Source organism: Sphingobacterium sp. PCS056, assembly GCF_023273895.1.
In the GTDB taxonomy this organism is placed as follows: Bacteria; Bacteroidota; Bacteroidia; order Sphingobacteriales; family Sphingobacteriaceae; genus Sphingobacterium.
Map to the genome: position 1 here is coordinate 4671386 of NZ_CP096883.1, position 461373 is coordinate 5132758.

Genomic DNA, 461373 nt, shown 5'->3' on the forward strand with positions numbered 1-461373 from the left:
TTTTTCCAATCGTTCGCCGTTGGTCGACTGAATATGGTACTTATAGACCTCTCCAGTACCGATATGAGGAATAAAACCTTCCCAAATACCACTGCCATCCCAACGCACATGCAATCCATGGGTTTGTGGATTCCAACCATTAAAATTTCCTGTTACCGAAACCGCACTGGCATTGGGAGCCCAAACGGCAAAGTAAACACCAGAATTGCCACCGTGTTCAACAACATGAGAACCAAATTTCTCATACAATTTATAATGTCTTCCAGCCCTAAATAAGGATACATCAAATGCTGTAAGCAACGAAAAAACTTCTACTGGGTGACCCATGATTCGATGAGGTTTAATAATCGTAAATTATGCTATAATTAAATTTCTAAAATCTTTTTCTATCAAAACGTATTCGTTGCCCAATTCATCTTTTGACAGGCTAACTTCGACACCATCTGCTTTGATTGTTTTTATTTCAAAGGGAATTCCTACTAAATAGATTTTATAATCATCGAACCTTTCATTGTACAGCCCTTCTACTTGTTGCAATATTACCAGAGTATTGTCAGTTCCTTCTACCAGGAAGTGTTTTTCAGCATAGACACTCTGTTCATAAGCAAAAGTATCACCATGGTCTGCATAGATGTACGAGTCAAACTTGCCCTTGCTGTAATATACATTGAGTTTCAGTGCATCTATTTTGTGCTCAAAGGTATATTGCATAACGGGATATTCTGGGATGACACTTCCACCTTTAACAAAAATAGGCATCTCATCCAAAGGTGTATCGATCGTATGCTCCTGCGAACCTGCGTATGGTTGTAAATTGAAATAATAATACCAGTCTCCTTCCGGTAAGTAAACCACTTTATTTTTTTGACCCGGATTTAATACTGGTGAAACTAAAATTTTATCACCGAAACAAAATTCTTCTTCCCGAATTAAATTTTTCGGAATATGTTGTTCAACCAAAGAGATCGGTCTTAATATCGGTTCGCCGTAACGATGTTGCTGCCAAAATACCGTATAGATATAAGGCAATAACTTATACCTCATTTCAATAAATTTCTTGCATATTGCTTCCCACTCTGGTCCAAAACTCCAAGGTTCGCGATCACGCGTATCACCTGCAGAATGCACACGCATAAATGGAGAAAAGACGCCAAATTGCATCCAACGCGTAAATAGTTCACCATCCGGTTCACCCGTAAATCCTCCAATATCTGTTCCGCAGAAAGATAACCCTGACACAGACAGTCTTTGTAACTGAAGAAGTCCTATACGCAAATGCTCCCATGTCGCAATATTATCTCCTGTCCATACGGATGAATAACGTTGGGTGCCAGCATATGCTGCCCTAGTGATCGTAAACGGGCGTTTATTTTTATATAGTTTTTTCAAGCCATCATAAGTGGATCGAACCATTTGCATACCATATACATTATGGGCTTTACGGTGAGATCCTCGGTATCCATCGTAATTGTGGCGGACATCATCCGGGAAAGTACCTCTTCCAAATACGGCTGGTTCATTCATGTCATTCCAAAATCCAGCCACACCATCATCCACCAAGCCTTTGTACAAAGTGCCCCACCATTCCCTTACACTTGGGTTTGTAAAATCAGGAAACTGGCATCTACCTGGCCATACAAAACCTTCCATAAAATAATCATCTCCACGACGACAGAAGTACCGATTTTCCTGACCTTCCTTAAATACCCAGTAATTTTCGTCGACCTTAATTCCGGGATCGATCATGACTACAGTTTTAAAACCATTGGCAGCCAAGTCTGAAATCATTTTTTTAGGGTCTGGAAAATATTGTTTATTCCAAGTAAAACAGCGGTATCCATCCATATAGTCAATATCCAAATAAATGGCATCACAAGGAATTTCTCTTTTTCTAAATTCAGCTGTAACTTCTCTTACATTTTGCTCCGGGTAATAACTCCAACGACACTGATGATAACCAATACCCCAGAGCGGAGGCATAAAATGGGTACCCGTAATGCTGTGATAACGTTTTACTACATCCATCATATTGGGTCCATGGATATAATAATATTGCATCTCTCCCCCCTCAGACCAAAAACTCGTACGTTGTTTATTTTCAGAAGCAAAATCAAAGAATGTCCTAAACGTATTATCAAAGAAAATACCATATGCTTCACCCCCCGTCACACCAATATAAAAAGGAATTGTTTTGTAAAGAGGATCTTGATTAAAAGCATACCCATAGGTATCAGAATTCCAATTTTTAAAACGTTTCCCGCGCAGATTAAGATTCGTGGCTTTATCTCCTAAACCAAAGAATGCTTCATCTTCATGTGCTTTTTTACTACAGTAGACATAGTAGCCTCCAAAATCAGGATTTTCTTCCCAATGCATGGGTTTGTCATCGGCACTAAAGACTTTACCGGATAAGTCTTGAAATGAAACCAAAAAGTCTGCTTTGCGAATCGCACAAATCACTTTATTTGTTTTTACATAAAAACTGGTTTCATCCTCATCTACAGAAAAGGATACCGCATGTTGATCGGTATCGATAACGGCATAGGAAAAGTCATCCAAAAAAGAACCTTGTGGTGCTAAACGAACACGAATAATTTCATCTGAAACAATACGTATTTCGACTTTTGCGACCCCATCAGTAAAGTAAAATGTATTCCGATCTTTGCTGTAGGATCTGACTCGAGCCAGATACTTTTTCTCTATAGTCGGTAGGTCTAGTACAGGGTTATTAACATGGTGAACAGTACCATCGGATGTCTCGTCACCTAATAATTCACTTGCAAATTCCTCTTTTTTAATGGAGTCTCCCATAGCATTTATTCTTTAAATAATTTAATCAGTTTAAGCTGAACTTAAATTACAATAAATAACACAAAAACTCACTACTTAAAACATTAAAGAGTAAACTATTTTCATTTTATAGCTTATTTGCTACGTATTGCTTCTACAGGATCTAGCCTTGACGCCATCAAAGCTGGTACAATACCTGATATCAAGCCTATTAATGTGGAGATTAATACGGTTAACAATACCATCTTTAAACTCACGACAATCGTCATTCCGATTGCTAATTTTACTAACAAGGTTATTAAAAATACAATCGAGAGACCAATAGCCCCTCCTAATAAACACAGTATAATGGATTCGATCAAAAATTGAGATAGTATAAAAAAGTTTTTAGCTCCCAAAGCCTTTTGGATGCCAATAATATGAGTACGCTCTTTGACACTCACAAACATAATATTTGCGATACCAAATCCGCCAACTAAAACGGAAAAGATACCGATACAAAACCCAGCCAAATTAACAATACCAAACAATTTATCCAATTGTGAAGTAATCATAGTGGTTTGATTGATAGAAAAATCATCTTCGCGCTGTGGTGCTATACGATGTATAGAACGCATCAGTACTTTTATTTCACTTTCTGCCTCTGCTAAGGAATATTTTGGCAGAACCCGAATCGCAATGCTCGGAGAAAAATTATCATAATTGACTAAATTTCGGGCGAGCTCAAAAGGAATAAAGGCACTATTATCGGGCGAAGTATTGATCAAAACGCCCTCTCCTTCTTTTTTCAAAACACCGACCACTTGGACTTTTCGCCCCAACATATTGACATATTTGCCAAGTGGGTCGCTGTTGGGGAACAGTCCTTCGGCAATAGTAGCTCCTAATACCGCTACCAACGCCCCTGCACGAGTTTCGCTTTCCACAAAATATCTTCCTTTTTCAACATTGAAATTTTGTATGTTATATTGGTCTTGGGTACCTGCAGAAATCATCACCCCAGAGGCATTATTATTTTTATATTTAATAGTAGAGCCACCGATATTGATGATATAGGCTATTTTATCGGCAGTGGTAATCCGTTCCTTAAGTGCAAGAAAATCTTCATATTTCGGTTCCGGTCTATTCAGATACTTCCACCAAGGGAAATCGGGTCCCCCTGTCCACGGCCATTTTTCGATATATAAAGTATTGGATCCGATCTTTTTTACCGAATTTTCGATATTATTCCGTAACGTATCGACAGCAGAAAAAACGCCAATGATCGTCAAAATACCTATCGTTACACCTAATAAGGACAATAGCGTTCGTGTACGATTATCTTTTAATGCTGACAATGCGAATTTCGCACTTTCTTTTATGAGACCTATAACTAGCATATTCAGGTTCTAAAATACAATTTAGTTTTGGTTTTATGTCAAAATGAATTCATTAATCAATTTAATACCGAAAGAAACACCCTTTTAACTAAAAAATTACCTACCTTTGTATGCTTATTTATGTTCCGATAAGTCTGTTATTTGGAACTTAAATACATATACAGGCAATCATTTAAAATATCAATATTAAAGATGAAGTTATCTCAATTTAAATTCAACTTACCAGAGTCTCTTTTGGCGTCTGAACCAACTGAAAATCGTGACGAATCACGCTTAATGGTTTTACACCGCGACACTGGTAAAATTGAGCATAAAATTTTCAAAGATGTATTAGATTACTTTGATGACAAAGATGTCATGATTTTAAATAATACAAAAGTTTTTCCAGCACGTTTATATGGTAACAAAGAAAAAACAGGTGCTACTATCGAAGTATTTTTGTTACGCGAGTTAAACAAAGAACTTCGTTTATGGGACGTTTTGGTTGATCCCGCTCGTAAAATCCGTGTAGGTAATAAACTTTACTTTGGGGATGATGATCTATTAGTCGCTGAAGTTGTTGATAACACCACTTCTCGTGGACGTACTATCCGTTTCTTATTTGATGGTACGGATGAAGAATTCCGTCGCAATATTGAGATTTTAGGAGAAACACCTCTTCCAAAATACATCACACGTAAAGCTACTCCTGAGGATAAATTCCGTTACCAAACGATCTATGCTAAAAACGAAGGTGCTGTCGCTGCTCCAACTGCTGGTCTTCACTTCTCCCGCGAGTTGATGAAGCGCTTGGAATTAAAGGGTGTTGATTTTGCAGAGGTGACCTTACACGTTGGTCTAGGAACGTTCAGAACAGTGGAAGTTGAAGATTTAACGAAACACAAAATGGATTCTGAGCAGTTCATCATTACGGAAGAAGCTGCAAAAACGGTCAACAAAGCGATCGATCTAAAAAGAAGGGTTTGTGCTGTTGGTACCACTTCTATGCGTGCTATCGAATCTGCGGTTTCTGCGGATCGCCACCTAAAACCGGCTAATGACTGGACAAGTAAGTTTATCTATCCACCATACGATTTCAGTATTGCCAACTCCATGATTACCAACTTCCATACACCAGAGTCTACTTTGTTAGTGATGATTGCTGCATTTGGAGGATATGAGCATGTGATGAACGCATATGAACAAGCTGTAAAAGAAAAATATAGATTCTATAGCTATGGCGATGCCATGTTGATTATCTAATCAACTTCATAAAAAGATTAACGTGGATAAGTAGGCTATTTATCCACGTTTTTTATTTCCAATATTCCCTTATTGACACCAAATTGTGATGGATCAAAACTTCGTTTTAATAGTAGCCGCAGGTAAAGGAAGCCGTATGCAGTCTAATCTGCCAAAGCAATACTTGCTTTTAGAAAACAAGCCTGTGCTTATGCATACAATCGAAAAATTTTATGCGAGTGAAACAAAACCTCACCTTATTATTGCGATCGACTCTGAAATGGAGGACTTTTGGAAGTCTCTCTGCAAACAATATCATTTCACGATCCCGCACTCCATTAGCTATGGTGGAAAAACACGGTTTCAAACGGTAAAAAAAGGCATTGCTTTTATTAAAAAAATACTTCCTGATTTAAATGGATCTGCAATTGCCATACACGATGGTGCCCGACCACTCATCCAAACGTCTACCATTGATCTGGCTTTTGAAAAGGCAAAAAAATCAAAAGCTGTTATTGTTGCCAGATCTTCGACAGATTCTGTACGGATGACAAAAGGCACAAACACCCAGGCGATTGATCGCAATCAGATTTGGTTGGTCCAAACCCCACAGATATTTGAAGCTTGTTTGTTAGAACGTGCTTATGAGCAAGAAGAGGAAACAACATTCACGGATGATGCTTCGGTAGTAGAAAAACTTGGCTATGCGATTGAAATCGTAATGGGTGATTATAAAAATATAAAAATTACTTATCCTGAAGACTTAGAAATTGCTCAAATCTATTTAAAAATGTAAAGCATTGCCAATAGGATGTAATGGATTTTTCTATTCTTCCCTATAACTCGATCTCAAGCTGATCGTAGGCTAAGTGAATATGTTGGGGCAACTCTTGTGATACATCTTGATGTAAGCCCATGCGATGGCCAATATGTGTTAAATAGGTTTTTTGAGCACCTATCTCCTGTGCAAATTCGATCGCCTCCCCTAAAGTCAGATGGGAAATATGACTTTCTTTTTGTAGAGCATTGATCACTAAGACTTTCAGCCCTGTTAATTTTTTTCTTGTTGCGCTTGATATCGTTTTGGCATCAGTTATATACGCAAAATCATCGATTCGAAAACCCATAACTGGCATTTGATAATGCATGACTTCTAAGGGTAAAATCTCCTTATCGAATAAAGAAAATGGATTTAACGCTTCTATTTCTACCAATTCCAATCTTGGAATACCTGGATACTGCGCTCCCGAGAATGCGTAATAAAATTCGCGTCTCAAGGCCTCATGAAGCACCGGTGTTCCGTAAATATCGATGGAAGATTGTTGTTTAAAATTAAAAGCACGAACATCATCGAGACCCGCGATATGATCTTTGTGTGAATGGGTCATTAATATGGCATCCAAATGCATAACTTGTTCGCGCAGCATCTGATACCTAAAATCAGGCCCCGTATCAACGATAATATTTCGGTCATGATAATGAATCAAAATAGAAGAACGCAAGCGTTTATCAAAATGACTATTTGATCGACAAACAATACATTGACAAGCGATTACAGGTACACCCTGTGAAGTCCCCGTTCCTAAAAATTTGATTTTCAACGTTTAGATTTTAGTTTAGCAATTTGTGTATAAATGGCGGTATGCTTCTCATTAACTCGTGACTCATCGATGTCAATATCATTTAAGATGGCTATCAAAGATTGAATTTTCATTTCCAAATTCGAAAATTTATTCACCACCACTACATGTGAATTTTGTAAGACACACGCTCCTGTTTTGAATGTTCCTTTCTCATACCTCACCCGATATCCCTGATCTTTAAAAAGATCTTCAATCTTATCTAAACTACTTTGTGTAAATGCTACCAATTTCTCCTCAATTTATGCGCCCTTATATTCAAATATAGTAATTTTTAAAATTAAAAATCACTCTCCTAGTCGAAGTATTTCCTTTCCAAAGGTATCCCAGCTGTATTTTTTCTTTTCGACTTTAATATTTTCACGAAATCTATCGCATTTATCATCTTGATAAAAAGCCACTATTCCCTTCGCTATTTCTTCCGTATTAGGTTCGACAACACTTCCAACCACCTGATCATGCACCAACTCAGGTAGCCCCCCCACACGGGTAACAATCATGGGAACATCGTAATGATAGGCTACTTGTGTTATACCACTCTGGGTCGCCGATCGATAAGGTAATACAACAGCATCTGCGGCGCAAAAATATGTGCCTACAGCATCATTGGCTATGAAAGAAGTGTGGAGATATATGCGATCTTGAAGCTGATGTTTTTCAATTAATTTTTGATAATAATCTTCATCACCATAAAACTCTCCTGCCAACAACAGCTTGACATTCATTTGTTTCAATTCATTTTTTGCTAAAGCTTCTAGCAACATATCCAATCCTTTATATTGGCGGATAAAACCAAAGAAAAGGACAACCTTTTCGGCTACAGGTATCTTCAACTCTGCTCGTGCTTGTTCAAGACTGATAGAAGGTCCGTAGTTATCGTATAAGGGATGCGGGGTATAGACTGCTGGTAGTTTGGGTTTAATCGCTCTTAAATCTTTGAGTACGCTTTTACTCATGGTCACACAACCATCCACTGCATTTAAAAAATATTTTGCCAGTAGCTCATCTCCCATCCGGTGTTCATGAGGGATGATGTTATCAGCGATACACACGACTTTTGTGTGCTTATTTTGACGTACAATACGCTGAATCGTGCCTAAACACGGTCCAAAGAATGGCATCCAAAACCGCACAATCAAGAGGTCATATTTTGCTTTCTTCAACTCAAGACCTATTTTGATCCAGTTAAAAGGATTGATCGAATTCACCTTTGAAAAAATGCGCAAGCCTTTTGGAGCAGGTTCATCTGAAAACTGTGATTTACCTGGGAACAGAAAGTTAGGATATTGCAGCGAAAATGAATAAATATCTACTTCATGCCCCAATTGCTGATAATGTTGCGCCAATCGTTCATTAAATGAAGCAATTCCTCCCCCTCGCAATGGATATGCAGAACCTAAAATAACAATACGCATACCTGTTAATTAAATGACTTTCTCGATCTGATAATTATTACGATCTGTGCTATTTCGGGAAACAAGTTCAGCTAAAAAACCGGTCAAAAATAATTGAGTACCAATGATAATAGCGGTCAATGACAAGAAAAACAAGGGTTGATCGGTAATGTCGCGAAATGGCGCTCCTGAAGCTATACTCATCAATTTATGACAGATCAGATAGAGGGTAATCATGAGACCTAATAAAAAGCTTACGACACCCATAACTCCAAAGAAGTGCATCGGGCGTTTCGCAAATTTCCCAACAAAGAAGATGGACAATAGGTCCAAGAAACCTTTCACAAAACGTCCAGCTCCAAACTTAGTTGTACCGTATTTGCGTGGATAGTGCTGCACCACTTGTTCTTGGATATTGGTGAAACCTGCCCATTTGGCGATCACAGGAATGTAACGGTGCATTTCGCCATATACCTCAATATTTTTTACAACATCTTTACGATATGCTTTCAATCCACAATTGAAATCGTGTAGATTATCAATTCCAGACATTCCTCTCGTCACGGCATTGAATAGCTTGGTCGGTAATGTCTTTGTTAGGGGATCATAACGTTTCTGCTTCCATCCTGAAACTAAGTCAGCACCTTTATTCATGATTCGATCGTACAATTCTGGGATTTCATCAGGGCTATCCTGCAAATCGGCATCCATCGTAATGACCACATCTCCTTGTGCGGCTGCGAAACCAACATTTAAAGCTGCTGACTTTCCATAATTACGTCTAAATTTGATGGCAGAAATATTATTATTGTCCTTTTTTAAATCTTCGATGACTGCCCATGATTTGTCCTTACTTCCATCATCGATTAAAATAATTTCATAAGAAAACTGATGTTTAGCCATCACTCGATCTATCCACGAGGTCAACTCTGGTAAAGACTCTTCTTCATTAAAAAGAGGAACAACAACTGAAATATCCATATGTACGTTGATCATTGTCAATATATTTGCTTTATAAACAAGTTAAGGTATCGTCTATAAGACAACACCTTAACGTATTGATTTTTTTAAATTTTATTCCTTTAAACTGTTGGATTACCGATACTTTTTTGACCATTTTTTGTCAAAGCAGCCAACAATAGGGCAAACAGAAAATAAGGCAACAAGGTGATTACAAAACCTTTCACGCGTGCTCCTAGGGTCATTGTAGCGACCGATTCATTATCTTTCTCCATCTGTTCGATGCTTGCATCTATCGTTTGTTGCTTTTCCTCTTCACTAGCAAAATTTGTACTTTTCTCCATACTTTCAATCCGTGCATTCATCATGACATGAAAATTCTCTTCTTGAATCGTAGGTTCGACATATGCCAAATAAGAAAATGTACTTACCGAAGCGACTAAATGATTAATTACAAGCATGATATAAATACATTTTAATGCTTTACTAAAGTCCCATATCCCGCCCATTTTCTTACGTAAGCAGAACGTTAATAAAACCGTAACACCTACAAATAAAATGAAGTTAAAAAACGGATTGGTAAATTGTAAAAGATAAGATCCTGCCAATGGTCTCACGATGTAGATCGAACATAATCCCAAAACAAAGGAAATCACGCCTAAGACAACACCATATACAATGCTTGTAATCTTACTATTTTTGTCTACGCCAACTTCCATTATCCTTTATAAAACTGAGTTATGATCTGATATAGTGCAGCATCAAAAGCTTTATTTTCACTCTGAGCTTCGTATTCTTGAAACTGAGCATCTTTTGGATTGATTTCACTAAAGAAGCTTAAAACTGCATAAAACAATTCATACACTTCGCTAGAAGGATTGATTGTTTTTGCTGTTTTTGCAATTTCAGCATATGTGCTCTCTACTAAAATCTGATTGGCAATGATGTCTTCGTAGATCTCATGCTCATCTTGGAATTCATCTTCATCAACCAATAAGAATTCTTTCAAATAGTCATCCAAATCTGGTTCAATCTCATCATCTTTACATTCACGTAAATACAAAAAGATGTTCAACAATTCTGTACCGCGATCAATTGTTTCATCTTCGATTTTTTCCCATTCTTCAGATTCTAAATAATCATCTTCCAATTTTTGGATATCTGTAGAGAAAAAGTTCATCAATAATAGATCGACATATACTTCTCTCAATTCATCGAATAGTGGATAGTCATCAAATACTTCGTCCAACAAAGCCAATTTATCGATATATTTTCCATCAGTATCAAAAACGGTTTCAACTTTTGTTAGAAATTCTGATTTTGTTTCGATGTTATCTACTCTACCGTAGGTGTTAATCCCTGCAGCAACAGCCGCTTTAATATTCGCTTCCATTATTAAGCATTTTTTATGATTTGACCATTATTGATCACTAATTTAACTTTTCCTTTTAACTCTTTTCCGAATAAAGGACTATTTCTTGATTTGGACTTATTTGATTGTTGATCAAAAACCCAACTTTCATTCATATTAAATAATACCAGATTTGCAGCTTCGCCTTCTTTGATCTGTGGCACAGTCAAGCCCACGATCTGACGTGAATTTACAGCTAATTTTTCAACTATCTGTTGCTCATTTAATCCAGCTTTGATCAACAGCGGCAAAACGGTCTGCAATCCTATGATACCATTTTTGGCGATATGAAATTCAACATTTTTAAATTCAATTTCATGTGGAGTATGTTGCGACACAACAGCGTCAATGACACCATCCTTTAATCCCTTTATTAACGCTTTAGCATCTGCTTTGGTGCGCAATGGCGGGCTTACTTTATAATTACTGTCAAAATCAACGATTTCATCATCCGTAAATACAAGCTGATGAGCAGCGACATCGCACGTCACTTGAATACCTTTTCCTTTTGCCTTTTTAATTAAATCCACTGCCTCCGCTGTACTGATTGAAGTGAAGTGAATGGGTGCTTCGGCATATTCGGCAAGGTATAAATCTCTCGAAACCATTAATGATTCGGCAAGATTAGGGATGCCTTTCATACCTAAATATGTACTCATGACGCCTTCATTCATCTTATTGCCACCTGCCATCGATGCATCTTCGGCATGGGCGATGATCAATCCTCCAAATCCTCTTGCATATAATAATGCTCGGCTCATTAATCCTGCTTGCTGCATACTTCTATTACCATCACTGAATGCAATAGCACCAGTCTGTTTCATATCATACAGTTCGGCCATTTCATGTCCGTCGCGATTTTTACTCACAGCTCCAATGGGCAGCACATCCACCAAATTACCCTTTGCAATATTCACAATTAAAGCAACCTCAGCGCGGCTCTGGATAGCTGGTTCAGTATTGGGCATGACAGCAACTGCTGTAAACCCTCCTGCTGCAGCTGCAGCTGATCCAGAAGTGATATCTTCTTTTGTTTCTAATCCCGGTTCACCAAAGTTGGCATTTAGGTCAAAAAAACCGACCGAAAGTACATTTCCTGTACCGTCAAATATTTCTATATTTTTATCAGCGACTTCAATGGATTTTGCAATTTTAGAAATCTTTCCCTTTTCAATGAACACATCAACCACCTGTTGATCAAATTCATTTCCTGGCAAAACCACTTTTACAGAAGTAATTAATACGCTTTTCATATGTTTAAGAAATTGAAATTTATTGGATTTGAATAGTAAGTACTCGAAGTTTTAAAGCATAACAACATCTTTTCTGTAATGGAATTCAATAAAAATAGAAAGTTTTCTCTTTGAAAATTAGAGGAAGGATGATTTTTAATACGTGTCGCTTTAGACTGCTTCATTTCAAAGAACAAAGTTACAAAATAGTATCGATTTTGCATTGAATTTTAGAAAATATTCGTACCACGCTTCCTTATTCTGTTCCCCATTGATAATGATTAAAATCAAAACCTGCTAAACTCAGTACGCGATCAACCACTGTAGCTGCTAAGTCATCAAAAGTCTTTGGCATGCTGTAAAATGAAGGTGATGCAGGACAAATAACGCCACCAGCTTCTGTAATAATTTTCATATTTTGAATATGAATTTGACTTAGAGGTGTTTCGCGTGTCACTAATATTAATTTTCGCCTTTCTTTCAATATCACATCTGCTGCACGTGTGGTCAGATCGGAAGAAATACCATGCGCAATACGCGCTAATGTGCCCATAGAACACGGACAGATGATCATGGTATCGAAACGTGCTGAACCGGATGCAAAAGGTGCAAAAAAATCATTTTTGCTGTAAAATTTAAATGGTATTTGATTATAATCTTGATTTTGCAATTCTTCTTGCCATACCACCTTCGCATTATCGGACATGACTACACCGACTTCACTGATCTGATCTTTTAATTCCACCAGCCGATTGAGCAGAACTTTAGCATATATGGAACCGCTTGCTCCTGTTATCGCCACTACAATTTTTCTAGACATAATTTCCTTTTAAAAAACAAAGCTATAAAAAAGGGTCGAATAAGGAATATTCGACCCTACATCTACCTATGAAAAACCTGCTCTTGGGATGAGCATATACAAATATACCATTCGTGTGAATATTTCAAAAGAATTTTATTAAAAAAGGGGTGTACTGTAGCTACGTCTCCACAGATGAGGCTTAAAGGCTACATTTTGAAAATAAGAAGGTTAAAAAAGTCCACGATCGAGCGCAAATAATTGCTCGATCACAGCGATTAACGCTTAAATTAATCTTGATATTTTTTTTAAAATCCAGATTTCCATCATATATTTTTTCTATTTTAGAGTCCGATAAGACCGTATAATACGAAAAAATGAGCTTAAGTATATTAGAACAATACATCGAATCTGGAAATAGTAGGGATTTGGATTTACTATTAACCAATAATCCCGATTTAATCTTAGAAGAGACCAGTCATGGGATTTCGCCATTATTATTAGCCTGTTATTTTCATAAACCTCAAATCATACGCGTGCTGCTGCAACATAACCAAGGTTTAAATATACATGAAGCAGTTGCTGCGGGCTTAAACAACTACATAGAGGCTATGATTAAGCAATTGCCTACGGTTGTGAATGAAATTTCAACACATGGTTATTCTGCACTTGCCTTAGCAACACATTTTAATAAAGAAGAGGCTGTCCGAATTTTACTGACACACAAAGCCGATCCAGACATTCCTACACAAAATGAAGAAAGTTTGTATCCTTTACAGATCGCCCTTTTAAATAAAAATAATGCCATCAGTAAATTGCTTATAGAAGCTGGTGCCGATGTCAACAGTATACCGAGCAATGGTCAGACTGCACTACATCTGGCCGCCCAACAGGGAAATATTGAATTAATTGTATTACTTCTGGAAAATGGCGCGCGCATCGAATTAAAAAATATGAATAATAAAACTGCTTCAGATTTAGCCGCATCAAAAGGTTACGGTGATATTGCAGAAATACTGAAAGAAATTTAGACTATCTTTTCAACAGTTCCAGACCTATACCGCAACTTAAGCACTGCTTGAAATCGCAATATCTATTTTTAATATGCAGCAATCCTTGAGAGTGGGCTGCATGTAAACATGATACGCCCATTTGTTCAAATTTATCGATGATATTATTGTTCTCAGCAGGCAATTCTTCTAGCCAATACATTGCTTTCTCTTTGAACTCTTCGAGTCCCATATATGTTCCATAGGAAAAGGTAAATACGATGAAAGCATTTATGATCACTATATTTTGACTTACTGTACTGAGTCGATGATTGCTGATCAAAGAAGATTGTTTTCCAAAATTAAAATGAGTTTTCCAGTACGTCGCCACTTGAATCTGATCCATTAGCACTCTAAAATCATTCAGTTTTTCAACCTTTAGAATTTCTTGGAGATGCATGCGATCATGTTGCAATAAATTGGCCAATTGCGCTAAACGTATAGTAGGAAAGTTATGCGGTCGCATCCTTGAAAACAACAAAGGAAAATGAGTTTCTTTTAAATCATGTGCATTTTTTAGATAATTGTATTCCTGTTGTAGCTTTAGGGGATATTCTTCATTAAAATTTGTATTTAACAAACCCGCTTGCCCAAAGATCATGGCTTCTATTTTAAGGGCATCACGTCTATATTTCTGCACTAATAAAGTAGAAACTTGTTCACCCAATGCTTCAAATGCTTTTGCATTAACTTTAAATCCAAAACTTCTGAACAGCCAAACAATAAAAGTCTTTTCCCAATCCCCGTCAAATTGTTCCAATAGAACCAAAATCGCCTGGGACTTCTCTTCCATCCTTTCGATCGCCATACGATCTATCCAATGTTCGATTTTGAAAGCATCCAATTGATGAAGTTGATTTTCGCAGGGAATCCACCGCTGCCCTTCCATCAGACGTTGATATTGGTCCAGCAATTTTTCTGAAACATAGTTTGCCAATTTAAATGTTGGTATCAGCGAGCCATCTTTATAATATACGTCTTGATCATCGTCCCACACGACATGTAAAATCACATTGTGATATTGAGGATCACGATGATGTCCATGTAAAAACCAATCTGATGCCCGCATATGAATCTCGACACTTCCAGTCCACTCGACTGTTCCGATACGGATTTTTGAAAATAAAAAATCAGGGCCAGCATTGTTATTCTGCTCCCCCACCTGTACAACATGAATAGGATCACCATGAACGGTTTTTAATTGGTCTGTCTGAAAAAGACGCAACTTCCATATGAATTGCAAAAGATCTTCAGGAATAGTCATAACCTAAAGATAATCAAATAATCTGAATTTACATATTAAGTAATATTTTCAATTCGTCATCTGAAATTTGTACACTTTCTTTTAATATTCCATGCAGGTGAGGTGCCTTGATTCCTTCTCTTAAGTTTTTGGTACTTTTAATTACTCGGGCTTCATCCCAAAGATTTGCTTCAATAAATAAAGCTAATGTCTTCGCCCCACCCTCTATGATGATCGATTGAACGTCCATCAGGTACAATTGATATAAAATATTTTGTGGTAAATACCAGTCAAAATTTTCCAATTCAATATATTTATTATGACCAGACCACTCCGTTTTAACGGCATTGAAGATGATGGTTTCAGCTTCATCGTTAAAAATCGCAGCTTCTTTTGGTACAGTCAGTAATTTATCGATCAATATCCGTTTCGGATTTTTCCCTTGCCATTCGCGCACAGTCAAAGTTGGATTATCGACTAATGCGGTTTTGGTCCCAACTAAAATTGCATCTTCCTCTGCTCGCCATTTATGAACCAATTGCTTACTCGCTGCATTGCTAATCCACACTTGCTCACCTTCTTTTCCTAAGTAGCCATCAGCACTTTCTGCCCACTTGAGAATGACGTAGGGACGATGTTTTTGAACGCGTGTAAAAAACCTGCGATTTAACCATAGCGCTTCTTGTTTCAAAAGCCCTACTTCGACCTCCACACCTGCATTTTTCAAAATTTCCACACCTTTTCCATCTACTTGAGCAAACGGGTCCAAACAGGCGATATAAACTTTTTGCGGTTTATATTTTGCAATGAGATCTGCACACGGAGGCGTCTTACCAAAGTGTGCACAAGGTTCTAAACTAACATAGAAAATTGACTGTCTTAATTTTGCTGCTGCATCATCTCCATAATGGTCCAATACCTGCTGAATAGCATTTACTTCTGCATGCGCTCCACCATAAGGTGAGGTGTAGCCTTCTCCAATTATTTGATCTTCACAGACAATAACCGCACCTACCATTGGATTGGGACTTGTAGTACCTGCTCCCAAAATGGCCAATTCTAAGCACCTGCGCATGTAGCTTTCTTGCATATTCATACACAAAAGTATCAAAACAATACTAGAACAGAAAACACAAGATTTATAGCGAATTTTTAACGATCATATAATTGTCCATACAGATACCAAATAACGCTCATTGTACAACAACTTGAGTGCTCTATAAAAAGACTTGAAGGAATAATTGTTTGCCATCTATTGCAATTATTATGGTAAATAAAACAAATTTATCTAAGTTTGAGGAATGGAAAATTTACAAACCTACGACAGCTTGTTCCAAAAAGATCTCGCTACATTTTATGACGCAGAAGAAATCAAAAACATCTTCTATATCGTTATTGAAGATGTTTTAGGACTTTCCAGAATGCAGTACAGTTTAAATAAAGATCTCGTATTGTCAGCAGATCAAAGCTTACGTATGTCACAAATTCTACATGACCTAGTGAAGCAAAAACCCATACAGCACATCTTGAAAAAAGCCGATTTCTATGGTGAAGTTTTTGAAGTCAATCCTTTTGTATTGATTCCTCGATCAGAAACAGAGGAACTGGTCGATATGATTATCCGCAATCACAAAGATCAGGTGCCATTGCGCATTATCGACATCGGCACTGGATCGGGCTGCATTCCGATCTCACTGAAAAGACATCTACAAGAAGCTCAAATTTCCGCATTAGATATTTCTAAAGAAGCAATAGAAACAGCTAAACGCAATGCACAGCGATTGGATACCCCTATTAACTTTGTCAATGCAGATATTTTGGAGTGGGAATATATTTTTCAATCGCAACAATATGATATCATTGTTAGCAACCCTCCCTATATCACACCTAAAGAAAAAGAGGAAATGCATCCCAACGTATTGGAATTTGAACCACATCTTGCACTTTTTGTGGAAGAAACTGCCCCCTTACTATTTTATGAGACAATCGCTTCATTCGCGTTGAAACATTTAACGGCCAATGGGGATCTATATTTTGAAATTAATCAATATTATGGGGATGAAACAGTTGATATGCTTCGTAAAAAAGGGTTTAAAATGGTAGAATTATATCATGATATGCAACAAAACCCAAGAATGATACATGCGAAAAAATAGGGCAATAAAAAATTAATTATTTCATTACCAAACAGTAACAAAATAATCTAAGATAAATTGTTTAAAAAATTGGCACATATCACTATTTTTTCTACCTTTGCATCACTTTCAGAAACGGATTTATTTCCAAAAAGAAAGGATTCCGTAGCTCAGCTGGTAGAGCAATACACTTTTAATGTATGGGTCCTGGGTTCGAATCCCAGCGGGATCACAAGAAAAAGCTTCACACTCTGTGAAGCTTTTTTTGTATCCAATGGGATGAGAACAGAAGTGTTGGGATGGGTTCGACCTTTTTCTGTTTAAAGATGTTAGGGATTCTAATGTTACATACTTATACAAATCCTCTTCAACAGCATTTTTTTCAAGAAAAAGTGCCGCATTAAAAATGATTGATAAAAATCACCATCATTTCTCAAATTTCCAGCAATCAAAAAACATGATATCTTCTGGAGCTTTACCCAGAAAAACAAAATAAAGATCATGTATTCCCTTTAATTTTTTCTCTAAGGAGATGTCAACTGCTGCCCAACGATCATCGCCTCCAGTCAATGGAATTTTAACAGAACCCACAACCTGACCATTTTCTGATCCTAATCGAATCTGCATTTCGACACCGCTGTTATGAGTCGTTCCTACCCGTGCAAAAAAGGATACCGCTCCTTCATGACCAAAATCAACATTTTTAACAGCAGTAAAAGCTCCACTTTTTTTGGCTTTTACAAATACGCCCACTTTATTGTTTTGATAAGATTTCACCTCTTTTGACCATGCAATGGTTTCTGCTTGAGTCAACTCATACGGATTTAATGTTGCGATAGCCTTTTTTATCCCTTCATTCATTGAAACCTGTGGAATAGTTCCATCGGTATTAAATGTTAATTCTTGTACACATACCGAACGCGTAAATCCAGTTCCACCCGGGAGGCCCGCATTATGATAAAAGAAATACGTCTTACCGCGAAAGTCAATAACACCGGGATGGTTAGTAAATGATCCACCTTCTGCAGGCATAACAATACCGCTGTATTTCCATGGACCTTTTACGCTTTTACTGGTGGAATAACCAATAAACTCGGGAAGCGGCCCGCCTGGCCAAAACAAATAATACAACTCTTTACGCTTATACAACCACGGGCCTTCTTCATATTTGGTCGGGCGTTCAGGATTGTCGTTTCTTTTTCCAAACGCTTCCTCTGTCATTGGCACCTCAATAATCTGTCCTGTGTAAGATATCATGTCTTCGTTTAATTGCACATACTTCAATTTTGGATTACCCCAATACATATGGGCTGTCCCGTCCTCATCAATAAAAATGGTAGGGTCAATATCTCCCCATTCACTTTGCACGAGTGGCTTACCCAATGGATCATAAAATGGTCCCAAAGGACTATCACCAACTGCGACTCCTATCGCACCACGATTGTTCAGCTTGGAGATAACCGGAACATAAAGATAAAACTTACCATTTTTCTCCACACATTGTGCGGCCCAAGCATCTCCTTTGGCCCATTCAAAATCGGTGTATGAAAGTATTTTACCATGATCGGTCCAGTTCAGCATATCATTGGTCGAATAAGCGCGCCAATTGTTCATATTGAACCACGTGGATTTATCTTCATCATGTGTCGTATAGACATAAAGTCGATCGTTGTAAACCATTGGTGCCGGGTCGGCGGTGTAGGTAGTCTGTATAATTGGATTTTGAGCAAATAGCCTTGTTAAAGTTGCTGTCAGAATCAATATGAGTAAATAGCGCATCATTTATTTGGTCAATTGGTTTTAATGATATTTTTAGATTTATATTTTATTATACTTTATAAGCTCAATTAGGTTAGAACTACTGTATTCGGCTTAGTTTATAAAAAAGTACGCCGTGTGCTGGAATTTCCATTGAGAATGGACAATTTGCGTCATAAACAACAATAATAGGATGAGCATTCCTTTTTTTATTCTATGTATCATATTCAGTGTTTAAGTTATTTACGGTAATACAAGTTTATACTGATCAAAAATTAATTTATTTATTAATGCTTTTCTCAATAATTTTCAACAGAAGCAAAACCAAAAATAAATATTTAAAAAAATTAATATCCTTGGAAAATGTCTGAATATATTAAATAGCTGATAAAAGTCATATTTTAAGACATGAAATGAATCATTTTGAAATGACTTCGAAACTCCTTTGTAACTGAACGATAGCCAAAGAATGGTCTCCTATTGGGTACATAGTTTAAATTATCAGAAACGGATATTAAAAAATGCTTCATGTTATTCCCTTCAACGCGCGGTATTTTGACCCGATAAAATACTGACCCTACCCTGGCTATGGCAAAGTGCTTCGGCGCCTTCCCGTCTCTGCTAGCGAGTCCGCTGCCGACATCTGTAAAAAATTAATTAACACTGAATTAACTACTAAAAGACCGATTTGAAATCGACATGCTACTACCTCTGTTGGTATCTTAGACAAGATTGGACATATCACCGAAAATTATAAAGTGGAATTTCCAACCACATTTCACACCTGTGTAACAGTGAGTTAAAAGCGATGTAACAAAAAACAATGTTTATGAAACAAGGAGATATTTCAGTTTTAAAATGTTATTACGACATTTATAATCATAAGGGCTGTAGCACTCGACACATGTCAAAGTAATAGTCCTAAAACCAATTATAAATTCTAATAAAGTTATGAAAAATCCAAATGCAGGAATACTAATTCCTATGCTCCGACGAACTGTACCATTCCGATTTTTGACAGCTGTTGACAATCGATTGCAATATGGTGCATCACAAATTAACGTCGTTTCTTATACCAGTAATAATTGGTTTAGAAACTAGATCGAAGACAAGATTCTTTTCAGAAAGAAAAATCTGAACAACAAGCTAACCTATTTAAATTATGAGAATTCAACTATTAATCATTCTCTTTCTGTCTACTTGTGTGTATGCATTTGGACAAAGTACACAGATAGAGGGCTCCGTTAAAAATACATTAGGCGAGCCATTAATCGGCGTCACAGTAGGAATCGAAAATTCCAGTACGGTAACCAAGACGAACAAAGATGGATTTTATACAATAAGAGCACAAAAAAATGCAAATCTGAGCTTTTCGAGTGTAGGTTATCAATCCATCACTGTAGCGATTTCAAATCGTAAGACGATCGACATTATTCTACAAGAGGACACGAGGAAAATTGACGAAGTCGTCGTCAACGTGGGTTATGGTACCATGAAAAAAAGTGATCTTACTGGTGCTGTTTCGTCCATCAGCTCAGAGAGTATACAGCAATCGGTACCCACGACGATAGATCAGGTCTTTCAGGGGCGAATAGCAGGTTTGCAAATGTCATCCAACTCAGGTCTTCCGGGCGGAGGAAGCTCTATTCAAATCCGGGGAATAAACTCGATCAACAGTACGAATGAACCTATTTACGTCGTCGATGGAGTCATTATGAGTGGGCAGACAGGTAATAACGACGTGAATGCACTTGCAGGGATAAACCCAAATGATATCGAGAGTATCGAGGTGCTTAAAGATGCATCTGCTTCGGCGATTTATGGCGCCCAGGGCGCAAATGGTGTCATTATTATCACCATGAAAAAGGGGAAAAATGCTCGTCCCATTATCAATTTCAATACAAAATATGGTTTGGAAGAGCTCCCAAAAAAGATACAAATGATGAACCTAAGGGAGTATGCTGTACACCACAATGCTTTCTCCGATGTGCTCGGCTATGGCCATCGTACAGACTTTGCTCACCCAGAGTACTTAGGCGAGGGAACAAATTGGCAAGACGAACTCTATCGAGTGGGGAATCTACAAACTTATGATATCGCTGTAAGAGGCGGAAACACGATCTCCAATTATGCAGTTTCGGCTGGTTATCTCAATCAAGATGGAATGATCTACGGGTCAGGTTTTAAGCGATTCACTTTCCGGTTGAATCAGGAAACCGAATTACGTCCTTGGTTAAAAATGGGAGCTGTACTCAATGGAAATTACACCAAGCAAGCTACGGCAGTTTCATCATGGAGTGTTGTAGGAAGCTCCCTGCTTCAAACACCATCCATCCCTGTTCGCAACGCCGATGGCACATTTGGAGGACCTTCTTCCGAGTACGATGCCAATAATCTGGGATTTTCAAACCCTTTGGCAATTGCACAGCTCAACCAACGTAATCGTACTCAATTTGGAGGACGAGGAAATTTTTATCTGGAATTTAAACCCACGACATGGATGAATTTTAGATCCGAGCTTACTGGCGAAGGCAATACAAATAACTATCAGCAGTTTTTACCGGCTTATGCTTTTGGCGCTTCGATCAAATCCAACGCCGAAACCAGGCATGAGAAATCCTTCAATACCTTCTGGTCACTCAAAAACCTTTTTAATTTCAACAAAGATTTCGGTAAAAAGCACAAAACAACATTAATGCTCGGGCATGAAGTCATTGCCACCCGATATGAATTTTTAATGGGTGAGCGCCAATATGGCTCAAGCGAGCTCCCTGGTCTCGACGCTGGGGACGCAGAGTATGATTCGAATGCGGGGAATTCCAATGAAACAAAACGGGTTTCTTTCCTGGCGCGAGGTACCTATAATTATGATGACCGATACCTTTTTACAGCCACATTTCGGCGAGATGGATCGCACAATTTCGCAAGAGGTCATAGATGGGGAAATTTTCCTTCGGCAGCGCTCGCATGGCGAGTATCTCAGGAAAGATTTTTCTCTCCTTTGAAAAACACCATTGATGATCTCAAATTTAGAGTAAGCTATGGCGCTGTAGGAAATGCCAATGTAGACGCTTTTGCTTATCAGGCCATTTTGGCTAATACCCTCACCAACAATTGGGGTGTCGGTTATTCAACTTCAAATATTCCGAACGAAAATATCACATGGGAGACAACAAGATCCTGGAATGTAGGTTTTGACCTGAGTTTTTTAAAACGACGTGTCGAACTGGTTTTTGATGCTTACAACAAAATCACAGATGATCTACTGCTTCGGTTGTCGTTACCCTCATTTACTGGTACCCGTGGCAATACTCCTGGTTCTGCTGCTCCTCCTTATTATAATATTGGTGCTATACAAAACAAAGGAATTGAGTTTTCCCTCAATACACATAACATCAAAAAACCAGATTTCAATTGGCGAAGTGGACTGGTATTTACCCTTAATCGAAATAAGGTGACCCGGATGAATACCACTACAGCGACAATCCAGCAGATTGATTATTCCAATGGAACCAACATCATCACACAGACCATGCAGGGCCAGCCTATTTCGCAATTTTACGGATACAAACAGGTTGGCCGCATCAACACTGCTGGCGACTATCTGAAAGACAATGGTGACGGAACTAGCACTGTGATCACTGCGACTTTTAAAAATAGAATCGGTGATATTGTCAATAATGAAGGACTGGCAACTTCTACCTATGTGGGTGATATCCTGTATGCAGATCTGAATCAGGACGGCATCATCAACGACGCCGATATGACATTGATCGGAAGCCCGCTGCCCAAATTCACCTTTGGTTTTAACAATACATTCAATTATAAAAACTTTGATCTCACTGTATTTTTGAATGGTTCCTTCGGACATAAAATCTTTAATATTTTAAGGACTTCGTTGGATAACCCCAGAACTTATAGCAACGTCCGAAAAGATGTTGCCAATTATGCAAAAATCGGTTATCACGACGGTAATGCAGAAAACACGAACGTATGGAATGCTTACGTGTTACCAGGCTCAGATCCAGAATTGGGACGCATATCCGTCAGAGATGCCCAAAATAGCATATTTAGTGACCGCTTTGTAGAAGATGGCACATTCCTGAGAGTACAGAATATTGCACTTGGTTATCGGTTTCCGACCAAATTCCTGTCTAGGTATAATATCAATAATATCCGTGTGTATTCTAATCTACAAAATGTGTTCATCTTCACAAAGTATAAAGGATATACACCGGAGGTGGGCTCCAGCTCGGGTCAAAGTATGCTTCGCTACGGTGTTGACGGCGGTTTTGTCCCTTCACCACGTACATATACATTAGGTTTAGACATCACTTTTTAACGATTTGATCATGAAAAAAGCATTTTATTATATTCCATTAGCCTGCGCTGCTCTATTAGGCTTTTCCAGTTGCGAAAAATACCTTGATGTAACATCAGAAACACAGAAGCAGGCAACACAATCATTTAAAAACATAGCAGATTTACGTGGCGCAACAGCATTTCTATACTGTCGACCGTGGTATACCACCAACACATCAGTACGAGAAATTACAGAAGCCAGAGCTGGTAATTTATATGTTGACGGGGTGACAGGTGAATTGATAACAACAGCCCTATTCTCTGAAGTTGCCAACTACAATAATATCGCAAACTCCTGGGCATCTTTATACCTTGTGATTACCCAAGCTGATTACATCATCAATGATTATGTGAAGACAGCGATAGAGAATGGTGTAAACGAATCGGAGGCAAAAGCATGTGAAGCTGAAGCGCGTTTTATGCGTGCAGCTGCTTACTGGTACCTTGCCAACTTATGGCATGATGTACCCATTATAGACGATCCCCGAAACCATACATTAAATCCCTTGACACCACCACATCGCTTTGAAGATGTGGTGCAATACGCCATTAACGACCTGATATTTGCATCCGAATACCTCAAAGATGCCGATACAAAAGGCCGAGTGACCAAAGATAGTGCGCGTGGGATGCTGGCAAGGATATACCTCATGGCAGCAAATTATGCGATGGGCAACCATTTCTCAAACGATTATATAAGCCGGAACAATGCAGGAAGCAACAGCGGATTGGCAGATAACTATTTCGAACAGGTAAAAAAACTCTGTCAACAAGTGGTTGAAGGCGGGTATTATTCCATGTTGCCCGATTTTGAACAACTGTGGCGAACTCAAAACAATAATAATTCGGAAACACTATTTGGCATTCAATTTATACCTGGTATTACTGAATGGGGATATACGAGTCCATTGAATGATCTTGCCTACAATAGGGAGTTAACAGGCAACTTAAATGGAGGCGGGACGATATTTGTTTCTTATGATATGCTCAAGTCTTTTGTTGATGATGGTGCAGTGGCCAGAATGCGAGGAAGTGTTGCGGTTCCTGGACAGAATTACAATTATATAGGAACTCACTTAAGCGCTGGAAGCTGGACTGTACCTAGCGGTAAAACGAAAGTCAATCTAAAAAAATTCGTCGTCGGCAGTAGTAAAGACACCGATGGTGCAGCCGTTCAAGGCAATACTGGTTTAGTATCGCCTATGTTACGGATGTCCGAAATCTATCTTATGTACGCTGAGGCTGCCCTCGGAAAACAACAACAGACTAATGATGCAGTCGCGCTAGCTTACTTTAATAAAGTGAGGGAAAGAGCGTTCAGCAAAAATATCCAGAACTTCGTACCTGCAACCACTATTACCCGAGACAACTTATTTACGGAAAGAAGGCTGGAGTTTTTTTATGAAACGATCTACTGGACTGATCTTAAAAGAAGATCTTTTTACGACATGGACTGGGTCCTCAACTTTCTAAACAATAAGCTAAAAGATAGCGATGCGGAAACCCCTTTTACCAATTATGCCTCTTGGGCTTATACGTACGATCCTCTACTCTATCCGACAGGCAAAGGCTGGACAAACTCTCCTCGCGCCCAGAGTGGTTACAAACCCCAGGCCGTGGTACATAACTTGCCAGCAGGATCTTATGTGCATGCAGTGGGTGCAACCTCCAATATTTGGTGTTTGCCCTATCCATCTGCAGATGTAACTACCGATCCTGAACTGACCTCAGCTCCCATAAATTATGACTTTAACTAATTTGATATGAGAAATTTGAGAATTACATATATATTTATCTTAGCGCTGATATGTTATAGTTTTTTTTCATGCAAAAAAGATTCATCTAGCAGCAGCATACAGGTGACAGGTATCTGGTCACACAGCAGAAATACAGAAACCACCCAGATATCTTCTATTTTTTTTAATAATTGGATCCGTATTCACGGCAATGGTTTTACTGGGTTACAGCGCGTCTATTTTAACGGAACGCAGGTACCTTTTATACCTATTTACGTGACCGACACTGACATTATCATCAACGTCCCAGAGACCATACCGACAGGTAGTGACGTCGCGGACCAAACACGTTTGAACACCATCCAGCTTGTTACCGCAACAGGTCAAACCAGTTTTGAGGGATTCATTTTTCGAGATCCAGATAAAATTCCATCGATCAGTGGAATATCCTATACCATGCCCTATGCTGGAGATGTTATTGAGATCTATGGGAAAAATCTGAAAGAGGCTAGTGTCATCACCTTTCCTGATTCAACAAAAGGAACCATAAGATCGGCCAATGATTCAATCTTACAAGTGATTGTTCCAGAAAACATCGATAGACAAAAATATGGACGTATTACAATTGATATCGATAATGAACGATATTCGTCAGCTCCTTATATGTTTTTCCAGAATGGAATTTTTCTAAAGACTTTTACTGAAGAGGCCATGGTTGCTGGTGGCAATAACGGGATCAGAATCTACTCAAATCCAGCAGATATTGCAGCATTGACAGGCCTTCAACACAATCCAGAAAACGTGATTGCTATCCCAGCTACAAAAACAGATATACCTGTAGCAGCAAACAATGGTATAAGCGGTAACTTCTTTAAATTTTACGCTTATAAAGCTTTCAACACATTGATTGAAAAAAATGGCGATATAAAAGGAACCACCTCGATTGAAAATCTTGCGATACAATTTGAACTCTATATGCCGTCACCATGGATATCAGGTGCTATTCCGTTTAAAATGAATAAAAATAGAAGTGGCGTGAATTATGCCTATCTCTATAATATTACAGCATGGGAATGGAAAAAATTAGTTTCGGGCGGTGTCGAATTAAATCCGTTTAAATTTGACAATGGGTGGAAAACGATCACACTCAAATTTAGCGACTTTCCAACTCTAGCCATGAGTTCGCTAAAAGACTATTCGACATCACTGCAAACAAATGGCTTCGAGTCTTTAGTGGGCTATGTTAATTACGATCTCAACGAAGATGGCCATACGCCACAAGCCGTAAAGAATTTCCAAATGTACATGGCAAACTTCAGGCTTGTTCCCTTAACAAATTTAGAATAACAAATCAGTCATATCATCCCTCCATTATCAATCCTTTCCGCCCAGAATTATCACTAATTCCTGGGCGGATTATTTTTGGAAGAAAACATCTGTAAAACATGTTTCGTAGCCTTTTAAAACCTTACCTCTTATTTCCACCCATTTACAGTGTTGATCATAGCTCGATTGAAGGAGAGTTGAAAGCCTTTGTGCTGTGTATTTCCGACATAAGCTCTATTGCTGTCCCCATTACTGAGGTCTAGCTATAGGCGTTGTTCTGGCACAAGTTTATCCACAAATGTTGCGGTAGATCAGTCCCGCAACACGTGGAATGCTGATCTTACCTTACATCTTTATTGTAGGAAGCAAACACGTGCTGTTGATTAATATTGTTATTCACAAGTGCATCGTCGAATTTTCGGTTATGCCACACCCATTCCTGCCCCGATGTCTACTGTTAGACACGGGGCAGGAGTATTAGCCATCTATATATAAAAATTAGGTACTGGCGACGCGCTAATGGTGGCTGTTTAACGCTGCGCTCTCCCTCGGACCGAGGTAAGAGGGTTTCAGTCCTCCCAGGTCTATGAGTAAGCGCTGCAGCACGATACCCTGATCCAAAAAGCGGATTTTGAGGGTATGGTCTCCCGGTAGCAAGTAGTGCAACGAAACACTTTCGATGATGCGGCGTGCCTGCCACTGCCCCAGCTCGCCCTTGTAATGTCCATTAAAGTTGACCAGCGTTTCGGGCCCTCCGTCAATGGAAATTGCGTAGCGCAATCCTCTGTTTCCATTAAAATTGAGCGTAGGCGAAAATAATGCGATGACCTTTGCCTGCCGCTTTTCTTTCACACGGATTTTGTACTCTAGGGCAGTATTGTTTCCCAGGCTGACCGTGGGTGGTAATGTTGTCATAGCCGATACCGTCTTTCCCAAATCTGGGATCTCCGTCCACTCCACCCCAGGAGCACTGCTTGCTGCGCTATAGCTCGCTGCCTCCATGGCTATGTAACCATCCGTCTCCATAAACACCTTGGCCGCAGGAGGAGCGACGGGCTCAGACAAATAGCGAACGTTGGGCATGATTGCCTTCGCCGGTTCATTCCAGCTGCTGTAGCCGATGCGTACTTGATCCATCATATGTACCCATTTGCCTTTGGCGATGCTATGGTTGTAGTGTTCGGTAAAAAGCGAATCACGCCGAAAGCAGGCCTTTACCCTGTCGGCCCAGTCATTTGCCCTGCGATCATTCCGCTCATAACAGTAGTCGTTCATGGCTTTGGCATGGTACATCTCATACAAGTTGGCGCAAGCATTGATTGGAAAAGCCACGAGCTGGTCGAATGCATCTTTCAAGGAATCCGGTAGCAGGTAATGGAGACGCGAGGCTTCCATGGCTAGCGTCTTATAGTCGTTGACTACGCTGTCCAATTCGTTATAATGTATCAGGCTAAACGTCTTATCATTCAGTAGTTCGGGTGTAACCCGATGGTTGTATTTGGCATAACGGTTGATCATTCCGGCGGCTTCCGCCGCATAGGCTTCACCAAACTGCTGCCGGCACCAGTCGTACGTATAAGCCATAAGGTTGCCTGCGTTAAACCTGTCTGGATCCCAGGCCATGTCTAAAAAAAATGAAATGGGAAACTCCATCGGCTTGAGGTCACCGACATTAACGATCCAGATGCGGTCTACTCCATGTCGGTAGGTTAGATTCATCTGTTCCCATACACGCTGGATCTGGGACACATTGATCCATTTAGCATTGCGGGGGGCACCCACATAGTCAAAGTGGTAATACATCCCATAACCGCCCTTTCGGGGTTTGGCATCCAGTTCTGGCAACTTTCGGACATTACCCCAATTGTCATCACAGAGCAGCAGCGTCACATCGTCTGGCACCCGCATACCTTTATCGTAATAGTCCTGTACTTCTTTATAAAGGGCCCAGAGCTGTGGCGTTTCGGCAGCAGGTCGGCCTGTAACGGAGGCGATCAGACGGCGCTGATCCCTGACAATCTGTTCCAGTAGTCCTACATTCTCCTTTTCGCTCATGGGTTCGTCACCGTCACCGCGCATGGCTATGGTAATGATAGACTCCCAGGTTCGCGCTCGATCCATACCGCCTCGCCAGAAATCCTGCAGTCCGGCCTTATTTTTAGCATAGTCCCAGCTGCCACCTTTTCCGTAGCGTTTCCATTCCGCTTGTGCCCTCGCCATCGGCTCGTGGTGCGAAGTACCCATCACGATACCCATTTCGTCAGCCAGCGGCCCGTTTTTAGGGTCATCATCATAAAATGCGCTCCCCCACATCGCAGGCCAAAGGTAATTGGCCTTAAGACGCAGCAGCAGTTCGAATACCTTTTCATAGAAATCCGCATTAAATCCGCCGAATGTTGCCTTGGACCAACCACTCAATGCCGGCGCTTCATCGTTCAGAAAAATGCCGCGGTATCTGACCTTTGGCTCCCCCTGCGTGTAGACTCCAGGCTTAACATATAGCTGCGACGCTTTCCGCACGGGTACATCTGCCCAATAATACCAAGGTGATACGCCAATCTGGGCCGAAAGTTCATAAATTCCGTAGATCGTGCCACGTTTGTCGCTACCGGCGATGACCAGAGCCGATTCAACTCCCTGAAGCGGCTGTTTGACCACTGTCATCACAAACTTTTCACGCTTCCCGGCCAGCTCTTTGCTGTCCAGAAGGCCTTTACGCACGAGACTGTCGATCAGAGCCGAGCGGCCGTAGGTGCCGATAATTATTTTAGACTGACCGCTCCCCTTTTGATGGGAGCTGTTGCCCGTGACCCGCACAAAATCTTTTTTTAGATTATCGAAAGCACGCAGTACCCCCCTGTGATCCTGTGGATCGACAAGCATGGGTAGCGGCACACCATCCTTAACCAGGGAAAGATAACCGGGCCGTGCGGTCTGCACCACAAAGCCTGTAGCGGCAGTATCAGCTGTGCTGCGCAGCATAGCGTGAGCAGTCTCCGAAAAACAGTAGATCAGCACTGCGACCAATAGGATGTTACGATGACCGCGACCGATCAAAAAGCTTGCACAGATCCTAAAAGCAGACCAGTCAGTTTTATTCAAAAATAACATGATAATCTTATTTACAATATTTAGAATTGGTATTTTAGCTCACCTGAATTCAGTACCATACAGCAGCCCTGCCAATCGTGTTACAGTAACATTAACGGACCAATGATATTACCACATTTCAGGAATTTAAAATTAGTCATCCTTACAGGTAGCAGCATATATGTATGTTACATTCCTTTTGGGCTTTGTTACGGCACTAATCGGTGATGTTTCATATTTATTTCAATTTGTTTCACAACCGCTAAAAGCAGCGATTTCATTACCGAAGCCTTCCTTTTTCTTTTCAGGATTGCGCGATAATATGTATCTTCAACAGAATAAACCAATAAAACCAATGCGGAGGGATTTTTTTTCGACAGTCATATTATTATTTGCTTTTGTACTCTATGCACACGGACAAGCGACGCGCATCTATGACAATAGGGATTATGGCTTTGGTGAACTCTCTTCCAATCTGACCAACAGTATCAGTCAGGACAAACACGGCTACATCTGGACAGGCACCGAGTACGGGCTTAACAAATTTGACGGAACTCGTTTTGTACAATATCTTCATGATGTGCAAGACAGCACTTCGGTATCCAGCAACAATATCATCATCCTTTATCTGGACCGTGATAAAAAGCTCTGGGTAGGCTGCAACAACGGCTTACAGTATTATGATGAAAACAGCGACAAATTTGTACGCATCAATTTTCCAGATCAGATCGCGCCCCACATTACGGATATCATTCATAAAAAAGACGGTCAGATCTGGGTAGCCACATCAGGTTGGGGAATCTTCGCTATCCAAGTAAACCGCAAACAGGCCGTATCATTGCCACGCCTCAATGCACTGGTGGGTGGTATGTTTGCCCGCAGCATCTTTGAAGACCGCGACAATGTCATCTGGGTGGCCATTGACCGCGTGGGCGTCTCTCAGGTTTCTACCGACCAGAAGCAGGTGAAGCGTGTTATTTCCGACCTACTCCCCATGCCTAAAGGCGGCAATTACGACATCATACAGCAGGCTGACGGCAAACTGGTATTCGCATCGCCGTCGAAGATCGGCCGACATGATCCGCAAAAAAATACATTCGAAGCTGTAGAATTCAAGGAAAAGCTCCGGTCTACTGTTACGGAGATCCAGCTTTCCAAAGCAAGCAAAAATCATCTGCTGATCACGACCGAGGGGGATGGCCTCTGGTATCTGGATCTGGAAAAAACTCCGCTGATTGCGGCACATGCTGAGCTGCCTAATCTGGACAATGATTACCGAAATGGACGGATACGCACGTTGCTGCAGGACCGAGAAAATAATCTCTGGCTCGGCTGCTTTCAGCGGGGCCTGGTTTTTATTCCCGTACAGAGCAAGCAGTTTGAGTTTTGGCGTATCCTAAGCCGGGAGAAAGCAGCTCAAAATATGATCAGCGCGATCACGCGGGACCAGCAAGGAAATATTTGGTATGGCGTGGAGAACGAAGGCGTATTTAAAACTGACCCTCAGGGCATCTCACATCAGCAAATAAATGCAGTGCAGGATATCAATAAACTGGAAACTGCGGCGGACGGAACAATCTGGTTCAGCTCTTATGACAATGGATTGGGGCAGATTGACCCCAGCACAGGGCGGTCCACATATCTGAATATCTGCCAAAAAAGACAAGTAAAATCATTTGCCTTCGGCAAAAACAACAAGGTCTACATCGCTACTTTCGGTTCGGGTTTTGTTGAATATGACCTCGAGACCAAAGTCTCGCATAATTATAGCATGAATATTAGCAATTCAAAAAAAGGCACATTAGCTAACGATTGGATTTCAACTGTTTTGTGCGATAAGGATGGTCTCATCTGGCTGGGGCACCATAAAGGTCTGAGCTGTTATGACCCAGACGACAATAGCTTCCCTGCGCAATACACAGCTAATAGGCTATCCGAACAGATTACGCTCTCCTTATTAGAGGACGGATCAGGCAATATCTGGGCAGGTACCTATAACGGCCTATATCAGATCAACAAAAAATCAGGATCGGTCAACATTTACACTACCAATAACGGCCTGTCCAGCAATGTTATAGCTGGCTTAGGTTGGGATCAGCAAGGGAACATTTGGTGCAGCACCTTCAAAGGTATCAATTGCCTGAATCCCAAGACCGAAAAAATTGTCAACTACTATACTGGGGACGGATTGGTTGATAGATCCTACAACCGTGGTGTACACTTTCAGGATACGCAAGGAAAAGTATACTATGGAGGAAGGCAAGGGATTACATCATTTTTTCCCGAAAAAATACAGTTGCATACATACTCCCACCCCGTGATGATCACCAATCTGTATGTCAAAAATCAGCCGATTAAGCCCGGTATGGCCCCAAGCGGAAGGGTCATCTATCATGACGATCTTATCGCCGCCAATGAGTTCTTTTTCCATAGCAATGACGACAGCTTTACTTTTGAGCTGTCCACGATGGACTTCAACAGTCCCGAAAATGTCCGCTACGAATACCGCATCAAGGGAATTAACAAAAGCTGGAATGCTACGTTGCCAGGTGTCAATCTGATCACCTACAACAACCTATCCCCTGGCGAGCATGAGCTCGAAATACGCGCCTGCAAACTTGGTGTTTATTCACCAAGTCTCTTGGTGACGCTACATATTTTCCCGCCCTGGTATTTGAGTACTACGGCCTATTTCGTATACTTCATATTAGCGGCCGGCCTCTTATTCCTCATTATGAAATACCTGCACGAGCGGCGGCTGGAGCGCCTGCAGGCCTTACGGCTACAGCTGTTTACCGATGTGTCGCATGAGATCCGCTCGCCCCTTACCCTTGTGATGAGCCCGATCAACAAGCTCATGAAAAATGCCGCTGATCCGCAGACCAGATCCACGCTGCAAAATATGAATCGCAATGCGCAGCGAATCCTTGATTTGGTCAACCAGCTGCTCGATATCCGAAAGCTGGAAAGTGGGCACCTGAACCTCAAGTTTGCCCGTGTCAATGCGGTGGATTATATCAAGCAGGTGATCAGCGTATTTGGGGATCAGGCTCTGGACAATCAGATCCAGCTTTTGGTGCACAGCGATTCCAGCGATATCCCTCTCTGGGTAGATGTGAACAGCTTTGAAAAAATCATGCACAATATTGTCTCCAATGCTTTTAAATTTACACCTAATGGCGGGCAGATTGAAATTTCGCTGGCTGTTCAGCAACTGGAAAAGGAACGTAAAATATTGGAACTTGTTGTGAGCGATACTGGTACCGGTATTGCCAAAAGTGATATCCGACATGTATTCAAACGATACTACCAGTCCGCCGCCGGTACAAACTACCAAAGACAAGGCTCGGGCATCGGTTTACATCTGACCAAGGTGCTGGTCGAACTGCATGGTGGGACGATACATGCCGAAAACAGAAGAGACAACAACGGTAGCCGTTTTGTGATCAGTCTTCCGATGGGCACTAAACACCTGCAAAAGGAAGACCTCGAGATATGTGGACCAATTGGTGCCCTTCGGTCTGAAGAAGCGTTTAAAAGCATTTCTGCTGATGTGCTATCTAGGAAAACTGACAATCCAAAAAAAGACTATAAGATTCTCATTATAGATGACGACCGGGACATCCTGAAGTTTCTACATCACGAACTCTCTTCGGCTTATCAAGTACTTATTGCCGAACATGGTGGCGATGGGTTTCAGCTCGCCCTTGCCGAGCAGCCCGACCTCGTTATCTCCGACGTCGCGATGCCGTGCATGGACGGCTATACTTTGCTCAAAAAAATCAAAGATAATAGCACAACCAACCATATCCCGGTGATCCTACTGACGGCAAAAACTAATCAGGAAGACCGCTTGGCGGGTATTGGACTAGGAGCAGATGCTTATCTGACGAAGCCCTTTATGGTCGATGAACTTCACCTTGTTGTGCGCAATCTTATCAAAAATCGCATGAAAGTTAAGGGAAAGTTCTCGGGCGCCCAGCAGCAGGAAGGCAAAATAAAAACGATCAGCTTCAAATCCAGCGATGAGCAGTTGATGGAACGTATACTCAAAACGGTCAACCAATATCTGGATAACTCGGACTTCAATGTGCAGTTTCTCGCGGACGAAGTGGGGCTGAGCCGTGTACAACTTCATCGTAAGGTGAAGTCACTGACTGGTATTTCTACCGGCGAGTTTATTCGTAATATCAGATTACAGCAAGCTGAAAAACTGTTGTTGGAGAAAAAAATGAATATATCTCAGGTAGCCTATGCCCTTGGTTTTACAAATCAGACGCATTTCACGACCTTATTCAAGAAGATGTATGGGCTCAGTCCGACAGATTATATCGAGCGCCATCGCTACAAGGAAAATTGAAAGGCTGTAAAAACACCAGATCTTAAAATAAATATTAAATATCGGTACTGGAAAGAGCAATGATTAGCAGTTCATAGCCTCTCCAAAGCAGATATAAAAAATCATTGAATAAGCTGAAAAAAATGGACTGTTATTCTAAAACACTAAAATGAAAGTACTTCCGTATCACAGTTACCCCATTATAAAAGACGACAAAATATCGTTACGCCAGATTATGCCAACTGACGTTAAAGACATTGTGGATATTTCGTTTTATGATGGCATTCAGGCAACAACATTTGAAATGGCAGTTGTTATGCAAGAAAAAATTGATGAGGATATTCGACAGGGAAATTCCATACATTGGGGTATTATAGATCATGTAACTAATAAAATTGTAGGAACTTGCGGTTACTATCGAGGGCTTGATCAAGGCGAAGGCGAATTAGGTTGTGTGTTGCTACCGCAGTTTCGCGGACAAGGTTTTATGACAAACGCAATGCAGCTGGCAATTGATTTTGGACTAAAAGAAATAGGCTTAACACGCATTTGGGCCATTACATCAAAAGAAAATCTCAAAGCAATCAAGTTACTTGAACGTCTTAAATTTATAAAAGTCGTAGATTTAGAAGACAACGACATGGAATATGAATTAACACTTTAAAAAAAATAAATGAAATTTTACCTTGTTTTTTTACCAAATAAAATTTCAAATAATATCAATTAAAGTCTAAAAAAATGTCACACTTAAATATTGAGCCTTATCATCCTATCCCATTCAATAACTACATGCGGCGATCAAACAAAATATCAGATCGTTCGTGACCACGAATTAAGAGTTGATATTAGCCTCCTATTTGGATCATCAGAAAAGTGACTCACAAGGTCCGTATTTTTGTTTAAAGACAATAGCATTCGAAAGAAAGGTTGACCGTATTCGATCCCAGATAGCTCGACGATCATATGTGGAAATTGCCGTCCCCACTCTAGCAGATGAAAAAAGCTTGTTTTCGTCTATTTCTACAATTTCAAGATAATTACAAGTAAAAGAATCGGTTTTCATCGCAGAAAACCAGTGTTCTGTCTCGTATTTCAAAAATACGTTTATGAGATCGATAATTTTGTAAGGTCACTAAGATCAATACAAAATGAACAAAAAAGAAACACTAGAAAAAGTATCAGAATTGTCCCAAGTCACTATTGCCGATTGTAAAAAAGTATTGGACGCACTAGAAGTAGTTATGCAAGAAGAATTAGCCAACAGAAAAGGTATTCGAAATATATTCGATATGCTATACAAGTTGATGGGTGTATTCAAAAGTAAATAACACCTGTCCTTTTTTAGATCTGCTTTGTGCGAGAACCGATCGCCAAAGTTAAGCTACTTCGACAGGCAATATTTCTTTGATCCAGTTTTTTCTCAAAAGCGTATTGAAAAATGAAATTTATTCTTTTAATTTATACTACAAAACCATTGAACCGCAAGCCATGACTACCGATCTACAAAAACTGCATAACATTTGGCTGGAAACCAGAGCGCATCAAAACACCGATTACCCTATGATTGGTTTTGACAATCTCACCAATGCTGTAATCAGTACAGGACCTTTTTATTATTATGTGATAGATTTTTATGATATGTCTTTATCACACGTAAACGGTGATATTGAAGGGATTCATGGTCTTGATCCCGCGGTAGTCACGTTCAATGATATTTTGCTTACCATTCATCCGGATGATGTTGATTTTGTAGCAAATGCGGAATCCTTTATTAATAGATTTTTTCGTGAACGGATTGCAACAGAAAAACTACTCAGTTACAAAATGAATTATAGCTTCAGAAGCAGAATGAAAAATGGGGAATATGTTTTATTAAATCATCAAGCAATCATGCTCAGCATCGATACAGATGGAAGATCGGGTAAATCGCTTAACATCCATACGCGAATTGATCATATGAGCAGCTTAAATACACGAAAGATATCTCTTATTGGTCTCAATGGAGAACCCTCTTTCCTAAATATGAGCCTTCCGGAAAAAGCTTTACCTTCTTTTTCAAAAAGAGAAATACAAATATTGAAACTTATCGCCGAAGGGCTGAGCAACAGCGAAATAGCAGAAAAATTATTTATCGCGACCATTACGGTTAAAAAACACCGTCAAAATATTCTTGAAAAAACAGATTGCAAAAACATTACGCAACTCATCAACCAATGCACACTGCAGGGATTGATTTAATATCGTTAAATCGATATTAGCTATAGAAATAATCCCTTATAATAAATTATGATAACACGCTATTCTTATTGCCCAATAAAAATACTCCTTTTGGGGTATTTTATCCATTATACTTTGTTTTTAATTTTGTTTTAATTTACCTAGAGAAAACAAATATCCGCTTCAAGTTAGATCTGAAAAGTGATACTACATCAACGAACTTATTCAGTTTGACAATTAGGATTGATTAACATAAGTAATTACATCTGAGATCAATAAATCTAAACATTATGAAATCTAAAGTATTGGCATTCCTATTGGTTATATGCTCCTTCAACCTTTTTGCGCAAAGCAAATCAGAGGTCATTAAAAACATCAATGACCTGCTTCAAAATGTAAAAAACGTTCGCATAATGACCAGCGAAAACAGTCCTACGCACATTACTCATACTTACATGAATTTTGCAGCACATTCCAGTAAGAAAGGATGGGTTTCATTTACCAGTGTGACATCTTGGGGAAGTGGTTATGAGAATCTAACTCTTACCTATTCTTTTGATCCGTCAAAGATTGAAAAAATAAGCTTGAACGATGAGCTTGATAAAAAACGGGGCAACAAAGCATTCTTATTTGCACTCACACTCGACGATAATAGTGTAGATATAACGAGTGTTCAAGGTGGTAAAACCAGTCGAGACCAATCAGATATGGTGGTCATGTATATCATGATGAAAGGAGATGATGGTTATGAGATTTATGATACGTTAGAAGAATTATTTCAAGAACTTGTAGAGGTATCTTAAGTCGAGTTTACGCTATGAGACTTTATCTTAGTGACCTCCTGCAATCACCATTTATTCTCGAGCTATTCATTTTGGTCAAATAAATTAAAAACAATAAAAGGTGATATGAAACTCAAAGGAGCAGAAAAACATTTTTGGTGGCACTTTAGACACATCACGGATTCCAAACATATCCCTCTCGAGTTGCCTGGTTTTACCGCGATTGACGATATGGATGTTGATGATGAATACATCGGTATGATTGCCGCAAAAGTTTCCATTGTTCATCATATTTATTTAAAAGAAACAAAGGTTACGGATGTTGGGATTAAATTCATAAGTGATTTTAAACAACTGAAAACCCTAACGCTGATGAAGCATGCAGGAATTACCAAAGCCTGCTTGCCAGATATCAATAAACTAACCGATCTGGAGTACCTGGATGTCTGGAAGACGAAAATCCGATTGGAAGATGTAGATGCGTTAACTAACCTCAATAAATTAAAGGAGCTTTATGTGTCCCCGAACGATGAAGACGACGATTCGGACAGAGATGCTATCTTGGAAAAGATTATCAAAATAGAGGAAAAATTGCCAAACTGCTCTGTATATACTTCTCCACGATAATAAACCGAAATAAGAATTCAGTACTACAGATGAGGAGATAAAGATTGATCTTTTTAAAATATGGCACTCCATTCGTTGACGACTTAAAAGAAACGGGCAATAAAAAATTAAACCTTATAAACTAAAAATTATGAAATACGTATTCACATTCTTATTTTCTATTATGCTTTTAAGCGTAAGTGCTCAAAATAAACAAGAAACACTAAAATGGCTAAATAAGCATAAGAAATATATTACGATGGTTAATCCTAGCGGTTATAGCAGCGAGGATTTCACGGTGGAAATGACCGATAGTTTTATTCGGGCAGAAACCCGAAATGACGGTGACAAATATGAAGTTAAAATGTATTGGTCCGACATTAAGAAAACAATGTTAGGTCTAACAGACAAAGAAAAAGGTTATGTAACATTAAATACAAATGATGAAAGTTATTCTGCGCCTAGTATCACTTTATATTTATCAGATTACAGTACTGAAATGCGAGAAAAATTAACACGAATGGCAAATTTTAGTGGTAGTGATGTCACACTTCAAACACTGGATTTTAGAGGGAAATCATTATTTGGCAATTAACGTTGGACGGCAAATAAATTTTATACTACAGCGTGCATAAAAATCCATCATATGACTTACGATGAAGCTTTTAAACACTATATCCTATATCAAAAAGTAATCGCTTGGGGATTCCAACATGAATCACGGGTTCTTCTACCGAATGGCTATTACGCTTTTCCTTGCGGCTATTTCACTGAGTATGAAAATGGATATAAAGTGATTGCAAGCGGAGCTACCCTACACAAAACCGCTATTCAGGAATCGATGATTCTAGATCCCGATGGAGTACCTATAGCTCGGGATACGGAAGATTTAAGGCCTTTTTCTTTTTGAGTAATCAGGCTACAAAAAGCGATTTTTTATTCCCATTCAGAGGTAGTCTTCAACAGCCATTCATCCTATATTTCGATGTAATATACTCCTATTGGAGTATTTTTTCTGTTGTTCTTTCTCCTTAATTTTATGAGTGTAGGAGTAAAAAATAGGAATCTCAAATAAAACATTTAGCCAAAAAAATGAGATTCGGACAAAGAGGATTGATAATTCAGGACCTATTCATTGTACAATTAAACTTGATTACCTATGAAAACAGCAATTTCAACTGACTTGATTTCTGAAAACAGATTTCACCGTATTTTTTTTAAAAGGAAGAAATTACGGTTATATTCCAACGCCATCTATAAAACTCCCAACTATTGTAGATGGTTACTTGTGCTCATCTGCGCTGTCTTTTTCTTAACTGCAAGAGGACAACATGTTGCCACTCCTAATTCTTACGAAGGAATTTGGGCTGGAGTGCTAAAAAATAGCAAAGACAGTAAATTAGCCGTTATTGTAAGGATATCCAACGGTACTGCTACCCGATACAATTACAATGTTGACAACAAGAAAATTGAGAAGTATGACTTTCTTAAAGAAATGACGATGATTGTAGGCAATAACCTCAGTTACACATGGATGAATAAAGGAGGAGTATGGTCAGAAACCCAGACCCATATGATGTCCTATGCCGCACCTGATATGTTAAAATGCAGATTAATTCGACAAGTTACAAATACAGAAGAAAGTAAGGAGGATCCAGGCATGAATGATGAGTGGTCTACTTATTTCCAAGGTTTTTTAGATCGTTTTGAGTCTATTCAAGAACTAGAAAAATTTATGAATAGTGATGATTAGATTGAAGTTTTGAAAATATGATCTTGAAAAAGCATCATCATCTGCAGGAATTATCTTGCTTTCACCGAAAATGGAAAGTCAAAAAAAGCTAATCATAGGATTAGCTTTTTTGTTGATGGCTACCAGAATTCAAAACAGATACAATACATCATTATTTTGATCCTGATTATGGTATGTATTATGCAGGTACGTTGAAACTTCCAATATAGATCATATCGTTATAATTACCGAGCGGTTTGTCTATGATAAGTTCTGCATCGGCATAACATAATATCGCATTTACCGTTGATATTCCTTTATCCACGCATGCTTGATAAATCTCCACTTCTGTTTGGTCATTCCATATCGGTAGTTCTTCAATAGCTGCCTGAACGCTCATTTTTTTGCGACTGTAGTAAACGGTGATCCAATCGACATCGTAATCGTACTGCTTGTCAATTGCTTTACTGAACTGGGATCTCAGGTTAAAGTCAGGAGCATTTCTAGCATAAGTTTCATCCGTTTTAAATCGATGATAATCTTTAATAAACTTGCTTTGATCAAAATATTTGTAAAATTGATCTTCTGTTTTAGTTGATGTTCCTGCCCAGATATGGATACGTTGTTCTGCCATTTTATTTCTTATACTTTTAGTAGACCGCAAAGATACCCTAAATTACTGAACCTTTCTTTTTCATTTACTGCCAACATACTCGGTCAACATATCTTTTTTTAACGCAGTTAAGTTTTTTATATTTGCAGTTCAACTAGTGATTCATAACATGTCGACAAAGCAAACAAAAATTGAAAATTTCGATCCATCACAACCTGGCTTACCAGATTCAAGCATATATGGACTTCCTTTTACAGCAGAAGAAAGTGATATTATCGTCATACCGGCACCTTGGGAAGTGACCGTCAGCTACGGTAGTGGCGCTAGTAATGGTCCTGATGCTATTTTAAATGCTTCTTTTCAAGTAGATTTATTGCATCAAGAATTTCCGGATTTATGGAAATTAGGAATTTTCATGGACGAGGCTCCTGAGCACTGGTTAGAAAACAGTGAAAAATATAAAAATCTAGCCCAACCGATTATAGAGGCTTTAGAAAATGGTGAGGATATCGATAGCATCCCCGAATTAAAAAATAACTTAGAAGAGATTAACAAAGCCTCACAGCAATTCAATGACGAAGTAAAAGAACGTGCTTTATATTGGATGAATAAAGGAAAGAAGGTGATTCTTTTAGGTGGTGATCATTCGACCCCATTAGGATATTATCAGGCTTTAGCTGCAAACCACGATTCATTTGGCATATTACATTTTGATGCGCATATGGATTTACGCGATGCATACGAAGGTTTCACATACTCCCATGCTTCTATTATGTTCAATGCTATTCAGCTTCCTCAGATCGAAAAAATCGTTCAAGTTGGTATTCGTGATTTCAGTGAAGGTGAATTGGAAGCTGTAAAAAGTTCGAATAAAGTTAAAGTATATACCGATACCGATTTAAAAGCGAACAGTTTTGAAGGAAAGACATGGAAAGATCAGTGTGATGAAATCTTAGCGCAGCTACCTCAACATGTAGCGGTCAGCTTTGACATCGATGCTTTACAACGCTGGTACTGTCCAAATACAGGAACTCCTGTACCGGGCGGATTATCCTATGAGCAAGCAACTTATTTGTTGAGCAAATTGGCCAATAGCGATAAAAATATCGTTGGTATTGATTTGGTTGAAGTTGCACCAGGAGAAGATGATTGGGATGGTAATGTAGGTGCCCGATTGTTATTCCATTTATGTGGTGTATTTGCAAAAAACAATAAATTGGCTACAGGAACTAAAATTGTTTTATAACAGCATTAAAGACTAGATATCAAAATCAGATTGCCCCTACCCCCATATGGGTAAAATATTAAAATCCTGATACATAACACAGCAGGTAAAATGACAAACAAAGCCAATCTTTCGATCGGCTTTGTTGTTTTAATACAACATCATATGATATCCTCTATGTTTAAGCCATCTAGGCTTAAGTGTACTGCTCTTAAGATAGGGATCGAGAAGATTATCATGGACTGAATTGAATATCCTTTAACGATAGAACAAAATAAATTTGTAAATTAAAAAATTAGCGACGTCATTGTATGGTTACCACTAAAACTTTAGCAGAAAAAATTATTGACTTCAATAAACAATTACAGTATCAAGGTGATCTTCCCCCTGATTTTCAAGTATTAAATCCTTATTTAGGAAATCCGGAAACTTTGGTCGTTATGCAACAATTCTACCATAACTATTACAACGACACATCGAGTCGTAAATTTATCATTGGCATTAATCCGAGTCGTCATGGTGCTGGTGTCACTGGAGTACCATTTACGGACACCAAACGTTTGGAACACATTTGTGGTATTCCAATGAGATCGGCACACACACATGAAATTTCATCTGTTTTCCTTTACGATATGATCGCAGAATTTGGAGGCGCACAAGCTTTTTACAAACAATATTATATCAATTCACCTTTTCCCCTAGCCATTGTCAGAAGAACAAAAGAGAACAAATGGATCAACGCCAATTATTACGACGATAAAAATCTATTTGAACTGGTTAAACCCTTTATGATAACCTCGCTGAAAAAACATATAAACTTAGGTCTAGATACCAGTGAAGCATTTGTATTAGGGAAAAAAAATGCAACATTTATTGAAAAAATAAACAAAGAAGAGCAGTTGTTTGAAAAATTGACAATTCTAGAGCATCCGCGTTATATACAACAGTATAAATCCCGAGATCGTGACCGCTATATAAATAAATATATCGGTGTATTAGGCACTTAAAAGTTTAGTTCAAAAATTATTTGGAGTATGTGCATAGAAATTCTATCTTTGCATCACTTTCAAAAAAGGAATACATTCCAAAAAGAAAGGATTCCGTAGCTCAGCTGGTAGAGCAATACACTTTTAATGTATGGGTCCTGGGTTCGAATCCCAGCGGGATCACAAAGAAAAAGCTAATCGCAAGATTAGCTTTTTTTGTTTAAAGATATTTGGGATTCGAAAGAAGAGAAAAACAAATCTCATTTATCATTTCAAACGCTAACAAAACAGCCTAAAATCATAGGTTCCTATAATATCTACCAGCATTCCTATAATAAAAAATATGGGACTGCACGAAAGGGCTACTTTCGTAGAAAATTCGAAAAATGTTAAAATCAATATCTTTTTTATTCCTTCTTATATCGCTTTCGCATCTATCCATTGCTCAAAAGAGATATACGATATCGGGGACAATCACAGATGTCTCAAGCGGCGAAACACTGATTGGTGCTACGGTCCGACTACAAGAATTACCTCAATCAAGCAGTTTAAGCAATTCTTATGGCTTTTATTCTGTTTCAGCTACATCAGGACGATACCTACTCGTCGGCTCTTATGTAGGTTATAAAACCTTTACAGATACCGTATCCTTAGATAGCGATATGGTGTTACCCATTGCACTGCAATCGCAATCTACATTAGATGAAGTAGTCGTTTCTGTCAACAGAAAAAACAATAAAAACATTTCATCTCCACAGATGGGAATTGAAAAACTCAATATGAGCCAGATTAATCAGTTGCCTGTGGTATTGGGTGAACAAGATATCTTAAAAAGTATCACGCTCATGCCCGGAATAAAAACTTCTGGAGAAGGCAATACCGGCTTTTACGTTCGTGGAGGTGGTTCGGATCAAAATTTAATTTTATTGGATGAAGCGACTGTATACAATGCCTCTCACCTATTAGGATTCTTTTCCACCTTTAATTCAGATGCCATTAAAGATGTCAGTATTTACAAAGGTGGCATGCCTGCCGAATATGGAGGTCGACTGTCTTCGGTCCTAGATATAAAAATGAATGAAGGAAATAATAAAAAAATAACGGTCCAAGGTGGCATAGGAATGATTGCTTCTCGGATCAAAGTTGAAGGACCGATTGTAAAAGATAAAGGATCATTTATGATATCTGCACGCCGCACGTATGCAGATCTATTTCTCAAAGCCTCATCAGATACAACCATCAACAAAAGTACACTCTACTTTTATGACATCAACGCAAAAGCCAATTACAGATTCAACGATAAAAATGCGATCTATCTTTCCGGTTATTTTGGTAAAGATGTACTGGGACTGCAGGATATCTTTGGGACCAACTGGGGCAATGCAACAGGTACAGTAAGATTTAACCATGTATTCAACAACAAGCTATTCTCAAATACGTCTTTCATCTACAGTAATTATAACTATGTCATTGAAGGACTAGATCGCAATGATGGATTTAAAGCGACTTCAAAAATTACAGACCTCAATCTCAAGCAAGATTTTCAATATTATGCGGCATACAACCATAACTTAAAATTTGGTTTACAAGCAACACGGCATGATATTGCTCCTGGAGATATTACTACAACTGCAAGTTCGAGCTTCAACGACAAACATGTAGAACATCGCTATGGTTATGAAATAGCGGCATATATAAGCGATGAATGGAAATTAAACGATAAACTCAGTATGTTATATGGCTTACGTTTAAGCTCGATGTTGCTTGTCGGACCGGGCACTTTCAACAGCTATGATGCTGCAGGTAATATCACGGTTTCCAAAAAGTACCATTCAGGCGAAGTCGTACAGAATTACCTCAACTTAGAACCCCGCTTCAGTGTAAGCTATATGCTCAATGAGCAGCAGTCCATCAAAGCATCATACAATAGAAACACACAAAACATCCACTTATTAACAAATTCGACGAGTTCAAGTCCTACAGATCTGTATGTCATGAGCAGTAAAAATATCAAACCACAAATTGCAGATCAGGTTTCTGCGGGATATTTTAGAAATTTCAAGGACAACACCTATGAATTTTCAGCAGAATTTTATTATAAAAATCTACAAAATCAAATCGACTATAAAGATGCCGCACAATTGCTCGTCAATCAAGATGTAGAATCCCAATTACTATATGGCTTTGGTAGAGCTTATGGTACCGAAATATTTCTGAAGAAAAAATATGGAAAGTTTAATGGATGGGTTGGGTATACCTTGTCCAAGACGGAACGTAAATTTAAGGAAATCAACGATGGCAGATATTACCCTGCCACCCATGACAGGACACATGACCTATCCTTAGTGGCTATCTACAAATATAATGACCAATGGACATTCTCCAGCAATTTTGTTTATGGAACTGGTAAAGCCGTAACCTATCCGACAGGTAAATATCATGTCGGTGGTCACACTATCTATTCTTATTCAGAAAGAAATGCATATCGCCAACCTCCCACACACCGTCTAGATATAGCAGCTACGTATGAAGGCAAGCCTGGTAAATACTTCCAATCGAGCTGGACATTTGGCGTCTACAACGTATATGCACAAAAAGATCCATATCGCATTACATTCAAAGATAGCAAAAATGTGCCTCATGCAACGGAGGCTGTTCAAACCAGTATTTTTGGAGTGCCCATTCCTTCTGTTACCTGGAATTTTAAATTTTAATCTTAAATCAGAACAAACATGAAAACATATATTCCATATTCGCTTATCCTGATGCTTTTTATTTTAGCGACTTCTTGTGAAAAAGTCATTGATATTCAAGTTGACGATGATATAGGCAAGCTTGTCATTGAAGGTACCATTAACAATACTGATGAACAACAGGAAATCAAGCTCAGTAAAAATATCGCATTTTCAGATCGCAACAACTATCCAGCAGTGTCAGGTGCGACTGTTATTGTCCGGGATGATGAAAAAAATGAATTTGTATTTAGCGAGACGAGCGCAGGCACCTATATTGCAAAATCATTTACAGGAATACCCGGCAAAACCTACAGTTTTGAAGTTCAGGTTAATGAAAATAAATATACGGCGATATCGCAGATGCCTCAAGTGGTAACACTAGATTCGATTGCTGCAGAAAAGCCCAAATTCGGAGAAAAAGATACACGGAATATAAAAGTATTCTACCAGGATCCAAAAGATCAAATTAATCAGTATCGATTTGTCCTTTTTGTCAATGAGAAGCAAATCAATGATATCTATGCTGTAAATGACGATTTTAACAATGGAAATCAAGTTAGCATAACTTTAAGACCCAAGGAAGATGTCGATATTGTTTCTGGAGATAAAATTCGTGTCGAGATGATCGGGATGGATAGAAACGTCTATCAGTATTGGTATAGTCTCATGCAACAATCTGCTGGTGCAGGCATAACCCCTAGCAATCCCCCAACAAATATTAGCCCATATGTATTTGGTTATTTTAGTGCACAAACCCATTCAAGCAAAAGCATAAGGGTGGATTGACCCATTTCTAATAAAACAAAGGAGATTTCATAGTGGAGATCTCCTTTGTTTTTATAGCTCAGAGTCAGCATCCGTTATACCTCTAGGCATTTAACATCCTCCTCTGTTCCCATATTACCGATTAATAGTGTGCTTTTCAATACGCTTTAACAAATTCTCTTTAAAGCTAGCTCCTAGGGGCATCTCAAATCCAGCCACAGTCACCCAATGATTATCCACACTTTCAATATTATTCAAATTGACGACAAATGACTTGTTGACACGGACAAAATCCGAACCGGGCAGTTGATTACAAATGGTCTTGATATTCATCGCTACCATTAATTTTTTATTCTTTGTATGAATCATCACATAATCTTTCATCGCCTCTATGTATTGAATTTCATTTAATTCCAGTCGAAACAGTTTGCGATCAGCTTTTACAAAAATGTGATCAGTCTGCGTTACTATTTCCTGCTCTGATATGTTTTTTTGAAAATGGTTAATTACTTTATCCACAGCTTTTTTCAAACGGTCTTCAGCAATAGGCTTTAAAAGATAATCTAAAGCATTCAATTCGTAACTTTCTAAAGCATAATTGGGATAGGCTGTCGTAAAGATAATCTGGATAGAAGCTGGGACAAGCTTTGCAAACTCCAATCCAGTCTCCTCCGGCAAATGAATATCTAAAAAAACCAAATCTAACTGTTGCCCTTCCATGATCATACGGGCATCTTCTGTATTACTATACATACCCATACACTCCAAGCACTCATAATCTTTTAATAATTTGACCAGCCCCCTCCTAGCCAAGGGTTCGTCCTCAATGACAATATATTTAATCGTTAACTTGTCTTTAGTCATATCAATCTTTTATTGGAATACTTAAAAAAACTTTAAATATATCTCCACCATCATCTATCTGTAAATCATATGTCTGAGGATAAAGGATTTCTAGTCGTTTACGAATATTACTCAATCCTAAACCCCCATACGCTGTTTGATGCAGTTTCTTTTTTTGCGAATTGATACATGTAAAACAAATATGCTGATTATTTATGGATAACTGGATCTGTACATGTAAACCTCCCTCCATAGTTTGATGTGCACCATGCTTGACCACATTTTCAATAAAAGGTATAAAAAGAAATGGTGATACATGCATCTTTTCCAAATCGCTATCAACCTTAAAATCCACTATAAATTTATCCCTACGGATATCTTCCAGAAAGAGAATATTTCTCAATACCACTATTTCTTTCCCAAGTTCGATCGTATCCCCTTTTGATAAATACAATTGATTTCGAAGAATATCACTCAGTTTCACTAGAACTTTTGATGCTAATTTGGGGTTTTCATCAATCAAAAAATTGATATTATTGAGTGTATTGAATAGAAAATGAGGATTAATCTGACTTTTGAGCTGTTCTAGTTGAATGGTTAATGTATTATTTTCAAATTCTTTAAACCGAATCAAATTAACAATCCATATTTTAAACAACTTAACACTACTTACCGCGGCTATAAAAATAGTAAATAGAATAATCAAAACGATAAAGTCCTTCCAGTTTAAAAGAGACTGATCCTGTTTTTTAATAAACTGCAATTCCTGACTTTCTAGTACCAACATACTTAAAAATATGAAAGTGTAAAGGGCAAATAAGCTGCCGGCATAATCTAAGAATCGACTTTTTAGTATGAAAAAAGGAATTAAAATATAATGATTGATATAAAATAGCGCCAGAAGGATGAGGATTGAAATGAATTTGACCCATAAATTCCACATCTCCGTGTCCTTATCGACCTCAGCGGGGGCACTATTGGGTAAAAAATGAATCCCTATGATGGCTGCTATCAATAGAATATGTCGAATCCAACGATATTTACTATCGATTATAAAATCTATAAAAAGACTATTTTCATAGCCTATGATTATTTGTCCATTTTTCATATAAAGAGTCGGTCAAGAGCATTTGTAGCAAAGATACGCTATAAAGATGAAAACGATCTGGTGGCCTTGCCTCCCTTTATTTAATTGAGATATGCACACTGCTACGCTCTTGCATGAGGTCAAAAATATTTTTGATGAATCTTCTCAAGATTGAAATTAGATTCAAATAATTCTTTAACTTTGTAATACATAAAAATAACTATTCTATCTATAGGTACATCTTGTTTGTTTAAATACAGAAAAAGCTATTTATCATTGAAAAATAAATAAGCATATTTGGATACAAACCAATGTATTAAACTTTTGTTATTACAATAATAACAGCATTGATATATTGTTAAGGCGACTTTATTAAGATCTCTTACTTATGACAACAAATAACATGGAAAATAAAAAACCCAAAATAACTGTATTATATGTTGATGACGAGGAAAACAATCTCGTTTCTTTTAAAGCGACATTCCGTTTCAAGTATAAAATATTCACTGCTATCAGTGGTTCTGAAGCCATTGATATTGTCAAGAAAAATCAAATTGATGTCATTGTGACCGATCAACGGATGCCAGAAATGACGGGCGTTGAATTATTGGAAGAGATTATCAACATCGATCCAGAGCCTATGCGTATTTTATTAACAGGCTATACGGATATGGGTGCAGTAATAGATGCTGTAAACAAAGGAAAGATTTTTCATTATCTCAACAAACCATGGAGCGAAGAGGAACTAGACGAAACCATTAATCGCGCCTATGATATCTATTCTGAACGCAAGAATTTACTGGAGACGTATTCAAAACTGGAATTATCCAATGAACAATTAGAATTTTTACTGCGTCAAAAACTACTTTCTTAAGTAATTAATTAGCTTTTATACATCAACTACTTACTTGGAACAACTATCGTAAAAGTTGTTCCAACTCCAATATCAGATTTCACATCAACTGTTCCTTGTAGTTTCATTAAGGCACTCTTGACATTATAAAGCCCAAATCCCATGCCTTCGGCTTGATCACTTGCCCTGAAAAACAATTTAAAAATATCATTGATATATTCTGGAGAGATTCCAATTCCGCAATCACTCACGACAAAAGTAGCGTATCCATCAGCTACTTTAACGGACAGCTTTACAAATTTATCCTCATTATCCTTGCGTTGATATTTAAATGCGTTGGAAAGCAAATTATGCAAAATCAGTTCTAAAACAGTCTTGTCACACTTAAAATCTTCCGCTTGATCAACATTTATTATAAACTGCACATCGTTATTGCGAACGTACATATTGTAAAATGCAGCAATATCCTTGAAAAGCTCTTTAAAATCGATACTAGACAAAAATAATTCTCCACGCCTCAACAAATAATAGTCGCGTAAACTATCAATATATAAATCAAGCCTAGTCAGGGAACCATCCATTAGCCTCAGTAATTCATGAATTTGATCGATGTCATCAAATTGCAAGGCAAGTTTGACAGCTGATAAAACTCCTGTAAGTGGATCACGAAGATCATGACTTACACTATACGCGAATTTATCTAGCTCATGATAGGCTTTTTCAAGTTCTTCATTTTTAATATCCAACATCGAGTTGGCTGCATAAAACTTATCGGCCTCTTCAATACAAGAAATCATCTCCTCTTCCAACCAAGGCTTGCGGACGAATCGAAAAATGTGTCCCTTATTTACCGCGTCGATTACGGTTTCCATATCTGCATATGCCGTTAGTAGAATACGAATAGGTCTTGGAAATTCTTTTTTTATACGGAAAAAGAAATCGATACCCATTTCATTTGGCATACGTTGGTCACAGAATATAATCCTAATATTAGGATTTTTAATTAATATTTCTTCAGCTTGAATTGTCGAGGAGGCGGTGTGCACAACATAGCTATATCTAAAATTGGCTTTAAAACCAAATAAGTTATTCAATTCATCATCAATATATAATATTTCTATGTCTTTAATCATAATCTAATAATATAGCAATGCATACCGCATTAACAAAAGTAAGAATATTTGTTACTATAAATACATTCCCCTTCTTAATTAATTTGTCGAATAGGAATAATTAATTTAAAGCTAGTACCTTCCCCTATAACTGAATCAACGACAATTTTACCATTATGCTTGGCAATTGTATTGTAAGCAATAGACATGCCTAATCCTGTTCCTTCCCCAACATCTTTTGTTGTAAAAAATGGTTCGAAGATTTTATCTCTAATATTTGCTGGAATTCCAATACCGTTATCCTGAATACGGATAAAAATAAAAGAATCGTCCTCATCTATTCCAGTATCTAATTTTAACGTTCCCCCTGGTTTATTTACAAACTTTTTATTAATAGCGTAGATTGCATTAGTTAAAATATTTAGAAAAACCTGATTAAGTTTACCTGCATAACATTCAATAGCTGGTAAATCTCCGTAATTTTTCTCTACCTCGATGCCCTGTTGTATTAAGCTATTGAGAATGACCATGGTCGATTCTAGACCTTCGTTGATATCTGCAAATTTAAGAGTATCCTCATCTACTCGAGAAAAAATACGGAGACTTTTGACGATTTCAGCAGTCCGATTAGCACCGTCGCTCATGCCTTTAAGTAAAAAGTCAACTTCCGTTTTCAAGTACTCCAGATCTATTTCCTCTTTGTATGCCTCGATACGAGATTTCTTTTCATTCAAAGAGAGCTCTTCATTAAAAGCGAGGTGCTCGACCTCTTCCAATGTATCCCAGATCATACTAATATCCCGTTTCAAAGGAGCCACATTTGAAGTTACAAAATTGATTGGATTATTGATTTCATGTGCTACCCCTGCAGTCAGTTGACCAAGAGAGGCCATTTTTTCTGCTTCTACCAATTGTGATTGCGTTTCTTTCAAGTGGGTCAATGTGGCTTGCAGGGACTCATTTGCTTCCATCAATTCACTTGTTCGCTCTTCCACCTTTTGTTCTAATACGACATTTTGCTCCCGGATCAAACGTTCATTCTCAAGTGACGTGGCCAATTCTTTAGCTTGAGACATTTCCTTTTCTTTTTTCAAAATATTAATACGAGAAGCTAAAGCAAAAGAAAGTAGAGCCATCTCAATAATGGATGCTAGCCTAAAAGAATTGCTGGTAAACAAATTATAGGGCAATATTCCATAATCTTTCAAAAGAAATATTAAAGCTCCGATCAGTAAGATAGACCATGCAATAAAAAAATATCGTGCTGGCAGATAATTCTTCTTTAATACATACAATGATGCGATAAATAGAGCAACTGTCTCCAATGAGGTGGTGATCTGCATCAACTCAAATGCCAATTGACGATAGCCAAAAATCATGAACAGCATACTCAGCAGAAACAAACCTAATAACACAAACAACACCTTACGAATGATCGGTGCGTTGGTACGTAGGTTTAAAAACTGATTGGAAAAAAACAAGACAGCGATACTACTCAAGCATGCAAAAAGAACAACACTGATCGATTCCCATTCCGGATTATTGGGCCAAAGAAATTGAAAGTTGAAGCCCACAATTCCTAATTGTGTAAGCCCCAAGAAAGAGATATAAAGCACATAATATAGATATGCCGAATCCCTAACGGACAGGAATAAGAAAAAATTGTAAATTGCCATGATGAGCACCACTCCCAAGAATAGCCCCAATAAAATATTCTCTTTCCATAACCTTTCCCAAACAACATCGGGTTTACCCACAGCAATAGGAAGAATAATCTGTTCTGAACTTTTTACTCTTAAAAAATACTGTTTAGTTTCCGAGGACTGTAAGTGGAGATCAAAAATATAATTTGTACTTTGATAAGTACGATGCTTAAAAGCTTTGAAACTTCCTAAATGACCAAGCGATCGGAGGTTGCCTGTATCGTCCAAATCATATAGCTCGACATCATCAAGTAGTGGATAGGCAACATCTAATAAATAATGTGAGCGCTTACTGAGATTTTGAATTGAAAATGAAACCCAAACACTAAACTTACTAATCCCCAGATTTGGATTGGCAGCATTACTGGGTGTAAATTCATGAAGAAGCGCTTTGATCTCCTGAGGCTGCACCTCTCTTTCTAATTTTAAAATATCTAAATTAGAGTCTGGTGTAACATACTCAATATGATCAGCCAGTTTTATTTGGCTAAATGCAGGGATGGGTACTATTAATAAAAATAATAGCAGTCTAAATAACATCATACTATTTAACAGCCGAAACGACTACAATATTCATAGAACAAGAAAAATAACCGGATTGATCGGCATGTTTTTGGGCTTCAATAAAATGATCTCGTTCATGAGCTCCTATCAAATCCAACGCATACATCTCATCGATCATTTTATCGATCCAAAGATATTTACATGCATCTTCATATCTTTTTAACACAAATGGAAACACTTCGATGGCTATTTCTGAGAATCCGCTTTCCATCAAATAAGCAGATAAGGATTGGGCAGCCTTTCCATTATTTACCTTTTTTCCTGTCAGATATTGGTTCAATTTATCGGTCGTGCTGCTATCTCCGTTATAAAATGATAAACTATTCCAATCAGATTCTACAATCACAATCACTCCTTGATCTTTTAAGATACGTCGCGTTTCTTGAAACAAAGATATCGGATCGGAAACATGCTGAACTAAGCGTTCCATCCGTACACCATCGACAGCTGTATCAGGCAATGGTACTTCCAGTACATTCGAAACCAAAAATTTAACATTATCCTCGTCTTTTATCGCGTTATTACCTGCCGCAATCATTTCAGGATCGTGGTCAATACCCAAAAACTCCAATTTATTGGCATGAAACATATGGCTCATATTGAGCACATCCTGTCCAGATCCGCAACCCAGATCAACAATAGTTCCACCTTCAGGAGTATCTTTAAAAAATGCGTAAGATTTCTCTTTAACACCACTAAGTAATTTTAGTGTTTCGGTTAAATAATCTATATTATAATGTTTTTCGTACATGTTATATTAAAGTATATTCAGATTATTTTCATCAAAAAGTTCATCATTATTTTTCTGTTTAGACATCTGTTTGATCACCTCTTTCAAATCCCATCGTTCCATATTATCCAACTGCAGCATATAATGGATCTCAATCTCTTTAGATCGCAATTCCTCGATTCTCACGACGTTACCTCTATTACGCAATTCTAAAATTGCTTGTCTATCTTCTTCAGATGCTAAATCTAGATTATTGACATCATCTAAAATCATGGTTGTTGCCAAAAGGTCAAGTTTTGGGTAATAGAATGTCCCATTATTTCCCACTCCACTTTCCAAACGATAACCGACACATTTTGTCAAATTAATCGTATAGGGAGCACAAAGTGCAAATAATGATTTTATACCGATTTGAGGTGCAATGGCAATCGCTGCTCTTGTTAAGAAAATACTACCGATTCCATAACCCGCAATTTCACGCGAATTCCACAATCCGCAGCCCTCTCCTGTACCTTCTTGTGCATAATCCCAAACTAGATCAAAGATCTTAGCGTCCATTCTGCCTGTTGCCTCCTCGATAGGAAGAGGTTGAGTTCCTCCAGAAACATGTATTCTGGCGCCTCCATATACATTTTCCCCATCGAGAGACTCAACAATTAAAACGAAAGCTGCAGGGTTATACATCCAATCATTTTTAGATGATGTCACTTTTTTAACACCTATAGCTGTTAAAACATGTGCATGTCCCTCTATAAAACGCTCACAAGTCTTAGGATCATCAATCGCACGAAACGCTCTTAACCTGACCACAGGACGTCCCTCTTTAAATATTAGTGCCATGGAACAGTTAATTATTCGATTAAGATTCAAAAATAATGAATATAATCAAAAGATGTTAACGATAAAAAAAACTTTACAATTTTATAGGCGCATTAGTATTAAAAATCTAAACCTAAATAATAAAAAGGTTCAAGCACATACCGCAAAAGTACCTCAGACCTATGAAGACCAAGCACATATCTCGACGGATTTGACACGATACACCATGCGTATAGGTCACTCTGTTCTTTTCAAACAATCATATCAAAAAAACACATGTTTAAGTCAATTCAATAAACAGCGTAAAACTAAGCTTAAAATCTTTATAAATACAATTAAAAAATCTTAAAAGTTAATTTTAAATAACTATGTGTTACATAACACTTTTTTATTGAGCGATAGTTTCATTAAAATCAACAATAAAAACCTGCATGTTTGAAAGAAAAGTCTATTATAATCCGTAAAAATAGCATTCCCGATAAGCTGTCCTGCTGCTAATTTTACGATAATACCATCATAAATTGTAAGTTTGTATTTATAAAAATCGTTTTGGGTATTTAGATCTTGGTCAAAATAATCGATTTTGACTTTGTTTTTTTGATTACCTGATTATCATCTATATACATCAAAGATCAGTTAAATTTCAGGGGTATTAACATGATACTCATGACCATCATTCAGCTAAAAAACAACTTGTTCCATGAAAATACTAATTGTAGAAGACGATCATCGTGTAGCAGAACTCATCAAAAGAGGACTTGAAGAGCAGGGTTTTGTGACGACCTTAGCTTATGATGGCTTATCAGGCAAAAAATTGTCTTCACAAGATCATTTTGATCTCGTGATCACCGATATCATTCTACCAAAAATGGATGGCCTGGATCTTTGCAAATACCTCAGACAAACAAATCCAGATCTTCCTATTATTATGTTAACAGCCCTTGGTACAACAGACGATAAGGTAGAGGGTTTTGACGCTGGAGCAGATGATTATTTAGTGAAACCTTTCGAAATGCGCGAATTGTTAGTTCGCATCAGAGCATTATTAAAGCGAAACCAAAAAAACTCCGGTAACATCAGTGGTATTTTGGCTTATGCAGACCTTGAAATGAATTTGCATACCAAGATTGTCAAACGAAATCAACAGCAGATAAACCTTACTCCTAAAGAGTTTAAACTTTTGGCCTATTTGATGCAAAACCCAGATCGTGTATTATCTCGTGTAGAAATTGCAGATAAGGTCTGGGAGACCCATTTTGATACCGGCACCAATTTTATTGATGTCTACATCAATTACCTTAGAAAAAAAATAGATCGCAATTTTGATCACAAACTCATTCATACAAAATCTGGAATGGGCTTTATTTTGAAAACAGAATCATGAAAATAAGAACCCGGCTGATTATACTTTTCACACTGATCACAGCGATTATATTAGGACTGTTTGCTACGATTATTTACTTATCTGCCAAAGAGAATAGGGAGATCGAATTTTACCAGTTACTCCGAAAAGAAGCGATTACTAAAGCAAATCTTTTTTTAAATGCCCATGTAGACAAAAAGATCTTACAAGATATCTACCATAACAACCGAAAAATTTTGAATGAAGTTGAGGTTGCTATTTATGACACCCACTTTGACCTACTTTATCACGATGCGGTCGACATTGATTTTGTCAAGGAAACCAAAGTGATGATCGATCAGATAATTCATAAAGGAGAAATTAGGTTCTATCAACAGGGCTGGCAAGTCGTGGGGCTACCCTACCGGTATGAAGGCAAAAATTATATTGTTACCGCAGCCGCTTATGATGAATATGGTTATAGTAAACTTGCCAATCTACTCCACAACAGCATTTTTGTTTTTGTCATTTCCATTCTGTTTATCCTCATAGCGGGAATCTTCTTCTCTAAAAAGGCATTTGAACCGGTACGAGCGATGATTGAAAAAGCCAAAAATATATCGGCTACAAATCTTGATCTTCGATTATACAGCCATCAAAGTAAAGATGAGTTATCTGAACTCGCAGATACATTTAATGAAATGCTCAATCGTTTAGAAAATTCATTCGATGCACAAAAACACTTCGTTTCAAACATATCACATGAATTGCGTACACCGCTGGCCGCCATTATTGCTGAATTGGAGCTATCAACAACTAAAGAACGCAGTATTGCAGACTATAAAGCAGCGATTCATCATGCTTTAAATGATTCAAAAAAGTTAGTCCGATTATCCAACAGCCTATTAGATCTTGCCAAAGCTAGCTATGATCCTAGTGAAATCACTTTTAAGCCCGTTCGTATCGATGAAGTATTATTGGATGCCAGACAGCAGGTTCAACAAACAAATCCTGAATATAAAATTGATATCCATTTTGAAGATGATTTCGAAAGTGATGATCAAATTTCGGTAAATGGTAATGAATATCTATTGCAGGTTGCCTTCAGTAATCTTTTTGAAAATGGTTGCAAATTTTCCAGTCCGCATCGATGTACTGTCTTGGTCTTATTTGAAGATAAAAACATCATCTTAAAATTTAAAGATGAAGGAATCGGAATCCCTGAACAAGATCTCGCACAGCTATTCAGCCCATTTTATCGTGGTAAAAATAAAGATTATACTTATGGCAATGGTATTGGACTTGCACTGACCGAAAAGATCATTACACTGCACCATAGTAAAATAACGGTTGTTTCGGAGGAAAACGTGGGAACTACTTTCATGATCACCTTGCGGCATTATTAAATAGTTCATCTTCTTTCCTCTTCTAAAGATTCACCTAAATGACCAAGCTCACATGAGGTTTTACAAAATAGTTGCCCTCCCCATATCCTTCTAATAAAATTCTAATTTTTTTCTATTGTTCTTCTAACAGCTTACCATCGATAGACTCAGCACCTTTGCCCTATTCAAAAAAATAGGCACTTCCTAAAAGGGAAGTGATACGAAGTTTGTGTTCAAGTCAAATCAAAAAAAGATCTTATCGATGAAAGCAACAATGACAAATAAATACACCATTTTAACAAGGCTCCTTTTCATTTCTCTTATTTCATTACCTCTATTGGGCTGTCACAATCCAGTTGATCAAGAACAGCTAGCAAGTATGACTTTACGCGGTGATACCATTTTTGTCCACGAAGCGGCTCAAGTAAAATCGTACTTAAAGACCATAACCGTGCAGAAAGAACTGCATCAGCTGCAACTGAACACCACCGGAACAGTCAAAGCAATTCCAAACCAATATGCCGAAATTACCGTTCCTTTTTCAGGCCGTGTAACTGCGGTATATCTCAAATTAGGGATGAAAACAAAACCAGGAATGCCGCTTTTCGAAATTGCATCACCCGAATTTATGGACAGTCAAAAACTATTCTTTCAGGCAAAGACAGCCTTTCAAAATGCATCATTAATTTTAAAACGCCAACAAGATCTTAAAGTTAACGGAGTCGGTACCGCACGGGATGTAGAAGAAGCTAAAGCAACCTATGACATTACACAGAAAGAGTATGAAAATGCACGAGCTGCGCTCCAAATCTTCCAGATCGATATCAATAAACTCGTTCTAGGACAGTCCCTCATTGTACGTTCACCCATTGCCGGACAAGTCATTAGCCATGATATCGTCGTCGGACAATATATCAAATCTGACGAACCTTCCCGTGCAAAAATTGCCGAGTTGAATCGGGTTTGGGTAGTCGGAATGGTGAAAGAGCAGGATCTCAACCTCATCAACAAACTGGACATCGCAGAAATTGCCATTGCAGCTTTTCCTGATAAAAAAATAAAAGGAACCATTGAGCACATTGACCAAATCCTAAACGAAGATACCAGAAGTGTTCAGGTGCTAGTAGCCTGTCAAAATTTGGATAGCGTGTTAAAACCCGGTATGTATGTCAGTGTCAATTTTATTGAAAAAGCATCCGATGTAATCTTTATTCCCGAAAAATCATTGCTACAATACCATGATCAAAGTTACGTATTGGTGCAGATTGGTCAAGATCAATACCTCAAGCGTCCGGTCAAGACGGGTATGACCGATCACGGCAAAGTACAGGTTATATCTGGACTAACAGTTGGTGATACCATCATCAGTGAAGGCGCCTTTTATCTGCTAAATGCAAAATAGCATAACACAGACCGATCCCTATTAATATCATCTCGTGCAAGCAAAAAAGTTCCGCTAAACGGATGACCGTGCTCACCATAGATTCTTATACTGATGAAAAATATATTTAACAACACCATTGCCAGACGTTGGCTTGTTTTGGCACTTTTTATTCTACTAACCTTCTTTGGATATTACTCTTGGACACAATTATCGATTGAAGCTTACCCTGATATTGGCGATGTGAGTTCACAAATTGTAACCCAAGTACCTGGACTTGCTGCCGAGGAGGTTGAGCAACAAATCACTATTCCGATAGAGCGTGCTATCAATGGTTTACCTGGCATGCATGTCATGCGCAGCAAAAGCACCTTTGGTCTCTCTATGGTTACGATCGTTTTCCAAGATGGAACAGACGATTATTTCGCACGCACACGCATTCAGGAACGTTTGACGGACTTAGCATTACCCTATCAAGCTGTGCCCAGTCTGGATCCACTTACCTCTCCGACAGGAGAGATATTTCGTTATATCATCGAAAGCAAATCACATGATTTGCGCGCACTCACAGATTTGCAGACTTTCGTTATTATTCCGCGGATCAAACAAGTGTCCGGAGTTGTCGATGTCACCAATTTTGGGGGAATTACCACCCAATTTCAGATTGAGATCGATCCGCAGAAACTTGAGCACTATGGTATTGCCTTAAGCGAAGTCGTTCATAAAATCGAAGCAAATAATACCAATGCAGGTGGAAGTGTCATGAACAGAGGCGACCAATCTTATGTAGTCCGAGGAATTGGATTGGTCCGAACACTGGAAGACATCGGCCAGATAGTTGTCAAATCACAACAGGGAACAGCCATTTTCATGAAAGATATCGGTCAGATCAAATATGGACATTTGGAAAGAAAAGGCGCTTTGGGATACTCAGATAAACGTGGAGCAAATTACTCGGATAATATTGAAGGAATAGTACTCTTGTTAAAAGGTCAAAATCCATCTCTTGTTTTAGAGGGAGTCAACGAAGCCATAGATGAATTAAACAGCAGCATTTTACCAAATGGCGTACAGATTCATGCTTTTATGGACCGTACAGATCTGATCAATACCACACTCAACACCGTTTCGCATACCTTATTAGAAGGAATGGCGTTGGTCATTATTGTACTGATCGTATTTCTGGGAAGCTGGCGTGGGGCATTGTTAGTTGCGATTACCATTCCTGTTGCTTTGCTGACTGCATTTATTCTCATGCATTTTACCCATGTGCCTGCCAATCTCTTATCATTGGGAGCAATTGATTTTGGTATTATCGTCGATGGAGCCATTGTCATGATGGAAGCTATTTTGAAAAAAAGAGAAGAGAATGAGCAAGCAGAGTTAACAGAATCAGGTGTAGCTTCATTGGTCAAGCAAATGGCAAAACCTATATTTTTTGCGACCATTATTATCATCACCGCTTATATCCCATTATTTGCTTTTGAGCGTGTAGAGAAGAAATTATTTACCCCTATGGCATTTACCGTAGGTTACGCCTTATTTGGAGCATTATTAGTGGCGCTGTTTCTGATCCCAGGAATAGCTTACGTTGTCTACCGCAAACCGCAAAAAGTATATCACAATAGATGGTTAGCAAATTTGACAACAGGCTATCATAGACAAGTCGAAAAACTATTAAAGAAACCAAAAACCGTCATTTTTCCTCTGGTAATTATATTTTCAGGTGCACTAGTGCTCACCGCTACCGTCGGTAAAGATTTTCTTCCACCCTTGGACGAAGGTTCTATCTGGTTGCAAGTATCGCTTCCACCGGGTATCACGGTCGAGAGATCAAAAGAAATGAGTGATGCACTACGTACACGAACACTCCAATTTGATGAAGTGACCTATATGATGGTTCAAGCAGGTCGAAATGATGATGGCACAGATGCCTGGACACCCTCACACTTTGAGTGCAGCATTGGTTTACTTCCCTATAAACAGTGGAAAGGTGGTAAGACTAAGGCTGATCTCATCGAAGAATTAGCAGCCGCATATGCAGAGATGCCCGGATATGATGTCGCTTTTTCTCAGCCGATGATCGATGGGGTCATGGATAAAATAGCGGGAGCACACAGTGAACTGGTCGTAAAAATATATGGCGAGGATTTCAAAGAGATACGCCGCATTGCGGAAGAAGTGATGTTTACATTACATCAAGTTAAAGGAGCTGTGGATTTGGCTATTGACCAAGAACCACCCTTACCTCAGTTACAAATTAAAGCAGACCGCACTAAAATAGCACAATATGGTTTAAATGTAGCTGATGTTTCAGAGCTTATTGAAACTGCGATTGGAGGAAAGGCAATTTCACAAATATATCAAGAAGGAAAAGTATACGATATCATCTGCCGTTATCAGGAAGAAAGTCGAAATACACCTGAAAAAATAGGTGCCTTGATGCTCACAAGTGAATCAGGAATGAAGATCCCCTTGGCACAAATTGCAACGATCAAGCTCCATACCGGAGAAAGTACGATTGCTCGTGAGATGAACAAAAGACACTTAACCGTACGGCTAAACCTTCGAGGCAATGATCTGACGTCTTTTCTCAAAGAAGCGCAATTAGCGATAGAAAAAAATATCCGATATGATCATGATCAGATCAAAATAAAATGGGGAGGACAATTTGAGAACCAACATCGCGCCTATCAACATTTGTCGGTCATTGTTCCGATGGCATTAATGATTATGTTTATTCTTCTTTATGGAGCATTTGGGAGTTTCGCCCAGGCAGGATTGCTTATGAGTGTCGTACCACTTGCTATTTTTGGAGGTATGCTCGCGCTCCATGTACGTGGAATGACCCTTAATGTATCGTCCGTGGTAGGATTTATAGCCCTATTTGGTGTCGCGATCCAGAATGGGGTACTGATGATCACGCAATTCAATACCTTAAGGAAAAATGGATATTCACTTCAGGAAGCTGTTACTATGGGTTCACAACACCGCTTTAGACCAGTTATCATGACGGCAACTGTAGCGATCTTAGGTCTTTTACCGGCATCACTCGCCACTGGAATTGGTTCCGATGTACAGAGGCCTTTAGCAACAGTAATTGTTTATGGGTTATTCTTTGCAACAGTGATTACCCTATATGCGCTGCCATCATTATACTACCTCATGGAAAAGAAAAATGCAGCTCAAATAGCGCATGAAAACCTTCACCAAAAATCATAAAAATCATGCTTAACAATATGACCATAGTTAAAAATTTACTGTTATCCACCTACTGGACTTTGTTGCTCTTGGCTCTTGTACCGATTCAGGCTCAAGTTGTGGTAGATACCACTTTTCATAAAAAAATAATGACCTATTCGGACTATATAGAAGCCGTGGCTCAAAACAACCTATCCTATGCAGCAGAAAAATTAAACATTAATATAGCTCAAGCAGCTATTGAAAAGGCTAAAATAATACCTGACCCAGCATTCAATACCGGATTATTCAATAACGATCAACAGCATATGAAAATGGGGTATGGTTATGATATCGGGTTAGATTGGACATTAGAGCTTGGCGGTAAACGAAAAGCTCGAATAGATCTGGCAAAAAGTGAATCGGAATTAGCGCAATATGCATTGCAGGATTTTTTTCAGCGTCTGCGAGCAGAAGCTACCATGCACTATTTGACAGCTCTACATCAGGAACAACTCGTTAAACTGCAACTCAGCTCTTATGAAGCTCTGGATCAATTAGCAAAATCCGACAGTGTCCGTGAAAAATTAGGTGCAATTACTGCTATAGATGCCACACAAAGTAAACTCGAAGCGGCATCCATGTGGAATCAAGTTATCCAGTCCATTGGTCATTGGAAATCCGCTCTTGGAAACTTAGACTTGCTAATGGGCAGCAAGCGAATAGCAGCCGTCACGTCAACAAGCGGAGATTTTTCAACCTTCAATAGGAATTTTCATCTGCATGACTTGATCGAACAAGCGCAGTTGTACCGCTCCGATCTACTTTACGCCTTGCAACATCAAGATGCTTCGCAAAAAATGTTAAAACTGGCAAACGTCAATCGGATCATTGATCTCGGTATCAATACGGGATTAACCCGCAATGCTGCAGCCCGTAATGAGATCGCACCAAGTCCTGCATTCACAGCAACCAACATCGGTATCAGTATTCCATTAAAATTTTCAAATAAGCAAAAGGGAGAATTGAAAGAAGCTTATTATGCCCAACAGCAATCCGCAGTACAATACAAGCAGATCGAACTTCAGGTGCACACAGAAGTAATAAACGCCTATTATCAATATGAAGCAACACAAAAGCAACTCCAACAGTTTAATACTGGATTACTCCAAAATGCTGAAGCTATTTTAAAGGGAAAACGCTATAGTTATGAACGAGGCGAATCCAGCTTATTAGAAGTGCTGCTTGCACAGCGTACCTATATAGAAATCCAGCAACATTATTACGAAACACTTTTTAACAATGCGGCCGCACTTGTGGAGCTAGAACGATCTGCTGGAATATGGGATATCCATTTTTAACGATCTTGATGAAAAAGGAGCACTTTTATAGTATAAATCTTCCAACATTATTGGATAGTGGGGTACATAACGGCACAAAATCAAGCAAAAAAGAAGAGCTAAAATGGTCAATTAAAAAATATTCTCCCTCAAAATAAACGTTTTAAAGAATATTCACAACATATACTTGGCATATATCAGGTATTTTTCTACCTTTGCATCACTCCAAACAACGAAGGAAACTTCAAAAAAAGAGTAAGATTCCGTAGCTCAGCTGGTAGAGCAATACACTTTTAATGTATGGGTCCTGGGTTCGAATCCCAGCGGGATCACAAGAAAGCTTCACAGAAATGTGAGGCTTTTTTTGTACCCAATGGGATGAGAACAGAAGCGTTGGGATGGGTTCGACCTTTTTCATTGCGGACATGCGTTTGGGGTATGTGGGTCGCAATAAATCCCAGCGGGATCACAACAAAAAGCTTCACAGAAATGTGAGGCTTTTTTTGTATCCAATGGGATGAGAACAGAAGCGTTGGGATGGGTTCGACCTTTTTCATTGCGGACATGCGTTTGGGGTATGTGGGTCGCAATAAATCCCAGCGGGATCACAAACAAGAAAAGCTAATCTTGCGATTAGCTTTTCTTGTTTATAGTCAGAGAACTTCCTATAGTAATGACCCGTTTTAATGCAAAAAGAATAGGAAAATTGCATGTTAATCGGTTATCGAGAACATACTATTCTATGATAACCAAAAAAGGGATATCACCCTGATTTAATACAGATAAAGATTTCCGATTTGAAAATTAAACACGACCCTAAATTGCTTTAAAAATGGTGTACCAAGTAGTCCCACCATTGGTAATTGCTCGTCCCCTTTACCTGCACCAATAGCTTGATCTGTAATGACGGTTGACATAGGCACTAAAGTCAGTGGTCCTACCTGCGCTTCCTCCAGATGTGCCACTTCACTGATCAATTGCCTATTACCAACACCCAATAGGCTGGTCGTTTTTCCTTCAAATCTAAGATAAGTCTTGAGGTCATGTACAACTTCTTGCTTGAGTAAATTAGTATTTGCACCACAATCTATACCCATTGGATAAGGTTTCCCGTCAATATTGATATCAACGATAGGGATATGCCTTCTCATTCTGATAGGAATAGTAGCAAGGGGCTCGCCATGCCTAAAAGATATGCCGGTTAAATGCCCCGCTCGATCCACACGTTCAAAAAGGAGTTCTTGCTGATCATAATCTATAGATAATTGAAAACCGCTAAAGATACCGAAGCCCATTAAACCAAAAAGTGGTCCAACCATTAATTCTTCCTGATCCATCTCATCCAACGACACCGCTGCTGCATCCAGAGATTTGATGATCATATCGCCCCAGATCAAGTGATTCCCAAGAGACCAATTCACGTCCGACATGTTGCCCCCCATACCCGTAAAATCCAGAGTGACATCTTTATTGATCGCATGATCCGGCACATATTTCTTTCTAAGCATAATCGTAGGAGCCCCAGAATCGAACATAAAAAATCCATCCATACCGTTTAATTTAGCTGGAACATAGATTAAGTCATTGACCAACTTAAACTTGACACGCATCGTATCAGGGATCATTGTATTGGACAATGCTGCCGCAAGTGCTTGTGCCGGATTGGCAGTTAATTTAACCTTAATAATACCTAATTCGATTAGTTTACCATCTTTGTTAAAAGTAAATGTAGGCCGACCGCGCCCCCCATTTTTGTAGTTCACCAATAGCGAAACGAAGTGATTTCCAGTTAACATCCTCTGGTCTGTAATCCAATCATAGGAATCAATGCCTTGGAAATTAGCAAGAATATCTGGAAGAACTTGCTGCTTATCAATTGTTGCAGGCAAATTACCTATTTGACAAGAGTCGGCCATCATTTCCAATAGCCCACTACTATTTTTAGTATTTAGTAAAACAATGATTTTTTGGATATCCCTATGTACGACGTGCTCTTGCGCATGACAAAACCCGATTAGAGCGACGTATAAAATCAAGACCTCGACTATTTTTTTTCCCATATCAAACCGAATAAAATGATTATTTATAAAAAAAAGAAGAGCCGCTTGGAGAGGCGGCTCTTTCCTTTCTAACTAGATGTTTATGAAGGTTACTCGATTACTTTCCAAATATTTCAGCGAGCTTTTTATCCAACTCGTCACCGCGCAAATATTTCGCAATGATCTTGCCGTTTGGATCCACTAAAAAGTTCATGGGGATTGCCTTAACTTCATACATCATACCAGCTTCGTTTTCCCAACCTTTCAGGTCACCTACTTGCTTCCAAGTCAGTCCATCATCTTGGATAGCCTTCAACCATTTTGCTTTATCCGCGGCTTTATCCATCGATACGCCCAAGATTTCAAAACCTTCTTTTTGGTATTTTGCATAAGACTTGACCAGATTCGGATTCTCACGGCGACATGGTGCACACCACGATGCCCAAAAATCGATCAGTACATATTTACCTCGGTAGTCGGACAATTTAACTGGTTTACCATCTATATCAGGCTGTGTAAAATCTTGCGCCTCTATACCTTCACTTGTTTTCTTCAGTAAAGCAATCCGCTTGGCTAAATCCTTACCCAAAACTGAGTTTTGTAAACTTGGATCCAACGTTAGAAATACTTCTTCAGCTTTAATAGCGTTAAATTCTGGAGGTAAAGTCGAATTAAACGCCATCAATGCCATATAGCTTTTTGGGTTTTTTGCGACATAATCCATTTTAGCATCAATAGCCGCTCGATCCACGACCTGAGCACGCTCCTCCAAAGATTTGATGAAAGCAGGATCCTGTTGATCAGCCAAAGATTTGGATCTATACTCCTTTTCCAAAGCCTCATACTGGTCGTAGATCGGTTTCAACAATACAGTGACTTTCTCATTCTCCGCATTTAGTGGTGAACCGGAAATTTTCGCGTTTTTTATGGAGTCCGCAGATACAAATTTAATAGTAGCCCCTTCGATCAAAAAAGCAAGTATGTCCTGTTTTGGCGGTTTTGCAGGATCAAAAGGTGCATTGTCGTGGATAATACGCAAATGCGCTTCCATAGGTGAAGGGATACTACCTTTAAATTCGAACTTACCATTTTTAATATCAACAGAATCGATACGTACTTTTTCGTCGTAATTTAAACGCAAATATGCTTTTGCTGGCTGGTCCAATTTACCAACAGTCCCCTGCAGCGTATAATTTTGCTGTGCAAATCCAAAAGCAGGTAAAGCTACAGCTAGCATTAAAGCCCATTTCATATTTTTCATCTTTATTTTGTTTTTTGTTTTATTCTCTCTCCTACTGTTCCAGTATTTAACAACTTATTGTAAAGCTGTTTATCACGCAATACCAATAACGCTTGTTTAAAGCTTTGGTTCGCTTCATTGCGCACGCGTGTACGATAATCACCGCCCGTATAAAGGAGTGATCCTACCTGAGCCTTAAATTCAACATCAATGGCATCATGAGCAGCTGTAAACTTTTGTTCCGGTATTAAAATGGAATGTTTTTGAGCGGCATCTACCACTTGTACATGAACTGGTTTTGGCACTTTGAAACTCTTATTAAACGTGTTAAAATCGGGATACGCTTTTAACAAAGCTTGACGATTTTGTTGCACAAATTCAAATCCACCCTTAGCAACCAAGCCACTATTCATCAATTGTGCCATCCAACTGCTATATTCATTGGTATCGATAGCCACAAAGCGATCGGGCATAATGCCACCTCCGCCATAAACAATTCTTTTATTCTGAAGTGTCGTATATTTTAAAGAGTCTGGAAATTGAACATGCCCTTCTTCCAATAACTCTTTAGACTCCATACGTCGATTGAAATCTTGGAAATAATCATCCTTACCTTTTGTGTACGGTTTTTGGATAGAACGACCTGAAGGTGTATAGTATCGAGCTCCAGTCAATTGCATCTCTGAACCATCGGATAACAGAACAGGTTTTTGCATCAAGCCCTTTCCAAAACTTCGTCGTCCGATGATCACCGCACGATCCCAGTCCTGCAGTGCTCCTGTAACGATCTCACTGGAAGATGCTGTCGATTCGTCGATCAGCACCACCAATTCACCTTCATAAAATCGGCCGAATCCACCCGTAAAGAAATAATCTTTACCCCCTTCATTGGGCACCGAGTAGAAGACAATTTTTTCTTTGGGCAGAAATTCATCTACAACACCAATAGCGGATTCGACATATCCTCCACCATTACTTTGTAGATCCAAAATCAACTTCTTCATCCCCTGTTCTTTGAGTTTTTTCAAAGCCTCATCAATCTCTGGCCGTGTCGTACGGTTGAAAATAGAGAGTGCTATATATCCGATTTCACTGTCAACCATATAGCTTTCGCGGACTGATCTTTCTAAAATATTTTCTCTCACGATACTGATCTTTTTCGGTTCCAAATGACCAGCAGATAAGATTTCTAACACTACAGGGATTCCTTTTTCGCCGCGGAGTTTTTCCATAATCTCCTTGTTCCCCCATTTCTTCCCCGCTATCGCCTCGCCATCAATACTGATGATCTGGTCGCCCACTTGGATTCCAGCACGCATGGCCGGACCATCAGGATTGACAATCGTAATAAAGGTCTGGTCATTATTCTTTAAAAACTGAATACCAATACCAGCAAAACTTCCACTCATTGCTCCCCGCATAGCCTCCGCCTCTTCCCGACTGGTGTATTTGGAATGCGGATCTAAATCGGCAATCATCGCTTTTATGGCAGCATCTACCAAATGCTCTTCATTGACCTGATCGACATAGTTTTGTTGAATCAGTTTCAATGCCTCCTCAAATTTATACTTTGGATTCATCTGAGCCTGTAAAGACAGACTTAGACCTACCATCCCCACGAGCAAGCCCGCTGCTTTCTTATTCATATGGTATTTTTTATAAAACTGTTTATTTTTCATTCTTTAGGATCTCTATGGCAAGCGATAATTCATCCATCAACTTACTTGGGCTACCAGAGTATCCTCCCGAACAGTAGCGTACACGACCATCTTTGACCACGATTTTGCGTGGAATAGAAGAATCGCCAAAAAGAGGTACCAATTGTTTAAATACCAAGTTTTGCTCATTTGTAGCTGGATTGACCGAATCATGTAATAGATGGAATCGATATCCTTCCCCACGAACATAGTTGACCGACTTGCTTTTATAGTCTCCTGTCTGCATGGTACCCAACATATAGATCGCTACAGTTGGATCGTGGGCATATTTATCAACCAAGAGCTGCATCCCCGGAAATGCCATAATGCAAGGACGGCACCAAGTCGCCCAAAAATCGACAACGACAATTTTACCCTTCCAGTCTTCAGGTGTTTAAAAATGATCCTTCTGCAGTTTCTAAACGAAAATCCGGCATAGGATGATTGACCCAGTTATGGTCCACATAAGCTTTCATTTCGGCTTTTTCTTCATCCGATTTTAGACTTGCCAGATAAGACTGGTATCCCTTTTCATCGCCATTATGCCCTTTCAGATAAATAGCTTTCAGTTTTTCAAACATACGGGGTGTCATAGCATTGTACCGCGCACTCATTTCCAAAAGCGGAAGGATCTGTTTATCATCGTTAAGGCCTTCAAGCACCTGTAGGTTGATCTCGTTCAATTCGGCATTTTCATATTTCCCTTTTTCAGAAAGTTCTAAAAAATATCTGCGCGCCTCTGTATATTTTTTCAGATCGTTTAACAGCGAAATGTGTGTAAACAATCGATCATCCAGATTTTTCACCACATTGGAATCTGCCTGTGCCTTGCTGTCAAAATCTTGTTTATACGACTGATCATCTTTTCTGGATATCAATTTAGGCATAATCGCTTCTGAGATGCTGTACAACGTATCTTTGCCTACCGTCTTGAACATATAAGCACGCATGATATTCCAACGCATCAATTCATTACCGGTACGAAAATCAAGATCATCGAATAGTGATACGAACTTATCAAATTGCTTGGACTCGAAATAAGAGGATCCTAAACCTCGATAAACTGCATAATAAATAAAATTCTGATTATTTGGATTTTTGCGCCATTGCGCAATCGGAAAACGTTTTAAAAATTCTTCATAAGCACCGATCGCCTGAGCCTGATCCGAACTAGCAAGCATCGCATTATTATAAGCCATAAAACGTGCAGTAGCGCCATTTGGAAAATCACTATAAACCCTATTTTGGATAAATTTGGTCAAATTTGCATCTTTCAAGCGGGCATTGGCATAATTATAAAATACGCCTAATGTTTCGTCATCCAGACCCTTATCAGCAAGCGCATCTGTCACAAACTTTCTGGCATATGCCGGAAATTCATTTCCTAAGCCCAACTTTTGCAGATTCATAAAGGAATGAAAGTAATTGAGGTAATTTTTCCCCAACAAAGCAGACTCTTTAGCACCCGACGTCTTTAGATAGGCCTGTTCCAGAGAGTCAGGTGGGTTGGTATAATAACTTAATATTTCTCCTCCGGTGATACCTGGCGCCTGAAATGCGGCTTCAGCTAAGTAAGATCCTGCCAGGGGTTTTCCTTTTGCACTTGTTAGCGCAACGGCATAACCTAAGTTATTATTATTATCAACAGCATCAGGTTGATCACTGTCTCCCTGAAAAAATTTCACGCCGATAAAGGCAGTGCTCGGTTTAACGGGTACATTTGCCGTCCATAATCCATCACTATTTTTTTGCAGAGGCAGGATGAGTTTGGTCCACGTAAAATTGTCAAAAATAAACAGGTTGGCATTTACCTCATCACTGAATTCTAGATCCTTATCTTTTGCATTGTACATCAGCTGCACAAGATCACTCGTTTTTGGGTTTTTAGGCTTAAAAACACCGCTATCATATCGAGGCTGTGCATATAACACAGCCTGGACAAGAAACAACAGTAAAAAAATCGTTCGCTTTTTCATCAGTATCGTATTACTTTATGAGCTCGTAAGCTCGATTTGTTTATTTATGAATGGATTTTCTCTTGGCATTTACGTGCCCTAGATCAATTTTATCGGTAATAAACCGTTCATGAGCACGACTCCTAGCTGTCTACGCGTGCTCATGACGGTTTTCTTCTGACAGTTATTATCTAGGATTCTGACCGATTTCAGGATTTAGCGTGAGCACCTCCTGATTGATAGGATATACCATACGGGGACTATTTGCCTGTAAGGTATAGCTCTTTCCGTTAAGTGATCTCGTTACCGGTTTAAAATAATTGCCATCCAACGTTAACCTTCTCATATCATACCAACGTAAATCTGTCCCTACAAATTCTCGACGTCGCTCATCCATCACATATTGCAACAAATCGGCTTGGACATCTGTCGTCTTCAATGCGACATATTTACTTGCTTGGAAACGTTTTTTACGTAATAGATTCAACATTTCCACTGTTTTAGCCACATTATTTTGGCGTGCATACACTTCAGCTCTATTGAGATAGATTTCAGGTGTATTCAAGCCTATGTATGCATTATAACTGAAATTGCCATTGGACAAAGGTTTGATATACACATAACCTTTAAACGTATTTGGATCTGTACCGATAAACATTTTGAGGCGTAGATCGTTCTGATCATAAAGTGCTACAAGATCGGGATTGAGTGGACCACGAACAAAGCCTGAGCTCAGTTTTGAAAGTAGCACTTCTTTATCGTCAATAAGTCTAGGATAAGTTGCTGAAGTATATTCTTCCAAATTATACACCGTTGGATCAAGCGCCAAAGCCAAATCGGCATATCTTCCACTCTCCTCAAAATTTCTCATGGTCAAATACACCCGCGATAAAAGTGCATAGGCTGCAATCTTGGATGGGTGATAATTGAAGGATGGAAAATTGGGCAAGTTTCCAATCGCGATATTAAGATCTTCAATAATTTGCTCATATACTCGTGATAAGGATACACGGCTTAAGTTTTGAAAAAGATCTGGTGTCAATAGCAATGGTAAACCCTGCTGGCTAGTTGCTTTTGTTGGATCGTAAATGGGTGCATATTGATTTGCTAGAGAAAAATAAGCGAACGCGCGATGCACGCGTGCTTCTGCAGCAACATGAAGTTTCTGTGCTTCACTCCCACTTTGACTCCCCATCACCCCCGACAAGATCTCATTAGCGATATAAATCTGTTTATATAAATTGTTCCAGGCTATATCTTGCTGGTTATCGATGTAGAAGTAATCGTTCCACAAATAAGCGCGCTGGTAGATTTCCCCCCAAGCAGTCGACGCAGATGTAGCCACATCTGCAGCGATGTTGTCGCTGGTGATCAGAGGCAGCACAAAAGAACTTTCAAAGTTAACTTTGTTATTGAGCAAGTAAAGGTAGTCGTCTGTAGTTTTTAACGTACGTTTATCATTTTGGTCGATCTCTACGTACTTTCTACAGGAGGAAGTAAGTAAAGCTCCTGAGATAACCAAACTATAGAGTAAAATATTTTTGATTTTCATAGCTTTTGCTGTTTAAAAAGACATATTTAGCGTAACAAAAAATGTTGGCGATGGAGGCAAGTTGGAGTAACTGTTCAACGTTCTATAAGTTGGATCGACTCCATCCTTATTTTTGCGCCAGATCAATCCCAGATTACGCACGCTACCGCTCACATTTACCGATTTAAATGGTGTGTTTTCAAGTGTTTTAAGCGGTACATCATAAGCGAGGTCAATTTGTTGTAGACGCACATTACTACCGCTGATTACGAGCGCATCGGAACTGGCATAGCGCGACAAATTATTATATTGATATCCCGCTCTGCTCAATGCAGGTACATTTGTTATTGCTTCATCTCCAGGCTTTCTCCATCGAAGAGCAAGATCAGACTGCAAACCGATCGCACCAGAATAAGGTGCATAATCGGGATAATTTTGCACGGATAATCGTCTTAACACATGTCCCAATTCATAGCTAATCCGTACACCCAAAGTAAAATCTTTATAAGAAAAAGTATTAAACAATCCACCAAAATATGGCGGCGTTGTTCTGCCAACTTTCACCAGATCATCAACAGTAAGAGCTGTAGCAGGAGCATCTGCGGCTACGATTTCACCATTTTGTTTATAGATCTGTGAACGTCCTTGGTTATCCAAACCAGCCCAACGATACGCATACATGTAGTCCGTCGGATTATCCACAATCGGTACACCCGTATTGATATAATCCAATACCCGAGTCGGATTGACGAATCGTGAATCGGTCACCTTATTGGTATTGTATCCAAAATTAAAGAGGGTATTCCATTTCACTTTCGATTGTAACCATGCCGCTTTTACGCCCAAGTCTATCCCATGTCCCTCCATCGTAGAACTATTAAATTTGACTCTTGTCCAGCCATAGGTAGGATTGAATGGAAAATCATAAATGATGTCGGACGAACGCTTGGTATAATAATCAAAGTTAAATTGCAATCTATTATTCCAGGTTCCATAATCAAGACCGATATTAAAGGTTTTGACCTTTTCCCAAGAAATCTGTTTATTCGCTGGCGATACAATACTTGCTGTAACTTCATTGGTGACCAAATCACTACTTGTATTGATAATGATTGTTCTACCTGCACTTTGAGGCAATGTTCCGTTGACACCATAAGTCATGCGTATACCCAAGGCATCCGCCCAAGCAGCGTGTTTTAGAAAATTCTCTTTCTTCGCATCCCACTTTCCGCCCACTGACCACAGCGGTTTAGCCCGTTGGTCGCGCGATGCACCCACAACAGTAAAGTCGTCAAAACGGACACTTCCAGAGAATACATATTTTCCCTTAAAAGCCGAGAAAGCCGCATTGGAATAATAAGAAAGAGCACGAGATGTATTTTTCGCTATTGAAGCATTGGAGTTGAAATAATTATCCCATCCATAAATGGTATTATAATTCCCCCTTGGATTGATCACAGCAAAAGAATAAGTATCCTCGCTAAAACCTAAATAAGTATCTGTTGAGGATCTATAATTATTTTGTCTCCATTCCGCTCCAGCTAAGAAATTGAGATGATGTTCAGCATCTTGTCCCAGAGCTTTATTGACGTTCAATTGCGTACGAAATACATATTGCGAACCATTGTAGTTACGCACCCCTAGATTACCTCCCATGGGATAACCGTAAACAAAATTTCCATTTTTATTAAAAGTTGTTCCAATATTGATTTGGTTGCGTAGTGCATAACTTGTGACATCATCGATATTTTCCTGGTTATTCATTTCACGCTGCCACTGCCCCATCACTGATAGATCCGCCCAGCTGTTCAATTTGGTATTGACATCCATATGCATGCGCAAACGATGCGTCTGATCGTCATAATTTCCAGTTTTCAACTCTTCTATTGGATTGTAAGCCCAATCTAGGTAACCTCTTTTTTCAAAATCTTGAGTTACTTCTGGTCTAAATTGTATGTATCTTCTGATGTTATTTCCATCCCCATCTTTCAACATATCGTAGGGTAGTAGACCTCCAGAATATGGATTTGATGAAAGTGCATTGACCGCCGCATTATTCGTCTTGGAATTTCCGTAGTTATAATTTATTCCTGTAGCAATCTGCACCCGATCATGAAAGAGCATATTGGTTAAATTGGCTGTTGTTGTGAAACTCTCTGCCTTATTGGATCGAAAAACAGGAATATCCTTGCTGTAGTTGGTGGAAACAAAATAGGTACTTTTGTTTGCTCCCCCCGATATTGACAGGTTATATTGCTGTGATGTTGCATTTTGCAATAGATAATCTTTGATTTGATCCCTATTATCTGTAGCGGCGAGTTTGGCTAGTGCCGCATCTCGCTCCTGTTCAGTTGCAGTACCACGTTTTACTCGAAACAGCCATTCCATAGATTCGGAGTGTGGTTTATTGGTATTAAATGGGTCCCAACTTTTTTTGATGATGTTATCTCCGATAAAACCCTCTTCAAACAATTGCTTTTCTAAATCAATATATTGTGCAGAAGACATCCGATCCATTTTATTAAGATCTGCAGGCGCTGCTATACTTAACGATGTACCGAAAGTCAGCGAAGTTGGCATATTGCGACCTTTCTTTGTTTCGATAACAATTACACCATTTGCCGCTTTCGCTCCCCATATAGATGAAGCTGCAGCATCCTTAAGCACTGTGATACTTTGAATATCATTAGGATTGATCCGACTTAATATCGCACCTCCTGAACTCTGCGTAGTTCCTTTACCGGTTAATGAAAATGATGCATCTACAGTTTCTGCCATTGGAAATCCATCGATTACGATCAAGGGATCTTTTGGCGTCCCGCCCGTTCCAAAACTATTGATACCACGTATACGGATCGCATTACTTCTAGGATCGACATACATCCCTGGTACCAAACCCTGAATACGTTCCAAGACATTAATCGCTGGAGTTTCTTGTATTTGTTTTGCCGTAACGGTACCGAATGATCCCGTTGCACGTTCTTTTGGTAGCTGGGTATAACCTGTCGAAACCACCTCCACATCTTGGAGGACATGGACGACCTCGCTCATAGACACATTGATCTGATTATGGCTTCCGATGACACGGCGTTGCGGTTCCATACCGACATAAGAAAAAATAAGCGCCTCAGCTGGATCAGTCAAGCGTAGGGTGTAGCGTCCATCGCTACTGGTAGTTACGCCATTCCTAACGGCATTCCCATCGGCTATAACCGTCACCCCTACCAAAGGTACTCCCTCATTATTTTTCACCACACCAGATATCACCTTCCAAAAACGATCATCGCCGTCCTGACCTTGATTGTTACGACTATCACGGATGATGGTAAAATAATTATTTTGTACATATAGGAACAAGAAATTGTTTGCATATAAAAGTTCCTTCAATACAGATTCTACTGGCATTCTTTTATTCTTCGGGACCAGTTCTGAATCGATAAAGGCATTTTTTATCAAGCCCTCTTCATAAGAAAATTTTGTCCCATAAATCCGGGTTACTTCATCCAGAGCTTGGGAGAGACTCACCTTTTTTTGTGCATAACTGCCCGCATAGGTAAACAGGCAGAAAAGCAGCACGAGTAATCGTGGTTTCATAAGTATTGATTAAAGTTAGTTAGTTAGTTAGTTAGTTAGTTAGGTTTTATTATTATTTGTTTGTTTTGTACGACAATATCAACGTCCATGGTATGTTTGATCACAAAGAGCACATCATCAATTCCCTTCAAAGGAATCGTTCCGGTAAAACGCTTATCCAAAAGCATTGGATCTTCGACAAGGACTTGATAACCATAATTATCTTCTAGCACACTGACGATATGAGCTAGATTGCTATGTTCTATATTGAGTTCACCACGGGTCCATGATGATACTTTAGATGGATTCGAGTTGTGAACAATTTCGTTCCCTTTTGACTGTTTGTCATAAATAAAGGTCTCTCCAGGTTTGAGCAATTTGTCCACTCCGTTTTTTCCGTCAATTTTAACGCTTCCTTCGAAAAGGGTGACTTCGATACGACCACGGCGATCTTTTACATTAAACTTGGTCCCGAGCACTGTTAAAGACAGTTCGCCTACATGTACCACAAATAGATCATTCTCACGCAAACGGTTTTTGAGCGCCGTATGCTTTACCTCAAACATACCTTCACCTTCGAACCATACTTCCCGAGGTTTGTCCGTTTTCCAGTTTCTGATATAAGATAACTTCGAGTTGCTATTTAGGTTAATCAGGGAAGCATCTGGTAATAATACCTCGGTCCGTTCACCATATGCTGTATGGGTCGATTTCGTTCCGAATTGACTGATATCATAAACGATAAAAATAAAAGCAATGATGGCCGCAGCACGCGCAGTCCATTTGACTATTTTCCGAATCAATCGTTGTTGACTTTGTTTTCGCGAATAGGTAGGAATTGCATGTTGAATGTTTTCCCAACGTTGATCACTCGTCAGCTGGCTTTTAGCAACTGGTTGTTCCTTGATCAATGTCATCCAGAGCGCAGCGATATCCATCTGAACGGACAGCTCCGGATCATGTGCGCCCAATCTGTCCCAAAAATCTTTTTCATTCTCGATCTGCCCCAACTTGGATTGCACAAAGTCTTCATCAGCAAAAAAATCTGCTGCTTTATAATTTTTGTATTTTAAAAATTGAGGATCCATAACCTTTTTTATATAGATACACCTCTTTTCAAAATTTTACCCCAATAAATTTTATTTTTTTTAAAAAAATTCAAAAACGATTAGTAAATACCTAATTTAAGAGGTTATTTATTACTAACAACGCAGGAACCGTTGTCTATTCATCACATCAAGTGTTGGATACTTGATTTATAATTTGACTTGGTTGATCAGATGCAAAAGCACCAAAACGCCAAATTTTCCAAAGTGTTTCTTCAGATTATCCAATGCTCGATAATACAGTTTATAGGTATCCTTGGTCGACAGCCCCATAATACTTGCAATTTCAGCATAGGTGAGTTCTTCAAAAAAACGAAGGTGAATGATTTCGCGTTGACGAGCGGTCATATTGGACAAGGCCTGATCCAGTTTATCCTTGATCTCCAGCACACGCTCCTTGCGGATCATGCTGACATCATGGGGCAGTTCTATGGTAAAAGGAAGATGTTCGATCGCTGAGTTCGTCACGTGAGCACGCTTTATGGTTTGCTCAATATTTTTAATCAAATTACGACGAAATGATTTATACAGATAGTTTTTAACCGATACGTCGGTATTTAAATTTTCTTTATTGCTCCACAACTTGACAAATAATTCTTGTATACTATCTTCAATGACAGCATTATCCTGTGTAAATTTGAATCCATAATTATACAAAGATTGGTTGTATCGTTCAAAGAGAACTTTAAACGATGCTTCATGTCCAACCTGGAACAGCTGCCATATTTGTAAATCGGAATCCATAAGTAAGTAAAAGATTTTTTATTTTGAGGCCTAACCGAAAAATCTTCTTTTTCAAATGTATAAAAAAAAATGATGTTATGTAATTTATGAAAGATAATCCTTTGAAAAGCTCTTGTAAACAAAAGAATCACACAAAAATTATTGATTATCCAACATTTTGCCCAGCCAAGCAAAAATAATATAACCGGATATCATCACAAAAGCCACTTATTCAAGTGGCTTTTACTAACATGGATTTTCAAAACAACAAATTGCTCTTATTTTACAAATGGATCGAACAGCTTGAACAGTAAAAAATTGTTCTTTATAACCGATTAAATGGATCCAGTTTATTTAAAGGCATTCCATACTTTTGTTGGTCTACCGTTATTGTCAAATGCACCAAGGGTATATCCATTCCACCCGGCATAAGCCAAAGGTTCCCAATAGAATATCCCCAATACTTTTTGATTCGGAATCCCATTTGCCGCTTTCAGCAATTCGCTCAGCCATCGTTCTGCAACCTCTTCTTCATCCCAGCTCATCCCCACCTCACAGATCATCACTTCCGATTGATAACGGCTGATCATATCGTTGATATTGTTGATACAAGCCGTATTATACGCTTCCCAGTTTTCTTTATTGGGATATAACGACATTCCGATCACATCCCACTTACCACCATTATTTTTTAACCCGTCAAAAAGCCAACGGAATAAACTGTTATCCTGACCATTTTGCAGATGTACAATCACTTTGCTATTTGGCAAAATTGCTTTCACCGCATCATATCCTGCATTATTCAGCGCCGCATAGTTAGCCATGTTGACCGAAGCTTTTCCATCCTCCCAGAGCATCCCATTTCCGGTTTCATTCCCTACCTGTACCCATTCTGGTTGGATACCATTGTCTTTCAACAATTGCAGTACAGATGTCGTATGGGATGCTACAGCAGACTTTAATTCACTAAAAGATAATGTGGACCAAGCAGCTGGTTTGTTCTGCTGTCCGGGATCTGCCCAAGTATCACTATAATGAAAGTCAATCAGTAAGCGCATCCCCAGATGCTTTGCGCGTCGTGCTTTTACCAAAAGATCATCTTGATTGCACCATCCATTTTGAGGATTTACCCATACCCGCAATCGGACCGCATCGACGCCCAACGACTGGACGAGCTTCATACCGTCCACTGAAGTTCCCCCCGTATTATAAAACTGTACACCCGAAGCTTCCATTTCTGTGATCCAACTGACATCAGCACCTTGAGCTAAATGGCCCGTTTGTTGTATCGGCTGTGCCACCCCTTCATCGCTACAGCTATATAAGCTGAAGCATAAACAAATCAAGTAAAATCGTAAATCTATTATTAAGTTTTTCATCTCATTCTTTTTAAAACCGACCTATTATTCTTTCCCTTAACCCAAAACAGCAACCTATTGCACCCAGTACTTAAATGCTTTAGGATCGCTCAGATCGAGTACAAGCGTATGTGTTCCGATCTTGTCATATACAAAACCACTGGCGTCTGCCGTATATAGATGACAGGTTCCTGCTTCCTCTGCAGCTCCAAAAAACCACGTCCAGCTGCCATTGATCAAGACCTTGATCCCCCATTGCTCCGCAACTGTATTCGTAATCGTTGCTTTCCACAATTTCTCCGTTTTATCGTAAGTCATGGGTGTAGCAGACGCACTCCATCCATTGAAATCACCGGTGACGGACAAGGATTCGACGACCGTCTCTTTCCAGCTTAATTTATTGACATCGGCAGTCAGGTACAGGTATCCCCCATTGCTGGTCCAACTATTCCAACGATCATCTCCACTATACAGAATATATTGGCTACCTTCCAATGGATAAGAACCATAGATCACAGACGCATTGGCGCTTTCCTCATTGGTCAGGTAGAAGTTAAACCATTGGTCTACCTGTACAAATCCGTCATAGAAACCATCTTCCTTACGCGAGCATATCTTCCATGGAAATTGTGTCAGTTCCTTGTTGGCCATATAGAGGTATTGGGCATCAACAATAGGTTCATAAGCCGTCACCGCTATGGCGATCACATTACTATATACGACATCAACATTACGTGCTAGACGTGTCGAAACACGTGCATATAAAGTTGTCTTTTTCCCAGGTTCAAAGCCCATAGCTGTTACTAAACTATTCAATTGTTCGTGGGTATAACTCAAGGATGGCGCCACTTGTTCGCTCTTTTTAGCAATCACGGCAAATGTCGCTTCTGCGGCAAATTCAACGGTATGCTGAAGCGTAGACGGAGCGATTGGCTGTGCACTAGTCAAATTCGACTCCTCCCATACCAGTTGCAATGCCAGACTTTTACGATCAGTAGATGTCAACAGAACATCTGTTGTGCTGCTATGGAGCACTGCTGCCTCAAAACCTGTCAGGACGGGCTCACCGCCTTCCTTTTTACAAGAAAATAAAAGGAAGGCCAACGTATAAATAATCAATTTTTTCATAATCGGTGTAATTGGATAATAAATAGCTTATTTAGTAACCTGTATTTTGTATTAAATTGGGATTGGCAGTCATATCAGTAGTCGGTATCGGATACAGATTGAACTTTGCATCTACACTACTTCCATTGACAGTCCCACCTTTCCATTGCCACAAATACGTATTACCTGTAAAGCGTCCAAAGCGGATCAGATCGGTCCGTCTTGTACATTCCCAAAAAAGCTCTCTTCCACGTTCGTCAAGAATAAAATCTAACGTAAGCTGTGCCTGCGTAATAGCGCCAGCGGAACCTTTATAAGCGCGTTGACGAATCTGATTCACCAGATTGAGCGCCTCTTGGATATTACCGCCACCACCACGTAGAACGGACTCGGCATACATCAAATAACTATCAGCCAAACGAATCATTGGAAAATCGGTACTCACTAGACCTTCATCTGTTTTGTAAGTGCCGTCATCATTTAAATTGGTAAATTTTACCACACCATATCCCTGACTAGAAGAAGCCGGATCATCGACATCCAAAGATTGCCCTTTAGTCCAAAAATCGCCTCGCTTATCATTAGCATTAAATATAGAAACAAATTCACGCAGGGTACGGAAACTGTTCCATCCAGAGATCACGCCGTAATCTGCAGCCTGCATGCTTCCCACGATAGGACCATTGACCAGATAAGTGGTTGCCCCCCAGCTTGTCGTATGGGCTACATCAGCTTGAATTTGAAAAATAATTTCATTCAAACATTTATCATTATCAGCATTAAACAGCTGTTTATAGTCATTATGCAGCGTATGTCCACTATCGATCACCTTTTTACTATACAGCAGACAGTCGGCGTAGCGTGCTGTGCCGGTATAGATCTGCGCATTCAAATAGTTTTTAGCAAGTAAAGCCCAAGCGGCAGCTCGACTGACATGACCATACTGATTTTGACGTGCCTCGGGCAACAGGTCTGCAACAGCGATTAGCTCTTGTTCGATATAGTTAAAAAGATCAGCTCTTGCTATACGAGGAGGAAAAAATGCAGCAACAGGATCTTTCTCTGTTACAAAAGGAACATGGCCATACAGATCCATGGCATGGCTATACGTTAAAGCGCGTAGAAAACGAGCCTCGGCAGCAAACCGCTCAATCTCGGCACGTTCTGCAGGATCAAAAGCGGCTAATTTTTCTGTCGTCACATTCCTTAAAAACTCATTGCATAATGCAATTGAATAGTAGATACGGTAGTACATGGCATTCACCCAAGTGTCGGATGCGCCCCATTTTACGTACTGTATATCCTCCATGTTATCACCACCGGCCCAAGTATAAATAACCTCATCTGTGGGCACCTCTTGCAAATTAAAGAAAACGCGCAGGTAACCCCATGAAGCTGTTGCTCCTGCCATATCTGGATCGGCATCTCCACGACCATTTCCGGCGACAGCAAAAGAAGCATATAATTTTGCCAGTACCGAACGATAACCAGCTACTGAAGTATATACGGCTTCAGATGTGGTCTGTACTGTAGGATATTGATCGAGATCCTTGGTGCATGAACACAGCATTAGAAAGATCGATAGTATGCTACAGCTATATATTTTCAAGTTTTTCATCAGTATATCATTACGTTATGAGCTCGTAAGCCCGGTTATATATTCAGAAGTTGATTGTGTCTTTAGGCATGCTGCCCGCAGTGTTTTTATCGTTGATGAAGCGATCATAAGCCCTATTCATCGCTGTATGTAAACAGGTATTCATGAGGATTTCATCGGACATGAACTTGGTTTTTAAAAGGGTTAAAAATCTAAATTTAAGCTTAAAGAATATGTGCGGGAACGCGGATAGAAGGAACTATCAAAGCCACTAGGGACCTCCGGATCATTACCGCTATAGTTACTGATCACAAATACATTTTGTACGATAGCACCCACTCGAAGATTGGACACCTTTCCGATCTTCCCAAAATTATAGCCCAGCGAAAAGTTTTCCATCCGTAAGAACGAAGCATTTTCAACATAATAATCTGAATAATATTGTCTGCTTTGAAATCCAGTATTGAAATAATCGCGATGCAGATTATTAAGTGCTGGGTCTACGTACTGTACCGTCTCCCAAGCGCTGAGATTCATTTTGGTATTGTTGAATACATAATTACCTAGATTAGCTCTCAAAGTCGTAGCCGCTGTCCATTTCTTGTAAGACAATTGCGTATTGAAACCAAATAACCACTTCGCAGCAGGTGATTCATACCGGTATAGATCCTTTTCATCTATAGCTCCATCGCCATTTAGGTCAGCATAGATACCTTCTAATGGTTTTCCAGCATCATCATATAACTGCTTATAGACATAAAACATATACGGTTGGTATCCTGTGGTCAATATCTGTATACCCCGTCCACTGACTACCGGTCCTACATAACTTCCTACGGATGAAGCGTCCTGTACCAGAGCAATATTGGTCACCTGAGTATGTTGATTGGTCGCATTGATATTTACTTCCCATCTTAGATTATCGGTCTGAACAGGCACTGTATTTAACTGAAACTCCCAACCTCTGCTTTCCACATTACCCACATTGATGGTCGCATTTTGATCAAAATTTGTCCCTGCAGCAACAGGTACATTGGCAAGTAGATCATGTGTTTTGCGGGTATAGTATTCGACAGAACCAGAAACTCGTGCTTTCCATAATGAAAAATCCAAGCCGTAGTTAAAAGCTTTAGTCGTTTCCCACCTTAAATCTCTGTTGTAGACCGATGGACGGTACACCAGATGGTATTGATCGCCAAAACGATATTGAGCATAGGGAGTACCTTGGGTATACACCGGCAGATATTCGTAATTGCCGATCCCTTCTTGCTGCCCTGTGATCCCATAACTACCACGAAGTTTAAGATCATCCAAAAAAGATACATCTTTTAAAAAAGATTCTTCCGAAAGTCTCCAAGCCAGGGCAAGCGATGGAAATGTTCCCCAACGATTTTCTGGACTAAATCTGGAAGTACCGTCTTTTCTGATCGTGGCAGTCAACAGATAGCGGCTATCGTAATTATAATTCAATCGGCCATACCAAGAAATCAAGGTGTGTCTTTCGTCCGAAGCGATCCCTGTAGAACGCAAATCTCCGGCTTCATTAAAATAACTAATGGCAGGTCTTGTTGAGCTCCAATGCTGATAGTCGTGTCCTGCCGTAAACTCTACCGTACTTTTGATTGTGGGAAAAGTTTTGTTATAAGTCAGATAACCTGTAAATAATTTATTTTTAAGGGTCTGCTCATACGCATCATATGCACCGCCAATCAAAAAATTATTTGCCGCACTTGCTGGAATATGATTAGAACCACTACCCTTGGCGTAGTCATACCCGATGGTCACATGTGCCTTTAAGGCCGGTAAAAAATGAAACTTATAATCCATATCCAGATTTCCGATACCTCGATTGACAGTACTGCGATGTTTCTCTTGTTTAATCAGACCCAGCGGATTCAGATTAGCTCCTGTAGCTGGGAGACCCGCATTGTCCAAACTTTCGTAATAACCCCCATAGGCGTCCACTCCCGAATAGATCGGTTGTGTCGGATTAAAAGCGATGGCAGACCATATGGCATCCGTATTCGCAAAACGATTGTTGTTTCTGGCACCTTTCAAATTCAGATTTACAGATAAGTGCTGATCAAAAAAAGTTGGCGTCAGCACCACCCCACCTGTGATCCGTTCGCTCCTATCCGTTCGCAAGGTCCCCTGTTGATCATAATAACCAACGGAAGCACGAAACGGTAATGTCTTGGCTATTTTACCCTGCAAGCTCACATTATTATCAGTACCCATTGCCTGTTGGAAAACTTCTTCCAACCAGTCCGTAGAGGCATTGCCCAATAAATTTTTCTGTGCTGCAGTACCTTTGGTATTGATCAGATCTGCAAATTCTTCACGTGACATCATGTCCGCAACCCCCAAAGCCTGCTGCATTGATACGATCGACGAAAATGAAAGTCGTAAGGTATCCCCTTTTCCTTTTTTTGTGGTAATCAACAAAACCCCATTGGATGCCCGAGAACCATAAATAGCCGTTGCAGAGGCATCTTTCAATACCGTCATGCTCTCGATATCATTGGGATTGATCAAGCTTAAAAAATTGCCACTATTACCGCTGATACCACCCGTTTCCAAAGGCACACCATCCAGTACGATCAAAGGATCATTGCTCGCACTTAGCGATGCTCCTCCACGGATACGGATCGTGCTTCCCGCAGAGGGCGAACCGCTATTGGACATCACTTGCACCCCAGCAGTCTTACCATTGATCAATTGTTCTGGAGAACCGACCAATCCTGCATTAAAATCCTTACTGCTTACCGTTGTCACCGCGCCAGTCAGATCTTTTTTATTGGAACTACCGTAGCCGATCACGACCAATTCTTCCAATACCGTACCACTAGCCTTCATCTGCACATCCAGCTTTTGGCCAGTCACAGTCAACGTTTGACTGCTATAACCTACTATGGAAAATACAAGTTGCGACTTGCCATTAGGTAACAAGATCCGATAAGACCCATCAGCTGATGTGGATGTACCTACTGTTGTACCCGCTACCATCACTGTCACCCCTACCAAAGCCTCCCCATTTTCGTTACGCACAATTCCCCGTATTTCTTGTTGCAGGGGTTTTGTCCATCTGCTATGCGGTATCATACTCGCATGCAGATCGGTCATCCCGCTTAAACACGAAAGCAAAGACAAACCCAATACACTTGTTTTAAATGTAAAACCCTTCATTTTTTTAGATTTATAATCGTATATAATTTAATGCTATCTCTCTATTTTGACGCCTGCACGGATCAAGAAGGTCTATACCCCTTCCCAGATCACGACGACAAAAGTTTACTCCCTTCCGTTTTTTGTCCCAACAAAGCCTACTCTAACCAAAGCGCTCCAATTGAAACCGAAGCCCCCTGCTGCACTTCCCCATTTGTCGCTATAACCAATTTCTCTATTTTATCCTTTATAAAAGGAAGAGGGATCTCCGGATGGAAATAACGGTTTAAAAAGTCGGGATAAGGAGCTGGTAATAAAGCAGTGGGTATCATCTTCAGATCAGTCAAAGGTATGCGCAGCACATTCTTTTCCTGATTGTCCACAAACACGTGTTTTGCATAGGTATATCCCTGATCATCCACAAAGCCGATTTCCAATGTACCTACATGATCTTTCCATTGCAGCTGTATACAGACTGTTGTTGCCTGCGCTATTCCTTTAGGTCGTGCAGTAATAATATCCTTCACATCCTTCACCCAGAAATAACGGGAACCAGCATCTTTACCCTCGAACGTGTATTGCCATTGTGCCACTTCGGTCAAGTTGTTTTGTACTTTTTTACCCGTTACATAAGCTTTCTCCGGAATCGCATAGCGTTCAAATGGACCGTCCAGTCCTTCGGCTTGGGTCAGGAGTATGGGACTGCTCGATTCAACCAGAGCAGATGTCCAATACTGACCGATCTGATAATCCCAATCTAGCGGTGCCCCATTTTGATCATCAGGATAGGTGAACTGCTTGCCGTTCATAAATACGGTAACGGTATAGCGGATCAAGTCTCCCTGCAACATCGATTCGGGTAGCTGAGCTTCGTAAGTATAATGGTCCTTCGGCAACAGTTTAATATAAGGATTATGCGCTTTCCAGAAAGAAACCTGATCCGTCTGCAAGATGATCGAATCGGGCTGCTGTGCCGTGATCAAGCGAAAATCTAATCTAACTGCTTTACCTTTCTCTATCGTTGGAGCAGGTTGATGCAGCATCACCGGTTGACTGTTTACAGTTGCTGCAGGAGCATAAAAATCACCGATCTTTCCTAGTTTCCATCGGCTATCAGCTGTCCAGATATTTTTACTGATCAAGGCTTTTCGCTTCAGCAGATACACGCCCGGAGTTGCGACAAAACTTGTTTGCTGCACCTGCTGGAGTTTGTTGTCTTCGGTCTTATTTGTGATATGTTGAACTGTATATGCTGTACCAAGATTGGGCAATTTGATATCCATCATATGTGGGGTGTGCAAAATTTGCGTCACCTCACGGGAAAGGGATGGTTTGCCAAATGGATCTGCCACCTGCTCCGCATCGGGCATCAGTTCCAATCTCCAAAGTCCGTCTTCCAATTGGTCTAAAAAATAAGCACCGGAACCCGTATAACCGACAACAGGTGAAGATCGATAGCCCGCAATATGTTGTAGTCGATCAATTTGCTTCGGAAAAGATGAGGTCTCATTGCTGTAGTAAAATTTTTCTGGCGTATTCATCATAGACAGATCTTGCTTATAACTGACCGTAAAATCGCCAAAGAGTGTGTCCTGAGGATAAGCTGGAAATTGTTGATTTCTAGGAATCGTATAGGCAATTTCTGCTGCAATCAGGGTGCTGATTGCTTTAGCTGGTGTATAAGCCAAATTGAGGTAATGGGTTTGGTATTCGGTATTGTAGGCCGCAATATCGATGGGATCATACGCAAATTGTGTGATCCACTGAAAACCCGCAGAACGAAACGTACGCACCATCGCCGGATGCATATAACCGTATAGATTATCGGCCGGATCATATTCATAAATAGCTTTGGCTTTATTTGCAAACCCCTTAACGGATGAAAAAGGGATATTATACTGATCAATGTAGGGCAAGAAATTTCCTTGACGTTGTTTTCCAGCAACCAGACCAACGGGATACCATTGATAAGTAGTGCCCTGAATATCCGCATTAAAATATGCCGGCACATGATCGATATTATGACTTACATTATAGAAAATAGGTTTTTTATTTCCTGCTTTCTTCATAGCGGTTACCATTTCTTTTATATAAGCTGCTGTCGTATGTACCGATCCCATATGGCAGGGTTCATTATTGATTTCAAATCCCACAACATAGGGATCTTCTTGATAGGCATAACCTGTATAAGGGTTTTTGTGACGAAGGAGCTGTGTGATGTATGTTTTTTGTGCCGCTATTGCCCGTGGATCAGCATGAACCTGACATTTATCAAAAAGGTAAGTAAAAGCCCCTGTAGCTTCATTCTTTTCCGGATATCCGTTTCCAAAATTGGTCATCCCCGTAATTAAAATGCGGATACCTTTCTCCTGTAATTTAAAAAATAGATAATCCAGCAAGTCCAGATGTTCATTTTCCAAAAGATTACCGGTTGCATCTGAGATCTCCACATCCCAGATATGGATGCGATAAGCATTATAACCTAGACGAGCGAGATGATAAACGTCCCGATCTATCGCTTCTTTATGGTTGACTCCTTTATAAGATAGCGCACGATAAGCATGGGCAAATGGAGCCGTATAATTCGTGCCGTAGAAAGACGCCTCTTTTTGGGTATCCGACCAGCGCATGACACCTTGCTTGTCCACAAAAATAGTAGGCACTCGATTATTTTCTTGAGAAAAAGAAGTCAAAAACGCAAAAATAGCGCCGATAAATAAAATACTTATTCGCATACAATAATTCAGTTTATAAATTTGGTTTCAATTGATAACACAAACTTATAAAGCGCATACGATATCTACGAACGCATATCGGACAAAGAACAACACAAATTGGACATCTGCAATATCAATCGATTAGACAATAAAAACAACAAGCTCAATAACAACCCATTAGTCTTTTCGATCCATATAAGCTTTCGGTGTGACACCAAACTCTGCCTGAAAGCATTTGGAAAAATAAGAAGCATTAGTATAACCGACCATATACATTACTTCGGCAACGGTAAACTTTTTCTGTTGCAATAAAAGAGCTGCCTTTTTGATCCGGATCGTCCGAATATATTCGACCGGAGTATAGCCCGTCATTTGTTTAATCTTACGGTACAATTGCTTTGCTCCAGTATCCGTGTCTTCAGCAAGTCGCTGTACCGAAAAATCCGAATCATCGATATTCTTTTCGATGATCGCTGTCACTTTACTCAGTAACTTTTCATCTGGGGATACCTGGTCACTGCTCACCCTCGGCTGACTGATCTCCTGGATACGCAGCTGGGTTGCCAGTCTATCTTTTTTGTCCAGTAAATGCAGCAACTGCATCTTAAGGACTTCCAGATCGAAAGGTTTAGCCATATACGCATCTATGCCCACCGCAACCCATTCACGTTGGATCAGATCATCATTCTTGGCGGTCAATAAAATAATAGGTATGGTTGATGTCAGTGTGTTTTGCCTTAATTTTTTGGCTAATTCAAGTCCTCCCATTACCGGCATCATCGCATCAGAAATGATGATATCTGGTAAAAATTCATGCTCATTGATCAACTGTATGGCTTCATGGCCATCTTTCGCCACCTTACAGTGGTAGTAGGATTCGAGGGCTACTTTTAAGAAAGACGACAATTCTTCATTATCCTCCACAATTAGGAGCCTCCGTTTATCTGAAGGTATGTTTTCTTCACCTTCTTCCTTAAGCTCTCCCCGATCCATAAACATCCTAATCGATACCGCGGTTCCCACCTGATAAGTGGATACAATATCCATTTCCCAACCCAATTGATCACAGTAATTCTTGACCAGATACAAGCCTACGCCCGTTCCCTCAAGTCGATTGACCTCATCGGAAGATGAACGGTAGAATTTGCTGCAGATATAAGGCAGATCTTCTTGGCCGATCCCTATTCCAGTATCGACAATAGCCAGGTTTAATGTTCCCTCGCCCTTGTTGATCTTAACAGCAACCGATCCCTTTTCCTGCCGATTATATTTACATGCATTGGACAGCAGATTATTTAAAATGGATCCCAACTTGGAGACATCTGTATAGATAAAAACACTTTCTATATCTGAACTAAAATAAAATTCCAGATGTGCATAAGCCGTATTATTTTGCCATTCTTCGGTGATCTGTTTGACATACGCGACGAGATCAATTTGCGAATTGAGTAAATTAGGTATTGATAAATCTTGATTTTCGGCTTTATCAAATGCCATTACTTCTTGAATCAAGTTATTTATTTTAAGCGCATTGCGATGCACCCCCTCTAAGCTTTTCTTATTTTCACTGTTTTTTGTCTTGCGCATCAATTGGCTGACAGGAGCTAAAATTAAACTGAGTGGTGTTTTCAGCTCATGGGAGATCGCGGTTAAAAAATCCATTTTCATTCGGGTCAGTTCCAAAACTTTGTGCCGTTCACGTCTTTCCCATTTTAAGGTATTGCGCACACGAAAAAAGTTCATCACCCACATGATCAGACCAAGACCTGCCAGTACGTAAGCGATTTTAGCCCATATAGACGCATACCAGATAGGCTTGATCACAATATGGTATTCATAGATATCCGACACTACGTTTCCAGAAAGATCCACTTTTGTCAACTGCAGATGATAATCACCCGATCTTAAATTGGAAAGCAGGACTTTATTATCTCCACGCTCCAGCGGGATCCAATTTTCATTTTTATCCTTAAAATTATAGGCTAAACGGTGCCCAAGATGATTGCCATAATCCAGATCCGAAAATTCAAGTCTCAGGTTATTCTGGTCATGATCTAACGTGATTTCATTTCTGTAGCGCAAACCATAACCGTAATTACCGTAGGCCTCATTGTTCACATACATCGCAGTGAGGACAATTTTTTTCGTCTTTTGCTTGAATTCATCAATCACTTTTTCAGGTAACACCGTCAGCTCATTGATTCCGCCCAGAACGACTTCATGTTGAAGTTGGTCAAAATACATCGCCGTTATATCATGGCTGTACTTCAGTAACTCGGGTTTTAAGCTTTTTTTATTTACACTCCACACGCCTCCACTGGTGGAAAGCCAGATCTCATCACCGACCTCTACCATAGCGGTGACTTCTCCTTTGACCACAGGATCGAAAACAAGAAGATCACTACGATCATTTTTGTCTACCCGCCTCAATTCACCATGCTGCCCTATCCACACCGTACCCTCCCGATCTTTCAACATAAACGTTGATTGGTTCAACGATTTACCCTCTTTATCTTTCCATTCTTCCACTTTTCCCGTCACAGGATCAATGCTACTGATACCCATGTTATAAAACAGAGCCAAAATTTTGCCCCGTCCATTGTCAACGATCTGATTGGCAAAATCGGCCAATAATCCATCAGATTGAGTATAATTTTTATTAGCAATAAAAGATCCCGAAGAGGATAGAAGTTTATTTTTATTGACCTTAAATATACCACCCATATAGGTTGCTATCCAAAGATTCCCCTGCTTATCCTCTAAGATATTATAGGCCCATTTTGCATTTCTCATGCCATTTGAATCCACAATATCAAAACTTCTAAACTGTTTGGTCTGGGCATCAAATACGTTGACCCCACCGTCAGAAGCTATCCATAAATGTCCCGCAACATCCTCATAGATATCCCGAATCCGATTATGGGGAAGTTTATATGGAGCAGCATCCATCCGGTACCAGTAACTTTCGAAATCTTTTTGCCCCAATCCTCTGGTCCGAATCAAACCATTGTCGCCACCAAGCCAATACCATCCCGCACGATCTTTGAATACTTTGTAAAATCGATTCCCATCGCTACTATTGGTAAACTGATAAATGGGAAAATTTTTCTCCTTTTGTTGGTTTGACCATAGGGAGATGCCCAAGTCTGTGCCAACCCACATATTGTTGCTACGATCCCGATAGATACTCCAAATAATATTATTGGCTAAGGAATACGGATTTCGGGAATCATGCTTGGTTCTCAAAAGCGTGTGAACACTAGGCTGATATTCAAAGAGACCATCATCTGTTCCGATCAATAACGTTTGGCCATCTTTTGTCGCCATGGATTTGATCGGATGATTTTGCAGTACCGGTGCTTTAGACAGCTTTTCAGTGTTGTTATCATACCTGTACAGGCCATATTCCGTTCCTATAAATGTTATTTTAGCCGAAGTCAAAGAAAAAATAGAATTGACAAATTGATTACTACCCGATTTATAATCTGGTAAAACCAATTTCTTCACCTCTTTACGAGCAGGATGGAGTTGATACAGCCCCTTGTAAGTACCCACTAAAATTTTATCGGATTGAGTGGATAAAGCATAAATGGCTTGTCCATCCAAATCTTGATACCAAGTTTTTCCGTAATTGGTCAGTTTCTTGGTTTTCGTGTCGTAGCCATATAAACCAGAGATGGAACCGATCCATAGTTGATCACCAACTAACAGGAGCGACCTGACATCTGAAGGGCTACCCGTTGGAAATACTTCGTACCGATCTTCCCGATAATTGTATAAAAAAACACCTTTACCTGTCCCCAAAGCAAGATGAGTACCGTCAAGAACAGCAATACTATAAATGAAGGTCTGATAGGGCAATGCAGCTTCAGTCGGAGCATGAAGGGAATAACCATCGTAACTATATAATCCATTATTACTACCCAACCAAAGGATACCCAGACTATCTTGCGCAAAGCAGTGCACTGTACTCGCTTTTGCTCCAAGCCCTATATTTCTAAAAAATTGAAAATCTAACGATTGCCCAAAAACAGAAGGACCGCAAAGCGAAAGGAATAGCAAGAAAAACAAATAAACTGTCCGCATCATAAACAAGGTATTTACAAACATAATTATTTAAAAGTGTAAATACAATGTGGAACTTTATCGGCACACTTTTTAAGAAATGTACTAAAGAGCCTGTGATGATGAGTTTGGGCGCTTATCCATTAATTCATTTTTTTTCAATACTTTTGTATACGCTTTAGGGGTATTCTGTAAAGAATTGAGAGAGTCCCTTTGAACCTGATCCGGCTAACACCGGCGTAGGGAAAAGCAATCAGTCCATCTACTTATCCGGACTGTTGTTATGGATTTTTCCTAAAGCTTTTATTGTTAAAAATATAAGAATGGAAAAAAAACTCTGGCAACACATCATTCAGGTAAGAAATACCTCGCCTCTTATTCACAATATCACGAACTATGTTGTGATGAATAATACCGCCAATGCACTGTTGGCAGTGGGTGCATCACCGATCATGGCACACGCCAAACCTGAGGTCGAAGCAATGGTAACGCTATCGCATGCACTGGTCATCAACATCGGTACGCTGGACGAGTACTGGAGCGAATCCATGTTCATGGCATCTAAAAAAGCAGATTCAATCCAGAAACCTTGGGTTTTAGATCCTGTAGGTGCAGGTGCGACCTCCTACCGCGATACTGTTTTAAATCAACTGTTGCTTTTTAAGCCTACCGTCATCAGAGGGAATGCTTCTGAAATCATTGCTCTTGCAAAAACAGCAGATGTGGTGACAAAAGGGGTAGATAGTACCGTGATCAGTACCGAGGCTATTGAGGCTGCTCGCAATCTACACGCCAAATCAGGCGCAATCATATGTATTTCAGGTGAAACAGATATCATTATCAGCCACAACACATGTATATACCTAAAGAATGGGAATGCGATGATGACCAAGGTGACCGGATTAGGTTGTACTGCATCGGCCCTGATCGCGGCATTTATTGCTGCGGTTGAAAATAAAACGGAAGCTGTTGCTGCTGCAATGAGTTTACTGAGCATAGCAGGAGAATTAGCCGCAAAAGAAAGTGCTGGCCCCGCAAGTCTGCAGACCCATATTCTGGACAAGCTCTATAACATTACCGAACACGAATTTCTTACCCATTTAAAAATCACCCAATCATGAACCTGCACCCCTCATTTCCTTATCCACTTTATTTAGTGATCTCGGAAAAGGACTGCCGAGGACGTGATTTCCTTTATGTAGCTGAACAGGCAATACGTGGAGGTGTGGATATAATTCAACTGCGTGAAAAAGAGATCACGACTAAAGAGTTTATTTATAAAGCCCTGAAATTGAAAGAGATTACCGATAAATATCATATCCCACTGATCATCAATGATCATGCTGAAGTAGCTGAAAAAATAAGTGCTGCTGGAATCCATGTCGGAAATCGGGATATCGCTCCTGCTGTACTGCGACGTGTACATGCTTTTGAAAGCAAAACAATTGGCTATTCCATAGAATATCTCCATCAATTGGATGATGAAAACACCGCTGTAGCAGATTATTTAGGCGTCAGCCCCATATTTAATACGAAAACAAAAACAGATACCGTAACGGAATGGGGCTTGAACGGATTAGCAATGATCCGTTCTCGTACAGATAAGCCCTTAGTTGCAATCGGAAATGTACGATTGGAAAATGCATCAGCAATCGTTAAAGCGGGTGCCGATTCGTTAGCAGTCGTCTCCGCGATCTGTGGTGCTGACCATCCAGAGCAAGCCGCTTATGCAATTAAAAATGAACTATTAAAATGAAACAATACACCTATCCTTCGGTGCTCACCATTGCTGGTTTTGACGGTAGTGGCGGAGCTGGCATTCAGGCCGACATTAAAACCTTTTCAGCACTGGGCTGCTATGCGACGTCAGTCCTTACTGCTCTGCCGGTGCAAAATACACAAGGAGTCCAAAAAATATATCCCATTCCGATAGCAGCTGTATCCGACCAGATCGCCGCGATCTTAGATGATATTATGCCTGCTGCTATTAAAATAGGCATGGTCCATACCCCCCAACTGGTGGAGACCATCGCGACTTCTTTAAGTCATTATCCAAAGATCCCGATCGTCTTTGATCCTGTCATGGTGGCGACAAGTGGTCATACACTTATTGAGGCAGATACCATCCAAACCATCATGGACAGGCTATTTCCAATAGCCGACATCATCACTCCAAATATGGACGAAGCTGCACTACTGGCTGGCATTGATGTAAAAAATCTGGACGATATGCATCAGGCGGCAAAGATTATTCAGACCCTAGGCTGTAAACATGTTCTTGTTAAAGGAGGACATCAACAAACGGCTACCTTAACCTCATTATTTTTTGAAGAAAATGGCCAGTACACAGCCTTTGAAACGAAAAAATTTGCGACAAAAAATACACATGGATCGGGTTGCACACTTTCCTCAGCTATCGCCGCTTACTTGGCACGTGGAGAAAATTTTCATACCGCAGTAGCATTAGCGCAAGATTATATCTACGAAGCTATTAAACATGGAAAAGATGTCGTAATCGGAAAAGGCAATGGCCCTCTTAACCACTTTTTTAACCCTGATAAATTAATTAAAAATGAATTGGTCTGAAATCGCTTGGAATCAAATTGAAAATAACTATCAGTCTATTTTAGAAATGCCCTTTATTACTGAACTAGCTGCTGGAAATCTACCTATACATAAATTTCAGTTCTATATGGCGCAAGATTCCCTCTATCTGGAACACTTCGGAAGAGCATTAGCACTGATCGCAGCTCGGGCACATGATGTAGATACTACTTTACACTATATCAAGTATGCGGAGACAGCGATTGTGGTCGAAAATGCCCTGCATCATGCATACTTTCAGGATTTTGGTTTAACCGAAAAGGGAACGATGGGGCCCGTATGTCATCATTATATTCACTTTTTAAAAAGCACGGCAGCACTAGATGCCGTTGAAATCGCTATGGCCGCGGTACTCCCCTGCTTTTGGATCTATAAAAAAGTCGGTGATCATATCCTCAATGAGGTGAACAGCAGCAATCATCCGTACCAAAAATGGATCGATACCTATGGTGGTGAAGACTTTGCTATTGCCGTCCAGCAAGCCATTGATCTGTGCGACAAGGCGGCAGCGGAAGCATCACCAGCCATTAGAGAAAAGATGACCGAAGCTTTTATTACTGCTTCAAAAATGGAATATTATTTCTGGGAAGCGGCATATGATATCAAAAGTTGGATGTAATGAAAAAGAGGTTAAATCCTATTATTCATTTCAGTGACAAAAAAAATAGTTAGCGCACTACCTATTTATTAAAATTATAGCAAAAAGTTAAATAAAGAGCGTAAAAGTGGGATCACTTGTTGACTTTCAGCGATCTCTTCTTGACAAGAAGGGATCGCTTATTTGTAATAAGGGAACACAATTTAGCAAAAAGGGATCGCTTGTTTGTAATAAAGGAACACAATTTCACAATAAGGGATCACTTGTTTGTAAAAAGGGACACAAGTTCACAAAAAGGGATCGCTTGTTTGTAAAAAGGGAACACAATTTCACAACAAGGGATCACTTGTTTGTAAAAAGGGAACACAACTTCACAACAAGGGATCACTTGTTTGTAATAAGGGAACATAACTTCGCAACAAGGGATCGCTTTTCCTAAAAAGACATCAGCAGTTATAGAAATACTGATCCAACCTCGACAACAACTTATCACTTGTTTGCGACAAGAGGTTTAACTTTAGAAAACTTGTTCTCCTTCTTCAGAAAAAGGGACTCCATCTTTTCAAGAAGGGACTGCACAAAGCGAAGAAGTGATCACTGACTGGACGATTTTAATCGAATAATAGCTTATTTAAGCTTTAAAAGGTGTTTTTAAATTTTAAGATCTCGACTTATTGATTTTTTTCTAACTTACCTCGATTGGTTGTATCAGCAACTTTTACCAACTAAGTATTGTCGTATGACCTGAATCTTCGCAAAATAATCAAGAACAAAATTGAGGATCCGCACAGTCATCTCCTAATAAGATGATTTACCCAGATACTGAAGTTGACTGGCTCCGCTTGATCGATCAGATTACGAATCCCTTTGCTCTTTTTAGTAGCCTATTAAAAAAGAGCATCAATCCCTATTAAAGTATGATCTTAAAGGAAATTAAGCCAATCACATCTCTACACGAGATATTGTATTTGGTAAATAACTTTTTTTCTCTCAAATTTGTAAATATTACATATAAATACCAGTATTTAATTTCTGAACCAGTAGCAGCAGATATTTTTAAATAAAACAAACTAAAAATATGATGGAAATAAAAATTTTATGCTTAGCGGACATCAATGATCAAATTGCCGAAGAGATAGCAGCGCTTTTTAAACAGCTCAGTCCTCAAAAAAAACAATTACCATTAACTGAAATATTGAAGGATGAAAATCCCATATCATTCGTTTACTGTTTAATTGATCAGCATGTAGCAGGGATAGCTAGTATATGTACTTATCAAGTAATTTCGGGTAGCAAAGGATGGATCGAGGACGTGGTGGTGAATGAGCAATATAGAGGTAGAGGTATCGGAAAAAAACTCATTGAAAAAATATTAGAAATTGGCCATCAGAAAAAGCTTAAGGAGATTTTACTCTACACAGAAGATCATCGCGAAGCCGCTTTAAACCTTTATCAAGGTATCGGCTTTCAAGCTAAAGAAAGCAAAATTTATTATATTAAAAATGAACAGGTTTAAAACTTGACCCTTTAGAGCTAGCGTATACAAAATTTCTGCATCACATATTTAATTCTTATTTGATGCACATGTTGCGACAAAAAACACAACTTTACACCTATATTATAGCACCAAAATAAACAACCCCATGTATAGAATTTGTATCAGTATCCTATTGTTATCTTTTTTCTCCTGTATGGCACAGCAAAAAACACAAACTTTTTCTGCTGACCACCCTGCAATTACTTATACTGGAAGAATTGATTTTTCAGATCCTAAATTGCCCACTTTCTATGCTCCTGGGGTGTACTTTGAGTTCGATTACGAAGGATCCTATTGTGACATTACACTTATCGATGAAGCATTATATGGAAAAAATCATAATTACATCAGTATACTCATCGATCAGGAACCGGTGCAACGATTGAAGCTTGCCTCGAAGGAAAATAAAATACGGATTGGTGAAAAGCTTGCTGCAGGTCGACATCACGTATTGATCTGTAAAGGAACAGAAGCAAATATAGGGTCCCTAGCACTAAAGAATATCCAAGCAGAACAGATTTACAAATCATTGGACCATACGACCCGAAAAATCGAATTTTATGGCAATTCCATCACCTGTGGGACTGGCTCCAACCTCAGCATTCCCTGCGGCACTGGAGAATGGTCTGACCAGCACGATGCCTATGCAGCGTATGGCCCCATTTTAGCACGTAGTCTCCATGCAAAATGGCAGTTGACATCATACTCAGGAATAGGTCTTATGCATTCGTGTTGTGATCTAAAATTTACAATGCCTGATATTTATGATAAAATAAATTTACGCGACAATCGCATCAATTGGAACTTTTCCACTTATCAACCCGATTTAGTCTGTGTGACACTTGGACAGAATGATGGTTTTCAACCTGCTGAATTATTTATAAAGAATTATATTGACTTTCTAAAGAAGCTACGTCAAAAATATCCTAAAGCAGAAATTTTATGTTTAAGCAGCCCAATGGCAGATCCGGAACTTAAATCCTATTTTGCCTTACAATTACCTGAAATTGTGAAGCGTGCAGATGACACGAACATCAACTATTATCTCTTTCAAAAATCTTACAATTCTGGATGCGACAGCCATCCTGATGCGAAGGAACATGTGCAGATCGCACAAGAACTGGAGCATGCTATCCTAAAACAATATAACTGGAAAAAATAGAACCCAAAAAATAGCAAAATAGTATCAATACAGTAACCTACAAAAAATAGCTTAAATAAACATTTTCTGGTTTAAATAGTTCGAATATTATTAAGATTGGTCATAATAGTATTAAAGATCTACTTGAATTATCTCCATATTTGGATAATTATAACCAAGAAATAAAGCTATGTTAAACATTCTACAAAGATCCCTACTTACAGTGGGCTTTTTTACATTATGTCTCCATTCTGCTTATGCCCAACAATCCGGAAATCGGGTAATCACAGGTATAGTCCAAAATGCAGAGGGACAAAAACTTCCTGGCGTCAACGTTACGGTAAAGGGGACCAATACCGTTGCCGCGACAGATAGTCAAGGAAAATATACCATCACGATCCCATCAAACGCTAAGAGTTTAGTGTTTTCCTTTGTCGGTTCCAAAGCTCAAGAAGTTACTATTGCAGATAAAAACACGATTAACATCTCTTTAGAGCCTTTTAGCAATACTTTGGATGAATTGGTCGTGATCGGATACGGTTCTGTCCGTAAAGCAAATGTTACTTCTTCCATTTCTTCTATCTCTGAAAAAGATTTTAAGGACCAACCCGTAGCTGGAATAGATCAAGCACTGCAGGGTAAAGTCGCAGGTGTAACGGTGACCAACAATGGCGGTCAGCCCGGAGGGGGCGTTTCCGTTAAAGTACGTGGTATTACCTCAGTCAATGGAACAGAACCTCTTTATGTGATCGACGGAGTTCCGATCCTAACCAGTACAAACTCGGTCTCACAAGACCAACTTGGAGGAAAAGGTGGTCAGACCGAGCAGTCTGTCCTCGCCACATTAAATCCAAATGACATTTTATCGATTGACATCTTAAAAGATGCCTCGGCACAAGCTATTTACGGATCATTGGGTGCCAATGGCGTAATCCTAGTCACAACTAAGAAAGGAAAAGCCGGTGAAGGTAAATTTACCTATGATGGCTATTATGGTATCCAGCAGGTGGCAAAAAAACTCAACATCATGAACTTGCCACAGTACGCAACCTATTATAATTCATTAATCCCCGAAGTATTCAAAGCTTCTGGAACTGCACTCAACGAGATCGGTGAACTCAAAGATCCCACAATATTGGGTAAGGGTACCGATTGGCAAGATGCATTATTCCAAACTGGCCATACGAGCAATCATCAATTAGCATTCTCTGGAGGGCACAACAAAACGTCTTACTATTTTTCGCTCAATTCATTTGATCAAAAGGGTACCATTATTGGTTCAGATTTTAATCGGTTAGCCAGTAGGTTTGCGTTGGACCAAGAAGTGAAACCTTGGTTAAAAGCAGGTATTACCGCAAATTTATCCCGTTCTAATCAAGGGATTACACTTACCGACGGAGTAGAAACGCCCACCGCAATCGTTTTATACAATAGTCCTGCAACCCCTATTAAAGATGCAAATGGCAACTATATCACGACAAGTTCTTTAGGTAACAATACCTTTGGCAATGCCAATGGCAATCCAATTGCTACTGCACTTTTGCGTGAAGTAAATGCGATCCAAAATAAAGCTTTTGGTAATATTTATGCGGAACTGAAATTTACCGATTATCTGACGCTAAGAAATGAAGTAAACTATGATTTCCAATTAGCAGAAAATACCGCATTCCAGCCCAAAATAGATAATCAGAATACTGGTCAAAGTATTCTTTCTCCCAGTAAATTGCGAGAAGATCGAAACACAAGTCATTTTTGGGCTTTGAGAAATTTCTTAAATTTCAACAAAGGATTTGGTGCTAAACACTGGGTGTCGGCCGTATTAGGACATGAAGCTCAGGAATCACACTATAATGGACATTACATCAGTGCCATCGACCTGGATCAAAATATCAAATCTATTAATGCAGGAACTGTGGTACCTTCCGGAACAAACTCCACCACCAGTTCATGGGCTATGGAATCTTATTTCGGTCGCGCGAGCTATACATTCGACAATAAATATGCGATCTCCGGATCCCTACGTCGTGATGGGGCTTCGAGCTTTGGAGAAAATAGGAAACATGGAACTTTTACAGCGATCTCCGGTGCATGGACAGTGACTTCGGAAAAGTTTGCTAAAAACTGGAATGCGATCGATTATCTCAAATTTCGTGTTGGTTATGGTACAGTAGGAAATCAGAATTCTCCGGTTCAAAATGCATACTCTACCAATATTCGCCTCTTCCCTATTTCTCCATTTGGCAAAGGAGGTATTCCCGCCAATGTCGGAAATCCAAATTTAGGATGGGAGTCTGTGAAAACGACAAATGCAGGTTTTGACTTAACCCTATTGAAGAAAAAATTAGAAATAACCGTGGATGTTTATAATAAAGTGACCACGGATATGATTCTTTCCACAACACTACCAGTATTTGCAGGATTAGACCCAAACCCACCCTACAATGCCTATAAAGAAATTGAACCTCCGGTTACAAATGCGGGTAAAATGTCCAATAAAGGTATTGATATCGGAATCACCAGTTACAATATACAACGGGACAATTTCACTTGGAAAACAAGCGTTGTATTTTCACACTATAAAAATAAATTGGTTAGCCTAAACTCGGAAAATGCGTTATTGCGTGGCGTAGAGCAAGATTTCACGGGTTCTACTTCTGTCGTTAACATTACGCGAGCAGGACATGCAGTCGGTACCTTCTATGGTTATGTCACGGACGGATTATTCCGTTCCATGGACGAACTCAATAATGGCACGGATTGGGGATTGGCTGTAGGTCCAACAGGTTTATATTTAGGAGATGTACGGTATAAGGATTTAAATGGTGATGGAAAAATAGGATCTGAAGACGTGACCACTATTGGAGATCCTAACCCGACCTTCAATTACGGGATCACTAATAATTTTACCTACAAAAACTTTGACGTATCTATTTTCCTACAAGGAGTGCAGGGTTCAAAAATTTTTAACTGGACAAAGAAATATACCGAATCACTTTCAAATCCTTTTTTAAATCAATCTGCTGATGTTTTAAACCGCTATACAGAATCCAATCCCAACGCATCTATTCCGCGTTTTGTCAACCAATGGCACAGTAACAATACCAAAAATTCTGACCGCTATATTGAAGATGGCTCTTATTTGAGGATTCAAAATATTGCCATTGGCTATAACCTTCCGGAACGTTGGATGAAATCGGTGAAAGCCTCTAGTGCAAGAATTTATTTATCCGCACAAAACTTATATACGTTTACCAAATACTCCGGATATGATCCCGAGATCGGTTCTTTCAATAAATCAGTCTTGTCTCAAAATGTGGATAATGGTCACTATCCAAATCCAAGAACATTTACGATCGGAGCTAACATTCAATTCTAATTTCCATCATCATGAAAAGATATCAATTTATATATATAATGCTCGGGCTTGGCTTTATGCTTACAGCTTGTAAAAAAGAATTTCTAAATAAACCTTCGGAAAATAATCCAACCTTAGATACCTATTACAATACTGCAGAAGAGGTATATGCGGCTACTGGTTATCTTTATAATTCGGTTTGGTACGATTACACCGACAAATCGTTCCATGCTATCGGGGAAACACTAGCTGGAAATATGTTAACCGAAACTGGACCCAATTATGATGGGGGTAGTTTTAATAATTTCACCGTCTTGAGTACCGATGGACTGGTTGCTTCTGCATGGCGCTCGCTCTATAAAGTTGCGGGTACAGCTACTGTTTTGGCTTCGACTTTCGAACAGAAAAAATCCACTTCTGGAGATAAAGACTATTTGAATATCGCTATTGCCGAATCGCGTTTTATTCGCGCAGTTGCCTACTTTTACTTGACCAGAATATACAAGGATATTCCTATTGTCAATGATCCAGTTGCCTTAGCAGGATCAGGTAATTACAATGTGCCTCGTTATATCCAATCGGATGTATTACGCTTTATCTTAGAAGACTTAGCATTTGCAGAACAAAATCTTCCGACCACTCCCTATCAAAAAGGTCGAGTTTCGTCCCTTTCTGCATCAGGAATGATGGCTAAAGTACATTTATATCAAAAGAATTATGAAAAGGCCAAAGAAAAGGCGCAACTCGTCATTAGTTCCGGAAAATATGATTTATATCCAAATTATGAGGAAATGTTCACCAGTTCTAAAGCAAATAATAATCAAGAGTCTTTATTCGCATTGCAGTGGATAGCAGATGGTGGTTATGGCTATGCCAATGCTGTCAATGCTTATGCAGCACCGAGTACCTTAATGAAACCCGACAAAGGAACTGGGTACTCATCAGTCTATCCAACTATCGATATGTTAGAATCTTATGCCGCACAAGATAGACGTCGTAAATGGTCAAATATGGAACATGGTTTTTTCCGCGCAGATTGGAAAAATGTCAATTTTCCAAATGGTTTTACCTACGATACCACCGGCACAAACTATGAAACAACGACTACTTTTCGAAATGGTTCTCGAGCAAATTCGCTTAAATATGTCGTAGGTCCGGGTTCCAATGGTGAAAAATTATCTGATAATGGATCTTCTGATATCTGTACCTATATTTTACGTTATGCCGATGTTCTACTTATTTATGCCGAGGCGACATTAGGAACCCAAGCGAGCACTTCAGATGCAACCGCATTAAATGCTTTCAATAAGGTTCACAATCGAGCGGGAAATTTCAACAACATCCCAGCTACATCTTTAACTGCAGACCTAATCTTTAAAGAAAGACGTGCCGAATTTGCTTATGAAGGCGATTTTTGGTTTGATGTGCAAAGAAGAGGTTTTGATTTTGCGAAGCAATTTGTGTCCAAACAGGAACGTGGTTCTTATACCGGTACTGGAATCAGCACATTCAAAACGACGATCAATAATGAAGCGCAGTTGTTTTTACCTATTCCGCAATCGGAAACTGTCTCTGATCCTGAATTATTAAAACCAGCAGTTCCTTATTACACGAATTAATCCCCTATAAAAATGAAAAATATATTAAAACCATTATTTATATCCATCGGGATGTTATGTGCAGTCGGAGTTTTTATAGGCTGTAAAAAAGAAGAAAGCAACTTAAGTGAGCCTTCCACCAATCCCAATCCACAAGAAATATCACCGGGCCAAGGTGCCGCAGGAGAAGTATTGACACTAAAAGGGACAGGATTAGGTGGAATTAAAACGATCTATTTTGAAAAAGATAGTATTGAAGCCACCTTAAATCCCAATTTCAATACAGACCATGCCGTGATCTTCCGTATTCCAGATGATGCAATACCTGCAGACCAAAATATTGTCTTTATCAATTACAAAGACGTCAAATTTACCGTTCCTTTTAAAGTACTGGGTCTTCCAAACATACTCGAAGTATCCAATTATAACTTTAAAGGAAATGGTGAGCTTACACTAACGGGTAAGAATTTTGCGGATATCTCCGAAGCTAAATTTGTCAAGGATGAGCAAGCTGTGATTCAAATTGTTTCGAAAACGGCTACTTCCATCACCTTGAAAATACCTGTAGTTGAATTTACACAATCCAAATTAATCTTGACGAATGAAGCAGGTAGTATCACCAGCAAAGATGATTTTGTCAATTTAGATAAAGCTTTAGTGTTATTTTATGAAGATATGGAACAAGGTCTTGTCAATGGTTCATGGGGACCGGCAGAAGTATCAAGTGAAGCGGCTAAATCAGGAACACATTCTTTCAAGATGACTTATAATAAAGGAAATTGGTCCGCTAATGGAATTGCCAATTGGTCAGGAGGAATTAACGTTCCTGTCGAATATACCTATATTTCATTCTGGTTAAAAGGTGGTACATCGGATCAGACTTTATATATCACCTCGAATACTCGAAATGTTGCCTATGGCAATTCGGATCGGAATACTGAACTTATTGTCAAGGCCAATAAATGGAATTACTTTAAATTGAAAACCGCAGATATAGATCAGTTTGTCAACGGTAGAAATATCGTTCAATTGGGATTTTGGCTTCCGGGTCCTGATGATGCTAATCAAAATATCTATTTAGATGATCTCATCTTTATTAAATAGTACCCAGTAAAAGGCGATCTTCGGATCGCCTTTTACATTACACAAATATCCGCGAGCCCGAAAAATTCTCCCTAAATTCGGTCGGCGTGCATCCCTTTTTCTTTTTAAAAATACGATTGAAATTGGAGATGTTATTAAAGCCACAGGTGAATGACACCTCTGCTACCGCATGTGTGGTTTCAATTAATAATCGGGTCGCATGCCCCAATCGAATTTCTGTTAACGAATCTATAAACGTGTTACCCGTTCGCTTTTTTATAAATCGGGAAAATGAAACCTCTGTCATATTGACCAATTTGGCAATTTCTTTCAACGATATTGGCTTACCATAATGGGCATTCATATATTCAAATGCCTTATCAAGCCGTCTGCTATTATACGAGAAATTGTCTACCTGAATAAAATTATCTCCCGATAAGGTTTGCACCCCGCGTGAAGAAGAAAGATCCCGTAAGATGAGCATCAGGGAAATCACAGAATCAAATCCTGATTTTTTATCCAGATCTTTTATCCGAGGGGCTATCATCTCAATGGCTTCTTTGGAAAAACTCAAGCCTTTGGATGATAATTCGAACATTTTTTTAATGAAATTAAGTTGATTGCGCTTTAGAAATTTTTCATCAAATAAATCCTTATGCCACTGTACCGTGATCTCCTGAATTTCCTCAGATTGACATTGGTGGGTAAACCAGGCATGGGGAAGATTGGGTCCTACCAATACCAATTCCAGCTCATCGATCGTTTCGATATGATTGCCGATAATACGCCTCGCTCCTTGTCCATTTATAATCAGGTTTAATTCATATTCATCATGATAATGCAGCGGAAAATCAAACTCCTTCTTGATGCGACTGAACATCGTAAAACAATCTGACGGCGTTAGTGGTGTTATTTCCTTAATGATATTGGTATGATCCATGATGTTTACAATTGGTATACTAATCTAGTATTTTTTATCAGATGTGATAAAAAAATATTAAATAAATTTTAAATAAAAATAGGTTTCATATCATTTAAACAAATGATAATGTCAGATTATCAATCAATATTGTTAAAATAGTATTAGCCTATTTTATAATTACTTTGTAATATTGAATCAACAATTAGCAACCTGATTATTTTACCAATAAATCTATTTATAGTGCGATTTTCAATATTCAATTTATTCATGTGCTCACTCTTATCCATGTATTTACTTCCGTTAAGGGCGCAAGTATTGATCGACCAAGAAGCAACAATAGAAACCAAAAACCTGTATCAAAACCTATTCAAATTACAAGATAAAAAAGCTTTACTATTTGGACACCAAGATGCATTAGCCTACGGTGTCACTTGGAAAGATGTACCGAATCGATCGGATGTCAAGGACGTCGTTGGCGACTATCCGGCTGTCTTTGGATGGGATATTGGTGGCATTGAGCACCAACGTTCGCATAATATCGATCAGGTATCATTTGCTAAAATGAAAGCATTTATCGTGGATCGTTTTGAAGCTGGGTCTATTAACACCATCAGTTGGCATATGGACAATCCACAAAGCTTAGGAAACTCATGGGATACCACAACGGCAGTCGCCAGCATTATTCCTGGTGGTAAAAACCATCAGTTATATGTCCAATGGTTAGATCGTGCCGCAGATTTTCTGAAGGAACTTAAAACGAAAGAAGGCGTATATGCCCCCATTCTATTTCGACCTTTTCATGAACATAATGGTGGCTGGTTTTGGTGGGGAAATCCACACTGTTCTCCAGATGATTATATCAAGTTATGGAAGTTTACCGTGGATTATCTGAAAAATAAAAAGAATATTCACCACCTGATCTACGTCTATAATACCAATAATTTTCAATCTGAAGAGGAATTTATCCATAGATACCCCGGCAATGATTATGCTGATATGATGAGTTTCGATACGTATCAATTCGCCAAGCCATCCCCTTCTAAGGCAGAACTTGAACAATCAAAAAAAGATTTCACGGCCTTGCTACGGAATAATTTAGCCGTATTGCAGCAATATGCCCAGAAAAATCAAAAACCGATGGCACTCGCGGAAACAGGATTTGAAACCATTCCCGATCCTACTTGGTGGACGCAGAATTTATATGCATCTGTTCAAGATTTTGATATCTGTTATGTTTTGATCTGGAGAAATCATGGTTTGAAAAAAGAAGAAAATCAAATGCATTATTATGCTCCATATAAGGGACATCCCTCCTCCTCAGATTTCAAAAACTTCTACGCCTTACCTAACGTCTATTTTGGAAAGAAAACTAAAGCGCTAAATCTCTATAAATAAATGATGAAAACAGAAAAACTATCCTTTAAGGAGAAAGTGGGCTATGGCTTTGGAGATTTTGCATCTTCTATGTTTTGGAAAATATTCTCCGTGTACCTGCTCTATTATTATACTGACGTATTTGGTATTTCCGCCGCTGTAGTAGGGACCATGTTTTTGATCACACGGATTTGGGATACCGCATTTGATCCTCTTGTAGGGATCATATCCGACCGTACACACACCAAGTGGGGGAAATTTAGACCTTTTATTTTATGGATTGCGCTCCCTTTTGGTCTGATTGGCATCCTGACCTTTTCAGCCCCCGAACTGAGTCAATCGGGTAAGATTATTTATGCTTATTGTACCTATACCTTGATGATGATGATCTATTCGCTTATCAATGTGCCTTATGCCTCATTAATGGGTGTCATGACCGCTGATATCAAAGAAAGGACGACCTTATCTTCTTATCGATTTGTATTTGCATTTGCTGGAAGCATCTTAGTTTTAGGATTAGCAGAACCGGTGGTTGATTATTTTGGAAAAGTGGAAAATGGTCTATTCGATGCTCAAAGAGGATGGCAGTATACCATGATTATTTTTGCTTGTATCGCTTCTATTTTATTCTATTTTACATTTGCATGGACAAGAGAACGAATCCTTCCTGTTAAAAGTACCGACAATTCGCTGAGGGATGACCTGCGTGATTTAGCTACCAACAAGCCTTGGTTTATATTGCTTGCTGCAGGGATTGCGACATTGATTTTCAATTCCCTACGTGATGGTTCTGCTATTTTCTATTTTAAATACTACTTTACCAATCAAAATGCCATACATATTCCATTTCTAAATCTCCATTTAAACTATTCCACACTCTACCTGGTATTAGGTCAAGGGGCTAATATTATTGGGGTATTACTTGTCAAGCCCGTTGCAGATCGATTAGGAAAGAAAAAAACATTTGCCTCGGCGATGATCCTTGCCGGGATCCTGAGTTTATTTTTTTATAGTTTAGAAGAGACACAGGTGGCTTATATTTTTATTTTACAATGCTTAATTTCCATCTGTGCAGGAGCAATTTTTCCTTTATTATGGTCCATGTATGGCGATATTGCCGATTATTCGGAATGGAAAACTGGACGTAGAGCAACAGGATTGATCTTCTCCTCCTCCTCGATGTCTCAAAAGTTAGGCTGGACGATGGGTGGAGCATTGACAGGCTGGATATTGGCCATCTATGGCTTCGAAGCCAATGCAATACAAACCGATAGTGCAAAAAATGGAATTCGCTTAATGATGAGTATTATTCCTGCCATAGGGGCATTGATCTCCGTTATTTTTATTTATTTCTATAGCCTTACTGATGCGAAAATGTATGCGATATCCGAAGAATTGGAGAAGCGCAGAAATCACCATTAATACAATTTATATTTTCTTATGACCACAATATTCGAATCTCGATTACAGCTACTCACGCAAACACAAGAAGAATTACTTGTTCGAAAAAACAACAAAAAAGCAATAGGCAATGGTATATTCGATCGATACGAGTATCCTGTTCTTACTGCGGCACATATCCCTTTAACATGGCGCTTTGATTTTAATCAAACAGAAAACCCTTATTTTATAGAACGCTTTGCTATAAATGCTGTTTTTAATGCAGGAGCAATAAAATTCCATGACCAATATCTATTAGTTGCACGTGTAGAAGGCGCAGATCGGAAATCATTTTTTGCCATTGCTGAAAGCCCCAATGGGATCGATCATTTTCGTTTTCGGGATAGACCGATTTTACTGCCACAAACAGAAGAACCAGATACCAATGTCTATGATATGCGACTTACGGCACATGAAGACGGGTATATCTATGGTCTATTTTGCACAGAACGTAGAGATAAAAACGCTTCTGAAAATGATCAGACAGCAGCAATTGCCCAATGCGGCATTATTCGTTCTTCGGACTTAGTCAACTGGGAACGTTTACCCGATTTGAAAACCCATGCTGCACAGCAAAGAAATGTGGTCTTACATCCCGAATTTGTTGAAGGAAAATATGCCCTTTACACCCGTCCACAAGATTCATTCCTTGAAGCTGGACAAGGTGGTGGAATCGCCATTGGTTATTGTGATAAAATGGAAAACGCGATCATCGATCATGAAATTGTGATTGATAAAAAAGTATATCATACTGTCTACGAAGCTAAAAACGGTCAAGGACCTGCTCCTTTAAAAACAGATTTAGGTTGGTTGCATCTTGCACATGGGGTACGCCATACTGCTGCAGGTCTTCGCTATGTACTCTACCTGTTTATGACCGACCTTCATGACATTACGCAAGTTATTTATAAACCTGCAGGCTATTTTATCGCTCCAGAAGGTGATGAGCGTATTGGAGATGTTTCCAATGTCGTATTTTCTAATGGCTGGATTCAGGATGGAAACGATGTATTGATCTATTATGCTTCTTCAGATACACGCATGCATGTAGCGACCACCACTATAAAACAATTGATTGATTACGTCACGCAAACTCCGGAAGATTTATTGACTTCCAAAAGTTCTGTAGAAAGAATTATCGCTTTGATTGAATCCAATAATAAGATCGCATAAATGCCGGCAACAACTAACCTTCGTAAAGAATTGGATATCGCATTGAACAATATCCTCCGTTACTGGAAGAACAATACCATCGACGAAATCAATGGTGGTTTTGTGGGAAGAATCACGCAAGGTAATCAGGTCGATGATACTGCGGCAAAGGGTTTAGTGCTACAGGGACGTCTACTATGGTCATTTTCCGCAGCCTATAAAAACAGTAACGACCCCACTGATCTAGCTCTTGCCGAACGCGCTTATCACTATATAAAAACTTATGGAATAGACCCCATATATGGAGGGGTATATTGGTCATTGACCCATAAAGGGGAAGTATTGGAGGGTAAAAAACAAACTTATGCCATCGCATTTGTGATCTATGGTCTGTCGGAATATTATGAAATTTCGCAGGATATGGAAGTACTTGCCTGGGCAAATAAATTAGTTGAAAAACTAGAAAAATATGCTTTTGAACCTGTATATGGTGGCTATATCGAAGCATTAGGTCAGGATTGGTCTAAGATCGATGATGTGCGCCTTTCAGACAAGGATCTTCAGGCAAGAAAGACCATGAATACCCATCTCCATATTATTGAAGCCTATTCCAATTTATATCGTGTAGCGCCTACTGATTATTTAAAAGAGAAAATAGATCATTTATTATCCATATTTGACCAATACATCATTAATGGCAAACATCTGATCCTCTTTATGAATGATCGGTGGGAAAGTTCACAACGCTTTTTCTCCTTCGGTCACGATATTGAAGCTTCCTGGCTCCTGTTAGAATGCGCTGAAACGATCCAAGATAAAAGGTGGATCAAAATTTATAAAAGACATGCCATTCAACTTGCCGAAGGCGCTTTAGAAGGATTTGAAGGTGGTGCGCTCAACTATGAATACAACCATGCTACCCGACATCTGCATGCAGAAAAACATTGGTGGGTACAAGCTGAAGCTTTAGTGGGTTTTTATTGCGCTTATACCCTTACACAACACGAAAAGTATTTGAAAGTCGTGTATCAGATCTGGAGTTATATCAAATCCAATCTTCTTGATACTAAACATGGCGAATGGTTCTGGGGAAGAGATGCGCAGGGTGAACTTATGCTGGGAGAAGATAAGGTCGGAATCTGGAAATGCCCCTACCATAATACGCGAGCTTGCTTAGAATTACTGCATCGAATACCAAAAGATTGATCCGTGCAAATAAAAGAAGTAAAAATTAGAGAATGTGCCTTCCGTCAAAATTTGACTCATAACAGGAAGGTGCATTTTTTAATTATGAATAATTCCGGCAGTTTTGACGGATGGTCTAGCTCATCATAAAATAAGCCCTATACACAATCCATAAGCATTGACTTATGCGATACGCTCGCCTGATATAAAAGCGATCTGTAAACCCTTTGATCTGATCAATTTCTGAATCTGGTATTCCAGGCGTTCTCTAGATTTGATGGACATCGTAAACTTCCGATCTTGTAACTCAATGGTCGTTAATTCCAAATGATCGAGATGCTGTTGCAGATAAGACATGATCTCCTGCCGTCTTACGATCATATCTTTACAGATTGAAAAAACCAAAATATATTCCATCATCATGGTAGAAGTTGTGTTTAAGGGATAACTCTTCGAATGTCCTATACAAAAATAGAGAAGAGGTACCTTATTGTTAAGAGAAAAATAGCTCAACTGGCAAAATTCGATGCTGAATTGGGAACGTCAACCCGCTGAACCGTACCTCACCAATTTTCTTGACGATCCATCTTACTGAACTTTTACCCCGACTTATAGCGCCTGCAACTTTTAATTGTGCGGCATACGGGTTCCGTCCTATACAGCAATATACTGTGTTGATTCAGATGACAACAGTTTCGTTTCAGAAGCCATTTTCGCCAGTTCAGTCACTTATCTCTTTCTTAAATGATTATAACTCTTGTTATTTGTACCTGAAATTTTAATCGTATATAAAATGGTAAAGCAAGAATTCAAAGCAAGGATCAATTTCAATCTATACATAGCCGTATTTGCTTTCGGTATTTTGTTTAGTTCATGTGGAGGACAACAACAGGAAGGATCATACGAACAACAGGCATTACATGCTGATTTCATCGCATTACAAGAGTCTCCGACGACCATCGTCGAGACTTATCCTGGTACTATAGAAGGAACAGTCAATGTCGATATTCGGGCACAAGTATCGGGCTATCTAGAGGCTAGTTATGTCAAAGAAGGAGAATATGTACAAAAAGGACAATCGCTGTTCAAAATCAAGAGCGATGTCTTCAATGAGCAGGTGACTAATAGTAAAGCATCATTACAATCGGCCTTAGCGTCGCTGGCCAACGCGCAGATCGAATTGGAAAAAATAAAACCTCTAGTTCAGGGAAAAGTAGTTTCAGACCTACAGTTAAAAAGTGCACAGGCGCAGTATGATGCTGCAACTGCTCAAGTCGCACAGGCAAAATCTGCTTTGAGCTCTTCGCAGTTAAATGCTGCTTTTGCCATTATTAAAGCACCAGTAAGTGGTTACATAGGACGTATTCCAAGTCGGGTCGGCAATTTGGTCACCCCTACCGATGCAAATCCATTGACCACTTTATCGGAGATCGACCAAGTCTTTGTTTATTTCAATCTCAATGAAGCTAAATTCATCGCCTTTATGAATGATCGAAAAACAGATGCAGGGATGAATACCGTAGAGATCATCATGGCAGACGGTAACCGCTACAACCAAAAAGGTCGGGTAGAAATTGCTAGTGGTAACATTGACCGTAATACAGGAACGATATCATTAAAGGCTGTATTTGCAAACCCCGATAAAATTTTACGTTCCGGTGGTGCTGCGCGCGTGGTTTTGACCAAAAATCTGACTAGTGCTCTGACACTACCAATGGCTGCAGTGAAAGATATACAAGACAAATTTTTTGTTTATGTACTCGCTGACAGCAATAAGGTGGCGATGAAAACGATCGAAATAGATGGCCGCACAGGTTCAGATTATATCATCAAATCGGGTGTAAAATCGGGTGATAAAATCGCTATCAACAGTATAGACCAATTAACAGAAGGAGTCGTGGTCGTACCTAAGATCGTGAGCCAAGACTCTTTGAAACATTAATTTCTAGACTAGTATCAACATGTTAAAAAAAATTATAGATAGACCCGTCATGGCCACCGTAATTTCGGTTGTGCTATTGATATTGGGTATTATAGGGTTGTTAAGACTCCCTGTAACGCGTTTTCCGGATATTTCTCCGCCTACCGTGATGGTATCGGGCAGTTATCCCGGAGGGAACAGTGAGGCGGTTATTCGTTCGGTGGTCACACCGCTCGAAGAGCAGATCAATGGAGTGGAAAATATGCAGTATATCAAATCCACTGCGAGTAATGATGGTTCATTTTCTATTTCCATTATCTTCAAGCAGGGCGTGGATCCTGACCAAGCGGCTGTAAACGTACAAAACAGGGTGCAGCAAGCTACGCCAATCCTTCCACAAGAGGTGATCCGGATGGGATTGACGACTTCCAAGCAGCAAAATAGCATGATCCTCATTTTCAACGTATATACGGATGATAATGAAAAATATGATGAGCTTTTTCTGCAAAACTTTGTCAATATCAACGTCATTCCACAGATCAAACGTGTTTCTGGAGTGGGACAGGCACAAGTTTTTGGCGTCAAAGATTATTCCATGCGTGTATGGCTCAATCCGCAGAAAATGGCTGCTTATGGCTTAGAGCCTGCTGATGTCAGTAATGCCATCGGCACACAAAGTATAGAAGTCGCACCAGGTAAGCTGGGCGAAGAATCCAATGCTGCGCTGGAATATGTCATGCGCTATAAGGGTAAAAAGAATCAGCCCCAGGAGTACGAAAATATTGTCGTGAAACGCGATGGTGAGCTTTTGGTACGATTGAAAGATGTCGCCCGTATCGAATTTGGCTCGCTTAATTATAGCGGCAATACGACCATGAGTGGAAAGAATGCCGTAACAGTGGCCATTCTACAGACCACAGGGTCTAATGCCAACGATATTGAGATTGGGGTACAGGAAGTGTTGAAGAGTGCATCTAAAAACTTTCCCCCAGGCGTAGACTATACGAGCTTGATGAGTACAAAAGAACGTTTGGACGAAGCAACAGGACAAGTAAAATCGACTTTGATCGAAGCCTTTATATTGGTGTTTATCGTCGTATTCTTATTTCTTCAAGATTTTAGATCGACTATTATACCCGCTATTGCGGTACCGGTAGCGATTATAGGTACATTTTTCTTCCTGCTCGCTTTTGGATTCACCATCAATGTGCTGACCTTATTTGCTTTGGTACTCGCTATCGGGATTGTCGTCGATGATGCCATCGTAGTCGTCGAAGCCGTCCATAGTAAAATGGAAGGCACGAACATGACCGGAAAAGAGGCGACACATAGTGCCATGGGCGAGATCACGGGTGCAGTCGTATCGATCACTTTGGTCATGTCGGCGGTCTTTATACCGATTGGATTTATGACGGGTTCTGCAGGTATATTTTATAAGCAGTTTGCCTATACATTAGCAATTGCGATTATTATATCGGCGGTCAATGCCCTGACGCTCACACCTGCCCTATGTGCCTTATTATTAAAAAATAATCATGCCGATGGTCAGCACGGAGCATCTGATAAAAAAGGATTTGGAAAACGATTCTTTACCGCATTTAATGCTGGTTTTGAGAATTTAACCGGTAAATATATCAAGGGACTGCGGTTCTTAATTGGTAGAAAATGGATCGGTGCTGGCCTGGTGATCCTGATCACTGCACTAGCAGGTTGGATGATGACCAGTACACCCAAAAGCTTTGTTCCTATGGAAGATGATTCCTTTATCATCTTCAGTTTAAGCATGCCTCCGGGTACTGCGCTCGATCGGACAACTGCTGCCGCTGCACGTGTGGATGAGATCTTGAAAAAGATAGAATCCGTACAAAATAGTACAACGATCACAGGTTTCAATATTTTGTCAAACAGTGCCAGTCCAGCTTATGCCATGGGATTTATCAAATTAAAAGATAAAAAAGACCGTGGTGCGGAACAAGATATTGATCAGATTTTAGGCAATCTAACAGCTCAATTTGCGACGGTTAAGGAAGCCACAATCATGGCTTTTAGGAGTCCTCCTGTGGACGGATATGGAGTCACCAGTGGTGCCGAAATCGTGTTGCAGGATAAGACGGGAAAATCGCCAGAAAAACTTAAACAGATGTCTGATGAAGTAATTGGAAAAATTATGCAGCAACCCGGTGTTCAGTTTGCATATACCACATTCCGCACAGACTATCCACAGCTTGAACTGGAAGTTGACGAAGATAAAGCACAGCAAATGGGTGTGGAAATCAGTCGTATGATGAATGTGATCCAAACCTATTTTGCAGGTGATCAATCGATGAACTTCACCCGATTCGGTAAATTTTATCGCGTCAACGTAAAAGCAGATGGGATATTCAGAACGGATGAACAATCATTTAATGAAATCTTTGTTCGCAATGATCAGAACCAAATGGTGCCCGTCAATTCCATGGTCACCCTGCATAAGGTATATGGTCCTGAATCGTTGAGCAGATATAACTTATTCAATGCGCTTACGATCAGTGTAGTGCCCCAGCCAGGTGCTAGTAATGGTCAGATCATGACCAATCTGGAGCAAAACGTGCTGAGCAAATTGCCATCAGATTACGGATACGAATGGACAGGATTAAGTTTAGAGGAAAAATCTGCCGGTAACCAGACCTTGATTATTTTATCGCTGTGTCTGTTATTTGTGTACTTCTTACTGGCCGCACAATATGAAAGTTATCTGTTGCCACTAGCGGTATTGCTTTCCATTCCTACAGGTATTATTGGTGCATTTGCATCGATTAGGGCAATCGGATTGGACAATAATATTTATGTTCAGGTTGGTTTAATTATGCTTGTTGGGCTATTAGCGAAGAATGCGATTTTGATTATTGAATTTGCGGTGCAGCGTCGCGCTGCAGGTTATACGATCGTTGAATCGGCAATTGAAGGAGCAAAATCAAGATTACGTCCGATCATCATGACCTCATTGGCTTTTATTGTCGGTATGATTCCCTTAATGTTTGCAACAGGTGGCTCTGCCATGGGTAATCGATCGATCAGTACAGGTGCAGCCATCGGGATGCTTTCGGGCGTGATCCTAGGTGTATTTGTCATCCCAATCCTGTATATACTGTTTCAATATCTTCAGGAAAAGGTATCCGGTAAAAACAAAAATCAAAAAATTCAAAGTGTTGAGTAATGGCATTATCTATAAATCATATATTTTACGGTGTTGGAGTGGCAGTTTTACTGTCCTCCTGCTCGGTAAACAAAAAGTATAGTCGTCCAGAGTTGGAGACTCCAACAAGTTATAGGAATACGGTTGAATTGACGGGTGATACCATTAGTCTGCCCTATAAAACGTTCTTTAAAGATGCTTATCTGACCGCGTTGATCGATAAGGCGCTGGACAAGAATAAGGATATATCGGTCGCAATGATGAATCTCCGTCAGTTGGATCTTTCTTATAAACAGGCAAAACTGGGACTTCTTCCCACGGCAGAACTTTCTGTCTCTGCTGCACGAAACTACCTATCAAAAAGTTCTTTGAATGGTTCTTTGAGTGAGCAATTTACAGGAAATCAACACATGGACGATTATTCAGCTTCGCTCACTGTTTCCTGGGAAGCAGATATCTGGGGCAAAGTAGCCATGCAAAAAGAGTCCGCTCGAGCCAACTTTTTCATGCAGCATGAAAATCTATCGGCATTGCGGACCCGTATTGTCAGTCAAGTCGCGCAGGCTTACTATAATTTAATTACACTGGATGAGCAGCTTAAAGTTGCTTCCCGAAACATTGCGTTGAGCGATACGACCTTGCAGATTATCAAGCTGCAGTTTGAATCGGCACAGACCAATTCATTAGCTGTGGATCAGGCTGAAGCACAAAAGAAGACTGCTGAATTGCTTGTCCCTCTGGCCAAGCAAAATATCGCCATACAGGAAAATGTATTAAGCATTCTCTGTGGTTCTTTTCCAGATAGCATCGCACGTGCGTCGACTATGGAAACGACACCTTTTGTAGAAAGCTTCCCGATAGGCGTGCCTGCCGACATGCTCAGTAGACGTCCAGATGTACGTGCCGCAGAATATGCTGTCGTGATGGCCAATGCGGGTACTGGTCTGGCAAAGGCTCAGATGTATCCTTCTTTACGATTGACTCCTTCTATCGGAACCAATTCATTCCAGTTTAATAACTGGTTTGACCTTCCGGGTTCATTGGTGAAAAATATCGCAGGTAATATTACCCAGCCGATTTTTCAGAACAAGAAGTTGAAAACAGCTTATGAAATAGCCAAAATTGAACAAGAAAAATCAGCAGAGCAATTTCGACTGACAGTTATGACAGCCGTAAGCGAAGTGTCCGATGCATTAGCAAAACGACAATACGCCGATCAGCGCGTAGCGCTTATCGAACAGAAAAAAACAGCATTGCAGAAAGCGGTGAGTGATGCCATGTTGCTGTATAGAAGCGGAATGGCGACTTATCTGGAAGTGATCACGGCACAGAATAATTCGCTACAGAATGATCTGGAAGCCATATCGATCCAAAAAGAGCGATTTGATGCCGCCACGGATCTTTACCGTGCTCTGGGCGGAGGCGTAGATTAAAAAAGTATTGTTTATCATAAAAATAAAAGCTGTGCTTCTATCCAAGAGTACAGCTTTTATTTTTATATACAACATGGAAATGGGTTTTTAGATCACAATCTCGGCCTGATCAGATCTGATATGCGCCTTAATCAGCAAAAAAATGGATCTATTGCTTATGCCGTTACGAATCCAGCCATTCTTTCAAGAGATTGGATTTCTCCCTACTCACGATCACTTCACAATCAGCATTAAACAGGATAACTTTGAGCTTTCTATTGAAATAATTGACCAGTTGATCTACAGAGTCGACATGGATAATAAATTGACGATTGGCCCTAAAGAAAAATTTTGGATCCAGCTGTTTTTCAAGATCATCCAAACTCAAATTTAACACAACATCTTTACCATTTTTCAATCGTGCTTTTGTCAATTTCATATCCATATAAATAAAGGACAGGTCGGTCACCAATATGGTTTGAAAACCATCTCTAAAGGGAACCAGAAAACGAGTCCGATACTCCTTTTGTTTAACATAGCTGATCAGCTTATCAATGGACAACTGATGTTCCATTTTTGATTTATAATCGTCCACTTTGTTTAATGCGGTATGGAGCTCTTCCTTTTCAACAGGCTTTAAAATATAATCAACACTATTGTACTTGAATGCCTGTACCGCATATTCATCATAAGCTGTCGTAAAAATAATAGGACATTGGATAGCCACCTTCTCAAAAATATCAAAACTAACCCCATCAGAAAGGCGAATATCCATCATAACGACATCCGGTTCGTCATTTTCTTTGAACCATTCTATCGTATCCATCACACTGTCCAATACGGCAATAATTTTTACGTTTGGATTGATTTCGCTTATTAAACGTTTCAGACGGTCTGCATTGAGTTTTTCATCCTCAACTATTACTATTTTCTCTATCATACGCTATTAATTGAATAGATACCATAAAGGTATGTTCATTTTGAAATACTTCTGGAATTTTCTTCCCCAAAAGTTTAAAACGACTATTTATATTTTTTAATCCGATACCTGTAGATGCAATCTGTGTCCGATCGATAGGCGAACGTGTATTTTCTATGACCACCCGATCAATCTCAGGATTGTAAATGCTGATCATAAGGGGGTTTTTATGATGGGTCGCATTATGCTTGATTGCATTTTCGATCAACAACTGCAGCGTAAGCGGCGGGATATACAGCTGTTTGCTCCGCTCATCAATTTCGATGGTAAAATGAACACCGGTACCCACCCTATTTTCGATCAAAAAGATATAAGACCTCAGAAATCTGATTTCCTCTTCTAAAGAAATTAAATTCTTCTTACTGTTAACCAGTAAAAAACGGTAGACTTTGGCAAAGTTTTCGGAATACTCAAACCCCAGTTGCTGATCTTCCAAAATCAATTCGGACAATACACTGAGATTATTAAAGATAAAGTGTGGATCGAGCTGCAGTTTCAAGGTATTGAGCTCCGCTTCCACAGAAGCTTGTCTCAATTCTGCAGCATGAATTTTATGTCGAGACATCTCCACGGACGTATCGATCCAGTTATCGATCAAATAACTAACCGTATTGATGGATATATTCATAAATGAAATTAATAAGCTGATCACCATCCATTGGAGCCAACCTTTAATCTCTTCTATCGAAATATCGGTATCTGGTAAATCAGGATAGATCAAGGAAAAACAAAGCATATTGATCATGATCAAAATGACCACGACCCCAAAATTGAGGATCACTTCGAGAAACAACCTTTTAGATTTATTTTGCGTCCATGGAACACGCAGGTTTAGTTTTTTATGAATCAGGAAGCTAGACTCTGTAATTAAATAGCAGAACAAAAAGGTCACGAGCCATTCAATAACGATCTCATAAGGTTGCCTCTGCAGATACTCTTTCCAGAAATCACTATAGGGATTGAGGATATAGGATACCAGATAAAATAAGATAAACGCAAAAAACACCAACAACATTTTCCTTAAACGGGTTGGTAAAAATCGTTTGTTTATCTGTTCCAGATCGCTATTTTCTTTCATATCTGCTATGATATTAAATCATAAATAATGCTTTCATTTTTATTCATTAGACTCCAGTCAATTCAAATAGGCCAGACATCCCTTATCCGTAGGGCAGATCAGTAGAACTGATCGGTAGTAGGATGGTACCGGTATAGCGCTCAGGTCTTCGCTATTGATTGATCAAAACCTGTGCGCTTAGGTTATAAATTTGGTTACGTGTTGCGTGAGCATCTGTCCTCCTATTCTTCTTTTACAAAGATCGTGCTTCTTCCGCAAATTAGTTCATACTTACGCACTCAACCCTCAAAATTGAAAGCTGAATATGACCAATCTCATGCTGAAATGTTTATTGAATATAACTGATGGGACACATGCCTCAAGTTTTCATTATGGAGACAATCTATACCGATGGCGATCTCCGCACACAAACGACTAGACCTTGGGCTACTGAACAATAAGTATATAACAAAAAAACATCCTGACAAACCGATCATAAGACCAATTTATCAGGATGTTGACCCATTATTTTAAAGAATAAGACCTTTCCTACTTCAAGAAAACCTTCCGGATGGCTTTATTGTCCGGATCCAAGATATAAATATTACCATTCTTGTCGACCGCCATATCGGCCAAAGCTCCAAAGCGTGACTCTACTAAAGATCCATCTGTATAACCCCTGTTATTCGCCTTGAAAATAGTGGATACCTTTCGAGTTGCCACATCAATTTCTCGTAATGCATAATTAAAGTTATCCGTAGCGTACATGGTATTACTTCCAAAAAGGACAACACTGCTAATACCCTGAAAACGTGCAGCACTTCCAATACCATCCGCATAGCCTGCATCTGAAAAACCGATCCATGCATTCATCGTTATACCATCAGCTCCCCTACGCATTAAACCATTCCCACTGATAGCATTTTGATCTGGATAGTAGTAATTTCCTAAAGCATCTACCACCGTGCGGGTTGTCACCCAACCTGTGCCATTAATTTTACTATAATTTCCTGTTGTATTGACCTTATTGACTCCTGCAGCAAATCCGTTGATATTGACATACAGATTTCCAGCATCGTCGATACTCATATGCCCAGGTGCAAATCCCGACGTGTGGACCGAACGTTGACCGGCCGATGTAATCTTGATCACCTGATTGGTTCCCTGATCACTCACATACATGGTATTCTGCTTATCGATGACGATGCCATACGGTTTGACAAAAACCGCATCTGCTCCATTGACCTGCAGAATGGAAACAGCTCCCGAAGGAGTTATTTTTTTCACCTGTTTATTATTCGTATCGGTTACATAGATATTGCCTTGCTGATCGGTAGCAATAGCAGACATATATCCTGCAAAGGTATTACTGCTAGGTCCCCCCGCCAAAGTCATTACACCTGCTCGTTTAAACAATTGCGGAGCAAGGGCTTCCTGCCCACCAACAACCACTTTCACATTTCCAGTGCTTAATCCTAGAGGTGCTTCGAGCACTAAACTATTCTCCGTGGCTGTTTTTACCATTGCTGATACGCCATTGAAATACACTTTATTTTCTGATGCTGTTGTGCTAAAACCTGTGCCTTTAATCGTCACACTCGTACCGGTCAATCCGTTGTCCGGTGTCATCGCCGTAATCCCCAGATTTTGATCTTTAAACTGCGGACCATGACTCACCTGATCATTCACTACAACACGGATAACGCCAGATCCTGTGCCTCCCGGAACGGTTAGTTTCAGCTCCGATTCATTAGCTGAGGTCAACGGTATCAATATATTGTTGATATATACTTGGTTTTCATCCAGCTCTTTACTGAATAAAGATCCACTGATCGTCATTTGTGCCCCCTTGGGACCGCTTAATGGGGTTACTGTTTGGATGATTGGTTTATCTACCACAGTAAAAGACGGGCCTGTTGTTTTCTGATTATTGATATTGACCGATAAGGGTCCTGTGGTTACTCCTTCTGGAACCTTTACGACCAAACGCTCTGGGGTAGATTCAACCACAAGAGCTTTCTTACCATTAAATTCTACGATATTTTGGGTAGTCAATTGCTCAAAACCTTCTCCCGAAATCACCACACGCGTGTCTTTTCCTCCGCTTAATGGCTTGATACCTTTTATGGCCTGATAAGTGAAGTTTTGCCCTTTCGCATCCATGCCATCCACTTTAACCAATACCGATCCGGAACCAGCTTCATTGGGCACCTCTGCTACGATCAAGGTATCACTGATACTGACGACCAACGCTTTTTTTTCATTAATAAAGACTTCCGCCGGATGAGTAATACTTCCAAATCCCGTACCTCCAATGCGTATTTGGGAACCAGCAGGTCCATTAGCAGGAAACACCTGACGTACACTTAAATTTTGATAGGTATAGGTACCCACATCCATCATCTTGTTATCATAGCTCAATACCAGTTTTCCGGTACTCCCGCCCACCGGTATACGAATGACAACAGCCGTTGCTGTAGCGCTGATCACAGCGGCATCTTGACCATTTACCGTTGCTTTATAGGCATCTATACTGGTGCCAAAGCCTTCGCCTTCAATGGTCACAAGCGTACCCTCTTTTCCTGAATTTGGATAATAATCGATTATGTTCATTGCAGTCTCGGGAAGCGCATCTTCCTTCTTTTCACAACCTGCACTACCTGCAAGTACCAAAATAAAGAGGATGATACTGAGGCTATATTTTGTCCATGTTTTCATGACTTTCATTTTTTATTTTACCAGATGGAATATCCATATGCTCTCTTTTTTTTGCGTTCGCATGAGCAAAAGATACTATCTTTTGCCTGCCTCTAACCCTGATTTCAGGGCACTTAGCAGCTGTTAAATCACTCCTAAAGGTTACTACTAGGGCTTAAAACGTATACCTAACTCCGAGTTGTACCTGTGCTCTTGAATTGAAATAATCAATACTATAGGTTTGTCCAGGTTCATTGAACGTAAATACGGGCCAGTTTCCATTATTTTGCTGTGGTGGAAACAAGGTCGGTGTCAAACCCACGCTACTGGTCGAATTGAACGTATTAGGCGAAAAATATTGTACTCCCCACTTTTTGTACAGCAGGTTTGTCACATTGACCAAATCGGCAGAAATCGTCATAAACTGTCCTTTTTTAATGCTCACAGGCAAATCGTGTGCAATGCGGAGATCCGCTTGCACATTCCAAGGTGTACGTCCCCTATTACGTTCCGTAAAATCTCCTCTTCTGCTGCTGAGATAAGCATTGCCATCGATGTACTTGTTAAATGCTTCAGCTTGTTGCACCGCCGTGTTTCCACTAGGAATATCTTTAAAATAACGGATTGCCTCCTCCTGATTTGGGATATAGACCAAACTCACCTGTTGTGGCAATCCTTGAATGCTGTTGTTGACAATACCATAAGTAAATGGAGATCCCGATTGTGCACTGATAAACAAGGTGATGTTTGTTTTTCCTGCCGTTCGCCAATAATGATCGTAACTGATACTGGAAACGACGCGGTGACGGATATCAAAATTACTATAGGCCAACTTTGGATTATTCGGTATAAGCGATTGGTTCAGTTGCCAATTTGATTCCATAGAATTACGCACCCCGTTGCTCAAATCCTTTGATTCTCCGTACGTATAACTCGCTGTTCCATTAAAATTCTTCATTCGCTTACTGATTGTCCCCGTGATGTTATAACGGTAGCCCTGATCGGTATTGCTCAATACATAAATATTCGAGAAACGATCATCAACCGCACCCTGATACACCGGTTGCTGTTGATGAATATCATAACCATAATAAAGTGGATTATCATGGACATTCAACTGTTGAAAGAGCACATCGCTGATATTTTTGGTATACAAACCTTCGACTGTAAACTTCCAGTTGTTCGCTGTTTCATAGTCAATACCCAGACTACCACGCAGTACCTGAGGCATTGTAAAGCCATTATCCACCAGATCAACCTGCGTTTTACCACTCTTCGGATCATTTACTACAGCTCCATTTGCGGCAATAAAATCGGCCAATCCATTGGGGCTGGGTTTAATCGCATCACTGCCCGGAGCAAAAGGTTTCTGATCTGCACGCTGATCAAAAGCACCATAACTGTCCCCTGTATTATAGAACGCATAGGCTAACCATGCAAAAGGAATCCGTCCTGTAAAAAGTCCTGCTCCACCACGTACTACTAAACTTTGATCTTCCAACACCTCCCAGCGGAATCCCACACGGGGCGACAACTGTACGCGATTAAGGAAATCATTTGAAATCCGTGACAAAGGCGTATAGTCATAAGTAGTCCCAAAGTATGGATCAGATTGTATATTCCTGACCTTATCACTTAATAATGGCATTTCCGGTAGGTGTGTAAAATCGGCACGTAAACCTGGCGTAACGCGAAAATGATCACTTACCCTGATCTCATCCTGTACATAAAGACTGTACATATTGATTCCAAAATCTGCCGAAGGATGGTCCAAAATATAGTCCCGCGTATTGTTTTTATAGTTGTAACTACCGCGTACACGGTAAGGATTATTACTTAAAAAATCGTCAATACTATTGTAGTCTACACGTCCATTCCAAGCATTCACAAAACCATAGCGAATACGGTAAAGCTCATTATGGGTCCCAAAAAGAAGTTTATGCCGGCCAAGGTTCCAGTTCAAATTTGCCGTCAGTTCCCAAGTGCGCTGTTGCATATCAAAAATACTCGCTTCACGGTCAGTTCCAAGATAAATTGTCGTACCTGGAGTACGTCCCTGAATCTGAACCTGTGGAAGAGTAGGGTCGCTCAACGGATCCCGTCTGTCGTTTACTACGGTAAACCCCAGTACCGCATTAGCAGAAAGATTATTGCTAAAGCGGCTTTTCAATTCAGCTACTGTACTGCTCTGATTATTCGTCTGCTTAAACGCCATACTCGAAAAGCGGAAATCCTGTTGATCCCGGTCCATGTGAGTCGCACTACTAAAAATCGTGTTGTTACGAATGGCTAATTGATGTCTATCATTGATATTCCAGTCGATACGGTTAAAAAACTTAGTGGATTTTGACCAGTTGGTGTACTTACCGGCTGTACCTGCATCAAACACATCACCATAGCGGTTACCTACTGTCGTGGCAATCGATTTGGCATCCTCTTCGCTCAGGATATGAGCAGTCTCCGCTGTCCCCACTTGCAGTTGTGTAGGATCTTGACGACGGGTAATCTCTTCATTGCTAAAGAAGAAAAGTTTATCTTTTATAATTGGAAAACCAATTCTAAATCCGGACTGGTAGTCATAAAAATCATGATCCATTTTACCGAGACTTCCCACACGGTCTTTACCCGTTAAAGCAGCATTGCGTCCATATCCATAGACTGAGCCTTCGATTTTATTGGTACCGCTTCGGGTTACGGCATTGACCGAACCTCCCGTAAAATTTCCGATTTTAACATCGTAGGGTGCCAGATAGACCTGCATGTCCTGTATGGCATCCATGGAGATCGGGTTGGTACGCGTACTGCTTCCGGCCATGCCCGAAGTCCCTGTTTGTCCACCCAGAGAGGGTGAAAAACCGATCGCATCGTTATTGACTGCCCCATCTACGGTGACGTTATTATACCTGAAATTAGTTCCTCCGAAACTATTGTCTCGACTTCCTTGTGGTGTCAGGCGGGTCACATCTGTAATCGAACGACTCACTGTAGGCATATTGCGGACCTGCTCAGCACTGATATTGCGTCCTGCGCCATACGTATCCGCACGTTGTCGCTGTAAACGACCAGTTACAGCAACTTCTGCTAATGCCTGATTGCCTTCCTGCAATTGTAAATTGAGTTCCTGTGCGGCACCAAGACGGATTTGAATATCCGTACGTGTATCACTTTGCATCCCGACCATACTCACGGTCACCGTATAGGGTCCACCAATACGCAGATTGTTTAAGGTATAGCGCCCGTCTTTATCCGTAGCAAGTGAATAACGTGTGCCCGAGGGAGTATGCACCGCCAGAATTGAAGCCCCTGCGACAGCATGCCCATCAACATGTAGCACACGCCCTGTTAAAGCACCTGATGTTTCCTGCGCGAAAAGTGAGGTACTTATTAGAAAAAAGAAGCACAACAAGGCTACTTTTATATGGTTCCACCAAAACATCCCTTTCCCTAAAGACGGACCAGATCTTGGCTTACTATTGCTATAACTGTTCATTTTTTATTTCTTTTAGCTAATCCTAATTTGATTATTGGGTAATCCGTAAACCGCCATCGATCACGTGCAGTACCCCATTTCCACTTAACATATCTTGTTTCAGTAATTTGATCTCTGAAGTATTCCCTATTCCACGTAAGCTGATCCCTTGAAAAGAATTAGGAGCATTTGGATTGGGGACCAGTGAGATGCTGATGCTATTACCGTCCATCATGCCCTGTTGCGCCTTATTGGAAGCACCCGTACTCAGAATATAGTCGTATACAAAACGTCTATCCTTCACAATATGGTAGCGCAACAAACTTCGGAGCTTATCTGGATCTGCCAATTGGATCTGCTGCACCGTGCTATATCCCAAAGCCTGCATCGCTGCATTATTTGGTGCAAATACCGTATAGGGGCCGGCATCACTTATCGTCTGTAGCAGTCCAGAAGTTTTTAAAGCTTGTGCAAATAAGGTGATACTGGGATCAGCAGCAATAGCATTTCCAATCAAATCGTGCACATAGGGCGTCAGCACCCGATCTAAGACCTGAATCAGTCCATTGGATGCGGCGATGTTCTGAGCCAGTACACGTGATCCGTTGAGCGTCAATACCGTATCCCCTCCCTTTAACCAATGGGTCGCATACATTTTTCCTCCGCGCGTGCGTAATTCCTGATTAAACAAAAAAGGAAGTTTATTTAACTCATATTTACCATCCAACATATGATAATGAGCAATTCTGCTGATCACTTTCGTATTTCCCGCCAAAACTGATACCGCATCGCCATAACCTGCTGCTGAAAAAGCCGCATCGGAAGGTGCCAATAAGGTATAGGGTCCTTCTCCATCCTGTAAAACTTTATCCATTCCGCTTTTACGCAAAACGGCACTAAAACTAGACAGATTAAAGTTGTCGGCTATGACCAAATTGACCCTATTATTGTCATGACTATTCAGTACCTCGTCCTTTTTACATGAGGTCACCATGAAAGTTGCAAAAAGCAATATCCCCAATTGCTTATAATATCTTAGCTGTAGTTTCATCTATCGTTTATTAATCATGAGCTTACCAGCTCGTTTTGTTATTCAGCGTTCACCTGAAATCGTATCGGTATCTTGTTATTTTTCAGTTTCCATACGATTTAAGCGTCTACTTTAATTTAAATCCCTTAGGCAACAGCAGATTGTCCACAACATGTATCGGTCCATTGAGGGTATTGATATCGGTATCGATAATCTGTACAGTTGCCTGACCACTTTCTTTTATGGTCATGGATAGCTTTCCATTGGATGCTGTAAAAGCAAAAGGATTTTTATAGGCATATTGCACCTGCGCATTTCCACCGATGTTGACGTAATAATCCTGTAGGAAATCGGCCGTCAGATCATTACTAAAAAATACCGTACTATTGGGATATGCCAACCCATAAGCCGGATCTTTGATCGCAAAAAAGCGTCCCCAATCCCGATGATAGTTGACGATACTATCCAATGGATAACCACCAGAGGGTTGGAACGTCGTCTCATCAAAATACACATGGCCTCGAGTCTCATTGAATTGAAGCATTTCTGCTACAGATTTAAATCCTGCACGCTTAAATGCAGCGTCTGTCGGTGCAAACCAAGTCGATATGGTGATATTGGGATCAGCATAGTCGGGATTGGGTGTTGGTCCGATCATCCATTTTTTTGTATAGGGCTCCCGCGCATCAGGAAAATTCTGCCAATATTCTTCAGGAGACATTTTATAACCAAATAAAGGCTCCATTTGAGTCACCATCACTTCCACGAAAGCATCATCAGAAAGACGTTGCAATTCGAGAAACATGGTAAAACGCCCATCCTGCTCCAAGGCTTCCAAAACAGTTTTTGTCGGTTTGGTAACGGTTTGCTCCAAAAAATAAAGCGCACCATTACGTGCCGGTTGATACTTCATTTTACCGGCTTTCTTTCCATTGATCAGCAATTGTTCATCGCGTATAGCCAGATAATGTTTGTAATAGTAGGGGTCATATCGTTGGCCAAGACCTGATCCCACTCCACCTTCATAAAAAGGAACTCGTAAACCCGGATTCATCAGCATACTTTTTACAGGTAAACTATTATCTCGAAGTTCATCACGGGATATCATACCCAAAACCGTATAAAATAACAGGAGGCTGTCTACATCTGCCCGTGGCATTTGTGCAATCTTTGCTTCGGTCAGTCCCGACGCGATCATCGCCGCATTGTTGGGAACCAACAAAGTATAGGTGGTATTCCCTCCTTTTTCCTTGATTTTCTCCTCCATGCTGCTCTTTTTCCAAGCCGTATAAAATATTGTCGCATCCGGATTTTTACCTAATATTTCGGTAACACTCTCGGTCGCATCAGGTTTATAAGGCACCTGCTCGCCTTCCGCTGCAGGCATAAACTCTGTTTTTTTACAGGCGGCAAATAACAGCGTCATGAGCAAGCCCATAAAGGCCAGCTTATATAGTGTATTGATTTGTTGCATTTTCATCAGCATAATTTGTGATATTATTTAATAGCCTGTTCAGGTCTTACCAACCCCTGATTAAGATCATGTACCACACCATTACGACACAGATAGTCCATCTTTGCCCTGATTCCATACGATACTTGAGCAATTATAGGTGCTGTGACGGTACGGTCTGCACGCAATCTGAGGTAGTAACTTAATATAAAACTGGGGTAGTCCTCTCCGGCAGCAAAACTCATCTCATGCAGATTGTTCTTTAACTGATAGGTATAGCCCCCAGTAGTCGCAATGATCCCCATAACTTTAGCATCGGATACAAAAAAGTGTTTGTCATAGATGAGGTAAGATCCAAACAGCACATCAGCACGATATTTTTCTGGGCTTAATGTTTGTAATGTTTCTTCGGTAATACCCACTTCTTCCAATGCTTCATTGGTCGGCGCAAAGATGGTGAAGGGCCCATTCGTTGCCAGTTGATCCCATAAACCAAATTTCTTCAACCCACTTACAAAAACACGGTAGGTAGGACGTGCTGCCAACCAGGCCTGAATAGAGGTATCAAATTGTGGTTTCATCATTTTATCCAAAACATACAAAACGCCATTGGCTAAAATCACATCTTTTCTAGACGCCTTTGCTCCACTAAAGAAAAGCTCATTTGTAGGCGTACCACCATTTGGTCCCACCGAACCTAGCGAAGCATATAACTCCGAACCGGCTAGCGTGGCATAGCGCACATCTACCCCATTTGATGGGATATCCCGCAAGAGCATACGGCGAGGAAGAATATGGTATTGGATCACTTTTTTTAAACTGTCCAGATTCATCTTATCAAAATCTGAAGGTCTAAATATGCCTAATTCATTAAATGCGGCATCTGTAGGCACCAAAACGGTATAAGGTCCCTTTTCATTTAGCATTGCCGTCAATCCCACTTTTTGCAGCGCGGCACTGAATAAGGTCATTTCATAATTATTTTTGATAAAATCCGATGCCGGACGTAAGTTCTCGTTGGGTGCGACCTCCGTTAAATCCGGATGTTCGCAAGAGAAAAGGAAAAACGAAAGCATAAACAATACGTACTGCCATACTTGATTCCTCCTCTTATCGATTATCTTATAGTTCATATTTAAAATCTCCTAGCTAACTGTTAATAAACTGGTGGTGCATATTTGCGTTGAATGGTGGTCAGGTAAATCCGGCCATTGACCACTTCTAATGTGTTGACTGTTGCAAAAGTTTGTGGATTATGGGTGCCGGAATGCACATTGACCAAGAGATTTGGCAACTGCGTTCCATTATCAGATCCTTCAAATGATACTTTGCCATTCTTCAGACAGTTCACGGATGCCCAATTGCCTCCAGTAGCAATATCACCGGAGAAAAAAGGATTATTGGTAATATCCATACCTGGGATAAAGAAATCAAACCGTTGCCAGATATCAGTCTGGATACCGTTACTTTTACTACTTGCCCACAGCGGAAAACTCACATAAGGACTGACCGCAGCGTTGGTATTATTACGGGTCAATCGCGTTAAAAATTTACCTTTATAACCAGGTACTGTCTGTGCCTGAACAGACGGTTTTTCTTGACTTTCATACAGCGAAAGAAAGATATTCATCTCGTCTTTGATCCCATTTTTAAAACTCCGCAATAAGTAATCATCATCTTTCAACGTCAGATCGGCCTCTAAGAAACCTGTTGCACTCATGTTGTAAAAATTGACATAGACCAAGGAATCGGAAAGTGGCAGTTTATGAAAATTCTCCTGACGCAAGAGCAATCCATGCGTTTTGGTCACAAAATCTTTTTGCAGCAGATGCAAGGTATACACCTCTTTACTTGCTAAATGGATCACTGTATCGATTAAGATATCCGTCTTCAGGTGACTTTCTAATTCCAAAAAAGGAATGGTATTCTTTGGTCGATAGGCGAAAATAATGCGCAGGTCTCCCGACGGAACTTGAGCCCAGCTGCTTAAATCAAATCCGTTTAAGATCGGGCCTACCAGTACATTTTCTTTACCTGGATATTCTGGGTTATCCACTGTGGTACTATTTCCGATATGTGAGGGATAAGGTGGAGCATAAGCTGCTCTTTTATCCAGAAAGTCACCTACAATCTCGGCGCCTGTTATTGCTCCTCCTGCAGCAAAGGTAGGATTGATCAACATACAGAAATAGGGCACTTTATCATCTTTACTGCCTAAGGTCTGAACATAATTGAGGTTGTTGAACACCCGTAGATAGGCAGGTTCGGCGATGGCTGTATATTCCACCTTATTACAACTTGTAAATAGGGAAACACACAGCAGCCATAGTGCTAAGTAAATCGTTAATCGTTGATTTTTCATATCAATATTTTTTTAAATCATGGTCAGACAAGAATACTTATGCCTTCCATTATCGGGTATGTTTAACTAAAATCATTCTTGCTTTATCGGTCGCAGTAGCATCTTTTGAACTCTTGCCAATAAGAGCAACCGTATATACGCCTGCTTCCTGTATGGGTTCGGGGCGTCCTGATTTCTCGTAAAGTTTTTTATTGGCGATAAAAGCTTCGTGTGTCAACACGCTGATATCGCTTGCCCAAATACCTGGAACGACATCAGGTGTCGAACGATAGACCATAAATTCAAAAGGATTATAGAGCGTTCGATATCCGATATATGGTCTTTCCATCTTCGGAATTCCAGGTTGTAGATTTTCTACCGCGTCGCGATTATCGAAAGACGTGGCAGGAGACTGTCCATTGCCCACAGTGAACGTCACATATGGATTTCCAACGGATAAGTTTAAAAAGCGTTTTGGGAAATAAAACTGATATTGTAAACGGGCAAAACTGGCATCATCCTGAGCTCCTGTATAGACCGAACCACTTAAGTCATTGGCTACTAATAGCAGTTGAGGTTTACCATCTTGTTGGGGATAAAGCCAAATGGTATAATTTTGTGCCGGTTGCATCGCCTGCTCCAAAGACGCCAATACTTTGCCTGATGCATCCAAGGCTTCTATCATATGTGTTCCCTGAATCATATTGAGATAATTACTGGCCTGACCAAAAGTCAAAGCATTGGCTAGTGGTTTACCATCAACCCGAAAATTGACCGGTTGACCTGCTCGCGCATTAGCTGCTTGAATACGGGAATAGGTTCGGTTGGCAGGAGCTGCTACATCGGTCAATACCTGAAAAGCATTCTGATAATAGGAAGAGGTATTTCCGATTTCATCGACGTAGTAATTAAATTCTCCGGGAGCAACCAACAAGGTATACACGCCACCGGGTTGATAGGTCGTGACGGGAGCGTAATGCAAATTGCTATTGCTCGAATGATCGATAGCGATCGTGGATGTCGACGGATGAAGGACAGTGTATGCGTAAGTATCTGCTCCCAAAGCTGGAATCTGCCTTCCGTCTTGGAGCAATAACCTAAACTGATAGGTACCATAAGGCAGTTCAATATAATCAGAAGCTACTGCATTTGTCTGTATATTATTGGTTTGTGTACTGACCAATGTACCATCGGCATACGCTAAAGATACGGCCCCCGTAATATCTTCCTGCATACCCAAAAGGCCCATGGTCTGATGTTTGATAGGACCACCCAGATTGACGACTCGGATTTTAAAATGATCCGGTTTTGAAGGAGCGGAAACCGCACGTGGCACCGCTACTATATCCGGTTGTCCATCCATAAATAACGTAGGCAGCAAGAAATAATCCATCGGTTTACGGTAATCGTTGGCAGCCTGAAAAGTAATGTCCCGATCTAAAGCCCCCTGATAATGACGTATCCCCAACGTAAGCTTTACTTGATCCTGTTGGTTAAAGAGATCCTGTGGAATTACCCAGCTTTTACCCAATCGTCCGTCTACAGGAAAATAGGATGTACCCGGATAGCGATCCGTATCTGGAGCGTCTGGACGACGCACGATAAAATTGGTTAAACTATCTTTACCTGAAATAACCTGATTAAATCCAGCCATATTTATAATCCGCACATTGGATCGTTCACGGTTTTCCGTTACCGCCCGATTGTCAACACCCATATCCATTTTTTCTTTCTGACAGGCCGTAAACACGAATGTGAAAAATAAAATGGCCACATACATGAGGTGGTTATCCACTAGGCGACACCAATAAGCTTGTTGCGTATGATCGCGTTTGTACTGTTTAAAGTCTAATTTTTGATATCGCATGACTACAATAAATTATATGTAAAGCCTACCATGATTTCCGCACCGCGTTTATAACTACGGTTGATGTACTCGTTGCCGTACCATTTTCCTCCCGTTTGCGGATTAGCATACACCGTTTTAATCGCTGGATTCATGATATTTTTGGCAAATCCCTTAAATTGAATTCTTTTATTGATCCGTTGACTAAAGACAAAGTCCAGATAAGGCACTGGCTGTGTATATAGATCTGGCTCGCCCGTTAGATTGATCTGGACCAAGCGTTCGCCGACCATATTAAAGGTCAACGTTAGATCTGTTCCTGATTGATCATTATCATAATTTAACCAAGCGTTGATCGAATAGGGAGCTTGTTCAAACAGGGGGCTATTTTTTGGTGAATGTCGATCCAATGAGCGATTGGCTTCATAGCGCGCCGCTGATTTTTGGATCTCACTTTGAGCAAGCATCAGGTTGGAGCCTAAGAAGAAATTGCGTAAAGGATCGATCAAAGTTCCCAAGTTTTTAACCACTTCAAACTCTACTCCCCAGACTTTACCGACATTGACATCATTCTGGAATTGTATGGTCGGAAATTCTGGGTAAGTAGCGGCCAATCCCTGAGTTTCCAGATTAAACACCTTGACCAATTGGTTTTCGATACGCTTACCGAAAGCCGAAACGGCTATAACCTCGCCTTTTGCCGGAAACCATTCCCATCTAAAATCTGCATTTTGAGTATATTGATTTTTCAGATTTGGATTTCCAACGACCAATCCCATTTGAAAAGCGTCAAATTCAAATACATTGGTTATTTCCCGAAGCTCCGGCCTTGCCAAGGTCGTATTGACAGCGCCCCTAAAATTCATGTTATCGTTTAAGGTAAAGGTTGCATTCAACGAATAAAAAGGCTTATAACCTGTTTTATAGACCGAATTTGGATCAATCGGATTAAGCGGTATTGGAGCTTCTCCATTGGCGCCTGTTGTCAATGAAGGATCCAAAAATACGCCAGCTGTATCGACTGTAGAGCCAATATTGGTCATTTCAAATCGAACACCCCCTGCCATACGGAAACGGTCGGTCAATTTTAGATCAAGCATACCGTATAGGGCATTGGTTTCAAAATAACCGGTATAATTGTTCGGTGATTTCTGACTGTTATATAAAAATCCGCCGATAGGCATCATTCCTTCACCCTGACCTGCTGCTGGTATTTTCACTCCAATGATTTCATTACTGACCAGACGATTCAGATTACCTTCAACGTCATAGAGCGGTAATGCTTTATTTCTGGTAAAATTCGATCCTGGTAAGAACAACTGGTTTTCTGTAAAATCCCGATCCCGAAACAAATAGTTTACCCCTGTTTTGAACTCTTGCTTCTGACCTAGAAATCGGAAAGGAATGCTGATATCAGCTTTGTAATTGTAATTCTGTTCTGTCAGATTTCGCCATCTCCGGCCATTCGGCTCCGCCTGCATAATACCATAGGTACCAAATCCATTGACATAACCTGAAGTCAAGGCATACAAATGTTGAGTATACACCTCTTGTGTTTCACCATTATTTGCGCCCACAACCGGTCTGCTATAATAACCTCCACCACGCGGGATATAGTCTGCTAAACTCGCGAAACGAAAATCAGGATCATTCTGTTTGGATTTTGAACTGGCCACATTGTAACTTAGACGAGGAGAAAGATCACCTTTTAAAAATTTGTGTTCTCCTTGTAAATTGAAGGTATTCAAGTTTCTGAACGTCCGTTTAAGCGAATAGGTTGTACTTCTCACCTCTCCCGGCAAACCCGTGTATTCGTATCGACCATTTAGGTGAGTAGATTTCGTTTCACCGCCCCAGCTCCCGAGGTACTGCATACTGATTTCATGCTGTGGATTAAATCGGTAGGTCAGTCCCACCAGCGTTCCATAATTCAAAGTTTCGGTTCCGGTATTTTCCTTATAAGTCTGATATTTGCCCATATACAGACTATTGGGTGTAATATAATTTGGAATATTGCGGACACTGTACACGTCTGGATTACCAGTTACGACTCCTTGATAGATACTATATTGTGTCAAGTCACCGCCACTGATGTCGGTTGTTCTTCTGTAATAATTACCACCTAAAATGACCCCTAACTTATGTCTCTTATTAAACAGGTCATAACTGTTTCCAAAGGTGGCCGAATACAACTGGTTCAATGGCGCTTTTTTATAGGTACTGGTCATCACAGGATCAAAGCCCTGCATAATGCCGTTAATCCGTCCCACCTCCTGATAAGCATCGTTGCTATAATTACTGTTGGCGATCATATTGTGGATCGATGATAAGCCTGCGGGATATTCTTTTGCTAGATGTAAGAAATCAGTCGACAGATTTTTATTATTGATCTTTGTGCCCAAAAAACCCATCTCACTATTCCAGAAACTATTGTACTTCCCTCCCATCCCAATATTGGAATTTAATCCGGTCTGTGCTATGACTTCGAAAGTCATCCGATCGGGGACAGACTTTGTTTTCAGTTCTACAATCCCCGAAGCCGCATCTGCCGGTTTATCAGGTGTCACCGTTTTATAAATGGTGATGTTATCTAGTAAGGAAGCAGGTACCAAATCTAAAGGGATAGAACTACGGTCAGGATCCGATGATGCTAGACGTACTCCGTTTAGCTGTCCAATCACCGATCGGTCACCAAGACCGCGTACCGCAACATATTTATCGTCAGTAACGGTTACTCCGGTGACCCGTTGTAAAGCTTGAGTCGTGGTAATACTTCCCGTACGCTGTATCAATTCAGCCGAAATGGCATCCTGAACAATAGATGCTCGTTTACGCTCTTCCAAAACGGCAACTTCGGTATTTGCTTTACGTCGCGCCTGTACCCTGACTTCCACCTCATCTAATGCTGTTGAAGCAGAACGCAGTTGGATTAGGATATTACGTTCGGCGGCGTTAATCGATACTTCTCGGGATTGGTATCCCAATAAGGTGAATACAAACACCTGTGTGCTTTTGGGAACAATGATTGTAAAATTGCCCGCGGCATCGGTGGTAGCTCCTAATTGAAGCCCTTTGACCCGAATGGTGACCCCTGCAAGAGCCGCTTTATTATTCACATCTTGGACGCTTCCGGTGATCGTAAATTGCTGCTGTTCGGGTTTGGATTTGCTTCCAGCATTTTCTGGAGCATCGGTCACCACTACTAATTTATTTTTAATCACATATCGAAAAGGTAGATCGGAAAAACAAGCCATTAATGCCTGTTCAATGGAAGCATCCTTCAGGTTAATATGGATCGGTTTGGTATTTTTAAATAATTCAGTATCATAAAAAAAGTCGTACTGACTTTGTTTTCTGAATTCCTGTAATATGGATGGTATGTTGCTATTTTGTTTATTCAGTGTAATACGCTGCCCAAAAGTAGACGCACTGACCTGAACCAACAAGCAAGTCATTAACATCATGGTGATTTTCATAACACGCATGCATTGATAAAAATTCATATGTATTTATTGTCCTTTCACAAGACTATATAGCAGATTCATGACGGGTGTTTACCCAATGCAAATGAATATTTTATATATTTGTTGTCGTTAATATTAATTGATGATTTTGTTCGCACAACGTTATTGATCAGCTTAACGCACTAGCCAGAGGTGTTACGAGCACCTTTGGCCTTTTTTTTAAGCCGATCGGGTATTATAGAGGTATTAATCGGTCACAATAATCCTCCTTTCTGTCAATTTCAATTTTGCTTTTCCCGTTATTTCAACCATATCCATAATAGCATTCAATGGCTGAGAACGCGAAACAATGCCATCAAATTTGAGTTTTCCTAAATGTGGTGGACATACGATATCCACATCGTACCAGCGCGATACTTTACGCAGGATACTGGCTAATGGCTCACTTTTAAACACAAAATCTCCCGCAGTCCACGCTACCTGCTGCTCGACATCTGCTGTACTTACGACCAGGTGTTTATCTAAGAATGATTGCTGTCCAGGACGCAACAGAATCGATTCGCCGTTTAAAGATGAAGTTACCCGCACACTTCCTTCCAGCAGTGTGGTAACTATTCCAGGTTCATCAGGATAGGAATTCACATTAAAATGCGTACCTAATACTTGGATCTCCTGATGCGCTGTTTCCACATAAAAAGGGATACGCTCGACCCGACCATGTTGACGCTTTTCCATTTTGGCAATTTCAAAATATACCTCACCGGTCATTTTTACCCGGCGCTCGTGATGTTCAAAATGCAGGGGATAGTGTAAGGTTGATGAAGCATTCAACCAAGCCTTAGAGCCATCGGGTAAGGTAAGTCGATACTGCCCTCCTTTAGGAGTGGTAATGGTATTGGAAGAATTCCTGTTGCTGGATTGGGATTCGGAAACACTGTAAATAAGCTGACCACTTTTTGTTTTCTCTACACGCACACCGCCTTCTAAGGCCAATGTTCCGACTGCAACTTCATCTAATGAGATGGTCGAACCATCTGCCAAAGTCAATAAGGCTTTATCTTCTCCAGGGATTACTACACTTTGCTTATGGTGATCAGGTTCAGATAGGAAAGATTGACGTAACATCAAGTACGATAGGGAACCGATGAGCAGTAGTGAAGCCGCGATCTTTAGCCATGGGGAAATTCGAAAGCGGGTATCCGTTTTCTTATTTTTTTTTGCGATCTGCTCCTTGAGGCGGAGATAATGATCTTCAACAGTAGTTACGGCAGTATGATAGGCCAACGTTTGGACTATCCGCTTCTGTTCTTCTACTTCTTTACGGTACTGCGCATGGTCTTGCAGCCAGTTTTCCCATTTGGCAACATCCTGAGCTGGGTATCCTTTACAATAGTTGATGAAGCTCTCATCTGCTAACAATGCTTTCAGATTCAGTTCTTCCATGTTTTATTTCTCTTCATTTGATCAATAGAGCATGGAGTATGCTATTTTCACTACTGATTTTCTAAAAAAAATAAAAAAAATGTTGAAAGGGCTCCAATGGCTATTTTAAGGAAGGTTTCTTGTTCTGCAGTCAACAGATTTCTTAATTTATCCACAGACTTATAGATGGTATTGTAGACGGTATTGATGGAAACACCATTTGCAGCAGCTATTTCTTGGTAGGATAATCCAAGATAAAATTTCTGATAAATCAGCAAACGTTGTTTCTCGCCCAGCTCATCAACTTTTTCTTTTACAAAGCGTCCGACCTCATCTTCCGTATAGCGCTGTATAAATCCATCTTCAACAGAAGGGACCTCGCAGTTTTCCAATAAAGTGGCGATGGTCGGAATCATTTCATACTTCTTGGCATCATCGCGAAATAGTTTCCGCAAAAAGATGGTAATGATGTAATTATGGAGATGGTGTATGCTGCTACTTTTAGCTCTGTTTTCCCATAAATGAAGAAACACATCATTGATAGCATCTTGAATGATATCGATAGCAAAACCACGTTTGGTACCTACATAGCTGAGATAATGATGGTAGTATTCGTAAATCTGATAAAACGCTTCTTCACATGCTGCTGCAACAAATGTATTCCAGTGTTCTTTCAGTTCGTGACGTGTTATAAGAGACATAAATTCAAGATCATACGGTTAACTTTTCTTTACAAAGAAATAGAACGCATATTAACAGAGCATTAATTATAAATAACCAAATCATGTCATATTGATCCTCCATATAAAGCCGAGCAGCAGCTCGGCACACGATGTACCTGCCCCCTGTAGTTTATCTAAAATATCCGATGCCTTTATCCGGATCATTTAAAAGGTATATTATCATATCTGTATGTGTACCTGATCTGTTTTCTCAATTTCTTTAATTTTACAAATGCAACTATATTGCATTTACTATATTAGTTTTATATCTTTGTTTTTGTATTACACTTAAGAAAACAGATTATATATGATACCTGAAACATTTGAACAATGGAAAACCTGTTTGGTACATGATTGCAAGATCCCGCTAACAGCAGAATTTGCAAGAACAAGACTTGCTGTTTACCAGGACTTCAATAAGTCGGAAACGAAAACATTCATCCGCTTATATGGCCCTCAACACCATCAAAACATCATTGGCTGGTTTACAAAAATAGTTGAAGGTTCGATTGAGGATCAGATCAGCTAGGTTTTACACGTGCGGACTTTATCTCACGCAAGTACCCCTACCACTTACATTAAAATACTAAAGAATGAAATACATGCAGACAAAAACATCCGTATCCACTCCTGATGGGATCACGCAAAAGAAACTCCCCGTTACCGTATTAAGCGGTTTTCTTGGTGCTGGAAAAACAACCCTCCTCAATCATATTTTACATAATAAGGAGGGATTGAAGGTAGCAGTGATCGTCAACGATATGAGCGAGGTCAATGTGGACGCGCGCTTGGTTGAACATCAGCACACGCTATCACGTACAGAAGAAAAATTGGTTGAAATGAGCAACGGTTGCATTTGCTGTACCCTGCGCGAAGATCTCATGGTTGAGGTGGAAAAACTCGCGAATGAAGGTCGATTTGATTATTTATTGATTGAGAGCACAGGCATCAGTGAGCCTATTCCGGTAGCGCAGACTTTTTCCTATGTTGACGAAGATCAAGGTATAGACTTGTCTCGCTTCAGCTATATCGACACCATGGTGACGGTGGTGGATTGCTTTAACTTTTTCAAAGATTTTGGTACAAATGAAATGCTACAGGATCGCAATCTAACAGATATGGAAGGTGACGACCGAACGATCGTCAACCTGCTGACCGACCAGATCGAGTTTGCGAATGTCATCATCTTGAATAAAACAGATCTGGTGGATGCTGGGACCGTTGGTGTTTTAAAGGCTGCGATACACAAATTAAACCCTGGAGCAAAAATAATCAGTTCTGCTTTTGGAAAAGTAAGTCCAAAAGAAGTATTAAACACCAAACTTTTTGATTTTGAGGAAGCCCAGACTTCGGCAGGATGGCAAAAGGAATTGGAGTCGGAACAGCATACTCCCGAAACAGAAGAATATGGCATCAGTTCGTTTGTATTCAGAAATCAAAGACCTTTTCATCCTGAGCGGTTTTGGCATTACTTAAACCATCAGTATCCCGCAGGTATTATACGTGCCAAGGGTCTTTTCTGGCTAGCCTCCCGTCGTGATGAAGCTTTAAATTTTTCTCAGGCTGGCGGCTCTTCGCGCCTAGAGACTGCTGGTGTGTGGTGGATCAGTATGTCCTACTTCGAACGCATACAATTTGAAAGTTACGTCGCCAATAAAGACTATATCGAAGGTCGCTGGAGTAAACAATGGGGGGATAGAATAAATGAACTTGTCTTTATTGGACAAGACATCAATGAAAAGAAGGTGAGGATGGATCTGGAAAAATGCTTACTCCAAGAAGATGAGTTTTATCTGTTTGATAAAAATATCAGGTTTGAAGATCCTTTTCCAACAAATATATAAGGTAGATCATCTTGACTAAAAATGAAATAACATGGTTGCATACATAAGCACCATGTTATTTTTTTATCAGGGGACATCAACCTGCCATTATTCTTTTCATCATCAAATTCAACTGATCATAAGCTTTACTTTTAAAAAGTTCTAAACCTGAGCAGATCAAAATAATGGAGGATCCCTTCACGTCTATCCATAACCTTTCAATAAATTATCTAAAAAAAATGGCAAGATAACACAGCATCTTGTCATTGATGATCCTATCATGATCGAGTACCTTTGTCTTAATCGATATGCAAATTACGTTGAGACATGGATAAGAAAAATATAGCCATTTTGATATTACCAGATGTACAATTATTAGATGTAGCAGGACCTACTGATGTCTTTCATACGGCCAATGAAATTGTAAAAAAGGCAGGTTATGGAGCTCGTTATGAGCTTCATTACCTCTCGGCATTAAAATCAGAAACTGTCGTATCGAACTCAGGTATCAAGCTCCAATGCGATTCGAGCATTTATGATATAGCCATACCGCTAGATACCTTGATTATTGCTGGTACGCACCCCAATTTATTTGCAAATCTTGACGAAACGGTCTACATGTGGCTCAACCAGATATACCCCCAAATAAATCGCCTAGCTTCAATTTGTGTCGGTACATTTCTGATGGCCAAAAGCGGTCTGCTGAAAAATAAAACGGTGACCACACACTGGAAATATGCAGGATTGCTCAAAAGTATGTATCCTGAGATCGATGTTGATGCTCGATCCATCTTTTTAAAGGATGGCGATATCTACAGTTCTGGCGGAATCACTTCTGGCATTAATCTGGCGTTGCATTTAGTTGAGGAGGATTTGGGACGAGACATAACCATACAGGTGTCCAAGCATCTGGTATTTGGAGTACATCGACTCTCGGATCAATCACTTTTTTCTGAAGAATTACCTGCTCTTGAAGATATGAGTGAACTTGTTCAAAAAGTATATCACTATGTTAACGCCCATATTGGAGAAACATTCACTCTTGAACAACTGGCGGACGCAGTACACATGAGTTCACGCAACTTCTCCCGTGTCTTTAAAAAAGAAGCTACTATTCCTCCGGGACAATTTGTCGAAAAAATACGTTTAGAAAAAGCGAAACAGCTCCTCGCCTATACTGCTGACACCTTAGCTATTATCAGTGTGCTATGTGGCTATGATCAGGTCAGTTCCTTAAATAAACTGTTCGATAAATACTATAATATTAGTGCTTCCCAATATCGAAAAACATTTCAACATTAATTCATATATACCTTTTAAAAAATGAATATCAATAAAGATAAAACAACTCAGAACATTGCATTTTTTGTTTTTGACCAAGTAGAAGTATTGGATCTAAACGGACCTTTGGATGTGTTTGTAAAAGCAAATATACTCGTACCGAATAGCTTTAACTGTTACACGGTGGCTTTGGATGCTACGCCTATATTTGCAGAATCCAATACCATGCAAATTATTCCTAATTATACAATTGATAATTGTCCACAAGCAGATCTGATTATCGTACCTGGAGCATTTCCTGAGACAGTGATCAAATTATTTAAAGACGAGCATTTTGAATCCCGATTCACAGCATGGATTACAGCTCAGGCACAACGTGATACTGTAATTGCCAGTATTTGTACAGGTGCGCTATTACTTTCTAATACCCATATTTTAGATGGAAAAGCGATTACCAGTCATTTTATGATAACAGATCTTTTACAAGAATTAAATCCGAACAGTCAAGTGATGACAGGACCTCGATACATTGATGAAGGGAATTTGGTAACAACAGCGGGAATCACAGCAGGTATAGATGCGGCCTTATATATGGTAACAGATATACTTGGAAAGGATGTGGCTAAACAGATTATTGAAATTTTTGAGTATAAATCAGATTTGCAAATTCATTAACCTTACCTATCTGGGTAACCGTCTCTTTTAAGATTGAAAATCAGTCTTTAGATGATCTCTTCACCTATCCATTCTTTCTAAGATCGAGTAAATGACAGCAATGAAAGGATTGAGCAATCCATTCAAACGCATATCCTGTGGATTTTACTTTCAGTTTTTAAAGCGGTAGCTAGGTTCTTTTTAAATCACTTCATTCGACATGAAGTGATTTAAGCCATTACCGACTTTTTTTGATCGTGTTTTAAAGCATTATACCCCATTTCTTAATCGATCAAAAAATAGCTTCTATCGGTTGATCATACCTTTTCATCGGTAGAATTTTTAAAGGATGTGGCGTTGCTCTACTTTTAAAGAAAAATTAAAAGATATGTCACTATACACACCGCTTATTTGGATCTCTTTCATGCTACCGTTAATAGCTATTGCATTTGCCAAAACGAAAAAAGTAAATTCAAAATTTTTAATCCTTTTCATCGTCTATTTTTTAGCTGATTGTTATATCCAGCATTTTAGCAGACAGTATGTTAGCCTTGATTCCATTGGATTAAAATTTTCTTGGGTCGGTAAAATCTTAAGTTTATTGTTAGCGCTGACCATCATTTTTTCGGTAAGCAAAACTCATCGTGAGCAGATCGGATTCACCTCGAAAAGTAATACAAAGAAACAGGTCCGATTCGGGATTTTTCTATTCCTTGGATTCTTACTTTTTGATTTGATTTTCAAATTGATCCTATTCCCTAAAGGAGGTCATTTTAATCTTGAGACATTCGCTTTCCAGGCAACAATGCCCGGTTTAACGGAAGAATTGGTCTTCAGGGGGATTTGCTTTTGGCTTCTTGATCAAGCTTTTACTCCCCAATGGAATATCAAAGGGATCTCATTGGGTTGGGGATTTGTTATCGTGACGCTTTTATTCAGTGTTGCACATGGTGTTGTGCTCACGAAAGATCATCAACTCAAATTTGATATCATCACGATCATCTACCTCACGCTGATATCTTCGTTAAGTGTGGGTTTGTTACGGAAATTTTCAGGCAATCTTGTTTACCCAGTAATAGGTCACAATATGATCAATGTATTAAATGCCTTGATCCGAATATTATAACTAAAAGATTGCTTAGAAAGCGCAATGGATAAGTTAAGAAGCTTCAAATTAGTAATGAATATTACCCGAGTCATCCGTATTTTTTATACAAAAACTATCCCTATAAAGCGTTCAAAAAACTATATTTGGTTGATCTTTTTAAACACATTTCATGTCGCAGGATACACAGGTTTTCTCCAGCTACTTAACGAGTAAGATAGCAGAATTTGATTTTGAGCGTTTATATACCAAAACAAATCGACTGCTGCTGCATGTATGCATGTGGTTTACTTTTTCAGTCTTATTGCTGCTGAGCTATATACTGGCATACAAACTCTCTCTGTTTAATGCTGTGATCCTCACCATCAGGATGACGACTGTTAATATGCTCGTATTCTATCTCTTCTTTTATGTCTTGCTACCCAAGATTTTAGCTGGAGGCAGGAATAAGATCATTATACTATTGATCATTAGTTTGCCTTTCCTGTTGTTTATCTGGATTGCGATCACCTATTTCTTTTCCCAGCTCTATCATGCTTTGGGGTTTGAAATCGAAAATGGGGAACTTAAAGGTGCGATTAAGATGAGTGCCGATCAAACGTTTTTACAGGCTGTTTCTTTCAAACGCATGATCTCGCAGGCCTTCATCGTGATTTCGATTCTATCGCCCTTCTTTTTTGTGAAAATTCTATTTGAAATCTCTAAACTTTATAGTAAAACTTTAAAAATTCAGCAGGAAAAAGCAAGCTTAGAAATAGAAAATATCCATATTGAAAAAAACTTTTTAAAAGCCCAGCTCAATCCACATTTTCTGTTCAATACCTTAAACAATCTATATGGGCTTGCGATAAAAAAAGATCCCGCAACGCCAGATGTGATCGTCAATCTTTCGGATATTATGAGTTACACCCTCTATGAATCCAATACAGAAAAGGTATCCTTACAAAAAGAACTGGAATTTATAAAAAACTATAGCGAACTTGAAAAAATGCGCTATCCGGCTGATAAAAAGATTGTATTACACCTTCCTGATGAAAACAATTTGATAGGATTATATATTGCTCCATTGCTCACTTTTACTTTTATAGAAAATGCCTTTAAATATGGTCTTAGCCATAACAAAGAACAGTTTATATATTTGAGTATAAAAATTGAGGACAATCAATTTTACTTTCATCTTGAAAATGATGTAGATGACCATGTTTCCCAAAAAGAGTTTGGAGGTATTGGGATTGCGAATGTTCAAAAGCGCTTGCAGTTGTTATATCCCGATAAACATGAACTCAGGATTGAAAATCTCCAACATAAATTTGTTGTCAGCTTAAAAATAAATTTAACAACTCATGGATAAGTTCACGTGCATCGTTGCAGATGATGAACCGCTCGGCAGAGAGGTGATCGAAACGTTTATAAAAGAAATTCCTTTTCTGACCCTCGTGGCATCCTTTGGTGATTCCGTAGAAGCGCTGCTCTATTTACAAAACCATCAGGTTGATATTATGTTTAGTGATATCCAAATGCCAAAAATAAATGGGATGGAGCTGGTACATGCCTTGGTCAATCCTCCTGTTATTATTTTTGTTACTGCCCATCGCGATTTCGCATTGGATAGTTTTGATGCTGGGGCAACCGACTATCTGGTAAAACCGGTTCGATTCGATCGGTTTTTAAAGGCTGTCAACAGAGCTAAAGAAAGAGTCCTGACAAGTAAGGCTACTACACGCCCAGAGACTAAGCCTGACCGTATATTTATCAAATCGGAAGGAAGGTTAGTCAAAATTGTATTGAATGAAATCCTTTATATAGAAGCGCAGGGCGATTACCTGAAGATCGTCATTCCCGAAAATAGCTATACCACGCAAGCTACGCTCAAATCTATGGACGAAATCCTAGATAAGCAGCTCTTTTTTCGTGTGCAGCGTTCGTTTATCCTTAACATCGAAGCTGTCAAAACCGTCAGCGGAAATATGATCGAGTTGACAAATGGTAAATCAATAGCTATTGCTTTAAATAAAAAGGAAGAGTTTTTCAAGTTGTTGGGCATCAAATAAAAGAGATAATTTTATTATATTTACTTGAGATCCTTATGGTAGATATACAATTTAAGAACAGTAAAATTAGTACAGGTATTTTCCTATGTATAGCCTTTATTGCGCTTTTACTTTTCTTTATTTTTAACTCGTCAAACAGCTATGCTCCCATACTACTATTTTTAATATTCGTCACGCTTCATATCTTATATTTTCATAAAATTAGGTTCTGGATCGAACATAAAAAAGGAAGACCAGGATTAAGCATAGAAGAACAAGGACTAGTAAATAACACAGCAGATACCCCCATTTTTATTCCTTGGAATGATATTCAAACTTTTGAAACTGGCTTTTATCGCGCGCAGAATCAAATCTTTATCCAGGTTAAGGATGAGAAAAAATATGACCAAGTTAAACGTACGGCTTACTTAACTGCTTTAAATGCGATAGGTCGTTTTTTCAGATCAAAACCTGATTTACTTTGGATCGATGTTGATGTTTTAGCGATTTCTGAACCACAACTTTTGCTGTTACTTCAAACTCGATTAAAAGCATATGGTGAAGCGAATCGGTGAGTGCTGTTATGAGTGCTTATTTAAAATTAAACACCGCTTTTAAAACTGCCATTCGCCCTCTTAGCTCATAGCTGTTATGCATTTGCATGTTAGCCGATACCGAATAGGTTTCAAATTTTTTAACATTCGCCAGATTCGTCAAGTTGAGTTCAAAGTCCGTTTTTGATTTTTTGTGACGATAGCGGATGAAGGTATCGAAAAACAAGTAATTAAAATCGTTGAATCCAGGTTGATGCGCATAGACATTACGAGCACTGAACCGTACATGAAAACCGGAGAACAAGGTCATCGGTAACCCAAGCTGATGGGAAGCCTGGAATGTATTTCGATCCAATCCCTGCACCTTTCCTTTCTGTTTACTGCCCATCCACGACAACTGCCCCGTGTACGAAAGATTCAATTGCTTCCAGATTTTTAATTCCAAATTAGGTCTCAAGGTATAGCCTATATTTTGAAATGGAAGGATCTCGTTATTGAAAAACTGGTTATAATCGGATAGGGACCACGATGCTGCCAGCTTCATGGTACTGGATAAGGCAAAGATATATTTGTCAAATCCGACAGACGCCTGATAAGAATTGACGATATTTTCCTGTTCGATCAATTGTGTCTGTGTCGATTGATCATTCACCACATTGGATAGTATGGTGTTGGAGATGGATTGTTTATAATTCAATCCTACATTCATAAATAATAATTTTATCGTTCTTCCTACCTTATAATTTAAGCCAAACTCATTGTTTTTATTTTCGGTGATGACACCGTTATTGCTTGAGAAGGTGCGATAGTTTCTAATCAATAGCCCCTGATACACATTTTCTATATTTCCAAATGAATGGCTTCGTTGATAAGAAAAACTAAGTTCATCTTCCTGACTCACACGAAGCCTAGCGGAAAATGTAGGATTGAATAAAATATCATGTTGATTTTTATCGAGGTTAAAATAAGGATCCGCATAACAGGTATATTGCCATGAAACCGGCAATACCAGTCGAGTGGCCCATCTCCTATTGCTCCATTCATATTCTGCATTTGCAGAAACGGAGGAGCGATTCCAGTGCAGCTTATTTTGAGTAGAATCTAGCGCGACATCCGCGATATTGCCCGCTTTATGGATCGCGATATTGGATCTCAATTTTTGATCTTCGACCATCGCACCGAGATTGTAGTATTGTTTTAATTTCCCTTTAGGAAGTCTATATCCGACACTTGCTTTCGTAAAAACTGTTGGAACTTCCACATGCTGCCAAGTCTGTTCATAAGGAACCCCTCCTGAGAACACATCAGGAAAGAGCCCTGGGGAGAATGATAAAGTTTGCGGTTTATTCGCATAATTGAGATACCAGTTTACTTGTACTATATCACCATTTTTAAGTGCAGGTACCCATTCCAATTGATTTGAAAAGCCTTTTATTTGATGATGGAGACTGCCCAAAATAGTCTCCCCATTGCTCTCGATATTCGCCTCGCGATCTTCCTTTTCATACTCAAATGAAAAAGCATTATTGATATAGCGTTTCTCTATATTTTTATTTAAACTCAAGCGCAGTGCCGCTAGCCATTCCGTTGTTTGGGTATACTGATTTTCATCAAAAATATAATCGCCATCTTCTGAAAAATAACTTGTCTCTCCTTTAAAATTGGTATTATTTTTATCCTGTAAGAGCTGAATATTGGATTTCAATTGGAAACCATTTTTGATATTCAATAGATTGTTGGCATTTAAAGCCACCGAATTATTCATAAAATAATTTGATTTGGCTACAGGTGGACCACCGACAGTACCTAGAGCCAGTAGATTATTAACTGCCGAATACCCCATTCGCGAGAGCACAGTAGCTTGGTTAAATCCTGTAAAATCTCCCGTCAGATCATTTCCAATATTATTGCCCTGCAAGACATTCAATACTTTATATTTTTTATTAAACAGGATCGTATTGAGTTCGCCGTCATATTGCTTGGGTAGTCCTGCACCTAATTTTGCCTGACCCGTCAACTTCAGTTTCGCATCGTCCTTGATCACGAGATTGATCGCCACTTCATCGGTATAGCGTCTATTTTTGAGCACTTTCATGTGTTCATGATTGGTCAGCACCTCGATGTCCTTGACCATCTTATGCGGGATCGTTTTGGTTCCGATCGCATAGCGGTCATCCAATAAATCATCTCCATCAATATAGAATTTCGAAATCGCTTTTCCCTGATATTTGATACTTCCATTGTCCCCGACCTCAATACCCGGCATCCGTTTTAATACCTCACCAATGCTACGGTCCTCCTCTTTTGCAAACGAAGCCACGTTATAGGCAAGCGTATCACCAATCTGTCTGATCTGCGGTCGGCTTTTGACTTCTACATCTTCCAATAGCACTACTTTTTGCTCCAGTTCAATTGTTTTTTTTAAGCCAACTTCTGTCCATGGGATTATTTTTTTGTGATAACCAAGATGATTGATCTCCAGATACGCTCCATCCACATCTTTAACTGTAGCCAAAGAGAAAGCACCATCCGCCTTTGTTTCTTTGAAGGTTAACAATTTATGGTCACTAGATTTGAGCAGGACATGGATATGATTTAAGGCTTTCTTCGTGTTTTTATCCACTAAAAATCCTTCGATCACATGTTCCTGTCCAAAAAGCTGTGCACTAGAAAGCAGCAGGTAAACAATAAAAACAGCGCGTTGTAACATACTACGGTTTTAATTCTAAAGGATTATTCGTGACCGAAGAAGGTTTATAATTATTGTCATTTTTAATGGACATGGATTTAATTTTTGATGCGTCGATAGCTGAGGAAGATGAAGTGCCGCTACCTCCGCTGCTCACAAAAACACCTGGACCTGCAATTCTCACGTTGGACTTCGATTGCATATAGGCACTGGGATTTGCCTTAAATGCCTTTTCTAATTTTTCGACTTCATCTTTTGTCGACAAAATAGCCTTTGCGGGAGTTCCAATGGTCACTTGGACATCAGCCGCCAATTTATCAAAACCTGAATATTCAAACTCCACCTCATTCTGATCATCCTTTGCGGCTAGAATAAGTCCTGGCAAACCGTGTAATTTCCACGGTCCAAAAGAAAACGGAATATCGGTTGTAAACCATGCGGTATAATGTCGACCTGCAAAAGTGGTGGTGGCTTTTTGACAGGTATATCCACCTATTACTTTTGTTTCATCGGCTATATTCCAATCTTGTTTAGGATAGGTAGTCTCTAATAAAAACTCATCTGAAGCAACACGCTTCACTTCTACCATCTGGGATTTGGCAGGTTCGAGCAGATAAGATTCTTTGATGCCACTGGTGGATCTGGAGATCACTAAATTACCGTCAAAATCTGGAGCTGAAAGCATTTTTGTGGTTTGCTCCTGCATTCTGGTCGTTGAATAACTGGTATAATAACTTGTTTGCTGACCTAAATAAGTAACGACTTCATCACGGGTATGCTTATCTCTTTTTGTCGTGTCATTGACATGCTTGAATATGTAATGCACTTTGGCGATTGCCTTTTCTTGCGCTTTAACAGCCATAAAACTGACTGAAATCAATACGGTTAGTAAGATCTTTTTCATAATGTTTACGATTTATTTGTAAACTTACGAAATATTCGTAAATAACAAATACTCCTCATAAAAAATCATCAAATAAAAATGTAAAATCCTGATTAATTGAATGATAAAATTACGATACGATTATTTTATCATAAAATAGCCCATTTTTAGTGAATGCTAAGTATTGGTTTTTTTGTGCTGGGAGGAAGATTTTTCCTGTTGCTTAGATTGTTTAATAAGGCATTGGGGGTAGATATGCTGCAAAATTTATCGTGAGCTATAATTAGAAGATATAGCAGAAATATCTGCATGTACCACACTTTAAATAGATATACACGAAACATGGTATACAAAATTAGATTCCAACAACGAACATTCTGATTTACCGGCAGGTATTACAAAGCGCTTTTTATGACAAGCTCCTATTTAAAAAATCGTAAAAGAGGTTAGCAGATTTGCTTCTTTACGAAGCATTAGCGATTTATGGTAGGGCTTATGGACACGCAACACTTTGATACCAAAATAGGGTTCTATTGTTTATTTAGCGACCAATCTACCAATTCTAGTCAGCATACCCAACCAACATTTAATTCTGATGGGTCAGACAAACTGCTCGCACTATTAGAAAAATTTATTGAAGAAGACCGCATCAAGACCCAATCTATTGCTGCATTAAGCAAAGCGGTATTAGATCTTGCCAGTGAAGTGAAGAAATTGAAAGAAGATATATAAAGAATTATTAACATCATTTTAAATGATTAAATTCAATTTTGCAACGGGCGTTGCAAAATTGAATTTAAAATCGATATTCACTTTATCACTGATTGTGAAACTTATCTACCCAGTGCTTTTCTACGCTCCACCTCAGCCTGGAGACTCTGGAACCATTCCTGATAGACACGAGGCTCATAGATCATTTGCTCCTTACTATCCTTATTCACTTGCCCCCAATAGCCACTTTTACTGGATTCGCTTCCTTCATACATCGAGATCTTAACCTCCGTCACATCATCATTAACGGCCTCCACATAAAACATGGCTTTAGAAGTGTTAGCATCTTTAGAAGAGCCCCATAATGCGCGTTGCATATTCGCATTTTTATTTTCGAGACGTTTACTCGCATTGATTAGACCCGTTTCTTTATCAGCACGGTCCACAATATAACTCTCCGACTGCAATAAGCTAATAATGGACTTAAATATCAAATCATGACCTGATTCAAATTGTTTCGTTGTCATCATTTTTACCTCAGCAGGTGATTTAGTTACCATTTGAGTAGCGCATGAACTCAACAATGCGATAAAACATAACAATACTGTCGTTTTTTTCATTTCAATATAATTCTAAAAGTTAATATGCGGTGGATACGACCGAATAATCGGTTACAACATCATGCTCATCAAACGTGATGATGAGATCAAAAGATTTACTACTACTACTTTGGCTGGCACGCTGCCCTGCAAAAAAATCTGTAGATCCAGCTTTATTCTCGACAGACATACGATTATAACTCCAAACCTCTCTATTCGATTTGTTTTTAGAAACCAAATTTGGAGAACCAAACAACTTCATGATTTCATCTTGTGTGGTCTCCCCTTTAATGACCTTGCTTTTTACTGTACCCATGGTGAGGTTACTCTTTTGTGTATTACCCTCTGTTGCATACTTATAACTGGTACAAGAAGTAAGTGATAATACAAGTAAAACTGATCGTAATATTGTATACATAGCTTAAAATTTTGGCAAACCTATCGAATACAAATATTTAAAAGCTACGGTTAGCCGTAGGATTAATTGATATTATTCTCGTATGATAGCACAAAATACCAATGAGAAAAAGAAATTGTAAAAACTTGTATGAAAACATGAATTGATAGAAGAGAATGAACTAAATATCATACAAACTACTAAAAGAGTTTTTAGCAGAGTGGTATAGCAACGAACAATGACTTAGATGCTATAGATATCACTTTTTTTACCGGACCATTTAAAGTATTTAGTTGCTTAGGCAATAATATTATTTAATTATATTCAGCCATTTAATTTCTTTAATCCAAATCGGTCAATCTTAGACTCATTGCTGAGCTACACAACAGATATCTTAACTGAATATCGAATCACCAATCCTTTCATTCAATCATGATGACTACTTAATTTCCTTTCATTTGAGAGTTATTTTAAGCGATTTAAAAGATAATCCCTGCAAAAACACACTAGAGTATGGAAAAAGAAACTTAAGGACTTAAAACGCCTTATTTAAGATAAAACACATTTGAAATGTAGGTCAAGTATGAATGAAGCAAGATGAAGCGTGGATAGTGCGTTGATACTTTATCAACAGGTAATGTTTTACGCACTATCCATACTTGACCATTGCTTAGCATATGCACTACGGATGCTTGGGAGATACATGAACCACCTTGTTCCCGTGCTGGTCTAGGCGGGGCCTCCTGATCTTCAATCCAGCTACTGCGCTGAGTAGATATCCGGTACCTTTTTAGTAGCTCTTTGGTACCTTCTCCGTACATTCTTGGTACAGGATTGGTACACTCCCCGTGAATAGCCCGTACACTAACGGTACACTCTTGGCCACTTGAAAGCCTTATTTTCCTTCAAAAACAAAAGCAGGGATGTCCAGGCTATTTGGATCTGATTCGTACGTTGTTTTAACCTTGTTCGTACCTTGTTTTAAACTTTCTTGTCCCTGCACCGCAGTTGCAAAGTCCCTGCACCGTCCATTTCCCGGGTCAGGGACGGGAAATAGGCGGTGCAGAAGCGGTGTACAGACGGCTTTCGGTAAAACACTGTCCGAATCTGATATGAAGCTGATATCGAGCTGGTTGCTACCAAAACTCCTCCGAAACATACAATTTGGTATTTTTCTGCATTTCTTCGACCTTTCTTCTAGACTTGTTCTACCTCCACCTGAGTCTCCTTCGAGTCGGCTTCGAGTGTCCCCTCACTCCCTGTCGAAGCCCAGTCGAAGCCACCTCGGAGCCCACTCGAAGCGACCTAGAAGCGACCTAGAAGATGGGGCGAAGTTGGTTAGGAAAAGGTGAGTATTTTGTCCGCTGGATTCTGGTCTACTGCTGCTCGAATTTTGTTCGGCTCATCTTCGGGGAATTATCGTGTAGCAGGTGAATATTTACCGAAGGAATTTTGACTGATAAATCACACGTTAGTTGCTTGCACAACATTATTTTTGGAAGTGTTTTTAGGGATAGGGTTTTTAGGTGATATCAGCTACTTTCTATATAACAGCTCTCCGTCAGTTTTAAATAGTTATCGAACATATATCCCCAGATCTTAATTATCATTATATTTCTTCTGTCATTGTAGTCTTTTTTAATGGACAAAGATTACCTACTCCATTATTGCTCTGATAGTTAAGAAATCCAATCGGTCAAAATTATAAGGCTACAAATATTTATTCATTATTAAATTAACACTATATTAAACAATGATTTTGAAATTTTAACACCTCGATTTTATAAAAATTAATTTATATTGGTTATATTACCGTAATAAGAAATTAAGATCTAAATAAAATATGAGAATATTTTTAGTTGCAATATCCTCTTTAGCTCTTATTGGATGTAAAGAGGTAGGAAGTAATGAAGAAATTCTGAAGAGGGATAATATTTATTTATTGGATTCTATCGTAACAGACCAAGATTATGATGTTAACAAGGATGGTATTTCAGAGAATTTAATAAAAGAAATACCAGAATTAAAGGGATCAGTTGTACAAATAAAAGATATAGATGACATTACTTATATAAATATTTTATGGGCAGAACCCATTATTGACAATAAATTATTAATTCATACTATTGAGGAATCTTATGAAAAGAAATATGACATAAGCACTTATAATATCGTGCAAAACCAGTTTTATGGAGATCTAGTTAATAAGAATAAAGAGAAACTAATAAATCTAACGCAAAGATTATCTGGTGATAATCATGTTTATACTTATTCAAAACCTACAAGTATAAATCTTGAAAACAATGAGAAGCAGCTAGTAATTGTATCAAATCAAAAATTCATAGTGAATAATCAAATAGTTTTTCCAATGGTTAAATCATATTACACTATTAAAAGTTCTAAATAATTAAGATATTACTACTTAAAGTTTTTTTGTTTTCTAACCTAACACTAAAGCTGCATATGCCATGCTCCCAAGAAGTTATAAATTTTTTGGGAGCATTTTTATTTAATCTTAAAATTTTTACGACTAAAAATTAATATTTTATGAATCAGTAGCTCGATGCCTTCGTTTTGAATTGCTACTTAAAATTAGAGATTCTCTTATCTTACCAATCATTATATTGACCTATATTTTGAATTTAATTTATACATGATTTCACATACGTAACAATTCAGAAAGTTCAAATAAATTAAAAAAGGACAAGTTTTCTATCAAGGATAAATAGACATCCACAGATAAAATTACATTACATCATATAATATAAGGAAGTTGATCGTTTTCAGAACCTATATTTGATTACATACAATAACCCAGAAAATATTTGTCCTTTGATTTTAAAAACATGAGTTTCCTACTTATCCTGTCAGATAGAACAGGAAATAGAAAAGCCACATCTCACGACGTGGCCCTTACTAAACATATGAATTAAACAGTAAATTATTGATAAGAGTTAATGGATTGAGATACTTTCCAGTTACCACCGTCATTGACCAAAGTAACTAAATCGATCTTGGTAAAACCTTCAAACTGCAGGATTACTTTTGCAATCATATAGTCACTTGACTGCTCAACGATGGTGGTGCTTGTTTTACAGTTCAAATGCTCACCTTTTTGTTTTTTCAGTAATGAAATAACTTCTCCCCGGCTGTTGGTTTTATCTGTTGCTGCCTGTACTTTTTGACTGAAACCGGATGCGAACAACTGCTCTACTCCTGCGGACTCTCCTTCGGTCATCACGGCTACATAATGGTCAATGGCGAGATCTGCTGTGGATAAGTTGATAGCTGCTTTCTTAGAGTGGTCGCCTACTGGTTTTGCTGCCGCCATAGTGAACGTAGATACTGCGATCAAGGCTGCTGCTGCGAATGTTTTTGCTAAAGTTTTCATATTGTCTTTATGTTATATTGTTAGTTTTTTATTTAGTTGTTGATTCAAAAGTAGGGTGTAAATCGTCCCTACCCTATGGCAATTAGATTAAACCAACTAAAAACTCGGTGAATGTTGGAAATAAGTAGGTGAATCATTTTTGGATATTTTTGATTTGAGTATACTAAGCGCCGAGGTCGATTGGTTAAATATTTTTTGTAAACAAGTCTGCCTAAAAAATGGCTTGTGAAGCTGTATGCTATAGCAAGTTTATTATGATCGAAAGAATTAGAACTGGAGTAGCATACTAACCGACAGAAAAGCTATTGATTACAATTTGTGAAAAAGTAAAATTTCTTTTGGAAAAAGATTTTCTGATCGATACATACACAATCTATTATTAGGCCTTATTTGACATCGAAAATTAGCGGAAAATCACTCTTTTTATGAGAAATATCTGATAACATAATAGACTTACATTGCCTATAAATATCACTATTTTTTAATTATTTAGAAGGCTTATATGTTTTTATTAAAAACTTGATCCTCCTGTTTTTTTTATTTATACTTGTAATAAATAATATTTCTATAACCTATGGATCTTCAAGAAGTAAAATCATACATAAGAAATTGGAACCAATATTTGCTACAAAAAGGAATTAAGGGATTGGTTAAAAAATTAGAAAAATTTCAATATTTTGAATTTGATGCGGAGCAGCTTCTGGGGGGTAACTCGGAGTATGTACATGCTTATCTGGGCATTTCTGAAGATCTTAAAGACGTCAAACTCTTTATTATCACGGATACTTTTGATTCAAAGAAGACACTACCCCATATCGAAAAACATATTTGTGTAGCTAATCCTGTAGTATTTGGAATTTCAGAACAACTGCAGGCAGAAATTAGCGATAAGAAAGCCATGAAAAGAATAAAAAGATGGCAAAAATCTCCAAAATCATATTTGAAGGGCAGTTTCTCCGAGAAAACCAATGTGGTACGTTGCTTTACAATTCCAACTGATGATTTACGGACGAAAGTAAATAGAGCTTATTTTGCCATCAAAAAAGCGAAAGATACCCGTCCGTTGGAATATGAGATCGATCTGATTATAAGAAATATAGATATGCACAACATGAAGGAATCAAATATATCCTATGATACCATCAGATTGGTTCCGCCATTTCCACCAAGTACTGAAAATTTTTACTTGATAGATGAGATATTGAACGACTAAATCATTTCAATGTTGATTAAATTATTGGATTGGGGTACATGGCTTGTGCCCCTTCTTCTGAGCTTAATGTGCTATTCGATAGCCAAATATTACAAAGTATTAAAACCTTACCAGAAGGTAATTTATATCTTCCTACTGATCTCTTTATCTGTAGACCTCCTAAGTCGTTTTTGGTCCTTCGCCTTTGCACAAAATTTAGAATTTATATCCATCTTTGCGATCATAGAAGTTATCATATTTTATATTTTTTATTATAAAATATTGTCATCTACAAACCATCTGCTCGGAAACATTCTCACTATTTTTGCTTTGGCCTATCTCTGTTTAGATATGCTATTATTCCAAACCAATCGTTTAACGGATTATCAAACTTATACCCGTAGTGTCAGTTCATTATACATTGTAGTCAGTAGTTTATTATATTATAAAAAAATCTATTCGGAATATACTAGAGATAAGGAATTGCTCCAGTTAAATGGAATTTTACTGCTGTACTATAGTTTGAATTTTATACTCTACTTGCCTATAAACTATATTATCAACGTCTCTGTAGCGATTAATATTTCATTATGGATATTCAAGATTATTTTGTTATTGATATTTTATTTATACCTATGGAAACATCTAATGAATTATGGCAAAAACAAGAAACAATCTCGAATTGGATTTTAATATCCATCATTTTTATATTCGTCCTGATAGCAATTGTCATCTATATATTTACATTAACAATCCATCAACGTTATAAAAATAAATTAGCACGTCAAAAAGCCGAACTCCAATATAAAATAGCGCTACATGATGCTACACTGCAAAGTATCGAATCAGAACGAAAGCGATTCGCATCCGAATTACATGATGGTATAATTGGAAAAATGACGGCCATAAGGTATAGTCTACAAATGAATTTAGCTCCAATAGAAGTTGACAGTCTGTTAGAAGACTGTATTATTGAATCAAGAAGCCTGTCACATCAGCTTTACCCACCGCTGCTAAAAGATTCTTCTATAGATCAACTCGTTCAAAGCTGCATACAGCCTTATCAAACAGCTATTGCTATTTCTTATCATTCGGATATGCGGTCTGAAATCATGCTATCTGAAGAACAAAAATTGCATATCATTCGTATTATACAAGAATTACTGACCAATACGATTAAACATGCTCAAGCCTCGGTAGTCAATATTAGGATTCGGATTGAGCGAAATATTCTATTGCGGTATACCGATAATGGTCAAGGACTAGTCGTTCAAAATAATCCCGGATTAGGTCTACAGAGTATTCAGTATAGAATGATGCAACTGAAGGGAACCAGTAAAATTTATACCCAGGGTAAAGGTTTTAAAACATTAATATATATTCCAAGATGCGTACAAGATTAGCCATAATAGACGACGATTATTTGTTAATAGAGCTGATGCATAGGTTTCTGCAGGAGCAAGATTTATTTGATGTTACTTTTTCTAACACCCAAAGTAAAGAAGCTCTAGACTTACTTACTCAAGAGAATATGCGTCCGGATATTCTTTTATTAGATCTTAAAATGCCGGAAATCAATGGGGTAGATATGCTCAAAATAATAAAGGAAACATATCCGTGTATAACCGTCATTATCATATCATCCCATTACCAAGATAATCACCTCAGCTATATGATCCAACACGGGGTGGCTGCATTCGTACCCAAAGGAATTTCATTAGCTATTTTACTGCGCGTCATAAAAGGTGTCCGCGAACATGGATTTTATCTTTTGCCCGCTCAAATAGATGTCCTTCGAAATCAGGTAGCTCATGCCACCACTGCGCCAGACTTTTCAACTCATGGCATGACCGAACGTGAAATAGAAATACTAAAATTGATAGCCCAACAAAAGACAGCAAAAGAAATTGCTGAAATCTTATTTATCGCTCCTCGCACTGTTGAAGGCCACAAAAACAATCTATTTTCTAAAACGGGAACAAAAAACATAGCTGGATTAGTCATTTTTGGTATTCAAAAAGGCATGATCAATCTAAACGAAATCAACTTTTACTAACTCGCAACTCTTTATTATACGCCTACCGTACCCACCTCGAAAAGGTATGGTAGGTAATATTACCTGTCCTAGATTTTAGGTAATTCCTTCCTAAAACCCTTCAGCTCCGCTCGCTAATTTTGATATACTCAATAATCAACTGGATAGATGAGCTGGATGATATGAACACTTATAAATCTTTAATAAATATGAATACAAAAGAAAATTTTTCGACGATAAAAGTCGGGTTATTTTTTGACGGTACAGGAAATAACGGATACAATAGCACCGCTATAAATCCAATTGATGAGGGCAGTTATCACGCTTCTCCATCAAACATCTTTCGATTATACAATAACTATCGCCATGAAAGTTTTGGCAATACAAACATGTTGGCCGTTTATGTCGAAGGCATTGGCACACTTACCTATCAGGAAGATTCGTACTGGAACCAAGCAACAGGAGATTGGTCAAGATATTATGGCGGAAGTAGTAAAATTAGTTTTGCACTTGAAGGTATTCATCAAGAACTAACACAATTGTTTAACTATAATACGTATGAAAAGGAGGTCGTGCTTGAATTTAATATCTTTGGCTTCTCGCGAGGAGCAGCCTTGGCTCGGCACTTTGCCAATCAACTGACCAAAGTCAGATCAGATGTTTATAACAAAATAAGTTCTTCATTAAGCAAATCCCAAAAGTCGCTTAAAGGCGTGGTATTGAATTTCATTGGACTGTATGACACGGTAGAGTCCTTTTTGCAAGGAAAATTTGATACCTCAACATCGGATCTAAACGCCAATTGCGTCTATCACCTCAGGGCGATGCATGAATGTCGTAAAAACTTTCCTTTTACATCGATCTTTGATAAAAAGATGAGTGAAAATGCCGACAAAACCGGTGGCGGATTCCTCGTGAATAAAAATTTCTTTGAACTCTATGTACCGGGGTGCCATGCCGATATCGGTGGTGGTTATTTGAACCATCTCATTGAACAAACGTCAATCACTTGTACATATACCGAAAAAGGTTCTAGAGAAGAAGTTGCCAGTCTACAAAAGAACAAACTGTGGGAGAAATTGATTGACAACAAAAATATCTCATACTACAATTATCCCACTCCAGGATTTAGCTATGCGATATCAAAACGTACAGATGTACAAGCAGAACTACAGTGGGCATATGCATTATTGATGCTCGATACTGCTGTGCAATTTGGCTGTCCTTTTAATAAAGAAGCATTTTTTGAACTATATCGTTTGCCTGCGGACTTAAGAGACCTTTTTACAGCACTTCAAGAAAAGAATGAATTGCTGATTAATAAAAAAAGTATCCAAGCTTTAAATCAAGATGTAATAGACCGTATAACACAACAGTATATCCATATTTCTGCAAATTGGGATTACATCAGTCATTCCCAAATTGGTCCATCAACCGAACCTTTAAAATATACTGCAAATGATGATTCAGCTGCCCAAAACGAGCTGACAGCTAATCTTCAAGCATCTGCAAGGGTAAACGAACCTGAAAAAAATTGGGTAAGAACAGTTAAGTATCAAAAATAGAATAGCATACCTTTTTAAACTGATAACCACGCCGTTTTAAAAGGCCGAGGCGTTTAGTAGAGCGTCATTTCATAGATCCATTTAATTTAAATCAATTATATTATGAGTGCAAAAAATTCAGATTTGTCAAACCCAAAATATGGGTATGACATGGTAGTCGCGACTACACAAACTTCAGTCAATGCCACCATGAAGGAGTGGCTATCCAAGTACAGTGGCAAGCCGTTTATTCAGGCTTATATTTATGATCCTTCCGCAAATAACGGAAGTGGTGGGCCCGCCCTGACAAATTATGACGAATTAGTAGCCAAACTCGGTTTTGATCCCTTCACAATACCTGAAAACACGCCAATGACAGATCCTCATTTAGTCAAGTTGCTGGAAGAGCGGTTTATGTTTGCCTTTTACACCGAACTTGGGCTTCCGGATTTCCCGCTAGAAAAGATCCCGCCTATCATCGAATTTAACAAAGAAGGTTCGTATGTGACCTATAATATGGTTGCGAAGACGTTCAAAATTGTGGTCATACAGCCCGGACTATATGGTCCTGCGACCTGGATCAATCTCAATCAACAAGATGCAACGGATCCATGGGTATTCTCGTTTACGATAGACCTCGACTTGCGCACAGACAATATCAACAATCATTTTAGTAATCTACCAAAAGAGACACAAAAGGAAATTAAAAATCTGGGGATCGATATGTTCAGCGTACAGCAGCTTTTTCTGGATCTCAATGCTGCAAGCCTTTCTGATAGTGTTACGATCAAAGGACTTGATAAAAATAGTGTAGCTTTTGTATACCTCAACCAGATATTCATCAACACCTACGTCGCTCAGATCAGTAAAGATGGTGGCATCATGCTCGGGTATAGCGTGGTATCAAAAGAAGAATTCCCTAAAAATGTATCCATCATCCCTACTGATATGAATTTTATGATCTCTTCCTATAAAGATTCGTCGGGTAAAGCTACTCCTGATTACAATGGGTATACGCTGAACTATCTCATCATGTCAAAAGGAAGACCATTGCCAGCGCCTGTACAGTTTAGCTGGAACTGGGTAGAAAAAGATCAGGTATCTCAGTATGCCGGTGTCATGGCGGTGAATAGAAATACCTTTATCACTTACCTACACCATTTGCTGTCGCAGGGGCTTGGTACCATTGCGAGGAAGCCTACCACCTATTTCCACATTAACTGTATAGAATGTGGTATACGCTGGGGCTATGACGCGGAAGAAACTCCTCAAACTTATAATATCGTGAACCAGAATGGAGCGCATGTACTGACCTATTCCTATAATAAAAGAGCATTTGACGATGATAGTCAATATTGTGGAATTTACGGGACTTGGGGAAATTTTGAAGCGAAATATAATGTACAATCTGATGTGTACTTGGAGGGCACAAGCATTCGTATTGAAACCACCACAACGATGTGGATGCACATCAATGTCTGCGGCGGTGTGACGGAAGGTAATTTTGCGAAAAAGTCATCTACAACACTCTATACGCTTGGTGTTGATGCCTACGGTCGCATTACCGTATCAACGAATGGACCCAAAATCACCGATCATTCCGATTCTGTAGATCCGAGCTGGTGGACTAAATTTTTGACTTTAGGTGCTATAAATGACATGGTTGACACAGTGAAAAACTCCGTTAAAGGATGGCTTGAGGGTTTCCTTGCAGCAGATGCGGACAGAATTCAACAGATGCTCAACAGTTCGAGCGGCTGGACATTCCCGGGCGCAAGAACATACGCATTTATGAACGCTCAGTTCTCTGAACATCAAGATCTTGTAACCAACGTTTTGTACATTTCTCCTAAAACCGACCGTAAAGTGATCGCTCAAATGCTTGCCTTAGTAAAAAGTGAACCTGAGATCCTTCTTGAACGCGCCGATAGCCTAGAAAAATTATTGGTTCGTAAAATACCGCAATTGTCTGCACTCATTGCAGAAATGGAACATAACTAGGCTTCATACCTAGACTATAAACAACATTAAAAAGAAGTAATAATTTAAATGGCTTTGACAATTCTATTACCATTGGTCCATATACGCCATTGATTTACGACAACATTCTTAATGATTGCAAAACAAGATTTTAAACAAGATTAATCTAAAAATTAATGCTATGCCACAAAAAAAAATAAATTATTCTACGGAATTAATGGTAAATTTTAAACAGGCAAAATCAGTTGCGCCACAGAAAAAGTTTGAAGCACTTCAAACGGACGAGGGCTATTCTCTTCTTTTTTCGATAGGTACTGATCAGGTATTTTATCTTACCCAACAAACATCGGGTACGACAAGCGGCTGGAAACAGGATGATCTCAGTAGCCTGCTGAGCAAAAATCACGGTGGAAAAAAAGTAGTTGCCAAAACATTTGCGGTATCCCAAAATTTCACCAGCAGAAAATTTGATGTTGTACTTGCTATATCCGTGGATGATACTGACTACCTGTATGTATCATTAAATAATAGCTCCAATTTAAAGGCACTTAACGACCTTACTTTTCAGTGGGAATTAATCCCCTATGACGATCCTAAACATACCAGTATTAAGCTGGATGTTAAAAACCTATACATAGCACAAACAAAAAATGAGGAATATATTGTTGTAGATATATCAAGATCTACCTTTGATCCACCTGCTGACTTTCTCGAACGGTATTATATCGATCCCAAAAAATTGAGTGGCAGATATTGGAATAACCTTTCGATGGGGGGTGATCTCAATCCAGGCATTAGCAGCACTTTGGGTCGTAAAGATCGTGACCGGGTAGATGGTATCTATACCCTCGGATCGATCAATGGCACTACGGAGTTATTGTATGCGCCGCTGTATAATCCCTTCGACCGAAAAGCTCCAACGACCATTACACGTTTACAGGTTCCATCGCAAGCAAGCGCACTGGCTGCAGTGAATGTAAATGGCAATCTGACCGATTTATTTGTCATAGGTGAAAAAACACTCTACTATTTTGCCGCTGATAAGCAACAGGATGGAGACGCTGGAATTCCTTTGATGAAGAGTGATCTGTTTGATGGTGTAAAAGATGTATTCGCCTTTTCTGACCAGGAGAAATATGTGATCTGGGGTAAAAACCGGGCCAATCAAATATTTTACACCTCTTGTCTCAAACAAAATATAACCGAGGCCAACTATTGGACCTTTCCAGTACCCATACTAACAGGTGTAGAGCAACTTTCACCCTTATTGAATATTGTTGATTCATCCAATGTATTTTTTGCTGTGGCTGGAAATCAATTGATAAAAGCGGAACAGTCGCCAGAGACAAGCATCTGGTCATTTCAGAAAATAACGTTAGAAATACCAGTTGAATCAAAAGCGGAGCACTACAGTTCTTATACTACACGTATACAACTAACGGACAACAACGATAAAGTACTATCTGACACAGTCTTAAATATCAGCTCGAATAGCCGAATGCCTGTACTTATCAACAATCTTTATTATGTGATTACGCCAGATCCGATTGCTATCCGTACTGATGATGCGGGCGTGATCACAGTTGTCGAAGAGATTCAAGATATTACAGGGCTTCAAATTATGGTTTCGGACGATGCAGGCACTTCCGTTGTCATCAACCCCATGAATAAGCCATTTGAAAAAATAGCCTCTTTAAATAGCTCCAGTAAACTGCGAGATGCAGTCATTGTGAATTCTGACGGACAAACTAGAAAACTGGTAAGTGCAGATGTCGATAATAATAGTTTGAACCAAGTAGCAATAGCGAACAGCAGCTTATCTCAGGCCTACAAGGAGGTGTCCGAAAATTTTAGTCATAGATCAGGTGGGCTGCTCATGAATATGGCATATGGCAATACCGTTTATCTTGAAGGAATAGGTGACACCATCGTATCTGAAGTCGGGGACCTGTTCAGGTGGCTGGCAAGTGGAGTAAAATATGTTGCCAATATCGTAAAGAATGTGGTAACAGGTGTATGGCATTTTGTCGTCCAAATTGGCAATAAAATTTACCAAGGTGTGCTTAATTGTGTTGAAAAAGTTGTCGGTGCGGTACGTTGGATCTATGACATCATCAAAACAGCTATAAAAGATCTGCTCAAATATCTCGAATTCCTGTTCCAGTGGAAAGACATTACCCGCACAAAGGAAGTATTCAAAAATCTTAGTAAACTCTACCTTAGACATCAGATCGATCAGGTAGGCGAATTGAAAACTGCTTTTGACGGCGAGATGAAAAAGCTGGTTAAAATATGCAATGAATGGGGAGGCATTACAGACTGGAAAGGCTTGGGTGCTGCGGCAACTTTGCCAGCAGACGCGAGTTCGCAGCCAGCAAAGGGAGATTCAGCTCCTGCAGATCTTCTACTATCTCATTTCCAAAACAATGTCAGTCATATTAAGGCAGATCCACTCGTTGCCAAACTCAACATGGACAATCAGTCGATTATCGATTTACTGTTCGACACCCTTAAAAAAGAAGGTGTGATCTTCGATGCCGTACTCGATCAAATCGATCAACTTGTCTCCGAGTATCAAAACATGACCCTTGAGGAAATCCTGAAAAGAGTAGTCGCTATCATTGGCTCTGGTGTATTGGAAACCACACAAAATATATTTGACGTCCTTTTTGACATTTTTATAAAAATGCTGGAATCGGCTTTAGAGATACTAGATACACCAATCTATATCCCAGTGGTAAGCGATATCCTCGAATATTTTGGTGTGCCCAAAGTCTCTATGTTAGATCTGCTCTGCTATATAGGTGCAGTGCCGGTAACTGTAGTATACAAAATGGCCAAAGGTGCAGTACCTTTTCCACAAGATGAATTTACAAACTTTTTAATCAAAGCTTCCACTTTCGAAGAAGTAGAAAAGGCTTTCAACCCGCCAAAAATTGTGTTGTATACGCATCAGAAAGATCTGAAAGTTGAAAGTACTGCCGTTACCTTATCCGTAAATCCCAATCAAATTTTTTATGTCGATGCTGGTCTTTTTAGGGAAATGAAAAGTAACAGTTTGACTATATCACCAGAAAACTCAAAGGTAATTTCTACCGTTGGAAATATGTTTGCAGGTTTCTTTTCGCTGATGTCCATATTTATTGTTCCTTTTGAAGCGGCTGCCCCAACAGGAGAAAATCCATTTGGTACTTTCTCTGCCGTATTGGGTGTTTTGGGCGCTGGATCAGTTGGAATTAGCAGTACATTAGTTCCTAAAATGCCGATTAAAAACAAAGTGGTTTCATGGATTAACACGGGGACTACCGTGACTAGTATTCTTTCCAAAATAGTTTTCAGCGGTCCTGCACAATCAAAATTCAAAGCCTCTCCGGGAATTATGAATAAACTCGCTGCTGGTGATGGGCGTGCTACGGGAGCTATTGTAAACAGCATACTTATACTTCCGGCTCTGTTCTGCTCATGTTGGCATTTTTACGAACTAGCCCAGGAAAAAGAAAGTGCTACACGAAGTGTCGCGATCATTAATGAAACAAGCAATATGACTTCATATATCAGCAGGCTTTCTTATGCCGTAGCTGTCAATGTGAAAGATCCAGAGGTGAAAGCTGTCTCCATTGGAGTACTAGTGGTGGCGAATATATGCACATCAGGCTTGCAAACGGCGAGTGCAATAGTGAATGGATAGGTCATTCAAAAAGTAGGGATTAGTTTTTTTAAAGCCGCTTAAGATTTTAATTTTAAGCGGCTTAACCATATTTAAAACAGCCACCCCCTAAATTTCCCCCAAGGGTAACGCGCTGTGAATTGCTTTCATTATCTATAGATGATTTGTTTTTTAGCGGAATAGATGAGATCCATTCGGTCAGTTCTTTGATTTAACGATATTTACAACAGCTTATTAATGCGTTTGCCGATTTCGTAGATGGTTGGGAATTGCTTTCATTATCTATTTATAATTTGTTTTTTTATTGGAATAGATGAGCTCCTTACAGTCGGTTCTTTGATTTAACGATATTTACAACACCCAGCAAAAACCTAGAGCAAATATATAGAGCGTTGGGAATTGCTTTCATTATCTACACATAATTTATTTTTATTGGAATAGATGAGCTCCCTTCGGTCGGTTCTTTGATTTAACGATATTTACAACAGCTTAGCGCCTCGTCTATCTACGGGGCATTTTTTTGTTTTAATAATTGGTTATTTGCGTTTTAGAGCATATTTAAACATTTAACTTCTTAAAAGTAGATCAACCTAATGACTACTTTAATCCAGTACTATCCTCTTTTAGATGAGGTTAATTCCGTTTAAATGATAGCTATTCTTTCAAATTCATAGTTAGTTATTACAGCTAAGATACGTCTTATTTCAATAAATTACATATCACCAATTTAAAAAATCACATCACGCAACTCCCGTTAAACAACCTGTAAAATAGCATTATACACCTGTGAACATAAGCAAAAATAATATGCTTGACTAAGTTTAATGATCACCTTCTGCAGTCAAGCAAACAACAACCTCCAGTCCATATTTAAACCCTACAACTTACTGGTTATTTAACTAAATAAACTTAAATTTGAATTAAAAGGCATCAATCCGATCATAGAAAAAATATTGGAATGGTGCTGAGTTGAAATAGGCATTCTTACAGAAAATTGAAATGATTGTAAACAACAAAATAGGAATTACACTATCTGGTGGTGGTTTCAGAGGAATCGCGCATTTGGGCATCCTGCAATATCTAAAGGAATTGGATATACAACTTCACGCGATATCTGGAGCAAGTGCTGGAGCCTTGGTTGGTGCTTTTATAGCGGAAGGATACGCTCCGCTAGAGATATTAGAACTGGTAAAAGTAGAAAAATTCTTCACCTATTCCGACTTTTCTATTAGAACGGATGGACTGTTTAGTGCAGATATTTTTGAAAAAATCATTAAAAAGTATATTCCTCACGACAGTTTCGAAGGCTTAAAAATGCCGCTTTATGTTGCCGTGACGGATTTAACTAATGCGGAGTCGCTGATCTTTAATCAAGGTTCACTATCTTTTGCGGTTAAATCTTCTTGCTGTTTTCCTTTGGTATTTCAACCTGTAGCTTATAAAAACAACCGTTTCCTGTGTGATGGAGGAATAGTGAATAACTTTCCGGTGGAGCAGATCAAAGCGACCTGCAACAAAAGTATCGGCATCAATGTCAATCCGGTCAACCGCTCTGAAGGTCGACTCAACTACAAACAGATTGTGGAACGCATCATCCGGATCACGACTTCCAATATTAGGGCTGAAGCTCCTGGTGATTGCGATATATTCTTACAGCCGGAGGAGATCAATCAGTTTAAAACATTTGACACCAGTAAAGTGGATCAGATATACCAGTTTGGATATAACTATGCTAAAGCATTTGAAAAGGAATTTATCACCTTGAAGAAGGAGGTTGGTTAATACCTCCGCTCGTTCATTCCGACGGGAAAGATGTCTTCACTTTTAACCTGCTGGTGCAGGATAGAAAACGGTTTATTTCAATTCCTTCATAAGAGCGTGGTCTATTAATTCTCTTTTCTCCTGATCTATTTCACATCTCGTGGCATAATCTTTCCAATTACGTACAATTTGCAGACAGTCATTGATTGCATTTTCCGGATATCGAATGGAATTTTGCTCGGCTATCGTCAATAGATCTGCTCTCAAAAAATCCTTGCGCTTGCCGTTGACACTTAAATTATGCTGGCTCACCCAAACACTGTCAGGACGGTATGCGAAACAGATGTCGTATGCAGGTGCTAATGTCCACTTTCCTCTGCGATCCATTAAAAAGGCAAAGTTCTTGGTATGATCGTCACAATTTCGTGCGATGATATTAAAGACCATGCGCTTGTACATTTGCTCTGCTTCTGCATAGCTCAACCGCAACTGACGCATGGTTTGAAAGACTTGCTCATAGCTATAGGAGGAAATATTTGCAAAATCATAATGCTGCAAGGCACACAATGTCTGGCTGTGAATTTTTTGATTGCCGGCTATACGATCAAAACGTTTGGTCATGAAGTGCACCCGATTATTTTCTTCAATCAATCGCGATTCCATCATGTCAATACCAAAGTCTATGGCCATCTGATAATAAGCCATCTCGACTCTTCCGTATCCTTTTGACACACCAAATTGCACGTCGCTTACCTCGTCAAACTTGATTAACCAATGCTCAAAACCTTCGTCAACTAACGTTTGTCCAGATCTCACCTGTCCCGTCTGTTCATTATAGGCGATGATGGCTTTGGGACGTGCACCTCCAGCCGAAGTTCCCATTTTCAACACATCCAACATCACATCTTCCATGCTTTTATTGGTTTTTAGGTTGATTATCTCCTTGTTCTCCAATAAAGCTTTTGTGGTTTCGATCAAATCACTTAATTCTACCTCATAAGAAGCTGACTCCTTGCTCAACACGGGTTCGAATTCTAAGGCTCCCATTCCACGTTTACCAATAAAGCAGAGCAACTCTACGGGATTCAGACTATTATCAGGACGCCCCTGTCGGGCAAGCCAGGCATTGATTAAATCTCTCCCGTAACGATCTGGTAAAGCATCTGCTAAAAGCCCGGGCAAACCTTTGAAAGTTTCACTATCCCTGAATTCCGGAAAATTATATATTCTATTTTTTGCCGGCATTTTAATGGGGGCAATAGGAAAGCGGTCTATTGGAAATTTGGGGTCGTACTCAAAACTAGCAAGACCTCGGTCTGCATCCCAGGCGACTGCGCCTACGCGCCGCCCGTAGATATTGATAAATGCTGTCGTTACCATCCCAAATCGTTTATATCTGGATGCTCAGATTGTGATCTAGAGGCTCGTTTACGTTGCTGCTTTTCGCCCTTTGCCAGTTGTAAAGGGCTTAATTCTTCTCTTACTTCAAAATCATTTAACACATAAAGCGCATGTAAGGTGCGTAATATTTTAATCAGATTGATGAGCGATATATTGTCTCCGCGCTCGACCAAACTTAAGGTAGAGCGGCTAATGGCGGCTTGTGCTGCCAACTCGCTTTGGGTTAGGTTTTGCTTGATCCGGGTCTGTTGAATAAACCAACCTACTTTTTGAAGAATGGCTTTATCCGACAGCAAGCTAATGTCTACTATATCATTCATAAGCATAATTTTTCAGTATTAATGCGTATTATTTCATTCATTAAAGTAATATAAAATAATTACAATCTAATGTACGAAATAAAATGCATAAAGAGCAAAATAACTACTTTATGCCTCAAATATCACTCATTAAGTAAAATGAAAAAGTACCTTAGTTCTTATCCATGCTTCCGAGCGGCATCTTCTCGAAAGGAAATAAAATCTGCTAATGTATATTCTGGACAAGCGCCTTCCTGAGCAGTAACAAATGCGCCTAAGGAAACGGCTTGATGCATCATTGCGGTTGCGGAAGTTCCCTGCTCCAATCTTTTGGATAAAAAACCGGCCAAAAAGGAGTCACCACTACCAACAGTATCTTTTACTTGAATAGGAATGGTCGGTATGGAATAAAAATCATGATGATCGGCATATAGCGCTCCTTTACTTCCCTTGGATACGATCACCTCTCCAATACCAAAGGTATCTCGCAGAAAATTTACACTATCCTCTTCTGTGGTATAGGACTTACCCATAAAATCAATCAGCATACACAGTTCGGCTTTATTAAATTTGGCCAAGTGCGTTTTATACAACAGATCTTTTATAACATGTACATCATAATGTGGTGCACGCAGATTGATATCGAAAACAGGGTATGAACTCGCTTCTAACAATTGGAATAGGGTGTTTCTTGTTCGTTCGTTGCGGGTAGCCAATGATCCAAAAACCAGTGCATCGGATGTGGCTACCATAGCCTGGTTGACAGGATTGAACTCCATATAATCCCACGCTACGTCGCTAACAATATCATAGTGCGCATCATGATGTTCATCGATCGTAGCGACAACGGTGCTTGTTGGATAGGTATTGTTGATCTGTATTCCTGCTGTCGAGATTTTCCAGTCCTGTATTTTTTGCAATAGTTCACGGCCTAATTCATCATTTCCAACACTGCTGATCATATTGACTTCAACGCCCATTTTAGAGAGATGGTAAGCGACATTGAAAGGTGCTCCTCCAGCTCTTCGATCTCCTCCCGGGAATATATCCCATAGTACTTCGCCAAAACAGGCTATTTTAATATCAGGTGTTGCCATATGAGTTTTTAATAAAAATATATTGAACAGAAAAATGAGAGGAGCGGTCTTTAATACGCAATCCTACTCTTTCTATGTGCTAATTTACTCATAATTGAAGAAATGATTGGCGATCAATCTGATCCTGTTGTAAAATTATTAAAAATAGGCCTGTATCATCCTCTATTTTAGAGTATATTTTGAAAGTTGCACTTAACTTCTTAATTTAAAGACAATATTATAACCCTATTTTTAATAAAATAATAAGTCTTGAATAAAAATAAAGATCAAATTATTGCGAATGCCTTTTCCGAGATCAAAGATTTTTATGATCAACATGGCCGGATTCCGATAAGGCGTGAACGTGAAGCTATCAATACGATCGCGCGTCGGTACTTTGGAACCTGGAATAATTTTATAGCTGCTGCAGGCTATCAACCTAACGTAAAAAAAACAACAGCACAAATTACCAAGGAATTGTTTAAAATGGTACATGATTTTTATCAATTACATGGACGCATCCCGATGCGTCGAGAATTTACCAGGAAAAATGGTACTATATGTAAATATTTTGGATCGTGGAATAAATTTATAGCTGCTGCCGGCTATGAACCTAATTCGCGAAGGGTACCGTCCAAGATGAAACTTAAAAACTCCTTACTGCAATACTATCTGAAACATCAAAAGGTCCCAACTATTGGAGATTGCCGAGCCAAGAATGGTCTTTACAATCATTTGTCGTATTTTACACATTTTGGACTTAATTCATGGCCAGATGTGCTCGAATATGTCGGTCTCCGTCCCTATTTTAGAATCACAACGATGACTGATGCCGAAGCGAAAGAAGAGGTCATCAACCTCATCAAAAAACATAAAATTAAATACGGCAAAACATATGAAAAACTGAAACCTGAAAATTTTCCTTCGCTATGGTACCTGAAAGAAAAGTTTGGGTGGAATAATCTGTGCTATATGGCAGGAACAAAGATACCGGTGACTAAATTTAGCGTTAAAGACCACTACTTGAATCTGAAGAAAAATACAAGTAAGCCAACCGCAAAAGAACTGGCTAAAAAGATGAAAATATCACCTAGTGGTATCGTTTGGAATCTCAACCAACCTTTGAATGATTTTATTCTATCGATAGGACATGAACCTGCACATAAAACACCGACAAGATGTAAGCTCACGAAAAAACAACTTGCCGAACTTTATAAAACAAAAAGCTTAGCAAATGGATATCCAAATGGTATGCCCCGGGATAAATTACAGGAACTGACCGGATATTCAAGAGATATTTACGAAAAGAGGTTTTTTTCTATGAATGGTCTTCGGCTCGTGTGTCATTTTAAGTTAGCATTTAGGGGAGGTAAAAAATATTCGGAAGAAGAGCTGCGCGATATCTTAAATCAACCTCCCTATCGAAACCACAGATAACATCAATATAAAACCCTCAATGTACTCATTGAGGGTTTTATACGCTATATTTCCATATGGTTTACGCTTTTTCTTTACGATAAGCGAGATAGAAAACAACGGGTAAAATGGTGAACGAAAGCACCAAACAGATCAACAGTCCACCGACAATCATAATGGCCAGTGGTTTCTGGATTTCAGAACCCATCCCTGTTGATAGGGCTGCCGGCAGTAGACCCATCGATCCCATTAAGGCGATCATGACTACAGGCCTGATCCGGCTTCGGACTCCTTGTATAATGGAATCTTTTAATTTCATTTTATGCTTAAGGTTGTCGCGGATGACTCCAATGAGTACAATCCCATCAATCGTGGCGACTCCAAATAGGATAATGAAACCAATACCTGCCGATATCCCAAAGATGGTACCTGTGGCCCAAAGTGAGATAAATCCTCCGATAAACGCAAAGGGCAACGTGAGCGAGGCAATAGCGGTATCTTTTACATTTCCAAAGTTGGCATATAGCAACAATAAAATCAGAACTAACGAAATCGGAACTACTAAAGCCAATTGCTTGGCAGCACGTTCTTTACTCTCAAACTCTCCTGCCCACTCCATGTGATTTTCTTTTGGCAGACTGACTTCTGCGGCTACTACTTCTTTGGCTTCTGCGATGGTACTGCCCAAATCACGACCGTCGATGCTAAATCCAACACCGATATAACGGCTATTGCCTTCACGATAGATAAATGCAGGTCCTGTCTGGTAATTGATACTTGCTATTTCCTGTAAAGGGATATTCTGCCCATTACTGGTGGGGATCAAAATATTGCCAATTTTGGTGGGCGTATCGCGATAGGCTTCTTGAAAACGAAGGATGACATCAAACTGTCGATCGCCCTCATAAAAGGTCGTCGCTGCCTGTCCGCCGATCGTCATTTCAATAACAGCCTGTACATCGCGTGTCTGAATCCCATATTTTGCCATCTTTGAATCGTGCAACTGAATCTTCAATTCCGGTAATCCAATATTCTTATACACATTGAGGTCGGTAATACCCTGAACCTTTGAAATGGATTTGGCCACTTGATTTGCATATTTCTCCAGATCGTAGAGATCGTCGCCAAAGATCTTGATGACTAATGAACTCTTGACACCGGCGACGTATTCTTCCACATTGTCTTGGATGGGCTGACTGAATCCAAATGTAATACCGGGATAGTGATCTAATTTGGCTCGCATTTCTTGAATAATATCTTCTTTGGATACGTTTCTCTTCCAGTCGCTCGCATCTTTCAACTGAACATTGAACTCGATATTAAAAAATCCGGTAGGATCTGTTCCATCATTTGGCCGACCAGTTTGTGTTAAAATAAAATCAATCTCTTCACAATCTTTCTGCATCAGTTTTTTCATTTCTGTCGTCAAACGGGTCGATTCTTTCAAATTGACGCTATTGGGCAAAGTCGCACGGATGTAAATGGCTCCCTCGTTGAGTTTGGGTAAAAATTCGGATCCATAGTGCATAAATTTGAAAAGACATAAGGCTAAAATGCCTAAAAATAGACCAATAGTAGCTTTTTTATATCGGAATGCGGTGGCATACATACCAAAAATTGTTTTCTGGAAAAATCGTGTGATCATATTTTCCTTCTCCTCCATATTTTTGGTAAACAACAATTTACACATCGCCGGAACATAGGTCAAACTTAAGATCAGCGATCCTAATAACGCGTAACCCAATGTAAATGCCAATGGGGTAAACATCTTTCCCTCTACTTTTTGAAAGGAGAAGATCGGCAATAGTGCAACGATCAAAATCAGCAATGCAAAGAAGATGTAGGAAGCTACACTACCTGCACTTTTCTTGATCACCCCCAGCTTGCTCATTTTGGCAAAACGCTCGGCCCCTACCCGATGCGATAAGGTAGCCATGGCAACGAAAACAGTTTCGACAATAACAAGTGTTCCCTCCAGCAACAGTCCAAAATCTAAAGATCCCATGGAGATCAGGTTGGCCGGCAATCCTTGTATTTTGAGCATAATAATCGCAAACAGAAATGCGAGCGGTATGACCGAGGCGACGATAAAGGTGGACTTCCAGTTGTAAAGAAAAATAAAAACAATCAGTGATACCAACAGGATCCCTTCCACCAAGTTTTTAGATACCGTCTTGACGGTATTGTCTACCAATTTGGTTCTGTCGATAACAGTTTCGATCTTCACATTGTCGGGCAATGTGCGTTCGTTCAGTTCGGTAATTTTTGCTTTCAGATTTTCAATTACAGCTGATGGATTTTCTCCACGCAGCATGACCACAATCCCTTCGACCATATCGTTGTGTTCATTGTAGCCGACCTGCCCTAAACGCGGCTTATGGGAGATGACCACTTCGGCCACATTCTTAATTAAAATGGGGGTAGAACCGTTTAATTTAATCGTAATATTGCCAATATCCTCGATCTTATCCAATAGACCTACTCCACGCACGACATACGCTTGACTTCCCTGTTCGATGACATCTCCACCCACATTGACATTGGACTTGGATACGGCTTCATAAACATCTAATGGAGAAAGGTCAAAATTTTTCAATTCTGTTGGATTGATTTTGATTTCATAGGTTTTCTCTTCTCCACCAAAACTCACCACATCGGCAACTCCAGATACAGAAAGCAATTCGCGCTCAATCACCCAGTCCTGTATGGCTGTAATTTCCTTCAATGGAAGATCACTTTTGATCACATAGCGAAAGATTTCTCCTGTAGCTCCCGAGGGAGGTTCAATTTCAGCACTGGCACCTTCGGGCAGCTGGACGCCGCTCAGTTTATTGGAGATATACTGCTGTGCATAAAAATCATCGACTCCATCTTCAAACTGTACGGTCACCACGGAGAGACCAAATAAGGATATGGACCGAATATTGGACTTGTGCGGTATACTATTCATCACCTTTGATATCGGTAAGGTGACCAGTTTTTCCATCTCCTCTGCACTTCTACCAGGCCACTGCGTGATGATACGACCGCGCGTACTGGTTACATCAGGAAATGCTTCGATAGCGGTATGGCGTAGGGCATATATACCCCCAAATAGCAATGCTATCGTTGCAAATAGAATAACGGTGGTATTTCGCAACGAAAAGGTCACGATATTTTGTACTAACTTTTGCATGCCTTAGGGGTTTAACTGTTCAAATAATAACAAGGCATTTTTACTGATGACCTGCTCACCTTGCTCGAATTTTTCCTGAACAAATGTATATTGCTCATTGGATGCGAGTGTCGTAATGCGTTTGGTCGAAATAGCACAGTCATTTTTATAAATAACGACATATTCTTTATTGTTGTGAAAGACAATGGCGGCATTGGGCACCGCATAGGCTTCAGCTCCTGCATTGGACTTGTCGATAATGATATCGGCTGCTAAACCGGGCATCAACTGTAAATTTTGATTTTCCAAAACCACACGCGCTTTTAATACGTGTTCATTGTCATCAAATACATGGTATATTTTATCAATTTTACCGGCATAAAAAATATCAGGCTGTGCGATCGTTTTTACTTTTACCGCATCGCCTTCCTTGATGTATTTCAAATTATTGGCGTAGATATTGACCATCACCCACACTTGCTTGAGATTGGATATCGAAAAAAGCGGATCTTGATCTGCTGAAATACTCTGACCGACACTGACTGCTTTTTGAATAATGTAGCCGTTTTTGGGTGCTACAATTTCAAAGGATCCCTGCCCCTTGGCGCGATACATTTTTAAGACTTGTTGTACGCGGTCTAATTCTATTTTTAAGCTTGCTAACTCATGTTCTGTGGTCAGTACTTCGGTACCTGCGACCATACCGTCCTGTAGCAATTCTTTTTTGGTCTGCAATTGTTTGGTCGCCATCGCGATTTGATTCTGGAAATTGCGCTGTTCTTGAAATAGCTCTTGTACATGTGTTGATTTGATGGTGGCCAATATTTGTCCTGCCTTGACATAATCACCCAGTTCAAATCCGACACGTTCTACTGTACCTTCCAATAAACTTCTAAAAGCCACCAGATCATTCTCATTATAATCGATCTTTCCGGATAAAGACAGTTGTTCGGTGATCGGTAAACGATCAATTGGACTGATAACAGTCGTTTTTTTCATCTGCTCACTCAGGCAAAATTTGGTAGTATCAGCAACATGCCCGGTTGTAGTTGTGGTGCTATCAGCTGCACATCCTGATAGCAATTTTATCAAAACAACCATCGATACATATGTTAATTTGGTTTTCATTATGATCTTATTAAAATTTTTGTCCTGTTAAATATTGCAGCTGAGCAAACGCCAATTGATAAGATAGGGTCATATCGACAATACCCGTTTCGGTTTCTTGATAGGCTTCGATAAAGTCTATAAACTCCAATAAGGTGATTTGCTTCTTTTGTAAATGTTTTTGGTAGTTGGCAATCATGGCTTTTCGTTCTTCGGATGCGATCTGTTGTGATTTCAATAGGGTAGCTTCATAGAGTTGCACTTGATATTTCAAATCTTGGAGCTGCCCTTTAAGTTGATGGAGCAAGACCTGTTGTTCGGATTCGGCATGCTTGGTCCTACTTTCTGCCGCTTTGATATTTCCCTTATTGCGATTCCATATGGGTAGATCCATGCTCAGCCCTACTCCTACAAAATCACGCATGATATTTCCACCACGATCATAGCTCAATTGAAAGGTTAGATTTGGGGTCTTTTCAGCTTTTTCAATCCGTAGTTGTTGCTGTGCTTTATCCCGTTCGTTGATCTGCTTTTGATAGCCAATATTTTGATCCCATAACTGATCTTCGATATCAAGAGGGATTTTTTGAGTTAAATCCAAGCGTATATCGGCTTGTTCAATTTGTAGATTTTCAATCGCTTCTTGTTGAGTCAAAATTTTAATTTTGGTCAACCAATTATTCTTGTCGGCATAGAGTTCTACCCGATCTTTCTCAAAATTCATCAAGGCCGATTGAATACGCAGATAATCAGATTTAGGAATATTATTAAGATCCGACTGACGTTTATATTGCTGTTCTAAATTTTGATATAAATGGACTATGGTATCTAAAAGCGCTTCTTTTCGCGAAACTCCCGTATAGTTCCAATAGGCTTCATCGAGCTCAAACTGCAATTGGCGTAGCAGTTCTTCGTATTCGTGCAAGGCGTCTTTCTTTTCTAAAGATTGGAGATGGACTCTTTTTTGACGTTTTCCAGCCGTTTCAATCAGTTGCTCCAGTTCTACCGCAACTTGTTGCTGTTGTCCATATTTTCCGAACAGATAAGGCAATGTCTCCGATGTACCATTCTTCCAGAGATTGACTTCACTGATACTTAAGGTGGGATTGGACCATAGTTTTTCTTGCACAATCAGCGCATCTGAGGCTGCTATCTGATATTTTTGAGCGATCAGTTGCCCATTATGCTGCAAGAGCATATCTTTCAATTCCTGTAACGTGTACGTTTGTGCTCGCGATTGACCAACTGTCAACAGCAAAACACCGATAAACCAATATATCTTCACTCTTAAATATTTTTAGCAAAGCTAGTGTTGGTAGATTAACAGGAATTTCGAAGTAGATTAGAATTTGATTAGAAATACAAGGAAACTGTTGTTCCCTGTTTATTGGAGCTGATGTCCATACGGATATGGTGCAATTTAAAAATCACATTGGCTAAGGATAGACCGATTCCTTTTCCATTGAAATCTTGCGCATTCTCTCCGCGGTAAAAGTTTTCGGTGACCCGAATAAGTTCTTCTGGCGCGATACCAATACCTTGATCTATAATTTCAACTAATAATCTACCTGTATGCGATTTGAGATGCACCACGATGGGTTGATTATTGGAGTATTTCACCCCATTCAAAATGATATTTTGAATGGCAAGTTGCAAGAGCTTATCATTGGCATCGACTTTTAGGATGTCCGTGTCCACCACTTGGATATCAACATTGATTTGAGCGCCATGCACCAAAGTTAATTGTTCTATAATCTCCCATAGCACCTCATCAATACGGATGATCTTGGTTTCGAAATTGGTCTTTGCTCCCGAAAGGATCATCATATGATCGATCGTATCGCGAAGGTCTTCGGTATACCGTTTGAGCTGCAAATTGACCTGCTCATGTTCCTCGACGGTACGAGGTTTCTGTTTACTGACTTCCAGCGTACCCAAGAGGGCTGCAAGTGGGGTCCGCAGTTCATGGGACACATAGTCAATGAAATTTTTCTGAATGGAAAAGGTTTCGCTTAGTTTTTCAACAAAATGATTGTAAGTATCCACCAGCTCCTGGACTTCTTGATAAGATTTGTTTAAAACGATCGGTTCATTAAAATTTTGATCATCTCTTTTTTTAATCTGGTTGATCATCTTCAGGATGGGATCATAAGCAATATTGCCTAAAAATTGGGAAAAGATCAGGATCAAGATGAGCCCGATAAAAGAAACTGCTAATAAAATATGGAGCAGCAATTGCATTTGATCTTGAAATTCAGCGGTTGAAGCTCGAGTGACGATTACAAAATCGCCTTCATTATCATGATAATAGAGTCCATTATAAAAAAATGCATCTGTTTTGAGTTGTGCAACGTCTTGTTTACGCACTAAATCAAAAAAATCGGCCGAAATGGGGATATCTTCTTCCATCTGTCCGTCATAACGTCGATTGAGCGAATCGACGACCAAGATATTACGTTTAGAAATATTCTTTTGAAGCTGATTTTTAATGGTTTCATGTTCAATAAAGGAAACCTCATCTTTCTCCAAGTAAAAGAGTGCCGACAGCAGGGTTTTACTTTCCAGATTTCGAAACTCCTGCCCTTCCATTCTGGTATAGAAGGAAACATAGATGATCGTCGAAGCGATCAAAATAATCACTCCAAAAATAACAGCAGCATATACAGAAAGACGATTCTTTAAATTCATGGCTCCAATTTAAATAGATACCCAACCCCCTTTACTGTAAATATATACTTTTGTTTCTTTTCGATCTTATTGCGAACATAGGAGATATACACATCAACCACGTTGGTCTGATTATCAAAATTAATTCCCCAAACAGCATTGAGGATCTGAATTCTACTGACCGCTTTATTTTGATTTTCGACGAGGTACATCAGCAGTTTAAATTCTCGGGGAGAAAGTTCCAATTCCTGATCGCCGTCAAAGACTTTGTACTGATCCTTATCAATGGTTAGCGCACCAACTTGAATACATTGACTTTTTTTAACTTCGAAACCAATCTGACTGCGGCGGGTCAATGCTTTGATCCTGGATAATAATTCATCAAAATGAAAGGGTTTGGTGAGGTAGTCATCCGCTCCGAGGTCCAAGGAATCGACCTTATCTTGTACCGTATTCAATGCACTCAACATCAACACTGGCGCATGACAGTTCTTGTAACGCAGCGTACTCACCAATTGCCTGCCATCCATACCCGGAAGCATGATATCAACAATCAATAAGTCCCATGCGATATTCAGAAAATCTGCGATCACTTCTTCAGCAGATCGACATAAGGTAACCATATAACCATTTTCTTCTAATCCTTTAATTAGAAAATCACTGATCCTTTTATCGTCTTCTACAACTAAAATCTGCATGGTATTGTACTTTAATTCACAAATTTAAAGAAAGCTAGGGGTAAAATGGGTAAAAATATAGCTATCTAATGAAATTCTAATCTAGCTTAGCTCTGCTGACGCGCATAAAGTGTGAGGGGATGTAAAAAGAAAAGGATCTGAAGAATTAACTTCAGATCCTTTTTCGGTACCCGGAGCCGGGATCGAACCGGCACGGTTTCCCACTAGTGTTTGAGACTAGCGCGTCTACCAATTCCGCCATCCGGGCGGTCCGTTCAAACAAGTATTTCGTTGTTTGGAGTGATGCAAAGGTAGATATTCTTTTGATATATGCAAAATAAAAATACACCTTAACAAGGAAATATCTGATTATGAATGATTTTATTTTTACATCAAATAAAATCATTCCTCAGAAAATATGCATCTGGTCTTCCAAGATCGCGCAGTGCGTACGATAACGTGAATCAAAATATCCCCAATGAGCATAAAAGATTAGAAAAAGAAAGCTGATGCTTCCTTTTTATGTACGATTTTACAGACTTGCGATTTTCATCTCGGGATGTTTCTGTCCGTTATGGCAAGTTTTGCAGGAGATGGCTTTGATCTCCCCTTCTTTATCGTTTTTATGAAAGTATTTCTTATTGATTTTAGCAGTCATTTTCATCATATCGCGCGCGACATTTTTATGTTTATTTTCATCGCTGGCGAAATCCATTTTCTTAGGATCATCTTTTGAAGGGGCATGGCAAAATCCGCACTTTACGCCTAGGGATGCATTGAATTCATGCATAACTGCTTTCAATTGATCTGGAGTGGTATTTTTGGGCAATACTTTGAGGTTGGAAAACTTTTCTTCCTTTGGTTTTTCTTGATTTGGAATAAATGCACTCAAAGAAAGCGTCGCAGCAATGACTGCCGTGACCAAGCATAATTTCCGGTATTTAAAATTAATTTTCTTCATTTTTTTCTTCTTTTTTTAATAACTAAATGTAAGAAATGATGCGATCATAACCTACAATAAAATGAAATTAATATGACAATACAGGAGATTGTTACAAAATGTGCTAAAACAAGAAAAGCGACTCCAGATGGAATCGCTTTTCTTTGTTTATTTAATAGTGAGATTAGCTAATGAATAATAATTCGCGCAATTTTGGTAATGGCCATTTTTGATCATCAACAATTTTCTCCAATTTGTTGACATGGTAACGGATATCATCAAAATAAGGCTTCACGATCTCATCATAAGCGATTGATTTCTCACGCATATCTTCGATCTGATTTGCTTTTTTACGCTCTTTACGCATCGCTTCCGCTTTTTCAAGAACCGTGTTTACATGTAAAGAGATACGCTCTAAGAAATTCCATTGTGAGCTATATGCTTCTTTACCTAGACCTAAGTCTTTCAAGCCTTGAACATTTTTGATCAATTCATTTTGGTAAATCAAACATGCTGGTGCGATTTGATTGTTAACGATTTCTTCAATAACACGTGCTTCGATCTGCAGTTTTTTATAGAAGTTTTCCAACAAAATTTCGTGACGTGCTTCACTCTCGCGTTTGGTATAGATACCTAGTCTTTCAAATAATTGAATCGTCTCTTCTTTAACATATACATCTAATGCTTTAGGAGTAGATTTGATATTCGACAGACCTCTTGCTTCTGCTTCTTTCTCCCACTCTTCGCTATAACCATTACCTTCGAAACGGATTGATTTTGAATCTTTGATGTATTTACGAACAACATTAAGTAAAGCTAAATCTTTCTTGATTCCTTTTTTAATTTGTTTGTCAACTTCAATTTTAAATTCAATCAATTGATTAGCGACAATGACATTTAAAACGGTCATTGGCAATGCTGAGTTTGCTGAAGAACCTACTGCTCTAAACTCAAATTTGTTACCTGTAAATGCAAATGGTGATGTACGGTTACGATCTGTGTTATCCAATCTTAATTCAGGAACTTTAGGAATACCGTGCCATAAGTTTGCTTCAGATTTTACTTTCTTAGCCACACGAGCTGACTCTACCTCTTCTAAAAGATCATCTAACTGTGATCCTAAGAAGATCGAAATAATAGCAGGAGGAGCCTCATTTGCACCTAAACGGTGATCATTACTCGCACTTGCAATCGATGCACGTAGTAAGTCAGCGTGCTCATATACGGCTTTAATGATATTGACAAAGAAAGTCAAAAACATCAAGTTGGTCTTAGGAGTCTTACCTGGGGATAATAAATTAACACCTGTGTTGGTAATTAATGACCAGTTGTTGTGTTTACCTGATCCATTGACACCGCTATAAGGCTTCTCATGTAATAAGACTTTGAAATGATGACGCAAAGCAACTTGGTCCATCAGATTTTGTAACAATTGGTTATGATCGATGGCAAGGTTCATTTCTTCGTACATCGGTGCACACTCAAACTGAGATGGCGCTACCTCGTTGTGACGAGTTTTTAAAGGAATACCTAATTTCAGTGCTTCATTTTCTAAATCTACCATAAACGCTAAAACACGTTCTGGAATCGCTCCGAAATAATGATCATCTAATTGTTGTCCTTTTGCAGACATGTGACCAAATAATGTACGGCCAGTCAATTGTAAATCTGGACGTGCATTATATAATGAAAGATCTACTAAAAAATACTCTTGTTCAATACCTAAAGAAGCATTTACTTTCGTAATTTGTTTATCAAAATATTGTGCAACATCTGTAGATGCTTTGTCAATAGCACTTACAGCTTTTAACAAAGGTGCTTTATAATCTAATGCTTCTCCTGTGTACGATACAAATACTGTGGGAATACATAATGTCTTACCAGAACCTGTCTCATAAAGAAAAGCGGGTGATGAACTATCCCATGCAGTGTAACCACGCGCTTCGAATGTATTACGGATACCACCATTTGGAAAACTTGACGCATCAGGCTCTTGTTGTACCAGCGCATCGGCCGTGAATTTCTCAATAGCCTCACCATTATCATCCGGTTCGAAGAAAGCATCGTGCTTCTCAGCTGTAGATCCTGTCAACGGTTGGAACCAGTGGGTATAATGTGTAGCACCATTAGATAGTGACCAGCTTTTCATGGCTTGTGAAATATGCTCTGCCAAATCACGAGAAATTGCAGATCCTTCCTCTATAGCTTGTGCTAACTCTTTGTAGGAGTTTTTAGGAAGATATTCTTTCATCTTCGCTATTGAAAAAACATTCTTGCCGTAAATTTCGGTTGCTTTTTTTGTTTCTACTTTTAGAGAAGCGTTTTTGCGTGATGCAGCTGCTTCAACAGATTGAAATCTTAAGTTAGACATTATATGATTCAGATTTTAAGTTTTTAACACCCTTGTTTTGATTTTTCATCAAATTACTTTGTAAAAATATGTTGTTTTCAATAAAAATTGAAATTTTTTTTGATTTTTTTATTAAAAACCTTCAACAAATAAAATAAGCGCTAAAAAAAAAGAGCTTATTTGTAACAAATAAGCTCTTTTTCAATATTAATCTATGGAAAATCCCCAATCTATTCCTTTTTCTTTAGCAGGAATTCCTGACTTCAACCATTTTGGTGCAGGAGCACCTTTCAAATAATGATCAAAAAACTGTTGCTCTCGTATTTGGATATCTTTTCGATTCTGTCTTAACAACAAATTATGTTCATCACCGTTGTAATTTAACATCCAAACCGGTTTCTGTAAACGACGCAATGCCGTAAACATTTCTATACCTTGGTACCATGGCACTGCTCCATCATTATCATTTGCCATAATAACGACTGGCGTTTTGACTTTATCTAGATGGAAAAGCGGTGAATTGGCCAAGTAAGCATCTTGGTCTTCCCACAACGTTTTACCTATTCTACTTTGCGTATTTTCATACTGAAATTGTCTTGACATACCGGTTTGCCAACGGATACCGCCATAAGCTGAGGTCATATTTACAACTGGTGCACCTGCCCATGCTGCAGCATACATATCTGTTGCCGTGATGAGATGCGCCACCTGATAGCCTCCCCAACTTTGTCCTTGAATACCCAATTTGGAGGAATCAACCCAGCTATTCTGTGCCAGATGCTTCATACCCGAATTGATATATTCTTCAGCTGATTTACCCGGTTGTCCTGTTACATAAGAAATATCTGGTGCAAAAACCAAATACCCATTGCTCACGAAATATGGGATATTCAAACGAGATGGTGTCGGTGCAGGGGCTTGATAATTATACAAGCCGTCTGTTAACTTTTCGTAGAAATAAGCAATAACAGGATATTTCTTGTTGGGATCAAAATCTTCGGGTTTATACAGAATTCCTTCTGCTTGATGACCTGCTGGTGTCGACCATTGTACCAACTCTGCTGTTCCCCAATTGTAATTGGCCTGTTGCGGATTTAACGCTGTCAATTGCTCTTCCTTTTTAAAGGTATGGGTATTCACATATAAATCAGGACTATGAATATAATCTTCTTTGGTATAGATGAATTGCTTTTGGTCGTCAGATGCTTGAAGGTTTCTAAAAACGTGAGGTGCCATCATGATCACTTTCGGATCTTTACGTTTTCCACGCATTTCATAAAATCCGTTTTCCTTCGTTTTTTCGTTAAAAGCAGTCAGAATCACACGTTGACGCTCATCGAGTGTGTTTGATTTCCATTTACTAGTTTGCCTATGGTCCAAATTCTTATAACGCAATACTGTACTTGATGCACGACCGTATCCGTTTGTCGCCAGATATTTATCAGATCCATCTAAGGCAAAATACCAGATATCAAATTTATCGTAGAGATATACCCCTTTGCCGTTAGCTCCCCACGCAGCCATACCATAACCGCTAGGTTTGGCCGGCATATCGTTATCTTCATCGACAAAAGATACTGGAAGACCATCATTTAATACGATGACTTTCTTTGAAGCAATCTGATAGGAGTACCAATTGCCATTGTCTTGGTTGAAGTAAAGTACATACTGTGCATCAGGAGATAAAACCGCCTGTCCAGATAAGTTTTCAGCGACCAATTGACGAGCTCCTGAAACAGTTGACACGACATATACATCTTGCTTGCTGCGATAATCCCACTGTGTTTGCACTCTTCTACCAAAATCCGTGGTTGCCAACACATACTCTTGATCTGCTTCAACGGTTGTCCGTACTGGATTGAATTTGTCATCTACTAAAGGGATAACTCGGTTTCCCTGCTGCGGATAAAATACACTTAAATAACTTTGGGCAAGATCTTTTTTTAAGTTTACCAATTGCTGCGGCTGCAGGTAGTCGTCCTGCCAATGCCAGACATCCACTTTCGCATGCTCAAAATCAACTAATGTGGTGTCTTTGACACGTGGTATAGGAGCCAAACCTAAAAATAGCTTTTGACCATTTTTACTGAATTTTAAATCTCCGTCGCCACTTACAGCCCAATTCGCAGGTACTCCTGTGGTATTTTTTTGAACAGCAATACGTGCTGTATCCAATTGGGCGGTATAATAATAGAGATTAAAATCCTTGACCAACGATTTTTCTGCACTTCTATCGCCTAAATAGGCCAATTGATTTCCGAAGTCATCAAAAGTAAAGTTCTTATACGTACCACGACCATTTGTGATCTTTTTAAGGGTTTTATTTGTCAGATCATATAAATAAACGCCCGCGATATTGGAAGTTGAATCTTTTGCTTCTGCTTTTTTGGTAAAAACAAGTTTATCTCCCGCCTTATTAAAATCGTACTGATCGACCTGCTGAAAATTAAGGGTATCACCCGTCGCTAAATCAAAAAGATGTAAAGTACTGATCTTAGTTGTTTTTTTAGCCTTTGACGCGGTTGTATCAGTAGGTGCAGTTGTTTTTCCGTCAGTCAAAAAACTGAAATATCCACTAGCCTCTTCTGCCAGTTTGTATGATTTAACATCCGCGTACTTGGTCAGTTTTCCTGTTGCTATCGCATACACAGCAAGAGAATCTTTCGGCATATCTTCTGCCTTCTTTTTCTTGATCTTTGCCTGGCGTGTATTGACAAACTTAGGCTTTATTAATGAAATGATATGTTTTTCATCGCGCGTTAGACGGGCATTATAGCCTCGCGGTAAGGAAAATACGGCTTTATTTAAGTTATCTTTTACATAGAAATTGCCATCCCCTTCTTGAGGGATAACCTGAAATGATATGTATTGACCACTTACACTTATTTCACTGGCACTCAAACTTTGCCAACTATCATAGACGGTATGATCCAGTGGTTTCTTTTGGGCTAATAATGCTGTCCCATGCATTGCAAACAATCCTATAAGAATGATTTTTTTATTCATTATTTATCACTTATATTAATACTCTAATTCAAAAACTGCAAATTATCTATTTAAATTCAAATTTAGCAGTTTTTTTGGTATCATGATTGCTACATATGTAATCTGTATAAGTACAAATAACCTTATTAGAATAGCTGATTATGAAATACAATCCAATCATCATTGCCCTCATTGCAGGTATTGTCATTATTGTTGCGGCATGTCTTTTTAGCAACGCCTATCGCTATAAATTTAAGTCATCGCAAACGATCACCGTAAACGGAAACGCAAAGAAAGATTTTGAGTCTGATTTAGTAAAATGGAACGCAAGTTATAGTCGCAAAAATTTTGATCTAAAAATAGCCTCTGATCAGCTTGCTGAAGATCGGGAATTAGTACGTAAATTTTTGATCGCTCAAGGACTGAAATCCGAAGAGATTAGATTTGAAGCGGTTAATATCATTAAGGACTTTGAATACCATACGGATGGTAAGGGAACGAGTTATAATACGTTTTCAGGTTATACCTTGTCGCAGACCGTTGGTGTTGAGTCACGTGATCTTAATAAGGTTGACAATGCATCTCGTGAAATCTCTACATTGATCTCGCAGGGATTGGAATTAAGCTCCAGCACCCCCAATTACTATTATTCTAAGTTAGAAGATTTAAAACTGGAACTTATTTCTCAAGCTTCTAAAAATGCCCATCAGCGTGCTGCAAATATTGCGGCAGAATCGGCTTCTTCTTTGGGACAATTAGTGAAGGCTGATCTTGGCGTATTTCAGATCACCGGTCAAAACGATAATGAGGAATTTTCATATGGAGGAGCCTTCAATACCACCTCTAGAAAGAAGACAGCAAATATTACGGTCAAAGCGAGCTATCTGCCCCAGTAACCATTGTCAAATCAAAAGGTACACTTGACGGTGTGCACTGATCTAAAAAAAATTATTTCATCATAAAAACCAAGCAACAACTTATTTACCAAGCGAATAACGTTACAATCAAGAGATAAATAGTCTTTCAAGATAAAAATAAGCGGGTATTGATTAAACCTATAGCTTAATTATCATTCCAATCCTCTATAATAAACAGGATAAAAAACGAGAGATATGAAAAAGTTAATGTTAAAAACAGGAATGGTCGTTGCTACTTTATTGATTTCTATATCTGCTATGGCGCAAACATTACTTAAACAGGACACTCATGTGTTTCCTGCTCCAGAAAAAGGCATGGTCAAATATGTTATCGAAGTGCCTCATGCTGGAATAGCTGCTGATAACAATAAAAAAATTGAGTTTTTTGCGGGTAAATATGTGGAGACGGATGCGTGCAATAGTTATTTTCTTGCAGGAGAATTTGAGAAGAAAGATTTGGAGGGTTGGGGATATCATTACTATGTATTCAAAACAGATGGGAATGTTGGGATGACTAAAATGCTATGTCAAGGTGAAAAAAAGAATACTTTTGTGCAAGCTCCATCGGTGATGACGGAATATAATGGTAGAATGCCAATCGTCATTTATGCTCCAGAAGGTTATGAAGTAAAGTTTAAAATTTATAAGGCAGAACCTGAAACCTATCAAGCGGCGGAAGTTACTGTTAAAAGTACAAAATAGTTTGATGGGATATAAGAATCGCTCTTCAATTTAAATTGAAGAGCGATTCTAGTTTAATAAGAGCCTTGTTTAAATGGTTATTTTAAAAATTTGCGCAAGGTAGAAATTGTAAAATCTGTTTTCGTTTCATCTGAAAGCTGTCCGTCAATATTTTCGACTTGAGAATCATTTAAATTAATCACAGTATTTCCCACCGTTTTCAAATGCAAAGACTTTAGTTTTACATTTGGATCCTTTCCAGAGAAATTTACTTTTGAATCTTTTGCCTGAACAAAGACTTGTCCATTATTTTGATTGACAAGATTGACTACACTGCTATCTAAATTCAAATTGAAATCTGGTATCTGTATCGATTCTGATTGAGTACTATTAAGAAGAGATTTTCTCAAATGTAAGGTCAATTTATTAATCGCGATATTTGAATTAAATTTAAATTCTTCTATGGTATCTCCGATGATGTGCAGCTGGTCACACTGTCCAGAGAAATCATTGACACTCAGGTTAGACAACTTAATCTGGGCAATATTTGGGGTAAAAATATAAATACGTTTATAAAATGATTTTGCATTATCTTTTAATTCGATATTCAACTGACCCTCCGCAGTGACGGAAACAGCAACTTCACTCTCGCTATTTTTATCCATTTTAACGGCATATTTATCACTTTTTACTAGAAATAGACCGATCGATCCTTTTTGATTACCGATAACATTTACATTATTAAAGTTTTTAGTCTTAAAGGTTTTTAGGTAGGTATCTTTGCTATTGGGATCGGTTCCCTCTTGACGAAGAATATCCTCGTACACTTTTGTGTCCACTCGATTATGGCCAACAATATAAGAAGTGGTGACTATAGGAATAATAAATAATGCTATCCCCAAGCCTATCAATATTTTACTACTCAGTTTCATAATTCGTTATTTTTAAAATTTTGTTCGATAAAAGATTGATACCGTTGCTTGAGTTCATCTAAATTAATTTCCAATAAATAGATATTTCTAAAAAACGGATTGAGATCTTCTTCTAAAAAAACGGCTTTGCGATATGCCTTTACATTTTCTACCGATGTACCGGTCACAAAAAATCCAACCCCTCGTTTATTGACAACAATTTCTTTTTGTTGCAGCAGATCATAAGTGCGCATCACGGTATTTGGATTTACTTCCAATTGTACGGCAAGTTCACGTACCGAAGGCAGCTTATCCTCCACTTTCCAAGTCCCCAGCAGAATATGATCACATACATACGCTGCTATCTGGAGATAAATGGCTTTATTAGCATTAAAATCCATCTTAAACCTCCTTTTCCTTTAATTTCAAAAATGCTAAACCCCAAAATATTAATGTTAAAAATATACCAATTGCTAGAACAAGTTGAAGTGAATGGATCTTCTCATCAAAATAATTATTGTTATCTATGTCAATGGTATTATCGGTTGTTAATTTCATCACGTAGATAAATGTGATGATCCAGACCGCTATATAGATGATCATGGTGATAGCTGTTTTAATATATTGATAATTTTGGTAAGCGATGGAACCAAATAAAAATAAGGCATTCAATATAAAGGGTAGAAAATAAAAATAGGGCAAAAATTTAGATTTTTCAATTTGGAAAAAATACATCCAATTATCGACCACCACTTGCCCGCCGGGCTCCATTTGAATAGTTGTAATGGAAGATCCAATACTTCTTAAATAAGATACAAATGCTAGATCAACTAAAAAGAAGAGTAAGATATAAGCAGACAAACTGACAATCGCGGTATAAAATACCGCAGAAAGAAATTTTTCTAGCCTTGAAGCGGGAATCATTAATTCAAAAATAGCCTTAGTCTTCTGTCCCAAATCAGAAAAATAACTGCTTGATATAATCGTAATAAAAAACAATCCTAAAAAATAAAATAAAGGTTGTCTAAAAGTCAAAACGCCAGCCATCAGCTGTGGATTAGTTTTCAAATCTTCATAACTCATACTGATACTAAATCCATAAAAAGCAATAAAGATTGCAGCAATGATCACTATCGACATCATATAGATTTTACCCACAGCAATCCATTGCCGGCGGATCAATGCACATAAGCGATTAAAATTAAATACGTTCGACATCTTCTGTAACGTTTAAAAGGTTTGTAATCAATTCTTTTTTCTGTAAAACGGCATTAAACAAGAGTTCGAGATCTAATTTAGAATCGTCGCCCAATGTATTCAGCTCTATCGTATTATAGCCCCCTATTGCGGGTTCTGAATAGAGCACATCGTCACTTAACTCCCGTACTTTTTTGAAACTGATCCGATCTGTAATGATATTCACATCTGCATTCAAGACCACACGATGTTCATCCAGTAGGATAACCGCATCGATCAGGTTGTCAAGATCACGTACCTGGTGGGTTGAAATAATAACACAGCGTTCGTCCGATATCGCTGAAGCCATAATCTTACGAAATTGTACTTTTGAAGGAATATCCAGTCCATTGGTCGGTTCATCCATAATCATGATTTTGGTATTGGAAGCCAAACCAAATGATATAATGTATTTTTTCTTCTGCCCATAGCTCATGTTGGCCAACTTTTGTTCGATCGGAATCTCAAACTCGTGGATCAGCTGCTGAAAATACTGATGATCAAATTTGGAGTAAAAGACGGCATTCGCCTTTACAAAAGTGGCGGATTTCACTGCAGGTAAATGAAATTCCTCAGGAATAAAACTGATTTCCTGAAGCAGAGCAGGTTCGCGATGGCAGGGATTATAATGTAACACTTCAATCGTACCACTGACAGGATAGACCAAACCGGCCATATTCTTAAGTAAGGTTGACTTGCCTGCTCCATTTTTCCCCAACAAACCATAAATATGTCCTTCTTTTAATGTTAAGTCCATATTTTTAAATAATGGTCGCGTTTTGCTGTAGCTGAAATTTAGGTTTTTAATAGTTATCATACTACTGTATTATTTAATTAATACACTAATATAGAAAGGGAAATTTAAAAAGCAATTTTTTTATTATTTTATTTTTTCATCACCCATGAATTGCACGCCATTAAAGTTCATTTTTGATCCATAAACCATATCAAACAAAAAGACCGATTATCCATTATACATGGATAATCGGTCATTAAAAACCCACTTCCGCAAGACTACTCACATGTTTTAAGAATCATGGCAGATGCTCCTCCGCCACCATTACATATCGCTGCTAATCCATATTGTCCACCTTCTTGTTGCAGCACACTTGTTAAGGTTACTAGAATTCGTGCACCTGAACAGCCTAAGGGATGTCCTAATGAAACTGCTCCACCGTAAACGTTTATTTTTTCCAAGGAAATATCCAGTATCCGCGCATTTGCCAATGCCACAACGGAGAATGCTTCATTAAATTCAAAGAAATCGATATCGTCCAAAGTCAGATTGGCTTTCTGTAGTACTTTTTTCACTGCCAGACTTGGTGTTGTGGTAAACCATTCGGGTTCTTGCTCTGCATCCGCATAGGCTATAATTTCAGCTAAAGGCTTTAAACCGAGTTCTTCCATTTTTTCGCCTGACATCAACAATAATGCTGCGGCACCATCACTTAATGTGGAGGCATTGGCAGCCGTGATGGTTCCTTCTTTCTGAAAAGCTGGTTTTAAGGTATATATTTTATCAAAATTAACTTGTGTGAATTCTTCATCCTGTTTTACAATCTGCTCACCTTTGCGCGTGGATATAGTAACGGGGGTCACTTCTTTATCAAACTTTCCTTGCTGCCATGCATCACGGCTTCGGGTATAAGAAGAGACGGCATATGCATCTTGTTCTTCTCGATTAACGCCATATTTAGCGGCACACAATTCGCCAAAAACACCCATGGCATCTTGAGAATAAGCATCACTGAGTCCATCTCGCTGTACACCATCGACCAAAGTTTGATTTCCATACTTCGCTCCCCAACGTGCAGCAGGTACATAATAAGGAACCCGGCTCATGCTTTCCATACCTCCTGCCAATACCGTTTCGGCATCGCCTAATAAAATAGCTTGCGCACCCAATGCCACCGCCTTCATGCCACTTGCACAAACCTTATTAATGGTAGTTGCGGGAATATGATCTGGTAGACTGGCATATTTCGCCACCTGCCGTGCTGGGGCCTGTCCCAGATCAGCCTGCAAAACACAGCCCATTAACACTTCATCGACTTCTGTTCCATCAACAGTGGCCTGTTGCAAAACAGCAGTCACAGCATAAGCGCCCAGCTCTGTTGAGCTCAAGGTGGATAGTCCTCCCCCAAAGCTTCCGATTGCTGTACGCTGTGCAGCGACAATAAATACTTTTTTAGTCATCGTTTATTATTTTGGTTATCTATGCTACTACCTTGTCCTGTGTAAGCCTGAAATCTGCATCGCGTGAATACAGATCGGTGTACACTTAAACATAAACTTTTAGGAGTAGCTCTATCATAAAGTTATGTTTAAAGGTACAAAAATAGTAAACAGTAAATCAACAGCTTAAGGAGATATTTTAATTTTACCTGAAAAATTGCTAAAAAAAGGCTAAAAACAAGCTAAAAACAGGGAACTACCTGTTTTAAAAAGAGTTTCACAAAATTTTAACCTTCAAATAAATGAAAAGATCATCTTTTTAATTTAATTTAGCTTCAAACTTATTTGGAACACTAAGTCCAAATTAAAGTATAACCAATATAACTTAATAGCATATGCAAGCAACACAATTAACCGTTGAGCATCACGTATTCCGCGAAAGTTTAAAAGCATTCATCCGCAAAGAAATCCTCCCCCATATCGATCAATGGGAAGAGGAAGGAAAAATCGATCGTTCTATTTGGAAAAAAATGGGCGATATGGGCTTCACAGGACTCAATTATCCAGAAGCTTATGGCGGACTTGATTTGGATTTCTATTATTCGATGATTCTGTGCGAGGAGCTTTCTCATTGTTTTTCTGGAGGATTTACCATTACGGCATTGGTGATCCAGTATATGTCTGCTCCTTACTTATTGAAGTACGCGTCTGAAGAATTAAAAGAAAAATATTTAAAAGGGGTTATTGCTGGAGATCTGATCAGCGCTGTAGCCATCACTGAACCAGGGGCGGGATCCGATGTGCAAAAAATAAAAACAACTGCGATCCGTGAGGGAGATCATTACATGATCAATGGTTCTAAGACTTTTATTACGAACGGTTTTTATGGTGATTTTTTTATCACCGCGGTAAAGACTGATCCGAGCAAGGGAAGTAAGGGTATCAGTTTAATTTTGATCGATCGCCATGCGGCTGGTGTGAGTGCTACCAAAATCAACAAAATGGGATGGCACGCTTCGGATACTGCTGAATTGGGTTTTGATCAAGTCAAAGTGCCGGTATCGCACTTGATTGGGGAAGAAGGTGCTGGTTTTAGTTATTTAATGGATGGATTGCAACTGGAACGTCTTACGGCTGCGATTCATAGTATCTCCACTGCTGACTCGGCTTTAGCGTATACGATGGAGTACATCAATAAACGAGAGGCTTTCAAACAAAAAATTCAGGATTTTCAAGTGGTCAGACATCGTGTCGCACAAATGGTCGCCGATATAGCGGTCACAAAAGCTTTTATCTATTCATGCTGTGACTTACAGCAATCGGGAATGTATGCGGTTAAAGAATGTTCAATAGCTAAACTACAAGCTAGTGAACTCGCGGTTCGTGTCGTGAACCAGTGTTTTCAATTTTTTGGTGGATATGCTTTTACAGAAGATTATAAAATAGCTCGCTTGTACCGTGATGTTCGCGTGGGTACGATTATCGGTGGTACTTCTGAGATCATGCTGGAAATCATTGCTAAAATGACCATTGATAAGGTCAACTATCAACAACAAGCTAGCACGCCTATTGCTTCAAATTAATTTCGAGATCGATCGTTTAGATCGATTTTTTTACATAAATGATTATTATGGACATTGTGAAAAATATCAGCTTCATGCATTTCCAGAGCGAAAAAGATGAAAAAGGAATGGTATTCATCAGACCGATTCATACGGCCGATACCAATCAAGGGGAATGCCTTGATCTTTTGGAAGAATTTGTTGCTGTTATGACAAAAAATATCGAAGATACAGAGGTGATAGGAATAGTCTTCAACAACCCCCTTGGTCAACAAGCCATCGACTACGAAGCATTGCTGAACCAAGCAAAAGAAGGATCTCTCGTCAAAAAGCGCTTGACCAAGCTGGTTATGAGCTGGAACCAGCTACAAGAACAGGGTAAACCTATCGTGGGGATCATCTTGGATGATAGTCAAAGCTTTCAACTTTCGGCGATGCTCTATGCACATTATCGCATTGCTTTAGGACAGGTAAAATTGGGGTTTCCAGAAATTAAACTGGGTCTATTTCCGGGATTGGGAGCTACCGTACTGGCTACGCAACTACTTCCGTTAGATGCTGCATTGTCTTTATTGACACAAGGGAATAACATAACAGCTGAACAAGCAAAATCGATAGGACTTATTGACGAAATCGCACCCGATAAAGACGCTGCACTACAGCTTGCGCGAGCATGGATCCTCGATCCTGTAAACCGTGCGAAGTCAAGTACAAAAAGTATCTGGGACGAAGAACTTTGGCATCAACTAGCTGACCCTATTAGAAAACGGTATGCTCTCAGCCCAAACATCGCATGTTGTCTACAAGTAATCGATAAGAGTATAGCAATTTCAAAAAGGGAGGCGCTAGAACTTGAAATTGAAAACTATATCAAGGTCCTCCAAGATCCAATAACATGGAGTATCATCCGCACACAACATGTTGCTGTTCAAGAAGCGATCAGTTCCTCCGGACCTGTAGACAACAGTGCCTACACCGTAAAAAAAATAGCGGTGCTGGGTGCCGGGATGATGGGATCTGGAATTGCTTTTGAAGCCGCTCGGGCAGGTATTGATGTCATCTTGAAAGACGTGACTATACATCAGGCGGAACAAGGAAAAGCATATGCTGAGAAAGTATCGTCGAAATGGGTGGAATTGGGAAGGATGGATGAGGAAAAAAGACAGGTACTCCTTTCCCGTATCCATCCTACAGATCAGGTCGACAATTTTGGTGAAGTGGATCTCATTGTCGAAGCTGTATTTGAAGATAAAAAACTCAAAGCTGCAGTGAGCATTGAAACACTTCCTTTCCTGAGCAAGGAAGGATTTTTTGCATCCAACACGACCTCTCTACCCATCAGTAAATTGGCATTGGTCAGTCCTAATCCAGAAAACTTTATTGGTCTGCATTTCTTTTCACCGGTAGATCGTATGGCTTTAGTGGAGGTCATTAAAGGAAAAAAAACGAGTGAAGAGACCTTGGCTAAAGCGTTAAAAGTCGTGCGCAAACTGGATAAGATTCCGATTATTGTCCATGATGGTCCCGCATTTTTTACTTCCCGTATTTTTTTTAATTATTTATTGGAAGCCGTCACAATGTTGCTAGAGGGTATTCCAGCGGCATTGATTGATGAACAAGCAAAACATGCAGGATTTGCGGTAGGGCCGCTTGCAGTACTTGATGAAATTTCCTTAGCGTTGATGCTACATGTGTATGATCAGTTGCCACAACTGCACGCTAGCCAAAAACGGTGTTACCATTATTTGGAGACACTGGTAGAGGCTGGACGAAATGGTCGAAAATCGGGTAAGGGTTTTTACGATTACGATATGGGATCTGGAAAAAAAACAATCTGGCAGGATGCTACCCTACCCAAATTGGACATCTTACCAAAACTGGAAACCATACAAAATAGGTTGTTGCACGTGATGTCACTCGATAGTTACCGATGCTTAATAGAGGGTGTATTGGATCGTCCCATAGATGCCGATGTTGGTGCGACCCTGGGTATAGGATATCCTGTACAGACGGGTGGTGTATTTGGTCATATGGATCAGGTAGGCCTTCAGCAATTTGTGAAGGACTGTCAAACTTTTGCACATTTAGGTGAGCAATGGATCATTCCAGAATCTCTGGAGGAGCTAGCAAAAGAAAATTATAAATTTTACTCAGGACTACAGTCAAATTGGCCTATTGAAAACAAAAACTGATGTATTCAAAAAAAGCCTGCTTGTTCATTTGATAAGCAGGCTTTTTTTTTGATAATAGTAAGGGAGTGAGCTAGTAACTTTCTAACCTTATTTCATCATCAAATCAACGACATGATTGATATCCATATCAATAAAGGTATCGTAGTCCAATGTTGCCTTTAAGATCTGTTTTTGTTGCTTATCTGCAAAGATACGGGCTAAATTAATTTTATATTTTTCAATTAGTTTAGGAATTCCTTCATCGCGACGACGGGGATGGCCTATTGGATATTCAACCAGAACCTCTGCGAGCACGGTACCATCGTTGAGCGTGACCGTAAGTCCATTGGCAATGGCTCTCTTTTCAGGATTATGGTAATCTTCAGTAAATTGAATATCTTCTACACAGCTCATTTTATCGCGCAATATATCGATACGTTGATCTGCTGCTACCTGATTTTCATAATCTTCAGCAGTCAGTCGACCAAATAACAAAGGTACTGCGACCATATATTGTATGCAATGATCCCGATCTGCAGGATTGTGCAGCGGTCCCTTCTTATCAATAATACGTATGGCGGCCTCATGGGTACGAATTTGAATATGGGCAATATCTGCTGCTGTTTTTCCGATAGCATTTAACTGATCGTGCAATTGCATCGCTGCTTCAACTGCTGTCTGTGAGTGAAATTCGGCTGGAAAAGAAATCTTAAATAGGATATTTTCCATGACATAAGAGCCATAAGGCCGCTGAAATTTGAAAGCTTGTCCTTTGAAGGACACATCGTAAAATCCCCATACAGGTGCTGAAAGTACCGAAGGGTATCCCATCTCTCCCGTTTGAGCCATTAATGCCAACTTCACTGCACGAGATGTCGCATCACCGGCAGCCCATGATTTTCGGCTCCCTGTATTAGGAGCATGACGATAGGTACGCAATGCCTGCCCATCGACAAAGGCCAAAGAAATGGCATTGATCAACTCCTCGCGACTCAAGCCCAACAATTTACCAACAACAGCGGTAGATGCCACTTTCACTAATATAACATGGTCTAAACCGACTTTATTAAAAGAATTTTCCAAAGCCAGCACACCTTGGATCTCATGTGCCATGATCATCGCTTCCAGTACCGCCTTTGTTTTTAATGGTTTTTCCCCATTAGCGATCCGTGTTCTGCTCAACCAATCTGCCGTAGCCAAGATCCCGCCCAAGTTATCCGAAGGGTGTCCCCACTCGGCAGCTAACCAGGTATCATTAAAGTCTAACCAGCGAATAATGGCACCGATATTAAAGGCCGCTTGAATCGGATCCAATTGATAGGAAGTGCCTGGTACTTTAGCCCCATGAGGGACTATGGTGCCCGGTACAACAGGTCCTAATAATTTGGTACAAGCGGGATAGGTCAACGCTTCAAAGCCACATCCCAGTGTATCTAAAAAACAGTAAAATGCGGTGTTCCATGCCACTTTACTTTCGACTTTATAATGCAGGACATAATCCGCAATATCAGCTAATACCTGATCAGCTTGCGGTCTGTCATTCGAAATTTGTGATGCCATTTTATTTAAAAAAACTATTAAGTGTATATATAAATTACCATGCTAATCCTCAGATGCTGTCGCCTATTTTACCGCTCGGAAAGAGGAACAAAAGATCGATTTTCGGGACCTATGTAGTGCGCACTCGGTCGAATGATCTTACCATCTTGTCGCTGTTCAAATACATGTGCAGACCAGCCCGTAATCCGTGACAAGACGAATAAAGGGGTAAACATTTCAGTCGGAATGCCCATCAAATGGTAGGAAACCGCCGAATACCAATCCAGATTTGGAAACATTTTCTTTTCCTCCCACATCACTGATTCCAAACGTTCGGCAATAGCATAAAGTGTCATATCACCAGCTTCTTCGGAAAGCTCTTTAGCAATCTGCTTGATCACTTGATTGCGTGGATCAGAGATCGTATATACAGGATGTCCGAAACCAATGATTACTTCTTTATTGGCTAACCGTTTTCGAATATCAGCTTCTGCTTCGTCAGCATCGGCATACCGGCTCTGTATTTCAAAAGCAACTTCATTGGCTCCGCCATGTTTTGGACCACGCAGTGCTCCGATAGCTCCAGCAATACTCGAATAAAGATCAGAACCAGTACCTGCTATCACACGTGCGGTAAAGGTTGAAGCATTAAACTCATGTTCGGCATAGAGATTAAGAGATACCTGCATCGCCCTGACCCATGATGCTGGCGGGGGAGTTCCATGTAAAAGATGTAAAAAATGTGCACCTAATGTTCCATCCGTGGTCTCCACATCGATCTCACGTCCATGCTGGCTAAAGTGATACCAATATAGCAAAGCAGAAGCCATGGAGGCCATCAAACGATTGGCAATATCACGTGCTCCAGCAATGGGATGACTCTCTTTTTCGGGTTGAATGCTCCCAAATACGGAAACATAGGTACGAAGCACATCCATGGCATGCGCTGTAGTTGGCAATTGTTTTAATACTTTTTGTATCGCAATCGGCAACCCACGCTGGCTAATTAACTGCGCTTGATAAGTGGTGAGCTGAGCCTTGGTCGGTAAACTCCCATAAATCAACAAATACGCTACTTCTTCAAAACTAGCTTGTTCGGCAAGTTCCAAAATATCATAACCGCGGTAGTGTAAATCGTTACCACTTTTGCCAACTGTGCTTAACGCTGTATTGCCAGCTTCCACACCGGATAATGCCACGCTTTTCTTGGGTTTAAAACCCTTTTCATTTGTTTCTATCATCATGCTTACTATTGAACAATTGATCTAATCTATTTTCATATGCGTAATAATTAATGCTACGGTACAGTTCTTCCCGCGTCTGCATATGGGGTATTACAGCAGCTTGCGTACCATCTTGCCGTATATGTTGGTATACATTTTCCGCTGCCTTATTTGCAGCTCTAAAAGCAGAAAGTGGGTATAGAATAATGGAAACACCCGCTTGGGATAATTCTTCTCGGGTGAACAGCGGCGTTTGACCAAATTCGGTGATGTTGGCTAAAATAGGAAGCTGGGTAGCATCGCTAAAGCTTCGATATTGCTGCAATTCATGGACAGCCTCTGCAAAAATAAAATCTGCGCCTGCTTCTTTGTAGGCCACTGCCCTTTCCAGTGCGGCCTCCAGTCCTTCTGAGGCTAAGGCATCCGTGCGGGCACCAATGACAAAGGTTTGATCCGTTCTGGCGTCTACTGCAGCCTTGATACGATCGACCATTTCTGTTTTTGACACCAATTCTTTTCCCGGTCGATGGCCACAACGTTTTGCCCCAACCTGGTCTTCCATATGTACGGCCGCGGCACCAGCTTTTATCAAGGATTGAATAGTCCGCGCTATATTAAATGCCGATGGGCCAAATCCAGTATCAATATCGACCAATAATGGCAGCGGGCATACATTGGTAATCCGTTGAACATCGACCAAGACATCTTCCAGTGTTGTGATCCCAAGGTCGGGAATTCCTAATGAACCAGCTGCTACACCCCCTCCTGATAAATAAATGGCTTGAAAGCCGGCCTGTTGAGCCAATAGCGCATGATTAGCATGGATAGCGCCAACTACTTGTAATGGTTTTTCATTCTTGATCGCTTCTCTAAAAAGAAGACCTGCGGTTTTTATCATATAATTGGATATTATAAAATTAGCGCGAAAGCCGAGCTGTGATGCATGACACCTATTTTATTATTTTTAGAGACTATTTTTCAGCAATTATAAGGTGCTCAATAACCTCCGTTTCTGCTAAAGATAAGAAAAATAAAACTTGAAAATGCAAATAACGAGGAGGAAATATCTTAAAATTGTATGCAATACACAGTGTAATCAAAAATACACAACAAGCTGATTTACAAAGTTTTTAAATGATTAAAATACGTAAAAAAAATAGATGGTAGTGAGGCTATAATGGGGTTTATCAAAGCAAATTCAATTGAAGATCATAGAGAAGCGAACCCGATCATTACTTCAACATCCAATCATTTTTCAATGGATCATTATCCATCTTAAAACCATTCGTTGAGCGCTCACCTTGTTGCGCTTATGCACAAACAGCACTGCAAAAACAATAAGTTGATCCCAGATTTTAAATCCGGTAACACATGAACGGTCAATAGACCAAATTTCTATTTTTAATGCGTGTATATTAGTTTTTTAGCTATTAAAAATTTTACAGTTAAAAATTAAGATGAAATTGCTGTAGCGGTAATTTGTAAGTTAAAACTAAAAGAAATTAAAACTTTTATTTTCTTTTACTGTTATATAATAAACAAGAATCGTTAATTATATAGAAAAACTTAAGACTCATGAAAAAATTAGCACTACTACTTACAATAATGGGGGGAATAGCTTTTGGTGCAAATGCTCAAAGAATCGAAACTATTCCACAAAGTTCAGCAGATGTTGGCACTGCTCCAATCAAAAAGGGTAACTGGATGGTCGGTGGTTCCTTAGCAAATCTCGGTTATAGTTTTGAAGGAAAAGCCTTTAATGTCAATGTACAACCAAGAGCTGGTTATTTTGTCTCGGATGGTATCGCTATTGGAGCTCAAGCTAACTTAGGTTTTATAGCTGTAAAAGATCATGATAATGAGTGGAATTATGGTATTGCACCATTTGTACGCTATTACTTCCCAGAGGGATCATCTTCGTCAGGTCGCTTTTTCGGACAGGGAGATATCGGTATCGCGGGTAGCTCAGTCGGAAAAGGGGCATCATTGGCCTTGGGTGCAAATCTCGGTTATGCGCACTTCATCACAAGAACAGTAGCACTTGAGGCGACTGTGGGCTATAATTACACAAAATCAAATGTAAACTTAGGCGAAAAAGCCTCAGGTCTGGGCGTAGGACTTGGTTTCCAAATCTACTTACCTGGACAGCGCTAGGTGACAGACTGCAGAAAGAAATAGAAAAGGCCTATACAACTCGTACAGGCCTTTCTAGCGGATTACGCTTTCATATAATAATTGGTAAAAATATGATCTCATCTCCATCATGCATGATGAAATTGCAAAACTTTTTTAGAAAAAAGCAATCCTCACATCGGTCTCATGACTGCGCCTATCACGACATCATGACCATAGGTTTAATGGTCATAACCGTCTGTTCGTGCCAGCTGGTCGCAGCTGGACAGCCCATCATTTCATTAAAATAAATATCAGAAACCACCTGTTCTTTTTCTAATCGCACCTCCAGATGAAATCTAGTATTCAGATCGTTCAGGATTCTCTGTTGATATTCTTCTCTCTCTGTTGCTGCCGGCAATGTGAGTTCATAACAATAAAGATGGTTTTTTTTCCAGACTCTAAGATCTCCACATTCCTGATCATGGACATAGTGACATCGGTCGCAATTGTATACAAAAATACGGGAGACAGGAAAAGCACCAGATAGGCCAAAAGCAAACAGATAAAATTCATAGATTGCCATATTAACTAAGGAGATTCGGAGCACATCCGCATGCTCATCGCGGACTACACAACTGTATGAATCCAAATCTTCTAATAATGGGATGAACTGCGAATAATAGCGTTCTCTAGGCTTTATCTTTAAAATACTCTTGAGCGGCTGTTCCCGATTATGGGATTGAAATTCTTTTGTCTGACGAGTCTTAAAGCGTTCTAGCAGTAATGTTTTCATTGTAATTAGTTATAATTTGGTTATCCTACCTATTAAACATTTTATCACGAAGTTTGTCCAATACCAAATTTCCCCGAATCTTCCCATAGACACCATCCATGATTTATTATTAAAAACCGACCCACCTTCATTACGTAAAAACAAGACGTCTAAATACATAAAGCTATCGTTGACTTACCAAAGAAAAAATACTATATTTATCGTGTCAAGAATAAAATAGCAGATTTCTTTTCATCGGATCATTCAATAGAAAAGCGGGTCGGTAAAAATTATAAGGTAGGCCACCATCCATAATCATTTTCTTACAGCATGAAGGCGAAAACATACTGCAAAGGAAGACCAATAACCTATTAATTTTTAAAGATTTATCTATTTATTCTCGATAACATTTGATGTTCTTTGTCAATACTACTTGGAAAACGCAATGAACCTGAATTTGAGATTGACATTGCCAACAGTGTCTAGTTTGCATTTTCATAATTTATAATTGGTTATTGAATCTTGTTCAACTTATTTTGTTTTCATTGCTGTTATATCCATTTGAATCGTGAATATCAACAGCAATTGGTAGAAAACTTAGTAAAAACTAAGTAAAACAAATTATAATTACTTAGCTAATACTAAGCAAATATTTTTTAAATTATTATGCCTAAATCACTTATAGAATTTGAAATTGTCAGCCTGGTCCGCAAAAAAAGGAAAAATTTGAATATGAGTCAAGCTAAGATTGCCGCACTCATACAGGTCTCTGCGGGTTATATTGGTCAAATAGAAATGCAAAGTTCGGACAGTATGTATTCTTATGATCAATTGAATAGACTAGCGCTATTGTTTAATTGTAGCCCTAAGGAATTTCTCCCGGAAGAACCTATTGAATCACTTATTTCGGAAACAGCACCGCCTGAGTAGGCAATCTGGATTAGATCTGAAGAAAGGCGCTAAACCAGCGTCTAATAAAAAATCTTAGGGAAATAAAAACGGCATCCAGTGGATGCCGTTTTTTTATGGTATATATATCGACCCTGTTGTCCGCATCTATATACGAGATTTGTTACCAATAAATAGAATATAAAGCGACCACAATCATCACGACCAGCAATGATCCGATTACGAAACCGTTGTGTGCTTTAAACATTTTGGTATCGATTTCCAGTCCTTTAGGAACAATTCCGCGTTTGTTGTCAATTAAACTAATGATCACCATAAAGATGACACAGATGATAAATACAAAACTCATCCGGTCAATGAATGGAATTTCATAAATACCTGTAGCTGGATTTAATACCGAGAAACCTGTACTTGATAAAAATGAAAGATCCATAAGATCGGGTAATTTTTTGAAAAGTACGGATAAAATAAATCCACCAATTGTTGCAAACATAGCTGCATTTGAAGTCGTTTTCTTCCAGAAAAAACCTAGAATAAACATGGCAAAAATACCTGGAGAAACAAATCCTGTATATTCTTGGATATATTGGAATCCTTGTTTCCCTTCTCCCATCAGTGACTCGCCCAAGATAAGTGCTAAACCTGTACCTAAGACCATGGAAACGATGACTGCTAGTTTACCCACATTGACCAAGTTCTTTTCAGAAGCATCTTTATTGATTGCTTTTTGATAGATATCTAAGGTAAAGATGGTCGCAATACTATTTGCTTTTCCTGCTAATGATGCGACTATAGCAGCGGTTAAAGCAGCAAAAGACAGACCTTTCAAGCCTGCGGGAAGTAGCGTCAGCAATGCTGGATATGCTTTATTTGGATCTTGCGCACCTGTTGAGGTCAATAAACTGGAAGAATCGATAGCTCCAAGATTTTTATTGACAATATAGTACACAGCAATACCGGGTATCACTACGATCACAGGCATCAGTAATTTTAAAAAGGCGGCAAATAAGAGGCCATTTCTTGCCGTAGGTAAAGAAGCTCCTAATGCACGCTGTGTGATATACTGATTACAGCCCCAATAACTTAAATTTGCAATCCACATCCCCCCGATCAATACACTGATACCTGGCAGATCCATATAATTAGGATTATCTGTTTTAAATATCATATGAAAATGCTCTGGAGCATCATTGTGTAGCGTCGTAAAACCTGCTAATACCCCGTTGCCATCTGATATGATGTTTAATGCCAAGTACGTAGCAACTAAACCTCCTAATACTAAGAAAAATACCTGAATAACATCTGTATAGCCAATTACTTTCATTCCTCCCAGAGTAATAATAATGGCGAAAACAGCTAATAACATAATACAGAGGGTCAAGTCTAAACCAGAAATACCGCTGATGGCAACAGCTCCAAGATAAAGGATAGACATTAAATTGACCACGATATATAGCATGAGCCAAAACACAGCCATGATCATCGCTACAGTTCCGTTATAACGCTGGTTGAGGAATTGAGGCATGGTGAATATCTTATTTTTAAGATAGACAGGCATAAAGAATATAGCCACAACAATCAATGTGATGGAAGCCATCCATTCATACGCAGCAATAGCTAGTCCCATCTTAAAGCCGGAACCGCTCATCCCAATAAATTGTTCTGCAGAAATGTTTGACGCAATTAATGAAGCACCAATGGCCCACCAGGTCAATGATCCCTCTGCTAGGAAATAATCCTTTGCACCCTCTGAAGCTGACTTCTTTTTGTAGTAGATCCACAAACCATAAGAAGCAACGATTATAAAGTATACAAAAAATACAATATAATCCTTCGTACTTAAAATAGTATTCATTATGTAAGATTAATTAGATTTAGTTATGAAATTGAGGCTAAATATAGAAATATTTATTTCAGATTTTCATATTTATTGAAGTAAAATCCTGGGCCTATCGATTTTAAGTATTTAACAATTGTGTGATTTTACTGTTTCTTTATCAATTTTCTTTGTATTTTTGCCCAATAATGTCAAAAATATCCTCAAATAGAGTGATTCGCTATAGCTCTCTGGTGATGCTTTTCATCATACAACTATTGTTTTTATTAGCGATTTTCAAAGAAAACAATTCCACTATTGCACTATCGTTCTTCATCGTTCTGATTTCTTTTCTATTACTCTTTTCATTTTTTAAGTCACCTGTCCATCACAATAAATTAGCTTACGAAAAAGTTTATATTGCGGTCTGGGTACCTATTGGAGCTGTGAGCTGTTATTTTTTAAATCATCAATTTGGCTTAGGTTCTGTTTTTTCTGCAAGTTTGGTTGGACTGGCCGGTGCACTAATCCCGTACCTCAATAAAAAGTCAGACTACCTATCGCACCTGCCCCCTGCTATTTATTGCGGTTCATTTGTCGGTATGTCCAACACGAGAGTAGCACATGATATTTATTTTATATTAGCTGCTAGTATCTGTACAGCAGTTCTTTTAATCATATCAAAAAGTTTACTAAATGGAGTTGGTGGCAAGCTGGGAACACTTGCTTTTGCTGGAGTAGCCATTACCTATCTGATATTATTTCTTTTTTCAAGAGCATGATCTATACAGCCATCCTCATCTTTACAGGAATATTTGGGAGTTTACTGACCTACTATTTTAACAACAAACTCAAACTCGGAGGTGTCCTATCCTCTTCGTTACTAAGTAGCATAGTTGCTGGATTTGTTCATTTTTTTCCTTCGTATATACCCCAAGAACTGGTCAGTCATATCCCGCTTATTTTCATTGGTTCATCGTTCGTTGGTATGGTCTCGAGCAATCAATTGTCGACCTTCATCGGTGTTTCTTTATCTGGTCTTGTCTATAGTTTGATCTATATCAATACCAGCAAATTTTTTGATGGCTTTGGGGGTGCCTTGGGTACTTCTGCCTGTATCTCGCTACTCGTCATCATGAGCATACCTTATCTACGATCCAATCATAAAATGACTCTGGGTATCTTTCAGCTACGCAGGATGATGTTTAAGGAAAAAAGAAAAAGACGCCATCCTAAGAAATTAAATGATTGATCTGGAGATCTGCATCTTCGTTTTATCATACTTAATTAACGAAGACGCTTAACGTCCTACATAAATTAATAACGGTCTGAGTACTGTTATCTTTATTTTCAACAAAAATAATATACCCAAACCGTTATTAATAAGATCACGAATGAGAAGCGATAAAAGGAGACTTACAGCCTTACCCGATTATCGTCGCCTGTGTAATCCATAAAAATATCATTATCCAAAACAACTTCTTTTACCTGACCCTTTGTTTTCAGTTTTAATACGATTGAACTTTGATTCTTTTCCCATACTTGTGGTGTAAAATGAACTTTTTCTTTTTGACCATCTGCATAATTCAGAATAACATCAAATGGTATTGCAAACCCGCCTGCATTTTCAATGGTCAACGTCATTCCCTTTTTCTTTTGATCGACCTTTGCCAACTTCAGATCGATATAATGATTACTGAAATACCAATTGTTCCAAAACCAATTTAGATTTTTTCCGGATCCCGTATTAAAAGAGTAAAAATAATCCCAAGGAGTCGGATGTTTACCATTCCAGTTGTCCATATAATGGTGCAAAGCTTTTTTGAAGAGTTCGTCCCCGAGGTAGTCTTTCAATGCCAGATAGGACAATGCTGATTTGATATAGGCATTATTACCATAACCTTTGCCACTTAACTGCGAGGATAAAGATATCAGTGGTTGATCTTGTTCCGTAGCAGGATCTTGAATCCAACCCTGCACACGAAATTCTTTAAATAACTGCTTTGCCGCCTCTTCCCCATTTTCTTCTATTCCGATCAATAACTCCAACGCTGTCGCCCAACCTTCATCCATAAATGCATATCGGGTTTCGTTAGTCCCCATATAAAATGGGAAGTAAGTGTGTGCTATTTCATGATCTACTGTTTGCCTCGCATCCATAAAATTGTCGGGCACACTGCTATCATTGACCATCATGGGATATTCCATATCGGCAAATCCCTGCACAGCAGTCATCGTTGTAAATGGGTACTCTACTCCTGGCCAATTTTTAGAAAACCAATCGATACAATATCGTTCCCAACCGACGTATTGCTCAAAATCTTTAGTACCGTTGAGGTAAGCTGCCTGTACGCTGACTCTTTTGGTCTTCAATTGCACACTGGAAGCATCCCAAACATAGTGATTGCTCAAAGCAAAGCAAAAATCAGAAATATGGTCAGCCTTGAACTTCCAGCTATTCCAAGTTTGCTGTTTTGTAACCTGCTGATCTTGCATTTCTTTTAAACTCGCCACTTGAATCACTTGATCCGTGCCCAATGATTTCTTAAAGCGCTGCAAGATGTCTTGCTGCAAAACTTCTTCAGGATTTAAAAAACTTCCAGTGGCCCAGACTACAAAATTTTTAGGTACGCGGATTTCAACTTGATAATCGTTGAAATCATGATAAAATTCTTGACGTCCATTATGTTCCAACATATCCCAACCATTGTAATCATCATACACGGCAATACGCGGATATGCGTACGCGCAATAATATGTTCCTGGATCTATCTGTCCCTCCCGATCACTGGATAATGATAAAGGATACTCCCATTCCATGTCCACAGTTACAGTCGATCTGGCACCAATAGCCTGTTTTAATTTAACCCGATTAGCAGTTGTCCAATCCTTGCTGTCTATACCATACACCTGACCATTTAATTTGAATGACTTTAGCTTCAGTCCCGAAGTAAGGAAATCGGTATTGACGTCAGATGCTCTCGCGGCAGTGGGTTTATGCACATTATTAGCAAAGTGGATCACGAGATCATGTAGGGCATCGGGACTATTATTCTCATAAACAATATGTTGTTGACCCGACACTATTTTTGTTTTTGGATCAACGGTTATTTGGATCGTATATTGCCCTCTATTTTGCCAATAATTTGCACCAGGTGCTCCTGTTAAACTCCTTGTTTCCTTTTGATATGCCAGCTTGATATGACGTGGCGAGTAAAGCTCCTGCCCATGTGCTAAAAGACTACAAGTGAAAATGTATACTAAACTGAAGAGAATCTTTATTTTCATGTCATGATTTTTTTGTTAAAGATAGGGAGTTAGATAACGCCGTACAACTCAGGTCGCCTGCCTGTATGAAAAATGAGGGGCAAGAAATATCAGAAGTGTTTCTTTTAACTATATTTGTACACAATCTCTGCACATAATATCCGATAAAATTTATAAAAAACAGGAAAAATAAACTTGATAAATGAAAAAACAGCTCCTTAAATTAGACATATTTGACATCGTAACAGCCTGTTTAGCGCTTTTTTTCATCACTTTTATTAGTCCTACCCAAGCTCAAGTTACACTTGTATCGGATTCGTCACGTGTTGAATCCCAATCCAACTATGTACAGCATAAGATTGACTCTAACTCCACCTATCAATACGATATTTCGGATTTATTTCGTAATATTTTTCATCCCAAAAAAGAGCGAAATCCATATAAAAAACGTTCAGGAATTACCCTTATGCCAGGGATCGCACTAAATCCCACTATTGGAGCACAAATTGGTATCAAAGGCGTCGCAGGCATTGTATTGGGGGATAAAGCAAACACCATGATGTCAACTGCAGCATCGACAGCGTCTATTACCACAAAAGGGATCATGGTCTTTTATGTCAGTCACAATATCTACACAAAAGAGAATAAATGGAATATCCAAGGAGGATGGGCGATTGTTAAAATGGTCAATCCAGATGCAGGCTTAGGGATGACAAAAACATTTTCGGGGCAAAGTGACGATGATATCCTGACCAATCCGGACAAGAACTTGTTTGTATACAAGTACACTTCCTTTAGCATCAATGAAAAGTTATATAAACGCGTTTCTGATAATCTTTTTCTAGGTGCCGGATTTGCATTTGATATCCGCAAAAATATCACAGCATCGACTGAAAATAACGACAACCCTAATTATGTCTATAGCCAGCGTTATGGATTTAATCCAGAAAAATACAATTCAAATGGTCTCCTATTCAATGTGCAATACATGACCCGTGATAACCCAAATCGTGCTTACAAAGGGATATATTCGGATATCGGAATACGGATGAACCAAGAATGGATGGGGAGTAGTAAAAACGCGATACAGCTTACGACCGATTTTAGAAAATATTTTAGCCTCTCGGAGGAAAACCCAGAGCATGTCCTTGCTTTTTGGAACTATGGATCGTACCGTATATCGGGACGACTCCCCTACTTGGACCTGCCGGGAACTGCAAAAGATAATTCGTTGAGATCAGGGAGGGGCTATACCCTCGGTTTTTTCAAAGGACTGTCTTACTTCTATAATGAAGCTGAATATCGTTTCCCGATCCTTCGAAACAAATTTATCAGTGGTGCCACATTTTTCAATATTCAGTCTACCAACAATGATATGGACAGCAAACTGTTTAAATCATGGCGGGCTGCAGGTGGTGCGGGATTACGCATTTTATTTAATAAAGCGACCCGCACGAATCTATGTATTGATTATGCTATAGGAGGATATCATCAAAGAGGTGTGTTCTTGGGACTCAATGAAACTTTTTAAAAAAGTCTTAATAAAAGTTTTTCACTATTTTAGAGCAAATATTTTGAGACCCGATACCCTATGCCTGTGATTAAATCTGCTTTATCCTATTTATTATTTATTCCGACGTGCCTCTACGCCCAAGATGCAAAAAAAGACACCATCGCTTCTTATCAATTAGAAACGGCGAAGGTTTCTGGGTATTTGACAGAACAAGCCCTACTGACCACGCCAAGCTCGGTATCGATCGTTGGGCAAAAAGCAATCCTTGGTCAAAATAGTGCGACCTTGTTGCCTGGCTTAAATACGGTACCGGGTCTACGTATGGAGGAACGATCGCCCGGTAGCTATCGTCTGGCACTCCGCGGAAGTCTGATCCGTTCGCCTTTTGGTATCCGGAATGTAAAAATATACAGCGATGAGTTTCCTATAACTGATGCTGGAGGAAATACCTACCTGAATCTGATTGATCCTGCTTCCATAGCACAGATCGAAGTGCTCAAAGGACCTGATGGTTCTATTTTTGGACCAAATTCGGGAGGGGTGATGATCATAAAACCCAATGGATTTCAAAAAGAGGGCGCATCTAAAACATCACTTAATATGGCGGGTGGATCTTTTGGATTTGCACAACAGCAATTTTCTACGCTCCAACATATCAATAAAAAATATCGCTTTGCAGTAGATCAAAGCTTTACACGATCTGATGGTTATAGAGAGCATACAGCATTAAATAAAAAAACATTTCAGACAGCGCATTACTGGGATTATAGTGCACAGGCAAGTTTAAAAGTATTGGCGTTTTACAGTGATTTAAACTATCAGACACCGGGAGGACTCACGCTGGAACAATATCAAGAAAATCCTCGTGCTGCAAGACCTGCCACGGCAAGTGTCCCATCTGCAAAACAACAAAAAGCAGCAATCGATAATAAAACCTGGTACGGAGGAGTATCTCATAAAATTAAATTCAGTGATAGACTGAGCAATACAACTACAATTTTTGGTTCTTCATCCAAGGTTGAAAATCCATTTATCACCAATTACGAATTTAGGGACGAGCGCAATCTAGGTTACCGAAGTTATTTTTCTTACGAATCGCAAGATCAATGGAACTGGCAATTGCAAGTCGGTACGGAAGGTCAAAAGGGTTGGTACGATATCGCTAACTATAATAACAAAGGTGGTATTCCGACCGATCTTCAGGCTGAGGATAAATTGGAGAACTGGCAAAACTTCTATTATGCGAGAGCTAAAATGATTATCGCCAACAGATGGACAGTAGAAGGTGCTATTGGATTAAATCAAAATCAGATCGCTTATAGACAATTGCACCCGACGGCTTCAGCACAAAAGGAACACCTTTCTTTGGGTACAACTTGGATGCCCAAGATGGCGACATCTTATTTGCTGACGCCAAATCTAGCTATACGCGGTTCGATATCCTCTGGATTTTCAGCACCAACCATTGCTGAAATCCGGTCTTCAGACAATCTCATCAATACAACATTAAAACCGGAGTCTGGTTATAACCAAGAAATTGGAATAAGATGGGAAGGAATGAATCGCCGCCTGATCGCTGATATTTCGTATTATCAGTACAAAATGAATAATGCCATCATTCGTCAATTGAATGAGAATGCTGTCGAATATTATCAGAATGCGGGTAAGATCAAACAAAAAGGAGTGGAAAGTTCGATCACAGCTTATCTCATGACACGGTCTACAGCACATGATATCGTACAATCACTGTACATCAATTCGAATGTTACCTATAATAATTATCGATTTGCCACCTATCAAGTAGGAAAAGACCGTTACGACAACAACAAGCTTACGGCTGTGCCCGACTGGATTGTTGTACATACGCTGCAGTTGGATCTTGCTCATCAGATCGGTCTTAATCTGCAACATAATTATACCTCAAAAATGCCATTAAATGATGCTAATACGGCTTATGCTGAATCTTTTCATCTGATTCAAGCAAAAATGCAGTGGGGTTTTAAATTTTTAACAAACCTACAGGCTAACCTTTATCTTGGTGTTGACAATCTATTAAATGAAAAATATAGTTTAGGTAATGATATCAATGCTTTTGGGGGTCGATATTATAACGCAGCTCCTACTCGAAACTTTTTTGCAGGACTAAAATTGAGTTATTAAATGAAAGAGAACTACGCTATTCAAAAACTTGCTGATGGTACTCCTATTCCTTATGAGCTATTGTTGCTCGCGGACGAAACCAAAGAAGCTATTAACAAGTATATTTTTGATTGTACCATCTTTACCTTAATCAATGAAAAGTCTAATGATCTAGTTGGGGTGATGGCGATCTTACAACTGGATCAAGATACTGTTGAACTTAAAAATATGGCAATCGCAGCCCATGAGCAGTCCCAGGGTTTTGGAAGTGATATGCTCTCTTTTTTAAAATCTTACGCACGAGATCAACAATGTCAACAGATATGGGTGGGTACTGCAGATATCGGATATCTACAGCATCGTTTCTACATGCGCAATGGATTTGAAATGGATCATATCCGCAAGAATTTCTTTTTGGACCATTATGCTGTTCCTATTATCGAGCATGGCATACAAATGAAGCACATGCTTGTTTTTTCATATCGTTTAAAAACGTAAACAAATTAAAAAACAACATATCATAATATAGTCATTTATATATATCTTTAAAAATACTAGCTTTATATAAAAGCGTATCTAAAACCATGAGCAATTTCAATTATCCATTAAGCTTTCTATTTAAGATTTCTACTTTTCATAATGATTTTACGATCAAGGATAGTGAGGATCGTACGCTATTTTACGTTCGTCAAAAACTATTCAAATTAAAAGAGGAAATCATGATTTTTTCCGATGAAAGTCGATCAGAACAACAATACAGTATAAAGGCAGACCGTTGGCTAGATTTCAATGCCAACTATACGTTTACGGATCATAAAACGACTGAAATCATTGGAAAGGTAGGGCGTAAAGGCATGCGGTCCATTTGGAAAGCAAATTATAATGCATTTGACCGAGATGGTGCAGAAGATTACAAGATCCAAGAAGATAATGGATGGGTAAAAGTTGGTGATAGCTTTTTAGGAGAGATCCCGATCCTCAATATCCTCACGGGATATCTTTTCAACCCTTCTTATACCATGTATGATAAAGAGGGAAACAAGGTCTTACAACTCCAGAAAAAACCTTCTTTTTTCGGTCGTAAATTCACATTGGACAAGCTCGCAAAAGTCGATCCCAAAGATGAAACTAGATTAATTCTTTGTTTTATGATGATGATCTTACTCGAACGTGAACGGGGATAATATAGAAAAGGAGCATATTGGTTTGCTCCTTTTTTCTTTATAAATTTTTTATTAAACGGTTCAATTGATATAATTTGACAAGTCTGTCAATAAAAAACAGAATCAATAAGGCATAAATGATTTGGGAAACCAATAGTGCATTTTCCTGTTGTGGCAAATTAATGTTAAAATCTCTCCAAGATCTGCTTAGTAAATAATTCAATACTAAGCCCAATAGCATACCGGCCAAAAAAAAGTACATTCCTTTTTTTCTATCTTGCAAAACGGCAATAGACTTTTTCTCATCCTGCTCGATAGTCAGCATAACCCGACTTTCAAAATCTGAAAAAGGCATTTTAATTTTGCTGCTCTGCATCAACGATTTCATTAGTTCATCTTTATTCTCCATGCTACACATTTGCTTTATTCATTAATTTCTTCAATATGCCATACATGCGTTTACGACCTCGGTGCAAGATCACACGTGTATTGGCATCAGTCCATCCGGTTATGAGGGAAACCTCTTTAATGCTTTCTTCTTCCAGATAAAATAGGCGTAATGCTAAACTTTCATTGGCAGGTAGTAAGCAAAGTGCTTCATTAATAAGTTGACTTCGCTCCTCTTCTTCCAGTAACGTAAGTTCATGCTCATCGATCACCTCCTGATTATAATCAGGCTGAAAATCTAATACTTCAATTTTAATCTTGCGCAATCGCATAAAGGCTGTATTGACGACGATTCGGTACAACCAGCTGCTAAATTTAGACTGCTGGTGAAACGTATCCAATTTATGGTAACATTTGACAAAAGCATCCTGAGCGACTTCTTCGGCAAGCGATTCGTTCTTCACAATACTCATTGCAACAGAAAAGACCATATCCTGATACTTCTGTAAAAAATACCGAAAGGAATGCCGATCTCCCGCTAACACTTTATCAATATACTGTTGATCCATCAATCCCTGTCTTGCTTGGGTTTATCTACATAGCTTGCAACAACCATCGCAATACCACCACAAAGTACAATAATCGAAACTTTTAAAACTGCAGTAACGGGCTGCACCTGATACTGCGTCATTAGACCAACAATCAACAGTCCTACTCCGATTCCTACAGCTAAAATACCTAAACGTAGCCATTGTGAGATCTGCACCTTCTTTTTATAAAACTGAGATAAATCAAGCCCCGCTTCTATCAATGCCATACGCTCTTTGTTGCGAGCTTGAAAATAGTAATAAAGCGTAAAAAAAATTGTGCTAAATAAGGATACAACCATAATAGCAATCACTGTTTCTTCATTCATAATTTATATTTTTCTGATTAGATGCATGCAGATTATCAAATGTTACAGCTCAGTGCTAAAAATTGAAAAAAATATTCTTCTCTACTCTTTTCTAGTTGCTTTAAGATTATCATTCTACCCTGCAGAAGTGATATCAACACTTACAAAACAAAGGTAACTATACGATAAACAAACATTAATGAATAAATTGGTTTTAAATGACGGAATTAAAATGGTAAATAAAACAAATTTATCTAAGTTTGAATAGCATGTATACAAAAGACGTTTCGCCACAGGGTTCAGATGATTTTCACCAGTTTCGGTTTTCAGATATTCATTTTGACAATGAACATCGATACAGCTTTTATTCCTGGATGTCGAACTTGTCCGACCACCAATCTCCTATACAAATTTTGTCTCTCAAGAAAAATGAAGGCCATTTTTCCATCCTTTCTCTTGGTATCACCCATGATATCATTGCCGTGTACGATTGTCCGGTACTCTCACTATTCTGTAATTGTTCTGACCACGAAGAATTTTGTATCCATCAAAAACTGATTTTAAATGAAATCTATAAGAATGATCACGTCAATTTATTTTTTTCTAAATATGCATATCACGATCATCTGAAAAAAATAGCAGTCAAATACGGGCTTGAGGATGAACAGGGACTGGAAGACTATTTTGAAATCCAATGGGTGGATAGAGCTGTAAAAATTCACAAAAAACAAGATAATTTGCTGGATCTATCTGCGGATATCTTCAACACCGCAACAGGTACTGATCTAAAACGTAACGACAAAGAAGTCGAACAACAGACCAATATCTTGGTCTTAAAGGAGCATAAATACTATAAACATCCACAGGTCTTGCTCTATCGTGCTACACGTGCTAAAAATGGATCTCTAAAAAATCCATTACAACTGATTTCTTGTGAGGAAATGATCTGGACAAGTAAAGATATCACGGAAGGACAATTCTTTACGGCACTTCATTTTTTAGGACAGAATACCGTAGAAGAAGGGAATCAACAGATAACAGCATTTAAAAAGTTGATTAAAAATCCACTGGGACTGGAGATTTATCAGCATGATAAATCTCTAGCCCAAAGTATTTCGGCAAATAGTCTAACACAGATCACATTAAGAGAACTTCCAAAAACAATTCGTATCGATATCGATCAAATTGGTAATTTTTTTACCATCCGGAGTACGGTCCAAATTGCGGGGCAAGATCATCCTTTACAGCAACTTCCTTTAGTATTTGACTATTTCACCCAAGTCCAGCAGCATTTTTATTTTATTGAAAATCGACAGATCCTGACCCTTTTCAAATTGTTTCATACTACAGCTGATCACCTTAAAGTACATCAGTCCAAATTTGAGGATTTTAAGAGGGATTTCTTAATGATCATGGAAGAAGTGGTAGATGTCAATTACCTACACATCCCAAAGGCAAGTAGTAAACAAATTAAAGAACAGCAATTCTATAGCGATACCGAAGCAATTATCTATCTTGAAGAATCTGGTGATTACATCAATCTGATTCCAACGATGCGGTACGCTGATGTAGAGGTGCCGGTACGGAGTAGACGGTCCATTTTTGGATTTGATAAAAAAGGAAAGAAATTTTTAGTGAAACGGGATCTCGAAGCCGAACTCCAGATTGTCAGTTTAATCATCAAACAGCACCCCTATTTTGAGGAGCAGCTGGATGAAGATTTTCAGCACTTCTATCTGCATCGTAAACATTTCCTTGAATTGGACTGGTTTCTAAATGTCTTTGAGGAGTGGCGTAAACACCGCATCTCTATCATCGGATTTAACGAAATAAAAGCAAATACATACAATTCCTTTAAGGGTAAAATAGCTATTCATGTGCTAAGTGGGCAGAATTGGTTTAATGTCCATGTCGATATGCAATTTGGAAAAAGTAAAGGGTCTCTTAAAAACCTTCAAAAAGCCATTCGTAACAAATCAAAATTCATCTCCCTAGATGATGGTACGCAAGGTATGCTGCCCGAGGAATGGCTTCATAAATTTGAGCAGTTTTTTTTAGCTGGTGAAATAATCGATGACAGCCTCTTACAGATCGCAGAAACTAATTATTCGGCTATCGATCAATATTTTGAAGAAGAGTGGTTATCCCAAAAAGCAAAAGAACGACTTGAGGAAATCAAAAATAAAATCAAAAATATCGATCAGGTCAAGCCAGTAGTACTATCCAAAGATTTTATAGGCAGCCTACGAAGTTACCAACATGATGGACTGAACTGGTTGAATTTTTTAGATGAGTTTAATTTTGGAGGTTGCCTAGCAGATGATATGGGACTCGGGAAAACGATTCAGATCATTGCCTTTATTTTAGACCAACGTATCAAAGTTAAAAACAATTGCAATCTGCTGGTACTGCCAACGACGCTTATTTTCAACTGGAAAAATGAATTGGATAAATTTGCACCATCGATTAAAACACTTGTACTTCAAGGTGCAGATCGGCAAAAAAACACTCAAGGATTTGAGCAATATGAACTGATATTAATTTCTTATCATAACCTGTTGACCGATATCAATCATTTAAAAAAACAGGCTTTCAACTATATCTTTTTAGACGAGTCGCAACAGATAAAAAACCCCAATTCGCAACGATACCAAGCGGTCACCAAACTCACTGCGCGCAATCGTATCGTCATCACTGGAACACCAATCGAAAACAGCACCATGGATCTTTTTGCTCAGCTATCCTTTGCTAATCCCGGATTATTAGGTTCAAAAAAATATTTTAAAGATGTGTACACGACGCCTATCGATGGATTTAGTAATAAAAAAAGACTGGAAGAACTGCAACGCAAAGTAAAACCTTTTATTCTTAGACGCACGAAAACTGAGGTCGCCAAAGAGTTGCCTGCAAAAAATGAAATCGTACTTTACTGCGAGATGAAACCTGCGCAAAGGCATATCTATGATACGTATGAAAAAGAATTTCGAGAATTTATCTCTGTAAAAGATGGAGATGAAATCCGTAAAAGTCCGATGCATGTGTTAAAAGGACTGACTAAGCTGCGACAGATCTGCAACTCAACAAAATTGCTAAAAACAGAAGATCTAAGTGTGGAGCAAGATGCATGTAAAATTGAAATGCTGGTCGAACAGGTGCTGGATAAAAGTCCTTATCAAAAAATAATCATCTTTTCACAGTTCGTGAGTATGTTAAATCTAATCGAAACAGCATTATCCAAACACGATATCACGGCACTAAAATTGACAGGACAAACAAGAGATAGGCAATATATTGTATCGCAATTTCAGGAAAATGATGCGCAAAGGGTTATCTTGATCAGTTTAAAAGCTGGTGGAACAGGTCTAAATCTAACGGCTGCGAGTTTAGTTTATCTGGTAGATCCGTGGTGGAATCCAGCCGTTGAAGCGCAAGCTATCGACCGTGCTTTCCGGATCGGTCAAGCCAAAGATGTGACCGCTATACGTTTGATCTGCCCAGATACTGTCGAGGACAAAATCATGAAACTGCAGGCAAATAAAACAGCCATAGCGGATAATATCATTTCCAGCAAATACAATCCAATAGCGGATTTCATGAATAAAGAGCGTTTACTTGCACTATTTGAATAGACACGAATTATAGAAAAAACTACTGCTCCAATGAAAAAATTAAAGCAAAGCGTGGAATATTTGAAATCTCTAGAAAAGATTTCTGTTGCAGAAAACATACATGATATTTGGTCTTATATCTGCTATTCTCCTAAAATGCCTTTGAGACATCATCAGGAACAGTTGATTGAATTAGCCTCAAAAAATAAATTGACGGTAAAAGATGAGTTTTTCAGTGGCCATCTATTATCCTTTCCTGTCTTTCGTTGGGGAGCGGGTAAGGACATCGTTTTGTTAACACATGGGTGGGGATCAAAAGCTGCGGATTTTTCCATACTTATTGAGCAGCTATTGGAAAATCCAGAATTAACGATAATTGCATTTGATGCCCCTGGAAATGGAGAAGCTGAGGGTGAGCTATCCAACTTAATCTTATATATGGAAGCTGTGCAAGCTATTATAACTGCCTACGGCATGCCTGCCATAACGATTGGTCATTCTCTTGGAGCTATGGCCAATGTTGCGGCTTTAGCCAATATCAAACATAAGCCAACTTGGATCATTAGCCTTACTCCTCTAGTAAACTTAAAAGCGAATTTTGCGGCCAGCATGGATTATGTAGGTATTCCCATACATGTTCAAGAGCACTTCTTCCAGAATTTTGAAGAAAAGTTCAATATGAAAATTGCTTACTTTCACTTAAATAGTCTATATACATTCGATAACACCCAACAACATTTGGTCCTGTATGACAAGGAAGATAAAATTGCTCCCTATGATTATCTGCATTCGTATTTGGATGATCATCCTCAAGTAGAAGCTATCAACCTGAACGCTGTTGGTCATGAAAAAATATTAAGATCTCCGGAAGCTATAGCGCTAATCCTTGAAAAGGTGAAAACGTTACAGTCAGAAAAATAAGATGGTGACGAATATGAGCTATAATAGCGTATCACTAAAATATTGACTGAATTGAAATCCTGAATAGTTAGTAAAAAACTTCATCAATCATGCGAAATAGTTCCTTGCACACCTTCTTAACTTATAGTATTGCCTTCGTTTGGTTTGCAAATGGTTTATATTGTAAAGTGCTGAATTTGGTTCCACGACATCAAAAAATTGTCTCCATAATTTTAGGTGATCAATATGCAGGCGTATTAACTTTACTTATTGGTCTCGCAGAAATTATTATGGCTATATGGATTGTAAGCGGTTTTAAGTCACGTTTAAATTGTATTGTTCAAATTATTGTAATTGCTATGATGAACAGTCTAGAACTATTATTTGCACCTCATTTATTGCTATGGGGTCACTGGAATATCTTATACGCTTTGATATTTATCCTTATTATCTACAGCAACGAATACTATTTTTCTAAAAATAAAGGCCATGTTCGCATTTCTTAAAAATCACCCTTTTGCTGTTGAAGCATATTTCGAAAGTTCTATTGTTTTAACATTTGCCGTTTCTAAGGAGAAATTAGTTCAACTGATTCCTAAAACATTGACATTGGATACTCTTGATGGCCACTACGGATTTTTGGCTGTAGCTTTAGTTAAAACAACTCAATTAAGACCTAAAGGTTTTCCTAAGGTATTCGGAAATGATTTCTTTCTTATTGGATACCGAATTTTTGTAAAATATGAAAATGAAAAAGGGAAGAAACGTCGTGGATTATATATTCTAAAATCGGAAACAAATCGAAAAAAAATGGAAATTTTAGGCAATATATTTAGTCATTATAATTATAGCACAACCGATATCCAACAACAAAAAAAAGGTAAAGAGCATTGCGTTTCTTCCAAAAAATCTAATTTTCAAATTGAGTATAGCGAGGGAGATATTAACAGTGAATTACCGGCACAATCTCCTTTTATTAATTGGAAAGAGGCCAGGAAATATGCTGGACCACTTCCATTTACTTTTAATTATGATATAAAGAAAAACGAAATGCTAATTATTGAAGGAATTAGAAATAACTGGAAACCTATCCCAATAATAGTATCTCAATACCATATCGAATTTTTGAAAGAGCTAAAATTAGATGATGCTATATTAGCAAATGCTTTTATTATTAATCATATACCCTATTCTTGGAAAAAAGGAATTAAAGAAAAATGCAGCAATTAAGGAAACCACTTCAAGGTCTAGGAAATATCATCCGATTCAATTGGCACTTCTATCTCATTGCCTTATTATGTATAGGTTTATTACTATGGGGTTATTTTCTCGTTGATGATCATCTTAAATTCTATTTTCTGATACTGCTGAGTGTAGTCTGCCTCTCTACGGGAATGTCTTTACTTGCATCATTTTATATTTATGATTTCAGCGATTTCTATTCTTTAAAATGGTTAAAAAAATCTTATGAAAACAAATCAATTGTGAATATTAATGCCGGATTTGACGAAACAACTGTATATTTAAAACAGGTATTTCCACAATCAACGATACAAATACTTGATTTTTATGATGCAAAAAAACACACAGAAATTTCTATCAAAAGAGCTCGAAAAGCATATCCATTAGCTAAATCCTGCCAAACAATCAGCACGCTGCATATTCCTATTCGATTTCAATCAATAGATTTGATATTTCTTGTTCTAGCTGCACATGAAATTCGTGATTCAAATGAACGAACTTTATTTTTTAAAGAAATACATCGAATTTTAAAACCTAATGGTGAGGTATATATGGTAGAGCATTTAAGGAATATACCTAATTTTTTAGCTTTTAATATTGGTTTTCTTCATTTTTACAGTAAAAAAAACTGGATGAATAATTTTAAGGGCGCTGGTTTTGATATTGTTGAAGAAAAGAAACATACTCCATTTATAAGCATATTTAAATTAATGAAAAATGATTGTACACCTTAAATTCATTGGTTTTATTTTAATTTTTTTAGGTATTGTACATCTAATTTTCCCTAAATATTTTAATTGGAAGGAAGAATTAAAATCACTGAGTTTGATCAACAAAGAGATGATGTTTATCCACACTTTCTTTATCGCAATCACAATAATCTTAATGGGTGTTCTATGCATATCATCTTCGGAAGAACTCATCGAAACAAAACTCGGAAACAAATTATCTGTGGGAATGGGTATTTTTTGGTTATTGAGATTACTTATTCAATTTTTTGGATATTCAAGTAAACTTTGGAAAGGCAAAAATTTTGAAACATTAGTTCATATTATTTTTTCTTGTCTTTGGTGTTATATGACACTAATCTTCATTATGACATCCCTAGGGCAAAAAACATTTTTCTAATCATTAACTTTGTACTACAAACATTTACATAGTAGCATGATTAAAGCAGTTTTTTTTGATATCGACGGTACCCTTCTTAGTTTTGATACACACAAAGTACCAACTTCAACCGAAAAAGCCATTCAAAAGTTAAAATCAAAAGGTATAAAAGTCATTGTTTCCACGGGTAGATCTATTAATAGTTTAGATCACATCAAATACTTGGACTTTGATGGGTTTATTACTTTTAACGGTGGTTATTGTATTACGAAAGAAGGTGATGTACTATTTAGAAAGGGAATACATGCGACAGATATTAAATCTTTGATCGACCACGCTGAGCAACATGAAGTCAGCTTCTCACTGATGTCGGAGCACGAAATATCTATTTTTAAAGTTACGCCAGAGATCGCTTCCATGTATGAACTTCTAAACTTACCTGTCCCTCAACAAAGATCTTATGCTGACTTTGATATGGCATCGGTGCTGCAAACCAATATCTTTATTCAACCGGAAGAACAGGAAACATTTATGAACACTGTGATGCCTAATTCTGTGGCAAGCCGTTGGACACCGTTATTTGCTGATGTGAATCCTTTAGGACAAAGTAAACAGGTAGGAATCGATGTATTTATCGATCATTTTGATATCGACATAAAACAAACCATGTCATTTGGGGATGGTGGAAACGATATTACCATGCTAAAACATACGGCTTATGGAATTGCAATGGGGAATGCTAATCCTGAAGTGAAGGCTATCGCAGACTATATTACTGACGATGTCGACAATGATGGTATCTTTAATGCTCTAGCACATTTTGAGGTTATCTAAAATCTCAAAATAAGATTTGAACGAAATGTATCTGCATTACTATTCATGATCAACGTATGTTGATCACCAAATTCATACTGTAATCGTGCTTGGTAGTTTTCCATGATAGCATGATCTTTTTGATCGACAATATGGTGATTGACATGATTGATTACATCCAATGAAATGATTTTTTCAAATACTGAAACCTTGATTTTCATTGGATACTTTTTTGCGGCATGATATCCTTGCCACAAGGCATTCTGAACTAATGGGAGTAGGATAAACCGCGGTACTGATAAAGTAGGATATTCGATCTTCTTAGTCCACACAATGGAAAGGTCTACATCAGAAATCTGACTAAATAAAGAAACATACTGTTCCATAAACTCGATTTCGGCAATAACAGCATGTGTTTTATAGGGTTGCAAAGCAATATCTTGATAATCTAAAAGTGCTCGTAAAATGGCAGGATCTGTGAGTTCACTCTTAATTCTGTCTAGGCAGATGCGTATAAGGTCGACATCCATCTGGCTATTTATAAAAGATAAGTCGGCCTTATCTTTCCATTGCCACTGTACATTTTCGGGAACCTTACTACTCCACAAACGTTTCCATAATCGATCCATCGCAACTCCTATTTTAAAATTCTAATGATCTATTTAAGCTTTTTTAAGATCTCCGCAACTCTGTACTCCACCATCTTTACGATCAGTTCATAAGGAATCTGTTGCTTTAAAGGAAACTGTACAGAACCTTTACCTTGTTTATAAGGAGCAAGTTGGTCCTCAAATTGCTCATGACCAGTAGGTGTAGCATAAAATCCAATATGCTTTTGATAACTGCCAAAATAAACGAGTGGTTTTCCTTTTAATTTATATGCTGGCATACCGTAGGCAATACCCTCTGTTGCATCTGGAGCATGTGCCAAAATGGTTTTCCGTACTTGCGACAAAATCTGTTGCACGTCGTGTGGAAAAGAAGCGATATATTCGTCTACCGTTTTAAACTCAATCTTCATCGTTGATTATGATCTTAAAATACAAAATAAATTTAAACAAAAGGGAACCATTTTACCAATGATTCCCTTTTGTTTTTTATAAAAATTGTTTCTGTACCTTATTCCAAACCACTGACACCACCTGAAACAACAAGCTTCATCGCATCTGTAGCGGACATATCTAATTTTGTTACTAAGGAAGATTTTACGACAACAACTTGTCCAGCGAATGAGTAAGAATATGGAAAATAAACCACCACTTCGTCCGTCAAATTAATTTTTGATAGATCTGATTGTGTCAAGAAACCGATCTTACTCACGCCAATTTCATTCACTTTTACTAAAACAGGAACATTGAATTTTTTGGCATCGCCAACAAATGCTTCTGTAAAATCCTTAATCGATGAGTACAAAGTATTCAACAATGGAATACGATTAATCTGATTATTCAACCAGTGCTTAATAGGATCCGTGACAAAATTGGTAAAAACAATTCCTGCTATAACCAAGATTAAAATAACCGTTAAAATACCGATACCTGGAATATACAGGGGATGTCCAGTCTCATCCTCTAAAAACATGCCCGTAAGATTCAATGCCGAATCAACAGAAGCTACAATCCAGACAATCAAGAAAATAGCACCAGCTAAAGGAACGACAACTAAGGTTCCTTTTATAAGATAATTTAAAAAAGCTCTAATTAATTTTGATAACATACTACTTGTACCTATTGACGTTACAAAGATGCGAAATAAGCCTTGAATTACTCGTAAAAATAAACTCTTTTAACCCGTTGTGAGATATTCACCAACAATTCATAGGGAATGGTCCCAATTGCTAATGCGGCCTCTTTCAGATCTGGATAAACAATAACTTCATCTTCTTCATTGACATCAATATCGGTAACATCTAACATACACATATCCATACAGATATTACCAATTGTGCGGACTACTTGTCCATTGATAGACATCTTACCCACACCGTTTCCAAAACGGCGGTCGTAGCCATCGGCATAACCAATCTTAATGGTCGCAATACGGCTAGCGCGATTTAATACGCCTGCACGATTGTATCCGACTGTCTCGGTAGCAGCAAGCGATTTGATCTGCGTCACATTAGTTTTCAAAACACTGACTTCTCTAACGGGAAGATCATCACGATCCATATCAATTCCATAGAGACCGATCCCCAATCTGACCATGTCAAAATAAGCACTTGGCCATAGATCTATTCCCGATGTAGCAGCGATGTGCCGTATAAAGGAATAACCTAACTCCTGCTTAAGTTTGATCGTAAATATATCCAAAAGATGAATTTGATTTTCTGTAAAGGCATGATCCACCTTATTTCCTGCTGATGCTAAGTGCGAAAAAACAGATTTTACTTTCATTGCCTCTTGATTTTTCAGGACAGCAAGCAGATCATCGATTTCATCAGGCATAAATCCCAATCGATGCATACCCGTATCAACTTTGATATGGACGGGAAAGTTTTTTAACTGATGCAGCTCCAAATAACGGAGAAATGAACTTAAAATTCTAAAACTATAGATTTCGGGTTCCAATTTATGCTGTACAATGGCATCAAAAGCATTTTCATCAGGACTCATAACCACTATTGGAAGTGTGATACCTCCGTTTCGAAGATCAACACCTTCATCGGCAAAAGCTACTGTCAAATAATCCACATGGTTAAATTGCAGCAAATTAGCAATTTCAAAACTTCCACTACCATAAGAGAAGGCTTTGACCATAGCCATTAATTTTACTCCTGCAGGCAATAAGCCTCGGTATATATTAAGATTATGTTCCAGGGCGTTCAAATTGATTTCTAAAATGGTATCATGGGACTTCGCAACCAGTCGTTTACTGATCTGCTCAAAGTGGTAATCACGCGCTCCTTTGATCAAGATCGTGGCGTTACTATATTCAATATGCTTAAAATCTTCTATCAACGATGCTGTATCTGGATAACTGGTAACTGGTAATGAAAATTGAGCTGGCAACTGACTCAGTATCGGTCCAATAAAAATCAGATCGGTCAGATCACTAGCGTCAATCAATCGTTTCAATTTACTGATGCTTTTCTCATCATGCAACTCAACACCAGGAATATCGGAAAGAATCAATACTTTACGCGTATTTTGCTTCTGCTGTTTTAGAAAATCCAGCGCAATCTGCAATGCAACTAAATCATTACTATAGGAATCATCAATGATGGAACTATTATGCTTTCCTTTTTTCAGTTCAAGACGCATTTCCATCGGTTGCAATGTTGCAATTCGTTCTGCTATGGTTTTGAAATCATATCCAAATGTGATCATGACAGCAATACATGAAATGGCATTTTCAATAGATGCTTGATCGACAAAAGGAATTTTTACCGTGAAAAACTGTCTGGAGAAACATAAGCTGAGCAAAGTTGCTTGATCGTTCTCTTTTTTAACAGAATAGACCTCCAGTTGGCAGCTCTCATCTTCGCCCCATGCAAATTTATAGAGCTGAGAAGGCATATAAATATGTTCCAAATATTTTTTTGGATAGATCAATACTTCAGCATCTGTAAAGAGTTTCAGTTTTTCAGCAATTTTTTCCTCTTTAGAATCAAATCCTGCTTTGTGTGCCACACCAATATTGGTCAGTATTCCATGTGTAGGTCTGATCATATGTTGAAGTTTTGCCATCTCTCCTACTTCGCTGATCCCAGCTTCTATAATGGCAAAATTGTACTGATCATTTAACTCCCATAAGGATAAAGCAACTCCAAGCTGCGAGTTATAACTTTTAGGGCTGCGGTATATTTTATATTCAGGAGATAGTAATTGAAAAAGCCATTCTTTAACAATAGTCTTACCGTTGCTCCCTGTAATCCCTAAGACCGGGGATTTAAACTGCATCCGTTGATGACCAGCAATGGCCTGTAAGGCTAAGAAAGTATCGGCTACCCATAAAATATTAGCATCTTGCAATACCAGTTCTTGTTGAAAATCATCTTGTAACACAAAATTTCTAATTCCTTTGCTATAGGCATCCATAATAAACTCATGCCCATCCCGACGGTTGACTAAAGCAAAAAATAACCCTGTTTCTGCATTGACGATTTTGCGTGTATCGTATATCAAATTTTGAATGATACATTGACCATTAACTATAATTGATCTCTTAGGGCCTATAATCTCCGAAATATCCGCAATGCTGTACATGATTAAAAATTTTATTCAATCAAAGCTCCACATTTTTTCAGTAAGTTCAATATATTTTTGAAATTTGTAAAGATGTTTGACGAAGAGAAAAAAAGAAAAAAAATATACACACCTAAGCAGGCGTTGCTCAAAGCGGAGAGTTATTGTGCGTATCAAGAACGGGCGCAACAAGAAGTACGGGATAAATTATATGATTGGGGACTACACGAAGAAGATGTTGAACAAATCATCTCGCAATTGATATCAGAGAATTTCTTAAATGAAGAACGCTTTGCGATCGCTTATACCTTAGGTAAGCTCCGGATGAAGAGTTGGGGGAAAATAAAGATCAAACAGTCGTTAAAATTTAAACGAGTTTCAGAACCTTTAATTAAAATTGCATTTTCTAAAATTGATATGGATGAATATGAGGATAAGCTCAACGAGCTGATCGATAAAAAAAAGCTTTTAATAAAAGATAAAGATCCTTATATAATCAAGAATAAGCTATTTCAATATGCTTTATCCCGCGGTTTTGAAAGTGATATTATTTCTTCTGTCCTGAAAGAAAAGGGATTATAAAAAAAACAAAATAAAGCTGGTATGAAAATTTGTTTTTTTAATTATTAGCTCTATATTTGCATCACCAAAACAGAAAACAACTTGTTAGCTGTTAGTAATGCGAAAATAGCTCAGCTGGTAGAGCACAACCTTGCCAAGGTTGGGGTCGCGAGTTCGAATCTCGTTTTTCGCTCCACATTAAGATCACCTGCCTAGGTGGTGGAACTGGTAGACACGCAGGACTTAAAATCCTGTTTCCGTTAAGGAAGTGCGGGTTCGATTCCCGCCCTAGGTACAAGAAAGCTCATCCAAAAGATGAGCTTTCTTGTTTTTAAACAATTGTTCTAAAGCTAATGTAATACACACCTCTGTATTCAGCATCGTTGACCAAAATCCGATTTCTTTTTGCATGTAATGAACTCCATCTGCTAAAAATTAAACTCCTGTTTTTCGTTAAGAATTTATAAATCCGATTCCCATTAATATATCTACAAAGGACAACTTTTTAGGGATTTTTCATTCTAATTTATTAAGCCAGCACACTGCATTCACACTTCGTAATTAATGAACAGCACCTTGTTAATTAGTAACTATATCATAGATATAATTCAGAGCTATTATAGAGGATTTGTATAGGGTTTCTATAGATAAATCTCTATAATACCTGTAGAAAATCACTATAAATTTTGTTGTATATCTGAAGTAATATAGAATCTAACCATCACCCCGTCTGAATCATTATACGCTCTTGCAAACATGATTGACGCTACCTAGAAAAAAATCCTTTAACTTTATTTACACTTCCTTAAGAAATACGGATGCGAGTTTATAAATTTATATACCTTTAGCATCTGATCCCTTATTCAAAAGTTGCACAAATACTAAGAGAAAAAAGAATTAAAAAAACCTTGCCTATGATAGCTAACATCAAGATCACAGAAAGCAAAATTTTATCCGATAATTGGTACATCCTAAGAAAAATAACCTACGAATATTTAAAAAAGGATGGTACAACGATGACCCAAAGTAGAGAGGCTTATGACAGAGGAAACGGCGCAACTATTTTATTGTACAACACAGAGCAGAAAACAGTGATTCTTACCCGACAATTTCGGCTTCCAACATTTATTAATGGAAATGAAACAGGCCTGATGATTGAAGCTTGCGCAGGTTTACTGGATAAAGATAATGCAGAAGATTGTATTAGAAGAGAGACGGAGGAAGAAACAGGCTATAAAATTACAGATGTAAGAAAGATTTTTGAAGCTTATATGTCTCCTGGATCCGTTACAGAAATTCTGCATTTTTTTATAGCCGAATATGCAAAAGAAATGAAAGTCAGTGAAGGTGGAGGACTGGACCATGAAGAAGAAAATATTGAGGTATTAGAATTGTATATCTCCGAAGCTATGCGGATGGTAGCGAGCGGTGAGGTCAAAGATGCTAAAACAATTATGTTGCTGCAATATATTAAATTACACGGTATTTTATAATTGCAAATAGCAATTTGTATTCCTTCTCCTTACTATAGCTGATTATATATGCCAATAACAAGAGCGGGTATATTGTTGTGTCACAAAACAATGGATAGACAAAAATAAATCTACCTCTTTTCTTTTATTCATATTTTTTTTCTAGTTTAGTGGAAACTTTAGGGGTGTCTGCAAGATTTGCAGGCTGAGATTTTACCCTTAGAACCTGATCCGGGTCATACTGGCGTAGGGAAAAGTAAGATGTCTTCATTGTGCATATACCTGCATAACTGTGGCCATTCCTAAAGTTTTTTATTTAAAAATTTTTAAAGGAATGGAACTTACGATCAATCACCAATCACGTTTTTTTGAACAGCCTCCCTCCTCTTTGGAAGGTTTGATGCTTTTGGAATTTCCAGAAAAAAGTAAAGGCATTGCTGTTGCCATTAATAACCAAGTCATACCCAAAACGGCTTGGGCAACAACCCCATTACGCCATCAAGATTCAATTCTCGTCATTTCTGCTACGCAAGGCGGATAATTCATTTACACCTATAATACACCATTATGTTAGAACAAACCATTACCCAAACCCCTTTCCCAAATTCGAAAAAAGTCTACATCCCTGGAAAACTCTTTCCAATTCAGGTAGCTATGCGTGAAATTACACTCAGTGCAACTAAATTGAGCAAAGGTGGTGTAGAAATCAATCCTCCTGTTACCATTTATGATACATCAGGTCCATATACCGATGATGATGCAAAGATCGATATCCGTAAGGGGCTACCTCGCACTCGAGAAAGTTGGATATTGGATAGACAAGATGTTGAAATTTTACCCCAGATCAGTTCGGATTATGGTCAAGAACGATTGGCAGATACGGATCTGGATGAACTTCGTTTTGAATACAGCCATAAACCTAAAAAAGCTTTAGCAGGTCATAACGTTAGTCAATTACATTATGCTAGAAAAGGGATCATCACTCCAGAAATGGAGTATGTGGCTATTCGTGAAAACCAACGTATCGAGCAAATAGAAGCGGCGACAATGGGTATGGAACATCAACATGCGGGACATAGTTTTGGTGCTCGAACACCCAAGAAACTGATCACAGCGGAATTTGTACGTGAAGAAATCGCAGCAGGTAGAGCCATCATCCCGAATAATATCAATCACCCAGAAAGTGAACCGATGATTATCGGACGTAATTTTTTAGTGAAAATAAATGCCAATATTGGCAATAGTGCAGTGACGTCCAGTATTGAAGAAGAGGTAGACAAAGCGGTATGGGCATGTCGCTGGGGTGCAGATACGATAATGGATCTTTCAACGGGTAAAAATATCCATGAAACACGTGAATGGATCATCCGTAATTCGCCCGTTCCAATCGGCACAGTACCGATATATCAAGCTTTGGAAAAAGTAAAAGGTGTAGCAGAAGATCTGACTTGGGAGATATTTAGAGACACCTTAATTGAACAAGCGGAACAGGGTGTTTCCTATTTCACGATTCATGCAGGAGTATTGTTGAGATATATTCATCTGACAGCAAAACGCGTAACGGGAATTGTATCTCGTGGTGGATCGATCATGGCAAAATGGTGTTTATTTCATCATAAGGAAAACTTTTTATATACGCACTTTGAAGATATCTGTCAGATTATGAAGCAATACGATGTGGCCTTTTCGCTAGGTGATGGTCTACGCCCTGGCTCTATTGCCGATGCGAACGATGCTGCACAGTTTGCTGAATTAGAGACTTTAGGTGAATTAACTAAAATTGCATGGAAGCATGATGTACAGGTTATGATTGAAGGGCCTGGTCATGTACCGATGCACATGATCAAGGAAAACATGGACAAACAGCTTGCAGTCTGTGATGAAGCACCTTTTTATACGTTGGGTCCATTGACAACAGATATTGCTCCGGGTTATGATCACATTACATCTGCAATTGGCGCGGCTATGATCGGATGGTTTGGATGTGCCATGCTTTGCTACGTTACTCCTAAGGAACATCTTGGATTGCCTAACCGAAAAGATGTGAAAGATGGGGTCATTACCTATAAATTGGCAGCACATGCTGCGGATCTAGCCAAAGGGCATCCTGGTGCACAATATCGCGATAATGCTTTGAGCAAGGCTAGGTTTGAGTTCCGTTGGGAAGATCAGTTTAATCTTTCATTGGATCCCGATACAGCGCGAGAATTTCACGATGAAACACTACCTGCTGATGGTGCAAAAGTGGCACACTTCTGTTCGATGTGCGGTCCCAAATTTTGTTCGATGAAGATTACCCAAGAGATACGCGATTCTGCAGAACAGGGAATGATGGATATGTCTAAAGAATTTATCGAGCAAGGTAAAGAGCTATATCTATGATCCTAGTTGTGACTGCTGAACAGGCTGTACCTCGTGAACTACAAGTGATCAATGATATACTAGATGCGGGATTGGAACTGTTACACATTCGGAAGTATAGCTTTTCTGATGATGAAATGTCTCAATTTATTAACGGAATAGCAACTCGTTATCGAAATCGCCTTGTCATGCATAGTCATCATCATCTGGCGGAATCGTTGAACATCGAGAGATTGCATTTTAATGAGCATGATCGAAAATTGGGGATACAAAATAAGTTCAGTCAACAGATCATCCGATCAACATCAGTACATAGCATCCACGATTTTAACAGCTTGGATCACAGATGGTCCTACGCTTTGCTTAGTCCAATGTTTTTAAGCATTTCAAAACTTAATCATGGGTCTAAACACACCGTAAAAAAAGAACTCATATACCGTGACAACCAGCAGGTTCATTTAATAGGACTTGCTGGCATCCACGCCGAAAACATCATCTCTTTATATCAGGATGGCGTTGATGGAGTAGCATTACTGGGAGCCATCTGGAAAAGCGAACAACCTTTGATCAGTTTTAATGAATGTCTACAGATAGACCTTTCTTACTCATCATAGTAGACCTTGATCCTAATGGTGGTACGGGTAGCAGTAAGCTTATAGGATATAACCATATTGAACTATGTCAATTATGAAAATCTATATCAGACAATTTTTAAACAGTTAAAACAATCTTATCGGTCAACATCATGTTTAGTAAAATTCAATATATATCACAGGGAAATACTGCTCTGGAACAGGAAACGAATATTAGAAACGCACTACAAGCTGGTGCAGATTGGATTCAATTACGTTGGAAAGAAGGCAATGAAGATCAGTTATTAACATTAGCCGTCTGTATTAAACAACTGTGCTTTCAATATGGTGCAAAACTGATCATCAATGATCATGTTCACATTGCTAAAGCTGTTGATGCTACTGGTGTTCATCTGGGATTGACGGATAGCAGCATACGGGACGCACGATTATTACTGGGCTCAAAGAAGATTATTGGAGGTACAGCAAATAGTCTATCTGATGTACAGCAACGAATAGCAGAAAACTGCGATTACATTGGTCTTGGACCGCTGCGTTTTACCTCTACTAAAGAAAAGCTAAGTCCTATATTAGGATTCATAGGATATCAGGAGATCATTCAAAATTTAAGAACAAAAGGAACTGACTTTCCTCCTATTTTTGCTATCGGAGGAATCTTACTCGAAGATATTACCCTTCTTCAAGAAATGGGTATATATGGCGTAGCACTCTCAGGTCTGATCACAAAAAAACCTCAACTTATTCAAGAACTTAAAAATAAACTGCAATGGAAACTTTAAAAATAGCAGATCGCATATTTCATTCTCGACTTTTCTTAGGAACAGGAAAGTTTGGTCACCTCAATCAAATGCAAGAATCCTTGGTTGCGTCGGGTTCTGAAATGGTTACCATGGCTTTAAAACGCTTGGATCATCAGTCTTCCTCAGATACATTTTTAGAAGCTTTGCAGATTCCATCAGTACATTTGTTGCCAAATACTTCGGGAGCGCGCAATGCTAAGGAAGCTATATTGGCGGCACAACTCGCTCGGGAGGCTTTGGAAACCGATTGGGTAAAATTGGAAATCCACCCTGATTCTCGTTATCTCATGCCTGATCCTATTGAAACGCTATTAGCTACTGAACAGTTGGCAAAACTAGGTTTTATTGTGCTACCGTATATACATGCCGACCCCGTGCTCTGTAAGCGTCTGGAGGACGTTGGAACGGCAGCGGTCATGCCATTAGCAGCGCCTATAGGGAGTAATAAGGGATTGCGTACCATAGATTTTTTAGAAATGATTATTGCGCAAAGCCAAGTGCCTGTGATCGTAGATGCTGGTATCGGCGCACCATCTGATGCTGCAAAAGCAATGGAAATTGGTGCCGATGCCGTACTGGTCAACACTGCAATCGCAACAGCAACTTATCCGGTACAAATGGCTGAAGCATTTAAAGAAGCCGTGATCGCAGGAAGAAAAGCCTATCATGCGGGCTTAGGCGGAGTGGAAAATCGAGCCATGGCATCTAGTCCTCTAACCTCATTTTTAATCGATTAAACTATTATGATGCATACGTTTCAACACTTATTTAGACAATACGACTGGCATGATATTAAGGGAAAAATATACCATAAAACAAGTGAGGATGTCAAAAAAAGTCTTCGGAAGCAAAAAAGAAATCTGGACGATTTTCTGGCCTTGATATCTCCTGCTGCGACTTCCGAATTGGAGGAAATGGCAAGACTGGCACAACAGGTCACACAGCGCAGATTTGGTAAAACAATCCAATTATATGCACCGTTATATCTGAGTAATGAATGTCAAAATATCTGTACGTATTGTGGATTTAGTATGGACAATAAAATCAAACGAAAAACGCTTTCCAATGGCGAATTAATGTTAGAAGCGATGGCACTAAAGTCGATGGGGGTTAATCATGTATTACTCGTGAGCGGAGAAGCAAATAAAACTGTCGAGATCAGCTATTTCAGGAATGCAATTCAGTTATTGAAGCCTTATTTTGCACAGATATCCATTGAAGTACAGCCTTTATTATTAGAGGAATATCGGATTTTACAGAAAGAGGGTGTCCATTCTGTACTTGTCTATCAAGAAACCTATCATCAAGAGGTCTATAAAACCTATCATCCAAAAGGTAAGAAATCCAACTTTGAATATCGTTTGGATACCCCAGATCGTATCGGTCAAGCAGATATTCATAAAATCGGTTTGGGAGTACTTTTAGGTCTTGAGGATTGGCGCGTGGATAGTTTTTTTAATGCCTTACATATTGACTATCTAGAGAAGCAATATTGGCGTACAAAATATTCGGTTTCATTTCCACGACTACGTCCTGCTGAAGGGGTATCAACGCCTAACTTTATCATGGAAGATCGGGATTTGCTTCAATTAATATGCGCATATCGTCTATGGAATGAAAATCTTGAAATTTCCATATCAACACGTGAGCGTGAAAAATTTAGGGATCATATCATTCCTATCGGTGTGACGAGCATGAGTGCGGCTTCCAAAACAAATCCTGGGGGCTATGTTGTCGATCCGCAATCGCTAGAACAATTTGAAATCAGCGATGAGCGAAGCATGGAAACGATCCAAAGTATCATTAGGAAAGCCGGTTATGATCCTGTTATGAAAGATTGGGACATAAGCTACTCGGGATAACAATTTAAATTCTCTATTATATGAAACAGCATAGTCCTTTTGATCGATACTCCCGCCAAATTTTTATTAATGAAATCGGTATCGAGGGGCAACAAAAAATCATGGAGGCAAAAGTATTGGTCATTGGTGCAGGTGGATTGGGTTCACCCGTACTTCAATATCTTGCGGCGGCTGGTATTGGAAATATAGGGATTGTTGATTTTGATCATGTCGAAATCCATAATCTCAATAGACAAGTTATTCACACCGAAAAAAGCATACATGTAGACAAAGTAAAAAGTGCGTCTGCTTATATTGAAGAACTAAATTCTTCCATCAAGGTGACCGGATTAATGACAAAAATTAGTACTGACAATGTAGATGGTATCATTGCGGCATATGATGTTGTGGTCGATGGTTCAGATAATTTTAACACTAGATATCTTGTCAATGATGCTTGCTCACGTACTCAAAAGGCATTAGTTTATGGAAGTATCTTTGCTTTTGAAGGGCAAATGGCGGTTTTTAATTATAAAGGTAGTAAGCAACTTCGAGATTTATTTCCTGAGCCTCCGCATCCGGAAGATATACCAACTTGTGACCAATACGGCGTATTAGGTCCGCTTCCAGGTATTATTGGTAGTATGATGGCTATGCAGGTACTGAAAATAGTAACGGATCTTCCTGTCGATTTCAACAAACTGACACTTGTCGACACCTACCTATGGCGATTCACAACAATTGAATTTTAAAATTTTGGACATTAGAAAAATAAGATGGCTATCATAGATTACAGACAGCAATGGGTATTTGATATTAAATTTGAGTCCAAAGGTCTCCTACTTTAAAAACGACTAAAATTTATCTCGCTTCATTTGAGGGAATTACGCTTTAGCTATAAAAAAACATTTTGTAGTCTCTATAATCTACCTATATTTGCAGTATCAAAAGCGAAAATAGCTCAGCTGGTAGAGCACAACCTTGCCAAGGTTGGGGTCGCGAGTTCGAATCTCGTTTTTCGCTCCACTTAATACACCTTGCCTAGGTGGTGGAACTGGTAGACACGCAGGACTTAAAATCCTGTTTCCGTTAAGGAAGTGCGGGTTCGATTCCCGCCCTAGGTACGGAAGGGGGAAGACCCCGAAAAAGAAGAGGGTTTCTCAATTTTGAGGAACCCTTTTTCATTGATTCCCAATGCATTGTCAAAAAATAAAGCATTAACATCAGAAGTTCGAAAGCTACCCTCAAAGTATGTGATATCAGCTTTGAACAACTCCCTAACCAGTGCATGTTTATCCCTAATATCAGCTTTTTGATAGATCTCTTTTAAATTAGAAAAGTGTGGTAAATACCTTTGTAATTCCGCCCATTCTTTTGAACCATTATTATATAAAGTATCATCAATTTCACTTTTTAAAATAGCCTTTTCCTCCATAAACTTTTTATGCCATCTTTTGTATGTATAGCCCTCAATTTCTTCATTAATTAAACGCTCTTCTAGCTTATCGATCTTTTTATCAACCTCCTCAAGGTTTTTAATTCTGGTTTGAAGCAATAACTTACTAGATTCATTTTTTTTCTCGAGCATCGCTTTACAGTTCTTTTTTACAAATGCCAACTGTCTCTCCGAAAGACTGATCTCCGATAAGATATCCTCGAACTGCGCATGCAGTTTTTCACCGGGATAATTCTTATCTCCGTGATCAAGACACCTGTAATACATATAGTACTTGTATTTACCTTTTGAATACCCAGCAGTCATTTTTCTACCACACCAACAATTAACTATACCTCTTAAAGGGAAGTCATCTTTTGGCTGCACTTTACAGGGCTTTCTATTCCCTAATTTTTCCTGCACTCTCCAATAATCCAACTCACGAATAATGGGTTGATGAAGAGATTTTACGAATTTCTCCGGATTATGCTTATCTGCCTTCACGCGAACCAAGCCTGCATAGGTACATTTTTCAAGTATTCGAGGAATGGCGCTTTTTCCCTTTAACGCAAAACCTTTTGATCTTGCCATTTCGACAATCCCTGACAACGGAGTACCTTTTAGAAATTCCTCGAAAATCATACGTACAATTTCTGCTTCATCAGAATCAACAACAATAATTCCTTTACCTGAACGATCTGTGGAGTTACGGTATCCATACGGAGCCTTATTGATAAATCTTCCACTTTCAGTAGCCATGCGTATTCCCTTACGGGTTCTTTGCCGAATCCTCAACAGCTCTTGATTAGCCATTAGATATTTAAAGGCTCGCTGTAAAAAAACATCAGGATCTTCAATGTCAAGATCAATTGGCTCATCAACTGCCAAAACCTTTATTTTATACTTATTCTCTAATGATTTGATTTTAGCTAAGGCTTCCGATAAGTCCCGACTGAAGCGATCATGCGCAAATATGATCAGATAACGGGCTTTACCCTTTTGGTTTTTAATGTAATCTTCCAATGCTATAAAGTCAGCCCGATCAAAAGTATCACTACATTCCCCGTTATCGGTAAACATAGTTAACAGTTCGAGATTATAGCGATTACAATAATCCTTTATTGCCTTTTCCTGATATTCCAATGAATAATTGGATTGATCGCGACTACTTAGTCTCCGATACCCCAGGGCGTACGCTGTTTTTTCCATAGTCTTCTGTTGTGATAAATTTTACAAGAATTTCTGCTATTAAAATTAGTAATTTTTCTTCTTCTTTACTAATATTAAAAGGACTATTTTCAGATGTACACAACTGATCTTCAACACTATTACTATTATCCCCTCTTCTTTTCATCCTTCTCACGTTAAATAAAAAAAGGCACTTATGACAACTCAAAAGTACCTTTCCCTAAATTGATAAACATCTAACTTCCTGTAGCCTGAAAATATATCTGACTTCCTACCGCACTATTAAACGATGCTACATAATCAATATACCCGAACTTATGAAGATCTCTTACACATCGATGATATGTCGTTGAAGCCGAAATTTTGGCTAGCTCCATAATCTCATAACTATAAACCCGGATGGGATTTAAAAGTCCACAGCGATTACGGTACTCCAATAGAGCAGCAAAGACACCGATATGAGTTGAACTAATCCTAGCATCTTTAGAAATAGCTGCAAAAAAATCTGATAAGAGCTTATTATTTTCCATGTCACTACCTAATTTAATTTCATGCCGTTACGCCTTTTTGTGTTTTGCAACTTATTATCTTGCTGCATATCCACCTTCTTTGCCGCTTTTAGGGCTTCAGAAACATCTCCTTCCTTCAATGAGTTCAGTGTTATTTTTTTGGAGTGCTCATCATAGATATTCAATGTCTTAAACTGTGGATTCGCTTCAATATAGAAACGCTTTTCATTTCCGTCTTTAAGAAAAGAAACTTCCTGTCTACCACCTCGCTTTAAGGCTGCTTTGATGTCCTCTCTTTCTGTGTGATGCAATCCATCCTTAATAGGCAGTTCATTCAATACCTTATCAAGGTCGTAACCATACATATTACCAAACTCCTTAACCCGGTACTCTCCCTTAGTATTCACATCATTTAGATCTAATTGCAACCAACTATCACCCTTTTTGATTGCTCTACCGGACAACAGATGATAAGCTTCCGATTCTCTAATATTTTTTGAGTTGTCAACAGAAAAAAAATGTTCCCGTATTTCTGCTGGCTTATTATTATTTATTAAAGCAGTTCGGTGTCCTTCAAATTGATACTGGCCCGTATTATCTTTCTCAAATTTTAGTTTATGATCTAATCTTTCGTTCTCATTCACATAGGTACTAATTTCAATGTTGAACTGAGGAGTGCCATTTTTAAGATGACTATCAATTTTTTCAGCGGGCACTTTAAATCCTAAATGACTAATTTGATCTAACAAATGTGCCTTTTGTACCGCCAGTTCTCGTGATCCTTCCTTTCTACTCAGCTGTTGCCTTACAGGTACCACAACCCAACGCCGGAGCAAACGGAGAATGCGGCTCGAATACAATTGTTTTTCGATTTTTCTACGTTCATCTTTCATTAGACGTAGCGCAAACTTCTCATCAAGATTTTTTGTACCTGAATAATTCGCCGCAACACGGTCAAAATAACGCAGCTTTTCTCTTAACAGTGTTTTATTACTTCCCATATTTGTTGAGAATATGCTGCTATATCTGTCCTCTCGTTTGTTCCATTCCGCAATCGCAGCTTCGACTCTGTTTGCTCCTAGTTGGTTTTCCATGACTTCACCCTCCTTTTACCTTCTTAAATAGATTTTGACTTGCCCCTTCTCTTTTTTTGCTCAGGCACATCAGGTGCCTCTATCTCTGGTGCCTGCGATTGCTTTTCAGCGTGAGATTTTGTCGATTCTTTAGCATTTTTACCCGTATCTCCCACCTCCTTACTTGCATCCACATGATTGTTTACTGAATCATTCGTAACGCCTTGCGATTCTGGTTCTACAACATTTATGTCATTAGTCGTTGTTCCTTCCGGAACTACTTTGTTTGTAGACTCCACAGTCTCCGGAGCTGGGCTACTTTCGCTTTGTCCAACCGAAGTTTCCGCTTTTGCATCTTCCCGCTCTCCCGCACCTGTTTGGACTGCTTCTCCTTCTGTATTGCTTTGAGCCTGTCCAGTGGATCGGTTAGCTCCAACTTTCTTACCATCGACATCATATACATTTATGTTTTTAAATTGTGGATTTGCGGTTATGAACCTTTCCACTTCTGAGTCCCCTTTTTTAAACGTAGCAACCGCAACATTACCTCTTTTCAACGAAGACAATAAGTTCGCTTTAAGCTCATCACTTTCAAGTTCTTTAATCGGGAATCTACCTAGCGCGGATTCCAGATCATACCCATAATTATCGTTAAACTGTTTGAGTTTGAAATTTCCGGAGTTATCTGTCTGTTTAAAATCAAGTTCAATCCAGGCACTATACGCATTACCGTCTTTTGTCGAGAGCTTTTTATAAACCGATCTGCCCGAAAGCAGATTATATGCTTCTTTAAGCGTTATATTATTCTTCTTGTTGATGTAAAAAGTCTGATTGGTACTTTTTTCCTCTTTTTGCTTTTGAAGGTTGACCTCATAAGAATTAAAGAAATACATATCACTTTCTTTGCTTTTACTGAAATTCAAATTAACTGATACCGAGTCTTTTCCAAACTCCTTATCATAGGGAATGGCAAATTTTTCGGGCGTATTTTCAACCTCCTTTGCTATTTTATCTGTAAGCTCATCACCAAACCCGGTGAACTTAACTTGCTCCTGTAGATATTCTAAATTACTCATATTCATAGTTTCCTTTTCTTGTTTTACATATAGTGTTTCGTTTAGAAAAAGCTTATAATCTAATGCAGCAATATCTACCACACCATCTACCGCCGGAGCCAAATCTGGCTGTTCGAGTGCGGTTTCAATCAGACTGCACAAGCTCTTGACGCTCCATGCATGTAAAGATTCTTCGGCAATATCCGATTGGTTATCATATCCATACTGAAGAGAATCCCATTCGTTTTTTAAAACTTCCAATTTACGGATAGTGGTAATCGGAAATGCTGACTCACCGATATAGTAGAATTTATTTTTTAACAACCCCTTCAGTTCATCCAGAACACTTTCTAAACTTTCTAAATAAATTTTCATTCTATTTTTCTGTATTGATCAAACTGACCAAGCTATTTCAAAGGGATAGCATTAATGATACTTTTATTCTTTACCGCTAACTCCAAGTGTCGCCCACCATTTTTTTCCATTAATTGGATATTCAGATACTTTTTGTCAGGAATTGTAAATTTGGGGACAGCGAAAATCATAATCTGAATGGAGCGAGCTTTTATTTTGTCAACTTGGTTATGTACATATACCGGCTCAATCTCTACTTCCTGAGAAGCTGTACGTTTAGCTTTTTTCTGATCCCGGATAAACAGCCGGAACTGATCAATATCATAACCTATATTGGAACGATTCTCAATTTTCGCCTTGAAATACATAATATCCTGATGAATAAAAATCCCATTGAGATCAAGCATAATACTATTACTCTCGCTTTTTACACCGCTTCTACCGTGCTTTGTGTACAGCGCATAGTCGGCATATTTTTTCACTTCGGACTCATTGATCGATTCCGGTGTCAGATATACCGTGTTGCTCTTGCTCGTACTCATTAAGGAGAAATTAAGCACATTCGGATCTTTTGCATAGGCTACAATGAAAGAACATAGTTTCCCATCGGCAAGTACGACACTTAGGTTCGTTTCCGAAAAACCTTCCTTTCCTGCTTTGACCTGTAAAATATTTTCTACACCAGCGGCTTTTTGAACCAATAAATCTTTACTACCCCGATCCACACTAACAATGGCATGAGGGAACACAATATTACTTGTCTTAAAATAGCCGACCTCGATACGATGCGGCACGGCATCGTTAGTCTTTAAAGACATTCCGTTTTGAGCAAACGCACCTACAACTCCTGAAATGAACAGGATTAATCCCATTATCATTTCCGCACTTCTCTTTTTCATCTTCATGGAATTTTAATTATGTTTAATTTGTTAAACTTTGCTTTTGCTTTTCATCACGCAACAAGACCAAATAACCTGCCTTTACAGTGACTTTCACTAACTTCACTTTCTTGCTCGTTAGACTTTTTACTGCCTCAATTCCGAACCCCGCCGCCTGCATTCCGATTGACGGATCTAAACTGGTTAAACCTATATTCTGTAGTGAACGATCAGCTGATTCTTTGGCTACATCACGGGATATCGCTCCGGGAATATATATCCCGTCCAATCCGTCAATGTCAAATACTGTTAATTCAACGGGGTAAATAGAATTACCGTAACGGATATTATCGATACCTATACCAAGGCGTTCTCCGTTTAGCGAAGCTATACCAAACAAAAAATTGCCCTTTGGTATAACCACGCCATTGATCTGTACATCCTCGGTTAACCTTAGTTTTACTGTTGAACCATTGACAAGTACCTGGTTATCGTGAATAACTGCCGGAATTGCATTCTGATCAACAGAATCATTTGAAGATTTATCTAATGAATAGAATCCATTTTCCCCGGTATTTGTATTACGGACCGCTTGCAGCAAACTGATGTTGTTTCCGTTTACCACCTTTCTCACGGGATAAACCTGTCCTTTTTTTTGCTGAGACTTTTGCTTTAACTTATCCTGTACACGGTCTGGATGTTGTATATCCAGTATTTTTTCTAACATCCCGTTCAATTGGGTAATCTCCTGATCTTCTCCCCCGGATTGCCCCATCATCCCCATCATCTGTTCCAATCGATCAATGTCACTGCTATTTACGCCAGAATACCCTGATAACGGGGCACTTCGATATGTAGTTAGCCCGGAAACATCACCTCCCGGCACAGCAGGTCGGTTGATCTCATTATTTAATTCTGCTAGCTTCCGATAAATGTTTTCTTCGTTCGGATTATTGAAATTACCCCGACCATTAAGCGATCTATTCAACCCACTATAATTTTGAGGATTACCAAAATAGTCATAAGGTTTCCCGGCTATTTCGTCTTGATACATTTGATAGTTTGGATCGTTTTTCATCAATTCCTCAAACTTTGCAGAATCCTTATGAGCCTGATCGTAATAACCCATTTTATCCAGCACTCTATCCTCTTTAAGATTTGCATCCGGTAGCATACTGTTTAGTCCCGCTTGTTTAGCATCTTCACCCTTTGTTACTTCACCATCCCTACCTCCACCTAACGCCCAAAAGAAAGCGGTTAGAAATGGTAACACAAGAATGGGCAACATAAGCAGGAATTTACGCTTCTTAATTTCTTTTGCTGTTTTTACTTGTTTTTCCATAATTCACTTTTTTTATTAAATTCATTTTCATCCCTATATATAGTTAGACTATCCCTTTTTATACGGATATCCGGCTCTCCCGTTTCTGAAAAATGATCAGGCGGTTTTATCTTCTGTACCTTGAAGGTGCTTTTATCTGAAGGTTCAAAAGCTTTAAAAATAATAAGCCCATTATAGAGAGAACCGCCCAGAACCAGTACCGACAGTAATACAATCCAGTTCGATTTTGAAAAAGAAGATGTCCTGGCATTCATCCAATTCACCCAGCCACTTCTCAAATAATCAAACCCTCTCTTTAATCCTTCAGATGCAGCCTTATCGTCCACATTACTTTTTCGCTTTTTAAATACACTCATATTATCGCCTGTTTTCCGTTTTCAAATCCCTATTCTCAATCGTATTCCAGCGTTCGATCAGAAATCCATGCGGATTATTGTCACTCCTGCCGACATTTCGCAGTGAACCCTCTGTAATAAGATTACGTGAGGTTATACTGGTTGGTCTAACAATATTCTGCCTTGCGTAACACCGGAAGCGATAGGGATAATCATTTATATCGACGACCACGCTATCAACACTGATTGTCTGATTAACATTACCAGATATGAGCGAGGAATAATATCCCGTCTCTTTTAAATCATCATAAATACGCTTCGCTGTTCCATCCGCGAGATAGAGCGCTTTTGTGATACTGGCTTGTATAGCTTTATCGTCGGGGTCAAGGGTAAAGAACAGTGTATGAAATGTCTTTACGTGATCTCTGGCTTCTACCGGAATATTGTCTTTCCGTTCGGAAGCAAATGCTTCCAACGCCTTTCCGTTTGCCAGTATATAGATCTTTTCCTGCATCTGACTTACTAGATTGACACTTTTAAAAATGGCAAAACAGCTGATCAGTGTACAGGCAACCACCATGAAAATTGTAAAACTGCGCACGTGACGAAAGGCGGTATCGATATTTTTCATCTTCTTAAACATAATCCCTCCCGTTAAGAATTGCCCTTAATTTTATTCCCCATGTAATCATTCCCTTTACTACCGAAATATGGTGAAGATGCTTTATACGAGCTTAGATCATTTTTCATCTTATTCGCTTCATCCCCTAAAGAATCTGCAACCATATCCGTTTTATTCAATGCAGTGGTAGCAGAACTACCAAAGACCGAAGTAACCTTTTGACCAAGCGCACTACCTCCGGCATGAACAATGTAATTTGCCACGGAAGGAACGGTGAAATAACCTACAATTCCTATTATCATAAAAATTAAGTAGCCCATATCGGTACGGCTGAAAAAGGTATCGCCTTGTTGTTGGATCTGACTGAGGTCGATCTGCAACATATTTTCCTGAATCTTTCCGATAATGGAGCCGAAGATATTAGCCACAGGCAACCAAAGAAAGATATTAATGTACCGGGCTAACCAGACGGTAAGGGTATGTTGAAAACCGTCAAAAACTGCTAAACCAAAAACCAACGGTCCCAGAATAGCCAGTACGACCAATTGGAACGTACGCAGTGTATTGATACACAATGCAGCTGCTTCGAATATAATCCGCAAAACTTCACTCATCCATTCTTTAACTGAATTCCTGAAATTATACGAAGCTTTATCCATTGCAAACTTTAAGTCATTCCCTATACGCGACCACATACCCTCACTACCTCCATTTCCATTTCCCTGCTTGGTATATTTATACCACAGATCACGATCTCCTACACCGGTCTCTCCTACATACATCTGCCAGGCATTCGTTTCTTTAATTGCTCTTTCTTTTTCCAGAAGCAAGGATGCAATGCTCTTGTTTGATCCTTCAACCATTGATGCTGTAGCTGTTACCGTAGGCTTCATAACGCCGTTGATCAACCCTAACACGGACGGAAAAATAGCGATACAGAAACCCAGGACAAACGGTCTGAATAACGGGTAAAAGTCTATCGGTTCCGCGTTGGCAAGATGTCTCCACACACGTACGGCGATATAAAACAATGCGCCAAATCCTGCTAACCCCTGCCCTACACCGATAAGCTGGCTACACATGGGCATCATTTCGTCATAAAGCTGGTCCAAAACTCCATGAAGCGAGTGCATATCATCTTCGAGATTCTGAGCAGTACTGAATAAAGGAACCAACAGGTTCAACAACAGTATAGATATACTTACTTTATCTCTTTTCATTTCCCTAGTGATTAATTCCGTAAATCCTTGCTATGGTCTGTGCATCTTTACGTTCTTTTGCACGTTGCAGCGCCATTACACCCGTCTTATTATTGAAATGGCGTAAAAACAAGATTTTTTGTTCCATTTCATTGTAAATCCCATCTATCGCCTTTAATCGTTCGTCATCACTCATCCTCATCTTACCGGACGTGATGATGTTGGTCAGCTCATCAAGATTCATTATACTTTCTTTTAAAAGATTGTTGTAGACGGTAGCCAAATATTCAATTTCGTTAGCCGTGAAATTTTGATCGCTCCTGAAACGCTCATATGCGCCACGATACTCATTAACCAATGTTACTTGATAATTGACGATCTCCCCGACCTTTCTATAGTTTCTTACGGTCGGGCTTACCTGCATTAAGCCATCAAGAAAAGCTTGATGCAGTTTGAAATTGCCCTGAGAGATTCCCTTTATCGTATTGTATCCTCCTGACAAGGCTTCATATCCCTTTTTCATGTTGCTTAAAATCTGCTTGAATTGAGCAAGTTTTTCAATATTTAATGCCAACTGCATACTTTCTTGAACCTGTCCCTGTGTGCTGGTTATCCCGATACTGATCAGGAATAACACTACTAATATTTTTTTCATAGCTATCTGTTTAAACCTTGTTGAATCCTACTACGCTCTACTTCCCTTTTCTCCTTTAGCCGGGCAATGGCGAACATCTTATTTTCGGCGGAGAAACTTTCGCAGAACATAAATTTCTCCTGCATATCCTCATGGATTTTATCTATTCGTTCAATACGTTCCTCATCTTTCATTTCCAGTTTATGATCTGTTATTACGCTTATAAGTTCATCGAGCGTTTTTTCACAATCAGTAATAAGTCGGGAATACACCTCATTTATACTTCTTTTCTCCTCATCCGAAAACACTTCATTGGCAAATAACTCACCTCTTGTTATGCTGTATCGGTTAATGATCCGTTTTTGCAACTGCATTATAGAAGATACCTTCGGGTATACCTTAATTTTGGGGTTTACCAGTTTTAAAGACTCGAAATAGTCACCGTGAATATCAAATTCTCCTTTGGATAGGTCTCCGACTGTTTTTAAACCTTTCTTTGCTATGTTGTAACCATCTTTTGTGTATTTGATATAAACCTGCAGTGCCGCGATCTGTTGAAGTAGATACTTCGTTTGGGTTGACTTTTGGTTAAACCATTCATCCCAGGTCTGTGCTTTTAAGCCACTCCAAGTGAGTAAAAGCGCAATCAACATGATTAAATTCCTTTTCATACTTAAAATTTGAATCTTTTACTTTTTATATTTCTAGGATTTTCAACTTTCTGAATAACTTCTTCACAAGTGGGTAACGTTGCTGTAGTAAGATTCTTTAGTTCAACATTTCTTATCCAAATACCCGCATTTCGATAAACTAAGTTCATCCCATATATCTCAAATTTTCCAATTATACCGGGTTCATACTTCACAAACATGCAACCGCATATACTTTCTTTGTCGTCTCCTTCAAACTTGAGATAGGTAGCTAACCTAAGCTCCTCCTTTAGCCCATCTTCCAGACCTAACAGAGAATCATACAAATACTGTTTCACACTTTTCTCAAGAGTTTCACTGTAACAAGCATTGGTTTGAAATGCTTTAGTATCATAACCCTTTCCTTCAAGTTCATCGACCAAATTTTTCAATGCCTTTTCGATCCTTTCCATAATAGTCCTATTGTTGAATTCCGTAATATCTTTTTACACTTTCGACCTCAGATAGTGATTTTGACCGCTGTACACTCAACAGAATATTTTGGTTATTAAACTGGCGTAAACGATTATAACTTTTATCGATCTGATTGGAAGCTTCGTTGATAAGCTCCAATCTTTTTGCATCACTCATTTTTGTGGTAAAGGACTGTACGATCAAACTGATATGATCAATGTTCTGTAAGCTCTCGCCAAGTATGCCGGAATACACGTCCTCCATATAGTCCAATTCATCTGCCGTAAAATTGGCATCCTGTCTTAACAGATTCCAGAACCGACCATATTCCTGTACCATCAAACCTTGCTTTTCGATAACATCCCTGATCCGTTGATAATAACTGATGATACTTTTTACTTTAGTGAGTTCTTCATAATAACTCTCATATTGTTTTTTTTGCTTATCCGTCCATTCCCCGATCTCCTTCAACTTTAGCTTTGTTAATGTGTTTTCTAATGTCTTCTGCGCATTTTGCAACCAGATAACTTTGTTCTGCTCACGCTGGATTTTCAGATCAATTGCTTTAATAGCTTTATTGATCGCAGAAGTAACTAAACTGAAAATACCGAACGCCGCCGTTGCTCCCTGTACCGGTTGTACCGGAACCATCACCGTTGCCATCATTAAGCTGATGATCAACATTTTTACATACTTTCTCATACGCATAATTTTAAATTTTACTCCTTAACTCATCTGCCATAGCTTTAATACCTTTGACCAGATCACCCCCAAACTTATCCGCATACTGCATTAGCTTGACCTTCTCCGTCTGTTCGGTCGTATATACCAGATACTCCTCCAGACTAACCTCGGTACGATAAACTTTGGATAGGACGCCACCAAGGGAGATAAAAACCTCTTTATACTTTTTCAAGGGATCATTCGCCTTATTGACGGATAGCACCTGCGCCTTTTCTTTCTCGGTCAAGCCTAACAGTTCCTGGATCTGGTCAAACTTGTTCTGGTATTTAGATTGATCAAGTAGGATTTTACAATCGGAGTTATTAATAATTGCCTGTTTCACCACAGGGGATGAAATGATATCTTCGACTTCTTGCGTCACGACGATAGCTTCACCGAAGAATTTTCGAACCGTTTTAAACAGGTATTTAATATATTCCGCGAACCCCTCTTTCATTAAGGCTTTCCAAGCCTCCTCAATCAGGATCATTTTGCGAATCCCTTTCATTTTCCGCATTTTGTTGATGAATACCTCCATTATTATAATGGTGACAGTCGGAAAAAGAATAGGATGATCTTTAATGTTATCCAACTCAAAAACGATAAATCGCTCTTGAAGGAGATTCAGATTTTCGCTAGCATTTAATAAATAATCAAATTCGCCGCCTTTGTAATATGGCCGAAGCACATACAGGAAATTGTTAACATCAAAATCCTTTTCCTTCACTTTATCATCGGTTAACACTCCGACATAATGTTCACGCAAAAAATCATAAAAGGTATTAAAACAGGGAAATACCTCTATATTACTTTCCAGATAGGCATAATATCCGCCAATGGCGTTAGACATTGCTACGTATTCCGATCGTTTAAATTCTTCGTCGTCTTTTTTCCATAATGCAAGTAACAAAGTCTTGATACTTTCTTTTTTCTCTGTATCCAGGCTATCTCCTTCACCGATGTAGAACGGATTAAACCGGATTGGATTTTCTTCACTGTATGTGAAGTAGTACCCCTTAACCATATCACACAGACCTTTGTAAGAGTGCCCAACATCGACCAATACAATATGCGTCCCCTGTTCATAGTAACTACGCACCATATGATTTGTAAAGAAAGACTTGCCGCTACCGGAAGGACCGAGAATAAACTTGTTGCGGTTGGTGCAGATACCCATCTTCATCGGCTCATCTGAAATGTCAACATGAACAGGCTTTCCGGTCAGCCTATCTCCCAGCCTTATTCCCATCGGGCTGATCGAAGAGCGATAACCGGTTTCAAGGTTCAGAAAACAGGTAGCTTGTTCCGCGAAAGTGTCGAACGTATCATTCATGGGGAAGTCGGCAGCATTACCGGGAATTCCCGCCCAATATATCTGTGGTGCGCCAACTGTCTCCTGTTTAACAACAGCATCCATCTGCGCAAGAGCCGAAGAAACTTTATTTTTGAGTTCTTTCAATTCTTCCTTCTCATCACTCCACACCAATACATTAAAGTGTGCTTTTACGGGGAGCCGTTGCTGACTGATGGCTTCATTTAAAAAATCATTGGTAGCATCCCTGGCAATACTGTTTTCCCGGCTATAAGCCGACAGTGACTGTAACCGCAAACGCTTACTTTCCAGCTTTTGCAACGTTTTTGCCGATTCCTCAATAAAGATGTACTGGCTATATACATGGTTGCATGAAAGTAATTGTCCCAATGTACTGGCAAATCCGATACTGAACTTTGTCCGGTCGGTGGAGTATTTATCATAGTTTATCCGGCTACCACATAAAGCAGGAAGATCGGCGGCATCAGCAAGTGTAAAGAGCTGTGCGGTTTGTCCTCCGACACGGATTCCATCACTAAAATCAATGTCTTTAATAAAGATGGATTCCCGATCCGATGTAAGATTGCAGTAGCGTTCAATTACACCGACATTTCTTTTGCTGCTTCTCAAATCGGCTTCTACAAGTCGTATTAATTTGACAAAGCCACTTTCTTCCAAAATATGTTTGAACTGACCGCAGGAATCAACAAAATCCTGTAGATGATTTACATTCAGGTTTTCGTCGGGAACTATCGTCTTTCGGATCAGATTCGAAAACATCGAGTTACCTACTTTTCTATCCTTTGGTTTCTTTGTCAGAAAGATGTAACAACTATGATCCAGAAATGGACGTTCGTTAAAGAAACGATCACTGCTCCTCGATAAAAAACTGGTATCATCCGCGGTAAAGTCTGGTTTATATTTGGTGTCTAAAAACCAGTCCTGCTTATACAATACAGTAAACTTTGGAAGTACCTTGATTGCCTTTATCCAGATTTGGTGAAACGCTTCATATTCATTATTTGACAAGGTGAAAATTTCTGGCAACTCAACCCGAAACCCAATTGTCATATCTCCCTGTTTGCTTAATATACAATCATGCTCAATGCCCATGATCGGCATAATATCATCTATCCACTTCTCCATCGCACTTTCTCCCATTTGGGGATTTCTCCCCGTTCCACACCTTAATCTACCTCAAATGCTTTTTCCCTTTTTTCGTTGTTGCAACTCTATCTCACTTTCGTCTCTAACTTCCTGATTGAATTTTTGATTTTCTTTTGCGGAGTGTAAATCTCTATATTGTCCGATCTGCAATCCCGCACGATAACCTTTAAGCATCCGGCAAGCAATCTCCCTGTAAAATTTCTTTTTATCTTGATCCGTCTCGTTCAGAATATGATGTCGAACAATCTGACTGGCAATAAGCTTTGCCTCAAATTGTTCTTCAATCCGGTACAGTCCTCCCGTTAATTGGTCCTTAAAAACCAGTGCCAAACAGAATTGCCCGTCCGACCGTCTATGTACCGGCTTTTGCATAGCAATTCCTATTTTAGATTCACCCTGTCTATCACACGCTCCAAAGATCTTGTCCCTGACCGATTTATTAATAACAATATCAACTGTTCTGTCATGCGGGTCGATAATACGGCCAAACCGCAATCGGTCTTCATCCGGAAAAGGGAATCGGAACAAAAAACCTTGTTCTACCTGAAGGTAGATAGGTGTAAATGTTCGCTCACGAATACTATTTTTTTCCCGCTCGTAATCCACATATTTATCGTAACTAACATAGTATAAACTCTCGCAGGTCCCGATCTTTACATCCTGTCCTCGATACTTTACGTATTCTCCCATCGCTAAAACCTCCTATCCATATCCAAACAACCGCTTACTTTCTACGCCCCTGTCGTCCCCTTCTCGATTCTTTCTTAATTTTTTTTTGGCTTTCATCCTTTTGTGAAGGTTTATTTTCGGCTTTAGCTGTAGCTTCACGCGTCGACTTCGCTTCGGCGTCAATCTGTGCCTCTACCTCGGATTCAATTTTAGCAAGTAGTTCCTTTACGCGGTTTCGTTCAGCAATCGTAATTAGGTTGGTCATCGTTAACGGAATCGCATCTGCTACGATTCGTTCTGACAACGGATTATCCTTTACAAATTTCTTTTCATCGATCCCATATTCTCTTGCTACCCCCACAGGGTCAAGCTGCAATCCACCGGGTATTTTTATGATCATAACGTCTTTGGGAAGCATCGTCAGCTTCATATCCAGATCAACAAACTTCTTTTCGACTGTGTTATAGTAAAAAAAATAGATGTCTGCATAAAAGTTTCGCTTTCGCTCCGATAAGACAAGTGGCGCTACATCGATCCGATCTTTGGCTCGTAGTACTCGCTCCGGCCAATCCACTACATACACCTGACCTGGTAATTCAATTTCGGGCAGAACGCCCTTTCTTCTTAATTGATAAAGTTTCTCTTGCTCATCACTTAATTTCATTTTTCCTCCCGCACCAAACTTCCCGCTAATAGAACGAAGCACTTGCTATCATTCCTTAAATACCTGTATTGATCAACCTTAGTAGCTCTGTCCCTTATTTCGCGTGGTTTTCAAAGCTGTATTTTTATCAAGCTGATCTTTCTGCTCCAACACCGGATTACTAGCCTTTATAAGAGAAGCATACTGTGTCTTTTCGATGGGTATAACCCGCGCCTCCATCTTCGCTTGATACGGATATCTATCGAGAAGATGATAAGGATCTCCGTAGATTTCACGTCCTCGACTTATGGGATCTAACGTTTCAATATCAGGTACAACGATCATTACTGTATGTGGTGGAAGTTCCTTTAAATCCCCATTGTCCGGAATTATCTTTCTATTCAGATAATCATAGATATAAACAAACTTGTCATCGTATTCATCATTACCGCGACCGCCCGTTTCATTCAATTCAATTGTTTTCCAGAACTTGTTGGACGACCTCAATTCTCTTAATCGGGTATCTACAAAGTAATCTTCATCAACAATCCGGATAACAGGTAGCGTTCCTTCCTTAATTCTTTCATCCACATAGTCTGGATTAGAACGGATTTTCCAATCCTTTTTAGGTAGGTTTTCTACAGGAATACCATACACTCTGGAAACTTCTTCAGGAACCTCTTTAACCAGGTGTTTTATTTCTACCAACGTCGCTTTCTCATCGTCTGTATCAATTATTTTTCCGTTTTCGTCGATAAAAAATCCGTATTTTCCTTTGTAGGGTTCGAGTCCATTAAGATCAATAAATACAAGCGGTTCATCTTTTTTTCGTATCTCACGTAACGAAACATCAATCTCGTACTGAAAGCCATTTTTCTCAATAGTTGGGAGTTCCCGGATTGTGCAGGGCATAGGCATATTTTCAAGTTCCGCCAACGCATGATTATCAATCAATTTCACACCATAGCTTTTGCTCAGCGTTTTATTAAAATTTTCAGCATAAGCAGATCCTTCGCCATAGCCCTCTTCAAAACATATCTTAGGAATCTTAACAGATGGCATTTTTGTATTTTCATTTTCAACAAGCTGCCCCGTTTTAGGATCAATCTTTACCGCATAGTAATTGTCATATTCTACCATGTCATCGATTGATATGATATTATCCGGATTACCAATCTGGATCAGTTCCTCAAATGTTGTATCAATACGATACATATGTTCTCCAATAAAACAACGTTCATCCTCTCTCATACTCTACCTCCTATCTTTTTATTTTATTAAAACTTCACTTTTTCCTTTCCTTACCAAATGCCTGAAAAACATTTCTGCTATTACATTTCACAACTTTCGGCACCTGCTTTCGCGCAAGCGCTTTCATCAAACCATGTTCTCCGTATGTATGGCTCATTTTGTATATTTTTATAACCAGCAATGTGCCGCATCCTCCGATTAGGGTCAGACAAACCACTGTCGGCAAACCCACGATATACATAATCGAATACAGAATCAATAATCCCACAACTCCACCGCCCAAATACCAGATGTACTGAGCTTTCAGACCTTTAAATTCGATGCTCTGGTTAATCCCTTTATTTATTTTGTAAACACTATTTGACATATTGTAATTTTACATTCTTAATCCGCTATTTCTCTGACGCGAAGCCTGTATTACCACCGGTTCGAGTGTCTCCGCATTTTCAGCCTGATGCTGTTCGTTTGGTCCAATGACAGCTGTCTCTTCGACTACCTCACCTTCATTTAATCTATTTTCTTTGATTTTGAGCGATATTTCCCGCTCAAGACTACTCAATTCGATTCTAAGCGCCTGTAATTCCTCTTCCTGTGAAAAACCCAGGGAACACAATTCCTCTAATCTTGGAATATTAGAGAAATGCTTCCTTATTTGTCGATCATATGTGTACAGTAATCCGTCAATTCGTTCCAGCGCATTTAGGAAATAGCGCGCCGCAAGCTTTTCATTGTTTGCATTAGGAAAACCTTGATTCGAGGTATATTTTATGCCGTCATTCCTTTGAACATAAAGATTATGACTGTAACCGTAGGCAATTTTTCCGTTATACTCATGTGTCTCGTTAATCCTACGGATGTAAAGATCAAATCCATAAAGCGCTCCAATTTTCTGCTCTGTTTCTCCCTCTTTGGGTTTCCAATTTTTGAATAGATCAAGAAGATGCCTACCTATTAGATCCGGTTCCGTAGATGGGCAACCGATCAGTTTTACAGGATTAGCTTTTGTACCGTCATTTTCGTAATACAAGTTTTTTTCATAAACCAAATAGTCTTCTTTTAACCGGCTATAAGTGGCAGTATCTTTTTCCAATTCATGGATAGTCGATTGCAAAAGATTCTTATTCACAAAAGCTTCACGAAAATGACTCGCTTTCAAGCTTTCCAAAACAGCTATTTTCTTATGCAACTTCGTCTTTTCAAGTAATGAGGTATCTCCGGACAGGATAGCGATATACTCCGCAAAATTCATCCCGGACTGTTCATCCAAAGCGCCTTCGTCGATCGTTCTTACATTTAGCTCGCAGTTCTTCATCTGAGAAATGAAGGTCTGCTTATTCTTTAATAAGTTAAACTTATAGTTGTCCAAACTCTGTTCTACGGCATAGTAATAGGTCCTCACTTTGTTATCACGATACTGCTTCGCCGCCCAGTTTCCTTGCCTGCTTCCTCGGCCGTTTCGTTGCTCTAAGTCTTTGGGAGTCCACGGTATATCAACATGGTGCATGGCAATGACCCGCTGTTGCACATTAAGCCCTGTACCGGCTTTTTCCGTGCTACCAATGAGAATACGAATCTCCCCATCGTTCATTTTTTTGAACAGATTCGAACGCTTCCAACCCGCCCAGTTATTATCGTGAATGAACGTCACTTCATGCTCAGGTATGTCAAAGTCCCTGACAAGCTTGGTTTTCAACTCATCATAAAGATTGAATTGATCTGGTTTCGGTGTACCAATATCGGAGAATACAATCTGTGTGCCTTTAAATGGTGTACTGTCGTGATACTCGGCAACAACCTGGCGGGCTATGGTATTGATCTTATTTTCGGGATGGTCGCAATAAACTATCTCATTAATTAACCGCATATCGGCCGACATTTTCTTAGCGTAGTTGGTTGCAATCAACATACGCGCTTTATCTTCGGCCTGACTTAACTGCCCTCTTCCGATCAATACGCCATCCCCTGTTTTAGCAAACTCTATTAAATTTTCAATAAACACCTGCTGTTCGGGTGTCGGTTTAAGATTGATCAGTTTTTCATCTAGTTCCGGCTTATCAAGGCTAATGTGTTTTGCTGTCTTATAGTCCGTAATCAGATTGTACAACAAAGCCAGTTCAGGAACTTTAATAAAATGCCGGAACCGCTCCTTTGCTATAATTTCATTCGTAACCGAGAACTCAAAATCTGTAGATTTTTTTGCATACACAGCAGCCCATCCATCAAAGTTTTCAATCCCGAGGCGCTCCATTTCACGCGGTATAAAATATTTAAAGATCAGGTACTCCTCCGTTAGGCTATTTGAAATTGGTGTACCCGTCAAGAAAGTCACACAGATATCTGCATTGTACCGTAATTGTAAAGTTCTTACGGCAAACAACATATTAAGCGCTTTTTGACTCCCCTCTACATTACCCAGTCCTGCCACCCGTGCATGTCTTGTAGTAAAAGTTAGATTCTTATACTTATGGCTTTCATCCACAAACATATGATCGAGCCCCATATCATTGAATGTGATACCCCTATCTTTCTTTTTCTCAATATTATATCGTACAGCTTTTAATTTACCAATAAGGTTCTTTTTTCTGATCTCAAGACCTTTAAGCACTTTCTTTGAAATATCCCCTCCTTCCTTCTGGGCTGTATCCAGATCCCGCTCGACATTTTCGAGTTCAACATTAAAGATCTGTTGCTGAATTTCGGGAGACTGTGGTATCTTCCCGAATTGATCGTGCGTCAATATCACACAGTCCCAATCGTTACTTTTTATTTCATGTAACAGCCTAATCCGGTTCCGCGGTTCAAAGTCTTTCTCACTTGGAAACAACAATTTGCCGGATGGATAAGCTTTCTTGTAGGTCTCGGCTATTTCTCCCACATTTGCTTTTAGTGCAAGTATGATGGGCTTTTGAATAATTCCCAGCCTTTTCATTTCCATACCGGCAACAATCATCGTCAATGTTTTTCCTAGTCCCACTTCGTGATCGATCAATGCTCCCCGATTTTGGATAATACGCCAGACTGCATTTTTTTGAGATACGTAAAGATCCTCGATACCGAGTGCCTTTTTATCTAACCCCGGAAATGTAAGGTGGCTACCGTCGTACTCGCGGAGTACATAACAATTATAGGTATCGTTGTACAGCTTTTCAATTTCTCTTTTATCTTTTTCCGGTAACGCCATCATCCAGCTGACAAATCCGTTCCGCATCAACTCAATCTTCTGATGCGCCAACTGAATCAGTTCATTATCGGGAACCCGTTTTTTTTACCGTCCTTTTCAATTTCATAGGTAAAGAAAGGTGCTGTATTTTCCAGCGCATGCTCAAATAGTGTATATCCATATACTTTACTTCCTCTAGCATTTACTATCGCATATTCACGGTCTACCTTAATGTTATGATCAACAACAACTTTAAAGCTGTCCATCGAGGGAAAATATCGAACTTTGGTATCGCCTTCAAATAATTCGGTTCCAAATCGGCTATAATATTTCTGTGGTATCCAACGCTCACCAAGGTTAAAATCCAATAATTCAAATGGAATACGTTGAGGCTGAATAGCAACTATTGCATCGTAACTACGCTTATATTGAATATTATCCTTACTTCGGGAAAGGGCTGATTCAGCCTTCGTCATTTTTTCTACCACGTTACCACTGAGATAATGATCAGCCGTTTCCCAGGTATCACCGTCCGGATTAAGCAGAATTCTATCTCCTAGCAATTCCACAGCTTCATTAGGGCTTACGCCCATTGCCGAACTAATAAAAGCTATATCTACCCGCCCCAGATCATTAAGGCTATGCGATAAAGCAACGATAGGATCATCTGTGCGGAGCGCTTCCTTTATTTTTTTAGCCGATTTTGTTAAAACATCCGCTTTGACAAATTGCTCAGCTTCCCGTCGTTCCAACGATGACAAAACGGTCAGACCAAATGCCCGATCTTCCAAGATTAGTTTTTTATTCGCCAGTCTATTCAATTGACCATATTTCTCGACAAACGACTCATAGGAATTATTGAGCTTATCCCGCAGATCGCTTGCCTCTTCAGGATTATATTTCTCCTGTTCAGAAAGCGTAATGTAAGAATCCCTTAATGTTATGTAATGCTTATATAGCGAAAGGTTCCTTGTGAGATCCAGATTCTTGAAAAGCGCACGGTCATGATCAATATCTACCTGCTCCAGTAACCCCACTTCTCCATTATTCAAAACGAGTGTACCATCTTTATAGAAAGGTTGTAAACGATAATAGTGAGTAGCTTTTTGCAGGAGTAAACTGAAACGGTTTTCTAATGACGGGTCGCCTTCGTATGTAAAAGTGTGCGCATAGCCCGATAAAAAAATGGACGTACGCACGATTTCCGAACCGAAGTCTTTAGCTTTAAGCCAGTCCGACGACAGGTAATCAACTTCTTTTAAATTGGAATACAATTTATATCGGTATTGATTGTTTTTTATTCCCTTTGCAGCAATTGCCACAATACATTCGTGCGAAGGCTTATCCGTTGTCCGTATTGTAGTTATGATTCTTGCGGATTGCTTATCTACAATTTTCAGATCTTTTTCCGACAGATAGGCTGCCGCCCGATCCAGGTATTCCACCGAATCAAATAGTCCTATTTGTCCTGAGAAATTACTTTGCGCATTTTCCGGCATTGCCAGATAGGTAAGTTTCAGTTTGCCGACATCAGAAATATCTACCTGAACAGAAGGAGCTTCGACTGCTTTCTTGGTATAATTATGCTCAAAACCACTTGTAAGAATTCTTTTCAGCGGTATAGCTATCTGGCTAATATCGCCTTCATGCCATACACTTTTACAGGGCTTCCCGTACTGGTTTAAACCATCTTCTATCTTATCTCCGATAACAATTCTATCAATATGTTCACTGATGTACGTATTCTGGTAATAGTCTCCCAAGAGACCTTTTACCTTTTCACTCGCAATCAATTCCTGCTCATGCATGGCAAGGGCTTCCTTTTGACTGTTCTTCTGTACAATGAGTAGATGACTGGGAGCTTGCGTATTTCCGGAATCTTTCATTAGATTATCTGGCATCACTGCAAGCGAAACAAAATCCGCCCTATCAAACAGGTATCTTCGTATCTGAGCATTGGATGGGCTATTAAAAAAAGCATCGGTCGTAATGTAAGCCATTACTCCGCCTTCTTTTAGTTTATTAAGACCCTTTGCAAAAAAATAATTATGAATACGACCAGTTAATTCTTTGTCCTTAAATTCGGGATCGTAAACAAGAAAATTACCGAATGGAATATTACTTACAACCAGATCATAACTTCCGTTTTCATCGTTCGAAGTTTCTTCCAATCCGATGATATGGGTATCGGTTTTTATTAAATTATGATGGTTAATTGCTGATAGAATACGCCCCGTGAGCAGGTCCTTCTCCACGGCGGTGATATGCTGCAAATCCGGATATGCTCGGATAGCTTCTTCGATAAATACACCACTTCCTGCAGACGGTTCATATAACCGCTGGATAGGGACATCATAATTCTTTAGAATTTCAAATAAAGTACGGGGTACGACTTCGGGTGTATAGAAAGCTGTCAATGTGCTTTCCTTTAGCGAACTTACAGTCTGTTTATAAACTAGACTATCCAAACTATTTAATAACAACTGATGTAAGTCGCAAATACTGTCAAAGTGTTTAAGATCACTATCCGTTGCACCGAGACTCCGCCATTCTTCAACATTTGTTGGCGGATACAGTATGACCTTAATCCCACCGAATCCAGCATACTTCCGAAGTAATTGCAGCTCACCATCGGACAAAGACGTAGCGCCATCCCAAGATAAAGCTATCCGTATAGCATTGATATTATTTGCTAATTTTTGTCCAACATTGTAAGCCATTTCCCCCGCACTTTACCTCTCTCACTTAACCAAACAACCTCTACAAAAGGTAATTATGAACTTCCGCTATAATGGCATACCGTAGATGCCTGTTGTCTTCTGTTTCTACCGAAAAATCAAATTGATTGAATGTTTCCGTACAGATTTGCAGAAGATTGATAACCTCATAGGTCAATGTTCCTTCTTCCTTCAGACGATCAAAATCATCTGGAAATTCCTCCTCGATGACGCTTTTGATATACAAAAACTTCGATGGCTTCAACGCAGCAGTAAGCTCTGCCATACATTGTTCCTGGACGATGTAATCCGGTTGCCCGGCTTCTAAAAGTTCATCAGCCAGCGGCATAACCGATTTGATCTGTTCATCCAGATAAGAACCAACAGAATAGTTCTCTTGCAAGTCGAACATAAGTTCCGGATTGTGTTCAATGATATATGCCCACAATTTTTCTTTAAGAATGGTAAACATATGATCTTGATTAAACCCCAAAAAAACTTTGGATGACAGTCGCTACCACGACTAAAAAAACACAACTTCCAAACCATGCAGCAGCAACTTTGCCCGTATCCTGATCGCCTGAATTCCATTTCTGGTACACTTTGACAGCACCGATAAGTCCTAATAGGGCACCAACTGCGTACATTAAGTTCGTGCCGGCGGCAAAGTAGCTCCGCACCTGCTGATTGGCAGCATTTATTCCGGCAATTCCGTCTTGAGCATACACTGACGATACGCTAACAATAAGTAGGACTAAGAGCAGCCCTGAACGAATTTTATTCTTCGTTATCCATTCACACTTTTCCATTTCACTCGAAGTTTAATTTTTACATAAGAAAAACGAAGTGGCTGCGCTATTACACTACCCGCAAATCCATCACACTTACCATACCGCACCGGGACGAATAGGACAGCCAACTTCGTTAGGAACCGTCAACCTCACGTTCTACCACAACACATCAACCTCTTCCCTGCTCAGTATAACGATTCCATATTTTTCAGTCTCCGCGACAATCAATTCATTCACAGACTCGCGTAAAGCGGAATCTTTGACTGAGGGGTACTCTTTTAAGACTAATCGTAGATATTCTTTGAATTCAGCCTTTACCGGCTTAGATTTTGACGTATCAGCAATAACCTTTTTAAGTTTCTGGATGAGAAATTCGATCTCCTCAAAATCACTGTCCAGTGTATTGAGAATAGCAGTTCCATCCTGCATAACCGAAGCTGGCCTTACCTCTGTCACATCCTGGTACTCATCTTCAAATAGATCAGAACCAAAACGTTCATCTGATTTTGATAGAATGGCATGGGTAATGTCGTTTCTAAAATATTTTATCGCCAGCCAGAGGTAGTAAATTACCATGGCAACACAGATTCCGATAAAATAGTCGATCCAAGTAAATTGATTAAGCATAACATCATTGTTTTTTTGTTCAACATTTAACCCAGATCTCCTACCGGGTTTTCCTTTTAAGCTGAAGCAAAGTTGCAAAGATGATCAAGGCACAACAAGTACGAATTTAGCTGCTACCTATACTGCTACCTTTGCTACCCTATGTAAAATCAATGCTTGGCATAGAAAAAACGTAGATTTGTATTTGAATAAATTAAGGCATAGATTATTTCTCTATATTAGAGTCCAATAAAATGTTAATCAATAAATAGCTTACCTAATGACTATTCAAAATAAAATCAAACCTTTTCCAAAACACTTAATTCAGGATTGGGAAAAATCAGATGGCGTAAATTTTGCAATCGCACTAGCTCAAATTACAAAATGGATAATACATGTAGATTGGTTTAGTACAAACGTCGATGGACCAGAAGAACACATGATTCCTTTACGTGTTTACGTCGGTAGCAATGATGATAGAATCTATGACTTTACAGGAATTTATTCAATAAATGAATTCAATGGAAAGATAATACAGGATATAGCAAGACGGAGAGTTCACGGATATGGAAATGTTTTAACACGGTATTATGACGAAAAAAAAATTAGAAACTTACCGCTAAGAATAAAACCTAATGACAAGGATATTGCAAAAGCAAAAGAAGCTTTGTTCAATAATACTAGCTTTTTACAACGTATTCCGAAAAGACAAAATTTACATGTTCCTGCCGAAATAGCTGCTGATTTCACTTGGGGCAAATGTGCTGTATATGCGCAAGCTTTGGAAGATAATGTCGATGTCACAGCAATAGCCATTGTAGCAGAAAAGTTTAAATTTGGCAGTGAATTTGAAAGGAATAATCTTGGATACGTACATAGTCTAGCTAAGCATCCTAATGGTGAATATGAAGATATATGGGGTATTCAACCACTTCAAAAAATACTAGATCGATTTGGTGTCGAGGAATACAAACTTTGTATAGATACCCACAAAGATGTAACCACAAATCTGAAAACAAACTCACAAGAACTGTATAAAAAGTTCTATGATCAATCTGTTGAATTAATAGAACTAGGTAGCAAAACCTAGTTCTACCATTAATAGCTTTCTATTCGTTTAGCAATTTTTTGTAGTGCTTCAATGGCTAACTGCTTATCGCGGTCTTCCGCAACATAGGATTTCGTTCGCATGGATTCATAGGATAGATCCTTTCTATGTGGTGTCGAAAGGTAAGGTACTACCGTTCGAAAAACTTCCGTTATGGAATTTGCAACAAATATTCGCGCTTCATCAGCACCCCGAAGAATTAAAGCAATCTGATCTGCGGATAGACTGCATAAAATCTTTTGAACCGTATCCGACGAGTCTTTCTTGGTTTCAATTGAATCGATGATATCTCCATTAGCTGCAAAAGTGATTTGTTTTTCCCAGTAGCTGATTTCTTCCTCAAACCAATTTTCCATAACCACATCCAAATTATGATAATTAGGATTGAGAATAAATCCTGGTTTGCGATGCAATTGCCTAAAAATTTTTCGAAAATAATACAGACGTTCTATCTTTTTTTGGGGATTTTCGAACGTGCTAATCTGATGATATAATCGAAGAGTTAAATCATCGATATAGGATTTACTGTTATAATTCAGGTAGATAAGTAATTTATCGATCTCCCTAAAAGTGGAATCTAAAGTCGTTCCTTCTTTCTGTAAATTAATCTCGTGCAAACCTTTCACAAGTTCTCGCTTATAGAAGAGCGTCCGAAAAGTAATCTCAAAATCAGAATCACTTTTTTTTATAAAACGCTCGAGCCGGCTTATGAGTAATTTGTAAGGATATTGATGAATTACTTGATCAAGCTTTAATCGCGCTTTAAATTCTTCCAATTTTTGCCGTAATCGTTGCCTTGACATTAAAAGATAAGTACTGGCAACCCGCTCATCCTGACTTAAAAACTCTGGATAGCGATTCTCAATAAATTGTAAAATATCGCTTAAAACGTTGAACAAACTTTCATATACCTTTACCAAATCCGAATGATCGTCTGGAAGCTTTGATCGGTTAGCAAACACGATATCAATGATATTAATAGTAGAAATATAATACTTACGTATGATGATTTCTATCTCTTTTCTCTTTGTTGCGCCGAACACATGGCTTTTTATTAAAGACTGAATACGGATGCATTCTTCCCGTAAAAAGTTATCAAGATTACGACATTGTTCACCACTCAAATCATTAAGATCTACGACATTAGGATTAAGCGATATAGTAGCCAGTACATCAATCGACTCCAAAGGATAACTATTCTGCATAATTCATAGATAAATTAATTAGACAAAAAGCTAACAATCTTTCATTTACATTTTACAGTAGGTACGGATTTATTGAGTTTCGTTACAAAAAAAATAAAAAAATTCTTTCAGAATAGTAAAATCGCCTGTAAGGTATATCCCAGATGAATAATACTTAGAAAGCAGAACAAACATTTTTCAAAGTTCCACCACGTTTATTTTTTTGACCTGCAACATATTTTAAGGATAGGATATTTTGAGACTCTAAAAAATATTTTATAGAATTATCATTGAATTTCAGTTTTTATTTGCGTTATTGACTTATAGTTTTTAGTTCAAAATCCAATTAGAAAACTACCGTGTTTTTAAGGAAATCAGACGAAGATGCTTTTCTACAACGTTTAAAACGACATTCCGGAATTATCATCCGCGTGAGTCGTATTTATTTTGATTTTGAAGAAGACCGAAAAGATTTAAAACAAGAGATCATTTATCAGCTATGGAAGTCTTTTCCATCTTTTCGTGAGGAAAGTTCCTTTTCTACTTGGATGTATAGAGTAGCTGTAAATACAGCACTGACATATCTTCAGCAGAAAAAAAAGGCATCAATCATTCACTCTTACGAAAAATTACCCGAAATTGGTGAAGAAAACGATACGGATATTAAAGAATTACAGACTAAAATATTCTATGAGGCGATTTACAAACTTACACCAGTCGAAAAAGCGTTAATCTTTTATCATTTAGAAGGACTTCCTCATAAAGAGATAGGAGAACAGCTGGGTATAAGTGAAGTGAACGCTAGAGTAAAACTAAACAGGATTAAAGAAAAAATTAAGGAAATCATTAAAAAGCAAGGTTATGAATTTTGACGATTTTAAAAATAACTGGAAGTCGGAACAGGATGAAATAGAAATACAATTCTCCAAATCATCAAATCACCCGTTGAGAAGGTTACAAAAGACTTTGTACCGTGAAATAATTGCACAAATCGTAGGTGTTATTTTTTTAGCATTTTTTCCTTTTCTATTTTCCTTTTCGGAAATACTGACAAAAGTATACTTTATAGTTTACGCCATGATTTTTGTCTCTGCCTGTTATTATATTCTTTCTTTCAGAAAGTTTTACCAGAGCCTTAATGTACTACACTATTCTTCCTATCAAGGACTCTATGAAGTTTATGTGCGCTTGCAAATATTTATTGAAAGATATAAATCATTCAGTTTATTTATAGTTCCTTACGCCCTATTAGCGCTTCTAATTTCATTTTTGGACAACTATTATGATCAGGAACTTCACCAGTTTATTGTTTCTCAGAATAAGTTGATCACAATAATTGTCATCTTAACATTCACAACGATTTTATTTTTATTATTGATAAATATCTATTGTCGCATTGTGTATGGAAGATATGTTAAAGAATTGAAAAAGCTAATTGACGAATTTGACAACAATTGATTCATGGAAGAAATATCAAACACGCTATTCAGCGAACTAAATAATGCTATTCAAATACTAGAAGTAGCTAAAAACTTCAAACATATTATAATTCCCGAATACGATTGCTCCAGACTGCCCGAAATTGGGACAAACGGTAAAAATCTTCCCGAAAATCTAAAACACGAGTTCTTTTCTCATTTGCACCAATTTGATCAAGTCGACGGAAACATAAATGATTTTCCATGTATTTATGCCTTTGAATTGATTGACATATTGGATGGTGATAGAGTACTACAGGCTTTTACACAGGTTGACAAAGTATTGATCCAGCGTACTATTCCAGCGCTAAAATCACAACCACCAAAAGATTCAAAATATTTATACTTGGGAAAAGTGGAAACAGCAGTTGGAAACAGGCTAGTTACACATTTAGGATATTACGTCCAGCCGGGCAATCACGGTCTACAATTAGCATATTGGATGAAAGATATTTTACCGGCAATTAAAATAAGAGTTCACATATTTAGATTTGAAAAAAAATTCAAACCTTATTTAACTGCATTTGAAGTTATCATGGCTAAAGAACTAAAACCGATTATAGGTAAGCATTAACGACACAAACTAAAAAACATGATAGAATCATTTTCATCTGGAATTGAAGATAAAATACTTGAAAAAATATCTAGCGCACGTAGTCATATTACAATTATGTCAGCATGGTTCACCAATGAACAAATAATAAATGCACTAATTTCTCGAAAAAGACGAGTACCTAATCTCGACATTGAAATTCTTGTTACAAATGATCACGTAAACCGTACTTATTTTCTAAAGCATAGCGCAGCGATGTCGAAAGTTGGAATAAAGACAACACTTTATAGGAAATCACAATTGATGCATAATAAGGTTATATTAATTGACAACCTTACTTACATTACTGGATCTTACAACCTGTCCGCAAACGCAAATAAAAATATTGAAAACATTATTGTCTTGGAATCAGAGAAATTTTGCAAATACTACAAACGTATTTTCTTATTTCTGACTAACGCTAACTACATTGATAACAACATTGCACTACTCTATAAATATCCGGATTTTTGTCGTGAATTATTAAGTACGTATTATCCATTCACGAAAACAGACCTTAAAAAATACCACAATAAAATATTATTGGGAGATTGCTTTTCGCACGACGTTGGCGACTATAACAATATTTCTTATACCCCCGGACTGATATTCAATAAAAGTATCAGTCTAGTCGAGTTTAACGATTCTAATTTCTTTGAGAAGGATTTTTATCAATGTGAATACACTTTACCCGTATCAAGACAATTAATTATGAATGTGATGGAATCAGAAAGCCACAATCACATATTGTCATCTTTTAGGGAGCATGAAGACTTATGGCATTTAATTGGAGATTCTTTAGACCAGGCAACAACTGACATAGAAGAACTTTTTAAAAGAAAAATTGAAAACTGCTTTTCATCGGAGGAAACAGAGCAAAAAATAATAGATGGGATAGATATTATCAAAGAAGATGATTTATGGAAAGTCCAATTCCAGCCCTTCTTAACTAAGGCAACCGCACAAGATCTACTGCAAAAGCTTCCCATAATTGAAAAATCGACTCTTCTATCAAAGAACATTCTTCGGAAAAATCCAATCCCCGATCCACCAAGTTTTTGATCCTTTTACTAAAGAAGGTGATCCAAGAAATCGCCAAAAGGAAATGGACAAATCTTAAACACAATAAATGCCCCTTCAGGGGCATTAAATCAATTTTTTACGTTCGATTGTAAGTATTCTTGTACAAATCTTTCCAAATCATTCAACTGCTTAAATGTCAATCTAAACCACTCTCCTCTTACCCTATTTTTTGCGTATCTATCGTGAAGCAATTTTTCCAGCTCCTTATCTGCTTTCCAGAAAGCCACACGATGAACCGCAGGTTCTTTGGAATGCAGTGTTCCTTCTCTATATTTAGGGTTTTTACTTCTACCAATTTTAATCAAACCTGTTTCTTCATTAACCATTAAATATACATATTCCGCGTTCTCAACGATCTCACCATCATGAATGTTACCAAACCAATCTCTATAATAATCTCTATGTCTTATAAATTTCATTTTAAAGATGCCTCTTTCCGCATTAGAAAACAATACAGCACCTTGTCCTAAATATGGTTCAATCTCATGATTTGAGACAGTAAAAAATCCACTTTTTTCTATAAACCCACGTAACTTAGTTTGGTAAGTATTCACAGCAGCAATAGCATCTACATTTTCATAACTTTCAGCCAGCAAATTACAAAACTTCATTAAAAGCAAATTATAATCATCATCCATCAAATTCAATATAATTATATCTCCCCGCAAACCTTGTCGATTATCAACAAAGAACATCCTAACATCTAATCCATGTTCGTCATCACAAAGTTCAACGCCGTAACAATGATCTTCCAAATTAACAATCACGTTATTTAATGGCCCGTTGTCAGCCTTATTCAATTCATAAATATCTTCTACTGCCAACGTAAAACAGCAATCGAAAAATTTGTCTTCGGTAATTTCTGGTTTATCCATATGGTTTTATTGGTTATATATAATCCTTTTCTAGTAGTAGAAAAATTAGTTCAGCGTCAACCAACATAGCAGTATTAATCTAAACTGATTATGTTCATTTTAGCGTTGCAAATTTAACGCACTTAGTCCCCATGTTTTCGTTAATTGACCAAACGGACATAGTTCGCTATCATTCATTTTCAGAAACGGATTTTTTTGACAATTATCATCCGTTAAGTCCTTACTTTCATTGGATTTTTTACAAAATTCGTACATAGAACATCGTCCGCTATCTCCATAAATTTGTTCCAAAACAATTGAGGCAGTGTACAGTAAATATGGCTGATCTGGAGGGTCTTGCAACATATCAGTTGGTGGAACTAATCCGGCTTCTTTTTTGATGTTTAAAAAAAAAGGAGTTCCCATATTTTCAAATATCCTCTTAAATTCCCATGTCAAATTCCCATCCCCATCAACCAGATCCAATAGAAAAGTAGGATTTTCCAATCTAATCTTTCTCGCTTCAGTAAGAATGTGTTTGATCCACTTCAACTCCTTTTCAAAAATGTAACTCCCGAACAAATTATCATAATCCTTTTCCGCCGAATCAAAAGTTTCACTAAAAAGATCATTAACATTATCAAAATCTCCCATCAGCCCACTCAATGATACACCTTCAAACAGGAAATCATAAAACTCTTTTGGATCTTTCGGATACATATCACCAACTTGCTGTAATTTGTCTATAATTCCAAAAAATAATTCCCCAGGATGGTAGTGCATTAAACACGCGTCACATAATACAATCTTTAATTTTTCGTCAGTAAAATTTGGCAATTCCTTATTAATAATCAAGTCAACTAGTAAATAGGGAGCATCAGGATGCTCTATCTCTAAAAACTTATTTTGAATGGTATGAGCTACAAATTCTTTTAAAGCAGTTATTCCAAAATTATAATTTATTTGTTTTCGTGTATCAACACAAGTTAAATTAACTACATACCTAAATGGTCGAATAGGCTCTCCTACTTTAGGAGTAATAGTTTCTTGAAAACTATATTTATCATTATAAATCACTCGCCTTATAGGTTGAGAATCGCCTCGATAAATTACGTTTAATTTATGAATAGCTAATCTATTGTGATTATGATCAACTTTCAACGGCAATTGAATCGAAGTTGCCACATTATTTTTCACTTGATCAACTGCATATTTTACTAATTGGGTGTAGTGGCCAGACGAATAAAGTCCACTAGTACTTGTAAAATTTTGCAAATAATGGATGTACTCATGTAAGAATGTAGACATTACTCTTTTATTGTCACGAAGTACAATATTTAAGTCATTCAGGCTTTCGTCTGTATTTATAGTCATACACATAAAACCAAGCAAATAACTACCCGCTGCCTGAGCATTTTCGTCTGTAAACATATATGCTTTAAAAATTAAGAATTCAAAATTTTAATAAAATACTACCATTAATTTGTCATTATTACCACCTACTCGGAATGGGTGATATAAAACTCTAAACTAATAATTTTTTCGACATGATATTCTTTTACCAATAAATTCCTAACTTTGATTTACTACAAGCCTAATTTTTAGATGAAACGCCTAAATTCCATGGATGAAAAGGCACTGCTTAATTCCTTCAAAAGCGGTGATAGGCGAAGTATTGAACAATTATACAGACTGTACCAACCCGCACTACTATTTTTTTCTAAGAGGATCTTATATAATTACGAAACTTTAGATGCGCAAAGCATAGTACAGGATTCTTTTTTAAAAGTGATCGAACACAAAGAAGAGTTCACCTCAATAGGAGGAATAAAAGCTTTCTTATACACCGCTACAAAAAACAATTGCTTCAAAGCCATTGAAAAGGAGAAGGTACGCCTTAAACGGTTTGATAAGTATATTGTCGACTTTGATGAGTCTGAAGATGTAATAGTCTCCCAGATCATATACACCGAAGTTATTTCAGAACTCCATTCCGCGATTGAGTTACTTCCCGAACAATGTCGCATTATTATGCAGAAATTTATGGAAGGAAAAACTGCAAATGAAATATCCGCAGAAATGGATATAACGGTTAGCACAATCAATAACCAGAAATCGCGCGCGGTATCCCTACTTAGAAAACGGCTTTCAAACGCTGGATTCTCACTTCTTACTTTTTTTCTTTAAAATTTTCATTTTCCTTTAGAGAGCCGATCAACCTTTCCGGTCTTATATAAAAAGGATAGGAATGGAAGATCATAACACGTTTGAAAATTCAGAAATAAAAAGGTTACTCACACAGTATGCACGAGGCATTGAACTTTCGGCAAACGAGCGAGCAATGCTTGAATCTTGGACAAAAAAAAGCGCAATTAATCAGCAAATTTTTGACAGGATTTCTGATACAAACCTACTATCATCTGATCTAATCAACTATGATCAATCCGCGACAGAGGAAGGGCTAAAGGATCTAAATTCAATTCTGGATAAACAAGTATCTACTCGTAAGTACAAAACTTGGTTCCTACCCGCAGCAGCGGTGCTAATCATTGCCCTCTCAATTTCATACTTCCTTATTCAACATAACAGAATATTGGATACAGAGAGAATCAATACAAGTCAAATATCGAACGATATTCTTCCCGGAACCAACAGAGCGACCTTAATTCTATCTAATGGAAAAACAATAAATCTCGATGAACAAAAACAAGGAATCGTATTAACTGATTCCAGCTTTAGCTATGAGGATGGTGAGGCGTTGGCAAACTTAGCCAACGTCGAAACCGCAACATTAAAAACCCCACGTGCCGGACAATATGATATTGTTCTACCGGACGGAACAAAAGTGTCACTAAATGCCGAATCATCACTTGAATACCCGGTCAAGTTTACGGGATCAGAAAGGCGAGTTAAATTAAGTGGTGAAGGCTATTTTGAGGTTGCGCACGACAAAACGAAGCCTTTCCATGTATTAACTTCCAAACAAGACATTCAAGTACTCGGTACAGTCTTCAATGTGCGCACATATGACAACAGTGAAGCAACAACCCTTGTTTCAGGAAAAGTTTCCATAAGAAATTCGATAACTAAAGAACTCGCTATACTTAATCCAAAGCAGAATGCTACGGTAAGCTCAAAAATTATCCGAATTGAAAATGTCGATACCGATGCCTATACTGGATGGAAAGAAGGTATGATTGTAGCCAATGGATCTACTTTAAAAGAAGTAGTATCTGATTTAGAAAGATGGTATGATGTAACGTTTAAATTCCAAAGCAACTATACAGGCAACGAAGAAAGTTTTATCAATATAAATAGGAAAGAAAGATTATCATCTGTGCTTAAATCACTGGAACACATTTACGGTGTAAAATTCCAAATAGCTGGGAAGGAGGTTTACGTCAGGCAAAAATAGTTTCTATGTTTATTCTCAGTGACTTAAAAATGCCGTCCCTTTTGGCGAATCGGGACGGCGGTTACTGGGTGATTTTTTAGATTTCAAGTTCACAAAAAAACATTAACCAGATAAACAAATATAATGATTAATACCGATTATGAAAATGGTAGGTTGGTGTATGCTCTATTTCGGCAGAACCACCTGATCAAAAGACAAACATTGTCCTGGTATCGGAGTTACCCACTCCTATTACTATTAACACTGCTATGCTCATCGTTTGCCTCGCAATTGATCGCACAGGAAGTTTCTTTAAATGTCAATCGTGGATCTTTTCAATCCGTAATGAAAGATGTACAAAAGCAAAGCGGATATTCAACCACTTTCGCACGACGTCACTTGCAGCAAGCTAAACCTGTAACCGTAAACTTTAAAAATAAGAGACTATCAGAAGCGTTGAATCTTATCTTTCAAGAGCAGCCTTTTAGTTATGTAATAGAAGGAAAAATAATTACGACCGTTGACAAATCAAAAGACAATCCAAAACCGGCAGAAAAACAAAATCCGGTTCGAGGTAGAGTTGTTGACGAAACAGGTTCTCCCCTTGCCGGAGCATCCATCAAAGTTAAAGATCAAGATATTCAAACATCCACAAATCAATCCGGAACATTTCTAATCAAAAATGCACCGGAAGGAGCAACGCTAATCATCGGTTATATGGGCTTTGAATCTCGCGAAATTGAAAGTAACAGTGATATTGGAACAATTGTACTATCTCGCACGTTTGCAACCCTTGATGTAGTCGATGTTACCGTTTCTACGGGCTATCAAAATCTCCCAAGAGAACGAGCAACAGGTTCCTTTGCTTTTGTGGATCAAAAAACAATCGAAAGATCAGTTACACCAAATATACTTGACAGGCTTGAAGGCGTGGTTAGCGGTATGATCTTCAATAAAAACAGACCTACGGATTTACCAAACAATTCGCCTATTACCGTGCGCGGTCGCAGTACACTTTTTGCAAATGCTGAACCGTTAATCATCGTTGATAATTTTCCATACGAAGGTGATCTAACGAACATCAATCCTAATGACATTGAAACGATCAGCGTTTTGAAAGATGCGGCCGCAGCATCGGCTTGGGGTTCCCGAAGTGGGAACGGAGTTATCGTAATCACAACAAAGAAAGGTGCTTTAGAAAGTAAGCCGACTGTCTCGTTAACATCAAACCTGACAGTATCGTCAAAACCGGATTTATACTACTCTCCACAGATAAGCACAGCGCAATACTTGGAAGTAGAACAGTTTTTGTTCAATAAAGGCGCTTTTGACTCCCGGATAAATAACGGTTACGATTACCTTACTCCAGCAATGGATATTTTCTTAGGTCGTAGAAATGGTACCATTTCAGTAGCGGATTCTTTAGCTCGCATCAATCAATTAAAATCTTATGATGTTCGTGATGATCTATCTAAGTACTTATATAGAAATGCCTTTAATCAGCAATATCAAGCTAGTATTGCCGGAGGTGGGGCGACAAACAAGTACTACTTTTCAACCGGATTCGATCAAAATAAGGGCTCAAAAGTAAACGATCAGATTGATCGTTTTACCTTAAACATGAGCAATACATGGCTTTTGCTTAACAAGCGATTGGAACTTTTTTCCAATATCACCTACACTTCAAACACAGGTAATCGTGGCGATAATATTCAGCAATCAACACCATATACTATGCTCGCTGACTCAAGTGGAAACGCAATCAATGTACCGATCAAAATTAGGGATAGTTTCAATATGGAAATGATGACCAAAGGATTGTTGGATTGGAACTACCGACCATTGGACGAAATAAGAAATGGTTGGGGAGTACGTAAAGAAACATTATCCGATTACAGAATAAATTCGTCGGCATCCTACAAAATTGTCGATGGTCTAAAGGCATCTGCTCTTTATAGTTTCCAGAACGGGATATATCATAATCAAACCCTCAATCCAGTCGAATCTTTTTTCGCACGAGACCTGATAAATACGTACACACAAATTGATCCTGTAACAAAACTTCTAACCTATCCCGTTCCGGTCGGGGGAATATTGGACTATACCAATTCCAAATTAACAAGCCATAATGGTCGCTTTCAGATTAACTTGGACAAGAAATGGAACCTTCATTCCATAAATGCCATTGGAGGTACGGAGATCAGAACCGTTACAAATGAGAGAAGCAGTGATCGCTTTTATGGCTACAATGATGAAACCAAATTGAACCAAAACAATAGTGTAAATTACAATGTAGATTATACAAACTCATATGATGGTGGCAGTGATCGCGTCCCAAATGCTTCAATAATTGAAAGCGGAATTAATAACTATATATCCTATTATACAAATATCGGATACGCTTATAACGATCGGTACCTCGCTTCCTTTAGTGCACGAAAAGATGAATCTAATATTTTTGGTGTCAATAGTAACCAAAAAGGCGTGCCATTATGGAGTACGGGATTAGGCTGGATAATATCGAAAGAAAGTTTTTTCAAAGTTGATGCGATTCTATACCTAAAACTCCGCGGAACTTTCGGCTACACGGGTAATGTCAACAATTCACTTTCCGCCTTATTAACCACAAATCGAACTGGTAGCAACAATTTTAATGCCCCTTTCAATACTGTAATTAATCCCCCAAACCCGTCGTTAAAATGGGAAAAAATAAAGAACATAAACATCGGTCTTGATTTTAGTTTAATAAACAATCGTATTTCCGGTAGTGTGGACTATTGGAGAAAAACCGGACTGGATCTTATTGGTAACAGCACAATAGCCCCGCAAACAGGTATTGTACAATATACCGGTAATTCGGCTAATACGATTACCAAGGGAGTTGACTTACAGCTTAATTCCATTAATCTAAATGGGGCATTCTCGTGGTACACCACATTACTGTACAACTATACCGATAGTAAAGTAACGAAATACCTAGTTACTAATGGATCAAACTTAAATGTAATCACGGCTAATTACAACAATCCAATAGAAGGTTATCCCTACTATTCCCTATTTAGTTTTAGGTACGCTGGATTAGACAACGTAGGTGATCCGCAAGGCTACATCAATGGAGAAGTAAGTAAAAATTTCAATGGAATTGCCAACTCATTAAACCGTGATGATCTGGTTTACCACGGAAGCCTATCGCCTACACATTTCGGAAGTTTACGAAACACTTTTGCATATAAGCAATTTGACATTTCTTTTATCCTGAACTACAAATTTGGCTACTACTTCCGAAGAGTATCCTTAAATAATTCTAGCTTGTACACAACTTCAGTTCCAGCCTACAATAGCAATACAGATTACGATCTTCGTTGGCAAAAAACAGGTGACGAACTTATAACTGACGTTCCCTCGCTAATATATCCAGCTAATTTTAACCGGACTAATCTATACAGGTATTCAGATCGTCTGGTTGAAAAAGCGGATAACTTAAGACTTCAAGATATTCGGATCGGCTATAATCTTAATATAAACAAACAGAGCATTATAAAGCGATTAAATATTTACGGATATGCGAGCAATTTAGGTTTTGTATGGCGGGCAAATAAACAAAACCTTGATCCGGATTATCCGGCAGGAATACCACTTATGCGCAATTTTTCACTTGGTTTAAGGGCAGACTTTTAACGTTAACAATATGAACAAAAACATATACATACTTATACTTTTGGTTTGCATATTAGTCGGATGTAGCAAAAAGGACTTTTTGAACGAAAAGCCCACTTCCAGCATAGCGCAGCCAACAAAAATATCGGATTTTCAGGATTTACTTGAGAATACGACTATTTTCAACTTGACTGGAGCATTAACCCAAATAGGTGCAGATGATCTTTACCTGACCGATGCAAACTGGGAAACCGCAACAGCAACAGAACGAAATGCCTATATATGGAATGACATCATTTACGATGGCGATCAGAACGTAAGCGACTGGAACATCCCCTACTCAGCAATTTTTCATGCAAATGTAGTTTTGGAGGGATTGGAAAAAAACAATCATTCAGAGACGGAAACCGGAAAATATACGCGCGCATGGGCACTTTACGCTAGGGCGTTTGCGTATTACGATCTAATTCGAACCTTTTGCCCAGTCTACAATGAAACCACAGCATCCACCGATCTTGGGGTACCTATTAGGCTCTCCCCAAACATCGATTATCTTGCAGAGAGATCGTCGCTCAAAGACTGTATGGATTTAATTATAAATGATCTGCAAACCAGTCTTACTGATCTACCTAAAGAAAGGCCAGGCAATAACTTAAATCGCCCTTGGAAAAATGCTGTCTATGCCCTATTATCTCGAATCTATCTCGACCTAAGAAATTACGAAAAAGCCGAGTTCTATGCTGATCAATCGTTAACAACCTATAAAAAATTAATGGATTATAAAACTCTTAACAAAAGCGCATCCAATCCGTTTACATTTAATAATGAAGAAATAATTTACTTTTCTCGACAAGTAATAAAATACCCAACAACAACAATAAATACATCAACTACCAAAGCATTTATCGCACCGGAATTGATAGCACTCTATAAGCCAAACGATACTCGAAAACCACTATACTTCAGACTACTTACCGGAGGCTATTATGGAAAAAAAATCGGTTATCAAGGTTCTGGAAATTATCACTTTTCAGGTTTGGCAACTGATGAAATTTTTCTGATCAAAGCCGAATGCCTAGCAAGACGTAACGAAGTTAATTCTGCAATGAATGTTCTAAACGAACTTTTGGTCAATAGATGGGATGCCACAATGACGAATCCAGCATTGCAATTTACACCTCTTACTGCAACAAATAAAGAAGATGCCCTTAATGTAATATTGGAAGAACGTCGAAAAGAATTAGTTTGGCGCGCACTACGTTGGCAAGATCTTCGTCGGTTAAATGCCGAAGGTTATAATAAAACTTTGACACGTAATGTAAAAGGTATATCATATTCAATTGCACCAAATTCACTACGATACATAATGCCAATTCCGGACGAAGAAATCATTTTAAGTGGAATTAAACAGAATCAACGATAATGAAAACTACTATTTCAATAATCATACTTCAACTTTTCGCATTGACTTTAGTATCACAAACGAAAAAATATAAGGACATTACCATATCTGGACATTTCTCAAAAAAGGCACAAAGCGAAATATTTCGCGATACGGAATTCTGGTATTATAACGAAGCACCATTACATGACTTCATAATTACCTCGAACCATAAATTTACAATGGATAATGGAAATTTTAATGTAAAAATTAAAAACAATGACAAGTATGGTTTCTTCAGGTGCAGAGCAACACAAATACCGTCCTTGTGTATTGATTATTTCCTTGTACAGCAAGGTGATAGCATATATATGGATATTAAAGAAAAAACGAATGTTTCCTTCAGCGGCAGAGGAAGCGAAAAATTAAATTATCAACATTTTGCCGGTAAATTAATTCAACAATATCAATTCATCACTCACGAAGATAGTTTAGAATATAAAGAGAATCCGCTAGACTTTAGGCTGCTAAAATATCAGGAATCACTTAAAATTTGTCTTGATTCACTTGAGAAGCTCAAATCAACAACAGATCCGACAATTATCGAAATTCTTAGAATAAATACAATATCGTTGATCTCAAATAATTATCAAGACATACTTGCACTTGATTTTTATTTCACAGATGATCAAAAACAAAAATCACGGACAATTAACTTTTTAAGATGGACTCTACAACAGCAACATCTTTATCCTGTGTCAGATACTACAATCATAAAATACGCCATAAACTATGCAGACTACTTGAAATCAACACAAGTAAACTTTAGTAAAATAATAAATGGTGTTAATAAGTATGAAAAGATTTCTTTAGAAAAAACTTTCAAAGAATTTCAAAATAACTACTCAGGACTTTTGAGAGATAAACTTATCACATCCTTACTGTTACAGCTTCATTTAGATCCTGAACTCCAACAATTCGCAAAAGAAAGTCTCGAATTCGTTAAAACTCAGCCAAGCGTAGATGAAATACTAAAAATCATAAATAGAAAAAGTAAAGGTTCACCAGCGTTTAATTTTACATTTGAAACTGCCGAAGGAAAGGAAATACAACTTTCTGACTTTCGCGGCTCGATAATAATTGTCGATACTTGGTATAATGGATGTACAAATTGCGTTACACTTGCAAAACTATTGGCACCATTGGTAGAAAAGTACAGCAAAACTAAAACGGTCACATTTCTAAGTGTCAACGTAGATTATAAAAGGGAAAGATTCTTATCAGGAGTCAAAAGTGGCTTATATGGAAATAAAAATGTTATCCATTCCTGGACACGCGGTAAAGGTCAATTAGATCCGTTCATTTCACATTATCAATATTATTCTTATCCAAATATTTTGATAATTGATAAGATGGGAAATGTTATAACAGCAAACCCCTATAAAAATCAAAGTGAAGTAATACCCAATATTGAAAGATACATTCAACTATATAAATAATTTATACAAGGTTGTCGATGACAACCTTGTATAATAGAATCTTTTAATTAAGGAGCCCAAACACCTTTTTCAGATGATTGAAAGTTTGGTGTGGCCGGTAAACTAGTAGGATTTAAATTGCTAGGCCCAGGATCGGATGCAAAAGATATTACACAAGGATGATCAGCAGTTTCCCGACATCCCTCTAAGTTAGGCATTTGTGAACCAGACACTTTTTGATAGTTGGTGTTTGAAGATAAAATGTAATACGTGTTTGCTAACGCATCCGCTTTTTTATCAGAAGTTCTAAATGCACTGAAACCTACGGCTAATCCTGCAACAAGCAGGCTTAAAGCCACTTTTTTGAAATTGTTCATAGTATTAAAATTTAAAATTGGTTACTGATTTTTTGTAGCCCCGGCATAGTATATCCCAATGAGACCTAAAATGATAAAGGCAAGATTGAACCAAGAATGTTGCACCCAATTGAGCGATTCGATCACTCCACCACAATAGCACGGCAGCTTACTTCCGGAAATAAGTAAGTACAGTATAAATACCGTAAATCCGGTGATCATTGCTGTGAAAGCGTAGAGCCCCCACAGAATTGTTCTTTGAAACATTAACATAACAGCGATCACAAACTCGCTGACAATAATGAATGCTGCTAAAAATGTGCTGTATGGTCGCAAGATAGCAAGCCTGGCTAGACCGCGTTGAAATCGGTCAAATTCGACCGCTTTCGTATAAGCAGTATAAACGAACAGGAAAATTGCTAACCAGGAAATAATCAAGACAATGGCTTTACCGTATCGCTCACTGAACGACACAGTACGGGATCTTACGTCGTACATAGTAGGTAATAATTTGGAAATACAATTCGGGCTTAATATGGGATTGATAAATTCAGATTATCGATCCCTTACTTCACTTTCCATACGGAAAGAGTTAATGATCAATCAAAGTGGTAAGACACTCACTTTCAAAACATAACAGTTAACTGATTTTGATAATGGTAAACTTAGTACAAATTGCAATATAGCGCAATACGGAAAGTCGTAAAATGCGACACACAAACACTTTAACTGCCGAAAAAGCAAATTTTCACTACCCAAATCGCAAATTTACCCCCCGAAATAGCACAGCTATTTTCGAAAAAAAGACTCAATTGAGGGAATATTCTCTTTGGTCACGACCAAATATGTTGAATTCGGAATCAAATTAAGTTTGTTTTCATCTAAAATAAGTTCCAAAGTATCTCTTTTTTCACCAGTTTGATAGGAAGAAACAACGGACATATTAATAATTACTCCCCTACTGATCTGGTAAAAATTTAGGAGCGCATATTTCTCACGAAGGGATGCCAGTGACAAAGCGATTGGATAAGATTTATTAGCCATCGTAAAGACACGTACCTGCTTATTTACGGTTGCAAACATGATGATGTCTTTCCGCACGTCTAGTTCATAAAGCCGCCCATAATATTCAACTGAAAGTGATGTCTCCTCTTTTTCCTGTTCTACTTTTTTGATGGAAGCATCATTACTTTCTATCTCTATAGTCAATTCTGACGCGATAACTTCTAATGCACGCTTATGTTGATGCCTATAAAATAGAAGCACATAAAACATATTCATCAAAGCTACAAAAGATACTACCATGGGGTAATCAATAAGCAAAAAATCACCGAAGATATTTGCACGGCCAGTACTGGCAAAAATTACGTAGAAAACAAACATATCCAACAGTGATGGCAAGATAAAACCCAGCACAATTTGCAAAATAAATCGCGGCCAAAACTTCTCCGTCCAAAGTACAATTTGGTCTAGCCAAATAGTAAAATATTGGACAATCCAAACCATGGCATAAGCCACACCCAAACTGGGTAAAAATGCACTATAAAAGTCCAAGCATAAAATTGCTTCACCAAAATTAAGTGGTCTGCCATGAAAAGTGATGTAAAGTGCGGCAACAAATGATATAGCGAGTTGGGAACTACGCTTTAAGTAGGTCGGTAACGGCATGCTTAATTAATTAAAGAATTTTAACAAGGAGTTAAAATACAATAAATTTTTCACATTCAATTACATTTTTATGACAAAACAACCAATGACCCCTACTGGAGTCCAAGACAAAGTTGACGAATTGTACCTATTATCGGACACAGCATTAGATGCTGAAGCAGCAGCAGTACAAGCCGACTTCAAGACTTGGATTAAAGCAAACTTCACGTTGACAAGTAAACAAGAAGATTACTTAGATGAGTTAGGTGGTCAAATTCTGGGATTTTTTGGTGCAAGCTGTTCGGTATCTTTTTCAAATAGATTGCCAATCGACTTGATATACCCAGCACCTCCCACAACCGAGTACACAAAGTACACCGGATGTAACAATGCTTTAGCTGTTAAATCTGATGGCGGAAAACCGATAGCTACTGGATCAATCTCATTTGAGATTTCTTACGCGGCTAAACCGTAAACAAAAAAAGCCTGTTAGCGAAATGCTAACAGGCTTTCATAGCGTAATGATAATTATTATAACTCTGGTATCATAATCAATTCTTCGGAATTTCAATTTCTAACTCTACATTTTGAAATAGATCTGCCAAACCAAACAGATATACACTTTTTAATTAACAATAATTTTTTCCGCTTAAAATCAAGTAAAATGACAAAACAACCGTTAACACCGACCGGTGTTCAAGACAAACTAACTGAACTTTACGAATTGACTTCTACTGCGATTCAGGTTGAAGCATTGGCTATCCAAGCTGATTTTAAGGCATGGGTAAAAGACCAATTCACGTTGACCACAAACCAGGAGGACTATCTGGATGATCTGAACCAACAGACATCTGATTATTTCGGTTCACAATGTTCAGTTTGCTTTACAAATAAACTACCGATCGATTTGATATACCCCACTCCACATACGGGACAGTATTTAAAATGGACAGGCTCATCGAACAATCTGGCTGTGAAGTCGGATGGGGAAGGTAAACCTACAGCAACCGGTTCTTTGACTTTTGAGTTTACTTATACTACTGTATAAAGATAACCAAAAAAATAACCCAGCAAGTCGTTAAGTCGCCTTGTCGGGTTTATTGGTTAATCACATTTAAAGAGTTAATTGAAGTTAAGAACTCGCTTATTGAAAATTAAAAAACAAAAATTAGAGGACTTGGATATTTTTTGATTTTATAACATGACATCTCTCTAAAAGAAATGCTTAGATATATTGCGAATATTGCATTTCTTTATATATTTACGTTATATATTATCCTAAATGAGCAGATCAAATTTTGAGATTATAACAGAGGCTTTGTCTCATATTGCGAACAAAGTTGCTATTCATAATCATTTGAATTTACAAGACATCAACATTTATCTTGAGAACTTTTTCAGAGATATATTGAATATAATTTACTCCGATAGAACTTTTGAAAACCTCAATAATCAAGAAGCCAACTTTACTGCAATTGATTTAGGTGATGATAAAAAAGATTTAGCCATTCAAGTGACTTCTACAACAACGCTGCAAAAAGTTAGAAAAACCATCACAAAGTACCAAACAGAATACGGTTATAACAAAATTATAATGCTTTATGCAAAAGTTGACAAACCTACTCGTTCAGTTGATCTAAATTTAGAGAACAGTATTGAAGTTGAAGAATGGTCAATCAAAGATTTATGTAAAAAAATTGAAAATTTAGGTGATGAAAAGATCTTAGAAATTCAGAAGATCGTGCTAAATCAAATCACTCCCTCTTTATACGATAATTATTCCAAAACCAAGGATATTTCGGCATCGGAGCAATATGATAATTTAGAACAAAAAGATATTAGAAATATCACAGATAAATTATTAGACGTTTGTCCAACAATTAGTACACACCGCCTACAAAAATATTCGAGAGACATCGCTTCCGGAGAAGCTGAATTAAGTAAATTTTCCGACAGAGAGATAACCTCAATGAAATACAGAATTTTTGAAGTATGCCAAGAAGAATTAATTGATTTTTGTGAACTTAATGACACAACGCAAGAAGTTGATTTTATTACTATTAACACATTAATAGAAAAATATACTGATCGGGCATCTTTAATTATCCAACAAAAGTCTAAAGACTATAGTTATCCTTTAAAGAATGAAGACCTTCTTAAAAAGGTCGTACTTGCACTTATTAATGACTGCTATCTATCATTTGACGAAAAAGGCATTTACTCATGAACAATACAAAACAAGAAGCTAAAAAGCGCCTTATGTTTATTCAAAAAGAGGATTATAACTTTTTGACATATCACATTTTAATCTTATTAAAAATACTTGGTGCCACTTCTATTGAGAGTAAATTCCAAGATTATAAAAAAATAGCATATTTAATTCAGTTTTTGTCCACCAAACCAAGATTCAATGAATATTCGAAGGTCGAATTAAGTCAAGCTTACAATCGAAGCCATTTAAAGAAGCAACTAATATCACATCTTGTCCTCATATTAAAAAATAAAAACTATATCGGAGTACATTTCAATCTACAACGTAACTCACTAGACATATGGCTAATAGAAGAAAATATACCAGAATCATTTTTTGATACTAGCCTATTCGTAAGAGAAATAGACAATACCAAAATATTAAAATCGGAATTACCAAGATTAAAGGTACTAACATTAAAAACGATGGTCGATACCATATTTACAAAAAATAATATTATTACATGGGAAGTTTAATAATAAAAAGAGTAAGATATGAGGGTGATCACTATGTCTATGAATCACCTGAACTAAATAGTGGAATTAACATTATAATAGGTGATAACGGTTCTGGAAAAAGCACTTTCACTTATTTAATAGAATATTGTTTAGGAGGTTATCTAAAGTATTTCAATGTAGATAATAAAACCGAAAAATACATTGAGATTGTAAGTGACACTAATAATTATGCTGAAATAGAAGTTCTACTAAATGGTGAACTCTATGGTTTCAAGAGATTTATTGGAGGAAACGTTGTTTATGTCAACTCTGGCGAGGAATACAACTCTTTTCCAATTTATCGGCAACAGTTGGAAGGTACAGTAGAGTCCGAGATTTTTTCGGACTGGATGTTAGATAAGCTTAGTATAACAAAGCAAGAATTAAACCTAGGAACAAAAACCTGGAAATTAAATATAAACGATCTACTTAGGTTAATCATTTATGATCAGGACACCCCGTCAAAAAAAATTTATAAAGAACCAACCAACCTTAATTTCGTCACAGACTCACTTCTGATTAGAAAAACGATCTTTGAGGTATTACTGGGAATATCATCTGATGAATATTTTAGAAAGTTCGAAGAATTCAAAAACATTGAAATTCTTCGAGATAAAGAACATCTAAAAATCGAAGCATTTAATGAAAGGTATTCTGGAATCGACTTAGATATCGAAAAAATTGAAAAGGATCTAACATCCCAAAATATTGAACTGGAAACCCTTTATAATCAAAGAGATCTATTTCTTAGCTCTAATAAAAAAGTTGATAAGAAAACACACTTAATATCGGAGATTCAAGAACAAATCATTCAAGACGAGATCGAATTATCAACAATAAGTCTTAATATTCAAGCTAACCAAATTGAATTTGAAAAGATATCGAAGTATTTTCAAGCACAGACAAGTGAAATAAATGAAATAGAGAAAATTATTTTCACAAATGAAAAATTAAACTTATTCTCTTTTAGATTATGTCCATTTTGTATGAATGAACATGACCCTAAGGAAAATCATTGTCTATGTGGAGCAGAAATCAAGGATGAAGATTATGAAAAATTCATTTATTCTTCAAAGGAATATGAGAACATCCTTAAACATAAAAAGAAAAGCCTTGAAACAATCCAGACAGCCTTAGATTCGTATAGTAGCGATATAAATAAAGGCATTTTAAAAAGAGATTATATCCAAAGCAAAATTAAAGACGCTACGGAAAAACTCAAAGCCCTTATTAATTCTACTGATGTAAATAAAAATAATGAAGCAATCGATCATTTGCATGCAGAAATACTGGAGCTAATGAAGAGAATCGAAAGTTATTCTTATAGGAGGAAGATTGCCATTGAAAAACAGAAATTAGAAGAGAACTTTAAAAAAGTTACTGAAACATATAAGACGATCAAAACAGAATTGGATGACCTCCAGAAAATTTTCGATAAAAATAATCGTGAAATAATTTCAAATTTCAATTCAATTTACCACGATCTAATTACGAAGTCCTCTGCTGATGCAAACGCAGCCGAAATCAATGAAGACTATATGCCTATAATTGATCAGGGTATCTATAAAAATAAAAGTGCTGGTGTTCCGGTTAGATTAATATACTATTACACAATATTAGCTTTAGCAATCAAATATAAAACGGTTAAACACCCCAGACTTTTAATAATTGATACTCCTGAAGACTCAGGAATTGATGACGATAATCTTAAAAACGATCTCTTATTACTTCAAAAAGTACTAAGTAATGTAAATGCAGATAGTGAATCATACCAGGTAATATTGACCACAGGACTTGAAAAATACCCTTCTGAATTTGGTCCGTACATTATCGAACGATTCAACAAGAAGGATGAAGGGAAGTTTATATTAAACGAGAAATAAAACATCAATTGGTATGTAATAGCTTATGTTTTTTCAACAACTAGTATATGCGTAAAACCCGCGATTTTAAGTATAAAAAAGGTTGAATTTTACTTCAACCTTTCTTTGCTTTATTTAGCTCCCAATAACTTTAACTTTTCACTGAGGTCGGTCAGCCCTGCTTTGGTCAGGCAATCTACCGATAAGGATTTAAGCTCTTTTAAATCGTCTTCCGGAATAGTACTGAGCAATCCGGTTTTATCCTGCTCTTTGGCTTCTAGCCCCAACTCAATAACCTGATTGAGTAATAATACATTTTTTCGGGAAATCCTTAAATCGATCTTCACGACCTCCCCCATGCCTGGAATACTTAAAATTGTATCAAACACCTTCGCTACATCATTCGTCGTCATATCCATTCGGTTTTTATACATTAAACATTTATACAAAAATACGGCTAAAAAGCGTAGGACACCTACTCAAAATATGGGGAGGTCATGTGTAAAAAAAACCGCTTCAAAAATGAAGCGGCTTTCATACGAATTAAAATCCATTTACTTACCTTGAGCGACTTCGTTCTCCGGCATAAATTTTACGATCTTCTTTTTGATATGTCCGAAGTTATCTTTGACCGTAACCTCAAAAAAATGATCCGTATCACTGTGGGACGTGTACTTTAATTTAAAAGTTCTATCATTAAGTACATAATCAATATTCTGACCTAAGAAATCTCCATTTTCATCCTGTACAGTTCCCGTACCCATAAACTGAATAAAGCTAACTTTATACGTTGTACTTGGTTCCTGTCCAAGTGGAACGATACGGAACTTTAAATCCTGCGTTCCGTACTTGGCGATAATAGAAGTTCCCACTTCCATCGTAAGATTGAAATCGAACCCGGTAACAACAGGTTCTTCCGGTCTATAAATACTAAGTTCATTTTTGTCACAGCCTGTTAATGCTAAAGCCATCAAAATCACCAATCCTAAAAATAAATTTTTCATACCCAAACCCTCCTATCTATTAATCAAAAACCTGACACCTATTCCTACTTGACCATTAAATTTATCAAGCGCTTTGAACAACACCCGCTCTCGCCCGGTCGCGAAAACGATTATCTTGTCTGAAGGGAAAAACTCAACTTCTAATGTAGCTGCGCCTCCAAAAATAAAATGGTCCTGGTTCAACAGAATAGCCTGGTCATATAAAGTATGTCTTCCCCAGTTGATCCGTTCATACCCGGCAATACCGCTTAAACCAGCGGAGATCACAAGGTCCTGCTTACAGTCGTAAACCAATGGAAAATAATGACCGATCTCACCAGTAAACTGCGCCAGCTTAATAGAACCGTCTTGATAATCATACTTCTTGTGGTAGAACTCGCCTCCCGCCACCCATTTGCTGTCAATTCCAGTATAGATATTAGCAGCAACTCCACCAAAAAATGTCGGGTTCTGCTGCTTACCAAAAAAATACCCGTTTGCCAGACCTCCCCTGACTTCAAGAGCGACTTCACCCTTTTCAAAACGTTGCGCACGAACAACGTTTGCCACCAGCATAAATGCCAGCACAAAATACATCATGTACTTTTTCATTCGATTTGTTTTTATGAATTTGTTAATAGACCTTTTGGGTTGATTAACGTGTTGTGGTAACTGGGAAACAAAAGAGGTGAAATGAAAAAGATGATGTTGACCCGGAATGAAGTGCATTCCATAAAGTAAATAAAGAAAATAACCAAACCCCATCTTAACCTCCTACGCTATACTTTCTCTAATGAGCTGTCCTACTCAAAAACTTATACAAAGTTATATACCGGAAATGAATTTATCCTAATCAAAATATGGGGAGGTGTTATTAAGTCTTTCCTATTTTGCAACCACAAAAAAAGCCAATGCTATTGCACTGGCTTAAAGTTGTATGATACTACTTTTCGTTAAACGTTACTGATTGGAACATCAATTCGATCCCTTGCTACGCAATATCCATCTTTTATAATGTAACACTCAACAAAATGCCCCCCTTCAAAGTCTGAACTTTCTTTTCTCATATTGCCTGATAAGTTACTTTCGAGGATTTCACCCCGAAGAGTATTTCTCTGTTTAGCAATCCAACCTTCATTTTTTACTTTCCATAATACGTTATACGGTTCCTCAACATCCGTTGATTCAATAAAAAATTTAAGCTTTTTGTTCTTCCGTAAAAATTTCACTGTACGTAAAAGTTCTGTTCTGAACCCAGCTTGTTGGACTTCACAGTTTATCCGCAACATATTGCTAATATCCATCGGATACCGCTCTTCAATATATTGTTCATTCGCAACATAGTTATAGCTTCTTTCTTTGATAACTTGAGGATACGGAAAGACTTTTCCAAAGACCAGACGCCATATCTCGTAAACCGTATCTTCATCATTTTTGGATATGGCATTCTCTATATTTTTAACAGCCTTCTTTGCCTTTGATTTAAAATTTGAATTCTTCTTCTTATAAACATGCTGATTACTTCCTGGAGCGAACCAGTAGGCGCGATTGTCATTAAGTTCACTTAAATACGCAAAGAAATCTTTAACCAAAACGTCATAATCAGCATAGCCGTAATCGGCGTATTCCTTATTAGCAGAAAAAAAATTGTAAACAAATGTATCAATTAAAAGACCTCCAATTTTCACACCACATTTGTTTTTCCATGCTCTTACAATCCGACATAAATTGACAACATTACCATTGCATTGATCGTCCAATTCTTTTAAGCTGGCTGCTTCTGGCGAAGGATCAGTTTTTTTCCAACGACCTCCATTATTTGAATCTGCGTAAGTGTAGCTTCCGTCTGCCTCAAGAAATGCAGGACAGACTTCAATAAAGTCGTTGGTAAATTGTATTACAACAACCTGACCGTCTCCCCTAATCTTTGATGAAGAATATGTTTTCAAAAGTGACTTTTTTACGTCCTGTAACAATTGACTTTGCCCATTTCCTTCTCGATTATTGTACGTATAATAGAGTTCATCCGGTAGAACAAATAAAAGATCAAGGTCGCTGACACCATTAATCGCAGTGTCACGACCATAACTCCCCACATAGATACCATTATCTACTTTAGATTCAATATCGCGGAAATCTCTGTTAAGTCTTTGGGTTATTAAACCGAATCTATTTTCTATACTACTTTGGTTTTGGACGATAAGGTTACTGGCAAAATCTTGGAAGGTTTGGTATACATCCATAAAATAAATAAATCAAAATTATAATGATAATAAGTAACAGCACGCTTGCAAGTGATCTCGGTAGTTTATCTTTAAAAAATGTAAGTTTTAATTCTTTTACAACCCAGTCTGGTTGTGATTCATAAAAGAATTTAAAATGCGCATACCATTGAGAAAGGAACACCTGCTTACTGATTGTGTTTGAATAGAAATCGTTAAGAATATCTTTATACTCATTTTCGTAGTTTTTATAATCGAAATTATTATCCCCACTAACTTTATAGTACAGATCTCTAGTTTGATTAAATAGTTTTGTCAATCGTATCCCTTCATTATTATAATCGTCGACCTTCCCTTTGAAAACATCGATATACATTATACCGATCCCGACAAAAATCAAGATAATTGATAGCTCTTTATCAAAAGGTATATTGTTATATGCAATCTGAATAATACCGATGGCTAAAGAAACAAATCCGATCCAACTTGGCAACTTATTTATAATATCGTAAGATGCAAAATTTTTCTTTGCCCCGAAACCAATATCATACCCTTTTTGAGCTAACGTATTTAAAAACTTATCTTGATTCATTATTCTTTCACTTTGGCTAATAGTTCTTTTGAAAACATCAAAAAATCGATGTTTTTCGATTACACTAACATACGAAAATTAACTGATGAAATTCTTCTTATTGATATTACATATTAACAATTCTACGTTCTATATTTCTTACCAATTTTTCGATTCTCTCCAACATTATTATTAATTACGTAAATATGAACCACCACCTCAAAATATAATGAGGTAACAATGATCAGAAAATCAATCATTAACTTTGACCTTCTACTACGCACAAAAAACCTTCCCATTTTAAAAGTATCCTGAAACCTTTAAGTAAAACTTAGGGAGTTTGCAACGTTCCTGCAAACGGCCAGATGTCCGGTTGTATCACAACCGCCTTTTTTGATCTTATACTCGGAACTCGTAGATCAGGACAAAATAACGTTAAAATGAAGCTTGAACGATTAAAAATGATAGGTGAAGATGGAAAATCAAGCAAAAACAAAATGGTTGCATGTACGGCTATCAGAGGAAGAATACCGTACAGTAAATAAACATTTCGGCACTTCGACAAGCCGAAAATTAAGTCAATATGTTCGCGACAAACTACTCGAACGACCCATAGTAAAAGCTTACCGGGATAAATCCAATGACGATTTAATGGCAGAACTAATCCCTTTGCGCTTGGAGTTAAACCGCATCGGAAACAACTACAATCAGGCTGTAAAAAAACTTCATACGCTTAAAACGATTGGAGAGTTTAAAGCCTGGATCATGCAGCATGATATCGAAAAACAGACACTGTTTAACAAGATCGAGGAGATAAAAAACCTGATCCAAAAGTATGCGGAAAGATGGTTGCAATAATCAAAACAGGTCATTCTATTCATCGGATTTTCAATTACAATGAGAACAAAGTTAAGGAGGGCGTTGCACAATGTATTGGAGAAGGAAATTACCCTGTGGACCTAGAGAATTTAACGCTCCCCATGAAGCTTAACCGTTTGTTGAAACAGGCTGAACTGAATGAAAATTGCAAACGTAATAGCGTACACATCTCATTAAATTTTGACCCATCTGAAGCAAACTTATCAAAAGAAAAGATGATGGATATCGCTCACGAGTATATGGAACGGATCGGTTTTGGAAGTCAACCGTATTTAGTCTATCAACACTTTGATGCGGGGCATCCGCACATTCACTTAGTATCAGTCAAAGTAAGGTCGGATGGTAGTCGTATTGATATGCAGAATATAGGTAAAAACCAGTCCGAAGAAGCCCGTAAAGCAATCGAAAAAAAGTTTGATTTGGTGGTAGCTGAAGGTCGAAGTAATAATCTAAATAATAAACTGGAACCGATCGCTTTAGGTAAAGTGAATTATGGAAAAATACAGTCAAAGAAAGCTATCGCTAACGTACTAAATCAGATCCTTACGAATTACAACTTTACCAGCTTAAAAGAACTTAATGCTGTTCTCAGCCAATATAATGTTTTAGCCGATAGAGGCAGTGAAAACTCAAGAGTCTTTAAAGCAAATGGTATGGTGTATAGAATATTGGATCAGGCAGGTAATCCGACAGGAGTACCCATTAAAGCCAGTGATTTTTATAACAGACCCACGATGAAATTTCTGGAAGAAAGATTTCAGGAGAATGCTAAAAAACGGACTCCTTTTAAGAGCAGGATCAAGAACGCTACGGATAAGATTTTGACGAACTCACGTATTTCGATTGATGAGTTTATAAATCTAATGTCAAAACAGGGAATCGCTATCGTCAAAAGAACAAGTGAAGATGGCAGACTCTACGGTATCACCTATGTGGATCATACTTCCAAATGTGTATTTAATGGTAGTGACCTCGGTAAAAATTACAGTGCAAAAGCGATTCTCGAACGATGTACTGCAAAAGATAACCGAGCCACTGAACAGATTCGTACAAAAGAGCCGGAAACAGAAATCCCAACGGATCAAAATGCAGCTCCACTTACGCAACCAATACCGGATACAAACGCTGTATCCGACACTTCCATAACCGATGACAAAGGACTAATTGACACCTTATTTGAAATCGAAAATGCATGCGACTTTATTCCAAACCAACTTAGGAGAAAGAAAAAGAGAAGAAAACGCAGGAGACGGGATAATAACAATAACTTTTAAAATCATAAAGCTATGGCACACGAGACAGGAGAGAATGAACAGGCGCTGAGGAAAATTCTGGATATGACACGGTTAATTAGTGTAGTAATATTAGTAATACACGTTTATTACGCATGCTACTCGGCGTTCAAGAAATGGGAATTAGTCAATCCCTTTTCCGATAAAATACTGAGCAATATCATTAAAACGGGATTGCTGACTGATTTTCATAAACCGAAGTTTATCGCTTTAGGTTTCTTAATTATTTCTTTGATCGGAGCGCGAGGTAAAAAGGATCAAAAGTTAAATCACAAAATAGCGTTTACCTATATAGTTTGTGGGTTGCTGATTTACTTTATTAGCTACTTTTCACTTTATGTAGGCACAGATATTACTACCATAGCGGTGGTATATATAATGTTAACGGCAATAGGCTACTTGTTTATTCTTTCCGGAGGCACTTTGCTTTCCAGAATTATTAAAAGTAGCTTCAATAACAATGATATTTTCAATGCGGAGGCCGAGACATTCCCACAGGAAGAACGCCTACTTGAAAACGAACTATCGATTAATCTACCTGCTCGGTACAGGCTCAAAAACAAATTTAGGGACTCGTGGATAAATATTATCTCGCCTGTCCGCGCGACGATTGTGTCAGGCTCCCCTGGTGCCGGAAAATCGGCATTTGTGATCCGACACTTTATCACGCAAGCATTAGCTAAGTCCGATCCTTATACACTTTTTGTTTATGATTTTAAATTTCCTGATCTATCGCTCATCGCCTACAACCACTGGCTAAAAAATAAACATAGGTACAAAAGTAAATCGGAATGCATTTTCATCAATTTTGATGATCTGTCTCGCTCGCATAGAGGTAATGTTTTCGATCCTTTAGGAATGACCGATATTACGGATGCTACTGAAAGTGCAAGAACAATATTGCTCGGATTAAATCGCGAGTGGCAGAAAAAAACCGGGGAATTTTTTGTCGAAAGTGCCATCAACTTTGTAACGGCAATTATCTGGTTTTTACGAAGGTATCAGGACGGGTTATTCTGCACACTTCCCCACGTGATCGAATTAATACAACTGCCATATGACGACCTATTTACGCTCTTACGAACGGAAAAAGAAATCGAGGTGTTGATCAATCCGTTTGTGAACGCTTATCTCAATGATGTCATGGAACAGTTGGAAGGACAGATCGCGAGTGCAAAAATCGCATTGGCAAGATTGGCTTCTCCGCAACTTTATTATGTTTTATCGGGAAACGATTTTACGATTGACCTGAACAATCCGGATAACCCAAAGGTCATCTGCATGGGGAACAACCCACAAAAGATACAGACTTATGGTGCTGTACTTTCGCTTTACGTCAACCGTATGCTAAAGGTTGTAAACCAGAAGAACAAACTTAAAAGCATGTTGGTATTTGACGAGTTCCCTACCCTCACAACAGACATAATACCAACGATCGTAACTGGTCGATCAAATTTAATCTCGGTATGCCTGGGCATTCAGGATGCAAGTCAGTTACGCAAGGACTATGGCAGAGAACAAGCTGATGTGATAACCAATACGGTTGGAAATATAATCTCAGGTCAGGTCACGGGTGACAGCGCAAAACAACTGTCCGAGCGCATCGGAAAAATAATGCAGGAGCGAGAGAGTCTTTCTATTAACAGCGGCGATACATCCATAAGCAAAAGTAAACAGTTAGACTACGCTGTACCAGCTTCAAAAATTGCCGCGCTGAGTTCCGGTGAATTCGTCGGAATGGTAGCGGATACACCAAGTCAGAAGATAGAACTGAAAGCCTTTCACTGCGAAATACAGAACGATTTTGAATCGATACAAAGAGAGGAGAAAGCGTACAAAGAAATACCTGTTATCAGAAAGATCAATGCCGATATGGTACAGCGTAATTATATGCAGATCAAACAGGATGTACAGAATATTATAGATGCAGAAATACATCGAATGCTCAACGATCCGGCGCTCTCACATTTGATTATCAAGAAGTAATTTTTCAATTGATATTAAAGACAAAAAAGATGAATTCGAAAATCAGAAAAAACGTTGAAAACGTTACCAAACAAGAAATAACAGAAATCGACCATGTTCGTAGATTTATAAACAATTGCTTTCATACACTCAAAGTGAACTTTCACCCTGACACATCATTTGAAGATTATGTGGATTCAGAAAGTAAAAGCTCTTTTTCAGTAGATGAACAAAAAATACTAAATTGGAGGTTAGACGAATGCTTTGAAGTATGTAGCAAGGACAAAGAGGATATTTATAAAATATCATTTGAAGAATTAAACAGTCCACGGTCTAAACGAAAACGTTTGGGATTATAAACTATACCATCTTCTATTTTGGTAGAAGCTTAGATATACAAATTTTACTGCTACTGGTTTTTATATGAAATACATTTGTCGGTAAACTTGCGACAACAACGCCACAACATAATAAAAAAAGAATGGTAATGACTAAAATCGTAACGGAAGCTTCGATCAGTTTTTTTCTGCTCATAAAAATTTAGTTTAAAAAGAACAGGGCCAAATTGCCCTGTTCTCAACCATAAAAAATCTGCTTTCAGGAAGCAAACAAAGCATCCACCCCAACCAAAAGGTGGATGTACCAAAATAACTAAATAAGGCTTTCTAATTCATCAGAATCACAGTCCCATTCTACAATAATAAGGATGCGTATATAGTAACTTCTGACAACAAATAAATCACCTGAACTCAAATTAAAGCTATCAAAACTACGTAAGCCTTGATTTAGAATTTCGATGAGTTCCCATCTAACGAGACCAAGATCTACCTTGGAGTACACTTCAAAAATTGTTTTGTTTACGATTGACGTCAGAGCCGCTTGGAGATCGAAATTATCCAATCCCGGATAATATAACTCTAAAGGCTGCTGGAACTTTACTTCATTATGTAAGGTCATCAATCTTTCTTTAACGATACGGTTCGGCATAATCTTTTCAGTTAAAATTAGGCTGTAGATATCTAATGGCTAAATTGTTTAATCATAGTCGAATTGTAAATATTTAAACCAATACCTTGAAACTAAGATTAGGTGTAAAGAAAAAATCTAATCATTTTTAAACACGATATCCCGACCATGAAGTATAGCCATATCATCACAGAAATAAGTAATGCTAAGATCGGCATCATAATAATCGTAATAATTAGTCCGGCTATACCAAAATGAATATCTACATCAAGATTCTCAGGGTAGACACCACATAAATGCAGTATCATATTGAATAATACGAAAATGATATTTGCAAATAAAACCATTATATAGATTCTCTTAAAAAAATCATTCGGTCTCTCCGAATATCGATAGATCAATTCCTTCATATTGAATATTTTTTGTTTAGGCTAACAATCGCTTTTAAACACTATTTTTACTATGAAAGCGAATTACATTGTTGTTTCGTTCCCATACGGCTTCTCCTTGCTCGAACGAATTAATTATGCTTTGGGTCAAGTACCATCCCTTACTGAATTTTGTCTTCTTTAAAAATCGTCGTTTGAACAAAGTATAAAGACGGTTTGAAGCCTTCACAAAATCATCGCTTTTGTGAAGTAGGCTTTGACTGGTAAAGATCTTCTCGGTATAATACAACCGACCTGCTTCGATGCTTTTTCCATCTTCACGCTGTGCAGAGATTAAAAAATCAATTGCTTCTGAGTTTTCAGGATTTAAAAGATAATAGCCCTGCTTCTCAATATACTCGTATTCTAATTTTTTCGAATCACGAAATATTATTATCCTTCTATCATGGGCGAAATTGATTTCTCTTAGTTTATTTAGGTCATCTACCTTATGAGGATATAGTTTGTACACATTACTTCTAAAAAAATCTAAAAACTCTTTAATATCTGATTCCGTATGGAAAAAGTTTATCTGCTTGGACATCATAATTTATTTTTTACAAATGTGGATTCTGAAACTCAAATGCCAACGAACATTAATTCTTTCAGTTTACACAATAGCGAGCCAATGGTTAATTTAACCATGACACAGGAAATTCATAAAATAAAGGGAGATATTGCAGTACATAAATTTATACTGCAATATCATAAGGAAAAATTATTTAGCCATTAATTAGGCGGTTACTGATGCAAAATGAAGAACTACAAACAAGCATCTGGATATTTAAAATTGTCATAATTCTATTCATATTCTATTTACCTTGTATTGATATAAATAATTAAAAGCACAATTCCACCTAATATTGCGATTGACAATGTAGCATTTATATACGGATCGTCTTTTAACAACGATTCAAATGTTCTTCGCTTACGAAGAAATACCCATCTTATGAATGCGCCTGGATACGTAAAAAGCAATACAATTAAGACTTCTAATATGATTTCCATAGAAAGAAATATTACTTTTTTACTTGTGACTATATTAATTCTATAATTTAATTATTCATATGATCTAAACATTCAACAATGTGCTATCCTCCCAAACATCCACATAATTACCATTTTCCGCAATCAAGACACGGCAACCTGCTGGAAGTCCCAAGTACGGTAAAATTAATGGGCACCAGTTTAACAAATGAACTGTGTGAAGAGGTTGAAAAAAATCATCTTGTTCTGAGTATTCACCAGCCCAAATGTACCATCCTGTCGTATCATCTTTTCCAGGATGTCTTAAGGCATGAATAGGTTGTTCGTTATCTTTTACATTTACAGAAATCCCCACCTTAAAATTCAAAGCGGATGGTTCAAACTCAAAACCATATTTATCACAGATTTCTTTTTGTCGCTTGATCAAACTTGTTTGGTTATTTTCCATTACATCCCATAATCTAAGAAGTACATATCATTCTTCATCTTTCCAAACTTCTGCACCTAATGAATCATGGAAAAATCTATAGCCAGGTGGCAAGGCCAAGAATTTCACTATATCTGGTCTCATTTTAATTAGATGATAAAGATGATCTATGATTAACTACTTTTAGAATTCATTTAACTCTTTTCAGTTCCATCATAGTTGTAGTCTTCCAAAGTCCATCCAATCATTACTTCATGAACCCATGAAACAAAATTGTCATTACATTCCTCAACATCTGAAATGTCCTGATAATCGCAATCAGATTGCCAAAATACAACTGGACAAATACCATCTTCTAATTTATCTAAATTTAAGCAATAATGATTTCCTCTTCCATCAGGTGAAAACGGCACAAAATATTTTGGCATACCATTTCTTGATGAACTGATCTCAAAATCGTAAACATTATCCAAAGAACTACCTCTTAATTCATTATCAAGTCCAAGAACCTCAGTTCCTTCTAAAGAAAACCCATTATGGATCGTCATTAAATACTTAAAGTCTTCTGGTAAGGAAAACCCATTTTTTTCCTCAAATACCTTCAATCTATCATCTAAAATATGGGGGCCTAGATAAACCATTGATTTATCAAATTTAGACAACTCATTCACCGCCCTTTCACATTCTTTTATTACACTTTCTTCCATAATTTACTTCTATTTAGTTGGAAATTCTTTTTTCCAGTACTCCTTTCTAGCACTGTTAAACTCCTTTCGCTCTTGTTTTGTCAATGGCGTTTGTCCTTTAGGATGGTTCTTAAGATAATTTTCACCTAATCTATGATCTTTTTTACTCATTTCCTTAAATGGTCCTTTTGGATTTTGTCCAACATGATGTATTTCAACAGGTTGTCCATCGCTTTTAAATGTTGGTGCATTTCCTGGTTTAGTAGGAGGATCTAATAATTTTCGATCAACTTTATATTTACTTTCAACTTCTACAACAATCTTTTCTGCAACCTTTTCTGAATTCTTTTCGGCAATCTTCACTCCTGCCTTCTCGGTCGCTATAATTGCACCTTTAGCCTCTGCTTTTAATGGTGTTACGGTCAAGAAAATCATTCCCGCAGCCTGCCCCCTACTTACTTGTCTACCATCAAAATCTTTGCCGGTCCACAGGCTATATACATCCTCAATTGGGGAGGCAATTCTCACTGCTGTTTCAAATGCGGCCTGGTTTGCTCTTCCATTATCAATTTCAGCTTTAGCTTGAATGCCTCCTTTAGCAATCATAGCTTGTCTAAAACGAAAATCATAAGGTTCTAAACCTTCAAGTTCTACAGCATCTACGACTCTATTCCCACTAAATGCATAAGGTGACCAAGTATTATACTCCTCTGTTAAAGGATCGATATTCATAAATCGTCCTATTGCAACATCATAGTTTCGCCATTTAAAGCTATCCCAGTTAAGCCCTAAATCCTCCTGCCTTTCCTGACCTTGAAATCTATATTTATAGTAATTTGTCGGGGTTCTGGTACCTTCCTGAACCAGTTCAGCACGGTAGTATGAAGGACCACTTTCGCTTGGTACAAAAACATAGGATTGATTGTTATAGGATTTATGTCGTTCTCCAAACGGGTAAAAATGATTTTCAGTTATCGCCTGTACAACCTCTAACTTATCATTCCATACCCAGGAACTACGAATGTTACCAACGTGATCGACATAGTTAAATACATAATTAAAGAACGTATTTTCGGTTACGTTTACATAACCTTCTGAATGAGGGAAAAACTTTAAGGACTGATCCAAATATTGGAAACCTTGCTGGTAATCCGTAACAATGTTACTTTCCGAAGTAATTACCCTTTTTTGTACCTTAATACCTTCAGCATTGTAAAGATATGCAATTTTACCTCCGTCACTAAAGATAATTTCAGTAGGTAGATTCGCTTGATTGTAGGTTACACTAATGATCCCTTTGTTTAGGTCTTTGGTCATGTTACCCCAAGCGTCGTATACATAATCATCATAAGTATTTCCATATCCATTGTCCTTAAAGCCCTCCGGATTATTGGTCGCATCGTCTACCCGAAGTAACTTATTTCCGTTATAGGTATAGGTTAAATCGTCGATTTCAATAGCAAACAATGGATTATCAAGATTTCCATTTCTTTTTAGACTGATAATGTTTCCGTTTTTATCGTACTTAACTTCTTCGTCATACGACCTCGGAACAGGGACAATATTTAAAGGCTTTTGATAGTATGCTTTTCGCAGTCTGTTTAAAGGGTCGTATTTATAACCGTACTTTCTGATTTGGTTATCTGTTGATGATAGCCAATAGGTTTCTGCAATATTTCCATTATATAGCGGTTTGACCTCACCGTTAGCACTTGATCCCGAAAAAACGATCCGTGCAGTTTCCGTTTCAGTTACCTGATTGTAATTGATCTTAAAACCGAACAAATCACCACTTCCTAATTCAAACTCAGCACTTCCAAGTGGTGCATTGTTATTGATATCGGTCATCCAACCCCTTATGTTGTAGCGGTAGTCAACTTTTTGTAATCCTACGGCTCCGGTTATATCAGTACCACCAACATTTTTAGAAACAAGCTGTCCTAATTCATCATAGGTATTTTTAGCTAGTAGCTGTTCGGCTCCGCCATTAATCTTATGCTTGTGCAATAGCAAACGATCTTCTTCAGTATAAGTATACGTATCTAGTACATTAAGCTCCGTTGCACTGCTGTTTAGCTTATGAAAGGTTAGGGTTTGCAACACCTTTCCCGCAAAATCGAGCTTACTATCCACTCGGGTGTAACCACCCAAATGGTTTTTAGTATATGCTCGAATTGGGCGATATTTCGCATCGTATAGCGTATAACTTTGTTCGTTTAACGTTTCCGATGCGATGGTCAGTACACGCACCCAACCTCCCGTTTCTTGACCGGTTACCGAAGTAGCTACCGTTTGCCCTTCGACAAGCGATGGCGGTGTAACACCATTTACATACTTATAATCATCATAATAACTTACTGTAAGTAGTTTCATCCCACTGGTTGGTATAACCCGATTGGTATAACTGATCGCGATGTTATCCACGTTTTCCGTAACACCAACTTTTAGTCGTTCTTCCGATAAATTAAATGTAGTATTGTATTGCCCTTGTAGAGTTGTCCGAGTAGAGGAAGTCTGCATCCATCCAGTGTAAACGGCTCTGTTCAAGGCATCATATTTGGTGATCAAATAACCAGTTTGTGTACCACCAAAAGGTGATAAAGTCGGCCCGGTGGCCACTACACGGTCGATTTTATCATACACGATAAACTCCCATTGTTTGCCCGGTAGCTTTTTTCAACCATACGGTTACGGGAATCGTATTTATACTGGTAACACAAATCGTCTAACTGTGAAGCCGGATTGGTTACCAGTGGCGGAATTACGTAGGTCAGATTCCCATACAGGTCGTAAACATAATAGGTATCGTGTGCGCCTTCGTTGTAGGTACGCTTTAAAATCAAACGGCCATTTTTATCGGTAAATTCTTCCGTCGTATTATTGCTTCCCGACTTCCAGTTTTCGTCTTTGGTTACTGTTTTATACAAACGGTTTGCGGCATAATAGCCCTTATCCTGTAACTGTATCGTGTAAACACCATTGGCATTATCCCAGGTAGTTGCGGCAAAATAGTTTTTGACTTCATTGGCACTATTGGTCTGATAGTCCATTTTTATGGTATGGTCGGTATCCGCATTCGGATTGACCTGCCAATCCGTCCCGGGCGCACCTTGTTTTAAGGTACGCGCCAGTGGGGATGCTTCTACAATCTTTTCGCTAAAGGGATATTGTCCGCTATATTGGGAATAGCTTAAAGTGGCCGACTGCGCTCCGGTCTGATAACTCATATCGTTGGTTGAAGCCGGATACGGCAGGTATTCTTTTAACTGGCGCCCTAAATCGTATTCGATATGGGTGATCAAATCTTTTCCGTTTCCGGATTGTTTGTTTATATTTTGCTGTACTGGTCGACCTAAACCATCGTAGTAGGTCACCGTCGAAGCCGGTCGGCCGCTATTGGCTTCCCGATAGGTCGTTTTCTTGGTCCAGTTTTGCGTATTGGTTTGTGCCACCATTAAAACCGGCGCACACATCAAGGCTATAAGTAATTTTTTCATACGACTGGTTTTAGTTGGTTCGGTAATTATTATCATACTCTTCGATAATATTGCCATCATGATCTTTAATACGCTTTAAACGCATCAGACTATCATACTCATAGTAGGTATTTCTACAGTTAGTATCCAGTATTCGGCTTAACAAATACGTCGTGGAATCATAGTAATAAAAGGTTACGATACATCCGGGAAAACTTTGACTTATCGTACAAGGACCTCCCGGTGTTGGTTCCGGTATAAACACTCCCTCATTTCCGTCAACGGGATCAGCCGGGGCGTAGTTTTCAATTTTAAGCGTTACCTGATTACGATTGTTGTATTGGTAATAGGTAGGGGCACCATCTTTAAGCCGGACTTGTGTCATGTTTCCAAAGGCATCATATTTTTCAATCAGCACCCGATCTTCCAAAGCGCCGCTTCCTTTCGAAAAACGCACTAGCTCCGGTAGGATTCGGTTCGGGTTATCGTTCCAGCTTTTATAATACGTGACTTTGGTTCCGGTCAAAGGTGGAATGCCATTAGCAAGTCCGTAGAAAGTTCGAACCGTAATCGGCTCCGATACTTTATTTAATTCGACAAGCTTATTAAGAGCCGTGATCTGTGCAGGTGTCGCATCCGGCACCAGATGCACCTGATCCGCATACGTGTAATGTACACGACTTACCATCCCATCTTCGCTTGTGGTGGTTACAATCATGGTCGGTAAACCGATTAGCCCATCATACCAATAGTCAGTTGTAGTGGACAAATAAGCATCCGGAGTATTGTCAGGATTCACCGTATAGAGTACCGGTGTTGTAAAATCATATGTTTTCTCTTTGACTAACTGTACTTTTCGAGATAACAATTGATATTTACGAAGGTCAAAGTTGGTAATTCCACTTTGTTTGAACAAACAGTTAAAGTAGGCATATCCTCCGATAACACCAGTGATGCTCGCCTGATCTTCATAACGGTATTGCCAGTTTTTTTGGCGAACCTTATACAAGGTGCTGCCGCGTTTTGTCAGATCAATCTCTTCCAGTAAGGTGCCCTGGTAAATATCCCCGGCATTTCCTTTATAGCTGGCGCGTTCCTGCTGGAATACCGTTTGATGTATCGGGTATATATCCATATTTACTCCCAAAACGGAGTTATTAAAGCGTTTGTATTTTCCACCCAGTTCAAAGTTATCGCCACCATAGCTGATCAGTACGTGCTCGTAGTTACGCTCCAGTTCGCTAATTGGGGTAAGCGGATTGGACGAAAACGTTCTAAAGTTGATCTCAAACTGTTGCTTTTGTTCCAGTGGCGCTTCGCCACCTCCATTACAACATTTGGTCAATTGCCAATCGGTAATATACTCGTGGTTCTTTTTAAAGGTTACCAGATCCAGTGGATTTTTAAAATAATCTTCCATGGAAGTATAGTAGTACCGTTTTACAAAAGCCTGCTCACTTGCGGTCGTATAATCCGTTGTACGCTTTACCCGCAGTTTTCCGTCGTCTATTAACTTGGTTCCTTTGCGATAGGTAAAATAAAGTTGCGCATCAAACTGCGTGGTCGAAAACTGGTAGTTGTTATAGAGTTGGAAAGCATATTGGTGGTCTTTTATAATATCAAAAGTAAACTCCCTTGAAAAATCATACCTACCGGTTCCTATCTCCTGGTTGCCATCCGGCATGCGGAAGGTAATCTCCTGTATGGTATTCGCTGATAAATCCGAAATTTTCAACACAATAACATCGGTATGTCCCATCTGACTATTCGAAAGTACATTGATAATCCCTTTGATGGTCTGGTTTTCAAAAGCACCTGTGAAGCCAAAGGTTCCATCCGGATTTTGGTATAAATCCCCTGTAATCGTACTGTTTACCGATGTTTTGTTCACCGGATTTCTCCCCGGATTGTTACGCCAGATATCCATTGTGATTCCTCCATCAACATAATCTTTGGATTTTTCCATTTCGTATTCAAATTCCGAATATCCTCCGGTCGGATAAATAATTTTCTTTAACGATCCTTTTACCGCACTGGCAAAATCGGAGCTTCTGTCGGCAAGATTCGGATAGTAATTATGGAAGTACAAGTCGTTGTTCTGTGGCAGTGCCGTCGAATTAAAGGTTTTACCGTTATAATATCCTAGTGCATCGCGCGCCGAACTCGTCCGGGTTGGTAATGCTAACGGATCATCGTATTCCATAGTATATTGTTCGTATTTACGTCCGTGACCATAGTTGTTATTTTTATTGAACTCGACTTTGGTCAGAAAAAAACGCTCTGAAAAGGTTGGTAAACCTGGGAACAGATAGGTTAAGTTGATCGTATTGACCACCGCTGCTCCCTGTTTAATTTCAATACTGTTTAACACTTTTCGATAATGTAATGAAGAACCATTGGTGCTGTTAAACGTAATTTCGGAGCCAGCTCCTTTTATCTTGGTTAAAGTCTTTCCATTAGCGGTAATCGTATTATTAATTGTGGTGGTATGATCCTGTTCAACCGTTGGCGGACGAACACAATCGCGGTTACTGGTATCAAATTCATACACTTTAATAGTCAGGTTTTCCACCTGATCCATACGGATGGTTTTGTTTACGGAATCCGAGTTGTATTCAAAGTGGATGGTACCACTTTCCGGATGATCAATCCGGGTTAGATAATAAGCCGTTGGTACATATGGGTTATCCATACGCGTCCCGACAAAGGTGGTTTCGGTGGCAGTAGCACCTCCAAAATAATATTTGATTCCTTCCGGGGTGATCAAACGAAATTCCTGCGACTGACGGAAACGAACCTTGTTATCAGAATCACTTCCCATTATTTCAATTTTAAGGTTGCTATCCGCTTTAGTCAGACGTGGGACAAAATCCGCGTCAAAGAAAAAGCTACCGGAATAGCCCGGAAAATTAAAATAAAACTGATCGGGCTTCACATCCCATATCCTGCGTAGCTTTGCAAAAATCCGGTTTAACCAGATAGCATGTGAAGAACCGTTATAAAGACCATTGGGATCGATCATTTCAGCGGTCAGGCGGCCTTCCAGATACTCGGCTTCATCGGGTTTATCATTTACCGTACGGGTGATCACCCCTCCAGCGCTAAGTGTCCAGTTAATTCCCGTCCAGGTGGCCGGTTGGCTTACTTTAACCCCAGCGGCATTATAATTTAGACTTATCGGTAAAGACAGATGTCCGGATTGCAGGGTATACAGCGGAATCGAAGCATTAACCATTCCAGTGTATTCATTAATCGGGATATCCCCGAATTTGGTTAAGGCAAAGGCGTCCACTGAAGGTTTGGTAACATCAGGTACGACCATTGCGGTAGGGCTCGGTGGAGGTGTTTCCTGGGCCATAGTTGTCCCATAAAGCCCTAAAAGCAGTAAGGTGAGTAGTATTTTTTTCATATGATTTCTTATTTAGGTTGGATACCCTTGATCACTTTTACCGAGTTGTGTTGTACGTTGGTACGGATCTCAACGATATAGATGCCTTCCGGGTACTGACTTAAGTCAACCGGTACCGTGCGACTGTCGATCGAAAACTGTTGCAGTTGACGTCCCGATAGGTCGAATACCGAAGCGGTTCCCGTCTGGAAATCGTAACCCACAATGATGTTGGTAAATTGTTGCGCCGGGTTGGGTAAGGCTTCAATAGCCGGTTTGTCCAGCTCTTTTTTATAACGGTCTTTAAGTTTTACGACCCAGAAGTCGCTACCACCATTGCCGCCGTTTTTATCGCGCGATGGTTTTCCTTTAGACGTTCCGGCTAATAGGTAGCCGCCATCACGGGTTTCAACTAATCGACTCAAAATGTCCTCACCATCACTCCCTACGGTTTTACTCCATAGTTCTTCGCCTTTGTCATTAATCTTTAGGGCAACATAGTCGTTGATGTCTTTTTTATCTTTTTTCCCGTCTGCTACCTCGGTAGTAGCATAGCCCCCAATTAGTAAAGTTTGATCATCATTTTCTATGATTGAGGTCAGTAGATCGCTATTACCGTTGTTGTAGGTTTCCTGCCAGATGGTTTGGCCGTCAGTGTCCAATCGTACCAACCAAAAGTCGGTACCTTTGCCATTGGCTTTGCTTTTATCATGCGACGGATTCGAATTGGAACTGCCGCCCAAAAGATAACCGCCCGTTTTACATTGGATCAGTGCCGATAAATGATCGTCACCGTCACCGCCAACTGTCCGTTGCCATTCGATAGCACCGCTTTTATCGGTTTTGATAATCCAATAATCTCCTGCACCGATGTTATCGTTAAGCTTATTGCCCGAAGCCGGAGAATTTGAATAGCCTCCTATGATATAGCCACCATCCGGGGTTTGTTCAACTGTTTTAAGCTGATCAAGGTTTTTACCGCCATAGGATTTTTGCCATTCGATTTTTCCATCGGAAGCAAGTTTAATCACCCAGTAGTCCAAATTGCCGAAGTTTTCTTCGGTTTTGTCTTCCGATTTGCCCGATGCCGATGATCCGCCAACAATATAGCCCCCGTCTTTAGTTCTGCGTATGGTGGCTACCTGTTCCTGACCACTGCCACCGATGGTGCGCTGCCATTGTTCACCTCCTTTTGCATCGAGCTTAATAATCCAAAAATCGTCTTGACCACGAGATTTCTCTTTTTTACCAGCTCCCTCTGTTGATTGGGAGATTCCAGCCAAAATAAAGCCGCCATCGGCTGTTAATAGTACACTTTGTAGAAAATCCATACCGGATCCGCCATAGCTTTTTTGCCATTCGGCGGAACCGTGTTCGTCCATCTTCCAGAGCCAGTAATCGAAATTACCGCTCGAAGCCATTTCCTTGTTACCGTTTTTCTCGGATAAGGAACTTCCCGCTAAAAGAAACCCATAGTCGGGGGTGGGCAGTACATCTGCTAAAAATTCGGCGTGCTTTCCGCCGTACGACTTTTCCCAAAGTATATCCTGGGAAAATCCTAAAAATGGACATGCCAATAGCAGGAGCAGGAATTGAAACCTGCACTTAAATGAGTAAGACATGGTGAATGTTTTATGTGAGTTTATGAACGCCAAACATAGAGCAATTTTACCATACGAAGCAAGTCAAAATATAAAAATGGGGCTTTTTCCCCTTTTGAAAATCAAGTCGTTACGTATAATTACGTAATGATTAGTCAAAATTACGCATTGCTTTTTGCCCAATTGGAACACACAGGAATACAAGCATATTCTTTTGACATCTAATCATCTTCATAGCAGCCATTTTAAGCATCGCTAAACTGTAGTAAAACTTGAAAGAAGTTTCTTCAAATGACATTTATTCAATGCGAAACGGACTAAAAAGCCAAGCTAAGTTAGCGGCTTTCGTTACGTTGGGCGCATAATGGCATTGCTCACAATGCCACCCTTCTGGACTTATAGCCCACCGTCAACGAACCTAGCCGCTGTCCACTTGCTTTCTTTTTTTTCCGTTTTTTTCTTTTGAATAAAAGCTTTTTTGGAAAAAAAAACATGGAAAAGGGAGAGAAGAAAAAGTAGTAATAAACTAAAATCTCTTATCATGGAAATCACAGGCAGATTAACAGCGGACGTAATGGTACAAACCACCTCCGCAAACAAACAGGTAGCAAACTTCAGTATCGCAGAGAACAATCGCTACAAAGCTAAAGGCAGTACAGAACCTGTCGAAATTACCAACTATTTCTCGTGTTCGTATTGGATCAATCCCAACAGGGCAAAGAAATTACAGAAAGGTACTTTGATGCAACTAACCGGACGTGTAGGGATTAATACCTACTTGTCAAATAACGGTGAAGCAAAAGGAACATTGACCTTTCATGTAACGGACTTCAAAGTTTTGGCTTTCCCTAAAAAGTCACAGAACGAAACCCCTTCCGCTCAACCGAACCTACCACAGGAAGAAATCGACAGTAATGACGGTTTACCATTTTAACCCTCAATGTAAAAGTATTTAACAATTAAATTTTAGAAATCATGGCACACAATATTAATTACAACGAGACAACAGGACAGCATAGTTTTTTCAGTGTGAAACAAAAAGCATGGCACAATCTAGGGCAGATCGTATCGGAATACCCGACAAGCGCAGATGCAATGCGGTTCGCAGGGTTGGATTTTGATGTGATCAAAACTCCAATGTACACACAAGGTTCTATAATATCAATAGGTGATTCGGGAATGGAAACAGAACCGATCGAATTGAATGTACCTAACTACTACTCAACAGTACGTACCGACAACAATACCGTGTTAGGTGTAGTAGGCAAAGACTACCATATCGTACAGAATCGGGACGCGTTTTCGTTTTTCGATTCCATTGTCGGCGGTGGTGACGGTATTATGTACGAAACGGCGGGCGCTTTGGGTAATGGTGAAAAAATATTTATTACGGCTAAACTTCCAAATTATATCCGTGTGGGTAAAGAGGATTTAATCGAAAAGTATTTATTTCTCACCACCTCGCATGATGGTTCGGGAAGCATTACCGCGGCATTTACCCCCATCCGCATAGTGTGTATGAACACCTTAAACGCAGCCATGCGTAATATGACCAATGCGGTACGCATACGACACACGGCAAACGCAAAAAGCCGTTTAGAGCAAGCACACAAATTAATGGGCATTACGGACAATCTTTCTACTCAGATACAGGACATTTTCAACCATTGGACAACCGTACGTATATCGGATGATCAAGTGAAAAGACTGATTGAAATTGCACTTGCGCCAAGTAAAGATGTACTTAAAAATGTATTGGAAGGTAATGAGGAAGAACTTTCAACCCAGTACATCAATATGGTAGATGCTGCTTTTGAATACGCTATGGGCAACCCTACTCAACAACTGGAAACAACCAAAGGAACCGTTTTCGGGGCGTACAATAGCATCACTGGTTATTTCCAAAACGTCAGAAAATATACGGATGATGAAGCAAAGGTAAAATCAATCCTGTTGGGCGGAACAGCACAATTACGCGCACAGACAGCATTTAATCTGTGTAATGATTTTACCCGAATCGGTGAAAATGCGCTGATGATGAATTAGTAACCCTTTGGCGACCGCCTTTCGAGGTGGTCGCTCTTAAAACTTGTATGTGATGAAAAAAATTAAGCATAAGAAACTCTTAAAAATGGCTCGCTTGGAAGCGGACAAAGCTATTAATAGCGCTTTTGATGAAGTACACCGAATTGCCGAAACAAAAACAGGCGATATAACACCGTTTCAGGTTTTAAAAATGGAGGAATTAACAGAAGATTTAGCAAAACTTATTACAGCGCAGGTTTGGCAGAATCTTTAAAAGTCACAGATAGTTTAATCAAAACATAGAAATTATGACAGTTAAAGACAGAGAAGGAAATGAGTTAGAAATAACTGACCTAGAGAAAGCTATAAAACAAGCCGATACATACAGAAAATACAGCCATTACAATGAACACTTCGTAAAAGTAGATACTACACAGTTGTACTGGCAGGATTTATACGAAAAATTGGTTGCAATTAGAACAAATATTGATAACAAAAACAAACAGTAAACGCCATGAGCAATACCTTTTTTCAGTCCATTAACGCCCTTCAGATTGAGGGTGACTGGACAATTACAGTAGCACACGACAAAGAAAACAGCCTTGTTGTTTCGGTACTTTTTTTAAATAAAAAGGCAGGTGATACCGTCAAAAAAAACATACTCCCTTTAATTTTAAGAGGTACGGCAGAGGAACTGGATAACGGCTTTTTCCAAGCCATTCAAAAACCTATACAGGACACAGCACAACTTCTTACCAATATGGAAGCCTATGTAAAGGAACGGGACAAAATTAAGGTAAGCACAGAGTCAAAGTCTCCGAAACCCGAAAAAGCCGAAGCAATCAACCCGTACGAAAAAGCTATGAAAGAGGTTGACGAACTGGAAACAAAAGGACAGTTTCAACAGGCATGGATGAAAGTCCCACCAGTAGAAAAATTCCCCGAACATACAGAAGAAATCCGCGCTCGTAGAGCAAGCCTATCGGCTCAGTTTGCACCCGATTTATTTAATTCACCAAAATCCGAAAGCCATGTTAATAGCTAAAGTACTTCCACGCCTATTTATCTTTAAAGATAAATTACAGGAGATAAAACTCTCCGATCCGTCCCCTGATTTTACGCCCGAAAATGTATTGAATTTTTATGCGCAGACCTACCCTATCCTGACAACGGCTACAATAGAAGGTCCAAAAATCGAAAACGATACCATACAGTATAAATTCTTAACTCAAATCGGCACAAAAGGATGAGAACGATACGTAATGCAATACCAAAACTCGGAACTAAAAAATATCAGCAATGGAAAACTCAACAAAATATAGCAAAGTTCGTGGATGCAATGGACGGCATAAAAGATGCCGACCAAATTCTGAACACAAAATCAAAATCGGCTCCGCTACCGTTACTTCCAATGATTTTTTAAAACACCGCTTTTTGCCTTTACTGGAGGTAGGCAAAAAACTACCTCCTAAAGAATCCACGGAAAAGGATTTCTTTGATTCTCTCGAATTTCTAAAATCAATATATGGATTTCAAACCATTGATACGGATAAATTCCCCTACCCTTATAATATCCTGATGGCTTACGAGGATGCTTTTACTAAAGTTCAACGTGCAGAAGGTCAACTGGATGTTGACCTGATGATAACCGTATCTGAATATGGAAAAATAAGGCTTACTGCTGATATTGGATATTGTACAGGATACCGTTTATATTATATACCCGTTGCACCTGTTTACAGACTAATACGGAGCAGAAAGAATAAAAAGGCGGCAGAATTACTGCTATCTGTGTTTAGCTACTTATACCACATCGCAGGAATACCTTACTATCGGGAGGAAGAAAGTGAGCTTTTCAGATGGTACGAATTTCAGGTCGATTGGCTTGCGGATGGATGGGATGATGAGGAAGAAGTAGTACAGAACTATCAGGAAATTGACGCTGCTTTTTACATAGGGGATGTTATGCTGAGAAGAATTTACAGCTACTATCATGTAGACAATTTTGCTGAACGCATAGACAGATTTACCCCGCATTCACAATTTGACAGAGAATGCCTTTTATTGGCAGAAAGGGCTTGTCAGATGATGCAAAATTATCCCAAGCGAAAACTGTTCGATCATTTTACAACTTTCGAGGAAGATGATGAAGATTACATTATTACGGGACAGCAATACGTTTCCTTTATCTCCGATAACACAGGTTTATTATTTAACAATATGTCGCAATCTATTAATGATGAATTGGGTAACTGCTCAGAGAAAGAAGAACCCCGTTATATCATACACTTTGACACGAACGAAATCGAACGGGTTGATTTACAGTTTGAAGCCTTGATGTTTCCTTTTTTAGAAGATTTATGCACCCTTTTAACTGAAATGAACAATGAAAACAATAACTAATGATTTCGGCTCGCTTTACAAACCTGTAAAGGCTTTCGTAATTTATCGAATACCAAGAAAAAAAAGTGCTGTCTATGTAGAAAGTTTTGATATGGATGAAAACGGCTACCCCGTTAATGCACATCCGTTAACAGCTTCGGAATGCGGAAACCTCGCAAAGGCACTGGATAAATCCGAACAGATGAACAGAAATTATCTACGACCAAAAGGACTAATGCCTACTAATGTACTGCATATTGACCCCGACTATAACAGTAGCGTAATTTGGCATACTCCCGAATTGCAGACCGAACTTTTCTTCACCAAAAATTTCGGTATTACCGAAGGAAAGTTTTTTGTTCCGGCAATGGTTTGGAAGGCTTCAAAAGATTCGCTTAGCGTATATGCTATTGTTGAGGAAAATATAGAAATCACTACGGAACTATATAACGCACCATTCCCAAACATCGATAATAGCGGAAAAGTTTGCATGGGAAACGTAAAGATTGATATTAAACTGGGACACACGTTGGAAGATTTCATGCAGAATTGGCAGAACTATTTTTACAATAGTTATTTCAGCCACTTCCTAAACTCAAAACCCGCCAAAGGAAACCTCATTCAGATTTGGCAGAGCCTTGTTAATACAAAGAAAAAGTTTCCCAAAAAGGCACTTTTAAAAAATGGTTTAACCCTAAAAAGCATCATAAAATGAAAACACAAACCGCAATGCACTACGTGGATAGTTACCTATTAAATCCAACAAACCCGATAACAATCAATCTCATTGGTGCAGGGGGGTCGGGCAATGCCATGCTCACGGCTCTTGCCCGAATGAACCATAGCCTTATCGCTTTGGGACACCCAGGCATCCAATTAAATATATTTGACGATGATACAGTAACGGAAGCTAATCAGGGACGACAGCTATTCGCAGAATCGGAACTGGGATTGTATAAATCCGTAGTACTCATTAACCGAATAAACCGATTTTTCGGAACGGACTGGAAAGCGATAACGTATCGCTTTGAAAAAGGCAAACTCCGTTCAATGCCTAATCACGGCAGGGCAAACCTGTATATTTCCTGTGTAGATTCGGCTGATGCAAGATTTGTTATTGCAGATATTCTAAAGAAACTACCATCGGGAAGAAACCAACGGGACACGCCCTTATATTGGATGGATTTGGGAAATTCGTTAAAAACAGGACAGGTAATACTTTCGACATTGGGCTATATCGAACAGCCGAAATCGAAACTGTATAAGCCTGTATCCTATCTTCCAATGGTTACGGAGGAATATGCAGAAATTTTAAATTCACAGGATGAAACAGATGTACCAAGCTGTTCCATAGCAGACGCACTGGAAAAACAGGATTTATTCATTAACTCAACCCTTGTTAATATGGCAGGCTCTTTATTGTGGGATATGTTCCGAAATGGAATGACACCCTATCGCGGCTTTTTCCTTAACCTTGCCACTTTCCGTACCGAGCCGATAAGAGTCCAATAAAAATATAAGCCTGTTTAAGGTTTCCGCAGTCGGATAAAGTTGTCCAGATTGTCGGGAACTTCTTTTCTTTTGACGCGGCAAAGAAAAGAAGCAAAAGAAAACCGCTAAAATTCTTGGAGCCTTTTTAGAATTCCCAATGCTTTTATACAAGAGCGATCGCTTTATAGAAGTTCAAACTATCAAATTGAATTGCCTATATCGCAAAATTGAAATAGAGAGAATTTAGGTACGTTAACACTATTGATTAAAATAAATTTCGTAAATTAACCATAACCAATTAGCAAACAATATTTTAACCAATAAACTATCAGCATTATGAAAATAGCAGACTTATACATTAGAGTAGACTCAGAAGAAGATTCCGACAAAGATTTGGCGCAGCGTAAACAGGAAGATTCATTAAAAGAATACTGTATCAATAACGACATAGAGATACGTTATATTATTTACGAGGATTATTCAGCCGAAACATTCGAACGCCCCGCCTGGGCAAAATTATTATCCATATTACGTAAAAAACGTAAACAGTCCGATATGATACTTTTTACCCATTGGGATAAATTCAGCCGTAACATGGCAAATGCCTACCAAATGATTACCACTTTGCAACGACTTGGTGTCAGACCTTATGCAATTGTTCAGGACAATTACATCGCTGAACTTGGAGCAACAGCGAAATTAAAGCTTTAGTATAATCCGGTATTATCCTTTACACATCATCTTTTGATTTACCTTATATTGATGAGTCATAATTATTAAACTCTGACAGACTATCCAAAAACCTGTTCATATTATTTTTAAACCTAAGTAAACCCATCTATTTAAGCGATTAGTTAAACGTGGAACATTTATTTATTTGTTTCCACCAAATGCGTATAGCCTAACCATGCAAAAAACGATGGAAGAACTTTTTCTGGGTTACTTAGAAAAACATAAAGGTATCTTATATAAGATAATAAAGATGTATGCTCACACCAAACAAGATCAACAAGATCTCAAACAAGACATTATTGTTCAGCTTTGGCGTTCATACAACAAATTCCGAGGGGAAAGCAAATTCTCCACATGGATGTTTCGTGTTGCCATCAATACAGCTATAAAAAGCTTAGAGGCAGAAAGAAAAAAACCTAACCTATATTACCCTTTGTCAATACCGGATACATTCACTGACGATTACGATGTTGAAAAAGAAAATAGTCATCGAAATTTCATGCAAATATTGAAATCGTTAAAACCTTTAGAAAGGTCTTTGCTTATCTGCTATTTGAAAGGTCTTCCTCATGTAGAGACAGCAAAGAAATTAGGTTTGTCTGAAGTGAATGTAAGAGTGAGGTTAATAAGGATAAAGACAAGGGTAAAAACTTTATACAGACAACAGGGTTATAAATTTTGATCAGGATACAACAATACTAAATACTGCAATTTGTGATTATTAAATCCAATAACTAACTATAATCCGTTACTTTTGACCTTATCCAACATGAACAACTGCTAAATAAGAATAGGACACAATATAAATTTTAATCCAAGAAAAAAACAATCAGTAAAAAACACACTAAAAATCCGAAGTCACATGAAACATTTAGATAAACTTGATGAGCTACACAATCAGTCGCAAGAAAAAATAGCCGAAGCAATCTCTGCCTTACTAAGAAGTATCCCGGAAAAAGATCAAAGAGTAGAAATTTTAACCCAAAGAAATCCACCTATTGAAGTTCTAAGGTTAATTAACAAAATCGCCGATAAAAAAGAAGATTACGAAACCTGTGCTGCAATTAAGCAATTTGCTAATAATAATCTCTCCCTGTAAAGCATAAATTAGTGACATCTAACATCGCTTTTAATTTTCTATCTTTGACAAAAAAGCCATAATTATTCTTTATGAATAACAGACAATCTTATTTAACTTTAATTGGAAGAAGATTAGCCTATCTTAAAACCGAGGTTGAACTTTTTAATTCTCTGAATTTAACAGATATAAATGTCTATGCTGAAAATTTCTACCGAGACTTTTTCAATAAACTTGGTTACGAATTTGACAACACCAACTTCATAGAGAATAATTTTGCTTATATCGATCTAATCGATAGTAAAAACAAGCTGGCAATCCAAGTAACTTCCCAAAATGACAACAAGAAAATAACAGAAGCAGTCACAGGGTTCTACAAAAAATCTGAACACAAAGATTATAAATTGAAGCTTCTTTTAATATCCAAAGATGCTAAAAATTATAGAACTAAATTTGGTAATAACTTTGATCACAAAGAAGATGTTTGGGATATAAAGAAGGTTTTATCAATAATAAATAACATTACCGACTTAAATAAACTTAAAAGTATTGCTGATTTTCTCAACGAACAGATATTACAAGAGAGAAAAAACACAGAATCTAACGAGGTTGAAACTATTATGGCTTTGATTGAATATTTAAGCAAAGATGACAACCGGAGTATATCTCAAAAACCTGAAATTGTAGATCCTCAGTTTAAAATTTACAATAGGTTTTCTGAGCATAGTGTTTTTTTGATAAATTTATATTCGGAACTTTGTACCGTCTACCAGCAACCATTATTGGAAGGTAAACAAGGTATTGATGGTGTAAAAGCAATTAAAATATCAAGTTATTTAAAGGATGAAAGTGATAAAATTTTAACCTCGGAAGGTAATAATCCACAAATCGCATTAGAAAAATTTGTTGAAATTATTTACGACAAACTTTCGGAAAATGGGATTAAATTTGATAAGATTGCCATAAAATTCTATCTATTAGATGAGTTGATTAATTGTAATGTATTTCCAAATAATTAAAAGATGTTAATATCTAAAGACGAAAATATAAAAACCTCCTCAGTGTATGTTGCTTCTTTGATTTTGAAAAACATTCAACGTCAAAAAGTTGACAAGATTTCTATTTTCGAATTATCTAAGGATCTAAAAAAATATAATATTACACGTTATCGACACTTATTTTTTGGACTTGCATTTTTATATTCTTCAGGAATAATTGACTTTAAGGAACCTTTTATCTATGTTCGCAAACAAAAATGATTAAAATTAATAGACTATATAGTGAACCTGAAATATTTGAGCCAATTACATTCGAATATGGTGTCAATATTATTATGGGGGAAGAAGCGGAAAGCACCAATAAGAAAATTGGTGTAGGAAAGTCTATTTGCATAGAATGCATAAATTTTTGTTTACTTAAAAGAATAACAGATAGTAGATTAAACTTAATTCCTAAGAAGTATGCTGAAATAACGGACAGCAAAATTAAGTTAGATCTGGATTTTAATGACAAGAAATTAACTATTTCCCGATCAATACAGAATCAAGATCAAATTTCCATCTTAGTAAATGGAGAAGAAAAGAATTTTGAGAGATTAGATGACGCTTCAGACTATTTAGGAAATTTATATTTTGAAAAATTCCCCGTAAATCTAAAGCGATTGAGTTTTAGAAATCTATTACAACCAATTATCAGAGACGAAAGATCGGAATTTAAAGATTTAGTTCAATGCCATGACACAAAAAAGAGGATTCCGCCAGATTTTGGACCACATCTTTTTTATTTGAATTTAGGGCTTGAAAAATATTCAGAAATTAGAACTTTGAATGAGAATCTAAAAAAGAAGAAAGATTATTTTTCCGAAATAAAAAAAATAGTAACACAAAACAATGAACTAAAGATTCAAGATGCTAAAGCTCATTTGAATGAACTTGAAAGTGAAGTTCAAAAAGTCAACAAATCCATCGAAGGATTAAAGAGCAACGAATCTTTTGACTTACTTCAAGAAGACTTAGTAAAATTGGAAAGTAAATTATCTGAACTAAGAACCCGTCAACAAGCTATTAAATATGAAATTAAACAAATAGATTCATTACCAAAGCCGGAAACAATTAACGAAAATGAAATTTCGATAATATTCAATCAATTTAAACAGGGACTCGGTGATTTAGTAGAAAAATCATTAGATGATTTAAAAGAGTTTAAAAATAAAATAGACGGCTTTAGAAGTTCTATTGTAAATGATCGATTAGTTGCACTTAAAACAGAACTTAATCAGCTAAATGAAGTTGTCCGAAAGCTTGACAATGATTATTCTGAAAAGCTTTCCCTAATAGATAATGGTGAGGTTTTAAGGGATTTGAAAACTTCGATAAAAATTTTCAATGATAAGAATAGCGAGTTAAGCAATCTTCGATCACTAATTGAAAGGTATGATATCGCAGAAAGAGATAAGAAACTTTTAGAAGCAGAGAAAACTTTATTAATCTCAGACTTCGATGAAGAATTGTATCAAAAATCAAAAGTAATCAAGAGTTTCAAAGAAACGATTTTAAAAATTCACGAACAGATAATGGGAAATCGAGAAGCTCATTTTGATATAAAGACAACAAAAAACAAAAATGTTGTAGAGTTTATTATGAGAACCGATGATGATGGTAGTCATTCCACAGAAAGAATGAAGGTTTTTATATATGATATATCTTTAATGCTAAATGAATATACAAAAATTTATCATCCAGGCTTTGTAATACACGATAACATTTTTGAAGATGACGATTCAATTGAAAAGAGTTTAAATTTTCTTTATGCTTACAATGAAAAGAGTCCCAATGAATTCCAATATATTGTTACACTAAACCGCGACTTAATAGAACTTGCTTCTCAAAGAAACAACTTGCTTTTCGATGTAAATAGTGTAAAACGAGCATCATTCACAAAGGATAAAAGATTTTTGGGATTAAAATACAATGAAACTAAATAGTTCAAAATTTACTACGAAAACAACGCCTACTTTCCAGTAGGCGTTGTGATTATATTGGGATATCGAATAAGGAGAACTATTTTTCTAAAACCTTACTCAAAACCTTTAAAAAGTCAATAAGAAGTTCTAAGGATGCCCCATCCACGGTACAAGAAAAGCTCATCCAAAAGATGAGCTTTTCTTGTATATAACTCTTTTTAGGATGGATCATTGGTAGTACTCCTGCTAATCGATGATTTTACTTAAAATGAGAGATGCTTGTCATGATATCTAAATCTATAGATCAAAATTTCCAAAATTAAGTAAAATCGACTATCTAATCTTGCGAACCTTTTCTTAAGATGTGCTCCTAAATGTTTACCATAATTATCCGTTGGGAGATTATATCCTCGAAAATCACGTTTATAGCTTGATACTTTACCTAATTTAATTTGACATTAAAAAATAATCTGCAATATTTGAGGCGATTACATATAATTATTAAAAAATGATGGTTTCAAATTTTGATATTAGGAAAATCGCCGTATATTTGCATCACCAAAACAGAAAACAACTTGTTGACTGTTAGCAATGCGAAAATAGCTCAGCTGGTAGAGCACAACCTTGCCAAGGTTGGGGTCGCGAGTTCGAATCTCGTTTTTCGCTCCACATTAATATCACCTGCCTAGGTGGTGGAACTGGTAGACACGCAGGACTTAAAATCCTGTTTCCGTTAAGGAAGTGCGGGTTCGATTCCCGCCCTAGGTACAAGAAAGCTCATCCAAAAGATGAGCTTTTCTTGTTTTAAAAACGATCCAATTGGCGATTTCAATTTTCAACTGAAATCCAGAAAATTCAATGTCTTTTTAGAAAATTGCTATATTCGAAGTAAAATAAAGTTAGTATGCTCAATTTTTATTATAGTTTATTATTTCTTGCATTCTTAGTTCTTGTGCTATTGACTGTATTTTTATATTGGAAAATCCGCATTTTGAAACGGCAAAATGAATTACTTACTAAACAGAATCGTGATGTATATAGTATCACTCTTCCAGATGAAACAACTATTTATAAGTTAGATCCACATTTACTAAAAAATGCATTAAACGCAATTCAATCGCATGCTTATCAAAGTTATCATGCCCTCGATAAGTTATCCAATGTACTGGATTATATTCTTTATGAGACAGATGGCACATTTGTTAAATTAAAGGATGAAATTGCTTTTGCTCAAAATCTGATTGAGATCAACAAACTTAAAATCAGTCCTTTATTTGATTTGCATATTCGTAAAAAAATTAGCCCCGAAGCTGGAGATATGCTGATCGCTCCTTTTATGACTATCAATCCAATCGAAAATGCGTTTAAACATGCCGATGTCCAAAATGAAAATAGTTATATCTCTGTTGTTTTTGAAGTTGTTGAAGATTATTTTTATCTGACCGTATCTAATCGCATCCAGTCAAAACAACGTACAACGAATACTTTAGGTGGTTTAGGAAACAAAACATTTATACAACGATTAAAAAGTATTTATGGTGAAGATTATAGTTTAAACACAGAGCAAAAAGAAGATATTTACACCGTAACAGTAAAAATAAAACTGTATAAGAATGATTAAATGTATATTGTTGGATGATGAACTTCCTTCACTAAGCTATCTTCAGGCTTTATGTGGAAATTTTAAGGATGTCGAAATTGTCAAAAGTTTTAATAATCCACAAAAATTTTTAGACCAGGTCGACAAGCTTGATTTTAACACATGTGTCATGGATATCCTCATGCCTAATCTTAATGGTCTCGATATTGCAAAACTCTTACCCAATAAGGCTATTATATTTTCGACCGCATATAAAGAGTTTGCGGCGGATGCATTTGATTTGCATGCTGTAGATTATTTACGTAAACCTTATCAAGCTGATCGCTTGCAAATTGCTTTTGATAAAGCGATGAAATGGATTATAGCAAATGCGGTATCCAGTGAAGATATCATTGAATTGAATAGTAATCAAGGGAAAACTCGAATCATTACTTCACAAATTGCTTACATCGAAGTCGCAGATCATGATAGAAGAGACAAGTATATAAAGATGACTGACGGACCTGATATTCTGGCAAAAAACATAAGCCTGGACGAAATCTTGATGCTCTTACCTAGTGGAAAATTCTGTCGAATCAATAGGCGAAATGTGATTGCATTAGCAACGGTATCTTCGTATACTGCACAGTATGTGATTTGTAAAATAAAGGAGCCATCTGCGATGATAAAACTTACATTATCTGCACCCTACAGGGATCATTTTATTAACAGTCTGATTGTTTAGTACATTTTTTTTATTGTTCGGTACAAAAAATACAATTTAAGTTTGTTAAGAACCTTACAGCTATTATCTTGTTGTCTACAATAGGAAAATATATGTTAAATAGTAAATACCGATCTACGTTTTTTTACCTCATTATTTTAATAATTGGGATATCACTTGGCTATTTTATTATCCATCAAGGGACGCGATTTGAACATGAAACACATGGAAATATAAACGTTCCTATACATTCTGCCTGGTCACATTTTTTAGATCACTTGCATGAAAATCTTTCCTACCCACTAGCAGTCCTCATACTACAGATCATAACCATTATTTTTGTAGCTCGAATTTTTGGTTTATTATTTAAAAAAATAGGTCAACCTTCTGTTATTGGAGAGATTGTAGCGGGTATAGCACTTGGTCCTTCTCTTTTAGGAAATTATTTTCCTGAGATATCTTCATTTCTTTTTCCAGTTAGTTCTTTAGGTAATTTGGGTGTACTTAGCCAAATCGGTCTCGTCCTTTTTATGTTTGTAGTGGGTATGGAACTTGACCTAAAAATCCTAAAAAATAAAGCTCATGATGCTATTGTGATTAGTCATGTTAGTATTATTTTTCCATTCTTGCTTGGAATGGGCTTGGCTTATGTGATCTTTCAATCGACAGCTCCCGATAACGTTTCTTTTTTGTCATATGCTTTATTTATTGGTATATCGATGAGTATTACAGCATTTCCGGTACTGGCCAGAATTGTTCAAGAAAGGGGTATGAACAAGACAAGATTGGGTTCCATGGCTATTACCTGTGCGGCGGCAGATGATATTACTGCATGGTGCCTTTTGGCAGCGGTCATAGCAGTCGTAAAAGCAGGATCTGTTATCAGTGCTGTTTACACCATTGCTTTTGCCATTGGCTACGTTTTCTTAATGGTACGATTTGTGAAACCTTTTCTGCAACGTATTGGAGATCTGCACACGACGAAGGAGCGTCTGGGAAAATCTATTGTAGGCATATTTTTCCTGACGTTACTCATTTCTTCCTGGACGACTGAAGTTATTGGTATCCACGCATTATTTGGGGCTTTTATGGCAGGTGTGATCATGCCCAATAACACGAGCTTTAGAAGTATATTTATTGAAAAAGTAGAGGATGTAGCACAAGTACTTCTTTTACCCTTATTTTTTGTATTTACGGGATTACGCACACAGATTGGATTGCTCAATGAAGCTGAACATTGGCACACATGTTTTTGGGTAGTCCTGATTGCTGTAGTGGGCAAATTTATTGGAAGTGCGCTTTCTGCAAGGTTTGTAGGACAAAATTGGCACAGTAGCCTCACCATTGGAGCTTTAATGAATACCAGAGGGTTGATGGAGTTAGTTGCGCTCAATATAGGTTATGATCTTGGCGTACTGACGGATGAAATGTTCGCCATATTGGTACTGATGGCCTTGATCACCACGTTTATGACTGGACCAGCATTAGATTTGATTAATAAATTTTTCAAACCCGAAATAGAAGATAATGCTACGCTGATATCGAAGAAAAATAAATACAACATTTTAATTTCATTTAGCAATCCAAATTCAGGTAAAATCCTACTTCGAATTGCCAATATGCTCACGAAAAAATCTAAAGAAAATAGTACCGTAACAGCGTTACACCTTTCTCTAGGGAATGAATTAAATACGTTTAATTCGATAGAATATGAAAGAGATAATTTTTCATTGTTAAACGATGAAAGTCAAAAATTAGATCAACCCTATACGCCTATTTTTAGAGGTACAGACAACATCAATGAAGATATTGCTAAAATGGCTAATGAAGAAGACTTTGACTTATTATTAACTGGAATTGGTCAATCCGTCTATGAAGGGTCTGTCCTTGGAAGTATCATTGGATTTACGAGTAAAGTGGTTAATCCTGAACGATTGTTAGGATCATTGACAGGAAAAGAAAGTCTGTTTAATCACAGTGGATTTGAAGATAAAACGACAGCACTTCTCAAATCTATTCATATTCCTTGTGGGATATTGGTCGATCGAGGTATTCCTGATGCGGTAAAAAATATACTGGTACCTATCAAAACTCTCAGTGATAGTTTCTTATTGATCTATATCCATAAACTAATCCAAAATAATGATGTAAAAGTATGTTTCTTAGATGAAGATCAAGTGATTAAAACTTCTGTAGAACTTAAGGAAGCGATTCGATCGCTAGACTACGCAGCTCCTAATCATATCAATATCATAGATGAAGCAGATCGTAAAGATGTGGTATATTCTTCTTTTGATATTATACTGATTAGCTTCTTAGCATGGAAACAGATCTCCTTTGAAAAAGAACAATGGACAAAACAGCTACCAAGTACATTAATTTTAAAACCCTAATATTTATTGTTATGGAAAAATATATTTTTGAAACTATGCTTATCAATGATGATAAAATTCATCAATTAGAGGCGACTTTAAAGAATATCCCAAATATTGTTACCATTAATATTAAGCGACTCAGTAATGGGCTTATACTAAAATTAGAAGCTCTCAATATTCAAGCTTTTGAGATTGCATTTCAGCTCAAGCAAAATGGGTTTGCTGTTGAACGCTTGTATGAAGAATAAGAGTAGATCATCCGTTTTTACACCATAAAGGAAATTTTATGTTCTAGACTTTCCTTTATGGTTTGAGTCAATTATTTGATTAGCAATTAATGGATCCTATGATCACCTTAATAACATACCTCTGAATTGCTATTTTATTGTGTACCGGTCAGCTTTTCTCGATTATTTTTATATTTTTATCGAACAATAGATGACATATGCACACAGCTCTTTATATTTTTTCTTCCATTCTGATCATTATAAGTTTTGTTCCATTAATCAGGAACGATTATTGGACATTTCGTGTTTTTGAATATCCTAGACTACAAAAGCTGGTGCTCACGATTGTATCATTAGTTCTATTAGTGATTTTCTGCGAAAAAACAACTATTTTCTACATCTATATTACGCTGCTTTCTGGTACTATTATCTATTTAACAAAGCAGATTCTCCCCTTTACTCCAATTGGAAAAAAGCAAATTTTAAGAGCTAAAAAGGATATACCTGATCAATCGATCAGTATAATGATATCCAATGTATTTGAGGATAACACCAATTATCAGGGTTGTATTGCGGAGATTAAAAAGACGGGTGCAGATGTTGTTCTTTTGCTCGAAACCAGTCATAAGTGGATGGAAGAATTAAGAGAGGCTACGGATGCATATCCCTTTCGTATCGAAAAGCCAATCGACAATACCTATGGTATGCTTTTGTATTCTAAATTGGAACTAAAAGATAGTAAAGTCAAATTTTTAGTTGAAGATGATATTCCCTCAATCCACACAAAGGTAATTTTACCGAGTGGTGAGCTTGTCCAATTGTATGCAGTACACCCTACTCCACCTGTTCCAAACGAAAACCCGCGATCAACGGAAAGAGATAAAGAACTTTTAATGATTGCAGATGAAGCTGAAAAATCTGAAGTACCGGTTATTGTTTGTGGGGATTTAAATGACGTTGCATGGAGCTATACGACTGAACTATTCTTAAAAACAAGTCAATTGCTAGATCCTAGAAGGGGACGTTTCTTTCTCAACACCTTCCATGCGCATCATTTTTTTATGCGTTTTCCATTGGATCATATCTTTTGCAGCACAGATTTTAAATTGAAGCGGATGAAAAGGTTGTATAACTTCAATTCGGACCACTTCCCGATTTTAACAGAATTGCAATATGAGAGATCTGCTGATATCGAACAAGAAGAAAATACACTGGATGTAGATCAAGAAGATATAGCACTGGCTAAAGAGAAAAAAGAAAAGTGCTGATCGTACAGCACTTTTTATTCTTTATTGCAAATTATAATATTTAATACTCTATTGCTAAAATTGATCTCAGTGGGATCAACACACCACTTTTAATTTGAAGATACTTATCTGTTAAAGACCAAACTGTTGTTTCCACTCTCTTGGGACCAGCCTCTGTTTGAAAAGCGATCGTTGTCTTGGACTTGAATTCATTACCTAATCGTAAAGCCCCTTTTAGTGTTTCTAAGAACGTCTGAGTTCTATCTTCATTCGCTGCAACAATTTTGAATGAAGAGATTTGTTCTTTTTCTATCAATTCTCCGATCATACTCCTAATAATTTATAATTGACAATTTGATTAAATAAGCCATTTCATTTATAACGTTCCTAATTGTTATAACATATACTTAACCTTACTTAAATGTAAGAATTCCTAAATAAAATACCAATAGTATTTTGTTTTTAACATTTATTTTACAAATCCAGATCATCACTCGTATAATTATCCCTAAATTTGTTGAAATTTATCAAAAATGGACAATTCAACATTTGAAAAAAACTGGGAGATCAATTTTACACAATGCTATTCAAATGCTAGAATTCGCTATTCTGATCTTTCTAACTTATTGCAATTGACAGCTGGTGAGCATGCTACTATCTCTGGCTTTGGTTTTAAAGAAATGGCGAAGAATAATCAAACCTGGGTTCTAAGCCGTATCCGATTTGAAATAAGTCGTTTGCCAAAGTGGATGGATAAAGTGACTATTAAAACTTGGATTCAACGACTAGAGGGGGCTAAATCTACCCGTAATTTTGAAGTTTATGTCAATAATCAACTGTATGTGGCAGCAAGCAGTTATTGGGCTGTAATCAATACGGTGAAAAGAGGACCTGAAGAATTGGCAATCGCTCTCGGAAATTTTAAAACTTTTCCTGATCGCTTTAGTACGCAAAAACCTTTTTCAAAATTGAATTTAGCTCAGGCAGTCAAATCAATAGAAAACTATACGGTTAAAATATCGGATCTAGATATTGTCAATCACGCAAACAATGTTAAATACTTGGATTGGTGCATGGACCGACTACCCATGGAACTGGTATTAACCAATCAAATAGCTGCTATAGAAATGAATTATTTGAGAGAACTTCGCTATAATGATACGGTGGAAATTAGTGGCAATTCAACTGAATTGGGCTATTTCATGACCGTTGCTAAGCAGGAACATATATCTTTTGCTCTAGAAATTGAAACAAAATAAAAGGGGCTGTATCAAATTTGATGATACAGCCCCTTTTTATATGATGATAAAGCAAATTAACCTGCAAAAGCTTTATCGCCTTTTTTATACGGATAATTTCCATCAAACTTTCCTGGGATCTTAACATAGCGTAATGCTTTTGTTAATCCAAGTTCTGAATTAAAGTAGCCCGTTAAGGTCAATTGTTTAAACATCGTGAACCAATGTGGTGGCTTACCAGCGACCTCTCGATATAATTCATTCTGCTTAACTGCATTCTTTTCACGTTCTTCTTTTGTTTCCTCATCCTGTTTTTTATTAAACTCATTTGCTTCTTTGTCTAATAAATTCACAAAACTTGTACGTTCTTCAGCAGAAAGATCCAAAAAGTTTTTCTTCATTAACTCTTGTGCTTTTTTATCTAGGTTGTTAATTCCATCCATAAAAACAGCTTGCTGTTCGTCAGTATAACAATCTCTAACCATTACAGGAATAAAACTTCCTACCCCAGCTTCTTTTGCTCCTGGAGTTGAGGTTTTTGGTAAAATAGCTTCTGCTAAGTCTCCCAATAGATCAGTAGTCTTAGGTTCAAATAAAACTTCTACTTGTTTAGTAGCAGAGCGTGAACAACCTTCAAGAAAAAGGCTCGAGCCGATGACCACGCCTCCCATCAACATGGCTACACGCTGAATTGCTTCTCTTCTATTCATAATCAATCTCTTTTTTAATACTTAAAATGTATAATTTACTTCCCAGCCTGGACGATAATTACGTTTTACGAACTGGTTTACTTCATCAAAATTAGTCACACGCATATTATTATTATCCCATAATAGGCGTAAATTTCTTCCTGGATACTTATTATCCACTTTCAAATCAGATCCACGAATGGCTAAATTAGCCATTAGCAAGGCTTCTGTTAATGGTCCAGCGATTTCAAAAGGTGAAGACATCTGCATATTACCGTAACCAGCAATACATCCTTCTACCCATTGCGCCCAGTGACCATCAGCACCACCTTTAACACGTGCATACTTTTGTTTTGGATTGGTATAAGAAGCAGATGTTGGCAGCAATCTTGGATTTGCGGCATAGGTATCAGCTAATATTTTACCTTTGGTACCGATAAATAAAATACCATTACCGCCGTCTCCAAAAGCTTCGTTTGGTCCTAATTCTTCTGGTCTTGGTGGTTGAATTCCGCCATCCATCCAGTGCAGTTTAACATCACCTGTTGTCTTGTCGGTCTTTGGAAAAGTCATAACCGCATAACTGGACGGTGGACAACTTTCTGGGAAATATCCTCGTTTGAATTCATCAACATATACCGAGCCTACAGTTGCCTGTACATCTTTTACATATTGTAGACCATAGATACTAAATGGTGCTTCCATGTTATGGCAGCCCATATCACCTAATGCACCAGTTCCATAATCCCACCAACCTCTCCAGTTAAAAGGAATTAATTTTTCAACGTAATCTTTATTTGGCGCAGTACCTAACCAAAGGTTCCAGTCCAGTTCTTTTGGCACTTCTGCTTTTTGAGTTGGCCATTGGATTCCTTGTGGCCATACTGGACGATCAGTCCAGCAATAAATTTCTTTCAGATCGCCGATCATACCTGCATCAACCCATTCTCTCATCTGTCTCACTCCATCACCTGATGCTCCTTGATTGCCCATTTGGGTTACAACTTTATATTTTTTGGCAGCATGTGTCAATGCACGGGCTTCCCACACATCATGTGCTAATGGTTTTTGCACGTACACGTGCTTGCCCAACTGCATCGCAGCCAAAGCTACGATTGCATGCTGATGGTCTGGTGTTGACACTGAAACAGCATCGATATGTTTATGCTCTTTATCGAGCATTTCACGATAATCTTTATAAAATTTTGCTTTTGGAAATTTCTTTACTGAGTCTGCGGCACGACGTGTATCTACATCACATAAATAAGCAATATTTGCTTTTCCGCTAGCGGCAAATCGTGAAACGTCTGATCCACCCATACCACCAACCCCTACAGATGCAACATTCAACATATCGCTTGGTGCTGTAAAACCAGTACCTCCTAAAACATGACGAGGTAAAATTGTTACTCCAGCTCCAAACAAGGCTGCTTTTTTTAGAAAGTCTCTTCTTGATGAATTATTTTTTTCCATAATTTAGATTTATTGATGATTATAGATTGCCTTTTTTCAGTTCACTTACAGCAAAATCAACCGCTCGGGCTGTTAATGCCATATACGTTAATGAAGGATTAACACAGCCTGCTGATGTCATCGCTGCACCATCTGTTACAAAAACATTTAACGCGTCCCAAACCTGATTGTTACCATTTAAAACAGATGTTTTAGGATCTCTACCCATACGAGCTGTTCCCATTTCGTGGATACCTTGACCAAAACCATATACATTATCGTAGGTATATGTGTCTTTAACACCAATTTTCTCCAACATCTCTTTCATCTCGTTTTGCATGTCACCGCGCATCTTCAACTCATTATCCTTGATTTCAACATCCATTGATAATACAGGAAGACCCCATTTATCTTTTTTAGTCTTGTCTAAGCTAATTTTGTTTTCATGGTATGGTAAAATCTCCCCGAAAGCAGTAAAACCTACGCTCCAATCACCAGCTTCGGTAATCGCATCTTTCCATGCGCCACCTACACTCATCTCTGCGACCTCTCCAGACCAGCGACCACGACCTGCAGCTCCTTGATAACCAAAACCACGTACATAATCACGTTTCTTTTCGTCACCGGCAACGTTCACAAAACGTGGCACATATAATCCTGTTGGTCTTCTACCAAAAACATAACTGTCTAAATATCCTTCAACTGTACCACCGGCACCACAACGGAAATGGTGATCCATTACGTTATGACCCAACTCGCCACTGCTACTTCCAAGTCCGCCTTCCCAAACATCAGTAGCCGAATTCATCAAGACCCAAGTTGAGTTAAATGCAGATGCATTTACAAAGATTACTTTAGCGAAAAATTCATAGGTTTGATTTGTTTCTGCATCAATAATCTCCACTCCTTTAGCTTTCTTTGTATTCTTATCATATATGATCTTCGTGACAATAGAAAAAGGACGTAATGTCAAATTACCTGTCGCTACCGCAGCTGGTAAAGTTGCCGACTGTGTACTGAAATAAGCGCCAAAGTTACAACCTAACCAACATTGATTTTGATATTGACAGTTGATACGATTGTGATGAGGAACAGTAATATTAGCTGTTCTTCCCATAATAAAATGGCGATTACCATTATATTCTTTCTTCAAACGAGCTGCTAAATCTTTTTCCACGATATTCATCGCCATTGCTGGCATGAAATCACCGTCAGGTAAAACATCTAGACCATCACGATTACCGCTGATACCTGCAAATTTCTCTGCATAGCTATACCAAGGTGCAATGTCTTTATAACGAATAGGCCAATCGACTCCGTGACCGTCTTTTAAATTTGCTTCGAAATCCAAATCACCAAGACGATAAGATTGTCTTCCCCACATCAATGAACGACCACCTACATGATATCCTCTATACCAATCAAAACGTTTTGTCTCGGTATAAGGACTTTCTTGCTCATTCACCCAATAGTCTAAGTTTTTTTCATTTAAAGGATAATCTCTACTCAAAACAGGACGATCTTTGATCATTTGTTGTGTACGACCACCTGCGTGCGGAAAATCCCATGGATTTTTATTCGGCGACGGATAATCTTTCACGTGCTCAATATTACGACCACGCTCCAACATCAAGGTCTTTAAACCTTTTTCTGTCAATTCTTTTGCTGCCCATCCACCACTGATTCCTGAACCAATGACAATAGCATCATAAGTGTTATTTTCAGCCATTTTATATTTATGTTTAGTTTAGTTTTTTAATTAACTTTTATTCGGATATAACTTTATTTTCTACTTTCTCGTCTTTAAAAGCAACCAAGAAAATAATAAAAACTACGAATGCAATTCCTGCTGGAATAATCCATGTTTGTTTCCAGAAATCAGCAACATTAGCTTCTTGAAGATACGCATATTTTTCACCAATAAATCCTGCTACCCAGAATCCAATCAGCTGACCTACTCCATAAGTTGCTAATGTGATCAAACCTTGAGCTGCGCTTTTATATTTAATACCTGCCTTACTATCGGTATAAATTTGACCTGATACAAAGAAGAAATCATAACAAATACCATGTAAAGCAATACCTAATATCAACATGAAAGAAAGATCGCCGGCGTTGCCATATGCAAATAAGATATATCTTAGAGCCCAAGCAAGCATACCCACTAAAATTGTTTTCTTAAAACCAAATTTAGAAAAGAAAACAGGTAATGCTAATAAGAATAGGACTTCCGAAATTTGTCCAATAGTCATTTTGCCTGTCGGGTTTTCCATTCCAATTTGATCTAAAAACGGATTAGCATTTTGATAGTAAAATGCTAGAGGAATACAGATCAATATGGAAGAAATAAAGAAAATCAAGAAGTTACGATCTTTCAATAATTTGATTGCATCTAAACCAATAATGGATGCAAACGAAGGTTTTTGATCGGATTCAATTTTAACGGGAGGTGTTTTAGGTAAAGTGAATGAAAATAAACCTAATACTAATGATGCTACCGCTCCCATTAAAAAGGTATTTTTCAAAGCACCGGCAGAAGATGCTTCTGCTGCATCCCATTTAAATAGGTAACTGATCGATAAACCTGCCACGATCCAACCGATTGTACCCCAGATACGGATATTGGAAAATTGTTTTTCAGGATTGCTTAGTTGTCTGAAAGATACCGAATTTACCAATGATAGTGTTGGCATATACAATACCATGTAAGCCAATACATAAGGGTAAAATGATGATATTTCAGTAGCGTTATACATTTGATACATCAGAACAGCACCAACTACATGCAATACACCAAGTATACGCTCTGCATTAAAGTATCGATCGGCAATCATACCGATAATAAAAGGGGCGATAATAGCTCCTAATGATTGGGTAGAAAAGACATTCGCAATTTCAAGCGGTTGTGCTTGTAAATTTTTACTTAGGTAGGTACCCAATGTAACAAACCATGCGCCCCAGATAAAGAATTCCAGGAACATCATGAACGACAATTTAAATCTAATAGATGTAGACATTATATGTTTAGTTTATTTTAAAATAAGAGATTTTTATCAATAATTGGTTTTAATATGACAATCTAGCATAAAAAAAACAATTGTACAAATTACACTAAGAAATTATCTACTTCTCTGTATGCGTTAACCAAAGCTTCTTCTCCCACTTTGCCTCCTTTGGACATGCCGTGTTCCATGCCCACTACACCTTTAAAGCCCTTCTCATGAAGCCATTTAAAGACGTTTTTGTAGTTGATCTCACCTGTTGTAGGCTCTTTTCTACCAGGGTTATCTCCTACTTGGATATATGCGATCTCACTCCAACATTCATTCATTTTATGTATCAAGTTTCCTTCATTTTTTTGCATATGATAGGCATCATATAATAATTTACATGAAGGGCTTCCTACTCCTTTACAAATCTCGTACGTTTGATCCGAATATCTTAGGAATAGATCGGGAGTATCACTTAATGGCTCCAATACCATGGTAATACCATGAGGTTCGAATATCTCTGCTCCTCTTTTTAATGCTTCAATGACATTACCCGTCTGAACACCGATTGATAAATTGCGTTCATAGTCGCCAGGTACGACCGTTACCCATTTTGCATTTACACGTTTTGCAACTTCTACAGACTCTTTACAGCCTTTCAGAAAGATATCGATGTAATCTTGTTTTCCTGCTGCTAATGTATTGGCACCGTTCCCGCCTTTTGGAACAACAAACACACCCATACGCATACCCAAAGCCGCCAAGGTTTCACCTATTTTCTTTTGTTCGTCAATACTACGCCCCGTCATACCATTATCTTCGATACTTCGAAATCCCAACTCGTGCATATATTTGATCTCATCAACAAAACTTTTGCCTGCAGTAGCACTGAACATTCCTTGGTGGGGTGCATAATCCAAATTAAATGTGGCTCCAGCTTTATTTTTTTTCTGTTGCTGCTCTCCTGCTAAGGTGGTCAAGCTCACTGCTGAACCAGCTACCAGTAAGGTATTTTTTAAAAAATCAGATCTTTTCATAATTTCATTATGTTGCTTTTTGTAGAAAAAAATCAGAAAACCCTTTTGAGTATTTTTCTTCTATTTCTCCCCTTTCATTGTTAAATATAATATAAACTTCTAAATTCTTCCTCTTCTTTACAAAATCTAATATCTCGTCAGGTGTCAGTGCCATAAAATAATTATCTAAAGCATCGGCTTCCATAGCAGTTTTTGCATATACCGTCACACTCACTATGGGACTTGAAAACATATATCCAGTTAATGGGTTGACATGGTGGCTGATTTTCTGTTTGCCATTCATCATATATTTCTCAAAATTGCCGGCCGTGGTTAGCGCCCCAGATTTAATACATACTACCTCTGTTTGCAAATGATGATTTGAAGTTGGTCTTTCGATGCCAATTTTAAAAAAATCACCTTGCAAATTTTTGCCTTTGACACGCATTTCACCTCCCAATTCAACAATATAATTTTTGACACCTTTATTTTCAAGAAATTCAGCCAATACATCGACCGAATATCCTTGAGCGATACCATTTACATCAATACTAATGTTGGGTCTTGATTTTTTGAGATAGGGTGCTTCCCAGATCAATTTGTTCATCCCAACCGACGATAAAGTGGAAGTAATTTTATTGGAATCGGGAAAATGCTTGATTTGTGTAGTACCGAATCCCCATAACTGAACAAGAGGTGCTACAGTGATATCAAAAATACCTTTCGTGATCTGATGGTAGTAAAATGATGCTTCAACTACTTTTTGAAAGTGTCGATCCAGTTTGACAATATTTGTTTCCTGTTTATTAAACTGACTGATTGTCGACAATGGATTATAGATTGACATGGATAAATCGATCACTTTTAATATACTATCGACATCATTTTTTGAAACTTGTTCATATTGATCGAAATATGTTATGTGGTAAGAGGTGCCCTGTGCAGGCCCTGACAAGACAATTTTTTGGAGAGGTTGTACAAAATAAGAAGTTTGTTCAATTTGTGTAGCAGCGATGCCGCACAAACTGAACAAACTTATTGAGAGCAGTATCCATGATTTAAAATACATGAATGCATCCCCTTATTAAATGTATAAATTTGTATTCTGACCAGGTATTGCTACCGGATATGAACCATCTTCTTTTGGTAATACTTTTGGTAAAGCATCCCATGCGTAATTTGCTGGCATAATATCAATGTCCGATTTCAATGCCGCATCCCACTTGATGACTTTTCCTGTATAGCACGCAATACGACCAATAATACCTGTTAAAGTACTGTAAGCTCCATATTCGGCATTATCAAATTTGTATTCTCCTTTTGAAATTGCCTCGAACAATTCTTTATGTTCTTGTTGATAAGGATTTGGATTACCTTTAGGATCATGACGATAGATTTCATTTCCTTTGGCATCCCAAAGTACAGCTTGGCCATTTGCAGATAGGTATGCTCGACCTTTTGTTGCCTGGAACTGCTCATCAACTCTGTTAGTGACACCTTCAAAGTGAGCACACTGACTGTACACAACCGAATTATCGGGATACGTTAGCTCCAATGCAAAATTATCATAGATCTCTCCATACTCTTTACCTGTTCTATGTGCACGGCTACCTGTACCTTGAATACGTACGGGATATGCACCTTTTACCCAATTGGCAATATCTATATTATGTACGTGTTGCTCTACGATATGATCTCCACACAACCAGTTAAAATAATACCAGTTACGCATTTGGTAATCCATTTCTGTTTGTCCTGGTTTACGTGGTCTTACCCACACGCCACCGCTATTCCAGTACACTTGTCCTGCAACAACATCACCGATAGCACCATCATGTATTCTTTTGATCGCTTCTCGATAATTTGTTTGATATCTACGTTGAAGACCTACAACGACATTTAATTTTTTCTTTTTAGCAATTTCAGCTGCTGCTAAAACTTTACGGATGCCTGGGATATCAACAGCTACTGGCTTTTCCATGAATACATGTTTGCCCTGGCGAACTGCTTCTTCGAAATGCATCGGACGAAACCCAGGAGGAGTTGCTAAAATAACAACATCCGCTAACTTAATGGCTTCTTTGTAGGCATCAAATCCAACAAATTTATGTTGATCAGATACATCGATTTTATCTTGCCATTTATCTTTTAAAGTTTTATAAGTGCTATCCAAATTATCTTTGAAAGCATCAGCTAATGCTACAACTTTAATATTGAAACCAGAGCTTAAAGCATCAAAAGTTGCACCTGTACCGCGACCTCCACAACCGATTAATGCAACTTTAATCACATCACTTCCTGCTGCAAATGCTCCTACGATAGGCATGGAACTTAAAACTGTCCCACCTGCAATAGCTGCTGTCGTTTTTAAAAAATCACGACGTTCAAATTTTTCCATATTTTAGGTATTTAGGGTTATAATTGATATTTTAATAATCTTTAATTGGAGCTTTATCATAATAAGCCATGATCTCCTCATGTGAAGGTGGAGTAACTGGTCTTACCAACCTCATCCCCACAAATGGTGCCTCAGGAAACCACCAATTACTCTTAGGAATCTGTGGATCTAATTGCTTCCAAAAAGGATCTGATGCCAACCGAGCGGCACTTCTCAAATCCATAGGTTCGCTATCAAAAGAACCACCTCTTACACTATTTGGATATAATTTTGTAGGTACTGCAACTGGGTTGTCTGCTACTTTACCTTCAAATTGTTTATAATAATCTTCAATATATTGATCAAAAGTCCACTCAGAAACATTGCCATGCATATCGAATAAACCCCATGCATTTGGTTTCTTAGTGCCGACAAGATGTGTAGATCCATCACTATTTCCTTTATGCCAAGCATATTGATCTAATTGAGATGCATCATCGCCAAAACTAAATGCTTTGTCACTTCCTGCACGACACGCATATTCCCACTCTGCTTCAGTTGGAAGTCTATAAAAAACTCCTGTACGAACATACAACCATTTACAAAATTGAATGGCATTATAATGTGTCATGGCTAAGGCAGGATGCCCTTCTTTACCCATACCAAAAGTCATGTCCAAATAAGGCTTTGTAGGACGTGTAACTGCATCAACTTCTGGTGCTATCTTGCCGTCTAAACTTTGAGTTAGTTCGTAATCCTTATACAAGAAGGGTTCAAATAAATTCCAAGTTACTTCATACTTACCAATCCAGAAAGGTGCTATTTTCACTTCATGAATAGGTTTTTCATCTGCTTTTACATTTCCGCCTTGTTTATATACTCCAGCAGGAATTGCAACCATATCAAATTTCAATTTTGTACCCTTTATTTCTTGTACATAACTTTCCACCTTTTGCTGTGCAAACGACGTACTAGAAATTCCTAACAAGATAAGAGCAAGTAAACTTTTATGCATTTTATTTTTTTCTATAAATAATTGGTCATCACCCTCCCACTAATCCAGACGTATTATTTGTCTAAGATATTAATTTGATTGTGTATTATAAACAATAAGCCTCATAACTTTTTTATTACAAAAGTTAAAAATGATAAGTGCTTAAAAAAAATAAGGCTTGTAAAACAAAGTTTCACAAGCCTTAATGTAGTACAGACGTATTTTATTACAATAAAATATTACGACTCACTTCTTTGTCTATTGTAATATAGCCCGGATAAAAAATTGACTTACCTGCAATATTGATTGAAGGTTTTATCTTAATTGTAAATAATCCCTTTTTTGTATTGGAATTAGATCCGATAAATCCTGCTAAATCACCGTTATTGATCAAGTCATAAATATTAGTATTCAATCGCACCGATGCTATTGTTGATTGCCCTGGATCTAACGATATCGACTGATTGACAATACCTTCTGCTAATTGTTTTTTCTCAAATAAGATAATATATTGAAATTGATTGATAGCAGCTTTCTTAAGAGTCGGATTCTGAATTTTCAATCGAACAACAGCATCTAACGGTATATTTTTACGCAACATCCCTAATGCTACACTTGGCAATGCTGAAAGATCAATACCATCTGATTTAACAATCTTTTGAATAGAAGTACCTGCCACACGGATACTATCTACGGATTGTATATCGTATTTGCATTTGCCTAAATTTTCAATTTGGGCTTTTTGTCTGCTAACTCCACAGCTAGTCAAGATTGCGATACTCACAAATGCGAATAACCAATTCTTTTTCAACACGTTTATCATAATTTAATTTTTCCTTCCAAATTTATAAAGAATTCCTAAGCTATTGATAGGATGACCTGCTTTTAAATAATCATTACTCATCAATCCAAAATTCATTCCTGTCATATATTGTATCTGCCAGCCACGCCCCACTTCCATACGGGTATAAAATACAGGTTCAATCAATACATTACGTTCCTTATGTGCATGTACCTGATCAATTTTAAAATCAGTCATATTCACATGGGATACTCTTAAAATTGTTCCATAATTTAATGCGCGATCTCCACCAAATAAATGTATCTTTTGTCTTTTTGTAGAAGAATAATTGACCTGAACAAATATCTTATCAAAATCCATATCTCTACTTTCAACGACAGCGGGGCCAGCGGTTGATGTTCTGGTATCCACTTCATTCACAGTTCCTATTCCATATCCAGCATATACTTCTAAAATACGATTGCGTCGCTGTCCAAAAGTAGTAAAATATCCGATGCCTAATTCGCCCATTTTTTGAGCAAAATCAGTTGGACTATCTTTTCGATCTATATAAGAACCATTTGCAATCACTCCAATATGATCTGAAACAGCGACCCCACCACTTGCAGAAACATTTCCTTTTAAATTGATATTTCCAGAAACATATACCTCACCTGCATCTTTGAACATAGGGGCTGCTGGGACATTGGGCATATACATCGAACTACAGGATGATAGTAGTAATAAGCTAACTGCTGGAATACCGTATGATAGACTTTTAAAAATCATGAACGTTTAATATTATCTATAAACTGCTTTTTACGTATAAAATTGTACCAAACTCTTATTATTGATACAAATAATTATGTTCAAGTATATTAACAAGCTCGTAATTAGGGTGAAAAACAAAAAAGGCGTTAAGTAAACTTAACGCCTTTTACAAATATTGTGTAGCAAAAACTTATGCTTGCTCTGTAGGGATTACAGAAACATAAGATTTATTGTTTGCTTTTTTGCGGAAAACTACTTTACCGTCAACTAAAGCGAACAACGTATGGTCTTTACCAATACCAACATTTAAGTCAGGATTGTGATTTGTACCACGTTGGCGAACAATAATGTTACCAGCGATAGCAGCTTGACCACCGAAGATTTTGATACCTAGACGTTTCGAATGTGACTCACGGCCGTTCTTGGAACTACCCGCACCTTTTTTATGTGCCATTTCTTATCTTAGATTAAGACTAATGTCTGATTAAAAATTCAATTATAATGTAATACCAGTGATCTGGATTTTAGTGAATTGTTGACGGTGACCGTTTTTCTTTTTGTAGCCTTTACGACGTTTTTTCTTGAAAACGATAACTTTATCACCTTTTAAATGAGACAAAATTTTAGCCGAAATTTTAGCACCAGCCACGTTCGGAGTACCGATTGTGAATTTACCACCATCTTCTGCTAACAATACATTGTCAAATTCAATACTAGCGCCTTCATCTCCTTGTAAGCGGTGCACAAAAAGAAATTGGTCTTTTGCAACCTTGAATTGCTGTCCTGCTATATTTACTATTGCGTACATTGTTAATAAATTAATTAAATGTGTTTATTGTTAATGAACGGCAAAATTAGCAATTATTATTCAATTTCTAAAATATATTACACTTTTTATTTCTCCCCCTACCAAACGGCAACACGCTTTTCTGGTGCCACATACATCTTGGCTGTTTTAGGAATCTGAAATGCTTGATAAAATGCTTCCATGTTATAGACTGGTCCATTGACTCTAAATTCTTCTGGACTATGCGGGTCTACTTTTAAGCGCATGTTCATTCTTTCATCGCTATTCTTGATGCGCCAAACTTGAGCAAAACTCAAAAAGAAACGTTGATCGGGTGTAAATCCATCTATTTTTGTTGATTCTTGACCTTGTTTTGTTTTTTTGAAAGCATCAAATGCAATGTTTAATCCTCCTATATCAGCCAGGTTTTCTCCTAATGTCAATTTTCCATTGACATGCTGATTGTCTAATAAGGTAAAACCATCATACAATGCTGCCACCTGATTGGCTTTTGTTGTGAACTTGGTCGCGTCTTCTGGAGTCCACCAATCTCTCAAATTTCCTTCTTTATCGTACTGACGACCTTGATCATCAAAACCGTGAGTCATCTCATGTCCAATCACTGCACCGATAGCACCATAGTTAATCGCATCATCTGCATTGGCATCAAAGAAAGGAAACTGTAGTATTCCTGCTGGAAATACAATTTCGTTATATGGAGGATTGTAATAGGCATTAACGGTTGGCGTTGTCATCAGCCATTCTGTTTTATCTACCGGTTTGCCCATCTTATCGATCATTTCTTTATAAGCGTGACGTGATGCTGATTGTAAATTTGAATAGTAGCTATCTTTATTGATTTCAACATCTGAATAATCTTTCCATTTATCTGGATATCCGATTTTCTTAGTAAAAGACTGCAGTTTATCAATGGCTTTTTTCCTAGTTTCAGGGGTCATCCAATCTAATTTTTCAATACGATCGCGATAAGAGATTTCAAGATTATTGACCAACTCAAGCATTCTTTTCTTGGCTTCAGGTTTAAAATATTCATCTGTAAACAATTTACCGATGACTTCACCTAAGCTTTCATCTACTGTACTCACCATTAATTTCCAACGTTCCTTTTGCTCTTTTTGACCTTGCAGGGTCTTGCCATATAATTCGAATTGAGCATTACGAAAGTCTTTTGTCAAAGCTTGAGCAGAGCTGTTCAAGAGGTCTGCTTTCAACTTCATTTTCCATGTATCCAATGACTCCGATTTCAACAAATTATTTAGAGCAACATAAAACTTAGGTTGTTGCACCAATAATGTGTCTGTTTTTATCGATAATCTTCCTAAAATATCATTCCAATTGAGGTTTGGAGTTTGCTTTTGAAATGTAGCCACAGCTACTTTATTATAATTTTTAATGGGATCTCGTAATTCAACAGGACTGATATGCGATTTAGCAATAGCAGTTTCTATTTTCAAAACAGACTCGGCATTCACTTTGGCTGTTGCCTGCTGACCTGCTAATGTAAATAACTTGGTGAGGTAACTCGTATATGCTTCACGGATCTTCTTAGCCTTATCATCTTGATCTAGGTAATAGCTAGCTTCAGGAAGATTAAGACCACCTTGAACAAAGGTAGCTGCATTTTTATTGCTCATACGCTCGTCTGCAGCAATATAGAAGGAAAATAGATCTCCATTTCCTTCTTTAAAACCATCAGCGCTGTAAGCAATAAGTTCATCAATAGATTTTAACCCATCAATTTTTTTCAATTGATCTTCAATAGGTTTAATGCCAAGCCTTTCAATCGTGATTGTATCCATCCCGCTGGTATAGAAATCTCCAACTTTCTGTTGATCAGTCCCTTTTTTACTATTAGACTGTGCCGCTTTTTCCAATATACCATGAAGCTTTTGTAGATTTTCATCGTTAAGGGTATAAAATGATCCCCAACCTGATTCTGAGGGTGGTATAACGGTCTTTTTTAACCATTGCCCGTTGGCATACATAAAGAAGTTATCGCCTGGATGTACTGTGGTGTCCATGCCTGATACATCTAAAAACACTGTTCGATCTGCTTGTTTTTGATCTGAACTTTTATTGGATTGGCAGCCAAATGCTAAAGCAGCAATTGGCAATATTGCCCATAATTTTTTATTGACCATAATTTTCTAATTTCAAACACCTTAAGTAAAGGTAGTTTTTTTATTAATGCGGAAATAACACTTTTTGCTGAAATTTGTTTTGGAAAATAGAATTATACTTCTATTTTTGCCAGTAGACTACGGAGAGGTGTCAGAGTGGTCGATCGAGCACGCTTGGAAAGCGTGTGTACTTAACGGTACCGCGGGTTCGAATCCCGCCCTCTCCGCATCCTAACAAGGAAAACGTATCAAAACCCTATAAATTTACGATTTGTAGGGTTTTTCTTTTATATACTCATATCGTTTTTTTCAATACTTCTCATTTCCAGCGAGACCATAGTGAGCCCCTAAAAGATGGTTAGCTAGGGTCTCTCTAAAATGAATCGCTAGATGAAACCTCCCGATTAGGGATCGTGAAACCATATCTCCCTTTCCGCTATCAAAAAATAAACTCAACTATCTAGTTGGGGTTTTCTCAATTTATTATGTTTTGCAAGCTTAACTTACTAACGGCTAATTTTATATAAAATCCTGTTACTGGACTATCTTCGTGATTTTTTGACCAATATAATCTCTATCAAACTGATTTTTAGTATGTAATAAAGCGCGTAAATAATATGTTGAAGCCAATTGGTTCATCTTATTTTTTTCATAAAGATGAGCCAATGTAGTGTAAAAGGGAAATTTGAGGAACTCGTTTAGATCAGGTTCAAAATTTTTTATTTTTTCTATTAACCCTGCTATTGGTAAATAATTACTTTCAACAATGATTTTGTTGATTTCAACCGATATTGTGGGTTCTAATAATGTCAATTGTGTATATAGTTTTGAAAGCAATTGCCAATTTGTTTTTTCATATTGAACTGCAGATAAATGTACGGAGGCAATCAATGCTTCTAAATAATACTTATTTAGTCTGTTCTTCTTTAGATCTATTTGATTCAAATAAGCAAAACCTTCAGCAATTAAATTTTTATCCCATAATGTTCGGTCTTGATGCTCCATAGATATCCACATGTTATTATCCATTCGTGCTGGAAATCGAGCTATATGAAAGAAGAATAGAGCTAAAATCGCATTCAATTCGCAGTTTTCTTGTTGATAATTTTTGATTAAAACTGCTAATCGAATGGCTTCAAAACATAGATCATGATGTATGGAGCCATTTTTTCGGGATGATTTAAAACCCTCATTAAACATCAGGTATAAAACATGCAGTAGATAAGGCATTTCCTTATGCAAAACATTTAGGTCATAATCTTCGTATTGAATAGCAAAATCCTTAATCATGCTCTTACTACGAACTATCATCTTTTTAATTGTTTCAAGGGGTAGCATCAATGCATGAGAGATTTCGATATATCCAAAACCACATAAATAAAACAATGCAATGATAACCTTATTTCGGTCAGAAAGATTAATTTTAGAAAAGTAAACCAAAAGTCTAATCAGACTATCTTCTGCTTCATCTGGATCTAACTGTAGATCTTCAGCATGAAATTGACATGTAATATGACGACCAATAGCTTCACGTTTGATTTTATTAATTAATTTGTTTTTAGAGACTTGAATCAACCAAGCAAAACTATGATTTGGAATTCCTTTGTATTTCCATTCATTTAATGCGACTTCAAAAGCCTCTTGTACCGCATCAACGATATTATCAATTTGTTGGTAACCAAATTTTGCAGACAATAAAGCGATCATCTTTCCATGGGATTCCCTGAAAAGATGATCTGTAAATTTGTTAATCGTATTATGATCACTGTTGTTCATCAGTATCGATAATTTCCCTTAACTCTAAAGTCGCGCCATTCTTAAGATCTGGACAGCTTTTCACTAATTCAGTCGCTTCTGCTAAACTGTTTGCTAATAGTTTGTAATAGCCACTTACACACTCTTTTGTTTCTATATATGGGCCGTCTGAAATGACATTTAGCTTTAAAGTAACTCCAGTAGATTCTAATGGATTTCCTTCTAAGAAATGTCCATTTGCGACTAATTCTTCGACCCAATTGATATGCTCCTGAATATCAACTTGCATATCTTCTACAGATAAATTTCCATAAGCAGCAGACTCACGGATTAGCATTAGGAATTCTTTCATTTTTAATTTTTTTAAGGTTAATGAATAAACTATTTACCCTAATGACAAATTAGATTAGCAATTCGGGACATTTTTTTAAAATTATATTTCTGCAAAATTTGATGCTACATGAAATAACGATCAAATGGTTATTTAATTTAGTAAAAAACGGAATACGATCCTAATATAATTTCTCTATCAGAACATTGATAGCCTAACATAAACTTTGGTTTTGTCCAAATACTAAAATATTTATAAGCAAATTATCTCATTAGATATAATGAAGTAAGGGGCAATTCATCGAGTTGGTAGGTTTCATGTTCCTTCGAAAACCCATTGTTTTCAAAAAGCTCCATCCAGGGACTTTGCATATATTCATGGATCCAGATTACTTCATATGATTTGCAAACACTTAAGCACTTTTGAAACAATACGTCGCAAACTACAGGTAAATCATATTGTTTTAATATTCCAAAATTGGCAATACGAATAGCTCTTTTCTCTTCTAAATAAGGGTTTCTCTTACCTTTTGAAGTAATTTGGGCATAGCCCACCGGTTGATCATCCACATATACCACTAGCCATTGATTTGACATGCTATTCAGTTCAACGACCAAAGCTTTTGTATTAAAATATTGGTTTATATAATTTTCCATGACTTGTGGATCAAGAAGCATGGAAAACTTTTCTATTGCTAGTTGACGTGTCAATTTGACAAGAATATCTAAGCTTTGCTCTGTTGCTACTGTAAATTTTGCTATTATGTTCATATTTGCTAAATAAATGTACATCTGCAAAACTAGAACTCTTTTCAAACAATAACCCGTACAGGTTATGAAACATACACCAGTACAGGGGTTACTTAAATAGCTGCCCAGCAAGTTTAATTCCTTCAATTTTTCGATCAGAAAATTTATCAGCAAATACCACTCGAAAATAGTGATCAAAAGCACCTGAAAATGAAAAAGTAAAGCCTGGAGTAAACCGAACTCCAATCTGCTCACATTTTTTATAAAAATAGTCCATATCTATATGATCTGGCATCTTGACCCAAATATTATAACCGCCGGAAGGTATTAACACAGCTGTTTTTTGAGGGAAGTTATCCGAAATCAAATTAACCGTAAAATAAGCATTCTTGGCAAGCTGTGCCTTAAATGCTCTAATATGACGGTCATAACTGCTGCCAGTCAACAGCTTGTTGACCGTTTCTTGATAAATTGGTGAAACGGTACTACCCAAGGAGAATTTAATCTGTTCTGCTCGTTCCATAAATTTACCTGCTGCTAACCAACCTAACCGTATTCCTGGAGCTAAGGTTTTCGCATAAGATGAATAAGTAAGAACTAAACCGGTTTCATCGAAACTTCTTAATGTTGTAGGTCGTGTGCCGTGGAAATTTAGATCACCATAAATATCATTTTCGATAAGCGCTATATGATATTGATAAGCTATAGTTACCAAAGCCAATTTATGTTCATCAGACATTAATATTCCAGTTGGATTATGAAAATTAGGTGTTAAGATTGCGGCTTTGATCTTATTGTGATGACAAGCATTTCTGAAAAAGTCAATATCAAAACCGATATCGGGATCTATTGGAACTTCGATGACTTTCAAATTTAAAACTCTTATGACCTCCAATATCGAGAATACACAGGGACTTTCTACTGCTACGATATCTCCAGCCATACATGTAGAAGCTAAAGCTATATAAAGGGCTTGTAGGGCGCCGTCTGTAACCAATAATTCGTCTATATGGATAACGCTACGATGTGCAGCCGCACGTTTAATGATATTTTCCTTTAACTCGAGTGAGCCATTTGATGGATAATAGCGTAGTAAGCCTGCCCCTTGCTCTCTCACCACTTGCTGCATAGTTCGTAAAACTAACTTCTGTGGGATCAGTAAGTCGCCTGGAGCTGCTACATTAAATTCTGAAAATTTACGATCAGAACGTAATGAGGTGGTCAGTTGAAGATGATTACTGAATATGGCATCTCTGACAGTTGGAATAAGATTGGATTTTAATTCCTTTTTAAAAGACTCAGGGCGGTAACAAACATAATAACCTGATTTTGGAACACTTTCTACCAAACCCTGGATCATCAAATACTCGTATCCATGTTGTATAGTACTAATACTTAATCTATATTCTTCTTTTAATTCGCGTACAGAAGGTAATTTATGGCCTGGTTTAAAAATACCAGTTCTTATATTCTTTTCAATAGTACTGGTAAATAGTTCAAATTTATACGCTTTCATATCTGTACTGCTAGTATTTACACATTCTGCATCTGTATCACAAATCTAAGTAATTTACCTTTGAGAAAAAAAGTACATGCTACAAAACCATCTCATCGATAGTCCAGTCGATCTACGAAATTTATCAATTCCATCTCTAGAGCAAGTTTGTGAAGATTTACGAGCTTTCCTTATCGATCATGTTTCTGAAAATGGTGGACATTTTAGTTCTAGTCTAGGGGTTGTCGAAATCACCGTTGCGTTACACTATATATTTAATACACCTGTAGATAAGTTGATCTGGGACGTTGGACATCAAGCCTATCCTCATAAATTACTTACTGGAAGGAGAAAAAGATTTTATAGCAATAGAATGTTAGGAGGTATCAGCGGTTTTCCAAACATAGATGAAAGCGAATTTGATGCATTTGGAACAGGACATTCCTCTACTTCTATTTCAGCAATCCTTGGGATGGCTATCGCTGCCAAATACCGAGGAGAGCACAACCGTCAACATATCGCCGTTATTGGAGATGGTGCAATGACCGCAGGATTGGCCTTTGAAGCCATGAATAATGCTGGATATGAGCAACCAAATATGCTAATAGTATTGAACGACAACAATATGTCAATTGATAACAATACCGGAGCATTGCAAAATCACCTCACGGATTTAACGAGCGAAAAGCATTATAATCATTTAAGGTTATACTTAAAAACTCTCCTTTCAGCAGCAAATCCATCTCAAAAATGGGCTATTAGCACCATTCGAAAATTAGAAAAAGCGATTAAAGCTGGAGCAATCCGTTACAGCAATCTATTTGAAACATTAGGTATTCGTTATTTTGGACCTGTTGATGGACATGATCTAAAAAAACTGATTAACTCATTGGAACGGCTCAAAAATATAACTGGCCCGAAATTATTGCACTGTATTACAGTCAAAGGAAAGGGGTTTGCACCTGCAATGACTGAACAATCTAAATGGCATGCACCAGGCACTTTCGACAAATATACAGGAGCAAAAATAAATAAAAGCAGTACTAAAAGCCTTAATACAACCTATCAGGAAGTATTTGGTGATACGTTAATCGCTCTTGCAAAAGATAATCCGCGTATCATAGCGATCACGCCGGCTATGCTTTCGGGTAGTGCATTAAATAAAATGAAGATAGAAATGCCTGAGCGTGTCTTTGATGTTGGTATCAGCGAACAGCATGCCGTCACTTTTTCGGCAGGATTTGCTGCTGACAACATGCTGCCATTCTGCACTATATACTCCACATTTCTACAACGCGCATACGATCAGATTATCCATGATGTCGCCTTACAAAACCTACCTGTTATCTTCTGCATAGACCGAGCAGGAGTAGTTGGTGCAGATGGCCCTACACATCATGGTGCTTTTGACATTTGTTTTCTTCGTTGTATACCAAACATAACCGGAGCCTCACCAATGGATCTTGAAGATTTCAGAAATCTACTATTTACAGCACAGTCTAATACGATAAAAGGACCTCTCGCTATTCGTTATCCAAAAAGTTCAGGATCTGGAAATCCAAGAAGTAATTTTAAAAAGTTAGCAATCGGGAAAGGTAGAAGAATTAAGTCTGGAAAACATATTGCTATACTTTCCCTTGGACCCGTAGGGCAATATGTAATAGCAGCTTGTCAAGAATTGCTGTTAGAACAGATGGATATAGCGCATTACGACTTACGATTTTTTAAACCTCTTGACGAGGATCTTCTTCATGAAGTATTCAGCCAATTTTCAACAGTAATTACTGTTGAAGACGGCTCTATTTCCGGCGGTGTAGGATCCGCAATAATGGAATTTATGATAGAAAACTGCTATAATGCAACCTTAAAACGATTAGGTTTGCCCGATAAATTTGCAATACAAGGTACGCAAGAACAACTTCATAGATTATATGGATATGATCACAAGGCTATTGTAAAACTTGTATCATCACTTTACTCCACTACCATCCAAAACAGTGATAATAGGGATAACTTAAAAACCCACCGCAAAGAAAGATAAAGCCTTACAATTGTGTTTGGTGGATATTATTTGATAAGATTAAACCGATATGCACGGGTTTAATCTTATTCATCTCTTTCTCAATTCTTATGCAGGGTAATATTAGAGATATAAACTCTCTATTAAAGTCTATGTTTTGACTAACATCTAATATATGCGAAGCAAATCACAATCAAAAAGAAAACCCTCTTTTTTTAAATAATCCACACGAGTGATATAGTTATCACTCGGATAAGAAAAAACGATATGGACTAGTAATAAGAAGAGTTTAAGTTAAAATTTGATTTTTCAGCTTCTTCAATAATTTTAATATCTGTTAGCATCAAAGGAGCATTTTTTTTGATACATACATCTTGTTCAAAATGGACAGCTGGTTTTCTATCATTTGTTCGGATCGTCCAACCATCTTCTGCCCTATGATTGTAATGTGTACCCAAATTGACCATGGGTTCGATAGCAATCACTAAATTTTCTTTCAAGACTTTGCCCTTGCCACGCTGTCCATAATTAGGAATATCTGGCCCCTCGTGCAAGTTACGACCTAGTCCATGACCGACCAATTCCCTCACGATTCCATATCCATATGGTGCAATATGTGATTCAATTGCATAGCTAATATCTCCTACTCTATTTCCATGTACAGCTTGTTCAATACCATTTAACAAGGATTCCTTAGTGACTTTCACCAACTGCAATACCTCTTGCTTGACTTCTCCAATGATAAAGGTATATGCTTGATCACCGTGAAATCCATTTTTATACGCCCCAGCATCAACAGAAACTATATCTCCCTCTTTTAAAATTTGATGATTGGGCATTCCATGCACAATAGCATCATTTACAGAAGTGCAGATATGGTATGGAAACCCACCAAATTGATAAAAAGAAGGTATTGCTCCATGATCCCGAATAAATTCATTAGCAAATTTATCGATCTCAACAGTTGTTATACCCGGTTTAATGATCGTTGCTATGGCTGCTAATGTTTCACTAGTCAATCTGGTACTAATGGTCATTAATGCTATTTCTTCTTCTGTTTTATAGATGATGGGATTCATAAAAATATTTCTTTTTTAGTCATGTCAGTTGGCTTTAAATCATGGAGCGACTTTCTTTTATATAAAGATAAGCCACACAGAATATTATAATCGTATAACCAATTGATTTTAAAATCATTTTAAACAAAAGTACTTTAATCAATTAGAGTCAGAAAGTAAAAATTGGACAATTATTTTGTAATAGAATTGACAATTATTTAAGTAATTTTGTAAAACTATGCCCATCAATTTTTTAGGAAATATTAAATTAGCAGAGTCTCTTAATGCAGAATTATTAGATCCTTTAAACATGCCGGATTTATTTTTTAAATCTGAACATATCTTAGGAGCTTATGTATTTTCATGTACAGATATACAACCAAGTCAACCCTTATTTAATGATGGAAATCCTTGTTTAATTTTTCTACCAAAGAAAACTGATGTTGTTCATCTTAAAAATGCCGAAGAACTCATTAAACTAAATGCGGCCTGGGTGTGTTGTGGTATTATACAAAATACATATTGGCAGTTACCGGTAGATTTATCACATATGATTGTAATACGTTTTAAACCGGCTTCTTTTTATAAAATTTTTAATATAGAACCCCATTTTTTTCTAAAAAAGCCTTTCTGTAGTTTTAGTGATATTATGAATAAAAACTGGACAGAAATTCTCAATCAATTATACCAAAAGGAAACACTTGCGGATCAAATGCAGTTATTAAAATCAATATTCAGCACTTATAAAATAGCTGAAAATCATCCTTATCTCTTACAATCTGCATTGGAAAAAATTGATAACAAAAAAGGTAATATTACAGTATCAGCTTTAATTCTTGAACTCGGAGGTAAAGTAAACCGCAAATGGTTGCAAAGAAGTTTTATGAAGTATTTGGGAATTTCACCTAAAAAATATATTTCTTTACAACGATTTATATTTATGTACGGTAAGTGTCAAAAAAATACTCCGCAAGATGTATTATCACATACTTTTACATCAGGGTACTATGACTACAATCATTTTCTTAAAGAATTCAAACAAATCATAGGTGTCTCTCCGACTCACTATAACTGGAAATAAGAAAACAAACAACCGAGAAAAATCACTAACTACCATGAAATATTCTAACTTAGTAAATCTTGGCTGAAGACTACTAATTTGAAGATTAATATATAATGGAGATTGCCACTTTAGAAAATTGTACAACTGCAGATATAGCAGATGTTTTAAATGCATCATTTTCAGATTATATAGTGCCCTTACACCTTAATATCGAGCAATTAGAGTATAAAATTGTTACCGAGAATATACACTTGGACTTATCAGTTGGAGTTTTTTCATCTGGTCAGTTAGTTGGTTTTATGCTTCATGCACTACAGATTGTTGATGGAAAATTATCAGCTTATAATGCTGCGACAGGTATTATTCCAGCATATCGCGGTCGAGGTTTAGTCGGTAAAATGTACCAATATTTATTACCAAAATTAAAAACACGTGCAGTAGTACAGATGCGTTTGGAAGTAATAATAGGTAACAATGCCGCGATACGAGCGTATGAAAAAATGGGGTATCAAGTTAATAGAACATTAGATTGTTTTAAAGGATCTGTGCAAACGGTTAAAAAATCCTGTGCATCAACAATTAGAGAATTACAGGATTTTCAATGGGATCAATTTGTTCGTTTTTGGACAATAAAACCTTCTTGGCAAAATGCTATTCCAACTTTAGAAAAAGCTGGACCACATCTCACGATATTAGGTGCCTTTATAGACGAAAAATTAATTGGTTATCTCATCTATAATGCTAACTCAAAAAAAATACAACAAATAGCAATTTCTCCAGCACATAGACGCAAAGGTATAGCTACACAACTTGTAATGACGATGACTCAACAGATCAATTCTAAAGAAATATATGTATTAAATGTAGATCATATCTCTTTAGAAGCCATATCATTTTTCAAACAATTAGGACTTGTCGATTATTTAGCTCAGTTTGAGATGAAAAAAATTCTTTAAAGATTTAAAGTAAGATTTCATAAAAAACAGGTAAACATTAGCCCAAATTTTGAAGCTGATGTAAAATATTTTCTACAATTATTTTCGCATCCTCATTTACGCCATATACTAACCCTGATTTTTTCTTCCTTAGCCAAGGAAATCCTATACAATAAAGCCCTTCTATCATCATTTTACCTTCGATGTGTTTAGGTTTTCCAATTTTATCCAGCAAAGAACTGTTCAAATAACTAAAATCATATCCAAATCCTGTAGCCCAAAGTAGTGTAGTTATTCCACAATCATTGAAATTAATTATTTTAAGATCTGACGCTGATCGATAAGCATGATCCGGAACATCTGAAGGATCTTCATCAGTATTGGAGACAGCGATCTCAGGAGATTTCTTAAGATATTGATCAACATTCTTCTTAATCGCATCTGAAGTCTCATCTGCATATCGAATATGCTCTTTACAGTTATCTTCAAAATATAAATTTTCATGATCAACACCTTTTAATCCTCCTAGAATAGTCACACCCATCCGATGCAAAGATTGATAACTTATAGTATGTCCCAACAAGCCCACACCAGAAACCTGAGGTTGGGTAGCATCCAAATTTGGGTTATCTGCTAATTCTATGGTAGATATATCCATTGTTCCTAACTGCTCCATCCACTCCATAATATCTTTACCTCTGTAACGACGAGGAGCTCTAGCCACCTTGCTACCAGCTAGATATACTTTTCTATTGCCCAAGGTTAACTCTTGAGCTAGTTGGCAGCCAGATTGCCCTCCCCCAATAATCAGTACATTTCCTTCCGGTAGCTCCATAGGATTTTTATAATTGGCCGCATGGACTTGTAAAATATGCTCTGGAATCGAGTCTGATAAATTTGGGAATAAAATCTTATTCATAATACCTGATGCAACAACTATTGTTTTTGTCAAGATATTATGTTGCATTCCTTCCTCATCGATCGTTACTATAAAATTTTCGGATACTTTTTCAACAGCAACTACTTTATGCTTTTCTAAAACCGGTAGATCAAATTGTAAAACATACGTTTTCAAATAATCTACAAATTCGTCTTTGGTCATAAAATGATGTCTTTTTTGAGAATGTATCTCCCTGCCTGGTAGCAGATTCATCCAATTGGGTGTATTCATCTTAAAAGAATCCCAACGTTGTTTTTCCCACGAAGAAGCAATGCTATCTTGTTCTAAGACAACATGTATGATTTTATGCTGTTTTAAATAAAAACTAGTTGCAAGTCCAGCTTGTCCTGCACCAATAATGATAACATCAAATATTTCCATTTTTTAATTATTTATAAAATTCAGTTCTTATTCTATACCTGGATATCATAGTAAAATTTACACTTTCTAGGTCCAATTCATCTACCTGAGTGAGCCCCTGCAAACAGATCTTCTAATCTTATGAGTTGTTATAGCAGGACTATCATTTCCTAATGTGTTATTAATACTGTATGTCAAGATATCAACATCCGTAAAACCGCTTTTACTGAAGTATGCTTAATGCACACATACGTTCACTAAAATTTCAGATGTCTGTTTCACAAACTATTGACAGATTCTACTTTAATACTTATGTAGACTTAAGACAAATATTTATCCTTATTAATTAGTTTGAATATGATCATTTCGCTTCTCAAACACTAATTGTTTAGCTTTGTACAAAGGTCATTATTCTATACGTAGCGATGATAACGCAATCGTGATTAAAAGTAACGTAACAATGCAAAATCAGGAAAAGACAATTATTCACCGGTATAATTTACAAAGTGAAAACTTTGCACATTATTTAGAAAAAGAAAATCAGGTCGAAACAAAATCAGGAGGGGTATTTTTGTTTCATGAAACCATTTTTGATTCGTTACAGTTTATACAATGCGATTATTCTTTAAACCATAATGAACATATTCATATTGATATAGAAAAGGAAGTCTTAGAGATGCATTTTAGAGTCAGTGGAGCAAGCTGTATCCAACGCTCAGGAAAACCGATAGATTTAACCCATGGAAACAATATGCTCACTTATCAAAAAGATAATAAACAAGAAATCTTGATGTCTCCGGTAAAAGATGGAAGTTTTTTTGAGATCAGAATCGGTATATCTCATTTTGAAAAGTTGATGAATGACTTTACGATGCATACTCCTAATATGTACCAAGGAGATGCAATGGCTATTACCCCGGCAATGTACAGTATCCTTGCGCAAATAGTAAATAATCCATATAGCTCAAAGATGAGAGCTTTATTCTTGGAAGCAAAAATGATGGAGCTTTTTCTATTGCAAATACAGCAAAATATAGATCATAAACAGCATACTTCTTTTTCATATGGACAGAGAGATCGAGATCGTATATATGAAACAAAACAGATCATAGATCAACATATCAATGAATTTTTAACCATTTCAAAATTGTCGCAACTTAGTGGTATGAACAGAAGAAAGCTTATGCAGGGGTTTAAAGAGCTCTTTGGAACTACTATTCATGTTTATATCACCGAAATGAAAATGCAAGAAGCCAGACGTCTCTTACTAGATGAAGATAAATATGTTAATGAAGTGGCTGATGATATCGGTTATAAAAATCCGCAACATTTTATTTCAGCATTTAAAAAGAAATTTGGCATTTCTCCTGGGAAATTAAAAAATCGTTTTGATTCATCATCAGGTTCGATGTGATACTAATGATACCTTTGACACGAAATATATAAAAGGTTTATGTAGAGAAGAAAAATCAATTAGCGATAAAGTCCTAATCAAAGAAGACTCATATTGTCATAAACTATAATCTGAAATTATCAACCTAAGTATTGAAAAATATTAAGATAATACTTTGGAAAGACAATTATCTCTATGCTCCTATTGCTCTACCTGCTGATATCAGATCTATAATAAAAAGCTTCATCTCTGCATTCAGAGATGAAGCTAACAACAATTATTAAACTCGCATAATTTTCAATTTACGTTTGAGCTATTTCAATATTTTAAAAGATTTACCTTGTTTCTTTACTTTGAGAAATGCGAACACGCATAATATTGAAATTGTAATAAAAAGTATATCAATAAAGAAAATATCATAAGACTTTGCCTGTAGCGTCTTCCATAGCCACAAGTTGGTGGTTACACCATTTGCTATTGGAACGCCTAGGCTTAAAATAGCTGATAACACGAGTGTATGCTTATTTACCTTGGTCAGATCTCGTAAAATCAATAAATAGATAATCATGACTAGCCAACTGTAGAAATAAAGATTGTAGATTAAACTTTGGTTAATAGTTGGAGAGAATTTTAGCATAATCAGCGTAAATGCAGTAACTGGAAGCATGCTTAACGAAATCGATACGAATAAATTTGCTGCCCAGAAATTAAACTTTCTTTTATAAGTTGGAATATTGGGTTTTTCCCTAGCAACTAACCAAATCATAATACCTGAAATAATCACAACACAGCCTAATAGGCCTAGTACAAAATAAACGATACGAAGCGTACGACCGCCATAATCGCCAAAATGCAAGTGATAAACCAAACTTTTCACCCAATCCACATAAGTCGCATCCGTTTTTGGAGATTTGACTTCTAATTGCTTTCCATCAAGAACTTGCATTCTAACATAACCAGACCCCGCAAAATTGGCATTAGACTTTGGTGTTGTTTCCAATGCAATCTGCATACTTTTATCTCCATAATTACGTATATAGAGTCTAGAAATATTTGATTCAGGCCACTCTTTCATCCAGTTGTTGACAAACGCATTTACATCAAAAGACTTGGACAAGGGTTGATAACTATAGGTTACTTCCATTTTACGATTATACTGCAGATCCTGATATAATTCTTCCTGATCACCATTATAAAGTAATTTGCTAAAAGGTCCAATTAGAGCAAAATTGACAATAAGAATAATTCCAGTAATAGCAAATACGAGTTGAAATGGAAACCCTATGACTCCAAGCACGGTATGCATATCAGTCCACACAGTTTTCCACTTACTCCAAGGTCTAAATAGAAAAAAATTGTTTTTGATTTTATCCCAATGTAAAAATAACCCAGTTATCAACGCAAATAAAAATAAGAATGAGACAATTCCAGCAATTAAATATCCAAAAGGTGTTCCCAATCGAATTGGAACTTGATTAAGCTGAGCCAAGAAATGTAATCGATACAAGAATTCACCTATATTATAACCCTCCTCATAAGAACTTTGAGATTTATCAGCAAATGAGTGTAAAAAATAGGCTGAATCTTCGTTTCTCAAACCTCTGCCTCGACGTCCTTTAGATTTTTCACTTTTTGCTTGTGGCTTACTAATGGTTGTATCTTGAGAGACACTCATATTAACATAAGTTTCTTGTCCACTTCTCAATATGTAGAAGTCAAAATTTCTACCCAGCAAATTATGTTTAGTACCCATCGAGTCCAGCACATAATTAAAATCAGCCTGAGATTGTACATGGCTATGTGATTTACCCTTTTGCCATGCGGTGATATCATCTTTAAAAAATGAAAATGAACCTGCAAAAAAGATGACAAAAAGCAATGCAGCAATGATAATACCACTGATTGTGTGCGTATGGAAATAAATATTGTATTTTCTCTGATCCATAATATTAATGATTGATTAGATAAGGCAAAGAAAACAGCAAAGTAAGACCGACGTATGTGAGGACTAAGCGAAGCAATTTAGGTTCTAAAAATGCCCAAAACAATAAAAATGCCCAAAGCAAGTATCCTGTAAAAAATGCGGTAGCGATCACATTCTCTTTGGGGAAAAATTCGGTTAGCAAAACATGAAAACTGAGCATCACCGTATAACCACCAATGGTTCCCAATAAAATTCTACAAAGTCTTATCCAAGGAGATTTTGTTAAATATTTCTTATTAGCAGGCATATATTAATGAATAAGGATTTCAATTAGAAAGGAACATAAATAGAGACCTAAAACAGTTCTAATTCCGAAATAAGAAAATGGAAAGAATAATACAATTAGACATCCCATGCACATCAAAATAACAATAAAGGCAAACAAACCACAGGCAACCCCTATGGTATAAATTGACATAATTATTGCTACAGAAAATAATGCTATTGCCACTAATCGCGATTGCTTTTGACGCACAGACATATAGGTCAAAAGTTTAGATTTATCTTTCCAAGCAATGCGTTTGGAGGTATTCATCCATAACATAAAAGCTACAAATAAAATAAAGCAAACAGTACTCATCATGATTTTATAAAATAAATTATATTGAAAAACAGAACAGGGATATTAACATGTTCATAAGCGCCATTATAGCATACAACATTCAAATCTTGCGCTATCATAGTAGCGCAATTATAGCAATCTGTTGTAACTTACTTTACTTGAAAACTTGCCGTAAGACCTTGCCAATTTTTAGTATAAGATTTATCATTCCAGCTTCCCGATTGATCAGTCATGTGACTATGTTCGATCACATAAGTACCTGGCCAAATAACCTCTGCCTGAATCTTTCCTTGATTATTTGTTTTGTAGGTTTTACTCCAACCACTGGGAGACATCAATAAAATTTCTTCGTTTGCAATTGGATTACTCCCACGTAACAATTGAATTTCTACTAGATCTTTTACTTTCAGTACTTGATTAGTAAATACGAAGTGAGTGTCCAAAGGAATTGACGAATAGTTTAAGGCTTCGCCTACTTGAATACGATTCTGTGCGATAAATTCATAACGTGTAGTTCCGCCCAATTCTCTTGCAGGATGAGAAATGAAAACTTGGTAAATACCATCCTCATCAGGGATAAAACTACTTTCTAAATACGTTCCTTTATCCGTCAAATGCAATTCAACTTGCTTATTTTTTGAATCTAACAAATTCAATTTCAATTGACTTAAATCCGAATACCAATTCTTCGTTTTTTCAATTTCTCCGCTTGCATATTCTCCATAATAAATACGGATGGTATGTGATTGATTCTTGCTGCCTATAGGATTGCTTTCGATCCATATAGCATGTGCCTTTACCATTTGATTACTTACAAAAAGCATCATTATCATGATTGACAAGTGTTTTAGGTATTTCATTCTTATTTAGATTAATTAAACATAGTGAGCAAATATACAAACAATACCCATATATACAAATCGATTTTTCTATTTCTACACCATTAATTTTTCATGAACTTATCTTGAGTTATCGATAAGAAATCGGATTAAAGTTTTATATATCGTAATGAAATAATTACTCATTTCTTTAATTCTTCATATTAAATTGGTTAGAGCATACTTGATAACAACGATTACTTAATCAACACTTTTTATTTTTTTCCACGAAGAACAATTGAAATCAATCTTATTAGAATAGTAAGCGGACCCTATAAATGAAAAAGTGCTATATCCTATGAGGGTGCTAAAATTATTTAAATGGAGAGGGGATAGATTTTTTAAATTTCAACTGGGAAAATTTGAATGACTCTAAACGAGCCTGACAAGGGAGACTTCTATCAAAATAAATAAGCTAAAACAATGATCGAAACCATTGTCCCGATCATTATTTTAGCTTATTTAGGTTCTAAGATCTTTTTTAAGATCATACAACTAGTTTTATTTTTTCTGAAGCCTATCCGCTAAGATTTTCATATAAAAACCTCCTACGACACTCCGAGCTTTGAAATTTTCACGAATACCGGTATTGGAATCATAAAAATCATTAAGAGGAACACGTGATTCAGTTTCAATAGCATGCCTATAAACAGGTTTTATCAAAGCATCAAATTGTTCACGGTTAGGCGCAAAAACTGCTGTCCATAAAATCCAATCATTTTTTGTATAAGCTTTTCTACTATCTAACGGTATTCCAAATTTATTTTGTTTAGTTAAATAGTATTTTATTTCAGTATCATATACCTGCTGTGGAAACAGGTTTAATCCCAACACTTTATCCCAAACTAAATTATATTTTTGACTCCAAGTATTTTTATTATCAAAAGTAAGCGCATAATGATCTCCAGCATCCGCAAGATCAATCCATTTGACAACCATATTTTCGGCGATGTTGCGATATTTTTTAGCGGTCTCAATTTCTCCTAATACTTCAGCCATTTGTGCGTAACAGGCAATACCTACGATAGCTTTTACTGAAAGGTTAGCATTGCGAGCAAGATGCCCAGCAAAGTCATCTGTACATAATTGGGTTTTGGGATCAAATCCTTCCTGAACAAGATAATTAACCCAAGTGGTAAGAGTTTTCCAATGTTTTTTAGCATAACGACCATCTTGTTGCACTTTAGTAATAGCCGCTGTCAAAATAATCATATTGCCAGATTCTTCTACTGGCATGGGCTCTCCATAAGTTTGACCATTGGCCAAAGGATAGGTCCCTAAATCATGTGCCGCCCAAGGATGTGGATACAAACCACTTTCACTGAAGTAAAAAATCCCATTCAACATGCCTTTCAATAATTCGGGATTATAGATTAAATAAAGCGGAGCTGATGGATAAGTGACATCCACGGTATTAATGAAACCACCGCTATTGTTTTCTTTTGAAAGCCATAAAAGTTCATTTGCCGGACTTTTAACCAATGTATGAGCTGCGATACTTTGACGATAAGCTAGGATACTAAGATGTGCATAGGCCTTTCCCCCAGATTTAATGGCATCTGTATAAACTTGTTTGTCAAATGCAGCACATTTGTCCATCACAGATTGATAATCTAACGCAGCTTTATTGAGTTGATCTTCTATCGTCTCTTTACCTGAATTATTCCACCAAGGTCTCAAATTGTTTTTAAAATATTGGATAGCATATATTTCATCATAGCCCAACTCAACAAAACGATTTACTTCATTATTGCCTACGCTACCAAAGGGTATGACTGTATTCAAAGCTAGTGATGTGCCATTTGATACGGTAGAAACTTTAGATCCTCTTCTGAAAGCATCAACTGCAGCACCAACAGGAGTGACAAATTGAACTGCACCTGTTTTTTTTAATGCAGCTACATAGAAATATCCCCAATCGATTCGCATATTATCCGCACCCTTTTGTAATATGGGCTGTTCCACAGTACCTGTTTTCAATATTGATAAGTGATCTGTACCATAATTTTGAGCACTTACTTCCTGCGATGGTTTATATACAGCAATATTTGATGAAGCACTTAGAAGCACATCTATAGCGTGCGATTTACCATCGTTAGCCCTTACACTGTAAGTAATGTACGATATTGGTCTAGACAATAATGTCAGGTCATCCATAAGCAAAGGTGATGTAAAAGTAAGCTTAAGATTGACCTTTCCTGCTACAAAGTTATAGATGGTTTGAGTTGCAGTAATCTCCACATCTTTTTGTACCGCTATCTGCACATTTGGTCCGCTTTCTTTCAATTTATCAACCAAACCGAAATCAAGAAACCGCCCACCTGCAGTATTTGCTACATGAATAGCAAGCACATTTTTTCCTTTTTTCAAATCAGCTTTTCTAATTGGCTGATATTGAAAACTATTGGTCCATCCGTTTTTTTGATATACCTTTTTCCCATTCAAAAATACTTCGATATTGTCATCATGATTTATTTTTAAGTAGAGATCATTGATACTCGCAGGATCTGTAATATTAAATGTACGTCTTACCCAAATATGATCTGACTTCCAAAGTGTCTTCACATGTTTTTCATCATCACCAATCGCGGCCATACCTGACTTCCAATGACTCGTATCGTAGTCCGATAATATCCAATCCCCACCAGGTTTAACTTCTGTGTACTGCACGTCATAAGGCTTGGTATCAGACGCATTTAGTATCGTTTTATAATTTGGTTCTTCCTTTCCTAAAAAACGATAGATTTGACCATCTACATTGATTAATCCTAATAGCGAATGATCGGCATCAGTCCAATGTTTAGTCGTTGATTCATTCAGATTATCAGTAGTTGACCATATACTAAAATTCGGGTTGTGCGTAATTAGAGGATATGCAGGCGCTTTCCTATCTTGCCCCTGCACTTGACATATGGCCAAAAAAAAGGTCAAAAAATACCAAATATTTATTTTTTTCAATTCGTTCATCACAGTAATTAGGTTATAAAAAGGATTAAAACATATTATTAAATTCAAATAAGCTAATACCTCAAAAAATAAGTTATTCAAGGAGTATTATGATTCTAAAAAGTATAGCTTAATTTCATTAGTCAAATAACGCTTTAAAAATTCTAAATCAATCGCTACTTCGTATCAATATATGCTCAAATCTTATCATTTTGATATGCTCCAATTACTTGTCCTGAGCAAATATGATGTATCGTGTATATTTCCAACAAACTGTACTTGATAAATGCAATGCCCTTGTCTAAAGAGATCACAAAATAAGGATAAAAAAGAAAGCTGCCCCTCCTAATTGAGTAGACAGCTTTCCTAATCTTTTAAGTAGTATATTTATTAATGAAGATGCTTGCTAAAGAATCCCATCATGGCCTTATAAAATTCAATTTGGTTCTCCTCTTTACCAAATCCATGACCTTCATCATATTTAACCATATAAGGAACATCTACTCCTTTATCACGCAATGCTTTTACAATCTGATCTGCCTCGGCAATTTTGACACGTGGATCATTTGCTCCCTGAACTACAAATAAGGGTGATTTGATCGCATCAATATGGAAAATTGGAGAAACTTCTTTTGCTATAGCTGCTTCATCTTCTTTATCCAGATCATACCAGATCTCATACAACATTTCTTTATACGGTTTCCAATATTCAGGAATTGAGCTCATCAACGTAAAAATATTAGAAACTCCGACATAGTCTACGCCTGCTTTATATAGGTTAGGAGTTTTCGCCAGCCCACGTAACACGGCATATCCTCCATGACTTGCGCCATAAATCGCAACATTGCTTTTGTCAGCCCACCCTTGATCAATGACATATTGTATTCCATCTTCTACATCATCCATAGCTTTACGTCCAATCTGTTTAAAACCAGCTCGAAGAAAATCCTTTCCATAACCACCAGAAATACGGAAATTGACCTGAAGAGTAGCGTATCCACGACTTGCGAAAAGCTGAGTTTCAGGATTAAACCCCCAACTATCGCGTATACCTTGCGGTCCTCCATGAGGATTGACAATCAAAGGTACTCGCTTACCATCAAGAGCTGCTTTTGGCAAAGTAATGTATCCATGCAGTGTTAAACCATCGCGAGATTTAAACGTGATAGGACGCATCACCGCCATATCTTCCTCTTTCAATTGTGGCATCAAATCAACCAATAATGTTGCTTTTCCGCTCTTAGTGTCGTAATGGTAATAGCGTCCATATAATTTATCACTTTGAACAATTACAAGTAATTGATCTTCTTGATCTGTTTTTCCAGAGATAGAAAACTCATAACCTTTAAATTGATTATCTAAGTTACTATATATCTTTTTGAATGTTTCGCTTATGGGTTTGATTACAACTTTTTCACCTTCGTAACCGACAAAATCAATCTCCCAATTGCGTTTTCTTGATAACGAAATTAAATTCGCATCATACTCTTCATTGGAATAAATTTCCTTGATTATTTTCTTATTTTTAAGATCGTACAGCACAATTCTTGATTTATCAGAATCCAAATTGGTCAATACATAAGCTTCATCAAGATTTTTTGAAGCATAATTGAAAGAGACTACATTGAATGTCTCATCCCACTTGGTCGTATGAAACACTTCAAAACTTGTAGTTCCTTGTGGCTTATAGAAATATTGGGTATTGATACCATTAAGCATTTTGCTATATCCACGAAGGTTACCATCTTTATCAAAATCATATCCGACAACAGCATTTGCAGGGTCTTCGTTTGTAAATAGTTTTTCTAAAGCTCCTGTATTGATATTTACTTTGTAAGGTTCAAATACTTGCTTATTATCTTTATTCATTTGGATAATAATATAGTCTTTTTGCTCTTTAAGCATATTCAAGATGGATGCTTGCACATTCTCAAAAGGAGTCAGATCTATATTATTACTTCCATCAATATTTATGGCATATAGATGATAGTTCTCATTACCACCTTGGTCCATAACATAGACCAAACGATCGTCATTGATCCATCCCATACCGCGAATAAGTTCATCTTTCTCTTCGATCGCACGAATTATTTTGCCAGTTTTGACTTCCTTAACCATCACGTGGCGTTTATTCTTGTCATCCTTTTCACGATAAGAGATATACTTGCCATTTGGTGACAATTGAAAAGATGAAAGTTTAGGTTTAGCAAAATAATCCGCTACTTGGTACTTATGATTCCCCTTATCTAAGGCGATAAGTTCTGCTAACTGAGTTTCGGTTGATACCAATGTGGTATCCCCAGGCTTAGTAATCACAGTTTTAGCTAAAACCAAAGGTAGTTTAATACCAGCTTGACTATATGTGCCAGTGATTTTACTATTCTCCAATGTGCCTTCATACTTGATTCCTGCCTGTTCGATATTCAACGCTAGCTGATTGTTTTCAAAAGTTACTGAAGTTAACGGAATACCGACAGCTCCCTGAAGAGGAACATCCATAGTACCTTGAACCACCCCATTCGTCTCTGTCAAATGAAAAATAATACCGACAGCGGTCCCCTGATAATCTAAAGTGCCTGTCCAATCACCTTTAATTTGTGCATTCGTGTTTGACATACTCAAAATTATTAATACAATTGTGTAAAAAATCTGCCTCATAATTAATTAAGTTTTTTTCATTGTTAGTCGTATGTTTTTATGTTATGTTACAATTTATTTTCAAAATATCTAAATTAGATTGCAACACCCATTTATTGCATTTAGATGTTCATTGAATCGTTAAAAATTAAATCACCCCATAAAAACGATGTACTACATCTTAATTGCTAAAAATAGATCATTAAATATAGTCATAATTATAAAAATTCATGGCTATTTTGGCAATTAGGATATAAGGACTGATGATTTTTACAACTATTTCAGTTAAAAATCTGCTATAATTAAAATAATAATGATTTAATAAAATAAACAGATGCGATCAACTATAAAGTATCAAAAGATGAAGTAATATTCGATTCTAAAAAAGCAGCTATGTAAAACTATTAATTTTTATAAATCGCAGATTAATAGGTTTACATAGCTCTCACAGTGATTAAATTTTCACAGGCATTTGAGTGCTAATTGCGATACGATTCCAGCTATTGATGATTACCACTGCCATGATGATCTGTGCAATTACTTCTTCGGAAAAATACAACTTGGCTTGATTATAAGTTTTAGTCGTTAACCCATCGTTACTAATTAAAGTTATCTCCTCAGTCATTGCAAGCAGGGTTTTTTCTTCATCAGTAAAAAGATCTGTATCATGCCATGCATTAAGTAAAAAGATACGTTGAGTAGTTTCACCATTCTTTAAAGCATCCTTGGTATGCATATCAATACAAAAAGCACATCCATTAATTTGCGAAGCTCTGATTTTAATGAGTTCCAAATGTAATTTTGATAAGTCCGTATGAGTTAAATAATTTGATAAACCATACATTGCTTTCCATGCTGCAGGTTGTACGTCCTGAATTTTAATTCTATTTTCCATTTTTTTCAAGTATTAATTGTGATCAATGATCATAAAACAAAATTCATGATTTCATTTTCTAAAAAACTTAAGCTGGTTTAAGAAAGTAATTAGGACCTAACTTTACTATTTTTTTTTCGCAATTCACTCAGGTATTCAGGGGTAAGACCTAAAAATGAAGCTAATAATTTTTGAGGCACGCGTTGTACAAAATCAGGATATTTAGAACAAAACAAATAATAGAAGTCCTCTTTTGATGATCTAGCATATTTCATACGGTAAAGCGAAGCGGAATATGCCCTTTCATAAATTATTCTAAAATATTTTTCCAAGCTTGGTTGATCACTGAGCAAAAAATCAAAATCAGTTTTATGAATCCCTATTAAAGTAGTTTTTTCTAGAGCTTGGATAGAGAATAAGGATTTTTTTCTCTTATTAAAAGCATCAATATCAGTCATCCACCAATTTTCTAAAGCAAATTGTATTGTCTGTTCCACCCCTTTCTCATCAGCATAGAACATCCGTAAACATCCTTTCACTACAAAATATAGGTGGGTACACATTTCTCCCTCATTTAAAAGTAGTTCTCTTTTAGCTGTAGTTATGATATTAAAGGACTTACTTATATGCGTTAGCTGCTCATCATTTAATTCAACATATTTCTTTATATGGTTCAATAATAATTCCATTCTAGGATAACAATTATAAAAATAATGATAGTTCTATCATTAAAATATCATTCATCATGTAAACAACTTGGTTTTTATAAGGCATAAAAATAGTTGTTTTATTTATCCACAATATATGTAAAAATAAGTACAGGAAGATAAGGAAGTTACAAGCTGGTATTGCAAGAGCTGAGAAACGACTTCAAAAAACTAAAATATAAATACCAGCTGTATAGCATCGCAACTTCTTAAAATAAGTCGAGAGATCAGTACAACAAGCAAAGTTGGAAATATAGCTAAAGAAAAAATCTAATTAATTAATCTACTAAGAACATGATATTGTGCATAAAACCTATACAGAAACAGGATCTTGGCGATGACGCTGTAAGTATTGTTTTTTAATGATATACAGTTTATAATAATCATAAAAACCAATAATAAGTAAAACAAAGCAAACAACATAAAACGTTTTATATGTTAAAAATGCAAAAGACAGTCCACTAATCAGTCCACCAGCTACATAAGCTATAACAATGCTGAGAAGTAAATGAAACTTGTCCACCAATGCCTTGTTGTGCCGATTAGATTCTTTTGTAAACATCGATATCAATATCGCTAAATCTGTCGTAAGCCCTGTTAAATGAGTTGTTTTTACCACAAAATTGGAAATAGTGGCAGTTAGACCATTTTGCAACCCCATTGCAAAAAGCAATGCCCCTACCAATACTTCTGTTTCTTGCAAAGAGTCTTTATAAAAGAAATCTAAATAGATACCGACAAATAAAATACTGAATATTTCTAATCCTAACGGAATAGAGTGTGTTAAATAAGTACTAAAACGTCCCTTTCCATGGATGATGATCATATTTGAAAGCATACTACCAACAAGAAATAGTAGAATCCAAAACAAAACAACAGCGCCTTGATACCAATTACCTTTAGCGATTTCTTGCGCAAAAATCGCATAATAACCCGTCACATTTGAAGTGAACGAAAAGAATACAATGACCGATGCAACATTGACCATTCCCGCTGAAAAAGCAGTCAATGCACCCAACTTGATATTGTCCTGTATCGTACGATGATTACTATATTTTCTCAGCATAATTTACTCTCCCTCCTTTTTTCAATACTATACGTGCAATACCTTTAGCTTGAAGATCCAAATTAAGATACAGGATCAATTCATTTCTATTCAATTGATGGATAACAAAACTCTCAACAAGTTTATCGTCTTTCCTCAATTCAAGAATATGCCCTCTTCCCTTTAAAAACCAATTGTATCTTTTATCCTCATGATGAGCAACATAGTTATCATTTCCATTTCTTTCGAAATGCCACAAACCATCTTGAAGAGGTGGAAGATGCGCTATAGCCGCTGTTTTTATTTCATCATGTATAATAGCCTGTTTTTTAAATGATGGGTTATTTTCCACCTTTTCAAAATACCAACCCTGCTCTACCCACTCACCTTCCAGCATACGTTCTGGATTTTCATAAAACATGACCATCGTCGTCGCTACAAACAGAAGTAAGGCGAGAAAGATGAAATTAAATCTTGATAATATTTTTCTTTTAATAATTGACATCCCATTTTTTGTTAAAGAATAAATCTGACAAAACATTTCGCTCAATTTTCTGTATACCGGTCTTTTGGATGATCCCAACACGACCTCGATTACGTTCGTTTAAACGTAACAACGCCTTTCCAACATCAAAAAAATGTTTTGTTCTTTTTTCAAATGCATAATTTGATGGTACTCTGATTTCGTCAATCGCAGCACCTTTCAAATAGTTATGTAAGTAATTGGCATTCTCCGTACCGATGATATCGGTATATATATTGAGTTTACGATCTTCATACCGATGACAGATCATTTGACAAGCTTTAATGAAATCTTCAGAATGGAGTTCCTTTAAATGATCTTCGAGGGTAATTCCCAACAGTTCAGTAATTGAAGTACTGCTCCTGTTGCCATATACCAATATGATTTCCAATTCATTAGCTTTTGACTGTTCGATGCTCTGTATAACAAAAAATAGCGAATCTATCGTGAAATCACTTGGAATCAATATACGTTTATTCATGCCTTTTACTTTTAAAACAAAGTTAAAAGACAGAGATTGCAATGGAATGAACTTGAAGTTAGCTTTTAATTAGAATATCAAAGCTGATATTAAAATGAGATTAGAATCGTCATAAAGATTAAAATGAGATTAAAATTTAAGAAAAGTAGGCAATTCGATCTCAACAGTAGTGCCCTTATCCACAATAGAAGTTACCTTTAATGAACCTTCATGCAACTTTATGATATTTCGGGCTAATGGTAGTCCGATACCATACCCGTCAATCCCATCAGTATTAGACGCTCGAAAATATGGATCATAAATATGTTGCAAATCCTCTGAAGGAATACCTATTCCCTCATCCTTTATTAGAATAAACACTTTTTTATCCAAAGCACCTAAAGCAATGTAGGCCGTTCGATTACTAGAATATTTACAGGCATTGCTGATGATATTAGACAACGCTAACTGAAGTAAAATTGCATTTCCACTAACTTTAAGACGCATACTATCATCCGGTAAAAGATTAAAATCGGTGATGATCTTAAACTTATCATTGATCGCTTTGACCATCAGTTCTGCATCCATTATGACCTGATCAATTCTGATAGGACCAAACGAAGATGAATTACTAACAAATCCAGTACGTGCCAGCAAAAGAAGAGCCTTTGTCTTTTTTTCTAAATGCTCTGCAGATTCAATAATTTTCAAAAGCGTTCTTTGATATTCTGCTTGACTTCGCTCTTTAGAAAGCGCTAAATCTGCCTGACCTATAATAGAAGTTAAAGGTGTATTAAGCTCATGTGATGCATTACTAATGAAGTTTTTTTGTGTTTCAAATGAGGTTTCCAATCGTGTAAGCATATTATTAAAAGTACGAGCTAAATCTTTAAGCTCGCCCTTATATTTAAACTCATCCAGTCTTTTATCCAGATTTTCAGAACCAATCTGTTGCACCTCCTTCATCATCGTAAGGATAGGCTTCAAAAACGATCTTTTCATAAAAAGAGACACGACCAAGATAAATAATATGCCCAGGATCAAGCTAATGATCAACAAATTTCTTAAGTATGCCAGATGATGGGTATAAAAATAATTTTCTGCAGATGCCCCGATGATAAAGTTTCGTTTATCCTTGGTGAAAAATTTAGTAGAATAAAATTGGTTGCCTTCCTTAAAATTAGAAATTCCCTTTTTATTGATTTTACTCCATAGTTCAGGATTAAAGCCATGACTGTTCAATATCTTTTCATTTGCATCAAATTCAACAAGAAATTCATGTTGATTATTCAAATCTTCAATAAAATCTAAACTCCATTGATTACTGCGCAACGCATTATTGATATTCAGAAACTTCTCTGCAGCTATATTCCTCCTCAAATCCAATCTTTTATAAAAATCTGTAAAAGCAAAATTTGAAATAGAATAGAAAATAAAACCAACAAAACAACTGACATAAATAACCAATATGGCAATAAGATAAATGAGTTTTCTATTATAATTATGCATCAGCTTTTAGTCTTCTATTTTTAACACATAGCCCATACCGATCACAGTATGAATGGCTTTTTTAGAGGTTACTTTTTCAATTTTTTTACGCAAATAATTAACATAGACGTCCACAACATTAGATCCGATGTCAAAATTAATCCCCCATACTTTATCCAGAAGTAAACTACGCTCAAATACTTTTTTAGGACTTTGTATAAATAATAAAAGTAATCGATATTCGGTGCTTGTCAGATTCAATTCCTGATCGTCACAATAAGCGACCTTTTTATAATCATCTACTTTCAAAAACCCATATTTATACTCTTGAGAATGATCCTGATCCTTCTGAGTAGCCTGAATAATAGAATGTTTACGACGTATCAAAGATCGAATTCTGGCTTTCAATTCGATTAATTTAAATGGTTTAGATAAATAATCATCTGCACCATTATCCAGACCAAGTACAACATTTTCTGGAGTCCCTAAAGCAGTCAGCATCATCACAGGAAGATCAGTATATCCCCAAAATCGGATCTGCCTACAGATCTCCAATCCATTAGTACCTGGTAATAAAATATCCAAGAGAACAAGTGAGATATCGTGAGTTGAAAGTAGTACCTCTAATCCTTCCGAATTATTTAAATGTATGACTCGGTAACCATCCTCCTCCAAACCTTGAACAATCAGATCTGCTACCCCTTGTTCATCTTCAACCAAGATAATTTTTTGCTGTTCTACACTCATTTACGCTATATTTTAATTAGCTCTGGAATTATTAAAACATAAAAATAAGCTTTTGATGGCTTTGACACAAATTTTAAAAGTATATCATAACCAACTAGATAATCATGCTTTATAAAACTTGATCTTATGAGAACAATAAATTTTAAAACTTTGATCAAGATACTTTAATAATATAGGTTGCATAATTAAAAATTTACGATAGATATAAAACTAAATTTTGAACAATTAATCATTAATAAAAACCTTTATAATTCTATATCCATAACTAATCCTCTTCTACTCGATTCCGCAGCCAAACTAAAGGTATTTCCAAACATTTTTCTATCCAAATTGTTGTTTTAACAATTGGAATACATCTTATGATGTGCCAACTAAAATAATATCTATTACACATACTCACATTTAAAAATGTGCGGTGCTTAAATCTTAATAAAATGGCAATAACAACCAATCGATTATCTCAGACACTTTGTCAAGCTTTAAATGATCAAATTACATTGGAAGCATATTCTGCTCAAGTATATCTCATGTTAGCCTGCTGGGCAGATGACAATAGATTAGATGGTATCAATTCATTCCTTATGAAACATTCCCAAGAAGAAAGAGTGCATATGGCTAAAATAATAGAATATATACAAGAAAGAGGTGGGTCTGTAAAAATTGATGCAATAAAAAAACCTGAACCCGAGCCTACCAATATTTTAGAGTGCTTTGAAATGGTATTGCAACAAGAAATAGAAAATACCGAATCAATTTATAAAATAGTAAATTTAAGCATGCAAGAAGGCGATTGGGCGACATGGAATTTCCTTCAATGGCTTGTTAATGAACAACGTGAAGAAGAAAAACTTGCATTGGACTTATTAGATAAAGCTAAGTTAGCTGGAGGCAGCGATATGACAGACAATGCTCGCTTTGAGTTAAATAAACTAATTGGTAATACTGGTCAGGAATTTCCAGTTGCAGATGAAATTAATCCACTAGCATAAAATAAAATATGTTAAAAAGGATAGCTAATTATACGTCAGCTATCCTTTTTTATTACTTTATAAATACCTATAGCGACCTCTTGGCCAATAAAGAGATATCCAAGGAATTATGATACAATTTCTCGACAAGCCCGAGCATTAGCTGCAATTGTTCTTTAATTAATAGCTCATCACTCTGATCGAGCACATGCGATCGAGAGACCGAGGACTTCAAAGGAAGAATTTCTAATAAGTCAGTCTCAAATAAAGCATATGTTTTTTTTAACTTTAAAAGAATTTTATTCATCAACCGTTCATGCTCATCATGAAAATTCGAAGTTGAGCGATGATCAATCATATGGGTAAATGCCATTGCATAAGAAATCAACTGATGTGTAAAAATTGAAAAATCATTTAATTCTTTAGTAAATGGGCGCTGATATATAGGTTCATTTAGAATTCTTTCATTTAAGGCATTCAACTCCGCCAAACTCAGATAAATTTCTTTGCGAGCGACTTTATAATCTGCAATATCAATATGATCGCCCGACAGTTTACGAAAGCAAATGGATAAGAAATGAACATTAGACTGTACGACATTTTTTAAATAACTCTTTACCGAATCACTTTCCCATGTCGGAAGAATAAGGTGAAAAGATAAAAAACACAGAACACAGCCAATGACAGTATCTAATAAACGTTCTTTCAATAGGAGAATTCCAAAATCATCTACTCCTGTAAAGAAATAGTAGGCAATAAGAAAAAAAGCAGTTAGAAAAAATGAACCATAAACATATTTACTCCTTAAAAAAGTAAATGTTAAAAGCATATAAACCAACATTAAGCCCAGCAGTACATAACTATTTGTAATCAAGAAAATACTTAAGAGACCCAAGAGGCCACCTAAAAATGATCCTTTTAGCCGATCAATACTCCGTTGCTTACTTAAACTAAAACCTGGACGTAAGATCACAATAATGGTAATATAAATCCAAAAACTATGCTTTGTTAAGGCAATGTAATCAGGAAAGAAAATCGGCAGCGCTTTGGTAATCACAAAAGCAATCAACATCACAATAGCCACACGAAGAGAATGTCTAAAAATTGGTGACTTTAAATTCAGATGCGCTTGCAGTATTGGCCATGAAAATGTCCTTTGCCTAAAGAAACGCTCTTTATGTGCGATCAGCTCAGAGTGATCATGAACTTCTTCAGATTTAGATAAAATACGATGGACCTCTCTTATTTTTTGCATCACGTACCTGATATTAACAAGTATCTTTTTCAACACAATTGTTGTCCCTCCTTCTTGCTTTTCAAGAGCAATAATTTCTGCATATGCATTATCCCATAGGCCTGTAAATTGAATGGCATTCTTTGGCGATTTTAGCAAACTTATTGGAGTGGTCAATCGCTCTAATTCTTCGGCACAACTAATCAATAATTCAGGAATGACTTGATACACCTTGGTATGTCCATATTTTTCACGAATCTGATAATAATCATGATGGGAAGCATTAATTCTCTCAAACAATTCCATCAATGTTGCGAAAATAAAGGTAAGCTGTTTATATTGATAACTTGCAAATTGCTTCTCGGTCGCTGCAGAAAACAAAACCTCACGGACATTTTCCTGACGTTGATTTAACACCATATTGATTTGAATAACTTGTTTATGCGTCTTTGCAATAGCAGTATTAGCATCAAAAAAATCAGCCTTAATACGAAGTAAGCTACCTATTTTGTAAGCACATTCTGCTAAAACTTGCTGGCTAACACGATATGGTCTCATGTATCGTAGGACTAATACAAAAATCATATACCAAATTGCACCAGCAGTGAGCAATAAAGCTTCTGTGATAGGATGACTACTTTCATGGGTCAACGTTAAGCTAAAAAATAGCGCTAATAAACAAGATGCACCAATGCCCATCGCCCTTATACCAAAAACAGTCAACATACAAGCCGCAAAAGAAAAAAAAGCCATAAATAGACCCAAGAAAAAATCTGAAAAAGGTAATATGCGTGTAAGCATACTCATTGCGAAAATAACGATAACATTGATAAACAAAGATTGACGGCGCTCACGATAGGGGCCGACCAAATCTGGAGTACTTGCTATAATGCTACCTATACCCAAGGTTACACCATGGTGCAGTTGACCAAAAAAAGTGAACATGAGAACTGGAATCAGGACAGCAATAGTTATTTTTAATCCCTCATGAAACGGTTGGCTATTAACAAAAAACCGTGTCTTTTGCCATACTTTTTCTATACGATCACGCAATATAAGTTATATTATTAAAGTGGAAATATGTCGATTAAAGATTATACTTATGCTCATCATTTAACTTTTGCAAAAGTACCAAATTTAATACTACAAAAAGAAATTTTCATCTACTATAAAGTTTACAAAACAACGCAAAACATATATAAAATATCGTTTTATACCGAAATCCGATATCTTATATTTCCTAGAAAATGGATATGTTTGTAGTGGAAATGAGAAATAGTCAAAAGAAAACAATAATTTTAGACAAAAAAATCATTAAAAGAATGAAAAAACTAACGCTACTTTTATTATTAGCAAGTTCAATGGCTTATGGTCAGCGCAACTTGAATATAGAAGAGACAGTCTTTGGCCCCCGTACATATGCACCTACAGCTCTTGTAAGCAGTAACTGGGTACCCAATAGCAATAACTTCAGTTATTTGGACAAAGGTTATCAAAATTTAGTTCAAAAAAATGCTCCGAATAATGGAGCGGAAGAGATCATACTAAGTAAAGTCGAATTACAAAGTGCTTTGCAAGCAAAACTTCCAAATGATCGGATTAATTTGCAGATCTTTCCCAGTGACTATAAATGGGAAAATGCCAATACAATCAGTTTTTCACTTCATACAAAACAAGCACAATATCAGATTGCTTTTGATATAAAAAACAAAAAGATAGTACATCTATTAGCATCAGATGCCACAGCAACAAATCAAGAATATGCAACAGATTATAGTAAGGTAGCCTATTTAATTGGTAATAATATTCAAATCAAAAATGCTGCTGGACGATTAACCAGTGTAACAATAGATACAATAGATGGTATTCTAAACGGCAGCGACTATACGCATAGACAAGAATTTGGCATCAAAAAAGGCATGTGGTGGAATCCTCAAAATGACAAACTATTGTACTACCGTAAAGATGAAACGATGGTGAGCAAATACCCTTTAATACAGTGGGATACTCGGGTAGCTTCTGTTAAGGATATTCGCTATCCCATGGCAGGCATGAAAAGCGAGGAAGTTACCTTGGTCATCTATGACACTCAAACAAATCAAAAAATTACATTAGCAACTGGAGAACCAAAAGAGCAATTTTTAACAGCCGTAACTTGGGACCCATCTGGACAATCCATTTACGTTGGAGTATTAAATAGGGAACAAAACCATCTAAAAATAAATCAATATAATACAAAAGACGGCCGTTTTATCAAAACACTGTTTGAAGAAACAGCGTCCACGTGGGTAGAACCTCAAAATGATTTATTGTTTTTACCCAATAACCCAAAACAATTTATCTATCAATCAGACAGAGAAGGTTTTAATCAGCTTTACCTGTACAACACTGATGGTAAGTTGATCAAAAAACTGGGACATCAAAATCTTATTGTACAACAATTAGGTGATTTTTCTCCCAAAGGAGATTTACTCTATTATACTGGAGTGACAAATGATGGATTAGATCGACAACTATTTTCAGTAGAGCTAAAAACTGGAAAAACAACACAGTTAACACAGGGTCCAGGTACGCACAACGCTAAAGTAAACAGTGATGGCACTTACATCTTAGATCAATTCAGTAATCTAACCACTCCTAATATTGTTCAAATAAAAGGAACAAAATCTGGTAAAGTAGATAAAATAGTCGAATCAACAAACCCCTTTTTAGGTAAGATCAATCCTCCAAAAATAGAATTTGTCACTTTAACCTCCGCAGATGGTGTAACACCATTGACAGGACGCATCATCTATCCTAATGATTTTGATGCAAATAAGAAGTATCCAGTCATGTATTATCTTTATGGAGGTTCTCACTCTCAATTAGTAACCAATAAATGGTTAGGTGGCGCAGGTTATTTTGATATGTATATGGCGCAACAAGGTTACATCGTATTCACCATGGATAATAGAGGTACGGACGCTCGCGGACGTGCATTTGCAACCGCAACACATCGTCAACTCGGACAGGCAGAAATGGCTGATCAAATGAAAGGCATAGAATATTTGAAATCCAAATCATTTGTTGATCAAAGCAAGATGGGTATATTCGGCTGGAGCTTTGGTGGATTCATGACAACATCATTTATGATACACCACAATGATATCTTTAAAGCAGCTGTTGCAGGAGGTCCAGTAATGGATTGGAAATACTATGAAGTCATGTATGGTGAGCGGTATATGGATATGCCTCAAGAAAATCCAGAAGGCTATAAGTTAACCTCACTCATTGACAAAGCAGATCAATTAAAAGGCGATTTATTGATTATTCATGGAGCTCAAGACCCTGTAGTAGTACAACAACATAGTATGGAGTTTGTAGAAGCTTGTATCAAAGCTGGAAAACAAGTTGATTATTTCCTATACCCTACTCATGAACACAATGTTTCAGGAAAAGACCGAATTCATATGTATGAAAAAATTGCAAGATACTTCGATCTTCATTTGAAGAAATAAAAAAATAAGTATAAAAAAATCCCCTTGATCAATGATCAAGGGGATTTTTTTATACTTATAACTATTTTTAACGGGCAAGAAGTGCCTCTATCCCCAGTCGATAACTGTCTAAACCAAAACCACAGATAACCCCTACACAATTTTTAGCTAAGTAAGAATGATGCCTAAATGTTTCTCTTGTATGTACATTAGATATATGCACCTCAATGACTGCCGTGTTAATTGCTGCAATCGCATCAGCGATAGCAACAGAAGTATGCGTGTAAGCCCCCGCATTGAGTACAATTCCGTCAAATTCAAAACCAACTTCATGTAATTTATCAATAATAAATCCTTCAGTGTTACTTTGAAAATAACTAAGCTCGACAACATCATACTTACTTTTTAATGTTGAAAAATAACTTTCAAAATCTTGCGCCCCATAAATGGATTTTTCACGCACGCCTAATAAGTTGAGATTAGGTCCATTAAGGATTAATATTTTTTTCATCAGGATAATTATTACTGAGCTCACTAGCCCTACTTTTTTTTCTTAAATTACGTTCATTTATGATGATAACATTATTTGAAATATGCCCAAATTTATTGAACAGAGATGCAGTTATCAACAATAGAGTGCTGATTAAAAATCGCTATATAAAGATCTTAAACTCGAACGAAGACCAATACTAAACACACCAGATTTATGTGTTAGCGGCGTATCATATTCAATCTTTTGATAGCGTTGTGAATATCCGATCTCAAACCTAAGATTATATTTAGGATTCAAGACATAAGCTGCTTTTGCATCTGCATATACAACTTGGCTTTTTATCCCCTGCCCGATATGGTTACCATATCGATTAGGAAAAGTTCGGTAGGATTGAAAAATATCTCCCCCCATATTCGTACCATCTTCAGGATCTAGACCCTTTTGATTATAATTGAGCTGTGCTGAAAAATCAAATCTCTTCCAAGCATAATTAGCAATACCAACGATCTCTCTAAAATTAGCACCTAAAGGATGAGCAAGAGGTTCAGCATTATTACTATAGTTCGAACCAGAATCAAAATGGGCATACGTATAGGGTCTAGCTGTATTATACTCAACTAAAAAGTTCAAATTTTTAACATCGAATATGTCAAAACCTCTTACACCAAATTGAGCACCCCACTTATTATGTACATATCCCTTTCCCGCAAAAAATTCTTTAGCCGTAAATTCACCTAACAGGAACTGTCCATAGGCTGTCACATTTTTTAGTACTTTATATTTTGAATTCAATCCTAGAAACATTTTGTCTGGAGAACTCGAATTATTAGATTCAACAGGACGTAAAAACATCACCGGATTTATATAAGTGAAATCAAACCCTCTTTTGCCTGCGGCATCTTGATTAGCCCATGTAATCGCTTGAAAGAAACCAATAGAAAATCTATTTGTAGCGTTGTAATCTATATATTGAAATACACCCCACTTCTTTCCATCTCCGTAGCGATCAGTAGCACCAAATTGATCTGACCTTTTATTGGTTGGATCATTCATATACGCCCACACTGAAGTATACTGAACATGACCAATGGTACCTGTAAATTTTAAATGTGTATAATTTGAGGAGAAATCAGACAATAAAAGAGAACGATATCCATCACCAATAAAATTCTTATCATAAGCTACAGTTGCTTGAAAATACTTACTAAAATCATAAGTCAAACTAGCTGTTGCATTCATCCAGTCCTTTTCATTACCAGAACCAAATTTCGTCGTACCCTGTCCAGTTACTACTCTTTTCTCATCAATATAATCACTCAGATATTGAGGAAATACGGCTTGATTTTCAGTAGCACTGGTATAAAATGTAAATTTTTCACCCAATGTTACGCCTGCTTGAAAACCTCTAGAGTTCATCCAAGTACGACGCTTATCTCCCATCATATCTTTTCCAATAGTCAAATCAGGTAAAAAATCGGCATAAAAAGTATAGTCTTCTTTTGAAACTTCAATTAGGTGTTCGTTAAACAACTTGCGCATAAACCAATTATCAGAAGCTACAGGTTGATTTGATTGAATAGAATCAAACTTGACCAATAATTCATCCTTAAAAAGAAATGGTTTTGATGATGTATGTAAGCGTGTTTGCGGCGAATACAAAACATCATTCATTTTTTGTGACAACTGGTAAGAATAAGGCTGATTTTTAATTTGTGCGCGGACTTCATTTTGACCTAGCATAGCGGTAGAAAATAACCCTGCTAATGCTATAAATTTTAATGAAACTTTTTCTTTCATGAGATTTTTTTAAACAACTATATGGAACAGCAAAATCTATTCCTAAAAACAAAATAACACTTTTTTTTGCACTTAAAAGGTTTAACGGCAATAAAAAAAATATGCTAAAACGTATTTGCTTTCTGTTTTAACCTTTTTTTATTACCTTGCATTTGATAAAAACCAGTATGATAATATATAAACTTTTTGATATTTAACAATGAAACGCAGGACATTCATTCAAAATTCAGCCGTATTGGGAGCTGGGTTATTTGCGAGCAAGGCATCTTTTGCTTCGATGCAGACTTCATTCCCGACGGTGCGTATTCCAGCAGATAAACGTCTTTTCTCCAGTAAAGCAATTGAAAATGCTATTGTAACATTTGGTAAAGCTACAAACAATAAAGAATTAGCTTGGCTTTTTGGCAACTGTCTTCCCAATACCCTAGACACGACTGTATTTCCATATGTTGAAAATAACCGTAATTACACCTATGTAATCACTGGAGATATTGATGCCATGTGGCTACGAGACAGTAGTGCTCAAGTATGGCCGTACTTAGCTTTTATGAAAGATGATAAAAATCTAAAAAATCTAATTTTAGGTTTAATTCACAAACAAAGTAAATGTATCAATATAGATCCATATGCTAATGCATTCTATAATGACCCAACAAAAAAAGGCGAATGGTTCAGTGATCACACAGACATGAAACCTGGAATTCACGAACGTAAATGGGAAATCGATTCCCTTTGTTATCCGATAAGACTCGCCTATCATTACTGGAAAGAAACAAACGATGCAACTCCTTTCAATGAAGAATGGGAATTAGCACAGGAGAAGATCTACAAAACATTTGTAGAGCAACAACGTAAAGAGAACTTAGGTCCATATAAATTTATGCGAACTACTCCGCGTGGATCAGATACGCTACAAGTTGATGGATACGGATACCCTGTTAAACCTGTCGGCTTAATTTGTTCTAGTTTCAGACCTTCAGATGATTCAACTATTTTTTCTTTCTTAATACCTTCTAACCTATTTGCAATAGTTAGTTTAAGACAGTCAGCAGAAATCTTAAGAAAAGTCAAAAATAACAACAACTTAGCGGCCAAAATGGAAGCTCTTGCTAATGAGGTAGAGTCTGCTGTTCAAAAACATGGAATAGTAGATCACCCACAGTTTGGAAAAGTTTATGCTTTTGAAGTTGACGGTTTCGGTTCATTCTTAATGATGGATGACGCCAATGTGCCAAGTCTACTTTCATTACCTTACTTAGATGCTGTAAAAGTCGAAGACCCGATCTATCAACGTACACGTCAATATATATTGTCAGAAAATAATCCATTTTTCTTCAAAGGCACAGCAGGAGAAGGAATTGGAGGACCACATATTGGTCGCGACTTCATTTGGCCAATGTCCATTATGATGCGTGCTTTTACATCCAATAATGATAAAGAAGTGGTAGAATGCGTAAAAATGTTAATTTCCACACATGGAGATACCGGTTTTATGCACGAATCATTTCACAAAGACGATCCTAAAAACTTCACGCGTAAATGGTTCGCTTGGCAGAACACTTTATTTGGAGAATTATTATGGAAAATTTATAAAGAAAAACCATCTTTGCTTAAACAAATATAGTTTTACCCTATCGTATTAAAAGTGCTGTAAGGTAACACTTATAGCACTTTTTTATGGAGCAAGAAAAAAAACAAATTGGTCCGATAGGGATTTTTGATTCTGGATACGGAGGTTTATCCGTATTTAAGGAGATCAAAAAAAAATTGCCTCAATATGATTATATCTACTTAGGCGACAATGCTCGTATTCCTTACGGCACCCGTTCATTCGAAACGGTTTATGAATTTACTAAACAATGTGTATTTAAATTATTTGATTTAGGATGCAATTTGGTCATTTTGGCCTGTAATACCGCCTCAGCAAAAGCATTGCGCTCTATCCAGCAAAATGATCTTCCTCCCGGAAAGAAAGTTTTAGGAGTGATACGCCCTACCACAGAAATTGTAAAACAATTTACAAAAACCAACAACGTAGGCATTTTAGCAACAACCGGCACAGTGAAATCCGAATCTTATAAAATTGAAATCAATAAATTCTATCCCGAAATTGAAGTTTTTCAACATGACTGTCCTTTTTGGGTTCCTTTAGTTGAAAATAATGAAATTGAGACAGACGGCGCGAAATACTTCGTAGAAAAGGATATCCATCAATTATTAAAACAATCATCAGATATCGATACGATCGTTCTGGCATGTACACACTATCCTTTATTATTACCTGTAATCAAACAATTTGTACCCGATCATATCAACATCATTTCTCAAGGACCGCTCGTCGCAAATAGCTTGAAAAGATATTTAGACGTACACCATGATATGGAACTCAAAAGTTCTAAAAATGGAACTATGCAATTTTATACAACTGATGATCCACTCGATTTTGAATCAAAAGCAGAGATATTTTTCGGTCAAAAGATAAATGCCAAACACATCAAAGTTACATAACCAAGACTCGTCTGAAGGAAACGATTCTTGGTTATGTGACCAATATTTAAATCCAACTAGTCTGTCAATACCACTTTTTTAGCATAACTATCATTATGCACTGCAGCAACAGCTCTTCCTGACGGATCGTTTAAGTTTTGAAATGAAGCATCCCATAATAAAGCCTCTGGTGTACTACAAGCAACCGATTTAACCGAAGGTACTGTTCTCGCAGCCGCTTCAGAAGGAAAATGAGATTCAAATATTGTACGATATAAAAATTCTTCTTTATTCTTAGGCGTATTAATCGGAAACCTATCCGCAGCTTCAGCAAATACTGCATCACTGACTTTAGCCTCTGCCTGTTCTTTTAAAGTATCGATCCAACTATATCCTACTCCATCAGAAAATTGTTCTTTTTGGCGCCACGCAATACTTTCCGGAAGATAATCTTCAAATGCTTTGCGCAAAACCCACTTTTCCATACGGCCATCTTTAATCATCTTATCCTTAGGGTTGATCGTCATCGCCACATCCATAAACTCTTTATCCAAGAATGGAACACGTCCTTCTACTCCCCAAGCAGCTAAAGACTTATTAGCGCGTAAACAATCATACAGGTATAGTTTTTTCAATTTACGGACCGTTTCTTCATGAAATTCCTTTGCATCCGGTGCTTTATGAAAATACAAGTATCCTCCAAATAACTCGTCAGACCCCTCTCCTGAAAGGACCATTTTGATACCCATCGATTTAATGACACGCGATAATAAATACATCGGAGTCGAAGCCCGTATAGTAGTCACATCGTAGGTTTCCAAATGATAGATTACATCACGAATGGCATCAAGCCCCTCTTGAATAGTAAAATTGATCTCATGGTGTATTGTACCGATATGATCCGCTGCTTTTTGTGCAGCAATTAAATCTGGAGCTCCTTTCAAACCCACTGCAAAAGAATGTAACTGTGGATACCAAGCCTCTTCTTCGTCGCCTGATTCGATACGCTTTGAAGCAAACTTCTTCGTAACAGCAGCAATAACAGAAGAGTCTAAGCCTCCAGATAATAATACACCGTAAGGCACATCGGACATCAACTGACGATGTACAGCAGCCTCTAAAGCATCACGCAAGCGAACGATATCAGTTTCAGCATCTTTAACCGCTTCGTAAGACTCCCATTGTCTAGAATACCATCTTTTAGGTTCTTTACTTTCAACGCTATAAATATAGTGTCCCGGAGGAAATTGATCCATGGTATTGCAAAACCCTTCCAAAGATTTCAATTCTGATGAAACAAAAAACTGTCCATTCGGATCAGTCCCGTAATATAAAGGTATGATCCCCATATGATCACGGGCAACAAAAAATGAATCATTTCGTGCATCATATAAAGCGAAACCAAAAATCCCATTTAGCTCTTCTATAAATTGAGGACCTTTTTCTAAATATAAAGCAAGTACAACTTCAGAGTCAGATTGTGTAGTAAAAGCATAATTAGGTAAACTATCACGAAGTTCTTGATGATTATAGATCTCACCATTAACAGCCAATACCACTTGCCCATCAGGACTATATAAAGGTTGACTACCAGATTTTGGATCTACTATCGCTAATCGCTCATGAGCTAAGATGGCATGATCAGAACTATAAATACCCGACCAATCCGGTCCACGATGACGTATACGCTTCGACATTTCTAATACTTGAGGTCTGATTATTTCTACAGATTCCTTTAAATCAAATGCTCCTATGATACCACACATATTATAATTATTTTATTGTTTCTATCTACTACTTGAATTATTGATACAAAGTAAAAAAAATAATAATGAAATTCATAATATTTTTAAAAATTTATTGAAAATTTAACATAAATATATTTATTTCTTTATCAATTACATATTAAAATAAAGAAATCGCTGTGCATATGAAAAATTTACATTATGGTTATAATATGATACCCTTACATTTTCTTGAAATAAATAGTTCCATATTTACTTTTCTATAGTGTTTTTGCATAAATTCATATTAAGAAAATTTACAGTAAATAGATAATTATGAATGCTTTACTTCATCATTACCAAAACTTGGCAGTTAATCAAAGTGACCTAGATAAAATTATGCTTGTGCACGAACTCGTTCATTTTTCTAAAAATGACTTTTTACTCCGGAAGGATGAAAAAGCTCACGAATATTATATCTTGGAAAGCGGACTGGTGCGTTCTTTCGTTCACGATTTCCAAGGAAATGAAATTACAACCGATTTTTTTGGAAACTATGATATTGTCATTGAAGTAACGTCGCTTTTTCTCCAATTTCCTTCTCCAGAAAATCTTCAATGCTTAACAGACTGTACAGCATGGAAAATTGATTTCAATACATTTCAAACCTTATATCATACCATTCCAGCATTTAATGAATGGGGACGCTCCTGGATGACCTATGCCCTGCATAGCAATAAAAAACGTTTTATTGATATGGTTTCACTCTCCGCCACCCAACGTTATCTAAATCTTATCAAACACAAACCACAAATAATCAAACAAGCAGCTTTAAAGTATATTGCCTCTTATCTTGGTATTACAGACACTTCTTTAAGTCGAATACGAAAAGAACAATAAATGTTTAGATCCTCCTGAAGATTACTTGTCATATGCGAAGTAAATTGGTCAGAATTTACCTTATTTTTAACATAAAAATGATAGCAACTTTTATTACTGAACGATAACATTAATATTTAATCCGATCTATAATTCGCCCTGATTTGAGCAATAAACATAGAGGGTGATATGAGCAAAATAAATTAATTCGTATTTATTACTGACATTCTGTTGTCAATACTACACCTAACTTTGATTAAACATAAATTAAAAAAAGAAAATTATGGCTATTTTACACGCTTATTTAAACTTTAATGGCAATTGCGAAGAGGCATTCGAATTTTATCAATCTGTTTTCAACACCCCATCTTTAGGTGTATATCGGTTCAAAGATATGCCTGCGGACCCCAACTTCCCATTACCTCCTGAAGCCGCAGACAAAGTGATGCATACGGCGATTAAGATCAATGATTCGGTGATGTTAATGGGCTCTGACTGCATAGAAAGCTTTGGACACAAAGCTACTGCAGGTACAACTACTTATTTAATGTTAGATACCCAAACTGCTGAAGAAGCAAAAGATTTATATAACAACCTTACAGTGGCGGCTCAAAATATTGAAATGCCTCTTGGAGAACAATTTTGGGCTGAACTGTACTCATCATTTCAAGACAAGTATGGTATTTCATGGATGATCCACTTTGAAGGCAATAAAAAAATGCAATAATGATAACATGCAAATCTTTAAAAATAAGACTTATTGATACTAAATTTCAGAAGGATTAATATTTGAGATTTATAAATTACTATATTTTTCAAGAGATCAGGATAGATCAACCTGATCTCTATTTATTATTGACAAACAGTGAAAAATATAACCATAATTGTCATTACGAATTGTAAAATAAATTATTTTTCAATTGCTTGTGTAGCCTTCTCTAATATTTCAAAAGCCACTTCAGCCATTTTATTTCCCTTATGATCCAATAAAGGATTTATTTCTACCACTTCAAAGCAGACAACTTTTTTCAAACTTAATATCTCTTCCAGTAATTCAATAATCTCTGCTGGATAAAATCCTTTAGGAACAGGAGTACCCGTACCATCTGAGATGAGCTCGCTATCCATACTATCCACATCAAAAGAAACATAGATCAGATCACAATCTCCAAGCTTTTTTATGACTTCATGTACACAGGTTTTAACAGACAATCTACGTACCTCTTCTACAATATAATTTTTAATTTCTAAATCATTAATTAAAATATCTTCAGCAGGTTCTGTATCCCGCACACCAAAATAAATGAGGTCCCTTGCTTTGATCTTTCCAGTGATGTCACCTAAAGTCTTTAACTTTTGCCAATAGTCCTTTGTTTCCTCATCAATTTTATTAATAGCACACAATAAATTATCTTCTGCCAATGTAGCCGCTAAAGGCATGCCGTGGAGATTTCCAGATGGCGTCGTATAAGGGGAATGAATATCAGCATGTGCATCGATCCAAATTACACCTAGATTCTTTTCAGGAAATGTAGATTTTATTCCTGAAATCGTCCCAATCGCTGAAGAATGATCGCCCGAAAATACTAGAGGAAAAAGATCGGCCTTCAATGTTTTCTCTACAGCTGAGGCAACTTCACCACATTGTACCAAGACCTCTTTGATCCGTTTAGCAAACGGCGGCAGAGCCGGATCGTAAACGACATCATTTCGCGTCTTTAAATCAATAAATGGGTAATGGTGAAAATATTGACTTCCCTTATTTATAGCAGCAATTTCGATAGCATCTATCCCCAGATCAGATCCTCTAGTCCCAGCTCCAATATCTGATCTGTTCTTGATTATTTTTATAGATCTTTTCATATATCACATGTATATTCATTTATATTTCTGTATCAATTGCCTATAGGACTATAGTTGCGTTCAGAAGCCTTTCATCAAAAACAACCTCTAATAGATATTTAATCATAATCGTTGATATAAAGATAATTAATTTACAGCAATATATGGTTCAGAATATAGTAAGCCCATGAAAATAAAACAGGCTTAGAAATCACTTTCTAAGCCTGTTTTTAAGATGAAAATTTTTGAGATTAAAACTTAATCGTATTCAGATTTTTATCAACTAAAAATCCTTGAATAGCTTTCAATGTATATTTAACATCTCGCTTCGCTCGTAATTTCAACACAAATAAATCTTCATTTCCACACAGATGCTTCTGATCTCCAACATGTACAAAAGTGGGATATAATACTTTTTCACCACTCGTATGCAAGCGATCATTTGTTAGATTATCCATATCTTTAACGGCTAATGCCTGAACAGAAACAAATTCATAATCTTGTGATAGATAAGGTAATCCAAAACTAATGGCATTCACAGATTTAAGATCTTTACCTTTGACCATAATTTCGATGATCTCCCCTTTCTTATAATTTTGTTTTGCAGTTGATAAGCTAATTTGACCTGCCACTTTATCAACCTGAGCTTCTTTGATACCACCATCTAACTGAGTAGCAACAACAGAAATATCATAAGCATCTATTAAATCATTTTTATTAATATCGCCATTACTCACATAGCCTTCAAAATCAGCATCTCCTCTTTTTAGTCCGGTATAGTTTGTATAGGATGTCAGATCATTTCGATCAATCAAACAATCATTATTGATATCTCCTGGAAGATAACTTTCAGTACCAGGTACTTTAAAGATATAAAGTTCTCGACCTGAGCCAAAACCACCTACACCTTCTGTAATTGCTAATTTTACAAATCGAGCAGTAGGTTGACCAGCAAAATTGAAAGTTTTTACTTCATCATTATTTGCCCAATTAAAAACTCCCGATTCAGTCCAATTCTCCTTATCTGTACTATAATAAACTTTACCTTTCAATACAATCCCATTGCCGCGTCCTGTACGAGGTAAATATTGAAACTTATCCAATTGATTCACTGATTTCAAATCTAAGATCATATCAAATGGTATGGCTTTTTTACCCCAAGCAGTGTGCCACATATTTCCTTCGTCAAAATCTAACAACTTATCAATACCAGAACCATCCTGATTTTCAGCTGTAGTTTCCCCTTTAATATCGCGAATAGCAAACTCCAATGGATTTGCCTTCGTCTTAGCCTGAATTTCCGTCCAATCAGAGAAACCTTGTTTATTAACCGATCTCAATTTAAAAGTATATGTCGTTTCTGGGGCCAACCCCTCAAACAGCAGTGCATTATCTTTTATTGTCGAATAAAGCATATTATTAAATTCGATCTCATAATAGTCGGCATGGTCTACACTACCCCATGTAGGAGTCAATGAATATGCTGCTCTATGATCTTCAGTAACAAGTGCATGTTGAGGTGCGGTTAATAATCCTTGCGAAATTCGGAAGCGATTAACAGGCTCAAATTTGAAACCATCTAATAATAGATTGACCTCATTTTTAGTAATATCAGTATTGGCTAATTTAATATGTAAAACTGGATTTTTTACTATGATTTGTTTTTCGAACTCACTGCCCGTGGTGGCAAACTTATTCATATTAGGGGCAGCATCATAAAAATAAACATTTTCTTGGTTAATGAATTCGTTCATAGATTTCACTTCCACCAATTTAATTTTAGTTTTACCGATTGTAGCCTTTAACTTTTTAGGTATCTCTGTAACATTGATTCTAAATTCAGTTTGTTTATTTTTCACAAACCCCTCAAAATCACCAGTCGTGCGATTTACAGTTACTGAAAGCTTATCCTGCTCACCTAAAAGAGATTCAATTAATGTCGAAGCTCCCTTTCCCGATTTATATGCTTCTGAAATACCATCATCATCATACTCCGTAAATGAGCTTTTCCCTTTTGGATAGATTTCATAAATGCGAAGAGATTTATTAATTTCATGAACGTTATTATTTGGGTTTGCCATTGGAATAATAGAACCATTTTTAACGAATAGAGGTAATTTCCAAATCGGAGAATCAAAATTATTAAGAATGACATTTCCTTCAAATTTATCTCCGCTAAAGTAATCAATCCAACTTCCTTCAGGTAAATAAATACCGTTACGGATATCATTCCCTTTATCATCAGATTTTGTAGCTTGATAGATTGGGGCCACTAGAAACGATGGACCATATAAATATTGGTACTGCGTGGCTGTCCCCTGTGTATAAGCATTTGGATAGCTTAGGAATAATGCTCTGATCATTGGCAATCCATCTACTGCTTCCTTAGCTATACTATACGTATAAGGAAGCAATTCTGATTTCAATTTCAGGTAGTTTCGATTGATTGAGGTTACTGGCTCCCCCAATGCGTGTGGATACTTTTCGTTAGAACCCCACCCATCCATATTCAATTCCATTGGAGTAAAAGTTTTCCACTGAAAGTCGCGAATATTGACCGCATTATTTTTACCTCCAAATATGCCATCCATATCTGAGGTAATATTTGGCTGCCCTGATAGTCCAGATCCCAGATAAGTGGGAATATGAAATCGAATATATTCCCAAACACCGCCTGTTTGATCTCCAGACCAAATACCAGCATAACGTTGAGTACCTGCCCAACCATCTAATGAAATAGTAAACGGCCTAGCTTCATTTCCGTAATAAGGAATGATATGACCGACATCTGCCACTCCATTCAATCCAAAGGAATAACCAGCTCCTACCCATGCCACATCAGTTTTAAGTACACGAACTCCCGCATCTCTTACTTCTTTAACAATATCACGCTGCAGCAAAGCACTAATTTCAGATTTTGGGTGCAGATCAGATTGTGTCCATAATCCAATTTCGACACCATTTTTACGAGCATAATCTCCTAAACTTTTTAAATTGGCAATATTACCATCTAATGTTTCTGTTTGTCCATAACCTGCTCCATAGCCATCATTAGGCAATAACCAACCGAATGGCATATCATGCTTCTTATAACGGTCAATAACAGCACGAGCCGAAAATTGATAATTGTTCAATTCACCATTTAATGACTCCTTGATACCACCATTATCTTTTTGCCCCTCCTTATAGCGCTTTCCATCCTCAAATAGAATCCCCTTTTCATCTTCTTTCCAATAATCACGATTATAGGCATTCAGGTGCCCTTGATAAAAGCCAAATTTTGGAAGTAAAATTGGATTTCCGGTTAATTGATAAAAATCATTCAGTAAAGAAACTACCCCATCATTGATCATAAAGAAAACATCTAAATAATCGATATCATGTGTCAAATGAACATGTCCTTTTTCTTTTGATCCGAAATCATATTTTCCTGGTTTAAAAGTGTGCCACATAAAACCATACCCTTTTGACGACCAGTAATAAGGTGTAGGTGAAGCCACTCCTCCATCAGTCCAGCTATTTTGATTTTCAATGGAAATAACTTTTCCTTTGTGAGAAAAACGACCATTCTGAACGCCTCCACCATAAAAATATTCATCGGATTTCTCCTGAAGGCTTAAGGTAACTTTATTTTTTTCAAAGATAATAGGCTTCGTAAAAACAACCGCTTCACCTTTATTTTTCTCATTGATCACTTTCAACAAATTTGTGGTTTTATCAATCAGGATAGTAATTTCTCCTGTAGCAATTATTATTTGATTGTTGGTATCGCTAAGATTTAATTGTTGAATGGATTTTCTTGGGTTTGACACCAATATTTCAGCCGCAGGTTTAGCTTCAGGATTTCGAATGATTCCTCCTCCATTATCCTGAAATAATCGAAAAATATGATTACCATAAAAATCGAATGTCAATCGCTGATTATTAGAAAATAAAACCTCTACAGTCGTAGCATTTATTTTTTTTGCACTGACAATAGTTAACATTGGGTTAGTTTGCTGCTGAATCGGCATTGTTTTAAAATGAGCCTCTGTCGGAGCAACACTTACCATTAAAGGAAATGCCAAAGCGAACATCACCTTTCTGTGTTTTTTATACATTATATTACAATTTTGTGTTTTCGTATTTTATTTATAGCTGTTTAGACGTTAAATAATAGATGTTTTAAAATTGTATTTTAGGTATGTAAATGTAGGAAACAGATTTGAAAATAATAGATTGTATCTATTAAAATACAAATTCTTTATCCAAACAGGAGCTATACCTAGTTCTTTTATTAATGTTAATTACGTTGTTTTACTCCACTTTGTGATCTTATTACTATTATTTTGCTGGAGTTATATAGATTTAAAAACAAAAGCTCTGCACGATGTGTGGTCATGCAGAGCTTTCATTTCTGTATTTATTTTTCAACTATTTAGTCGGTGTAACAATGCTAAAGAATTTCAATTCCTCTTTTTTAAATCGATTATTCAATTCAATCAATACATCATTTTTAAAATCTCCACCATTGGCCGGATTATCGATCCAACAACCTATACTCAAATAAATCATCTCTTCACTGATATCCTGAACACTAATACCTACCCCCAACTCAGGTTTACTATGGCTACTATGCCCAACAGCTTCTTTAATCCACAATTTCATTGTTTCCAAATCAGCTGAGCGGTCTACCTGAACGACAAAACTCGTCCTAGCATCATCGTTTGATAACGTCCAATTGACTACCCGGCCAGATAGTAGATCACCATTAGGGATGATCACTTCTGCTCCATCCCCCGTATTCAAAATACTTGCACGAATACCAATTTCCTTTACGCGCCCTTTTTTATCAGCCAATTCAATACGATCACCTACCCGAAAAGGTTTATCAAAAGCTAAAATGATTCCAGACACAAAATTATTAATGATATTTTGCATCCCTAAACCGATACCAACACTTAAAGCCCCTACAATGACTGTTAGCTTATCCAAACTAACACCTAGAGCAGATATCGCTATAAAAAATCCAATAACGATGATGATCAACCTAAATAAAGGAAAAAGCGTCATTTTATGATCGTAATCTTTGCTTAAAGCGCCATTCTCTCCCCCGATCAAAAGTAAATTCAAGTTCTTCTGAAACCAATTAGCAGCAGCTAATATAAAGAAGGCCAGCACTAGATTACCAAAATTAAAATTGATACCTCCGAGTTGGTGATTATTACTTAAAAACTTAGAAACAGATGTTGCCAATGAAGCTGCAAATTGCAAGTTATTTGCCAGTACAATAATCGCTAATAGAAGACACAAAAATTTCAGGGCATCGCCTGTAGCTTTCAATGCTCGTTCTTCATTGAATCGCAACCAAAAACCTTTTTTCACTCGATTTCTGGCGAATTGATTTTTGACATCGTCCTTGATCATATGGATAAAAAACGTCAACGTAAAAGACTGGGCAAGCCCAACAGCGCCAGCAATACTAAAACTGCGAGAATGATCGACATATCCTAAAATATTCAAAAAGATAGCACCACCATTTAAAATAGCAAATATGATAAAAACAGGTAATTGAATATATCCAGCTGCAGCAGGATCTTTAATGTGTTTCTTTAAATAAAAACCAATATAAAGAGCCACGATATTAAATATAATACAGACAATCCGCATGATAAGATCTTCACTTACAACAGAATTTACAAATACATCACAGATGTAAAACAACAATAGAAAACCAACAATTTTACCATGTTTTAGCGTAAAGTTTTTCCGAAGTAAAATCCCAAAAAATACCATTAGCAGCAGCTGTGTTGCCTGAATGACTAATGTTGGGGTTACGATCGAGACAATGGGTAATAAGGTCAAAAATAAAATAATAGCTTTGCCAATAAGAGACCATATATTAAATGGTAGCTTTACCTCCCTCTTACTATTATTATCTTTATTTAAAACAAAGGCCGTAGATGTGATCCAATATAAATATGCTATAACCAAAATAATCAATAAAATCCTACTTGTCCATGCCGTTTTATTGACATAAGTATCTATTGACCTACTCTTTCTGTAGTTATTTTTTAAATTGTTTAAAATTTTCTCTTTTGTTACTGTTGTATTACCGGCTTTCCACAAAGAACTTTTTACAGTAGCTGAATCCGAAGGCTCTTTATTCATTTGTTTAGTAACAATTTCCTTTACACGGTGAGATAAACTATAATAAGCTTTCAAATTTTCATTCGTAATATCAACAGAAACTTTTAGCGAATCAATTTTACTTTGAACTTCCTGCTCGGCAGTTGTCAGATAATTATTCAATCTTATACTCGTTTCACTTTGACTATACTTTGATCTAAAATCTTTCAATTGACTTAAAGTCAGGTGGAGACTTCGATTATAACTATCCAAACTTCCCTGAAAAGTATTCAGATCTGCTATCTGACTTCTAGCATGCACGGTCCACCTCTCTACAGAATCTGGAGGTAAAGTTCCCACAAAAGCATTGACCTTTTCAATAAATTGTGTCCGAAGATCACGCTTGTGTATAGCCTCATTTTCTAATGCGGCCGCACGGATATTCGTAATATATTTAACATTTATTTTTGACAGGTCCATTCGCAAACTATCGATAGCTGGATCCGACTGGACAATTGAACTATCAACGTGACTACGTCGCGCTCGACTTTCTCGACGACTTAAATCTTTACGATTTCGAGAATTACCTGTAATAGAAGAACTTTTCTTTGCATTACTAGTATCAACAACAATTTGTGTAAATCCAATTTCTCCAAAAAAAAGTAATAAAAATAATACTAAGATATATTTTGATTGTTTCATTTAATATGTAATATAAATTATAACAAGGGTAAAGGTCGGTGATTTTGGTAAAAACACTCTTAATCAACATTAAAATCAAAGTAAGTTTTTTGATAAGGTTCATTAATCAAAGTGAAATGCCACCATTCCTTAGCATAACCTTTAAAACCATATTTAGACATGATATTTTTCAACAATGTGCGATTCTGTTTTTGGACACCATTGATCTCTTGACTATCAAAATGTGAAATAGAACCAAAAAAATCAAAAGGACTACCCATATCTATTTCCTGACGATCATGGATTGTAATTATTGTGAGATCAACCGTACTACCACGGCTATGTCCAGACTTACCTGCTATAAAACCTAATTTAAATAAATTTCGTTTATCTAACTGAGGATAAAATTCCTTTTTACCCAAGGTATCATTAACATTTGTAGCCCATTTTTTAAAATGATCAACTGCTTTTTGAGGCCGATAAGCATCAAAAATTTTCAAAGCCATACCTTTTTTATTTAATTCTTTCTCCACCTTTTCCAAAGCTTGAGCAGCAGCCGTAGTTAGAATAAGAACAGGTGATTTATATCCATCAATTTTTTTACCAACAAAATTATGTGAACCATAATAGCGTAAGTCAAAATTGATATCTGGTATAATATCTTGTACATAACTAAAGCCTTTTGGTAACTTTTGTTGGGCAAAGATAGAAGCATGACCAATGATCAAGATAAAAACAAGACAAAAGTATATTTTCATTAGATTCTTTAGCTAAAGTTAACAAAAAATAAAAGATAATGTTTAGTGTATATGCGAGTAGAAAGTTTTGAAAAAACAAAAGCCAGTACATATTGTACTGGCTTTGGGTAAATGATGGGGCTCGAACCCACGACCCTCGGTACCACAAACCGATGCTCTAACCAACTGAGCTACATCTACCGTGTTTGTGCTACAAAAGTAGAACAATTATTGGTATTTAAAAACTGTTTCTAATATTTTTTAACAATAAATTTTTACATCGTTCATAATTAATATTTTAAATTTCACTTATATTGATTCCGTTCAAAAATCAAGAGTGATTTCCCCACTATTTCACACCAATTATATTGGATTAATTGGTATGTATAGCCATTTAACCTCAAGCAAACTCTAATCATTGATTGCTATTTATTGATCAACATTCGAGATCTGATAAGCCTAAATGAACAATCATATTATTAAAATTGAAAGCACCAATTGTCTTTTCATAATTAAACTTCATACTAAGATTACAAAGAACATTAAATTAAAATAATGATGATCCTTTTGTCAATAGCCTGATGCAGATCGCAGATTTTATTTTTTGATTGTATAACGCATTAATTTTTTAATCGGTCACACTGTGATAAAGTTGATCATATTCATATTTATATTTTTGCAAAATCATTTTCCGTTTTAATTTGAGCGTCGGCGTGAGTTCACCTCCATCAATAGTAAATTCCTGAGCAATAATGATCGGCCTCTTGATCTGCTCCCAATTACCAAAATGCTGATTTGCGATCCTTACTTCTTGATTTATTTTTTTTATAACTTTATCCGCCTTTAGAAAATCAGTCTTAGACAATTGCAATAAACTGGGATCTTCTGATTTAAACCAATCGACCAAATGTCCATAATCCGGGACGATAAAAGCAGATGCAAATTTCATCCCCTCGCCCACCACCATAGCCTGTTCAATAAACTTTGATTCCACCAATTTCTTTTCAATAGGTTGTGGAGTCACGTACTTACCCCCGGATATTTTAAAAAGTTCCTTCTTTCGATCGATAATCTTCAAAAATATCCCATCCTCCCAAACACCGATATCTCCAGTATACAGCCATCCATCAATAATGGTTTTATTCGTTTCCTCTGGATTTTTATAATACCCCATCATCACATTCGGTCCTTTAACTAAGATTTCACCGTCGCTCGCCAATTTAATCTGCACATCCTTCACTGCGGGACCAACAGTTCCAACACGAATACCCTTTATATAGTGATTAACAGCAATAAGAGGACTTGCCTCCGTCATACCATATCCTTCATAAATCGGAATTCCTGCAGCTAAAAATACACGTATCAATTTACTCTGTAAAGATGCGCTGCCAGACGCAACTGTTTGTAATGAACCTCCAAGACCTTCATACCATTTATTCAATACAAGTTTTCTCGCTAAATTTAATTTCAGGTCATATAGAAAACTTCTATTTTCAGGAACAGGATCATATTTTTCTCCAACCGATACGGCCCAGTCAAATATCTTGCGTTTTATTCCATTCAGATCATGACCTTTTTTAATGATCTTTTCATATACCTTCTCCAAAATCCGAGGTACAGCAGTCATAATATTAGGTCTTATTTCCATTAAATTTTGACCGATCTTGTCAAATGACTCAGCGATATAAACAGTAATACCGAGATAAAAATAAGTGTAGATAACCATTCTTTCATAGGCATGGCAGGGTGGTAAAAATGTCAACCCTCTATCATACGCTTTACATGGTGTGATCTCAGTTGCAGACCTTACATTTGCAATAATATTATCATGTGATAACATCACTCCCTTAGGTTTACCTGTTGTGCCTGAAGTATAAATCAATGTCACGAGGTCTGTAGATCTGATTTGATCTTTCAGACTTTGGACTTCACGATCCTCTATATGTCGGCCAATTTGAACAATTTCACTCCAATTTCTGATTTGATCGTGTTCTTCAATACAAAAAATATATTTTAATGTATAGATAGAGTCTTTAAGATTGACAATCCTTTGATACAGGCTTTTAGTACTCACAATAGTTACCCGAATTTCTGCATCATTAAATATATATTGATAATCGGCATCAGTTATATTGGGATATATAGCGACTACAACTGCACCTATTTGTTGAATAGCAAAATCCACAATATGCCAGTGTATACCACTTTCTGCAATTAAACCAACTTTTTCATTAGGCTTGACTCCTAGTTCAATTAATCCTTTTGAAATACCATTGACTTTACTTACAAATTCTGAAGTAGTTAAAGCATTCCAATCTCCATCTGTTTTACTAGAAAACATGGCTAAATTTGGATATAATTCCAATTGACGATCTGCCAAATCAAATATTCTCAATTTTTGTTCCATTCCAATCTATCATAAATAGTGCTCGCCTTTACCGACAAGAATATCTCTTTAACAAAATATGAAGAGAATAAGTTCGCAAAACTAACTAAATTGTCGGTATAAAATAATAAGGATGTTATTATCCATAAAAAGATATTAACTTTAATACGATAAACGATCTTTATCTAAACAAAAAAGGCTTTAGAATAAAATCCTAAAGCCTTTACATATTCACTGAACAATTATTTTTTAGCCCAAGTTCTAAAAAATTCCATTACCTTATCTTTATTATAACTTTTGCCATCCTCCAGTGCACCACTTTCTTGAATTTTGAGCACCTTTCCTTCGCTATCTAAAACAATAAAAAAAGGATAACTTAATTTTAATGAATCTGGAACATATTTATTAAACACGTTCTCATTTTTATTCTCTTTAGAATAATTGAGATGATAATATAAATAATTGTTTTGTAGATAATAATTTATATCTGCTGTCTTATGAATATAATCATTGAATCTCAAACACCAGATACACCAATTACCACCTGCTTGAATAATGATATGCTTAGATTCTTTAGCTGCCTCATGAATCAATTGATCTAACTCCTCTTCTGCATTCGCTTCTGGATGATATGGAAATGACAACGTATCTTTCTCTACAGTTGACTTTGTTTGCGCAGTAGCTTGTTGAAAGCTGATACAAACAAAGCATATCACAATGACTCTTACAATCTTTTGCATACGACAACGACCCGACTTAAATATGAAATCAAATTTAAAGAAAGGAGATGTAAATAAAGAACATCAATCACCTATTTTTTAAGCATTTAACGCAGATTCAAGTTCCATACTATAAAAATATTCTACCTGTTCCACCATTTTTTTACTGCCAATCACTATGGGAACACGCTGATGTAATTCTGTAGGTTGGATATCTAAGATACGATCACTACCAGTAGTAGCCTTTCCTCCTGCTTGTTCGATAATAAAAGCCATCGGGTTGCACTCATACATCAAGCGTAACTTTCCTTTAGGAAAGGATAACGTCTCAGGATAAATAAAAACTCCACCACGAATCAAATTACGGTGAATGTCAGCAACCATAGAACCTATATAGCGAGAAGTATAAGGTCGATTGGTACCAGAGTCTTCGATTTGACAATATTTGATATAATTCTTGATCGCTTGCGGAAATTTGATGTAATTACCTTCATTAATCGAATAAATCTGTCCATGTTCCGGAATTTTCATATTGGGATGAGATAAACAAAACTCACCTATTGAAGGATCTAAAGTAAATCCATTCACGCCATTGCCCGTTGTATAAACGAGCATCGTTGATGAGCCATAAATTATATACCCAGCTGCCACTTGTTTTTTTCCTTGCTGTAGCAATTCATCTGCCATGGTTACTTGATCTGCACCTGCTCTTCTATAAATAGAAAAGATGGTCCCCAATGAAACATTCACATCTATATTTGATGATCCATCTAAGGGATCTATACAGACCATATATTTCGCATTTTTAGAAACATAATCATTGGATAGATCAATGCCTAACTCATGTTCCTCCGAAGCTAAATAACAGCACTCTCCCCCTCTTTGCAGCGCTGATATAAATTGAACATCGGCGTATACATCTAACTTTTGCTGTACCTCGCCCTGTATATTCATATCGCCATGAGCGCCAAGTAAATCAGCTAACCCAGCTTTGTTCACTTCTCGATTAACCAACTTTGCTGCAATAGCGATATCGCGAAGTAATCGAGATAGCTCTCCTTTTGCAAATGGAAAATCTGCCTGCTTTTCAATAATAAATTGACCTAACGTTTTCATATATCAATTATTGATTTAAAATCACCTCTATATTAAACCGTTGTAAAGTAGGTATCTTGATACTTTTTAAAGTTATTTTCAAAAAGTGATTTGAGCGCCTTTGCCTGTTCGTCATAGGCCTCATCATTGTTCCACAGTTGTTTAGCCCCTAAAACCTGCTGTGGCACATCTTGACAAAATGTAGGGTATTTTAATCCAAATATGAGATGTACTTCCATTGGATACTCTTCCAGTTCGCCAGACAATGCTGCTTGAATCAAACTGCGTGTATAAGATAATTTGATTCTGCGACCGATACCATAAGGACCTCCAATCCACCCCGTATTCACCAACCAAACTTTTGTATCAGGATTTTTTTTCAATCGATCTCGCAGTAGTTCGGCATATTCCATAGGATGCAAAGGCATAAATGCTTGTCCAAAACAAGCTGAAAACGTCGCCGTTGGCTTTGAGACACCCATTTCCGTACCTGCCACCTTAGCCGTATAACCATTAATAAAATAATACATCGCTTGTTCTACTGTCAGCTTTGAGATAGGAGGCAATACACCAAATGCATCCGCTGACAGAAAGAAAATATTATTAGGAGCATCAACCAATCTAACTTCCCTATAAGAGGAGATATAAGACAATGGGTATGAAACACGCATATTTTCAGTAATGCTATCATCCTGAAAATTAGGTATAGTCGTACCTTCATAAAATTTAATATTTTCTAAGAGTGAACCTGACTTAATTGCACCACAAATTTCTGGTTCATGCTTAGGGTCCAATCCTAAACATTTTGCGTAACAACCTCCTTCAAAATTAAATACACCACGGTCCGACCAACCGTGTTCGTCATCCCCTACCAAATAACGGTTTACATCTGCCGATAAAGTTGTCTTGCCCGTACCACTTAAACCAAAAAATAAAGCGGTGTCACCATCTTTTCCTACATTAGCAGAACAGTGCATCGATAAAACTTCATCTTCAACTGGTAGAATAAAATTGAGAACTGAAAAAATACTCTTTTTAATTTCACCGGTGTAACCAGTACCAATAACCAAAACAACGTGACGGGTAAAATCAATAGCAACACAATTAGCAGCATGAAGTCCCAATTCCTGATGATTTGAAATTTGAAGATCAGAGGCGACTAGCACTGTCCAATCCACTTCCCTATTTTCAATATCAGGGTTTTCGATAAACATATTAGCAGCAAAAAGATCCTGAGTAGCTTTTGTGGATACAACCAGAATGTGTTTTGCTAGATCCTCACTCGATACAACTTGACAGTCTCTAACATAAAGTTCCTTAGCCGACAAATATTCGGTAGTCAAATCATACAATTCGTTAAAGGTTCCTTGAGTAATTGCTTGGTTAACTTCATTCCAAAAAACTCTGTTTTCAGTGATTTCATCTTTTACGATATATCGATCTTTTGGCGATCTTCCCGTAAATTTCCCAGTCAAAATATTCAAAGCTCCATTTTCGGCAAGAGAAGCTTCTCCTTTTTGGATAGCATGCGCAATAAGAGCAGTTCTATCCAATTGACAAAATACTTCCTTAGGTTGGTGGATTCCTAAAGTAGCTAACTGTTTAATCTTTGATAAAGTCATACTTTTGTTTTAAAATATTGTCCAAATCTAGCTAAATTTAATAGATAGATACAAACAAAATTTAGCTTATTGTTTAAATTACACAGATATAACTAAATGAAAAACAGCAGTTTACAAATGCAAATAAAATTTAAATAATTTTAAAAGCTAAATTAAAACAAAAAATAAAAATTAAATAATGCTAAAATAAATTAGAATTTACAAGCCAAAATAGAGCCCTTGAAAATTATCTTAACAAGGGCTCATCAAAAACAGTAAATTTAAGTATTAACTTTGATTCATTAGTATTTGTTTCCTAAACAACTTATATTGTAATATTTCGTCCGATAGTTTGGCAACTGCATAACCAATAATAGTTATATCATCTACCCATCCCAAAACAGGAATTACATCTGGAATGGCATCTAATGGCGATATTACATATACAATAGTAGCAACAATGACAGATAAGTTCCACTTATTCATTTTATATTTACCTGCAAATGTATCTTTACACATAGCAATTAAAATTTGAAAGTCTTCTTTTCGAACATCTAATTTTTTTGCTTTTAACTCAGCAGCTTCTAAATCCGCTGTTGTAATTTTATGTTTTCTGAATCCTTCAAATAAAGCCAATGCTTTACCTAGAAATTGTTTCTTCATTTGTTTAAAATTATAAAAATCCACTAACTATGACTTTGACAGTGGATTAAAGTTTAATCTCAATACTCCAATAGGAAGTACGAAGTACATTATTTATTTTCAACAACGTACAAAAGTCTTATTATATTATTAAAATGTGCTAATATTGGCATAATCTTATTTATTATCAGTAGCTTTAGTAAGAAATGTTATTATTCACTTAAACATAACTGTTATGGCAAAAGAACAAAATGCAGTAAAGAATGATAAAAAGAAAGCTGAAAAGACGCTAAAAGAAAAACGAGCTGAAAAGAAAACAAAAAAAGCTAGTAAAAGCAAATCTGAATAAAATTAAAGTCCCTTCGCTTATTAAAGAAAAGGGACTTTAATTTTTATTTTAAACTTTAATTCAGATATTTTTTCATAGCTAATCTCAATCTATCATCATATCCATAAATATCTGGAAACTGCTCAATTTTATTATTTTCATCTAACCAAGTAGTATAGTAAGACAAGAAAACTGGGATACCTGTTTTCATTTTTACCCATCTGGAGTTGTTAATAGAGTCTTTTATTTCAGTTGCAATTTTAGCTGCTTCTTTTTCATTATTAACTAAAAAAGAGGCTAAGCTAGCTGGATCTTCAACACGAACACAACCATGACTTAGTGCACGGTTACTAGCTTTAAATTTTTGTTTAGCAGGTGTATCATGTAAATAAATGGCATAAGGATTTGCAAAAATAAACTTGATGTTTCCCAGTGAATTATCAAAACCGGGATTTTGTTTAAATTTAAAATTCTCGACGGAGTCAGCTTGCCAATTAATCGTATATGGATCTACAATTTGTCCTTTTAAATTGTAGACAACCATATTTCGACTTTCCAAATATCCTGGATTAGCCCGAACACTATTTAGTAATTCCTTCTTTACAATACTTTTAGGAATATTCCATACTGGATTTACTTGCATCCGATCTAGCGTGCCACTCATCATCGGTGTTTCATGATTTTGTCCTGTTTTAGAGAAGGCTTTATTTTCAGTTTCCCCTACGCAAACATTCATAATTTGCTTTATAGCACCATCTTCAATCATTCGCAATTTCATTTCTGGAATATTGACGAATACATATTTATCCGGAAAATCTTGTCCCATCCAGCGTAAACGTTCCATACTCATCAGCACATCAGTACGATTTTCCTTACTCAAATTTCCTGCTATCAAGAGTTGTTGAAACTTTTTGTAAAAACCATTTTTAGGTTGGGCTTCTCGAGCGATCTGAGCAACATTTAACGTACTGTCCAACACCTGTTTTGCTTTCTTTAAAGTGTAACGATTATGCCCAACAAAATATCTTCCATAGAGTTTCTTAGGATTTACGAGTCCATTTTCGAGTATGTTGAGATAGGCTACTAAAGCATCAGAAGAGAGAAGCTCTATTTTGGCCAATATCGTATAAGCTTCATTCAACTCTGTAATTTCCTTGCTTTGAAGACGATTAAGTGCCTTGCGAATTTCTTCTGTATGAAAAATTGAAGGATTAACACCATGTTCATCAGATTTTTCTAGATAATGCAACAATGTATCTGTACCACCGGTAAGTAATTGATTGTGAATCCATGTAAAACCCCGAGATGAATCAGCAATTTCACTCATCCATCTCGGATTAAATAAATGGGAATTTTTATTTTTCAATTCAATTTGAATGGCATTTAAGTAGGCAATACTATCAAAATCTTTAAATAGCTTTTGATCTAATGATGTCGCTAAAAGATCTCCAAAAGTAGGGGCCTTAGTTTGACAAGAGGTGAATGATAGTATAAATAAAAAATATACAAGCACTAAATTTCGCATAATATAATTAAGAAATTGCTTAAAAAGTCAAAGATAACAATGTTTCAAATGATATTACAATTAGTTAGTACAAGCCTAATTATTGTCAAATTCTCGCTACAACCATTCAAAAATAACAAAGCCTAAAATAGAATTATTTCAGGCTTTGTTAAACTTAAAAATAAACTTAAACCGTTTGCAAGTATTGTGCGTAGCAATATCCTTCTTCATTATCTTTAGTACGCACCAGCCACCACTGGTCATTTGCTTTACTAATCAACGTTATAATTTCGTCTTTAGCTGCTTTTCCTACAATAGGCTGATCCGTGCCAGGTCCTTTACGAATATTCAGATTTGAATTATCCGTAATAACCTTTACTTGGCTACCAGGGACCTCCGTAGCAACATTGACATCCATAACGACATCTCCAGCTGCAAAATTAGGATCTATATTTCCATATACTTCCCATAATTTATTTTTCACATCAGCAGATGGTGCTGTTCCCCTAATTTGAAGAACACCATCCTGTTCAGCAAAATTTAAATCCGTAGTGCCCAATGATCTTGCAGTATCTAATAATACTTTATATTTTTCTTGTAAAGCCATGATATTCGAGTTTGAAATAATTATTTAGTTACAACTGCACTAAGGTCCACTTTCTTAGGATGTAAATTGTCCAAAGCCTGTTTTAACGTTACTAATTTTGCTTTTTCAATAGTTCCTGTCACGGTGATGACACCATCTTTCACGGTAGCTTGTACCGTCGGAAAATCTTTTGTCGCATCAACAATACCTTTCGCTAAAGATTCATCAACAGTATTAACAGATATTGCTGCTGGAGCCGTAACTTGCACTATAATATTATTAACAACAGATTTGATTGATTTATCAGCTGCTTTAACATCGGTCTCAATCTGTGTTTTTTCAGCTTCTGAAGAAGCGAAACCTTCCAAAGTAACAACTCCATCTTTAACAGAAGTTGTGATACCTTGATGACCATTAATTACTGTTTCTACCTTTGCTTTCAAATCAGCATCAGAAACTTTAGATTTACAAGAAGGCATTGCAGCAACTAAAGTGCCCGCCATCATTAACATTGGGAATACTCTTTTTAACTTCATAATCACAGTTTTTATTATTTTTTAAAAGCCTAAATTATCCTATATAGATACTTAAAGTTAACAATTAAAAGAGTAAATGGTTTCGATTTAAACACTAATTTATAGAAAGTAGATGTTGTTCTACATGATTAAAGACAAATGACTCTCCGACCTTCTTTCTTAATAACAACTTTCCAATAGGAGATTGATTTGAGATAACGAATACCTTCTTATCATCGATCTTGACAACACCAATACTAATCGCAATAAAATAAATACCCAAATTAGTCTTCACAATACTGCCATTTTGAACAAAATCAGTATGGTTTGGTTCAACAAGATTATTTAATATTAACTCATCCTTTTTTGCCTCAGCAAGTTGCATCTGACATCTGGCAATGTCCTGTTGCATCATTTCACGCGTGGTCTCATATTTATCTCCTGCACTACTTTTGGTATCATCAGTACTTGCTTCATGAGCCGATTTCAAAGCCAATTCCAAATTTGCAATCCGATCTTCAACATGCATTTTACATGATTCCATTAGTGATGATCGTAGTAAAGTATAATCCTTCTCCATGATTGCAAACTAGGGATAAAGATTTAAAGAAAAAAATCAAAATTAAACTAACTAAAAAACAACAACATACAATTTAAATGAGCTCAAAAGGACTTGAAATGCAAAAATAAATTTGGTTACAACCTTAAAATTTGTACTTTTGTCGCGGAGAGCTGGCAGAGTGGTCGAATGCGGCAGTCTTGAAAACTGTTGACTGTCATAGGTCCGGGGGTTCGAATCCCTCGCTCTCCGCCAATAAAAAATAAAGCCCAAAGCAATTTGGGCTTTTGTTGTTTATAGACTTTTGGGAGCTTGCTCCAACAATAAGACATAAACAACAAAGTAAATGAACAAAGCGAATGGCTTTATTTTATGATGAAGCCTCCCCCCTTTAAGGGATCATGTAATAATCTCGAGCGCTTCGCATCCTAACAAGGAAAAAAGTATTAAAACCCTAATAATTGTACAATTTGTAGGGTTTTTCTTTTGTTATCACACTATCAAATTGCTAGACAATTGCATAAATATTTAAATTAGCGATTGACAATGAAAAAAGAAGGAAGGAATTTCAGTACAAACTTTAAGTCAAAGGTTAACATAGAAGCTACTAATGAGCAACAGATTATTCAGTAGTTAGCGATTAAATATGAATTGTACCCAACGCAGATCAAAACCTTGAAACGGAAATGTTCTAGGTAATGCGGAATCCGCTTTTACTTCAGAGAAATCTTCCGTTCTTGATAATTCTAAGGAAAAGGAGCTCTATTCCAAGATTGGGGAGTTATAGATACAGGTGATTTCAACCAATATCTCTTATTATTGGAATGGATTTCACTTGAAGCGCATGAAGTTGGATCTCGTCATCTCAACACAAAACGAACGATGGAAAGCCTTGCTGCACAACTATTAAAATCATTTTTCGCAAGTTTTACATAACGAAAATCTATAACAACTATATGATAGATTATAAAAACAAAAAAATTGTTTCAATTACACTATCGATAGAGTATCTCAGCACTTGGGATGAATCCAAATAAATTTACTTTCTATTATAATTTTCAATCATTTTATATAGGACCAAGGTATCGCTTTCAATTTGACGAACCTTTCCGTTTATATCATATTCTATCGGTTTATCTCCAATTTGACGAACTCTACCATTGATATCGTATTCAACCCGCTCATCACCTATTTGACGAACTCTACCATTGATATCGTATTCAACCCGCTCATCACCTATTTGACGAACTCTACCATTGATATCATAATCAATCTGTTTATCTCCAATTTGGCGAACCCGATTGTGAATATCATAATCAATCCGCCTATCTCCAATTTGGCGAACTCTATCATTGATATCATATTCAACCCGCTTATCACCGATTTGACGAACCCTATTGTGAATATCATATTCTATCCGTTTATCACCAATTTGTCTAACCCTGTCTTGGATATCGTATTCAACCCGCTCATCACCAATTTGCCTTACCCTGTCTTGAATATCATACTCTATTCGTTTATCCCCAATGCGGCTAATTCGATTGTGAATATCATACTCTATTCGATTATTATCAATTTTATTACCTCGTGAAAAAAGAAGCTCCATTAAAAACTTATTTTCATTACTATTCAATCGGTCTATCAATTGTGCTTGGACATTAATCGAAAAAAACAAAACAGAAAACAAAAACAACAACTTCTTCATCGTTAATAATTAAACATGTAATTTACTCTAATATCTCTCATCCTAAAAAGCTGACTCATACACTTTTCCTTTACTCATATCCTCTAAAAAAATACATCACAACGCCTTTCGTTACCGTGCAAGGTAACGAAATAAATAGAAAAATGTTAACTTATAGCAACCTTAAAGACATCTTCACTTTGATAAATAATTGAAAACGGCTTAAATTTCACTGCTTAAATTTTAGAATTTGTATGTATCGCCATTTTTTCACGTTTTTAGAACAGTACTGATCTTTCTTATTTCGTTTTTTCATATGCTAATAAAAAACCTTACATTTAGTTAACAATTACAACCTATTATATAAAACGACCTTTATTCTAATGACAAAACTAATTATTCTCCTTTCAGGCTTATTCATCAGTAATATGCTATCTGCTCAATCTTTAAAAGAGGATTTTAAACCAGCAACAACTAATCAACCAGGACAACTCTTCCCACAGGTTAACTCGCAGGGGTACGCCAGATTTAAAATACACGCACCAAAAGCAGACAGTGTAAGGGTAAGCTTAGGTTTAGGCGGAGGAAGTGGCACAGTCCTACAAAAACAAAATGATGGATTCTTTACAGGCACTACAGAAGGTCCAATGGATGAAGGATTCCATTACTATAACATTACGGTAGATGGAGGAAAATTCAACGATCCAGGATCGATGAATTACTATGGATCTGTACGCTGGGAAAGTGGGATAGAAATTCCAGCACCTGATGAAGATTTTTATGCAGTCAAAGATGTGCCGCATGGACAGGTATCTCAAATATTATTCCCCTCCCCTAGCACAAACACTTCTCGTAGAGCATTTGTCTATACACCGCCAAGCTATAGTAAAGACCTCAATAAGCGGTATCCCGTTTTATATCTACAACACGGTTGGGGTGAAGATGAAACGGCGTGGTCTAATCAAGGAAAAGCAAATCTAATCATGGATAATATGATTGCCGAAGGAAAAATAAAACCATTCATCATTGTCATGACCTATGGTATGACTAATGAAGTGAAATGGGGAAAAATCAATGAATTTAAAATCGAAGAATTCGAAACCGTTTTAATTAAAGAACTAATACCTTATGTCGATGCTAACTTTAGAACATTAACGGATAAGACAAACCGTGCCATGGCGGGATTATCAATGGGTGGAATGGAGACAAAAATGATCACACTACGTAATCCAAAAGTCTTCGCACACTACGCATTATTAAGCGGAGGTACATACGCCGCATCCGATTTAGCTCATAAACCGGATGTAAAACTGATATTTCTCAGTTCTGGCAGTAGAGAAAATCCAGATAGAGTAAAACAAGCGGTTGATGAACTGAAAAAAGCTGGCGTTAACGCCGTGTCTTACGTATCACCAAATACTGGACATGAATTTCAGACTTGGCGCCGTAGCTTGCGCGAACTAGCACCGCTGTTATTTAAATAACATCATTTAATGGGTAATGGGGATCTGCCCATATTCTCCCTGATAGAATATGAGCAGATTTCAAACTTTATTTGAAATTAAAGAAACATGAACTAAAAAAATACAAATCGTGATATTAGAAGTCGCCATATTAAAGGTAAAATCTGGAAGATCCAAACAATTTGAACTGGATTTTCAAATAGCAGAACAATACATATCTTCCATTAAGGGATATATAAAACATTCACTGATGAAATGTTTAGAAGTAGATAATCAATATATCTTATTGGTTGAATGGGTTTCCGTCGAAGCGCATGAAATCGGATTCCGTCAGTCATCACAATACCAAAAATGGAAAACCTTATTGCATGACTATTACGATCCTTTTCCGCAAGTTTTGCACTATGAAGATTTAAATAGAAAAATATAGTAGATTTTAACAACAGCAACCGTTCATCTGGCCAATCTATTACAGAAGAAATATAAATAGTGTATGCGAAACATCATTTTAAATAAATACTGGAAGGAATTTCAGCATGAAATGCCGGAATATAAAAAGTTAGAAATTCCACAGTCTTATTACTTTTGTGACAATGCACAGGATGCACATGAATGTGCCGAACTTGTACGAAAAGGTATTAAACGAGCTACAACACATTCCTTATCTGGGTTGGAAATCAATAAAGAGAAACTACCTGCTATCGGAGACCTGTCTATCGTCACCGATTGGCATGGAATGCCCAAAGCAATCACCAAAACCGTTAAAGTAGAGATTGTAAAATATAAAGATATCACAGCTGAATATGCTTTCATTGAAGGTGAAGGAGACAGAAGTTTAAGCTATTGGCAAAGGGTTCATTGGGATTATTACACAAGAGAACTGAGTGATCTCGGCTTAAAACCTTTTCAGGACATGAAACTTGTCTGCGAATACTTTGAGACAATTTGGCAAAAAAAATAAAACCCAAAGCAATTTGGGCTTTTGTTGTTTATAGCGTCCCCTCCTGAACTTGATCAAACAACAAAACATTCACAACAGAAGAAATAAGCAAAGCGGATAGCTTTGGTTAATGATTTTTAACCTCCCCCCTTTACAGGATCATGTACTTATCCCTAACACTCCGCAGAAACCTTGATCCGTTCGACTAAGATTTTTTGCCATATCTTTTCATTTACTATTCCGAACGATAAATAGCAATTCCATATTCGCAAGAAAAATTTGGACGCTCTTCTTAGACTACCGTGTATGACTATGGTCTTTTACAGGCAATAAATAATTCTATTAATGCGATCACCTTAATAAGCTAATATCATATTGGAGCCATATTCTTATCAAAGCCAGTATTTATTATATTATTCTACGGGAATAATAGAGGTTATATAGAGTTTTACCTATATCAACCCTATAGGAACCCTCTATAATTACACTATTATAACTTTATGATTGATCAATATGATGCAGCCTTAATGCTGAGTAATACTACACAATATCACTGTCGTATTGGACCTCTCAATCTTAAATAATAGACAAATCAACACGTCTACGCAAATGGCATAATATCCATTAAAAAATATAAGATCACAGGTCTGTAATAGAGTAATTACGGAAGACTTTGAGGTGAATATGGGAAATAGAATAAAAATATTCGTTGACTTGACGATTATGGATAACAAATTAAAAAGATGTAAAAACAAGTATTATTGCGACTGAAGTTTTAATCGATAATCATAACAAGGATAAATATAATAAAAACACCCATTTGTAACAATGAAGCACAAATGGGTGTTTTTTATTAAAAAGAATCTTAATCCTTAAGATTACTCAGCGCTTTTATACTTTTTTTGGAGGAAGGTCGAAAGCGATCGCTTCATGTTCAAAATGTCCATTATGAGCACCATCGCAAAAAGGTTTATTCTTGGATAATCCACAACGACAGATGGAGAGCACTGTTCTGCCCTGTAAACCATAAGCATCTCCATTTCTATCAACGATTTCGAAATCACCTTCTATTTTTACCGAACCATTATTATTGATCGTAAGTTTTGTCTTTGACATAGCTATTTTATAAATATTTTCCTATACAAACCTAGGAATAATCAAATGACTTTTTGCAATTTACTAGCTATTTAGAAGCGTTCCTTTTAATCTAATTAAATTAGGGTCTGTAATGATATAACTGACACCTGATTTATTAAACTCTTATATGATCCCATATAATGAGCCGCCTTTTGCCCCTAAATTATCCACTCTTTTCTCTACTGCAGGATCCTTAATCAAATCTGGCGCATGGTGTGGTTTACGTCTAGCATCAATAATAAGAGGTCCGTGACAACCCCAATGTTTGTATTTGGTAAAACTATTGACACCGTAAATATCATATGCTGGGTTTGATCTAGTAAAAGTGACCCAAACAAAATTATTCTCATTTGCTGCCGTAAAGTCTGCATCATCAGCCAAGACAATCATCTGAATTCCTGAAAATTCTTCATCTTTCATAGCATCACACCAGTTTTTTAAGATCGTTTCTTCCTGTTCATAAGATGTAAATGCTGCTCCATCGACTACAACAATTCCCGGCATAGCCATTTTAACATTGTTAAATGGCCTTGGGATCGCTAAACCAGCCGGAATCTCCTTACTTAACGATCTTTTCTTTGAACCTGCGGCCGCAAAAACAACCTTTGATCCAGCATTGAGTCCATCTCCAGAATAATCTAGAGTATCTATGGTTGTATTGGTATGAAAGTGCAAATCTCGCGTTAGATCAATTCTTTCCAACATATGCATAAAAAATCCTGCAACATTATAAATATCCAATGATGGATCATCTTCAATTGCTGCTATAAATAAATACTTTGCCAAACTCAGCTGATTTTTACCTAAAGCTTGACTTGCGATAGTCAAAATTTCTTGCGGACGATCTACTTTTTGATAAGGTGTATAACTTTCTCGACCTATCGCAAAAAGCAATGGATGTACTCCTGCAGCATCTACAGCATGGACCGCTTGCAAACCATTGATCTCTTTAGGGATAGCTGCTCCTGTAATTTCATGGATCAAATTACCAAAACTAGTGTCCTCCTGAGGAGGCCTTCCGACAACTGTAAATGACCAGATAGGATCCTTCTTGTGATAGACGTTATGAACCTTCATCAATGGAAAAGGATGTGTCAAACTATAATAACCGATATGATCACCAAATGGTCCCTCAGGTTTCGTTTCATTCGGATAAACAGTACCCGTTATAACAAAGTCAGCATCTGAAGAGACACAAAAACCTTCCTTATCATAGAAATAACGAAATCTACGATTACCTAAAGCTCCGGCAAAAATCATTTCAGATAATCCCTCAGGCAAAGGCATAACTGCTGAAAGCGGATGTGACGGTGGACCACCAATGAAAATACTGACTTTTAGAGGTTTTCCTAATTGATTTGCTTTCTGCTGATGAATACCAATCCCCCGATGCAATTGGTAATGTAGACCAATTTCCTTATCTTGAATATAATCATTACCCGAAAGCTGTATACGATACATACCAAGATTAGCCTGCATAATACCCGGTTTCGTAATATCCTCGGTATAAACCTGAGGCATAGTCACAAAAGCTCCGCCATCCATAGGCCAGTTAATTATCTGAGGAAGCTTGCTAATTGCTGTTTTTCCATATAAAATGGGAGCATTAGTTTTCTTTTTCCAGGGCAACGCTCCTAGTGCAACAGCGGAAGAACTTAAATATTTGAATGGATTTTTTAAGACCGATGTAGGATCCATTTTGACATCGACCAATTTTTTAATATGGTCAAGTGTATCTCTAAACATAAATTTAGAGCGATTCAAAGTGCCAAATAGATTTGAAACAGCAGGAAAATCAGAACCTTTTATATTTTCAAAATATAAAGCTGGACCCTCGACGTCATATACACGCATATGTATTGACGCCATCTCAAGATAAGGATCTACCTCCTCCTTGATACGAATTAGATGTCCATGCTGCTCTAAGTCGGCAACACACTCTGCTAAACTTTTATACCCCATAACGCCCTCTTTTTATTATTCTACTACAAAAATAACAGAATAATTGGCAGGATAAAGTTTAAATGACACCTTCAGTAATATTATTTGTCAATCAAAAAATTACGATGCATACTTGTAAAAGTAAAATGAACTTTGCTAGACCAACTTGTATTGTCAACGTCAGACTCATACTTCATAATCCGTCGAAATTCATCAAAATTTTCTTTATGGATATTGTAAAAACGGGTATAAAATAATTTAACCATCCACTTGCTAATAGAGACCGTTCGGTACGTTCCACCTGGATGATTTACTTGCATATAACGCGAGAAAAGTTGCTTATAATCTAAACACTCGTCCCCACCTAAATAAATAACTTCACTAATAAAATCATGCTTCCACGGCATTACCCTAATCCAACGGTAAACATCCAATAAGGATATGGGGCTAAATTTGAGACTACCGATATGGTTCCAGTAAGGAATATATCTACTCTTAGCCAATTTGCTAAAAATATCACTTAAAATTGTACCCTTTCCAATTGCACTACTTTTCAATACCACCGTATATTTGACCCTAAATTCTTCAAATAATGTTTGAATAGCATCTATATAAGAAGAATCCATCAATTGAGCCATGTATACAATTCGATCACAAGAATTTTGCTTACACACTTCAATAAAATTACGGAGTGAAATAAGTTCCATCTGCATATTCAATGGATCGTTCAATCCTGGGACCTGAGTAAAGTATATTCCTAATTGCAGATCTTCTAGATAAAAATCTTTGGGTAGCGTGTTAGTCTTAAATAAATCAATTTCAAATAAATCTGCGGTCACAGATTCATCCAATCTTTTGTTAAAAATTTTCAAATTCCGCACTAGCCCCGTAACCTTAAATTCATCACTATGTAGATGGCTAACAGCTCGTCTTCCCAAATACGTATTTAAACCTGTAATTAATACATCCATCAATGAATTATTAAAATTTCTTTTATCACAAATTAAACAAATAAAATACAGTAAGGTTTAATTGAAACCGTTTTTTTACATTTTTAGTTATTGTCCTTTTATTGTCAATATGTCAATAATGTCAATAAAACAAACAATAACCTTATATATTTGTACATCCTATATGCTTTCTTGGGGGAAATAGTACAACAAAATTATATCTGTATGGAAAAAAGGGCTGCGTTGATTTGGTTTAGAAATGATTTAAGGCTTCATGACAATGAAGTATTCTTAGAAGCATCCTCAAAAAGTACCTTTATCATACCTGTATTTTGTTTCGACCCTAGATATTACGCTAAAAATCAATATGATTTTCTAAATACCAATGTAATAAGAGCTGCTTTTCAGTTAGAAACAGTAAAAGCACTGAAAGAAAAATTACAATCTCTTGGTAGTGATTTAATCACTTTTGTCGGATATCCAGAAGATATCATACCGCGTATTGCTCAAAAATATGAAGTAGATGAAGTGTATCATCATCGTGAGGTTGCTCATAGAGAAACGACAATTTCTGAAAAAGTTGAGGAAGAACTCTGGAAAAGTAGAATTAATTTAAAACATATTATTGGTCATACATTATATCACAAAGAGGATCTACCTTTTCCGATCCGTGATATTCCAAATTCTTTTGCAACATTCAAAAAGAAAATAGAACGTGAAAGTTTTGTGCGAAATACCGCAGACTATCCAACTAATTTCATGACTGCTCCACATCTAGAAAAAACAGCCCTTCCCACTTTAGAAGAATTAGGCTATAGCTCTGAGGAAATTGTTCTTGTCAGTAATAAATTAATCGAAGGTGGAGAAGATTTAGGTCTGGAGACGATGCAAATGATATTAGATGATCCACGAGGTTCAGAACATGATTACACATTGTTATCACCTTTTATAGCTTTAGGATCATTATCGCCAATTAAATTATACCATGAAATCAAAAAAAGAGAAAATGGCAAGAAAAGCAAGCGTTTTGATAAAATCATAGATATGTTGCTCTGGAGAGATTATTTTAGATTCATGCTAAAAAAATATCCAAATGTATTCTTTAAAGAAAAAGGATTTAAGAAAGAGCAGATTATGAGTAAGAACGATCAATTGCTTTTTGACAAATGGCGATTTGGAGAAACAGAAAATGAATTTGTTAACCAAAGCATGCAACTACTTCAAAAAACAGGATATTTACCTTACTTCGCCCGAATTATTGTTTCTAGCTATTTGGTACAAGAATACAATATCAATTGGTTGAAGGGCGCGTATTGGTTTGAACAAAATATATTTGATTATTCGCCAGCCACTAATTACGGCAACTGGTCACATATAGCAGGCGTAGGCACAAGCGAGAAAGATAATATGCCGATAGATTGGCTAAAACTCATTAACACGCATTACCCAAAAGGCATTCAAGTTCCAGAAGATTATTTAGGACAAATAAATTAATGTCCTTTTTGAATAAATAAAAGATTATCGATGATTTATCGTCATAATTCTAATCTTTATTAAAACGACATTAAAATTTATATTCCTCGCTAAAATAATCAATTACAGTACCTAAAACTCTATTTTTATTCCTAACTTTGACACATTCATATTTTTTCAAATAGATGGACAAACTTACATATTTGAGTAACGCCGATTCGAGCTATATCGACGGGTTATATCAAGCGTACAAACAAGATCCAGAATCCGTAGATTTTGGCTGGCAAAAATTTTTCGAAGGTTTTGACTTTGGTCAAAACGCAGGTGAAAGTGTTGGTGTTTCAGCAGATGCAACACCAGATCATGTTTTAAAGGAAATAAATGTATTGAACATGATTAATGGCTACAGAGATCGTGGTCATTTATTTACACAAACAAATCCGGTACGTGAGCGTCGCAAATATTACCCTGGAAAAGAATTAGAAACATTTGGTCTTTCTGAAGCAGACATGGACACCATTTTTAATGCTGGTGTTGAAGTTGGCCTAGGTCCAGCCAAATTGAAAGATATCAGACAACTCATCGAGGACACTTACTGTCGTTCGATTGGTGCAGAATTCAAATACATCCGTAACCCTGAAAAAATTAAGTGGTTACAAGATCGTATGGAAGCTGACCGCAACAAACCAACGTATTCTTTAGACATCAAAAAAAGAATCTTAGATAAATTAAATCATGCAGTTGCTTTTGAGAGTTTCTTAGGAACAAAGTTCTTAGGTCAAAAACGTTTCTCATTAGAAGGTGCAGAAAGTTTAATTCCTGCTTTAGATGCCGTTATTGAAAAAGGTTCAGAATTAGGTATCCAAGAATTTGTTATTGGAATGGCCCATCGCGGTCGTTTAAATGTTTTGACGAATATCATGGGTAAACCTTACAAAACTGTTTTCTCAGAATTTGAAGGTAAAACTTATGCTGAAGATCCCGAAGTAAACTTTGGTGGTGATGTTAAATATCACTTAGGTTATTCGACAGATGTTAAAACCGATGATGGTAAAACAATACACTTAAGTTTAGCACCCAATCCGTCACACTTGGAAACAGTAGATCCGATTGTTGAAGGTTTGGTCCGTTCAAAGATTGACATGAAGTATGAGGGAGATTCTTCAAAAATCGCTCCTATTGCTATTCATGGTGATGCTGCTATTGCAGGACAAGGTGTGGTGTACGAAGTAACACAAATGTCTAAATTAGATGGTTACAAAACTGGTGGTACTATTCATATTGTTATCAACAACCAAATTGGTTTTACAACAAACTATAAAGACGCAAGATCAGGAACTTACTGTACTGATGTAGCAAAAATAACTTCTTCTCCTGTATTTCACGTAAATGGTGATGATGCTGAAGCATTAGTATATGCAATTAAATTAGCGGTAGAATATCGTCAAAAATACAAAACTGACGTTTTCATTGACTTGCTATGTTACAGAAGATTTGGTCATAATGAGGCTGATGAACCGAAGTTCACACAACCATTATTATATAAACTCATCGAAAAGCATCCTAATCCAAAAGAGGTTTATGCTAAAAAATTAATTGATGAGGGAAGCATAGACGAATCTTACTCTAAAAAAATTGAGAAAGAATTCAAAGCTGTTTTACAAGAAAAACTAGAGGAATCTAAGGAAGTTGTTAACTTAACAGAAGAAACTCCAATGTTCTCAGGCGCTTGGAAAGGTTTACGTCCTGCTAAAAAAGGAGAATCTTTTGCACCTGTCAAAACTCATGTTTCTGATGAGACATTTTTGCAATTGGCGAAAGAGATTACAACACTTCCAACTGATAAAACGTTCTTCCGTAAAATTTCACGCTTGTTCGAAGATCGTGCTAAGATGATTGAAAAAGATTCTTACGATTGGGCAATGGGTGAATTAATGGCTTACGCTACATTATTAAATGAAGGAAGTCGTGTTCGTATTTCTGGTCAAGACGTGCAACGTGGTACATTCTCCCACAGACATGCAGTATTGACATTGGAAAACTCGGAAGAGACTTATACACCTTTGGCAAATATCACTGGTGGAGACAAATTCTCAATCTACAACTCTCTTCTTTCTGAATATGCAGTATTAGGTTTTGAATATGGTTATGCTTCTGCTAATCCGCATGCATTAACAATATGGGAAGCTCAATTTGGAGATTTCTATAATGGTGCACAGATCATCGTGGATCAATATTTATCATCTGCTGAAACCAAATGGAAGCGTTCAAATGGGTTAGTGATGTTATTACCTCACGGTATGGAAGGACAAGGCCCAGAGCACTCTTCTGCTCGTATCGAAAGATTCTTAGAGCTTTGTGCTAATGAAAACTTAATCCTAGCAAATTGTACTACACCAGCTAACTACTTTCACTTATTACGTCGTCAACAAGTTCGCGAATTCCGTAAACCATTAGTAGCATTTACACCAAAATCTTTATTACGTCACCCTAAAGTAGTATCACCATTAAAAGATTTTACTTCAAATACATTCCAAGAAGTAATTGATGATACTAATGTAAACGCAAAAGATGTAAAACGAGTATTGTTCTGTTCTGGTAAAGTATATTATGATTTATTAGAGAAACAAGAAGTTGACAAACGTAAGGATATTGCCATTGTGAGATTGGAACAACTATTCCCTATTCCTGAGGAACAATTGAAGGCAATTCGCAAAAAATATAATAAAGCAACTCAATTTGTGTGGGTTCAGGAAGAAAACGAAAATATGGGAGCTTGGTCTTACTATTGTCGTAAACTAATGAATACCGAAATTGCTTTCACTGGTTTTGTTGCACGTAAAGAAAGTGGAAGTACAGCAACAGGCTACATGAAACAACACGTAGCACAACAAGCTGAAATTTTAAATAAATCATTCGAATAAAAACTATTTTTATCCAATTGCGTCTTTTATCAAAAAGACGCAATTGTCTGTAAAGAACATTATATATGAGCTTAGAAATTAAAGTACCAACCGTAGGTGAATCCATTACTGAGGTAACCTTGTCACAGTGGTTGAAACAAGATGGCGATTACGTTGAAATGGACGAAAACATCGCGGAATTGGAATCTGACAAAGCAACTTTCGAATTACCAGCTGAAAAAGCAGGTATCTTAAGAATCATTGCTCAAGAAGGAGATACTTTAGAAATTGGTGCTGTAGTATGTACTATCGAAGAAGGTGGTGCTCCTACTGGTGATGCAAAACCTGCTGCTGCTGCTGAAGAAAAAGCGAGTGCACCTGCCGCAACAGCAAATGTAGCTGATGAGAATCCTGATTCTTATGCTGCTGGTACAGCTTCTCCCGCTGCCGCAAAAATTTTAAGAGAAAAAGGAATTGATCCTGCAACTATTAAAGGCACAGGTAAAGAAGGGCGTATCACAAAAGAAGATGCTGAAAAAGCACAAGTAGCTCCTAAAGCTGTTGCGCCTGCTAAAGAAGCTCCGAAAGCTGCTGCTCCGGTTGCTGTAGCTGGTTCTCGTAATGAGCGTCGTGAAAAAATGACTTCTCTACGCAAAACGATTGCAAAACGTTTAGTTTCTGTAAAAAATGAAACGGCTATGTTAACGACTTTTAATGAAGTCAACATGCAGCCGATCATGGATTTACGCGCTAAATACAAAGATACCTTTAAAGAAAAACATGGTGTAGGTCTTGGATTTATGTCATTTTTCACTAAAGCAGTAACAACTGCTTTAAAAGAATGGCCTGCTGTAAATGCTAGAATCGAAGAAAACGAATTGGTATATTCTGATTTTGCAGATATTTCAATTGCAGTTTCTGCTCCTAAAGGACTTGTAGTTCCTGTACTTAGAAATGCGGAATCGATGTCATTACATGAAATCGAAAAAGGAATTGGGGCATTAGCTGTAAAAGCACGTGACAATAAATTAACGATTGATGAAATGACTGGTGGTACATTTACTATCACTAATGGTGGTGTATTTGGTTCAATGATGTCAACTCCGATTATCAATGCTCCTCAATCTGCTATTTTAGGTATGCACAATATCATTCAACGTCCAGTTGCTGAAAATGGTCAAGTGGTCATCCGTCCGATGATGTATATCGCTCTTTCTTATGATCACCGTGTTATTGATGGTCGTGAGTCTGTAAGCTTCTTAGTACGTGTAAAACAACTATTAGAAGATCCTGCTCGTTTATTATTAGAAGTGTAATAAAGTAGCTTATACAAAAAAAATCCCGATGTGAACAATTCACATCGGGATTTTTTTTTGTATTCAATCGTTAATGTTCAAAGATATTTTTATCCCCTCGCCTGTAAAGCCAAAGCGTACAATTTCATTTGTTTCACCATCGATAGCAATCCATTAGCACGAGTGGGTGAAAGGTGTTCATTTAGACCTATCTGATCAATAAAGTATAAATCAGCCTCCACAATTTCTTTTGCTGTATGACCAGATAGCACCTTTACCATCAAACTCACCAGTCCTTTTGTAATGATAGCATCACTATCGGCAGTGAAATACACTTTTCCATCTTTTACTTCGGGAAAAAGCCACACTTTTGACTGGCATCCTTTGATGATGTAATCATCTTTTTTATGTTCTTCGCTGATTAATGGAACCTCTTTCCCCAATTGAATGATATATTCATATTTTTCCATCCAATCGGTAAAAAAAGAAAAGTCATCAATTAATTCATCTTGTATTTCGTTAATAGTCATGACTATTTATATTTTTTAAACTAACATATTAGCTGCTCTTTTTAGACCAGCTACTAAAGCATCTACTTCTTCTTTTGTATTATAAAATGCAAAAGAAGCACGAATCGTACCTGGAATTTCAAACCGATCCATTACAGGTTGCGCACAATGGTGACCTGTACGTACTGCAATACCCAATTTATCCAAGATCACACCCACATCATAAGGGTGAGTACCATCTATCAGGAAAGAAATAACCGAACTTTTATGTGCTGCAGTACCAATAAAACGAATTCCCGGTACAGTTTCCAATTGCTCTTGTGCGTAAGATAATAACTCCTCCTCATAAGCAGCAATCTCGTCGATCCCAATAGCGTTAATATATTCGATAGCAGCATTTAAACAGATACCTGCTTCGATATTGGGAGTTCCAGCCTCAAACTTAAATGGTAATTCATTATAAGTTGTTTTTTCAAATGTAACTTCTTTAATCATATCTCCTCCACCTTGATATGGCGGAATTGCATTTAAAGCATCTTCTTTACCGTATAACACGCCTATACCAGTCGGTCCATACATCTTATGTCCAGAGAAAGCAAGAAAATCAACATCTAAATCTTGAACATCAATTTTTACATGCTGGATTGCTTGAGCCGCATCTAATAAAACAGGAACATGATGTTCATGTGCTATTGCGATCATTTCCTTTACAGGGTTGATTGTTCCGAGAGAATTTGAAACATAAGTAAAAGAAGCAATTTTGGTTTTTTCTGAAAAAAGTTTTTTATAGGCCTTGATATCCAGCTCGCCAGCATCATTCATAGGAATCACTTTCAACAGAGCTCCTTTATCTTCGCATAACATCTGCCAAGGAACAATATTAGAATGATGCTCCATGGCAGAAATAATGATTTCATCTCCAGCAGCAATATTTACTTTACCAAAACAAGTAGCAATAATATTAATACTATGAGTAGTACCTGTAGTGATAATGATTTCATGCTCATGCTTGGCATTAATAAAAGCCTGAATACTCCTTCTGGTCACTTCAAAAGCATCTGTAGAAATTTGACTTAAATAATGAACACCTCTATGTACATTACTATTCATATCTGAATAATAGTGTGTAATTGCATCAATAACAGATTGCGATTTTTGAGTAGTCGCTCCATTATCCAAATAAACTAAAGGCTTTCCATTGACCTCCCTTTTTAAAATGGGAAAATCTGCCCGAACTTTATCTATATCGAAATCTTTCAATTGTTTTTGTTCCATGATATGAACAAAGTTAAGAGTATTTTAGCATAAAAATGTCTTCATTATCTACTTTTTAAATATAGATTAGTATTTAATCCTTACCTATCCATCGAGATAGATTGCTGTTTTTTTTACAATATAAATGTATAAATCTTTCTTTTTATACAATTTTTATTGAAGCTATTTAATTATCTTTGTATTGATATGCAAGAATTACCTCTAAATTTACCCGAAGGCTCAAGAAAAGAAGTGATGAGCTACTTGGAACCGTTCATGCTGAATGAGATGAGCGAGTATTTAAAGCCTGTAGACGAAATGTGGCAACCAGCAGATTTTCTACCGGATGCTTCTAGAGATACATTTTTTGATGAAATTAGAGATTTGCAAGAGAGTGCGAGAGAACTTCCCTATGATTTGGTTGCTGTTTTAGTTGGTGACACCATTACAGAAGAAGCATTACCGACCTATGAATCCTGGTTAACCATGGTAGAAGATGTGGAGAAAAATGAACAAGGTGGCTGGATGAGATGGGTACGTGCTTGGACTGCAGAAGAAAATCGTCATGGAGACCTTTTAAATAAATATCTTTATTTATCAGGAAGAATTGACATGCGTCAATTCGAGATATCAACCCAGTATTTAATAAAAGATGGTTTTGACATTGGTACAGGTGCCGATCCTTATCGTAACTTTATCTACACTTCTTTTCAAGAATTAGCAACCAACGTTTCTCATAGACGTGTAGCTGGGCTATCTAAGAAAAATGGGGATAAGTTATTAGCAAAGATGTGCGGTGTAATTGCTGCAGATGAAGCACGTCATGCTAAAGCATATATGTCTTTTATATCTCATGCGTTGGTCGTTGATCCGAGTGAGGTGATGATTGCTTTTGAAGACATGATGCGCAAGAAAATTGTAATGCCAGCTCAATTTTTAAGAGAATCTGGAGAACCACAAGGCGAAGCATTTGCACACTTCTCTGATGCGGCTCAACGTCTTAATATCTATACTGCGATTGATTATGTTGACATTTTAAAAGAGCTTAATGCAGATTGGAAGATAGATCAAGTGAGCGGCTTAAACGAAAAAGGAGAAAAAGCACGAGATTATTTAATGAGACTTCCTGATCGTTTATTACGACTGGCAGATAGAATGAAAATCCCAGAAAAAGAATATAAATTTAAATGGATCTACGATCAGAAATAAAAAAAAGCTCGATATTAAGTATCGAGCTTTTTTTATCAAAAAATTATCAGTAAAGGATTATTTCACTCCGCTCATCAGTTTCTTCACGATTGGCGATAAAGCAATTAAAACAATCCCTGCAATCAACGAATAGACACCCAATTGTTTGTAGCTATCTGTATAAGTGATCAATTTATCTGCTAAAGAATCTCCTTCTCGAGCTTCTGCCATGCTTGCACCGATTAAACCTGCAACATACTGTCCGTATGCACTGGCCAAAAACCACATCCCCATCATGATCCCTTGCAACTTGGCCGGAGATAGTTTTGTCATAATAGACAAGCCAATAGGAGACAAACATAATTCTCCCACAGTGATCACCAAAAGTGCTAAGGTGAATACATCTAAAGAGGCAATACCATCCTGTGCAAAAAACTTGGTTCCAAATAATACATAGTAACCCAGCCCAAGAAATATAAATCCTAATCCAAATTTAATAATGGTATTAGGTTCCATTTTTCTTTTTGATAGCCAAATCCATAAAAGCCCAAAAATTGGCGCTAAAATAATAATAAAAAATGCTCCTCCAGAGTTGTTTACACCATTTGGATCTAAATGAAATAAACCTCCTAATATGGAATCGTTCAGATTCTTTGCGGCAAAAATACTTAATGAACCACCACTTTGTTCGTAAATACCCCAAAAAATGATAGAAAACAAGATGAAAACTAAAGCTGCAATCAATTTGTTTCTTTCTACCTTATTCAATTTTGTCATTTCATAAAATAGGTAGATTAGTGTCAATGGACCGATCAGATACATAAAGATATCCGTATATTCCGTTTTAGAAACCATAACCTGTACCAGTGGAATTAATAATAAGGTACCTATATATACCGCATATTCAGCCCATTTTGGCAATTCCTTGACTTTAACAATCGCATCTGGATGACCGGGTTTCAAACCAATAGGTCCCAAGTGAAACTTAGTAAAATGAAAATTGATAAGACTAATAAGCATACCCACAGCAGCTAAACCAAAGGCTACATTCCAACGATGCGCTTCATCAATAACGGAAGCTAACATATATCCTTTTCCAATAGCTACACAGATATAACCTCCGAGGAATGCTCCTAAATTGATACCTGCATAAAATAAGGAGAATCCTGCATCACGGCGATTATCATCAGATCGATATAGTTCGCCGACCATCGTCGAAATATTAGGTTTGAAGAAACCAGTACCAATAATGATAAAGGCTAGTCCAAAAAAGAAAAATTGATGAGGATCTGTTGCCAATAAGGCACTACCAACAATCATCAAAGTCCCACCCCAGAAAAGGGACTTCCTAAATCCTAAGATCTTATCAGCAAATAATCCACCGATAAATGTAAATGCATATACAAATGCTTGTGTGGCACCGTACTGTAAATTTGCTTCCTTTTCTGCAAAATTAAGCTGAGTGATCATAAAGAAAACCAGCATTCCACGCATTCCGTAGAAGCAAAAACGTTCCCACATTTCGGAGAAAAATAAACTCCAAATCTGCTTTGGATACTTTCCTTCAAATTGTTGAACCTGTTCTAATGTTTGTTGTCCCTGTTTTGACATTTCGATTATTATTAAAAAAGCTTCCTAAAAAGGAAGCTTTATCACATTTTATTATTTAATACCAGGCATTAATTTTTTAATGATTGGATTGAGTATCATTACCAATAAACCTGCAGCTGCTGGAATAGCAGTAAACAAAAAGAAGAAATGACTTAACGAATACTCCTGTTGAATGGTTTCCACTTGCCCACCTAAAACTGCGGCAACTTTTTGCGCAATCGCTATGGCTAAATACCAGATTCCGAACATAAATGCTAACATGCGCGCTGGAACGAGTTTCGAAACATAAGAAAGACCAACTGGTGAAATGAATAACTCTCCTAACGTATGAAACAAATAGGTTAATACTAGAAAAACCATAGATATTTTAACTCCTTCTGCTATTCCCCAAGATCCCAATCCAATAATGAAGTAACCAATAGCTACTAATATCAATCCATAGCCATATTTCATAGCTGCAGAAGGATTGTATTTTGATTCCCATAATTTAGAAACCGTAGAAGCCAGTGCTATAATAAAGAATGAATTCAATGTTGAAAACCAGGAGACCTTAATCTCAGACACTTCTTTTGAAAACTCATTTTTCAGCATCCAGATTGCTGCTCCCCATATCAAAACAAAACAAATAATAAGGATGATATTTGATAAAGCAATTTTGCTCCAGGTAGCTTTTGCCAATTTCACCAATACCCAAGATATCAGTGCTAAAGGAACAACAGTCAGCAAGGCATTCAAAATATTAAAAATTTGAAGCGCACCACCAGATAAACTCCGATCTATATTATCACGTGCAACAAGTACCAGAGATGTTGCTCCCTGCTCAAAGCTCATAAAGAAGAAGATCAAAAAGAATGCTAAGAAAACAACTGCGATCATGCGATCACGCACGATTTTATCGTATCTTTTAATACGCGATGATATCAGATAGATAAAAAGAATCAGAGCAAGAATGATCATCAGATATTGACCTCTCAAAAATGGCAGATCCAGTGCACTAAACATATCAATAATGCCATTTTTGGACAAAGGATCATTAAAAGCATAAAGGAAACCAACGACCGATATAATAGCAATTAAAATATAATCTAGAGTAGTAAATGGATTTCTCTTATCTGCATCAGCTAATAATTGATCTTCCTTATTCATTTCTTTAGACTGGTCTAAGACACCTAAATTGCCCATCAACGGTTTTGCAAATACAAACTGCAATGTACCTAAAAGCATAAAAATACCTGCTAAACCAAAACCCCAGTGCCAACCCTGTGTTTCTGCAACATAACCACATAACATCATGCCAAAGAATGCACCTGCATTGACTCCCATATAAAAGATCGTGTAAGCGCCATCTTTCTTTTCTGGTAAGTCTTTATACATTTCTCCTAAAATTGACGGCATATTGGGTTTAAAAAAGCCTGTACCGATAACTAAACATGCTAAACCAATAAAGAACATGACCTGCGTATCAAAAGCCATAGCAGCGTGACCAATCGTCATGATGATAGAACCAATAATAACGGCCTTTCGCGATCCAATATATTTATCAGCAATAATACCTCCTAATATTGGTGTTAGGTAAAGCATCATCGCGTATGTACCATACAACGCTCCAGCTTGTTCTGCGCTCCAAGCCCATCCGCCTTGTATGACGGTAGCAGTTAAAAATTGGATAAGTAATACCCGCATGCCGTAGAACGAAAAACGTTCCCACATCTCGGTAAAGAAGAGGACAAATAACCCTGACCGTTGTCCTAGAACATTTGATTTATAAAAATCAGAAGTAGTCCCTTCTGAAAATGAAGCCTTAGATGCTTGACCCATATCTATAATTTAAATCTAATTAAGCGTATTGAAAATTTTAATAATAGTCTACAAAGAAACAAAAAACAATCGCATTTTTTACTGAATAATTGTATTATCTCTATTAGAAGAGCTCATTTTTGAAACAAAAAGAGACGTTTCAAATGAAACGTCTCTTAAAATAATATATAATGAGCATGGGATTAATTTATACCGTGCATCATTTTCTTTAATACTGGATTTAAAATAAGTAATAATAAAGCTGTTGCCGCTGGAACTATGGCAAAAATCATAAAGAAGTATGACATAGAATGTTCAGCTGTAATTTTATCAATATAGGATCCTAAATATCCACCAATAAAATTAGCAATAGCTGATGCACAGAACCAAAATCCAAATAACAAACCTAATAATTTCTTAGGGGATAGTTTACTTACATAAGATAGTCCAACTGGTGATAAGCATAACTCTCCTGTAGAATGAAAGAAATAAGCTATAATTAACCAAACCATACTCACGGTTGCAGTCTTAGCTCCCTGCGGAATTTCACTTGCACCATAAGCTAATGCAGCAAAACCAACACCGACAAGAAGAAGTCCTAAGGCAAATTTCACCGGCCCTGAAGGATTCCATATTTTTTCCCAAAATTTACTGAAAGAATTAGCCAATGAAATAATAAAAAACGCATTCAAGATCTGGAACCAAGAAGCAGCTACTTCTGTTTCTGTTGCTCCAAACTCCCTAAAAACTTTCCATAGACCTAAACACCAAATAACAATAAATGAAACTCCTGTGAAGATAATCGTTAATGGATATTGTTTATAGATTTTCTTTGCTAGCGTTAGCAACACAATACTCACAATAACCATTGGAGCAATGGTCAAGATCGTATCGATCCATTTGAAAGTAGTAGCTGTATTTCCTGAAAGGACACGTTGCGTATAGTCTTTAGCAAAAATAGACATCGATCCTCCTGCTTGCTCAAATGCTAAAAAGAAAACAATACTTGCGATCATCAAAACAGCAATCACAATCAAACGATCTCTGACCACATTAGCAGGAATCACCTCTTCGGGTTCCTCTTCATGATTTTTGATTTTTTCATCATGGAAAGCTTTAGTCGCTTTTGGAGATTCTCCAATAACACCAAAAATCTTTTGAGCAAAATAAAACTGCAACATACCGAAGAACATGAAAACACCTGCTAATCCAAAACCATAGTGCCAACCTACTTTCTCTCCGATATATCCACATAAAAGCATACCTAAAAATGAACCGGCATTGATACCCATGTAAAATATGGTATAACCAGCATCCTTCTTAGAACTTGCATCGGGGTAAAGATTACCAACCATCGAAGAAATATTGGGTTTAAACATTCCATTACCGAGAATCATTAAACCAAGACCTACGTAAAAGAAATTTGCGTTTATTCCCTCGAAAGCCATAGATAGATGCCCCATTGTCATGATTAGCGCTCCAATTAAAATGGCTTTTTTAAATCCGGTCAATTTATCGGCAATCATACCACCTATCAACGGGGTTAAATAAACCAGTCCCGTATAAAGACCATATAGTTTCATTGCCTCTTCATTACTCCACCCCCATCCTTTATCAGCAAGGGAACTGATTAAGAAAAGTGTTAATAAAGCACGCATGCCATAATAACTAAACCTTTCCCACATTTCGGTAAAAAATAGGACAAATAATCCCGCAGGATGTCCAATTACCATCTTATCATCCACGCCTTGTTTTTTCAAATGGATAACAAGAGCTTCATCTCTTTCTTGATACATATATTTAATAATAGGGTTCTCTAAGTTATAATTTTAGCAAAATAATAAAAAGATATCGAATTAATGAATTCCGTGCATCATTTTCTTGATACCCGAACTACACAAAACTAAAATAATAGCAAATATAAAAGAAACAACGGTAAACATCCCAAAGAAATAAGACATCGAGTGTGTTGCTGTAATATTATCTATGTAAGAGCCTATAAAACCTCCTATAAAATTGGCGATGGCATTTCCACAATACCAGATGCCAAATAGAAGTCCTATTACTTTTTGAGGGGATAATTTACTGACATAAGATAGCCCAACGGGTGATAAACAAAGTTCCCCAACGGTCTGTAAAAAATAAGCCAGTACCAGCCAAATCATACTAACAGATGCTGTTTTTGCTCCCGGAGGTATAGCTAAACTTCCATAGGATAATGCGGCAAAACTTAAACCAACAATTGCCAAACCCAATGCTAGCTTAATGGGACCTGAAGGATTCCATACCTTTTCCCAAATCCGACTAAAAGAAGTTGCTAAAGTGATGATAAAAAATGAATTCAACATAGGAAACCAAGATACAGTGACTTCGGAACTTAGAGAATTAAATTCTCGATATAATTTCCAACCGCAAAGCACCCAGATGATCACGAATGACAGTCCTGAGCAGATGACAATAAGGGGATACTTAAACCAGATTTTTTTTGCTAACGCAAACAAAACTGCCGATACAACAAGAATTGGAAAAACAGTCAAAGCTGCATCGACCCATTTAAAAAGGACTGCAGTTTGGCCTTCTAAAATACGTTGTGTATAATTCTTTGCAAAAATAGTCATCGAGCCTCCAGCCTGTTCAAAAGCCAAGTGAAAGATGATGCTTGCAAACATGAAAATACCGATCACAATTAATCTGTCGCGAGTAACATGTGCTGGTGTTGTTACCTCACTCTTATCCTTTACTTCTTTTATTTCCTTCTCTTTAGTCGACTGTGGAGTATCACCGATAATGCCAAATATTTTTTGAGCGAAGAAAAATTGCAACATGCCCAAGAACATAAATATACCTGCTAAACCAAATCCAAAATGCCAACCCACCTTTTCTCCGATATATCCACAAAGCATCATTCCTAAAAACGCTCCGCCATTAATACCCATATAAAAAATGGTATAACCGGCATCTTTCTTACTACTGGAATCTGGATAGAGCTTTCCAACCATGGAGGCAATATTGGGTTTAAACATACCATTGCCCAAAATCATCAAAATCAATCCAAGGAAGAAAAAATGAGTATGAATTCCTTCCAAGGCCATAGCAACGTGGCCAGCAGTCATAGTTACCGCACCAATTAGAATGGCTTTTTTATAACCCAACAGACGGTCTGCAATTACTCCTCCAAGCAGCGGTGTTAAAAATACAAAACCCGTGTAAAGTCCATACAACTTCATCGCCTCTTCATTACTCCACCCCCATCCTCCATGTGCAATTTCACTTATCAGAAAAATTGTTAGTAAGGCACGCATGCCGTAATAGCTGAAACGCTCCCACATCTCAGTAAAAAATAAGACAAATAGACCAGCAGGATGTCCTTTTACTAAAATATTATCGACTTGCAGTTGCTCCAAATGTGAAACAAGGGCTTCATCTTTTAATTGATTCATAGGTATGGTTTGTTTTTTTATTGATTGTTTCTAAAGGTGCTGCAAAATACTAATTTAATTCAGTTGCTGAATTAAATTAGTATTTTATTGGCTTAAATTTCGCTATTCATTTACCACATGTAAGATCTGTGGATATTTCGATTGATAATCGTTCAACCCCAACTTATACGAAATGGTAAATCTTTAGACAACGATTTGCATCTTTGAATTTCTAACAAGTCTAATGGGTATTAGGCGAAAATAACGATTACAAAAAAAGGGAAATCAATAATAGATCTCCCCCTTTTAATATATAGATATTGATGGTAAAATTTCATACCACAATTACCATATCATTATTAAATTGTAGGACGCAAACGCTCCAATAATTTTTTTGTTGCAAAAATACCTTCTTCTTCACTAAGCTTACTTCCTTCGTATTCAATACCGATGTAACCTTTAAATTTAGCATCTTTTACTATTTTAAGCATTCGTGCATAATCGATTTGAGTCTCATTACCATTAGCATCAAAATCATGTGTTTTAGCACTCACTCCTTTGGCGTACGGCATTAAATCTGCTACTCCCTGATAACGATCGTACTCATAAAAATTACCTAAATCTGGTAAACTTCCACAATTTTTCTTACCGACAGTTTTTAAAGTATCTGCCAACCAATCACCATGAGATGAGATCCCACCATGGTTTTCAACGATAACACTGATCTTTGATTTTTTACCGTAATCGGCTAATGTTGAAAGACTGTCAACCACCGCCTTTTTCACTTCCTCCGGAGTTCCTTTACCAGCAGCATTTACACGTACAGCGTGACAACCTAAAAAGTGAGCCGCATCAATCCATTTGTAATGATTTTCTACAGCTTGTTTACGTTTGGTTGCATCTTCATCTCCTAGATTGCCTTCACCATCGATCATAATCAATACATTGCGAACTCCATTATCTTTCGCGCGATTATTTAGATCTTTCAAATAAGTCATGTCTTTCGCTTTATCTTTGAAAAAGGCATTTACATATTCTACGCCATAAATTCCAAATTTTTTAGCTGCTAGCTCTGGGAAATCAATATTTTTTAGATCCCCCTTAAAAAGGGTTTTGTGCAATGACCATTCGGCCAGTGAAATATCAAACCAGTTCTTCGGAGCAGCGAGCAAATCTAAGCTCGGCATTAACGCTACTCCTGCAGCAGTTAAACCCAAATTTTTGAGAAAATCTCTTCTTGAATTCATAATTTTAGTATTTAGTTTAAGTTCTTTTAAATATTACCCCAGCCAGTTGTTAGTACATCTACCAAATGAATAGTTCTGATCGGCAATTTATATTGGTCGATATAGGCTTGTAACTGTAACAAACAGGAGGCATCTGTCGAAATGATATAATCTGCACGCATATCAAGAGCATTTCTCACTTTTTGCTCTGCCATCGCAGACGATATACCTTCAAATTTAACAGCAAATGTACCTCCAAAGCCACAGCAAACTTCACTATCCTTAACTTCCACCATTTCTAAGCCAAGTACTTTACTCAATAGGCGCCTGGGCTCCTCTTTGATTTTACATTCGCGCAATGCTGAGCATGCATCATGATAAACTCCGATTCCTTCCAATTCTGCTCCAAAATAATCTTTCTTTACTACATTGACTAAAAAATCAGAAATTTCAAATATATTTTTTTGGATCGATCGACAGTGCGATTGCTCGATGGAGCCCGTGAACAAATCATTATAACTATGTTTAACCATACCCGTACATGATGCCGATGGAGAAACTATATAATGATCTGCACTAAAATCCTTTAAAAACTTTTGCCCAACTATCGTTGCTTCATCCCAAAAACCAGCATTATAAGCTGGTTGACCACAACACGTTTGCTCAGCATTATACGTAACTTCACATCCTGCTTTCTCTAACAATCGTATGGTATTAAAAGCCGTTTCCGGATACAACTGATCAATAAAACAAGGAACAAAAAGTTCAACTTTCATATCGTATATTCTTAAATTTAAATTTAGGATTTATTATATCGCAATAGACGAATTAATAGTAACAATCCAATTATAAAAAATAAAGATAAGGATAATGCCGAATATCTGATATTGTGTGTGATTTGTTCTATCATCGCGAATGAAAATAATCCTACAACAATGGCTATTTTTTCCGTCACGTCATAAAAGGAGAAAAATGCGGTCGTATCTTGTATATCTTCAGGAATTAACTTTGAAAATGTCGATCTGGAAAGTGATTGAATGCCCCCCATCACCAAACCAACTAAGGCCGCTAATATGTAAAACTGAATCTCTGTTGTGAGAAAATAAGCTGAAATACAGATACTGATCCAAATCACAACGACTAACATTAATACTTTAACATTTCCAATACGAGCAGAAATAGCAGACATAATGAATGCTCCAGCTATCGCAACAAGTTGAATTAAGAGAATGGTTCCTATTAATTTAGTAGCTCCCAAATGTAGCACTTTCTCCCCGAAAGCAGATGCTACGATCATCAAAGTCTGCACACCGATACTATAAAAGAAAAATGCAGGTAAAAACTTTTTTATTTCTGGAATTTGTTGAATATGTCCCCAAACAGAACTAATTTCAGCTTTTACTTTTTCAACTAATGATAAGCCTTCTCCTTTTCTTGTTGCAGGAATATTAGGAAGATATTTAAATGGAATAAGTGAAAACCCTAACCACCAGAGTCCAACCATTAAAAATGAAATCCTTGCGGGCAAAGATGGGTCCGATATGCCAAACCATTCGGGTTTCAGGACAACAATGAAACACAAAATCTGCAACGTCACACATCCGACATAACCATATGAAAAACCTTGCGCACTCACTTTATCTTGCTGATCAACAGACGCAATAAGAGGTAAATATGAATTGTTAAAGAGAACACCGCCAATATAACCCATAGCAGCTATTACAAAACAGATAATACCGATTTCTAACGTTTCTAACTTAAAGAAAAACAGTCCCATACAAGCGATTGCTCCCGCTGTAGTAAAAAATTTCATAATTTGTTTCTTCTTTCCGTTGGCATCAGCATAGGACGAAATAAAAGGCAGCGTCAATGCCATGACCAAGTAAGCAACCGCCAAAGCAAAGTTTGATAGGGCCGTATTGACAAACTCAGCATCAAAGAAACGTACGACGTCACCATGCTCTTTTGTATTCGTAATTGTGGTATAATAAACAGGAAAAATAGTCGAGGTTATAACCAAGTTATAGGCTGAATTAGCCCAATCAAACATCGCCCATGAGCGAATTAATTTTTTATTATTTTTTTGAATGACAGACATACTTGAGGTTTAGTTGATAAAAATAATGATTAACCCATATAAACTGAAATATTAATAATTTTGCCTGATATAGGTCATGATATTAACCATTTCCTTTCTAATATTACTCCCTTTTTCATCAATAAAATTGTTATTCAGAAAAGAAAACGCGAGTCTTTTACCTGATCTTGTGATTAAGTAACCACTTTGACAATATACGGAAGTGATCGTACCTGTTTTTGCAAATATAAAAGGAACACCCAGATCTTTACTATAAGCTCTTTTCAATGTACCATCAACACCGCCAGCAGAAAATAGTTTAAATCTTTTCGTTTCATCTGGAATCTTATTCTTTATAGCAACTAAAACATCGACCATGCTTTGGGGGCTTATTTTATTGTAGGATGATAATCCTGATCCATCATGGAGAACAGTCTCATCAGAATAATATTTATAGTAATTATCCTGCATCCAATTTCGAACTAAATAGGTGTCAAATTTTTTAAAATTCTGTAGCGATGCCATCATTAAAATTTGTTCTGCTAGATAGTTATCACTTGGTAACATCATTTCACGTAAAACATAATTTGTAGCATTAGAATATAATGTTTTTACATCTATGGGCTTATTATAATCAATGATTTGTATTTTTTTATTTAGCGTATCAGACAATAATTTAATAGCCAGATCATCCGAGTATTTAAACGGGATTTCATTCACATAATTGGCAGGAATATTTTCTCGAGATTGTAAAAATTCATTTTCAGTAAATGATCGACTCAATGCAAATTGACCTTTGTCAAGCATGGGTTGTATGGTTTGCTTATCTTGAAAATAAGCTGGAACGATACTCATTTTATTATTTCCGGTCGCTCGAAAGGTAACCACGTTTCCATAAATAGGTAAAACGGCAATTTCAGGTTGATAATATGCATCGAAATCATCCATAGACCACCCAGCAGCAAAAAATCGATTTCGCATCGGACTTGGAACATAGAATAGTTTTTTATCTGTTTTCTTTAGAAAATTATAAACTATGTGAGAGTCCATTTTACTATGTAAAAATGTCGGATCACCTGTTCCCCAAAATAAAAGAGAGTCACCTTTTTCTACATATTGCAATCCTGGAATAGAATCACCCAATAACTCTAAAGCGGCATAAAGTGTGAACACCTTTGTATTGGAAGCTGGTGTAAAATGCTTGTGCCCATTGATATCGACAACAAATCGATTACTATCCAAATCGTACAAGGAAAATCCAAAAAAGTGATCGTTAAGTATTGGGGATTGCTGTAGTTTAGTATAAACGTCATTATACTGCTGGGCAAAAGAACTAAAACTATATGTACCTACAGCTAGAAAAAAAAGTATCTTCTTTAAAAATTTCATCAGCGTAAAACTACGAAAATTGATATATAAAATTGATTTAACATCTCTTAATCAAAAAAAGAGTTGAAGTCTGCTGCAATCTATATTTTGATAACTATAACACGTAATGATCATAAATTAATGATCTAAAGATGACGACATCGTGATGCCATAACCAACAAAAAAGGGATCCGCCGGTTTTAAAGCCTTCAAATTAGTATTGATGAAAACTTACAGTCAATCAATAAATATAAAGCAAAAGGTGCTTATATTTGTTCTTAATGGATGTAAGCAATTTATTAGAAAGAGCCTTAAGATTTGAGTTTTTAACCAAAGATGAAGGTATATATTTATATCATCATGCAGCCACAGCTGATTTAAGCTATGTTGCAAATGAGTTACGTAAAATACAAGTACCTCATGGTAAGGTTACTTGGCAAATAGACCGTAATGTAAATACAACAAATGTTTGTATTGCAAACTGTAAATTTTGTAATTTCTTTCGTAGACCTGGTCATGATGAGAGTTACATTACGGATATCGAAACCTATAAGCAAAAGATTGAAGAGACCTTTATGTATGGCGGAGATCAATTATTGTTACAAGGGGGGCACCATCCCGACCTAGGATTAACATTTTATGCTGATCTATTTAAACAATTAAAAGAATTATATCCGACATTAAAGTTACATTCTTTAGGTCCACCAGAAATTGCGCATGTTGCTAAATTAGAAAACATGTCACATATAGAGGTGCTTAAGGCGCTAAAAGAAGCGGGTTTAGACTCACTACCTGGAGCAGGGGCTGAAATCTTAAATGACCGTGTTAGACGTCTTATATCTAAAGGTAAATGTGGTGGTAAAGAATGGTTAGATGTGATGCGTGCTGCTCATCAAATTGATCTACCAACTTCAGCAACGATGATGTTTGGTCATATCGAAACGATTGAAGAACGTTTTGAACATCTGGTGTGGATCAGGGAGGTACAGGCTGAAAAACCTGAGGGACACTTTGGTTTTGTAGCATTTATTCCTTGGCCATTTCAAGATGATGGCACCTTATTAAAAAGGTTAAGAGGCATTACTAATGATGTCACTGGCGAAGAATATATTCGTATGATCGCTTTAAGTAGAATTATGCTTCCAAATATCAAAAATATTCAAGCCTCGTGGTTGACTGTAGGAAAAAGAACTGCTCAGTTATGCTTACACGCTGGTGCCAACGATTTTGGATCGATCATGATTGAGGAGAATGTTGTTTCGGCTGCAGGTGCTCCACATCGATTTACAGCAAATTCTATTCAGAAGGCAATACAAGAGGCCGGATTTGAACCTCAACTGAGAACACAGCGCTACGAATTCCGTGAACTTCCTGAACATATGGTTGAACAAGTAATCAATTATTAATCCGTGAAAGATATTATTCGTAATATAGAGGCCATTATATATGCCTCAGAAGATGGTGTTGGTCTACAGGATATTAAACATGTTCTACAAGAGGCATTAGCCATTGAAATTTCTAAAGAAGAGCTGCAAACTTTTATTGATAAGATAAGCAGTAAACATCAAAGCGAAGACGAAGTATTGGAATTGAAAATTATTAATAATACTTTTCAGTTTTTGACAAAATCCGCTTATCATGAAACGATCAATCAGTTACAGCTTCATCGTGATAAGAAGAAATTAAGCCAAGCTGCGTTAGAAACACTGGCAATCATAGCTTATAGACAACCTATTACAAAGCTGGAAATAGAGCAAATTAGAGGTGTTAGTTGTGATTATTCCGTTCAACGACTCTTAGAGAAAAAATTAATTCAAATTGCTGGAAAAGCGGATTCAATCGGAAAACCACTCTTGTATAGTACAAGCTCGCAATTCATGAATCATTTTGGCATCAATGGAGTTCGAGATCTGCCGCAATTAAAAGATATTGTGACTGTTGAAAATGAAATCGGAGAGGTGGCTGAATAGTTTCAATACTCATTTTTTTTATCATTAACAAATTATCGAATTTCACTAATAATCAATATTTTACGTCAATTATTTTTTTTCAAAAAAAGTTTAAACTTCGAATTTTGTTATATAATTTTACAATATTAAATAAGCAAAAATAAAGTATAATTTTATGAACACGGCAATGATGAAAAGTGAATCTATGCATGCAGTAGATGAAGAGAAATTTGGTTCATTCAATGGACCTGATGATGATTCTGATGACATCTTAGAAGATGACTTTAATTTAGAAGACATTGATCCTATTGGTGGATTTGACGATTTCGGGGACGAAGACGACTTTTAATCTAAATAAATCACGCTATCTATAGAAAACAACTTAAGTTGTCAATCAGAAGAAAGTAAAAAGGCTTGCAGATAATCTGCAAGCCTTTCTTTTATTCATTCCCAAAATTGAATAAAATCTATTTCTTGTGTAATTGCTCGTAAAGATCAATTACTTTCTTTTGCAATTCGATCACTTCGGTTTCACGTACTTGCAATTTTTTAGTTAATTCTGCCAATTCATTTACAGCTTCTTTATCCTCTTCCATATCTGAAGTTGATAAAAGTTGAACTACTGACAAATTAAATAATTTTGAAATCTGATTTAAACGAGATAAATTTACATCTGTAATTCCCGTTTCAATTTTTGAAAAAGCTGGAATGGAGATATCTAATCTCTTTGCAACATCTTCTTGACTCCACCCTTTTTGGTGTCTCAATAATCTAATTTTTTTTCCTAATGCATTCATTTGGTAGATATTTTTTATTTACAAAACAAATATAAAATAAAAAATTCTTTAATCAAAGTATTAACGCAATTTTATTAATAATTCTTAAAAAAATGATCCGCTAACTCTGTTAAATTAACCCCACTGTAATTGCCCGAGCTCATTAGCAATAAATTATTGCCTTTTGATTTAAAATTCTCAAGGAACTTATATAGGTCTCCTAAGTTCGTCACAATATCCAAATCCGACCGGTTAAAAGCACTTCGAATATCTTCCAAAAGATGAGTAGTACACTTATTAACTTCCTTTATTGACTCCATATTAACAAACACAACGGGAAGATCAGCTTCATTCATGGTGTCCTTATATTGATTCACAAAGCTTTCATCTAAACTATCGTATGCATTTAATTCAATTATTGCAACCAGCTTCTGACTTGGAAATTGTTCCTTAATCGCATGAATACTTGCCTTCAATTTTTTAGGCGTATGAGCAAAATCCTGATATACCACAGAACCTTCAAAACTAGATACAAATTCCAAATATCGAATGGAGCTTTTAAATGTTTTTATTGTTTCAAAGAAATCTTCCTTTTTTATCCCCAGCCATTCACATACCGTATAAGCGCCAGCGATATTAGAAAGATTATGCTTACCAAAAATTTGCAAAGGAACGTCCCCTTTGGTTGATTTTATAGAAGTTATACCCTTATTAATAGCATATTCAGGAATTTGATATCCGTGCCGGTTGATTTTACATGATTTAGTCTCAGCAATAATCTTCTGCAGGTATTTATCTTCCTTGTTATAGATCAAGGTTCCTTTGGCCTCTATGGTGTTGATAAAGTCTTCAAATTGCTTTAGATAATTATCAAAAGTTATTGTAGTGCTATACTCATTCCAATTAATACCGCTAATCAAGGCAATATTGGGTTTGTAAAACATAAACTTGGACTTACTGCTCAAACTAGAAGCTACATTTTCGTCGCCCTCTATTAAGATGATTTTATTTGTTTTTGTTATCTCAATCAAGTTATCAAAACCTTCAAGCTGTGCTCCAACTAAATAATCGAAAGGTCTATTGAGATTTTTCAGAACATGCATGACCATACTCATGATAGTCGTTTTACCATAACTACCAGCAATGACCACGCGTGTTTTATCTTGAGAAAGTTCTTGGATAAATTCAGGAAAAGAATAAATTTTAAGACCTAATTCCTGAGCTTTTATTAATTCAGGATTATTAATAAGTGCGTGAGCTCCTAAAATAACGGCATCAATATCATCCGTAATCTTTTCCTCAAACCACCCCAATTGTTCTGGAAGTAATCCCGCATCAATTAGATGGCTGCGAGAAGGCTCTACAATTTGATCATCAGATCCAGAAATCTGATGGCCCTGCCGCTCTAAAGAGATAGCAAGGTTATGCATGATACTTCCACCTATCGCAATAAAATGTATGCGCATATGATTAATTTACTTTCACGAATTTTGCCGAGCACCAATTGTCTAACACCTGATTAGAAACAAACTCCAGTCCAAGTGATTCTGCACGTTGTTTTAAAATTGATAAATCTTCTCCTTCAAAAAAACCGCTAATATATAATTCTCCATTTGGTCGCAGAGATTTACTGTATTGTGGGAATTGTTCCATCAATATATTACGATTAATATTAGCTAAAATGGTATCAAAATGACGATCGACGATGGTTTCATAAGATCCTAATTTCGATTCGATATTCGTAATATTATTCAAGAGCTTATTCTCTTCGACGCTATCTACACAGACATCATCAAAATCCACAGCAAGTAATTGTTTTGCACCTTTTTGGGCGGCTAAAATCGCCAATATTCCTGTTCCACACCCCATATCTAACACTTCCTTACCTTGAAAATCATTTTCCAAAATATAACGAAGCATCATGGTTGTAGTCTGGTGATGACCAGTCCCGAAAGACATTTTAGGATCTATTACGATCTCATATGAAATATCAGGTTTAGCTTCATGAAAAGTTGCTCTTACATAACATTGATCATCTATCAAAATTGGACTAAAATTACTTTCCCACAGTTTGTTCCAATTTTGATCTTCAATATCTACCACCTCATACTCAACTTCAAAACCATCTTGTTGAAGTAAAACAGTTTCCAAAGCTTGAAGATCAAGGTTTGCAGTTGGAATAAAAGCTGCAAACCCCGATTTCGTATGTTCAAAAGTATCGAAACCTATATCAGCTAGTTCGGCAATAAACAGATCCTGTTGCCACTCTTCCCCTACTTTTCTCGTAAATATTACCTCACTATATTTCATAATAGATTCTTACTTATTAAAAACTTTTACAATATCTAAGAAATCTCGTGACTTCAGAGATGCACCACCGATCAATCCACCATCAATATCAGCTTGTGCAAATAATTCACCTGCATTCTTAGGATTACAACTACCTCCATATAAAATACTCGTTTCATCTGCTACAGATTGATCATATTGCGCTGCTACAGTAGCACGAATAAAAGCATGTACTTCTTGAGCTTGTTCTGGAGAAGCGGTCAATCCAGTACCAATAGCCCATACCGGTTCATAAGCTAATACAACCTTTGAAAACTCTTCTTTTGATAAATGAAATACAGCCTCTTCCAGTTGTGTTTTTATTACGTCAAAAAACTTACCTGATTCTCTTTCTTCTTTTGTTTCACCAATACAGAAAATAGGCAATAGACCATGCTTTAATGCAGCATCCACTTTTTCACTTAATAACGCATTTGTCTCTCCGAAATAAGCTCTACGTTCTGAATGCCCTAAAATGACATATTCAACACCAATAGATTTAATTTGGCTTGCAGAAATTTCGCCTGTGTACGCTCCTGATTCAGCCTGATGAATGTTTTGAGCACCAACAGCAACATGTGATGCTGTTTTTGCTAATTGCGCAATACTATGTAAATGAATAAATGGGCTACAAACCACTACTTGCTGATCACCAACGATCTCATCTTTAGCCATATTCACTACCTCAGAGAATAAACTCACCCCATCTTGGTAATCCAAATTCATTTTCCAATTCCCTGCTACAATTTTCTTACGCATAATACTTTAGTTTTTAAATTTTGATTGATTAATTTCTATAATTTTTTCAATTAGCTTCTTGTCTAATTTTCTATTTTTTGATAAAAATACAACTTCTAAATCAGAAATAAACTTTTGAAGTTGATAAGTCTCGTTCCCTTCGTTATATAACCACGTAAATGATGATACAAATTTAGGATAAAAACCGGTTATCGACAACATACACCCCAGACCAACAACAGTACCTGTATTAAACATGGATTGAATACCCGTACGAGTAAAATCTCCCATAAATAAGCCACACTTCATCAATCCGGTATCACGCAATGAATCAGACCTGTAATCATATAGTTTGATTGAAGATAGGTTGTTTTTGAGATTCGAATTTATTGTTCCAGCACCCAAATTACACCAGTCGCCGACAACTGAGCAACCTAGATATCCGTAATGCCCTTTAGCACTGAAATCTCCTATACTCGAGTTCGAGATTTCTCCTCCCACCACAGCATAGTCGCCAATGGAAACATTGCTATAAATGGTAGTTCCCATTTTTACAACGGCATTTTTACCTATATATAAAGGGCCTCTTAAATTAGCTCCTTCCATAATAATGGCACCATCATCTATATAAATCGGACCTGTCTTTGTATTCAAAGTAACGCATTCCATCTCCACTGACTGACCAACAAATAATTGATCCCCCAAAACTATATTTGTATTTGAATAAAATTCTGAGCGTCTGTCATGCGTTAAGATTCCAAATTCACGTATGATTTCAGATCCGATGTTTAAATATAAATCCTCAATAAATTGTAGCTGTATACAATCCTGACCAAAAAAGACTTTTTCCATACTGGCATTAAAGGGTTGATCAACATCAGCTCTAAATGCAAATAAGTTATTATCGGATCGTAAATATTGTCCTTTTGCCAAAGAAATTAATTTTTCAACAAAGGATTCGGTAGGGATAACATTTACAGAAACGAAGAAGAGTTCCTGACCTTCATGTGACCATGAAGCGATTTGTTCATCAAGGGACACCTCACTTGCCTGAGAATCGTATAAGACTACAGTATCTAAGGCATGTGCCCATTTTTCAAACAATGGTAATATGCCCACACGTAGCAAAGCAGTAGATTTGAGACTCGTAAATGGCCATAAAGAATCGGGGTTAAATAGATTCCCCAATCCATTAAAACATTGCAGATAACTTGACTGCGTCGATTGATCAAATAACACAACTATCACCCTATAAAAATAACAAAAAAAAACTCGATAATGAATATTATCGAGTTTTAATATTGTGATACCCTTAGGATAACAAAAATTATTTTTTGTTATAACGGCTACGGAATTTATCAATACGACCAGCCGTATCAACCAATTTCATTTTACCAGTATAGAAAGGGTGTGAAGTATGAGAAATCTCTAATTTCACAACTGGATATTCAATACCATCTTCCCAAGTGATCGTCTCTTTTGTATCAACACATGATTTTGTGATGAAAGAATAGTCATTTGACATATCTTTAAACACAACTAATCTGTAATTTGAAGGATGCAAATCTTTTTTCATTTTTATCTTATGATTACGTATATTCAATAATTGAGGTGCAAAGATAATTTATTAAAACCTTATTTGCAAGAATATTCCGTAACAAATATTCTAAGAAAGTGATTTATTTTTTATCCTTCACGCCTACTGCAAAGATAGGCAATTTTAACATTAAAAAAGACAATATTTATTCCTTATTTAAGGAATATTGTTTAATTTAATGATCAATTATAAAAATCAATTTAATAACACCCTATTATGAGCAAATTAGATGAAAAAATCACTGCATATATTGCAGAAGCAAAAAAATTAAAGTTGCCATTGGAAGATTCTCTTATTGAATCTGTTACAAGAGGACTCGGCCCCTCTATCTATAAAGCAGATGCCGAAACAATCGCATCTTCCGATCCTGATGAAATCAAAAGATTAAAAACTAATTTTCTAATTAAAAAATTAGGTCTTGCAGATGATGCAAAACTTGACGCAGCGATTGATGAGGTTTTCACTCAAATTGGTAAATCAAATCGTAACAAGTACCGTGTATTGGTATATGCACTACTTGTTAAGAAATTCAAAAAAGAAAGTGTCTATAAATAACTCTAACATTAAAGAGTCATCCAACTCTTACTCAAAAAATAATTCACCAAAGAATTCTGGTAAATGAAAATTAGGAGTTGGATGATTTATTTTATTCCAAGACAAAAAGTGAGGTTTTGGTAAATGGTCTCCACATTTATAAAAATTAGCGAAAATTGGATTTTCTTTCAAAAAAGCATAGGTCACTTGACTATAACTAAATGCACTATAAGGAATGTACTGAATTAAGCTCCACTGTGTTCCCAAATTATTGCGTTCAATGCACGTAAACACTTCGACTTGATCTATCTGTTGCCTGGTCAACCTCGAACGCTCTGCTTTGATACTAGTACCATAACCAATCAAGCCAGCTCCTATAGGATTAAACTCAAAATTATAATAGTGTTTTCTATTATCAAAAGAAATAAAAAACTCAACACAACTATCCTCCCAAATATTATCATTATGCATGTAATAGTGCGCCTTTATAACTTCTTCTTCTATTTTATATTGGATTACTATTGCTTGCTGATCATACGCAAGTCTAAATTTTGCTTTAGGTGCATAGGGATAATCATGATTCCAATTAGCAATAGCGATATCGTTCCATGCAATGGCAGATAGTAATTTATTTAAAGACTGGTATCCCTTTAAATCTTCATTTCCAAAATCAATAGAAGGTACAATGATAGAATTTGTCATATACAATAATACTAAATATAAACAAAGAGAGAGCACAGTTTTACCTATACTCTCATCTGGTAATTATTAATCTTGTAAAACCGAGCTAATAGCATTTTTCAGTTCTTCTTCCTGTCTTTCCATTTCCTCAACCAATTTCAATTGCGTCTTTGTTCTTACTAAATTATGATCAGTATATTTTGTTTTAAAGTAGTGATCACCTTCAAGATAATCTGTTAAAAAACGTACACCCTGCATATAAGGTAACAAAAATACTCCTTCTACTAAAGAGTGAACTTCCACGTCCGTTAAAAACTCTTTCGCCTCGTTGAGATAACCTTCTGCATAAGCAGCGTATAAAGGAATATTTAAAACAATCTTAGATAAATCTTTTTCATCCTCTTCAACTGGATTGATGATCGTTCGTATGGCATCTCCAAAATCATAGGCAACATAACCCGGCATTACTGTATCTAAATCAATGACACACTGCGCCTGATCATTTTGATCTAGCAGCACATTATTAAATTTAGTATCATTATGGGTAATGCGCAACGGCAACTCTCCTTTATCACCTAGATTAAGTATTGTTTTCATACGATCTTCTCTTGACAAGATAAAATCTAAGATCTCAGGTACATTTTTAACCCGATTATGAGAATCATTAGCAATTGCACGCTTCAAATTGTCTAAGCGAAATTGAATATTATGAAAATTAGGTAATACTTCAACAATCTTAGATGCATCTAAATCCGCCAATTGTAATTGAAATTGACCAAAAGCTTTTCCACCCTCTGAAGCCTGAATTGTTGTCTCTACAACATCATAGCTCTTGGTGTCATCGATAAGAATAAACATACGCCAATAATTGCCATCTTCATCTATATGATATAAATCATTCGATTTTGTTGGAATTATGGTCAACACCCTTGATTGTTGGATATCTGCTGGCAAATGTGCAATTTTCGTTTTTAAATGATCCGTTACATGCTTAATATTAAGCATAAGACCATCTACATTTTGAAAAATGTAATGATTTATCCTTTGCAATAAAAAGGATTTACCATGTGTATTTTTTGTTGTTACACGATATGTATCGTTGATATGTCCTGAACCAAAAGCATCTACACTAATGATATCCTCACTTAAAGAAAACGCAGCTGCAGCTTTCAGACCATTTATTTGATTCGAATTTGACATTAAAAATTTTACTAACTATAAATAATTAAGTTTTTAACTGGATTGCAATATCTCAAATAGTTGTGAAAAGTGCTAATAAAATATTAACACAAACGATTGTTCTTTTTTTTCATTTTAGACAAACGTTTGCACATTAAGTTTATATTTCCAATTTGATATATTTGTTTAATAGCGAATTCAGTGATATCAAACTAAAATCACATGTTATTAAAAAAGGATATTTAATATCCTGATTATAAAAGAACAAAAATTATGGACAGAAGAAATTTCATAAAATCTACAGCAGTTACAACTGCGGGATTGGGCATCCTTTCTAGTACAGATCTATTTGCAAAAGATGGTAAAGTAAGGTTAGCATTTATAGGTGTAGGACTTAGAGGTCGTAACCATGTTGCCATTGCATTGAACCGTGATGATGTCGAAGTTGTAGCAATTTGTGATACACAAGAAGAGTCTTTATCACAGTGCCGCAAGCAATTTGACAAAAAAGGAATTAAACTTCCAAAGGAATACACTGGTGGTATCGATGCTTACAAGAAAATGTTAAGTAAAGAAAAGTTAGATGCTGTCATCATTGCAACTCCTTGGGAATTTCACAAAGATCAAGCCATTGACTCTATGAAGGCAGGTCTATATGTAGGTTGCGAAGTGATCGCAGGTTTGACTTTACAAGATCACTGGGATGTTGTTAAAGCATCTGAGCAGACAGGTAAGCCGTACATGACTTTAGAGAATGTTGCTTATCGTCGTGATGTAATGGCTGTCCTTAATATGCACCGTCAAGGATTATTTGGTGAATTGCTACATTTAGAAGGAGGTTATCAACATGACTTACGTGAAGTACTTTTTAATGATGGTAAAAGCTACTATGGCAACGGTGTCGAATTTGGTCCAAAGGCTATTTCTGAAGCACAATGGCGTACAAAATACAATGTAGAGCAAGATGGAGATTTATATCCTACTCACGGTTTAGGTCCAATTCTACCTTTTATCAATATCAACGCAGGAAATCGTTTTACACACCTGACTTCGTATTCAAGTAAAGCGAGAGGCTTAGCTTCTTATGTTGAAAAGAAAGCACCAGGTCATCCAAATGCAAAATTGAATTATAAAAATGGTGACATTACTCAAACCATGATTCAATGCCAAAATGGTGAAACCATTTTATTAACGCATGATACACACTTACCAAGACCCTACTCGATCGGTTTCCGTGTACAAGGTACTGAGGGAATATGGATGGATGTTGCACAAGGTATTCACATCGAAGGTAAATCTAAACCACATACATGGGATCCGGCAAAAGAATGGGTAGAAAAATATGATCATCCGATCTGGAAAAAATATGAAACACTTGCAACAGGATCTGGTCACGGAGGTATGGATTGGTTTGTATTTAACTCCTTCATCCAAGCCACTAAGCAAGGCAAACAAACTCCATTTGACGTATATGACTCTGTTACCATGAGTGCAGTATTTCCACTATCAACTGATTCCATCAAACAAGGAAACAAAACAGTTGACTTTCCTGATTTCACTTCTGGAAAATGGAAAGCAAAGAAAAACACTTTTATGCTTGACGATAGAGGATTATAAAAACACACAAAAGGCTTCTGATTTAGAAGCCTTTTGTATTTCAGACGAAGGCTAAAACGATGACAAAAGAGAGCTATCAATCTTTTTTACAGATTAATTTCTAAAAATTCACTACATTTAGCCTAAGTATAAAAAAAACATGCTCACAGAAGTCCTTATTATATTAGCTCTAATTATTCTTAATGGAGTATTATCTGCATCTGAAATTGCAATCGTCTCCAGTAGAAAAGCCAGATTACAAGCTGCATCTGACAAAGATAACCCCGCAGCAAAAATAGCTTTAGCATTAAAGGAATCACCAAATAACTTTTTATCCACCGTTCAAATCGGTATAACATTAATCGGGATCTTAACAGGTTTTTTTAGTGGTGGAAGCATTGCGACCTATCTGAAACAATTATTTGTACAGATATCTTTTTTAGCTCCTTATAGCGAGCAATTATCGGTCATAATCGTTGTTTTTGTCATTACATTCTTCTCCCTAGTATTAGGAGAACTCGTGCCAAAAAGAATTGGAATGGCGATTCCAGAAAAGTATGCTATGGTGATCGCCTATCCCATGAATCTATTAAGTAAAATAGTTCGTCCATTTGTATGGTTGCTAAGTATTTCAACAGATTGTATTGTCAAATTATTTAATATCAAAAGCACGCACAATTCAGTAACCGAAGAAGAAATAAAAGCATTAGTAGATGAAGGGGTTGATAGCGGTGCTATTGAAGGAATAGAGCATGACATCGTAGATCGCCTATTAAGCCTTGGAGATAAGAAAGCGATAAACCTAATGACACACAGAAGTAATATAGCATTCTTAGATTTAGAAGATAGCTTCGAAGAGCATCGACATATCATCATGAATACAGAGCATACCATGTATCCTATTTGTGAAGGCAATCTAGATAATATTAAAGGGGTTGTCCATGTTAAAAAATTATTATCGCAATACCTAAAAGAAAAACCAATTGATTTACAACAATTGATTGAACCTATAAAATTTGTCAACGAACATAGCTCTGCCTATAGTATATTGGCAATTCTCAGGGCTTCACATATCCATCAAGCCATTGTAATTGATGAATACGGTTCTACACAAGGGGTAATTACGCTTCGAGACATTCTTTCGGATTTAGTCGGTAATTTACCAGAAGATCAATCAACAGGCAAACCCCGAATTCGAAAACGTGAAGATGGATCTTACATTGCCGATGGACAATATCAATTAGATCGATTCATGGAAGAATTTGAAATTGGTCTTTCTGAAGAAGATGAAGATGAAATCAATAATATCACAACACTTGGAGGGCTCGTATTTTTATTGCTTGACCATGTGCCCTTAGAGGGAGAACAAGTTCACTATAAAAATATTGAATTTGAAGTTCTTGATATGGATGGTAATCGAATTGACAAGATTTTGTTCAGAAAAAAGGATGATGATTAAATCATCATCCTTTTTCTATTTGTGCGAATCAATAAGCTTATGGAGGTCAGCCTTTGTGATCATTCCACTCTGCCTCCATACTTGTGTACCATTTTTAAACAGAACAAATGTAGGTACACCACTTACCTTGTAAATTGCCGCTATCTTAGGATTTTTGTCCACATCAATTTTAATAATTGACAAACTTTCATCATAAAATTCTTTTACATCTTGTAATATGGGCGCCATAGTTTGACATGGTCCACACCAAGTTGCAAAAAAATCCACTAATACAACGTCATTTGATTTTATAATCTCATCGAATGTAGCCATTATTTTTCCTCCTTTATTTTTTTCAATGCTTGATAACCACCTTTTATATTAACTACATTTTCAATACCTTTTGCTTTTAAAATAGATATAGCGATCATACTGCGATATCCAGAAAGACATTGAACGTAATAATTGTTATACTCTGGTAAATTAATGTTAAAGTTACCTAAATCTTTAAGTGGAAAATTCATCGCATTGTCAATATGCCCTTCTGCAAACTCTTTTTCCGACCTAACATCAATTATTTGACCTTTTGTTGATAAATCTAAATAAGTTGCTGCATCAACCTCATCAACAGTATTTAACAAATACTGTTTCTTATAACTATCTACTCCATCATGAAGATAACCCAGTACTTGTGTATAGCCAAGTTCTGTAAGCATTTCAAATACAAGTGTAATAGATGAATGGTCTGCCACGTATATTATAGGCTGATGCTTGTCCATGAATATTTTTTGCACCCAAATTTTAAATGGACCTTTCCATCCGATATGAATAGATTTGGGGATATAACCCGCTTTGAATTCTTCAGAAGATCTAGCATCCAATATAACCGCTCCAGTAGCTTCTAAAGCCATAAATTGAGTCAGATTTAAGGGTAAAGGACTTATACTATCTTGATAGATACTGGATAAAAGCGATTTATTCATTGTCGCAAACGACTTTCCAAAACTTAGAAAGGTAACGAACGTAAAAAGTATAAGTGAAATTGCTATGTTTCTATATGTATGTTTCATGATGATTAATTACGCATGATTGCGTTGCTGATTAAGCTATCTGATGTTCAGCAGCACGCTGATGATTATTTTGTATACTAATTTTAAAAAGGAAGAGTCAATCGTTCCAATTCTTCAATGTTTCCGTTAAAGATATTTAAATCTACATTTCCTTTAATCCCCCTTACCGTTCCTTTTTCCGAAAATTGCCAAAAATTCCAATGATCTTTTAAATCTTCAACCCAAAAATTATAATTAGCGATCCACAATACATAATCGCTAAATTCCCGTTGTAAAAAATCTGTGAAATATTTATCTCCTGAATATAAAATCGGTTTGACCTTATAATGTGATTCAACTTCATCCAACCAGCGCTTTAATCCTACTTTCAAACTATCCATAGGTTGATGCTTAGGCATCTCCTCAATATCCAAGACTGGAGGCAGATCTCCAGGCACAAGTTTAACAGCTTTAATAAAATTTTTAGCTTGCTTGACAGAGTTTTCATTAGGTCGGAAATAATGATAAGCACCTCTTAGATTTGCTCTTTTAGCAACAGCATTCCAATTCTCTTTAAATCTTTCGTCTACATTACGTTCCCCCATAGTTGCCCTTATAAATACAAAATCGATTGGAAATTGATCATTTATTGTATTTACTTCATTCCAATTAATATCACCTTGATATTGTGAAATATCAATACCAAAAATTTTATCTGAATGGCTCGACATGATCTCTACATTTCGAATATCATACTTAGCCTCTTTACTAACTACTGCACGACCGGCTCCCCATGTGCCGATATAGTATTTAATACCTGCACGATAATGCCATGCGATTGCTAAAAGCAAAAGTAAAAGTAAAATAAGCGTTCCGCCTAATATAATATAATTCCATTTTTTATTTTTAACGTTAGCGGCATGATAAGGCTTACTAAGCTGCACTTTTTTTTTCTTCATTTGGAAATGAAATTAATCTATCTTTTGCAAAGTATCAAAATTAAAATAAACATTTTGTATTTTTGTCTATGATTGTTTACAACCCAAAAGATTGGCTAACCTCAACTATAAAACTTCATAAAACAGATACTTTTCGAAAATTATTTCCCTATCTGATTTTAGCAGCACTGTACTCTTGGGGGATTGCATATCTCGAACTTGAATATCTTAAACTAGCTGAAAAAAGTTGGATTAAAAATATTACAATCGTACATAGCTTACTTGGATTTGTACTTTCTTTGTTACTTGTTTTTCGAACAAACACAGCTTATGATCGCTGGTGGGAAGCAAGAAAGCAATGGGGAACTTTAACAAATATCAGTAGAAGTTTAGCATACAAGATGAATGCTTTTTTAGAGACCGATGATAAAGTAAACCGAAGTTTTTACAGAAAAGCAATTCCATTATATGCCGAAACACTCTATACCTTTCTTCATTCAGATTATACCAAGTTTATGTTAGATGAGGTTTTGCATCCTGAACTTAAAAATTTAGATGATCAAAAACACGGACCTAACCAAGTGGCATCTTTAATTTTTAAAAATACTAATTCATTATATAAAGACGGAAAAATAACTGGAGATCAGTTTATCATTATCAACGATGAACTACAATCTTTCACAAATGTATGTGGAGCTTGCGAACGTATTAAAAATACTCCAATCCCACTATCATATAATGCATTTATAAAAAAGTTCATCATAATATATACCGCAACTTTACCGATGGGATATGTTTTTTCGATCGGTTATTTTGTGATCGCAGCAGTCCCTTTTATCTTTTATGTACTGACGTCATTGGAATTAATTGGAGAGTCAATTGAGGAACCATTTGGAACTGATACTGATGATCTACCGATTGATAAAATAGCAAGTAATATCAAAAAACATTGTTTTGAAATCTTACATCCATAGCGTTTAAAGGCATTTTAATGCTTTTTTAAACCTAAAAAAAAGCATTAAAAATTAATCTACCTCATTTTCAATCAACTAAAAAATAAGTTTTGGTGACTAAATGAATTTTTCTACTTTTGTGGCGGAGAGCTGGCAGAGTGGTCGAATGCGGCAGTCTTGAAAACTGTTGACTGTCATAGGTCCGGGGGTTCGAATCCCTCGCTCTCCGCCAATAAAAAATAAAGCCCAAAGCAATTTGGGCTTTTGTTGTTTAGACTTTTGGGAGCTTGCTCCAACAATAAGACATAAACAACAAAGTAAATGAGCAAAGCGAATGGCTTTATTTTATGATGAAGCCTCCCCCCCTTTAAGGGATCATGTAATAATCCCTCGCTCTCCGCCAACAAAAAATGAAGCCCAAAGCAATTTAGGCTTTTGTTGTTTATAGACTTTATATCCGATAAAATAGTAATGTTAGCTTAAATAAAAATACCCCCAAAAAGTAAGATACTTTTTGGGGGTATTTTAAAAATCCTATATTTTATATGATGAGTAGTATTTATATCATACAGATTATTTATCGATATTAACTTTTTCAGACTTATCCTCTTCTTTTGGAAATCCAGAACGCATTATTTCATCCCATAGTGAAGAACTAACTCCAAATCCATGTTCAGGATCTGAATAGTGATGTAACATATGATGTTGTTTTATTCGCTTAAATATTCCACTTTTAAAATTAGCGTGGTGCATAGCATAGTGACATTCATCATATATTAAATACCCAATCATAAATCCTGAAAAAAATGCAGCTAATACAATATCAGAACTAAAGAAGAACGTGAATAAATAATAAACCAGAGCCGCTAAAGGAATACTAGCAGATAAAGGCATTACCAATCTTAATCTATCTTTTGGATAGTCATGGTGCACTCCATGAAATATAAATGCGATTCTCTTCCCCCATTTGGTGGTTGGATGATAATGAAAAATCCAACGATGCAAAGCATATTCAAATAAAGTCCAAAAAGCAAGTCCAAAGACAAAATATTGTATATAACTAAAAATACCAAGCTCACCTGGACCTAGGGCCTTCCATGAAAAATAACCTATTACAGGTAAATAAAATATTATAGGAACACTCCAATGAACCTTAGTCAGTGATTCTAATAAATCACTTTTGAACATCCTTGAAGATTCAGTGGAATTTGAAACAAAATTACGCTTTGCCATACCATCTAATTATTAATAAAATTGCTAAAGATTAACTTTTGCAAAAATAATAATTTTAAAAAATATTTAACCCTTTATTCATCAAGTTAAAGTCAAATTACTGACTTTTATAATTCAAAAGTTAAATAACTGATTTATAAAGATTAATCAAAATATAATGAAATAAAATAGGAAATTATCTAACCAATTCTTTCAACTCTCCTTCACTAAAAGAATTTGCTCCTTTTATATATTGATATATTATTTCTTTAACATCGCGATTTTGCATACTATAAAGATGATTAATCATAAATTTCTTATCTTCCAGTATATCTGCACTATAATTTAAAATAGAAGGGGCATGTGTCTGGACACTCCATCTTATAAAACGGAGTTCAACATTATTAGGTTCTTGTACGATTAAACTCTCCAATAAATTTTTTCCTTTATTGAATTGACCAAGTTTTTTAAATGGATTACCCATATGCTTCGCATAGACCATTTCGTATACAGCTAAATAACCTTTTTCTGTTGTAGCTTTAGCTTTAGATCGTAATAAATTCAAATTATTTTCGCAGATATCTTCACTCTTTACTGCTGAAGAGTATTCTTTCCGAATTTTAAGGAGGTTCAATTCTTGCGCGGAAATATGTGATGAGATCATCAAAAACAATAATAGAATCCTAATCGCCATAAATAAAAAGTTTAAATAAATAAAATGAGTGCATCTATATTCTTGGTTTATTAAAACTAATAAAAAGCCTCTAATTTTCAAAAATAACATAAACAGATATTCAATTATCATACCACGCCCAATAAATTTGAGATCTAATTAAGAAACAAAAAACGATCAAAGCAGATGTATCGATAATTACGAATTAAAAAAAATGACTTCTAGCGTTGCGTACAATAGACTTCACGCTTTCTATAAGAAAAGCACGCTATCTGATCACTTGACTTTAAGGTTGTTTTTTTGTTTCACTATTTATGCTTACTGAGCAATGCCTATAGGTCTCAATTAGTTCGTATGCAGTCGATTAATACAAGCAATAGAAATAAAAAAAGCCGAGGTAGTTTTAAAAAAAATACTAAACAAATTTTTATTATTAATTGTTTTTGACTATATTTAAGTAACCGATTATAATTAATTAACAACTGAACTATGCAAGCGTCTTTAGAATATGAAATTTGGGATAGTATTGTCAATAGTGCCAAAACAAAGTTTGATTATAACCACATCCTATCCCTATTCAAACAAACTGATAGTGAAATTATTGACAAATTTTTATTTCATATATTGGTAGCATTTGCCTGTGGTGAAGAACATGAAACTATATCAACGAATCTCTTCAATGAATTACAGCAAATTGGATTTGACTGTACCGAGCATCAAATTGACGAGTTTATTGCGGATAAACATGAAAAATTAAGCCTTGAAATTTATGCAACTTATATTGCGTTTTCCCTTTTAGAAGATGAAGAGGATACTACAACAATTACGGCAACAATACAAGAATTACTGAGACAACCCGAATAAATCGTATCTATTTTTTAGACCAATATTACCTTTCATATAGGGGACATCTATCGTGTTACTAGGATTACACTATCCTATGGAATTTTTTGTGCATAAAATTTAACAGATTTACTACCTTCGCAAATAAAAAATGATGATTGAGAGGGATAGATCGATTGATATTATACGTGGTTTAGGATTAATCTACATTATATTGGCACATGTCAACCCTCCATTCTTTATTTTTCAAGTTCGAAATTTTGATGTACCACTAATGGTGTTTATCTCAGGTTTTTTATTTGGCGATAAAAATCAAGAATTTAAATCCATTGCAGACATTACCTCTTATCTATGGAAACGATTTGTTCGTCTTGTAGTACCTGTTTGGGCTTTTCTAACCCTATTTTATAGTATTCAATACTGCTTTCCCTATTTATTCAAGGTCGACTACACACAATATCCGCACATCATCCTATCAAGTTATATGTTAATGGATGGATTCGGATATGTTTGGATAATCCGTATTTTTTTGATGATCGCTATTTTAGGACCATTATGTAGCAATTTCATAAAAAATAAATGGCAACTATTATTATATTATGTTATCTATGAAATAGTAATCCACTATTCAAAAAATCTCTTTGAGCCTACTGTACAGAGATATATAGATCAATTTGGCTCTTATAGCTTGGGGTTTCTTCTTTTTTTTATGCTCGGAGCACAATACAAAGATTATACTTCAAAGACCAAAATTACCTTATTTATGACCTGCATGGTCATAACTATTCTAGGAATGGCATATACTATATTTTACTTAGATAAACCATTTGATATTGGAGCACTTAAATATCCACCACGTTCATTTTATATTTATTATGCTATAATTATTTTTTCGATTATATTTTGGATAAAACCCCGTCTCAGAAATATAAACGTTACCATTTTAAATTTTATCGGATCATCTACTATTTGGATTTATCTATGGCATATCTTGTTTATATTTTTAATCAATTTTAAACATTGGTATTTAAATTGGATTATTATTATCATTTTTTCCATGGTATTAACATATTTGCAGCAGAGGATTGTAAGTAAGGCCATCACTTATTTCCAGCTATCAGATACAATCTCGAAACAGCTTCGGATAATTTTTTGTTCATAATTTCATTTATGAATAACAAACATTATAGAAGGGTAATTTAAGGTCAAAAATGTACCTTAGCACTATGAATAGTTATGCCGTTATTTTCGATATGGATGGAGTTATATGTCACACCAATCCTTATCATGCTAAAGCTTTTGATGCTTTTTTCAAAAAATATAATATTGAAAGCAGTGAAAAAGAATTTGAGGAACATATGTATGGTAAACATAATAGTTATATCATGCAACATTTTTTCAAGAGACCTATATCTGCTACTGAATTAAAACAACTAGAATTTGAGAAAGAAGAACTTTTTAGAACCATTTACAAAGATGAAATCACTCCAATACCGGGTTATATAGAATTCTTAACAGAGCTGAAAAACTATAATTTTAAAACAGGTGTTGCCACCTCTGCACCAAAAGAAAATATGGATTTAATATTAGATGGCTTGGGTCTTCGTTCTAAAATGGGCTCTATATTATGTAGCGAGGATGTTACCGCCCATAAACCAGATCCAGAAGTATATTTAAAATCGGCTTATAACTTAGCAGTAGATCCAAAAAATTGTGTCGTATTTGAAGACTCCTTTTCAGGAATTACAGCTGGGCTTAATGCGGGGATGACCGTTGTAGCTGTGCTATCTTCGCATAGTAAAGAGCAGTTACCCATATGCCATGAATATATCAATGATTATACAGAAATATCTGCAAATAAAATATTAACATTATTAGAAAAGGCTTAACAGAGCTTAGTTTGATTATTTTACACCATAAAAAAAGTAGCAAACAAATTTGCTACTTTTTTCATGGTGTATTGAATATTTCAATATCTAATATAAAATCTTATAACTAATCTCTTTTAAGACCAAATTTTTCAATCTTACTGTATAAATGACTACGTTGAATATCTAAATCATCGGCTGTTTTAGAAACGTTCCAAGTATTTTTCTCTAATTTGTACTTAATAAATTCTTTCTCAGCAAAATCTTTAAAATCTTGAAAAGAAGCAAAATTATCAAGATCTACCTTACTACCATTTTGGTTAGATTGGCTAGCTCCGTTACTTGGATGACTCGTAGTAGATATTGCATTGACGGTATTAGAAGGATTGGCAAATGCAATAACATCTCTATCAGTGATTGATTTATCACTTAAAATAATCAAGCGTTCAATCATATTACGTAACTCTCGAATATTTCCTGTCCACGGAAGATTGCACAACTCTTTTAATGCAGCTGCAGTGATTTCCTTTACCGGAACACCATATTCATTACAGATCTCTTCACAAAAATTCTTAGACAACAAAGGTATATCATCAACCCGTTCTGTTAGTGAAGGTACGTGAATCAAAATTACAGAAAGACGGTGATACAAATCCATTCTAAAATTTCCAGCATCGATCTCTTTAAATAAATTTTTATTTGTTGCCGCTACAACACGTACATTGACATCAATTTCTTTGTCTCCACCTACCCTTGTGATCTTATGCTCTTGCAAAGCGCGTAGTACTTTAGCTTGAGCCGAAAGACTCATATCACCAATTTCATCTAAAAAAAGTGTTCCATTGGTGGCAAGTTCAAATTTACCAAGACGTTGTTTAATCGCAGAAGTAAAAGATCCCTTCTCATGTCCAAAAAGTTCTGATTCAATCAGTTCAGAAGGAATTGCAGCACAATTAACTTCAATTAAAGGTCCTTCTGCACGATTAGATTTCTCATGAATCCATCTTGCCACCAACTCTTTACCAGCACCATTTGCACCAGTGATAAGTACACGAGCTTCGGTAGGTGCAACACGATCGATGGTTTCTTTGATCCGACTGATAGCCTCAGATTTACCAAGAATTTCTTTTGTTTTGTAACTTGTAACTTTTCTCTTTAAAACTTTAGTTTCCGTTACTAAAGAAACTTTTTCCAGACCATTTCTAACCGTAATCAGTAAACGATTCAGATCCAATGGTTTTTCCAGAAAATCAAAGGCGCCTTTCTTAGCCGCTTCAACAGCTGTTTCTATAGTACCATGACCCGAGATCATGATAAAAGGAAGATCTGGATTTATTTTTTGAGCTGTTGCCAAAACTTCCATACCATCCATCTTATTCATCTTAATATCACAAAGAACAAGATCAATTTTTTCCTTTTTAATGATTTCTAAGCCGTCACTACCGTTATCTACATCCAGTATATTATAATCTTCATATTCTAAGATATCTCTTAGCGAATTTCTGATTGCCCGTTCGTCATCAATAATTAATATGGTACTCATAAATAAGTTTTATTACTCCTCTTTAAAGATTATTTAAATTACTGGTAATATAGTAAAAAAGAAGCAAACCTTATAAGCCGGGTTCTGTAAACCGAAAAATCGGAGTTTCTACCATTTATCTAGGCTAGTCATCACTAACTAGCTCCATCAACCTACCCATTACGAATCTTAGCCAAAGCTAAAAGAAGACGAGCAGCCTTCGAATTTCGCAACCTATTTGGTCTTTCAACACACGAGGTTTACCGTAATGCATGTCGCCATACAAGACTGTGAGCTCTTACCTCACATTTTCACCCTTACTCCGAAAAGCGGTATATTTTCTGTGGCACTTTCTGTCTACTAAGTCAATAGCATCCTTCCCGTTAGGAAGCGTGTTGCTCTGCGTTGCCCGGACTTTCCTCTCCTCCTTTAGGGAGCAGCGATAGAACCAGTTTGCTTCTTCTGCAAAGGTAGGATTTAGATTGATAAATATTCGCTTAAAAAAAAGAAAAGAATGAAATTTTGTATCATATCGCCTGTGCAATTGCATAACCAGATGCCCAAGCCCATTGAAAATTGTATCCTCCTAACCACCCCGTAATGTCTACGGCCTCACCTCCAAAAAATAAGCCACTTACGTTTTTACTTTCCAAAGTTTTAGCGTTCAGCTCTGCTGTCGAAACACCTCCACGCATCACCTCAGCTTTATCATAACCCTTATCGCCTGCTGGCTTAACTTTGAATTTATGAATCGTATCTATGATTAAATTGGCGTCTACTTTGCTTAGAGAAGCTATTTTAGTATCTAATGGCAGAAATTTACCGAGGGCTTCTACCATTCTTTTTGTAAAATAATCATTCAAGATATTCGAAACCAAACGTTTTCCACCTTCATTACGTTCATCTTTGATTATTTTATCCAATTGAAACCGAGGCAAAAGATCAATATAGAACTCTTCTCCAGCACGCCAATAAGATGAAATCTGTAGAATCGCCGGACCACTTAAGCCCCAATGCGTAAAAAGGATGTTCTCTTCAAAACTAATCTTATGATTATAAACTCTAGAAAAAACTGAATTACCAGCTAAAGAAGCATACCAGTCGGCCTCCTTTCCTGTAATAGTTAGAGGTACTAAAGCAGGTGCGGTAGGTACAATTGCCATCTCAAATTTCTTAGCCGTACGAATAGCAAAATCAGAGGCCCCCAACTTCGCGACAGGTAAACCTCCGCTGGCCATAACAACCTTCTTTGTCGTTAACTGTTGAACGCCCTTTTCACTTTCCACTGTTAAGACAAAGTCATCTTCAAGCTTTTCAATAGCCTTAACAACCGTGTTTAATCTTATATCCTGATCCGTTGCAAATAAAATCTTAGTAAAAACGGCTACAACATCTTTAGCCTTATTCGAAGAAGGAAATAATTGTCCCAACGTTTTCTCCTCACCAAATATACCATGCGACTCAAAAAAACTCAATGTATCATCTACCGTCCATTGACTAAATGCAGATCTTAAAAAATCTACATTATCGGACACAAAATTATCGATGTCAGTACCCAAATTGGTATAATTACACCTTCCTCCTCCAGAAATTAGAATCTTAGCCCCAACTTTATCATTTCGCTCAATTACTAAAGTTCGCTTACCTAATAATCCAGCTTGAGCAGCACACATGAGCCCACACGCCCCTCCCCCAACTATAATGGCATCATATTGCTTCATATTTATATTATTAATAGCCTATTAGTTCATTATCTAATGAAATGACACGACGTTCCGCCTGACTTTTTATCCCCAGTTCGATAATACGAATAACATCACGGCCTTGTTCTGCCGTAACAATTAGAGGAGTTTTCCCAAGAATAGCATCTGCTATATTTTGGTAATAATCAGGATAGCTGCCTAATTTCGAAGTAACGGTCTCTTCGAGATCTTTCCCATTATAAAGCAAATTCAATTTACCATAAATAGATGGATCCTCTTTGCCCCAATTAGGATGCTCATCAGGAAACACACCCGCACGTAATAACTCCTCTTGAGGATCAACACCATTTTTCAAGAAGTTTCCGTTTAATGCAAATACAGTGTATCGCGGAGTCGGCTCTTTAGCAAGCATCCCTCCTTTCAAAGAAACACGCATTTCTGGATAGTAAAGGAGTAATTCGAAATTATCAATTGCCCCCGCTCCAGGTCTTTGAATAGTCAAATCTGCAAATACAGCATTTGGTCTACCGAAGAGTTGTAGCGTCTGATCAATTAAATGCGCTCCAAGATCATAAAAGATTCCTGAACCTGGCAGATTATCTTCTCGCCACGCACCCGGTCTAAGATGGTTACGGAAACGATCGTAACGAACTTCAAAATTCTTGATCTGCCCAAGTCGTTCGTCCTTAATCACCTCTTTGATCGTTCTAAAATCTGAGTTGAATCTTAAATTATGGTACACAGATAGAATTTTACCGCTTTCTTTTGCCAATGCGATCAATTCATCAGCCTGTTCAGATGTATTGGTAAATGGCTTTTCGACTACCACATGTTTCCCTGCTAGCAATGCCTGCTTAGCAAAAGGATAATGCATATCGTTTGAGGTCGCGATAACGACTAAATCAATAGATTCGTCATTTAATATATCATCAATATGATCCACAGCTAATGCTGTAGGATACTTTTCACTTACAATTACTTTTTGTTCTGCTTTACGAGCAGTTATTTTCACTAATTCAAGTTCAGGAATGGATCGCATAACCGGAGCATGAAACACTTGTCCTGAAATACCAAAACCAACTAAACCTACACGAATTTTCTGAGTCATCATCTTTTAAATTACATACGTTCAGGAACTTCAATTCCTAATAAATTCATGCCTTTAGCGATAATTTTTGCAGCTGCTGCTGAAAGATGCAAACGGAAGTTTTTGACTTCTTCAATTTCTGCTTTCAAAATCGTCTCCTCATGATAAAACTTGTTGTACAATTTCGCAACTTCATAAATGTAGTTGGACATCTGAGCAGGGCTAAATTCTTGAGCTGAAATCGCAATAATATTCGGAAAATTTCCTAAACTCATGATTAAGTCTCGCTCGTAAGCCGATATAGACGCAGGAACCGATATTGCTGACAACTCATCAAAGTTTGCCTTTGAAAGCACGGATTTGATACGAGCATATGTGTATTGAATAAACGGACCTGTATTCCCTTGAAAATCAACAGATTCCTTTGGATCAAATAATAATCGTTTCTTAGGATCAACCTTTAATAAGAAATATTTCAATGCTCCCATACCGATGGTATTATATAGTGCATTTTTATTTTCCTCAGACAGACCTTGCGTTTTACCCAATTCCTCCGTGCGCTCTTTAGCTGTTTGAATCATCTCATTCATCAAATCATCAGCATCAACAACAGTACCCTCACGAGATTTCATTTTGCCAGAAGGTAGATCAACCATCCCGTAAGATAAGTGAAATAAACCACTAGCCCAAGATTTGCCCAATTTTTTCAAAATTAAGAACAATACCTTAAAATGATAATCTTGTTCATTCCCTACAACATAAATAGAATCATTCATATTGAATTCATCGTATTTCAATTGAGCCGTACCTAAATCCTGTGTAATGTACACTGAAGTCCCGTCTCCACGCAAGACGAGCTTTTCATCCAATCCTTCATCCGTTAAGTCAATCCATACAGAATTATCCTCCTTTTTGAAGAAAACACCGCTATCTAATCCTTCTTGAATAATATCCTTTCCTAGCAAGTAGGTATTTGACTCATAATAATACTTATCAAAATTAACACCTAACTGATTATACGTTTTTTCAAAACCTGCGTATACCCAGCTATTCATTGTTTTCCAAAGATCAATCACAGCCTCATCACAAGCTTCCCATTGCTGCAACATCGCTTGTGCTTCTTTTATCAATGGTGCATTCTTCTTAGCCTCATCTTCAGTTTGACCTTCAGCTTTGAGTGTCTCTATTTCTTTTTTATATTCTTTATCAAAAACAACATAGTATTTACCTACCAAATGATCCCCTTTCATACCTGTCGACTCAGGAGTCTCTCCATTTCCAAATTTTTGCCATGCAAGCATCGATTTACAAATATGAATACCACGATCATTTACCAAATTTGCTTTGATCACCTCATAACCATAAGCTTTTAAAAGTTCAGCAACAGAGTACCCTAACAGGTTGTTACGAATATGTCCTAAGTGAAGCGGTTTATTGGTATTTGGAGAAGAGTACTCCACCATTAACTTTTTACCATTTGATGGAAATACGCCAAAATCACTTTTCACGATTGTTTCATTTAAAAGAGAAATCCAATATTCATCAGCAAGACAAATATTTAAAAATCCTTTAATAACATTAAAATCTGAAATAGCTGTAATTTGACTTTTCAAATATTCACCTATCTCTGTACCGGTCTGCTCAGGAGATTTCTTAGAAAATCGGGTAACAGGAAAAGTTACAATTGTAATTTGTCCTTCAAACTCTTTGCGTGTCTCTTGTAAAGCAATTTGATTTTCAGAAATATCTGCATTATAAAGCTGTTTTACAGCTTGAACAGTGACTTCAATAAGTCTGTTTTGAATAGAATTCGCCATGTAATGATTATGTAAAATATGCAACTCCCTGATATAGAATACAAAAATAATTCACCTTCCCTGTTCTTGTATTCATATTGAAAGTATATCTTTGCAAAAATAATAAAAAATGCAGAGCTATCAGGAATTTCTTGACCTAAGTGTTGGTTTTCCGCAAGACGGATTCGAAATCATCGACGACGAATTGTATTTCCACGATTTGAATTTAATGGAAATGATAGAAACGTACGGTACGCCGTTGCGTTTTACTTATTTGCCAATCGTCAGCAAAAAAATTCAACAAGCGAAAATTTTGTTTCAAACCGCAATTTTGAAACACAACTACAGAGGGTCCTACAAATATTGTTATTGTACTAAATCTTCCCACTTCAAACATATTGTTGAAGAGGCATTGAAGAATGAAATTCACTTAGAGACGTCGTCTGCATTTGATATGCCGATGATTGACTCTTTAGAACGTCAAGGTACCGTAACAAAAGACATTACAGTAATTTGTAATGGCTTCAAAACATATCAGTACAAACAGTACATTATTGATATGATCCATGATGGGTATAAGAATATTATCCCGGTCTTAGATAACAAAGAAGAATTCAATCTCTATGATGATGAAATTGAACTGGAAGAACCATGTGCTTTGGGTATTCGTATCGCTTCAGAAGAGCAGCCAGACTCCCAGTTCTATACATCAAGATTAGGCATTCGTATTGAGGAAGTTATAGAATTCTATAATAACAAGATCGCCAACAACCCTAACTTTAAGGTTAAGTTGTTACATTTCTTCATCAATTCAGGTATATCGGACACACCATACTATTGGAATGAGCTAGAAAAGTATGTTACCCTATTCTGTAAGTTTAAGAAAGTAAACCCAGATTTAGATACGTTAGATATTGGTGGAGGTATGCCTTTTAAAGATTCTCTAGTTCATGATTTCGATTATGAATATATGGTCAATGAGATTGTGAACAGAATCAAGCAGATCTGCGCGCAGCATGAAGTAATGGAGCCTGATATTATCACCGAGTTTGGCAAATATACCGTTGCAGAAGCTTCAGGCATTTTGTACAAGGTATTAGGCAGAAAATTACAAAACGATCGTGAAAAATGGTTTATGATCGATGGTTCATTTATCACAAATTTACCAGATGTTTGGGCTTTAAATCAAAAATATATCCTACTTCCCATCAACAATTGGGATTCAGAATACGAGCGCGTTAATTTAGGCGGTATTACATGTGATGGTCAAGATTACTATAATCAAGAAGCACATACCAGCTCTGTTTTTATGCCCAAAACACGTAAGTTACAGTATTTAGGTTTTTTCCACACAGGAGCTTACCAAGATGTACTAAGTGGATATGGAGGTATTCACCACTGCCTGTTACCGTCACCAAAACATGTACTTATTCGTCGTAACCGCGACGAAACATTTAATTATGAAGTATTTGGTGAAGAACAAAATTCAAAACAAGTTATGAAACTATTGGGCTACCAATAAGAGCGTAGACAACAGATAATAAAAAGGTTAGAAATTTTCATTTCTAACCTTTTTTGTTTTATTTAATATCTGTTATTCATGATTAATTTGTATTTTTAGGTGTATAATACTTTAACGCAACCATAGTTATGACAGATTCAATTTATAATTGTTTATGGTTTGATGGTCAAGCCCAAGATGCAGCAAACTTCTACTGTTCAGTATTTAAAGATGGAAAAATCATTTCCTCCAATCCTTTGGTCGTTATTTTTCAAATTAATAACACTCGATTTATGGGACTAAACGGAGGTCCATCTTATAAACCTTCCGATGCTGTCTCATTTGTTGTTGAATGTGAAGATCAACAAGAAATCGATCACCATTGGAACATGTTGACCGCAAATGGCGGGCAAGAAAATATGTGTGGTTGGTTAAAAGACAAATTTGGATTTTCTTGGCAAATCATACCAAAAAAAATTCATGTACTCATTTCAAATCCAAAAGCAATGGAAGCTTTGGTGAAGATGAAAAAGATTAATATTAAAGGATTAGAAGAGGCGTCATAAGACAAAGTATTTAATGGCATGAGCACAAAAGCTATTCCTTATAAATCGCTCTCGTTATAACTGTCCTCATATCCAATGTTATTTAGACCGTAACCACAGAAAAATAATTATTTGTCATGTAAAACAATAACAATACGATTGTTATTATGCTATATAAATAAACAACAATACTATGAAAGAAGAATTTATCAATCTATCCTTAACTAAAAATGATCAAGTGAATCATTTTGAGCTTCATATAGGAGAGTATCAAGCTTTTATTGCATTCAAAGAAAGACCTACCAAAATTTGGCTTATACATACGGAGTCCGATCCACAACTGGCCGGCCAAGGAGTCGCAACTGCAATTATTGAAAAAACACTTCACTATTTAAAAGATCATCATTATACACTGTTTCCTCTATGCCCCTTAGTATATGCCTATATTAAAAAGCATCCTGAATGGAAAGCAATAGTGGATCCCAGTTTTGAAGGATTCGAACAAGATAAGTAGGTATAAATCTTATTTTTAGCTGAAATATAAAATAAATGTTTCAACAAATTACAACTGCAATCCATAAAATTAAGTTACCTTTGTCGCTTACAAATAAATAATTAGATTGCAATTTCAAGATTTAAAACTCATAGCTCCAATCCTTAAGGCATTGGAAGCTGTTGGATATACTACTCCTACCCCAATTCAGGAACAAGCAATTCCAATCATTTTTAGGAAAAATGATTTATTAGGTTGCGCTCAAACAGGAACCGGAAAAACTGCTGCTTTTGCTATTCCTATACTTCAAATGTTAAGTTATTCAAAAGTTAAAACTGCGAAAAAAAATATTCGTGCTTTAGTTTTAACACCAACACGCGAACTGGCGATTCAAATTGAAGAAAACTTTAATCAATATTCAAAAGATCTTCCACTCAAAAGTCTTGTAGTTTTTGGAGGTGTTGGACAACAGCCACAGCGCGATGCCCTAAAAAGAGGTGTGGACGTTCTTATTGCTACACCAGGTCGCTTATTAGACTTATATGGTCAAGGTTATATCGATTTAAAACATTTAGAGTTTTTTGTTTTGGATGAAGCTGACCGTATGTTAGATATGGGATTTATACATGACGTAAAGAAGCTAATTAAAATAATACCTGAAAAAAGACAAACATTATTTTTCTCAGCAACAATGCCACCTGAGATTCAAAAATTAGCAAATCATATTCTTGTTGATCCTATCAAGGTCGAAGTCACTCCAGAATCTACTACCGCAGAAAAGATCCAACAAGAAGTTTATTACGTTAAGAAAAACGACAAAAAAGATTTGTTAATCCATGTTTTAAAGGAGAAAAATATAAATCACGTGTTAGTTTTTTCTAAAACTAAACATGGTGCAGATCGTATCGTTAAAGATCTTGCAAAAAAGAATATTCAATCTGCGGCCATTCATGGAAATAAATCTCAAAGTGCCCGTCAAAACGCCCTTAAAAACTTCAAAGACCGCACCCTACGCGTATTGGTTGCTACCGATATTGCAGCACGTGGTATTGATATCGATGAGCTGGCATTTGTAATCAACTATGATTTACCCAATATTCCTGAATCATATGTACACAGAATTGGCCGTACAGGTAGAGCTGGTAAAGATGGTCAAGCGATTTCATTCTGCGACGAAGAAGAATATGCTTTTCTATTAGATATTCAAAAATCAATTCGTATGGAAATTCCTTTAGTGGAAAAACATCCCTACGCATTACATATCTCCGGAATAGCACCAAAAAAGCCTGCTGCAGCGAAGAAATCAGGAAGACCAGCATCTGCAGGCAGAAATGGACAAAGCTCTAGTAATGGAAATACTGGTGGAAATAGAAGAAGAACCTCATCAGGTCCAAGATCCGAAAATAGAAATAGAACTACTTCTAGAAGAAGAGATTCTTAAATAGAGAAATACAAAAAAAGAGAGGCTTTAGCCTCTCTTTGATTTTTTATTACCATACTCGCGATCGCGCTCGAAAGTATTCATATGCCTTTCTTTTTTCACTGGATATACATCCGCTATTGTAATCAAGATCCCCGTCTCTTCTACCTCACCAAATTCATCATTAATAGCTGTTCCAAATGATTTCATAGTTGGAGAAAGATTCATATAGGTATTGATTAAAGGTGGAATATTTTCTCCTAATGCCCTTATTTTACTATTCAAGAGTTTATAAGATTCTTTATAATCTAATCCGTCAAACATACCCTCATACTTAGAAAAATCATTTTCACAATTCAAACTCGGAATAGGTACAACTAAATTCTCTTTATCAGGAAAATGATACTCCATAAAATAAAGAAGCATACCTCGCGCCTCTTTATTATAGTGAGGGTACATCGTTACTTTTCCAAATAAGTATTTGATATCTGGATTGATCATCACTAAAGCGCCTAGACCATCCCAAAGATTATCCAATGAAAAAATTCCTTTACGGTTATCGATTGCAGGTTGAAATTTGGGTTGTACAAAAGATCGACCTAATTCGATCGTATAAGGTAAATAGTCACTTTTAAATCGTTCGGAAAATTGAAAATAATGTGCAGTAGATAAATTCGGAACACCATCTTTCATAGAGGCATTAGCACATTTAATAACACGATAACCTGCAACTACCTCCTCTTCTTCTGGATTCCATGCGATCAATTGATCATAGCAATCTTCACAAGTATCATTTTCGTCAATATCTATAGATAATCCAGTACCACCACCAGCACCTCTAAAAGTCAATTCTCTCAATCTTCCTATCTCACGCATCACATTGGGTGCGTTATGATAATTGATTAAGTATATTTCGTTATTTCCGTTGTTAGTGTAACGTATAAAAGCCTCTTTACCCAACTCAGCTTTTAACAACTCTCTATCAACTGGAGCAATAATTTCTTGCATAATTTTATTTTTCTTGAGACATTCCGTAAACCAATCGCTTAACCTCTTCAGCCCATTTTTTTTCGCCCTTAGATTGATCAAAATGTGTGTAAGATATTTTCTCGCCGATAACAATCGTCACAGTTTGGTTGCGTTGAGAAAACATTTCATCAGGTAGATAAAGCATTTCCAAATTTGCCTTTAAGCCAATCTTCTGTCTTAGCCTTGCAAAATTATAAAAAAAGTTAGAGTTTTTACCCTCAATATATACCGGTACGATATCTTTTTTATATTTCTTTGCCTTATTTATAAAACTTTTCTTCCATTCGAGATCCTCAATCCTTCCATCTGCTTGTTTTCTGGAGACCAGGCCTGCCGGAAATACCAGTAGCGCGGTATCAGAAGCATAAGCCTGTTCAATAGCAGCAATACCACTCTTCCCCTGTCCACCCAATTTATTCACAGGTATAAATAAGGGTTGTAGATTCCCTACATTCATTAATATATCATTGACCAGAAACTTGACATCTTTACGATACCGTCCGATAGCATGCATGAAAGCAATACCATCCAGACCTCCTAATGGATGATTAGAAGCAAAAATTACACTTTCATCAATCGGAATATTTTCTGCACCCTTTAACTCGACATGAACACCCAGGTCCTTTATTAGCGCATCTACGAAGTCTAAACCTTGCAAATTCGCAAAACGAGTCATGATATCATTGATATCATCCTCGTGGATAGTTCGCTCTAAATATTTTAATAAGAATGAAGGAATCCATTTTGCCAATTTTGGACTCTTCTTTCGAATTACTTCCCTAACTTCAATAAATTTCTGACTTGCAACCTCACCCATAAAAATTCCAGTACTATGATTTAACTACCTTACATATTCAAAATATAAATCGCACTTTTGTAAAAGTAGATAAAATTTGTACAATCCATTATCAATAATATATAAACTGTGCAAAGTTAAAGTAAAAATTTAATGACCTTTAATCTGATAAAGCTTTTTTATTAATAAAAATCGGATTGTTTAAACATTTTATTAAATTTAAGGTCAATAGTATACAGATAAACAACGGACATGTATATAGCGAACATCCCCCTATCACAAAACACGACCATAAAGCAAACTGACACGATCGCCTTTGCATTAGATCGAATGGAAGATTTCCAATTTCATTTACTACCAGTCGTAGATGGCGATAATTATTTGGGTTATATAACTCAAAATGATTTATTAAACGCCCTAGATGATCAATTCACTGTTGCTACGATCCATTTAAAAACAGATCCTATTTACGTCATGGCAAATCAGCACCCCTATGATGCAGTTCGCTTAATGACGGCATATCATATGGATACCTTGCCTGTTTTAGATGAACATAATAATTATAAAGGAATATTGACCTCGTTAGAACTAATCAAAACGATTTCAGTACTACAATCTCTCAATGACGTTGGAGCGATTATTGTTTTAGAAGTCGGAGCTCATGACTTTTCATTGTCTAAAATTGCTCATTTGGTTGAAGTCGAAAACTGTCAAATATTAAATTGTTCAACCCAAGCAATACTGGAGAATGCGACAATTCAAGTAACTATAAAGGTTAATCAATCCAATATAGCAAATTTACTTTCCTCTTTCGCACGACAAAACTATAAGGTTATGGCAAGTTTTAATACCCTACAAGAGTTTGATGACCTAGAAGATCGTTACAAACAATTAATGAATTACATCAATATTTAGCAATACGGTAGTTTTTTCTCATCTTTGGCAAACAAATACAATCATCACTGCTAGATAAAAAATACTGTACAATATGAGAGTGGCAATTTATGGTAGAGAATTTACTCCTTCAGTTATTCCCCATGTAAGACATTTACTAGAATATTTAATTGCGAAAGAAGTAGAAATATGGATTTATGATAGTTTTTATAATTTTCTAAAGAAACAATTTGATTGTACTAAAAACTTTTCTACGTACACTTCCAATGCAGATCTTCCTCTCGACACAGATTTTATGTTAAGTTTAGGAGGAGATGGAACTATGCTATCCGCAGTATCCCTAATTCACAACTCAGGCATACCCATCGCTGGTATCAATTTCGGAAGATTAGGATTTTTAGCTTCGATAAACAAAACAGATTTTGAAACATCCATTGATCAAATTCTTGTTAAAAATTATAAAATTCAAAAAAGAGCACTTTTAGCTGTTGAATCCCCAGATAAGGAATTATTTGGAGGAAATAGCAATTATGCTTTGAACGATATTACCGTATTTAGATACGATAGTTCTGCCATGATTACGATCAATGCCTACTTAAACGGAGAACTTTTAAATTCTTATTGGGCAGATGGACTCATTATTGCTACACCGACAGGCTCAACAGCCTATTCACTGAGTTGTGGAGGTCCTATAATTATGCCCGGAAGCGGCAATTTTGTAATCACTCCAATTTCTCCGCACAACTTAAATGTACGACCAGTAGTCATATCATCTGAATTTGAATTAGATTTAGAAATCGAAAGCCGTTCCGAAAAATATATATTGAGCTGTGACTCAAAAAATGAAACAGTACCAAGTAACGTTAGATTGAAAATCACAAAAGCACCTTTCTATATTAATTTAATTAGATTAGATGGAGAAAGCTATTTTGAGACCCTGAGAGAGAAATTACTTTGGGGATTAGACGTCAGAAATTATTGATATTAGCAATAATTTCTAATTCTCTATTCATCAAAAAGATTTATATTTACCACAAAATATTTTGAACAACTTATTCATTTAACTTACCCAGACCAAAGAGTTGTGCTACAAAGAGCAAATAATGCTCAATGCTGACTAGACGATTCTACATTTAATGAAAGGGTGGCTACTGAATATTCAAATCAAAAAGGACAGATATTTAGGTAGACAAGCTGAAATTGCTTATCAAAGTAATTTTCAATCATAGACATAAGTAGACTAATCAACATTCAATCATTACTACACAATAAAAGTTGTGGATAAAAGATAAAGCTAATGTTGATGAAAATTACGACTACACCTATGCAGGTATTAAATAGGTCGTATATTATAAATGTTTTTACCAATCGGGAGATAGGCAGAAGTAAAGAAATAGAACATGAGCACAATAGATCATATTGACAAAAATAAGCTTCCACAACATATTGCTATAATTATGGACGGCAATGGAAGATGGGCAAAGGAAAAAGGAAAACTGCGAATTTTTGGTCATCAAAATGGTGTCAAGGCTGTTAGAGAGGCGCTAGAAGCTACTATCCAAGTTGGAGTAAAACATCTTACTTTATATGCTTTCTCTACAGAAAATTGGAACAGACCTCGATTGGAAGTAATAGCGCTCATGGAACTATTGGTTTCTTCACTCAAAAAAGAAATCAAAACCTTTCAAAAAAACGGTGTCCGTCTCAATGCCATCGGAGATCTATCTAAACTTCCTAAAAATTGTCAAGAAAAATTACAGGAAACGATGGATATAACAGCACATAACACAAACTGTGTATTGACGCTGGCATTAAGCTATAGTTCACAAGAAGAGATCGTACAGGCTACAAAAAATATTGCAGAAAAAGTATTAAAAGGGGAACTAAACATCGAAGAGATTACCACTGAAGTATTTCAACAAAATCTTTATACATCCAATCTCCCAAATCCAGATTTGTTAATACGAACAAGCGGAGAATACAGAATTAGTAACTTCCTATTATGGCAGATTGCCTATGCCGAATTTTGTTTTCTAGATAAGATGTGGCCCGAATTTGAACAAGAAGACCTATTTAAGGCCATTCTTGATTATCAACAGCGTGAGAGAAGATTTGGAAAAACAAGTGAGCAGATCTAATCTTTATTAGTAACTTTGCTAACTGATTTTAAACCGTCATATTTTGCTGGTTCTTAAATTTTTCTTAATTAACAAAAATTAACAACTGATTGATGTACTTTAGCATCAATAAAAATTTATAAATGAAGCGCATACTTATTGTTATATTATTTTTAGCATGTACCCAACCACAATTCGCACAAGCTCAAGTGAATGGAACTGCTATAAACCTGAATGATCCCAACCAAATAAGTTATTTATCCCCTAAAGACTATATCATTGGTGGTGTGACAGTTTCAGGAACGCAGCATCTTGACAACAATGTATTAATTACAATATCCAAACTTGTTGTTGGTCAATACATTGAAGTTCCTAGTGAAGCTACATCCAATGTGGTAAAAGTGATGATGGCTCAAGGGCTTTTTGATGACGTACAATTATGGTCCGAAAAGATAGAAGGTGAAACCATTTTTCTAAATATTCGTGTTGTTGAAAGACCACGTTTAACACGAATAGACATTAAAGGTTTGAGTAAAAGCCAAACAGAAGAAGTTCGTAAAAGATTAAATGATAATGCCGGTAAAGTGGTCAATGAAAATCTGATCAATACCACGCGTAACACCATCCAACGCTTCTTAAGAGAGAAAGCTTATTTATATCCAGAAATTAAGATCAGCACAGAAAAAGATAGTGCTCAGGCTAATAATGAGATTTTAATTGCAGATGTTGACCGTAAGAATAAAGTACGTGTCAAAAAGATAACATTTACAGGCAATAAAGAATTTACACAGAAACAGCTTCGAAAAAATTTAAAAGGAGTTAAGCAAAAAGCATGGTTCCGTATTTTTGGTCCCGGAAAATTCAAAGAAGAAAAATATAAAGAAGCAAAAGAAACTTTAGTATCTAAAATGCAAAATAAGGGTTTCCGCGATGCAGAAATCATACAAGACTCCGTCATTAAAGTTGACGATAAAAATGTCTTGGTCAATATTGATGTGTATGAAGGACCTAAATATTATGTAGGTAATATCAAATGGTCAGGAAATGCGAAATATACAGACACTGTCTTAAATCGGATTTTAGGAATACGTAAAGGTGATATTTTCAGTGAAGAGAAACTAAATACTAAATTATTGGGCGGTGGTAGAAATAGTGATGATATCTCTTCATTATATATGAATGATGGCTACTTGACATTCTCGATCGATCCAGAACAAACACGTATATACAACGATACAATTGATCTCAATTTACGTGTATATGAAGGTGCACAGTATACGATTAATAACGTATTAATAAAAGGAAATGATGTGACCAATGATCGTGTCGTATTAAGGTCCATTCGTACCAAGCCAGGTCAAAAGTTTTCAAAAGAGGCTATTATGACTTCTGTACGAGAAATCGCACAATTGGGTAATTTTGATGAGCAAAAGACTAATCCTGTTCCTACAAATCTAAATCATGCTGAAGGAACGGTCGATATTTTATATAATGTAGCTGAAAAGCCTTCAGATCAAGTGGAGTTATCAGGAGGTTATGGTGCAGGACAGATTATCGGTACTTTAGGATTGACCTTCAATAACTTCTCTACAAGTAATCTTTTCAACAAAAGCTCTTGGAAACCATTGCCACGTGGTGACGGACAAAAATTAAGTATTCGTGGACAGACATCAGGTAAACGTTACCAGTCCTATAGTTTCTCTTTCACCGAGCCATGGTTAGGTGGTAAAAAACCAATCTATTTTGGTTTAAGCGCCTATACGTCTAGTTCTTCATATGGAGGTTTTAATTATTATACTGGGGAGCAAACGGTAAAAGATTCGGAACTTAATAGGATATGGATGACGGGTGTAACCGCAACCTTAGGTAAGCGTTTACAATGGCCAGATAACTGGTTCCAAGCCAACACTTCCCTATCGTTTCAACGTTATAAATTGCAGAATTATGCCAACTATTTCTTATTTGACAATGGTACAGCATATAATATTAACTTAACACAAGAATTCAGCCGTAATACAATTGATGCGCCGATCTATCCAACTTCAGGATCTAACCTTAAGTTCTCTGTTCAAGTTACGCCACCATACTCGCTGTTTAATAATATCAATTATGAAACAGCAGAAAATAATGTGAAATACAAATGGACAGAATACCATAAGTGGAAATTTGATTCACAATGGTATGCAAAGATTGCTGGTAAATTGGTATTCAAAGCACAGGCACAATTTGGTTTCTTAGGTAGTTATTCTAATAAAACAGGAATTTCTACATTTGAACGCTTCAAAGTCGGTGGTGATGGTATGCAAGGTTTTGACTTCTTACAAGGATCTGAGATCATCGCAATGCGTGGATATGCCAATGGTGTTGTTATTCCAGAAGGAACTCAGAATGTTAACATTGCAAGAAATTCAGGAAGTCCAATTTATACCAAATATCAAATGGAATTGAGACATCCTGTAATGTTAAATGAACAAGCAACAGTTTTCGTATTAGCATTTGCTGAAGCAGGTAATACTTGGAATAAATTCTCAGAATATAATCCATTCAAAGTAAGACGCTCAGCAGGTGTTGGAGCACGTATCTTCTTACCTATCTTTGGTATGTTAGGTATTGATTACGGTCATGCATTTGATCCAATCCCAGGCTTACCAAGCAGTACATGGAAACAAAACTTCACATTTAGTATTATGCAAAATATGGGAGGATTTTAATCCGGCTTAAACTTTTTGGAATATTAAATGTCATAAAGAAGAAATTCATATATTAGTTGAAAGTTATAACAAAAATAACATGAAAAAAATAGTTTTAGTAATAGCATTTGTTGTAGTTACCGTATCAGCTACTTTTGCGCAAAATTTTGCATATGTGAATTCAGAATATATTTTAAAACATATTCCTGAATATGCGTCTGCTCAAAAACAATTAGATGATTTATCTCAAAAATGGCAGCAAGATGTTGACCAGCAATACGCAGAAATCGAAAAATTGTATAAAGCTTATCAAAACGATCAAGTTTTATTAAACGAAGATATGCGTAGACGTCGGGAAGATGAGATCGTGAAAAAAGAAAAAGATGTTAAAGATTATCAAAAGCAAAAGTTTGGTTTTGAAGGTGAGTTATTTAAGCAACGTGAAAAACTGGTTCAACCTATACAACAACGTGTCTCTAAAGCAATTCAAGATTTAGCAAAAGCACAAAGCTTAGACATCATATTAGATAGAGGTCAAGAAGTGACTTTCCTATATGCAAATCCAAAACTTGATAAAAGTAATGACGTCATTATTAAATTAGGATTAAAACCAAATCCTGCACTTGCAAACTAAATATTAGTTTACTAATATTGCGAGAACGAATAGGAGTATTATTAAGTATTAAATTAGAAACACAAAAATTTGTCTCAAAATAATTTGAAGAGACGATTTAAGATTAACATGAAAAGAATGAAAAATTTATTTAAAGGTGCTATTGCATTTGTAGCAGTTTTTTTTGCAACTCAGTTAGCTCATGCACAACAAAAAATTGGTCATATCAATTTTGCGGAAATTATTCAATCAACTCCAGAATTCAAAACGGCTGAAGGACAATTGAAAACGTTAAGTGATGGAAAAACAAAAGAGCTTCAAGATATGTATGCGATGTATCAAACAAAACAAAAAGAAGCAAATGACAAAGCACGTAATAGAAGTGAAGCAAACAAAGAAACTGTAGATGTTGAATTGCAAAAATTAGGTACTGAATTACGTGATATCGAAACTCGTATCAATGAAAACCAACGTGTTGCTCAAGAAGAATTAAACAAAAAAGAAGAAGAGTTAATTTCTCCGATTCATAGAAAAGTATCAGAAGCACTTAACAACGTATCTAAAGAAAAAGGATATGCTTATGTTTTTGATATCTCAAGCACTAACATTCCTTATTTTCAAGGTGGTGATGATTTAACTGCTGCTGTTAAAACCAAATTAGGTATTTCAGCTACTGCTACTCCGACACCAGCAAAAAAATAATGAATTAATCTCTGTAAAATCTTTCAGATTTTAACAAAAACAGCAACCTTATAGGTTGCTGTTTTTGTTTTACCTTACCTTACCTTACCTTACCTTACCTTACCTTACCTTACCTTACCTTACCTTACCTTACCTTACCTTACCTTACCTTACCTTACCTTACCTTACCTTACCTTACCTTACCTTACCTTACCTTACCTTACCTTACCTTACCTTACCTTACCTTACCTTACCTTACCTTACCTTACCTTACCTGGTTATCAGATCATTTACTTGGAACAACACATTGTCGAGATTAATCTTCATCTTTGAACATTTTTACCGGCATTACAAATGCACGCTCGATTCAAATCACTAAACGTTATTATGCTGAAGTATACAGAATCAGAAGATTGACTTATCAGTTATAAAAAACTTATAGGCTCCTCATATGAATATGTCTTCAAATCAAATTATCCAAATCAGCCAATTGTTTTTAAAAATTCTAAATAATGTATTATGCAAGCATAATATATTATTTATATTATATTTGTGTATATACTGTTATAAAAAGATATGATTAGCCAACTTATATTTATATTATGCTTTGTTAGCGCGATTATTCTGTTTGCAAAAAATGCAAGACAGATATATAAAAATATTAAAATAGGAAGAGCGCTCAATAGAAACGACAAACCTGCAGAACGTCTTAAGACCATGCTACTAGTCGCTTTCGGTCAAAAGAAAATGTTTAAAAGAGTTGTACCTGCAATTTTACATCTTTTTGTCTATATCGGTTTTTGCATCATTAATATTGAAATGATCGAAATCGTCATTGACGGAATATTTGGGACACACCGATTTTTATCATTTTTAGGAAGTTTCTATAATTTGCTGATAGCATCATTTGAATGGTTAGCATTTGGCGTACTTCTTGGTTGTATCATTTTCTTCATTCGTAGAAATGTGATTCATCTGAAACGTCTCAATAGTCCTGAATTAAAGAATTGGCCAAAAACCGATGCCAATCTTATTCTGATAACAGAAATTCTATTGATGATGGCGTTCCTGCTCATGAACGCAGCAGATCAAAAATTACAGCTCTATGGTGAGTCACATTACATCACTGCAGGATCATTTCCGATCAGTCAATATATCATCTCCTTTTTACCATCCGATCCTTCATCGTTAATGGTTATTGAGCGAATTTGTTGGTGGTTCCATATTTTAGGTGTATTTGCCTTCCTCAATTATTTACCCTATTCAAAACATTTACACATCCTTTTGGCATTCCCCAACACGTACTTTTCAAATTTAAGGCCTAAGGGAGAATTAACAAATATGGAAAATGTAACAAATGAGGTAAAAGCAATGCTCGATCCTAGCTTTACCCCTCCTACTACAGATGAGCCAGTTCGATTTGGAGCAAAAGATGTCCAAGACTTGACATGGAAAAATCTACTTGATGCCTACACCTGCACCGAATGCGGTCGCTGTACAGCCTCCTGTCCAGCTAATATCACAGGCAAGTTATTATCACCAAGAAAGATCATGATGGATACCCGTGATCGTATAGATGAAGTCGGTAAAAATATAAAGGCAAATGGAAACTTTGTAGACGACGGAAAATCGTTATTGGACACGTACATAACACGCGAAGAACTATGGGCCTGTACGAGCTGTAACGCATGCGTAGAACAATGTCCTGTTAATATTAATCCCCTTGAAATTATTGTTGAATTAAGACGGTATTCTGTCATGGAAGAATCGAAAGCGCCAGCCAGCATCAATGCCATGCTTGGAAATGTAGAGAATAATGGTGCTCCATGGAAATATTCACAGATGGATCGTGCAAACTGGACATCGCAACAATAATACTTTTATAAAATTAGAATCATGGAAAAAGAATTACACGTCCCAACTATGGCCGAATTAACGGCTAAAGGTGAAACCGCAGATATTCTATTTTGGGTAGGTTGCGCAGGAAGTTTTGATGAAAGAGCACAAAAAATAACCCGTGATATTTGTCGCATTTTACAACATGTAGGCATCAAATATGCCATACTAGGCACAGAAGAAAGTTGTACAGGAGATCCAGCAAAACGTGCGGGTAACGAGTTTTTATTTCAAATGCAAGCCATGATGAACATCCAGGTATTGGATGGATACCATGTAAAAAAAATAGTGACCGCCTGTCCTCATTGTTTCAATACCCTTAAAAATGAGTATCCGGCCTTAGGAGGCAATTATGAACTCATCCATCATACGCAATTGATCCAAGGGTTAATTGATGAAGGGAAATTAAAACCTGCAGATGGAAATGTATTCCAGGGTAAAAAGATCACCTATCATGATCCTTGTTATTTAGGCCGTGCAAATGAAGTTTACGAGGCACCAAGAAAAGTATTGGAAAGTTTAGATGCACAATTGATAGAATTAAAAAGATGTAAGAGCAATGGTCTCTGCTGTGGGGCTGGTGGAGGTCAGATGTTCAAAGAGCCCGAGAAAGGGACAAAAGATGTCAATATAGAACGGATCGAAGAAGTTATTGACAGCCAGGCAACAATTGTAGCTGCTGCATGTCCATTTTGTATGACAATGCTTAAAGATGGTGTCAAAATCAAAGAAAAAGAATCAGAAATAGAGGTTTTAGACATTGCAGAAATAACGGTAAGAGCCAACAACATATAAAAAAAGGTCTGGAAGTATCCAGACCTTTTTTTATATCATCAATATGATGTACCCAGAAGCAGATTCGAACTGCCACACCCATACGGGCGCCACCCCCTCAAGATGGTGCGTCTACCAATTTCGCCACCTGGGCCTATTTTCAAAATGGTAACGCAAATTTAAACGTTTTTTTAAAATCTGCAAGTATTTTTTACTTAGATCCTAATTTTTATTTTATACGCCCTGATTTAATAAATTCTTTTTTATTAAAGTATGGATCACACCATCAACTAAGCCCACACGTGGTACCATGATCTGTTTCAAATGCCCATACTTCATGATCGTCATGAAAATCTCTGTAGCAGGAATAATAACATCAGCACGATCATCATTTAAACCCAATAACGTAATGCGCTCTTTTAAAGAATACGATGTTAAATAATGATAAAGCGCTTTCAATTTTGCATAAGAAATAGGTTTATCAGCCTTTTCACTAGCCAATCGGGATAGTTTATTAATATTTCCACCCGTACCAATACCATATACCTGTTTGTACATTTTGGTATTGTTGGTTACCCATTCTTTAAGATCATCCCAAGTTTCCTGCTCATCCTTATTATCGAGAATACGGATCGTACCCAAATTAAACGATTTAGAATTCACAAGCTTAGCATTTGCAAATAAAGATAACTCTGTACTGCCTCCACCGACATCTATATACAAATAAACCTTATCAAGATCCATCTTTGCCTCCAAGTGGCTATTGTAGATGATTTCAGCTTCTGTAGTGCCATCAATAATAGCGATGTCTATACCAATTTCACTTACTTTCTTTACTACTTCAGGGCCATTAGATACGTCGCGCATGGCAGATGTGGCGCAAGCCATATAATCTTCCACATTATAGACATCCATCAGATCTCGGAAAGCGCGCATAGTCTTCACTAAATTCTCCGCTTTCTTAGGCGATAATTTTTGATGAATAAAAGCATCATCACCAAGACGAAGTGGCACCCTTAACAGGGTATTCTTTTTAAATGAAAAACCATCCTTTTCTTGAATAATATCAGCAATTAAAAGTCTGACAGCATTTGAGCCGATATCGATCGCAGCATACCTCACATTAATACAGTTAAAGTAAATAAAAATGAAATTGATTTCTTATTGAAAGGGAATAACTTATTCCTTATCAACAATACCTCTTTAATTGTTTCGAAAATATAAATAATAAATGAAGCCAAGGTGCATTTTATGTTAAATTATTATAAACAAAATAATAACTTAACACAAAGATGGTTGCTCCAATATTTCCAGCTGCCAATAAATCTGTTCTTCTGTAACAAAGTATGCTCGATTATTTCTGATTTGCTCATATACGGCATCAAATAATTGCATATAATCACCTTTTAATGCCTTTAATTGCTCAGAAATCAAATTGTCATGCTCCAGATAAGTCAATAAGCCTAGTGCATCTTCATTTTCCTCACCGTAGTGATCATCAATTGGACTGACACCAGCAAGTAATTGATTTTCTTGAACGTCCGTACGGTTCTTCACAAAAGTTCCGTTTGTACCATGTAGCAAAAAACTATATTGTGATTCCAAGACCAACATACTCACTGTAATATATACAGTCAGCCCTTGATCAAAAGTCAGCAATAATGTTGCAAAATCATCCACCTCCGAATCCTTACGATGAATAGATGTTCTTTTCACAGCAGAGATGGGTTTCCCAAATAATGAGATCACCTGATCCAATAAATGTGACCCTAGGTCAAATAAGATACCTGCAGCAGGACGTTTTGTTTCTTTGAAGACCTTTTGACCTATTTCTGCACGATATCGATCAAATCGTAGATGCAGCTCAACCGGTTCGCCCAACTTATTGGATTCTAAAACAGACTTCAAAGAATTAAAATCCGAATCAAATCGTCTATTATGGTACGGCAGCACAAATTTACCAATCTTTCTTCCTAGATCAAACAATTCTTTCGCTTCTGCGACCGTTGGAGCAAATGGCTTTTCTATCAGTACATGTTTTCCCGCTAGTAGAGCTTGCTTTGCAAATGCTACGTGTGTATCATTGGGCGTATTGACAATAACAAGTTCAATTGCCTCATCGGCTAGAAGTTCCTCAACACGATCATAACTGATAATGGAGGGATAATCTATATGCGCTTTTTTAGTAGATCGCTCCACTACTGCCCGCAATTCAAAGCGATCATTATTGGCTATAAATGGCGTATGGAATACCCTTCCGGACATTCCATACGACAAAACACCTGTAACTATTTTATTTACAGTCATTAAAATAAAGTTTTATTTAGTGATGTGCATGCTCATCTACTTTTCCACCAGCAAGTTTATATACTTCCTGTAATTTTTCTAAACTCTCATGTGAAAAATGATTTACAGCAGCATTAGTATTATGTGACTCTTTCGTCAATTTGTTATTTACTTCAGCCTGAATCTTAGCTACCACATCAGCGTAAGCCTTATCATTAAATGCAGCAGTACTGTCTGTACCTAAAGCAGCAGGTGCTTCAAAAGCAGGAACACCTCTCATAGCATCATTCACATGAAGACTTAATGATAACGAATCCAACTGAGGAAGAATCGTAGTGTATGCCTCCTGAATCTTTGCTGATAATGCTTTCGTATCAGCATAAGTCGATTTTGACTCAGCAAACTTGGCCAAATTAACTAAATAATTCCCTTGCTCTCCAACATATTTAAACATTGCATAAGCATCTCCATCAGCTAAAGAAGCACGTGAATTTTTATATTGGTTATCCAAACCTGTTTGGTAGTTACAAGAAGCCAATAAAGAACTTCCACAAACTGCTACCGCTATAAATAACTTATTAAATTTCATATCAATTATATTAACAGCACAAAAATAATAAAATAAACGGGCTTCAAAACTCTTATTAAAAAAGAGTTGAAACTTTATGCCACATTTCGACCTGCATTGACAACACCATAAATGGTCCTAGCAATCAATTTCGCATATATCTCCCGTTTCTTTTCATGCAAATTACCTTCATTGATCACTTTGATCGCATAATGCTGAATAATCAATAAAGGCAATACAATATTTTCACGAGCCAATATGGACTCGCGATCAATAGGATAGTTTTCCATCAACTTAGAAGTATTGCTTAATTTTAGTAAGTACTCCTTAGTCACTAAAAATTCCTCATGAAGCATTTTCCAAAATGCACCATACTTCTCATCAAATTGCATGTAAGAAGTAATATCAAAATTGGATTTGGTCATGGACATCATACAATTGTCGATTAATGTCTGGAAGAACCCGGAAGACAAATATAATTGTTGTACATCCTTCCAAAGATTATTCTGCTCTGCCCATTTCAATGCAGTACCTACACCGTAAAAACCTGGTATATTTTGTTTTAATTGGCTCCACGCAGTGACGAAACTGATCGCACGCAGATCTTTAAGTTTCAATTCTTTATCCGAATTCCGTTTAACCGGGCGACTACTGATATTGATAGACGATAGCGCCTTTAATGGTGATAGGTTTTCTAAATAACTCAAGAATAATGGATTTTTACGCAAATCCATAAATTTATTATAGCTCAGATCAGCTAATTTATCGACAATACCTTTTTGATGTGGAGTCAACGTATCACTCGATCGCTGTTTAAGATCGGAAATAATACCAGCATGTAAAAGCTGTTCAATATTAAATCGGGCAGTATCTAAAGAACCATATTGGCTACTGATAGTCTGTCCCTGTATAGTCAATTGAATATGATCATTCGCAATTTCCTGTCCCATTGAAGCATAAAATCTTTGCGTTTTACCTCCTCCCCTTGCAGGTGGGCCTCCACGACCATCGAAAAATACAAGATCAACATCATATTCTCTAGCAATAGCCGTTAATTCAATTTTTGCACTGTAGATAGACCAATTAGCCATTAGATATCCCCCATCTTTAGTACTATCCGAATAACCCAGCATGATCGTTTGCTTATTCCCTCTTAATTTAAGGTGCTTTGCATATTCCTTATTCGTATAAAGGGATTTCATCACATCTGCAGCGCGGGTCAAATCATCTACAGTTTCAAATAATGGTACAAAATCAATTGTCAAGGCATCCTTGGTCCATCCTGACCATAAGAAAAGTTGTCTTAAACCTAAAATATCACTTGCTTGCTGACAATTACTAATGATAAAACGCTGCGCAGCACGTTCAGAACCTGATTTTTGAATATTTTTGAGCAAACGGATCACCTCTAGCGTATCTTTTTCCAATGCTGTAGCTTCATCATCAAATTTCAGATCCAACTCCTTAAAATTGATGGCCTCTTGCTTATCTATCTCGGACAATGATCCAAAATCAGCAGAAATACCGGTTTCTTTAGAGTATTTTTTAATGATATAATCAAAAGTTTGAGTCAAGATACTACTATCTTGGCG

General features: G+C 37.2%; 382 protein-coding genes, 15 tRNA genes, 1 other RNA gene, 1 pseudogene and 2 riboswitches (2 of these 401 only partly in view). Of the genes and pseudogenes, 178 read left to right on the forward strand and 221 right to left on the reverse strand.

What is annotated here, in order from left to right; translation table 11 throughout:
* The 3 genes from glgB to MUB18_RS19590 form a co-directional block, all read right to left on the reverse strand.
* A protein-coding gene (gene glgB / locus MUB18_RS19580) for a 1,4-alpha-glucan branching protein GlgB (RefSeq protein WP_248754307.1) crosses the window boundary here: on the reverse strand, positions 1–327 show its start. Its footprint begins 1584 nt before the window's first position; 327 of the gene's 1911 nt are visible here — the first part of the coding sequence; it begins with the start codon at positions 325–327; its stop codon lies beyond the left edge, outside the window.
* A gap of 27 nt (positions 328–354) precedes the next feature.
* Positions 355–2811, reverse strand: a complete 2457-nt coding sequence (locus tag MUB18_RS19585) for a glycoside hydrolase family 31 protein (protein ID WP_248754308.1) — start codon at positions 2809–2811, stop codon at positions 355–357.
* A 113-nt stretch (positions 2812–2924) separates the two neighbouring features.
* Positions 2925–4169, reverse strand: coding sequence for an ABC transporter permease (locus MUB18_RS19590; protein WP_045752933.1), 1245 nt, complete (start codon positions 4167–4169; stop codon positions 2925–2927).
* Positions 4170–4361: 192 nt separating this feature from the next.
* On the opposite strand from MUB18_RS19590, the gene queA reads away from it, so the two are divergent.
* Both queA and MUB18_RS19600 read left to right on the forward strand, forming a co-directional pair.
* Entirely contained in the window at positions 4362–5411 is a 1050-nt protein-coding gene (gene queA, locus MUB18_RS19595; RefSeq protein ID WP_045752934.1) for a tRNA preQ1(34) S-adenosylmethionine ribosyltransferase-isomerase QueA, read from the forward strand.
* An 88-nt stretch (positions 5412–5499) separates the two neighbouring features.
* Positions 5500–6186 (forward strand): 2-C-methyl-D-erythritol 4-phosphate cytidylyltransferase, encoded by a 687-nt coding sequence (locus tag MUB18_RS19600; RefSeq protein ID WP_248754309.1) that lies wholly within the window; start codon positions 5500–5502, stop codon positions 6184–6186.
* Positions 6187–6226: 40 nt separating this feature from the next.
* On the opposite strand, the gene MUB18_RS19605 is transcribed toward MUB18_RS19600, so the two are convergent.
* The 8 genes from MUB18_RS19605 to MUB18_RS19640 form a co-directional block, all read right to left on the reverse strand.
* The gene (locus MUB18_RS19605) at positions 6227–6991 is read right to left on the reverse strand and encodes an MBL fold metallo-hydrolase (RefSeq protein ID WP_248754310.1); all 765 of its coding nucleotides are present in this window, start codon (positions 6989–6991) and stop codon (positions 6227–6229) included.
* A complete protein-coding gene (locus tag MUB18_RS19610; protein WP_045752937.1) occupies positions 6988–7260 on the reverse strand; it encodes a hypothetical protein in 273 nt (90 codons plus the stop codon). The genes MUB18_RS19605 and MUB18_RS19610 overlap by 4 nt, the downstream gene beginning before the upstream one ends.
* 57 nt (positions 7261–7317) lie before the next feature.
* On the reverse strand, positions 7318–8445 hold the full coding sequence (locus tag MUB18_RS19615; RefSeq protein WP_248754311.1) for a glycosyltransferase: 1128 nt from the start codon (positions 8443–8445) through the stop codon (positions 7318–7320).
* Between the two features lie 9 nt (positions 8446–8454).
* Complete coding sequence (locus tag MUB18_RS19620; protein WP_045755310.1) at positions 8455–9405, reverse strand: glycosyltransferase family 2 protein; 951 nt, start codon at positions 9403–9405, stop codon at positions 8455–8457.
* A 101-nt stretch (positions 9406–9506) separates the two neighbouring features.
* On the reverse strand, positions 9507–10103 hold the full coding sequence (locus tag MUB18_RS19625; protein WP_248754312.1) for a DUF4199 domain-containing protein: 597 nt from the start codon (positions 10101–10103) through the stop codon (positions 9507–9509).
* The gene (locus tag MUB18_RS19630; protein ID WP_045752940.1) at positions 10103–10777 is read right to left on the reverse strand and encodes a hypothetical protein; all 675 of its coding nucleotides are present in this window, start codon (positions 10775–10777) and stop codon (positions 10103–10105) included. Before MUB18_RS19630 ends, MUB18_RS19625 begins: the two co-directional genes overlap by 1 nt.
* A gap of 2 nt (positions 10778–10779) precedes the next feature.
* Entirely contained in the window at positions 10780–12048 is a 1269-nt protein-coding gene (locus MUB18_RS19635) for a dihydroorotase (RefSeq protein WP_045752941.1), read from the reverse strand.
* Positions 12049–12283: 235 nt separating this feature from the next.
* A complete protein-coding gene (locus tag MUB18_RS19640; protein WP_248754313.1) occupies positions 12284–12847 on the reverse strand; it encodes a UbiX family flavin prenyltransferase in 564 nt (187 codons plus the stop codon).
* A 356-nt stretch (positions 12848–13203) separates the two neighbouring features.
* Here MUB18_RS19640 and MUB18_RS19645 point away from each other — a divergent pair, with 356 nt between their 5' ends.
* The gene (locus MUB18_RS19645) at positions 13204–13857 is read left to right on the forward strand and encodes an ankyrin repeat domain-containing protein (RefSeq protein ID WP_248754314.1); all 654 of its coding nucleotides are present in this window, start codon (positions 13204–13206) and stop codon (positions 13855–13857) included.
* Between the two features lies 1 nt (position 13858).
* Here MUB18_RS19645 and MUB18_RS19650 read toward each other — a convergent pair whose 3' ends face one another.
* Both MUB18_RS19650 and ribD read right to left on the reverse strand, forming a co-directional pair.
* Positions 13859–15139, reverse strand: coding sequence for a DUF2851 family protein (locus MUB18_RS19650; protein ID WP_248754315.1), 1281 nt, complete (start codon positions 15137–15139; stop codon positions 13859–13861).
* A 28-nt stretch (positions 15140–15167) separates the two neighbouring features.
* Positions 15168–16214 (reverse strand): bifunctional diaminohydroxyphosphoribosylaminopyrimidine deaminase/5-amino-6-(5-phosphoribosylamino)uracil reductase RibD, encoded by a 1047-nt coding sequence (ribD, locus tag MUB18_RS19655; protein ID WP_248754316.1) that lies wholly within the window; start codon positions 16212–16214, stop codon positions 15168–15170.
* Positions 16215–16419: 205 nt separating this feature from the next.
* On the opposite strand from ribD, the gene prmC reads away from it, so the two are divergent.
* Together prmC and MUB18_RS19665 are read left to right on the forward strand one after the other, a co-directional pair.
* Positions 16420–17274, forward strand: coding sequence for a peptide chain release factor N(5)-glutamine methyltransferase (prmC, locus tag MUB18_RS19660; protein ID WP_248754317.1), 855 nt, complete (start codon positions 16420–16422; stop codon positions 17272–17274).
* Between the two features lie 138 nt (positions 17275–17412).
* A tRNA-Lys gene (locus tag MUB18_RS19665) sits at positions 17413–17485 on the forward strand.
* Between the two features lie 194 nt (positions 17486–17679).
* Here MUB18_RS19665 and MUB18_RS19670 read toward each other — a convergent pair.
* Positions 17680–19035, reverse strand: coding sequence for a glycoside hydrolase family 43 protein (locus MUB18_RS19670; RefSeq protein ID WP_248754318.1), 1356 nt, complete (start codon positions 19033–19035; stop codon positions 17680–17682).
* A gap of 927 nt (positions 19036–19962) precedes the next feature.
* Here MUB18_RS19670 and MUB18_RS19675 point away from each other — a divergent pair.
* The 4 genes from MUB18_RS19675 (at position 19963) to MUB18_RS19690 (ending at position 26456) form a co-directional block, all read left to right on the forward strand.
* On the forward strand, positions 19963–20112 hold the full coding sequence (locus tag MUB18_RS19675; RefSeq protein WP_248754319.1) for a hypothetical protein: 150 nt from the start codon (positions 19963–19965) through the stop codon (positions 20110–20112).
* 61 nt (positions 20113–20173) lie between these two features.
* A complete protein-coding gene (locus MUB18_RS19680) occupies positions 20174–23353 on the forward strand; it encodes a SusC/RagA family TonB-linked outer membrane protein (protein ID WP_248754320.1) in 3180 nt (1059 codons plus the stop codon).
* Between the two features lie 10 nt (positions 23354–23363).
* Positions 23364–25130 carry a RagB/SusD family nutrient uptake outer membrane protein gene (locus tag MUB18_RS19685; protein WP_248754321.1) on the forward strand — a complete coding sequence of 589 codons (1767 nt, stop codon included), beginning with the start codon at positions 23364–23366 and terminating at the stop codon, positions 25128–25130.
* 6 nt (positions 25131–25136) lie between these two features.
* Positions 25137–26456: a glycan-binding surface protein gene (locus MUB18_RS19690; protein WP_248754322.1), complete on the forward strand. Its 1320-nt coding sequence runs from the start codon at positions 25137–25139 to the stop codon at positions 26454–26456.
* A gap of 495 nt (positions 26457–26951) precedes the next feature.
* On the opposite strand, the gene MUB18_RS19695 is transcribed toward MUB18_RS19690, so the two are convergent.
* A complete protein-coding gene (locus MUB18_RS19695) occupies positions 26952–29546 on the reverse strand; it encodes a glycosyl hydrolase 115 family protein (protein ID WP_248754323.1) in 2595 nt (864 codons plus the stop codon).
* Between the two features lie 160 nt (positions 29547–29706).
* On the opposite strand from MUB18_RS19695, the gene MUB18_RS19700 reads away from it, so the two are divergent.
* The 9 genes from MUB18_RS19700 to MUB18_RS19740 all read left to right on the forward strand — a co-directional run bounded on the left by MUB18_RS19700 (position 29707) and on the right by MUB18_RS19740 (position 39222).
* Positions 29707–33885, forward strand: a complete 4179-nt coding sequence (locus MUB18_RS19700) for a two-component regulator propeller domain-containing protein (protein ID WP_248754324.1) — start codon at positions 29707–29709, stop codon at positions 33883–33885.
* A gap of 148 nt (positions 33886–34033) precedes the next feature.
* A complete protein-coding gene (locus MUB18_RS19705) occupies positions 34034–34528 on the forward strand; it encodes a GNAT family N-acetyltransferase (RefSeq protein ID WP_248754325.1) in 495 nt (164 codons plus the stop codon).
* A 484-nt stretch (positions 34529–35012) separates the two neighbouring features.
* The gene (locus MUB18_RS19710; protein WP_045756216.1) at positions 35013–35192 is read left to right on the forward strand and encodes an HU family DNA-binding protein; all 180 of its coding nucleotides are present in this window, start codon (positions 35013–35015) and stop codon (positions 35190–35192) included.
* A 160-nt stretch (positions 35193–35352) separates the two neighbouring features.
* A complete protein-coding gene (locus MUB18_RS19715; protein ID WP_248754326.1) occupies positions 35353–36102 on the forward strand; it encodes a LuxR C-terminal-related transcriptional regulator in 750 nt (249 codons plus the stop codon).
* A 269-nt stretch (positions 36103–36371) separates the two neighbouring features.
* Entirely contained in the window at positions 36372–36884 is a 513-nt protein-coding gene (locus MUB18_RS19720) for a hypothetical protein (protein ID WP_248754327.1), read from the forward strand.
* Between the two features lie 105 nt (positions 36885–36989).
* Positions 36990–37490, forward strand: coding sequence for a hypothetical protein (locus tag MUB18_RS19725; RefSeq protein ID WP_248754328.1), 501 nt, complete (start codon positions 36990–36992; stop codon positions 37488–37490).
* A gap of 130 nt (positions 37491–37620) precedes the next feature.
* The gene (locus MUB18_RS19730) at positions 37621–38064 is read left to right on the forward strand and encodes a hypothetical protein (RefSeq protein WP_248754329.1); all 444 of its coding nucleotides are present in this window, start codon (positions 37621–37623) and stop codon (positions 38062–38064) included.
* Positions 38065–38115: 51 nt separating this feature from the next.
* Complete coding sequence (locus tag MUB18_RS19735) at positions 38116–38379, forward strand: hypothetical protein (protein ID WP_045756212.1); 264 nt, start codon at positions 38116–38118, stop codon at positions 38377–38379.
* A 249-nt stretch (positions 38380–38628) separates the two neighbouring features.
* Positions 38629–39222, forward strand: coding sequence for a hypothetical protein (locus MUB18_RS19740; RefSeq protein ID WP_248754330.1), 594 nt, complete (start codon positions 38629–38631; stop codon positions 39220–39222).
* A gap of 178 nt (positions 39223–39400) precedes the next feature.
* On the opposite strand, the gene MUB18_RS19745 is transcribed toward MUB18_RS19740, so the two are convergent.
* Entirely contained in the window at positions 39401–39835 is a 435-nt protein-coding gene (locus tag MUB18_RS19745) for an immunity 22 family protein (RefSeq protein ID WP_094773523.1), read from the reverse strand.
* A gap of 148 nt (positions 39836–39983) precedes the next feature.
* Here MUB18_RS19745 and MUB18_RS19750 point away from each other — a divergent pair, with 148 nt between their 5' ends.
* The 5 genes from MUB18_RS19750 to MUB18_RS19770 all read left to right on the forward strand — a co-directional run bounded on the left by MUB18_RS19750 (position 39984) and on the right by MUB18_RS19770 (position 45546).
* Positions 39984–41060 carry an agmatinase family protein gene (locus tag MUB18_RS19750; RefSeq protein WP_045756209.1) on the forward strand — a complete coding sequence of 359 codons (1077 nt, stop codon included), beginning with the start codon at positions 39984–39986 and terminating at the stop codon, positions 41058–41060.
* Between the two features lie 290 nt (positions 41061–41350).
* Positions 41351–42046, forward strand: a complete 696-nt coding sequence (locus MUB18_RS19755; RefSeq protein ID WP_248754331.1) for an SMUG2 DNA glycosylase family protein — start codon at positions 41351–41353, stop codon at positions 42044–42046.
* Positions 42047–42135: 89 nt separating this feature from the next.
* Positions 42136–42208: transfer RNA gene (locus MUB18_RS19760), tRNA-Lys, on the forward strand.
* A gap of 203 nt (positions 42209–42411) precedes the next feature.
* Entirely contained in the window at positions 42412–44739 is a 2328-nt protein-coding gene (locus MUB18_RS19765) for a TonB-dependent receptor (protein ID WP_248754332.1), read from the forward strand.
* Between the two features lie 18 nt (positions 44740–44757).
* Positions 44758–45546 (forward strand): DUF4249 domain-containing protein, encoded by a 789-nt coding sequence (locus tag MUB18_RS19770; RefSeq protein WP_248754333.1) that lies wholly within the window; start codon positions 44758–44760, stop codon positions 45544–45546.
* Positions 45547–45660: 114 nt separating this feature from the next.
* Here MUB18_RS19770 and MUB18_RS19775 read toward each other — a convergent pair whose 3' ends face one another.
* Together MUB18_RS19775 and MUB18_RS19780 are read right to left on the reverse strand one after the other, a co-directional pair.
* Positions 45661–46389 carry a LytR/AlgR family response regulator transcription factor gene (locus MUB18_RS19775; RefSeq protein ID WP_108157250.1) on the reverse strand — a complete coding sequence of 243 codons (729 nt, stop codon included), beginning with the start codon at positions 46387–46389 and terminating at the stop codon, positions 45661–45663.
* 1 nt (position 46390) lies between these two features.
* Positions 46391–47476: a sensor histidine kinase gene (locus MUB18_RS19780; RefSeq protein WP_248754334.1), complete on the reverse strand. Its 1086-nt coding sequence runs from the start codon at positions 47474–47476 to the stop codon at positions 46391–46393.
* 382 nt (positions 47477–47858) lie between these two features.
* On the opposite strand from MUB18_RS19780, the gene MUB18_RS19785 reads away from it, so the two are divergent.
* Positions 47859–48329 carry a response regulator gene (locus tag MUB18_RS19785; protein ID WP_248754335.1) on the forward strand — a complete coding sequence of 157 codons (471 nt, stop codon included), beginning with the start codon at positions 47859–47861 and terminating at the stop codon, positions 48327–48329.
* A 26-nt stretch (positions 48330–48355) separates the two neighbouring features.
* Here MUB18_RS19785 and MUB18_RS19790 read toward each other — a convergent pair whose 3' ends face one another.
* From MUB18_RS19790 to MUB18_RS19810, 4 genes are all read right to left on the reverse strand, one after another.
* The gene (locus MUB18_RS19790; protein WP_045754962.1) at positions 48356–49441 is read right to left on the reverse strand and encodes a sensor histidine kinase; all 1086 of its coding nucleotides are present in this window, start codon (positions 49439–49441) and stop codon (positions 48356–48358) included.
* A 74-nt stretch (positions 49442–49515) separates the two neighbouring features.
* Complete coding sequence (locus MUB18_RS21885; protein WP_317233171.1) at positions 49516–51666, reverse strand: 7TM diverse intracellular signaling domain-containing protein; 2151 nt, start codon at positions 51664–51666, stop codon at positions 49516–49518.
* 1 nt (position 51667) lies between these two features.
* Entirely contained in the window at positions 51668–52438 is a 771-nt protein-coding gene (locus MUB18_RS19805) for a methyltransferase domain-containing protein (protein ID WP_248754336.1), read from the reverse strand.
* Positions 52439–52444: 6 nt separating this feature from the next.
* Positions 52445–53257 (reverse strand): hypothetical protein, encoded by an 813-nt coding sequence (locus tag MUB18_RS19810; protein ID WP_045754965.1) that lies wholly within the window; start codon positions 53255–53257, stop codon positions 52445–52447.
* On the opposite strand from MUB18_RS19810, the gene MUB18_RS19815 reads away from it, so the two are divergent.
* The 7 genes from MUB18_RS19815 (at position 53256) to MUB18_RS19845 (ending at position 62196) form a co-directional block, all read left to right on the forward strand.
* Entirely contained in the window at positions 53256–53585 is a 330-nt protein-coding gene (locus MUB18_RS19815) for a hypothetical protein (RefSeq protein ID WP_248754337.1), read from the forward strand. The genes MUB18_RS19810 and MUB18_RS19815 overlap by 2 nt on opposite strands.
* A gap of 351 nt (positions 53586–53936) precedes the next feature.
* Entirely contained in the window at positions 53937–54620 is a 684-nt protein-coding gene (locus tag MUB18_RS19820) for a response regulator transcription factor (protein ID WP_248754338.1), read from the forward strand.
* Positions 54617–55984, forward strand: a complete 1368-nt coding sequence (locus tag MUB18_RS19825) for a sensor histidine kinase (RefSeq protein WP_248754339.1) — start codon at positions 54617–54619, stop codon at positions 55982–55984. The genes MUB18_RS19820 and MUB18_RS19825 overlap by 4 nt, the downstream gene beginning before the upstream one ends.
* Positions 55985–56225: 241 nt before the next feature.
* Positions 56226–57365 (forward strand): efflux RND transporter periplasmic adaptor subunit, encoded by a 1140-nt coding sequence (locus tag MUB18_RS19830; protein WP_248754340.1) that lies wholly within the window; start codon positions 56226–56228, stop codon positions 57363–57365.
* A gap of 93 nt (positions 57366–57458) precedes the next feature.
* Positions 57459–60566: an efflux RND transporter permease subunit gene (locus MUB18_RS19835; RefSeq protein WP_248754341.1), complete on the forward strand. Its 3108-nt coding sequence runs from the start codon at positions 57459–57461 to the stop codon at positions 60564–60566.
* Positions 60567–60583: 17 nt separating this feature from the next.
* A complete protein-coding gene (locus tag MUB18_RS19840; RefSeq protein WP_248754342.1) occupies positions 60584–61885 on the forward strand; it encodes a TolC family protein in 1302 nt (433 codons plus the stop codon).
* A gap of 238 nt (positions 61886–62123) precedes the next feature.
* Positions 62124–62196: transfer RNA gene (locus MUB18_RS19845), tRNA-Lys, on the forward strand.
* Positions 62197–62637: 441 nt separating this feature from the next.
* Here the strand turns inward: MUB18_RS19845 and MUB18_RS19850 are convergent.
* The 15 genes and pseudogenes from MUB18_RS19850 to MUB18_RS19920 all read right to left on the reverse strand — a co-directional run bounded on the left by MUB18_RS19850 (position 62638) and on the right by MUB18_RS19920 (position 89761).
* A complete protein-coding gene (locus MUB18_RS19850; RefSeq protein WP_248754343.1) occupies positions 62638–63924 on the reverse strand; it encodes a retropepsin-like aspartic protease in 1287 nt (428 codons plus the stop codon).
* A gap of 97 nt (positions 63925–64021) precedes the next feature.
* Positions 64022–65164, reverse strand: coding sequence for a TlpA disulfide reductase family protein (locus MUB18_RS19855; RefSeq protein ID WP_248754344.1), 1143 nt, complete (start codon positions 65162–65164; stop codon positions 64022–64024).
* Positions 65165–65166: 2 nt separating this feature from the next.
* Positions 65167–66789 (reverse strand): S41 family peptidase, encoded by a 1623-nt coding sequence (locus tag MUB18_RS19860; protein ID WP_248754345.1) that lies wholly within the window; start codon positions 66787–66789, stop codon positions 65167–65169.
* A gap of 22 nt (positions 66790–66811) precedes the next feature.
* Positions 66812–67216, reverse strand: a pseudogene (locus MUB18_RS19865) (TlpA family protein disulfide reductase); the annotation flags it as partial.
* A gap of 10 nt (positions 67217–67226) precedes the next feature.
* Positions 67227–68816, reverse strand: a complete 1590-nt coding sequence (locus tag MUB18_RS19870) for a hypothetical protein (protein ID WP_248754347.1) — start codon at positions 68814–68816, stop codon at positions 67227–67229.
* A gap of 166 nt (positions 68817–68982) precedes the next feature.
* The gene (locus tag MUB18_RS19875) at positions 68983–70347 is read right to left on the reverse strand and encodes a RagB/SusD family nutrient uptake outer membrane protein (RefSeq protein WP_248754348.1); all 1365 of its coding nucleotides are present in this window, start codon (positions 70345–70347) and stop codon (positions 68983–68985) included.
* Between the two features lie 12 nt (positions 70348–70359).
* Positions 70360–73920, reverse strand: a complete 3561-nt coding sequence (locus tag MUB18_RS19880) for a SusC/RagA family TonB-linked outer membrane protein (RefSeq protein WP_248754349.1) — start codon at positions 73918–73920, stop codon at positions 70360–70362.
* 35 nt (positions 73921–73955) lie between these two features.
* Positions 73956–74987, reverse strand: a complete 1032-nt coding sequence (locus tag MUB18_RS19885) for a FecR family protein (protein WP_248754350.1) — start codon at positions 74985–74987, stop codon at positions 73956–73958.
* A 168-nt stretch (positions 74988–75155) separates the two neighbouring features.
* A complete protein-coding gene (locus tag MUB18_RS19890) occupies positions 75156–75749 on the reverse strand; it encodes an RNA polymerase sigma factor (RefSeq protein ID WP_248754351.1) in 594 nt (197 codons plus the stop codon).
* Positions 75750–76078: 329 nt separating this feature from the next.
* Positions 76079–77107, reverse strand: coding sequence for an arabinogalactan endo-beta-1,4-galactanase (locus MUB18_RS19895; RefSeq protein ID WP_248754352.1), 1029 nt, complete (start codon positions 77105–77107; stop codon positions 76079–76081).
* Between the two features lie 54 nt (positions 77108–77161).
* Complete coding sequence (locus MUB18_RS19900) at positions 77162–78214, reverse strand: DUF5111 domain-containing protein (RefSeq protein WP_248754353.1); 1053 nt, start codon at positions 78212–78214, stop codon at positions 77162–77164.
* Between the two features lie 31 nt (positions 78215–78245).
* The gene (locus MUB18_RS19905; protein ID WP_248754354.1) at positions 78246–79811 is read right to left on the reverse strand and encodes a RagB/SusD family nutrient uptake outer membrane protein; all 1566 of its coding nucleotides are present in this window, start codon (positions 79809–79811) and stop codon (positions 78246–78248) included.
* 183 nt (positions 79812–79994) lie between these two features.
* The gene (locus MUB18_RS19910; protein ID WP_248754355.1) at positions 79995–82976 is read right to left on the reverse strand and encodes a SusC/RagA family TonB-linked outer membrane protein; all 2982 of its coding nucleotides are present in this window, start codon (positions 82974–82976) and stop codon (positions 79995–79997) included.
* Positions 82977–83113: 137 nt separating this feature from the next.
* Positions 83114–85690 (reverse strand): hypothetical protein, encoded by a 2577-nt coding sequence (locus MUB18_RS19915; RefSeq protein WP_248754356.1) that lies wholly within the window; start codon positions 85688–85690, stop codon positions 83114–83116.
* A gap of 159 nt (positions 85691–85849) precedes the next feature.
* Positions 85850–89761 carry a two-component regulator propeller domain-containing protein gene (locus MUB18_RS19920; RefSeq protein ID WP_248754357.1) on the reverse strand — a complete coding sequence of 1304 codons (3912 nt, stop codon included), beginning with the start codon at positions 89759–89761 and terminating at the stop codon, positions 85850–85852.
* A gap of 146 nt (positions 89762–89907) precedes the next feature.
* A riboswitch (TPP riboswitch) is annotated at positions 89908–90000 on the forward strand.
* A 60-nt stretch (positions 90001–90060) separates the two neighbouring features.
* Here MUB18_RS19920 and thiM point away from each other — a divergent pair.
* The 9 genes from thiM (at position 90061) to MUB18_RS19965 (ending at position 101674) form a co-directional block, all read left to right on the forward strand.
* Positions 90061–90858 (forward strand): hydroxyethylthiazole kinase, encoded by a 798-nt coding sequence (gene thiM / locus MUB18_RS19925; RefSeq protein WP_248754358.1) that lies wholly within the window; start codon positions 90061–90063, stop codon positions 90856–90858.
* Complete coding sequence (gene thiE, locus MUB18_RS19930) at positions 90855–91493, forward strand: thiamine phosphate synthase (protein ID WP_248754359.1); 639 nt, start codon at positions 90855–90857, stop codon at positions 91491–91493. The genes thiM and thiE (MUB18_RS19930) overlap by 4 nt, the downstream gene beginning before the upstream one ends.
* Entirely contained in the window at positions 91490–92323 is an 834-nt protein-coding gene (gene thiD, locus MUB18_RS19935; RefSeq protein ID WP_045752397.1) for a bifunctional hydroxymethylpyrimidine kinase/phosphomethylpyrimidine kinase, read from the forward strand. Before thiE (MUB18_RS19930) ends, thiD begins: the two co-directional genes overlap by 4 nt.
* On the forward strand, positions 92310–92960 hold the full coding sequence (tenA, locus tag MUB18_RS19940; RefSeq protein WP_248754360.1) for a thiaminase II: 651 nt from the start codon (positions 92310–92312) through the stop codon (positions 92958–92960). The genes thiD and tenA overlap by 14 nt, the downstream gene beginning before the upstream one ends.
* A 1057-nt stretch (positions 92961–94017) precedes the next feature.
* Complete coding sequence (locus tag MUB18_RS19945; protein ID WP_248754361.1) at positions 94018–94455, forward strand: GNAT family N-acetyltransferase; 438 nt, start codon at positions 94018–94020, stop codon at positions 94453–94455.
* Between the two features lie 127 nt (positions 94456–94582).
* Positions 94583–95638 (forward strand): SGNH/GDSL hydrolase family protein, encoded by a 1056-nt coding sequence (locus MUB18_RS19950; RefSeq protein ID WP_248754362.1) that lies wholly within the window; start codon positions 94583–94585, stop codon positions 95636–95638.
* Between the two features lie 169 nt (positions 95639–95807).
* Positions 95808–98993, forward strand: coding sequence for a SusC/RagA family TonB-linked outer membrane protein (locus MUB18_RS19955; protein ID WP_094771561.1), 3186 nt, complete (start codon positions 95808–95810; stop codon positions 98991–98993).
* An 11-nt stretch (positions 98994–99004) separates the two neighbouring features.
* Positions 99005–100591, forward strand: a complete 1587-nt coding sequence (locus MUB18_RS19960; protein WP_248754363.1) for a RagB/SusD family nutrient uptake outer membrane protein — start codon at positions 99005–99007, stop codon at positions 100589–100591.
* 12 nt (positions 100592–100603) lie between these two features.
* Complete coding sequence (locus MUB18_RS19965) at positions 100604–101674, forward strand: cell shape determination protein CcmA (RefSeq protein ID WP_248754364.1); 1071 nt, start codon at positions 100604–100606, stop codon at positions 101672–101674.
* Between the two features lie 37 nt (positions 101675–101711).
* Here the strand turns inward: MUB18_RS19965 and MUB18_RS19970 are convergent, their stop codons facing one another.
* A complete protein-coding gene (locus MUB18_RS19970) occupies positions 101712–102593 on the reverse strand; it encodes a helix-turn-helix domain-containing protein (RefSeq protein ID WP_248754365.1) in 882 nt (293 codons plus the stop codon).
* Positions 102594–102842: 249 nt separating this feature from the next.
* Here MUB18_RS19970 and MUB18_RS19975 point away from each other — a divergent pair, with 249 nt between their 5' ends.
* From MUB18_RS19975 to MUB18_RS19990, 4 genes are read left to right on the forward strand one after another with little or no spacing between them, the layout of a single operon-like run.
* Positions 102843–103970: a glycoside hydrolase family 26 protein gene (locus tag MUB18_RS19975; RefSeq protein WP_248754366.1), complete on the forward strand. Its 1128-nt coding sequence runs from the start codon at positions 102843–102845 to the stop codon at positions 103968–103970.
* Positions 103971–105371 carry an MFS transporter gene (locus tag MUB18_RS19980; RefSeq protein ID WP_248754367.1) on the forward strand — a complete coding sequence of 467 codons (1401 nt, stop codon included), beginning with the start codon at positions 103971–103973 and terminating at the stop codon, positions 105369–105371. It begins immediately after the preceding gene.
* An 18-nt stretch (positions 105372–105389) separates the two neighbouring features.
* Complete coding sequence (locus MUB18_RS19985; protein WP_248754368.1) at positions 105390–106562, forward strand: glycosidase; 1173 nt, start codon at positions 105390–105392, stop codon at positions 106560–106562.
* Entirely contained in the window at positions 106563–107747 is a 1185-nt protein-coding gene (locus tag MUB18_RS19990) for an AGE family epimerase/isomerase (RefSeq protein ID WP_248754369.1), read from the forward strand.
* 162 nt (positions 107748–107909) lie between these two features.
* On the opposite strand, the gene MUB18_RS19995 is transcribed toward MUB18_RS19990, so the two are convergent.
* Positions 107910–108107: a hypothetical protein gene (locus MUB18_RS19995; protein WP_248754370.1), complete on the reverse strand. Its 198-nt coding sequence runs from the start codon at positions 108105–108107 to the stop codon at positions 107910–107912.
* Between the two features lie 412 nt (positions 108108–108519).
* Here MUB18_RS19995 and MUB18_RS20000 point away from each other — a divergent pair, with 412 nt between their 5' ends.
* Genes MUB18_RS20000 through MUB18_RS20010 form a run of 3 tightly spaced genes read left to right on the forward strand, consistent with a single transcriptional unit; the run spans position 108520 to position 114255 of the window.
* Positions 108520–109668: an efflux RND transporter periplasmic adaptor subunit gene (locus MUB18_RS20000; protein WP_248754371.1), complete on the forward strand. Its 1149-nt coding sequence runs from the start codon at positions 108520–108522 to the stop codon at positions 109666–109668.
* 19 nt (positions 109669–109687) lie between these two features.
* The gene (locus MUB18_RS20005; protein ID WP_248754372.1) at positions 109688–112843 is read left to right on the forward strand and encodes an efflux RND transporter permease subunit; all 3156 of its coding nucleotides are present in this window, start codon (positions 109688–109690) and stop codon (positions 112841–112843) included.
* On the forward strand, positions 112843–114255 hold the full coding sequence (locus MUB18_RS20010) for an efflux transporter outer membrane subunit (RefSeq protein ID WP_248754373.1): 1413 nt from the start codon (positions 112843–112845) through the stop codon (positions 114253–114255). The genes MUB18_RS20005 and MUB18_RS20010 overlap by 1 nt, the downstream gene beginning before the upstream one ends.
* A 163-nt stretch (positions 114256–114418) precedes the next feature.
* Here MUB18_RS20010 and MUB18_RS20015 read toward each other — a convergent pair whose 3' ends face one another.
* The 12 genes from MUB18_RS20015 to MUB18_RS20070 all read right to left on the reverse strand — a co-directional run bounded on the left by MUB18_RS20015 (position 114419) and on the right by MUB18_RS20070 (position 134693).
* On the reverse strand, positions 114419–115174 hold the full coding sequence (locus MUB18_RS20015; RefSeq protein WP_248754374.1) for a LytR/AlgR family response regulator transcription factor: 756 nt from the start codon (positions 115172–115174) through the stop codon (positions 114419–114421).
* Complete coding sequence (locus tag MUB18_RS20020; protein WP_248754375.1) at positions 115149–116291, reverse strand: sensor histidine kinase; 1143 nt, start codon at positions 116289–116291, stop codon at positions 115149–115151. Before MUB18_RS20020 ends, MUB18_RS20015 begins: the two co-directional genes overlap by 26 nt.
* Before the next feature lie 528 nt (positions 116292–116819).
* On the reverse strand, positions 116820–118988 hold the full coding sequence (locus tag MUB18_RS20025) for an IPT/TIG domain-containing protein (protein WP_248754376.1): 2169 nt from the start codon (positions 118986–118988) through the stop codon (positions 116820–116822).
* A 154-nt stretch (positions 118989–119142) separates the two neighbouring features.
* Positions 119143–122457, reverse strand: coding sequence for a carboxypeptidase regulatory-like domain-containing protein (locus MUB18_RS20030; protein WP_248754377.1), 3315 nt, complete (start codon positions 122455–122457; stop codon positions 119143–119145).
* 31 nt (positions 122458–122488) lie between these two features.
* The gene (locus MUB18_RS20035; RefSeq protein ID WP_248754378.1) at positions 122489–123487 is read right to left on the reverse strand and encodes a fasciclin domain-containing protein; all 999 of its coding nucleotides are present in this window, start codon (positions 123485–123487) and stop codon (positions 122489–122491) included.
* 106 nt (positions 123488–123593) lie between these two features.
* Entirely contained in the window at positions 123594–124946 is a 1353-nt protein-coding gene (locus tag MUB18_RS20040; protein ID WP_248754379.1) for a fasciclin domain-containing protein, read from the reverse strand.
* Between the two features lie 17 nt (positions 124947–124963).
* Positions 124964–126052 (reverse strand): fasciclin domain-containing protein, encoded by a 1089-nt coding sequence (locus tag MUB18_RS20045; RefSeq protein ID WP_248754380.1) that lies wholly within the window; start codon positions 126050–126052, stop codon positions 124964–124966.
* A 23-nt stretch (positions 126053–126075) separates the two neighbouring features.
* Positions 126076–127281, reverse strand: a complete 1206-nt coding sequence (locus tag MUB18_RS20050) for a hypothetical protein (protein WP_248754381.1) — start codon at positions 127279–127281, stop codon at positions 126076–126078.
* 49 nt (positions 127282–127330) lie between these two features.
* Complete coding sequence (locus tag MUB18_RS20055) at positions 127331–129127, reverse strand: DUF4397 domain-containing protein (RefSeq protein ID WP_248754382.1); 1797 nt, start codon at positions 129125–129127, stop codon at positions 127331–127333.
* 2 nt (positions 129128–129129) lie between these two features.
* A complete protein-coding gene (locus tag MUB18_RS20060; RefSeq protein ID WP_248754383.1) occupies positions 129130–132609 on the reverse strand; it encodes a TonB-dependent receptor in 3480 nt (1159 codons plus the stop codon).
* Positions 132610–132816: 207 nt separating this feature from the next.
* On the reverse strand, positions 132817–134013 hold the full coding sequence (locus tag MUB18_RS20065) for a FecR family protein (protein WP_248754384.1): 1197 nt from the start codon (positions 134011–134013) through the stop codon (positions 132817–132819).
* 50 nt (positions 134014–134063) lie between these two features.
* A complete protein-coding gene (locus tag MUB18_RS20070; protein WP_248754385.1) occupies positions 134064–134693 on the reverse strand; it encodes an RNA polymerase sigma factor in 630 nt (209 codons plus the stop codon).
* Between the two features lie 328 nt (positions 134694–135021).
* Here MUB18_RS20070 and MUB18_RS20075 point away from each other — a divergent pair, with 328 nt between their 5' ends.
* The 8 genes from MUB18_RS20075 to MUB18_RS20110 all read left to right on the forward strand — a co-directional run bounded on the left by MUB18_RS20075 (position 135022) and on the right by MUB18_RS20110 (position 142182).
* Entirely contained in the window at positions 135022–135243 is a 222-nt protein-coding gene (locus tag MUB18_RS20075; RefSeq protein ID WP_248754386.1) for a hypothetical protein, read from the forward strand.
* 73 nt (positions 135244–135316) lie between these two features.
* Complete coding sequence (locus tag MUB18_RS20080) at positions 135317–136558, forward strand: GTP-binding protein (protein ID WP_248754387.1); 1242 nt, start codon at positions 135317–135319, stop codon at positions 136556–136558.
* A 306-nt stretch (positions 136559–136864) separates the two neighbouring features.
* Positions 136865–137839 (forward strand): GlxA family transcriptional regulator, encoded by a 975-nt coding sequence (locus MUB18_RS20085; protein ID WP_248754388.1) that lies wholly within the window; start codon positions 136865–136867, stop codon positions 137837–137839.
* 21 nt (positions 137840–137860) lie between these two features.
* Positions 137861–138493, forward strand: a complete 633-nt coding sequence (locus MUB18_RS20090) for a DJ-1/PfpI family protein (protein WP_248754389.1) — start codon at positions 137861–137863, stop codon at positions 138491–138493.
* 367 nt (positions 138494–138860) lie between these two features.
* Positions 138861–139598 carry a type II CAAX prenyl endopeptidase Rce1 family protein gene (locus MUB18_RS20095; protein ID WP_248754390.1) on the forward strand — a complete coding sequence of 246 codons (738 nt, stop codon included), beginning with the start codon at positions 138861–138863 and terminating at the stop codon, positions 139596–139598.
* A gap of 151 nt (positions 139599–139749) precedes the next feature.
* Complete coding sequence (locus MUB18_RS20100) at positions 139750–140928, forward strand: sensor histidine kinase (RefSeq protein ID WP_248754391.1); 1179 nt, start codon at positions 139750–139752, stop codon at positions 140926–140928.
* On the forward strand, positions 140921–141628 hold the full coding sequence (locus tag MUB18_RS20105; protein WP_248754392.1) for a LytR/AlgR family response regulator transcription factor: 708 nt from the start codon (positions 140921–140923) through the stop codon (positions 141626–141628). Before MUB18_RS20100 ends, MUB18_RS20105 begins: the two co-directional genes overlap by 8 nt.
* A gap of 35 nt (positions 141629–141663) precedes the next feature.
* Positions 141664–142182 (forward strand): STM3941 family protein, encoded by a 519-nt coding sequence (locus MUB18_RS20110; protein WP_248754393.1) that lies wholly within the window; start codon positions 141664–141666, stop codon positions 142180–142182.
* A 16-nt stretch (positions 142183–142198) separates the two neighbouring features.
* On the opposite strand, the gene MUB18_RS20115 is transcribed toward MUB18_RS20110, so the two are convergent.
* Positions 142199–144871 carry a hypothetical protein gene (locus MUB18_RS20115; RefSeq protein WP_248754394.1) on the reverse strand — a complete coding sequence of 891 codons (2673 nt, stop codon included), beginning with the start codon at positions 144869–144871 and terminating at the stop codon, positions 142199–142201.
* A gap of 1 nt (position 144872) precedes the next feature.
* Positions 144873–145754 carry a GLPGLI family protein gene (locus MUB18_RS20120; protein WP_248754395.1) on the reverse strand — a complete coding sequence of 294 codons (882 nt, stop codon included), beginning with the start codon at positions 145752–145754 and terminating at the stop codon, positions 144873–144875.
* A gap of 474 nt (positions 145755–146228) precedes the next feature.
* Here MUB18_RS20120 and MUB18_RS20125 point away from each other — a divergent pair, with 474 nt between their 5' ends.
* The gene (locus MUB18_RS20125) at positions 146229–146465 is read left to right on the forward strand and encodes a hypothetical protein (protein ID WP_248754396.1); all 237 of its coding nucleotides are present in this window, start codon (positions 146229–146231) and stop codon (positions 146463–146465) included.
* Between the two features lie 101 nt (positions 146466–146566).
* Here MUB18_RS20125 and MUB18_RS20130 read toward each other — a convergent pair whose 3' ends face one another.
* From MUB18_RS20130 to MUB18_RS20145, 4 genes are all read right to left on the reverse strand, one after another.
* Positions 146567–147064 carry a hypothetical protein gene (locus tag MUB18_RS20130; protein ID WP_248754397.1) on the reverse strand — a complete coding sequence of 166 codons (498 nt, stop codon included), beginning with the start codon at positions 147062–147064 and terminating at the stop codon, positions 146567–146569.
* 19 nt (positions 147065–147083) lie between these two features.
* On the reverse strand, positions 147084–147461 hold the full coding sequence (locus MUB18_RS20135; RefSeq protein WP_052627786.1) for a hypothetical protein: 378 nt from the start codon (positions 147459–147461) through the stop codon (positions 147084–147086).
* A gap of 524 nt (positions 147462–147985) precedes the next feature.
* Positions 147986–148261: a hypothetical protein gene (locus tag MUB18_RS20140; protein ID WP_248754398.1), complete on the reverse strand. Its 276-nt coding sequence runs from the start codon at positions 148259–148261 to the stop codon at positions 147986–147988.
* A 74-nt stretch (positions 148262–148335) separates the two neighbouring features.
* The gene (locus tag MUB18_RS20145; protein WP_248754399.1) at positions 148336–148599 is read right to left on the reverse strand and encodes a hypothetical protein; all 264 of its coding nucleotides are present in this window, start codon (positions 148597–148599) and stop codon (positions 148336–148338) included.
* A 684-nt stretch (positions 148600–149283) separates the two neighbouring features.
* Here MUB18_RS20145 and MUB18_RS20150 point away from each other — a divergent pair.
* The gene (locus tag MUB18_RS20150; protein ID WP_248754400.1) at positions 149284–149847 is read left to right on the forward strand and encodes a hypothetical protein; all 564 of its coding nucleotides are present in this window, start codon (positions 149284–149286) and stop codon (positions 149845–149847) included.
* A gap of 534 nt (positions 149848–150381) precedes the next feature.
* Here the strand turns inward: MUB18_RS20150 and MUB18_RS20155 are convergent.
* Positions 150382–150831: a nuclear transport factor 2 family protein gene (locus MUB18_RS20155; protein WP_248754401.1), complete on the reverse strand. Its 450-nt coding sequence runs from the start codon at positions 150829–150831 to the stop codon at positions 150382–150384.
* A gap of 574 nt (positions 150832–151405) precedes the next feature.
* On the opposite strand from MUB18_RS20155, the gene MUB18_RS20160 reads away from it, so the two are divergent.
* From MUB18_RS20160 to MUB18_RS20190, 7 genes are all read left to right on the forward strand, one after another.
* The gene (locus tag MUB18_RS20160) at positions 151406–152044 is read left to right on the forward strand and encodes a hypothetical protein (protein ID WP_248754402.1); all 639 of its coding nucleotides are present in this window, start codon (positions 151406–151408) and stop codon (positions 152042–152044) included.
* Positions 152045–152613: 569 nt separating this feature from the next.
* On the forward strand, positions 152614–153426 hold the full coding sequence (locus MUB18_RS20165) for a sensor histidine kinase (RefSeq protein ID WP_248754403.1): 813 nt from the start codon (positions 152614–152616) through the stop codon (positions 153424–153426).
* On the forward strand, positions 153411–154079 hold the full coding sequence (locus tag MUB18_RS20170) for a response regulator transcription factor (protein WP_248754404.1): 669 nt from the start codon (positions 153411–153413) through the stop codon (positions 154077–154079). Before MUB18_RS20165 ends, MUB18_RS20170 begins: the two co-directional genes overlap by 16 nt.
* A gap of 188 nt (positions 154080–154267) precedes the next feature.
* Positions 154268–155623: a T6SS phospholipase effector Tle1-like catalytic domain-containing protein gene (locus MUB18_RS20175; protein ID WP_248754405.1), complete on the forward strand. Its 1356-nt coding sequence runs from the start codon at positions 154268–154270 to the stop codon at positions 155621–155623.
* A 102-nt stretch (positions 155624–155725) separates the two neighbouring features.
* Positions 155726–157603 carry a hypothetical protein gene (locus MUB18_RS20180; RefSeq protein WP_248754406.1) on the forward strand — a complete coding sequence of 626 codons (1878 nt, stop codon included), beginning with the start codon at positions 155726–155728 and terminating at the stop codon, positions 157601–157603.
* A 160-nt stretch (positions 157604–157763) separates the two neighbouring features.
* Complete coding sequence (locus MUB18_RS20185; RefSeq protein WP_248754407.1) at positions 157764–161270, forward strand: hypothetical protein; 3507 nt, start codon at positions 157764–157766, stop codon at positions 161268–161270.
* Positions 161271–162248: 978 nt separating this feature from the next.
* On the forward strand, positions 162249–163031 hold the full coding sequence (locus tag MUB18_RS20190) for a patatin-like phospholipase family protein (RefSeq protein ID WP_248754408.1): 783 nt from the start codon (positions 162249–162251) through the stop codon (positions 163029–163031).
* Positions 163032–163103: 72 nt separating this feature from the next.
* Here the strand turns inward: MUB18_RS20190 and MUB18_RS20195 are convergent, their stop codons facing one another.
* The 3 genes from MUB18_RS20195 to MUB18_RS20205 all read right to left on the reverse strand — a co-directional run bounded on the left by MUB18_RS20195 (position 163104) and on the right by MUB18_RS20205 (position 165807).
* Positions 163104–164390 (reverse strand): type II toxin-antitoxin system HipA family toxin, encoded by a 1287-nt coding sequence (locus MUB18_RS20195; protein ID WP_248754409.1) that lies wholly within the window; start codon positions 164388–164390, stop codon positions 163104–163106.
* Complete coding sequence (locus MUB18_RS20200) at positions 164384–164731, reverse strand: helix-turn-helix domain-containing protein (protein WP_248754410.1); 348 nt, start codon at positions 164729–164731, stop codon at positions 164384–164386. Before MUB18_RS20200 ends, MUB18_RS20195 begins: the two co-directional genes overlap by 7 nt.
* Before the next feature lie 158 nt (positions 164732–164889).
* Complete coding sequence (locus MUB18_RS20205) at positions 164890–165807, reverse strand: carbohydrate kinase family protein (protein ID WP_248754411.1); 918 nt, start codon at positions 165805–165807, stop codon at positions 164890–164892.
* 249 nt (positions 165808–166056) lie between these two features.
* On the opposite strand from MUB18_RS20205, the gene MUB18_RS20210 reads away from it, so the two are divergent.
* Complete coding sequence (locus MUB18_RS20210) at positions 166057–167223, forward strand: homing endonuclease associated repeat-containing protein (RefSeq protein ID WP_248754412.1); 1167 nt, start codon at positions 166057–166059, stop codon at positions 167221–167223.
* A 61-nt stretch (positions 167224–167284) separates the two neighbouring features.
* Here the strand turns inward: MUB18_RS20210 and MUB18_RS20215 are convergent, their stop codons facing one another.
* The 9 genes from MUB18_RS20215 to MUB18_RS20255 form a co-directional block, all read right to left on the reverse strand.
* A complete protein-coding gene (locus tag MUB18_RS20215; RefSeq protein WP_248754413.1) occupies positions 167285–170377 on the reverse strand; it encodes an efflux RND transporter permease subunit in 3093 nt (1030 codons plus the stop codon).
* 3 nt (positions 170378–170380) lie between these two features.
* Complete coding sequence (locus MUB18_RS20220) at positions 170381–171484, reverse strand: efflux RND transporter periplasmic adaptor subunit (protein WP_045753740.1); 1104 nt, start codon at positions 171482–171484, stop codon at positions 170381–170383.
* Between the two features lie 10 nt (positions 171485–171494).
* On the reverse strand, positions 171495–172748 hold the full coding sequence (locus tag MUB18_RS20225; RefSeq protein ID WP_248754414.1) for a TolC family protein: 1254 nt from the start codon (positions 172746–172748) through the stop codon (positions 171495–171497).
* Between the two features lie 68 nt (positions 172749–172816).
* Entirely contained in the window at positions 172817–174151 is a 1335-nt protein-coding gene (locus MUB18_RS20230; protein WP_248754415.1) for a sensor histidine kinase, read from the reverse strand.
* A complete protein-coding gene (locus MUB18_RS20235) occupies positions 174148–174828 on the reverse strand; it encodes a response regulator transcription factor (protein ID WP_248754416.1) in 681 nt (226 codons plus the stop codon). The genes MUB18_RS20230 and MUB18_RS20235 overlap by 4 nt, the downstream gene beginning before the upstream one ends.
* Before the next feature lie 167 nt (positions 174829–174995).
* Positions 174996–175075 (reverse strand) — tRNA-Leu (locus MUB18_RS20240).
* A gap of 264 nt (positions 175076–175339) precedes the next feature.
* Positions 175340–175768 (reverse strand): c-type cytochrome, encoded by a 429-nt coding sequence (locus MUB18_RS20245; protein WP_052627568.1) that lies wholly within the window; start codon positions 175766–175768, stop codon positions 175340–175342.
* Between the two features lie 163 nt (positions 175769–175931).
* Entirely contained in the window at positions 175932–178118 is a 2187-nt protein-coding gene (locus tag MUB18_RS20250; protein ID WP_248754417.1) for a glutamine synthetase III, read from the reverse strand.
* 186 nt (positions 178119–178304) lie between these two features.
* Complete coding sequence (locus MUB18_RS20255) at positions 178305–181103, reverse strand: alpha/beta hydrolase family protein (RefSeq protein WP_248754418.1); 2799 nt, start codon at positions 181101–181103, stop codon at positions 178305–178307.
* Positions 181104–181243: 140 nt separating this feature from the next.
* Between MUB18_RS20255 and MUB18_RS20260 the strand changes: the two genes are divergently transcribed.
* Both MUB18_RS20260 and MUB18_RS20265 read left to right on the forward strand, forming a co-directional pair.
* Positions 181244–181978, forward strand: a complete 735-nt coding sequence (locus MUB18_RS20260; RefSeq protein WP_045755737.1) for an SIMPL domain-containing protein — start codon at positions 181244–181246, stop codon at positions 181976–181978.
* 216 nt (positions 181979–182194) lie between these two features.
* A complete protein-coding gene (locus MUB18_RS20265) occupies positions 182195–182701 on the forward strand; it encodes an ecotin family protein (RefSeq protein WP_248754419.1) in 507 nt (168 codons plus the stop codon).
* A 77-nt stretch (positions 182702–182778) separates the two neighbouring features.
* Here the strand turns inward: MUB18_RS20265 and MUB18_RS20270 are convergent, their stop codons facing one another.
* The 5 genes from MUB18_RS20270 to MUB18_RS20290 all read right to left on the reverse strand — a co-directional run bounded on the left by MUB18_RS20270 (position 182779) and on the right by MUB18_RS20290 (position 187023).
* A complete protein-coding gene (locus MUB18_RS20270) occupies positions 182779–183612 on the reverse strand; it encodes a hypothetical protein (RefSeq protein ID WP_248754420.1) in 834 nt (277 codons plus the stop codon).
* Positions 183609–183992, reverse strand: coding sequence for a GntR family transcriptional regulator (locus MUB18_RS20275; RefSeq protein ID WP_248754421.1), 384 nt, complete (start codon positions 183990–183992; stop codon positions 183609–183611). Before MUB18_RS20275 ends, MUB18_RS20270 begins: the two co-directional genes overlap by 4 nt.
* Position 183993: 1 nt before the next feature.
* Complete coding sequence (locus MUB18_RS20280; RefSeq protein WP_248754422.1) at positions 183994–184809, reverse strand: hypothetical protein; 816 nt, start codon at positions 184807–184809, stop codon at positions 183994–183996.
* Positions 184793–185584 (reverse strand): ATP-binding cassette domain-containing protein, encoded by a 792-nt coding sequence (locus MUB18_RS20285; RefSeq protein ID WP_248754423.1) that lies wholly within the window; start codon positions 185582–185584, stop codon positions 184793–184795. The genes MUB18_RS20280 and MUB18_RS20285 overlap by 17 nt, the downstream gene beginning before the upstream one ends.
* 257 nt (positions 185585–185841) lie before the next feature.
* Complete coding sequence (locus MUB18_RS20290; protein WP_248754424.1) at positions 185842–187023, reverse strand: thiolase family protein; 1182 nt, start codon at positions 187021–187023, stop codon at positions 185842–185844.
* 374 nt (positions 187024–187397) lie between these two features.
* Here MUB18_RS20290 and MUB18_RS20295 point away from each other — a divergent pair, with 374 nt between their 5' ends.
* Positions 187398–188585: an acyl-CoA dehydrogenase family protein gene (locus MUB18_RS20295; protein WP_248754425.1), complete on the forward strand. Its 1188-nt coding sequence runs from the start codon at positions 187398–187400 to the stop codon at positions 188583–188585.
* Between the two features lie 47 nt (positions 188586–188632).
* Positions 188633–190756 carry a 3-hydroxyacyl-CoA dehydrogenase NAD-binding domain-containing protein gene (locus tag MUB18_RS20300; protein ID WP_248754426.1) on the forward strand — a complete coding sequence of 708 codons (2124 nt, stop codon included), beginning with the start codon at positions 188633–188635 and terminating at the stop codon, positions 190754–190756.
* Between the two features lie 87 nt (positions 190757–190843).
* Here MUB18_RS20300 and MUB18_RS20305 read toward each other — a convergent pair whose 3' ends face one another.
* The 3 genes from MUB18_RS20305 to prpB form a co-directional block, all read right to left on the reverse strand.
* A complete protein-coding gene (locus MUB18_RS20305; protein ID WP_248754427.1) occupies positions 190844–192295 on the reverse strand; it encodes a bifunctional 2-methylcitrate dehydratase/aconitate hydratase in 1452 nt (483 codons plus the stop codon).
* Positions 192296–192363: 68 nt separating this feature from the next.
* Positions 192364–193518: a 2-methylcitrate synthase gene (gene prpC, locus MUB18_RS20310; RefSeq protein ID WP_248754428.1), complete on the reverse strand. Its 1155-nt coding sequence runs from the start codon at positions 193516–193518 to the stop codon at positions 192364–192366.
* A complete protein-coding gene (prpB, locus tag MUB18_RS20315) occupies positions 193499–194395 on the reverse strand; it encodes a methylisocitrate lyase (RefSeq protein ID WP_248754429.1) in 897 nt (298 codons plus the stop codon). The genes prpC and prpB overlap by 20 nt, the downstream gene beginning before the upstream one ends.
* A gap of 677 nt (positions 194396–195072) precedes the next feature.
* Here prpB and MUB18_RS20320 point away from each other — a divergent pair.
* Positions 195073–195651, forward strand: a complete 579-nt coding sequence (locus MUB18_RS20320) for a hypothetical protein (RefSeq protein ID WP_248754430.1) — start codon at positions 195073–195075, stop codon at positions 195649–195651.
* 178 nt (positions 195652–195829) lie between these two features.
* Here MUB18_RS20320 and MUB18_RS20325 read toward each other — a convergent pair whose 3' ends face one another.
* Complete coding sequence (locus MUB18_RS20325; RefSeq protein ID WP_248754431.1) at positions 195830–196405, reverse strand: hypothetical protein; 576 nt, start codon at positions 196403–196405, stop codon at positions 195830–195832.
* Between the two features lie 645 nt (positions 196406–197050).
* Between MUB18_RS20325 and MUB18_RS20330 the strand changes: the two genes are divergently transcribed.
* Positions 197051–197314: a helix-turn-helix domain-containing protein gene (locus MUB18_RS20330; RefSeq protein WP_248754432.1), complete on the forward strand. Its 264-nt coding sequence runs from the start codon at positions 197051–197053 to the stop codon at positions 197312–197314.
* 142 nt (positions 197315–197456) lie between these two features.
* On the opposite strand, the gene MUB18_RS20335 is transcribed toward MUB18_RS20330, so the two are convergent.
* Positions 197457–199148 carry a sodium/sugar symporter gene (locus MUB18_RS20335; protein WP_045752476.1) on the reverse strand — a complete coding sequence of 564 codons (1692 nt, stop codon included), beginning with the start codon at positions 199146–199148 and terminating at the stop codon, positions 197457–197459.
* Between the two features lie 170 nt (positions 199149–199318).
* On the opposite strand from MUB18_RS20335, the gene MUB18_RS20340 reads away from it, so the two are divergent.
* A complete protein-coding gene (locus MUB18_RS20340) occupies positions 199319–199891 on the forward strand; it encodes a hypothetical protein (protein ID WP_045752477.1) in 573 nt (190 codons plus the stop codon).
* Positions 199888–200361 carry a hypothetical protein gene (locus tag MUB18_RS20345; protein WP_045752478.1) on the forward strand — a complete coding sequence of 158 codons (474 nt, stop codon included), beginning with the start codon at positions 199888–199890 and terminating at the stop codon, positions 200359–200361. Before MUB18_RS20340 ends, MUB18_RS20345 begins: the two co-directional genes overlap by 4 nt.
* A 164-nt stretch (positions 200362–200525) precedes the next feature.
* On the opposite strand, the gene MUB18_RS20350 is transcribed toward MUB18_RS20345, so the two are convergent.
* A complete protein-coding gene (locus MUB18_RS20350) occupies positions 200526–202397 on the reverse strand; it encodes a M1 family metallopeptidase (RefSeq protein ID WP_248754433.1) in 1872 nt (623 codons plus the stop codon).
* Positions 202398–202578: 181 nt separating this feature from the next.
* On the opposite strand from MUB18_RS20350, the gene MUB18_RS20355 reads away from it, so the two are divergent.
* From MUB18_RS20355 to MUB18_RS20370, 4 genes are all read left to right on the forward strand, one after another.
* A complete protein-coding gene (locus MUB18_RS20355) occupies positions 202579–203907 on the forward strand; it encodes a BamA/TamA family outer membrane protein (protein ID WP_248754434.1) in 1329 nt (442 codons plus the stop codon).
* A gap of 60 nt (positions 203908–203967) precedes the next feature.
* Complete coding sequence (locus MUB18_RS20360) at positions 203968–206049, forward strand: TonB-dependent receptor (protein WP_248754435.1); 2082 nt, start codon at positions 203968–203970, stop codon at positions 206047–206049.
* The gene (locus tag MUB18_RS20365) at positions 206050–206526 is read left to right on the forward strand and encodes a GNAT family N-acetyltransferase (RefSeq protein ID WP_248754436.1); all 477 of its coding nucleotides are present in this window, start codon (positions 206050–206052) and stop codon (positions 206524–206526) included.
* Between the two features lie 86 nt (positions 206527–206612).
* On the forward strand, positions 206613–207212 hold the full coding sequence (locus tag MUB18_RS20370) for a hypothetical protein (RefSeq protein ID WP_248754437.1): 600 nt from the start codon (positions 206613–206615) through the stop codon (positions 207210–207212).
* A 37-nt stretch (positions 207213–207249) separates the two neighbouring features.
* Here the strand turns inward: MUB18_RS20370 and MUB18_RS20375 are convergent, their stop codons facing one another.
* The 3 genes from MUB18_RS20375 to MUB18_RS20385 are packed head-to-tail and all read right to left on the reverse strand — an operon-like array spanning position 207250 to position 208494.
* Complete coding sequence (locus tag MUB18_RS20375) at positions 207250–207600, reverse strand: hypothetical protein (RefSeq protein WP_248754438.1); 351 nt, start codon at positions 207598–207600, stop codon at positions 207250–207252.
* 1 nt (position 207601) lies between these two features.
* Positions 207602–208147 carry an RNA polymerase sigma factor gene (locus tag MUB18_RS20380; protein ID WP_045755859.1) on the reverse strand — a complete coding sequence of 182 codons (546 nt, stop codon included), beginning with the start codon at positions 208145–208147 and terminating at the stop codon, positions 207602–207604.
* A complete protein-coding gene (locus MUB18_RS20385; RefSeq protein WP_248754439.1) occupies positions 208147–208494 on the reverse strand; it encodes a DUF6249 domain-containing protein in 348 nt (115 codons plus the stop codon). The genes MUB18_RS20380 and MUB18_RS20385 overlap by 1 nt, the downstream gene beginning before the upstream one ends.
* A 248-nt stretch (positions 208495–208742) precedes the next feature.
* Between MUB18_RS20385 and MUB18_RS20390 the strand changes: the two genes are divergently transcribed.
* From MUB18_RS20390 to MUB18_RS20415, 6 genes are all read left to right on the forward strand, one after another.
* Complete coding sequence (locus MUB18_RS20390; protein WP_248754440.1) at positions 208743–212102, forward strand: DEAD/DEAH box helicase; 3360 nt, start codon at positions 208743–208745, stop codon at positions 212100–212102.
* Positions 212103–212132: 30 nt separating this feature from the next.
* Positions 212133–213002: an alpha/beta fold hydrolase gene (locus MUB18_RS20395; RefSeq protein WP_248754441.1), complete on the forward strand. Its 870-nt coding sequence runs from the start codon at positions 212133–212135 to the stop codon at positions 213000–213002.
* 89 nt (positions 213003–213091) lie between these two features.
* Complete coding sequence (locus tag MUB18_RS20400) at positions 213092–213487, forward strand: DoxX-like family protein (protein WP_248754442.1); 396 nt, start codon at positions 213092–213094, stop codon at positions 213485–213487.
* On the forward strand, positions 213471–214211 hold the full coding sequence (locus MUB18_RS20405; RefSeq protein WP_045755855.1) for a DUF2071 domain-containing protein: 741 nt from the start codon (positions 213471–213473) through the stop codon (positions 214209–214211). The genes MUB18_RS20400 and MUB18_RS20405 overlap by 17 nt, the downstream gene beginning before the upstream one ends.
* 164 nt (positions 214212–214375) lie before the next feature.
* Positions 214376–214957, forward strand: a complete 582-nt coding sequence (locus MUB18_RS20410; protein ID WP_248754443.1) for a methyltransferase domain-containing protein — start codon at positions 214376–214378, stop codon at positions 214955–214957.
* A 430-nt stretch (positions 214958–215387) separates the two neighbouring features.
* Positions 215388–216164 carry a Cof-type HAD-IIB family hydrolase gene (locus MUB18_RS20415; RefSeq protein ID WP_248754444.1) on the forward strand — a complete coding sequence of 259 codons (777 nt, stop codon included), beginning with the start codon at positions 215388–215390 and terminating at the stop codon, positions 216162–216164.
* Here the strand turns inward: MUB18_RS20415 and MUB18_RS20420 are convergent.
* The 4 genes from MUB18_RS20420 to MUB18_RS20435 all read right to left on the reverse strand — a co-directional run bounded on the left by MUB18_RS20420 (position 216161) and on the right by MUB18_RS20435 (position 220348).
* Positions 216161–216772 carry a hypothetical protein gene (locus tag MUB18_RS20420; RefSeq protein ID WP_248754445.1) on the reverse strand — a complete coding sequence of 204 codons (612 nt, stop codon included), beginning with the start codon at positions 216770–216772 and terminating at the stop codon, positions 216161–216163. The genes MUB18_RS20415 and MUB18_RS20420 overlap by 4 nt on opposite strands.
* A gap of 29 nt (positions 216773–216801) precedes the next feature.
* Positions 216802–217164 (reverse strand): iron chaperone, encoded by a 363-nt coding sequence (locus MUB18_RS20425; protein WP_248754446.1) that lies wholly within the window; start codon positions 217162–217164, stop codon positions 216802–216804.
* Positions 217165–217262: 98 nt separating this feature from the next.
* Entirely contained in the window at positions 217263–217859 is a 597-nt protein-coding gene (locus MUB18_RS20430) for a DUF502 domain-containing protein (RefSeq protein ID WP_045755849.1), read from the reverse strand.
* 47 nt (positions 217860–217906) lie between these two features.
* Entirely contained in the window at positions 217907–220348 is a 2442-nt protein-coding gene (locus tag MUB18_RS20435; RefSeq protein ID WP_248754447.1) for a bifunctional UDP-N-acetylmuramoyl-tripeptide:D-alanyl-D-alanine ligase/alanine racemase, read from the reverse strand.
* A 72-nt stretch (positions 220349–220420) separates the two neighbouring features.
* On the opposite strand from MUB18_RS20435, the gene MUB18_RS20440 reads away from it, so the two are divergent.
* The 3 genes from MUB18_RS20440 (at position 220421) to MUB18_RS20450 (ending at position 221183) form a co-directional block, all read left to right on the forward strand.
* On the forward strand, positions 220421–220909 hold the full coding sequence (locus MUB18_RS20440) for a regulatory protein RecX (RefSeq protein ID WP_045755847.1): 489 nt from the start codon (positions 220421–220423) through the stop codon (positions 220907–220909).
* Positions 220910–221008: 99 nt separating this feature from the next.
* Positions 221009–221084 (forward strand) — tRNA-Gly (locus MUB18_RS20445).
* A gap of 14 nt (positions 221085–221098) precedes the next feature.
* A tRNA-Leu gene (locus MUB18_RS20450) sits at positions 221099–221183 on the forward strand.
* On the opposite strand, the gene MUB18_RS21890 is transcribed toward MUB18_RS20450, so the two are convergent.
* Positions 221177–221299, reverse strand: a complete 123-nt coding sequence (locus MUB18_RS21890; RefSeq protein ID WP_262917504.1) for a hypothetical protein — start codon at positions 221297–221299, stop codon at positions 221177–221179. The genes MUB18_RS20450 and MUB18_RS21890 overlap by 7 nt on opposite strands.
* Before the next feature lie 503 nt (positions 221300–221802).
* Between MUB18_RS21890 and nudK the strand changes: the two genes are divergently transcribed.
* From nudK to MUB18_RS20500, 10 genes are all read left to right on the forward strand, one after another.
* Positions 221803–222381 (forward strand): GDP-mannose pyrophosphatase NudK, encoded by a 579-nt coding sequence (nudK, locus tag MUB18_RS20455; RefSeq protein WP_248754448.1) that lies wholly within the window; start codon positions 221803–221805, stop codon positions 222379–222381.
* A gap of 150 nt (positions 222382–222531) precedes the next feature.
* Positions 222532–222630, forward strand: a riboswitch (TPP riboswitch).
* A gap of 64 nt (positions 222631–222694) precedes the next feature.
* A complete protein-coding gene (gene thiS / locus MUB18_RS20460; RefSeq protein WP_045755299.1) occupies positions 222695–222901 on the forward strand; it encodes a sulfur carrier protein ThiS in 207 nt (68 codons plus the stop codon).
* 26 nt (positions 222902–222927) lie between these two features.
* Positions 222928–224742: a phosphomethylpyrimidine synthase ThiC gene (gene thiC, locus MUB18_RS20465; protein ID WP_248754449.1), complete on the forward strand. Its 1815-nt coding sequence runs from the start codon at positions 222928–222930 to the stop codon at positions 224740–224742.
* Complete coding sequence (locus tag MUB18_RS20470; RefSeq protein ID WP_248754450.1) at positions 224739–225335, forward strand: thiamine phosphate synthase; 597 nt, start codon at positions 224739–224741, stop codon at positions 225333–225335. The genes thiC and MUB18_RS20470 overlap by 4 nt, the downstream gene beginning before the upstream one ends.
* A 131-nt stretch (positions 225336–225466) precedes the next feature.
* Entirely contained in the window at positions 225467–226093 is a 627-nt protein-coding gene (gene thiE, locus MUB18_RS20475; RefSeq protein WP_248754451.1) for a thiamine phosphate synthase, read from the forward strand.
* Complete coding sequence (locus MUB18_RS20480; RefSeq protein ID WP_248754452.1) at positions 226081–226851, forward strand: thiazole synthase; 771 nt, start codon at positions 226081–226083, stop codon at positions 226849–226851. The genes thiE (MUB18_RS20475) and MUB18_RS20480 overlap by 13 nt, the downstream gene beginning before the upstream one ends.
* A 6-nt stretch (positions 226852–226857) precedes the next feature.
* Complete coding sequence (gene thiH, locus MUB18_RS20485) at positions 226858–227976, forward strand: 2-iminoacetate synthase ThiH (RefSeq protein WP_248754453.1); 1119 nt, start codon at positions 226858–226860, stop codon at positions 227974–227976.
* A gap of 20 nt (positions 227977–227996) precedes the next feature.
* Positions 227997–228707 carry a HesA/MoeB/ThiF family protein gene (locus MUB18_RS20490; protein WP_248754454.1) on the forward strand — a complete coding sequence of 237 codons (711 nt, stop codon included), beginning with the start codon at positions 227997–227999 and terminating at the stop codon, positions 228705–228707.
* A gap of 198 nt (positions 228708–228905) precedes the next feature.
* Positions 228906–228981 (forward strand) — tRNA-Gly (locus tag MUB18_RS20495).
* A 13-nt stretch (positions 228982–228994) separates the two neighbouring features.
* Positions 228995–229079 (forward strand) — tRNA-Leu (locus tag MUB18_RS20500).
* Here MUB18_RS20500 and MUB18_RS20505 read toward each other — a convergent pair.
* The 23 genes from MUB18_RS20505 to MUB18_RS20615 all read right to left on the reverse strand — a co-directional run bounded on the left by MUB18_RS20505 (position 229073) and on the right by MUB18_RS20615 (position 252742).
* Positions 229073–230599, reverse strand: coding sequence for a recombinase family protein (locus tag MUB18_RS20505; RefSeq protein WP_248754455.1), 1527 nt, complete (start codon positions 230597–230599; stop codon positions 229073–229075). The genes MUB18_RS20500 and MUB18_RS20505 overlap by 7 nt on opposite strands.
* Entirely contained in the window at positions 230556–230744 is a 189-nt protein-coding gene (locus MUB18_RS20510; RefSeq protein WP_248754456.1) for a hypothetical protein, read from the reverse strand. The genes MUB18_RS20505 and MUB18_RS20510 overlap by 44 nt, the downstream gene beginning before the upstream one ends.
* 372 nt (positions 230745–231116) lie before the next feature.
* Positions 231117–232181 (reverse strand): hypothetical protein, encoded by a 1065-nt coding sequence (locus MUB18_RS20515; protein ID WP_248754457.1) that lies wholly within the window; start codon positions 232179–232181, stop codon positions 231117–231119.
* Between the two features lie 23 nt (positions 232182–232204).
* Positions 232205–233590, reverse strand: a complete 1386-nt coding sequence (locus tag MUB18_RS20520) for a hypothetical protein (RefSeq protein ID WP_248754458.1) — start codon at positions 233588–233590, stop codon at positions 232205–232207.
* A gap of 32 nt (positions 233591–233622) precedes the next feature.
* Positions 233623–234468 carry a conjugative transposon protein TraN gene (gene traN / locus MUB18_RS20525; RefSeq protein ID WP_248754459.1) on the reverse strand — a complete coding sequence of 282 codons (846 nt, stop codon included), beginning with the start codon at positions 234466–234468 and terminating at the stop codon, positions 233623–233625.
* Between the two features lie 22 nt (positions 234469–234490).
* A complete protein-coding gene (traM, locus tag MUB18_RS20530) occupies positions 234491–235789 on the reverse strand; it encodes a conjugative transposon protein TraM (RefSeq protein WP_248754460.1) in 1299 nt (432 codons plus the stop codon).
* Positions 235774–236145 carry a hypothetical protein gene (locus MUB18_RS20535; protein ID WP_248754461.1) on the reverse strand — a complete coding sequence of 124 codons (372 nt, stop codon included), beginning with the start codon at positions 236143–236145 and terminating at the stop codon, positions 235774–235776. Before MUB18_RS20535 ends, traM begins: the two co-directional genes overlap by 16 nt.
* Position 236146: 1 nt before the next feature.
* A complete protein-coding gene (traK, locus tag MUB18_RS20540) occupies positions 236147–236767 on the reverse strand; it encodes a conjugative transposon protein TraK (RefSeq protein WP_248754462.1) in 621 nt (206 codons plus the stop codon).
* Positions 236768–236778: 11 nt separating this feature from the next.
* Positions 236779–237966 (reverse strand): conjugative transposon protein TraJ, encoded by a 1188-nt coding sequence (traJ, locus tag MUB18_RS20545; RefSeq protein ID WP_248754463.1) that lies wholly within the window; start codon positions 237964–237966, stop codon positions 236779–236781.
* Positions 237967–237970: 4 nt separating this feature from the next.
* Positions 237971–238600, reverse strand: coding sequence for a TerB family tellurite resistance protein (locus MUB18_RS20550; protein WP_248754464.1), 630 nt, complete (start codon positions 238598–238600; stop codon positions 237971–237973).
* A 2-nt stretch (positions 238601–238602) separates the two neighbouring features.
* Positions 238603–239250: a hypothetical protein gene (locus MUB18_RS20555; protein ID WP_248754465.1), complete on the reverse strand. Its 648-nt coding sequence runs from the start codon at positions 239248–239250 to the stop codon at positions 238603–238605.
* A 2-nt stretch (positions 239251–239252) separates the two neighbouring features.
* The gene (locus MUB18_RS20560) at positions 239253–239681 is read right to left on the reverse strand and encodes a hypothetical protein (RefSeq protein WP_136401497.1); all 429 of its coding nucleotides are present in this window, start codon (positions 239679–239681) and stop codon (positions 239253–239255) included.
* A gap of 7 nt (positions 239682–239688) precedes the next feature.
* Positions 239689–240384, reverse strand: coding sequence for a conjugal transfer protein TraI (locus tag MUB18_RS20565; RefSeq protein ID WP_248754466.1), 696 nt, complete (start codon positions 240382–240384; stop codon positions 239689–239691).
* A gap of 10 nt (positions 240385–240394) precedes the next feature.
* A complete protein-coding gene (locus MUB18_RS20570; protein ID WP_248754467.1) occupies positions 240395–242878 on the reverse strand; it encodes a TraG family conjugative transposon ATPase in 2484 nt (827 codons plus the stop codon).
* A 36-nt stretch (positions 242879–242914) separates the two neighbouring features.
* Complete coding sequence (locus MUB18_RS20575) at positions 242915–243574, reverse strand: hypothetical protein (RefSeq protein WP_248754468.1); 660 nt, start codon at positions 243572–243574, stop codon at positions 242915–242917.
* Positions 243575–243608: 34 nt separating this feature from the next.
* Positions 243609–244217, reverse strand: a complete 609-nt coding sequence (locus MUB18_RS20580) for a hypothetical protein (protein WP_248754469.1) — start codon at positions 244215–244217, stop codon at positions 243609–243611.
* Between the two features lie 78 nt (positions 244218–244295).
* Positions 244296–245447, reverse strand: a complete 1152-nt coding sequence (locus MUB18_RS20585; protein WP_248754470.1) for a hypothetical protein — start codon at positions 245445–245447, stop codon at positions 244296–244298.
* Positions 245448–245481: 34 nt separating this feature from the next.
* Positions 245482–245814 carry a DUF4133 domain-containing protein gene (locus MUB18_RS20590; protein ID WP_248754471.1) on the reverse strand — a complete coding sequence of 111 codons (333 nt, stop codon included), beginning with the start codon at positions 245812–245814 and terminating at the stop codon, positions 245482–245484.
* 9 nt (positions 245815–245823) lie between these two features.
* Complete coding sequence (locus tag MUB18_RS20595) at positions 245824–248655, reverse strand: helicase-related protein (protein WP_248754472.1); 2832 nt, start codon at positions 248653–248655, stop codon at positions 245824–245826.
* Between the two features lie 29 nt (positions 248656–248684).
* Positions 248685–251327, reverse strand: a complete 2643-nt coding sequence (locus MUB18_RS20600; protein ID WP_248754473.1) for an N-6 DNA methylase — start codon at positions 251325–251327, stop codon at positions 248685–248687.
* 40 nt (positions 251328–251367) lie between these two features.
* Positions 251368–251796, reverse strand: coding sequence for a DUF1896 family protein (locus tag MUB18_RS20605; RefSeq protein ID WP_248754474.1), 429 nt, complete (start codon positions 251794–251796; stop codon positions 251368–251370).
* A 10-nt stretch (positions 251797–251806) separates the two neighbouring features.
* Positions 251807–252133 carry a DUF4134 domain-containing protein gene (locus tag MUB18_RS20610; RefSeq protein ID WP_248754475.1) on the reverse strand — a complete coding sequence of 109 codons (327 nt, stop codon included), beginning with the start codon at positions 252131–252133 and terminating at the stop codon, positions 251807–251809.
* Between the two features lie 138 nt (positions 252134–252271).
* Positions 252272–252742: a hypothetical protein gene (locus MUB18_RS20615; RefSeq protein ID WP_248754476.1), complete on the reverse strand. Its 471-nt coding sequence runs from the start codon at positions 252740–252742 to the stop codon at positions 252272–252274.
* 259 nt (positions 252743–253001) lie between these two features.
* Here MUB18_RS20615 and MUB18_RS20620 point away from each other — a divergent pair, with 259 nt between their 5' ends.
* The gene (locus tag MUB18_RS20620; protein WP_248754477.1) at positions 253002–253811 is read left to right on the forward strand and encodes a hypothetical protein; all 810 of its coding nucleotides are present in this window, start codon (positions 253002–253004) and stop codon (positions 253809–253811) included.
* Between the two features lie 8 nt (positions 253812–253819).
* Here MUB18_RS20620 and MUB18_RS20625 read toward each other — a convergent pair whose 3' ends face one another.
* On the reverse strand, positions 253820–255034 hold the full coding sequence (locus MUB18_RS20625; protein WP_248754478.1) for a hypothetical protein: 1215 nt from the start codon (positions 255032–255034) through the stop codon (positions 253820–253822).
* 338 nt (positions 255035–255372) lie between these two features.
* Here MUB18_RS20625 and MUB18_RS20630 point away from each other — a divergent pair, with 338 nt between their 5' ends.
* From MUB18_RS20630 to MUB18_RS20645, 4 genes are read left to right on the forward strand one after another with little or no spacing between them, the layout of a single operon-like run.
* On the forward strand, positions 255373–255885 hold the full coding sequence (locus MUB18_RS20630; RefSeq protein WP_248754479.1) for an RNA polymerase sigma factor: 513 nt from the start codon (positions 255373–255375) through the stop codon (positions 255883–255885).
* A complete protein-coding gene (locus tag MUB18_RS20635) occupies positions 255875–256471 on the forward strand; it encodes a hypothetical protein (protein WP_248754480.1) in 597 nt (198 codons plus the stop codon). Before MUB18_RS20630 ends, MUB18_RS20635 begins: the two co-directional genes overlap by 11 nt.
* A gap of 3 nt (positions 256472–256474) precedes the next feature.
* Positions 256475–257065, forward strand: coding sequence for a hypothetical protein (locus MUB18_RS20640; RefSeq protein WP_248754481.1), 591 nt, complete (start codon positions 256475–256477; stop codon positions 257063–257065).
* An 18-nt stretch (positions 257066–257083) separates the two neighbouring features.
* Complete coding sequence (locus MUB18_RS20645) at positions 257084–258145, forward strand: phospholipase D-like domain-containing protein (RefSeq protein WP_248754482.1); 1062 nt, start codon at positions 257084–257086, stop codon at positions 258143–258145.
* An 89-nt stretch (positions 258146–258234) separates the two neighbouring features.
* Here MUB18_RS20645 and MUB18_RS20650 read toward each other — a convergent pair whose 3' ends face one another.
* Together MUB18_RS20650 and MUB18_RS20655 are read right to left on the reverse strand one after the other, a co-directional pair.
* Positions 258235–259041, reverse strand: coding sequence for a GIY-YIG nuclease family protein (locus MUB18_RS20650; RefSeq protein WP_248754483.1), 807 nt, complete (start codon positions 259039–259041; stop codon positions 258235–258237).
* A gap of 99 nt (positions 259042–259140) precedes the next feature.
* Positions 259141–260451, reverse strand: coding sequence for a hypothetical protein (locus tag MUB18_RS20655; RefSeq protein WP_248754484.1), 1311 nt, complete (start codon positions 260449–260451; stop codon positions 259141–259143).
* Positions 260452–260625: 174 nt separating this feature from the next.
* On the opposite strand from MUB18_RS20655, the gene MUB18_RS20660 reads away from it, so the two are divergent.
* The 5 genes from MUB18_RS20660 (at position 260626) to MUB18_RS20680 (ending at position 268951) form a co-directional block, all read left to right on the forward strand.
* Positions 260626–261207 (forward strand): RNA polymerase sigma factor, encoded by a 582-nt coding sequence (locus MUB18_RS20660; protein WP_248754485.1) that lies wholly within the window; start codon positions 260626–260628, stop codon positions 261205–261207.
* Between the two features lie 61 nt (positions 261208–261268).
* The gene (locus tag MUB18_RS20665; RefSeq protein WP_248754486.1) at positions 261269–262435 is read left to right on the forward strand and encodes a FecR family protein; all 1167 of its coding nucleotides are present in this window, start codon (positions 261269–261271) and stop codon (positions 262433–262435) included.
* 123 nt (positions 262436–262558) lie between these two features.
* Complete coding sequence (locus MUB18_RS20670; RefSeq protein WP_248754487.1) at positions 262559–266092, forward strand: SusC/RagA family TonB-linked outer membrane protein; 3534 nt, start codon at positions 262559–262561, stop codon at positions 266090–266092.
* A gap of 79 nt (positions 266093–266171) precedes the next feature.
* A complete protein-coding gene (locus tag MUB18_RS20675) occupies positions 266172–267494 on the forward strand; it encodes a RagB/SusD family nutrient uptake outer membrane protein (protein WP_248754488.1) in 1323 nt (440 codons plus the stop codon).
* Positions 267494–268951, forward strand: a complete 1458-nt coding sequence (locus MUB18_RS20680) for a TlpA family protein disulfide reductase (protein ID WP_248754489.1) — start codon at positions 267494–267496, stop codon at positions 268949–268951. Before MUB18_RS20675 ends, MUB18_RS20680 begins: the two co-directional genes overlap by 1 nt.
* Before the next feature lie 47 nt (positions 268952–268998).
* On the opposite strand, the gene MUB18_RS20685 is transcribed toward MUB18_RS20680, so the two are convergent.
* From MUB18_RS20685 to MUB18_RS20695, 3 genes are all read right to left on the reverse strand, one after another.
* Positions 268999–269307, reverse strand: a complete 309-nt coding sequence (locus MUB18_RS20685) for a hypothetical protein (protein WP_248754490.1) — start codon at positions 269305–269307, stop codon at positions 268999–269001.
* 21 nt (positions 269308–269328) lie between these two features.
* Complete coding sequence (locus MUB18_RS20690) at positions 269329–269784, reverse strand: MauE/DoxX family redox-associated membrane protein (protein ID WP_248754491.1); 456 nt, start codon at positions 269782–269784, stop codon at positions 269329–269331.
* Positions 269785–270075: 291 nt separating this feature from the next.
* Positions 270076–270954 carry a LytTR family DNA-binding domain-containing protein gene (locus tag MUB18_RS20695; protein WP_248754492.1) on the reverse strand — a complete coding sequence of 293 codons (879 nt, stop codon included), beginning with the start codon at positions 270952–270954 and terminating at the stop codon, positions 270076–270078.
* A 70-nt stretch (positions 270955–271024) separates the two neighbouring features.
* Between MUB18_RS20695 and MUB18_RS20700 the strand changes: the two genes are divergently transcribed.
* The 5 genes from MUB18_RS20700 (at position 271025) to MUB18_RS20720 (ending at position 275564) form a co-directional block, all read left to right on the forward strand.
* On the forward strand, positions 271025–271408 hold the full coding sequence (locus MUB18_RS20700; protein ID WP_248754493.1) for a hypothetical protein: 384 nt from the start codon (positions 271025–271027) through the stop codon (positions 271406–271408).
* 189 nt (positions 271409–271597) lie between these two features.
* On the forward strand, positions 271598–271981 hold the full coding sequence (locus MUB18_RS20705; protein ID WP_248754494.1) for a hypothetical protein: 384 nt from the start codon (positions 271598–271600) through the stop codon (positions 271979–271981).
* A 234-nt stretch (positions 271982–272215) separates the two neighbouring features.
* On the forward strand, positions 272216–273160 hold the full coding sequence (locus tag MUB18_RS20710; protein ID WP_248754495.1) for an SMEK domain-containing protein: 945 nt from the start codon (positions 272216–272218) through the stop codon (positions 273158–273160).
* The gene (locus tag MUB18_RS20715) at positions 273157–273660 is read left to right on the forward strand and encodes a hypothetical protein (RefSeq protein ID WP_248754496.1); all 504 of its coding nucleotides are present in this window, start codon (positions 273157–273159) and stop codon (positions 273658–273660) included. Before MUB18_RS20710 ends, MUB18_RS20715 begins: the two co-directional genes overlap by 4 nt.
* Positions 273648–275564: an AAA family ATPase gene (locus tag MUB18_RS20720; protein ID WP_248754497.1), complete on the forward strand. Its 1917-nt coding sequence runs from the start codon at positions 273648–273650 to the stop codon at positions 275562–275564. The genes MUB18_RS20715 and MUB18_RS20720 overlap by 13 nt, the downstream gene beginning before the upstream one ends.
* 110 nt (positions 275565–275674) lie before the next feature.
* Here the strand turns inward: MUB18_RS20720 and MUB18_RS20725 are convergent, their stop codons facing one another.
* The 5 genes from MUB18_RS20725 to MUB18_RS20745 form a co-directional block, all read right to left on the reverse strand.
* On the reverse strand, positions 275675–275956 hold the full coding sequence (locus MUB18_RS20725; protein WP_248754498.1) for a hypothetical protein: 282 nt from the start codon (positions 275954–275956) through the stop codon (positions 275675–275677).
* Positions 275957–276097: 141 nt separating this feature from the next.
* A complete protein-coding gene (locus MUB18_RS20730) occupies positions 276098–276547 on the reverse strand; it encodes a TraQ conjugal transfer family protein (protein ID WP_248754499.1) in 450 nt (149 codons plus the stop codon).
* Between the two features lie 12 nt (positions 276548–276559).
* The gene (locus MUB18_RS20735) at positions 276560–277138 is read right to left on the reverse strand and encodes a conjugal transfer protein TraO (protein WP_248754500.1); all 579 of its coding nucleotides are present in this window, start codon (positions 277136–277138) and stop codon (positions 276560–276562) included.
* Between the two features lie 341 nt (positions 277139–277479).
* Entirely contained in the window at positions 277480–278769 is a 1290-nt protein-coding gene (locus MUB18_RS20740) for an SMODS domain-containing nucleotidyltransferase (RefSeq protein ID WP_248754501.1), read from the reverse strand.
* Positions 278732–279340, reverse strand: a complete 609-nt coding sequence (locus MUB18_RS20745) for an SLATT domain-containing protein (protein WP_248754502.1) — start codon at positions 279338–279340, stop codon at positions 278732–278734. Before MUB18_RS20745 ends, MUB18_RS20740 begins: the two co-directional genes overlap by 38 nt.
* Before the next feature lie 453 nt (positions 279341–279793).
* Here MUB18_RS20745 and MUB18_RS20750 point away from each other — a divergent pair, with 453 nt between their 5' ends.
* Genes MUB18_RS20750 through mobC form a run of 3 tightly spaced genes read left to right on the forward strand, consistent with a single transcriptional unit; the run spans position 279794 to position 283476 of the window.
* Positions 279794–280177: a plasmid mobilization protein gene (locus MUB18_RS20750; RefSeq protein WP_248754503.1), complete on the forward strand. Its 384-nt coding sequence runs from the start codon at positions 279794–279796 to the stop codon at positions 280175–280177.
* On the forward strand, positions 280165–281472 hold the full coding sequence (locus tag MUB18_RS20755) for a relaxase/mobilization nuclease domain-containing protein (RefSeq protein WP_248754504.1): 1308 nt from the start codon (positions 280165–280167) through the stop codon (positions 281470–281472). The genes MUB18_RS20750 and MUB18_RS20755 overlap by 13 nt, the downstream gene beginning before the upstream one ends.
* A gap of 12 nt (positions 281473–281484) precedes the next feature.
* Positions 281485–283476 (forward strand): conjugal transfer protein MobC, encoded by a 1992-nt coding sequence (gene mobC, locus MUB18_RS20760; protein ID WP_248754505.1) that lies wholly within the window; start codon positions 281485–281487, stop codon positions 283474–283476.
* Between the two features lie 630 nt (positions 283477–284106).
* Here the strand turns inward: mobC and MUB18_RS20765 are convergent.
* The 8 genes from MUB18_RS20765 to MUB18_RS20800 all read right to left on the reverse strand — a co-directional run bounded on the left by MUB18_RS20765 (position 284107) and on the right by MUB18_RS20800 (position 295435).
* Complete coding sequence (locus MUB18_RS20765; protein ID WP_248754506.1) at positions 284107–284442, reverse strand: DUF4844 domain-containing protein; 336 nt, start codon at positions 284440–284442, stop codon at positions 284107–284109.
* 423 nt (positions 284443–284865) lie between these two features.
* Positions 284866–285396, reverse strand: coding sequence for a hypothetical protein (locus MUB18_RS20770; RefSeq protein ID WP_248754507.1), 531 nt, complete (start codon positions 285394–285396; stop codon positions 284866–284868).
* A gap of 525 nt (positions 285397–285921) precedes the next feature.
* Entirely contained in the window at positions 285922–286284 is a 363-nt protein-coding gene (locus tag MUB18_RS20775; RefSeq protein WP_248754508.1) for a hypothetical protein, read from the reverse strand.
* Between the two features lie 173 nt (positions 286285–286457).
* Positions 286458–286970: an SMI1/KNR4 family protein gene (locus tag MUB18_RS20780; protein WP_248754509.1), complete on the reverse strand. Its 513-nt coding sequence runs from the start codon at positions 286968–286970 to the stop codon at positions 286458–286460.
* A 9-nt stretch (positions 286971–286979) separates the two neighbouring features.
* Positions 286980–289592, reverse strand: coding sequence for an HNH/ENDO VII family nuclease (locus MUB18_RS20785; RefSeq protein WP_248754510.1), 2613 nt, complete (start codon positions 289590–289592; stop codon positions 286980–286982).
* Entirely contained in the window at positions 289568–290422 is an 855-nt protein-coding gene (locus MUB18_RS20790) for a DUF6443 domain-containing protein (protein WP_248754511.1), read from the reverse strand. Before MUB18_RS20790 ends, MUB18_RS20785 begins: the two co-directional genes overlap by 25 nt.
* Before the next feature lie 34 nt (positions 290423–290456).
* Positions 290457–293834 carry a hypothetical protein gene (locus MUB18_RS20795; RefSeq protein ID WP_248754512.1) on the reverse strand — a complete coding sequence of 1126 codons (3378 nt, stop codon included), beginning with the start codon at positions 293832–293834 and terminating at the stop codon, positions 290457–290459.
* Positions 293835–293842: 8 nt separating this feature from the next.
* A complete protein-coding gene (locus MUB18_RS20800; RefSeq protein WP_248754513.1) occupies positions 293843–295435 on the reverse strand; it encodes a T9SS type A sorting domain-containing protein in 1593 nt (530 codons plus the stop codon).
* A gap of 520 nt (positions 295436–295955) precedes the next feature.
* Here MUB18_RS20800 and MUB18_RS20805 point away from each other — a divergent pair.
* The 21 genes from MUB18_RS20805 to MUB18_RS20905 all read left to right on the forward strand — a co-directional run bounded on the left by MUB18_RS20805 (position 295956) and on the right by MUB18_RS20905 (position 312257).
* On the forward strand, positions 295956–296348 hold the full coding sequence (locus MUB18_RS20805; RefSeq protein ID WP_248754514.1) for a single-stranded DNA-binding protein: 393 nt from the start codon (positions 295956–295958) through the stop codon (positions 296346–296348).
* Positions 296349–296389: 41 nt separating this feature from the next.
* Positions 296390–297460 (forward strand): DUF932 domain-containing protein, encoded by a 1071-nt coding sequence (locus MUB18_RS20810; protein WP_248754515.1) that lies wholly within the window; start codon positions 296390–296392, stop codon positions 297458–297460.
* A 52-nt stretch (positions 297461–297512) separates the two neighbouring features.
* Entirely contained in the window at positions 297513–297713 is a 201-nt protein-coding gene (locus tag MUB18_RS20815; protein WP_248754516.1) for a hypothetical protein, read from the forward strand.
* Positions 297714–297747: 34 nt separating this feature from the next.
* A complete protein-coding gene (locus tag MUB18_RS20820; protein ID WP_248754517.1) occupies positions 297748–297948 on the forward strand; it encodes a hypothetical protein in 201 nt (66 codons plus the stop codon).
* A gap of 5 nt (positions 297949–297953) precedes the next feature.
* A complete protein-coding gene (locus tag MUB18_RS20825) occupies positions 297954–298484 on the forward strand; it encodes a PRTRC system protein E (RefSeq protein ID WP_248754518.1) in 531 nt (176 codons plus the stop codon).
* A complete protein-coding gene (locus MUB18_RS20830; protein ID WP_248754519.1) occupies positions 298471–298689 on the forward strand; it encodes a PRTRC system protein C in 219 nt (72 codons plus the stop codon). The genes MUB18_RS20825 and MUB18_RS20830 overlap by 14 nt, the downstream gene beginning before the upstream one ends.
* Positions 298690–298738: 49 nt before the next feature.
* The gene (locus MUB18_RS20835; protein WP_248754520.1) at positions 298739–299842 is read left to right on the forward strand and encodes a hypothetical protein; all 1104 of its coding nucleotides are present in this window, start codon (positions 298739–298741) and stop codon (positions 299840–299842) included.
* A complete protein-coding gene (locus MUB18_RS20840) occupies positions 299826–300536 on the forward strand; it encodes a prokaryotic E2 ligase family D protein (protein WP_248754521.1) in 711 nt (236 codons plus the stop codon). The genes MUB18_RS20835 and MUB18_RS20840 overlap by 17 nt, the downstream gene beginning before the upstream one ends.
* Complete coding sequence (locus MUB18_RS20845; RefSeq protein ID WP_248754522.1) at positions 300533–301333, forward strand: PRTRC system ThiF family protein; 801 nt, start codon at positions 300533–300535, stop codon at positions 301331–301333. Before MUB18_RS20840 ends, MUB18_RS20845 begins: the two co-directional genes overlap by 4 nt.
* A gap of 315 nt (positions 301334–301648) precedes the next feature.
* Positions 301649–302023, forward strand: coding sequence for a recombinase family protein (locus MUB18_RS20850; protein WP_248754523.1), 375 nt, complete (start codon positions 301649–301651; stop codon positions 302021–302023).
* 208 nt (positions 302024–302231) lie between these two features.
* Positions 302232–302726: an RNA polymerase sigma factor gene (locus MUB18_RS20855; RefSeq protein WP_248754524.1), complete on the forward strand. Its 495-nt coding sequence runs from the start codon at positions 302232–302234 to the stop codon at positions 302724–302726.
* A 180-nt stretch (positions 302727–302906) separates the two neighbouring features.
* The gene (locus tag MUB18_RS20860) at positions 302907–303143 is read left to right on the forward strand and encodes a hypothetical protein (RefSeq protein ID WP_248754525.1); all 237 of its coding nucleotides are present in this window, start codon (positions 302907–302909) and stop codon (positions 303141–303143) included.
* 71 nt (positions 303144–303214) lie between these two features.
* Entirely contained in the window at positions 303215–304141 is a 927-nt protein-coding gene (locus tag MUB18_RS20865; RefSeq protein WP_248754526.1) for an SMEK domain-containing protein, read from the forward strand.
* Between the two features lie 236 nt (positions 304142–304377).
* Positions 304378–306105: a DUF2326 domain-containing protein gene (locus MUB18_RS20870; protein ID WP_248754527.1), complete on the forward strand. Its 1728-nt coding sequence runs from the start codon at positions 304378–304380 to the stop codon at positions 306103–306105.
* Positions 306106–306677: 572 nt separating this feature from the next.
* A tRNA-Gly gene (locus MUB18_RS20875) sits at positions 306678–306753 on the forward strand.
* A 14-nt stretch (positions 306754–306767) separates the two neighbouring features.
* A tRNA-Leu gene (locus MUB18_RS20880) sits at positions 306768–306852 on the forward strand.
* A 136-nt stretch (positions 306853–306988) separates the two neighbouring features.
* The gene (locus tag MUB18_RS20885; RefSeq protein ID WP_045753492.1) at positions 306989–307705 is read left to right on the forward strand and encodes a sensor histidine kinase; all 717 of its coding nucleotides are present in this window, start codon (positions 306989–306991) and stop codon (positions 307703–307705) included.
* Complete coding sequence (locus MUB18_RS20890) at positions 307698–308408, forward strand: LytR/AlgR family response regulator transcription factor (RefSeq protein ID WP_045753491.1); 711 nt, start codon at positions 307698–307700, stop codon at positions 308406–308408. The genes MUB18_RS20885 and MUB18_RS20890 overlap by 8 nt, the downstream gene beginning before the upstream one ends.
* Positions 308409–308500: 92 nt before the next feature.
* Positions 308501–310780: a cation:proton antiporter gene (locus MUB18_RS20895; protein ID WP_248754528.1), complete on the forward strand. Its 2280-nt coding sequence runs from the start codon at positions 308501–308503 to the stop codon at positions 310778–310780.
* An 11-nt stretch (positions 310781–310791) separates the two neighbouring features.
* Positions 310792–311010, forward strand: a complete 219-nt coding sequence (locus MUB18_RS20900; RefSeq protein WP_248754529.1) for a hypothetical protein — start codon at positions 310792–310794, stop codon at positions 311008–311010.
* A gap of 197 nt (positions 311011–311207) precedes the next feature.
* Positions 311208–312257, forward strand: a complete 1050-nt coding sequence (locus tag MUB18_RS20905) for an endonuclease/exonuclease/phosphatase family protein (RefSeq protein WP_248754530.1) — start codon at positions 311208–311210, stop codon at positions 312255–312257.
* 40 nt (positions 312258–312297) lie between these two features.
* Here the strand turns inward: MUB18_RS20905 and MUB18_RS20910 are convergent, their stop codons facing one another.
* Positions 312298–312564: a hypothetical protein gene (locus tag MUB18_RS20910; RefSeq protein WP_045753487.1), complete on the reverse strand. Its 267-nt coding sequence runs from the start codon at positions 312562–312564 to the stop codon at positions 312298–312300.
* 205 nt (positions 312565–312769) lie between these two features.
* Here MUB18_RS20910 and MUB18_RS20915 point away from each other — a divergent pair, with 205 nt between their 5' ends.
* Positions 312770–313495: an acyl-[acyl-carrier-protein] thioesterase gene (locus MUB18_RS20915; protein ID WP_045753486.1), complete on the forward strand. Its 726-nt coding sequence runs from the start codon at positions 312770–312772 to the stop codon at positions 313493–313495.
* A 56-nt stretch (positions 313496–313551) separates the two neighbouring features.
* On the opposite strand, the gene MUB18_RS20920 is transcribed toward MUB18_RS20915, so the two are convergent.
* The 13 genes from MUB18_RS20920 to MUB18_RS20980 all read right to left on the reverse strand — a co-directional run bounded on the left by MUB18_RS20920 (position 313552) and on the right by MUB18_RS20980 (position 327493).
* A complete protein-coding gene (locus MUB18_RS20920; protein WP_094772787.1) occupies positions 313552–314184 on the reverse strand; it encodes a gluconate 2-dehydrogenase subunit 3 family protein in 633 nt (210 codons plus the stop codon).
* Positions 314185–314205: 21 nt separating this feature from the next.
* Positions 314206–315636 (reverse strand): Gfo/Idh/MocA family protein, encoded by a 1431-nt coding sequence (locus MUB18_RS20925; protein ID WP_045753484.1) that lies wholly within the window; start codon positions 315634–315636, stop codon positions 314206–314208.
* Between the two features lie 19 nt (positions 315637–315655).
* A complete protein-coding gene (locus MUB18_RS20930; protein WP_045753483.1) occupies positions 315656–317344 on the reverse strand; it encodes a GMC oxidoreductase in 1689 nt (562 codons plus the stop codon).
* Positions 317345–317381: 37 nt separating this feature from the next.
* A complete protein-coding gene (locus MUB18_RS20935; RefSeq protein WP_045753482.1) occupies positions 317382–318632 on the reverse strand; it encodes a nucleoside permease in 1251 nt (416 codons plus the stop codon).
* 89 nt (positions 318633–318721) lie between these two features.
* Entirely contained in the window at positions 318722–319642 is a 921-nt protein-coding gene (locus MUB18_RS20940) for a hydroxypyruvate isomerase family protein (RefSeq protein WP_248754531.1), read from the reverse strand.
* Between the two features lie 7 nt (positions 319643–319649).
* Positions 319650–320690 carry an FAD:protein FMN transferase gene (locus tag MUB18_RS20945; protein ID WP_248754532.1) on the reverse strand — a complete coding sequence of 347 codons (1041 nt, stop codon included), beginning with the start codon at positions 320688–320690 and terminating at the stop codon, positions 319650–319652.
* A gap of 15 nt (positions 320691–320705) precedes the next feature.
* Positions 320706–322019: a Gfo/Idh/MocA family oxidoreductase gene (locus MUB18_RS20950; protein ID WP_045753480.1), complete on the reverse strand. Its 1314-nt coding sequence runs from the start codon at positions 322017–322019 to the stop codon at positions 320706–320708.
* Positions 322020–322050: 31 nt separating this feature from the next.
* On the reverse strand, positions 322051–323013 hold the full coding sequence (locus MUB18_RS20955) for a formylglycine-generating enzyme family protein (protein WP_094772789.1): 963 nt from the start codon (positions 323011–323013) through the stop codon (positions 322051–322053).
* Positions 323014–323218: 205 nt separating this feature from the next.
* Positions 323219–323815: a hypothetical protein gene (locus MUB18_RS20960; RefSeq protein ID WP_052627545.1), complete on the reverse strand. Its 597-nt coding sequence runs from the start codon at positions 323813–323815 to the stop codon at positions 323219–323221.
* A 3-nt stretch (positions 323816–323818) separates the two neighbouring features.
* The gene (locus MUB18_RS20965) at positions 323819–324562 is read right to left on the reverse strand and encodes a hypothetical protein (RefSeq protein WP_248754533.1); all 744 of its coding nucleotides are present in this window, start codon (positions 324560–324562) and stop codon (positions 323819–323821) included.
* A gap of 172 nt (positions 324563–324734) precedes the next feature.
* The gene (gene rpmA, locus MUB18_RS20970) at positions 324735–324998 is read right to left on the reverse strand and encodes a 50S ribosomal protein L27 (RefSeq protein WP_045753477.1); all 264 of its coding nucleotides are present in this window, start codon (positions 324996–324998) and stop codon (positions 324735–324737) included.
* A gap of 42 nt (positions 324999–325040) precedes the next feature.
* A complete protein-coding gene (gene rplU, locus MUB18_RS20975) occupies positions 325041–325352 on the reverse strand; it encodes a 50S ribosomal protein L21 (RefSeq protein WP_045753476.1) in 312 nt (103 codons plus the stop codon).
* A gap of 98 nt (positions 325353–325450) precedes the next feature.
* Positions 325451–327493: a M13 family metallopeptidase gene (locus MUB18_RS20980; protein ID WP_248754534.1), complete on the reverse strand. Its 2043-nt coding sequence runs from the start codon at positions 327491–327493 to the stop codon at positions 325451–325453.
* A gap of 121 nt (positions 327494–327614) precedes the next feature.
* On the opposite strand from MUB18_RS20980, the gene MUB18_RS20985 reads away from it, so the two are divergent.
* Positions 327615–327699, forward strand: a tRNA-Ser gene (locus MUB18_RS20985).
* A gap of 307 nt (positions 327700–328006) precedes the next feature.
* Here MUB18_RS20985 and MUB18_RS20990 read toward each other — a convergent pair.
* The 4 genes from MUB18_RS20990 to MUB18_RS21005 form a co-directional block, all read right to left on the reverse strand.
* A complete protein-coding gene (locus MUB18_RS20990) occupies positions 328007–329248 on the reverse strand; it encodes an RNA polymerase sigma factor (RefSeq protein ID WP_248754535.1) in 1242 nt (413 codons plus the stop codon).
* On the reverse strand, positions 329235–329579 hold the full coding sequence (locus tag MUB18_RS20995; RefSeq protein ID WP_045753473.1) for a YciI family protein: 345 nt from the start codon (positions 329577–329579) through the stop codon (positions 329235–329237). Before MUB18_RS20995 ends, MUB18_RS20990 begins: the two co-directional genes overlap by 14 nt.
* 242 nt (positions 329580–329821) lie before the next feature.
* Complete coding sequence (locus tag MUB18_RS21000; protein WP_248754536.1) at positions 329822–330328, reverse strand: N-acetyltransferase; 507 nt, start codon at positions 330326–330328, stop codon at positions 329822–329824.
* 88 nt (positions 330329–330416) lie between these two features.
* Entirely contained in the window at positions 330417–331823 is a 1407-nt protein-coding gene (locus MUB18_RS21005; RefSeq protein WP_248754537.1) for a PLP-dependent aminotransferase family protein, read from the reverse strand.
* Between the two features lie 76 nt (positions 331824–331899).
* Here MUB18_RS21005 and dxs point away from each other — a divergent pair, with 76 nt between their 5' ends.
* Positions 331900–333843 carry a 1-deoxy-D-xylulose-5-phosphate synthase gene (gene dxs, locus MUB18_RS21010; protein WP_248754538.1) on the forward strand — a complete coding sequence of 648 codons (1944 nt, stop codon included), beginning with the start codon at positions 331900–331902 and terminating at the stop codon, positions 333841–333843.
* 251 nt (positions 333844–334094) lie between these two features.
* Here dxs and map read toward each other — a convergent pair whose 3' ends face one another.
* A complete protein-coding gene (gene map, locus MUB18_RS21015; RefSeq protein WP_248754539.1) occupies positions 334095–334901 on the reverse strand; it encodes a type I methionyl aminopeptidase in 807 nt (268 codons plus the stop codon).
* Positions 334902–335118: 217 nt separating this feature from the next.
* On the opposite strand from map, the gene MUB18_RS21020 reads away from it, so the two are divergent.
* The gene (locus tag MUB18_RS21020) at positions 335119–335961 is read left to right on the forward strand and encodes a helix-turn-helix domain-containing protein (protein WP_248754540.1); all 843 of its coding nucleotides are present in this window, start codon (positions 335119–335121) and stop codon (positions 335959–335961) included.
* Positions 335962–336056: 95 nt separating this feature from the next.
* The gene (locus MUB18_RS21025; RefSeq protein ID WP_248754541.1) at positions 336057–336899 is read left to right on the forward strand and encodes a GNAT family N-acetyltransferase; all 843 of its coding nucleotides are present in this window, start codon (positions 336057–336059) and stop codon (positions 336897–336899) included.
* A gap of 37 nt (positions 336900–336936) precedes the next feature.
* Here the strand turns inward: MUB18_RS21025 and MUB18_RS21030 are convergent, their stop codons facing one another.
* Positions 336937–338199, reverse strand: coding sequence for an NAD(P)-binding domain-containing protein (locus MUB18_RS21030; RefSeq protein WP_045753468.1), 1263 nt, complete (start codon positions 338197–338199; stop codon positions 336937–336939).
* A gap of 439 nt (positions 338200–338638) precedes the next feature.
* Here MUB18_RS21030 and MUB18_RS21035 point away from each other — a divergent pair, with 439 nt between their 5' ends.
* Positions 338639–339592, forward strand: coding sequence for a helix-turn-helix transcriptional regulator (locus MUB18_RS21035; RefSeq protein ID WP_094772794.1), 954 nt, complete (start codon positions 338639–338641; stop codon positions 339590–339592).
* 292 nt (positions 339593–339884) lie between these two features.
* Here the strand turns inward: MUB18_RS21035 and MUB18_RS21040 are convergent, their stop codons facing one another.
* The 13 genes from MUB18_RS21040 to MUB18_RS21100 form a co-directional block, all read right to left on the reverse strand.
* Positions 339885–341516: a PepSY-associated TM helix domain-containing protein gene (locus MUB18_RS21040; protein ID WP_248754542.1), complete on the reverse strand. Its 1632-nt coding sequence runs from the start codon at positions 341514–341516 to the stop codon at positions 339885–339887.
* Positions 341517–341520: 4 nt separating this feature from the next.
* On the reverse strand, positions 341521–341802 hold the full coding sequence (locus MUB18_RS21045) for a hypothetical protein (protein ID WP_045753466.1): 282 nt from the start codon (positions 341800–341802) through the stop codon (positions 341521–341523).
* Positions 341803–341805: 3 nt separating this feature from the next.
* Positions 341806–342138 carry a hypothetical protein gene (locus MUB18_RS21050; protein ID WP_248754543.1) on the reverse strand — a complete coding sequence of 111 codons (333 nt, stop codon included), beginning with the start codon at positions 342136–342138 and terminating at the stop codon, positions 341806–341808.
* A gap of 128 nt (positions 342139–342266) precedes the next feature.
* A complete protein-coding gene (locus tag MUB18_RS21055; protein ID WP_248754544.1) occupies positions 342267–342944 on the reverse strand; it encodes a hypothetical protein in 678 nt (225 codons plus the stop codon).
* Positions 342945–343496: 552 nt separating this feature from the next.
* The gene (locus tag MUB18_RS21060; RefSeq protein WP_248755944.1) at positions 343497–345962 is read right to left on the reverse strand and encodes a glutaminase family protein; all 2466 of its coding nucleotides are present in this window, start codon (positions 345960–345962) and stop codon (positions 343497–343499) included.
* 369 nt (positions 345963–346331) lie between these two features.
* Positions 346332–348557, reverse strand: coding sequence for an alpha/beta hydrolase family protein (locus MUB18_RS21065; protein ID WP_248754545.1), 2226 nt, complete (start codon positions 348555–348557; stop codon positions 346332–346334).
* A 475-nt stretch (positions 348558–349032) separates the two neighbouring features.
* Positions 349033–349473 (reverse strand): carboxymuconolactone decarboxylase family protein, encoded by a 441-nt coding sequence (locus MUB18_RS21070; RefSeq protein WP_248754546.1) that lies wholly within the window; start codon positions 349471–349473, stop codon positions 349033–349035.
* Between the two features lie 89 nt (positions 349474–349562).
* Positions 349563–350141, reverse strand: a complete 579-nt coding sequence (locus MUB18_RS21075; protein WP_248754547.1) for a Crp/Fnr family transcriptional regulator — start codon at positions 350139–350141, stop codon at positions 349563–349565.
* A gap of 331 nt (positions 350142–350472) precedes the next feature.
* Positions 350473–351225, reverse strand: coding sequence for a YoaK family protein (locus MUB18_RS21080; protein WP_045754831.1), 753 nt, complete (start codon positions 351223–351225; stop codon positions 350473–350475).
* Positions 351209–351709: a hypothetical protein gene (locus MUB18_RS21085; RefSeq protein ID WP_045754830.1), complete on the reverse strand. Its 501-nt coding sequence runs from the start codon at positions 351707–351709 to the stop codon at positions 351209–351211. Before MUB18_RS21085 ends, MUB18_RS21080 begins: the two co-directional genes overlap by 17 nt.
* A complete protein-coding gene (locus tag MUB18_RS21090) occupies positions 351696–352208 on the reverse strand; it encodes a hypothetical protein (RefSeq protein WP_045754829.1) in 513 nt (170 codons plus the stop codon). Before MUB18_RS21090 ends, MUB18_RS21085 begins: the two co-directional genes overlap by 14 nt.
* 129 nt (positions 352209–352337) lie before the next feature.
* A complete protein-coding gene (locus tag MUB18_RS21095; RefSeq protein ID WP_045754828.1) occupies positions 352338–353696 on the reverse strand; it encodes an ATP-binding protein in 1359 nt (452 codons plus the stop codon).
* A 6-nt stretch (positions 353697–353702) separates the two neighbouring features.
* Positions 353703–354422, reverse strand: a complete 720-nt coding sequence (locus MUB18_RS21100; RefSeq protein ID WP_045754827.1) for a response regulator transcription factor — start codon at positions 354420–354422, stop codon at positions 353703–353705.
* Between the two features lie 434 nt (positions 354423–354856).
* Between MUB18_RS21100 and MUB18_RS21105 the strand changes: the two genes are divergently transcribed.
* Complete coding sequence (locus tag MUB18_RS21105) at positions 354857–355411, forward strand: ferritin (protein ID WP_248754548.1); 555 nt, start codon at positions 354857–354859, stop codon at positions 355409–355411.
* A 67-nt stretch (positions 355412–355478) separates the two neighbouring features.
* Here the strand turns inward: MUB18_RS21105 and MUB18_RS21110 are convergent, their stop codons facing one another.
* Entirely contained in the window at positions 355479–357677 is a 2199-nt protein-coding gene (locus MUB18_RS21110; protein WP_248754549.1) for an FUSC family membrane protein, read from the reverse strand.
* A gap of 269 nt (positions 357678–357946) precedes the next feature.
* Between MUB18_RS21110 and MUB18_RS21115 the strand changes: the two genes are divergently transcribed.
* Positions 357947–360121, forward strand: coding sequence for a S9 family peptidase (locus MUB18_RS21115; RefSeq protein WP_248754550.1), 2175 nt, complete (start codon positions 357947–357949; stop codon positions 360119–360121).
* A 67-nt stretch (positions 360122–360188) separates the two neighbouring features.
* On the opposite strand, the gene aroQ is transcribed toward MUB18_RS21115, so the two are convergent.
* On the reverse strand, positions 360189–360611 hold the full coding sequence (gene aroQ, locus MUB18_RS21120; protein ID WP_045754825.1) for a type II 3-dehydroquinate dehydratase: 423 nt from the start codon (positions 360609–360611) through the stop codon (positions 360189–360191).
* A gap of 132 nt (positions 360612–360743) precedes the next feature.
* On the reverse strand, positions 360744–362390 hold the full coding sequence (locus MUB18_RS21125) for a gliding motility protein RemB (RefSeq protein WP_248754551.1): 1647 nt from the start codon (positions 362388–362390) through the stop codon (positions 360744–360746).
* A 199-nt stretch (positions 362391–362589) separates the two neighbouring features.
* Between MUB18_RS21125 and MUB18_RS21130 the strand changes: the two genes are divergently transcribed.
* Together MUB18_RS21130 and murI are read left to right on the forward strand one after the other, a co-directional pair.
* Positions 362590–364014 (forward strand): glycoside hydrolase family 125 protein, encoded by a 1425-nt coding sequence (locus tag MUB18_RS21130; RefSeq protein WP_248754552.1) that lies wholly within the window; start codon positions 362590–362592, stop codon positions 364012–364014.
* A gap of 53 nt (positions 364015–364067) precedes the next feature.
* A complete protein-coding gene (murI, locus tag MUB18_RS21135) occupies positions 364068–364898 on the forward strand; it encodes a glutamate racemase (protein ID WP_094772817.1) in 831 nt (276 codons plus the stop codon).
* Between the two features lie 56 nt (positions 364899–364954).
* Here murI and asnB read toward each other — a convergent pair whose 3' ends face one another.
* On the reverse strand, positions 364955–366643 hold the full coding sequence (asnB, locus tag MUB18_RS21140; RefSeq protein ID WP_094772818.1) for an asparagine synthase B: 1689 nt from the start codon (positions 366641–366643) through the stop codon (positions 364955–364957).
* Between the two features lie 294 nt (positions 366644–366937).
* Between asnB and MUB18_RS21145 the strand changes: the two genes are divergently transcribed.
* Positions 366938–367501 (forward strand): Crp/Fnr family transcriptional regulator, encoded by a 564-nt coding sequence (locus MUB18_RS21145; RefSeq protein ID WP_045755141.1) that lies wholly within the window; start codon positions 366938–366940, stop codon positions 367499–367501.
* A gap of 262 nt (positions 367502–367763) precedes the next feature.
* The gene (locus tag MUB18_RS21150) at positions 367764–368207 is read left to right on the forward strand and encodes a VOC family protein (RefSeq protein WP_045755140.1); all 444 of its coding nucleotides are present in this window, start codon (positions 367764–367766) and stop codon (positions 368205–368207) included.
* A gap of 182 nt (positions 368208–368389) precedes the next feature.
* Here the strand turns inward: MUB18_RS21150 and MUB18_RS21155 are convergent, their stop codons facing one another.
* The 14 genes from MUB18_RS21155 to MUB18_RS21220 form a co-directional block, all read right to left on the reverse strand.
* Positions 368390–369343 carry an arginase gene (locus MUB18_RS21155; RefSeq protein WP_045755139.1) on the reverse strand — a complete coding sequence of 318 codons (954 nt, stop codon included), beginning with the start codon at positions 369341–369343 and terminating at the stop codon, positions 368390–368392.
* A 230-nt stretch (positions 369344–369573) separates the two neighbouring features.
* Positions 369574–373422 carry a TIM-barrel domain-containing protein gene (locus tag MUB18_RS21160; protein ID WP_248754553.1) on the reverse strand — a complete coding sequence of 1283 codons (3849 nt, stop codon included), beginning with the start codon at positions 373420–373422 and terminating at the stop codon, positions 369574–369576.
* Positions 373423–373735: 313 nt separating this feature from the next.
* Positions 373736–376132, reverse strand: a complete 2397-nt coding sequence (locus tag MUB18_RS21165; RefSeq protein WP_248754554.1) for a mechanosensitive ion channel family protein — start codon at positions 376130–376132, stop codon at positions 373736–373738.
* Positions 376133–376191: 59 nt separating this feature from the next.
* On the reverse strand, positions 376192–376869 hold the full coding sequence (locus MUB18_RS21170) for a M15 family metallopeptidase (protein WP_248754555.1): 678 nt from the start codon (positions 376867–376869) through the stop codon (positions 376192–376194).
* A 106-nt stretch (positions 376870–376975) separates the two neighbouring features.
* A tRNA-His gene (locus MUB18_RS21175) sits at positions 376976–377049 on the reverse strand.
* Positions 377050–377476: 427 nt separating this feature from the next.
* The gene (locus MUB18_RS21180; protein WP_248754556.1) at positions 377477–379255 is read right to left on the reverse strand and encodes an AMP-dependent synthetase/ligase; all 1779 of its coding nucleotides are present in this window, start codon (positions 379253–379255) and stop codon (positions 377477–377479) included.
* 221 nt (positions 379256–379476) lie between these two features.
* Positions 379477–379974 (reverse strand): thioredoxin family protein, encoded by a 498-nt coding sequence (locus MUB18_RS21185; protein WP_248754557.1) that lies wholly within the window; start codon positions 379972–379974, stop codon positions 379477–379479.
* A gap of 78 nt (positions 379975–380052) precedes the next feature.
* The gene (gene fbp / locus MUB18_RS21190; protein ID WP_248754558.1) at positions 380053–381069 is read right to left on the reverse strand and encodes a class 1 fructose-bisphosphatase; all 1017 of its coding nucleotides are present in this window, start codon (positions 381067–381069) and stop codon (positions 380053–380055) included.
* A 32-nt stretch (positions 381070–381101) separates the two neighbouring features.
* Positions 381102–382670 (reverse strand): phosphoenolpyruvate carboxykinase (ATP), encoded by a 1569-nt coding sequence (gene pckA, locus MUB18_RS21195; RefSeq protein WP_248754559.1) that lies wholly within the window; start codon positions 382668–382670, stop codon positions 381102–381104.
* 267 nt (positions 382671–382937) lie between these two features.
* Entirely contained in the window at positions 382938–383312 is a 375-nt protein-coding gene (locus MUB18_RS21200) for a YkvA family protein (protein ID WP_045755133.1), read from the reverse strand.
* Positions 383313–383695: 383 nt separating this feature from the next.
* Positions 383696–385144, reverse strand: a complete 1449-nt coding sequence (locus tag MUB18_RS21205; protein ID WP_248754560.1) for a L,D-transpeptidase family protein — start codon at positions 385142–385144, stop codon at positions 383696–383698.
* 166 nt (positions 385145–385310) lie between these two features.
* Complete coding sequence (locus MUB18_RS21210) at positions 385311–385730, reverse strand: SH3 domain-containing protein (protein ID WP_045755131.1); 420 nt, start codon at positions 385728–385730, stop codon at positions 385311–385313.
* Between the two features lie 20 nt (positions 385731–385750).
* The gene (locus MUB18_RS21215) at positions 385751–386245 is read right to left on the reverse strand and encodes a BON domain-containing protein (protein ID WP_248754561.1); all 495 of its coding nucleotides are present in this window, start codon (positions 386243–386245) and stop codon (positions 385751–385753) included.
* A gap of 94 nt (positions 386246–386339) precedes the next feature.
* Positions 386340–386768, reverse strand: a complete 429-nt coding sequence (locus tag MUB18_RS21220) for a GreA/GreB family elongation factor (RefSeq protein WP_052627761.1) — start codon at positions 386766–386768, stop codon at positions 386340–386342.
* 182 nt (positions 386769–386950) lie between these two features.
* On the opposite strand from MUB18_RS21220, the gene MUB18_RS21225 reads away from it, so the two are divergent.
* Positions 386951–387038: transfer RNA gene (locus MUB18_RS21225), tRNA-Ser, on the forward strand.
* A 784-nt stretch (positions 387039–387822) separates the two neighbouring features.
* On the opposite strand, the gene MUB18_RS21230 is transcribed toward MUB18_RS21225, so the two are convergent.
* The gene (locus MUB18_RS21230) at positions 387823–388488 is read right to left on the reverse strand and encodes a hypothetical protein (RefSeq protein WP_248754562.1); all 666 of its coding nucleotides are present in this window, start codon (positions 388486–388488) and stop codon (positions 387823–387825) included.
* Positions 388489–388850: 362 nt separating this feature from the next.
* On the opposite strand from MUB18_RS21230, the gene MUB18_RS21235 reads away from it, so the two are divergent.
* The 3 genes from MUB18_RS21235 to MUB18_RS21245 all read left to right on the forward strand — a co-directional run bounded on the left by MUB18_RS21235 (position 388851) and on the right by MUB18_RS21245 (position 390891).
* Positions 388851–389951 carry an alpha/beta hydrolase-fold protein gene (locus MUB18_RS21235; protein WP_248754563.1) on the forward strand — a complete coding sequence of 367 codons (1101 nt, stop codon included), beginning with the start codon at positions 388851–388853 and terminating at the stop codon, positions 389949–389951.
* Positions 389952–390060: 109 nt separating this feature from the next.
* On the forward strand, positions 390061–390360 hold the full coding sequence (locus tag MUB18_RS21240; RefSeq protein ID WP_045754147.1) for an antibiotic biosynthesis monooxygenase family protein: 300 nt from the start codon (positions 390061–390063) through the stop codon (positions 390358–390360).
* A gap of 63 nt (positions 390361–390423) precedes the next feature.
* Positions 390424–390891 carry an ASCH domain-containing protein gene (locus tag MUB18_RS21245; RefSeq protein ID WP_248754564.1) on the forward strand — a complete coding sequence of 156 codons (468 nt, stop codon included), beginning with the start codon at positions 390424–390426 and terminating at the stop codon, positions 390889–390891.
* Between the two features lie 870 nt (positions 390892–391761).
* Here the strand turns inward: MUB18_RS21245 and MUB18_RS21250 are convergent.
* The 3 genes from MUB18_RS21250 to MUB18_RS21260 all read right to left on the reverse strand — a co-directional run bounded on the left by MUB18_RS21250 (position 391762) and on the right by MUB18_RS21260 (position 394919).
* Positions 391762–391986 carry a CDGSH iron-sulfur domain-containing protein gene (locus MUB18_RS21250; RefSeq protein ID WP_038696638.1) on the reverse strand — a complete coding sequence of 75 codons (225 nt, stop codon included), beginning with the start codon at positions 391984–391986 and terminating at the stop codon, positions 391762–391764.
* Positions 391987–392130: 144 nt separating this feature from the next.
* The gene (locus tag MUB18_RS21255) at positions 392131–393969 is read right to left on the reverse strand and encodes a UbiD family decarboxylase (protein ID WP_094772828.1); all 1839 of its coding nucleotides are present in this window, start codon (positions 393967–393969) and stop codon (positions 392131–392133) included.
* An 80-nt stretch (positions 393970–394049) separates the two neighbouring features.
* Positions 394050–394919 carry a hypothetical protein gene (locus tag MUB18_RS21260; RefSeq protein ID WP_248754565.1) on the reverse strand — a complete coding sequence of 290 codons (870 nt, stop codon included), beginning with the start codon at positions 394917–394919 and terminating at the stop codon, positions 394050–394052.
* A 204-nt stretch (positions 394920–395123) separates the two neighbouring features.
* Between MUB18_RS21260 and MUB18_RS21265 the strand changes: the two genes are divergently transcribed.
* From MUB18_RS21265 to odhB, 3 genes are all read left to right on the forward strand, one after another.
* Complete coding sequence (locus MUB18_RS21265) at positions 395124–396392, forward strand: deoxyribodipyrimidine photo-lyase (protein ID WP_248754566.1); 1269 nt, start codon at positions 395124–395126, stop codon at positions 396390–396392.
* Positions 396393–396556: 164 nt separating this feature from the next.
* Complete coding sequence (locus MUB18_RS21270; RefSeq protein WP_045753212.1) at positions 396557–399295, forward strand: 2-oxoglutarate dehydrogenase E1 component; 2739 nt, start codon at positions 396557–396559, stop codon at positions 399293–399295.
* Between the two features lie 65 nt (positions 399296–399360).
* Entirely contained in the window at positions 399361–400590 is a 1230-nt protein-coding gene (gene odhB, locus MUB18_RS21275; protein ID WP_248754567.1) for a 2-oxoglutarate dehydrogenase complex dihydrolipoyllysine-residue succinyltransferase, read from the forward strand.
* 89 nt (positions 400591–400679) lie between these two features.
* Here the strand turns inward: odhB and MUB18_RS21280 are convergent, their stop codons facing one another.
* Together MUB18_RS21280 and MUB18_RS21285 are read right to left on the reverse strand one after the other, a co-directional pair.
* Positions 400680–401099, reverse strand: a complete 420-nt coding sequence (locus MUB18_RS21280) for a SufE family protein (RefSeq protein WP_248754568.1) — start codon at positions 401097–401099, stop codon at positions 400680–400682.
* A 15-nt stretch (positions 401100–401114) separates the two neighbouring features.
* Entirely contained in the window at positions 401115–402353 is a 1239-nt protein-coding gene (locus tag MUB18_RS21285; protein WP_248754569.1) for a cysteine desulfurase, read from the reverse strand.
* 186 nt (positions 402354–402539) lie between these two features.
* Between MUB18_RS21285 and MUB18_RS21290 the strand changes: the two genes are divergently transcribed.
* Positions 402540–403541 (forward strand): acyl-ACP desaturase, encoded by a 1002-nt coding sequence (locus tag MUB18_RS21290; RefSeq protein ID WP_248754570.1) that lies wholly within the window; start codon positions 402540–402542, stop codon positions 403539–403541.
* A gap of 57 nt (positions 403542–403598) precedes the next feature.
* Here MUB18_RS21290 and MUB18_RS21295 read toward each other — a convergent pair whose 3' ends face one another.
* The 8 genes from MUB18_RS21295 to MUB18_RS21330 all read right to left on the reverse strand — a co-directional run bounded on the left by MUB18_RS21295 (position 403599) and on the right by MUB18_RS21330 (position 415039).
* A complete protein-coding gene (locus tag MUB18_RS21295; RefSeq protein WP_094772830.1) occupies positions 403599–405131 on the reverse strand; it encodes a peptide MFS transporter in 1533 nt (510 codons plus the stop codon).
* Between the two features lie 51 nt (positions 405132–405182).
* Positions 405183–406949, reverse strand: a complete 1767-nt coding sequence (locus tag MUB18_RS21300) for a peptide MFS transporter (RefSeq protein WP_045753217.1) — start codon at positions 406947–406949, stop codon at positions 405183–405185.
* A gap of 182 nt (positions 406950–407131) precedes the next feature.
* Positions 407132–408724, reverse strand: coding sequence for a peptide MFS transporter (locus MUB18_RS21305; RefSeq protein WP_045753218.1), 1593 nt, complete (start codon positions 408722–408724; stop codon positions 407132–407134).
* 60 nt (positions 408725–408784) lie between these two features.
* Positions 408785–410368, reverse strand: coding sequence for a peptide MFS transporter (locus tag MUB18_RS21310; protein ID WP_248754571.1), 1584 nt, complete (start codon positions 410366–410368; stop codon positions 408785–408787).
* Positions 410369–410706: 338 nt separating this feature from the next.
* A complete protein-coding gene (locus MUB18_RS21315) occupies positions 410707–411594 on the reverse strand; it encodes a sugar phosphate isomerase/epimerase family protein (protein ID WP_045753219.1) in 888 nt (295 codons plus the stop codon).
* 26 nt (positions 411595–411620) lie between these two features.
* The gene (locus tag MUB18_RS21320) at positions 411621–412349 is read right to left on the reverse strand and encodes a (Fe-S)-binding protein (RefSeq protein WP_045753220.1); all 729 of its coding nucleotides are present in this window, start codon (positions 412347–412349) and stop codon (positions 411621–411623) included.
* A gap of 23 nt (positions 412350–412372) precedes the next feature.
* Positions 412373–413671, reverse strand: coding sequence for an MFS transporter (locus MUB18_RS21325; protein WP_248754572.1), 1299 nt, complete (start codon positions 413669–413671; stop codon positions 412373–412375).
* A gap of 51 nt (positions 413672–413722) precedes the next feature.
* Positions 413723–415039: a D-alanyl-D-alanine carboxypeptidase gene (locus MUB18_RS21330; RefSeq protein ID WP_248754573.1), complete on the reverse strand. Its 1317-nt coding sequence runs from the start codon at positions 415037–415039 to the stop codon at positions 413723–413725.
* A gap of 260 nt (positions 415040–415299) precedes the next feature.
* Between MUB18_RS21330 and MUB18_RS21335 the strand changes: the two genes are divergently transcribed.
* From MUB18_RS21335 to MUB18_RS21345, 3 genes are all read left to right on the forward strand, one after another.
* Complete coding sequence (locus tag MUB18_RS21335) at positions 415300–416424, forward strand: CofH family radical SAM protein (RefSeq protein ID WP_045753223.1); 1125 nt, start codon at positions 415300–415302, stop codon at positions 416422–416424.
* Between the two features lie 3 nt (positions 416425–416427).
* The gene (scpB, locus tag MUB18_RS21340) at positions 416428–416988 is read left to right on the forward strand and encodes an SMC-Scp complex subunit ScpB (protein ID WP_045753224.1); all 561 of its coding nucleotides are present in this window, start codon (positions 416428–416430) and stop codon (positions 416986–416988) included.
* 154 nt (positions 416989–417142) lie between these two features.
* Positions 417143–417316: a hypothetical protein gene (locus MUB18_RS21345; RefSeq protein WP_153197523.1), complete on the forward strand. Its 174-nt coding sequence runs from the start codon at positions 417143–417145 to the stop codon at positions 417314–417316.
* A gap of 118 nt (positions 417317–417434) precedes the next feature.
* On the opposite strand, the gene MUB18_RS21350 is transcribed toward MUB18_RS21345, so the two are convergent.
* The 6 genes from MUB18_RS21350 to MUB18_RS21375 all read right to left on the reverse strand — a co-directional run bounded on the left by MUB18_RS21350 (position 417435) and on the right by MUB18_RS21375 (position 422385).
* Positions 417435–417764 (reverse strand): helix-turn-helix domain-containing protein, encoded by a 330-nt coding sequence (locus tag MUB18_RS21350; RefSeq protein ID WP_045753225.1) that lies wholly within the window; start codon positions 417762–417764, stop codon positions 417435–417437.
* Positions 417765–417838: 74 nt separating this feature from the next.
* Positions 417839–419209 carry a Mur ligase family protein gene (locus MUB18_RS21355; RefSeq protein ID WP_094772836.1) on the reverse strand — a complete coding sequence of 457 codons (1371 nt, stop codon included), beginning with the start codon at positions 419207–419209 and terminating at the stop codon, positions 417839–417841.
* Between the two features lie 4 nt (positions 419210–419213).
* Positions 419214–420053 carry a 50S ribosomal protein L11 methyltransferase gene (gene prmA / locus MUB18_RS21360; RefSeq protein ID WP_045753227.1) on the reverse strand — a complete coding sequence of 280 codons (840 nt, stop codon included), beginning with the start codon at positions 420051–420053 and terminating at the stop codon, positions 419214–419216.
* A 9-nt stretch (positions 420054–420062) separates the two neighbouring features.
* The gene (gene tpiA / locus MUB18_RS21365) at positions 420063–420830 is read right to left on the reverse strand and encodes a triose-phosphate isomerase (RefSeq protein ID WP_094772838.1); all 768 of its coding nucleotides are present in this window, start codon (positions 420828–420830) and stop codon (positions 420063–420065) included.
* A 6-nt stretch (positions 420831–420836) separates the two neighbouring features.
* Complete coding sequence (locus MUB18_RS21370) at positions 420837–422048, reverse strand: putative sugar nucleotidyl transferase (RefSeq protein WP_248754574.1); 1212 nt, start codon at positions 422046–422048, stop codon at positions 420837–420839.
* Positions 422049–422136: 88 nt separating this feature from the next.
* Positions 422137–422385, reverse strand: coding sequence for a type B 50S ribosomal protein L31 (locus MUB18_RS21375; RefSeq protein WP_084405389.1), 249 nt, complete (start codon positions 422383–422385; stop codon positions 422137–422139).
* Positions 422386–422622: 237 nt separating this feature from the next.
* Between MUB18_RS21375 and MUB18_RS21380 the strand changes: the two genes are divergently transcribed.
* Positions 422623–422961: a DUF2853 family protein gene (locus MUB18_RS21380; RefSeq protein ID WP_248754575.1), complete on the forward strand. Its 339-nt coding sequence runs from the start codon at positions 422623–422625 to the stop codon at positions 422959–422961.
* 27 nt (positions 422962–422988) lie between these two features.
* Here MUB18_RS21380 and MUB18_RS21385 read toward each other — a convergent pair whose 3' ends face one another.
* Positions 422989–423642, reverse strand: a complete 654-nt coding sequence (locus MUB18_RS21385) for a carbohydrate-binding family 9-like protein (protein ID WP_248754576.1) — start codon at positions 423640–423642, stop codon at positions 422989–422991.
* Between the two features lie 66 nt (positions 423643–423708).
* Complete coding sequence (locus MUB18_RS21390; RefSeq protein WP_045755123.1) at positions 423709–424821, reverse strand: phosphotransferase enzyme family protein; 1113 nt, start codon at positions 424819–424821, stop codon at positions 423709–423711.
* Positions 424822–425073: 252 nt separating this feature from the next.
* Here MUB18_RS21390 and MUB18_RS21395 point away from each other — a divergent pair, with 252 nt between their 5' ends.
* Both MUB18_RS21395 and MUB18_RS21400 read left to right on the forward strand, forming a co-directional pair.
* Positions 425074–426417 carry a Gfo/Idh/MocA family protein gene (locus MUB18_RS21395; RefSeq protein ID WP_248754577.1) on the forward strand — a complete coding sequence of 448 codons (1344 nt, stop codon included), beginning with the start codon at positions 425074–425076 and terminating at the stop codon, positions 426415–426417.
* Between the two features lie 139 nt (positions 426418–426556).
* Positions 426557–427855: a hemolysin family protein gene (locus MUB18_RS21400; RefSeq protein WP_045755125.1), complete on the forward strand. Its 1299-nt coding sequence runs from the start codon at positions 426557–426559 to the stop codon at positions 427853–427855.
* Between the two features lie 15 nt (positions 427856–427870).
* On the opposite strand, the gene trxA is transcribed toward MUB18_RS21400, so the two are convergent.
* The 3 genes from trxA to MUB18_RS21415 form a co-directional block, all read right to left on the reverse strand.
* Complete coding sequence (gene trxA / locus MUB18_RS21405) at positions 427871–428167, reverse strand: thioredoxin (RefSeq protein WP_045755126.1); 297 nt, start codon at positions 428165–428167, stop codon at positions 427871–427873.
* On the reverse strand, positions 428167–428745 hold the full coding sequence (locus tag MUB18_RS21410; protein ID WP_248754578.1) for a rhodanese-like domain-containing protein: 579 nt from the start codon (positions 428743–428745) through the stop codon (positions 428167–428169). Before MUB18_RS21410 ends, trxA begins: the two co-directional genes overlap by 1 nt.
* Positions 428746–428987: 242 nt before the next feature.
* Positions 428988–429842 (reverse strand): glycoside hydrolase family 25 protein, encoded by an 855-nt coding sequence (locus tag MUB18_RS21415; protein WP_248754579.1) that lies wholly within the window; start codon positions 429840–429842, stop codon positions 428988–428990.
* A gap of 68 nt (positions 429843–429910) precedes the next feature.
* Here MUB18_RS21415 and MUB18_RS21420 point away from each other — a divergent pair, with 68 nt between their 5' ends.
* Positions 429911–430795 carry a bestrophin family protein gene (locus MUB18_RS21420; RefSeq protein ID WP_045755128.1) on the forward strand — a complete coding sequence of 295 codons (885 nt, stop codon included), beginning with the start codon at positions 429911–429913 and terminating at the stop codon, positions 430793–430795.
* Between the two features lie 123 nt (positions 430796–430918).
* Positions 430919–431006 (forward strand) — tRNA-Ser (locus MUB18_RS21425).
* Between the two features lie 341 nt (positions 431007–431347).
* Here the strand turns inward: MUB18_RS21425 and MUB18_RS21430 are convergent.
* Both MUB18_RS21430 and MUB18_RS21435 read right to left on the reverse strand, forming a co-directional pair.
* Positions 431348–432007 carry a sterol desaturase family protein gene (locus MUB18_RS21430; RefSeq protein WP_248754580.1) on the reverse strand — a complete coding sequence of 220 codons (660 nt, stop codon included), beginning with the start codon at positions 432005–432007 and terminating at the stop codon, positions 431348–431350.
* A gap of 175 nt (positions 432008–432182) precedes the next feature.
* Complete coding sequence (locus tag MUB18_RS21435; RefSeq protein ID WP_045755217.1) at positions 432183–432680, reverse strand: hypothetical protein; 498 nt, start codon at positions 432678–432680, stop codon at positions 432183–432185.
* A 468-nt stretch (positions 432681–433148) separates the two neighbouring features.
* Between MUB18_RS21435 and MUB18_RS21440 the strand changes: the two genes are divergently transcribed.
* The 3 genes from MUB18_RS21440 to MUB18_RS21445 all read left to right on the forward strand — a co-directional run bounded on the left by MUB18_RS21440 (position 433149) and on the right by MUB18_RS21445 (position 435391).
* Positions 433149–433523, forward strand: a complete 375-nt coding sequence (locus MUB18_RS21440; protein WP_045752423.1) for a hypothetical protein — start codon at positions 433149–433151, stop codon at positions 433521–433523.
* Positions 433524–433656: 133 nt separating this feature from the next.
* Positions 433657–434664 carry an acyltransferase family protein gene (locus MUB18_RS22065; protein WP_411028126.1) on the forward strand — a complete coding sequence of 336 codons (1008 nt, stop codon included), beginning with the start codon at positions 433657–433659 and terminating at the stop codon, positions 434662–434664.
* 64 nt (positions 434665–434728) lie between these two features.
* Positions 434729–435391 carry an HAD family hydrolase gene (locus MUB18_RS21445; protein ID WP_045752425.1) on the forward strand — a complete coding sequence of 221 codons (663 nt, stop codon included), beginning with the start codon at positions 434729–434731 and terminating at the stop codon, positions 435389–435391.
* Between the two features lie 106 nt (positions 435392–435497).
* Here MUB18_RS21445 and MUB18_RS21450 read toward each other — a convergent pair whose 3' ends face one another.
* The 5 genes from MUB18_RS21450 to argS form a co-directional block, all read right to left on the reverse strand.
* Positions 435498–436913 (reverse strand): sigma-54-dependent transcriptional regulator, encoded by a 1416-nt coding sequence (locus tag MUB18_RS21450; RefSeq protein WP_045752426.1) that lies wholly within the window; start codon positions 436911–436913, stop codon positions 435498–435500.
* 57 nt (positions 436914–436970) lie between these two features.
* Positions 436971–437351: RNase P RNA component class A (gene rnpB, locus MUB18_RS21455), an RNA gene on the reverse strand.
* A 68-nt stretch (positions 437352–437419) separates the two neighbouring features.
* A complete protein-coding gene (locus MUB18_RS21460) occupies positions 437420–438613 on the reverse strand; it encodes an NAD(P)/FAD-dependent oxidoreductase (protein WP_248754581.1) in 1194 nt (397 codons plus the stop codon).
* 10 nt (positions 438614–438623) lie between these two features.
* Positions 438624–439706 carry an oxidoreductase gene (locus MUB18_RS21465; RefSeq protein WP_248754582.1) on the reverse strand — a complete coding sequence of 361 codons (1083 nt, stop codon included), beginning with the start codon at positions 439704–439706 and terminating at the stop codon, positions 438624–438626.
* Between the two features lie 8 nt (positions 439707–439714).
* Complete coding sequence (gene argS, locus MUB18_RS21470; protein WP_248754583.1) at positions 439715–441499, reverse strand: arginine--tRNA ligase; 1785 nt, start codon at positions 441497–441499, stop codon at positions 439715–439717.
* Between the two features lie 109 nt (positions 441500–441608).
* Here argS and MUB18_RS21475 point away from each other — a divergent pair, with 109 nt between their 5' ends.
* The 4 genes from MUB18_RS21475 to MUB18_RS21490 all read left to right on the forward strand — a co-directional run bounded on the left by MUB18_RS21475 (position 441609) and on the right by MUB18_RS21490 (position 445458).
* Complete coding sequence (locus tag MUB18_RS21475; RefSeq protein WP_045752429.1) at positions 441609–443000, forward strand: arginine decarboxylase; 1392 nt, start codon at positions 441609–441611, stop codon at positions 442998–443000.
* A gap of 128 nt (positions 443001–443128) precedes the next feature.
* The gene (locus MUB18_RS21480; RefSeq protein WP_052627464.1) at positions 443129–443545 is read left to right on the forward strand and encodes a VOC family protein; all 417 of its coding nucleotides are present in this window, start codon (positions 443129–443131) and stop codon (positions 443543–443545) included.
* 172 nt (positions 443546–443717) lie between these two features.
* Positions 443718–444038, forward strand: a complete 321-nt coding sequence (locus MUB18_RS21485) for a GNAT family N-acetyltransferase (protein WP_045752431.1) — start codon at positions 443718–443720, stop codon at positions 444036–444038.
* 106 nt (positions 444039–444144) lie between these two features.
* The gene (locus MUB18_RS21490) at positions 444145–445458 is read left to right on the forward strand and encodes a DEAD/DEAH box helicase (RefSeq protein ID WP_248754584.1); all 1314 of its coding nucleotides are present in this window, start codon (positions 444145–444147) and stop codon (positions 445456–445458) included.
* A 27-nt stretch (positions 445459–445485) separates the two neighbouring features.
* Here MUB18_RS21490 and MUB18_RS21495 read toward each other — a convergent pair whose 3' ends face one another.
* On the reverse strand, positions 445486–446445 hold the full coding sequence (locus tag MUB18_RS21495) for a GNAT family N-acetyltransferase (RefSeq protein WP_045752433.1): 960 nt from the start codon (positions 446443–446445) through the stop codon (positions 445486–445488).
* Positions 446446–446449: 4 nt separating this feature from the next.
* Positions 446450–447283, reverse strand: coding sequence for a 1-acyl-sn-glycerol-3-phosphate acyltransferase (locus MUB18_RS21500; RefSeq protein WP_045752434.1), 834 nt, complete (start codon positions 447281–447283; stop codon positions 446450–446452).
* Between the two features lie 231 nt (positions 447284–447514).
* Between MUB18_RS21500 and MUB18_RS21505 the strand changes: the two genes are divergently transcribed.
* The 8 genes from MUB18_RS21505 to MUB18_RS21540 all read left to right on the forward strand — a co-directional run bounded on the left by MUB18_RS21505 (position 447515) and on the right by MUB18_RS21540 (position 456948).
* Positions 447515–448177, forward strand: coding sequence for a CBS domain-containing protein (locus MUB18_RS21505; RefSeq protein ID WP_084405263.1), 663 nt, complete (start codon positions 447515–447517; stop codon positions 448175–448177).
* 73 nt (positions 448178–448250) lie between these two features.
* Entirely contained in the window at positions 448251–449138 is an 888-nt protein-coding gene (locus tag MUB18_RS21510) for an NAD kinase (protein WP_045752436.1), read from the forward strand.
* Positions 449139–449556: 418 nt separating this feature from the next.
* Positions 449557–450294 carry an isoprenyl transferase gene (locus tag MUB18_RS21515; RefSeq protein ID WP_045752437.1) on the forward strand — a complete coding sequence of 246 codons (738 nt, stop codon included), beginning with the start codon at positions 449557–449559 and terminating at the stop codon, positions 450292–450294.
* 122 nt (positions 450295–450416) lie between these two features.
* Complete coding sequence (gene bamA, locus MUB18_RS21520) at positions 450417–452984, forward strand: outer membrane protein assembly factor BamA (RefSeq protein WP_045752438.1); 2568 nt, start codon at positions 450417–450419, stop codon at positions 452982–452984.
* A gap of 79 nt (positions 452985–453063) precedes the next feature.
* A complete protein-coding gene (locus tag MUB18_RS21525; RefSeq protein ID WP_045752439.1) occupies positions 453064–453597 on the forward strand; it encodes an OmpH family outer membrane protein in 534 nt (177 codons plus the stop codon).
* 117 nt (positions 453598–453714) lie between these two features.
* The gene (locus tag MUB18_RS21530) at positions 453715–454278 is read left to right on the forward strand and encodes an OmpH family outer membrane protein (RefSeq protein ID WP_045755219.1); all 564 of its coding nucleotides are present in this window, start codon (positions 453715–453717) and stop codon (positions 454276–454278) included.
* Between the two features lie 555 nt (positions 454279–454833).
* The gene (locus tag MUB18_RS21535; RefSeq protein WP_248754585.1) at positions 454834–456132 is read left to right on the forward strand and encodes a (Fe-S)-binding protein; all 1299 of its coding nucleotides are present in this window, start codon (positions 454834–454836) and stop codon (positions 456130–456132) included.
* Positions 456133–456153: 21 nt separating this feature from the next.
* On the forward strand, positions 456154–456948 hold the full coding sequence (locus MUB18_RS21540; RefSeq protein WP_045754812.1) for a (Fe-S)-binding protein: 795 nt from the start codon (positions 456154–456156) through the stop codon (positions 456946–456948).
* 49 nt (positions 456949–456997) lie between these two features.
* Here MUB18_RS21540 and MUB18_RS21545 read toward each other — a convergent pair.
* The 5 genes from MUB18_RS21545 to MUB18_RS21565 form a co-directional block, all read right to left on the reverse strand.
* A tRNA-Leu gene (locus MUB18_RS21545) sits at positions 456998–457081 on the reverse strand.
* 80 nt (positions 457082–457161) lie between these two features.
* The gene (locus MUB18_RS21550) at positions 457162–458049 is read right to left on the reverse strand and encodes an exopolyphosphatase (protein ID WP_045754813.1); all 888 of its coding nucleotides are present in this window, start codon (positions 458047–458049) and stop codon (positions 457162–457164) included.
* 159 nt (positions 458050–458208) lie between these two features.
* Entirely contained in the window at positions 458209–459234 is a 1026-nt protein-coding gene (locus MUB18_RS21555; RefSeq protein WP_248754586.1) for a Gfo/Idh/MocA family oxidoreductase, read from the reverse strand.
* Between the two features lie 16 nt (positions 459235–459250).
* A complete protein-coding gene (locus MUB18_RS21560) occupies positions 459251–459802 on the reverse strand; it encodes a DUF4142 domain-containing protein (RefSeq protein ID WP_248754587.1) in 552 nt (183 codons plus the stop codon).
* A 74-nt stretch (positions 459803–459876) separates the two neighbouring features.
* Positions 459877–461373, reverse strand: the 3' portion of a protein-coding gene (locus tag MUB18_RS21565; RefSeq protein WP_248754588.1) for a phosphoenolpyruvate carboxylase. 1080 nt of this gene lie beyond the right edge of the window; 1497 of the gene's 2577 nt are visible here — the last part of the coding sequence; the start codon falls outside the window, past its right edge; it ends in the stop codon at positions 459877–459879.

Bases quoted from the DNA above. Each gene is read 5' to 3' on its own strand.
- MUB18_RS19585 (WP_248754308.1), bottom strand. From the start codon at position 2,811: ATGGGAGACTCCATTAAAAAAGAGGAATTTGCAAGTGAATTATTAGGT.
- MUB18_RS19590 (WP_045752933.1), bottom strand. From the start codon at position 4,169: ATGCTAGTTATAGGTCTCATAAAAGAAAGTGCGAAATTCGCATTGTCA.
- queA (WP_045752934.1), top strand. From the start codon at position 4,362: ATGAAGTTATCTCAATTTAAATTCAACTTACCAGAGTCTCTTTTGGCG.
- MUB18_RS19600 (WP_248754309.1), top strand. From the start codon at position 5,500: ATGGATCAAAACTTCGTTTTAATAGTAGCCGCAGGTAAAGGAAGCCGT.
- MUB18_RS19615 (WP_248754311.1), bottom strand. From the start codon at position 8,445: ATGCGTATTGTTATTTTAGGTTCTGCATATCCATTGCGAGGGGGAGGA.
- MUB18_RS19620 (WP_045755310.1), bottom strand. From the start codon at position 9,405: ATGGATATTTCAGTTGTTGTTCCTCTTTTTAATGAAGAAGAGTCTTTA.
- MUB18_RS19625 (WP_248754312.1), bottom strand. From the start codon at position 10,103: ATGGAAGTTGGCGTAGACAAAAATAGTAAGATTACAAGCATTGTATAT.
- MUB18_RS19630 (WP_045752940.1), bottom strand. From the start codon at position 10,777: ATGGAAGCGAATATTAAAGCGGCTGTTGCTGCAGGGATTAACACCTAC.
- MUB18_RS19635 (WP_045752941.1), bottom strand. From the start codon at position 12,048: ATGAAAAGCGTATTAATTACTTCTGTAAAAGTGGTTTTGCCAGGAAAT.
- MUB18_RS19640 (WP_248754313.1), bottom strand. From the start codon at position 12,847: ATGTCTAGAAAAATTGTAGTGGCGATAACAGGAGCAAGCGGTTCCATA.
- MUB18_RS19645 (WP_248754314.1), top strand. From the start codon at position 13,204: ATGAGCTTAAGTATATTAGAACAATACATCGAATCTGGAAATAGTAGG.
- MUB18_RS19650 (WP_248754315.1), bottom strand. From the start codon at position 15,139: ATGACTATTCCTGAAGATCTTTTGCAATTCATATGGAAGTTGCGTCTT.
- ribD (WP_248754316.1), bottom strand. From the start codon at position 16,214: ATGAATATGCAAGAAAGCTACATGCGCAGGTGCTTAGAATTGGCCATT.
- prmC (WP_248754317.1), top strand. From the start codon at position 16,420: ATGGAAAATTTACAAACCTACGACAGCTTGTTCCAAAAAGATCTCGCT.
- MUB18_RS19670 (WP_248754318.1), bottom strand. From the start codon at position 19,035: ATGATGCGCTATTTACTCATATTGATTCTGACAGCAACTTTAACAAGG.
- MUB18_RS19675 (WP_248754319.1), top strand. From the start codon at position 19,963: ATGAAAAATCCAAATGCAGGAATACTAATTCCTATGCTCCGACGAACT.
- MUB18_RS19680 (WP_248754320.1), top strand. From the start codon at position 20,174: ATGAGAATTCAACTATTAATCATTCTCTTTCTGTCTACTTGTGTGTAT.
- MUB18_RS19685 (WP_248754321.1), top strand. From the start codon at position 23,364: ATGAAAAAAGCATTTTATTATATTCCATTAGCCTGCGCTGCTCTATTA.
- MUB18_RS19690 (WP_248754322.1), top strand. From the start codon at position 25,137: ATGAGAAATTTGAGAATTACATATATATTTATCTTAGCGCTGATATGT.
- MUB18_RS19695 (WP_248754323.1), bottom strand. From the start codon at position 29,546: ATGTTATTTTTGAATAAAACTGACTGGTCTGCTTTTAGGATCTGTGCA.
- MUB18_RS19700 (WP_248754324.1), top strand. From the start codon at position 29,707: ATGTATGTTACATTCCTTTTGGGCTTTGTTACGGCACTAATCGGTGAT.
- MUB18_RS19705 (WP_248754325.1), top strand. From the start codon at position 34,034: ATGAAAGTACTTCCGTATCACAGTTACCCCATTATAAAAGACGACAAA.
- MUB18_RS19710 (WP_045756216.1), top strand. From the start codon at position 35,013: ATGAACAAAAAAGAAACACTAGAAAAAGTATCAGAATTGTCCCAAGTC.
- MUB18_RS19715 (WP_248754326.1), top strand. From the start codon at position 35,353: ATGACTACCGATCTACAAAAACTGCATAACATTTGGCTGGAAACCAGA.
- MUB18_RS19720 (WP_248754327.1), top strand. From the start codon at position 36,372: ATGAAATCTAAAGTATTGGCATTCCTATTGGTTATATGCTCCTTCAAC.
- MUB18_RS19725 (WP_248754328.1), top strand. From the start codon at position 36,990: ATGAAACTCAAAGGAGCAGAAAAACATTTTTGGTGGCACTTTAGACAC.
- MUB18_RS19730 (WP_248754329.1), top strand. From the start codon at position 37,621: ATGAAATACGTATTCACATTCTTATTTTCTATTATGCTTTTAAGCGTA.
- MUB18_RS19735 (WP_045756212.1), top strand. From the start codon at position 38,116: ATGACTTACGATGAAGCTTTTAAACACTATATCCTATATCAAAAAGTA.
- MUB18_RS19740 (WP_248754330.1), top strand. From the start codon at position 38,629: ATGAAAACAGCAATTTCAACTGACTTGATTTCTGAAAACAGATTTCAC.
- MUB18_RS19745 (WP_094773523.1), bottom strand. From the start codon at position 39,835: ATGGCAGAACAACGTATCCATATCTGGGCAGGAACATCAACTAAAACA.
- MUB18_RS19750 (WP_045756209.1), top strand. From the start codon at position 39,984: ATGTCGACAAAGCAAACAAAAATTGAAAATTTCGATCCATCACAACCT.
- MUB18_RS19755 (WP_248754331.1), top strand. From the start codon at position 41,351: ATGGTTACCACTAAAACTTTAGCAGAAAAAATTATTGACTTCAATAAA.
- MUB18_RS19765 (WP_248754332.1), top strand. From the start codon at position 42,412: ATGTTAAAATCAATATCTTTTTTATTCCTTCTTATATCGCTTTCGCAT.
- MUB18_RS19770 (WP_248754333.1), top strand. From the start codon at position 44,758: ATGAAAACATATATTCCATATTCGCTTATCCTGATGCTTTTTATTTTA.
- MUB18_RS19775 (WP_108157250.1), bottom strand. From the start codon at position 46,389: ATGACTAAAGACAAGTTAACGATTAAATATATTGTCATTGAGGACGAA.
- MUB18_RS19780 (WP_248754334.1), bottom strand. From the start codon at position 47,476: ATGAAAAATGGACAAATAATCATAGGCTATGAAAATAGTCTTTTTATA.
- MUB18_RS19785 (WP_248754335.1), top strand. From the start codon at position 47,859: ATGGAAAATAAAAAACCCAAAATAACTGTATTATATGTTGATGACGAG.
- MUB18_RS19790 (WP_045754962.1), bottom strand. From the start codon at position 49,441: ATGATTAAAGACATAGAAATATTATATATTGATGATGAATTGAATAAC.
- MUB18_RS21885 (WP_317233171.1), bottom strand. From the start codon at position 51,666: ATGATGTTATTTAGACTGCTATTATTTTTATTAATAGTACCCATCCCT.
- MUB18_RS19805 (WP_248754336.1), bottom strand. From the start codon at position 52,438: ATGTACGAAAAACATTATAATATAGATTATTTAACCGAAACACTAAAA.
- MUB18_RS19815 (WP_248754337.1), top strand. From the start codon at position 53,256: ATGGAACAGTTAATTATTCGATTAAGATTCAAAAATAATGAATATAAT.
- MUB18_RS19810 (WP_045754965.1), bottom strand. From the start codon at position 53,257: ATGGCACTAATATTTAAAGAGGGACGTCCTGTGGTCAGGTTAAGAGCG.
- MUB18_RS19820 (WP_248754338.1), top strand. From the start codon at position 53,937: ATGAAAATACTAATTGTAGAAGACGATCATCGTGTAGCAGAACTCATC.
- MUB18_RS19825 (WP_248754339.1), top strand. From the start codon at position 54,617: ATGAAAATAAGAACCCGGCTGATTATACTTTTCACACTGATCACAGCG.
- MUB18_RS19830 (WP_248754340.1), top strand. From the start codon at position 56,226: ATGAAAGCAACAATGACAAATAAATACACCATTTTAACAAGGCTCCTT.
- MUB18_RS19835 (WP_248754341.1), top strand. From the start codon at position 57,459: ATGAAAAATATATTTAACAACACCATTGCCAGACGTTGGCTTGTTTTG.
- MUB18_RS19840 (WP_248754342.1), top strand. From the start codon at position 60,584: ATGACCATAGTTAAAAATTTACTGTTATCCACCTACTGGACTTTGTTG.
- MUB18_RS19850 (WP_248754343.1), bottom strand. From the start codon at position 63,924: ATGGGAAAAAAAATAGTCGAGGTCTTGATTTTATACGTCGCTCTAATC.
- MUB18_RS19855 (WP_248754344.1), bottom strand. From the start codon at position 65,164: ATGAAAAATATGAAATGGGCTTTAATGCTAGCTGTAGCTTTACCTGCT.
- MUB18_RS19860 (WP_248754345.1), bottom strand. From the start codon at position 66,789: ATGAATAAGAAAGCAGCGGGCTTGCTCGTGGGGATGGTAGGTCTAAGT.
- MUB18_RS19870 (WP_248754347.1), bottom strand. From the start codon at position 68,816: ATGAAAAAGCGAACGATTTTTTTACTGTTGTTTCTTGTCCAGGCTGTG.
- MUB18_RS19875 (WP_248754348.1), bottom strand. From the start codon at position 70,347: ATGAAAATCAAAAATATTTTACTCTATAGTTTGGTTATCTCAGGAGCT.
- MUB18_RS19880 (WP_248754349.1), bottom strand. From the start codon at position 73,920: ATGAAACCACGATTACTCGTGCTGCTTTTCTGCCTGTTTACCTATGCG.
- MUB18_RS19885 (WP_248754350.1), bottom strand. From the start codon at position 74,987: ATGGATCCTCAATTTTTAAAATACAAAAATTATAAAGCAGCAGATTTT.
- MUB18_RS19890 (WP_248754351.1), bottom strand. From the start codon at position 75,749: ATGGATTCCGATTTACAAATATGGCAGCTGTTCCAGGTTGGACATGAA.
- MUB18_RS19895 (WP_248754352.1), bottom strand. From the start codon at position 77,107: ATGAAAAACTTAATAATAGATTTACGATTTTACTTGATTTGTTTATGC.
- MUB18_RS19900 (WP_248754353.1), bottom strand. From the start codon at position 78,214: ATGAAAAAATTGATTATTTATACGTTGGCCTTCCTTTTATTTTCTTGT.
- MUB18_RS19905 (WP_248754354.1), bottom strand. From the start codon at position 79,811: ATGAAAAACTTGAAAATATATAGCTGTAGCATACTATCGATCTTTCTA.
- MUB18_RS19910 (WP_248754355.1), bottom strand. From the start codon at position 82,976: ATGAAGGGTTTTACATTTAAAACAAGTGTATTGGGTTTGTCTTTGCTT.
- MUB18_RS19915 (WP_248754356.1), bottom strand. From the start codon at position 85,690: ATGCGAATAAGTATTTTATTTATCGGCGCTATTTTTGCGTTTTTGACT.
- MUB18_RS19920 (WP_248754357.1), bottom strand. From the start codon at position 89,761: ATGATGCGGACAGTTTATTTGTTTTTCTTGCTATTCCTTTCGCTTTGC.
- thiM (WP_248754358.1), top strand. From the start codon at position 90,061: ATGGAAAAAAAACTCTGGCAACACATCATTCAGGTAAGAAATACCTCG.
- thiE (WP_248754359.1), top strand. From the start codon at position 90,855: ATGAACCTGCACCCCTCATTTCCTTATCCACTTTATTTAGTGATCTCG.
- thiD (WP_045752397.1), top strand. From the start codon at position 91,490: ATGAAACAATACACCTATCCTTCGGTGCTCACCATTGCTGGTTTTGAC.
- tenA (WP_248754360.1), top strand. From the start codon at position 92,310: ATGAATTGGTCTGAAATCGCTTGGAATCAAATTGAAAATAACTATCAG.
- MUB18_RS19945 (WP_248754361.1), top strand. From the start codon at position 94,018: ATGATGGAAATAAAAATTTTATGCTTAGCGGACATCAATGATCAAATT.
- MUB18_RS19950 (WP_248754362.1), top strand. From the start codon at position 94,583: ATGTATAGAATTTGTATCAGTATCCTATTGTTATCTTTTTTCTCCTGT.
- MUB18_RS19955 (WP_094771561.1), top strand. From the start codon at position 95,808: ATGTTAAACATTCTACAAAGATCCCTACTTACAGTGGGCTTTTTTACA.
- MUB18_RS19960 (WP_248754363.1), top strand. From the start codon at position 99,005: ATGAAAAGATATCAATTTATATATATAATGCTCGGGCTTGGCTTTATG.
- MUB18_RS19965 (WP_248754364.1), top strand. From the start codon at position 100,604: ATGAAAAATATATTAAAACCATTATTTATATCCATCGGGATGTTATGT.
- MUB18_RS19970 (WP_248754365.1), bottom strand. From the start codon at position 102,593: ATGGATCATACCAATATCATTAAGGAAATAACACCACTAACGCCGTCA.
- MUB18_RS19975 (WP_248754366.1), top strand. From the start codon at position 102,843: ATGTGCTCACTCTTATCCATGTATTTACTTCCGTTAAGGGCGCAAGTA.
- MUB18_RS19980 (WP_248754367.1), top strand. From the start codon at position 103,971: ATGATGAAAACAGAAAAACTATCCTTTAAGGAGAAAGTGGGCTATGGC.
- MUB18_RS19985 (WP_248754368.1), top strand. From the start codon at position 105,390: ATGACCACAATATTCGAATCTCGATTACAGCTACTCACGCAAACACAA.
- MUB18_RS19990 (WP_248754369.1), top strand. From the start codon at position 106,563: ATGCCGGCAACAACTAACCTTCGTAAAGAATTGGATATCGCATTGAAC.
- MUB18_RS19995 (WP_248754370.1), bottom strand. From the start codon at position 108,107: ATGATCGTAAGACGGCAGGAGATCATGTCTTATCTGCAACAGCATCTC.
- MUB18_RS20000 (WP_248754371.1), top strand. From the start codon at position 108,520: ATGGTAAAGCAAGAATTCAAAGCAAGGATCAATTTCAATCTATACATA.
- MUB18_RS20005 (WP_248754372.1), top strand. From the start codon at position 109,688: ATGTTAAAAAAAATTATAGATAGACCCGTCATGGCCACCGTAATTTCG.
- MUB18_RS20010 (WP_248754373.1), top strand. From the start codon at position 112,843: ATGGCATTATCTATAAATCATATATTTTACGGTGTTGGAGTGGCAGTT.
- MUB18_RS20015 (WP_248754374.1), bottom strand. From the start codon at position 115,174: ATGATAGAGAAAATAGTAATAGTTGAGGATGAAAAACTCAATGCAGAC.
- MUB18_RS20020 (WP_248754375.1), bottom strand. From the start codon at position 116,291: ATGAAAGAAAATAGCGATCTGGAACAGATAAACAAACGATTTTTACCA.
- MUB18_RS20025 (WP_248754376.1), bottom strand. From the start codon at position 118,988: ATGAAAACATGGACAAAATATAGCCTCAGTATCATCCTCTTTATTTTG.
- MUB18_RS20030 (WP_248754377.1), bottom strand. From the start codon at position 122,457: ATGAACAGTTATAGCAATAGTAAGCCAAGATCTGGTCCGTCTTTAGGG.
- MUB18_RS20035 (WP_248754378.1), bottom strand. From the start codon at position 123,487: ATGAAACTACAGCTAAGATATTATAAGCAATTGGGGATATTGCTTTTT.
- MUB18_RS20040 (WP_248754379.1), bottom strand. From the start codon at position 124,946: ATGAAAATGCAACAAATCAATACACTATATAAGCTGGCCTTTATGGGC.
- MUB18_RS20045 (WP_248754380.1), bottom strand. From the start codon at position 126,052: ATGAACTATAAGATAATCGATAAGAGGAGGAATCAAGTATGGCAGTAC.
- MUB18_RS20050 (WP_248754381.1), bottom strand. From the start codon at position 127,281: ATGAAAAATCAACGATTAACGATTTACTTAGCACTATGGCTGCTGTGT.
- MUB18_RS20055 (WP_248754382.1), bottom strand. From the start codon at position 129,127: ATGCGATATCAAAAATTAGACTTTAAACAGTACAAACGCGATCATACG.
- MUB18_RS20060 (WP_248754383.1), bottom strand. From the start codon at position 132,609: ATGAATTTTTATCAATGCATGCGTGTTATGAAAATCACCATGATGTTA.
- MUB18_RS20065 (WP_248754384.1), bottom strand. From the start codon at position 134,013: ATGGAAGAACTGAATCTGAAAGCATTGTTAGCAGATGAGAGCTTCATC.
- MUB18_RS20070 (WP_248754385.1), bottom strand. From the start codon at position 134,693: ATGTCTCTTATAACACGTCACGAACTGAAAGAACACTGGAATACATTT.
- MUB18_RS20075 (WP_248754386.1), top strand. From the start codon at position 135,022: ATGATACCTGAAACATTTGAACAATGGAAAACCTGTTTGGTACATGAT.
- MUB18_RS20080 (WP_248754387.1), top strand. From the start codon at position 135,317: ATGCAGACAAAAACATCCGTATCCACTCCTGATGGGATCACGCAAAAG.
- MUB18_RS20085 (WP_248754388.1), top strand. From the start codon at position 136,865: ATGGATAAGAAAAATATAGCCATTTTGATATTACCAGATGTACAATTA.
- MUB18_RS20090 (WP_248754389.1), top strand. From the start codon at position 137,861: ATGAATATCAATAAAGATAAAACAACTCAGAACATTGCATTTTTTGTT.
- MUB18_RS20095 (WP_248754390.1), top strand. From the start codon at position 138,861: ATGTCACTATACACACCGCTTATTTGGATCTCTTTCATGCTACCGTTA.
- MUB18_RS20100 (WP_248754391.1), top strand. From the start codon at position 139,750: ATGTCGCAGGATACACAGGTTTTCTCCAGCTACTTAACGAGTAAGATA.
- MUB18_RS20105 (WP_248754392.1), top strand. From the start codon at position 140,921: ATGGATAAGTTCACGTGCATCGTTGCAGATGATGAACCGCTCGGCAGA.
- MUB18_RS20110 (WP_248754393.1), top strand. From the start codon at position 141,664: ATGGTAGATATACAATTTAAGAACAGTAAAATTAGTACAGGTATTTTC.
- MUB18_RS20115 (WP_248754394.1), bottom strand. From the start codon at position 144,871: ATGTTACAACGCGCTGTTTTTATTGTTTACCTGCTGCTTTCTAGTGCA.
- MUB18_RS20120 (WP_248754395.1), bottom strand. From the start codon at position 145,754: ATGAAAAAGATCTTACTAACCGTATTGATTTCAGTCAGTTTTATGGCT.
- MUB18_RS20125 (WP_248754396.1), top strand. From the start codon at position 146,229: ATGGACACGCAACACTTTGATACCAAAATAGGGTTCTATTGTTTATTT.
- MUB18_RS20130 (WP_248754397.1), bottom strand. From the start codon at position 147,064: ATGAAAAAAACGACAGTATTGTTATGTTTTATCGCATTGTTGAGTTCA.
- MUB18_RS20135 (WP_052627786.1), bottom strand. From the start codon at position 147,461: ATGTATACAATATTACGATCAGTTTTACTTGTATTATCACTTACTTCT.
- MUB18_RS20140 (WP_248754398.1), bottom strand. From the start codon at position 148,261: ATGTACGGAGAAGGTACCAAAGAGCTACTAAAAAGGTACCGGATATCT.
- MUB18_RS20145 (WP_248754399.1), bottom strand. From the start codon at position 148,599: ATGTTTCGGAGGAGTTTTGGTAGCAACCAGCTCGATATCAGCTTCATA.
- MUB18_RS20150 (WP_248754400.1), top strand. From the start codon at position 149,284: ATGAGAATATTTTTAGTTGCAATATCCTCTTTAGCTCTTATTGGATGT.
- MUB18_RS20155 (WP_248754401.1), bottom strand. From the start codon at position 150,831: ATGAAAACTTTAGCAAAAACATTCGCAGCAGCAGCCTTGATCGCAGTA.
- MUB18_RS20160 (WP_248754402.1), top strand. From the start codon at position 151,406: ATGGATCTTCAAGAAGTAAAATCATACATAAGAAATTGGAACCAATAT.
- MUB18_RS20165 (WP_248754403.1), top strand. From the start codon at position 152,614: ATGGATATTCAAGATTATTTTGTTATTGATATTTTATTTATACCTATG.
- MUB18_RS20170 (WP_248754404.1), top strand. From the start codon at position 153,411: ATGCGTACAAGATTAGCCATAATAGACGACGATTATTTGTTAATAGAG.
- MUB18_RS20175 (WP_248754405.1), top strand. From the start codon at position 154,268: ATGAATACAAAAGAAAATTTTTCGACGATAAAAGTCGGGTTATTTTTT.
- MUB18_RS20180 (WP_248754406.1), top strand. From the start codon at position 155,726: ATGAGTGCAAAAAATTCAGATTTGTCAAACCCAAAATATGGGTATGAC.
- MUB18_RS20185 (WP_248754407.1), top strand. From the start codon at position 157,764: ATGCCACAAAAAAAAATAAATTATTCTACGGAATTAATGGTAAATTTT.
- MUB18_RS20190 (WP_248754408.1), top strand. From the start codon at position 162,249: ATGATTGTAAACAACAAAATAGGAATTACACTATCTGGTGGTGGTTTC.
- MUB18_RS20195 (WP_248754409.1), bottom strand. From the start codon at position 164,390: ATGGTAACGACAGCATTTATCAATATCTACGGGCGGCGCGTAGGCGCA.
- MUB18_RS20200 (WP_248754410.1), bottom strand. From the start codon at position 164,731: ATGAATGATATAGTAGACATTAGCTTGCTGTCGGATAAAGCCATTCTT.
- MUB18_RS20205 (WP_248754411.1), bottom strand. From the start codon at position 165,807: ATGGCAACACCTGATATTAAAATAGCCTGTTTTGGCGAAGTACTATGG.
- MUB18_RS20215 (WP_248754413.1), bottom strand. From the start codon at position 170,377: ATGCAAAAGTTAGTACAAAATATCGTGACCTTTTCGTTGCGAAATACC.
- MUB18_RS20220 (WP_045753740.1), bottom strand. From the start codon at position 171,484: ATGAAAACCAAATTAACATATGTATCGATGGTTGTTTTGATAAAATTG.
- MUB18_RS20230 (WP_248754415.1), bottom strand. From the start codon at position 174,151: ATGAATTTAAAGAATCGTCTTTCTGTATATGCTGCTGTTATTTTTGGA.
- MUB18_RS20235 (WP_248754416.1), bottom strand. From the start codon at position 174,828: ATGCAGATTTTAGTTGTAGAAGACGATAAAAGGATCAGTGATTTTCTA.
- MUB18_RS20245 (WP_052627568.1), bottom strand. From the start codon at position 175,768: ATGAAGAAAATTAATTTTAAATACCGGAAATTATGCTTGGTCACGGCA.
- MUB18_RS20250 (WP_248754417.1), bottom strand. From the start codon at position 178,118: ATGTCTAACTTAAGATTTCAATCTGTTGAAGCAGCTGCATCACGCAAA.
- MUB18_RS20255 (WP_248754418.1), bottom strand. From the start codon at position 181,103: ATGAATAAAAAAATCATTCTTATAGGATTGTTTGCAATGCATGGGACA.
- MUB18_RS20260 (WP_045755737.1), top strand. From the start codon at position 181,244: ATGAAATACAATCCAATCATCATTGCCCTCATTGCAGGTATTGTCATT.
- MUB18_RS20265 (WP_248754419.1), top strand. From the start codon at position 182,195: ATGAAAAAGTTAATGTTAAAAACAGGAATGGTCGTTGCTACTTTATTG.
- MUB18_RS20270 (WP_248754420.1), bottom strand. From the start codon at position 183,612: ATGAAACTGAGTAGTAAAATATTGATAGGCTTGGGGATAGCATTATTT.
- MUB18_RS20275 (WP_248754421.1), bottom strand. From the start codon at position 183,992: ATGGATTTTAATGCTAATAAAGCCATTTATCTCCAGATAGCAGCGTAT.
- MUB18_RS20280 (WP_248754422.1), bottom strand. From the start codon at position 184,809: ATGTCGAACGTATTTAATTTTAATCGCTTATGTGCATTGATCCGCCGG.
- MUB18_RS20285 (WP_248754423.1), bottom strand. From the start codon at position 185,584: ATGGACTTAACATTAAAAGAAGGACATATTTATGGTTTGTTGGGGAAA.
- MUB18_RS20290 (WP_248754424.1), bottom strand. From the start codon at position 187,023: ATGACTAAAAAAGTATTTATTGTCGCTGCACAGCGTACAGCAATCGGA.
- MUB18_RS20295 (WP_248754425.1), top strand. From the start codon at position 187,398: ATGCAAGCAACACAATTAACCGTTGAGCATCACGTATTCCGCGAAAGT.
- MUB18_RS20300 (WP_248754426.1), top strand. From the start codon at position 188,633: ATGGACATTGTGAAAAATATCAGCTTCATGCATTTCCAGAGCGAAAAA.
- MUB18_RS20305 (WP_248754427.1), bottom strand. From the start codon at position 192,295: ATGGCATCACAAATTTCGAATGACAGACCGCAAGCTGATCAGGTATTA.
- prpC (WP_248754428.1), bottom strand. From the start codon at position 193,518: ATGATGATAGAAACAAATGAAAAGGGTTTTAAACCCAAGAAAAGCGTG.
- prpB (WP_248754429.1), bottom strand. From the start codon at position 194,395: ATGATAAAAACCGCAGGTCTTCTTTTTAGAGAAGCGATCAAGAATGAA.
- MUB18_RS20320 (WP_248754430.1), top strand. From the start codon at position 195,073: ATGAAAAAATTAGCACTACTACTTACAATAATGGGGGGAATAGCTTTT.
- MUB18_RS20325 (WP_248754431.1), bottom strand. From the start codon at position 196,405: ATGAAAACATTACTGCTAGAACGCTTTAAGACTCGTCAGACAAAAGAA.
- MUB18_RS20330 (WP_248754432.1), top strand. From the start codon at position 197,051: ATGCCTAAATCACTTATAGAATTTGAAATTGTCAGCCTGGTCCGCAAA.
- MUB18_RS20335 (WP_045752476.1), bottom strand. From the start codon at position 199,148: ATGAATACTATTTTAAGTACGAAGGATTATATTGTATTTTTTGTATAC.
- MUB18_RS20340 (WP_045752477.1), top strand. From the start codon at position 199,319: ATGTCAAAAATATCCTCAAATAGAGTGATTCGCTATAGCTCTCTGGTG.
- MUB18_RS20345 (WP_045752478.1), top strand. From the start codon at position 199,888: ATGATCTATACAGCCATCCTCATCTTTACAGGAATATTTGGGAGTTTA.
- MUB18_RS20350 (WP_248754433.1), bottom strand. From the start codon at position 202,397: ATGAAAATAAAGATTCTCTTCAGTTTAGTATACATTTTCACTTGTAGT.
- MUB18_RS20355 (WP_248754434.1), top strand. From the start codon at position 202,579: ATGAAAAAACAGCTCCTTAAATTAGACATATTTGACATCGTAACAGCC.
- MUB18_RS20360 (WP_248754435.1), top strand. From the start codon at position 203,968: ATGCCTGTGATTAAATCTGCTTTATCCTATTTATTATTTATTCCGACG.
- MUB18_RS20365 (WP_248754436.1), top strand. From the start codon at position 206,050: ATGAAAGAGAACTACGCTATTCAAAAACTTGCTGATGGTACTCCTATT.
- MUB18_RS20370 (WP_248754437.1), top strand. From the start codon at position 206,613: ATGAGCAATTTCAATTATCCATTAAGCTTTCTATTTAAGATTTCTACT.
- MUB18_RS20375 (WP_248754438.1), bottom strand. From the start codon at position 207,600: ATGGAGAATAAAGATGAACTAATGAAATCGTTGATGCAGAGCAGCAAA.
- MUB18_RS20380 (WP_045755859.1), bottom strand. From the start codon at position 208,147: ATGGATCAACAGTATATTGATAAAGTGTTAGCGGGAGATCGGCATTCC.
- MUB18_RS20385 (WP_248754439.1), bottom strand. From the start codon at position 208,494: ATGAATGAAGAAACAGTGATTGCTATTATGGTTGTATCCTTATTTAGC.
- MUB18_RS20390 (WP_248754440.1), top strand. From the start codon at position 208,743: ATGTATACAAAAGACGTTTCGCCACAGGGTTCAGATGATTTTCACCAG.
- MUB18_RS20395 (WP_248754441.1), top strand. From the start codon at position 212,133: ATGAAAAAATTAAAGCAAAGCGTGGAATATTTGAAATCTCTAGAAAAG.
- MUB18_RS20400 (WP_248754442.1), top strand. From the start codon at position 213,092: ATGCGAAATAGTTCCTTGCACACCTTCTTAACTTATAGTATTGCCTTC.
- MUB18_RS20405 (WP_045755855.1), top strand. From the start codon at position 213,471: ATGTTCGCATTTCTTAAAAATCACCCTTTTGCTGTTGAAGCATATTTC.
- MUB18_RS20410 (WP_248754443.1), top strand. From the start codon at position 214,376: ATGTCTTTACTTGCATCATTTTATATTTATGATTTCAGCGATTTCTAT.
- MUB18_RS20415 (WP_248754444.1), top strand. From the start codon at position 215,388: ATGATTAAAGCAGTTTTTTTTGATATCGACGGTACCCTTCTTAGTTTT.
- MUB18_RS20420 (WP_248754445.1), bottom strand. From the start codon at position 216,772: ATGGATCGATTATGGAAACGTTTGTGGAGTAGTAAGGTTCCCGAAAAT.
- MUB18_RS20425 (WP_248754446.1), bottom strand. From the start codon at position 217,164: ATGAAGATTGAGTTTAAAACGGTAGACGAATATATCGCTTCTTTTCCA.
- MUB18_RS20430 (WP_045755849.1), bottom strand. From the start codon at position 217,859: ATGTTATCAAAATTAATTAGAGCTTTTTTAAATTATCTTATAAAAGGA.
- MUB18_RS20435 (WP_248754447.1), bottom strand. From the start codon at position 220,348: ATGTACAGCATTGCGGATATTTCGGAGATTATAGGCCCTAAGAGATCA.
- MUB18_RS20440 (WP_045755847.1), top strand. From the start codon at position 220,421: ATGTTTGACGAAGAGAAAAAAAGAAAAAAAATATACACACCTAAGCAG.
- MUB18_RS21890 (WP_262917504.1), bottom strand. From the start codon at position 221,299: ATGCAAAAAGAAATCGGATTTTGGTCAACGATGCTGAATACAGAGGTG.
- nudK (WP_248754448.1), top strand. From the start codon at position 221,803: ATGATAGCTAACATCAAGATCACAGAAAGCAAAATTTTATCCGATAAT.
- thiS (WP_045755299.1), top strand. From the start codon at position 222,695: ATGGAACTTACGATCAATCACCAATCACGTTTTTTTGAACAGCCTCCC.
- thiC (WP_248754449.1), top strand. From the start codon at position 222,928: ATGTTAGAACAAACCATTACCCAAACCCCTTTCCCAAATTCGAAAAAA.
- MUB18_RS20470 (WP_248754450.1), top strand. From the start codon at position 224,739: ATGATCCTAGTTGTGACTGCTGAACAGGCTGTACCTCGTGAACTACAA.
- thiE (WP_248754451.1), top strand. From the start codon at position 225,467: ATGTTTAGTAAAATTCAATATATATCACAGGGAAATACTGCTCTGGAA.
- MUB18_RS20480 (WP_248754452.1), top strand. From the start codon at position 226,081: ATGGAAACTTTAAAAATAGCAGATCGCATATTTCATTCTCGACTTTTC.
- thiH (WP_248754453.1), top strand. From the start codon at position 226,858: ATGATGCATACGTTTCAACACTTATTTAGACAATACGACTGGCATGAT.
- MUB18_RS20490 (WP_248754454.1), top strand. From the start codon at position 227,997: ATGAAACAGCATAGTCCTTTTGATCGATACTCCCGCCAAATTTTTATT.
- MUB18_RS20505 (WP_248754455.1), bottom strand. From the start codon at position 230,599: ATGGAAAAAACAGCGTACGCCCTGGGGTATCGGAGACTAAGTAGTCGC.
- MUB18_RS20510 (WP_248754456.1), bottom strand. From the start codon at position 230,744: ATGAAAAGAAGAGGGGATAATAGTAATAGTGTTGAAGATCAGTTGTGT.
- MUB18_RS20515 (WP_248754457.1), bottom strand. From the start codon at position 232,181: ATGGAAAACCAACTAGGAGCAAACAGAGTCGAAGCTGCGATTGCGGAA.
- MUB18_RS20520 (WP_248754458.1), bottom strand. From the start codon at position 233,590: ATGAAAATTTATTTAGAAAGTTTAGAAAGTGTTCTGGATGAACTGAAG.
- traN (WP_248754459.1), bottom strand. From the start codon at position 234,468: ATGAAAAAGAGAAGTGCGGAAATGATAATGGGATTAATCCTGTTCATT.
- traM (WP_248754460.1), bottom strand. From the start codon at position 235,789: ATGGAAAAACAAGTAAAAACAGCAAAAGAAATTAAGAAGCGTAAATTC.
- MUB18_RS20535 (WP_248754461.1), bottom strand. From the start codon at position 236,145: ATGAGTGTATTTAAAAAGCGAAAAAGTAATGTGGACGATAAGGCTGCA.
- traK (WP_248754462.1), bottom strand. From the start codon at position 236,767: ATGTTTAAGAAGATGAAAAATATCGATACCGCCTTTCGTCACGTGCGC.
- traJ (WP_248754463.1), bottom strand. From the start codon at position 237,966: ATGAAAAGAGATAAAGTAAGTATATCTATACTGTTGTTGAACCTGTTG.
- MUB18_RS20550 (WP_248754464.1), bottom strand. From the start codon at position 238,600: ATGAAAAAAATATTAGTAGTGTTATTCCTGATCAGTATCGGGATAACC.
- MUB18_RS20555 (WP_248754465.1), bottom strand. From the start codon at position 239,250: ATGAAAAGGAATTTAATCATGTTGATTGCGCTTTTACTCACTTGGAGT.
- MUB18_RS20560 (WP_136401497.1), bottom strand. From the start codon at position 239,681: ATGGAAAGGATCGAAAAGGCATTGAAAAATTTGGTCGATGAACTTGAA.
- MUB18_RS20565 (WP_248754466.1), bottom strand. From the start codon at position 240,384: ATGAGAAAGTATGTAAAAATGTTGATCATCAGCTTAATGATGGCAACG.
- MUB18_RS20570 (WP_248754467.1), bottom strand. From the start codon at position 242,878: ATGGGAGAAAGTGCGATGGAGAAGTGGATAGATGATATTATGCCGATC.
- MUB18_RS20575 (WP_248754468.1), bottom strand. From the start codon at position 243,574: ATGGGAGAATACGTAAAGTATCGAGGACAGGATGTAAAGATCGGGACC.
- MUB18_RS20580 (WP_248754469.1), bottom strand. From the start codon at position 244,217: ATGAAATTAAGTGATGAGCAAGAGAAACTTTATCAATTAAGAAGAAAG.
- MUB18_RS20585 (WP_248754470.1), bottom strand. From the start codon at position 245,447: ATGAGAGAGGATGAACGTTGTTTTATTGGAGAACATATGTATCGTATT.
- MUB18_RS20590 (WP_248754471.1), bottom strand. From the start codon at position 245,814: ATGTCAAATAGTGTTTACAAAATAAATAAAGGGATTAACCAGAGCATC.
- MUB18_RS20595 (WP_248754472.1), bottom strand. From the start codon at position 248,655: ATGCGGAACGGATTTGTCAGCTGGATGATGGCGTTACCGGAAAAAGAT.
- MUB18_RS20600 (WP_248754473.1), bottom strand. From the start codon at position 251,327: ATGGCTTACAATGTTGGACAAAAATTAGCAAATAATATCAATGCTATA.
- MUB18_RS20605 (WP_248754474.1), bottom strand. From the start codon at position 251,796: ATGTTTACCATTCTTAAAGAAAAATTGTGGGCATATATCATTGAACAC.
- MUB18_RS20610 (WP_248754475.1), bottom strand. From the start codon at position 252,133: ATGGAAAAGTGTGAATGGATAACGAAGAATAAAATTCGTTCAGGGCTG.
- MUB18_RS20615 (WP_248754476.1), bottom strand. From the start codon at position 252,742: ATGCTTAATCAATTTACTTGGATCGACTATTTTATCGGAATCTGTGTT.
- MUB18_RS20620 (WP_248754477.1), top strand. From the start codon at position 253,002: ATGACTATTCAAAATAAAATCAAACCTTTTCCAAAACACTTAATTCAG.
- MUB18_RS20625 (WP_248754478.1), bottom strand. From the start codon at position 255,034: ATGCAGAATAGTTATCCTTTGGAGTCGATTGATGTACTGGCTACTATA.
- MUB18_RS20635 (WP_248754480.1), top strand. From the start codon at position 255,875: ATGAATTTTGACGATTTTAAAAATAACTGGAAGTCGGAACAGGATGAA.
- MUB18_RS20640 (WP_248754481.1), top strand. From the start codon at position 256,475: ATGGAAGAAATATCAAACACGCTATTCAGCGAACTAAATAATGCTATT.
- MUB18_RS20645 (WP_248754482.1), top strand. From the start codon at position 257,084: ATGATAGAATCATTTTCATCTGGAATTGAAGATAAAATACTTGAAAAA.
- MUB18_RS20650 (WP_248754483.1), bottom strand. From the start codon at position 259,041: ATGGATAAACCAGAAATTACCGAAGACAAATTTTTCGATTGCTGTTTT.
- MUB18_RS20655 (WP_248754484.1), bottom strand. From the start codon at position 260,451: ATGTTTACAGACGAAAATGCTCAGGCAGCGGGTAGTTATTTGCTTGGT.
- MUB18_RS20660 (WP_248754485.1), top strand. From the start codon at position 260,626: ATGAAACGCCTAAATTCCATGGATGAAAAGGCACTGCTTAATTCCTTC.
- MUB18_RS20665 (WP_248754486.1), top strand. From the start codon at position 261,269: ATGGAAGATCATAACACGTTTGAAAATTCAGAAATAAAAAGGTTACTC.
- MUB18_RS20670 (WP_248754487.1), top strand. From the start codon at position 262,559: ATGATTAATACCGATTATGAAAATGGTAGGTTGGTGTATGCTCTATTT.
- MUB18_RS20680 (WP_248754489.1), top strand. From the start codon at position 267,494: ATGAAAACTACTATTTCAATAATCATACTTCAACTTTTCGCATTGACT.
- MUB18_RS20685 (WP_248754490.1), bottom strand. From the start codon at position 269,307: ATGAACAATTTCAAAAAAGTGGCTTTAAGCCTGCTTGTTGCAGGATTA.
- MUB18_RS20690 (WP_248754491.1), bottom strand. From the start codon at position 269,784: ATGTACGACGTAAGATCCCGTACTGTGTCGTTCAGTGAGCGATACGGT.
- MUB18_RS20695 (WP_248754492.1), bottom strand. From the start codon at position 270,954: ATGCCGTTACCGACCTACTTAAAGCGTAGTTCCCAACTCGCTATATCA.
- MUB18_RS20700 (WP_248754493.1), top strand. From the start codon at position 271,025: ATGACAAAACAACCAATGACCCCTACTGGAGTCCAAGACAAAGTTGAC.
- MUB18_RS20705 (WP_248754494.1), top strand. From the start codon at position 271,598: ATGACAAAACAACCGTTAACACCGACCGGTGTTCAAGACAAACTAACT.
- MUB18_RS20710 (WP_248754495.1), top strand. From the start codon at position 272,216: ATGAGCAGATCAAATTTTGAGATTATAACAGAGGCTTTGTCTCATATT.
- MUB18_RS20715 (WP_248754496.1), top strand. From the start codon at position 273,157: ATGAACAATACAAAACAAGAAGCTAAAAAGCGCCTTATGTTTATTCAA.
- MUB18_RS20720 (WP_248754497.1), top strand. From the start codon at position 273,648: ATGGGAAGTTTAATAATAAAAAGAGTAAGATATGAGGGTGATCACTAT.
- MUB18_RS20725 (WP_248754498.1), bottom strand. From the start codon at position 275,956: ATGACGACGAATGATGTAGCGAAGGTGTTTGATACAATTTTAAGTATT.
- MUB18_RS20730 (WP_248754499.1), bottom strand. From the start codon at position 276,547: ATGAAAAATTTATTTTTAGGATTGGTGATTTTGATGGCTTTAGCATTA.
- MUB18_RS20735 (WP_248754500.1), bottom strand. From the start codon at position 277,138: ATGAAAAAGTACATGATGTATTTTGTGCTGGCATTTATGCTGGTGGCA.
- MUB18_RS20740 (WP_248754501.1), bottom strand. From the start codon at position 278,769: ATGGATGTATACCAAACCTTCCAAGATTTTGCCAGTAACCTTATCGTC.
- MUB18_RS20745 (WP_248754502.1), bottom strand. From the start codon at position 279,340: ATGAATCAAGATAAGTTTTTAAATACGTTAGCTCAAAAAGGGTATGAT.
- MUB18_RS20750 (WP_248754503.1), top strand. From the start codon at position 279,794: ATGGAAAATCAAGCAAAAACAAAATGGTTGCATGTACGGCTATCAGAG.
- MUB18_RS20755 (WP_248754504.1), top strand. From the start codon at position 280,165: ATGGTTGCAATAATCAAAACAGGTCATTCTATTCATCGGATTTTCAAT.
- mobC (WP_248754505.1), top strand. From the start codon at position 281,485: ATGGCACACGAGACAGGAGAGAATGAACAGGCGCTGAGGAAAATTCTG.
- MUB18_RS20765 (WP_248754506.1), bottom strand. From the start codon at position 284,442: ATGCCGAACCGTATCGTTAAAGAAAGATTGATGACCTTACATAATGAA.
- MUB18_RS20770 (WP_248754507.1), bottom strand. From the start codon at position 285,396: ATGATGTCCAAGCAGATAAACTTTTTCCATACGGAATCAGATATTAAA.
- MUB18_RS20775 (WP_248754508.1), bottom strand. From the start codon at position 286,284: ATGGAAAATAACCAAACAAGTTTGATCAAGCGACAAAAAGAAATCTGT.
- MUB18_RS20780 (WP_248754509.1), bottom strand. From the start codon at position 286,970: ATGGAAGAAAGTGTAATAAAAGAATGTGAAAGGGCGGTGAATGAGTTG.
- MUB18_RS20790 (WP_248754511.1), bottom strand. From the start codon at position 290,422: ATGTGTGCGCCGGTTTTAATGGTGGCACAAACCAATACGCAAAACTGG.
- MUB18_RS20795 (WP_248754512.1), bottom strand. From the start codon at position 293,834: ATGAAAAAAATACTACTCACCTTACTGCTTTTAGGGCTTTATGGGACA.
- MUB18_RS20800 (WP_248754513.1), bottom strand. From the start codon at position 295,435: ATGTCTTACTCATTTAAGTGCAGGTTTCAATTCCTGCTCCTGCTATTG.
- MUB18_RS20805 (WP_248754514.1), top strand. From the start codon at position 295,956: ATGGAAATCACAGGCAGATTAACAGCGGACGTAATGGTACAAACCACC.
- MUB18_RS20810 (WP_248754515.1), top strand. From the start codon at position 296,390: ATGGCACACAATATTAATTACAACGAGACAACAGGACAGCATAGTTTT.
- MUB18_RS20815 (WP_248754516.1), top strand. From the start codon at position 297,513: ATGAAAAAAATTAAGCATAAGAAACTCTTAAAAATGGCTCGCTTGGAA.
- MUB18_RS20820 (WP_248754517.1), top strand. From the start codon at position 297,748: ATGACAGTTAAAGACAGAGAAGGAAATGAGTTAGAAATAACTGACCTA.
- MUB18_RS20825 (WP_248754518.1), top strand. From the start codon at position 297,954: ATGAGCAATACCTTTTTTCAGTCCATTAACGCCCTTCAGATTGAGGGT.
- MUB18_RS20830 (WP_248754519.1), top strand. From the start codon at position 298,471: ATGTTAATAGCTAAAGTACTTCCACGCCTATTTATCTTTAAAGATAAA.
- MUB18_RS20835 (WP_248754520.1), top strand. From the start codon at position 298,739: ATGGAAAACTCAACAAAATATAGCAAAGTTCGTGGATGCAATGGACGG.
- MUB18_RS20840 (WP_248754521.1), top strand. From the start codon at position 299,826: ATGAAAACAATAACTAATGATTTCGGCTCGCTTTACAAACCTGTAAAG.
- MUB18_RS20845 (WP_248754522.1), top strand. From the start codon at position 300,533: ATGAAAACACAAACCGCAATGCACTACGTGGATAGTTACCTATTAAAT.
- MUB18_RS20850 (WP_248754523.1), top strand. From the start codon at position 301,649: ATGAAAATAGCAGACTTATACATTAGAGTAGACTCAGAAGAAGATTCC.
- MUB18_RS20855 (WP_248754524.1), top strand. From the start codon at position 302,232: ATGGAAGAACTTTTTCTGGGTTACTTAGAAAAACATAAAGGTATCTTA.
- MUB18_RS20860 (WP_248754525.1), top strand. From the start codon at position 302,907: ATGAAACATTTAGATAAACTTGATGAGCTACACAATCAGTCGCAAGAA.
- MUB18_RS20865 (WP_248754526.1), top strand. From the start codon at position 303,215: ATGAATAACAGACAATCTTATTTAACTTTAATTGGAAGAAGATTAGCC.
- MUB18_RS20870 (WP_248754527.1), top strand. From the start codon at position 304,378: ATGATTAAAATTAATAGACTATATAGTGAACCTGAAATATTTGAGCCA.
- MUB18_RS20885 (WP_045753492.1), top strand. From the start codon at position 306,989: ATGCTCAATTTTTATTATAGTTTATTATTTCTTGCATTCTTAGTTCTT.
- MUB18_RS20890 (WP_045753491.1), top strand. From the start codon at position 307,698: ATGATTAAATGTATATTGTTGGATGATGAACTTCCTTCACTAAGCTAT.
- MUB18_RS20895 (WP_248754528.1), top strand. From the start codon at position 308,501: ATGTTAAATAGTAAATACCGATCTACGTTTTTTTACCTCATTATTTTA.
- MUB18_RS20900 (WP_248754529.1), top strand. From the start codon at position 310,792: ATGGAAAAATATATTTTTGAAACTATGCTTATCAATGATGATAAAATT.
- MUB18_RS20905 (WP_248754530.1), top strand. From the start codon at position 311,208: ATGCACACAGCTCTTTATATTTTTTCTTCCATTCTGATCATTATAAGT.
- MUB18_RS20910 (WP_045753487.1), bottom strand. From the start codon at position 312,564: ATGATCGGAGAATTGATAGAAAAAGAACAAATCTCTTCATTCAAAATT.
- MUB18_RS20915 (WP_045753486.1), top strand. From the start codon at position 312,770: ATGGACAATTCAACATTTGAAAAAAACTGGGAGATCAATTTTACACAA.
- MUB18_RS20920 (WP_094772787.1), bottom strand. From the start codon at position 314,184: ATGAATAGAAGAGAAGCAATTCAGCGTGTAGCCATGTTGATGGGAGGC.
- MUB18_RS20925 (WP_045753484.1), bottom strand. From the start codon at position 315,636: ATGGAAAAAAATAATTCATCAAGAAGAGACTTTCTAAAAAAAGCAGCC.
- MUB18_RS20930 (WP_045753483.1), bottom strand. From the start codon at position 317,344: ATGGCTGAAAATAACACTTATGATGCTATTGTCATTGGTTCAGGAATC.
- MUB18_RS20935 (WP_045753482.1), bottom strand. From the start codon at position 318,632: ATGTCTACATCTATTAGATTTAAATTGTCGTTCATGATGTTCCTGGAA.
- MUB18_RS20940 (WP_248754531.1), bottom strand. From the start codon at position 319,642: ATGAAAAGATCTGATTTTTTAAAAAATACCTTACTGGTAGCTGGTTCA.
- MUB18_RS20945 (WP_248754532.1), bottom strand. From the start codon at position 320,690: ATGTATTTTAAATCATGGATACTGCTCTCAATAAGTTTGTTCAGTTTG.
- MUB18_RS20950 (WP_045753480.1), bottom strand. From the start codon at position 322,019: ATGGAAAAATTTGAACGTCGTGATTTTTTAAAAACGACAGCAGCTATT.
- MUB18_RS20955 (WP_094772789.1), bottom strand. From the start codon at position 323,013: ATGCATAAAAGTTTACTTGCTCTTATCTTGTTAGGAATTTCTAGTACG.
- MUB18_RS20960 (WP_052627545.1), bottom strand. From the start codon at position 323,815: ATGATAAACGTGTTGAAAAAGAATTGGTTATTCGCATTTGTGAGTATC.
- MUB18_RS20965 (WP_248754533.1), bottom strand. From the start codon at position 324,562: ATGATTTTTAAAAGTCTATCATACGGTATTCCAGCAGTTAGCTTATTA.
- rpmA (WP_045753477.1), bottom strand. From the start codon at position 324,998: ATGGCACATAAAAAAGGTGCGGGTAGTTCCAAGAACGGCCGTGAGTCA.
- rplU (WP_045753476.1), bottom strand. From the start codon at position 325,352: ATGTACGCAATAGTAAATATAGCAGGACAGCAATTCAAGGTTGCAAAA.
- MUB18_RS20980 (WP_248754534.1), bottom strand. From the start codon at position 327,493: ATGGTCAATAAAAAATTATGGGCAATATTGCCAATTGCTGCTTTAGCA.
- MUB18_RS20990 (WP_248754535.1), bottom strand. From the start codon at position 329,248: ATGAACAACAGTGATCATAATACGATTAACAAATTTACAGATCATCTT.
- MUB18_RS20995 (WP_045753473.1), bottom strand. From the start codon at position 329,579: ATGAAAGAATTCCTAATGCTAATCCGTGAGTCTGCTGCTTATGGAAAT.
- MUB18_RS21000 (WP_248754536.1), bottom strand. From the start codon at position 330,328: ATGAACATAATAGCAAAATTTACAGTAGCAACAGAGCAAAGCTTAGAT.
- MUB18_RS21005 (WP_248754537.1), bottom strand. From the start codon at position 331,823: ATGAAAGCGTATAAATTTGAACTATTTACCAGTACTATTGAAAAGAAT.
- dxs (WP_248754538.1), top strand. From the start codon at position 331,900: ATGCTACAAAACCATCTCATCGATAGTCCAGTCGATCTACGAAATTTA.
- map (WP_248754539.1), bottom strand. From the start codon at position 334,901: ATGAATCCCATCATCTATAAAACAGAAGAAGAAATAGCATTAATGACC.
- MUB18_RS21020 (WP_248754540.1), top strand. From the start codon at position 335,119: ATGCCCATCAATTTTTTAGGAAATATTAAATTAGCAGAGTCTCTTAAT.
- MUB18_RS21025 (WP_248754541.1), top strand. From the start codon at position 336,057: ATGGAGATTGCCACTTTAGAAAATTGTACAACTGCAGATATAGCAGAT.
- MUB18_RS21030 (WP_045753468.1), bottom strand. From the start codon at position 338,199: ATGGAAATATTTGATGTTATCATTATTGGTGCAGGACAAGCTGGACTT.
- MUB18_RS21035 (WP_094772794.1), top strand. From the start codon at position 338,639: ATGCAAAATCAGGAAAAGACAATTATTCACCGGTATAATTTACAAAGT.
- MUB18_RS21040 (WP_248754542.1), bottom strand. From the start codon at position 341,516: ATGGATCAGAGAAAATACAATATTTATTTCCATACGCACACAATCAGT.
- MUB18_RS21045 (WP_045753466.1), bottom strand. From the start codon at position 341,802: ATGCCTGCTAATAAGAAATATTTAACAAAATCTCCTTGGATAAGACTT.
- MUB18_RS21050 (WP_248754543.1), bottom strand. From the start codon at position 342,138: ATGATGAGTACTGTTTGCTTTATTTTATTTGTAGCTTTTATGTTATGG.
- MUB18_RS21055 (WP_248754544.1), bottom strand. From the start codon at position 342,944: ATGATGCTTTTTGTAAGTAATCAAATGGTAAAGGCACATGCTATATGG.
- MUB18_RS21060 (WP_248755944.1), bottom strand. From the start codon at position 345,962: ATGAACGAATTGAAAAAAATAAATATTTGGTATTTTTTGACCTTTTTT.
- MUB18_RS21065 (WP_248754545.1), bottom strand. From the start codon at position 348,557: ATGTCAAACACGAATGCACAAATTAAAGGTGATTGGACAGGCACTTTA.
- MUB18_RS21070 (WP_248754546.1), bottom strand. From the start codon at position 349,473: ATGGAAAATAGAATTAAAATTCAGGACGTACAACCTGCAGCATGGAAA.
- MUB18_RS21075 (WP_248754547.1), bottom strand. From the start codon at position 350,141: ATGGAATTATTATTGAACCATATAAAGAAATATGTTGAATTAAATGAT.
- MUB18_RS21080 (WP_045754831.1), bottom strand. From the start codon at position 351,225: ATGCTGAGAAAATATAGTAATCATCGTACGATACAGGACAATATCAAG.
- MUB18_RS21085 (WP_045754830.1), bottom strand. From the start codon at position 351,709: ATGTCAATTATTAAAAGAAAAATATTATCAAGATTTAATTTCATCTTT.
- MUB18_RS21090 (WP_045754829.1), bottom strand. From the start codon at position 352,208: ATGAATAAACGTATATTGATTCCAAGTGATTTCACGATAGATTCGCTA.
- MUB18_RS21095 (WP_045754828.1), bottom strand. From the start codon at position 353,696: ATGCATAATTATAATAGAAAACTCATTTATCTTATTGCCATATTGGTT.
- MUB18_RS21100 (WP_045754827.1), bottom strand. From the start codon at position 354,422: ATGAGTGTAGAACAGCAAAAAATTATCTTGGTTGAAGATGAACAAGGG.
- MUB18_RS21105 (WP_248754548.1), top strand. From the start codon at position 354,857: ATGGCAATAACAACCAATCGATTATCTCAGACACTTTGTCAAGCTTTA.
- MUB18_RS21115 (WP_248754550.1), top strand. From the start codon at position 357,947: ATGAAAAAACTAACGCTACTTTTATTATTAGCAAGTTCAATGGCTTAT.
- aroQ (WP_045754825.1), bottom strand. From the start codon at position 360,611: ATGAAAAAAATATTAATCCTTAATGGACCTAATCTCAACTTATTAGGC.
- MUB18_RS21125 (WP_248754551.1), bottom strand. From the start codon at position 362,390: ATGAAAGAAAAAGTTTCATTAAAATTTATAGCATTAGCAGGGTTATTT.
- MUB18_RS21130 (WP_248754552.1), top strand. From the start codon at position 362,590: ATGAAACGCAGGACATTCATTCAAAATTCAGCCGTATTGGGAGCTGGG.
- murI (WP_094772817.1), top strand. From the start codon at position 364,068: ATGGAGCAAGAAAAAAAACAAATTGGTCCGATAGGGATTTTTGATTCT.
- asnB (WP_094772818.1), bottom strand. From the start codon at position 366,643: ATGTGTGGTATCATAGGAGCATTTGATTTAAAGGAATCTGTAGAAATA.
- MUB18_RS21145 (WP_045755141.1), top strand. From the start codon at position 366,938: ATGAATGCTTTACTTCATCATTACCAAAACTTGGCAGTTAATCAAAGT.
- MUB18_RS21150 (WP_045755140.1), top strand. From the start codon at position 367,764: ATGGCTATTTTACACGCTTATTTAAACTTTAATGGCAATTGCGAAGAG.
- MUB18_RS21155 (WP_045755139.1), bottom strand. From the start codon at position 369,343: ATGAAAAGATCTATAAAAATAATCAAGAACAGATCAGATATTGGAGCT.
- MUB18_RS21160 (WP_248754553.1), bottom strand. From the start codon at position 373,422: ATGTATAAAAAACACAGAAAGGTGATGTTCGCTTTGGCATTTCCTTTA.
- MUB18_RS21165 (WP_248754554.1), bottom strand. From the start codon at position 376,132: ATGAAACAATCAAAATATATCTTAGTATTATTTTTATTACTTTTTTTT.
- MUB18_RS21170 (WP_248754555.1), bottom strand. From the start codon at position 376,869: ATGAAAATATACTTTTGTCTTGTTTTTATCTTGATCATTGGTCATGCT.
- MUB18_RS21180 (WP_248754556.1), bottom strand. From the start codon at position 379,255: ATGGAACAAAAATTGAGAATATTTGATTTGGCAGATCGTCAATTGGAA.
- MUB18_RS21185 (WP_248754557.1), bottom strand. From the start codon at position 379,974: ATGCAAAAGATTGTAAGAGTCATTGTGATATGCTTTGTTTGTATCAGC.
- fbp (WP_248754558.1), bottom strand. From the start codon at position 381,069: ATGAAAACGTTAGGTCAATTTATTATTGAAAAGCAGGCAGATTTTCCA.
- pckA (WP_248754559.1), bottom strand. From the start codon at position 382,670: ATGACTTTATCAAAGATTAAACAGTTAGCTACTTTAGGAATCCACCAA.
- MUB18_RS21200 (WP_045755133.1), bottom strand. From the start codon at position 383,312: ATGAAGAAACAATTTCTAGGTAAAGCATTGGCTTTATTTGAAGGATTC.
- MUB18_RS21205 (WP_248754560.1), bottom strand. From the start codon at position 385,144: ATGCGAAATTTAGTGCTTGTATATTTTTTATTTATACTATCATTCACC.
- MUB18_RS21210 (WP_045755131.1), bottom strand. From the start codon at position 385,730: ATGGCTTTACAAGAAAAATATAAAGTATTATTAGATACTGCAAGATCA.
- MUB18_RS21215 (WP_248754561.1), bottom strand. From the start codon at position 386,245: ATGAAGTTAAAAAGAGTATTCCCAATGTTAATGATGGCGGGCACTTTA.
- MUB18_RS21220 (WP_052627761.1), bottom strand. From the start codon at position 386,768: ATGGAATCATGTAAAATGCATGTTGAAGATCGGATTGCAAATTTGGAA.
- MUB18_RS21230 (WP_248754562.1), bottom strand. From the start codon at position 388,488: ATGAAGAAGTTGTTGTTTTTGTTTTCTGTTTTGTTTTTTTCGATTAAT.
- MUB18_RS21235 (WP_248754563.1), top strand. From the start codon at position 388,851: ATGACAAAACTAATTATTCTCCTTTCAGGCTTATTCATCAGTAATATG.
- MUB18_RS21245 (WP_248754564.1), top strand. From the start codon at position 390,424: ATGCGAAACATCATTTTAAATAAATACTGGAAGGAATTTCAGCATGAA.
- MUB18_RS21250 (WP_038696638.1), bottom strand. From the start codon at position 391,986: ATGTCAAAGACAAAACTTACGATCAATAATAATGGTTCGGTAAAAATA.
- MUB18_RS21255 (WP_094772828.1), bottom strand. From the start codon at position 393,969: ATGGGGTATAAAAGTTTAGCAGAGTGTGTTGCCGACTTAGAGCAGCAT.
- MUB18_RS21260 (WP_248754565.1), bottom strand. From the start codon at position 394,919: ATGGATGTATTAATTACAGGTTTAAATACGTATTTGGGAAGACGAGCT.
- MUB18_RS21265 (WP_248754566.1), top strand. From the start codon at position 395,124: ATGGAAAAAAGGGCTGCGTTGATTTGGTTTAGAAATGATTTAAGGCTT.
- MUB18_RS21270 (WP_045753212.1), top strand. From the start codon at position 396,557: ATGGACAAACTTACATATTTGAGTAACGCCGATTCGAGCTATATCGAC.
- odhB (WP_248754567.1), top strand. From the start codon at position 399,361: ATGAGCTTAGAAATTAAAGTACCAACCGTAGGTGAATCCATTACTGAG.
- MUB18_RS21280 (WP_248754568.1), bottom strand. From the start codon at position 401,099: ATGACTATTAACGAAATACAAGATGAATTAATTGATGACTTTTCTTTT.
- MUB18_RS21285 (WP_248754569.1), bottom strand. From the start codon at position 402,353: ATGGAACAAAAACAATTGAAAGATTTCGATATAGATAAAGTTCGGGCA.
- MUB18_RS21290 (WP_248754570.1), top strand. From the start codon at position 402,540: ATGCAAGAATTACCTCTAAATTTACCCGAAGGCTCAAGAAAAGAAGTG.
- MUB18_RS21295 (WP_094772830.1), bottom strand. From the start codon at position 405,131: ATGTCAAAACAGGGACAACAAACATTAGAACAGGTTCAACAATTTGAA.
- MUB18_RS21300 (WP_045753217.1), bottom strand. From the start codon at position 406,949: ATGGGTCAAGCATCTAAGGCTTCATTTTCAGAAGGGACTACTTCTGAT.
- MUB18_RS21305 (WP_045753218.1), bottom strand. From the start codon at position 408,724: ATGTATCAAGAAAGAGATGAAGCTCTTGTTATCCATTTGAAAAAACAA.
- MUB18_RS21310 (WP_248754571.1), bottom strand. From the start codon at position 410,368: ATGAATCAATTAAAAGATGAAGCCCTTGTTTCACATTTGGAGCAACTG.
- MUB18_RS21315 (WP_045753219.1), bottom strand. From the start codon at position 411,594: ATGAATTCAAGAAGAGATTTTCTCAAAAATTTGGGTTTAACTGCTGCA.
- MUB18_RS21320 (WP_045753220.1), bottom strand. From the start codon at position 412,349: ATGAAAGTTGAACTTTTTGTTCCTTGTTTTATTGATCAGTTGTATCCG.
- MUB18_RS21325 (WP_248754572.1), bottom strand. From the start codon at position 413,671: ATGTCTGTCATTCAAAAAAATAATAAAAAATTAATTCGCTCATGGGCG.
- MUB18_RS21330 (WP_248754573.1), bottom strand. From the start codon at position 415,039: ATGAAATTTTTAAAGAAGATACTTTTTTTTCTAGCTGTAGGTACATAT.
- MUB18_RS21335 (WP_045753223.1), top strand. From the start codon at position 415,300: ATGGATGTAAGCAATTTATTAGAAAGAGCCTTAAGATTTGAGTTTTTA.
- MUB18_RS21345 (WP_153197523.1), top strand. From the start codon at position 417,143: ATGAACACGGCAATGATGAAAAGTGAATCTATGCATGCAGTAGATGAA.
- MUB18_RS21350 (WP_045753225.1), bottom strand. From the start codon at position 417,764: ATGAATGCATTAGGAAAAAAAATTAGATTATTGAGACACCAAAAAGGG.
- MUB18_RS21355 (WP_094772836.1), bottom strand. From the start codon at position 419,209: ATGCGCATACATTTTATTGCGATAGGTGGAAGTATCATGCATAACCTT.
- prmA (WP_045753227.1), bottom strand. From the start codon at position 420,053: ATGAAATATAGTGAGGTAATATTTACGAGAAAAGTAGGGGAAGAGTGG.
- tpiA (WP_094772838.1), bottom strand. From the start codon at position 420,830: ATGCGTAAGAAAATTGTAGCAGGGAATTGGAAAATGAATTTGGATTAC.
- MUB18_RS21375 (WP_084405389.1), bottom strand. From the start codon at position 422,385: ATGAAAAAAGATTTGCATCCTTCAAATTACAGATTAGTTGTGTTTAAA.
- MUB18_RS21380 (WP_248754575.1), top strand. From the start codon at position 422,623: ATGAGCAAATTAGATGAAAAAATCACTGCATATATTGCAGAAGCAAAA.
- MUB18_RS21385 (WP_248754576.1), bottom strand. From the start codon at position 423,642: ATGACAAATTCTATCATTGTACCTTCTATTGATTTTGGAAATGAAGAT.
- MUB18_RS21390 (WP_045755123.1), bottom strand. From the start codon at position 424,821: ATGTCAAATTCGAATCAAATAAATGGTCTGAAAGCTGCAGCTGCGTTT.
- MUB18_RS21395 (WP_248754577.1), top strand. From the start codon at position 425,074: ATGGACAGAAGAAATTTCATAAAATCTACAGCAGTTACAACTGCGGGA.
- MUB18_RS21400 (WP_045755125.1), top strand. From the start codon at position 426,557: ATGCTCACAGAAGTCCTTATTATATTAGCTCTAATTATTCTTAATGGA.
- trxA (WP_045755126.1), bottom strand. From the start codon at position 428,167: ATGGCTACATTCGATGAGATTATAAAATCAAATGACGTTGTATTAGTG.
- MUB18_RS21410 (WP_248754578.1), bottom strand. From the start codon at position 428,745: ATGGCTTTAGAAGCTACTGGAGCGGTTATATTGGATGCTAGATCTTCT.
- MUB18_RS21415 (WP_248754579.1), bottom strand. From the start codon at position 429,842: ATGAAGAAAAAAAAAGTGCAGCTTAGTAAGCCTTATCATGCCGCTAAC.
- MUB18_RS21420 (WP_045755128.1), top strand. From the start codon at position 429,911: ATGATTGTTTACAACCCAAAAGATTGGCTAACCTCAACTATAAAACTT.
- MUB18_RS21430 (WP_248754580.1), bottom strand. From the start codon at position 432,007: ATGGCAAAGCGTAATTTTGTTTCAAATTCCACTGAATCTTCAAGGATG.
- MUB18_RS21435 (WP_045755217.1), bottom strand. From the start codon at position 432,680: ATGGCGATTAGGATTCTATTATTGTTTTTGATGATCTCATCACATATT.
- MUB18_RS21440 (WP_045752423.1), top strand. From the start codon at position 433,149: ATGCAAGCGTCTTTAGAATATGAAATTTGGGATAGTATTGTCAATAGT.
- MUB18_RS22065 (WP_411028126.1), top strand. From the start codon at position 433,657: ATGATTGAGAGGGATAGATCGATTGATATTATACGTGGTTTAGGATTA.
- MUB18_RS21445 (WP_045752425.1), top strand. From the start codon at position 434,729: ATGAATAGTTATGCCGTTATTTTCGATATGGATGGAGTTATATGTCAC.
- MUB18_RS21450 (WP_045752426.1), bottom strand. From the start codon at position 436,913: ATGAGTACCATATTAATTATTGATGACGAACGGGCAATCAGAAATTCG.
- MUB18_RS21460 (WP_248754581.1), bottom strand. From the start codon at position 438,613: ATGAAGCAATATGATGCCATTATAGTTGGGGGAGGGGCGTGTGGGCTC.
- MUB18_RS21465 (WP_248754582.1), bottom strand. From the start codon at position 439,706: ATGATGACTCAGAAAATTCGTGTAGGTTTAGTTGGTTTTGGTATTTCA.
- argS (WP_248754583.1), bottom strand. From the start codon at position 441,499: ATGGCGAATTCTATTCAAAACAGACTTATTGAAGTCACTGTTCAAGCT.
- MUB18_RS21475 (WP_045752429.1), top strand. From the start codon at position 441,609: ATGCAGAGCTATCAGGAATTTCTTGACCTAAGTGTTGGTTTTCCGCAA.
- MUB18_RS21480 (WP_052627464.1), top strand. From the start codon at position 443,129: ATGACAGATTCAATTTATAATTGTTTATGGTTTGATGGTCAAGCCCAA.
- MUB18_RS21485 (WP_045752431.1), top strand. From the start codon at position 443,718: ATGAAAGAAGAATTTATCAATCTATCCTTAACTAAAAATGATCAAGTG.
- MUB18_RS21495 (WP_045752433.1), bottom strand. From the start codon at position 446,445: ATGCAAGAAATTATTGCTCCAGTTGATAGAGAGTTGTTAAAAGCTGAG.
- MUB18_RS21500 (WP_045752434.1), bottom strand. From the start codon at position 447,283: ATGGGTGAGGTTGCAAGTCAGAAATTTATTGAAGTTAGGGAAGTAATT.
- MUB18_RS21505 (WP_084405263.1), top strand. From the start codon at position 447,515: ATGTATATAGCGAACATCCCCCTATCACAAAACACGACCATAAAGCAA.
- MUB18_RS21510 (WP_045752436.1), top strand. From the start codon at position 448,251: ATGAGAGTGGCAATTTATGGTAGAGAATTTACTCCTTCAGTTATTCCC.
- MUB18_RS21515 (WP_045752437.1), top strand. From the start codon at position 449,557: ATGAGCACAATAGATCATATTGACAAAAATAAGCTTCCACAACATATT.
- bamA (WP_045752438.1), top strand. From the start codon at position 450,417: ATGAAGCGCATACTTATTGTTATATTATTTTTAGCATGTACCCAACCA.
- MUB18_RS21525 (WP_045752439.1), top strand. From the start codon at position 453,064: ATGAAAAAAATAGTTTTAGTAATAGCATTTGTTGTAGTTACCGTATCA.
- MUB18_RS21530 (WP_045755219.1), top strand. From the start codon at position 453,715: ATGAAAAATTTATTTAAAGGTGCTATTGCATTTGTAGCAGTTTTTTTT.
- MUB18_RS21535 (WP_248754585.1), top strand. From the start codon at position 454,834: ATGATTAGCCAACTTATATTTATATTATGCTTTGTTAGCGCGATTATT.
- MUB18_RS21540 (WP_045754812.1), top strand. From the start codon at position 456,154: ATGGAAAAAGAATTACACGTCCCAACTATGGCCGAATTAACGGCTAAA.
- MUB18_RS21555 (WP_248754586.1), bottom strand. From the start codon at position 459,234: ATGACTGTAAATAAAATAGTTACAGGTGTTTTGTCGTATGGAATGTCC.
- MUB18_RS21560 (WP_248754587.1), bottom strand. From the start codon at position 459,802: ATGAAATTTAATAAGTTATTTATAGCGGTAGCAGTTTGTGGAAGTTCT.